This window comes from Lysobacter sp. OAE881, from assembly GCF_040546665.1.
GTDB lineage: Bacteria > Pseudomonadota > Gammaproteobacteria > Xanthomonadales > Xanthomonadaceae > Lysobacter_J > Lysobacter_J soli.
In genome coordinates this window covers 1,355,169-1,809,676 of sequence record NZ_JBEPOG010000001.1, presented here as the reverse complement: position 1 = coordinate 1,809,676, position 454,508 = coordinate 1,355,169, and the positions used below count along the sequence as shown (strand labels likewise).

The window sequence follows — 454,508 nt, the reverse complement described above, 5'->3', positions numbered from 1 at the left end:
CCGCAAGCTCGGCGTTCCGCTTTGGGCCCGACGAGTACAGGAACGCCATCTGAGTCTCTGCGTAAGGAGACGAGAGCCCCAATCCGGAGAAGAGTTCGAAGTCAGCCATCAGACGGTTGTATTCACCTGCCTTACGTACCCGCGCCAGCGCGGTTGCCCACAGCGCGACGGTGAAGCGAGCAGCTGCCTTCCGCTCCGCGCTCTCAATCGCTGCCAAGAGTGCAGCATCAACCAAGCCACGGACATCGTTCAGCAAATTCTTATCATTCCCGCCGCTCTCACCTTCCTCTCCATCCTCTTCGCCCTCCTTCACGACCTCTGGCTGAGCCTGAAAGGCCCAGCCGACGCCGAATGAAACCCCATCAACCTGAGCTGAGAGGCCGTCAAAGAGCGACTTGGCGAGCTGACCTACTTCCTTAGGACTGGAGGCGTTGATCGCAGCCAGAAACCCGCCCAAGCTTGCTTGTCCGAACTTACCCTTCGACTTCAAAGAAGCGAGCACGTGCTGCCCTACACGCCCTAAACACTCGTTGGCCTTGTCTAAGCCCTTCTCTTCGGAGATTCGCTCTATATCGTTCAGCGATACCGCGATTACTGCGACACCGCCTTTGGTCGCCATTGTCGCGACATCCTGCCGAAAAGCCTCCTGAGCCTCGAACTTTGAAACACCGTCCAATTCCCCTATGAGATGTGAGATCGAACCCAACGGTATCGCTTCGAGCGTGGACCCCTCTTCGATCTCTCGTACACCGCGCTCGCGCTCTACCACTCTGCAGAACGAGACATCGTTCTGAACGTCAAAGGCAGCGACACGAGCAGCCCGAAACTTAGGATACATTCCCATCCGCTTCCGCGAGCGGCCTTCGCCCAGGAAGAAGTCGGTATTACCGGCGTACTTAGGCGGATACAAGAAGAACTCCTGCCCCTTCTTGACGCCCACCTCACGCCCGATGTCAATCGAAAGGATTCCATTATTCTGATCAATGAAGCTAACGCGGCCGCCACTGTCTAAGATCTGAAGGAAGTGGCGGACACGGTCTCGGCCTCCAATCTTTGCCGAGTAAAGTGCCAAGTCAGCTTGCCGCTTAAGTCTCTTCGCAACCTCACTCGGTTTATCACGAGTTACCAAAGCAGTTGCCACGCCGACACTTACGGTGACCTTTCGATCTGAGTCATGCGGGAGAGGGGTACCGTCTGCAAATTCGGTCCGACTGAGCCACTCATACTCCTTTTTGTTGGGAAGAAGGTCGCCCCTGATCGCCTGTGAGATTCGGTTCGCAACCTCGCCACCTTCTTGTTCGCTCACGGGACCACTGATGAGAACCTGAAACTCCTCCCCGCCAAGACGAAAAACCTCAACGGACACCTTGCCGCCCGACTCACTCACGACCTCAATACCGACGGCCTCCATACGGGCGGCGAGTGCAGCGAGCACCATGTCTCCGTACCCATGTCCAAACCGATCGTTTATCGTCTTGAAGTGATCAATATCCAGAGACGCCAGTACCACTGAATGCTCTGGGGCGGACTGCGAGGCGTCCTGCGCAACAGTAGTCGCACTGTTACTCGGCATACGACCGATCTCATCTAAGAGAGCCTGATCGAATGCAACACGATTCTTTAGCCCCGTGTGTGTGTCGTGCGTGGCTCGATACTCATTGATTGAATCATCAACAATTCGATCTAGAGCTCGCTTTGCGACGCCTTGGGCTGGCGCGTATATGGCGCTGTCAAACTCAACAATTGCGACGGCCTCGAACTTTTGAATCCAGAAAAGTACGCGACGATCCTTGCTTGGGCGCGAGTAACCTGTTGGCGACTTGCGGGCGGCGTCTAATAACCCGCGAAGCTCCTTGTCAGCGACCTCAGTCCCATCCACCTGAAACCATTTTCGAAGATGCCAGTAGGATAGCGATGCGCTTCTGGCTCGTGCATTCAGTGAGCCAAGTCGCTCTTGCATAAAACTAAGCAGCACGCTCATCCGATTGATCTTCATTTCTATGATCCTTTAGGTTGCTGTCCCAGCAGCGGCAAGCTTGGCATTGCACTTCGTCGATTCTTTGCGGGAGATACACGCCAGCCGCTGTCTGGTCTAGCGCAAGTTCGGTTCATCGATGGCATTCGGCTGTTACCTCACCCACAACAGCACCCCCACCGCCACCGCATTGTTCAGCACATGCAGCGCAATCGTCGGCGCCAGTGAGCCGGTGCGCTTCACCAGCCACCCGCCGAACAGGCCCATGGCGAAGTAATAGAGGAAGCGCGGCGGGTCGTCGTGCATGGCGGCGAAGCCGAGTGCCTGCAGCGTGTTCGCCCAGCCGAAGCTGATGTGGCGCGACAGGCCGCCCAGGATCAGGCCGCGGAACACGAACTCTTCAAAGACCGGGCCGATCAGCGCCAGGATCAGCAGCGACAGCATCGGGCCGCCAAGCTGCGCGCCGCCTTCGACCATCGCGGCGACCATGCGCGTCTGGGTCGTTTCCAGGTTCACGCCCAGCCGGGTCTGCACGACGGTCAGCACCCAGCCGATGGCGATCAGCGCGCCCCACATCAGCAGCACGATCCACCACGTGCGCAGTGCGGTGCGGTCGCCGAGGAACTGGCGCCGTGTGATGCCGACCAGCGCCGGCGCGAGTATCAGCAACGCCGTGCCTTCCGCGATGAGGAAGGCACGGAACATCTGCGCCGATGTCGCCGCGTTGCCGTTGAACAGCTCGGCCAACGCAGCCGGTCGCACCAGCATCAGCACAAGCATCGGGACGATCAACGCGACGGCCGCGCCATACCACGCGCGCTTCAGTCCGATGGCCGGGAACAACGGTTCGCTGGCCTTGCCCTTCAAGCGCCGCGCCAGCCCGCGGTAGTGCGCTGGCACCAGCACCACGCCTGGCGCCAGCAGCAGGACCAACAGCCACGCGAGGCAGATCGCCACACCCGGCAGCATGCTCGGGTTGACCAGCGTGAGCGGCGCGGCCATCGCCAGCGTGGTGAAGCGCGAGAGGTGGCCGGCGAAGTTCGGGCGATCGGTCAGGTCCACCAGCTTGGCCGCGCCGGCGTAGTCGCGGGCGCCCATGGCGGCCTCGAACTTGAGCGAACGGGTCGCTTCGCACTTGATGCAGACGTCCTTGAGCACGCGCTGCGCCGAGGCGAAATCGCCGGCTCGCATGTAGGCGCGCGCAGTCGCTTCACGGTCGACGAACTCCATCAACTTCGGCTGGCGGCGCAGTTCCGCCACGCCGGCCTTCGGGTCAGGGAATGCGACGGCGGCCTTGACGCGCGCGGCCACATCCATCGGATCTTCCGACGGCGCGGCCTTCGCCAGCAGGGCGGCCGCCTCGTCCAGCTTCTTCTGGTTCGTCAGGTACAGTGCCGCGGCGCCGGTACGGGACGTGTCCCCCAACTGGACGGCCATCAGGGCCAGTTCGCCGGCCCGTTCCGGGTTGCCGCTGCCACTGAACTCGTGGCCCACCGACGTCTGGACCAGCAGCTCGCGACGGGACTCCTCCGGCCACTGGTCGGCGGTCTTCAGGAGGGCTTCGCCGCGCGTGACGGCTTCCTCGCCGAAGAGGGATTCCATTTCGAACAGCGCCACCTGCGGCGCGGTCGGCCAGCGCTCGCGCAGGTCCTTGATGCAGGGTGCGAAGGTGTCCTCCGCGCCGGGAATCCAGCGGACACCTTCCGAGTCGCCATAGAACTGCAGGAAGCGGCATCGCGCGATGGCGAGTTCGATGTCGCCGGGCGCCTGCTGGATGGCGGCATCCAGCGCGGCGAGCGCTTCGTCATAGGCGAGTTGGGTGGCCTCTTCGACCTTGGCGATGGCCATTGCCGATTGCGCGCCTGGAAGCTCGGGAGCCGGCTCCGCCGCCCGCGCCAGTCCGAAGAAAAGTGCAGCGGCCGCACACAGCGCCCGCCATGCCACGCGAGTATCCATACCCATCCCCTATTGTCCCCACCCGAGTTTAGCGACAGGGCGCACGGAAAATGAAGGGTCGACGGAGGGGGTGTTCTGGTGTCCCGTGGACAGGTTGGGGCCACGGTCGAGGCGGGTTTTCCATGCGTGGCGGGCCGGGTGATGGTTTTGTGGGAGGGTCCATGCGTTGCGGGCCTGGGTCCCGGCGTTCGCCGGGATGACGGATCAGAAGCGATGCGCAGGGTGCAGCCCGGGATGACGAATGCAAGCGAAAGCAAGGTGGGTTCCAGCTTTCGCGGAAAGTGCTTCGCGTGGCGAAAAAGGCGGCAAGCATGACGCTTGAAGTGCCAGCGTTGGCACTTTGAGCGACCACGTCGGCGCTTGAAGTGCCGGCGATGGCGCTTTTCTGACTCGGGAGCAATGAGAAAAGCGCCACGCGTGACGCCTCTTTCGCCAGCGTCGGCACTTGAAGCGGCACGGGCGACACTTTGAGTGCCATCGACGGCGCTTTTTTCGCCACGGGGCAATGAAAAAGGTGGCGCGCGAAGCACTTTGTTCGCCATCGCATGCACTTGAAGCGGCATGCGTGACGGTTTTTTTGTCGGCGCCGGCACTTCAAGTGACTCGCGCGGCGCTTTTTCCATCGGCATGAGCCGCTGAAACGCGGGGCGCGGCGGGGAAAGCGAGAGCCATGTGCCCTGCCCGGCCTCGCCTGGGCGTTTACGGGCGTCGCGCCGTACTTACGTCGGCATGTCCCCGATCCGCAGCGACACCGTCACCAGGCTTGCATCGTCGGGATTGGTGACGACCGAAAAGCCCAGCGCACGACACATCTCGATCATCGTGCGGTTTTCCTGCAGCACCTCGCCCTCGACCGAACGCAGGCCGAGCCATCGCGCGTACTCGATCATGATCTGCATCAGCCGCCAGCCCAGGCCGTGGCCCTTCAGGTCCGAGCGCACCAGGATGCCGTACTCGCCGCGGTCGTAATTCGCATCGGCATGCAGACGCACGGCGCCGAGCATTTCGCCGGTCGGCGGATCGATGGCGACCAGCGCGATCGAGCGCGCGTAGTCCAGCTGCGTGAGCTGCGCGATGAACTCGTGGCTGAAATGCTTCACCGTCTGGAAGAAGCGCATGCGCAGGTCTTCGTCCGACACGCGCCCGAAGAACTCGCGGAACATCGCATCGTCTTCCGGCCGCACTGGCCGCACGAAGGCGGTCGCGCCGTCCGACAGCACGATGTTGCGTTCCCATTCCTTCGGATACGGACGGATCGCCAGGCGCGGATGCCCGCGCCCCTTGTGGAGCCGGCGCGAACGCGACACGCCGATGCGCGCATCCACCGCGATCAGGCCGTCCTTGTCGGCCAGCAGCGGGTTGATGTCGACCTCGCGGATGTCCGGCACGTCGACGACCAGCTGCGCGAGCTTCACCAGCACCAGCGCGACGGCGCGCTCGTCGGCGGCGGGTACGTCGCGATACGCCTTTAGGATGCGCGACACGCGCGTGCGGCCGATCATCTCGTGTGCGAGGCGCAGGTCGAGCGGCGGCAGCGCCAGTACCTTGTCGTCGATGACTTCCACCGCCGTGCCGCCGCGGCCGAACACGATGACGGGACCGAAGGTTTCGTCGTCCGCGACGCCGGCGATCAGCTCGCGCGCCTTGGTACGCACGATCATCGGATGCACCGTCACGCCTTCGATGCGCGCGTCCGACCGCGCATCGCGCGCGCGTTGCAGGATCGACGCGGTCGCATCGCGCACGGCCTGCCCGCTGGGCAGGTTCAGCCGGACGCCATCGACGTCGGACTTGTGCTCGATGTCGGGCGACAGGACCTTCACCGCGACTTGCAGTCCTTCGGCGAGCCATTGCGCGGCGACACGCGCGGCTTCATCCGCGTCGCGCGCACGCGCCACCGGCGTGATCGGAATGCCATACGCACCGAGCACGCGCGTGACTTCGATGGGATCGAGCCAGCGGCGGCCGGCCTTGATCGCGCCCTCGACGATGCCGCGCGCCGTTTCCGTATCGACGACGAAATCGTCGGGCAGGCTCGGCGGCGTTTCCATCAGCGTCAGCTTCGCTTCGCGATGGCGCACCAGGTACATGAAGCCGCGCACGGCGTCGGCTTCGGTTGGATAGTTGGGAATGCGCGCGGCATTGAGCCGGTCGGCCGCGGCCTCGTCCGCGCCCAGCCACACGGCGAACACCGGCTTCTTCCGCGCCTGCCACGGCAGCGACTCGCGCGCCCGTGCAAGCGCGTCGGCACGACTGTGCGCGTCCATCAGCGCAGTCGGCGTGTTGAGCACGAGCAGCGCATCGTTCGCATCGTCCGTCGCCAGCGCGCGGAACGCGTCGGCGTACGACGCATGATCGACGTCGCCGTAGAAATCCACCGGATTCGTGCCCGGCCACGCGTTCGATGCGATCGGCTGCAGGTGCGCGCGCGCCTCGTCGGAGATCGACGCCAGCGTGCCGCCCATGTCGAGCAGGCGATCGGCGGCGAGCGCGCCCGTGCCGCGGCCATTGGCGAAGATCGCCAGTCGTCGTCCGGGCAAGGATTCGACGCGACTCAGCGCTTCGGCCGCGGAAAACAGCTCGTTCAACGCACGCACGCGCAGCATGCCGGCGCGATGGAACGCGGCCGCGTACACCGCGTCGGGCGAAGCGAGCGCGGCCGCGTGCGTGTGCGGCGCGATGGCGCGCGGCGCATGCCGGCCGGACTTCACGACCACCACCGGCTTCAACCGTGCGGCCGCGCGCGCGGCCGACATGAACTTGCGCGCGTCGCGGATAGATTCGACGTACAGCAGGATCGCGCGCGAATGCCGGTCGCGCGCGAAGTAATCGAGAAGATCGGCGAAATCGACGTCCAGTGCGTCGCCCAGCGTGGCGATGGCGGAGAAGCCGATCTCGCGGCTTACGCCCCATTCGACGAGCGCGGCGGCGATCGCGGCCGATTGCGACACCAGCGCGATGTCGCCCGGCAGCGGCGTGTGCGCGGCGAAGCTCGCGTTGAGCCGCGCATGCGGCGCGATCACGCCCAGGCTGTTGGGCCCGGCCAGGCGCATGCCGTGCGTGCGCGCGATGTCCTGCAACTCGGCTGCGAACGACCCTTCGCCCTGCCCCAGCCCGGTGCTCAGCACGACCGCGGCGGAAGCGCCGTGCTCAGCGGCGGCCTTCGCGTATTTGGGGACCATCGCGGCCGGTGTGGCGATCAGCACCAGTTCGGGCACGAAGGACAGGTCGGCCACGCGCGCGACGGACGCGACGCCCTCGATCTCGCGATGCCGCGGATTCACCAGGCCGATGCTGCCGGCGAAGCCGCCGGCTTGCAGGTTGCGCAGCACCGCGCGACCGATCGAGCGCTCGCGCGGGCTGCCGCCGATCACGGCAACGGATGCGGGCGAGAACAGCGATGGGAGGGAATAGGTGCTCATCGGGCGCGTTGCCAGTCCGACATCATGCGACACCACCATGCACGCGGCCACGTGCAAGTTTCAAGCTGACATCGCATCGGGCGGCACCGCAAATGGAGGCGTGTCCACCGTAACGGAGCCCCCATCCAACATGACGTCACGATCCGCTTCGAAGGCCTGCCCGTGTCCGATGCACTGCGCGCGGACATCCTGCGCCACGCGCACAAGCTGTGGCAGGTCGCACCGCAGCTTCAGTCGTGCGATGTCGCCGTCCGCCATGCCGAACACCGCCATCAGCACGGCAACCGCTACCTCGTCCACGTGCACGCGGTGATGCCCGGCGCGACGTTCGAATCCGGCCGCACGCCGACGAAGGATCATTCGCACGAGGACGCCTATATCGCCGTGCGAGATGCGTTCGACGCGATGCAGCGACAGGTGTCGGAACACGTGCGCACCGTGCGCGACGGTGGGAAGCGGGCGGTGCTTTCGCGCGATGAGGATGCGGCGTAGGCGCGGCGAACGCCCTTGACCCGTCATCCCGGCGGAAGCCGGGACCCAGGCCCTCTGCGTTGCAGCGCCATCGCCCCGTCGAGCGCCCGGGAAGACCTTCGGTCACCTCGGACGGAGGCCATGCCAGCTTGGGTCCCGGCCTTCGCCGGGATGAAGGCACTTCAGGCGTAAGCCATGCGCTGGACACGGCACGTGACCGCGCCGTCCGCACTTGTTAGCATTTTGACTAACAAACGCCGCCCGGCCGCACCACGCCCGTGTCCGCACCGCCCCGCAAGATCCTCCATGTCGACATGGACGCCTTCTACGCGTCCGTCGAACAGCGCGACGACCCGTCCCTGCGCGGGCGGCCGGTGGTCGTCGCCTGGCGCGGTGCGCGCTCGGTGGTGTGCGCGGCGAGCTACGAGGCGCGCACCTTCGGCGTGCGCTCGGCCATGCCGGCGATCCGCGCCGAGCGCCTATGCCCGCAGGCCGTTTTCGTCCCGCCGGATTTCACGCGCTACAAGGCGGTGTCGCGGCAGGTGCGCGAGATCTTCGCGCGGCACACCGACCTCATCGAGCCGCTCTCGCTGGACGAGGCCTACCTCGACGTCAGCCAGACCAAGACGGGTCTGCCGACCGCGACCGCCACCGCACAGGCGATCCGCGAGGCGATCCGCGAGGAAACGCAGCTCACCGCCTCCGCCGGCGTCGCGCCGAACAAGTTCCTGGCGAAGATCGCCTCCGACTGGCGCAAGCCTGACGGGCTCTTCGTCGTCCGGCCGCACCAGGTGGAGGCGTTTCTGGCGCCTTTGCCCGTCGGCCGGCTGCCGGGCGTCGGCAAGGTGATGGAAGCAAAGCTCCAGGAGCTCGGCATCGAAACCGTGGCGCATCTTCGCGAACTGGGCGCGGCCGAACTGGAACTGCGCTTCGGCCGCTGGGGTCGCCGGCTGCACGAATTGTCGCTGGGCATCGACCACAACCCGGTCGAACCCGAGCGTCCCACCCTGCAGATTTCGTCCGAAGACACCTTCGAACGCGACCTGCCGCTGTACGAGCTGGAGCCGCACATCCACCGGCTCGCCGAGAAGACCTGGGAAGGATACGGCCGCGAACTCGAGCGCGATCCCGAACGCGTTGCGCGCACCATCGTGCTGAAGCTGAAGACTGCCGACTTCCGCATCCTCACGCGCAGCCTCACGCCGACGGAGCGCCCGGCGAGCCTGGAACAGCTGACACGTATCGCCTGCGACCTGCGTGCCCGCGTGCCGCTGCCGGCGGACACGCGCTATCGGCTGGTGGGCGTCGGCCTGTCAGGTTTCATCGACCGCGAGGACGTGCCGATCGCACAGAGCGACCTGTTCGAGCGCGATACGGACGGGTGAGCCTGCACTGAAGCTGGAGTTCAGCGCCGCTCGTTCAAACCCGTCTTCTGCAGGGCCGAAGCCGCCGCCTGCAGCGATGACGACGCCGCGGCATCCAGCCCGCTGCGTTGTGCGAAATCGGCAATGTCGACGAACGCGCCGTTCTCGCGTCGACTTCGCAACGCGCGTTCGGCAGTGGCCGCATCGATGCCGGGCAACGTGCGCAGCTGTTCCACTTCGGCCGTATTGAGGTTCACCGCGACTTCGTTCGACGGCAGGCCCGGCGGCTTGATCGGCGTGTGGCCAAGCAGCCAGATGTCCGGGCCCAGCATCGCGCGCATCCGCTTTGGATCCTGCGCCACGGCGGCCTGCAATTGCGTCATCTGCGCACGCGCCTGCTTCAGGCCCGCGACGAACCCGGCCATGTCGCCGATGCGTCCGCGTTCGGCCATCGCCTCGGTCGTGCGCGGTAGCGTGGCGCCCGCGGTCGCGCCGTAGGTCGTGTCGAGCACGAGGTTGCGGATGCGCGTGCAATCGACCGGCACGTCTGCGCAGTAGCGATCGACCAGGTCCAGGAACATCGGCGTGTCCGCCTTCATCGTCCACCCGCGCGCGGTGGCCGCGGCCATCGTGCGGAACAGCTGCGAATAGCGCGACACGATCGCCTCGCGCGAGCCTTCGCCCGGCACGAGCCAGCGATGGAACAGCGTGGCGATGACGCCTTCGGACGACAGCATCTGCTGGCCGTTGCGCAGCCGCGCCATGTCGAAGGCGGTGCTTTCGTTGGCGCGCGACCACGCATCTGCGTCGCTGCCCGGCGGGACGAGCTGCTGCTGCACGAACAGGTTCCGGCGCACGCCGTCGATGCGCCCGGCGCGGTCGAGATTGCTCAACCAGAGCGGCACGAAGGGCTTGGCGCCCAGGCCAAGCGTGAGGTCTTCCAGTTTCGGATTGTGCGAATGGCGGCGCACCAGGCTCTGGAAATGCGTGGCGAAGCCTTCGTCGAACGCGGTCGGGTAGTCGGTCACGCTCATGCTGCTGTGCGGCGTGCGCGACCAGCCGTACGGCAGGCCCGGCATGAGCCGGCGCAGGAACACGTGCCCCATCTCGTGCGTGAAGATTTCCTCGAAACCGCCGTCGTCGATGATGTCGGCATCGACGACGAGATCGACGAAGAGTTCGTCGACGAAGCGCTGGCGACCGCTCTCTTCCAGCCAGAATCCACGTCGCGCGAAGCCGCCATCTTCGGCCGACAGGTACAGCCACGTCGGCGTCGTGCTTTTCGCGCCGGCAATGCGTTGCGCGCTCTCGTCCAGCGCGAGCACGGTGCCGAGGAAACCCTCGCGCGCCTCCCGCTGGATCTGCGCGTACAGCGCGCCCGAGGTCACGCGCGTGACGACCGGTGCGGCATGCCCGGTCGGATCCGGTCGGGTTTGCGGCTGGCCATTCGCGAGCACGGGCGCGAGCACGCCCAGTTCTGCGGCCGCGACAGGCGCCGCCAGCGTGGCCAGTGTGAACAGGGCAGTCCACAGGAAGGATTTCGACATCGCCGGCTCCGGTGCCGGCAGGGCCACCGGCGCGAAGGCACAGGATGAGCCCGGTGTGCACCGCAGCACGCCTGCCATGCGGCCGCCCACCGCCGGCACTTGCCCGCCGGTGCAACGGAGTGCTGCGGTCCGGCGGACTTACGCCGGCGCGATGCAGCGGTCGAACAGGTCCAGCTTGCGGTCGTATTCCGGCGTGTTCACCTGCATCAGGCCGAGGACCGAGTGGAACAGGTTGTCCTGGCTCGCCGGCGCATGGCTTTCCTGCTTCATGCAATCGATGTCGAGCTTGCGATCGGCCGCGAAACCCGGCGAGAACCACATCACCATCGGAACGTGCGTCTGCGTGTCGGGGGCGATCGCGTACGGCACGCCGTGCAGGTACAGGCCGTTCTCGCCGAGCGATTCGCCGTGGTCGGACAGGTAGATCATCGCCGTGTCGCGCGAGGACTGCTCGGCGAGGAAACGGATCGTGCGCGCGAGGAAGTCGTCCGTCGCCAGCACCGAGTTGTCGTAGGCGTTGACGATCTGGTCGCGCGTGCAGTCGCCCAGGTCGCCCGTCTCGCACGTGGGCGTGAAGCGGCGGAGCCGCTCGGGATAGCGCTTCGCATAGCTGGGTCCGTGGCTGCCGAGCTGGTGGAGCACGACGACCTGGTCGCCGGGGCGGCGCGCGATCTCGCCCGCAAGCCCGTGCAGCATCACTTCGTCCAGGCAACCTTCGGCCGTGCACGCCTGCGGATCGCGCGCATGTTCGAACGACTCGAACGACAGCCCTTCGCACACGCCCTTGCAACCGGTCTGGTTGTCGCGCCACAGCACGCCGATGCCCGCGTGATCGAGCACGTTCAGCAGCGACTGCGTGTGCGCGATGCGGTCCTCGTCGTAATGCGCGCGACCGAACGGCGAGAACATGCACGGCACCGACACTTCCGTCGCCGAACCGCAGGAGGTCATGTCGGTGAAGTTGATCGGCCCGATATCGCGCAGCTGCGGCGTGGTCTGGCGTGCGTATCCATTAAGGCCCCAGTTCTGCGCGCGCACGGTTTCGCCCACGACGATGACGAGCAAGCGCGGCTTGGCGCTGGGATCACGACCGACGATGTGCGCGTTCACGCCGATGGGCGTCTTCGGACGGTGCTGCGCGCCATCGTGCTGCGCCACGCGCACGAGCGAGACGATGTAATTGCCCGGCGTGATGAGGTGCCGGATTTCCTTGTGGTTGCGCATCAGCGCGGACAGGTCCTGGAACGAGGCCATCATCGCGCCGCCCGCCACGAGCAGCGACAGCGCGATGGCGCCCAGCCGCACAAGCACCGCACGGCCAATCGGGCGCTTCTTCAGGCGAACGCGCCACACCATCAGCGTGGGCAGCACGCCGAGCGACAACAACGCCGGCAGCATGCCGATCGACAGCAGTTCGCCCGACTCTCTTGCCATCGGTGTGCAGGATGTTGCGCAGCATGTCCGCATCGAGATACACCGTGTAGCGGCTCATGAAGTGCGCGGCCATCGCGGTGACGGGGATCAGCACCGTCAGCACGGGACGCACCGTCCAGCGATTGAGCAACAGGCACAGCAGCAGCATGTTGAGCGCGCCGATCATCAGTACCAGGCTGAGTGCGACGCCCCATCCCGACGCGCCCTCGAACGCGCCCGTGCCGCCGACGGCACGGAAGAAGGCGCCATTGCAGAACACGGTGAAGAAGACGGCGGCGTAGAACGCGAGGCGTTCTACCGTCATTTCGGGGCGGATCGCGAGGAGCTGGCGGAACCGGCGCTGCGCTTCGTCGAACGGGCGACGCGAAACGATCGAGCTCATGCCTGCGTTCCCTGCGCGCGCGTGCCCGCTGCGAGTCGGCGCGAACGCACCATGGCCGGCCGGAACACCTGCCACGTCGCCACGGCGACGGTCCAGCAGATCGCCGCCGAGGCGAGGTCGTGCGAGGCGAAATGCGCGCCGCGCAATTGCTGCGCGATGCCGAAGAGCAGGCCCAGGCCAATGCCGGTGGCCAACCCCGCCCACCGCCAGCGCGGCCGCACCGCGCCGAGGAAGAAGTACAGCGAGAGCCACGCGTAGCCGCCCCCCGCGTGCCCGGCGGGGAAACACGCACCGCGCTGCAGGCCCAGCGGTCGCACGTCCCACAGGCCGACGAAGGGCCGCAGCCCGCCGTAACGCGTGAGGTCCCACGGGCAGTCCATGTTCGACCAGGACTTCACCCACGCCACGCACAGCACCGAAAGCGCGACGGCGAGGGCGAGGTACGCCAGTGGCGCGCGAAGCGGCGCCCACTCGACGCGACGTCGCGCGACGAGCCACGCCACCACCACGCCGATCCACAGCGCGATGCCGACATAGCGCCCGAACCGGTGGATGAGCGTCTGCGTCACGAACGCGTCGCGCAGCGCCCACTGTCCGCCCTGCAGCGCGTACAGGCGATCGGCCAGCCACTGGTCGCCACCGGACCAGCGCATCGCCAGCAGCGCCAATGCGAAGCCCAGCAGCGGCAGGAGCACGTGCGTGATCGCGAAGCGCACGCCGCCATGCGGCAGGACGTCCATCGGAAGGTTCTGGATTCGGGGACGTGCGTGCATCGGGATGACGGACGTGGAGGTCGCACTGCGCATGACGGAGCGGAAGGCATTCGGTGATCGGAACGCTGCGCATGCTCGCGACGCGGGTGTCGGAATGCGGTCGGATCGGCGCCCTCCGCGCGATGGCGTTCATCGGGCATTTCGCCGAGGCGATCCGGCCGCGATTCCGACGGCATTCCGATGCCGGCAGGCGCACAATGGGCACAGGCGCGTGCGCGCCGCCAGAAGAGGCAGAGACCGACATGCGCGTGCTGGTCGTCGAGGACAACCACAACCTGGTCGCCAACCTGTTCGAATATTTCGACGCGCGCGGCTATACGCTCGACGCGGCGCCCGACGGACCGACCGGCCTGCATCTGGCGATCACGACGGAGTTCGACGCCATCGTTCTCGACTGGATGCTCCCGCGCATGGACGGCCGCGAAGTGCTCAGCCGCCTGCGCGATGCCGGCCGCGACACACCCGTGCTGATGCTCACCGCGCGCGATGAACTGCCCGACAAGATCGCCGGATTTCGCGCCGGGGCCGACGATTACCTCACCAAACCCTTCCACCTGCCCGAGCTCGAAGTGCGGCTCGAAGCGCTGGTCGCCCGCGCACGCGGGCGCGGCCGCCACAAGGTGCTGCAGGTGGGCGACCTCAAGCTCGACATGGGCACGCTGGAAGCCACTCGTGCAGGCCATGCGCTGCACCTGTACCCCGCCTGCCGGAAGCTGCTCGAAGTGCTGATGCAGGCCAGCCCCGCCGCCGTCACGCGCGACCGCCTGGAACATGCGCTGTGGGGCGATGATCCACCCGACGGCGACATGCTCCGTTCGCACATCTACGAACTGCGCCGCAGCGTGGATGGGCCATTCGCGACGAAGCTGATCCAGACGCTGCCGCGCGTGGGCTATCGCATCGTCGCCGGCGATGTCGCAACGATCGCGAGCGAGGCCATCGAGTGAGCGCCAAGCGTTCCGGACTTCGTCGGCGCATCCTGCTCGGTCTGCTCGGCTACGTCGTGGTGCTGACCATTGCCGTGGTCATGCACGGCTTCATCGTGAACGAGCATGCCGAAAGCCTCGTATGGCAGACGCTGCTCGATTCGGAAATGGATCACCTGCTCGAACTTCACGAGCGCGATCCCACCTTCCCCTGGACGAACACCGAAAGCCTCGCGTTCTACGATGGCCACATTCCGGAAGACATGCCGCCGCCGCTGCGCGGCGTTCCGCCGGGCGTCTACGACGAGATCATGATCGACGGCGTGGAGCGCGTCGCGCTGGTGCGCGAAGTCGATGGCCGCCCGCTCGCGCTGGCTTTGGATATCACCGACCTGGAAGAACGCGAGTTCGACATGGGCCTGACGGTGATCGGCTCGGCGGTGACGCTGGTCGGGCTGCTGTGCATCGCGATCGCGTGGAGCGTCAACCGGCTCGTCAAGCCGCTTCGCGACATGGCCCAGTCGATCGCGGCACTTCGACCCGACCAGGCGGGCCAGCGCATCGCGACGCCCGATACGGCGAGTGCCGAACTGGTGGTCATCGCCGATGCCCTCAACGATTACCTGCAACGCAACGACCGCTTCGTCGAGCGGGAACGCGTGTTCATCGACAGCGCGAGCCACGAGCTGCGCACACCGGTGGCCGTGATCGCGGGTGCGAGCGAGATCGCGCTGCAGCAGCCGCATCTGCCCGAACCTGCGCGCGGGCAGCTGCTGCGCATCCAGCGCACGGCACGCGGCGTGGAAGAACTCGTGTCGCTGCTTCTCGTGCTGGCGAAGGACCCGGCGCGCCTGGCACGTTCCAGCGACCACGTTGCGCTCGACGAGCTGATTCCGGGCATCGTCGAGGATCATCGCCACCTCACGCGCGACAAGGACCTGCAGCTCGACATCGTCGGGCTGAGGCCGTGCGAGATCGTCGCGCCGTTGCCCATCGTCCAGGTCGCCATCGGCAACCTCCTGCGCAATGCGATCGAGCACAGCGATCGCGGGCGCATCACGATCCGGCTCGAAGCACCGGCGACGGTGATCATCGAAGATCCCGGCCACGGCATGACGCCGGAAGAGATCGCCCAGATCTACGCGCGCGTCGCCCGCGGTGGCGGACGCGATGGCGGCGGCATCGGGCTCGATCTCATCTCGCGGCTGTGCGAACACTTGGGATGGCGACTGGACTTCGCGTCCGACGAAGGCCGCGGAACCACGACCACGCTGCGCATGGCGAGCTGAGCCGCGCGCCTTGTCGCGCGCAGCGGGGCTGCGTAGGCTCGGCGTTCGCCATCGGAACCGCGCGACATGCACTCGGGCTGGAAGATCGCCGCACTCCTTGCGCTCGCCGCCTTCGCGCTGGGCTCGCTCGTCGTCGGCGCGCCGTATCTCGAAACAGCGCTCCCGGGCGGTCTGCCGCTCGGTAATGCGCTGGCCGCGTTCGGGCTGTGCGCGATCGCGGCGTGTGGCGCGTCGATCGCGCGTCGAGGCCTGGTGCGCAGGCTTTCGCTCCTCGCGCTGCTGGTGGCGCTGGCGTGGCTGCCGGTGTCGGTTGCGATGGCCGGCAACCTCGCGCTGGTGTTTTCCGGCGCGCGCGGCGATGCATGGATCGCGTGGAGCGCGGCCGTGGCGATCGCAACGGTCGCGTCGCTGGCGCTCGCGGTTCTGCAGCGGCTCGTGCTCGTCGTGTGGCCGCAGGTCGGCGTTTCGCCACGGGAACGGTGAGTCGCGGGCGCGTCCCCGGATAGCCCGGCCGGCCTGTCACAGCGCATGCCTCTCGTCCGTCCTTGTACATGAAGCGGCCACCGCGGCCGCCAACATGAGAGACAACGACATGAACGCTGCCACCGAACTCGATTACACCGCCCTCGCGCCCAGCGCCTTCCAGCACCTGCTCCAGCTCAGCACCGGCCTGCACAAGGGCCCGCTCGGCGCGAAGCTGGTCGAATGGGTGTCGCTGCGCGTCTCGCAGATCAATGGCTGCGTGTTCTGCCTGGACATGCATTCGACGATGCTGCGCAAGGCCGGCGAAAGCCAGCGCAAGCTCGATACCCTCGCCGCCTGGCGCGAAAGCCCGCTGTTCGACGCCCGCGAGCGCGCGGCGCTGGCGTGGACCGAAACGCTCAACGCCCTCGGCACGGCACAGGTGCCGCACGATGCGCTCGAGCAGGTCCGCGAGCAGTTCGACGAGCGCGAGGTTGCCGAGCTGACCTTCGCAGTCGCGGCGATCCGCGCCTGGAACGTGCTCAACGTCGGCCTGCGCAAGCCGCTGCCGGAAGCGTGAAGCGTCACAGCTCCGCGGAACCTCTCCCGCTCGCGGGAGAGGTTCGCTCGCGCGATCTCACGCCATCAGGCCGCGCAGCTTGTCGGGATTGAGCACCGATAGCACCTGTGCGATGCGGCCGTTCTCGTCGACGCCGATCGTGCTGATCGAATGCAGCTTTCCTTCGTGGAAGCGCAACAGCGCGGGCTCGCCGTTGACGTGGCCGATCCGGACTTCCTTTGCGCCAGTCGTGCGGCGCGCAACGGCCCAGTAGAGGTCGGCGATGCGCTGTGCGCCTTCCAGCGGACGGATCACCGCCGTGACCTTGCCGCCGCCGTCGGAGATGAGGCGTGCATCGGCCGCCAGCAACGCCATGATCGAATCGCGATCGCCGCGCTGCATCGCGTGCATGAAGCGCTCCAGCAGGCGACGGTGCGTGTCGGGCTCGACGGCGAATCGCGGGTGATCGCGCTGCACGCGCGTGCGGGCGCGGCTCACCATCTGGCGGCAGTTGGCTTCGGTATGGCCCAGCAGTTCGGCGATCTGCGCGTAGTCGTAATCGAAGACGTCCTTCAGCAGGAACGCGGCACGTTCTTCGGGCCCGAGCTTTTCCAGCACCGCGAGGAACGCCAGCGACACCTGCCCCGCCACGTCCGCCTGCTGCTCGGGGCCGGGCGAATCGTCGGCGGTCAGCGGCTCCGGCAGCCACGGGCCCGGGTACACCTCGCGCTCGTTGCGCGCCAAGCGCAGGCGGTCGATGCCCAGGCGCGTGGTGGTGGTCACCAACCAGCCTTCGAGGTCGCGGATCGTCGCGCGATCGGCCTGGTGCAAGCGCAACCAGGCGTCCTGCACGACCTCCTCGGCGTCGCTGCGACTGCCAAGCAATCGATAGGCCAGCGCCATCAGGCGCGGACGATGGGTTTCGAAATCGCTGTTCACTGCGGTGCACATGGGAAGGTCTCGAACGGTGCCTGCTCCCAGGACGGGCGGGCAGGCAGGTTCGTGACACTTCGGGTTCAGTCGTCCTTCTGTTCGGGGACGGTGAGCACGAAGCAGTGGCGGCCACGTGGATGGCGCCACTGGCGCTCCGCGTACACGGCGGCGTCCGCAATGGCGGCGCTGTCGGTCACGAAGTTTGCGCACAGCTGGTATCGCCGCGCATTGACGACCTGGTACTCGTACGGCTGCGCGTCGAACGGGTCCGCCAGGTTCACCCGCGCGCCGGGCTGCTGCGACAGCTCGAACAGCGTCGAGGGCAGCTCGCCCGTCCTGCGGGTCCAGCCCTCGATTTCCGCCTTCAATGCGGTGAGGTCCTCGATGCGTCGCTGGTCCTGCCGCGCCTGGCGGGCTTCCATCGGCGTGCGCATCACGAAGAACGCAGCCACCAGCGCCGCCAGCACCGCGACGCCCGCGCCGATCAACCAGCCCCGTCCCGACCACATGCGGCCGGGGCCGGCGCCTTCCTCGCGTCGCAGGTCCTGCAGGTAGTAGCCGAAGACGCTGCCGGCGAGCACGCCGACCACGACGACCTTCAGCACGAAGCGCGTTGTCAGCTCGCCGCCGAGCAGGTTGAACACGAGCGTGGTGAGGTCGCCTATGAGCACCGCTGCAGCGACGAACAGGGTCAGATAGGTGAGCCAGCGCCGCACCGGCGACAGGCGCTTGATCGGATCGCGCGCGACGTCGCGTCCGACGAACCACGACACGAACGCGAACACCGGAAACGCGATGATCAGCGCCGCGCACGACCAGCGAAGCGAGCTGTCGAAGCTGCGCCACGCGTAGTTCGGGTCGGCCGCGTCGGGCCAGGCGATGTTGATCAGGTCGAACAGCAGGCTGCCCAGATGCCAGGTCGCGAAGTACAGCGACGCGAACATCACCAGGTACAGGAACGCCTCGCGCGCCGACAGCGACGCACGCGGTCGCGGAACAGGCACGGCGAAGGGCACGTCGGCATACGCATCGATGACGCCGCGCGTCTGCTCGTCGCGCCATCCCGCGTCGGACAGCGCCTTTGCGATCGACGCCTTCGACTCCCCATGCAAGAGCGCTTCGTGGACGAAACGCTCCAGTTCCTGCGATCCCGACGCCATGCGGTTCCCTCCCGTTGGATGCGGGCAGCCTAGCAGGCGTCGATCCGCATCCGGAATCGCAAGCCCGGCACCGTGCCGCACCACGAAAGCCGCGCAAAGAAAAAGCGGGCCGAAGCCCGCTTTTTCGTACGTCCGGCGAAATCGCCGAAGGATCGAACGCCCGGCTTACTCGGCCGGAACGCCCTCGCCTTCCTCGACGGCCTTCATCGACAGGCGGATGCGGCCCTGCTTGTCGACTTCCAGCACCTTCACCTTGACCGTGTCGCCTTCCTTCAGCTTGTCGGAGACCTTCTCCACGCGCTCGCTCGAGATCTGCGAGACGTGCACCAGGCCATCCTTACCCGGCAGGATCGTCACGAACGCACCGAAGTCCATGATCTTGGCGACCTTGCCTTCGTAGATGCGGCCCGGCTCGACGTCGGAGGTGATCTGCTCGATGCGCGCCTTGGCGGCCTGCGCAGCGGCGGCATTCACCGACGCGATGACGATGGTGCCGTCGTCCTGGATGTCGATCTGCGTACCGGTTTCCTTGGTGATCGCCTGGATGGTCGAACCGCCCTTGCCGATCACTTCGCGGATCTTGTCCGGGTGGATCTTCATCGTCAGCAGGCGCGGCGCGTACTCGCTCAGCTCGCTGCGCGGCGCGGTGATGGCCTTCGCCATCTCGCCGAGGATGTGCAGGCGGCCTTCCTTCGCCTGGGCGAGGGCGACCTTCATGATCTCCTCGGTGATGCCCTGGATCTTGATGTCCATCTGCAGGGCGCTGATGCCTTCCTGCGAACCGGCCACCTTGAAGTCCATGTCGCCCAGGTGGTCTTCGTCACCCAGGATGTCCGACAGCACGACGAAGCGGTCGTCTTCCTTCACCAGGCCCATCGCGATGCCCGCGACCGGCGACTTCACCGGCACGCCGGCGTCCATCAGCGCGAGCGAGGAACCGCAAACCGAGGCCATCGACGAGGAACCGTTCGACTCGGTGATTTCCGACACGACGCGGATCGTGTACGGGAACTCTTCCAGCGTCGGCATCGTGGCGAGCACACCGCGCTTGGCGAGGCGGCCGTGGCCGATCTCGCGACGCTTCGGCGCGCCGAAGCGGCCGGTCTCGCCCACCGAGTACGGCGGGAAGTTGTAATGGAACAGGAAGTTTTCCTTGTACTCGCCCGACACGGCATCGATGATCTGGCCGTCGCGCGCGGTGCCCAGCGTGGTGACCACGATGGCCTGCGTCTCGCCGCGGGTGAACAGCGCCGAGCCGTGGGTACGCGGCAGCACGCCGGTCTTGCATTCGATCGGACGCACGGTGGTCAGGTCGCGACCGTCGATGCGGATCTTGGTGTCGAGCACCGAGTCGCGCATGGTGCGGTATTCGAGATCGCCGAACTCCTTGGCGTACTCGCCAGCCGACCAGCCCGAAGCTTCGGCGCGGCCCGACAGCTGTTCCCAGGTGTCCTTGCGGATGGCCGAGATGGCGTCGCGGCGCTCGGCCTTGTTGCGGATCTGGTAGGCCTGCTTCAGCGAAGCGCCGGCCGATTCGACGATGGCGGCGATCAGCGCGTCGTTCTTCGCCGGGGCGACCCAGGTCGACGGCTTGGTGCCGGCTTCCACGGTCAGCTCGTTGATGGCGTTGATGACCTTCTGCATCTCGCGATGGCCGAACATCACCGCGCCGAGCATCACGTCTTCCGACAGCATCTTCGCTTCGGATTCGACCATCAGCACGGCGTTGGACGTACCGGCGACGACCAGCTCCAGATCGGAGTCGGCCAGCTGCGTGGCGGTCGGGTTGAGGATGTACTGGCCGTTCTTGTAACCGACCTTCGCGGCACCGATCGGGCCCTGGAACGGCGTGCCGGCCAGCGCCAGCGCGGCCGAGGCGCCGATCAGCGCCGGAATGTCGCCGTCGATTTCCGGATTCAGCGACATCACCGTCGCGATGATCTGGACTTCGTTCTTGTATTCCTCGGGGAACAGCGGGCGGATCGGGCGGTCGATGAGACGCGAGATCAGCGTTTCCTTCTCGGTCGGACGGCCTTCGCGCTTGAAGAAGCCACCCGGGATGCGGCCACCGGCGTAGAACTTCTCCTGGTAGTCCACCGTGAGCGGGAAGAAGTCCTGCCCTTCGCGCGCGCTCTTGGCGGCGACGGCAGACACCAGCACGACGGTGTCGTCCATCTTGACGATGACGGCGCCGCTAGCCTGGCGAGCGATTTCGCCGGTCTCCAGCGTCACCTGGTGATCGCCGTACTGGAAGGTCTTGGTGATTTTTGCCACGTTGGGTTCCTATCGTTTCTGATGCGTTCCGGTCGAGGCCCCTGCCCCGCTCCGGTCGACCGCCCTGGGCGGTGCGTGTTCGGATGGTCTTGCGTGGATGCGCCGGGCGCGTCCGGGTGGTGCGCGGTGGAGACCGTGTGCGCGTTGCGCGGGTCCACCGGTACTGCGAAGAGGCGAGTGCACCTCAAAAACGAACCGCGGCGCATCGCTGCGCCGCGGTCGGTAGTGCGTTTAGCGGCGCAGACCGAGTTTCTCGATCAGGGCCTTGTAGCGCTCGTTGTCCTTGCGCTTCAGGTAGTCGAGCAGGCTGCGGCGGCGGTTGACCATCTGCAGCAGGCCGCGACGGCTGTGGTGGTCCTGCTTGTGGACCTTGAAGTGGCCGGTCAGCTGCTCGATGCGAGCGGTGAGCAGGGCGACCTGGACTTCCGGCGAGCCGGTGTCGTTGGCGCCGCGCTTGTTGTCTTCGATGATCTTGCTGGTGTCGATGGACATCGGGTTGTTGCCTCGTAGATGCGTGGCCTGCAGAAAGCGAATCGACCGGAATGAACCGCGCCGACGCACCGCCTGGCCCGCCGTTTGCTGGTGGAATGTTGCGAAGGGGTACTGATTAGGTGCTTGAAAAGCGGCGAAATTGTAACAGCAGCCCTACGCGAATGCGACCGCCGTGATGCGTGAAGATCGGGCGCGCCGATACGGGAGCCCGTTCACACGGCGGACGAGGCCGCCTGTTCAGCCCCGCTCTGGGCCGCCCATCGGAACAGCCGCTGCGGCGCCAGGCGCGTGCCCGTGCGCTGGCCGAGGCCCAGGCAGCGACCCTCCGGACCAAAGATGGCGACCAGTCCATCGGCCGCTTGCGCGCAATCAACGCCCTGCCCTTGCCCGAGCCGGCGCGCGGCGGAGGCGTCGACATCGACGCGCGGGAACTGCGACAGCCCGGCCTCGATCGGCAACAGCAAGTCCTCGATCGCTGCTTCGCCGTCGGATTCGCGCATCGCACGCAACGCGTCGAGCGTAATCATGCGTGGGGCATGGAACGGATCGACCCAGAGCCGGCGGAGCGTGGCGACGTGCGCGCCGCATCCGAGCGCCTCGCCGAGGTCGCGGACCAGGCTGCGCACGTAGGTGCCCGAACCGCATTCGACGTGAAGGCGCAGGCGCGGCCCGTCGCGCTCGATCAGCTCGAAACGATGCACGACGACGTCACGCTCCGGCGCCTCGATGGCTTCGCCACGGCGGGCCTTGGCATAGAGCGGCTCGCCGCCCTGTTTCAGCGCCGAATAGATCGGGGCACGCTGGCGGATCGGGCCGCGCAGCGGGGCCAGTGCGGCTTCGATGGCGGCATCGTCCAACGCGGGGACGGGGCGTTCGAGCAGCGGCGCGCCGTCGGCGTCATCGCTGTCGGTCGTGAGACCGAGCACCGCCGTGGTCTCGTAGGCCTTGGCCGAACCGAGCAGAAGGCCGGCGATCTTCGTCGCCTCGCCGAAGCACAGCGGCAATAGTCCGGTCGCCAGCGGATCCAGGCTACCCGTGTGGCCGCCCTTCTCGGCGCGGAACAGGTGGCGCGCCTGCTGCAGGGCCTGGTTGGAGCTCAGCCCCTGCGGTTTGTCGAGCAGCAGGATGCCGTCGAGCGGGCGGAAGCGCGTCTTGGCTTTCGTCATGGATCGTCCGCAGAAGGTCCGCAGGTCGCAGCGGGGTCGAGTTCGTCCGCCGAAAGGCGGGACGAGGCCCAGGCTCCCGTGGCGAATCCTGCGTGGATCCCCGGGGTCAGGGCAACAAGTCGATGAATCGGATGGAGGTCGGGCTGACGAACGGCAAAACCTGCGTCAGCAGGCGCACATGGCGGACTTACTTACTTGTCCGCGTCGCCCGTGTCGCCGCTAGCGTCTTCGGACACGGCCGGGTTGTCGCGCAACAGGTTGCCGATGCGCTCGCCACGATCGACCGAGTCGTCGTAGTGGAAATGCAGCTCCGGCACGTGGCGCATCTTCACCGCGCGGCCGAGCTGGTAGCGGATCTGCGGAGCCAGTTCCTTGAGAGCCTTTACGGCCTCCCGCGAACGCTCCTGCTGCAACGCGGTGACGAACACCTTCGCGTGCGCGAGGTCGCGCGTGACTTCCACGTCGGAGACACTGACGGACGGCAGGCCGTGCTCGCGCACGGCTTCGTGCACCAGCGTGCCCAGTTCGCGACGGAGCTGGGCGGAAACGCGATCGGTGCGGTGGAACGTTTTAGGCATAAATCCAATTGCTGATTGGGTGGAACGAGAAACGGGCGGGGATGAACCCGCCCGTTCCTGTCTTACAGCGTGCGCTGGACTTCGATGCGCTCGAAGCACTCGATCTGGTCGCCCGGCTTGACGTCGTTGTACGCCTTCACGCCGATACCGCATTCGGTGCCGTTGCGGACTTCGTCGACGTTTTCCTTGAAGCGACGCAGCGACTCCAGTTCGCCTTCGAAGATGACCGCGTTGTCGCGCAGCACGCGGATCGGCTTGTTCCGCTTGACCACGCCCTCCACGACCATGCAGCCGGCCACGGCGCCGAACTTCGAGCTGCGGAAGACGTCGCGAACCTCGGCGGTGCCGATGATTTCTTCGCGGATCTCCACGCCCAGGATGCCCGAGGCCACCTGCTTCACCTGGTCGATCACGTCATAGATGATCGAGAAGTAGCGCAGGTCCAGGCCGTTGGCTTCGATCACCTTGCGGGCCGAAGCGTCGGCACGCACGTTGAAGCCGATGATCGTGGCCTTCGCGGTGAGCGCGGCGTTGGCGTCGGACTCGGTGATGCCGCCCACGCCGGAGCTGATGACGTTGATGCGAATCTGGTCGTTCGACAGCGCGACCAGTGCCTGGCGCAGCGCTTCGACGGAACCCTGCACGTCGGCCTTGACGACAAGGTTGAGGCTCAACTGGCCCTCGCCCTTGCCCATCTGGGCCATGATGTCTTCCATGCGGTTGCCGGCGGCGGCGACCAGGCGCGATTCGCGGCGCTTGGCGTCGCGCTGCTGCGCCACGTCCTTGGCCAGGCGTTCGTCGTCGACGACCACGAAGTCGTCGCCGGCGTCGGGTACGCCCGACAGGCCCAGCACCTGCACCGGGATCGACGGGCCGGCCTTCTCGACCTGCTTGCCGTTCTCGTCGAACAGGGCGCGCACGCGGCCGTACTGCACGCCGCACACGAGGTAATCGCCCTTCCTGAGCTCGCCCTGCTGCACCAGCACGGTGGCGACCGGACCGCGGCCCTTGTCGAGCGCGGATTCGATCACCGTACCGTTGGCGCGGCCGGTCGGCATGGCCTGGAGGTCGAGCACTTCGGCCTGCAGGCTGATGGCGTCGAGCAGGTCGTCCACGCCGAGGCCGGTCTTGGCCGACAGCTCCACCATCTGCGTGTCGCCGCCGAAGTCCTCGGCGACCACGTCTTCGGCGAGCAGGTCGTTCTTGACGCGGCTCGGGTCGGCGTCGGACTTGTCGATCTTGTTGATCGCCACGATCAGCGGCACGCCGGCCGCCTTCGCGTGCTGGATGGCTTCGCGCGTCTGCGGCATCACGCCGTCGTCGGCGGCCACGACCAGCACCACGATGTCGGTCAGCTTGGCGCCGCGGGCGCGCATCGAGGTGAACGCGGCGTGGCCCGGGGTGTCGAGGAAGCTGATGACGCCCTTGTCGGTTTCCACGTGGTACGCGCCGATGTGCTGGGTGATGCCGCCGGCTTCGCCGGAGGCCACCTTCGTGCGGCGGATGTAGTCCAGCAGCGAGGTCTTGCCGTGGTCGACGTGGCCCATGATGGTGACGACCGGGGGACGCGGCGCCTTCTCGCCCTGCGTTTCCTCGACGTGGGCCAGCAGCGCGTCCTCGGCGGTCGCGGCGTCGGCCTTGACCACGACGTGGCCGAGTTCCTCGGTCACCAGCGCGGCGGTGTCGTGGTCGATCGACTGGTTGATGGTCGCCATGACGCCCATCTTGAACAGCGCCTTCACCACGTCGCCGCCCTTGAGCGCCATCTTCTGCGCCAGGTCGGCGACGGTGATGGTCTCGCCGATCGCCACTTCACGGACGATGGGCGCGGTCGGGCGCATGAAGCCGCTGCCCGAACGGGCCTGCTCGGCGTGACGGCGCGTCGGCTTGGACTTGCCGCGCGTGTTGCTCGAACGGCGCGCGCGATCGGTCGCGCTCAGGTGCATCTGGCCGGCGAAACGGTTGGTGCGGTCGTCGTCCTCGACGGTCGCGACCATCGCGTGCGAACCGCGCGTCTTGTGCGCCGGGGCGCCGCGGGCGGCTTCGGGTGCACGGGCCGGGGCGGCCGGCTTCGGATGGCCGTGGCCGTGGCCATGACCGCTGGCAGCGGGCTTGCGCACCGGCTCGTCGGCATCGCCGGCTGCGGCGCTGGCATCGGCCAGGCGGGCGCGCTCTTCTTCCTCGGCCTTCTGGCGCGCGGCTTCCTCGGCCTCGCGACGCGCGGCATCGAGCTCGTCGGCGCGACGCTTGTCGTCGGCGGCCAGGCGCTGCTGCTCGGCGAGGTTGCGCTGCTTGGATTCCTCCAGCTTGCGCAGGATGTCGGCGCGCTCGTCGCTCTCGGACATCGGCTGCGAGTCGGTCGGCTTCACCAGCGTGACCTTCTTGCGCACCACGACGTCGACGGTCGTCTTGTTCTTGCCGCCGCCGACGGTGATTTCCTGCTTCCGGCTGCGGTTGAGCGTGATCTTCTTCGCCGCGTCGCCCGGCTCGGCCTTGTCCTCGGCCTTGCCATGGGCACGCTTGAGGAAGCCGAGCAGCTTGACTTTCTCGATGCTGGTGACGACCTGGTCGGGGCCGCTGAAGGTCATGCCGGCCTCGGCCAGCTGCTCCAGCAACTTCTCGACCGGCGTGTTCACCAGTTCGGCCAGCTTGCGGATGGTGGTTTGCTGCGACATTCGGATTCGGTGTCCTCGTGGCGCGGGACGGGTCCCGCGCGTGTTGGCGTCATTCTAGCCCGGGGGTGCCAGGCGAGCCGACGCGGTATTCATTCGAACCAGTGCTTGCGCGCTTCCATGATCAGCGCGGCGGCACGGGCCTCGTCGATGCCTTCGACATCGGTCAGCTCGTCGGTGGCCATGTCGGCCAGGTCGTCGCGGGTGACCACGCCACGGGCGGCCAGCGCATAGGCGGTGGCCTCGTCCATGCCGTCCAGCTCGAGCAGGTCGGCCGCCGGCTGGTGCTCGTCCAGCTCTTCCTCGGCCGCCAGGGCCTCGTTGAGCAGGGCGTCGCGGGCGCGCGAGCGCAGTTCCTCGACGATGTCCTCGTCGAAGCCCTCGACCGCCAGCAGCTCGCCGACCGGCACGTAGGCGATTTCCTCGACCGTGCTGAAGCCTTCCGACACCAGGATGCCGGCGATTTCCTCGTCGACTTCCAGCTTGTCCTGGAACAGCTGGCGGGCCGAGGCCTGTTCGGCCTCCGACTTCGCCGTGACCTGGTCCTGCGTCATCACGTTCAGCTGCCAACCCGACAGGCGGCTGGCCAGGCGCACGTTCTGGCCGCCCTTGCCGATCGCCTGCGCCAGGCGGTCTTCCGCCACGGCCAGGTCCATCGAGTGCTTCTCTTCGTCGACGATGATCGACTGCACTTCGGCCGGCGCCATCGCGTTGATGACGAACTGGGCCGGATTGTCCGACCACAGCACGATGTCCACGCGCTCGCCGTTGAGCTCGTTGCTCACGGCCTGCACGCGCGAACCGCGCATGCCGATGCAGGCACCGATGGGGTCGGTGCGGTTGTCGTGCGCGACCACGGCGATCTTGGCGCGGTCGCCCGGATCGCGCGCGCAGGCCTTGATCGACACCAGGCCCTGGCCGACTTCCGGCACCTCGAGCTTGAACAGCTCCATCATGAATTCCGGCGCCGCGCGGCTGATGAACAGCTGCGGGCCGCGGGGCTCGCTGCGCACGTCGAACAGGTAGCCGCGCACGCGGTCGCCGGTACGCAGCACGTCGCGCGGGATGCCCTTGTCCTTCGGGATGATCGCCTCGGCGTTGCCGCCCAGGTCGACGTAGATGTTGCCGCGCTCCACGCGCTTGACCACGCCGGTGACCAGCTCACCCACGCGATCCTTCCACGCGTCCACGACCTGCTGGCGCTCGGCTTCGCGCACGCGCTGGACGATGACCTGCTTGGCGGCCTGGGCGGCGATGCGGCCGAATTCCGGGTTTTCGATCTGCTCTTCGATGTAGTCGCCGACTTCCACGCCCTCGACTTCGTCGATGGCGTCCATCAGGCGAACCTGGCGGTCCGGCGATTCCATGACGACGTCGTCGGCCACGACTTCCATGCGGCGGAAGGTCTCGTAGCTGCCGTCCTTCTGGTCGATGGTGACGCGCACCAGCACGTCCTCGTCGTGGTAGCGCTTCTTCGCAGCCGAGGCCAACGCGGCCTCGATGGCCTCGAAGATGACCTCGCGGGGCACGCCCTTCTCGTTGGCGACTGCATCCACGACCAGCAACAGTTCCTTGCTCATCTCTCTGACTCCGCACGGTCGGCGACTCGCGCCGCCGGCTTTGATGGTGATTTGGTGATTACTTCTTCGCCTTCGAAGCGCCGCCCTTGGGCGCGCCCTTCGCCGGCTTGTCCTTGCCCGGCTTGACCGGGGCCATTCCCAGCGCGGCCCAGTCCGGGACCAGGCGCGCCTTGTCGATATTTCCGAATGCGGTGACGAACTCGTTGCCGTCCACGTCGAACACCACGTCGTTGCCCTGCACCCGCACGATGCGGCCCTGAAGGCGGCGGCGGCCGTCCTGCGGCAGCTTCAGGCCGACCTTGGCGGTCTCGCCCGCGAAGCGCGCGTAGTGCGCCAGCGTGAACAGCGGACGGTCGATTCCCGGGGAGGACACTTCCAGCGTGTACATGCCGCTGATCGGATCCTCGACGTCGAGCTGCGCCGAAACCTCGCGGCTGACCGCTTCGCAATCCTCGATGGTCACCGAACGCGGCTGCCCGTCCTCGCCCACGGCTTCATCGGCCGGCACGTCGATGTACAGGCGCAGCACGGCGCTGCCGGGAGACGGCAGGTACTCCGCACCCAGCAGCTCGACGCCCAGCGACGCGACGGTCGGGGCGAGCAGGTTGGCGATTTCGACAGCTTTATCGGCCACGCGAACTGACTCCCATGAAACCGGCACCGTGTTGACGCCGCGGTGCCTCGATGCAATGCAATACCCAGCAAAACGCCTCTGCGCACACGTTCTTCCGAAGCACGCATTCCAAAGCAGTTACTTCCGGATCGCGAGCCCACAAGCGCGAAAACGACAAAGGGCCCTTGCGGGCCCCTTGTCCGTACAGCTGGATTTCGGTGTGGTCGCGTGAGCAGTGCGCGACCACCAAGCCCGAGCCTTTGGCCTGGGAAGGTCCGGATTCCGGACCTTCCGCCGGCGTGAGTCCTGAAGACTACGCCTGCCGAAGCTGGTAGCGGGGGCAGGATTTGAACCTGCGACCTTCGGGTTATGAGCCCGACGAGCTGCCAGACTGCTCCACCCCGCATCAGGCCGACCATCATAACGGCCGACTAAAACATGCGCAACCCCGATTCATGAATCAAATCGGATTTGCGCGAAAAAACTATCCCGCGAACGCCCGCTGGCACCACGCCATGATCGGATTCCACGCGAGGCCCAGCGCGAGCAGCGCCAGTGCATTCACCCCGAAGGTGATGCGCAGGGGGCGATTGTCGGTGGCTTCGATGCCCTGCCCTTCCGGCTCGTCGAAGTACATCGCCTTGATCACGCGCAGGTAGTAGAACGCGCCGATCACCGCGAAGACGACGCCGACCAGCGTCAGCCACAGCATGTCGCCCTGCAGCGCGGCGCGCAGCACGGCCAGCTTCGACCAGAAGCCGAGGAACGGCGGCACGCCGGCCAGCGAGGCCATCACGCACAGCACCAGACCGGCCATCCACGGATTGCGCGCATTGAGGCCCTTGTAGTCCTCGATGCGGTCCGCTTCGAACCCACGACGCGAGAGCACGACGATCGCGCCGAAGGCCGCGGCCGACATGATCGCGTAGCTGATCGCATAGAACAGCGCCGCCGCGAAGCCTTCGCGCCCCCCGCCGGCCAGGCCAACGAAGAGGAAGCCCACGTGCGAGATCGTCGAATAGGCGAGCAGTCGCTTGAAGTTGGTCTGCACCATCGCGCTGAGGTTGCCGATGGCCAGCGACAGCACCGCGAGGATCGCGAGCATCAGGCGCCACTGTTCCTCGAACGCCGGCGCACCAATTTCAAGCAGACGGTACGTCATGCCGAACGCGGCCAGCTTCGGCGCGGAGCCGATGAACAGCGTGATCGGCGTCGGCGCACCGTGGTACACGTCCGGCAGCCACATGTGGAACGGCGCGGCGCCGAACTTGAACGCGATGCCGGCGACGATGAACACCACCGCGGTGATCAGCATCAGCGTGTTGCCTTCGGCGATGCGCTGCTGCGTGGCGGTCGCGATCTGGTCCAACTGCAGCGAACCGGTGGCGCCGTACACCAGCGACAGGCCGTACAACAGCAGGCCGGACGCCAGCGCGCCGAGCACGAAGTACTTGATCGCCGCTTCCGACGCGAGCGGGCTGTCGCGATCCACCGCGACCAGCGCATAGGAGCACAGCGCCAACATTTCCAGGCCGAGGTACACCATCACCAGGCTGCCGGACGACACCAGCAGCATCATGCCGGCGATGGCGAACAGCATCAGTACCGAGACCTCGCCCTTGTACAGGTCGCGGGCGCGCAGGTACGGCCAGGTGTAGATCATCGACAGGATGCCGACGACGCCGATGGTCACCTTCATCACGTCGGCAGCGGTATCGCGCACGAACATGCCGTTGAGCACCGTGCCGTGGCCGCCCACGCCAGTGGCGACCATGAAGGTGGCCACGGCCAGGACCGCGATGGCGAACAGGTGGCTGACGACGCGGCGGCGCTCGTCGACGAACAGGTCGAGCATCAGCAGAGCGAACGCGCCGAGGATCACCACCAGCTCCGGCAGGAGCGGCAGCAGGTCGGCGGCGGAGCGGACAGGCATGTTCATTCGCTACAACCTCAGAGCTTCGACGCGGCGATCTGGGTCGCCAGGTTCGCGATGGCGGGTTCCATCAGGTCGGTCAGGGGCTTGGGCCACAGGCCCAGGATCAGCACGCCGGCGGCGAACACACCCAGCACGAAGGCTTCGCGTGCATTGATGTCCTCGAGCTCGGCGACATGCGCGTTGCCCACTTCGCCCCACATCGTGCGCTTGACCAGCCACAGCGTGTAGGCCGCGCCGATGATCAGCGTGGTTGCCGCGACGAAGCCGATCAGCGGGTGCTGCTGGAAGCTGGCCAGGATCACCATGAACTCGCCGACGAAGCCCGAGGTGCCCGGCAGGCCCGAGTTGGCCATCGCGAACAGCACGACGAACGCGGCGAACCACGGCATCACGTTCGCGACGCCGCCGTAATCCTTGATCATGCGTGTGTGCATGCGGTCGTACAGCACGCCGACGCAGGAGAACATCGCGCCCGACACGAAGCCGTGGCTGATCATCTGCACCATCGCGCCCTGCAGGCCCAGGCGCGCACCGTCGGTGTTGCCGGCCTCGCGCACCAGCGCGAAGGCTATGAACGTGCCGAGCGTGACGAAGCCCATGTGCGAGACGGACGAGTACGCGATCAGCTTCTTCATGTCGTCCTGCGCCAGGGCGACCAGGCCGACGTAGACCACGGCGATCAGGCTCAGCGCGATCACCAGCCACGCCCACTCGGCGCCGGCGTCCGGGACGATCGGCAGCACGAAGCGGATGAAGCCGTAGCCACCGATCTTCAGCATGATCGCGGCCAGGATCACTGAGCCAGCGGTCGGCGCTTCCACGTGCGCATCCGGCAACCAGGTGTGCACCGGGAACATCGGCACCTTCACCGCGAAGGCAATGAGGAATCCGAAGAACAGCCACATCTGCTCGGTCGCCGTCAGCGGCAGCGCGTACATGTCGGCGAGCTGCCAGCTGCCGCCCTTCAGGTACAGGTAGATCAGGCCCAGCAGCATGAACAGCGAGCCGAGGAACGTGTACAGGAAGAACTTGATCGACGCATACACGCGACGCGGGCCGCCCCACACGCCGATGATGATGAACATCGGGATGAGCATGCCTTCGAAGAACACGTAGAACAGCATCGCGTCGAGCGCGGCGAACACGCCGACCATCAGGCCTTCGAGGATCAGGAACGCGGCGTAGTACTGCGCCACGCGCTTGTCGATCGAAGTCCACGCGCCAATCATCGCCAGCAGCGTGGTCAGCGTGGTCAGGGCGATCAGCGCGACGGAAATGCCGTCGACGCCAAGGTGGTAGCGGATGTCGTAGGCCGGGATCCAGTTACGGTTCTCGACGAACTGCATCGCCGGCGTCGTCATGTCGAAACCGGTGAGCAGCGGAATGCTCGCCAGCAGCGCGAGGAACGCGATGCCGGTGGCGAACCAGCGCGCCGCGCCGGCGCGCTCGTTGCCGAATGCCATCGTGGCCAGGCCGCCGATGATCGGCAGCCAGATCAGCAGGCTGAGCAGGAAGGAAGTGCTCTGCAAGGGCTCGGGGTTCACGTCGGGTCCTTGTCCTAGTTAGTGCCAGTGGCGGATCAGTGCGGCCAGCAGAACAATCAGGCCGATGATCATCGCGAACGCATAGTGGTAGAGATAACCCGACTGGATGCGGCGGGTCAGGTTGGCGACGAGGTCGACGACGCGGGCGCTGCCGTTGACCACCGCACCGTCGATGACGTGCGAGTCGATGGCGCGCGATGCCTTGCCCAGACCCAGGCCGCCGCCGGCGAAACCGCCGATCCAGAGCTTGTCGAAGCCGTACTTTTCCTCGAGCACGCGCACCGGCCAGGCGAAGATGCGGCGCGCCTTGGCGGGCAGTTCCGGCTTCCACCAGTACATGACGGTCGCGAGCACGAAGCCGGCCAGGGTCAGCCAGAACGCAGGCGCCTTGAAGCCGTGCAGCGCGTAGGCGACCGGACCGTGCCAGACCTCCTCGCCCACCCTGGCGACAGTGTCGCGCGCGGCGCCCACGTCGATGGCGCCGAGGAAGAACGGCAGCTGCTTGTGATGGCCGAAGACGTCCGTGCCGAACAGCATCGGCCCGACGGTGAAGAAGCCGATCAGCACCGACGGGATCGCCAGCAGGATCAACGGCAGCGTCACCACCCACGGCGACTCGTGCGGCGTGTGCGCATGGTGGTCGTCATGGCCATGGCTGTCGCCGTGCTTCGCGTGCGCATCGTGCGTGACGTGCGCGACCGGCGCGCGGTGCGCGTCGTGGCCGTGCTGCTCGGCGAGCTGCGACTCGTGCTCGGTCGAGTCCGCTTCCGGCGCGACATAGTGGTCGGGCACCGGATCGTGGAAGCGTTCCTTGCCGTGGAAGGTCAGGTACAGCAGGCGGAAGCTGTAGAACGAGGTCACGAACGCGCCCAGCAGCACCGCCCAGTACGCGTACGTCGCAATCCAGTTGTGCGCTTCATGCGCGTGCTCGGCGGCGGCCTCGATGATGGTGTCCTTCGAGTAGAAGCCGCTGAAGAACGGCGTGCCGATCAGCGCCAGCGTGCCGATGAGCATCGTCCAGTACGTGATGGGCATGTACTTCTTCAGGCCGCCCATGCGACGCATGTCCTGCTCGTGGTGCATCCCGATGATCACCGAGCCGGCGCCCAGGAACAGCAGCGCCTTGAAGAAGGCGTGCGTCATCAGGTGGTACACGCCGGCGCTGTACGCCGACACGCCCAGCGCGACGGTCATGTAGCCAAGCTGCGACAGCGTCGAGTACGCGACCACGCGCTTGATGTCGTTCTGCACGATGCCGATCAGGCCCGTCCAGAACGCCGTGGTGGCGCCGATGAAGAGCACGAAGTACAGCGCGGTCTGCGACAGCTCGAACAGCGGCGACATGCGCGCGACCATGAAGATGCCGGCGGTCACCATCGTCGCGGCGTGGATCAGCGCGGAGATCGGCGTCGGGCCTTCCATCGAGTCCGGCAGCCACACGTGCAGCGGCACCTGCGCCGACTTGCCCATCGCACCGATGAACAGGCAGATGCAGATGAAGGTCATCAGCGACCAGCCGCCGACCGGCGCCAGCCAGCTGCCGGCCTCGGCCAGCGCGGGCCACGCGTTCTGCATCTGTGCGGCGGCCAGTGCGGGCTCGCCGGCACGCGCGAACACCGTGCCGTAGTCCAGCGTGTTGAAGGTGTACAGCACGCCGGCGATGCCGAGCAGGAAGCCGAAGTCGCCCACGCGGTTGACCAGGAACGCCTTGAGGTTCGCGAACACGGCGGTCGGGCGCTTGAACCAGAAGCCGATCAGCAGGTACGACACCAGGCCCACTGCTTCCCAGCCGAAGAACAGCTGCAGGAAGTTGTTGCTCATCACGAGCATCAACATCGAGAAGGTGAACAGCGAGATGTAGCTGAAGAAGCGCTGGTAGCCGTCGTCCTCGGCCATGTAGCCGATGGTGTAGATGTGCACCAGCAGCGAGACGAAGGTGACGACCACCATCATCATCGCGGTGAGCTTGTCGACCATGAAGCCGACGTGCGCTTCGATGCCGCCGACCTGGAACCAGGTATAGACGTTCTCGTTGAACGGCGAGGCGCCCTGCAGCAGCTGCCACAGCGTGTACATCGACAGCGCGCAGCTGACCGCCACGCCGAGGATGGTCACCCAGTGCGCACCGGCGCGGCCCACCTGGCGGCGGAACAGGCCGGCGACGATCGCGCCGAAAAGTGGCGCGAGGACGATCAGCAGTAGAAGGTTTTTAGATATCACGGCTCATTTCCATTGCGTCGTCGTACTGCACCAGATCTCTATCCGTTGGCCATGCCATCCATGGCGGAACGCTTCGGGCTTCGGGTCGCCCTGCCCGACCATCCATGGCCGGGCGTTCGCCGCCGCGCGAGCCAGTGGCTCGCAAGCGCGGCGGCTCACCCCTTCATCGAATCGATTTCGGCCACGTTGATCGTGCGGCGGTTGCGGAACAGCGTCACCAGGATCGCCAGGCCGATGGCGGCTTCCGCCGCGGCCACCGTCAGGATGAAGAACACGAACACCTGGCCGGCCGGATCGCTCAGCTGGCGCGAGAACGCCACGAAGTTGATGTTGACCGACAGGAGCATCAGCTCCAGCGACATCAGCAACATGATCACGTTCTTGCGGTTGAGGAAGATGCCCGCGACGCTGATGCAGAACAGCACCGCGCCGAGCGCGAGGTAATGGCCGAGCGCAAGCCCGGCGCCGAAGAATTCGCTCACGGCTTGCCCTCCTCTGCCGGGGTTTCCGCCGGGACGACCGGCTTGACGGCATCCATCTTCACGACGCGGACGCGGTCGGCGGCGCGCACGCGTGCCTGGGCCGACGGACTCTGGTGGCGCGCACCGACACGACGGCGCAGCGTCAGCGTCACCGCTGCGATCACGGCGACGGTCAGGATGACCGCGGCGACCTCGAACGGCAGCAGGAACTGCGTGAACAGCGCACGCGCCAGCCACTGCGTGTTGCCCGCTGCGGACGGATCGGCCGGGAACCCGGTCGCGACGCTGGCCTTGACGCCGATCAGCGTCAGCATTTCCACCAGCATGATCACGGCGACGACCAAGCCGAGCGGCAGGTAGCGCACGTAGCCTTCGCGCAGCGGCGCGACGTCGATGTCGAGCATCATCACCACGAACAGCAGCAGCACCATCACCGCGCCGACGTAGACCCAGGATGAGCGCGACGCCGAGGAACTCGGCACCGGCGATGATCCAGGTGCAGGCGACGGAGAAGAACGTCAGCACCAGCAGCAGGACCGCGTGCACCGGGTTCTTGACGCTGATGACGCCGACCGCGGCCATCGTGGCGACGGCGGCGAAGACGAGGAAGGCAATCTGGGCGAGATCCATGTTCGTCAGGCCCTCAGCGGAAAGGTGCATCGGCCGCGCGACGCTCGGCGATTTCCGCCTCGAGGCGGTCGCCGATGGCCAGCAACTGCGGCTTGGTCACGATGTTCTGGCCGCGCCGGTCGAAGTGGTACTCGTGCACGTGCGTCTCCACGATCGAATCGACCGGGCAGGACTCCTCGCAGAATCCGCAGAAGATGCACTTGAACAGGTCGATGTCGTAACGCGTGGTGCGGCGGGTGCCGTCCTCGCGCTTGGTCGAATCGATGGTGATCGCCAGCGCCGGGCACACGGCCTCGCACAGCTTGCATGCGATGCAGCGCTCTTCGCCGTTGGGATAGCGACGCAGCGCATGCACGCCGCGGAAGCGCGGCGACTGCGGGGTCTTTTCCATCGGGTACATCAGCGTGTACTTCGGCTTGAACAGGTACTTCGCCGTGAGGGCGAGTCCCTGCGACAGCTCGATGAGCAGCAGGCTCTTGAAGTAGGAAACGATGCGATTCATGCCTGCCCCTTACACCCCGGGCTCGAAGATTTTGAAGTACGCCATGACCGCGACCACACAGATCCAGGCGATGGTGATCGGAATGAACACCTTCCAGCCCAGTCGCATGATCTGGTCGTAGCGATAGCGCGGGAACGACGCGCGGAACCAGATGAAGCAGCTGGCGAAGAAGAACACCTTGGCGAGCAGCCACCACCAGCCGTCGACCGACAGCAGAGGGATGCCCCACCCGTGGAACGGGCTCAGCCAGCCGCCGACGAAGAAGATCGAGGTCAGGAAGCTGATCAGGATCATGTTGGCGTATTCGGCCAGGAAGAACAGCGCGAACGCCGAACCCGAATACTCGACCATGTGGCCGGCCACGATTTCCGACTCGCCTTCCACCACGTCGAACGGCGCGCGGTTGGTTTCGGCCACGCCGGAGATAAAGTAGACGACGAACAGCGGCAGCATCGGCACCCAGAACCACTCCAGGAAACCGGAGTTGCCCGACTGCGCCATCACGATGTCGGTAAGGTTCAGGCTGCCGGCGCCGACCATCACGCCGACCATCGCGAAGCCCATCGCGATTTCGTACGAAACCACCTGCGCCGCGGCACGCATGGCGCCGAGGAATGCGTACTTAGAGTTCGACGCCCAGCCGGCGAGGATGATGCCGTATACGCCCAGCGAGGTCATCGCGAGCAGGTACAGCAGGCCCGCGTTCGCATTCGACAGCACGACCTGGTAGTCGAACGGCACCACCGCCCAGGCGGCGAACGCCGGCGCAAGCGCGAGCAGCGGCGCGAGCTTGAACAGGAAGTTCTCCGCCCGCGTGGGCTGGATGACTTCCTTGAAGAGCAGCTTGAAGACGTCGGCGAACGCCTGAAGGATGCCCATGCCGACGTACATCGGTCCGTGGCGTACGTGCATCCAGCCGATGAGCTTGCGCTCCCAGACCACGTAGAACGCCACGGTGATGATCACCGGCATGGCGATGGCGAGGACCTTCAGCACGATCCAGAGGATCGCGCCGATGTTGCCGAGCGACAGCAGCCAGTCGCGGAACGGATCAAACATTGCTTATGCCCTCCCCGCCTGCACGCGGCCCGACATCGGTGCGGTGGCGCCGTGACCGGATTCCACCCACACCGTGCCCGGCGCGACCTTGTCGCTGACCGAGACCGGCAGCGTCGCGGTGCCCGCGGCGGTGTTGAACTTGCCGACCATGCCATCGGCGAAACCGAGCGCGGCGGCGTCCTTCGGATTGATCACCGCCTTCGGCTCGACGTTGAGCGGATGCGACTGCAGCGCCGGCGCGCGGCGCACGACCGCGTCGCTGCGGTAGATCGCCATGCTTGCGGCCACTTCCAGGCCGTCGCCCGAGACGTTCGGCGCTTTGCCGGCCGCAACGTCGACATCGCGCATCTGCATGCCGGCACGCAGGCCAGCCAGGTCGATGAAATCGAAGCCCTTCGCCTGCAGCTCGCCGCCGAGGGCGCGAAGCACGCGCCAGCCGGCACGCGCCTGGCCCGGCAGCTTGCCGCCGGCGACGGTCGCCTGCTGGCGGCCGTCGAGGTTGGTAAGCGTCGCGTCGATTTCCGGCAGCAGGCCGATCGGCAGGATCACGTCGGCGACCGCGCGCGTCGAACGGCACGCGAAGGTGCTGAACGCCACGACCTGCGCCGCATTGAGCGCCTTCAGCGCGGTCGCGGTGTCGGCGAAGTCCATGCCCGGCTCGATGCCGTACAGAACGTAGGCCGAACGTGCATCGGCCAGCATCGACTGCGCGTCGCGCGCGGTCGGAAGCACGCCGTAGTCGGACAGGCCGACGGCGTTCGCGCCCTGCGGGATGCGGTTGAGCGAGGCGCCAGTGGCGGCGGCGAAATCGGCCGCGGCCTTGCGGATCTGCGCGGCGTACGGGCCGTTCTCGGCCAGCGCACCTACGATCACGACCGCACGCGTCGCGTTCTTCGCAATGTCGACCAGGCCGTCGTCGCCCAGCGTCGCAGCGATCTGCGACGGTGCGACGATCGCCTTCTGCGCGACGTCGTAGGTGAAGTCGAAATCGACCGGGTTGACCACGTACACCTTCGCGCCGCGGGTCCAGGCCTTGCGCACGCGCTGGTTCACCAGAGGGAGTTCGTGGCGCAGATTGGAGCCCACGATGACGATGACGTCGGCGTGGTTGATGTCGGCCACCGGCGCGGCGAACGTCGTCGCGTGCGCGGCGTCGCTCAGGTCATGCTGGCCGATGCGGTGGTCGAGGTTGCCCGTGCCCAGCGCTTCGGCGAGGCGTGCCAGCAGCGCGCCCTCCTCATTCGACGTCGCGGGGCCGGCGAGGATGCCGAGCTGATCGGCGGCGTTGTCGCGCAGGATCTTCGCGGCCTTGGCCAGCGCTTCTTCCCACGAGGCTTCACGCCATTCGCCGTTCTCCTTCACCATCGGCACGGTCGCGCGGTCTTCCGCGTACAGGCCCTGGTGCGAATAACGGTCGCGGTCCGACAGCCAGCATTCGTTGACCGCTTCGTTGTCGCGCGGCACGGTGCGCAGCACTTCGCCGCGACGCACGTGCAGGAACAGGTTGCTGCCCAGCGCGTCGTGGTAGCCCACCGATTCTCGCGCGATGAGTTCCCACGGGCGCGCCTTGAACTGGAACACCTTGTTGGTCAGCGCGCCGACCGGGCACACGTCGATGACGTTGCCCGACAGCTCGGTCGTCAGCGGCTTGCCGTCGTAGGTGCCGATCTGCAGGTTCTCGCCGCGGTACATGCCGCCGAGTTCATACGTGCCGGCGATCTCCGCGGTGAAGCGCACGCAGCGCGTGCATTGGATGCAGCGGGTCATCTCGGTGGCGACCAGCGGACCGATATCCTCGTCCGGCACCACGCGCTTGCGCTCGGCGAAACGGCTGACGGAACGGCCGTAACCCAGCGACAGGTCCTGCAGCTCGCACTCGCCGCCCTGGTCGCAGATCGGGCAGTCGAGCGGGTGGTTGATCAGCAGGAACTCCATCACGTTGCGCTGCGACTTGAGCGCCTTGTCGCTACGCGTGGCGACCTTCATCCCGTCCATGACCGGCGTGGCACAGGCCGGCGCCGGCTTGGGCATCTTTTCCACCTCGACCAGGCACATACGGCAGTTCGCCGCGACGGCCAGCTTGTCGTGGTAGCAGAAACGCGGGATCGGAATGCCGGCCTTGTCGGCGGCATGGATGATCATGGAACCCTTCGGCGCGGCCATCTCGACGCCGTCGATGAAGACGGTGACGTGGTCCGGCGGCAGGTTCGGATTTACGGGCTGTGCGCTCATGCGGCGACCTTCTCCACCACCGTGCCGGCGCGCTGGTCGTCGACCAGGAAACGCTTGTTCACGATCGCGTACTCGAATTCATCCCAGTAGTGACGCAGGAAGCCCTGCACCGGCCACGCGGCGGCTTCGCCGAACGCGCAGATGGTGTGGCCTTCGATCTGGCCGGCGGCGGCGCGCAGCATCTGCAGGTCTTCCAGCGTCGCCTGCTTGTCGACGATGCGGGTCAGCATGCGGTACATCCAGCCGGTGCCTTCGCGGCACGGCGTGCACTGGCCGCAGCTTTCCTTGAAGTAGAAACGCGCGATGCGCTGGCAGGCGCGCACCATGCAGGTGTCCTCGTCCATCACGATGACCGCGCCCGAACCGAGGCCCGAACCGGCCTTCTGGATGGCGTCGTAGTCCATCGTGAGCGACATCATCGTCTCGCCGGGCAGCACCGGCATCGACGAACCACCCGGAATCACGGCCTTGATCTTCTTGCCGTTGCGCATGCCGCCGGCGAGCTGGAGCAGCTCGGAGAACGGCGTGCCCAGGCGGATCTCGTAGTTGCCCGGCTTCGCGACGTGACCGGAGACCGAGAAGATCTTCGGACCGCCGTTGTTCGGCTTGCCCAGATTGAGGAACCACTCCGCGCCGTTGCGGATGATCGCCGGCACCGAGGCGTAGGTCTCGGTGTTGTTGATGGTCGTCGGCTTGCCGAAGAGGCCGAAGTTCGCCGGGAACGGCGGCTTGTAGCGCGGCTGGCCCTTCTTGCCTTCCAGCGATTCCATCAGCGCGGTTTCTTCGCCGCAGATGTACGCACCGGCGCCCAGCGCACCGTAGATGTCGATGTCCACGCCGCTGCCGAGCACGTTCTTGCCCAGCCACCCGTGTTCGTACGCTTCCTTCAGTGCCTGCTCGAAGTGCTCGAAGGGCTCGTGGTGGAACTCGCCGCGCAGGTAGTTGTAGGCCACGGTCGAACCGGTGGCATAGCAGGCGATCGCCATGCCTTCGACGACCGAATGCGGGTTGTACCGCAGGATGTCGCGATCCTTCGCCGTGCCGGGCTCGGATTCGTCCGAGTTGCACAGGATGTACTTCTGCGTGCCGCTGCCCTTGGGCATGAAGGACCACTTCAGGCCGGTCGGGAAGCCTGCGCCGCCGCGACCGCGCAGGCCCGAGGCCTTCACCAGATCGACGATGGCAGCCGGATCCATCTTCTCGGTCAGGATCTTGCGCAGCGCGGCGTAACCGCCGGTCTTGAGGTAGTTCTCGTACGACCACGGCGTGTCGTAGTGCAGCGTCGTGTAGACGACGCTGTGCTCCTGCGGAGCCGGGCCGACCGGACCGTAGCCCTGGGAATAATCGTGATGATCGTGCGCCATCTCAGCCGGGCCTCACTTCAGTCCGTCGAGCAGCTCGTCCACCTTCGCGGCGTCGAGCTTCTCGTGGTAATGACCGTTGATGACCACCACCGGGGCGCCGCAGCACGCGGCCAGGCACTCTTCCTCGCGCTTGAGGTAGACGCGGCCGTCGGAAGTGGATTCGCCCAGCTTGCAGCCAAGCTTCTTCTCGGCATGACGCACGAGGTCTTCGGCGCCATTGAGCCAGCAGCTGATGTTCGTGCAGAAGGCGACGTTGTTGCGGCCGACCTGCTCGGTCTCGAACATCGAGTAGAAGCTGGCCACTTCGTACGCCCACACCGGCGGCAGGTCGAGGTACTTGGCCACGGCGGCGATGAGCTCGTCGCTCAGCCAGCCGTCGTTCTGCTCCTGCGCGGCGTGCAGGCCCTGCAGCACGGCCGAGCGCTTGCGGTCCGGCGGGAACTTCGCCAGCCAGTGGTCGATGTGCGCACGCGTCTTGTCAGACAGCGCGACCATCGGGTCGACGTGCTGACAGGCTTCGAAATTTCCGGTCGCCTTCATTTGTCCAGATTCCTAAACGGGCCGCCGCGCTTAGCGGTCGACCTCGCCGAACACGAGATCGTAGGTGCCGATCATCGCCACGACGTCGGCCAGCATGTGGCCGCGAACGATGGCGTCCATCGACGACAGGTGCGCGAAGCCCGGCGCGCGAAGCTTCACGCGGAAGGGCTTGTTGGCGCCGTCGGAGACCAGGTAGCAGGCGAACTCGCCCTTGGGCGCTTCGACCGCCGCGTAGGTCTCGCCGGCCGGCACGCAGTAGCCTTCGGAGAACAGCTTGAAGTGGTGGATCAAGGCTTCCATGTCGTCCTTCATGTCCTCGCGCTTGGGCGGAGCGACCTTGAAGTTGTCGACGATGACCGGGCCCGGGTTGGCCTTCAGCCACTTCACGCACTGCTTGATGATCCGGTTCGACTGGCGCATCTCCTCGACGCGCACCAGGTAACGGTCGTAGCAGTCGCCATTGACGCCAACCGGGATGTCGAAGTCCATCTCCGCGTACTTCGCGTACGGCTGCTTTTTGCGCAGATCCCAGGCGATGCCCGAGCCGCGCAGCATCGCGCCGGTCATGCCCCAGGCCAGCGCCTGGTCGGGCGACACGACGCCGATGCCGACGGTGCGCTGCTTCCAGATGCGGTTGTCGGTGAGCAGCGTCTCGTACTCGTCGACGCGCTTGGGGAAGTCGTCGGTGAACGCCTCCAGGTAATCCAGCAGCGAGCCTTCGCGCCATTCGTTGAAGCGCTTGAGCTTGGCGCCCTTGCGCCACGGCGATTCCTTGTACTTCGGCATCCGCTCCGGCAGGTCGCGGTAGACGCCGCCGGGGCGGTAGTACGTCGCGTGCATGCGCGCGCCGGAGACCGCCTCGTAGCAGTCCATCAGCTCTTCGCGTTCGCGGAAGGCGTACAGGAACACGGCCATCGCGCCCAGGTCGAGCGCGTTGGAACCGACCCACATCAGGTGGTTCAGGATGCGGGTGATCTCGTCGAACATCGTGCGGATGTACTGCGCACGCTCCGGCGCCTCGATGCCCAGCAGGGTCTCGATCGCGCGCACGTAGGCGTGCTCGTTGCACATCATCGACACGTAATCCAGGCGATCCATGTAGCCGATCGACTGGTTGAACGGCTTGGATTCGGCGAGCTTTTCCGTCGCGCGATGCAGCAGGCCCACGTGCGGGTCGGCGCGATGCACGACTTCGCCGTCCATCTCCAGGATCAGGCGCAGCACGCCGTGCGCGGCCGGATGCTGCGGACCGAAGTTCAGCGTGTAGTTGCGGATCTCGGCACCGCTGCCGAGACCGGACGTGTTGCTCACGGTTCCGTTGGAAAGCTGGGCGCTCACTTCTTCACCTCGCCGCGCTGTGCAGCCTCACCCTGCGCGGTCTCGTAACGGGCGTCGTCGCGGATCACGCGCGGGACGAGCACGCGCGGCTCGATCGACACCGGCTCGTACACCACGCGCTTCTTGTCGGCGTCGTAGCGCACTTCGACGTTGCCGATCAGCGGGAAGTCCTTGCGGAACGGATGGCCGACGAAACCGTAGTCGGTCAGGATGCGGCGCAGGTCCGGGTGGCCTTCGAACACGATTCCGTACAGGTCGAACGCCTCGCGCTCGAACCAGTTCACGCCCGGCCACACGGAGGTCAGCGAATCCACCACCGGCAGGTCGTCGTTGTCGGCGAACGTGCGCAGGCGGACGCGCTCGTTGTGCTGGCACGACAGCAGGTGCGCGACCGCGGCGAAGCGGCGCTCCGGCGCGGCAGCGGCGCCGTTGGGCTGCTCGCCCCACACGAAACGGCCGGCGCTCTTGCCTTCGACACCGCGCGAGAAGCCTTCGGAGGACACGTCGGTGTCCCACTCGTCACTGCCGTAGCTGAGGTAATCGACGCCGCTGACGTCGACGCACAGCTCGAAGCCGAACTCGTCGCGCAGCGCGATCGCGGTGGCGAGCCACTGCGGGGCGGCGACGTCGATCGTCACTTCGTTGCGGCCCGGCGCGATGACGACCATCGCTTCGGGGAAACGCGCGGTCAGGCGCCCGGAGAGCGCCTGGGCATCCATGAAATCGTAGGGCTGGGCCATGTCAGCGCACGCCCTGCATGTTTTCGCCGAAGTTGGTGCCGCGGCGGATCTTCTTCTGCAGCTGCAGGATGCCGTACACCAGCGCTTCGGCCGTCGGCGGGCAGCCCGGGACGTAGACGTCCACCGGGACGACGCGATCGCAACCACGCACCACCGAGTACGAATAGTGGTAGTAGCCGCCGCCGTTGGCGCAGCTGCCCATCGAGATGACCCACTTCGGATCCGGCATCTGGTCGTAGACCTTGCGCAGCGCCGGGGCCATCTTGTTGACCAGCGTACCGGCCACGATCATCACGTCGGATTGGCGCGGCGACGGGCGGAACACCACGCCGTAGCGGTCCAGGTCCAGGCGCGCGGCGCCGGCGTGCATCATCTCGACCGCGCAGCAGGCCAGGCCGAACGTCATCGGCCACATCGAGCCGGTGCGCGCCCAGTTCCACAGCGCGTCCATGCTCGTGGTGACGAAGCCGTTCTGCAGCAGCGGGTTGTCGCCTTCAGGGCGCAGGATGTCGTCCAGCCGCCCCTCGGGCAGCGGGTTGTGCATGAGGTCAGAGACGCTCTGGATCACTCCCATTCGAGTGCTCCCTTCTTCCAGACGTAGATAAAGCCGAGCAGCAGCATGCCGGCGAAGATGCCCATTTCCACGAGACCGACCACGCCGAGTTCTCGGAACACGGTGGCCCAGGGCACGATGAAGATGATTTCCAGATCGAAGATGATGAACTGGATCGCGATGAGGTAGTAGCGCACGTCGAACTGCATGCGCGCGTCCTCGAACGCCTCGAAGCCGCACTCGTAAGGCGAGAGCTTCTCGATGGACGGACGCTGGGGGCCGAGCACCTTGCCCACCACCAGCAGGGCGACGCCGATACCTCCGGCGACGATCAGGAACAGCAGGGTCGGCAGGTATTCGGCCAGCACTCGGTGTTCTCTCGCTTCGTTTAGCTCGATCGCGTTACCGCGACCTGGCTCGGCGGCAGCCGCCTGGGTGATCCCCGCGCGAGACTCGGCCCGCCGTGCGTGCCGCACCTCGGTCGGTGGTGCTTGTGGTGCGTTTGCTGCAATTCACTGACAGCAGGGTTGTTCGGTGTGGTGCCCAAGGGGGGACTCGAACCCCCACGACTTACGTCGCTACCACCTCAAGGTAGTGCGTCTACCAATTCCGCCACCTGGGCAATCAAACCCACGCCATCGCTGGCATGTCGTCTTCCTGACGCGATCGGTGCCCTGTGGGCGTTGATCGCTCCGGTCATCGCTGACCGTACCCGGCAATCCGTGCCGGGCCGATGAAAACAAAGTTTACCGCGTTAACTCAGCCGCCCGCAGGGGGTTGCGGCTTTGCCGGTTCCGGCGATTGCGTCGCGGGCGCCTGCTGCGCAGGTGCCGGAGCAGCCGGGACCGCTTCCTGCGCCGCCGGCGCCTGCGGCACCGTGCTGGCCGGAGCGGCGCTGGCCGGGGCCGGAGCGGCCGAAGGCGCAGCCGGAACCGCGGCGTTGCCGGTGGCCGGCGCCGGTGCGCTCGGAACCGCCGGGACTTCGGCCATGACACCGCTCGGCGCGGCGCCGGTGTCGCCCGTGGCCTTGCGGGTGGCCTGCCAAGCCATGAAGAGGCTGATCGCGAAGAACGCGATGGCGAGCCACTTCGTCGCCTTGGACAGGAAGTTCGCCGAACCGCGCGCACCGAAGACGGTGGCCGACGCGCCGCCACCGAAGCCGGAACCGGCCTGGGCGCCTGCGCCGCGCTGCATCAGGATCAGCGCAACCATCGCGATCGCGATCAGCACATAGATGACGTTGAGCAGCAACAGCATCGTGGGGTTCTACGAAAGTGGTTTCGAGTACGTCAGGGTGCCGCCGCGACAGCGATGGCGTGGAAGTCTTCGGCCACCAGCGAGGCGCCTCCGACCAGGCCGCCATCGACGTCCGGCTGCGCGAACAGCGCGGCGGCATTGTCGGCCTTTACGCTTCCGCCGTACAGGATCGGTAGCGAGCCAGCGATTCTAGCATCGCGCGCAGCGATTTCGCTACGGATGAATGCATGGACCTCCTGGGCCTGCTCCGGGGTCGCGGTCCGGCCGGTGCCGATGGCCCAGACGGGCTCGTACGCGACGATCGCGCCTTCGAACACGCCCTCGCCGCCCAGCTCGAACAGCGGGGCGAGCTGCTTCTCGATGCGCCACTGCGTCTTGTCGTCCTCGCGCTCGGCCAGACTTTCGCCGACGCAGAGGATCGGCGTCAGGCCGGCAGCCTTGCAGGCGAGGAACTTGCGGGCGACCAGCTCGTTGGTCTCGCCATGGAACTGGCGACGTTCCGAATGCCCGACCAGGCCGTAGCGCGCGCCAACGTCCTTGAGCATCGTCGCGGACACTTCGCCGGTGTAGGCGCCCTTCTGGTTCTCGCTGACGTCCTGCGCGCCGAAGGTCAGGCCCTTCTCGCCGTAGCGCACGACCAGGCCGGCCAGGTACGGCAGCGGCGGCAGGATCAGGCGTTCGACGCCCTGCGGCGCCGGCATCGCGACGAGCGCGTCCAGCAGCGCCAGCGCGAAATCGCGATCGCCATGCAGCTTCCAGTTTCCGGCAACGATCTTGCGGCGCATGACCACTCCTCTGCGTCTTTCGGGATTGCGGCGGCACGACCGGCCGCGAGCGGCGGCAAGTTTACTCCACGTCGGCGAGAATCCCCCCATGGACACGCCATCGCGCGCGGATTCGTCATTGCTGCAGGGTTTTCCGCCCGTCGCCACGCGCGATGCGCGCGTGCTCGTGTTGGGCAGCATGCCGGGCGTCGCGTCGCTGCAGGCCGAGCGCTACTACGCGCACCCGCGCAACGCCTTCTGGCCGATCATGGGCGAACTCGTCGGGGCCGATCCCGCGCTGCCCTACGCGCAGCGACTCGCACGCTTGAAATCCGCCGGCATCGCGCTGTGGGATGTGCTCGATCGTTGCGAGCGCGAAGGCAGCCTGGACTCGGCGATCGTCGATGCGACGGCGCAGGCGAACGACTTCGCCGAGTTCTTCAAGCAGCACGCGAAGTTGAGGACGGTGCTGTTCAACGGGGCCAAGGCGGAAGCCGCGTATCGTCGTTTCGGCCCGCCGCTGAAGGCATTCGGCCTGCTCGCATTCCGCCTGCCCTCCACGAGCCCGGCGAACGCGGCGGTCGCCTTCGCCAAAAAACTGGCCGCCTGGCGCGAAGCGCTGCAGGCGGCCGGAGTCGTCAAATCCGATTGACCGTTGCTGCGATTACTTCAGCTTGATCTCGCGCAGGCGCTCTTCCAGGTAACCGTGCGCGGTGATCGCTTCCGGATAACGGCTCGGGTTTTCGGCCGTGACGCACGAAGGCAGCACGTCGATCAGGAAATCCGGGTTCGGATGCAGGAAGAACGGCGTGGAATAGCGCGGCTGGCGTGCCTTCTCGCCCTTCGGGTTGACCACGCGATGCGTCGTCGACGGATACACGTGGTTGGTCAGGCGCTGCAGCATGTCGCCGATGTTGACCACGATGGTGTCGGCGTCCGCCGTGAACGGCACCCACTCGCCCTTGCGCGACAGTACTTCCAGGCCTTCTGCGCTGGCGCCGACCAGCAGCGTGATCAGGTTGATGTCCTCGTGCGCACCGGCGCGGACGTTGGGGACGTCGTCGGTGGTGATCGGCGGGTAGTGGATCGGGCGCAGGATCGAGTTGCCCGAGTCGGTCTTGTCGGCGAAGTAGCTCTCCGGCAGGCCGATGTGCAGCGCTAGAGCGCTCAGCACGCGCGAACCCAGCTGGTCCAGCGACGTGTACAGGCCATAGGCGACGTCGCGGAATTCCGGGATTTCCTCCGGCCACAGGTTCGGCGGCATCACGTCGGCGTACTTCGAATCGCGCGGGATCTCGCGGCCGACGTGCCAGAACTCCTTCAGGTCGAAGTGCTTGGAATCCTTGGCCGTCTCCACACCGAAAGGCGTATAGCCGCGCGCGCCGCCGCTGCCGGGGACGTTGTACTTGCGCTTCACCTCGTCCGGCAGCGCGAAGAAGCGCTTGAAGACGTCGTAGGCGGTGTCGATCTGCGCGTCGGAGATCTCGTGGCCGCGGATGCCGCAGAAGCCCCACTCGCGGTACGCCGCGCCGAGTTCGGCCACGAAGGCCTCGCGATCGGCCGGGCTGGCAGGATCGCTGAAGCGGCGGATGTCGAGGGTCGGGATGCGGTTCACGTCGATTCCTGTTGCTGCGGGTCTGGAGGAGCCGCACATGATACCGCCCGCAGCCGGCAGGCCGGGCTCGCGGGGACGCCGGCGGGCCGTTCAGGCGGGATGTCTTTCCGCATGGGCTCCGCGCGACGGCATTGCCGGATAATGGTGGGCTTTTTTCCCGCCCCTCCTACCCCGCCCGGACGAATGGAAGACGTCGCCCCTCCCCTGCGCCAGCGCGCGAACGCCTGGCTGACCGGCCTGATCCTGGGCAACGCCGTCCTGGCCTGCCTCATCACGCTCAGCAACATTCCCCTGACCGACGCCGGCAGCGCCTGGCATTCGACGCTGTTCCTGCTGCTGGCCCTGCCGGGGCATTTCATCTTCTTCGGCGCGATTGTCGCGCTGCCGGCGTACGTGCTCGGCCGCGTCGTCCGCAATCCGCGCTGGATGATCGCGCTAGCCGTGCTGATGCAGACGGGGTGGCTGCTCCTGCTGCTCGCCGACGCGAAGGTCTTCGCGCTGTATCGCTTCCACCTCAATGCGATGGTGGCGAACATGATCTTCGGCGGCGCGCTGCAGGACCAGGTCGCCTTCTCGGCGAAGATGTGGGCGCTGATCGCGCTTGGCGCGGCCACGCTGCTCGCGCTCCAGGTCCTGGGCGCGCGGCTGTGGTGGCAGGCGCTGCGCCGCCGCCCGGTCCTGCTCCACATCCGCAAGGCGTGGTGGATCGCCGTCTCGCTGTTCCTGGTGAGCCAGGGCATGGCGGCGTACTCGGACGCGCGCGGCGATCGCGCGGTGATGTCGCAGCTGACCTACATCCCGTGGGCGCAGCCGATCACACTGAAGAACGCGCTGCACCGCTTCGGCGTGCAGACCGCGCAGGCCCATGAACTGCCCGATGCAGGCGATCGCCTCGGGTATCCGCGAAGCGCGCCGCAATGCGCGGCCTCGCCATCGCTCAACGTGCTCTTGGTACTGGTGGAGTCGCTGCGCCACGACATGCTCGATCCTGCCGTGATGCCCAACACCTGGCGTTACGCGCAGGACGCGCAGTGGTTCCGGAACCACTACAGCACGGGCAATGCGACGCGCTTCGGCCTGTTCGGGCTGATGTACGGGCTGCCCGGCGGCTATTGGCAGGCGATGCTGGCGCAGCAGCGCGGGCCGGTGATGATCGACCGCATGCTCGCCGACCGCTATGCGATGCACATCTACGGCAGCGCGCCGCTCTACAGCCCCGAGTTCGACCGCACGGTGTTTTCGAAGGTGCGCGACCGCATCGTCATCGGGCCGCCGAAGGCCAAAAGCGCCGAACGCGACCGCTTCGTGGTCTCGCGCATGCAGGCCGACATCCGCAACCATCCGAAAGGCCAGCCGTTCTTCGGCTTCGTCTTCCTGGACTCGCCCCACGCGCCGTACCACCTGCCGGATGGATACCGCTCGCCGTTCCAGCCGATGGCGCAGGACGTGAACTTCCTCAACCTCGGCCCGGACCACGACCCGACGCCCGAATTCAATCGCTACCGGGCAGCCGTGCATTACAGCGATGCGCTGATCGGCGAACTGCTGCACACGCTCGAACAAAGCGGACTTGCGAAGAACACCGTCGTGCTCATCACCGGCGACCACGGCGAGGAGTTCAACGACATGCGCAAGAACTACTGGGGCCACAACGGTAATTTCTCGGACTACCAGCTGCGTACGCCGTTCGTGCTGCACTGGCCCGGCCGTCCGGCGCGTCGCGTGGACGCGGCGACGTCGCACGAGGATTTCGTCCCCACCGTGATGCGCCACGCGCTCGGCTGCGAAAGCGACAGCGCGGATTACTCGACCGGCATGGACCTGTTCGGCGAGCTCCCGCGCAAGCGGCCGCTGCTGGTGGAAAGCTGGTCGCAGCGCGGCATCCGTGACGGCGCGCTGATCTACCTGTTCGACAACTTCGGCTCGGCCAGCGTGGTGGATCGCAACTACGACGCGATCCCGGACGCGGACGTCTCGGCCGATGCGGTGCGCGAGTCGTGGGAAATGCTGACGCGCTTCCAGAAGCGCTAGCGTGAACCTGCCCTCTCCCGGGTGACGGGAGAGGGCCTTAAACCCTCAAGCTGCCGCAGTGACGGCAGCAGCGAGCTTGTCGAGCGTGTCCTGCATGAGCGTGGCGTCGTCGGCTTCCACCGTGACGCGCACGACCGGCTCGGTGCCGGAGGGACGCAGGAAGGCACGACCACGGCCGGCGACGGCCTTTTCGGCCTCCGCCAGCGCGGCTTTCACCGAATCGGCTTCGGCCGGCTTCGAGCCCGCAGCGAAGCGCACGTTCACCGTCTTCTGCGGCACCTTGCGGAAATCGCCCAGCGCCTCGCGCAGCGAGACGCCGCGGCGCTTGAGCACTTCCAGCACCTGCAACGCGCTGACGATGCCGTCGCCGGTGTTGGCGCGATCCAGGCACAGCATGTGGCCCGAGGTCTCGCCGCCCAGAACGCCGCCGTTGGCGACCAGTTGCTGGTGCACGTAGCGGTCGCCCACCTTCGCGCGGATGAAGCCGATGCCCTGTTCGGCGAAGGCACGCTCCAGCGCGTAGTTGGTCATCAGCGTGCCGACGACGGGGCCGCGCAGGCGACCGGTCTGCTGCCAGTCGGTCGCCATCACGTACAGCAGGTCGTCGCCATCGCAGATCACGCCGTTGCCGTCGACGAACAGCACGCGATCGCCGTCGCCGTCGAACGCGATGCCGATGTCGGCGCCGGTCGCGCGCACGTGCTGGACGAGCGTGTCCGGGTGGGTCGAACCCACGCCGTCGTTGATGTTGATGCCGTTGGGGTCGATGCCGATGGCATCCACGCGAGCGCCGAGTTCGCGCAACACGAGCGGCCCGAGCTGGTAGGTCGCGCCGTTCGCGCAGTCCATCGCGATACGCAGGCCGCCCAGGTCGAAGCCCTTCGGCACGGAGCTCTTGCAGTGCTCGATGTAACGTCCCAGCGCGTCGCGCGTGCGCACGGCCTTGCCGAGCTGCTCGGACGGCACGGTGCGGAACGGGTGTTCCAGCGCGGCTTCGATCGCCAGCTCGGTGGCGTCGTCAAGTTTCTCGCCTTCGGCGGAGAAGAACTTGATGCCGTTGTCGTGGTGCGGGTTGTGCGAGGCGGAAATCACGATGCCGCCGTCGGCGCGCATCGAGTGCGTCAGGTGCGCGACGGCCGGCGTGGGCATCGGGCCCATCAGCTGCACGTCGACGCCGGCCGCGACCAGCCCGGCTTCCAGCGCCGCCTCGAACATGTAGTTCGAGATGCGCGTGTCCTTGCCGATGATCACCACCGGATTGCGCCAGTCGCGACGCGGCAGCGCGTGGCCGTAGGCATTGCCCAGGCGCAGGACGAAGTCGGCCGAGATCGGCCCCTCGCCCACGCGTCCACGAATGCCGTCGGTGCCGAAGTACCGGCGACTCATGCAGCCGCCTCTTCTGCCGGCGGCTGCGGCTGCTTCATCATCAGCGCGAGCAAGGTTGCGAGGCGATCACGGAGTTCGCGGCGATCGCAGATCTGGTCAAGCGCGCCGTGTTCCAGCAGGAATTCCGAACGCTGGAAGCCTTCCGGAAGTGTTTCGCGCACGGTCTGCTCGATCACGCGCGGGCCGGCGAAGCCGATCAGCGCCTCGGGCTCGGCGAGGTTGAGATCGCCCAGCATCGCGAACGAGGCCGACACGCCGCCGGTGGTCGGATGCGTCATCACCGAGATGAAAGGCAGCCCGCGGGCGCGCATGCGCGCGAGCGCCGCCGAGGTCTTGGCCATCTGCATCAGCGAGAACAGGCTTTCCTGCATGCGCGCGCCGCCGGTGGCGGTGAAGCAGACCATCGGACAGCCGAGTTCGACGGCACGTTCGGCTGCGCGGGTGAAGCGTTCGCCGACGACGGAACCCATCGAGCCGCCCATGAAGGCGAAGTCGAACGCGGCGGCGACCAGCGGCCGCTGCTTCAGCGTGCCTTCCATCGCGATCAGCGCATCGCGCTCGCCGGTGGACTTCTGCGCGGCCTTGATGCGGTCGGCGTACCGCTTCTGGTCCTTGAACTTGAGCACGTCGGTCGGGCCGAGTTCGGCAGCGATCTCGCGCGTGCTGCCTTCATCCAGCAGCGCGGTCAGCCGGACGCGCGCGCGGATGGCCATGTGGTAGTTGCACTTCGGGCAGACCTCGAGGTTTTCCTCGAGCTCGGGGCGGTACAGCACCGCGCCGCATCGGTCGCACTTTTCCCACAGGCCTTCGGGCACGCTGCGGCGCTTGGCGGCGCCGGTTTCGGTGCGGATGCCCGAGGGCATGAGTTTCTTGAGCCAGGACATGCGTTGAGAGTATTCCCGTTCAGGCGTGAAGAATGCCGGAGCGGGCCCCGGCGGAAGCGGGGCAGTGTAGCGCAGCGGGCGTCGGCGCCCGGCGCTCCGCTACGCCGATTCCGCGATGGCCGGAATGCCGTCCAGCGCGGCGCGGAGCGGCGCCAGGAACGTGCGGGCCTGTATGGCGGGCTCGGTCGCGTCGGCCAGCGCCGCCACCAGCGCGCTGCCGACCACGACCCCTTCGGCCTCGCGTGCCATGGCCGCCGCGCTGGTGGCGTCCTTGATGCCGAATCCCGCGACCACGGGCACGCGACTTCGCTGGTGGATCGCGTGCAGGCGCTCGCCCGCCGCCCCGGTGTCGAGCCGGTCCGCAGCGCCGGTCACACCGGCGAAGCTGACGTAGTAGAGGTAGCCCTGCGCGGCGTCGCAGAGGAGTTGCAGGCGCTCGTCCGTCGTCGTCGGCGAGGCCAGCAGGATCAGCGCGAGGTCATGTGCGGCGAACGCGGCACGGAACTCGCTCGACTCTTCCGGCGGCAGGTCCACCAGCAGCACACCGTCCACGCCCGCATCGGTTGCATCGCGCGCGAACCGCTCGGCGCCACGGATTTCGACGGGGTTGAGGTAGCCCATCAACACCACGGGCGTGTCGGCGTCGCGTTCACGAAATTTGCGCACGCTTTCGAACACGAAGGACAGGCCCGCGCCGCGCGACAGCGCGCGCTCCGAGCTGCGCTGGATGGTGGGGCCGTCCGCCATCGGATCGGAGAACGGCACGCCGAGTTCGATCACGTCCGCGCCCGCCTCGACCAGCGCGTGCATCACCGGCACCGTCGCCTCCAGCGAAGGATCGCCCGCGGTGACGAACGGGATCAGCGCCTTGCGGCGATCGGTGCGCAACTGGGTGAAGCGTCGGTCGATTCGGTTCATGGCGATGCCGTGTCGGGGAGCGCAGCCTCTCAAGGGGAAGGCCCGGAAGGCGTGGGATGGGAGGGAGGGAGATCCCGCCGCGTTCCCGACCTTCCCCTTGAGAAGCCGCAAACGTTGCCTGCGTACCGGAACGCAGGCGCGGTGCTAGAGCGAAATGCCTTCGCGTGCGGCGATGGTGTGCACGTCCTTGTCGCCGCGCCCGGAAAGGTTGCACAGCACGATTGCGTCCTTCGGCAGTCCACGCGCGAGCTTGATCGCCTGCGCGATCGCGTGGCTGGATTCCAGCGCGGGCAGGATGCCCTCGGTGCGCGAGAGCTGATGGAACGCCGACAGCGCTTCCGCATCGGTCACGCCGACGTAATCCGCGCGTCCGCTGTCCTTCAGGAAGGCGTGCTCGGGACCGACGCCCGGGTAGTCCAGGCCCGCCGACACCGAATGCGTTTCGATGATCTGGCCATCGTCGTCGCACAGCACGTAGGTGCGATTGCCGTGCAACACGCCCGGGCGACCCGCGGCAAGCGATGCAGCGTGATGCCCGGTTTCCATGCCCTCGCCCGCCGCTTCGGCGCCGACCAGTCGCACGTCGGCATCGTTGAGGAAGGCGTGGAAGATGCCGATGGCGTTGCTGCCGCCGCCGACGCACGCGGTGACCGCGTCCGGCAAGCGACCGTACTCGGCTAGCATCTGCGCGCGCGCCTCGCGACCGACGACCGCGTTGAAGTCGCGCACCATGCGCGGATACGGATCGGGGCCAGCGACCGTGCCGATGATGTAGAACGTGTCGCGCACGTTCGTGACCCAGTCGCGCATCGCCTCGTTGAGCGCGTCCTTCAGCGTCGCCGAACCGCTGGTCACCGGCACGACGGTCGCGCCGAGCAGTTTCATGCGGTAGACGTTGATCTTCTGGCGCTCGATGTCGGTGGCGCCCATGTAGACCACGCATTCCAGCCCGAGCCGCGCCGCGACGGTGGCGCTGGCAACGCCGTGCTGGCCGGCGCCGGTCTCGGCGATGATCCGCGTCTTGCCCATGCGGCTGGCGAGCAGCGCCTGGCCGATGGTGTTGTTGATCTTGTGCGCGCCGGTGTGGTTCAGGTCCTCGCGCTTGAGCAGGATGCGCGCGCCGCCGACCTCGCGGCTGAGCCGCTCGGCGAAGTAGATCGGACTGGGGCGGCCGACGTAGTGCGCCAGGTCGGCGTCGAAGGCCGCGTTGAAGGCGGGATCGACCCGCGCCGCGTCGTAGGCGGCGGCCAGTTCCTCCAGCGGCCCGATCAGGGTCTCGGCGACGAAACGACCGCCGTAGCGGCCGAAGTGGCCGGCGGCGTCGGGGAAGGCATGGAAGTCGGGGCGGGACATGCCGTGACTTTAGCGAACGACATCCGCCGGGAACATGCATAAAATCGGATTGTCCTGTCAGAAAACCTCACAGGTTTGAATGAGCCGAGACCTACCCCCGCTCAACGCCTTGCGCGCCTTTGAAGCCGTCGCCCGGCTGGACAGCGTCAGCCGCGCGGCCGAGGAGCTGCACGTCACCCACGGCGCCGTAAGTCGTCACCTGAAGGCGCTGGAAGAGGCGCTGGGGACGGCGCTGTTCGTCCGCGAAGGCCGCGGCCTTGCCCTGACGCCGGCCGGACGGCGGCTGCACGAGGCCGCCGACGGCGCCTTCGCCCTGCTCCGCCAAAGCTGGAGCGACCTGCGCCGGCGCCCGCAGCAGGCTCCGCTGGTGCTCGGCTGTCCGGGTAGCGTGCTGGCGCGATGGATGATCCCGCGGCTGGACCGCCTCGCCCGCGAGCGCCCGGACCTCACCCTCCACCTCGCAGCCAGCGAGCGCACGCCGGACGTGGCGCTGACCGGGCTCGACGCCGCGCTGTTGATCGACCGCGCGCCCTGGCCCGCCGACTGGCAGGTGCACGAACTGGCGCCCGAACGCCTCGGCCCGGTGGTGAGCCCTCGCTTCGCCGGTTTCGATCGCCTGCGCGACGCGTCGCCCGATGCGCTGGCACACGAATCGTTGCTGCACACCCAATCGCGCCCGCAGGCGTGGTCGGACTGGGCGGCGGGGAGTGGGCTCGACGCCGACGCGCTGCACATGGGCACCGCGTTCCCGCACCTGTACTACCTGCTGGAAGCGGCGAATGCGGGGCTGGGCGTGGCCATCGCGCCCCAACCGCTGGTGGCGGAGGATCTGGCCGCGGGCAGGCTTGTCGCCCCGTGGGGTTTCGTCGAGACGCAGGCACGTTGGGTGCTGGTCACGCGACGCAGGACGAACGATCCGCGCGTCGCGCTGCTGGTGGCGTGGCTGCGCACCGAACTGGCGGGCTGATCGCGCGGATCAGCGCGGCAACGAATCCGCGCGACGCACTTCCTCGACGAAGCGCCGCATTCTCGCGGCGTCCTTCTCCCCGGGCGCCGACTCGATGCCGCTGGAGACGTCCACGCCCCACGGGTGCACGGTGTTCACCGCCTCGAAGACGTTGTCCGGATGCAGCCCGCCGGCGAGCAGGAACGCGCGCCCGGAATCGTGCGGAATGCGCGACCAGTCGAACCGATGCCCCGTGCCGCCCGCGCCGCCGGCGGCGTGGCTGTCGAGCAGCAACGCGACAGCACGTGCATGGCGCGACAACGCATCCGATGCGACGTCGCCGCCCATCGCGACCGCCTTGAGGTAGGGCACGCCGAACGCCTCGCTGAAGGCTTCGTCCTCGCTGCCGTGGAACTGCAGCAGCGTCGGGCGCACTTCGTCGATCACGCGCTGCACGTACGCGGCCTCGTTGTCCATGAAGAGCGCAACGACGTCGATGCCATCCGCAACCACGTCACGCAGCGCGCGCGCATGTTCGATGTCGAGCCTGCGCGAACTGCGCTGTGCAAACACCAGGCCGATCGCATCCACGCCCAGTTCGCACGCCAGCGCGATGTCGTCCGCGCGCGTCATGCCGCAGAACTTGATGCGCGTGTGCGCCGACGCGTTCATAGCGTCACCTCGGCGGGAAGGTTCCACTGCGCCGGATAACGCGGCCCGAGGAACACCAGTCCGGTGGGCGGCGCGGTCGGACCTGCGACGGTGCGGTCGCGCGTTTCGAGCAATTCGGCGATCCAACGCTCGGGTTTCTCACCGCTGCCGACCATCAGCAGGCTGCCGACGATGTTGCGCACCATGTGATGCAGGAAGGCGTTCGCCTGCACTTCCACTTCGACGACGTCGCCTGCGCGCGTGACGCGGATGTCCTGCAACTCGCGCCACGCGTGCGGCGACTGGCAGTGCACGGTGCGGAAGGAGGAGAAGTCGTTTTCGCCCAGCAAGGCCTGCGCGGCGCGGTGCATGGCGTCGGCGTCCAGCGGGCGGCGTTCCCAGCTCAGGTACTGCCGGCCCAGCGCCGCGCGCACGGGGCGGTTGAGGATGCGGTAGCGATAGCGGCGCGCACGCGCGGAGAAACGCGCGTGGAAGTCGTTCGGCACCGGCCGGCACCAGCGCACCGCGATGGACGGCGGCAGGCGGCTGGTGACGCCGAGCATCCAGCTGCGCGGATCGCGCACGGCGTGGCTGTCGAAATGGACGACCTGGCATTCGGCATGCACGCCGGCGTCGGTGCGCCCGGCGCAGATCGTCTCGACCGGGTGGCCGGCGACGAAGGAGATCGCGAACTCCAGCGCGGCCTGCAGGGTTTCCTCGCCTTCGCGCTCCGGCTCGCCGTGCTTGCTCAGGCGCTGCCAACCACAGAAGCCGTTGCCGTCGTATTCGATACCGAGGGCGAAGCGGCGCGTCGGGGCGGTGTCGGGCGGGGAGGATTCGGCGGGCGTGTTCACGGGGTGCGGCGTGAGTTCCGGTGGGGCCGGAATCGTGGGGATTGGGGCATCGTGCTTGGGGTGGGTGGGCCAGCGCAACGGCGGCTCTGCCACCGCAGCGCTGTGCGGTTGCGACAACGTGTGGGGCGATCGCTTCGTTGCCCCTCACCCCAACCCCTCTCCCGAAGGGAGAGGGCTTCAAGCCAAGGTTCGCCGCACTACTTCAGGTGCTGATCGATTCGCCGCACTACGCCACGCGCTGATCGATCAGCCCAGGTCCTGCAGCATCCGCGACGCCGCCTGGCGCGCGGCGAGGTCGCCGTTGATGACGACTTCGCTCAGCAGCTGGCGGGCGCTTTCGCGGTCGCCCAGGTCGATGTAGGCGCGGGCGAGTTCCAGGCGTTCCTGGCCCGGCTGCGTGGCAAGCGTCGGTTCGACGTGCCCGCGGCGGCCGTTGCCGTTCGCGGCGATGTGCCAGGCCGGGGCAATCGGCGCGGCGGGCGCCGCGGCCGGAGACGGACGCACCGGCGCCGGCGGTTCCGGCGTCAGTTCGAACGCGGGCTCTTCCTGCCGCACCGGCTCCTGCACGTACTCCGGGGCGGGCGGGTCGACGATCGTCTCCGGTTCCTGGCGCGCTTCGATGTCCGGGCCGGCCGCGAACGCGTCGGCGATCGACGGCGCGGTGACGACAGCCGCATCGGACGGCGCTCGGAACGCCGGCTTGTTCGGACGACGCCCGAACCACCAGCCGCCGAGCAGCGCCAGCAGGATCGCGCCACCGCCGAGGATCCACGGCAGCGGCGAGCCGCCCTGTGTCGCGGCCTGCTCGTTGGTCTTGGCCACGCGCTGCTGCGCGGCGGCCAGTTCGCTGTCCTTCATCGCGATGAGCTGTTGCTGCTGCTTCTGCAGTTGCTCCAGCTCGGCGACGCGGCTCTTGAGTTCCTGGACCTCGGCGTCGCGTGCGGCGACGGTTTCCTGGGTCTGTTGCAGTTCCTGTCGCAGCATCTGGCCCTCGCCGCCGGCCTGGATGCCGGACTGGGTGCCCGCCTGGGCGGCACGCGCGGCCTCGGGCGGAACGATTTCGAGGCGGGCATCGGCCGTCGCCGTTCCACCCGCCGTGGTGGTGTTGCCCGGCGCGCCGCCGACGGGCGTCGCCGCTGCGGACGCGGCCGCGCCTTCCAGCGCCGGCTGCGGCACGGCGCGACGCGCATCGCGCCACTGCTGCACGTGCTGGGCGACCAGACGCCGCGCTTCGCCGGACTCGACGCTGGCGAGCTCGTCGCCCGACGGCACGTCGAGCACCGCGCCGGCCTTGAGCAGGTTGATGTTGCCGTCGATGAAGGCGTCGGGATTGGCGCGCAGCAGCGCGATCATCGCCTGGTCGAGGCTCGCCTGGCCTTCCATGCGGCCGGCGATCTCCGACAGCGTGTCGCCGCGTCGCACGGTGTAGTCGCCCGACAGCTCGCGCGAGGCCTGCGGCACCGGTTCGCGCGGCGGGGTGACGGAGGCGACCTGCGGCTGCGGTTCGGGCTGCGGCGCGGCGGGGATCTCGTTGTCGGCCGCGGCGTTTTCCTCGCGCGCGATCGCCTGTTCGACTTCCTCTTCCGGCGTCGTCGCGGGCGGGGCCTCGGCGGTGGTGGCCGGGTTAGCGGCTTCGGGCTCGCGTTCGATCGTGTTGGGTTCGGAGACGACGGTCTCCTCGATCGCCGGCTGCATCGGCGCCGAGACCGTGCGCGGCGCATCGACCAGCGCCGCGTATTCGCGCACCAGTCGGCCCTGGCCCCAGTCGACCGACACCAGGAAGGTCAGCAGCGGCTCGTTGACTGGCTGCGTGGTGGTGACGCGGATGACCGGCCGGCCGGCCGAGTCCAGCGCCGAGGTGAACTGCAGTTCGGCGACCACGCCCATCGGCGGCTGCAGGCCGACGCGGGCGAAGACGAGCGGCGAAGCGAGCTCGGCCTGGAGGTTCTCCAGTTCCGCCGGATCGCTGGAAATGATCGGGATCTCGGCCAGGAACGGCTGCCCGATCCGCGATTTGACCTCGATCTGCCCAAGGCCCAGCGCCGACGCGGCGCCGCTGGCCAGGGCCAGCGCCAGCCCGAGCGCGGTGCGCACGTAGCGTCTGGCGGAGCTTTGTTTGGCAACTTGTTGTTTCACTTCGGATCCCTGCCCTTCCCCGGCGCGACTCTAAGCCCTCGCCGGGGGGCGCGGCAACGAAAACCGCCGTCGACTGCGACTGGCGCGGCGGAATGGGCATTGTCGCGCCACTCGCGTGAGGACGCGGGGGCGCGCCCTGCCCGTCTGCGTCGAGTCCCGGAATCTCGCTTGCCAGTGTTTTTGCCTGGCGCGCCAGTCCCGGAGTCTGGTACGCGAGTCTTTTCGACTGACGCGCCAGTTCCGGACACTGGAGCGCCAGTGTTTTTGCCCGGAGCACCAGCCTCGGGAACTCGTGCGCCAGTCTTTTCTACTGGCACGCCAGTCCCGAAGCCTCGATCGCCAGTGTTTTCCACTCGCGCGCCGGGTCCGGAAACTCGAACGCCAGTCTTTGAGACTGGCGTTCGAGGCTCAACCACTGGCGCGTCCCGGACTCAGCCGCGTTCGGCCAGCACCAGCTCGGCCAACTGCACCGCGTTCAATGCGGCGCCCTTGCGGATGTTGTCCGAGACGATCCACAGGTTCACCGCGCGCGGGTGCGAGAAGTCGTCGCGGATGCGGCCGACGTACACCGGATCGTTGCCCGACGCATGCGTCACCGGCGTCGGGTAGCCGCCCGCCTTCGGCTCGTCGACGATTTCCACGCCCGGCGCGGTTTCCAGCAGCTTGCGAACCTCGCTTGCGGAGATCTTCTCGCGCGTCTCGATGTTCACCGCCTCGGAGTGGCCATAGAACACCGGCACGCGCACCGCGGTGGGGTTCACCTGGATGCTGTCGTCGCCGAGGATTTTCCGGGTCTCCCACACCAGCTTCATTTCTTCCTTGGTGTAGCCGTTGTCCTGGAACTCGTCGATGTGCGGAATCAGGTTGAACGCGATCTGCACCGGGAAGCGCTCCGGGTTCGGCTCCTGGAAGCCCAGCAGCGCGGCGGTCTGCCGGCCGAGTTCTTCCAGCGCCGATCGGCCCGCGCCCGACACCGACTGGTACGTCGCCACGTTGATGCGCTCGATGCCGACCTTGCGGTGGATAGGCGCCAGCGCGACCAGCATCTGCATGGTCGAGCAGTTCGGGTTGGCGATGATGCCGCGCGGGCGGTTCGTCGCAGCCTCCGGGTTCACCTCCGACACGACCAGCGGCACGTCGTCGTCGTAACGGAACGCCGAGGAGTTGTCGATCACCACCGCGCCGGCCGCGGCGAACTTCGGCGCGTATTCCTTCGACACGCTGCCGCCTGCGGAGAACAGCGCGATGTCGATGCCGCTCGGATCGAACGTCGCCAGGTCCTCCACCGTGATTTTTTTCGCGCCGAACTCGATTTTCTCGCCGGCCGAACGCTCGCTGGCCAGCAGGTGCAAGTTGCCAATGGGGAATTTCCGTTCGACGAGGATGCGCAGCATCGTCTCGCCCACGGCGCCGGTCGCACCGACGATGGCCACGTTGCAGGAGTTCTTGGCGTTCATTGGTTCCTTCTTTCGGGTTAGTGGGGTACAGCGTTGAAGCCCGGCCGGAACCATTCCGGCGGGTGTTGCGAAGCGTGATGCGGCTCAGCCCGTGGGCGCCGCGTCGCCGGGATTGCGGCGGCGCAGGTCGTTAAGCGTCTCGGGAGATGCCCACAGTACCGCATCCTGGTAGTGACGGATCATCGCCAGCACGCGTTCGCGCGGGCCCTGCCGCCATTCCGGCGAACCGTAGAAGGCGTCCTGCCGCGCGTTCAGATCGTCGAGGTCGTCGTAGGCACGGATCAGGAAGTACGCGTCGCCGGCATGCGGCGATGGACCGAACGCCACGATCTCGTGCTGCCAGCGGCGCAGCATCGGCACGGCCTCGTCGACGAACGCGCGATGGAACGCGTCGCGTGCGTCGGGCGCGAGCTGGTAGGTGCGGATCTGGATCAGGCGCTGGCTGTGCGACATGGCGACGGTTCCGGCGGGCTTGGTCTGCTTCGAAAGGCGCGTCGCGGATGATCTCGCAACGCGGCGGCGGACGCTGTGCGTTCGCGTTATTTCGATATGCCGGGTTTTCGGCCTTGCACCGAGGCCGCGACCGGTTTCGCTCCGGCTTCGTCGCCCCTCACCCCAACCCCTCTCCCGTTGGGAGAGGGGCTCAATTCGGTTGCATTCACCGGCGTTGGCGGATCGCCCGCCCGCGGGCCGAAATCCAGCGCGGCGATGAGGTTGTCCACGGCCAGCGACACCATCGCGCGGCGCGTGGCGAGGCTGCCGCTGGCGATGTGCGGTGTGAGAACCACGTTGCGCAGCGCGAGCAGGCGCGGGTTGATCGCCGGCTCGCCTTCGTAGACGTCGAGCCCCGCGGCGGCGAGGCGGCCGCTTTCCAGAGCGTCGGCCAGCGCGTCCTCATCGACGATGCCGCCACGCGCGATGTTGGTCAGCGTCGCGGTCGGCTTCATCTTCGCGATGGCGGCGGCGTCGACGATGTGATGCACCGCGGGCGAATACGGCAGCACGAGCACCATGTGGTCGGCCTGCGCGAGCAGCGTGTCGAAGTCGACGTAGGCGGCGTTGCAGTCGCGCTCGATGTCGGCCGGAAGGCGCGAACGGTTGTGGTACAGCACGCGCATGCGGAAGCCCGATGCGCGACGGGCGATGCCCTGTCCGATCCGCCCCATGCCGAGGATGCCCAGCGTGGTGCCGTGCACGTCGCCGCCGAGCATCGTCTCGAAGCTCCACTGCCGCCATTGGCCATCGCGCAGCCAGCGTTCGGCCTCGGTGATGCGGCGCGCGGCGGCCATCATCAGCGCGAAGCCGAAATCGGCCGAGGTTTCGGTCAATACGTCCGGCGTGTTCGTCACCACGATGCCGGCCTGCGTGAGCGCGGGCACGTCGAGGTTGTTGTAGCCGACGCCGACGTTCGCGATCGCGCGAAGGCGCGGCGCGTGCGCGACTTCCGCCGCGCCGATGCGGTCGTTGAGCGTGACCAGCGCGCCGTCGCAGGAGGCGAGCATTGCGGCGATTTCGTCCTGCAAATGCTTGCCGACCGCGGCGGTTTCGATCACGTCGAAATGTTCGCGCAGCCGCCCGACGATGTCGCCGAACAGCGGTTGCGAGACCCAGACGCGGGGACGCGTGTCAGCCACCGAGGTTCCCGGGAATCCGCGGCGTCACCTCGCCCACGTCGCCGCACTGCGCGCGGTGGCGCAGCGCCTGGTCCATCAGCACCAGCGCCACCATCGCCTCGCAGATCGGCGTCGCGCGGATGCCGACGCAGGGATCGTGGCGGCCGGTGGTGACGACTTCGGCGACGTTGCCGTGCGTGTCGAGGCTGTCGATCGGCAGGCGCAGGCTGGAGGTCGGCTTGAACGCGACCGAGCAACGCAGCGGCTGCCCCGTGCTGATGCCGCCGAGGATGCCGCCGGCGTGGTTGCTGGCGAAACCCTGCGGCGTCATCTGGTCGCGGTGCGCGCTGCCCTTCTGCGCGACGACGCCGAAGCCGTCGCCAATCTCCACGCCCTTCACCGCGTTGATGCTCATCAGCGCAGCGGCGAGTTCGCCGTCGAGCTTGCCGTAGATCGGCTCGCCCCAGCCGGGCGGCACGTTCGTCGCCACGACGTCCACGCGCGCGCCGACCGAATCGCCGGACTTGCGCAACGCGTCCATGTAGAGCTCCAGCTCCGTCACCTGGCGCGTGTCGGGCCAGAAGAACGGGTTGTTCTCCACGGCCGACAGATCGAAGCCGTGCGGCACGATCTCGCCGATCTGCGACAGCCAGCCCTGCACCTGCACGCCATGACGGTCGGCGAGCCACTTCTTGGCGATGACGCCCGCGGCCACGCGCATCGTCGTCTCGCGCGCGGACGAACGCCCGCCGCCGCGCGGATCGCGGATGCCGTACTTCTGCCAGTAGGTGTAATCCGCGTGCCCGGGGCGGAACTGGTCGGCGATCTTCGCGTAATCCTTGCTGCGCTGGTCGGTGTTGCGGATCAGAAGCGCGATCGGCGTGCCGGTCGTGACACCTTCGTACACGCCGCTGAGGATCTCGACCTCGTCGGCCTCGTGACGTTGCGAGGTATGGCGCGTGCGGCCGGTGGCGCGGCGTTCGAGATCATGGCGGAAGTCCTCCGGCGCCATGGCGATGCCCGGAGGGCAACCGTCGACGACGCAGCCGATGGCCGGGCCATGGCTTTCGCCGAAGGTGGTGACGGTGAGGAGTTTGCCGAAGCTGTTGCTGGACACGTGGAAGCCCGCCGGGGTGCAGGCATTCACTTTAGCAACGTGGATTGGTTGCTGCTGGAACTGCGGGCGGATAGCCAAGACCGCCGGAAGGTGCCGTCATCCCGGCGAACGCCGGGCCCCAGGCACACAAGCATCAATACACGGTGTCATTCCCGCGAAGGCGGGAATCAGCCGCGGACGCGTCACGGCTGACGGATGAGGTGATGCGCTCACAGTTGGATCCCCGCCTACGCGGGGATGACGCCAAAGGAACGGAAGCGTCGCCAGCCTGGGACCCGGCGTTCGCCGGGATGACGGTCGATCAGCGCGCGTCCGCCAGCGCCTTGATCTTCGCGTGGTGCTCGACCAGATCCGCGCGTTCGACCACGAAGATGCCCATCTGGCCAACCTTGAACTCCACCCACGCCATCGGCAGTTCCGGCAGCAGTTCGACCAGCGCGCGCTCGGCTTCGCCGACTTCGCAGATCAGAAGGCCGTTCTCGGTCAGATGATCCGGTGCGTCGCGCAGGATCTTCAGCGCGAGGTCCAGGCCGTCGTCGCCGGCGCGCAGGCCCAGTTCGGGCTCGTAGGAGTATTCCTTCGGCAGCGCGTCGGTTTCGTCGTTGGTGACGTACGGCGGGTTGGTGACGATCAGGTCGTACACCTGGCCCTGCAGCTGGTTGAACAGGTCCGACTTGCGCAGCGTGACGTTGTCGGCGTGCAGGCGTTCCTTGTTCTCCTTCGCGAGCGAGAGCGCGTCGTCGTTGATGTCCACGCCGTCCACCTGCCAGTGCGGATGGTAGTGCGCGGTGGCGATCGCGATGCAGCCCGAACCGGTGCACAGGTCGAGCACGCGCTCGACCTCGCGCCCGCCCAGCCACGGCTCGTAGCCGTGCGGGATCAGTTCGGCGATCGGCGAACGCGGCACCAGCGCGCGGCGGTCGCTCTTGAAGCTCAGGCCAGCGAACCAGGCCTCGCCGGTCAGGTAGGCGGCGGGAACGCGTTCGTCGATGCGGCGCTGGAACAGGTCCAGCACCTTCGCCTGCTCGGCCGCCGTCACGCGCGAGGCGCCGTAGATCGGGCTCAGGTCGTGCGGCAGGTGCAGCGCGTGCAGGACCAGCTGCGTCGCTTCGTCCAGCGCGTTGTCGTAGCTGTGGCCGAAGGTGAGGCCGGCCTCGTTGAAGCGGCTGCCGCCATAACGGATCAGGTCGATGATCGAAACCTGTTCGAACGTGACGGGATTTGGGGTCGCGGAGCCGTTCATGGCGGGGCCTTTCGAAGGGGGCGACGATTATACGGGGCCCGGCCCGGTATCATGCCCGCGCCCAGTGCCGGGCGCGATTCGAAGCCGCCATGTTCAACCGCACCACGGTCTACATCCTCATCGCGGCCGTCGCCGCCGCCCTCGGCCTGTGGGCCGCGCAGCACTTCTTCGCGCCTTCGGCGGGCTCCTCGCTGCCGCAGACCCGCGCCGTGCGCCTGTTCGAACCGGCCCGCACGCTACCCGCCTTCACGCTGCGCCAGTCGGACGGCACGCCGCTGGTGCCGGGCGAACTGAAGGGCCACTGGACGCTGGTGTTCCTCGGCTTCACGCACTGCCCCGACGTCTGCCCGACGACGCTGGCCGAGATGGCCAAGGCACAGAAGCAGTGGGCCGCGCTGCCGGAAACCACGCGCCCGCGCGTGCTGTTCGTGTCGGTCGATCCCGAGCGCGACACGCCCGACCGCATCGGCGAATACGCGCACGCCTTCCACCGCGACACGATCGCAGCTACCGCCGACATCCCGGCGCTGGAACAGTTCGCCAAGTCGCTGAGCATGGTCTTCGCGAAGGTGCCGGCGCCGGAAGGCGTGCGCGCCGACCAGTACAGCGTCGACCACAGCGCGTCGATGGCGGTGCTCGATCCGCAGGGCCGCATGGCCGGCATCGTGCAGCCGCCGTTCGACCCGGCCGCGATCGCCGCCGACATGACGGCACTGACGCAGGCGAGTTTCGCTGCCGCGTCTCCGAAGCGCGAGTGACGCCGCGACGGGCGGATGAAGAAACCGCCCGCTCCGCGCCTTCCCCCGTGCCCTGCACGACCCCATCACGCCTGCACGCCATCGTAAGCACTCCATGAGCCTCGTCACCGCCCTCACCTACGTCCTTCCGCATCGGCTGCTGTCGTCGATGGCGCGCGCGCTCGCGTATTCGGACAACCCGCGCCTGAAGCAGTGGCTGATCGACACGGTGACGCGCCGGTTCGGCGTGAACCTCGCCGAGGCCGCGCAGCCGGATCCGACGAAGTACCCGACGTTCAATGCCTTCTTCACGCGTGCGCTGAAGCCGGGCGCGCGCGTGCCCGATCCCGATCCGCGTTCGCTGCTGATGCCTGCCGACGGCCACGTGAGCCAGTGCGGCCCGATCGAGAACGGCCGCATCTTCCAGGCCAAGGGCCAGTCGTTCACGGCGGCCGAGCTGCTCGGCGACGAGGCTGACGCCACGCCCTTCAACGACGGTCTGTTCGCCACGGTGTACCTGTCGCCGCGCGACTACCACCGCGTGCACATGCCGTGGACCGGCCGGCTGCGCGAAACCGTGCACGTGCCGGGCCGTCTGTTCAGCGTGGGCACCGCCGCGGTGGCGCACGTGCCGCGCCTGTTCGCGCGCAACGAGCGCCTGGTGTGCCACTTCGACACCGATTTCGGCCCGATGGCGATGGTGATGGTGGGCGCGCTGCTGGTGTCGGGCGTCGAGACCGTGTGGAGTGGCGAGGAAATCCCCGCCTACGGCGACCGCATCAACCGGAAGGACTGGCGCGCGGAGAACATCACGCTGGACCGCTTCGCCGAGATGGCGCGCTTCAACTACGGCTCGACCGTGATCGTGCTGCTGCCGCGCGGCGTGGCGACGCTGGATCCGTCGCTGCACGCCGAATCGCCGGTGCGCCTGGGCCAGAAGCTGGCGACGCGCACGACCTGACGTTCACGACTGGCGCGGCACCGACCGCGCCAGTCCCCACTGCGCGAGCCAGTAGCTCGCCAGCACCGCGAACGACGCGGCCGCGAACGGCGCGACGAAGCGATCCCACGCCAGCAACGCGTCCGACAGCACGAAACACGCGCCACCCCATGCGCCGCACAGCGCGGCGCCATCGCGCCGGCGCCACCACACCGCCAGCGCCTGCGCGGCCATCGCCGCGAGCACGACGACGTAGACGACCACCGGCACGCGCAGCTCGCCGGGCAACCCCGGCCACAACTGCGACAGCACGAGCCCGGCGACGACCGCGTACAGCGCGAACGGCCACATCGCCGCGAACCATCTTTCGCGCTGTTTCAGCGCGATCAGGTACGCCAGGTGCGCGAGCAGGAAACTCGCCAGCCCCGCGACGAACGCATCGACAGGCAGCATCAGGAAGACGTCGCCCGCCGTCGAGAGCACAAGCCCGACCAGCAACCACGCGCGATAACGCGGCAACGCCGACGGCGTGCGCCACACCGACCACGCGATCAGCAGCGTCGTCAGCGGCTTGAACAGCCAGTGCAGCCACGGCATCGCCGGCCAGTACGCGCCGGCAATCGCCAATGCTGCGCTGGCGCCAACAACGACCGCCAGCGTGCCCGTCGCCGCGCGCGTCACAGCGCGAGCCGGCGTTGCCATTGCAGCGGCACGTGGATGCGTTTGGTCCAGTTGCCGTCCCAGTCGACGGTCAGGCCCGTCAGGCGCAGGGCGTCGACGATGCGCTGGCCGATGGCGAGTGCCGGCGCTTCGCCGCTCTCGGTCGCGCCGTAGTTGAGCCACAGCCCGCCGCCTTCGACGGCGCGCTCGGTGTCCTGCATGTGGAAGAAGGTGTAGCCGTGCACGTTGTCGCCGCGTTCGCGCGCGGTATCGATCTCGTCGCCGATCTCCGCCACGCCGCAGGTGCCGCAGCAGGTGAAGTTCTGCCGGCACACCACGCCCTGCGTTTCGAGCGCGGCGAACGCCTGCTCGAGGCGGTCGTGGTCGGTCAGCGCGGGCCAGCCGGCCGCTTCGTGGTGATAGGCCGCGGTCTCGTCTTCGAGGATGCGGCGTGCGTGCGTGCGCAGCACGTCCTCGCCGTGCGGCTGGAGCTCCAGCACTTCCAGCGCGTTGTCGATGATGGAATCGGCGTCGACGTACCCGCCGCGCAGATCGCGCGCGATGTAGCCGCGCAGTTCGTCCAGTTGTTCTTCCAGCGAAGGCGCACCGTGTGCCGGTCGCGCCTCATCCTTCCGGAACAGTCCCACGATCTTCCGCCAGACCATGCCCCACCCCCTGCGTCCCTGTGGTGGGACGCAGCATGGAGGGTCCGGCGGCCGGACTCAACCTTCGCAGGCGTCGAGCTTGAGCTTCTGGCCCGGCTTGATCGCGAAACGCGGCGCCTTGAGCTTGTTCGCCTTCGCCAAGTCGCCGGTGTCGCACTGGAACTTCTGCGCGATGGCCGTGAGCGTCTCGCCGCGCTTGACCGTGTAGGTCGAGGGCTTGGACGGCTTGGCCGGCTTGCTGCGAGCCGGCGCGGCGCTGGCGACTGCGCTGCCGACGCCCGCACTTTCAGCCTCGTACACCGCATCCTCGGCCTGCACCGGCGTGACCGGGCCGGTGCGCACGATGGCCGTGGAGGCATCGCTCATCACCAGCGTGTGCGCCAGTTCGGCGCGCTGGCCCTGCGTGCAGTGGCGGCCGTAAAGGCCCACGATCTTGGTCGTGGCGCTGAGCACGGTGCCGGTCGGCAGGTACTGGTCGGCCTGGTAGCGCGGATTGAGGTTGCGCAGCGCGCGCATGAAGCCCTCGCGCGTGCCGCCGTTGCCCAGGCAGATGGTGAGCTCGTAGATCGAGCTGGGCTTGGCGAGGCGCAGCGCCGCGGGGCGCGCATCCACGCGCGGCAGCGTCAGGCCGTATTCCTTCGGATGCAGGAACAGCCATGCCGCCGCGATCACCATCGGCACGTAGTCGCGGGTTTCGGCCGGGAACTGGTTGTAGACCGATTCGTCCCAGAAGTTGCCGCCGCCTGAGGTGTTGTACACGCGCTGCGCGCGGCCTTCGCCGCCGTTGTAGGCGGCCAGCGACAGCTCGATGCTGCGGTTGAGCGTGCCCAGCCGCTCGTTGAAGTACTCCGCCGCCGCGGCCGCCGAGGCGCGCGCGTCGTAGCGCGTGTCGAAACCGGTGCCGTCGTCGCCCAGGCCGAAGCGGCGGCCGGTGGCGTACATGAACTGCATCGGCCCGGCCGCGCCCGCGCGCGAGGTCGAATGCACGCGGCCGTTGGATTCCTTCGCCATCACGCCGAACAGCAGCGCTTCGGGCAGGCCGGCGCGCTGGAACTGCGGCCACATCGTCTGGCGCAGGTACTGGTAGTTCTCGAAGGTGTCGATCAGCGACGGCCGCATGTCGGTCAGCCAGCGGCGGATGCCCGCCTGCACGGCCGGGTTGTACTGGACCATCTTCACGAACTGCTGGCCGTCGGCGCTGAGCAGCGCCGCGGCGCGCGCGGCTTCGGGAACGTCGGCGGTGATGCTGCCGGCCAGCCCTTCCCCCTCGTCGTTGTCCTCCGGCACTTCATCGCCCGAGGCCAGGTCGGCGTTCTGCTTCAGCAGGCGCTTGTAGGCAGCGAGCATGGTCGTGGGCGAGCAGCCCTTCTGCTTCACGCAGGCGGCCATGATGTCTTCCATGTCCTCCAGCGAGGCATCGACTTCGGTGCGACCGGCCGGATCGGCATTGCCGATCTTCACCAGCCCGGCGCGATAACGCGCCTCGGCCGCCTGCATGCGCGTGTTGAGCGCATCCACCGCGGCCTGGTCGCGTTTGGAGAGCGCATGCGCCTGCGGCATCGCGGCGAGGAGAGCCAGCGCGAGCAGCGCGGCGGAAGAACGGGCGATCACGTGCATTGACAGCGCAGGAGCGTGGAAGCGGGGGGCATCGCAGGGTATCCGCCCGCGTGCGAGCGCGACAAGCCGGAAACGTCCGATTCGCGGTGCACGTCCGGATGAACGGGCCCGCCCATGCGACTTCCGGAAGATTCCCAGGATGAACACGGGCGGCCGCGGCCGCGCCTAGAATCGCCGCAACTCCGTCCGCGCACTCCCCCGAGATCCCCATGGACCCGATCCTGCTTGGCAAGGCCGTCACCACGCCGCAATCGCTGCCCGACACGCAGGGGCACGTGTTCCTGCAACCGAAGTTCGGCAACCGCCACGGCCTGGTCGCCGGCGCCACCGGCACCGGCAAGACCGTCACGCTGATGACGCTGGCCGAGGGCTTCTCGCGCCTCGGCGTCCCGGTGTTCCTGGCCGACGTGAAGGGCGACGTGGCGGGGCTCGCCGTCGCCGGCGCGGCAAACGAGAAACTGCAATCGCGCGTGGCCGAGATCGGCCTGTCCGACTACACCAACGAAGCCAACCCGGTCGTGTTCTGGGACCTGTTCGGAAAGCTCGGCCATCCCGTGCGCACGACCGTCAGCGAGATGGGCCCGACGCTGCTGTCGCGCGTGCTCGAACTCAACGACACGCAGTCCGGCGTGCTCGACATCGTCTTCAAGCTGGCCGACGACCGCGGCCTGCTGCTGCTCGACCTCGAAGACCTGCGCGCCCTGCTCGGCCTGGTCGCGGAGGAACGCAAGGACATCTCCACCAGCTACGGCCTGGTGAGCGCGCAGTCGATCGGCGCGATCCAGCGCTCGCTGCTGCGACTGGAACAGGAGGGCGGCGAGCTGTTCTTCGGCGAGCCGGCGCTGGAACTGTCCGACCTGATGCGCACCACGCCTGATGGCCGCGGCGTGGTGAACATCCTCGCGTCCGAGCAACTGGTGCTCAAGCCGCGCCTGTATTCGAGCTTCCTGCTCTGGCTGCTGTCGGAACTGTTCGAGACGCTGCCTGAAGTCGGCGATCTGGACAAACCCAAGCTCGTGTTCGTCTTCGACGAGGCGCACCTGCTGTTCGACGACGCGCCGCCGGCGTTGCAGCAGCGCGTGGAGCAGGTCGTGCGGCTGATCCGTTCCAAGGGAGTGGGCGTGTACTTCTGCTCGCAGTTCCCAGACGACGTGCCCGACGACATCCTCGGCCAGCTCGGTAATCGCGTGCAGCACGCGCTGCGCGCGTTCACGCCGCGCGACCAGAAGGCGGTGAAGACCGCGGCCGAGACCTTCGTGCCCAATCCCGCGCTGGACGTGGCGAAGACGATCTCGCAACTGGGCACCGGCGAAGCGCTGGTGTCCACGCTGCAGGACAAGGGCGTGCCAATGCCCGTGGAAAAGACGCTGATCGCGCCGCCGCGCTGCCGCATGGGCGCGATCACCGAGGCCGAACGCCAGCAGGTGCGCAACACCAGCCCGGTCGGCCACAAGTACGACGAACGCGTGGATCGCGAGTCCGCATCGGAAATGCTCGCCGCCCGCGCCGAGACCGCGACGCAGAAGACCAAGGCGCCGCCGGCCCGCTCGCGCGAACAGGACGAGGCCGAGGACAGCGGCTTCGGCCAGGCGGTGAAGGACGCCGTGTTCGGCACGAAACGCCGCCAGGGCATGGTGGAAACCATGGCCAAGCAGACGGCGCGCACGGTGGGCAGCCGCATCGGTCAACAGATCGTTCGCGGCCTGCTTGGCAGCATCTTCGGCGGATCGAAGCGCTGACCGGCCAGTTGCCTCGTTTCCATGCCCGTCCCCCAACGCAAGGAGCACGCGATGTCCAGATCCATCACGAACGCACGCACCGCCCTGTTCGCCGCGGTCGCGCTCGCCGCGCTGTCGGCCTGCAAGCCGCAGGCGCCGGCCGAAACCGCCGCACCGCCCGCGCAGCCCGAAGCCGCCGCGGCTCCGGCGGCGCCTGCGGCCGACGCGCGCCCCTCCGCACAAGGCGCGCCGTTCGACGTGAAGGCCTTCGCCGGTACGTTCGACGGGACCCTGCCCTGCGCCGACTGTCCCGGCATCGACACGCGCCTGGTGCTCGCCGCCGACGGCACGTACACGATCAGCGAGACCTACAGGGAACGCTCGGCGCCCGCGCTCACGGGCGACGGCACGTGGACGGTGGAAGAAAACAACCAGCGCCTGCGCCTTGACCCGAACAGCAAGTCCGATAACGACCGCCTGTTCGCGATCCTGTCGCAGGACGAGATCCGCCAGCTGGACATGGAAGGCAAGCCGATCGAGAGCGCGCTTCCGTACAACCTGAAGCGGGCGGCGCAGTAAGGGCATGCACGCCTCACTACCGTCATCCCGGCGAAAGCCGGGACCCAGGCCCGCAACGTATCCGCAGGGGCCGAGCATCGCTCTTCGTCGAGCATGACGGCCTGGATCCCGGCCTTCGGCGGGGTGACGGCCTTAGGTAAGTCCACGGCGGCTTGCCGAAACGGCGTCATCAATGTTGCGCCACCATTAGAATCCCCCGTCGCGCGCCGCGCGTTCCACCGGAGTACCCATGGGCCGCTGGCGTCCGCCCGCAGAAAAGAGCACCGCGCTGATCACCCGCGCGGGCCACGACCGCCTCAAGGCCGAGCTTGACGAGCTGTGGCGCGTGAAACGCCCGGAAGTCGTGAAGGCGCTCGCCGCCGCCGCGGCGGAAGGCGATCGTTCGGAGAACGCCGAGTACACGTATCGAAAGAAGCAGCTCGGCGAGATCGATCGCCGCGTGCGCTACCTGTCCAAGCGCGTGCCGGCGCTGCGCGTGGTGGACACCGTGCCGAGCGATCCGGAGGCGGTGTTCTTCGGCGCACGCGTGGAGATCGAGAACGTCGCGAGCGGCGAAACGCAGCGCTATCGCATCGTCGGCCCGGACGAGACCGATGCGAAGACAGGCGCGATCAGCATCGATTCGCCGCTCGCACGCGCGATGCTGAAAAAGCGCCTGGACGACGAGTTCGAGGCCATGCTGCCCGGCGGCGCGACGCGCTTCGTGATCGTCGAGGTCGCCTACGACGATGGCGCCGACTGACGCGATCGTCCTGCGCGATGCCACGCCTGCGGACGCGGCGGCGATCAGCGCGCTGGTGAGCGCGCTGACGCAACGCAGGATCGCGCCGGATTGCGATGAGGACGGCATCGCGTCGCTGCTCGCGCTGATGACGCCAGAACAGGTGCAGCGGCGCATCGACGAAGGCCACCGCAACGTCGTCGCCGAATGCGAGGGCCGCATCGTCGGTGTCGCCGTGCTGCGCCTGCCCTCGCACCTGTACCACCTGTTCGTCGCCGACGACATGCAGCGGCGCGGGCTGGCGCGGGCATTGTGCAACGCGGTGACCGCAGCCGCCGACCCGGCCGCGCCCATCACCGTCAATGCGGCCCGTCATGCGCAGGAGACCTATCGCCGCCTCGGCTTCGTGGCCACCGGACCGGAACTGCACGAAAGCGGCCTGCGCTTCGTCCCGATGCGTTGGACGCGCCGTTGAGCGGCAGGAACCCGTCGCCCGCCCGCAGCTGCGGTAGCGTGTAGCTCTCTCCGCCCGACCTGCGCCGAATGGATCCCGACGAACTCCGCGGCCTGCTCACCGCCATCGCCATCGGCCTGCTGATCGGCGTCGTGCGCGAGCGGCACCCGCTCCAGTCCGATGCGCCGCACCCCGGCGCACCGGCGGCGGGCCTGCGCACGCATGCGATGGTGGCGATCGCCGCCGGCGTGGCGGCGCAGATCGGCCTGCCGGCGCTGGTGGCGACGGTGCTCGCCGTCGGAGCACTGGCGGTCGTGTCCTACCTGCGCACGCGCGAACACGATCCGGGACTGACCGGCGAAGTCGCACTCCTGGTGACGACATTGCTCGCCGCGCTCGCGCAGACGCAGACCACGGTGGCGGCCGCGCTCGCGGTCGTCGCGGCGACGCTGCTGTTCGCCAAGCAGCCGCTGCACCGGTTCGCGCGCGACATCGTCAGCGAGCGCGAAGTGCAGGACGCCCTCCTGCTGGCCGCCTCCGCGCTGGTCGTCCTGCCGCTGCTGCCCGACGAGCCGGTCGACCCGTGGGGCGTGCTGGTGCCGTCGCAGTTGTGGAAGCTCGTCGTGCTGGTGATGACGGTCGGGATGCTCGGCCACATCGCGCTGCGTGCCGTCGGTGCGCGCTGGGGCCTGCCGGTCGCGGGCTTCTTCGCGGGGTTCGCGTCGTCGACGGCCGCCGTGGCCGGCTTCGGCCAGCGCACGCGCGCCGACGCGTCGCTCACGGCAGGCGCAGCGTCGGCAGCATTGCTCGCGAACCTTGCGTCGCTGCTGCTGGTGATGGGCATCCTCGCGACCGCCGCACCGTCGCTGCTGCGCGCCAGTGCGTGGCCGCTCGCGGCCGCGGCGGGCGTGCTCGCGATCGCCGCCGGGTTCGGCCTGCAGCGTCAGGCCGACGCTCCATCGCTTCCGAACGAGCCGCAAGCCCGCGCGTTCAAGCTGAGTCACGGCCTGCTGCTGGCGCTGGTGATCGCCGTGGTGCTGGTGCTGTCGGCATGGCTGCGCAGCGTGTTCGGCGACATGGGCGCGCTTGCGACCGCGGTGCTGGTTGCGGTAGCGGAGTTGCACGCGGCGGCGGCGAGCATCGCGCAGCTGTCGTCGGCGGGGAACCTGACGATGACGCACGCGCAATGGGGCGTCGCGGGTCTGTTGGCGTCCAGCGCGATCGCGAAGACCGCGCTCGCCTTCGCCAGCGGGAATCGGCGCTACGGCTTTATCGTCGGCGGCGGCTTGATCGGAATGGCTGTCGCGTGTGCGGCGGTGACGGGTGTGGTGATCGCATCGGCCTGAAGGAGCACGCAGCCTTAAAGCCGCCATCCCCGCGAAGGCGGAGATCCGTCTGTCCGATACATCCACGCTCGCCGGATGGGCTGAGGAGAGCTGACGCATGGACTCCCGCCTACGCGGGAATGACGAGCAAAAGCGACGCAAGGCGTTCAACGCGACCGACGCGCGTGCACGTGTCCGACGCGCCCAGCGATCAATCGTCGAACGCGACCTCACCGAACAGGTCGTGTTCGTCGCTGCCCATGATCTCGACGTCGACGAACTCGCCCGGCTTCACGCCGGCCATGAAGCCGTTCTGGATCTGCACCAGGCCGTCGATTTCCGGCGCGTCGTACATCGTACGTGCGATGGCAAGTTCGCCGTCCAGCGCATCGACGATGCAGCGCTGCGTCGTGCCGACTTTCGCTTCCAGCTTTGCCGCCGAAATCTCCGCCTGCTTTTCCATGAAGCGCGCGAGGCGCTCCTGCTTCACGTCCTCGGGAATCGCGTCGGGCAGCGCGTTAGCGGTGGCGCCTTCCACCGGCGAATAGGCGAACGCGCCGACGCGGTCGAGCTGCGCTTCGTCGAGGAAATCCAGCAGCTCCTCGAACTCGGCTTCGGTCTCGCCCGGAAAACCGACGATGAAGGTCGAGCGGATCGCGATGTCCGGCGCGATGGAGCGCCAGCGCTGGATGCGTTCGAGCGTCTTGTCGACCGCGCCCGGGCGCTTCATCAGCTTGAGCACGCGCGGGCTGGCGTGCTGGAACGGGATGTCGAGGTACGGCAGCAGCTTGCCGTCTGCCATCAGCGGAATGATGTCGTCGACGTGCGGATACGGGTAGACGTAGTGCAGGCGCGTCCAGATGCCGAGTTCGGACAGCCCTTCGCACAGCGCCTTCATGCGCGTCTGGTACGACTTGCCGCGCCATTCGCGCTCGGCGTACTTCACGTCGACGCCGTAGGCGGAGGTGTCCTGCGAGATGACCAGCAGTTCCTTCACGCCGCCCATCGCGAGCTTTTCGGCTTCCCGCAGCACCTGGTCGACCGGTCGGCTCACCAGGTCGCCGCGCATCGACGGGATGATGCAGAAGCTGCAACGGTGATTGCAGCCTTCGGAAATCTTGAGGTACGCGTAGTGCTTGGGCGTGAGCTTGATGCCCGTGTCCGGGACGAGGTCCAGGAACGGGTCGTGCTTCGGCGGCAGGGCCGCGTGCACGGCGGTCATCACGCTGCCGTAGTCCTGCGGGCCGCTGATCGACAGCACGCCCGGATGCGCTTCGCGGATCTGCTCGGGCTTCTTGCCCAGGCACCCGGTCACGATGACCTTGCCGTTTTCCGCGATGGCCTCGCCGATCGCGTCCAGCGATTCGGCCACCGCCGAATCGATGAAACCGCAGGTGTTGACCACCACGACATCTGCGTCGTCGTAGGTCTGGACGATGTCGTAGCCCTCCACGCGCAGCTGGGTGAGGATGCGTTCGGAATCGACGAGCGCCTTAGGGCAACCGAGGCTGACGAAACCGACTTTAGGATTGGCAAGGGACATGGAGCGGACCGGCGACGATGGGACAGGCACGGCGGCCATCCGGATGGACGGCAGGCGGCGGCGGGAGGGCTGCGGATTATAGCCCCGCGCTAGAATCGGCCGGGCTCCTTTCCCCCGTTCAAGCTGAACAGACATGGCCCACTGGACCGAACTGGACACGCCGCACGGCCCCGTGCGCGCCTGGCGCGACGAACCGGGCGGCCCGTCGCACGGCGCGGTGATCGTGCTGCAGGAGATCTTCGGGCTGAACGCTCACGTCCGCGAGGTCGCGGGGCGCTTCGCCGCAGCGGGCTTCGTCGCCCTGGCGCCGGCGTTGTACGACCCCGTCGCGCCGGGGATCGAACTTCCCTACGACGAAGCCGGCACCGCGCGTGGCGTGGCGCTGCGCAACGAGCTGGGCTTCGACCGCGCCATCGACATCGTCGCCGTGGCCGCCGAGACGCTCCACGCCGAGGGCCTGCGCGCGGGCGCGGTCGGCTTCTGCTGGGGCGGCAGCGTCGCGTTCCTCGCGAACACGCGGCTGGGCCTGCCCGCGGTGTCGTACTACGGCGCGCGCACCCTGCCCTTCCTCGACGAGCCGCTGCGCGCGCCGATGATGTTCCACTTCGGCTCGGCCGATCACAGCATTCCCGAAGACGCCGTCGCGCAGCACCGGCAGAAGCAGCCCGCGGCGACGATCCACGTCTACGACGGCGCCGGCCACGCGTTCAATCGCGACGTCGACAACCACGTGTTCGACCCGCACGCCGCCGACGTCGCGTGGCGCCGGACGCTCGATTTCCTGCAGGAGAACCTGCGATGAACCGCACGGGCCACCACGGCGGCTGGCAGCTGCACGCGCAGCTCGCGCAGGACACGCACCCGGTCGCGCACCTCAGCCTGAGCGAACTGCGCCTCATGGACGATGCGAACCATCCCTGGCTGATCCTCGTGCCGCGCGTCGCGGGCGCGGTGGAACTCATCGACCTCGACGCGACGCATCAGGCCGCGCTGCTGGCGGAGATCAACCTTGCCAGCCATGCGCTGCGTGCGCTGTTCAAACCGCACAAGCTCAACGTCGCGGCGCTGGGCAACGTCGTCTCGCAGCTGCACGTGCACGTGATCGCGCGTTTTCCGGACGACATCGCCTGGCCGCGCCCGGTGTGGGGCACGGCGACCGCGCAGCCGTACACGCCCGAAGCGCTGGTCGCGCGCATCCAGCAGTTGCAGGGCGCACTGAAGCAGTGACCTCGCGCGCGGCCTGCGACCTCGAAGCGCTGGCCGACGATGCGTGGCTGCTGCGCTTCGGCGACCGCATCGACCCGGAACTCAATGCCGCGGTGCATGCGATGGCCGCGCGTCTGCGCGCGCTCGATCCGCCTTGGCTGCGCGACGTGGTGCCGGCGTTCGCGAGCCTGGCGGTGTTCTTCGATGAAGCCGAAGATCCGGCGCAGGTGCACGCGGCGTTGCAGGCGCTGGTCGAGGACGGCGGCGCATCGGCGCTGCCCTTGCGACCACGCGACGGCGTCATCGAAATCCCCGTGCTCTACGGCGGCGAACACGGCCCCGACCTGGAATCGTCCGCCGCCGAATTCGGCCTGTCGCCGCGCGAACTGGTCGAACGCCACAGCGCCGGCGATTACACGGTCGCGATGATCGGGTTCGCGCCGGGCTTTCCCTACCTTTCCGGCCTCGATCCCGCGCTCGCGTTGCCGCGCCTTGCGACGCCACGCGCGCGCGTCGCCTCAGGCAGCGTCGCGATCGGCGGGGCGCAGACCGGCATCTACCCGCGCGAAAGCCCCGGCGGATGGCGCTTGCTCGGACGCACGCCGTGGACGCTGTTCGATCCGCGACGCGAACCGCCCACGCGACTGCAGCCGGGCGATCGCGTCCGTTTCCGCGCGATCGACGCGGAGGAATTCGCACGGCTTGCATCGCGACAGGACGCGTCGTCGTGACGCGCCAGCTCCACGTCCTCGCGCCCGGCCTGCTGACCACCGTCCAGGACCGCGGCCGCAGTGGCTGGCGTCATCTCGGCGTTGCGCATGCGGGCGCGCTCGACGTCGACGCCGCGCGCATCGCGAACCGCCTGGTCGGCAACGACGGCGACGCGGCCGTGCTGGAATTCACCCTGCGCGGACCGACGCTGCGCTTCGACGCGCCATCGCGCATCGCGATCGTCGGCGCGTCGCCCATCGCGCGATTCGAAGGCGAAACCGTGCACGCCGGGCGGCCCGTCGAACTACCCGCGGGCACGCTCGAACTCGGCGCGCTGCGCGGTGGCGCGCGCGCGTGGTTGGCGATCGACGGCGGCATCGACGTCGAGCCGGTGCTCGGCAGCCGCAGCACCGACCTGCGTGGCGGATTCGGCGGGCTCGACGGGCGTGCGCTGCGTGAGGGCGACGTACTGCCGCTCGGCATGGGCAGCGCGCGACAGCTCGATAGGCCGCAAGCGCCGACGTGGTGGATCGACCCCGCGCACGACACGCACCTGCCGATCCGCTATCGCCCCAGCGCGCATCCGTCCGCATCCGCCCTCGCCCGCCGAAGCTGGACCATCAGCGCCAGCAGCAACCGGCAGGGGTTGCGCCTGCAGGGCGATGCGCTGCCGGCGGCCGGCGGCGATGGCGTGTCCGAACCGGTCGCACCCGGCACGATCCAGTTACCGGCCGACGGCTGCCCCATCGTGCTGCTCGCCGACGCGCAGACCGTCGGCGGCTACGCAAAACTCGGGCACGTGATCGCCGCCGACCTGCCGCGCCTGGCGCAATGCGTTCCGGGACAGCCGCTGCACTTCGCGCCCGTCGATGCCGCGACCGCCCATCGGCTGGCTTGCGCGGCACGTGCACGCATCGCCAGAATCGGCGTGATGATCGACGCGCGCCTGCCCGCGATCTGAACCTTCCACTTCTTCTGGCGAACCCAATGAAATCCAACATCGTCGGCGCGCTGGTGCTGGTCGTGATCGGCACCCTGTTCCTGCTCAACAACCTCGGCTTCACCGACATGAGCCTCGGCCGGCTGCTGATGACCTGGTGGCCGGCGATCCTGATCGTCGTCGGCCTCGGCATGCTGTTCAAGCGCGGCTGAGGCCGCTCGGCCGCATCGTGGGCGCGCGCATGGACTTCAACTGCGACCTGGGCGAAGGCTGCGGCAACGACGCCGCGATCCTCCCGCACGTGACGTCAGCGAGCATCGCCTGCGGTGGCCATGCGGGCGACGAGGCGACGATGCGCGAGACGCTTCGCCTGTGCCGACGGCACGGTGTGGCGGCCGGCGCGCATCCCTCCTACGTGGATCGCGAACACTTCGGCCGTCGCGTGCTCGACGTCGCGCCGGCTGACGTCGCACGCATGGCGCGTGCGCAGATCGAACGGATACGCGCCATAGCGCGCGAGGAAGGCGTGATGCTCGCGCACGTCAAGCCGCACGGCGCGCTGTACAACGTCGCCGCGGACGATCGCGCGGTGGCCGATGCGATTGCCGCGACGGTTGCCGACATCGATCCGACGCTCGCGCTTTACGCGCTGTCCGGTTCCGAGCTCGCGCGCGCCGGTGTCGAACACGGCCTGCGCGTGGCGCACGAAGTCTTCGCCGAACGCGGCTACGACGCGCGCGGCCGATTGCGACCGCGTGGCACGCCGGGCGCGGTGATTGAATCGCTCGAAGAATCGATCGTGCAGGTGCGGCGCCTGGCATTGCGGGGCGAAGTCGTGGCCGACGACGGCCGCGTCGTCGCGATCCATGCCGACACGCTGTGCCTGCACGGCGACCGGCCCGACGCCACGGAGTTCGCCCGCGCGGTGCGCGGGGCGCTGGAAGCCGACGGCGTCGCCGTCCGCCCGTTCGGAGCCAGCGCATGAACGAGGCCATCAACTATTGGCCGCTGATCGGCGTCGCATGGGTGGTCGTCGGCTTCGTGCTGCGCGCCAATCCGGTGATCGTGGTGGTCAGCGCGGGCTTGGTGAGCGGCCTGCTCGCCGGCAAATCGATGGGCGAACTGCTCGCGCTGCTCGGCGAGAGCTTCGTGTCGAACCGCGCGCTGCTGATGTTCGCGATGACGCTGCCGACCATCGGCCTGCTCGAGCGCGCCGGCCTGCGCGAACACGCGCTGCGCTGGATCGAACGCTGGCGCGGACTGACCCTGACGCGCCTGCTGGCGGGTTACCTCGCCGCCCGGCAGGGCCTGAGCATGATCGGGCTGATCGACATCGCCGGCCACGCGCAGACCGTGCGGCCGCTGCTGGCGCCGATGGCGGAATCGGCGGCATCGAAGCCGAACGGGCCGACGTCGCGCGAAGACACGCAGAAGGTGTACGCGCTCGCCGCCGCCACCGACAACGTCGGCCGCTTCTTCGGCGAAGACGTCTTCCTCGCCTTCGGCGCGGTGCTGCTGATCCAGGGCTTTTACGCCGAACACGGCATCCACCTGGAGCCGCTGCAGATCGCGCTGTGGGCGATCCCGACCGCGATCGCCGCGTTCGTGATCCACGCGATCCGCATCGTGTTCTTCCAGCGCGGGCTCGATCGACGCACCGCCGCCGCACAAACCACGGCCGGATCCGATGCTCTCGATTGAGCACTTCTACCTGCTGCTGGCGCTGTTCCTGCTGTACGCGGGAGTGCGCAACCTGCGCGAGAAGCGGTTCACGCACGCGGCGTTCTGGATCGTGATCGCCGTGCTGTTCGCCGGTGGAAAGTTCGTGCTCGATGCAGCGAAGACCGGCGACAAGGTTCCCGCACAGCTTGCGGGCGCCGCGGTGATTGCACTCGCGCTGCTCGCCACGCGGATGCGGCGCGAACACATCGACGAAGCGCCGGCGGCGCAGCGACTTGCGTCGGCGATGCGACTGGGGCACAAGCTCTTCGTGCCGGCGCTGATCATTCCCGTCGTCACCGTGCTGATCGTGCTGTTCGGCGCGAAGCTGGCGATCGGCGGGACGCCTGTCTTCGGCGAAGGCAGCATCACGCTGATCGGCCTGGCGCTGGCGTGCGTGGTCGCGACGTTCGCAGCGATCCACATCACGCGCGAGCGCCCCACCGCCGCGCTCGGCGAAGGACGGCGCCTGCTCGACACGATGGGCTGGGCGGCGCTGCTGCCGATCGTGCTGGCGACGCTGGGCGGCGTGTTCGCGGCCAGCGGCGTCGGCGACGCGGTGGCGTCCATCGTGTCGATGCTGATCCCGGCCGACAGCCGGCTCGCCTGCGTGCTCGCGTACGGCCTCGGGATGGTGCTGTTCACCGTGATCATGGGCAACGCGTTTGCGGCGTTCCCGGTGATGACGGCCGGGATCGGCCTGCCGTTGCTGATCGAGCAGCACGGTGCGGCACCGGCGATCCTCGGCTCGATCGGCATGCTCACCGGCTACTGCGGCACGCTGATGACGCCGATGGCCGCCAATTTCAACCTCGTCCCGGCTGCGTTGCTGGAACTCGACGACCCAAACGCGGTGATCCGCGCGCAGCTGCCGACGGCGATCCCGCTGCTGCTGGTGAACCTCGCGCTGATGTACTGGCTCGCCTTCCGATGAATGCCACCCCGATGCCACATGTGCTGTTGACCGGCTTCGCGCCGTTCGGCGGCGAGTCCACGAACCCGAGCTGGGAAGCCGTGCAGGCGCTGGAGGGCGAAGTCGTCGCCGGGCACCGCATCGTCGCGCGCTGCCTGCCGGTGGCGTTCGACGCATCGCTGCACGCGCTGCAGCACGCGCTGGACGAACTCGTGCCGTCGCTGGTGATCTGCGTCGGACAGGCCGGCGGCCGCGCGCAGATGTCGCTGGAGCGCGTGGCGATCAACCTCATCGACGCACGCATCCCCGACAACGCCGGCGCGCAGCCGATCGACGAACCCGTCGCGGCGGATGGCCCGGCGGCGTATTTCACGAGCCTTCCGATCAAGGCGATGCTGGCGGCGCTGCGCAACGCGGGTTTTCCCGCGGAGATCTCGCAGACCGCGGGCACGTACGTGTGCAACCACGTGTTCTACGCATTGATGCACGCGCTGCGCGGGCTGCCCGGCGTCCGCGGCGGCTTCGTGCACATCCCCTACTCGCCCGCGCAGGCCGCGCTGCATGCCGGGGCGCCGAGCCTGCCGTCGGCGGTGGTCACGCAGGCGTTGCGGCTGGCGGTGGGGATCGCGCTCACGGTGGAGCACGATGTGCGAATGGGGGGCGGGGCGACGCATTGAAGTGCGAGCGGTACGGTCGTCGCCCCTGCGCGCACCATCGCTGTCATCCCCGCGAAGGCGGGGATCCAGCGTTCCGCCGCATCAAGCTCGCAGAAAGCTTGCGGCGACGGCTCCATGGATTCCCGCCTTCGCGGGAATGACAGCAAAAGCCGGAACCGCTCCGCGATGCGCTCGACGGCCCATCACCGCTTCCTGGCAATGTACTTCTGCAGATGCGACACGCGTTCCTGCGATGCCGGATGGTCGTCCAGGAAGGACGTCTTCGCCTTGCCGTCCTGCGACGCCAGCTTCTGCATGCCGCGCACCGAGGCGTTCGGGTCCATGCCGTGGCGGCGGAGGAAATCAACGCCGTATTCGTCGGCCTGCGTCTCGTTGGCGCGGCTGAACTTCGCGTTGACCGCGGCCTCGCCGATCGCGCCGATGTCGGACGCGGCGAGCTTGCCGACCGTGCCACCAATTGCGGCCACGCCCTTGCGCGCGGCGCTGGACAGGTACGCGGCGCGGTAATGCTCCTTGCTGTGGCCGTACTTCACGTGGCCGATTTCGTGGCCGATGACGGACATCAGTTCGGCATCGTCGGGCATCAGGTCCATGAGGCCGGCGAACACGCGCACCGAGCCGTCGGGCACGGCGAAGGCGTTGACGTCCTTCACCAGGTACACCTTGAAGTTGAGCGACAGCCCGTCCTCACGCGTCATGTTCTGGGCGAGCTTCGCCAGGCGCTTCGCGTAGGCGTTGTCGGCGGGCGCGAAGGGGTTTTCCTGGTCCATCTGCGCGACGGATTTCGCGCCGAGCTCGACGACCTGCGCATCGGTGAGCGCGAGGCCGGTGATCGCGGTGTTTCCCGCGTCCTTCAGACCCTGGCTTCCGAGCAGGTCGGACAGCTTGCCCGCGTGTGCGCTACCGGCCAGGCACATCGCGCCGGCCATCGTGAGGACGAATCGTTTCATGTCGCGTGTCATGCCATGTCTCCAGCGCGCGGGAATCGCGCGTCATGCATTGTCGATAGCGTCGTCGGTACGCCCCATCGGAAGAATCCGAATGCCGCATGAAAAAGGCCCGCGTGGCGGGCCTTCGTTCGATGTGGCGTCCGACGCGCGGATCAGGTGCGCGGCAGCGTGACGCCGGTCTGGCCCTGGTACTTGCCGCCGCGATCCTTGTACGAGGTGTCGCAGACTTCGTCCGACTGGAAGAACAGCATCTGCGCGACGCCCTCGTTGGCGTAGATGCGCGCCGGCAGCGGCGTGGTGTTGCTGAATTCGAGCGTGACGTGGCCTTCCCATTCCGGCTCAAGCGGCGTCACGTTCACGATGATGCCGCAGCGCGCGTAGGTGCTCTTGCCCAGGCACACGACGAGCACGTCGCGCGGGATGCGGAAGTACTCGACCGTGCGCGCCAGCGCGAAGGAATTCGGCGGGATGATGCAGACGTCGCTTTCGATGTCCACGAAGCTGCCCGAATCGAAATGCTTCGGGTCGACGATCGTGGAGTTGATGTTGGTGAACACCTTGAACTCGCGCGAGCAGCGCACGTCGTAGCCGTAGCTGGAGGTGCCGTAGCTGACGATACGGTGGCCGTCCGCCGCGGTCTTGACCTGGCCGGGCTCGAAGGGCTCGATCATGCCGCCGGGCTGCTCGGACATGCGGCGGATCCAGCGGTCGGACTTGATGCTCATGCGGTGCGGGCGGCTCGTGCGTGGGAGGGGGGATTGTGTCAGCCGGGCCCGGCCGGGGCCAGAGGCCCCGCCCTGCGGCCCGCGGGAGGTCAGACCAGCGAGGCCGACAGCGGCGTGGCCACGCGCGGGCGGCGGGCCAGTTCGATGGCCATGCGCAGCGCGGTGGCGCGGTACGCCGCGGCGGCGGTGCTGGCCGGGGCGGAGGCGACCACCGGGGCACCGGCGTCGCCCTGCTCGCGGATCGCGATTTCCAGCGGCAGGCTGCCCAGCAGCGGCACGCCGTACTGCTCGGCCATGCGCTTGCCGCCACCCTCGCCGAAGACGTGCTCGGCGTGGCCGCAATTCGAGCACACGTGCACGGCCATGTTCTCGACCAGGCCCAGCACGGGGACGCTGACCTTCTCGAACATCTTCAGCGCCTTGCGGGCGTCGAGCGTGGCGACGTCCTGCGGCGTCGTCACGATGACCGCGCCGGCGACGGGGATCTTCTGCGCCAGCGTGAGCTGGATGTCGCCGGTGCCCGGCGGCAGGTCGACGATGAGGTAGTCCAGGTCGCCGCTGAGCGCGTGGCCCCAGCGCGTTTCGCCCAGCAGCTGCGTCAGCGCGGAGGTCGCCATCGGGCCGCGCCAGATCATCGGCGTGTCCTGGTCGACCAGCAGACCGATCGACATCGCTTCCACACCGTGCGCCTGCATCGGCTCGATCGTCTTGCCGTCGGGGCTGTCGGGGCGGCCCGACAGGCCGAGCATCGTCGGGATGCTCGGGCCGTAGATGTCGGCATCGAGCACGCCCACGCGCGCGCCCTCGCCCGCAAGTGCGAGCGCGAGGTTCACCGCGGTCGTCGACTTGCCCACGCCACCCTTGCCCGAACCGACCGCGATGAGGTTGCGAACGTTCGGCAGCGGCGAGACGTTGGGCTGCACCGCATGCGAGACGATGCGCGGATGCAGGTCCAGCCGCGTCAGCGCGAGGCCTTCATCTGCGAGCACGCGTTGCACCTGTTCGTCGAGCCACGGACGCAATGACGCGCACGGAAAGCCCGAGAGAATTTCCACCACCGCGCGGCCTTCGGCGACGACGACGCGCACGCGCACGTTTGCGTCAAGAAGCGTGACGTCCACGTCGGGAATGGAAAGCGCACCGATGCGCTGCTGCAGAAGTTCTTCGATCACGTAACAACCTTTCAGTTTCGACTGATGCGACTGCGCGGAAAAACCCGACCGTAGTGGCGCGAATCGCATGGTACGGTCCCGTCACCTCGCCAGACGTGCTCGTCTGGCCGGTACGCCGGACGCGTCCTTTTCGATCCACTTCAAGTCCGTTCAGGGGATCCACCCGATGCCAGTATCCAACAATCGGCTGCGCCGCAGCCGGCTGAGTGCCGCCTTGTGCCTCGTTTTTGCCTCGTCCGTCGTCCAGAACGCCCCGGCCGCCCGGGGCGCGGCCGCCCAGGAGTCCGCTTCGACCGCCACCGACCTCGACGCGGTCACCGTTACCGGATCGCTCATTCCGCAGACGCAGCTGGAGAACTTCACGCCGGTCACCGTCGTTTCCGCGGAAGACATCCAGGCGCGCGGCTTCACCAGCGTCGCCGACGTGTTGCAGCAGTCCTCCTTGCAGACCGGCGGGCTCCAGGGCGGGCAGACGTCCGCCTCGTTCACGCAGGGCGCGGAGGCCGCCGGCATGTTCGGTCTGGATCCGGGCTACACGAAGTACCTGATCAACGGCCGCCCGATGGCGAATTATCCGGCGCTGTACAACGGCTCGGACACCTTCAACAACATCAGCGGCATCCCCGTCGATCTGGTGGATCGGATCGAGATCCTGCCCGGCGGCCAGTCGTCGCTGTACGGCTCCGATGCCATCGCCGGCGTGGTGAACGTGATCCTGAAGAAGCATGCCGACGGTCTGTCGCTCAACGTGCGCGGCGGCATGTTCAGCGAGGGCGGCGGCGACAGCCTGCACGTGACCGCGTCCGACGGCTTCGGCAGCGCCGACGGACGTTTCAACCTCGTCGCGGGCCTGCAGTACGAAACGCGCGATCCGATCTGGGGCCATCAGCGCGCACTGACGCGCGAATTCAACGACGCCGGCTACACCGCGCAGACCGCCAGCCGCGATTACCTGATCACCAATGGTTCCGCGCGCAATACGTACGTGTTCGCCGATCCGTCGCGGTGCGAGAACGTCGGGGGCCAATTCGACGGAAGCGAGCAGCTGAGCTCGCGAGCCGGTCTCGGCCAATATTGCGGTTCGTTCCTGACGCCGGGCTACCGCACGATCCGCAACGGCAAGGACGCCTTGCAGGGCTATGCGCACGCGACCTTCGACGTGAACGACAACGTGCAGCTCTACGGCGACCTGCTCGCCAGCCACGAGGACGTCGATTACGCGACCGGCTCCAGCTACACGTGGTGGGGCACCAGCGCTAAATACGGCTACTTCTACGATCCGGACCGCAAGGCGTTGCTGAACCTGCAGCGCGCGTTCTCGCCGGAAGACATCGGCGGGCTCGGTTTCGCCGACATCATGAATACCGATCGCAACCGTTCCTGGCAGCTCACGCTGGGCGCGCAGGGGCGCTTCGGCGCGAGCGCGTGGGACTGGGATGTCGGCGTCACCTCGACGCGGTACGAGCTGACCGAACACCGGTTTGCACGCTTCGCCGACGCGATCGACGCGTATTTCGTCTCGCACGTGCTCGGGCCGCAGCTGGGCGTCAATCGCGGCTATCCCGTGTTCCGGCCGAACTACGCGGCGTTCTATTCGCCCATGTCGCCGTCGGATTTCGCGAGCTTCACTGGCTATGTCGACACGCGCAGCGAGACGAAGGACGACACGCTGCGGGCGCAGTTCACGAATGCCTCGCTGTTCCCGCTACCGGGCGGCGAAGCGGGACTGGCGGTCGTGGGCGAAGGCGGAAAGCAGGGCTGGGACTACACACCCGATGCGCGCCTGTTGCAGGACCCGGTGACGCTCAAGTCCGGCGTCTGGGGGCAGACGTCGGTCAGCGGCTCGGGCGACCGCGACCGCTACGCGCTGACGGGCGAACTGCGCCTGCCCTTGTGGAATCCGCTGACGTTGACGTTGTCGGGACGCTACGACGCCTTCGATGTCGGCGGGCAGACGATCGACAAGCCGACCTACAGCCTCGGCATCGAGTATCGACCGGTCGAAAGCATCCTGCTGCGCGGCAAATACGGCACGGCGTTCCGTGCGCCGACGCTGTCGGACGTGTTCCAGGGCCTCAGCGGCTTCTACGGTTCGAACACCGACTACTACCGTTGCTCGCTCGACGGTTACGTGCCCGGAAACACCACCGACTGCGCGTACGACAACACGCGGTACTTCGGCCAGCAGTCGGGCAATCCGGAACTGCGACCGATCGAGGCCGACGTGTGGAACGCCGGCGTCGTGTACGCGCCGGCCAGCAACTTCTCGCTGTCGGTCGACTATTTCCGCTGGGACATCCGCGACGAGGTCGACCAGCTCAGCGCCGATCAGTTGCTGCTGGCCGAATACTTCTGCCGCACCGGCCAGGCCAATACGGCGTCGGCCGGTTGCGACAACGCGCTGGCGTGGGTGACGCGCGGGCCGAACGACGAAATCACGCGCCTGTACACGCCCAAGGTCAACGTGTCGCAGCAGAAGCTGGAGGCGCTTACCGTCAGCCTGAACTACGTGCTCGACCTTGCGCGCTGGGGCTCGCTCGCGTTCGCCGGCAACTACACGAACAACCTCGAGCACACCGTGACGCCGTTGCCGGGCGACGAGCCGGTGGACCTGTTGCGCGATCCCTACGCGATGTGGCTGTACGACGCGTACGCGAAAACCCGCGCCGATGCGTCGCTGGCGTGGAGCCTGGGACGCTGGACGACGACGGCGTACGCCAACCGGATCGGCAGCACGCCCAACTACCTGGCCTACACCTCCGATTCGTGGGACTACCAGACCAATGGCCAGCACGCCGGCCGGTGGGCGCCGTACACGACCTGGAACCTGAGCTTCAACTACGACGCGACGGACTTCCTGCGGCTGTCGCTGCTGGTGAACAACGTGCTGGACAAGATGCCCGACGCGCAGGCCGCCAGCTATCCGGGCACGACGGCGACTCCGTACAACAGCGGGCTGTACAACCCCTACGGTCGTTCGATGTACCTGGAAATGCGCTACCGCTTCGGCCAGTAGCGCATTCCCCTCGCGAGCCCCGGCCCCGCCACGCCGCGGGGCCGGCCGGCTCATGGAAAGGCGTGCGCGCCGCCGCTTCCGTACGCCATCGGATGCGGTATAACTGCTCGGAATTCGATCCCTGGGAGGGGACACATGCGTACCAAGCTGCTCGCTCTTCTGTTGCTGGCCCTGCCGCTGGGCGCCTTCGCCCAGAACGCGTCCACCCAAAGCTCGCCGGTCGGTCACTGGACCACCATCGACGACAAGACGCAGAAGCCCAAGTCTGTCGTGGAGATCTACGAAGCGAAGGACGGCAGCCTCGCCGGCCGCGTGACGGAGATCCTGCAGTCCGACCGCGGCCCGAACCCGGTCTGCGACAAGTGCTCCGGCGACCGCAAGGGCAAGCCGGTCAAGGGCATGGTGATCCTGTGGGGCATCAAGCAGAAGGGCGAGACCTGGGAAGGCGGCCAGATCCTCGATCCGGCCAGCGGCAAGATCTACTCGGTGAAGGTCACGCCGGTGGAGAACGGCAAGAAGCTGGAAGTCCGCGGTTTCATGGGCTTCTCGCTGCTGGGCCGCACGCAGACGTGGAATCGTCGCTGAGCCCTTCCGCCAGGGCTTGATCAGGACGCCCCGGACCTCCGGGGCGTTCTGCTTTTGGGGCCTGGGCACGGCCCATCCTTCACGTTTACCCGCGTGCGCTTCGCTGGCCCGGCCTGCGACGGCCACGAAGCCGCTAGGCCGCGGGGCTTCGCGGAGCCCATGCGATAATCTCCGGCTCACTTCGCTTTCCGGTTCGCCATGTCCCGCGAGTTCGTCGTTTCCTGCGCCCTGCCCTACGCCAACGGGCAGCTGCACCTGGGCCATCTGGTCGGCTACACCCAGGCCGACATCTGGTGCCGCGCCCAACGCATGGCCGGCCACAAGGCCTGGTACGTGTGCGCCGACGACACCCACGGCACGCCGATCATGCTCGCCGCCGAGAAAGCCGGGCAGTCGCCGGAAGCCTTCATCGCCGGGATCCAGCAGAGCCACGAGCGCGACTTCGCCGATTTCGGCGTCGCCTTCGACCATTACGATTCGACCAACTCCGAGCGCAACCGCGTCCTGACCGAGGCGATCTACGCCAAGCTCGACAACAACGGCCACATCTCGCGCCGTTCGGTCGCGCAGTTGTTCGATCCGGTGAAGGGCATGTTCCTGCCCGACCGCTACGTGAAGGGCATCTGCCCCAACTGCGGCACGCCGGACCAGTACGGCGACAACTGCGAGAACTGCGGCGCCACGTATTCGCCGACGGAACTGAAGGAACCGCGTTCGGTCGTCAGCGGCGCGACGCCGGAGCTGCGCGAGTCGGAGCATTTCTTCTTCGAGGTCGGCCAGTTCGAAGGCTTCCTGCGGCAATGGCTGGCCGGCGACGTCGCCCTGCCCGGCGTGAAGGCCAAGTTGCAGGAATGGCTCGACGCCGAAGGCGGCCTGCGTGCGTGGGACATCTCGCGCGACGCGCCGTATTTCGGCTTCCAGATCCCGGGCCATCCGGGCAAGTACCTGTACGTCTGGCTGGACGCGCCGATCGGCTACCTGTCGAGCTTCCAGGCGCTGTGCGAGCGTGAGGGCCTGGACTTCTGGTCCTACCTGCGCCGCGACAGCCCGGCCGAGCTGCACCACTTCATCGGCAAGGACATCGTCAACTTCCACGGCCTGTTCTGGCCGGCGGTGCTGCACGGCGCGGGTTTCCGCGCGCCGACGCGCCTGCACGTCAACGGGTACCTGACCGTCGACGGCGCCAAGATGTCGAAGTCGCGCGGCACCTTCGTCATGGCGCGCACCTACCTCGACGCGGGGCTTCACCCGGAAGCGCTGCGTTACTACTACGCGACCAAGACCACCGGCGGCGTCGACGACCTCGACCTCAACCTCGCCGATTTCGTCGCGCGCGTGAACGCAGACCTGGTCGGCAAGTTCGTGAACCTCGCCAGCCGCTGCGCCGGTTTCATCGAGAAGCGCTTCGACGGCCGCCTCGCGGATGCGCTGCCCGATGCCGCGCAGTACGTGCGCTTCGTCGAACAGCTCGAACCCATCGCCCAGGCCTACGCGCGCAACGAGGCCGCCACGGCGCTGCGCCTGACGATGGCGCTGGCCGACGAAGCCAACAAATACATCGACGAGCACAAGCCGTGGGTGCTGGCCAAGCAGGACGGCGCCGACGCGCAGCTGCAGGCCGTCTGCACGCAGGGCCTGAACCTGTTCCGCGTGCTGAACACCGCGCTCAAGCCCGTGCTGCCGCGCGTCACCGCGCAGGCCGAGGACTTCCTCGCGGCAAAGGTCGCGAACTGGAGCGAACTCGCCGCGCCGCTGCTCGCCCACCGCATCAACGCCTACGCACCGCTTTTCACCCGAATCGACCCGAAACAGATCGACGCCATGATCGAAGCCTCCAAGGACTCGCTGCAGTCCGCTCCGAAGAACGAGTCCGAAACCAAGGCCGAAGCCAAGCCCGCCAAGCCGGCCGCGGCGCCCGCGCCATCCGCCGGCGAGACCGCCACCATCGGCATCGACGACTTCGCGAAGCTCGACCTGCGCGTGGGCAAGGTCGTTGCGTGCGAATTCGTCGACGGCTCCGACAAGCTGCTGCGTTTCGAACTCGACGCCGGCGAACTGGGCACGCGCCAGATCTTCTCGGGCATCCGCGGCTCCTATGGCGAACCGGAAAAGCTCGTCGGCCGCAGCGTGGTGTTCATCGCCAACCTCGCGCCGCGCAAGATGCGCTTCGGCATCAGCGAAGGCATGATCCTGTCGGCCGGCTTCGACGGCGGCTCGCTTCACCTGCTCGACGCCGACGCCGGCGTGCAGCCGGGCGCACCGGTTCGCTGAGCGGTCTTGAGCCCTCTTCCAAAAAGAGAGGGCCTGGGCTGCGCCACCTTCTTTCGCAGAGGGAAGGAGGAAACATCATGATCCCCGACCTCGTCGAACGCCTCGACCGCCTGCTCCCGCAAACGCAATGCGGGCAGTGCGGTTACGCGGGCTGCCGGCCGTACGCGGAGGCGATGGCGCGCGGCGAAGCCGATGTCGACCACTGCCCGCCCGGCGGCGACGAGGGGGCGCGTGCGCTCGCGCACCTGCTGGATGTTCCGGCCAAACCGTTCGACCGCACGCGCGGCGAGCACAAGCCGCCACAGGTCGCGCTGATCGTCGAAGCCGACTGCATCGGCTGCACCAAATGCATCCAGGCGTGCCCGGTCGACGCCATCGTCGGCGGCTCGAAGCACATGCACACCGTCATCGACCCGCTCTGCACCGGCTGCGAACTGTGCGTGCCGGCGTGCCCGGTGGACTGCATCGTGGTGGTGGCGGCGTAACCGCGCATCACCCCGTCGGGGTTGCCGCTTCTTTGCGTCATTCCCGCGACCGCTTTCTTGCTGTCATTCCCGCGACGGCTTCTTTTGCCGTCATTCCCGCGCAGGCGGGAATCCATGCATCAGACGCGTCATGTTCGACGTGGCCCGACGCACGACGGCGATGCAGTGGCCGTCGGATAACGGAACATCGCTGGAAGATGGATTCCCGCCTGCGCGGGAATGACAGCAAACAGCGCTTACTTCGTCGAAGAGTTCACCGACGAGTTCGCCGACGTGTTGCCCGGCGCATGAGCCTCCGGCGCACACACCGAACACACGCGCTCCACCGTGTAGCCCTTCGCGCGCAGCTTCTCGACCAGACCATCCTCGCCCAGCAGGTGCAGCGCGCCGACGACGACCATCGTGTCGCCCTTCTTCTGGCCGTCGAGCATCTGCTGGATCTGCGGCACCCAGGCGTCGTTGCGTTCGACGTTGACGATGCGATAAGTCTCGGGGGTCTTCTCGCGCATTTCCTCGCGCGTGAGCGTGTCCAGCTTCGCGAGGTCGCCGTCGCGCCAGGCGTTGTGCAGGTCGCTGAGCATGCCCGGCATTTCGGTGGGCTTGTCGAGGAACTCCTTCAGCGACTTCACCTGCTCGTCCATCGGCGTGGAATCGAGCACGCCCAGTTGCAGGTCGATCGATTCCAGCCCGCCCGTCGCCTTGTGGCCGGCGATGGCCTGCTGCATCAGGACCTGGTCCAGGCCCTTGTCGGGGCGGAAACCCATCTGCTGAGACACGCCGAGCATCAGCGACAGGTTCACGAACCACGGCTCGTACGCGTCGAACTGGGCGATGGAGGCGCCGCGCTGGGCGAGGATGCGGTTGAACTTCTCGCGCATTGCCGGCGGCAGCACCTGGCTCAGCGTGCGGCCATCGGCGTAGCCGGCGGCGGCGAGGAATTTCTGCCCCATCGCCGGATCGAGCATCTGCTCCGGCGGCACTTCAAAGACGATCCTGTCGGCGCCGGCGAAGGCCTGGTCGATGTCCCCCGAAATCGGGTAGTCGTCGGCCTTCAGCAGGTGGAACGAACCGAGCAGGTAGACCGAGTTGTCGCGATCGGACACCTTCCACAGCAGCGGCAGCGGCGGCGGGCGCGTTGCGGCAGTCGGCGCACTCGCGGTCTGCGGCGTAGCTTGCGAGGGCGCGGCCTGCGCCGGCGAACGCGCCTGCTCGACGGCGAGCGCCACCGACATCAGGCCGACGGCGGCGGCGAGCGAAAGGCACAGCAGCTTGAAGCGACGACGCATCGGGGCGGAGGTCCGGATCAGTTGGCGGAGTGGGCGTAGGTCTTTTCGCCGGCCTGGATCGCCACGTCCAGCCGGTTTTCCGGCGGCGGCAGCGGGCAGGTCGCGAAGGGCGTGAAGGCGCACGGCGGATTGCGCGACTGGTTGAAGTCGAGCACCACCTTGCCGCCGACACCCGGCTTGGCGACATCGAGGAAACGTCCGGCCGGATAGCTGCCGTGCCCGCTGGTGCGGTCGGCGAAGACCAGGAACAGCGTTTCCTCGCCTTCGTCCAGGGCTTCGATGCGGAACGTCTTGCCTTCGCGCTCGAACTCGATCGCGCCCGGGTTCGGTACCGCATCGGTAGTGCCGATGATGTTGGCGATCTCCAGCGTCTTGCCCGCCGGGTGCGGCACGAAGCGGCCTTCCACGCGCCAGTCGGCGCTGGTCGGCCAGTATTCGACGCCGCGGAAACCGGTGCGCGTCGGTGCGTCGGCGTGCTTCACGCGCAACAGGTAGCGGTCGCCGCGCTTGATCACGGTCGCCAGCCCCTTGCCGTCGTCGAAACCGATGACGCTGGGACCGGTCGGTGCGTCGTCGGCGCGCAGGATGGCTTCACTGGTGAACGGCTGGCCGTCGAGCGTGATCGCCGCGCCCTTCTCGGGCACGAAGCGAACGCGGTTCTGGCTCACGTCGATCATGCCCAGGTGCGCCGGTCCGACCGCGAGCTTGATGCCGTTGCCGGCCGAGGAGCCGATGTAATGCGAACCCGGATCGATCCAGTGCAGGCCGACCAGGCTGGTCCAGCCGTCGGGCTTGGTGAGTTCGGTGACGCGCAGCTGGCGCACCATGTCGAGTTCCTGCTGGAACGCGGCGCGCTCGGCCTTCGCCTGCTCGGCGCTCGCGGCGTCGTCCTGCTTCGGCCCGCAGGCCGTGATGGCACCCAGCATCATCAAGATCAGTGCCCCTTTCGCGACTGAAGCCATTCAACGTCCTCGCAGGAACCAGCGGTCGATGTCGGGCAGCGTGAAACGCGCCCAGGTGGGACGGCCATGATTGCACTGGCCGGAGCGTTCGGTGATTTCCATCTCGCGCAGCAGGGCGTTCATTTCCGGCAGCGTGAGACGGCGGTTGGCGCGGACGGCGCCGTGGCAGGCCATGGTCGCGAGCAGCGCGTCGCGCGCCGCGGCGACGCGCAGCGATTCGCCGTGCTCGCGCAGGTCGGCCAACACGTCGCGCAGCAACGCTTCGACGTCGCCGTGCGCGAGCAGCGCCGGCACGGAGCGCAACGTCAGCGACTGCGGACCGCTGCGTGTGACTTCGAAACCGAGCTCGGCCAGCGTCTGCGCCTCGCGCTCGGCGACCTCGGCTTCGCGTTCGGACACCGCCAGCGTCGCCGGCACCAGCAGCGGCTGCGTGCGCAGGCCTTCGCCGTCGTGCGCGGTCTTGAGCTTCTCGTAGCCGATGCGCTCGTGCGCGGCGTGCATATCGACGACGATCAGCCCTTCGGCGCTTTCGGCCAGGATGTAGATGCCGTGCAGCTGCGCGATGGCATAGCCCAGCGGCGGCAGCGTGGCGTCGTCGCTGTGCGGCAATGTGGCGGGTTGAGTGTTCTGCGCGAACGACGGCGCAACCGCGGTGGCCGCTCCGCCACCGCCGTAGAGCGCCGCGTAACCCGCGCGCGTCTCCGCCACCTGCATCGGAAGCGGCGATTGCGAGGCGCGATCGAGATACGTGTAGGCAGGCGCGCCCGGGCTGCCGTAGCCGCCGAACGCAGGCGCCGCTGGCGCATCGTTCGCGGGCATGCCCGCCACGCCCGCGACCGTGCCGGCGCGCGTTTCCGCGAGCGCGTTCTGCAGCGTGCGGTAGACGAAGTCGTGGATCAGGCGCGCGTCGCGGAACCGCACTTCGTGCTTGGCCGGATGCACGTTGACGTCGACGCGCCGCGGATCGAGTTCGAGGAACAGCACGTACGCCGGCTGGCGGCCGTGGAAGAGCACGTCGGCATACGCCTGCTTGATCGCGTGCGCGATGCTGCGGTCGCGCACCGCGCGGCCGTTGACGTAGAGGTACTGTTGATCGGCGCTGGCGCGGTTGTACGCCGGCTGCGCGATCCAGCCGTGCAGCCGCAGGCCGGCGCCGGCGTGTTCGATGCGTAGCGCGTTGCGCGCGAATTCCTCGCCGAGCGCTTCGTGCAGGCGCACTTCAGACAGCAGGTCGCCCTCGCCTTTCCAGCGTCGCGACGGCTTGCCGTTGTGCGAGACGCGCAGTTCGACATCGGGACGCGCGAGCGCGAGCTGGCGCAGCCATTCCTCGATGTGGCCAAGCTCGGTGCGTTCGGCCTTCAGGAATTTGCGCCGCGCCGGCACGTTGAAGAACAGGTCGCGCACTTCGACGGTCGTGCCTTGCGGATGCGACTTCGGCATGACCTCGCCGAGCCGGCCGCCGTCGATTTCCAGCGTCGCCGCGCGATCGCTGCCGTCGCGGCGCGAGGTAAGCGCGAAGCGGCTGACCGAGGCGATCGAAGGCAGCGCTTCACCGCGGAAACCGAGCGTCGCCACGCCTTCCAGGTCGTCGAGCGAGGCGATCTTGCTGGTCGCGTGGCGCGACACCGCCAGGGGGAGTTGGTCGGGCTCGATGCCCTTGCCGTCGTCCCGGATGCGGATCAGGCGGACGCCGCCTTCTTCCAGGTCGATGTCGATGCGCCGAGCGCCGGCGTCGAGCGCGTTTTCGACGAGCTCCTTCACCACCGAAGCGGGACGCTCGATGACCTCGCCGGCGGCGATCTGGTTGATGAGGGTGTCGGGGAGCTGGCGGATCGTCACGGCTTGGCGATGCGGCCCGGCATCGTCGAGGGAATCGCGTTCATCATAGCCGACGCGGTGGCCGGTCTGGCCGATCGAGCAAACAATCGCGCAAACGAAAACGCCCGGGGACACCCGGGCGCCGTCTCGAGAGTTGCAGGGCGATCAGAGGCTGCCGCCGCTCGCCTCGCCGCCGGTCGCGTACTGCGCATCCGCGCGCGCCGCGTAGAGGGTGCCCGGGGGCGGCTGGCGGGTGAAGTAGGTGTTGACACCGTCCAGCACCGCACGCGCGAGCTTGCTCTGGTGCGCGGGGTCGTTGAGGCGCTTTTCCTCTTCCGGGTTCGAGATGAAGGCCGTCTCGACCAGCATCGCCGGCATGTCGGAGGTGCGCAGCACCGCGAAGTTGGCGCGCTCGATGTTCGGCTTGTGGTTCGCGCCGACGCGCTTCAGGCCGTCCAGCACCTGCCCCGCGGCATCTTCGGACGCCTTCATGTGGCCGCTCTGGGTGAGGTCGAGCAGCACCGACGCGAGCGTGTTGCTCGTCTGCTCAAGGCGCACGCCGCCGATCAGGTCGGAGGCGTTTTCCTTGTCGGCCAGCCAGCGGGCGCGCTGCGACGACGCGCCCTTCAGCGAGAGCACATAGACCGACGAACCCCGCGCGGCGCGGTTTTCGGCGGCGTCGGCGTGGATGGAGATGAACATGTCCGCCTTCGCCGCCCGTGCCAGCTGCGCGCGACGCGGCAGCGGGATGAACACGTCGGTGTCGCGGGTGAGATAGGCCTTCAGGCCCGGCGTCGCGTTGACCTGGCGGGCGAGCTCGCGGGCGATGGCGAGCGTCGCGTCCTTCTCGCGCTTGCCCGACGGCCCGATGGCACCCGGATCCTGGCCGCCGTGACCGGCGTCGATGGCGATCACCAGCGGACGCATGCCGCGACCGCGCATCACGTCCTTCATCGTCTTGACCGGTGCCTGCGCTGCGGGCGCTCCGGCGCTGGCGGAGGTCGCGGCGGTCGAACCGGGCATCGGCGTCGGCACGCCGGTGGCGATGCGGGTCGGAACACCGGTGGCGATCGTCGTCGCAACCGGCGGTTTCGCGGCGACCGCAGCGGGAGCGCTCGGAGCCGACGCCGTCGAAGTGGCCTCCGGCGTCGACGCCGGCAGCATCGGCGTGACGCTCGGCATCGCCGAGGGCGGCACGGTCGCAGCAGCTACGTTTGCGGCGGGCGCGGGTGCGGACGGCGCAGTCGTCGCGGGCGCAGCCGGGGTGGTTTCGTTGCGCGCGACGATCTCGGAGATCAGGCGCGTCGTCGCGGCCGAGGACGCGGCCGGATCGAACTTCTGCGCCATCGGCGTGGCGGCCGCGACGGGGTCGGTGGTCGGGGCGGCCGGCGAGGCGGGCGCAGTTGTCGCCACGGCGGGCGCGGCCGATGTGGGCGTCGACCCGTCGCCCGGCCATTCGAGCACCAGGCGCGGACCGTCGCCGGCCTGCTCGATGCGCGGCTTGAGCACGGCGACCGGCTGGGCCAGGTCGAACACGATGCGGGCGGTGCCGGGGGACGGTTCGCCGGTACGGACCGACTTCACCACGCCGCTGGCCGACGGCAGGCGGAAACCGCGCGCCAGCGACGAGGCAGGAAGGTCGATGACGAGACGGTCGGGCCCCTTGAGGCTGATGACCTTGAAGTCGGCGGCGCGATCCAGGGCGATTTCGGCGCGGGTGCCGGTGGCACCGTCGCGCAGCTCCAAGCCCTTGATTTCACTGGCGTGAGCCAGATTCCAGGCAACCGCCGCGAGCAGCGCAAGGCCGAGCAGACATTTCTGGACGGTGGCGGCGGTTACGCGCATGAGCCGTAGTCAAGCACCGCAAAATTAATTTTGCAAGCACTTTTCCCTTACGAATCCGGGACCTGCCGGTCTTTTCTGCAAATCCGTTCAGGAGTCGGACGCAACCTCGTGCCCGGTCGACACCCGCCCGACCCACGCGTCGCCGACCGGCGAGCCCGACCGAAGCCGGGCGATCCGCCCCGGCCCGCGCATCGACATCTCGATGGTGAGGTCGGGGACCGGCAGCGCGCCGGCGCCCCGCTCCGGCCATTCGACGAGCCACAGCCGCACGTCCGCACTGTCCAGGCCGAGGAACTCGAGTTCGCCCGGATCGGCGATGCGATACAGGTCTAGGTGCCAGGCTTCGCCATCGGCGAGCGGGTATCGCTCGACCAGCGTGTACGTCGGGCTGCGGATCGCGCCCTGCACGCCGAGCGCGCGCAGCAGAGCGCGCGCGATCGTCGACTTGCCCGCGCCAAGATCGCCATGCAGATGCACGACGGCCTGCGCGGGACGCGTCATCGCCAGTCGCGCGCCGAGCGCATCGGTGGCGTCGACATCGGGCAACCACAGTTCGGTCATTGCTTCGCTTCCTGATTCGAGAAATGGCGCAGCCACGGCATCAGGTCGCTGGGCAACAGCCCGCGCTCACCACCATCGTGCGCGGCTGCATCGCCGGCCGACGAATGCAGCAGCGCGCCGCATGCCGCGGCGTCGAATGCCTTCATGCCCTGCGCGCGCAACGCGGCGATGACGCCGCTGAGCACGTCGCCCATGCCGCCCACCGCCATGCCGGGATTGCCGGCGGCGATGACGCGAGGCGTCTCGTGCGCGGACATCACGATCGTGCCCGCGCCCTTGAGCACGACCACGCACGCATAGCGCTCGCACAACGCGCGCGCCGCGGCGAAACGGTTGCGTTGAATATCCGCGGTGGTGGTGTCGAGCAGCCGCGCCGCTTCGCCCGGATGCGGCGTGATCACCGCATCGGCCGGCAACGCGAACGGACGCGTTGCCAGCAGATTCAATGCATCGGCGTCGAGCAGCAGCGGCTTTCCGCTGGCGATCGCGCGTTCGTACAACGGAAGGCCCCAGTCGCCACGACCGAGGCCCGGACCGAGCGCCACCGCATCGGCGCGATCGAGTGCTGCGTGCAGCGCCTCGATGTCGCCGACCTCATGCACCATCGCTTCGGGCAGGCGTGCGAGCAAGGGCGCGACATGGCGCTCGCGCGTGGCGACTTCGACCAGCCCCGCACCGCTGCGCAGCGCGGCTTCGGCGCACAGCATGATCGCGCCGCCGCTGCCGTGGTCGCCGCCGATGCACAGCACGCGACCGTTGCGACCCTTGTGGCTGTCGCGCGGCCGCGGCGCGAGCCAATGCGCGAGTTCGGTCGCAGCCAGGCGTTCGGCGATGGCGACGACGCCGTCGAAATCGACGGCGTCGAGTTCAAGCGAGGCGAGCGACAACGCGCCGGCATGATCGAGCGCGGCGCCCGTGCGCAGCCCCGCCTTCGACGCGATGAACTCGATCGTGTGCGTCGCGATTACCGCCGGCCCCGGAACAGAACCACTGTCTGCGTCGACACCGCTGGGCACGTCGAGCGCGAATATCGGCGCACCGTGCGCATTGATCGCGGCGATGACTGCCCGCGTGGCCGCATCCGGTTCGCGCGAGAAGCCGATGCCGAAAAGCGCATCGACGATCAGATCGCATGGCGGCAGGCGCTGGTCGAACTCGACGATCGAGCCGCCCACGACGGCGAACTCGTCCGCAGCGCGACGCGCGAGCCCGGCGCGCGGCGCGTGTTCAGGCAGATGCAAGACGCGCACGTCGCGACCTGCGTCTTTTGCGTGGCGCGCGAGCACGTAGCCGTCGCCGCCGTTGTTGCCCGGCCCGCACACGACCACGATCCGCATCGCCTGCGGCCAGCGCGCCAGCACGTCGCGCCACGCGGCCGCGCCGGCGCGTCGCATCAATTCGAAGCCGTCGCCCAGCCGCTGCGCCGCGCGCGACTCCAGCTGCCGCAGCGCCGCGGCGTCGTAGAGCGCGTGAACGAACGGAGCGGCGTCATGGGGCATCGCGCGATTCTATACTTGCGATGCCGTGAACCCCTCCGTATCCCCCGCCCCCCTGCCCGCGTCCGCGCCCGACTACGGCGCGCTCGCCGCGCGCGTGCGCGAACTGGCGCGCGAGTTCGGTTTCCAGCGCTGCGGCATCACGGGCGTGGAACTCGGCGAGGACGAAGCGTATCTGCGCGACTGGCTCGCGCAAGGGCTCTACGGATCGATGGACTGGATGGCACGACACGGCGAGCTGCGCGCGCGCCCGGACGAACTGCATCCCGGCACGGTGCGCGTGATTTCCGTCGGCCTGGATTACGGACGCGACCGCGACGAAGCCTGGGCGACGCTGGACGACAGCGAACGCGCCTACGTCGCGCGCTACGCGCTGGGCCGCGACTACCACAAGCTGATGCGCCAGCGCCTGCAACGCCTCGCTGACCGCATCGCCGAGGTCGTCGGTCCGTTCGGGCATCGCGTGTTCGTCGATTCGGCGCCGGTGCTCGAACGCGCGCTCGCCCGAAACGCGGGACTGGGCTGGATCGGCAAGCACACCTGCCTGATCGACAAGGATGGCGGCTCGTTGTTCTTCCTCGGCGAGATCTATGTCGATCTGCCGCTGCCTGTAGATGTCCCGGCGAGCGCGCATTGCGGCACCTGCCGGCGCTGCATCGACGTGTGCCCGACGCAGGCCATCGTCGCGCCTTATCGGCTCGATGCGCGGCGCTGCATCGCGTATCTCACGATCGAACACGAAGGCGCGATTCCCGAAGACCTGCGCGCACCGATCGGCAACCGCATCTTCGGATGCGACGACTGCCAGCTGATCTGCCCCTGGAACAAGTTCGCCCAACGCACGGACGAGCCGGATTTCCGCGTTCGCAACGACCTGGACAAGGCGACGCTGGTCGATCTTTTCGCGTGGAGCGAGGAGGAATTCCTCCAGCGCACCGAGGGCTCCGCGATCCGGCGCAGCGGCCACGAGCGCTGGCTGCGCAACATCGCCGTCGCGCTGGGCAATGCGCGTTCGACGCCGGACGTGATCGGCGCGCTGCGTGCGCGCCGCGAGTCTGAGAGCCCGATGGTGCGCGAGCACATCGAGTGGGCACTTCGCCGGCATGGAGCAGACGACGCAGCGTGATGCACGCTGCGTCGCGTTGATTCACCCGCGCAACTGTTCGAGCAGAGCGCGCGTCACCGGATCGTCGGCCTGCGCCTTGCCTTCCAGCGCCGGAAGCAGACGGCTCGCGACCTGCTTGCCGAGTTCCACGCCGAACTGGTCGAAGGCGTTGATGCCCCACACCAGCGACTGCAGGTACACGCTGTGTTCGTACAGCGCGAGCAGCGCGCCGAAGGAATACGGCGTCAGCGCATCTAGCAGCAGCGTCGTCGTCGGACGGCCACCGGCGTAGGCGCGATGCGGATCGTCGCTCCACTGGCCGTTGGCGAACGCCTCGGTCTGCGCGAGCAGGTTCGCGTGAAGCGCACGATGGTTCTGCGGATACGGCGCGTCGGCACGCACCACCCCGATGAAATCGGCCGGCACGATCGACGTGCCCTGGTGCAGCGCCTGGAAGAAGCTGTGCTGGGTGTCGGTACCGGCGCCGCCCCACCACACGGGCACGGTCTCCACGCCCACGGGCGAACCGTCGGTGCGCACGGATTTGCCGAGGCTCTCCATCACCAGCTGCTGCAGGTAATTCGACAGCAGCTTCAGGCGTTCGTCGTACGGCAGCACCGCCTGCGTCGAGTAACCCAGCCCGTTGCGGTTCCACACGTTGGTGAGCGCGTGCCACACCGCAAGATTCGTTTCGACCGGCGTCTTCAGGACGTGCGCGTCCATCTCGGCGGCGCCGTCGAGCATCTGCTCGAACGCGTCCATGCCGATGGCCAGCGCGATCGGGAAACCGACCGCCGACCACAACGAATACCGGCCACCGACCCAGTCCCACATCGGCAGGATGCGTTCGGCGGGAATCGAGAACGCCTGCGCCGCGCGCTCGACGTTCGCCGACACGGCGTAAAGGCGCTCGGCGCTGCCCAGCCAGTCGCGCAGGATCGCGCCGTTGAGCAGCGTCTCCTGCGTGCCGAAGGTCTTGGAGATCAGCACCGCGGCCGTGCGCGCGGGATCGAGTCCGGCCAGCACGCGCTGCGCGGCGTGGCCATCGACGTTGCTGAGGAAATGCACGCGGAAACGTCCGGGCTTCGGGCCGCTCAGCGCATCCACGGCCAGGCGCGGGCCGAGGTCGGAGCCGCCGATGCCGACGCTCACGATGTCGGTGATCTCACTCTTGGCGAGCGAATCGACCAGCGCGCGCATCTGCTTGCGCGCGTCCAGTGCCTGCGCGTGCGCGGCCTTGGCGACCGGCGCGTCGGACAGATCGCTGCGCAGCGACGTGTGCAGCACGCTGCGGCCTTCGGTGAGGTTGATCTTCTCGCCGTCGAACAGCGCCTTCAGGCGCGCCGGCGCATCGACCGATTGGGCGAGCGCGAACAGCGCGGCCAGCGCTTCACGGTCGTAGTGCTGGCGGGCGAAGTTCGCGTAGATCGGACCCACGCGCAGGGCGAAATCCTGCGCGCGTGCCGCGTCGTCGGCGATCAGCTTCGCCAGCGGGGTTTGCTGGATGCGCCCGGCCTGGGCGCGCAGTTGGCTCAGACGGGAAGCGGCATCCATGGGCGGTCAGGCCGCCTGTGCCGGCATCGAACGGTTGGTATGCGTCAGCGCGTTGTCGCGATCCACGTACACCAGCGTCGGCTTGTACTTGGCGGCCTCGGCCTCCTCGCACACGCCATAGGCGCAGATGATGACCAGGTCGCCCGGCTGCGCGCAGTGCGCGGCGGCGCCGTTCACCGAGATCACGCCGCTGCCCTCTTCGCCGCGGATGGCGTAGGTGACGAAGCGCTGGCCGTTGTTCACGTTGTAGATGTGGATCTGCTCGTATTCGCGGATGCCGGAAATGTCGAGCAGGCGACCGTCGATCGCGCACGAGCCTTCGTAATGCAGCTCGGCGTGGGTCACCGTCGCGCGGTGGATCTTGGCCTTGAGGATGTTCAGTTGCATGGATTTCGGCTCCGGCCGCAACGCGGACGCGCTCGGCGTGCAAGGGATTTGGGCAAGTCTAGCAGCGCATGGCGCGGTGCAACATCATCCGGCCCGTCGGATTGGCGGCGGCGCTGGAACGCTCCGGATCGTGCACGCGGTCGCGCGTTCAGGCGGTGAATTCGAGGTTGTCGATCAGGCGCGTGCGCCCGAGCCGCGCAGCGATCAGCGCGACCATGGAACCGGTTTCACCGGCCGCGGGCACCGTCAGGTCGGGCCGGCGCAGGACGGCGTAGTCGGGTTCGAAACCGGCCTCGACCAGGCGCTGCGACGCAGCGGCCTCAACGGCTTCCCGCCGCTCGCCGGCGCGGACGGCATCGGCCATCGCCGCCAGGCAGCGGCTGATCTGCGCCGCCTGCGCGCGCTCGTCGACCGAGAGGTACTGGTTGCGCGAGCTCATCGCCAGGCCGTTGGCTTCGCGGATGATGTCGGCGCCGACGATCTCGATCGGGAATGCGAGGTCGCGGACCATGTAGCGCACGACGGCGAGCTGCTGGTAATCCTTGCGGCCGAACACCGCGACGTCCGGCTGCACCTGGTTGAACAGCCGCGACACGACCGTCGCGACGCCATCGAAATGGCCGGGACGCGAGGCCCCTTCGAGCGTCGAGGTGACGTTCGGCACCTGCACGCGTACGGTCGCCTCGACTCCGTACGGGTACATCGCCTCCACCGACGGCAGCCAGAGCGCGTCGCAGCCGGCCGCTTCCAGGCCGCGCGCGTCGGCGTCGGGCGTGCGTGGATACCGGGCGAAATCCTCGTTCGGACCGAACTGCGTCGGATTGACGAAGACGCTGGCGACCACGCGATCGGCATGCGTGCGCGCGAGTTTCACCAGCGAGAAATGGCCGTCATGCAGGTTGCCCATCGTCGGCACGAAAGCGACGCGCAGGCCATCGCGCTTCCAGCTGCGCACGCGCTCGCGCAGCGCGTCGAGTTCGGTGAAGGTGTCGATCATCGTGTTCAGATCAGGAAACGGAGCGGATCAGGCGTACGAATGTTCGGCGTCGGGGAACGAACCGTCGCGCACCGCCTTTGCGTAGGCGGCGAATGCACCGGCAACCGAGCCGCCTTCGGCGAGGAAATCCTTCACGAAGCGCGGCCGGCGATGGCCCGAGTTCACGCCGAGCAGGTCGTGCAGCACCAGCACCTGGCCGTCGCATTGCGGGCCGGCACCGATGCCGATGGTGGGAATGTCGAGATCGGCGGTGATCGATGCGGCGACCGGCGTGGGCACGCATTCGAGCACCAGCAGCGTGGCGCCAGCGTCCTGCACGGCGCGGGCGTCTTCGCGAAGGCGCCTGGCGGCGACCTCATCGCGACCCTGCACCTTGTAGCCGCCCAGGCGCAGCACCGATTGCGGCGTGAGGCCCAGGTGCGCGCAGACCGGGATCTCGCGATCGACGAGGAACCGGATGACCTCGAGCTTGTGCGCGGCGCCCTCGAGCTTGACCATCGCCGCGCCGGCCTGCAGCAGGCGGATCGACGCGTCGAGCGCGCGCTCCGGCGTGGCATCGGCACCGAACGGCAGGTCGGCGATCAGCAGCGTCTTGTCCAGTCCGCGCGCGACGCAGGCCGTGTGGTACGCGACGTCGGCGGTGGTCACCGGGATCGTGCTGTCGTGGCCCTGCATCACCATGCCGAGCGAATCGCCGACCAGCACCAGGTCGATGCCGACGTCCTCCATCGTGCGCGCGAAGCCCGCGTCGTAGCAGGTCAGCATGACCAGCTTGCGGCCGTCGCGCTTGGCCTGCGCGAGCGCGGGCACGGTCCACGCCTTCTCGGCGGCACGGGACGACTCGTTCGGAGTTCCGCTGTACATGGGCAGCTTCTATCGCCGGCGCGAACGCTCAGGCGGGATCGAGGGGGTCCGCATACGTTACCCCCTCGACCTGCGCCGGTGCCATCCTCGCCAGCGCCTGCGCGGCGGTGCCGACGCCGGGGATGTCCACGTCCGGCGCGATCTCGGCCAGCGGCACCAGCACGAAGGCGCGCTCGTGAAGGCGTGGATGCGGCACGTGCAGGCCGGGTTCGTCGATTCGTTCGTGCCCGTACAGCAGCAGGTCGAGGTCCAGCGTCCGCGGGCCCCAGCGATCGCTGCCGTCTTCCAGCCGATGGCGGCCGGCATGGCGTTCGATCTCCAGCAGATCGTCCAGCAACTGCCGCGGCGCGCGGCGCGTATGCAGCAGCGCGACGGCGTTGATGAAATCCGGCTGGTCGGTCACGCCCCACGCGGCGGTGCGATACAGCTTCGACGCGATCGCCACACGCGTGTCGGGCAGCGCATCGAGCGAGCGCAACGCAGCCTTCAACGTGGCGATGCTGTCGCCCAGATTGCTGCCCAGGCCGATGAAGGCCCGGTTTTCAGGCGTTTCGCTCATTCGCCGCCGTGGGCGGTCTTGCGACGACGACGGCGGCGCTTGCGCGGCGCATCGCCTTCTTCGTTCGACTCGACGTCGCGATGCGCGTCTGCCGCGGCCAACGCGTGCGCCGGGTCGGTCTGCGCCTCGCGCCAGAACGCCACGTCGTCGGCGTGCTCCTCGGAAGCCGCCATGCGCAGGTTGAGGAAATCGAACGCTGCACGGAAGCGCGGATGCGCCAGCGTGCGGAACACGCGCTTGCGCTGGCGCTGCGAGAAGCGCGACTGCAGCAGCCAGATTTCCTGCATCGGCAGCGAGAAGCGCCGCGGTAGCGCGATGGTTTCCAGCTGGTGCACGGTGACGCGATCGGCCGCGCGACGCTGCGCTTCGGCTGCGTGCACGCCCTGCGCCTGCAGCGTGATCAGCGCGCGGCAATACGCAGGCCACAGCAGCAGTGCGAACAGGAACGCCGGCGACACCGGCTCGTCGTTCGCCACACGCGTGTCCGTGCCTTTCAGGCCCTCCAGCAGCATGCGGCGCAGCGCACCGCTGCGATTGGACTTCAGCGCGGCAGCGGTTTCCGGCAGCAGCGCCGGCAGCAGGCCGTGGCGCTCCAGTCCGAGGAAACTCTTCACCGCATGCCCGGAGAGGAACAGCTTCAGGCATTCCTCGAACAGGCGCGCCGGCGCGGCTTCGCGCAGCAGTGGCGCCAGTTGCGCGATCGGCTTGGCCGTTTCCGTCTCGATCTCGAAATCGAGCTTCGCCGCCAGGCGCACTGCGCGCAGCATGCGGACCGGATCTTCGCGATAACGCGTTTCTGGATCGCCGATAAGGCGCATCAAACGGTTGCGCACATCATCGAAACCGCCGGTGTAATCGCGCACCGAGAAATCCTCGATCGCGTAGTACAGCGCGTTGGCGGTGAAGTCGCGACGGACCGCGTCGTCCTCGATCGAACCATACACGTTGTCGCGCAGGACGCGGCCGCCTTCGTGCAGTTCGCGGTCGCCGCTGCCGTCGTCGCTGTTGGCTCGGAACGTCGCGACTTCGATGATCTCGCGGCCGTAGACGACGTGCGCCAGGCGGAAGCGGCGGCCGATGAGGCGGCAGTTGCGGAACAGGCCCTTGACCTCTTCCGGCGTCGCGTTGGTGGCGACGTCGAAGTCCTTCGGATGGCCGCCGATGAGCAGGTCCCGCACGGCGCCGCCGACGAGGTAGGCCTCGAAACCGCCTTCACGCAGGCGATAAAGCACGCGCAGGGCATTAGGGCTGATGTCGCGCCGCGAGACGTTGTGCTGGTCGCGCGGGATGATCTGCAATTGGGTTCGGATATGAGGTTGCATCAGGCGGGCGTGCCGCGGATCCTTGGAAAGATGGCCGTTGCCGCCGGCAACAGCGGCGCATATACTAGCAAGCCGCGTAACGTTGAGAGCCTGCGCGGGGTTCACCGCTCCACATGCTCCCATCGTCTAGAGGCCTAGGACACCGCCCTCTCAAGGCAGTAACACGGGTTCGAATCCCGTTGGGAGTACCAATTCCGAAGCCCGCGCAGCGATGCGCGGGCTTTTTGTTTGGCCTCGCCGGGCCCATCCGCCAAGCCCCGCTTGGGGCTCGTCACCCCGAATCGCTAGACTATTACGATGCCCCGGCGCGCCTTCACGGCGCCCCTTTTCCACGGCGCCACTTTCACGGAAGCCCCGAGCCATGCCCTTCGTCGTCACCGAGAACTGCATCAAGTGCAAGTACACCGACTGCGTGGAGGTGTGCCCGGTCGACTGCTTCCACGAAGGCCCGAACTTCCTGGTGATCGATCCGGACGAGTGCATTGACTGCACCCTCTGCGAGCCCGAATGCCCGATCAATGCGATCTACCCCGAGGACGACGTCCCGGCCGGCCAGGAGGGCTACGTCGCGCTCAATGCCGAGCTTTCGAAGGCCTGGCCGGTGATCACGACGCGCAAGGACCCGCTGCCGGACGCCAAGGAGTGGGAAGGCAAGCCAGGCAAGCTGGACCTGCTGGAGCGCTGAAAGCCCGCGGTCCGGGCCGGTCCACCGGACTGGCTGCGAGCGGAAAAGAAAACGGGCGCCGAAGCGCCCGTTTTTCGTTCCGGCGACTGGCGCCTTACTGAGCGCCGAGGGCGGTGCGCAGCGTGTCGATGAGCTTCTTCGGCGCCGCGCCAGTGGCCGGCAGGCCGCGCGGGTCGACCGCCGACACGTACGAGCCGGTCGACGCACCCGCCACGCGAACGAGGAAGTTGGCGCCCTCGTAGCTGACGTCGTACACGCCCAGCGCTTCGGCGCGGCTGGTGATCGTCACGCCCTGCACCGCGGCCAGCGCTTCGCCGACCTTCGCGAAGGCTTCCTCGCGACCGGTCGCCAGGCCGAAACCGCCTGACGCCTGGCCCGATTCCACCGACTGGCGCGCCGCGGCCGACGGGACGTTCACGGCGGTGTCGGTGCGCGGCAGGTCGAGGTCCGGCGGGACTTCCAGCGGGCGCGTTTCCGGGCTCTGCGCGTAGAGGTCGCTGCCCTTGCGGAACCAGCTGCAGCCGGAGCCGAGCGCGACACCTACCAGCAACAGGCCGGCCACGGCGGCGCGGGCGATCGAAACGTTGGGACGCATGTAAGTCTCCTGCAGGGTTCAGGCCACGAGCGATTCGTGGCTTTCCAGTTCGAGTTCGGCGACCAGCGCGGCAATCGTCGCGGCGGTACCGGCATGTGCGGCCGAGAGCGGCAGCAGCGGCAGTCGGAGCCCGTGGCCGATGCCCTGTCGCGCCAGCAGCGCCTTGACGGGGATCGGGTTGGGCTCGACGCCGAGGAAGTCGTACGTCGTCTGCAGGCGCGCATCGAGTGCGAGCGCCGCATCGCGCTGGCCCGCGCGCGCCAGGTCGGCAAGGCGTCGGAACGCACGCGGCACGACGTTCGAGGCGACGGAAATCACGCCATCGGCACCGGCGAACATCGCGCGGCACGCGGTCGGATCGTCGCCGCTCAGGATCGCGAATTCCTCGCTGCGCAGTTCGAGCAGCGCGGCCATGCGCTCGGGCTCGCTGCGCGCTTCCTTGATGCCGACGATGCGCGGATGCGACACCAGTTCGGCTACCGTTTCCGGCAGCAGGTCGCCACCGGTGCGGCCGGGCACGTTGTAGAGCACGACCGGCAGCGCGCCGTCGTCGGCGATGGCGCGGTAATGCGCGATGAGGCCGGCCTGCGTCGGACGCACGTAAGGTGGGGTCACGACGAGCGCCGCGTCGGCGCCGAGAGCGGCGACGCGACGGGTGAGTTCGATGGTCTTGGCGGTATTCGACAGGCCGGTGCCGGCCAGCACCGGGATGCGTCCTGCCACGCGTTCGACCGCGGTGCGCAGCAGCGTGTCGTACTCGGCGTCGAACAGTGCCGCCGCTTCGCCGGTGGAGCCGGCGACGACGACGCCCTGGGTGCCTGCGGCGAGTTGCCCGTCGAGCAGTCGGTTCCAGGCGTCGAGGTCGATTTCGCCGGACGCGGTGAAAGGCGTCGCCAGCGCGGTGATGCTGCCGGAAAGTCGCAAGGTCTTCGGTTCCGAGGGGCCGCGTTTGCAGGAATCCGCGCGGGCTGCGCGGGGGTTGGATGACATCGTCTCGGCGCGGTTCGAACGGCGTCGAGCGCGCGCGCAGCGCTTCCAGATGTTACTTGCGGCGTGAAAGCGTGGGCAAGTATGCTCCCGCCAAGCACGGGCCCCTCACGGGCCACCATTCAGTATCCGAGCCCAGGCTCACCAGGACAGGCGCCGCCTTGACCGATTCCGCTTCCCGGCCGTCGCCGAACGAAAACCACCTCCTGATCAACGCCTACACGACGCATCCGGAGTCGCCGCTGCTGTCGGTGACGCGTCGTATCGCCGATTCGGGGTGCAATCTCGTCGACGCGCGCCTGGCCACCGTTGGTCGCGACGTGTCGGTGACGACGCTCGCGGTGGGTTCCTGGGATTCGGTCGCCAAGCTCGAAGCCATGCTCACGCGCCTGGAGCGCGAGGAAGGCCTGAAGCTGGTGTGGTATCGCACCGGCGCCAAGCAGGTGCAGTCGAGCCTGCTGCCGTACGTGGTGGAAGTGGTTGCCGCCGACAAGCCGGGCATCCTGTTCCAGCTGGCCGATTTCTTCGACCGCCAGGGCATCACCATCGAAAGCCTGCATTCGTCGCGTTACCGCGCGATGCAGACCGGCGCCGAGATGTTCTCGGCCCAGATCACCATCGGCGTGCCCTCGAGCATGCACATCGCCGCGCTGCGCGACGACTTCCTCGAGTTCTGCGACCACCTCAACCTCGACGCGATCATGGACCCGATGAAGTTCTGATCGCCAGCGCGAACGGAACCTGCAAAAGACGATGCCCCTCGACACCGGCGACCGAATTCCGAAGAACGTCTCCACCCTGCCCCTGGCGCTGTCCAGCGGCGAGACCGCGCATCTGAAGGACTATGAAGGCGGCTGGCTGGTCCTGTACTTCTATCCGAAGGACAGCACGCCCGGCTGCACGACCGAAGGCATCGACTTCAATGCGCTGCTGCCGAAGTTCACCAAGCTCGGCGCGACCGTGCTGGGTGTGTCGCGCGATTCGATCAAGTCGCACCAGAACTTCTGCGCGAAGCAGGGATTCAAGTTCGACCTGGTGAGCGACGGCGACGAAGCGCTCTGCAACGCCTTCGACGTGATCAAGCCCAAGAAGCTCTACGGCCGCGAATACGTCGGCGTCGAGCGCAGTACGTTCCTCATCGATCCCAAGGGCGTCATCGCCCAGTCATGGCGGCCGGTGAAAGTGCCGGGCCATGCGCAGGCCGTCCTCGACGCGCTCAAGGAACACGCAACGCAGTGACCCCCTTCGTGCACACGCAACGCCGCCGTCCCGCATCGCGGGCCACGGCAGCGTCGCCGTGCGCGAAAGGCGCGCAACTTGCATGCGGTCGCGCAGTCAGGTTTCCCGCCGCGCGAAGCAGTACACCACGCAACAGACTCCCGTTTTCCAGGCAGTCCCACCCGCTCCGGAGTGTTCGATGACCAGAAGCAAGCGGATCTACGTGCTCGACACCAACGTCCTCATGCACGACCCGACCGCGCTGTTCAAATTCGAGGAACACGATGTCTTCCTGCCCATGCAGGTCATCGAGGAACTCGACAACGCCAAGAAAGGCACCTCCGAAGCCAGCCGCAACGCGCGACAGGTCAGCCGCTTCCTCAACGAACTGATCGAAGCCGGCGGTTCCGACAAGATCTCCGAAGGCATCCCGCTCAACCGTCCGCAGGGCCTGCAGCTGCGCGGCGCGCAGAGCATCGGCCGGCTGCGCTTCCAGACGCGCGATTTCGATTCGGGCAAGCGCTTCGGCGCCGTGATCCCCGACAATCACATCCTGGGTTCGATCCTCGCGCTGAAGGAAGCCGAGCCCGGCGTGCCGGTGGTCTTCATTTCGAAAGACGTCAACCTGCGCATCAAGGCGTCGATCGCCGGCATCGTGTCGGAGGATTACGAGAACGATCGCGCGCTCGACGACTTCAGCCTGCTGTACACCGGCGCGACCGCGCTGCCGGATTTCTGGCAGCGCTACGGCAAGGACCTGAAGTCCTGGACCGAAAAGGGCCGCACGTTCTATGAAATCCACCGCCGTGACGAGGACGACTTCCATCCGAACCAGTTCCTGTACCTGCCGGGCGACGAGGAATCGGAACTGAAGGTCGCGCGCGTCAACGACGAGAAGGTGGTGCTGCAGATCGTCGACGACTACCGCCACCACCAGCACGCCGTGTGGGGCATCGCCGCGCGCAACCGCGAACAGAACTTTGCGCTCAACGCGCTGATGGATCCGGAGATCGACTTCGTCACGCTGCTCGGCACCGCCGGCACCGGCAAGACGCTGCTCGCGCTCGCCGCGGGCCTGGCGCAGACGATGGACCAGCAGCGCTATCGCGAAATCATCATGACCCGCGCGACGGTGAGCGTCGGCGAGGACATCGGCTTCCTGCCGGGCACGGAGGAGGAAAAGATGACGCCGTGGATGGGCGCGCTGACCGACAACCTGGAAGTGCTCACGCACAACCAGGAAGGCGGCAGCTGGGGCCGCGCGGCGACCAACGACCTGCTCGCCAGCCGCATCAAGATCCGCTCGATGAACTTCATGCGCGGCCGCACGTTCCTCAGCCGCTGGCTGATCCTGGACGAAGCGCAGAACCTCACGCCCAAGCAGATGAAGACACTGATCACGCGCGCCGGCCCCGGCACGAAGATCGTGTGCCTGGGCAACGTCGAACAGATCGACACGCCGTACCTCACCGAAACCACGTCGGGCCTGACCTACGCGGTCGACCGCTTCAAGAACTGGGACCACAGCGCGCACATCACGCTGCGCCGCGGCGAGCGCTCGCGCCTGGCCGATTACGCGTCGGAAGTGCTGTAAGGCTTTCCGGCCGCGCTACGCTCAGCCCCTCTCCTGCCGGGAGAGGGGTTGGGGCGCGGGTTGGAGCGTGCGACTACGCTCGCATTCGCGAAGTGCCCTGACGGCACAATCCGGCGCATCCGTCCGAGGACGCGTAATTCCATGATCACCCGTCTTCCCGCCTGGGTCTGGCTCGGCGCCGCGTCGCTGGCGATGGTCGCCGGCATGGTGAATGTCGTCGGCTATCTCGGGTTCGAACACCAGGCCATCACCCACCTCACCGGCACCACCACGCTGCTCGGCGCGTCGTTCGCGCACGGCGATGCACGTGCGAGCGCGCACCTGGCGCTGGTCGTGCTCGGCTTCGTCGGTGGCGCGGTGCTGAGCGGTGCCATGATCCAGGACAGCACGCTGCAACTGGGCCGCCGCTACGGCGTAGCGCTGGCGCTGGAGGCGGCGCTCCTCGTGGTTTCGGTGCCGCTGTTCGAACGCCAGCAGATCGCCGGTGCGGTACTCGCCGCGATGGCCTGCGGACTGCAGAACGCGATGACCGCGACGTACAGTGGCACGCTGGTGCGCACCTCGCACCTCACCGGAATGTTCACCGACCTCGGCGTATTCCTCGGCCATCGCCTGCGCGGCCTGCCTGCCGACCCGCGACGGCTCTGGTTGTGCCTGGCGATCATCGGTGGATTCCTCCTCGGTGGCGTCGCGGGCGCGCTCGTGTTCCCGCACCTGTCGTACAGGACGCTTTACATCCCCGCCGCGCTGACAGGGACGGTCGGCGTCGCCTACGTCGCCTATCGCCTGCGTCGCGGCCCAGCAGGCACACTGTCGCCATGAACGACACCGCCCTGCCCCCCTGTGCCCTCACCATCGCCGGCTCCGATTCCGGCGGCGGCGCGGGTATCCAGGCCGACCTGAAGACCTTCGCCGCGCATCGCGTGCACGGGCTCAGCGCGATCGCCGCACTTACCGCGCAGCACACGCGCGCCGTTACTGCCGTGCACGTGCCCGATGTCGCGTTCCTGCGCGCGCAGATCGACGCCTGCTTCGACGATTTCACCATCGGCGCGGTGAAGCTCGGCATGCTCGCCAATGCCGAGGTGATCCTCGCCGTCGCCGATGCGCTCGAACACCACAAACCGAAGCATGTCGTGCTCGATCCGGTGATGGTCTCGACCTCCGGCGCGCGCTTGCTCGAACCCGGCGCGCTCGATGCATTGCGTACGCGCCTGCTGCCGATGGCGACGCTGGTGACGCCGAACCTGCCGGAAGCCGAACTGCTGATCGGCGAGCGCATCGAGGACGTGGACGCCATGCACGGCGCGATCGACGCATTGCACGCACTCGGCACGAAGGCGGTGCTGCTGAAGGGCGGCCATCTGCCGGTGGACGCCGCACGCGATGAGGTCGTCGACCTGTTCGCCGACGGCGACGGCGTGCATGCGATGACGCATGCGCGGCTGAAGATCGACGCGCATGGCACGGGGTGCACGCTGGCCTCGGCGGTCGCGGCGAACCTGTGCCTTGGCCGCGACCTGCGCGACGCGAGCATCGCCGCCACCGATTACGTGCACGTCGCGCTGCTTCGGGGCTATCGCCCGGGCCGTGGCGACGTGCTGGTGCTCGATCATTTCGGAGCCGCGCCGAATGGATGACGCAACGCCGCACGATATCCGCGCGTGCGAACTGGACGCGCAGGCCGACGACGGTCACCGCTACGAGCTGATCGCACGCATTCCCGCCGCACCGCGCGCGAGTCTGCTGTGGCTGCCGGCGATGGGCATCGGCGCGAAGCACTACGTGCCGTTCGCCGACGCGCTCGCGCGGCGCGGCATCGCGGTGTTCCTTCACGAATGGCGCGGCGCCGGATCGAGCAGCGTGCGCGCGAGCCGCGACACCGACTGGGGCTATCGCGAACTGCTCACGCTCGACATTCCTGCCAGCGAAGCGGTGATCGCCCAGCACGTGGCCGAGGTGCCACGCATCGTGGGTGGCCACAGCCTCGGCGGGCAGTTGGCCTGCTGCCGGCTCGGCCTGTCGCCGGAAAGCGCGCAGCGCCTGTGGCTGGTCGGCAGCGGCGCGCCGTACTGGCGCGCGTTCCCGGCGCGCACCGCGTGGTGGTTGCCGATGGTCTACCGGTTCCTTCCATGGCTCGCCGATTTCCACGGCGTGCTGCCCGGCCGTCGCATCGGCTTCGGCGGACAGGAAGCGCGCGGCGTGATCCGCGACTGGAGCCGCAGTGGCCTATCCGGCCGTTACGCCGCCGCCGGCGTGGATCTCGACCTCGAAGCGGCAATGGCCGCGCTCACGCTGGACGCGCATGCCGTCGCGCTGGCGCGGGACTGGCTCGGGCCCGTGTCGTCGCTGCGCTTCCTGCTGTCGAAACTGCGACGCGTCGAACCGCGCATCGACGTGCTCGATGCTGCCGCGCTGGGCACGCGCGCCGACCACTACGCCTGGATGAAGCAGCCCGCCGCGGTGGTCGACGCCCTGCTGCGCTGACCGTTCGTCCGGCCCGCGACCGAAGCGACCCCGACCTTCCGTTAACCGGAGTGAGGCCCCTCCCCTGCCGAGAGGAGGCGGCCGGAACCCGGCCGTGCGCCGGGAACGACACGCGGTTCCGCCGGAAGGCGGCACAACGGGGGGCGAGATCGCATGGGCGGATGGGTTTCCAGGGCACCGGCCGCATGGATCGCGGTGAAACTGGTGCTGATCGGCGCCTATCTGCTGGGCACCAACCGCCTGCTTGCCGAGCGCGTGGCCCACATCGGGCTGCAACCCGGCCTGGCGGTGTTCGCCGCGGTCTGGCTGTTGTGCATCGTGACAATGCTGGTACTCGCGTTCCATGCGCGCACGCCCGCGCGTGTCGTGTGGAGCGCGATCTTCTTCCTCGGCAGCACCTTCACGCTGTCCCACGCGCTGATCGTCTCGCGCCACCTGGGCCTGATCGAATTCGAGCAGCTGCTGGGCCTCATCGGCTTCGCGCACAACCTCAAGGGCTTCCACGACGCGCAGATCCTGCAGGCGGTCGCGTGGTCCGCATTGGGCGTCATCGCGATCAACCTGCCGCCGTGGCTCGCACCGCCGAACTCGCCGTCGCTGCTGCGCTGGCCGCAGCGCAATCCCGGTCTGCTGCAGCTGCTGCCGGTGGTGGCGATCGGGGCGATCCTCTACCTGCGCGGTGGCGAAGGCTCCAACGGATTTCCGGGGCAGTACACGACGGCCGCGTTCGCCGGCGTGCTCGGCGCGGAGAAAGTGCTTGCACCGCCCGCGCCGGAACGCGAGGACATCGCGCTGCCACACCTGGGCCAGCGGCCGTTCCGCCACATCGTGCTGGTGATGGACGAAAGCGTGCGCGGCGATTACGTCGACCTCAACGTCGAGGACGGCGTGGAAACCGGACTGCGCCCGCTCGGCACCGCGCTGGCGAACTTCGGCATCGCCGCATCGACGGCCAATTGCTCCGCGACGTCGAACGCCAGCGTGCGCTATGGCGTCACGCGCGACAGCTACCTGAAGGACCTGCAACTCAATCCGTCGTTCTGGCGTTACGCGGCTCGCGCCGGCTACCGCACGGTCTACATCGATGCGCAGCGCCACGACGGCAAGCTGCAGAACTTCATGGATCCGCGCGAAGTCGGCGAGATCGACGAGTTCGTGCAGGTCGGTACTGCGTTCGCGCCGGACGCGAAGGACATCGAGGCCGGCCGGCTGCTCAACCGCGTGCTGCTGCGCGACCGCCCGAGCTTCACCTACGTCAACAAGATGGGCTGCCACTTTCCGTACGAAGGAAAGTACCCGACCGCGAACACGCTGTATTCGCCGACGATGTCGCGCGCATTCGTGTCGAAGGAAACCGATGACGGTTCCGGTTACCGGCAGGCCGAGAACGCCGAACAACGCTGGCGACAGGTGAACAGCTACCGCAACTGCCTGGCCTGGAACACGCGCGGTTTCTTCCGCGAGGCGCTGGCGAACGTGGACCTGAGCGACACGCTGATCGTCTACACCGCCGACCACGGCCAGAATTTCCACGAAGACGGCAGCCCGGGCGAGCAGACGCATTGCACGATCGGCACCGCATCCCCCGGCGAAGGGCGCATTCCGCTGGCGACGATCACGCGCAACGCCGAACTCTCGCCGCTGCTGCGCGACGCCGCGCGCCGCAACCACGACCGCGGCAGCGCCTTCAACGTGTACCCGACGCTGCTTGCCCTGATGGGCTACGGCCCGCCGGCCGCGGGCGCGAACTTCGAAGCGGACCTGCTCGGCACGCTGCCCGAAGACAACACGCGTTTCCTTTCCACCTATTTCGTGCGCTTTGGCCGCGAACCGGTGTGGAATTCCATCGGCCGCACGACGCAGCTGCGCGATGGGCTGCAGCGCGTGCTGGCGGATGACCGGCACGCGTCGAGCGAGGATTCGGGGGCGGCGAGCGGAGCGCCGTAGCTGTCACCCCAGCTTTTGCGGTCATCCCCGCGAAGGCGGGGATCCATGCGTGGCGACCTCACCACTTCCGAACGGCGTGATGCGCCTGAGAGAGATGGATTCCCGCCTACGCGGGAATGACAGCTCAAGGTGGCGGCTATTCGGGAGGCTTGATACGTCGCGCAGATGGATTCCCGCCTACGCGGGAACGACGGCTGAAGACCTTGGCGATTTCGCCACCTCAAACCGCATCCACCGCCCGCGCCGCCGCGATGCGCGGCCTGCGTCCGCGCGTCGCCGATTCGCGCCGCGTGATCGTCCGATAGCCATCCGGATTCATCGACTGCCAGCGCCACGCATCGCGGCACATCGCGTCGACGTCGTGTTCCGCGCGCCAGCCGAGCACTTCGTGCGCGAGCGACGGATCGGCGTAGACGGACGCCGCATCGCCCGGGCGGCGCTCGACGATGTCGTAGGCGATGCGCCGGCCGCTCGCGCGCTCGAACGCATGCACGAGTTCAAGCACGCTCACGCCGCGGCCGGTGCCGAGGTTGACGGTGAGGCTGCGGTCCGTGCGGGCCATGGTTTCCAGCGCATCCACGTGCGCACGCGCGAGGTCGACGACGTGGATGTAATCGCGGACGCCGGTGCCGTCGGGCGTCGGGTAATCGCCACCGAACACGCGCAGCTTCTCGCGCACGCCGACCGCGACCTGGCAGATGTAGGGCATCAGGTTGGTCGGTTCGCCGCAGGGATCCTCGCCGATCATGCCCGACGCATGTGCGCCCACCGGGTTGAAGTACCGCAGGTTCGCGGCGCGGAACGCGGGATCGGCCGTGCACAGGTCTCCGATCAGTTGCTCGGCGACCAGCTTGGTGCGGCCGTACGGGTTCATCACCGACAGCGCCGCGTCCTCGCGCACCGGCACCTGCGCCGGTTCGCCGTACACGGTGGCCGATGAACTGAACACCAGCCGCCGCACGCCCGCGTCCTGCATCGCCTGCAACAGCACGATGGTGCCGCTGATGTTGTTGTCGAAGTATTCCAGCGGGCGCCGGCACGAATCGCCCACCGCCTTCAACGCGGCGAAGTGCAGCACCGCATCGAAACGGTACGTCGCGAACAGCGCCGTCAGCGCGACGCGATCGCGCATGTCCACGCGATGCACGGGTACCGGCACGCCGGCGAGTCGACGCAGGCGCGGCACCACGCGCGGCGAGGAGTTCACGCCGCTGTCGGCGATCACGACCTGGTGGCCGCGATCGATGAGGCTCAGGCACGTGTGGCTGCCGATGTAGCCGGCGCCTCCGCAGACGAGGATTCGCATGAAGATGCAGACTCCGGAACGAACGCCTTCACAGGACGACGCGCCGCGGTCGCAAGCGGGCCGCAGCGCACACGCCGCCTGCGATCCGGCGGCCCCCCGGACGCCGATCCTCGGCCGTCCTGATCGAATCCAACGCAATGCGCGCCCCATTCCGGCAGCCGTGTCCGGCCGCGGGCAAACCGTCCCGGCGTGATGCAGCGAAGACATGCCGACCCGAGGTCGCTGGCCGGAAATCCGGCCCCGCACCGTTCGCTCATGACGAATGCAAGGGGGTTGTCCGTATGCGCACGTTCCGCTTCACCGCCGTCGCCGCCGTCGCCGCCGTCTTCGGCGCAATGCTCTTCCTCTCCGCCTGTGCGTCTTCCGGCCGTGGCGCCATCGCGCCGCCGCCGGCCGAATCCGAGAACCTGGTGGATGCCTACCAGATCGGCATCGACGACATCGTGCAGGTCTCCGTCTGGCGCAATCCGGAACTGGGCATCACCGTGCCGGTCCGCCCGGACGGCAAGATTTCCGTCCCGCTGGTGGGCGACGTGTCCGCGGGCGGCCGCACGCCGAACGAGGTCGCCAAGGAGATCCAGGAACGCCTGGGCGCGTTCGTGCGCGATCCGCAGGTGGCGGTGATCCTCACCGACCTGCGCAGCCATGAATACCTCTCCCGCGTCCGCGTCACCGGCGCGGTGCGGCAGCCGATCTCGATTCCCTTCCGGCAAGGCATGACGGTGCTCGACGCCGTGCTCGCCGCGGGCGGCGTCACCGAGTTCGCCGCACCGGCGAAGTCCGACCTCTACCGTAAGTCCGGCGACAGCACGCGCAGCTACGCCGTGCGGCTGGACCACATCCTGGAAGACGGCGACCTGACGACCAACTTCAAGGTGGCGCCGGGCGACGTCATCACCGTTCCGGAACGCACGCTGTGAACGGCGCGTCGACGGAACTGACGATCCCGGAGGCCCGTCCGTCCGCGATCGCGGCGATGGTGCCGGTGGCGTTCGAGGAATGGCGTCGCCGTCCCGTGCTGCTGGCGGGCGTGTTCACCGCCATCGCGCTGGCCGCGCTGGTCTTCGGCATGTTGCTGCCGAAGAAATACAACTCGCAGACGACGATCCTGGTCGAGGAAAGCAACATCATCAAGCCGCTGATGGAAGGCCGCGCCGTGCCGACCAGCGTGGTGAGCCGCGCGGCCATCACGCGAGAGGTCGCCTTCAGCCGCAAGACGATGGAGGACATCCTCAGGACCGGCGGCTGGATGGCGAAGAACCCCACGCCGCTGCAGCAGGACCAGATCATCGAGCTGATCACCGGCCGCACGATCATCTCCAACCCGCGCGACAACCTGATCCGCGTGTCGTACACCGACACCGATCCGGCGCGCGCGCACGCCGTGACCAAGCGCTTCGCCGAGCTGATCATCCAGGAAAGCCTGGCGACGAAGGAGCGCGAGAGCCGCGACGCGTACGACTTCATCGATTCGCAGGTGCGCGCGTACCACAAGAAGCTCATCGACGCGGAGTCGAAACTGGAGGCCTACCGCAAGTCCAATCCGGACGCGCGCCCGGGCATCGACGGCGACGTGAACTCGCGCATCGCCGAGCTGCGCCGCATGGTCGACACCTCGCGCATGGAGCTGATGGACCTGCAATCGCAGGGCAACGCGCTGCAGGGCCAGCTCAACGGCGAGAACGAGGTGAACCTCGTGCAGACGCGTTCGGGCCAGCTGCTCGCACGCATGGCCGAACTGGAAGCCGAACACGACAAGCTGCTGATGAACTACACCGAGCAGCATCCGGACGTGGTCCGCGTGCAGCACCAGATCCGCGACCTGGAAGAGGAAGTGCGCCGCGAGGACGCGCGCCAGGCGGAGCGCTGAAGAGCGCGCCGCCCTCGCCCGCGCAGCCCGGCACGCTCGGTGGTACCGCGCTCGGCGGCGTCGCGTCGTTCAACCCGCTGTACGGCGAGCTCAAGAGCAAGACGGCCGAGAACCGCCGCCAGGCCGCCGCGGTGCAGTCGCGCATCAACACCAGCCAGGCGCTGCTCGACCAGGAACTCGCGCGCAGCCGCCACATCGCCGCGTCCGAAAGCACGATGGCCGAGCTCTCGCGCGACTACGAAGTCAACCGCGACCTCTACCAGGACCTGCTCAAGCGTCGCGAAAACGCGCGGGTGTCGATGAGCCTGGACGCTGAGCAGCGCGGCCTGAGCTTCCGCGTGCAGGAACCGGCGAGCTACCCGCTGCGCGGCGTCGGCCTGCGGCTGGTCCACGTCGCCAGCGCCGGCCTCGGTGCCGCCGCGCTCGCACCGCTCCTGTTGCTGTTCGGCTTCGTGCGCCTCGACCCGCGCGTGCGTTCGCCCTACCAGATCGAAACCGCATCGGCGCTGCCGGTGCTCGGCAGCGTCCCGCGCTACCAGACCGCGCCGTCGCGCCGGCTGGGCACGCGCCGGTTCGTGATCGCCGCGATGATCTTCCTGGTGGTGCCGCTCGTGTACGGCGTGGTCCTCGCCCTGAAAATGGTGAACCTGCAATGACTCTTCCGTCCGAAGCCGTCCTGGAAACCGAATCCGAACGCACCGACGCCGAGCGCGACACCGCGCCCGAACCCGACCTGCGTCCCGCGATCACGCGCACCGCCGGCGTCGAGCTGCTGACGCCGACGCAGCTGGAAGACCGCGCGATCATCCATCGCGGCGGCGTGTCGCGCCCGGAAGTGGATGCGTTCCGCGAACTGCGCACGCGCCTGCTCGCCGCCGTCGAAGGCAGCTTCGTCGCGCTGGTCGCGCCGGTCAGCAGCGGAAGCGGCGGCAGCTTCGTGGCGCGCAACCTCGCCACGGCCATGGCGTTCGATGAAACCAAGAGCGCGCTGTTAGTCGACTGCGACGTGCGCCATCCCTCGCAGGCGCGCACGATGAAGATCGAGACGGAAAACGGCGGCCTGGTCGAATACCTGGAAGACGCCGACGCCGACCTGTCGGACGTGATCTACGAGACCGGCGTGAACGGACTTCGCCTGATTCCCGCCGGCACGACGCGCGAGATCGGCGCGGAGTACTTCTCGTCGGTGCGCATGCGCCTGCTGCTGGATTCGATCCGCAGCCGCCATCCGAACTGCTACGTGTTCCTCGACGGGCCGCCGGTTCGCGGCACGCCGGACGCACGCATCCTGGCCGACATCGCCGACGTGGTGATCCTCGTCGCCGGCTACGGCCGCGACACGGCGGCGACGATCGCGCAGGCCGCGGCGAACTTCGATCCGGCCAAGTTCGCCGGCGTGGTCTTCAACGAAGGCGTCTGAGCGCGGCTTCGCCCGCACATCCCGACCGAACGTTCGCCCAGGGGAGATTCAATGGCCAGCGGAAGACTCCAACCGGTCGCGGGCCCGTCCCGTCGATCCGCGCTCTGCATCGCCCTGCTGGCCACGTTGCCGGCGGCGGTGCCGGTCGCGCGCGCGGCGCAGATCAACTACTCCATCGGCGGGCGCGTCGAGCACAGCGACAACATCGCGCTGACGCAGACCAACCCGATGGAGGAAAGCACGCTGGCCACCGACGTCGCCTTCGACGTCACCCAGACCGGCCGAAACACCACCTTCGTCGCCAACGGCGGCGTGGAGTACCTCTACTACACGGGCGGCCTGTTCGACGACGACGTGCGCGCCTCGCTGGTGGGCCAGTTCAACTGGAACACCTGGCAGGACCGCATGAAGGTGATCATCGAGGACTACGCCAACTACGAGCCCATCGACGTGCTGTCGCCGGATGCGCCGGGCAACCAGCAGCAGGTGAACGTCTTCGTCGCCGGCACGCAGTTCAACCTGCGCCCGGGCGACGCCACGCGCGTGCGGCTGGACCTTCGCTACAACAACTACTGGGCCGAAGAGAACGACGACTTCAACGGCGACCGCTACAACGCCGCGTTCACGCTGTGGCAGGAGCCCAGTTCGACCACACGCATCGGCTTCACCGTCGAAGGCAGCGAGGTGCAGTACGACCAGGTCAGCCTGGACACGCTCGGCGCCGACTACCGGCGTCTGGACAGCTATCTCACCTGGAATCGCAACCTCGCCAACATCGATCTGGAAATCCGCGCCGGCTACTCCTGGGTCGAGCTGACCGACTACAACACCAAGGACGACGCGCCGCTGTTCCGCACGGTGCTGACGTGGCGCCCGACCTCGCGCAGCACGTTGGACATGGGCGTGTACTACCAGTTCTCCGACGCCGCGCAGGAACTGATGACCGACGTCACCGATCCCACCGGCGTGCCGGCCAACCCGGCGCCCGGCGGCGCGCCCTCGCCCGACCCGAGCGATGTCACGATCGGCCCGGACCTGTACCGCCAGCGCCGCATCGACATCGGCTATCGCTACAACGGCGAGCGCTTCGACGCGACGATCCGTCCGTACTACGAGGACAACGACTACATCGACCCCACCGCGCAGAGCGAAGGCAACTACGGCATCGGCGTGGGCATGAGCTGGTCGATCACGCCGTCGCTGTTCCTCACCGGATCGATGTCGGCCGGCGTGCGCAGCTTCGACAGTTTCGACCGCGACGACGACGACTTCTCCGTCTACATCGGCCTGACCAAGATCCTCACCCGGCACTGGAGCATGGGCTTCGACCTGCGCCACCAGGAACGCGACAGCAACGCCAACGAAGCCAGCTATGACGAGAATGCCGCCATCTTCAGCGTTCGCTATACCCGCTGAGCCGACCGCCACCGCGCGCGTCGCGGACCGGCGGATCCGGCTGCTGCTGGTGACCGACACGCCCGTGCTCGCGCCGGGCGGCAGCGAACGTTTCCTGCAGAACCTCGCCACGCGCCTGCCCGCCGATGCATACCGCATCACGCTGGTGCAGCTGCACGAGCAGGACATGCCGGGCAACCACGGCCGCCACCTGCTGACGCAGCCCCACCTGCGCATGATGTCGCTGCCGGTGCACGCCGTGTACGACCGCTCGGGATTGCGTGCGTATCGCGAACTGTCGTCGATGCTGCGCCGGGAGCGCTTCGACGTGGTGCAGTCGCAGCACGAGAAAGCCGACGTGCTCAACGCGCTGCTGCCGCGCCTGCCCGGTACGGTGTACATCTCGAACCGGCGCGACATGGGCTTCAAGAAGAGCCCCAAGCTGCAGCACGCGTTCCGCTGGCTCAATCCGCGGTTCGACACCGTGGTCGCGCCGGCGCGGCAGATCCTGTCGGGGCTGGCGCAATGCGAGCGCCTCGATCCGCTGCGCATGACGTGGATTCCCAACGGCGTGGACACGCGCCACTACGCACCGGCTACGTTGCGGCGCCGGCTCGATGCGCGCGCCGTGCTTGGACTGGACGCCGACGCCATCGTGTTTGGTTGCGTCGCGCGCATCACGCCGGTGAAGCGTCACGTCGACCTGCTGGAGGCGTTCGCCAGCATGCGTCGCCACGTGCCGCAGGCTCGGCTGCTGCTGGTCGGCGATGGCCCGGGCCTGCCGGAAATCCAGGCGAAGATCGCCGAACTGGGCCTTGGCGACGAGGTGCTCCTGCTCAGTTTCCGCGACGACGTCGCCGACCTGCTGCCTGCAATGGACGCGTTGGTGCTGTGTTCGTCGAGCGAAGGCATGTCCAACGCCATCCTCGAAGCGATGGCGTGCGGACTGCCGGTGGTCGCGACCGCCGTCGGCGGGAACCTGCACCTGGTGCAGCACGAACAGACCGGCCTGCTGGTGCCGCCGCTGGATCCGATCTCGCTGGCCGCATCGCTGCAATGGCTGGCGCAGTCGCCTCACGCGCGACGTCGCATGGGGCTCGCGGCGCGCTCACGCATCGAACGCGAGTTTTCGCTGGATTCGATGGTGCTCGCGTTCGACCGCCTCTATCACCGCCTGCTGGGGCGCGAGTGAGCGCGCCATGAGCCAGTCGCGCCCGTTCGCGTTGCAGGTGCGCTCCAGCGCGGGGCTGTACGGCGCCGATCGCGTCGTGCTTGCGCTCAATCGCGCGCTCGATCGCGGCGGCGCGCGCGGTCGCCTGCTGAGCATCAACAACTACCGCATGCACGAACAGGCGTTGCACGACGTCGCCTCGTCGAGCGGGCAGGACGCCGTGCTGCTGCCCTGCCGCGGGCGCGTGGATGCCGCGACGATCGGCGCGCTGTCGGCCCAGATCGGCGCCGCGCGCGGCCGCACCGGCACGCCGCCGGTCGTGCACGTACACGATTACAAGAGCGCGTTCTACGCCTGGCTGGCGACGCGTCGCGAACATCATTCCGGACAGCCCGCCCCCCTGGTCGCGACGCTGCACGGCTGGGTCGAGGGCTCGACCGCGCTGCGCCTCTACACGCGGCTGGAACTCGCCCTGCTCCGCCGTTTCGACGCGCTCGTCGTGGTCGCTTCCGAGCAGATCGACCGTCTCGCACGCGCCGGCGTGCCGCGTTCGCGCATCCGCCACGTCGACAACGGCATCGAATGCCCGGTGCGCGACGAGGTCGCCGCGTCGGCCCTGCGCGCGCAACTGCGCATCGCGCCGGACGCGCATGTGTTTTCCGCCGTCGCGCGCCTTTCGAGCGAGAAAAACCTCGCGATGCTGCTGCGCGCGTTCGCGCCGGTGGCGTCGCGTCATCCGCATGCGGTGCTGCTGATTGTCGGTGACGGTCCGGAGCGCGAAGCGCTCGAAACGCTCGCCGGCGAGCTCGCCCTGAACGGGCGCGTCCGCTTCCTCGGCATGCGCCACGACATGCCCGCGATCTACACGCTGACCGACCACCTCGTGCTGCCGTCGCTTACCGAAGGCATGCCGCTGGTCGTGCTCGAAGCGATGGCCTGCGAGGTGCCGGTGATCGCCAGCGCCGTCGGCGACATTCCGCGCCTGCTCGAACGCAGCGCGCACGGACGCACGGTACCGCCCGGCGATGCGGTGGCATTGGAGTCCGCACTGGAAGCCGCCGTCACCACGCCCCGCGCGCGCGACATCGCCGCTCGCGACTTCGTGCGCGAACGCCACAGCGCGCAGGCGATGGCCGCCGCGTACGTCACGCTCTATCGCGAACTGCTGGAGGCACGCCATGCGCGGCGCGCATCCTGACGCGGGCGGTTCGCGCTTCCCGCTCGCAGCCAAGGCGCTGCGCGGCGCGATGCCGGCGGCCACGCGCACGCGGCTTCCCGTGGTGCCGGGTTCGGCCGCTGCGGCGCAGCCGACCGCACGCGCGACCACGCGTGCGCCGCGCAACTGGGCGCTCTACCTGTTCCTGATCCTGCTGCCGCTGCAGAACATAACCGCCGGTTACCTGCCCAACATCGGCGGTGGTTTCAACTTCCTCAACGTGATGTTCCTGATCTCGCTGTTCACGGCGATGGCGCAGGGCGGCAAGCTCGCGCCGAACGAGCCCGTCAACACGTGGACGACGGTGTACGCGGTCTACATGACGCTGTCGCTGCTGGTCGGCTTCCACTTCGTGGACGACCCGACCAACCACTTCAACCAGCTCAAGGACCACATGGTCGGGCTGTTCGTGGTGTACGTCGTGCAGATGAGCGTGCGCGACTGGAACGGCGTGCGCATGGTCGTGTTCGCCACGCTGCTGCCGTTGCCGTACATCGCGAAAGTCGTGTGGAACCAGCACCGCAGCGTCGCCAGCACGCACTACACCGACGACCTGCGCATCAGCGGAACCTTCGCACTCCTGGGCGCCAACGAATTCGCCGCGTTCTGCGTGACGGTCGCCGTGGTGCTGTTCGCCTTGCTGCTCGCGTGCCGGTTGTCGCGCAAGTGGAAGATCGTGCTGATGGGCGGCATCGCCTGCATGATCCTCGGCGTGCTCTACGCGTATTCGCGCACCGCCTACATCAGCCTGATCATGGGCATGGTGGTGGTGATCATGGTCTGGCGCGGCCGGCTGAAGCTGATCCTGCCGCTCTGCCTTGCGGTGGTGATCGCGCCGGCAGTGCTGCCCAAGTCGGTGGTCGAGCGCTTCGACAGCACGACGGTGGAAGAAGGCAAGCGCGACGAGAGCACCGAGCTGCGCATCGAATACTGGAAGATCGCGTGGGCCAACTTCCTGCGCAATCCCGTCGTCGGAACGGGCTACCACACCTTCCACCATCGCGAGATCAACCCCTACGGCCGCGACACGCACAACCTCTACATCCGCACGCTCAGCGAAGGCGGCGTGTTCGGCGCGATCACGCTGCTGGGCATCCTGCTGGCGGTGCTGCGAACGGCGATGCGCGAGGTCCGGGAGGCGCGGACCGGCACCTGGCGATACGCCCTGGCACTGGGAATGATGGGCGCGTGGGTGTCGATGGTCATCGCCAACCTGTTTGGCGACCGTTTCACGTATTACCCGGTAATCGCCTATTTCTGGGCCTACATGGGCCTGGTCATGAAGGCGCGCCACCTGCCGCCAGAGGATTCCGCACGATGACCGCCCTGTTTCGCGCCTGGCTGCGCTACTCGCTCGCGCTGTGCAGCCATTACAGCGGGCTGGACGGCCTGTACCGCCGCCTCAGCGGTGCGGGGCTGGTCATCCTGATGCTGCATCGCCTGCGCGACGACCACGACCCGTTCCCGCTCAGCGTCTCGCGCCGGCAACTACGGCAGATGCTGGCGTGGCTGCGGTCGAGCGGCGCACTGGTCGGGCTCGACGACGGCCTGCGCGCGCTTTCGCCCGAGCGCGCGCAGAAGATCCATTACGCGCTCACCTTCGACGACGGGTATCGCGACAACCTCGGCCTGATCGACGCGAACCTCGACGGCCCGGTGCCGGCGGTGGTGTACGTCGCGACCGGCCATATCGGCGGCGAGCCGATCTGGGCCTATCGCCTCGTGCACGCGGTGGAATCGCGCAGCCGCGACCAGATCGACCTGGGCGGCCTGGGGCTCGGCCATTTCGACCTGTCGCTGCGCGACGACCGCAATCGCCTGTACCAGTTGCTTCCGCCGCGCCTGAAGACGCTCGAGCCGGCCGAACTGGAAGCCTGGATCGACCACGTCTGCGAACAGGCGCGCCCTCGCCCGCTGCCGCATGAAGACCGCGAAATGCTCGACTGGGGCGACGTCCGGCGACTGGCCGATGGCGGCGTCGAAATCGGCGGCCACACCTGCAGCCACGCGATCCTGAGCCGCCTGGACGATGCCGCGGCGAGCGAGGAGATCGGCCTTTCCAGCGCGAGCATCGCCGCCGAACTCGGCCACGCGCCACGCCACTTCGCCTATCCGAACGGCGGCCGCGGCGATTTCAGCGACCGCGACGTGCGCCTGGTGCGCGACGCGGGCTTCGCGACGGCGACGACGTCGATCGAGGGCGTGAACCGCCCCGGCGCCGATCCGTACCGCCTGCTCCGCTTCAACGTGCACGAAGAACGCTTCCAGTCGCCGTCGGGGCGCCTGTCGAAGGCGCTGTTCTTCAGCGAAACGAGCGGGATGCTCGGCTGGTTGCGCGGGCTGCGCGCGGCATGACATCGCAATCGTGAGGGCACCGTCATGGGAACGCTGCCGATCCTGATGTACCACGGCCTGCATCGCGAGGAATCCTCGCGCGGCCGCTTCGATCCCGTCTACAGCGTGCATCCGGAGATGTTCGCGCGGCAGCTCGACTGGCTGGTGCAGCAGGGCCACCGCGCGCCGCTGCTCGAAGACGCGCTCTCGGGAAGCAACACGCGCGACGTGATCATCACCTTCGACGATGGCGATGTGTCAAACGTCGAGATCGCGATGCCGCTGCTGCTCGAGCGCGGCCTGCGCGCGGAGTTCTTCGTCACCACCGATTTCATCGGCCAGTGCGGCATGCTCGCGCCCGACGACATCCGTCGCCTCGCCGCCAACGGCATGGGCATCGGCTCGCACGGGCGCACGCATTCGTTCCTGTCCGATCTCGATCTTGCCGACCTCACGGCGGAACTCGACGACAGCCGGTGCCGGCTGCAACAGATCTGCGGCCGGCCGATCGACTCGCTCGCACTGCCCGGCGGGCGCGGCGGCGAACGCGAGCTGCTGGCCGCGCAACAGCTGGGTTACCGGCATCTGCTCGGTTCGGTTCCGGGTCCGAACAAGCGCCGCCGCGCCGATACGTGGCTGCAGCGGTTGCCCGTCACGCGCAACCTCTCGCTCGACGATTTCGCCGCGCTGGTGCACTGGCGCGGGTTGCCCGCACGCTGGATGCAGGCGCGGCATGCCGCGCTCGCGCTACCCAAGCGCGTGCTCGGCAACGACGGCTACCAGCGCCTGCGCGAGCGCCTGCTGTGAGCGCCGCGGTGCTCTTCTGGCTGTGCATCGCGCTGGTCGCGTGGGCGTACGCGGGCTATCCGCTGCTGGCAGCAGTGCTCGCGCGGCGCTACGGGCATGCGCCGTTCCAGGATGACGCGGACTGCGAACACGTCACCGTCGTCGTCGCAGCCTTCGACGAGGAAGCGCGTATCGCCGCGCGTGTGCGCGACATCCTCGAACAGGACTACCCGGCCGATCGCCTGCAGGTGCTGGTCGTCAGCGACGGCAGTCGCGACGGCACCGCCCGCGCCGCGGCGGCCGTCGACGATGAACGCGTGCGCGTTCTCGATCTTCCGCACAACGTCGGCAAGGCCGCGGCACTCACCATCGCGATGCGCCAGGCCGACACACCGCTGGTGGCGTTTACCGACGTGCGCCAACGCTTCTCGCCCGGCGCGCTGCGTGCGTTGTGCGCGCCGTTTGCCGATCCATCGGTCGGCGCGGTGAGCGGCGAGCTGGTGATCGCCGCCGCCGACCACGGCACCGGCGAAGGCGTCGGTCTGTACTGGCGCATGGAAAAGCGCCTGCGTTCGGATGAAGCGCGCCTGGGCTGGCTGCACGGCGTCAGCGGCTCGATCCACGCGCTGCGCCGCGCGTTGTTCGTGGCGATTCCCGCCGGCACCGTGCTCGACGACATGTGGATGCCGCTGCAGGTGCTGCGATCCGGTCATCGCGTGTGGATGGCGCGGGAGGCGCTCGCGTTCGATCGCGCGAGCCACAGCGTCGACGAGGAATTCCAGCGCAAGCTGCGCACGCTCGCCGGGAACTGGCAGCTGATCAAGCGGCTGCCGTGGCTGGCCAATCCGTTCGCCAATCCCGTGTTCTTCGCGTGGTTCTCGCACAAGGTCCTGCGCCTGCTGGTGCCGTGGGCGCTGCTGGTCGCGCTGGCGGCGAGTGCGTTCGCGGGTGGCGCGCTCTATCGCACGTTGTTCGGCCTGCAATTGCTCGCCTACGCCGGCGCGCTCGGCGGACTGTTGGTGCCGCGCATCGCCGCGCGCCTGCCACTGCTGCCGGCGGCCAGCAGTTTCGTGATGTTGAACTTCGCCGCGCTGCTGTCGTTGCCCGCTTCGCTGGCGATGGACCCGTCGCGGTTGTGGAAGAAGCACTGATGGCCCGCATCCTCGCACTGACCAGCCGCCTCCCCTTCCCGCCGCGCGAGGGCCACCAGCTGCGCGCCTGGCACGTGCTGCGCGCGCTCGCGTCGAAGCACGAGGTCACGCTGCTGAGCTTCCAGCGCAACGACGACCTTCCCGCCGAAGCCGCACCGCTGCATGCGGCGATGACGCGCGTGGAAACCTTCCGCATTCCGGCCGAACGTTCGCGCGGCGCGCTCGCACGCGCCCTCCTGCGCGGCACGCTGACGCCGACACCTTTCCTCGTCGCCAAGTACGACTCGACTGCGCTGCGGGAGCGCCTGCGCGCACTCGCGCGCGATGCCGACCTCGTCCACTTCGACATGCTGCCCCTGATCGCGCACGCGGACTGCGTGCCCGAAGGCGTGCCCGTCACGCTCAACGCGCACAACGTCGAACACCGCCTGCTCGCCACACGCGCACGTATCGAGACGCGCGGATGGGCGCGGCGTTTCCTCGGCAGCCAGGTCGGCAAGCTTGAAGCCTTCGAGCGCCGCGCCTGCGAACGCGCCGATGCGGTGCTGGCGTGTTCCGATGTCGATGCGCAGGGCCTGCGCGAGCTGGTGCCCGACTGCACCGTGCACGTGGTCGCCAACGGCGTCGATCTGGAAACCAACCACCCTGCCGCGCACGCGCCGGATCCGGACCGGCTGGTGTTCGTCGGCCAGATGGGCTGGTTCCCGAATCGCGACGGCGTGGATTGGTTCCTGCGCGATGTTTTCCCCCGCATCCTCGCGCGCCGGCCCGGCACGCGTTTCGCGCTGGTCGGCAAGGCCGACGGTTTCGAGATACCTGAAGCGGTGCGCGCGAACGTGGACCTCGCCGGTTTCGTCGACGATCTGCGTCCGCACGTGCACGACGCGTCGGTCTATGTCGTGCCGTTGCGCGCGGGCAGCGGCACGCGCCTGAAGGTGCTGGAGGCGATGGCGCTGGGCAAGGCGATCGTCACCACGAGCATCGGCAGCGAAGGCATCGCGCTTCGACACGATCGGAGTGCGCTGTATGCCGACGATGCGCAGGCGTTCGCCGACGCCGTGCTGTCGTTGCTGGATTCGCCCGTACGCGTGGCGGAACTGGGCATCGAGGCGCGACGCCTGGCCGAGGACGAATACGGCTGGGAGGCCATCGGCGCACGCCTGCTGCGTGCGTACGAGCCGCTGCTCAATGGCAACGTGCGGCCGGTGCGCGCGGCGTTGGCGGATCTGGGGGCTATCGAGGCGTAGTCGTGGGCTCTCGACGCGCCCGCCACCGGTAACTCGCCTCGCCCAGCAGCTCGTACAACGCGATCTGCGTCTTCTGCATCGCCGACAGCTGCGGCAGGAAGTAGCCGACGCTCCCCATCGGGACATACAGCGAATCGCTCGCGACCATGCACGGCGTGAAGCCCGCTGCCTCGAACGCCACGAGCGCGCGCGGCAGGTGCGTCGCCGAACTCACCACGCGCACCCGCGGTGGCAGGGATCCGCGCAGCGCCATCGCGCTTTCCCACGTGTTGGCCGACTGCGTCTCCTCGTGCAACCGCTGCGCGGGAACGCCCCAGTCCTGCGCGAGCCGCCCGAGCACCGCGGCCTCGCTGATCGCGAACGGACCGCCGCCGGCGATCGTCATCGGCACCGGCGCGCCGCGTCGCCACAGTTCGACGCCGGCGCGCAGGCGGCGCCAGCTCGATGGCGTCAGCGCGATGTAGTCGTCCTGCGCGCGGGGCTCGTCCTCCAGGCCGCCGGCCAGGACCACGATGGGCGCGGCCGCATCGTTCGCGCCGCAACGTGCGGATGCGGGCACGCGGGTCTCGACTGCGCGGATCAGCAGGTTCGCGCCGAGTGGCGTGCACAGCACCACGATGGTCAGCCCCGCCACGATCAACACCACGCGCCACCACGCACGTGCGCGCTGCCATGTCAGCCACGCCGCGGCCATCCACAGCAGGGCCCAGGTCATCGGCGAGAGCAGGAGGTGGCTCATGGCGCCGCAGTCTTGCATGAACAGGCCACGCGCGCGAGAAGGCCGCACGCAGCCGCGCAACGCGTTCTTCACGGTAGCGGGCACGCGCGCCCGTCCCCTTCCCCGCGCCGGAACACGTCATGGCCATCCTGCGGCTTCGCCTTCCTTTCGTCCTGCTGCTTTCCTGCGCGATCGCGCCATGGGCGATGCCGTCGACCGCTTCGGCAACGACGTACTACGTACGCACCGACGGCGGTACCGACGAGCAATGCAACGGCCGCACCGACGCCGCGTATCCCGGCAGCGGCAACAGCGTCGATTGCGCGTGGAGCCATCCGAACTACGCGCTGCCCACCAACGATCGCCCGCGCATCGACGGCGGCGACACGCTGATCATCGGACCGGGCGAATACATGATCGGCTGGGAGTCGCCGGGGCTCTCGACCAAGAGCACGCGCTGCGACCGCTCCTCGCCGTACGACTGCTACCCCGCCTCGCCGCCGAGCGGCACGCCGCAGCAACGCACGCGCATCCTCGGCGCCGGCCATGACACCGGCTGCAAGGCGCCGCCGAAGTTGTGGGGCACCAACCGCGTGGACCTGGTGTTCAACCTGCAGGACGCCGACAACGTCGAAGTCGGCTGCCTGGAGATCACCGACAAGAGCGACTGCGTGGAATTCCACGCGAACGACGACGTGCGCTGCGAGCGCGACGCGCCGCCGTTCGGGCAATGGGCATCGATCGGCATCGGCGCGAAACGCTCGAAGAACGTCTGGCTGCATGACCTGAACATCCACGGCCTGTCGGGCCGCGGCGTGATGGCCGGCGGGCTACGCGACTGGACCATCGAACGCGTGCGCATCCACGCCAACGGCTGGGCGGGCTGGGACGGCGACGTCGGCGAAGGCGAGAGCTCGAACGACGGCGACATCGTGTTCCGCAACGTGGAAATCGCGTGGAACGGCTGCGCCGAACGCTGGCAGACCGGCGAGCCCTACGCGTGCTGGGCGCAGGAGGAAGGCGGCTACGGCGACGGCCTGGGCACCGGCAAGACCGACGGCCACTGGCTGGTGGAGGACTCGCGCATCCACCACAACACGTCCGACGGCCTCGACCTGCTGTACACCGACGAATCGAAGACGGCGACGGTCGTCGTGCGTCGTGTCTATGCCGCGGCGAACGCCGGCAACCAGGTGAAGACCGCAGGCAACGCGCTGATCGAGAACTCGGTGATCGTCGGCCAGTGCGCGTACTTCCACAAGAAATACGACATGAGCGACGGCGACATGTGCCGCGCATACGGCAACGCGCTCTCGATCGGCGTGGGCCCGAAGCAGACCGCGACGGTGCGCCACAACACCATCACCGGCGAAGGCGACTGCCTGATCCTCACCGCCGGCGGCAACGCGACCTCGCGCGTGGACATCTACAACAACGCGCTGATCGGCCAGAAGGACGTCACCGCCAGCGACGGCGACATGCGCAGCTGCGGTCATTACGCCGACGACAGCACGGCGGTGGTGAGCTTCGCGGGCAACGCGTTCTGGGACGTCAAGGACGATATGTGCCCGCCCGGCAACGTGTGCGGACGCGAACCGAAGATCGCCAGCAGCGACATGGCGACGTTCGATCCCGCGCCGCTGGCTGGCAGCCCGCTGATCGACCATGCAACGCAGAACACGAGCGTGACGTCGGACTTCCTGCGCCAGTCACGACCGATGGGTGCGGCGGCCGACATCGGCGCAGTCGAGTACCAGGGCGGAACTGCGGCTGCCGCGCCTGCTGCGGGCGCGACGCCCGAGGCGTCGAAGGCCGCCTCGTCGGATGCTGGCGATGGACCGGCCATCGACGGTACGTCGTCTGGTGCCGTGACGCCGACGCAGTCTTCGGGCTGGATGATCGGGACGATCGCGGTGGCGTCGCTGCTCACCGCCGGCGTGGCGGCGGCGATGCGGAAGCATCGGGGGCGGAAGGTGGGGTGAGGGTTGACCCTCTCGTCGATTCGTCGTCCACGCATCTGCAATTCAACGCCGTCAATCTCGACGGCGGCCGACGCGCAAGCTCGCCACGCCGGGCTCTTCGGGCGCGACGACCCACATCACCGTCATCCCGGCGATGGCCGGGACCCAGGCCCGCAGCGTCGGGGCACCCCGGAGCGGTGAACAACACCCGTCGTCATTCCAGCGAAAGCTGGAATCCATTTTTGTCTCCGCGGTGAACGGTTACTCCCGCGAAGCGGGATCTGGGCGATCGAAGCGAAAGCAAGATCAACAGCTTCCGCTCGTGAACGAGCGGGTTACTTTTGTCTTGGCAAAAGTAACCAAAACCATTCGCTCCTGACGCGAGCCGCCGCTACGCGGCGGTGCCCTGCGCTCCTCACCGGAAAAGGGACGTCGCCCGAACTCGCTGCGCTCAAACAGCGGGCGACTCTTCGCCCTTTTCCGGCTCCGGTGCTCGGCTCGCTTTAAGTCGCTGGGAGATCAAAGGCGTAAGGCGAAATCAAAAGCGCGAGCCCGACACCGCCACTTGGGACGAGAGTGCCCGAACATTACGGGCCTGGGTCCCGGCTTTCGCCGGGATGACGGTTGAAGCGTTTTTCCGGCGAGGGAATGCCGAAAGCCCAGGCAACCCGCGGCGCCTACCCCACCGCCCCTTCGCCAATCCGCCGCTCAACCGCACGCAGCTTCGGATACAGCATCGCCCGCAGGCGTCCATCGAGCGCCAGCAGCACCACCAGATACGGCGTGCCGATCAGCATTCCCCCGACGAGCATCCGCTGCCATCCCGGACGCAGCGACAGCTGCACCGTGACCCATTCGCCGAGCAGCGCGGCGATGGCGGCGAAAACGACCGTGGTCAGCGTCTTCGCATCCGGGAACTGTCGCAGTGAACGATCCACCATCACGCACGCCGCCAGGCTCGACACCGCCGAGCTCACCAACGTCGCGTACGCCGCGCCCATCACGCCGTACGCCGGGATCCAGAACCAGTTCAGCGCTGCGTTGACCGCCACCGCGAGGCACATCAGTGCTAGCACCGTTTTCGTACGTCGCTCCAACACGAGGCCGAAGCCGCACACCAGCATGACCGGCAGGATCGCGTTCATCGCCCCCATCAGTTCGAACACCGGGCCCGATTGCGCCTTTCCCGCGCCGCTGAGCGCGATGATCAGGTCCGTGCCCAGCGTCCACAGCAGGATGGCGACGCCGATCGCGGCGTAGGTCATCGGCATCAGCATCGTGCGCTTGAGCGCGCGCACGGCTGCGGCGCCGTCGGTGGTGAACACGCGGTTCGCGGCGGGCGTGAACGACTCGAACACGGTGAGGTTCATGAACATGTGCACCTGCATCGCCAGCGCCGCGCCGACGCTGTAGATGCCCACCACCGCGAAGTCGCCCGACAGGTTCTTGAGCATGATGCGGTCGACCGACACCAACGCCACGGCGAGGATCTCCGTCGCCACCAGCGGCATGCCGTAGGCGAACGACTGGCGCAGTTCGGCCGCATCCATGCGGCTGCGCGCGAAATGCAGGTTGCGGCGCGCCCAGCCGAAGTAGAACGCCATGCCCACCACCACGGCGAGCAGCTTTCCGCCATACGCCGCCGCCGCGGTGTGCTGCACCGCCAGCACCGCGCCGAGCATCAGGGCCAGTTGCAGCCAGCGCCAGGCAACGCGCGTGAGCATCACCGTGCGCGACTGTTCCGTCACACGCAGTACGGTTTCGACGAGGCTGGAATACACCAGCATCGGCGTCATCACCAGCGCCATCCAGAACACGGGCGAATGACCATCGCCGGTCACGTAGCCGTGCACTATTACCACCGCACCGACGAACGCCCACAACGCGAGCGATCCGATCATCGGCAGGTAGAACAGGTTCGTGGCGAACGAACGCATGCGCTCCTCGTCGCCACCGTGCGGATAGAAGCGCTGGATCGAATGCTGCGCGCCGAGCTTGGCGACGGCCACCGCCATCAGTACCCAGGTTTCGTAATAGCCGAGGATGCCGTACTGCGTGTTGTCCAGCAGCCGCGTGAGCAGCGGGAACGACACCACGCCCCGCCATCATCACCAGCAGGTTGGCGGTGGAGTAGCGCAGGTAATGCCGGGCCAGACCGGGGGTGCCGTTGCTCATTTCAGGGCGTCCGCGCGCCGAATTCGGCCTGCATCCACGCGGCGATGCGCTTGAACAGCACGCCGCGATGCTTGCGAAGGAAGAAGGTGTGGTCGTATTCGCGCCAGAACTCCAGGCTCACCTGCTTCTCCTGCGCGGCGCGCCCGAGGCTCGCGGCCAGCTGCGCGCGATGGTTGAAATAGTGGTACGCGCCACCGGTGAAGACGAACAGCAGGCGAACGTCGCGCGCGACCATTTCCGAGAGCATGCCGCGTGCCTGCGCGCGTTCGGGCCAGTCGCGGAAATCCGACAGCGACGGTGCGGGATTGCGGCGCGACATCAGGAAACGCAGCACCTTTCCGACGTCGAACAATCGCGGCACGACATGCCGAACCCAGAAGCCCGGCGTCGGATACGCCACACCGTCCAGCAGGATCGCGCCGGCCACGCGCGCATCGACGGCGCCGACATGGAACGCGTCGTCGGCGCCCGAGCACAGGCCGCACAGGACGAACCGCTCCGCACCGGTTTCGTGCGTGAGCACGCGCATCGCGGCGTCGATCTCGCGCTGGCGACGCTCGCCCGCGGCCTTGCCCGGCAGCGCGCTGTCGCCGAGGCCGGACTGGTCGAAACGCAATACCGCGAAGCCCAGCGCCGCGAGCATGCGCGCTAGTTCGACGTGCATGCGGAACGGACCGGTGTGGCGTGTCAGCCCTGCATTGAGCAGCAGCACGCCGACCTTCGACACGTCGCCGTGCGGCCGCGTGACCACGCCGACGAGGCCGTCGCCGAATCCATGCGCGGTCTCGGTGAACGCATCACGCGCGTGCGTCGCCGCGTGAGTATGCGCGCGTGCGACCTCCGTGCGGCCTTCCAGCGCCTTCTCGTCGAGTTGCAGGTTCACCACGGCACCTGTGCGGTCATGCGCTGCGCGAGCTGGGCGACCGCGCGACGCGGGAATACCTGGCCGCCGAAACGCGACGGCACGTTCCATTCGGGACGCTCGCCTTCGTCGAGCAGCACCGCTTCCACCGACACGCCGCCGGCGCGTTGCTCGCGCGCGAAGCGATCGATTTCCTCGTCCATTTCCCACACCGCCATGCGCACGCGGCTGCCGCGCGGCAGCTTCAAGTGCGCGGCATCGAGTGCGGACAATGCGTCGAGCAACGCGTCGGTGACGCCGAAACCCAGCAGTTCACTGTCGTCGGAGTCGTGCGTGACGTTCACGTAGCGGCCGCTGCCATGCAGTTGCTGACGATGTTGCTCTCTCCACGAGGCCACGAGCGTCGCGCCGACCAGTTGCGGATCCCACAGCACGACGTCGACCGGATCGACGCGGCGTTCCAGCGCGGCGAGCAGCGGCAACGCCGCGCTTCGCAGCGCGAGGAACTGCACGCTGTCCACTTCACCCCGACGCAGCAGTTCGGTCGATGCACGTTCCAGGTCGTCGAGCATGCCCGGCAGGCTGAGCTCGATGTCCTGGCCGCCCGAATCACCCGTTCCGTACCAGTCGAACGTCAGCGCGGGAATGCCGTACTGCCCCACCGTCTGCGCGAGCGACCACAGCGAACGATGGCTGCGGATGCCATCCTGCAGCAGTGGCGCGCACAGCAGCAGCGCCTGGTTCGATTCGGCGTTCGCGTCCTCGCGCCCGTGCAACAGGCCGAACAGGTTGCGTCCGGGCGCACCGAAAAAGAACGGCGCGCTCATTCGACCGTCCCCGGCGTGCGCAGCAGGCGCTTCATCGTGCGTGCCATGCGCGACCCCATGCCGCTGCGCTCCTCGCGCGCAATGTTCATCGGCAGGTCCGCGGCGATCTGCGCCAGGTTCGTCGCCGCCAGCCGCATCAGCTGGATGCGCACGCCGGTGTCCTTCGCCACGCGGCTGGACATCTGCACGGCGAGCATCGAGTTGCCGCCGAGGTCGAAGAAGTTGTCCTGCGCGCGGACGTCGACGCCGAGCAGCTCCTTCCACAACTCGCGCAGGTAGGTCGCGCGCGGGTCGTGGTCGGCGACGGCATCGTTCTCCGGCGCATCCGCCTTCTCCACCGAAGGCGCGGGTTCGCCGCGCCCCTGCGCGCTCAGGATTGCCGCGGCGAGCTTCGCCACCAGCGCCGGCGATTCGATCATGCCCTGGTGATCGCCCGGAATCGGCACGACATGCACGTTCCCGCACATCGCTTCCCAGCCAAGCTTCGGCTTGGCGCTGAGCTCCGGCGGCTGGTTGTCGGCGCGGAACAGCACGATGCCGCCGGCATACGGCTTGACGAAGTACTTCACGTACGCACGCATGTGCGTGGCTTCGAGCTCGGCGTAGCGCACGTTGTGCGGCAGTTCCTCACCCGCGTCGCGTGCCTGCTGCGCCTGCTGGCGAAGCTTCGACGCCTGCAGGCGCCCGCCGACGACGCCGCCGAGCGTCGCGATGCGCTCGCCCAGCGTCTGCCCCTGCATGCGGCGATGCAGCCGCCGCACGCGACCGGAGAGGCCGCTCTGCGCCTGCGCGCGATAGCGGATGCCGAACTCCGCCGAGGTATCGACCAGGCCGAGCATGCCGACGGTTTCGCCGGCGGCCATCAGCTGCTGCGCCATCTCAAAGGCGATGATGCCCCCCATCGAACCGCCGGCCAGATGATACGGGCCGTGCGGCTGCACGCTGCGGATCTCGCGCACGTAGCGTTCGGCCATCTTCTCGACGCTGTCCAGCGGTGCGGTGCGCCCGTCCAGACCGAGCGCCTGCAGGCCGTACACCGGAATGCCAGCCGGCATCGCCTCGGCGAGCGGACGGTAGTTCAGCACGTTGCCGCCCACCGCATGCACGAGGAACAGCGGTGCGCCTTCGCCGTGCGGGCGGATCGGCACCAGCGGCGCCCATGGATCGGGACGTGCGTCGTCGCCATGCGCGTGGATGTCGTTGCTCACGCGCTGGTACTCGCGTGCCAACGCACGCACTGTGCGCGCGGTAAGCAGCGTCGCCAGCGGCAGGTTGACGCCGGTCTGCTTGTTGAATCGATGGAACATCTGCACGGCCTGCAGCGAATGCCCGCCGAGCGAGAAGAAGTCATCGTCCGCGCCGATGTCCGGCTTGCGCAGCAGGTCGCGCCAGATCTCGAGCAGTTGCAGGCCGAGTTCGTCCAGCGGCTCGTCGATCTGTTCGGCCGTCGCGGTCGCGGGCTCCGCTGGCGCGTCTACCGCTGTTTCAAGCGTGCGACCGAAGCGCAACGCCTGGCCGTCGTCGAACTGCGTGATCTGCTCCAGCGTGAGCGACGGATCTCGGCCGAGCGCCTTCAGCACCGCGACGTAGCGATCGCGCAGCAGCGCGGCGGTTTCGTCCAGGAAGATGTCGGCGTTGTAGATGAAGCCGCCGGACAGGCCCGTGTCCTGTTCGACGAACCACAGGCCCAGATCCTGCGTGGATGCGGTCTGGAACACCGGATAGCGCTCGTGCGTGAGCGGCCCCCATTCGCACATGCGCTGGCGGATGTCCTGGAACGAGAACAGCGCGTGATACAGCACTGCGCCGCCTTCGCGGCTGCGCACGCTGAGCTCGCGCACCAGGTCTTCCAGGCGGATGTCCGGATGCACGAAGCTGTCGAGCACGACGTCCTTCACCTGCTTCACGGCCTGCGCGAAGGTCATCGACGGATCGATCTCCATGCGAAGCGGCAGCAGGCTGGTGAAGTACCCCATCAGGTTCTCGACTTCGGCCGTATTGCGCCCGCGCACGGGCGTGCCGACGATCAGCTCACGCAGGTTCGACGTGCGGCTGATCAGCGCGAAGTACGCGGTGAGCAGCACCATGTACAGCGTCGCGTCGACCTTGCGCGCGGTCTCGTGCAGCGCCGCGGTCACGTCGTTGGCCACCGTGATGCGATGCGTGACGCCGCGCCCCGACATGCCCGGACGACGCGGCAGGTCGGTCGGGAGCGCTTCGATCGCGTGCCCGACGCCGCCCAGCCGCTCGCGCCAGAACGCCAGCTGCTTCGCGTATTCCGGCCCCTGGAGCCAGTCGCGGTGCCACGCGGAGAAATCCGCGTACGTCACCGTCAGTTCCGGCAGCTTCGGCTCGCGCTTCTCCAGCTCCGCGGCGTAGAGCTCGGCCATGTCGGTGTACATCAGGTCGAACGACCAGCCGTCCCAGATCAGGTGATGTGTCATGAAGAACCACACGTGCTCTTCCGGCCCGAGGCGGAACAGGCGCGAGCGGATCAGCGGTGCGCGGTCGAGTTCGAACGGCGTCTGGATGAGCGCGTCCATGCGGCGGGAGACTTCCGCCTCGCGTTCGTCCTTGGGGAGATGGCTCACGTCGACGACGTCGGTGATGTCGACATCGACCACGTCGTGCACGATCTGCATGGGCTCGCCGTCGATGAGCCCGATCGTCGTGCGCAGCACGCTCTGGCGCTGGATCATCGCGTTCAGCGCCGCCTGGAAGGCCTCCAGCTGCAGCGGCCCGCGCAGGCGATGCGCGCTGGGCGTGTTGTAGGTGATCTGGCCGGGGTTGAACTGTTCGAGCAGGTACAGCCGTTCCTGCATGACCGACATCGGCCCGCGCGTGCGATCGGCGAGCGGCTTGATCGGCTCGCGCGCAGGCAGCGCCTCGCCGTCCATGCCCTGCACCATCCGCGCAAGCTTGGCGACGGTCGGGCCGTCGAACAGCGCACGCAGCGACAGCGTGATGCCCAGTTCCTTGTTGATGCGCGAAGTCAGCTGCGCGGCGAGCAGCGAATGCCCGCCTAGCGAGAAGAAATCATCGTCGACGCCGACTTCCGCGACGCCAAGGACTTTCGCCATGGCATCGGCGATCGTGCGTTCCAGCGCATTGCGCGGCGCGACGCGTTCGCCGGCCAGCTTCACGGTCAGGTCGGGCGCAGGCAGCGATTTGCGGTCGATCTTGCCGTTGGGCAGCAGCGGGATCGCATCGAGGAACAGGATGTGCTGCGGGATCATGTAATCGGGCAGCGACCCCTTGAGGTACGACACGAGCGCCGCTTCGTCGAGTGCACCGCCCTCGCCCACCACGTACGCCACCAGACGCACGTCGCCGGGGCGATCCTCTCGCGCGACCACGACCGCGCGCGCGACCTGCGCATGCGCCGCGAGCAGTGCTTCGATCTCGCCCAGTTCGATTCGGTAACCGCGCACCTTCACCTGGAAATCCAGGCGTCCCTGGTGTTCGAGCACGCCGTCCGCACGCCAGCGGCCGCGATCGCCCGTGCGATACAGCAGCGCGTCCTTCGACATCGCGAAGGGATCGGCCACGAAGCGCTCGGCCGTCAGTTCCGCGCGATCGAGATAACCGAGCGTCACGCCATCGCCGCCGATCCAGATCTCGCCCGGCACGCCAAGCGGGCACAGCTCGCCGCGCGGATCGAGGATCCACACCTGCGTGTTGTCGATCGGACGACCGATGTGGATGTCGGACGCCGACGTCACGCGCGAGCACGTCGACCACACCGTCGTTTCGGTCGGACCGTACACGTTCCACAGCGAGCCGCAGCGCGTGAGCAATTGCGATGCGAGGTCCGGCGGCAACGCTTCACCGCCGCACAGGATCTTGAACGTCGAATCACCCTTCCATTCCGCGTCGAGCAGAAGCCGCCACGAGGCCGGCGTCGCCTGCATCACGGTCGCGCCGCTGCTGGCGATCAGCGCCTTGAGCGCGACGCCGTCGGCGGCGGTGACACGATCGGCGAGCACGACACGCGCGCCCACGCTCAGCGGCAGCAGCAGTTCGAGCACGGCGATGTCGAACGACAGCGTCGTCACCGCAACGAGGCGGTCGTCCGCGCCAAGGCCCGGTTCCTTCGCCATGCTCGACAGGAAATTGCTGACCGCGCGGTGCGGCACCTGCACGCCTTTCGGGCGACCAGTCGAACCGGAGGTGTAGATGACGTAGGCGACCGATTCCGGCTGCGCCGCGCCGTCGTCGCGACCGATGCGCGAGGTCGGCAGCGATGCGAGTTCCTCCTGCAACGTGTCGAGCGCAAGCACCGGGCGGCCGCGCAGATCGAAGTGGTCGGCGTACTTGGTCGTCGTCAGCAACGCGGCCAGGCCCGCGTCGCTGGCCATGTACGAGAGGCGTTCGGCCGGGAAATTAGGGTCGAGCGGCACGTAACCGGCGCCGGCCTTCAGCACGCCGAGCAGCCCTGCGAGCATGTCCACGCCGCGATCGAGCACGAGGCCGACCAGCGAACCGCGATGCACGCCACGCGCACGAAGCAGGTGCGCGATGCGATTGGCGCGCGCTTCGAGTTCGTCATAGCGCACGTGCTCGTCGTTGAATTCGACGGCGATGCGGTCAGGCGTGCGGTCGCACTGGCGTTCGAACACATCGTGCATGCGGCATTCGCGATCGAACGGCACTGGCGCTGGCTGCAACGCCTGCAGCTCCGCACGCGCATTTTCCGACACCACGGACAACCGGCCGAACGGCAGGTCCGGGCGCGCGACGGCCTCGCGCAGCAGCGTTTCGTACGCGGCCATCCAGCGGCGGATCGTCGCGTTGTCGAACAGGTCGGTGTTGTACTGGCATTCCAGCCGCATGCCGCCCTGCACCTGCACGGCGTTGACGAACAGTTCGAAGTTCTCGTAACTGCGCGGGTTGGTGATCAGGCGCATGCCCAGGCCGTGGAAGCCGGTGCTTTCCTGATCCATCGCCTGGTCGATGTTGAACATCACGCTGCACAGCGGCAGCCGCGCGGGATCGCGCTGCAGCGACAGCTTCTTCAGCAGCGTGCCGAAGGTGTAGCGCTGGTGTTCGATGGCGTCCAGCAGCGTGGACTGCGCGCCGCCGAGCGCCTGCTCGAAAGGCTGCGCGTGGTCGAGTTCAAAGCGGAGCGGCAGCAGGTTCACGCAATGGCCGACGAGGTGGTCGTGGCCATCCACCGACTGCCCGGCGGCGGGAATGCCGATGACCACGTCGTTCTGCGAGGTCAGGCGCGACAGCAGCCCGGCGAAACCGGCGAGCAGCGTCGCGAACAGGCTCGCGCCCTGGCGCGCGCCGAGGCGGCGCACGGCGGCGACGAGATCGTTGTCGAGGAGATGATCCTCGCGGATCGACGGGAACGTGCGGCGGGTTGGACGCGCGCGGTCGGTCGGAAGATCGAGGATCGGCCCGCCATCGGCGAAGCGCGACAGCCAGTACGCTTCATCGCTGCGATACGTTGCGCCCTGCGGATGTTCGGCTTCGGCCAGCGCGTAGTCGGCGAAGGATTCGGCGGGCGGAAGCGCCTGCGCCGCATGGCCTACCGCCTGCGAGTAGAGCGTGGCCAGTTCGCGCACGATCACCCACCACGACCAGCCATCGCACACGATGTGGTGCGCGATGAGCACGAGATGATGATGACCTTCTGCGAGGCGCAGCAGGTCGGCGCGGAACAGCGCGCCGTGGTCCAGATCGAACGGCGTTTCCACGACCTCGCGCGCGTGCGCGACCACGCGCGCGTTGCGCTCGGCATCGTCCAGCAACGCCAGGTCGATCAACGCGAGGTCGATTTCGCGCTCGTCGTTGACGCACAGCGTGCGGCCGTCCGGTCCGAAGTTCGCGCGCAGGATGTCGTGGCGCGCGACCAGACCACGCAACGCATCGCGCAGCGCGTCGGCGTCGAGCTCGCCGCGGAAATCCAGCGAGATCGATTCGTTGTACGCCAGCGATGCATCCACGCCGAGCTGGTCGGCGAGCCAGACTTCGCGCTGCGGTTCGGTGGTGGGCGCTACGCGCGACAGCGTGCCTTCGGCGAACGGATCGTAGTCGACCGTCGGGTCCTCGGGCACGGCGCCGGGAAACAGGCCTTTGTCCGATGCGGCTGCATTCATGCGCTCACCTTCATGTACTTGCCCGGCTGCTCCGGGTTCGGCACGAACCACGCGGGCGTGCCATCCGGTTCGCGGCCAAGTCGCGCGCCGGGCACGACGGGCTTGCTGGCGTCCATTACCGTCTTCGGCGTCGCGGCACGACGCGGAAGCAGTTCCATGTCCTGCAGTTCGGCCACCGCATCCTTGAAGGCGGCGGCGATTCGCGCGATGTCCTCGTCGCTGTGCGCGGTGGTGATGAAGCACGGGAAATTGTCGAGGATGTGGATGCCGCGCATGCGCATCGACGCGAACAGCAGGTCCTGCAGCGGATGCGCCTCGTGCCAGTGCGTCTTCCACACCGACGCGTACTGCTTCACCGACACCGGCGCACCGACGTCGGCGCAATAGGCGTTGATGTCCGCGGCCAGCGCTTCGGCCTTCGCGTTGAGGCGCTTCTGCAGTTCGCCGCCATCGGCCTTGAAGTGCTCGAGCACCGCCTTCGCCGCCACCAGCGCGAGCGGATGGCGCACGAACGTGCCGGCGAAGTACGTCACGCCGACGGTGGGCACCGAATCGTCGCCGTACTGCCAGTGGCCGCCGTCCAGCGCGTCCATGTACTCGCGCTTGCCGGCGATCACGCCGATGGGGAAGCCGCCGCCGACGACCTTGCCGTAGGTCGCGATGTCGGCCTTGATGCCGAAGATCGCCTGCACGCCGCCCGGGTTCGAGCGGAAGCCGGTGACCACTTCGTCGAAGATCAGCAGCGCGCCGTTGTCCTGCGTGAGCTGGCGCAGTTCCTTGAGGAAGTCGACCGGACGGAAGTCCAGGCGGCGGCTCTGCACGGGTTCGACGAGCACCGCGGCGATCTCGTGGATGCGCGACTTGATGATCTCCATCGCCTCCGGCGTGCCGTAATCGAGCACCAGCACGTTCTCGGCGGTGTTGCGCAGGATGCCCGGCGCGGCCGGCACGGCGCGCAGCGACTTGGTGCCGCGCACGATCACTTCATCGACGATGCCGTGGTAGGAGCCGGTGAACAGCACCACCGTGCTGCGTGCGGTGATGGTGCGCGCGATGCGCAACGCGCCGAGCACGGCTTCCGAACCGGTGTTGCACAGCGCGGCGCGATCGTGGCCGGTGAGTTCGCACACGAGCTGCGCGACGTCGCCGGCGACCGGATGCTGCGGGCCGATCTCGTAGCCCTTGTCGAGCTGGTGCCGCACCGCATCGAGCACGAAGTCCGGCTGCCAGCCGAACAGGCTCATGCCGAAGCCGTTGAGCGCATCGACGTACTCGTTGCCGTCGATGTCGAACACGCGCGAACCCTTCGAACGCTCGACGACGATCTGGTAGACGATCTCCTTCGTCAGCGGACGGAAGCCGTTGACCACGCGCGGATCGGCCAGCTGCGCCCGATGGGCCTGCGTGTACTCCTTCGACTTGCGCGTGCGGGCGACGTAGCGATCCATGAAGGCGTCGAGCTTGGCCTTCTGCTGCGGCGACAGGTCGGTGTCGACCTGGCTCTCGATGCGCGCGATGGCACCGAAGGCCTTCTTCACGTCGTACTTCTGCTGCACGGCGCCGGTGTCTTCCTCGCCTTCGGCGGGCTTCGGCGGCGCGACGGGCTGCGGCGCAGGCGCGGCGGCGGCCGGCGCGGGAGCGGCGGCGACCGGCGCAGCAGCAACCGGAACAGCCGCCGGCGCTGCTACGCCGCCGGAGAGCAGCGCCAACTGCTGCGCCATCAGCTGCATCTGCTGCGCGATGACCTGGCGCGTGAAGTCGTTGCCGCCGTCCAGCGCGGGCAGCGCGACGGGCGCCATCGCCACCACCGGTGCGGCGGCGACCGGCGCTACGGCCACGGCCGCCACGGGCGCGGGCGCCGGCGCGGCTTCGGCCGGCAGCGTCGCGTCGAGCATGCCCGCGAGGCGATCCAGGCTACTGCAATCGCCCATGAGCTGGCGGAAGTTCACCGGCACCTCGAACGTCTTCTGCAGCTGCACGGCGACCTGCGTCAGCATCAGGCTGTCCAGGCCGAGCTCGATGAAGTTGGTATCCGCGTCGGCGTCGCTCATGTCGAAACCGGCGACGTTCTCGAACAGGCCGCGCAGTTGCCCGACCAGGCGTTCGCGACGGCCGGGAGCGGGCGCGGGCGGGGACGGTGGCGGCGGCGGGGGCGGACTGCGGCATGACGGTCTCCAGTACGGGGTTGGTTCGAGCGGCGGCCGCGACGGCCGGATGGGGGATCACGTTGCCCGGGCTCGCAGCAACCGCCTCCACCCAATAACGTTGTCTCTCGAACGGATAGGTCGGCAGCCGCACGCGATGGCGGATCGCACGCGTGTCGAAGGTCGACGGATCGACCGCCGCGCCCTGGCTCCAGAGCTTCCCGGCGGCGGCCAGCAGGTCGCGGCGCTCGCTCGACGGGTGGTCGGCGAGGCTGGCGACGGTCGCGATGCGCTGCTTCTGCACGACCGGCTGCTGCCGCGCGAGCGCGTTCAGCGTGCCGCGCGGACCGACTTCCAGCAGCACGCGCGAGGCGGCATCGGCGTCGCCCAGCAGCGCCTGCAGCGCGCTGGAGAAGCGCACCGGCTCGCGCAGGTGGCGCGCCCAGTAGTCGGGGGAAGTGGCTTCGTCCGCCGTCAGCACCGCACCGGTGACGGTGGATACGATCGGCCGCGTCGGCGCGTTCAGGCGCACCGCGGCGACGGCGTCGCGGAAGGGCGCGACCACCGGTTCCATCATCGCCGAGTGGAACGCGTGCGAGGTCCTCAGCGCCCGGCAGGCGATGCCCTCGGCTTCCAGCTGCGCCTGGAACGCGGCGGCGGCATCGGATTCGCCCGCGACCACGCAGGCGAGCGGCGAGTTTTCGGCAGCGAGCGACAGCGTCGCCGGCAACCGGTCGCGTACCGCATCGGCGGGAAGCCGGATCGACAGCATCGAGCCGGCCGGCTGCGCCTGCATCAGCGCACCGCGACGCGCGATGAGGTGCAAGGCGTCGCGCAGTTCGAACACGCCGGCCAGCGTCGCGGCGACGAACTCGCCGATGCTGTGGCCGATCATCATCGCCGGCGCGATGCCGCGGCTCATCCACCACTTCGCCAGCGCGTATTCGATGGCGAACGTCGCCGGCTGCATGATCGAGGTCGGCAGCAGCGCTTCGGCGTCGTCGGCGAACAGGCGTTCGCGAAGACTGAAGCCGAGGTCGTCGCGCAGCAGCTCGGCGCATTCGTCCAGCGCATCGCGGAATACGGGCTCGGCCTCGTACAGGCTGCGGCCCATGCCGGGATACGTGGCGCCCTGCCCCGGGAACATGAAGACGACTTCGGCCGCGCGTGCTGGACGGCTGCGCAGTGCATCGGCCTGCGTGTCGGGTGCACGCAGCGTTTCGATTGCGGTCGCCACGTCGTCCGCCGCAATCGCGATGCGGTGCGCGAAGGCCTTGCGCCCAACCGCGAGCGTCCATGCGACATCGGCGAGGTTCACGTCACGATTCGCGTCGAGGTGATCGGCCAGTCGCGCCGTCGCTGCGCCCAGGGCCGCCGGCGTGCGCGCCGACAGCACGAGCAGCTGCGGCCCGCGCGCCGCGTCGGATCCGGGCAGCAGCGGCGCTTCTTCGAGCACGGCATGCGCGTTCGTGCCGCCGAGGCCAAAGGAACTGACGCCCGCGCGGCGCGGCGCGTCGCCCTCGCGCTCCCACGCGCTCATGCGCGCATTCACCACGAACGGCGTGCTGGCGAAGTCGATCGTCGGGTTCGGCGATTCGAAATGGATGCTCGCGGGAATGCGCTTCTCGTGCAGCGACAGCGCGGTCTTGATCACGCCCGCCGCGCCGGCCGCCGTCACCATGTGGCCGACGTTGCTCTTCAGCGAACCGATGCGGCAGAAGCCGGCATCGCCGGTGGAACGGCGGAATGCGCGCGTCAGGCCTTCGATTTCGATGGGATCGCCTAGCGGCGTCGCGGTTCCGTGCGCTTCCACATACGTGATGCTGCGCGCGTCCACGCCCGCCTTGTCGTGCGCCAGCGCGATGACCGCCGCCTGCCCTTCGCTGCTGGGCGCGGTGAAACTGGCGCGATTGGCGCCGTCGTTGTTGAGCGCGCTGCCGCGGATCACCGCATAGACGGGATTGCCGTCGGCGATCGCGTCCGACAGCCGCTTGAGCAGCACCACCGCCGCGCCATCGCCGAACACCGTGCCCTTCGCATTCGCGTCGAAGGTGCGCGTGTGGCCGTCGGGCGACAACATCGAACCTTCCTGGTAGAGGTAACCGCTGCGCGGCGGGCACGTCACCGCGATGCCGCCGGCCAGCGCCATGTCGCACAGGCCGGACTGCAGGCTTTCCACCGCCTGTGCAATGGCGACCAGCGAGGTCGAGCACGCCGTATGCACGCTGACCGCGGGCCCGGTGAGGTTGAGCTTGTGCGCCACGCGCGTGGCGATGTAGTCCTTCTCGTTGCCGAGCATCACCTGCAGCGCGCCGACGCGGTTCACCAGTTCCGGATGCGCGGACACGTGGCGCTGGAAGTACGTCGCGTTGTTCATGCCGGCGAAGATGCCGGTGACCGTCGAACCGGTCGCGTCGGGCGCGTGGCCGCCGCGTTCCAGGCACTCCCAGCACAGCTCCAGGAAGATGCGCTGCTGCGGGTCCATCAGCTCCGCTTCGCGCGGGCCGATGCCGAAGAACGCCGCGTCGAACAGTTCGACGTTGTCGATCACGCCGCGCGCGGCGACGTAGCCGGGATCGTTGCGGTCGGCCGCGCTCACCGCCGGATCGAGTTCGTCGATGCGGAACTGGGTGATCGAATCGCGGCCTTCGCACAGGTTGTTCCAGAAGCCTTCCACGTCGTCCGCGCCGGGGAAACGCCCGGCCATGGCGACGATGGCGATCGGCTCGCGCGCATCTACCGCACGGCGTGTCGCTGCGTGCGCAACCTGTACGCCTTCCAGCACCGCCGCCAGACGCGCGGGCGTCGGGTTCTGGAAGATCGTCGGCGCGGCCACGCGCGGGCCGGCGGCGTCGGCTTGCCAGCCTTCCACGCGGATCTGCTCGGCCAGGCGCACGGCCAGCAGCGAACTGCCGCCGAGTTCGAAGAAGTTGTCGTCGCGACCGACGCCGTCGATGTCGAGCAGCGTGCCGAACGCGCTGCACAACTTCGTTTCGAGTGCGCTGATCGGCGCGGCGAAGTCGGAAGTGAGTTCGGGCCGGCGGCGATCCGGTGCGGGCAAGGCGCGACGGTCGATCTTGCCGTTGGTCGTCAGCGGAAGTTCGTCCATCCGCACGTAGCGCGTAGGCACCATGTACGGCGGCAGCGCCGCGGCGAGATGCGCGCGCAGCTGCGGTGCGTGCGCTTCCAAGCCGGTATCGACGTAGTACGCGACCAGGCGCTTCTCGCCGGGGAAATCGGCACGCGCGACGACCACGCACGAGGCGATCGCGGGATGACGCGCGAGCACGGACTCGATCTCGGTCAGTTCGATGCGATGGCCGCGGATCTTCACCTGCGCGTCGGTGCGGCCGACGAATTCGATCAGGCCATCCTCGCGCAACCGCACCTGGTCGCCGGTGCGATAGAGCACGTCGCCGTCGAGGAAGGGATTGGGCACGAAGCGCTCCGCGTTGAGTTCCGGACGTGCGAGATAGCCGCGCGCAACGCCCGCGCCGCCCACGCACAGCTCGCCGATCACGCCGGCAGGCAGCGGCTTGAGGCGACGGTTCAGCACGTAGGCGGTGGTGTCCTGCATGGCGCGGCCGATCGGGATCGACGCCGCATCCGCGGGCAGGTCGCGCGGGATCGCGTAGGACGTGCACATGATCGTGCATTCCGTCGGACCGTAACCGTTGTGCAGCTGCAGCTGCGGCGCGATGGCCTGCATGCGGCGGATGTGGTCGACCGAGAGCGTTTCGCCGCCGGCGATGAGGTCGCGCATGTTCGCGAAGATCGTCGCGTCCTCGTCCACGACGGCGTTGAACAGCGCCGCGGCCATGATCCCGGCGTTGGCACCGTGGCGCGCAATCGTGTCGCGCAGGCGCGCGGCGGTGGGCGCCACTTCGTCGTGCACGACGATCGTGCCGCCGTTGAACAGCGGCCCCCACAGCTCAAGCCCGGAAATATCGAAGCCGAGCGGCGCCTGGTGCAGCATGCGCGTGTCGGCGTCGAGCGTGACGTAGTCGACGCCGCGCAGGCGACGCACGAGCGAACGGTGGCGGATTTCCACGCCCTTCGGCACGCCGGTGGAGCCGGAGGTGAAGAGCACGTACGCGAGCGAGTCGCCATCGGTGCCGGGCTCGTCGGCCAGTGGCGCATCGTGGCCGTGCACGTTCACGCGCAGCGCGTCGCGCGGCAGCGCCGGCGCATGCAGCGCGAGATCGACGACGATGGCGCGAACGCGCGCGTTGTCGACCATGAAGGCGACGCGTTCGGCCGGCAGCGCGAGATCGATCGGCAGATAGGCACCACCGGCCTTGATGACGCCGAGCAGCGCGACGACCGCGTCGAGCGAGCGCGGCAGCGCGACGCCGACGATGTCGCCGGCCTTCACGCCCGCAGTGCGCAGGCGCGTGGCGAGCGAAGCGGCGCGACGATCCAGTTCGGCATAGGTGATGGCGGCATCGCCATGCACGACCGCAGTCTTCTCGGCGAACCCGGCCAGCGTCTGCGCGAAACAGGCGTGGACGGTGTCGAATTCATTGCGTGCGGGCGGCGCGATGGCCCACTCATCGATCTGGCGCGCGCGATCGGCCGGATCCAGCGCGTCGATGTTCGAGAGCGGCAGGTGGGCGTCGGCGGAGAGCATGCGCAGGCTGCGGACCACGGCCTCGCCGAGCAGCGCCGCGGCTTCGCGCGAAAGCGGCGCGCGGAAGTCGACGCAGAGGCGATCGGCGTCGATGCGCCAGGTCGATGCGGCGAAGTCGGGAATGTCGCCGCGCTCGTCCGAAACCGCCCACGCGGACGGCTGCGGGGCCGCGATCGGACCGGCGGCATCGATGGCGCCGGCCAGGCCCGCGCGGTTTGTGGAGCTCGCCACGCGTGCCTGATGCCAGGCATCGTCGCGTCGCACCGTTGCGAGGACGTCATCGGCGCCCGACAGCCACGACTCGACCGACACCAGCGCCGCGACCAGCGCGTCACGCGCGCGGTCATCGCCGCGCAACGCGGCTGCAACATCCGACGGCAGCACGAACGCGAGCGACTGCGCGGCGTCATCGCCTGCAGCGGAATGCTGCGGAAGTACATCCAGCAGCGGCGAATCGATGGCCGGCATCGGATTGCCGGTGTCTTCCCGTGCCGCCACTGCCCGCGTACCCATGCGCCTGCTCCTTCTCCACCTGCCGGCGACGTGCGCCGTCGGCAACGATCACGTCCAAACCGGCGTCGATCGGCCGGCGGATTTCGTCAAGACCGGTTGTCGCGCCGGCTCCGCTGCGTCATTGCGCCCGGATGCGTTGCGCGGCCAAAGGTTGGCGTGTCGTCGCGATCGGGTGCGGCCGGACCGCTGCCACGCACCCCGCGCCCGGCACCACGACGCGGGCCGCCTCGGGCCTGCGAACTGGTTGTGTGCCGGAACCCAACGACATCGCTCACCCCACATGCGGCACGACCGATGCCGACCACGGCATTCGCGTCTTCCCTGCCCCTCTCGTCGAATCAAACGCGTCCCACGCGTGCGAACGGCCACGTCCGCGGCGCATCGGCCAAGCGATGCAAGGCGCGTGAAGCCGCGCTAGGATTGGCCCCGACAAGGGGGCCCCATGAGCCAGGACTTCGCGCTTCTGTACATGCAGCTTGGACTGCATCCGGACTGCAGCCTCGAAGACCTCAAGCGCGCGTATCGCATCCGCGTGGGCGAACTGCATCCGGACCGGCACCTGGACCGTCCCGCCTCCGACGACGCCAACGCGGCGCTCACCGAACTCACCGCGCTGTACTCGGGCGCCATCCGTTTCCACCGCATACACGGGCGTCTTCCGGGCTCCACGCCACGCGGACCGGCAGTGGCTTCGCGTGCCGCACCGGAGCCCGCGCACTTCACGACGACGGCCTTGCGCGCCGCACCGCGCGAAAGCGATCGCGCCACGCAGAGCATGACGCCGCGCATCGCGGTGCTCAGCGTGCTGGTGCTGGTGGTGGTGATGGTGGTGCTGCACTGGTCGGAAACCGCGCAGGTCGCGCCGCATGCGGACAACGGCGACGCCGTGGCCGCCGCCGTCGACCCCAACACGCCGAGGCTGGAACTGGGCATGGAGGAAGCGGCCGTCGTCGCGATCCAGGGCGCGCCCGAACGCGTGCAGGACGACGTGTGGAACTATGGTTCCTCGTGGGTGCGCTTCGAAGACGGCCACGTGGTCGACTGGGCCAGCGTGCCGCCAAACCGGCTGATGACGCTGACGCCGCGGCCGGTCAAGGAGGACGAGAACGGCGAGGAAGAGGCGTTCGGGCCGTGACGTTTTTGGCTTTGGCTTACGACGTTGGCTTTTGACTTTGCCCCCTCTCCCGCTTGCGGGAGAGGGTTGGGGTGAGGGCAAATCCGCCAATGAACCAGAAGGCGCTACAGGCCGCCTGCCCTCACCCCTTGCCCTCTCCCGCACGCGGGAGAGGGGGAGTGATCGCCGGGCGGGTCCGACTCCGGCCTGGCCTCGGCACCGACGCGCTGGATCCTCGTCCGCGTCTGGTTACCTGGACCCGCGCTGGAACAACACCACTTCGACCGTCTGCAACAGGATGATCAGGTCGAACACCAGGCCGTGGTTCTTGACGTAGAACAGGTCGAATTTCAGCTTCTCTTCCGCGTCACGCACGGACGCGCCGTACGGGTACCTCAATTGCGCCCAGCCCGTCAGGCCCGGCTTCACGCAATGACGCACGGCGTAATAGCGGATCTCGCGGCTGAGCATGTCGACGAACTGCGGACGTTCCGGGCGCGGGCCGACGATGCTCATCTCGCCGCGCAGGATGTTGAACAGTTGCGGCAATTCATCCAGTCGCGTCAGGCGGATGAACTTGCCCACGCGCGTGGTGCGGTCGTCGCCGCGTTGCGCCCACCGCGCCACGCCGTCGCCTTCGGCATCCACGCGCATGCTGCGGAACTTGATCAGCTCGAACGGCCGCCCGCCTTCGCCGATGCGCGTCTGCTGGTAGAGGATCGGACCGCTGGATTCCAGGCGGATCAGCGCCGCCACCAGCACCATGAAGGGCCACGCGATCAGCAGCAGCGCCGACGCCGCGAGCACGTCGAACAGCCGCTTGTTCATGCAGCGCGACGTCGAATGATCGAAACCGCCGGAGAACACCAGCCACGACGGATCGCACAGGTTCGTGGTGACCAGGCCTGCTTCGCGTTCGAAGAACGTGGACAGGTCGGTCATCGCCACGCCGCGCTGCACGCAGGTCAGCATCTCCTCCATCGGCAAGCCGCCGCGACGTTCGTCCGGCGCGACCACGACTTCGCTGATCTGCAAGCGATGCACGATGTCGGCCAAGCCATCGGGCGCGGCAACGCGCATCGAATCGGGCACGCAGGCTTCCTGTCCTTCGATCGGCACGAAGCCGATCAGCGAGAACGCGCGCCGATCGCTGCCGCGGCGCATGCGCGTGTTGATCAGGTCCGCGTTGTGTCCCGCGCCAAGCACCAGCACGCGGCGCTTGAACAGGTCGCCGCGGAACACGTGCATCACGCAGAACCGCAGCGCCGCCATGCCGATCAGGCCAAGGACCATCGCAATCACGATGACGCCGCGACCGATGTAGGCGTTCGGGATCAGGTAATACAGCACCATCAGCCCGATGCCGCCGATGGCGAAGGACACCAGCAGCCGCAGCGCGAACTCGAAGCGATTGAGCCGCACGTGCACCTGGTACAGGCCCAGCGCCGCCATCGCGGTGGTGACGAACGCCGCCACCAGCAACGCGCGCACGGTGAGGTTCTCGGAGAAGATCTCGTGGCCTTCGGGGTCGTTCATGAAGCGCAGCCACGCCGCGCCCATCACCGCCGCCATCACCAGGAGCACTTCGAGCAGCCACAGAAGCAGCAACGCCCGGTTCTTCAGACTCGCCTTTCCGAACATCATGGGACCGCACTCCTACGCGGTGCGCGCGCCATCGCGCACGCACGTCCGACAGACAGCCGTTGGAAGGTTCCGGAGAAGTGCCGGCCGGGGCCGGGCGTCGCGCGTCATGGTCATGACGTCCCCTGTGCGACGCAGTCACGACAAGGACAACGACCTTCCGCCGGCACTCCGGCCAGCGGGTGGATCGTGGGGATGCAATTGCAGGCATTCGACCGCGGCCTCGCGCGGCGCCGCTACGGCCGCGGTCCATCGCTCGCCTACATCGAGCATGGCCAGGCGCACGCTGCACGCCGCAGGAAGTTCCCGCGCGCTCCCGGCCAGGATGAATTCCCCGCCGGCGGCGGCGTGGAAACTGCACATTTCGCGCGCCAGCCCAATGCCCTCGGCCTTGAGCAGCGCCTCCTTGCGAACCCACAGCGCAAGCAGCGCACGACTGCGCGCCGGCTCGGGCAGGTTCGCCAGCGATTGGAGTTCCGACGGATGGCACACGCTAGTCGCGATGCCGGGCAATTCGGACGCGCGGAACGCGGCTTCGATGTCGATGCCGACCGGTCCGAGCGCGCACAGCGCGAACGCGGCGACACCGTCGGCATGACTCAGGCTGGTGTGCACGGCCCGGCCGTGCAGCGTGATGCCGGGCAGATACGGCGCGCCTTCGGCATCGCGGGCGATCGTGATCGATTCCGGCGCGACGCCCAGCGACGCGGCCACGAACAGCCGGTGCAGCGCATAGGTGAGCGCGAGCGCTTCGCGGTCGTCGGCGAAACGCCGCTGGCCTGCGCGGTCGCGTTCGGACGCGTCCAGCAGCGACCACGTCTCGTCGCGCCAGGGATGCCACGGGCGCAACGCGATGACGGCGGTCGCACAGGCGCCGGGCGCCATCGGCCCGCACGCGAACGCGTCGCGCAACGAGCACGCCGATGTTGCCTGTCGCCATGCGACCGCCACCTCGCCCCCTGTCCGGTCCTGCCGGTGCCTGCTCCGAATCGACGATCCGGATTCAACGAACACGAACGCAGCCATCGCTGGAAGGCGGACACGGCCGCGTCCGCGTCCTGTCGCGGCCCGCGAGTGCGTTAGGTGCATCAAGGCGACCGCAGGCCAAGCCGGCGGCCGTCACGTCAACGAACGAGTGAACGAATGGACACGACCGAGATCGGGGAACGGCTGGTCCAGCGGGCCATCCTGGAATCGCACCGGGCAGACGGGGCCGCCCGCGCCGACATCGCCATGCACGACGAACCCGGCGTGGCCGCCTTGCCCACGCTGGACACGGTGCGCCTGGGCGTCGTCGGACTGGGGTACGTCGGATTGCCGCTGGCCGTGGCCTTTGGCCGCCGCTTCGACACGGTCGGTTTCGACATCAACGCGCAGAGGGTGGTCGAACTGCGCGAAGGGCGCGACAGCACGCTGGAAGTCGATGCGGACGAACTGGCGCAGGCGAAGCGGCTGCGCTGCAGCAGCGACCTGGGCATGTTGCAGCGGTGCAACGTCTACATCGTCACCGTGCCCACGCCCATCGACGCCGCCAAGCGCCCGGACCTCGGCCCGCTGGTGCGCGCAAGCGAGGCGCTGGGCCAGGTACTCAAGCGCGGCGACGTCGTGGTGTACGAATCCACCGTGTATCCGGGCTGCACCGAGGAGGTCTGCGTGCCGATCCTGGAGCGCGCGTCCGGCCTGGTGTTCAACCGCGACTTCTTTGCCGGCTACAGCCCGGAGCGCATCAACCCAGGCGACAAGGAACATCGACTCACGCGCATCCTGAAGATCACGTCGGGCTCGACGCCGCGCGCGGCGGATTTCGTCGATGCGCTGTACGGTTCGATCATCGAGGCCGGCACGCACAAGGCCAGTTCGATCAAGGTCGCCGAGGCGGCCAAAGTCATCGAGAACACGCAGCGCGATCTCAACATCGCGCTGGTCAACGACCTGGCGATCCTGTTCAACAAGCTCGGCATCGACACGCTGGAAGTGCTGCAGGCGGCGGGCACGAAGTGGAATTTCCTCCCCTTCCGGCCGGGGCTGGTCGGCGGCCACTGCATCGGCGTGGACCCGTATTACCTGACCCACAAGGCGCAGGAGATCGGCCACCACCCGGATGTGATCCTCGCCGGCCGCCGCACCAACGACGGCATGGGCGCGTACATCGCCAGCGAAGTCGTGCGGCTGATGGTGCGCCGTGGCATCAATCCCGTGCAGGCGCGCATCCTCGTGCTCGGCCTCGCGTTCAAGGAGAACTGCCCGGACCTGCGCAACACGCGCGTGGTCGACATCGTCCACGCGCTGCGCGGCTACAACGCACAGGTCGACGTGCACGATCCCTGGGTGAACGCGCACGATGCATCGCACGAGTACGGACTGGCGATGAACGGCGCGCCGGAACACGGGTCATACGACGCGGTGATCGTCGCGGTCGCGCACCGCGAGTTCGCGCAACTCGGCGCCGACGGCGTGCGGGCGTACGGCAAGCCGACGTCGATCGTCTACGACGTGAAATACGTGCTGCCCCGCGACGCGGTGGACGGACGCCTGTGACGATGAAAGTCCTCGTCACCGGAACCGCGGGGTTCATCGGATCGCACGTCGCGCAGGCGCTGCTCGCGCGCGGCGATGAGGTGATCGGCTTCGACAACCTCAACGATTACTACGACGTCACGCTCAAGCGCGCGCGACTGGCGCGCTTCGCGGAACATCCCGCGTACACGCATGTGCACGGCGACTTGGCCGATCGGGATGCCGTTGAAGCGCTGTTCCGCGAACATCGCCCGCAGCGCGTGGTGAACCTCGCTGCACAGGCCGGCGTGCGCTACGCGGCGGAGAATCCGCACGTGTACGTGGCGAGCAACGTGACCGGCTTCCTGCATGTGCTTGAAGGTGCGCGCCGTCATGGCGTCGAGCATCTGGTGTATGCATCGACCAGTTCGGTCTATGGCGCGAACACCGCGATGCCGTTCTCCGAACACCAGTCGACCGAACACCCGCTCACGCTCTACGCCGCCACCAAGAAGGCGAACGAGGCGATGGCGCATAGCTATGCGCACCTCTACGGCGTGCCGTGCACGGGCCTGCGGTTCTTCACCGTCTACGGCCCGTGGGGTCGGCCGGACATGGCGCTGTTCCTGTTTACGCGCGCGATCCTCGCGGGCGAGCCCATTCCGGTGTTCAACCACGGACGCCACAAGCGCAGCTTCACCTACATCGACGACATCGTCGCCGGCGTGGTGCGCGCGCTCGATCGCGTGCCAGGCGTAGATGACGCGTGGAATGGCACGACACCCGATCCGTCGAGCAGCGGTGTCGCGCCGTACCGGCTCTACAACATCGGCAGCGCGCAGAGCGTCGAACTGCTGCGCTACATCGAGGTGCTGGAGCAGTGCATGGGACGCAAGGCGACGCTACGCATGTTGCCGCTGCAGGCCGGCGACGTGCCGGCGACCGAAGCGGACTGCACGGATCTCGCACGCGACATGGGCTACGCGCCGAGCGTGACGGTCGAGGATGGCGTGGCGCGGTTCGTCGCGTGGTATCGCGAGTACTACGGTGTGTGCGACACGCGCGACGCGCCGGCGGCCGTCGCGGTGTGAGTCAACGATTGCAATGCGTCGCGCACCAACGCGCGCTCGAAACGAAGACAAAAAGGCCGATGCTTTCGCATCGGCCTTTTTGTCTTGTATGGCGCGCCCGGAGAGATTCGAACTCCCGACCACCAAGTTCGTAGCCTGGTGCTCTATCCAGCTGAGCTACGGGCGCTGAGTTGAAAAATTATGAAGGATCGTTGCCGATTCGTCAAACATTTTTCGAACATTTCTGTCGAAGCCGTTGGAGGCGCTTCAACAGTGCACGTACCGCGCGGATACGTGCGACCGCTTGGATCGCATGCACGTCGCTGATCGCGTCGTGCAAGGCCAGCATGCGTTGCATCCTGGCGGCCGATCCGGCCGGTCGATGGAACTGGCGGAGACTGAGGGATTCGAACCCTCGATGGAGCTTTTGACCCCATACTCCCTTAGCAGGGGAGCCCCTTCGGCCTCTCGGGCAAGTCTCCGCGGAAACATCAAGAACGGTGCGGGCGCAAAGGATAGCGGCTCGCTCCGCCGACGGCAAACGATTTCTCAGCCGGCGTTGTGCTTGCCCGAATCGTTGTCCGCAGGCTCCTCGCCACGCTGGATACGCTGGTAGATCTCTTCGCGATGGACTGCAACATCTTTCGGCGCGGTAATACCAATACGCACCTGGTTTCCCTTGACGCCGAGCACGGTGACGGTCACCGAGTCGCCGATCATCAAGGTCTCACCGACGCGACGCGTCAGGATCAGCATCTAACATCTCCTATGGCCGCCTTTCCAGGCCGGCATGTGGGAGCTCCGGGAGCTCCCCGTTTTCGAAACACAAACGTGAACCATCTTAGCGGCGGGCCAAACGCCCTCGCAACCGCAAGTGGCCAGCGTTCACCATTCAGCCAAGCTTGCTCTCGACCCAGGCCGGAACCTCGGCGAGGACCTGGACCAGGGCCGGGCCGTCGTCGCCACCGCCCTGCGCCATGTCCGGGCGACCACCGCCCTTGCCATTGATCCGACTGGCGACGTGTGCGAGGAGTTCCCCCGCCTTCACCTTGCCGGCCGCGCTTCCATTCACACCGGCCACGAGCGCGGCCTTGCCCTCGCTCGCACCGGCCAGGACGATCACCGCATCGCCCATCTGCTGCTTGAGGCGATCGACCGCGTCGCGCAACGCCTTGGCGTCGAAACCCTCCAGCCGCGTGGCGACGACCTTGACGCCAGCGACCTGCGCGGCCGATGACGCCAGGTCCGCCGTCGCGCCCGAGGCGGCCTTGGCCTTCAGCGACTCGAGTTCACGCTCGAGCTTCTTCTGGCGATCGAGCAGGCTGCGCAGCTTGTCGGAGACGTCGGCCGCGTTGCCGCCCAGCAGGCGCGCGGCTTCGTCGAGTCGGTGCTCTTCCTCGGCCACGAAGTCCAGCGCGCCCTGCCCCGTCAGCGCCTCGATACGGCGCACACCGGCGGACACGCCACCTTCGGACACGATCTTGAACAGGCCGATGTCGCCAGTACGCGAAACGTGCGTGCCGCCGCAGAGTTCGGTCGAGGTGTCGCCCATGCGCAACACACGCACGTTGTCGCCGTACTTCTCGCCGAACAGCGCCATCGCGCCGAAATCCAGCGCCTCCTGCATGCCCATGTGGTGCACTTCAGCGGCGTGGTTGCGGCGGATTTCCGCGTTGACGCGACGCTCGATCTCGGCCAGCTCGCCCGCGCTCACCGGCGCGAAGTGCGAGAAGTCGAAACGCAGGCGATCGGGCGCGACCAGCGAACCCTTCTGCACGACGTGATCGCCAAGCACCGAACGCAGTGCCGAATGCAGCAGGTGCGTGGCCGAATGGTTCAGGACGGTGGCCGCGCGGCGCACCGTGTCGACCGTGGCACGAACGCGATCGCCACGCTTCAGCGAGCCGCTGGCGAGCGTGCCGACGTGACCGTGGAACTGGCCCGCGAACTTCACCGTGTCGCGCACCGCGAAGCGCGCGTCGCCGGCTTCCAGGTCGCCGGTGTCGCCGACCTGACCGCCGCTTTCAGCGTAGAACGGCGTGCGATCGAGGATCACAGCCGCTTCCTCGCCGGCTTCGATGCGATCGACGGCACGGCCGTTCTTCAGCAGCGCGACGATCTCCAGGCCTTCGTCCGACAGCTGTTCGTAACCGAGGAACTGCGTCGGTGCCAGCTGGGCTGCGAGCTCGGCCGGCATCGTCGCGGTGTTACCGAACTTGCCTGCGGCGCGCGCGGTTTCGCGCTGCTGCTCCATGGCGGCTTCGAAGCCGGCCATGTCCACCGACAGGCCGCGCTCGCGCGCGATGTCGGCGGTCAGGTCGACCGGGAAACCGTAGGTGTCGTACAGGCGGAACGCGTCGACGCCGGGGATCGTGGTGTTCGAGCGCGCGGCGACCTCGTCGAAGATGCGCATGCCGGCGTCGAGCGTTTCGGCGAAGCGCTCTTCCTCGGCCAGCAGCGCGCGTTCGACGAACTCACGCTTGGCGGTGAGTTCGGGATACGCGTCGCCCATCACTTCGACCAGCGGCGCGACCATGCGGTGGAAGAACGGGCCCTTCTGACCGAGCATCCAGCCGTGGCGCAACGCGCGACGGATGATGCGGCGCAGGACGTAGCCCCGGCCTTCGTTGCTCGGCAGCACGCCATCGACGATAAGGAACGCGCAGGCGCGGATGTGATCGGCGATCACGCGCAGCGACTTGTTGTCGAGGTCCGTCGTGGAGGTGAACTCCGCGGCCTTGGCAATCAGGTGGCGGAACAGGTCGATCTCGTAGTTTCCGTGCACGCCCTGCAGCACGGCAGCGAGGCGCTCCAGGCCCATGCCGGTGTCCACGCACGGCGCCGGCAGCGGTTCGAGCGTGCCATCGGGCTGGCGATCGAACTGCATGAACACCAGGTTCCAGATCTCGATGAAACGATCGCCGTCCTCGTCGGGCGAACCCGGCGGGCCGCCGGCGATGTGCGCGCCATGGTCATAGAAAATTTCGGTGCACGGACCGCAGGGGCCGGTGTCGGCCATCTGCCAGAAGTTGTCCGAGGCGAACGGCGCGCCCTTGTTGTCGCCGATGCGGACGATGCGCTCGGCCGGAACGCCGATCTTCTTGTTCCAGATGGCGTAGGCCTCATCGTCCGTGTGATACACGGTGACGGTGAGGCGTTCGGCCGGCAGGCCCCAGACCTTGGTCAGCAGTTCCCAGGCCCAGGTGATGGCGTCTTCCTTGAAGTAGTCGCCGAACGACCAGTTGCCCAGCATCTCGAAGAACGTGTGGTGGCGCGCGGTGTAGCCGACCTGGTCCAGGTCGTTGTGCTTGCCGCCGGCGCGCAGGCAGCGCTGCACGTCGGCCGCGCGCACGTAGCCGGGCTTCTCGCTGCCGAGAAACACGTTCTTGAACTGGACCATGCCCGAGTTGGTGAAGAGCAACGTCGGGTCGTTCGCCGGCACCAGCGGTGCGGACGGAACGATGGTGTGGGCCTTTCCACGGAAGAATTCGAGGAAATCGCTGCGGATTTCGGTAGTGGTTTTCATGCCTGGCGCGCGAAGTTCGGGGACAGGGCCGGACCACCCGGACCGTCCCGTGTCCTCATCTAGTGGGGACGTCGACAGGAGCAGGCAACCCGAACCCGAAAGCCGGCTAGCGTAGCAGGACGGCCCGCGCCGCGCTTGGCAGTGGTGACACGCGCTGGTGGAAGATCCGGAGGCTGAATGCAGTGGATCGGGCGTTGGGGCGCGGCCGGTTGCCTGCGCCCTCTAGAGCCGACAACGGTCGCCCCCGAGGGAAGTCGCGACACACGTCTCGGGTGATCCTTCCGTTGAAACTCCGGGGCAACGACCTGCGCCCTTCCCGCTGGATCAGTCGTCCAGATCCAGCCGGGTCGCGGCACGCACGCTGTCGCCGTCGAAGCCGCGACGGATCAGGAAATCGGCCGCCTTCCGGCGAACCGGCAGCTCGTCCAGGGCCTTTCCGAACCGGCGACGGACCAGATCGCGGGCGTTTTCCTTCCAGTCACCGTCGAAGGTCCCCATGGCCACGGCGATAGCCTCGCCATCCAGGCCGTGGGTGGAGAGCTCGGCACGAATCCGCAGGGGCCCGTAGCCACTCGCCGCGCGGCTGCGCACGAGGCTTTCGGCGAAACGGCTGTCGTCCTGCCAGCCCTCGCCCGCCAGCCGGTCGACCGCGGCCTCGACCTCCCCGGCGTCCAGGCCGCGCGAGGTCAGCTTCCGGTTCAGCTCCTTGCGCGAATGCTCGCGCCGCGCGAGCAGCCCCAGCGCCCGTTGCACCGGGGTCTGCTCACGGATCCGGCGGCGGCGACCGGGACCGTCGGCCCCGGTGCTGCCATCGTTCGGATCGTCATGCATGGCGCGAACCTGCCTTCATGCCATTCCGCCGGGACGATCAGTCGTCCTGAGCGTCGTCTTCCTCGCTGCGGTTGGCTTCGGCCGGCACGAACTTTTCGCGCAGGGCCGTTTCCAGGCGCTCGGCGACATGCGGATTTTCCTTCAGGTACTGGCGGGCGTTTTCCTTGCCCTGTCCGATGCGCTCGTCGTACGCGCTGTACCAGGCGCCAGACTTCTCGACCAGCTTGGCCTCCACACCCATGTCGATCAGCTCGCCTTCGCGCGAGATGCCTTCGCCATAGAGGATTTCGGTGACGACCTGCTTGAACGGCGGGGCCAGTTTGTTCTTCACGACCTTGATGCGGGTCTGGTTGCCAATGATCTCGTCGCCCTTCTTGATCGAACCGATGCGACGGATGTCCAGGCGCACCGAGGCGTAGAACTTCAGCGCGTTGCCGCCGGTGGTGGTTTCCGGGCTCTGGCCCGGCATCATCACGCCGATCTTCATGCGCAGCTGGTTGATGAAGATCACCAGGCAGTTGGAGCGCTTGATGTTGCCGGTGAGCTTGCGCAGCGCCTGGCTCATCAGTCGCGCCTGCAGGCCCGGCAGCTGGTCGCCCATCTCGCCTTCGATTTCGGCCTTCGGCGTCAGTGCGGCGACGGAGTCGACCACGACCATGTCGACCGCCGCCGAACGCACGAGCATGTCGGCGATTTCCAGCGCCTGCTCGCCCGTGTCCGGCTGGCTGACCAGCAGGTCGTCGACGTTGACGCCGAGCTTGGCGGCGTAGATCGGGTCGAGCGCGTGCTCGGCGTCGATGAAGGCGCAGGTGCCGCCGGCCTTCTGGCACTGGGCGATGGCCTGCAGCGTGAGGGTGGTCTTGCCCGAGGATTCCGGGCCGTAGATCTCGACGACGCGGCCCTTCGGCAGGCCGCCGATGCCCAGCGCGATGTCGAGCATCAGCGAGCCGGTACCGATGACTTCCGTCGCTTCGATCGTGCGATCGCCCATGCGCATCACCGAGCCCTTGCCGAACTGCTTTTCGATCTGGCCCAGTGCGGCTGAGAGCGCGCGCTTCTTGTTGTCGTCCATCGTGGTGTTTCCTTCAGTGTCAGTGGCGGAAGTCGTTGCTCGGGATGCAATCTAGCGGCCGCGTATCGCACGGGCTGAGACGCGCCCGCGGCCATGTCCAGATTGCGTGGGCGATCGCCGGCCGGCCATGAGGGGTGTCCGGGACAGGGTGTGGGAAAACCCCGCACCCTGCCCCGGAACGCCACTGACGTCGGTCCGGAATTCGCCCGGAAATTCATCGGTCATCGCTGACCCGTTCGGCTTCACCGATTCGGCCTTACCAGGCCGCAGTACAGGCCTTCGATCGCGAAGTCCTGGCCCGGCTCGACTTCGATGGGTGCGTAGTCGGGATTGCGCGGCAGCAGGCGGATGCGGTCCTTGCCGATCTTCAACAGCTTCACGGTGATCTCGTCGTCGATGCGCGCGACCACGATCTGGCCCGAGCGCGCGTCGTTCGTGCGATGCACGCCGATCAGGTCGCCGCTGAAGATGCCTTCGTCGCGCATCGAGTCGCCCTTCACCTTGAGCAGGTAATCGGGCGTGGGCGAGAAGAAGACGCGGTCGAGCAGGACGAAATCGTCAGAGCCGATGTCGGCGCCGATCGGCCGGCCTGCGGCGACCTGCCCCAGCACGGGAAGACGCAGCGCGTCGTTCGCGGCTTCGCCAGCGTCGACGTGCCGGACCGTCAGCGAGTCGGACACCGGCTCGACCGCGGCGCACAGCCGGATCGCGCGGGCGCGTCCCGGCATGCGCTGGATGGCACCGGCCTGTTCCAGCGCTTCCAGGTGGTACTGCGCCGCGCGGACGCTGCTGAAGCCCATGGCGCGGGCGATCTCGGTCTGCGACGGCGGAACGCCCTCGGCCTCGATGCGCTCGGCGATGAGGGCGAGGATGGCGCGCTGGGTGTCGGTGAGGTCCATTAGTAGCAATACTACTAACGGAAATGGCGAAGTCAACAGCCGCGCCGACCCGGCCCGCCGGCCGCGGGTCAGGCCATCAATTCGGCCAGGCCGTGCAGCGCCGCGGCGACGGTCTGGCGACGCACCGCGTCGCGGTCGCCGTCGAAATGGAAGGTCACCGCCGTCGGGTAGCCGCCACGGCGCTTCCAGGCGATCCAGACTGTGCCGACCGGCTTGTCCTCGGTGCCGCCGCCCGGGCCGGCGATGCCCGTGACTGCCACGGCCAGCGTCGCGCCCGAATGCACGAGCGCGCCCGACACCATTTCGATCACCGTCTCGCGGCTCACGGCGCCGTGCGTTTCCAGCGTCTGCGGGCGCACGCCCAGCAGCGCCTGCTTGGCCTCGTAGCTGTAGGCCGCCATGCCGCATTCGAACCAGCCGGACGAACCGGGAATGTCGGTCAGCATCTTGGCGATCCAACCGCCCGTGCAGCTTTCGGCGGTGACCAGGGTCTGGCGATGGGCGCGGGCGGCTTCGGCGACCTGTTCGGCCAAGCGCAGCAGGGAGGCATCGGTGACGTCGTTTTTCATGGCGTCGATGATAGCCGCTCCGACTTGCCGCTCCCTTGACCGCATCGCCACGGATGCAGCGGCCACCAACGACGCCCGCGGCTGCTAGCCTAGTGCCCCCTCGCCGGGCCGCCGGCGCCGTCCAACTCAGCAGATTTCCGATCCATGAGCCAAGCCGAGCGGCCGCAGGAACACACGCCCCTGATGAAGCAGTTCTTCGCCGCGAAGGCGGAGCACCCGGACGTGCTGCTGTTCTTCCGCATGGGCGATTTCTACGAGCTGTTCTTCGACGACGCGCGCAAGGCCGCGCGGCTGCTGGACATCACGCTCACCCAGCGCGGCCAGTCGGCAGGCCAGCCGATCCCGATGGCCGGCGTGCCGCACCATTCGGCCGAGGGCTATCTCGCACGGCTGGTGGCGCTGGGCGAATCGGTGGCGATCTGCGAACAGATCGGCGATCCCGCGCTTGCCAAGGGCATCGTCGAACGCAAGGTGGTGCGCATCGTCACGCCGGGCACGGTGACCGACGAAGCGCTGCTCAACGAACGTCGCGACACGCTGCTGCTCGCCGTCGCGCGCGGCAAGAACGGTTATGGCATCGCGTGGGCGGACCTGGCCGGCGGCCGCTTCCTCGTCAACGAAGTGGCGAATGAAGACGCGCTGGAAGCCGAAATCGCCCGCCTGGAACCGGCTGAAACGCTCATCGCGGACGAAGACGGCTGGCAGCCGTGGATCGCCGAACGCACCGGCGTGCGTCGCCGCGCGCCGTGGCTGTTCGATGCCGACAGCGGACGTCGCCAGTTGCTGCGCTTCTTCAACCTGCACGACCTGTCGGGCTTCGGGCTCGAAGACAAGCCGCTGTCCACCGCCGCCGCGGCCGCGCTGCTGGGTTATGTCGAGGAAACGCAGAAGCAGCGGTTGCCGCACCTGACGTCGATCGCGGTGGAATCCGGCGACGGCGCCATCGCGATGAACGCCGCCACGCGTCGTCATCTTGAGCTCGACACGCGTGTCGACGGCGACACGCGCCACACGCTGCTCGGGATCCTGGATTCGACGATCACGCCGATGGGTGGCCGCCTGCTTCGCCGATGGCTGCATCGTCCGCTGCGCGACCGCAGCGTGCTGCGCCATCGCCAGCAGGCCGTCGCGACGCTGATCGAATCGCGCTGTGGCGATACGTTGCGCGAAAGCTTCCGCGCGCTCGGCGACCTGGAACGCATTCTCTCGCGCATCGCACTGCGCAGCGCGCGCCCACGTGATCTGTCGACGCTGCGCGATGGCCTCAACATGCTGCCCGACGTCCGCACGCTGCTCGCGCCGCTGGATTCGCCGTGCCTGGCCGAGCTCGCCGCGGAACTGGGCGAACACGACGACCACGCGCACCTGCTGAAATCGGCGATCGTGCCGCAGCCGCCGGTGCTGGCGCGCGACGGCGGCATCTTCGCCGAAGGCTATGACGCGGAACTCGACGAGCTTCGTACGCTGTCGACCAACGCCGACCAGTTCCTCATCGACCTGGAAGCGCGCGAGAAGGCCGCCACGGGCATCGCGACGCTGAAGGTCGGCTACAACCGTGTCCACGGTTACTACATCGAGATCAGCAAGGGCCAGTCCGACAAGGCGCCGACGCATTACACGCGGCGCCAGACGCTGACCGGCGCCGAGCGCTACATCACCGAGGAACTGAAGCAGTTCGAGGACAAGGTGCTCTCCGCGCGCGAACGTTCGCTCGCGCGCGAACGCCTGCTGTACGAACAGCTGCTCGATGCGCTGAACGAGCGCCTGCAGCCGCTCAAGCGCTGCGCCGCGGCATTGGCCGAACTGGACGTGCTCGCCTGCTTCGCCGAACGCGCGCAGTCGCTGGACTGGTCGCAGCCGCAACTGGTCGATGAGCCGGGCATCTGCATCGAACGCGGGCGCCATCCGGTCGTCGAGGCCGTGCGCAACGATCCCTTCGAACCCAACGACCTGGTGCTCGACGAAAGCCGCCGGATGCTGGTGATCACCGGCCCGAACATGGGCGGTAAGTCCACCTACATGAGGCAGAACGCGCTGATCGTGCTGCTCGCGCACATCGGCAGTTTCGTGCCGGCCGCGCGCGCGGTGATCGGCCCGATCGACCGCATCCTCACGCGCATCGGCGCGGGCGATGACCTCGCGCGCGGTCAATCCACCTTCATGGTCGAAATGAGCGAGACCAGCTACATCCTGCATCACGCGACCAGCCAGTCGCTGGTGCTGATGGACGAGATCGGCCGCGGAACGTCGACGTACGACGGCCTTGCGCTGGCCGATGCGTGCGCGCGTCATCTCGCGCACCACAATCGCGCCTACACGCTGTTCGCCACGCACTACTTCGAACTCACGCGCCTGGCCGAACCGGGCAGTGGCATCGCGAACGTGCACCTGGATGCCGTCGAACACGGCGACCAACTCGTCTTCATGCACGCGGTGAAGGACGGCCCGGCCGATCGCAGCTTCGGCCTGCAGGTCGCCGCGTTGGCCGGTTTGCCGAAGGCGGTCGTGCAGCAGGCGCGCGGTCGCCTTGCGGAACTGGAACAGCAGAGCCGCGATGCGCCCACGCCGTCGCTCGCACCGGTGGCGTTGGATGCACCGCAGCAATTCGGCCTGTTCGCGCCCTCCTCCGCCGCGCTGGACGCACTGGCTTCGATCGATCCGGACGACCTCACGCCGAAGCAGGCGCTGGAAGCGCTGTACCGCCTCAAGGCGCTGGGCTGATCGCGAGCGCACAACGCCCGCCGTCCGTCGGCGCACTGCTCTCTACCCACGCGGCGCCGGAAGGCGCCGTGTAACTTTGTGCCCTGCTCGAACGCGACGTCGACGTCCGCCCGCCGCGCGTCATTACGTTTTTGTTTTTCCGCACTCGTCGCAATAGCCGGCGCGTATCGGATCGTTCGATTCATTCGATTTCATCTGCTCACGCAACCTCACTAAGGTGTCGCCGAGGGGTTGCACGTCACGCACCCGCGTTGCAATGCGGGAAGGCTTCGGCACGCGCTCGCCCCAGCCATCGTTGAACCTTCGCCGTTTGACGCACGACCCCAGGCCCGAACCCAGGAGAGAGCAGATGTCCCTCGAAACCAAGTGTCCTTTCAAACACACCGTCGGCGGCGGCCGCACCAATCGGGACTGGTGGCCGAACCAGCTCCGCGTCGACCTGCTCCACTACCACTCTTCCAAGTCCGACCCGATGGGCAAGGACTTCAACTACGCCGAAGAATTCAAGAAGCTCGACTACGAGGGCCTGAAGAAGGATCTCGCCGACCTGATGACCGACTCGCAGCCGTGGTGGCCGGCGGACTTCGGCCACTACGGCCCGCTCTTCATCCGCATGGCCTGGCACAGCGCGGGCACCTATCGCATCTTCGACGGCCGTGGCGGCGGCGGTCGCGGCCAGCAGCGCTTCGCACCGTTGAACAGCTGGCCGGACAACGTGAGCCTGGACAAGGCGCGTCGCCTGCTGTGGCCGATCAAGCAGAAGTACGGCCAGCAGATCTCGTGGGCCGACCTGATGATCCTTACCGGCAACGTCGCGCTGGAAACGATGGGCTTCAAGACCTTCGGTTTCGCCGGCGGTCGCGAGGACGTGTGGGAACCCGACCTGGACGTGTTCTGGGGCGAGGAGGAAGAGTGGCTCGGCGATCGCCGCTACTCGGGCGAACGCCAGCTCGACAACCCGCTGGGCGCGGTGCAGATGGGCCTGATCTACGTCAATCCCGAAGGTCCCAACGGCAATCCCGATCCGAAGGCCGCCGCGCACGACATCCGCGAGACCTTCGCGCGCATGGCGATGAACGACGAGGAGACCGTCGCGCTCATCGCAGGTGGACACACCTTCGGCAAGACGCACGGCGCGGGTGATCCCAAGAGCGTCGGCGTCGATCCGGAAGGCGATGACATCGTCGCGCAGGGCCTGGGCTGGCACAGCACGCACGGCACCGGCATCGCGGGCGATGCGATCACCAGCGGCCTGGAAGTGACCTGGACCAGTTCGCCGACGCGCTGGAGCAGCAATTTCCTGTGGAATCTGTTCGGCTACGAGTGGGAGCTCACCAAGAGCCCCGGCGGCGCGCACCAGTGGCAGCCCAAGGGAGGCGCGGGCGCGAACACCGTTCCGGACGCGCACGATCCGAACAAGCGCCGCGCTCCAGCGATGCTGACCACGGACATCGCGCTGCGCGAGGATCCGGCGTACGAGAAGATCTCGCGACGTTTCCTGGAACGTCCGGACGAATTCGCCGACGCCTTCGCACGCGCGTGGTTCAAGCTCACGCATCGCGACATGGGGCCGCGTTCGCGCTACCTCGGTCCGGAAGTGCCGGCCGAGGAACTGATCTGGCAGGACCCGGTGCCGGCCGCCGAGCATCCACTGATCGACGAAGCGGACGCGCAGGCGCTGAAGCAGAAGATCCTCGCCTCGGGTCTCACCGTGCCGGAGCTGGTGTCCACCGCGTGGGCGTCGGCGTCCACGTTCCGCGGCTCCGACAAGCGCGGCGGCGCGAACGGCGCGCGAATCCGCCTGGCGCCGCAGAAGGACTGGGAGGTCAACCAGCCCGAGCGCCTGGCCAAGGTGCTGAACGTGCTCGAAGGCATCCAGTCCGAGTTCAACAGCGGCGGCAAGAAGGTGTCGCTGGCCGACCTCATCGTGCTGGCCGGCAACGCCGGCGTTGAAAAGGGCGCGAAGGCTGCCGGTCATGACGTCACCGTGCCGTTCGCGCCGGGCCGCACGGATGCGACGCAGGAACAGACCGACGTGGCCTCCTTCGCCGTGCTCGAACCGCACGCCGATGGCTTCCGCAATTACCTCAAGTACAAGACCGGCGTGCTGGCCGAATCGCAGCTCATCGACAAGGCGCAGCTGCTCACGCTGACCGGACCGGAAATGACGGTGCTCGTGGGTGGCCTGCGCGCGCTCGACACCAACTTCGGCCAGACGCCGCACGGCGTGTTCACCGATCGCCCCGGCACGCTGTCCAACGACTTCTTCGTGAACCTGTTGAGCATGGACACGGAGTGGAAGTCGACGACGGACAACGAGGCCGTGTTCCAGGGCTTCGATCGCAAGACCGGCGAGAAGAAGTGGACCGGCACCCGCGTTGATCTCATCTTCGGCTCGCACTCGCAGCTGCGCGCCTACGGTGAGGTGTATGCGACGAAGGGCTGTGGCCGCAAGTTCGTCGACGATTTCGTCGCCGCGTGGACGAAGGTGATGAACCTCGACCGCTACGATCTGGCAGCCTGACGTCCATCGCGATGGAGAGCAAAGCCCGGCGGAATTCCGCCGGGCTTTTTTCGTTTCACGCCATCACGACGATTGAACGTCGCGGCGCTAGCATCAACGCCCCCACATCGAGTCATCGCCATGAACACGCCGCTGACCAACGACCTGCTCGGCCAACTGCAGGGACAACCGCTGGCCTACATCAGCAACCAGCTCGGACTGTCGCCTTCGCAGACGGAGAACGCCGTGTCGGCGGCCTTGCCGCTGCTGCTGGGCGCACTTGGCCGCAACGCGAGCCAACCGCAGGGTGCCGAAGCGCTGTTCGGCGCGTTGCAGCGCGATCACGCCGGGCTCGATATCGGCAGCGTCCTGGGCTCGGTACTCGGCGGTGGTGGCCAGGGCGGTTCGATCCTCGGTCACGTGCTCGGCGGTCGCCAGCAGAACGCCGCGCAGGGACTGGGCGCCGCGACGGGCCTCGGCCAGGGCCAGGCGAGTTCGCTGCTGCAGATGCTCGCACCGCTGGTGATGGCGTACCTCGCCAGGCGCATGTTCGCCGGCAACGCGGGCGGCTCCGGTCTGGCTGCATCGCCGCAACAACTGGGCGACGTGCTCGGCCAGGAGCGCCAGTCCATCGCGCAGCAGGGCGGCGTCGGCGGTTCGCTGATGGGCGCCGTGCTCGATCGCGATGGCGATGGCGATACGGACTTTTCCGATCTGATCGGACTGGCCGGATCGTTCCTCGGCGGCGGACGGCGCTGAACGTCGCGCCAAGAAACGCCTAGCGACTTACATCGCGTCGATGTCACCCAACGCGCGGATGAGCCGGCGCGCACGCTTGTCCGGCTTCGTCTCCGGCGCACGGTAGCCCGTGCGCTCGGCGACGCGCAGCGCGTGCGCCGCTTCGCGCGCCTGGCGCGAGGCCTCGGTTTCCGCATACAGCGTCTGCGCGACACTCGCCGGCCCGCGCGTGTCGCTCAGGCCGCGCACGTCGACTTCGAAGATTTCCTCGCCGCGCACGATGCGCAGCGCATCGTTCACGCGCACGGCGCGCGACGGCTTGGCGCGCTGGCCGCCGATCTCGATCTTGCCGGTGTCGATCGCGTGCTTGGCCAGCGATCGCGTCTTGAAGAAGCGTGCCGCCCACAACCACAGGTCCAGGCGCACGGAAGGCGCGGAAGAATCGGGTACGTCGTTCACTGCTCGGTCCGGTGAATGCCCGGCAAAGGTGTCCCGGGCTGTAAGCAATTATCGCAGGGTCGGTGTCATCGCCGCGCGTGTCGTCGGACATGGCGCGCCGTTCTCATCGACGGTGCTACCGTGCCGCCTCTTCACGTCGCGGAAGCCCACCCTCGCATGGCGCCCACCTCGCACAACCTCACCGAAGGCCCCATCGGCCGCAACCTGTTCGCCTTCGCCCTGCCGATCCTCGCCGGCAACATCGCCCAGTCGCTGAACGGCTCGGTGAACGCGGTCTGGGTCGGCCGCTTCCTCGGCGAGGAAGCTCTGACGGCGACGGCGAACGCCAACAACATCATGTTCTTCCTGATCGGTTCGGTGTTCGGCATCGGCATGGCGGCGACGATCCTGATCGCGCAGGCGATGGGCGCGCGCGACCTGACGCAAGCGCGGCGCGTGATGGGCACCAGCGCGACGTTCTTCATCGGCCTGTCGATCGTCATCGCGGCGGGCGGCCAATGGTTCTCGCGGCACCTGCTCGCGGCGATGGGAACGCCCGAAGCCTCGCTGCATTTGGCCGAGGATTACCTGCGCGTGATCTTCCTCGCGATGCCGGCGCTGTACGCGTTCGCGTTCCTGTCGGCCGCCTTGCGCGGCGCGGGTGATGCGCGCACACCGTTCCGCTTCCTGCTGGTCGCGGTGCTGCTCGACATCGTGCTCAATCCGGTGCTGATCTTCGGCATGGGGCCGTTCCCGAAGCTCGGCATCGCCGGCTCGGCATGGGCAACGCTCGTCGCGCAGACCACCACGCTCATCGCCCTGCTCTTCTACCTGCGCCACAAGCGCCACGTGCTGTGGCTCGGTCGCCAGGACGCGCGCTACTTCATCATCGACCGTACGATCCTGCGATCGCTCATCGTCAAGGGCGTGCCGATGGGCCTGCAGATGGTGCTGATCTCGCTGGCGATGATCGCGATGATGACGATGGTCAACCAGCACGGCACGCAGACCACCGCCGCGTATGGCGCCGCGTTGCAGCTTTGGACCTACGTGCAGATGCCGGCGATGGCGGTGGGCGCGGCGTGCTCGTCGATGGCGGCGCAGAACGTCGGTGCGCATCGATGGGATCGCGTGTCGGCGACCGCACGCGCGGGCGTGCTGATGAACTTCCTGATGACCGGCGCCCTCATCGTGCCGCTGATCGTGTTCGATCGCTGGACGCTGTCGCTGTTCCTGCCCGATGGCAGCGACGCGCTCGAGGTCGCGCGCCATCTCAACCATATCGCGGTGTGGTCGTTCCTCTTCTTCGGCGTGACGTTCGTGGTGTCGGGCGTGGTGCGTTCGACCGGCGCGGTGGTGCCGCCGCTGATCATCCTGGTGATCGCGCTGTGGGGCATCCGCGTGCCGTTCGCCGATTTCATGCAGCCGCGCATCGGCGTGGATGCGATCTGGTGGAGTTTCCCGATCAGCGCCCTGTGCTCGATGGTGATGGCGCTCGCGTACTACCGCTTCGGCGGATGGCGCAAGGCGCGGATGCTGGTGCCGGATCGCCACGAAGTCGCGGTGCCGGCGGAAGTGCCGGCAACTCCGCCCTCGCCCGTCGCCGATCCGAGCGCGGAACCGGACGACGCGCTGGCGCGTTGATTCGTCAGATCGACACGCCGACTTCGTCCAGACGCTGGCGAAGTCGCGTGAGGTGGCTGCCAGGCCAGTAGATCTGTCCACAGTCGCCGCATCGGCTGAGCGTGGCGCCGTGGCCGGAAAGCACGTTCGCTGGCACGTCGTTGCGCCCTTGTTTTTCGGTCTTCGGAGGCGTGGGATCGCGAATATCCGGCGGTGAATCCGGATCGCCCGTCGGCGGCGTGCGTCCGGGATCGCGGCGCTCCGGTTCGCCCGGATCGGGATCGCGGCGCTCGGGCTCACCCGGCGGCGGCTCGCGTTCGTCGGGGTGGTCGCGATCGGGACCGTGTTCGTCAGGTTGCGCCATCGACATGTCCAGCGCTTCCACCTTCCCGTTGCAGCGCGCGCAACGCGTGAACGGCGCGACGCGTGAGTCGAGCTGGAAACGGTCGAGCACTTCGCGCAATTGGCGGCGCGGATCGGTCGCGTGCAGGAACGCACCGTGCGTGACGGCCGAACGTTTGAGCAGCCCGGTATCGCGGCTGAGCAGGATGCGATGCTGCGCGCGCGAAATGCGCTCGAGTTCGTCGTCCCCGTAATCGTTGCGATACAGCGCATCGAAGCCGAGCAGTCGCAGGTACGACGCCAGGCGCCCCAGGTGCACGTCGAGCACGAACCGCGGCTCGCGCAGCGGCGCTGGACGCAGGCGGTTGGCTTCGCCCAGCTCGAAGCGCTCGAACATCGGATACACCGCCACGCGTTCGCCGCCGGTAAGACGATGCGAGAACGGCACGGGTTCGCCATCGACCAGGATCAGGTCGACTTCGGTATGCGGCACGCCGAGCGATTCGATGCGGTCCTTCACCGACGGCGTGCCGTCGAAGGCATGCAGGAAACTGCGCTTGCGCCGCGCGGGCGCGAGGAAATCGCCGAGCTCCTCGTAGAAGCGGAACTCGCACGTCGATTGCGGACTGCGATGAAGCAGGCTGGCCACGTCGGCATCCGTCGCGCGATCACGCGATCGCATCGCGAACGCTACGCCGCCGCGCGTGGGCATCGCGGGAAGAAGCGTTGCGCCCGATTCCGAAGGCCCGAAACGACAACGGCCGCCCGGAGGCGGCCGTTGGATCGGCGCGGGCGCTGGGCCCGTCGCGCGAGGATTACTCGGCGGACTTGGCGTCGGTCTTGGCGTAGGCGGCCAGGTCTTCCTTGATGCGCGCCTTCTTGCCCTGCAGACCACGCAGGTAGTACAGCTTGCCCGCGCGCACCTTGCCGCGACGCTTCACGTCGACCGAGGCGATGGTGGCGCTGTGGGTCTGGAACACGCGCTCGACGCCGTAGCCGTGCGAGATCTTGCGCACGGTGAACGACGAGTTCAGGCCGGCGTTCTTGATGCCGATGACCACGCCTTCATAGGCCTGGACGCGCTCGCGATTGCCTTCCTTGACCTTCACGTTGACGACGACCGTGTCGCCCTGGCTGAAGGAAGGAAGCTGGCGCTGGATCTGCTCGGCTTCGAAGGTCTGGAGGAGCGTGTGGATGGAGGGCTTGTTCATGGCTTTGGCCTGTTGGAGTCGTTGTAGCGCGAGTGCACGTGGACCCGCGTCTGGCATGGGTGGAGCGAATGGAAGCCGCGGATTATAGCGGCTTTTTTTCTTGCGTGGCTAGGGCTTACGGCGTCCCGGGGCCGTCCCGGGCGGGGTCTTGGGACGCCTGCCCGGCCCCTTCGGCCTCCAGCGCGGCCCGGTAGGCGGCCAGGAGCTTGCGATCGGCCTTCGACAGCGCCGCCTCGTCCAGCAGGTCCGGTCGGCGCTGCCAGGTCCGGCCCAGCGACTGCATCCGGCGCCACTTGGCGATTTCGGCGTGGTTGCCCGACATCAGCACCTCGGGAACCGTGCCGAACTCATGCTCGACCGGTCGCGTGTAGTGCGGGCAGTCCAGCAGTCCGTCCTCGAAGCTGTCCTGCACCGCGGACTCGGCGTCGCCCAGCACGCCCTCGCGCAACCGGGCGACGGCGTCCACGATCACCGCCGCGGCAAGCTCGCCACCGGACAGCACGTAGTCGCCGATGGAGATTTCCTCGTCGACCTCGGCCCGGATCAGCCGCTCGTCGATGCCTTCGTAGCGTCCGCACAGCAGGATGAGGCGCTCGCGGCCGGCGAGTTCACGCAACTTGGCCTGCGTCAGCGGCGTGCCCTGCGGGCTCATGTAGAGGACCTTCGCCGGCGCCGGGTCGGCTTCGCGCGCGGCGCGCAGGCTCGCGCGGAGCGGATCGACCAGCATCACCATGCCGGGACCGCCACCGAAGGGGCGATCGTCGACGCGGCGGTAATTCCCTTCCGCGTAATCGCGTGGATTGAAGCCGTGCACCGACAGCAGCCCGCGCTCGACCGCTCGCCCGACCACGCCGAACGCCGCGCATTGCGCGACGAAATCCGGAAACAGGCTGACGATGTCGATGCGCATGGCGGCTTTCAGAAGTCCGGATCCCAGTCCACCGTCACCACGCCGGCGTCGAAATCCACCGACGTGACGTACTGCGGCTGGACGAAGGGAATCATGCGTTCGCGCTCGTCGTCGCGCGCGACCAGCACGTCGTTGGCACCCGTGGAAAACAGGTGCGAGATGGTGCCGAGCGCGACGCCTTCGATCGTGACCACGCGCAGGCCTTCGAGGTCGACCCAGTAGTACTCGCCCTCGCTCGGCGGCGGGAGCGCCGACCGCGGCACGTAGATTTCGGTGCCGCGCATCGCCTCGATGGCGTCGCGATCGGTGACGTGCGGGAAGCTGGCGACGGTGAACTTGCCGCTCTGCTTGCCGCGCACGCCACGCACTTCGGTCTCGTTGCCCTGCGCGTCGCGCAGGATCCAGGGCTGGTAGCGGAAGATCGCGTCGCGCGGTTCCGTCCAGGATTCCAGTTTTGCTTCGCCCCTGATGCCAAAAGCGCCGGAAATCCTGCCTAACAGGATCCGGCGCTCTTGGGATCCGGTGCGCTCCGAGGAGGCGCCCGTCATATCGATCTGGCCGCGCACGAAGCGCGGCCCGCGGATCAGGCGGCGGTCGCGGCCTTGGCCGCTTCCTTGTACAGCACGGCGACCTTGTCGGTCAGCTGCGCGCCGTTCTTGATCCAGTGCTGCACGCGCTCGACGTTGAGCTCCACGCGCTTCTCGGCGCCTTGGGCGACCGGGTTGTAGAAGCCCACGCGCTCGATGTTGCGGCCGTCACGGGCGTTGCGGCTGTCGGTGACGATGACGTGGTAGAAGGGACGCTTCTTGGCGCCGCCGCGAGCGAGACGAATCTTGACCATGGTTCGGTAGTTCCTGTGTTGCCCAGCTGCCGGAATGGCAGGGTAAGCCCGCAAGTATAAGGCATTGATCGGGATGGGGAAACCCCATCAATACAGCCCTCCCCAAGCCCCCCTAAGTTAGGGGGCGGTCCGCACCGGAGGTGCGGATGGGCGGGGTATGGAGGCGCACTGGTTGGGGCCCAGGGTTTGCCAGGCAAACCCTGGGGAGTTACGGGCGAGGCCCGGAACTTACCGGAACGGCATCCCGCCGCGGGCGCCCATCATGCCCTTCATGCCGCGCATCAGGCCTTTCATGCCGCCGCCGGCCAGCTTGGACATCATCTTTTCCATCTGCTGGTACTGCTTCATCAGCTTGTTGACGTCGGCCGGGGTCAGGCCGGCGCCCTTGGCGATGCGGGCGCGGCGCGAGCCGTTCAGCAGGCCCGGGTTGCGACGCTCCTTCTTGGTCATCGAATTGATGATCGCGACCATGCGCGGCACTTCCTTGCCGGTGACCTGGTTCTTCACGGAGTCCGGGATCTGGCCCATGCCCGGCAGCTTGTCCATCAGGCCGTGGATGCCGCCCATGTTCTGCATCTGCTCGAGCTGGTCCTTCATGTCGTTCAGGTCGAACTTCTTGCCCTTGGCGACCTTCTCGGCGAGCTTCTGCGCCTTGTCCTTGTCGACCTGCGATTCGACCTGCTCGACCAGCGACAGCACGTCGCCCATGTCGAGGATGCGGCTGGCGATGCGGTCCGGGTGGAACACGTCCAAGCCGTCGGGCTTCTCGCCCACGCCGATGAACTTGATCGGGCGCTGGGTGATGTAGCGCACGCTCAGCGCCGCGCCACCGCGAGCGTCGCCGTCGGTCTTGGTGAGCACCACGCCGGTCAGCGGCAGCGCCTCGCCGAAATGCTTGGCGGTGACGGCCGCGTCCTGACCGGTCATCGAGTCGACGACGAACAGCGTTTCGACCGGATTGACCGCGGCGTGCAGCGCCTTGATCTCGGCCATCATCGCTTCGTCGATGCTGGTGCGGCCGGCGGTGTCGACCAGCAGGACGTCGACGAAGGACTTCTTCGCGTCGTCGATGGCGGCCTTCACGATCGCTTCGGGCTTCTGGTCCGCGCTCGACGGGAAGAACAGCACGTCGACCTGCTGCGCGAGCGTCTTGAGCTGCTCGATCGCCGCGGGGCGATACACGTCGGCGGACACCACCATCACCTTCTTCTTGCGCTTTTCCTTCAGATGCTTGGCAAGCTTGCCGACGGTGGTCGTCTTGCCCGCGCCCTGCAGGCCGGCCATCAGGATGACCGCCGGCGCCGGCACGTTGAGGTTCAGGTCGGCGGCCTGCGAACCCATGACGGCCGTCATTTCGTCGCGCACGACCTTGATCAGCGCCTGGCCCGGCGTGAGGGATTTCAGCACTTCCTGGCCGACCGCACGCACCTTGATGCGCTCGATCAGCGCCTGCACCACCGGCAGCGCGACGTCGGCCTCCAGCAGGGCGATGCGCACCTCGCGCAGCGACTCGCGGATGTTCTCCTCGGTCAGGCGGCCGCGGCCGCGCAGGCGCTCGATGGTGCCGGAAAGGCGCTGGGTCAGGGATTCGAACATGCGGACGCGACCTGGACGAAAGCAGAAAACGGGGCGCGAAGTATAGCCTTTCGACAACTGCGACCCGGTGCGCAACCGGCCCCATGCGGTTCGTCTCGCCGCTGTGCGACACTGCCTCGATGACAATCGTTCTCATCGCCATCGCCATGTACCTGGTCGCGACCGCCCTGCTCATCGGCGGCGTGCGGCAGGAACCGACGCGGCCGTCACGCCTGTGGCTGCTGCCGGCGGTGGGCGGCGTGGCGCTGCACGCGCTGGCGCACCTGCTCGCCTGGCACGCCAGCGGCGGCGCGGACATGCACTTCTACGCGGCGCTCTCGCTGGTCGCCCTGGGCATGGCCGCGCTCACCGCGCTGGTCGGCGCGGGCGGGCGGATGGCGGCGCTGGGCGTGATCGTGTTCCCGATCGCGGCGCTGGCGCTGTTCGGTTACCACCACCACGGGCACGTGCTGGGCGAGCACTTGGACTGGCGCCTGCAACTCCACGCGTGGATGGCGCTGCTCGCCTACGCGACGCTGGCGATCGCCGCCCTGCTGGCGGTGATGCTGTGGGCGCAGGAGCGCGCACTGCGTCGGCGCGAATTCCACCGCTGGCTGCGCGCCCTGCCCCCGCTGGTCGAACTGGAAACCCTGCTGTTCCGGACCATCGCGGTCGGATTCGCGCTGCTCACCGCGACCTTGCTGACTGGCCTGCTGTTCGTGGAAAACCTCTTCGCCCAGCACCTGGTGCACAAGACCGTGCTCAGCGTCCTGTCGTGGTTGCTGTTCGGCGGCCTGCTGGCCGGTCGGTGGCGCTACGGCTGGCGCGGGGCGGTCGCCGTTCGCTGGACGCTCACGGCGATGGCGCTGCTGATCCTCGCCTTCTTCGGCAGCAAGTTCGTCCTCGAACTCGTCCTCCGCCGCCCGGCATAAGGCCCTCCTGTCGACGCCAGGACACATGCGTCGCATCCCAACGACAAGCCATCGCCGCTTATGGACAAGCAAGCCCGCGTGACTCCCGATCGCCTCACGTTCCTCGATTCGCTTCGTGGGCTCGCCGCGATTTACGTGGTGCTGTACCACGTCCTCGCGATGCCCGCCCCACCGCTGCATGCCGGTCCGATCCTTGGTCCGATGGTCTCCCTGGGTGGTTCGGGCGTGGCGCTCTTCTTCGTGATCAGCGCGTTCTCCCTGTGCTACACGATGCCGCGCCACCAGAACTCGGGGCTGCCGCTCGTCTCGTTCTACACGCATCGCGTGTTTCGCATCGCTCCGCTGTTCTTCGTCCTGCTCGCGTTCTCGCTGTGGCGCGACGGCCGAGGCGCGAATGCCGGCCACGGCATCGGAGAGACCGCCGCCAACCTCGCGTTCACCTTCAACCTGTTCGACGGGTGGCAGGAAGGCATCGTCTGGGCCAGTTGGGCGGTCGGCGTCGAGATGATCTTCTACGCGGTATTTCCGCTGTTCTTCGCGTCCATACGAAACGCGTTCAGTGCGCTCGTCCTGTGCGTCGCATCCACCGCGCTCGCGCTGGCCGTGCAGCACGGACTCACCGGAGAGCTCCAGGAACGCCTGATCGGGCCGTTCGGCCTGCTGCGGCACCTGCCCGTGTTTGCGTTAGGGATCCTTTCGTACCACCTGTATGGCCCGCTGAAGCATCTGGCGGAGAGGGGCAAGGCGCTTGCGGCCCTGGCCTTCGTGGGCGCAAGCGCCATCGCGGGAGCCTGCCTGGCGTTGGCCCTGCGAAGCGGGTTCGTGGGATCGATGGAAACCTGGATCGCGATGGGGGCGATCTACGCGATGCTCCTGCTGGCCCTCGCGATGGCTCCATGGCGGGTCCTGGTGAACCGCGCGACGCGCTACCTCGGAACGATCAGCTACTCGGTGTACCTGGGTCACCCGATCGTAGTGGCAGCCCTGATCCCGGTATTTCGCCGCGTCGAGGAGGCGATCGGGAGCGCCTCCATCTCGTACCTGGCCTGCGCCGCGTTGACGCTTGCCGGGACACTTCCGCTCGCGGGGGTCTCGTTCAGGTTTGTGGAGAAGCCAGGTATCCGGTTGGGAAAGCGCTTCGTGGATCGCCTACGTTCCACGCGAGGGACACCATTGGCGGTCGCTCCCAGCGATCCGTAGCAAGCCGGCCGGTTTCCATTGCTGAAACAATATTTGCATTGACAAATATTGCCCGGGCGAAGAAGATGCGCACCCATGTCCGCATCCCGTTCCCTCGCTCCTTGCAGCGGCTCGACGCTCGGCCTGCTTTTCCGGCAGGTCCGCGACGCCATGTGGTCGCGCATGGAGCACGAACTGGCCGCCGCCGGCCACGAGCTCACCTTCAGCCAGTACATCGCGCTGAAGAAGCTGTCCGACGGGCCGCACGGCGTCACCGACCTCGCCCGCGCCGCCGAGCTCAATCCCGGCGCGATGACCCGCCTGCTCGACAAGCTCGAAGCCCGCGGGCTGCTCGCGCGCGAAGCCGATCCGGCCGATCGTCGCGCGGTGAACATCCAGCTCACCGAAGCCGGCCGCGCGATGTGGCTCGACGTGAACCAGTGCGGCCAGCGCGTGCGCGAGCGCGCAATGCACGGCATGAGCGACGCCGAACGCGAACAGCTCACGCGGATGCTCGAACAGGTCCGCGACAACCTTTCCCTTTCCGACACCTGACCATGGCCCATTCCTTCCCTCGCCCGCTCCGCGGGCTGAAGCCCGTGTCCCTGCAGGCGACGTCAACGCTGGCGGTCGCGCTGGCGAGCGTGCTGGTTCTGGCCGGCTGCGCGAGTTCGCGCGGCCTCGCGCCGGAGGGCCAGTTGCTCGATGCGAACAGCCTGCAGACGCAGCGTTCGCTGTCCGATGCGACCGTGTCTCCGGCGGCGTTTCCCACGCAGGACTGGTGGACCTCGCTCGGCGATGCGCAGCTCGATTCGCTGATCGCCGAAGCCCTGCAGGGCACGCCGAGCCTCGCCGCCGCCGATGCGCGCGTTCGCCAGGCCGTCGCGCAGGCGGGCCTGGCCGATGCGGCGCGCAAGCCCACGCTCAGCGGCAGCGCGCAATACGTCGGCGTGCAGCTCCCCGAAACCCTCGCGGCACCGCCGCTCGGCGGGTCCTACACGGACATCGCCATGCTGGGCCTGACGTTCAACTACACGTTCGACCTGTGGGGTGGCGAGAAAGCCAAGTGGCTGGCGGCCGTCGGGCAGACGCACGCGGCGGAAGTCGAAGCGCAGGCCGCCCGGCTGACGCTGTCGTCGAACATCGCGCGCGCCTACGTCTCGCTCGCGCAGGCGTTCGATGCGAACGACGTGGCGAAGGCCGACTTCCAGCGCGCCAGCGGACTGCTCGACCTGGGCCGCCAGCGCGTCGCCGCCGGCCTCGACAACCAGTTGCAGATCCACAACGCCGAAAGCGCAGTAGCGAGCGCGCAGCAGCAAATCCAGGCGAGCGAACACGAGATCGAAGTCTCGCGCAACGCGCTGGCCGCACTGCTGGGCAAGGGCCCGGACCGCGGCCGCGATATCGCGCGCCCGACGATCCTGCAGGCCTCCACGCCGAGCGTGCCCTCGGTACTGCCCAGCGAACTGCTCGGCCATCGTCCCGACGTCGTCGCCGCACGGTGGCGCGTGGAAGCCGCGCAGCACGGCATCAAGGCGAGCAAGGCCGCGTTCTATCCGAGCATCAACCTCGTCGCCTTGCCCGCGCTGGCCGTCGGCGCCGGCGACCTGGGCGACATCTTCAGCGGCGATGCACTGCAGTTGCTCGGTGGCGCGGCGCTGAACCTGCCGATCTTCGACGGCGGCCGCCTGCGCAACAACCTCGCCAGCAGCGATGCGAGCTACGACCTCGCGGTCGCCACCTACAACCAGTCGCTGGTCGCCGCGCTGCGTGAAGTCGCCGACGCCGTGCATTCGGCGCGCTCGCTCGATGCGCAGATCGCCTCGGCGACGCAGGCGCGCGATGCCGCGCGCAGTGCGTGGGACATCGCCACGCAGCGCTACAAGGCGGGCCTGGGCACGCAGCTCGACGTACTGGCCGCGCAGCGTCCGCTGCTCGACAGCGATCGCCAGCTCACCGTGCTTCGCGCGCAGCGGCTGGCCGCTTCCATCGACCTCGACCGCGCGCTCGGCGGCGGCCTGGTCCTGACTTCCCCGACGACTTCCGAATCCGACATCGCCAAGGCCTCCACGCCATGACCACCGAACCCAATCCGAACGCGAAGGCCGCGGCGACGCCCGCGCCGCAGTCCAACGGCAAGCGCAGGAAGGCGCTGACGATCCTCGCCGCCGTGGCGGTGCTGGCCGGCATCGGCTGGACGACGTACTACCTCACCGTCGCGCGCTTCCATGAAGACACCGACGACGCCTACGTGCAGGGCAACGTGGTCAGCATCGTCCCGCAGACGCAGGGCACGGTGGTGAGCATCGACGCCGACGACGGCATGAAGGTCGAAGCCGGCCAGCCGCTCGTGCACCTGGATCCGAACGATGCGCAGGTCGCCTATGACCAGGCCGTCGCCAATCTTGCCAACACGGTGCGCCAGGTGCGCGGCCTGTACAGCGCGGTCGATGCCGGCGCCGCCGATCTCGCCGCGCGGCAGGCGCAGGTCGCACGTGCGCGCGCCGACCTGAAGCGTCGCGAAGGCCTCGTCGGCAACGGTGCGGTGTCGGCCGAAGAACTCGCCCACGCGCGCAACGAACTGGCCGTGCTCGAAGCCGGCCTGCGTGCATCCAGCGGCAACCTGTCGCGCAACCGCGCGCTGGTCGATGCGACCGACGTCGGCACTCAGCCGCAGGTCGCCGCCGCCGCGTCGCAGCTGCGCCAGGCGTACCTCAACCTGCAGCGCACGGCGATCGTCGCGCCGGTGTCGGGTTACGTCGCCAAGCGCCAGGTGCAGCTCGGCCAGCGCGTGCAGCCGGGCGTGAACCTGATGACCATCGTCCCGCTGGAACAGCTGTGGGTCGAGGCGAACTTCAAGGAAACGCAGCTGGCGAAGATGCGCATCGGCCAGCCGGTGAAGGTGCACGCCGACCTGTACGGCGGCGACGTCGAATACGACGGCCGGATCGCCGCGCTCGGCATGGGCACGGGCAGCGCGTTCTCGCTGTTGCCGGCGCAGAACGCCAGCGGCAACTGGATCAAGATCGTGCAGCGCGTGCCGGTGCGCATCGAAGTCGAACCCAAGCAGCTGGCCGAACATCCGCTGCGCCTGGGCCTGAGCATGGCGGTGGACGTCACCGTGCGCGACCAGGACGGCCCGGTGCTCGCCGCGCCGCGCAAGGATGACAAGCCGCTGTTCACCACGGCCGCGTACGAGAAGCAGCTCAACGATGCGAACGCGCTGATCGACAAGGTCATCCGCGAGAACCTGCCGGGCACGCGCCACGGTTGATGCGCGCGTACCGCCTGTAACGAACGCGTCGGAGCGAACGCTTCGACGCAACGCGACACCGCTCCACGCTCCACGTCTTTGCCGTCATCCCCGCGAATGCGGGGGCCTGTAGACCGATCCCTCCCCCGAACGTCGCAGGATTCCCGCCATCGCGGGAATGACGGCCCTTCTTCCCACGACGCGACCTCAATGTCGCGTCGCACACCTCGGACGACGCCATGTCCACCATCGCGCAACAGGAAGAGGAAATGGGCCTGCCGGTCACGCCGGAGCCGCCCAGGTCCGCCTTCCGTCCGCCCAACATCGCGTTGACGACCGTCGGCCTGGCGCTGGCGTCGTTCATGCAGGTGCTCGACACCACCATCGCCAACGTCTCGCTGCCGACCATCTCCGGCAACCTCGGCGCGAGCGCGAACCAGGCGACGTGGGTCATAACGTCCTTTGCGGTGAGCAACGCCATCGCGCTGCCGCTCACGGGCTTCCTCACGCGCCGCTTCGGCGAACGCAAGCTGTTCACGTGGGCGACGCTCGCCTTCGTGATCGCCTCGCTGCTGTGCGGCCTGGCCAACTCGATGGGCCTGCTGGTCGCCGCGCGTGCGCTGCAGGGCTTCGTCGCCGGCCCGATGTATCCGGTCACGCAGGCGCTGCTGATCTCGATCTATCCACCGCAGAAACGCGGGCAGGCGATCGCGCTGCTGGCGATGGTGACGGTCGTGGCGCCCATCGCGGGCCCGATCCTCGGCGGCTGGATCACCGACAACTACAGCTGGGAGTGGATCTTCTTCATCAACGTTCCCATCGGCATCTTCGCCAGCATCGTCGTCGGACGGCAGCTGAAGGGCCGTCCGGAACGCCTTGAACGTCCGAAGATGGATTACATCGGCCTGGCCACGCTGGTGCTGGGCGTGGGCGCGCTGCAGATCATGCTCGACCTGGGCAACGACGAAGACTGGTTCAACTCGACCAAGATCGTGTGGCTGACGGTCATCGCGGTGGCCGCGCTTGCGGTGTTCGTCATCTGGGAACTCACCGAGAAGGATCCGATCGTCAACCTGCGCCTGTTCCGCCACCGCAACTTCGCCAGCGGCACCGCGGCGATGGTGATGGCGTACTCGGCGTTCTTCAGCGTCGGCCTGCTCGTTCCGCTGTGGTTGCAGCGCAACCTCGGCTACACGTCGATCTGGGCGGGTTTCGCGAGCGCGCCCATCGGCATCCTGCCCGTGCTGCTCACGCCGCTGGTAGGCAAGTACGCATCGAAGTTCGACCTTCGCATGCTGGCGACGTTCGCCTTCGTGGTGATGGCGGCCACGAGTTTCTACCGCTCCGGATTCACACTCGACGTGGACTTCGCGCGCGTGGCCGAAGTGCAGCTGTGGCAAGGCCTGGGCGTGGCGCTGTTCTTCATGCCGGTGCTGACGATATTGCTGTCGGACCTGGAGCCGCACGAGATCGCCGCGGGTTCCGGTCTTGCGACCTTCGTGCGCACGCTGGGCGGCAGTTTCGCGGCCTCGCTGACCACGTGGGCCTGGAACCAGCGCAGCACGATCCACCACGCGCGACTGACCGAGAACATCAGCGCCTACGATCCGGCGATGCAGCAGACGGTGACCTCGCTGGGCCAGGGCGACGTGCAGCGCGGCGCGCTGGTGCTCAACCAGATGATCTCGCAGCAGGCGGTGCAGATCGGCTTCAACGAGATCTTCCACCTGCTGGGCATCCTGTTCCTGGTGGTGATCGTGTTCGTCTGGTTCGCCAAGCCGCCGTTCACGGCAAAGATGGGCGGCGGCGCGGCGGCGGGCGGTCACTGACGGCACGCTGCGCCGAATGCATGCAAGCAGGAAGGGGGCCGGGAAACCGGCCCTCCCTTTCCGGGGCCGCCTGCACGCGTGCACTGCGTTCTAACCGGCAACGGATCGCGCCGATGCCCCGATGCCCCACTACGTCCTTACCCTCTCCTGCCCGGATCGTCCGGGCATCGTCAACGCGGTCACCGGGCACCTGCTGCGGTACGAGGGCAACATCCTCGAAGCGCAGCAGTACAACGATCGCGAAACCGACCGCTTCTTCATGCGCACCGTGTTCGCGCTCGCGCCGGAATCGCTGACGCAGGTACTCGCCGGCTTCGACACGCTCGCGCGCGCGTTCCGCATGGAATGGTCGCTGCGCGATCGCGGCGAGCCGCGTCGCGTGATGCTGCTGGCATCCAGGTTCGACCACTGCCTCGCCGACGTGCTCTACCGCTGGCGCATCGGCGAGTTGCCGATGGCGATTACCGCCGTCGTCGCCAACCACCCGCGCGAAACCTACCGGCATCTGGACTTCGACGGCATCCCCTTTCATCACCTGCCCGTCGAGAAGGGCCGCAAGCACGAGCAGGAGGCCGCGCTCGCCGCATTGATCGAGGAATCCGGTACCGAGTTGGTGGTGCTCGCGCGCTACATGCAGGTGCTGTCGGCGGAGCTGGCGCGCACGCTCGCCGGGCGCTGCATCAACATCCACCACTCGTTCCTGCCGGGCTTCAAGGGCGCGCGGCCGTACCACCAGGCGCACGCGCGCGGGGTGAAGCTGATCGGCGCGACGGCACACTTCGTCACCGCCGACCTCGACGAAGGCCCGATCATCGAACAGGACACGCAACGTGTGAGCCATCACGACACGCCCGACGACCTCATCCGCATCGGCCGCGATATCGAACGCCGCGTGCTCGCGCAGGCGCTGCGTTACTGGCTCGACGACCGCATCCTGCTCAACGGCCATCGCACGGTGGTGTTCGCGGTGTGAACTGAATGCGTGTTCGCCACGCGCACACATCCCGCGCGTAAGGTGCGGCCATGGGCGCGGCGCGATGGATCATCGTGATCTGGCTGGGAACCGTCGTGATGTCGACGGTTCTCGTGGGCTGGCTCGTGCTCTGGCATCGCCTCACCGTGCAGCGCGAAGCGATGCGCCTGCAGGCAGCCTTCGACGCGCTGTCGTTCCCCACGCCCGCCGGCCCGCTCCCGGGCGAAGCGCTCACCGTGGTGAAGATCGCCTACCAGCTCGACGAGGACGATCCGGACATGCGTTCCCGCGCCGGGCCGGCGCATTGGGATTCGCTCTGGTACGCGGCCGGTCCGGGGCCGAGTTACTTCCTCGCCGTCTGCACGCTCGATGCGCGCACCGCCGGCGTCGCCCCGCGATGGGCCGTGCGATGCATCGATGAGGCGCGGATGCGCGCCGCCATCAGCGACGATACGCGGGCGCAGATGCTGGCGTTCGGCGGGGCGATCGAAGCCTAGCCCGCCCGCGTCCCGCGGACCCGTACACTAGCGAGGTGCATTGCGTGGGAGGCGCGATGAAGAAGGTCGCGATGTATGTGCTTGCGTGCCTGCTTGTCGTGCCCTTGCTGGGCACGCTGGCGCTGATGCGCCTGTGCGGACGCAGCGCGCCGGACAGGGGCAGATCCTGCACGCCGGACCAGACGATCGAATTCCTGCACGAAGCCGGGGATCGCCTCGCCGGCATCACGACGCTGCAACTTGCGGTCCTGAGCGTGGTGGTGCTTTACGTCGCCTGCGTGGTCTGGTTGTGGAAACGCAAGCGTTCCGGGAGCGCCGACCGCGGGCAATAGGTCACGCCCGCTCCAGCGCGTCCGCCAGCCGTTCCACCGCGATCACTTCCATCTCGCCGATGCGCCCGCTGCGCGGCGCGTTCGACTTCGGCACGATCGCGCGCTTGAAGCCGTGCGTGGCCGCTTCCTTGAGGCGCTCCTCGCCGTTGGGGACCGGGCGGATCTCGCCCGACAGGCCGACTTCGCCGAACGCGATCGTCTGCTCCGACAGCGGCCGATCGCGCAGCGAGGAGAGCACGGCCAGCAGCACGGGAAGGTCTGCCGCCGTTTCCTGCACGCGGATGCCGCCCACGACATTCACGAACACGTCCTGGTCGCCCACGCCGATACCGCCGTGGCGATGCAGCACCGCCAGCAGCATCGCGAGGCGGTTGCCTTCCATGCCGACGGCGACGCGGCGCGGATTCGACAGCGGCGAGGCGTCGACCAGCGCCTGCACTTCCACCAGCAGCGGCCGCGTGCCCTCGCGCGTGACCATCACGCAGCTGCCCGGCTGCGGGCGCTCGCTGCCCGAGAGGAAGATCGCCGACGGATTGGGCACTTCGCGCAGGCCCTTCTCGCCCATCGCGAACACGCCCAGTTCGTTCACCGCACCGAAGCGGTTCTTGAACGCGCGCAGCACGCGGAAACGGCTGCCGCTTTCGCCTTCGAAATACAGCACCGCGTCGACCATGTGTTCGAGCACGCGCGGCCCGGCGATGCCGCCTTCCTTGGTGACGTGGCCGACGAGGAACACCGCGGTGCCGGTTTCCTTCGCGTAGCGCACCAGGCGCGCGGCGCTTTCGCGCACCTGGCTCACCGAGCCGGGCGCGGCGCTGAGTTCTTCCGTCCACAGCGTTTGCACCGAGTCGGCGACGATCAGGCCCGGACGCATCTTTGCCGCGTGTTCGAGCACGCGCTCGACGCCGGTTTCGGCCAGCGCATGGACGCCATCGACCGGCACGCCCAGGCGTGAAGCGCGACCAGCGACCTGCGCCAGCGATTCCTCGCCGGTGACGTACAGGCCCGGCAAGGTGCCAGCCATCTTGCTGATCGCCTGCAGCAGCAGCGTGGACTTGCCGATGCCCGGATCGCCGCCCACCAGCACCACCGAGCCATGCACCAGGCCGCCGCCGAGCACGCGGTCGAACTCACCGATGCCGGTGCTGACGCGGTCTTCCTCGGTGTGGCGCACGTCGGCCAGCGCGGTGACGGCGGGCGCGTCGGCCCTGCCCGCCCAGCTGCCGCGACGGCTCGCGGCGACGCTCGCGCCCGCCTTGGCGGCGGGCTCGACGACGAATTCGCTCAGCGTGTTCCAGCCGCCGCATTCCCCGCACTGCCCTTGCCACTTGTTGTGGTCGGCACCGCATTCGGAACACACGTAGGCGGTGCGGGCCTTGGAGGATTTGGCGACTTTCGACATGGGCGGGCGCGGCGATGGGACTGCCGGCACTCTACCCGGCCCGCGTCGCGCAAGGCGAGACGCGGGCGGTTGCGGCTTACGCGGCGTAGCGGATGTGACGCTCCGGGTAGACGGCGTTCAGTTCGTGCTGCGGCAGGCCGAGCAGCCCGCCGACGTCGCCGTGCGGCACGATGCTGTAGCCGCGCGCGTCGATGTCCTTGACGATCCCCATCCAGTCCAGCTTCGGCACGACGTGGTCGCTGTCCACCGACCATCCGAACCTTACTTCGCCCAGCGCGTCCATCTCGTCGCCGGGAAGTGGTGCGCCACACGGCGCGACCACGAATCCTTCGTTCTGTCCTACCACGAAGACATTGACCTGCATGTTCGACACCTTTCATGCCCCTGTCGAAAAACTGGCGGCATGTTGGCGATGCGCGCGCTAAAGAACGGTGAACATCAGATTGCCGGTAGATGAATCGTTCATCGAACGGACGTGAAAGGAAATTCAGGTGCGTTGTGCATCACCGACGCGCGCCGCGATCGGCAGGCGCGCGCGGGGAACTTGACGACCCCTCAACTCGCCGCGCGGGTGCGTTTCGCCGTCTTGCCGGTCGCGCCGGCGCGCTTGACGGTCGCCTTCTTCGCGGTGCTTGCGCGCTTGGTGGTGGCCTTCTTCGCGGCTTTCTTCGGCGCCTTCGCGGCTGCCGATTTCGCACCGGTGCGCGCGTTCGCATGCGACGGCGGCAGACGCTTGCGCGGACGCTTCTCGCTGAGGTCGACGATGCGGTTCTCGCCCATCACCTCTTCCTTCTTCGTCACGCGCGCGATGATGAAACTCACCGCCTTGCCGATCCAGGAACCCGGGCCGTCCCAGTATTCGACCGAGTGCACGTCCACTTCGAGCAGCGTGAGGTTCGGATCGTTCTTGCCCTTGGGGAAGAACGCCTTCATCGCGTCGTTCCACAGCTCCTCGATCATCTCGCGGTCGCGGTTCACGCGCGCGGTGCCGGTCATCGAGATGTAGACGTTCTTGCCCTTGCTCGCGTAGGCGAGATTGACCTTCGGATTGCGGCGGATCTCCGCCACCTTCGGGCTGTCGGTTTCGGTGAAGAACCACACGCGCCGACCGTCGAACCGCGCGTCCTGCGTGGACAGCGGCCGGCTCATCAGGAAGCCGCCCGCACCCGTCGTCGTCAGCATGGCGATGTCGATCTTCTTCAGCAGCTCGCCGATGCGCTTCACGTTCCTGTCGATGCCGGCCATCGTTCCACTCCGCAAGGAAAGTGGCGACTGTTCCACCGTCGGCGCAGAGCAGGTGTGAAGGGGCACGCGCCGCCATCGAGCATGCGCCAAAAAAGAAGCCCCGCCGAAGCGGGGCTCAAAAAATAAACTGGTGCCGGAAATAGGAATCGAACCTACGACCTACGCATTACGAATGCGCCGCTCTACCAACTGAGCTATTCCGGCGGATGGTGCTGCGAAGCGCGTGGGCGGGCCGCTCGGGCCGTGCCGCGGAGCGCTCTCCGCGAAGACGGGAATTCTAGGCGCTGCCCCGGTTCCGGGTCAATTGCCGGGTGAAGCCGGGGCTGCCGATACGGTCGGTCAGTCGACCAGTTGCAGGCGCAGTTCCTTGGGCAGCGCGAAGACCATGTTCTCCGGCTCGCCCTCCAGGTCCGACACGTGCTCTGCGCCCAGTTCGCGCAGGCGGTCGATCACGCCGCGCACGAGCACCTCCGGCGCGGACGCTCCGGCCGTGACGCCGATGCGCTGGCGACCGGCCACCCACTTTGGATCGATCTCGATCGCGCCGTCGATGAGGTAGGCCTCCACGCCTTCGCGCTCGGCCAGCTCGCGCAGGCGGTTGGAATTGGAGCTGTTGATCGAGCCGACCACCAGCACCAGGTCGCAGCGCGCGGCCAGTTCGCGCACGGCGTCCTGGCGGTTCTGCGTGGCGTAGCAGATGTCGTCGTTCTTCGGGCCCTGGATGGCCGGGAACTTCGCGCGCAGGGCTTCGATGACGGTGCGGGTGTCGTCCACCGACAGCGTCGTCTGCGTGGTGTAGGCCACGTTCTCCGGCTGGTCGATCGTCAGTGCGGCGACGTCCTCGCTGTCCTCGACCAGATAGATGCGACCGGCGCCGGCCTCGCGGCGCCACTGGCCCATCGTGCCCTCCACTTCCGGATGGCCTTCGTGGCCGATCAGGATCACGTCGCGACCGGCGCGGCACTGGCGGGCAACTTCCAGGTGCACCTTGGTCACCAGCGGACAGGTCGCGTCGAACACCTTCAGCCCCCGACGCTCGGCTTCCACCCGCACCGCACGGGCGACGCCGTGCGCGCTGAAGATCACCGTCGCGTTGTCGGGCACCTCGTCGAGCTCCTCGACGAAGATCGCGCCGCGATGCTTCAGGTCGTCCACCACGAAGCGGTTGTGCACCACTTCGTGGCGCACGTAGATCGGCGCACCGAGGGTCTCGATGGCGCGCTTGACGATCTCGATGGCGCGGTCGACACCGGCACAGAAACCGCGGGGATTGGCGAGCAGGACGTCCATGAGACTTATTCTACCGGCGCTGGGCGACGGTCGCCGCGGGCTTGCTGAACAGCCCGAACAGCGCGATGCCGATGGCGCCTGCGACGATCGCCGAGTCGGCGACGTTGAACGCCGGCCAGTAGTGGTCGCGCCAGTACCACTGGATGAAGTCCACGACGTGCCCGTGCATCAGGCGGTCGATCACGTTGCCCAGCGCACCGCCGATCACCAGCGCGTACGGCAGCGCGCTCTTCCAGTCGCGGCGCGGCGTGCGGGCCAGCCACCACGCCAGCAGGCCGCTGATCGCCACCGCCAGCACGACGAAGAAGTACTTCTGCCAGCCGCCGGCGTCGCTGAGGAAACTGAAGGCCGCGCCCGTGTTGTAGGTGCGGTACCAGTTCCAGAAGCCGTCGATCACCGGGATCGCCGTGTACTCCGGCAGCGAACTCAGGACCCACATCTTGGTGAGCTGGTCTAGCACGATGACCGCGACCGAGAGAGCCAGCCACGGCAGCGCATTGGGACGAACCGGCGCCATCAGAACCACTCCCGGTGTTCGCCGTCGCCGGCGAGGTTGGTCACGCAGCGGCCGCACAGCTGCGGATGCGCCTGGTCGGTGCCGATGTCGGCCCGGTACTGCCAGCAACGCACGCACTTGGTCTTGGTCGTCGGCGTTGCGAGCACGGCGATGTCCTTGATGCCGTCGTCGGCGACGATTTCCACGTCACCGCTGATGAACAGGAAACGCAGCTCGTCGGCGAACGGCGCCAGCCAGTTCTGGTCGGCGACGCCTGCCTTCAGGCTGATTTCGGCCTCCAGCGCCGCGCCGATCTCGCCGGCGGCGCGCATCGGCTCAAGCGTCTTGCTGACTTCCTCGCGCAGCGCGAGCAGGCGGTCGAAATCCTCGGCCGACAGCGCCGCATCTTCCGGCAGCAGCGCCAGTCCGTCGTACCAGGTGACGAACAGGACGTTGTCCTCGCGCGGGCCGTGCTCGGTGACGGCCGGCAGATGGCGCCACATCTCGTCGGCGGTGAACGCCAGGATCGGCGCGATCCAGCGCACGAACGCCTCGGCGATGCGGTACATCGCGCTCTGCGCCGAACGGCGGCCGCGCGAGTCCTCCGGCATCGTGTAGAGGCGGTCCTTCGTGACGTCGAGGTACAGCGATCCCAGGTCGACCGAGCAGAAGTTCGACAGCGCCTGCACGATCTCGGCGAAGTCGTAGCGCTCGTACGCGCTGGCGATGCGGTCCTGCAGTTCGGCGGCGCGATGCACGATCCAGCGGTCGAGCGCGACCATGTCCTCCAGCGGACGCAGGTGCGTCGCCGGCTCGAAACCGTTGAGGTTCGCCAGCAGGAAGCGCGCTGTGTTGCGGATGCGGCGATAGACGTCGGAGGTGCGCTTGAGGATGTTGTCCGACACCGACATCTCGTTGCGGTAGTCGGTGGAGGCGATCCACAGGCGCAGCACGTCGGCGCCCATCGCGTTGATGACCTTCTGCGGCTCGACGGTGTTGCCGAGCGACTTGGACATCTTCTTGCCCTGCTCGTCCACGGTGAAACCGTGCGTCAGCACCTGGCGGTACGGCGCGACGCCGTCCATCGCCACGCCGGTGAGCAGCGAGGAATGGAACCAGCCGCGATGCTGGTCGGACCCTTCCAGGTACAGATCCGCCGGCTTGTACAGGCCGTCCTGCGGACGCTGCGCGAGCACGCATTCGTGGCTCACGCCGGAGTCGAACCAGACGTCGAGGATGTCGGTGACCTTCTCGTACTGCGAGGCTTCGTCGCCCAGCAGTTCCTCGGCGGTCATCGAGTACCACGCATCGGCGCCGGCCTGCTCGACCTTCTCGGCGACCTTGCGCATCAGCTCGGGCGAACGCGGATGGATCTCGCCGGTCTCGCGATGGAAGAACAGCGCGATCGGCACGCCCCAGTAGCGCTGGCGCGAGATCGTCCAGTCCGGGCGGCCTTCGATCATGTTGTAGATGCGCGCCTCGCCCCACTCGGGCACCCACGCGACCTTGCCGATCTCGCTCAGCGCATCGCGGCGCAGGTTGGCCTGCTCCATCGAGATGAACCACTGCGGCGTGGCGCGGAAGATCACCGGCGTCTTGTGACGCCAGCAATGCGGGTAACTGTGCGTGAGCTTGTGCGCGGCCAGCAGGTGGCCGCTGGCGCGGACGACGTCGACCAGGATGTCGTTCGCCTTCCACAGGTGCAGGCCGGCGAGCACGACGCCGTCGGCCGGCGGCGTGGTCGGCAGGTACAGGCCCTTCGCGTCGACCGGGTTGATCTGCGCGGCGGTGTACTTGTCGGTCAGGCCGTACTTCAGGCCGATCGTGTAGTCGTCCGGGCCGTGGCCCGGGGCGGTGTGGACCATGCCGGTGCCGTCCTCGGCCGACACGTGGTCGCCGACGAGCACCGGGATGTCGCGCTCGGCATAGAACGGATGCTGCATGAGCGCGCCTTCGAGGTCGCGGCCCAGCGCGCGGCCAAGGATCGTGATCTCCTCGACGCCATAGCGCGACAGCGCCTTGCCGGCGAGCGCTTCGGCGAGCACGAGCAGACGACGGCCGCCGTCGGGCAGGCGCGGGCCTTCGACCAGCACGTAGTCGAGTTCCGGACCGACGCTGATCGCCAGGCTCGCCGGCAGCGTCCACGGCGTGGTGGTCCAGATCGGCATCGCGACGCGCACGCCGTCGTCGACGCTGGCGCCGAACAGGCGCGCCACGACCTGCGGATCGCGCGCGTCGTAGGCGACGTCGATCGCCCAGGACTGCTTGTCGGCGTATTCGATCTCGGCTTCGGCCAGCGCCGAGCCGCAATCGAAGCACCAGTGCACCGGCTTCGCGCCGCGCACAAGGTGACCGCGCTCGACGATCTTCGCCAGCGAGCGGACGATGTCGGCCTCGTAGCGGAAATCCATCGTGCGGTACGGGTTTTCCCAGTCGCCGATCACGCCCAGCCGCTTGAAGTCGCGGCGCTGCAGGTCAATCTGCTCGCTCGCGTATTCGCGGCACTTCTGGCGGAACTGCGCGGCGTCGAGCTTCTCGCCGACCTTGCCGAACTTCTTCTCGACCTGGTGTTCGATGGGCAGGCCGTGGCAATCCCAGCCCGGCACGTACGGCGCGTCATAGCCGGCCATCAGCTTGGACTTCACCACCAGGTCCTTGAGGACCTTGTTGACCGCGTGGCCAATGTGGATCGCGCCGTTGGCGTACGGCGGGCCGTCGTGCAGCACGAAGCTGCGCTCGCGCTTGCCGACCTTCTCGCGAATCTGCGCGTACAGGCCATCGGCCTCCCAGCGCGCCAGGGTTTCGGGCTCGCGCTTGGGCAGGTCGCCGCGCATCGGGAATTCCGTCGCGGGCAGGTGCAGGGTGGCTTTGTACTGGTTGGGATCTTGGGCGGTCACAAGCGGCGCTCAGGCGAAGGCGTGGTGTTGTTCTTTCGAAAGGATCTCGCGTGCTTCCGCAGCATCGCGATGCATCTGCGCGGTCAAGGCCGGCAGATCGGAAAACTTCAGTTCATCGCGCAGCTTCGCGACGAACTCGACTTCGATGCGGCGCCCGTACAGGTCGCCATCGAAATCGAAAAGGTGCGCCTCCAGCAGCGGCTCCACGCCGTCCACCGTCGGCCGCGTGCCCAGGCTCGACACCGACGCGCGCGGTGCATCGCCCACGCCGTGCACCCACGTGGCGTAGATGCCCGACAACGCCGGCGTGCGGCCGCCGAAGCGGAGGTTCGCCGTCGGAAAGCCCAGCGTGCGGCCGAGCTGCTTGCCCTGCACGACGTGGCCGGCAATGGCGTACGGCCGGCCGAGGAAGCGTTCGGCCGTCGCGAAATCGCCCTCGCGCAGCGCCTGGCGGATGCGCGTGGCAGAGACCCGCTCGCCATCGACCTGCACCGGCTCGATCTCGCCGGCGACGAACCCGTGCGCCTGCCCCACCGCCTTCAGCACGCCGATGTCGCCGCCACGCGCCTTGCCGAAACGGAATTCCGGACCGACCCAGACCTCGCGCGCATTCAAGCGGTGCACCAGCACCTGTTCCGCGAATTCCTCGGCGCTGAGGGAACACAGCCGGCGATCGAAACGCAGCAAACCGAGCTGGTCGACGCCCATTTCGAACAGGCGCCCGGCCTTGGTCCGCGGCAGCATCAGGCGCGGCGGCGGATCGTTGGGCGCGAAGAACTCACGCGGCAGCGGCTCGAAACTCAGCACCACGCAGGGCACGTCGAGCGCGCGCGCGCGGGCGAGCGCGTGGCGCACCAGCGCCTGGTGGCCCAGGTGCAGGCCGTCGAATGCGCCGATGCAGACCACACTGCCGTGCGGGCATCGGGGCCCGCCTTCGACGTCACGAAACAGCCTGCTCATCGGTTCGAAGTATAGCCGGCCAGGTCCATCTCCAAGGCTCACCGTACGGTCCACTCAGTGTTCGCGCAGGTCGCGCGGGCGGAAGCCCAGCGCCAGCAGCGCCACGAGATAGACCATCCCGCCACCGCCGACCAGCACGGCGAGATACCCGACGCGCGCCAGCTGGCCGATCTGCGTGAATGCCGGCGCCCATTGCAGCCCCACCCACAGCGCGGCGGACATCGCCACGCACGCGACGAGCAGGCGCATCAGGTAACGCAACCAGCCGGGCTGGCGTTCGTACACGCCCGTCTTGCGCAGCCAGTGCCACAGCAGCGCGAGATTGAGGTAGCTCGCCGCGGCGCTCGCGAAGCCCAGCGCCAGGTGCAGGCCCGGCGTCTGTTCGAGCGCGGCGAACACGCCCTTGGCGCGCACCTCCGGCGTGGTCCACAGCAGGTACAGCACCCACAGGAACAGCACGTTGAGCACCATGTTCGCGATCAGCGAGGCGATGCCGGCGCGAACCGGCGTCCGCGTGTCCTGCCGCGCATAGAACGCCGGCAGCACGATCTTCACCAGCGCGAAGGCCGGCAGGCCGAAGCTCAGGCCGAACACCGACATCGCCGCCATCTGCGTGTCGAACGCAGTGAACTTGCCGCGCTGGAACAGCGTCGCCACCAGCGGTTCGGCCAGGAACATAAGCCCGAGCATCGCCGGCATCGCGATCAGCAGCGTGGTCCGCAGGCCCCAGTCCAGCGCCTTCGAAAACCCTTCGGTATCGGTCTTGACGTGGTGCCGCGACAGCGCCGGCAGGATCACCGTGCCCAGCGCGACGCCGAACACGCCCAGCGGCAGTTCGAGGAAACGGTCGGCCTGCGAGAGCCACGTCTGCGAACCGACGAACAGCAACGAGGCGATCACCGTATCCAGCAGCAGGTTGATCTGCGCCACCGACGAGCCGAACAGCGTCGGCACCATCAGGCGCATCACCTTGCGCACGTCGGGATGCCTCCAGCCCCACTTCGGCAGCGTGAGCAGGTCCAGTTTGCGCAGCGCCGGCAGCTGGAACACGAGCTGCGCGATGCCGCCCGCCAGCACGGCCCAGCCCAGCGCGAGGATCGGCACTTCCAGGTGCGGCGCGAGCCACAGCGCGCCGGCGATCATGAAAAGGTTGAGGATCACCGGCGTGAAGGCCGGCAGCCCGAACCGGTGGAAGCTGTTGAGCGCCCCGCCCGCCAGCGCGGTGAGCGAGACGAACAGGATGAAGGGGAACGTCAGGCGCAGCAGGTCGACGGTCAGGCCGAACTTCGGCGCGTTGTCGAGCGAGCCCGGGCTGAAGACGGCCGCGATCTGCGGGGTGAAGATCAGCCCCAGCGCGGTCAGCACCATCAGGATCCCCCCCAGCGTGCCGGACACGCGGGCGACGAGTTCCTTCAGGTCCGCGTGCGGTCGGGTTTCCTTGATCTCGGTGAAGACCGGCACGAACGCCGTCGAGAACGAGCCTTCGGCGAACAGGCGCCGCATGAAGTTCGGGATCCGGAACGCGACCCAGAACGCGTCGGTGCCCGCATTGGCGCCGAAGGCCTGGTTGATCGCGATGTCGCGGACCAGGCCCAGCACGCGCGAGACCATGGTCATGCTGCTGAACGACAGCAGCCCTTTCAGCATCTTCGGCGCGCTCAAGCCCGCCCTCCCCGAGTCCGGCGGCCGCCGGCGTTGTTGTTGACGCAACCCACTGAATCCTCCATACTTTCCGGTCTGATTGTCCCCAGACCCTTTTCACTACCAGTTTCCAGGAATTCGCCGTGGCCAACATCAAGTCCGCCAAGAAGCGCGCCAAGCAGACCGTGGTCCGCAATGCCCGCAACGCCAGCCAGCGTTCGATGCTGCGTACCGCCGTCAAGAAGGTGCTCAAGGCCCTGGGCGAGAACGACGCCGCCGGCGCCGAGTCCGCCTTCGCCGTCGCGCAGCCGATCCTCGATCGCTTCAGCTCGCGTGGCCTGATCCACAAGAACAAGGCTGCCCGCCACAAGGCCCGCCTGAACGCCCGCATCAAGGCGCTCAAGGCCGCCTGATACGGCGGAACGGGGACGGGAGTCCGCGGCTTCGCCCGACGGGCTCCAGGCAGCAAACAAAAACCCGGCCGATGCCGGGTTTTTTGTTGCCCGCGCGAAGGCCTCAGGGTGCCGCATGCCCCTCGCCTGCGCGCTCGGCTTCCAGCGCCGCTTCGCGCTGGCGATCGAAGAAGGTCATGACGTCGAGCATGATCGGCCACGTGCCCTCCCGGCCGATGGCGGAGACGAGGTAGTGGCGATCCTTCCAGCCCAGCTCCTCGATGATCGACTTCACCGCGGCCTGCTGCTCTTCCTCCAGCAGCAGGTCGGCCTTGTTGAGCACGAGCCAGCGCGGTTTGTTGAGCAGCTCGGGATCGTGCTTTCCCAGTTCGCGCTCGATCGCGCGCACCTGGTCGGCCGGGCTTACGCCCTCCTCCGCGCCTTCGTCGTACACGCCGCCCGCAGGCGCGATGTCGACCAGGTGCAGCAGCAGGCGCGTGCGCTGCAGATGCTTGAGGAACTGCGTGCCGAGCCCCGCGCCTTCCGCGGCGCCTTCAATCAGCCCGGGAATGTCGGCGATGACGAAGCTGCGGTGCGGCTCGACGCTGACCACGCCGAGGTTCGGATAAAGCGTGGTGAACGGATAGTCCGCCACCTTCGGCGTTGCCGCGGAAACCGCGCGGATCAGCGTGCTCTTGCCGGCATTCGGGAAGCCCAGCAGGCCGACGTCGGCAAGCAGCTTGAGCTCGAGCTTGAGCACGCGCTCCTCGCCCGGCAGGCCCGGCAGCGCCTTGCGCGGCGAGCGGTTCACCGAGCTCTTGAAGTGCATGTTGCCCAGGCCGCCCTTGCCGCCCTTCGCGACCAGCAGGCGTTCGCCGTGGCGCGTGAGGTCGCCGATGACTTCATCGGTCTCGACGTTCATCACCACGGTGCCGACCGGCACGGTGATGACCAGGTCGTCGCCGGCCTTGCCGTACATCTGGCGGCCCATGCCGTTCTCGCCGCGCTTGGCGCGGAACTGGCGCTGGTGCCGGAAGTCGACGAGCGTGTTGAGGTTTTCGTCGGCCAGCAGCCAGACGCTGCCGCCGTCGCCGCCGTCGCCGCCATCGGGGCCGCCGAGCGGGATGAACTTCTCGCGACGGAAACCGACGCAGCCGTTGCCGCCGTTGCCTGCGCTGACCTGGATTTCGGCTTCGTCGACGAGTTTCATTGGAGTGCCGTGATTCGTGATTCGGAGTTGGTGATTCGTGGGAACGCGGCCGCGTTGCAGTCTAAAGGAATGCGGAACGCTGGCAGGCGCCGAAGATCCGTTCGCCTGCGCGAATCACGAATCCCAGCTCACGAATCACGTCATTGAAAACGAAAAGCCCCGCCGAAGCGGGGCTCCTCGTTGTCCTTTTGAAAAGTCCGCACACGGATGTGCGGGCTCTTGCGAAGGGACTCGCGTATGACGAGGAATTACTCGACGACGCTGACGGTGCGACGCTTCTTCGGACCCTTGGTCGAGAACTCGACCTTGCCGTCGACCAGCGCGAACAGCGTGTGGTCGCGACCCAGGCCGACGCCGGCGCCCGGATGGAACTGGGTGCCGCGCTGGCGAACGATGATGTTGCCGGCCTCGATGGCCTGGCCGCCGTAGATCTTCACGCCCAGGTACTTCGGGTTGGAGTCGCGGCCGTTACGGGTGGAACCTACGCCCTTTTTGTGTGCCATGGCTGCTTCTCCTTACTTAGCCGGCAATGCCGGTGATTTCGATTTCGGTGTAATGCTGACGGTGGCCCATCTGCTTGCGGTGGTGCTTGCGGCGACGGAACTTCACGATGCGCACCTTGTCGGCGCGGCCGTGGCCGACGACCTTGGCGGAGACCGACGCGCCCTTCAGGGCATCGCCAACCTTCACGCCATCGCTGCCGCCCAGCATCAGGACGTTGTCCAGCTTGATCTCGCTGCCGACTTCGACATCGAGCAGCTCGACGCGCAGGGTTTCGCCCTGCATCACGCGGTATTGCTTACCGCCGGTGACTACAACTGCGTACATGACCAGATTCCTCTGTAGTTATTTTGGTCGCTGTCGGCACCCGTGACGGGCGGACAGAAGCGGAATTCTAGGGCTTTCAGCGAGTTGGAGCAAGTCGGCCCGACTCGGGGCCCAAGACCACGGTGCGGGGGGCATACGCGTGACCCATCCCCTCCTCCTGCGGCTGGAGACGCCTGAAACACGACGCACGGCACATTCCTGCCCGCATTCAGTATCGTGTTTATTTTGTGAGCATTATCAACCACTTGCACGCGGTGCAGGCATCCCTTAACGTCGCTTCGACATGGCGGTTCAGGGCCCGTCCATGTCCCAGCCAACACTCGATGGGCCAGCGTTCACGCAGGCCGGGGGGACAGTCGCTGTGCAGTCGCAGGCCCTGATGTCTTCCGAGGACGCCACCGCGTCCACAGCAACGGGCGATCCCGCCCGGGCTTCCGCATCCCCGATCGCCGCCACACGTCGCACGCATCCGGACGCGCGCTCCGACGCCGTGAGCGTGCGTACGCAGCCTCGCTTCAGCTCCGCCCACCCACATGCGGGCACGCGCACGACGCCGGACGGCGTTTCGACGCGAGCCTCCACCCAGTCGCGCTCCGGTTAGCGCCGTCGCGCACTCGCACCGGCGTCGCTCAGGGGGAGGCGCCGGAGGTTCCTGCAGCAGCAGCCAACAAAGGACGTTGTCATGACTCGCAAAGCCCGCACCCTCAAGTGGACCGCCCTCGCCGTCGCCACCGCGCTCATCGCCGCCCCCGCGGCCTACTCCGGCGGCAAGTTGCCCGTCGCCAACAAGGTCAAGGTGTCCACGCTGTCGCCGGCCGCCGCCAAGGCGGCGAAGGAACAGCCGCAGAAGTACGACCGCTTCATCGTCACCTACCGTGAGGGCGCCAGGCGCCTGAGCGCCGCCGCTACCACCACGCAGTTCGCCACCGCCGCGAAGAACCTCAACGTCGGCATCGCGCCGATGCGCACGCTGGCCACCGGCAGCTCGCTGATCCGCACCGACCGCAAGCTCGACAGCCTCGCCACCAAGCAGCTGATGCTGGAGCTGATGAAGGATCCGAACGTGCTCGCGGTCGAACCCGATCGCCTGCGCAAGCCGCTGATGGTGCCCAACGATCCGCTCTACGCGCAGCAGTGGCACTACAAGAACGGCCCCGGCGGCATCAACGCCGAACCGGCGTGGGACCTGTCGACCGGCGACGGCGTCGTGGTCGCGGTGCTCGATACCGGCATCACGCCGCATTCGGAACTCAATAGCCAGACCGTTCCGGGCTACGACTTCATCATCGATACCGAAGTGAGCGTGGACGGCGACGGCCGCGATGCGGATCCGAACGATCCGGGCGACTGGCACGACGGCGAATGCAACATCTTCGGCATCCCCGAAGACAGCAGCTGGCACGGCACGCACGTGGCCGGCACGGTCGCGGCGGCGACGAACAACAACGCAGGCGTGGCCGGCGTGGCGTTCGGCGCGAAGGTGCAGCCGGTACGCGTGCTGGGCAAGTGCGGCGGCTACGAGTCCGACATCATCGACGCGGTGACCTGGGCGTCCGGCGGCACGGTGGCGGGCGTTCCGGCCAATGCGACGCCGGCCGAAGTCATCAACCTGAGCCTCGGCGGCAGCGGCGCGTGCTCGGTCGCCGAGCAGGCGGCCTACACCGCGGCGAAGGCGCGCGGCACGACGGTCGTGGTCTCGGCCGGCAACTCCTCGGCCGATGCGGCGGGTTATTCGCCCGCGAGCTGCAACGACGTCATCACCGTAGCGTCCGTCGGTCCGACCGGCGAGCTTTCGGAATTCTCCAACTACGGCAGCGTCGTCGACGTAGCGGCGCCGGGCGGTTCGGGCGTCGTGCCGGCCGAAGACAACATCCTGTCGACGCTCAACCTCGGCGCGCAGGGCCAGGGCGCCGAAGGCTACGCGTGGTATGCAGGCACCTCGATGTCCGCCCCGCACGTGGCGGGCACCATCGCGCTGATGCAGTCGGCGGCGGCCACGCCGAAGACGCCGGACCAGATCAAGAAGATCCTGGAAAACACGGCGTACGCGTCGGGTGGATTCGCCGGCGGCTGCAGCTACAACCTGTGGTGCGGCGCCGGCATCATCGACGCGCGCTACGCGGTCGCCGTCGCCAAGGGCGACGAACCGCTGCCGCCGGACGTCCCGCCGGCTCCGGAACCGCCGCCGGCCACCGAACTGCAGAACGGCGTCACCGTCACCGGCATCGAAGTGCTCGCCAACGACACCGTGCGCTACCAGCTGCTGGTGCCCAACGGCGCTTCGAACCTGCTGTTCGCGATGTACGGCGGCACGGGCGATGCCGACATGTACGTGCGCCGCGCGGCAGAGCCGACGACCACCGCGTACGACTGCCGTCCGTACACCGCGGGCAACAACGAGAACTGCTTCTTCCCGGCCCCGCAGGGCGGCACCTGGTACGTGACGATCCGCGGCTTCAGCAAGGCCACCGGCGTGTCGCTGTATCCGAGTTTCGTCGATGCGAACTGGCCGCGTTCGGTGGAAGCCGAGGCGATCGGGCTGGCGAACCATCGCACGCAGGTCACGCTCACCTGGACGCACGGCAAGAAGAACATCGACATCTACCGCAACGGCGCGATCCTCAAGACCGTGAAGAACAAGGGCACGGCGACGGATACGTTCCGCATCATCGGTAGCGGCACGATGAGCTACAAGCTGTGCAATAACGGCACGCAGGAATGCGCCGACCCGGTCGAGATCGACTACGCCTCGCACAAGTAAGCGATCGCGTTCGACCGATGCAGCAAGCAGGAAGGGCCCGGTCCGCCGGGCCCCTCCTTCCCTCCCCGCGATGGAGTGCCCATGAAGCCAGCCCGTGCTTTTCCTGTCGTGTTCCTCCCCGTCGTGCTGATCGCCGGCGTCGCCGCGCTGTCCGCCTGCAGTCGCGATACGCCGACCACCCAGGCGCCGCCGCCGACGGCTGCCGCGCCAGTGGCGCAGTTCGACGCCACGCTCAATGTGGTGAACAACAACGGCACCATCCGCTACGACGGCATCGTCGGTACCGATGCCGCGCGCCAGTCCGTCGAAACCGCGCTTCGTGGCGCCTACGGCCGCGTCTCCGGCGACCTCAAGGTCGATCCCGGCGCACGGCCCGCGCCCTGGCGGGACGGCCTGCCGGAATTCCTGAAGACCTTCAACCAGCCGGGCGCCGCCGTCTCGTTCGAAGGCCGTCGCATCGAGCTCCACGGCCACGCCAGCGAGGACGACCGCAAGGCCCTGCTCGCGCGCGCCGAGCTGCTCTATCCCGGCTACGCCTACACGGGCCTGTTCCAAGGGGTGGGCGATGGCGCGCAGGGCGAAGCGGTTTCCGCCGTACTCGCGGCCGTGAAGCCCGGAACGTCGGGCGCGCCGCTGGTGAAGGCGCTCAACGAGGCCGTGACGCAGACGCCGATCCGCTTCGAGCCCGGCAGCGCGCGCGTGGCGCCCGACAGCCTGGCGTTGCTCAGCAAGGCCGCGCAGGTGATCCAGGCGTCCGGCGACGCCACGCGGCTGCAGATTGCCGGCCCCGCCGCCGACGATCCGTCGCTCGCGCAGCAGCGCGCCGAGGCGATCAAGGTCCAGCTGATCGTCAACGGCGTCAGCCCCGCCGCGCTGGAAACCACCGCGCAGGCCGGCAACGGCGAAGCCGCGGCGTTCCGGTTGCTCTAAGCGGCCGCGACCGCACCTGATTCGCTCGTGCCACCTCCACTGCCGCGCAGTGGAGGAATCGCCGTCTCAGCCAGTGAGACGGCAGGTTCAGGAATGCCGCGTGGAACCCGCTGAACCGTGCTCCACGCGGCATTTCGCGCGCCTTTGGTTCCGGGCATTTGCCCCCATCTTCGCCTGTCGATACGCTCCCCTGTTCGCCCCGCGCTCCGCGACGGCGACCCTCCCCATACAGGCAACCGATGGCGCTGGATTACATCCGCATCCGCGGCGCGCGGACGCACAACCTCAAGAACATCGACCTCGACCTCCCCCGCGACAAGCTCATCGTGATCACGGGGCTGTCGGGATCGGGCAAGTCCTCGCTCGCGTTCGACACGATCTACGCCGAAGGCCAGCGACGCTACGTCGAGTCGCTGTCGGCCTACGCGCGCCAGTTCCTCTCCGTGATGGAGAAGCCGGACGTCGACCACATCGAAGGTCTCTCGCCGGCGATCTCGATCGAGCAGAAGTCGACCTCGCACAACCCGCGATCCACCGTCGGCACGATCACCGAGATCTACGACTACCTGCGCCTGCTCTACGCACGCGTGGGCACGCCGCGCTGCCCGGACCACGGTTACCCGCTGGAAGCGCAGACGGTCAGCCAGATGGTCGACCAGGTCGTCGCGCTCGGCGAAACCGAAGCCGGCCGCGAACAACGCTACATGCTGCTGGCGCCGGTGATCCGCGAGCGCAAGGGCGAGCACGCGCAGGTATTCGAACAGTTGCGCGCGCAGGGCTTCGTGCGCGTGCGCGTGGACGGCGTGCTGCACGAGATCGATGCCGTGCCGCCGCTCGCGCTGCGCGTGAAGCACACCATCGAAGCGGTGGTGGACCGTTTCAAGCCGCGCGACGACATCAAGCAGCGACTGGCCGAATCCTTCGAGACCGCGCTGAAGCTCGGCGACGGCATGGCGCAGGTCATGTCGCTCGACGACGCCGACGCGGCGCCGCTGCTGTTCTCGTCCAAGTACAGCTGCCCGGTGTGCGAATACTCGCTGCCGGAGCTGGAACCGCGGCTGTTCTCGTTCAACTCGCCGGTCGGCGCATGCCCGACGTGCGACGGCCTGGGCGTGGCGCAGTTCTTCGATCCCTCGCGCGTGGTCGTGCATCCGGAGCTGTCGCTCTCGGCCCGGCGCCGTGCGTGGCTGGGACCGTCGCAATGCCTACTACTTCCAGCTGATCCAGTCGCTGGCGCGCCACTACAAGTTCGACGTCGATGCGCCGTGGCAGTCGTTGCCGAAGAAGGCACGCGACGCGGTGCTGTTCGGCAGCGGCGATGAAACCATCAGCTTCACCTACCTCACCGAAGCCGGTGGCCGCAGCCAGCGCAAGCATCGCTTCGAAGGCATCGTGCCGAACCTGGAACGTCGCTACCGCGAGACCGAATCGGCCGCCGTTCGCGAGGAGCTGGCCAAGTACATCAGCGAACGCGCCTGCACCGATTGCGGCGGCGCGCGACTGAACCGCGCCGCGCGCAGCGTGTTCGTCGACGAGCGTCCGCTGCCGGACATCGTCGTGATGCCCGTGGACGAGGCGCTGGCGTTCTTCAAGGCGCTCAACCTGCCCGGCTGGCGCGGCGAGATCGCCGTCAAGATCGTCAAGGAAATCGCCGACCGCCTGCGCTTCCTCGTCGATGTCGGCCTCGACTACCTCACGCTGGAACGCAAAGCCGATTCGCTCTCGGGCGGCGAAGCCCAGCGCATCCGCCTGGCGTCGCAGATCGGCGCCGGCCTGGTCGGCGTGATGTACGTGCTCGACGAGCCGTCCATCGGCCTGCACCAGCGCGACAACGAACGCCTGCTCGGCACGCTCACGCGACTGCGCGACCTCGGCAACACCGTCATCGTGGTCGAACACGACGAGGACGCGATCCGCCTGGCCGATTACGTCGTCGACATCGGTCCCGGCGCCGGCGTGCACGGCGGCGAAGTGATCGCGCACGGCACGCTGGACGACCTGCTCAAGTCGCCGCGTTCGCTCACCGGCCAGTACCTGTCCGGCAAGCGCGGCATCGAAGTGCCGACGCGTCGCCACAAGCCCGACGCGAAGACCACCTTCCACCTGCGCGGCGCCACCGGCAACAACCTCAAGGACGTCGACCTGGCGATCCCGTCGGGGCTGTTCACGGCGATCACCGGCGTGTCCGGCTCGGGCAAGTCGACGCTGATCAACGACACGCTGTTCGCGATCACCGCCAACGAGCTCAATGGCGCCTCGCACACGGCGGCGCCGTATCGCGAGTACGAGAACATCGAGCTGTGGGACAAGGTTGTCGACATCGACCAGTCACCGATCGGCCGCACGCCGCGTTCGAATCCGGCGACCTACACCGGCCTGTTCACGCCGCTGCGCGAGCTGTACGCGCAGGTGCCCGAAGCGCGCGCGCGCGGCTATTCGCCGGGCCGCTTCAGCTTCAACGTGCGCGGCGGCCGCTGCGAGGCCTGCCAGGGCGATGGCCTGATCAAGGTGGAGATGCACTTCCTGCCCGACGTGTACGTGCCGTGCGACGTCTGCGGCGGCAAGCGCTACAACCGCGAGACGCTGGAGATCCTCTACAAGGGTTACAACATCAACGACGTGCTGGAAATGACCGTCGAGGATGCGCTGAACCTGTTCGAGAACATCCCGGCGATCTCGCGCAAGCTCGAAACGCTGATGGACGTGGGCCTGAGCTACATCAAGCTGGGCCAGAGTGCGACGACGCTGTCCGGCGGCGAGGCGCAGCGCGTAAAGCTGTCGAAGGAACTCTCGCGGCGCGACACCGGCCGCACGCTGTACATCCTCGACGAGCCGACCACGGGCCTGCACTTCCACGACATCGAACACCTGCTGACCGTGCTGCATCGCCTGCGCGACGACGGCAACACGGTGGTGGTGATCGAGCACAACCTCGACGTCATCAAGACGGCGGACTGGGTGATCGACCTGGGTCCGGAAGGCGGCCATCGCGGCGGCACGATCCTGGCCTGCGGTACGCCGGAAGAAATCGCCGCCCTGCCGCATTCGCACACCGGCCGCTTCCTCGCGCCGCTGCTGCAGGCCAAGCCGGAGGCGTCCGCGCGCAAGGCCAAGCCGGCCGCAGCCAAGGCCGGCGGCAAGGCCGCTTCGAAGACGGCAACGGCGAAGACCGCGGCGACCAGGACGGCCGCCGACAAGAAGAACAACACGAAGAAGAAGTCCGCCGCATGAGCGACGCCGCAACACCGAAGGCCCGCAAGACGCCTGCCCGCCGGCGCAAGCCGGCGGCGAAGAAGACCACCGAAAGCGCGGCGCCCGTCGCCGCGGCCGAATCGCAAGCCATCGAAGCAAGCCATACGCCCGTCGCGCTGATCCGCGTCCCGCTGTCGGTACGCTGGCGCGACCTGGACGCGTTCAACCACGTCAACAACTCGAAGTACCTGAGCTACCTCGAGGAAGCGCGCCTGCGCTGGATGCTCGGCGTGCCGGGACAGGGGCTGGACGATCATGTCGCGCCCGTCGTCGCCGCCGCCCATCTCAACTATCGCCGCCCGATCGAATGGCCGGCGGAAGTGGACGTCGAACTGTTCGTGGAACGGCTGGGCAACACGAGCGTCAGCATCGGCCACCGCATCGTCGATGCGAAGGACGACACGGTGCTCTATTGCGATGGCAACATCGTGATGGTGTGGATCGATCGCGGCACGGGACGTGCGGCGGAGCTGCCGGTGGCGGTGCGCGAGGCGTGCTCTTGAGGCATCGCGATCGACGGCCGGCCGCGTCTTGCTGCCGTCATTCCCGCGTAGGCGGGAATCCATCGATCAGACGCTTCACGGCTGACGGATGTAGTGATGCACGCCGGCGTGGATTTCCGCCTTCGCGGGAATGACAGCTAAAAAAAACAGCGCCCCAAGCGCTGTTTTTTTTTGAGTGGTGCCGCGCGCCCTACTCGCCCGCCTTCTTCGCCGTGAATTCGCCCAGCGCGTTCCCGCCGTCCTTGAGCGTGAACTCGATGGCGACCTTGCTGCCCGGCTTCAGCGACGCACCCGGCTCCATCAGCATCAGGTGCAGGCCGCCGGGCTTGAACGTCGCCGACTCGCCCGGCGCCAGGCGCAGTTCCGGCACGGCACGCATGCGGCTCACGCCATCGACCACGCGCGTCTCGTGCATCTCGACCTCACCGAACGCCGCGCTGCTCGCGCCGGTGATCGTGAGCGGCTTCGCGCACGGATTCTCGATGCGGCCGAAGCCGGCCATCATCGGCATCGCGGCCGGCGGCAGGCGCACCCAGCCGTCGACGACCTTCAGGGTGCAATCCGCAGCGGAAGCGGCGGACGATGCCGCCATCATTAGGGCCAGGAGGCCGAGTCGAATCGTGGTCGCGTTCATGGGCCTATGATACCCGCGACCCTCCGCGCGGTTTTGACGCCGCCCGGCGCCGTTCACGCAGCGCTGCATCGACAGCGCCACCGCCAGGAATACGCACGCAATGAGCCTAGTCGAAACACATTCCGCCGACGGCATCGTCGAACTCCGCCTGGCGCGCTCGCCGGTCAACGCGCTCAATCCGCAGCTGTGCAACGACCTGGTCGACGCGCTGGCAAAGGCGGTGGACGACGGCGCGCAGGGCATCGTGCTCGGCGGCGGCGCGAAGGTGTTTTCCGCGGGTCTTGACGTGCCGCACCTGCTCTCGCTCGGCGACGATCGCGAGGCGCTGATGGCCGCGTGGGAGACCTTCTTCCTCGCCGCACGCGCCCTCGCCGAATGCCCGGTGCCGGTCGTCGCGGCGATCGGCGGCCACGCGCCCGCCGGCGGCTGCGTGCTCGCGCTGTGCTGCGACTACCGCGTCATGGCGCGCAGCGAAGATCCCGCGAAGCCCTTCCGCATCGGCCTCAACGAAACGCAGGTCGGGCTGGTCGTGCCGGTCGGCATCCTGAAGCTGATGCAGCGCGTGGTGGGCACGCATCGCGCCGAGCGCCTGGTCGTCGCGGGCGACATGGTCGAAGCCGAGCGCGCCGAACGCATTGGTCTGGTCGACGAACTCGTGCCGCTCGACCAGGTGAACGCCCGTGCACGCGAATGGCTTGCGCAGCTGCTGAAGCTGCCGCAGCCGGTGATGCGCCAGACCCGTGCGATCGCGCGCGCGGATCTGGTCGCCGCGATGCAGCCGGAACAGATCCAGCTGCCGAAGTTCATCGCGGCGTGGAGCGATCCTTCGACGCAGGCCGCGCTGAAGGCGCTCGTGGCGAAGCTTGGCAAGTAGCCGCCGCAGCTTCGCCGACGGCCTGCGACGTCACAGCATCCAGATTTCCACCCGCTCGTTGCGATAACGCGCGCCCGGGGCTCCGGCCGCCGCCAGCGGCACCTGTGCGCCGACGCCGCGCGCGTGCAGCACTGGCAGGCCGCGCGCCATCAACTCGTGCGCGACGAGGTCGGCGCGATCGTTGCTGGTCATCGTCGCGGCAACCGAACTGCCGGCCGTGTCGGCGAATCCCACCACCAGCAATCGGCGGCCGCGATTCACCGGCAGCTGCATGAAGGCGACGATGCGGTCGATGTCGCGCACGGCGCGGCTGTCGTACACGCTCGCCGCCACGCCGCTTTCGTTGTTGCCGGTGAGGTTGAAGCGCAGGCTCAGCGGCAATCGCGTGGCCTTGCCGACGAGGTCGCGGTAATCCTTCGGCCCGACCAGCGTCGGCGGCGCATAGCCCGGACGCAGCGTCACCGCGAAATGCCCGGCGCGCGCGACCGCGTCCTGTCCGCGCGGGCCCATCGTGTACAGCGCGAAACTGCGGCTGAGCGCGCCCATCATCTGGCTGCCGTAGAGATAGAAACGACGCGCGAGCGGATAGTCCTCGCTCTGCACGGCCAGCCGCGTCGGAGCGACCGCGCGGCCTCCATCGGACAACGCAAGCGGACGCACGCTCGCGCCCCACGGCTGGCGCAGCGTGACGAAACCGATCGCGCCGGGATCCTTCGCGATGGAACGCACCAGCGATTCGCCATCGCCATGCAACGATGCGGGCGCATACGGCGAGCCCTGCATCACGCGTTCGTCGATGAGATCACGCGCGGAGTTCGCGCCGGCGACCATGTGCAGGTGGATCGCGCCGCGGCCGCCGAATTCGCGCCAGTCGCGCGCCTGCCCCGTCAATACGCGACGCAGCTGCGCGAACCCGAGCTGCGCCAGCGGGTTGTCGCGATGCACGACGACGGCCGCGCCGTCCAGCGCCATCGCGAATTCCTGGTCGTGCGAAGCCAGATCGCCAAGCTGCCAGCCCGCGTCGAGTTCCTCCGCGTTCGGCCGGCGCGTCATCATCGCGATGTGCGCATTGCCGTCGACGACGTCCTGGAAACCCTGCGCGGAACTGCTCGCCTGGATCTCCACGATCAGCGGCATGCCGTCGCGCTGGGCGTGGATCTCGGTCAGCGTCGGACTCGACTGCGTGCGCCGGATGTCCTGGTAGCCGATGTCGTGCAGCCACGACTCCGCCACCGCCGGCACCAGCCGCGCGGCCATCGTCTGCGATCCATGGATGCGGACGCGTTCCGCGTCCACCTGTGCGTGCGCGGCCGACGCTGCGACCGACAACACCATTGCAACCAACCAACCCGCGATGCGTGACATGGCGCACGCCCCCTGTGCGAAATCGCGCAAGGATCCGGGATGCGTGTGACGCGCAGATTACGTGTTACGCACTTCTGAAACGCGTGGTGCGAACGGACGGTTCGGGTATATCAGGCGCCGCGCGCGACCGGCCGCGAAGGATCGTCGATCCAGCCGCTCCACGAACCGGTGGACAGGCGCGCGCCCTCGAACCCCGCATGTTCCAGCGCGAGCAGCAGGTGGCAGGCCGTGACGCCCGAACCGCACATCGCCACGACATCGCGCGCATCGCGGCCCTGCAACAGTTCGGCGAATTCGCGTGCGAGTTCCTGCGCCGGACGGAAGCGCCCGTCGCGCATCGTCTGCGCATACGGACGGTTGCGCGCACCGGGCACATGGCCGGCGACGCGGTCGATGGGTTCGACCTCGCCACGGAAGCGCTCGGCCGCACGCGCGTCGAGCAGCACGCCACCAGCATCGAGATGCGCCTGCACCTGCGTCGAATCGAGCAGCCGGCTTTCATCGAACGTCGCCGGATACGGCGGCGCCGCCGTGGCGACGGGCATGTCTGCTTCGACCGGCAATCCGAGCGATTGCCAGCGCTGGAGCCCGCCGTCGAGCACGGCGACGCGCCGGTGCCCCAGCGCGCGCAGCAGGAACCACATGCGTGCGGCCGCGAGCGCGCCATCGGCCGCGTCGTACACGACGACCTGATGCTGCGCCGTCACGCCCCAACGGCCGAGCGCGGCGGTGAAATCCTGCAGCTTGGGCCACGGATGGCGACCGGCGTGCTGCTTGCGGTGATCGGACAGGTCGCGATCCAGATGCGCATAGAACGCGCCCGGGATGTGCGCGGCACGATGCGCCGCTTCGCCCGCTTCGGGTTCGGCGAGGCTGTGCCGCGTGTCGAAGACGATGACGTCGTCGCGACCCAGCGCGGCAGCCAGTTCTTCGGCCGACACCAGCGTGGTCCAGTTCGGGGTCGCATCGCTCATCGGATCGCCTCCAGGCGTTGGCGCAGGTTGTAGAGCATCGAGGCGGTCGCGCCCCAGATGCGCTGCGCGGGATAGCGGTACTCGAACACCTCGCGCGGACGGCCGCGGAAATCGAGCGTGTGCGTGGCCAGGTTGGCCGGATCGAGCAGGAACGCGAGCGGCACTTCGAACACGTCGGCCACTTCGTTCGGATCGGGATGCGCGACGTAATCGCTGGCGAGCACCGCGACGACCGGCTGCACGCGGTAACCGGTGATCGTGGCCAGCGGATCGAGGAAGCCCAGCGGATGGATCTGCCGCGCGCCGACGCCGATTTCCTCGTGCGTCTCGCGCAATGCGGCGGCGACGGCGTCGCTGTCGTCCGGTTCGATGCGACCGCCGGGGAAACTCACCTGCCCCGCGTGCTGGCGCAGCGCATCGGTGCGACGCGTGAGCAGCACGTGCGTGCCTTCCTCGCGCGGAACCAGGCCGACCAGCACCGCGGCTTCGATGCTCACCGCATCGTTCGGTACGAGGTCGTGCAGCTCGGCGAGGTTCCAGCCCGGACCGGGCGGCGGATCTGTGAGTGGATGCAGCGCCGAGGCGAGGTCGGGCCAGTCGGTCAATGCGGACGTGGCGGCCATCCGGTTCACCGGCGGCGCGTCTCGCGTTCGGGCAGAACGGTTTCCATCAGGCGCAGGCGCTCGTCGTCGTTCATCTGCGACCAGCGTGCGATTTCCGCGGTGGTGCGATGGCAACCGGTGCACAGGCCATCGTCGTCGAGCGAGCAGATGCCGATGCAGGGGCTGAGCACGGCGCGGAAAAAGGTATTCATGGATCGACCAACGTAAGGCGGACGTGCCTGGGATTCAACCGGCGCGGGCGTCGTAAACGCGTCGTGGTGCGCTGGCGCCGGATTTTGGGTGCTCATAAAAACGTCGAGCCGGCGGGGCCGGCTCGACGTGTGTGTTGCTTTGCGCTTCGCGTCGCGAAGCGCTGGATCCCCACTTTCGCGGAGATGACGGTTCGGCAAAGCCGCTCGCGCTATGCGCGAGCGGGCCGAAACGTCACTTCACGCTGACGAGCTTGACTTCGAACTGCACGGCGACGTTCGGCGGGAACGGCGTACGCGGGTCGGCGCCATAGGCCTTGTCCGACGGCAGCGTGATTTCCCACTTCGAACCGGCCGGCATCTGCAGCAGCGCTTCGCGCATGGCCGGCATCTCGATGTCGCTGACCTTGATCGACGGGATCTGCTGCGCCGGACGGGCCTGCTGCGGACGCTCGCCCCAGGCGTACGGACCGGCGACTTCCAGCTGCACGGTGCTGGCCTGCGTCGGCTTGGCGCCCGAGCCCTTCTCGATCTCGCGATACTGCACGCCGCTCGGCAGCGACTTCACGCCGGCCTTGGACTTGTTGGCGGCGATGAACTGGTCGCTCTTGGTCTTGTTCTCGGCGGCGGCCTTGTCCCACGCGGCCTTCGCCTTGGTCTGCTGGCGCTGCTGCATGTTCTGCACGGCGGTGCGCAGCTGGTCGACCGGCACCGACGGCTGCTTCTTGCCGTAGCCGTCCTGCAGGCCCTTGATGATGGTGTTGACGTCGACCTGCTCGCCGCTTTCGATGGCGTTGCGGCCCAGGTCGTAACCGAGCGCGTAGCTCAGCTTGCCCTGCTCGGTCGAAGTGTTCTGCGCGGCGGCAGTGCCGGTCAGGGCCAGGGCCGCGACGGCGGCAGCGATCAAACGCAACTTCATTCGAATGAATCTCCGTAATGGATCGGGGCGGGACTACCGCTCCTTAGTGATAAGGCCCGCACCGGTCGAATGGACCCGGATGGACGCGCTAGGATACCGGCGCCAGTACTTAATCGCCACTGACGCCGAACGGCTCAGACAGCGTCTCCCGGGCGAAGTTCCGGGCCCGATGCAGCGCGATTCCCGCCACTTTCGCAGCCTCCTGGACCCGCCGCCTCCATGTCCGAAACGCCCGTCCTCACCGCCGACCGCGGCGCCGTCCGCGTCGTCACCGTCAACCGCCCCGACAAGCTGAATGCGCTCAACGCCGCCACGCTGGACGCCCTGCTGGCGGCGTTCGAGGCCGCCGCGGCCGATCCGTCGGTCCGCTGCGTCGTCCTGACCGGCGCCGGCCCCAAGGCCTTCGTCGCCGGGGCGGATATCGCGGAGATGAACGGGCTGACCGCGGTCCAGGGCCGCGACTTCTCGCTGCGCGGCCAGAAGCTGATGCGCCGGGTGGAAAAAATGCCCAAGCCGGTGATCGGCATGATCAACGGCTTCGCCCTCGGTGGCGGGCTGGAACTGGCGATGGGCTGCCACCTGCGCATCGCGGCCGACACGGCCAAGGTCGGCCAGCCGGAGATCAACCTCGGGCTGATCCCCGGCTTCGGCGGCACGCAGCGCCTGCTGCGCCTGGCCGGCCGTGCGGCGACGCTGGAACTGTGCCTCGTCGGCGCGCCGATCGACGCCGCCCGTGCGCGCGAGCTCGGCATCGTCAACCGCGTCGTGCCGGCCGCTGAGCTGGAGGCCGAGACGATGAAGCTCGCCGAGCAGATCGCGAACTCCGCCCCGCTCGCGCTGCGTGGCGTGCTCGACTGCGTCAACGTCGGCGGCGAATGCGGCATCGAGGAAGGCCTGGAATACGAGACGGCGCAGTTCGGGCTGATGTTCGCCACGCAGGACATGCGCGAAGGCACGACCGCGTTCCTCGAACGCCGCAAGCCGAACTTCAGCGGCCAGTAATGCACGACGCGTCGAACGCCTGCGTGTGCGGTTGCGATGATCCGCGCGGCGCCGCGGCGCACGCGGTCAACGCCGCGTTGCGCGTCGACGACGTGGACCGCGCGATCGAGGCGGGCCTGCTCGATCGCGAGGTCGAATGCACGCACTGCAGCGACCAATGCCGCGCGCGCCTGCACGAAGCGCGTGCTGCACGTGTTGATGCGCTGGCCGCGCGCGAACGCTATCGCGCACGCGCTGCACGACTTGAACGCCGTGCACGCGAACGCGCGGAGAAGCGCGTGTCGCCGTCGGTCACCGCGGTGGTGACGCCCACGCCCTCTGCCCTGCCCTCGGCCGCCGCCGCCGCGCTCGCACGTGCGCGCGAGAAGGCCGCGCAACGCCACAAGCCATGACGCCTGTCGCATCGAAGAAGAAAACCGCCACGAAGAAGGCCGCGCCGAAGAAAGTCGTGACCAAGCGCGCCCGGCGCGGCAGCCGCCTGTCCGCTGAGGAAATCGAGACGATGTTCGCGCGGTTGAAGGCGCTCAATCCGGCGCCGAAAACCGAACTCGAATACGCGACGCCGTACGAACTGCTGGTAGCGGTGACGCTGTCGGCGCAAGCGACCGACGTCGGCGTCAACAAGGCCACGCGCAAGTTGTTCCCGGTCGCCAACACGCCGCAGAAGATCGCGAAGCTCGGCGTCGAAGGACTCAAGCCGTACATCTCGACGATCGGCCTGTACAACACCAAGGCCGCCAATGTCGTCGCGATGGCGCAGCAGTTGATCGAACACCACGGAGGCGAGGTGCCGCGCGACCGCGACGCGCTCGAAGCGCTACCCGGCGTTGGGCGCAAGACGGCGAACGTCGTCCTCAACACCGCGTTCGGCGAGCCGACGATGGCGGTGGACACGCACATCTTCCGCGTCGCCAACCGCACCGGCCTTGCGCCGGGCAAGACCGTGCGCGCAGTCGAGGATGGCCTGCTGAAGGTCGTTCCGCCCGAGTACCTGCACGATGCCCACCACTGGCTGATCCTGCACGGCCGCTACGTGTGCAAGGCGCGCCGGCCCGATTGCCCGCATTGCGCGATCCGCGACATCTGCCGCTACCCGGACAAGACGCCGGGCGAGCCGGACGCGATCGCCACGTGAGCGCCGCCACGATCGCGAATCGGCCGTCATCACCGCGAGGCGGGGATCCATGCCTTCGGAACGACACGGCCTTCGAAGGACATGACATATCGGGAAGTTGGATTCCCGCCTTCGCGGGAATGACGTCGAGGGATGTGATCGCGTGACGGCCTGGGTCCCGGCCTTCGCCGGGATGACGGTGTGTAGTTGCACGCGCACATGGCGGAGCCGCCACTCCCCACCGCCTCGCCCGCGCTGTCCCACCTGCGCCAGCTCGCGCCTCGCGTCATCCCCGCGTCATCGCAGCGAAATAAGTCAGCGCTGTCACATTTACGCAACTTTCACGACCTAGCCTGCGCAGCGTCTTCTCACTACGCCCCAAGGGCTACGTCCATGAAACTGTCCCGCAGCACCCTGTCCGTCGCGCTGCTCGCCGCCCTCGTCGCGCCGGCCGCGCATGCCGAAATCGCGCTCGACGTGATCGGCAACTCCGAAGTCTCCTTCGAAGGCCTGGTCCAGGCCGACTACAACTACTTCGACAGCGACTTCGCCGACCTCAACGCCGGTGGCGACGGCCTCGACGGCCGCGACAGCGACAACGAACTGCGCCGCGCCGAGCTGGTGCTCAAGGGCAAGGGCCCGGGCAACTTCGAGTGGGTGGTCGGTTACGACGCCAAGGCCGACAAGTGGCTGGACGTCAACGCCAAGTACAAGATCCGCGGCGATTCGAACCACTACTTCCAGCTGGGCCAGTTCAAGCAGCCCAACAGCATGGAAGAGCTGTCCTCGACCAAGAACAACGACTTCATCGCCAAGGCGCTGGTCACCAACACCTTCGGCGTCGCCCGTCGTCTCGGCGGCCAGTACCGCTACGGCGCCAACGACTGGGGCGTGACCGCCAGCTACTTCACGCGCGAGCTCACCGAGCATCCGGCTCCGACGCCGCACGGCCCGGGCTACGGCCTGCGCGGCAACTGGGCGCCGATCAACGAGAAGGGCAACATCTTCCACCTGGGCCTGTCGTACGTTGACTACGACACCTTCCAGGACACGGTCCGCCTGCGCGCCCGTCCGGGCGCCGACCTCGCCGGCACGCGCCTGGTCGACACCGGCAACATGACCAACACCGACCGCCAGAAGACCGTCGGCGCCGAAGCGATGTACGTCACCGGCCCGGTCAAGCTGCAGGGCGAGTACATGCAGACGAAGGTGGAGCGCTACAACAACGGCAATCCGCGCCAGTCGCACAACTTCGACGGCAACAGCTGGTACGTCAGCGGCCTGTGGAACATCACCGGCGAGACCTGGGGCTACAAGGAAGGCACGCCGACCACCCCGCTGCCCGACGAACCCGCCAGCGGCATGTGGCAGGTCGGCGCGCGCTTTGATTCGATCGACCTGGACGACGGCATCGTCATCGCGCCGACCTCGCCGACCGCCGCCGCGGCCGTCGACGGCGTGCTGGGTGGCCAGATGGACACGTGGACCGTCGGCGTGAACTGGTACTGGCGTTCGAACTTCAAGTTCATGCTGAACTACGTGATGGTCGACAGCTCGAAGTTCATGGCGCGCACTCCGACCACCGGCCTGGTCAACCCGGCCGACCAGAACCAGCTCGTCAACCGCAAGGTCGACGACAACCCGAACATCTTCGAAGCCCGCATGCAGTTCTACTGGTAATCGACGCTTCAAAGGTTCCAGCTCCCTCCCTTTGTGAACCTCCGGGCGCGGTCGTTTGGCCGCGCCCTTTTTTTCGCCCATGCCGTCGTTCCCGCGAAGGCGGGAATCCAGCGTCCAGACGCGATCCCGCTATCCGACAGCTCGACGTCGGGCAGATGGTTCCCCGCCTTCGCGGGGATGACAGCAGGAAGCTTGCGCCGTAACACGCGTGTCACACACCCGACCCGGCGCTGTCATCCAACGGTTATCAAATGCGCCACGAACGGGCACGGCCCGTCGTCACTCCAGGAGAGCATCGTGTTCAAGTCCATCCAGTTCCGCTTCGCCGCGCTCGCGCTGGCCAGCACCGTCGCCATGGGCGCGCAGGCGGCCGACGTCACCGGCGCCGGCGCGTCGTTCGTCTACCCGGTCATGTCGAAGTGGTCGGCCGACTACAACAAGGCCGCCGGCAAGAAGGTCAACTACCAGTCCATCGGCTCCGGCGGCGGCATCGCGCAGATCAAGGCCGCGACGGTCGACTTCGGTTCCTCCGACGCACCGCTGAAGCCGGAAGAACTGGCGCAGGCCGGCCTGGCGCAGTTCCCGTCGGTCATCGGCGGCGTGGTGCCGGTCGTCAACGTGCCGGGCATCGCCTCCGGCGCGCTGAAGCTCGACGGCGAGACGCTCGCCAACATCTTCCTGGGCAAGATCACCAAGTGGAACGACCCGGCGATCGCCGCGCTCAACGGCGGCGTGCAGCTGCCCGACCGCAAGATCACCGTCGTGCACCGCTCGGACGGTTCGGGCACCACGTTCAACTTCGTCAACTACCTCTCGAAGGTGTCGCCGGACTGGAAGTCGAAGGTCGGTGAAGGCACGTCGGTGAAGTGGCCGGTGGGCATCGGCGGCAAGGGCAACGAAGGCGTCGCCGCGTACGTGAAGCAGATCGTCGGCGGCATCGGCTACGTCGAGCTGTCGTACGCGCTGCAGAACAAGATGTCGTACTCGCGTCTGAAGAACGCCGCCGGCAACTTCGTGCTGCCGTCGGACGAGAGCTTCTCGGCCGCCGCCGCCAGCGCCGACTGGGCGAACGCGAAGGACTTCTACCTGGTGATGACCAACGCCCCGGGCGCGAACGCCTGGCCGATCACCGCCACCAACTTCATCCTGATGTACAAGCAGCCCAAGAATGCCGCCGGCGCGAAGAACGCCAAGGAATTCTTCCGCTGGGTCTACGCCAACGGCGACCAGCAGGCCAAGGCGCTGGACTACGTCCCGCTGCCGGACGCGCTGGTGAAGCAGATCGAGACCTACTGGTCGACCTCGATGAACTACTGATCCCTTCCGGGTTCAGCGATACGGAAAGGCGGGCTTCGGCCCGCCTTTCTTTTGTAGCCCCTCTCCCGCTTGCGGGAGAGGGGTTGGGGTGAGGGCAAGAGGTCGGAGGGCCGCGGGCTCGCCCTCATCCGCCTGCCGGCACCTTCTCCCGCCCGCGGGAGAAGGGCTTCTCCGTCCGTGCGTCCGTGCGACGGACGATCCCGCAACCCCGCCAGGCCGGCATTGCAGAAATGTGACCGCTGGATGTCATTGGGCTGTAACAAAAGAATCATCAAATGGCGCAGCCCGGCCAGCAGGCCGGATCCTTCCCCTTGGAGTTGCGCATGAACCCGTCGTCGGCCCGCATTGCCGCCCTCGCCTTCGCCATCGCCCTGACCGTCGCGGCCTGCAAGCCCGCCGGCGACACCAACGCACCGGCCACCGGCGCGGACACCGGCGCTTCCGCTGCGAACGCTCCGGCCGGCGACAAGGTCGCCGCGCAGATCACCGGCGCCGGCGCGACCTTCATCTACCCGCTGATCTCGAAGTGGTCGGACGACTACAACAAGGCCACCGGCGCGAAGGTCAACTACCAGTCCATCGGTTCCGGTGGCGGCATCGCGCAGATCAAGGCCGGCACGGTGGACTTCGGTTCCTCCGACAAGCCGCTGCCGTCCGACGAACTCGCTGCCGCGGGCCTCGGCCAGTTCCCGTCCGCCATCGGCGGCGTGGTGCCGGTGGTGAACATCGAAGGCATCGAGCCGGGCAAGCTGCGCCTCACCGGCCCGCTGCTGGCCGACATCTTCAGCGGCAAGGTCGCGACCTGGAACGATCCGGCGATCGCCGCGGTGAACCCGGGCCTGACGCTGCCGTCGACGAAGATCAACATCGTCCACCGCTCCGACGGTTCGGGCACCACGTTCAACTTCACCAACTACCTCTCGAAGGTCTCGCCGGACTGGAAGTCGAAGGTCGGCGAAGGCACGTCGGTGCAGTGGCCGGGCGGCGTGGGCGGCAAGGGCAACGAAGGCGTCGCGTCCTACGTGAAGCAGATCAAGGGTTCGATCGGTTACGTCGAACTCGCGTACGCGCTGCAGAACAAGATGGCGTTCGCGTCGTTGCAGAACGCCGCCGGCAACTGGGTGCTGCCGAGCGCCGAGAGCTTCCAGGCCGCCGCCGCCGGCGCCGACTGGGCCAGCGCGAAGGACTTCAACCTGGTGATCACCAACGCGTCGGGCGAGCAGGCCTGGCCGATCACCGCGACCAATTTCATCCTCATGTACAAGACGCCGAAGGACGCGAAGCGTTCGGCGGACACGCGCGAGTTCTTCAAGTGGGCCTTCGAACAGGGCCAGTCGCAGGCGCAGGCGCTGGACTACGTCCCGCTGCCGCCGGCGCTGGTGCAGCAGGTCGAGGCGTACTGGGCGGCCGAGTTCAAGTGACGATCCGGCGCCTGCGCGCTTTGCGCGCAGGCCTTTGCCGGATCGTCATCCCCGCGAAGGCGGGGATCCAAGTGTCCGGACTCATTCCGCTCTCCGGATAGCGTGCTGAAACTGAAAGATGGATTCCCGCCTCCGCGGGAATGACGGCAAAAAAGCAAAGGCCAAAACGTCGGGTCCCGTCTCCGCGGGAATGACCGCAAAAAACAAGGCCAAAACGTCGATTCCGCCTCCGCGGGAATGACGGCAAGAAACACCGCAACACGCAACGCGCACCACGTCATCCCGCGAACGCGGAGACGCCATGAACGCAGCACCGGGTCGCACTCCCTCTCTCTCCCTGCGATACGGCAATCGCGTCCATGGTCTCCCGCCTTCGCGGGAATGACGGCCCAGAACCCGGAACGGCCACACGAACCCCTCGGATGAATGCCACTTCCCTCCCCGCCGTTGAAGTTCCCAAGTCGCGCGACCACAAGGACGCGCGCAACGACCGGCTGTTCCGGTACGTCCTCACCGGCACCGTGATCTTCGTGCTCGTCGCGCTCGCCAGCGCGGCGCTGTCGATGCTCTGGGGCGGACGCCACGTGCTCGAAGCCGAAGGACTGCGCTTCTTCTTCAGCACCGAATGGAACCCCGTCGAGAACCGCTACGGCGCTCTGGTGCCGATCTACGGCACCGTCGTCACGGCGCTCATCGCGATGCTGATCGCGGTGCCGGTGAGCTTCGGCATCGCGTTCTTCCTCACCGAAGTCGCGCCGCGCTGGGCGCGCGGCCCCATCGGGACGGCGATCGAACTGCTCGCCGGCATTCCCTCGATCATCTACGGCATGTGGGGCCTGTTCGTGCTCGTGCCGGTGATGACCGAATACGTCACGCCGTGGCTCAACGACCATGTCGGCACGCTGCCGGTGATCGGCGCCCTCTTCCAGGGCCCGCCGCTGGGCATCGGCATGCTGACCGCCGGCATCGTGCTGGCGATCATGGTGATCCCGTTCATCTCCTCGGTGATGCGCGAGGTCTTCCTCACCGTGCCCACGCGCCTGAAGGAATCGGCCTACGCGCTGGGTTCGACCAAGTGGGAAGTGAGCTGGGACATCGTGCTGCCGTACACGCGGTCGGCGGTGATCGGCGGGATCTTCCTGGGCCTTGGCCGCGCGCTCGGCGAAACGATGGCGGTGGCCTTCGTGATCGGCAACAGCGTGAACTTCTCCGCCTCGCTGCTCGAGCCGGGCACGACCATTGCCGCGCTGATCGCCAACGATTTCGGCGAGGCGACCGAAACCTACCGCTCCGCGCTGCTGCTGCTGGGCTTCGTGCTGTTCATCGTGACCTTCGTGGTGCTCGCGATCGCGCGCTTCATGCTGCTCAAGCTCGCCCGCAAGGAGGGCAACTGATGAGCGCTCCCACCGTTTCGGTGAAGACCGCGCACGACTTCAAGGTCGCCGACGCGCTCTATCGCCGCCGCCGTGTCATCAACGTCGTCTCGCTGGTGCTGGCCTGCGCGGCCGCCTTGTTCGGCCTGTTCTTCCTGGGCTGGATCCTGTGGACGCTGATCGCCAAGGGCATCGGCGGCATCAACTGGGCGCTGTTCACGCAGAACACGCCGCCGCCGATGCAGGAAGGCGGCCTGCTCAACGCCTTCTTCGGCAGCGCCGTGATGTGCGTCATCGCGATCCTGATCGGCACGCCGCTGGGCATCGCCGCGGGCACGTGGCTCGCCGAATACGGCCACGCGCGCAAGTTCGGCACGGTGGTGCGCTTCGTCAACGACATCCTGCTGTCGGCGCCGTCGATCGTGCTGGGCCTGTTCGTGTACACGCTGGTGGTGATGCAGACCGGCGGCAACTTCTCGGCGCTGGCCGGTGCGATCGCGCTCGCCTTCATCGTGCTGCCGGTGGTGGTGCGTACGACCGACGAGATGCTGCGACTGGTGCCGGCGCAGATGCGCGAAGCCGCGCTATCGCTGGGCGTGCCGCAGTGGAAGGTCATCATGCAGGTGCTCTACCGCAGCGCCTCGGCGGGCATCGTCACCGGCGTGCTGCTCGCGCTGGCCCGCATCTCCGGCGAAACCGCGCCGCTGCTGTTCACCGCCTTCGGCAACCAGTACTGGTCGACCAACGTGCTGCAACCGATGGCGTCCGTGCCGGTGGTGATGAACCAGTTCGCCGGCAGTCCGTACGAATCGTGGCAGGTGCTGGCCTGGGCCGGCGCGCTGGTGCTCACCGTCTTCGTCCTCCTCATCAGCCTCATCGCGCGCGCCATCGTGCTGCGCAACCGGATCAGCCATGACTGACCTCTCCAACCTCTCGGGCCTTTCGGGCCGGAACACCGCCATGAACGACGCCCGCATCGCCCTCGCCACGCCCGAGCGCAAGAGCGCCGCTGCCGCCGCGCCAGTGAAGCTCGCCGCACGCGGCCTGAACTTCTACTACGACAAGTTCCATGCGCTGAAGGACATCAACCTGGAGATGCCGGAAAAGCGCGTCACCGCGCTGATCGGCCCCTCCGGTTGCGGCAAGTCCACGCTGCTGCGCATCTTCAATCGCATCTATGCGCTGTATCCGAAGCTGGAAGCGCGCGGCGAGGTGATCCTGGACGGCGAGAACATCCTGGATTCGCGCTATCCGATGAACCGCCTGCGCAGCAAGGTCGGCATGGTGTTCCAGAAGCCGGTGCCGTTCCCGATGACGATCTACGAGAACGTCGCCTACGGCATCCGCCACCACGAGAAGCTGTCCAAGGCCGAGATGGATTCGCGCGTCGAACACGCGCTGCGCCAGGGCGCGCTGTGGGACGAGGTGAAGGACAAGCTGGGCGCGAGCGCGCTCGGCCTCTCGGGCGGACAGCAGCAGCGTCTGTGCATCGCACGCGCCGTCGCGCTGCGCCCGGACGTGCTGCTCCTCGACGAGCCGACGTCGGCGCTGGACCCGATCTCCACCAGCCGCATCGAGCAGCTGGTCGAAGAGCTGAAGAAGGACTACACGATCGTCATCGTGACCCACAACATGCAGCAGGCCGCGCGCGTGTCCGACTTCACCGCCTTCATGTACCTGGGCGACCTGATCGAACACGGCACGACGGACACGATCTTCTCCAATCCTACGAAGCAGCAGACCGAGGATTACATCACTGGACGGTTTGGGTGATGAGCGCCCCTCTCCCGCGTGCGGGAGAGGGGTTGGGGTGAGGGCAAGAGCACCCTCATCCGCCCTCCGGGCACCTTCTCCCGCTCGCGGGAGAAGGGACAGAACAGGACACCACACTTCATGAGCACCCAGATGCACGACCACATCGTCAAGAGCTACGACGACGAGCAGCGCCGGCTGCTCAACGAAACCCTGCGCATGGGCGAGATGGCCGCCTCGCAGCTGGAGGCCGCGCTCGACGTGGTCCAGCGTCGCGACGACAAGGCCGCCGAACGCATCATCGCCAACGACGAGGCGATCGACGCCCTCGAAGCCGAGGTCAGCCACGACGTCATGAAGCTCGCGCTGCGCGGGCCGATGGCGCGCGACCTGCGCGAGATCCTCGCGGCGATCCGCATCGCGTCCGACATCGAACGTGTCGGCGATTACGCGGCCAACGTGGCCAAGCGCTCGCTCGCGCTCAACCTGTCGCCGCCGCTGCCGCACGTGAGCGGCCTGCACGCGATCGGCACGCTGGCGGTGCAGCAGGTGCGCGACGTGCTGGTGGCCTATCGCGACAACAACGTCGAACTCGCCCAGCGCGTGCGCGCCCGCGACGCCGACCTCGACGTCGCCTACACCGCGCTGTTCCGCGAACTGCTCACCTACATGATGGAAGACGCGCGCAGCATCACGCCGTGCACGCATCTGCTGTTCATGGCGAAGAACATCGAGCGCATCGGCGACCACGCCACCAACATCGCCGAGAACGTGTGGTTCCTCGTGCGCGGCGAGGAAGCCCTGCCGCCGCGCGAGAAGCGCGACGGCAGCTCGACGACGGCGGCGCCTTGAGCCTTCGTGATTCGTGATTCGTGATTCGTGATTGGTGATTGGTGATTGGTGATTCGGGAAAGCGCTTCCCGAAGCCGTCATCCCGGCGAAAGCCGGGACCCAGGCCCGTAACGCACGGGCGCACCGACGTGCGGAACCACCGTCACCTCGTTATTCCAGCGAAAGCTGGAATCCACCGACCCTTCGCTGTTCCGCGCGATAAGGCGGCCTGACTGGCACAGGGTGAATCGGCCGACATCACAGCCTGGATCCCGGCCTCCGCCGGGATGACGGCTCCGGTTGCCGGACTGCGCATCCGCGCGATCCACTCGCCGCACGCATCGCTCGCTTCGCCGATTTCATTGCCTCCTCCGCCATTGCGCCGCCGCGCCCACGACTCATGGCCTATGCGCCGGCACCTTCGATTGCGCAAAGTTGCGTCTTCGATAGCATCCGCTCCGGAAAACGGTTTCGCGCATGCTGCGCCGCATCAAGCGCGACGCTGTTCACCGCACGCTAGCTAACGCCCTGTCATCGTTCCCAGGCCTGAAAACCGGGCCATCTCCGCGGGTCTTCCCCGCATCGCGCACAGGAGTTCTCCCATGTCCAGCAAGACCAGCAAGACCGTCGTCCTCGTCGCCGGCGCCGCCCTGGCCGGTGGTATTGCCCTTTCGGGTTCGGCGTTCGCCATGACCGACCTGGCGTCCGGCTACATGGTCAGCGCCGGCGAAGGCGCGAAGGCCGGCGAAGGCAAGTGCGGCGTCGAGAAGATGGACACCGACAAGGACGGCAAGGTGTCGCAGGCCGAGTTCGGCGCGGCGCACAACGGCGACACCAGCAAGTTCGCCACGCACGACGCGAACAAGGACGGCTTCCTCTCCGCCGACGAACTGAAGGCGAAGAAGGGCGACAAGATGGAGGGCAAGTGCGGCGAAGGCAAGTGCGGTGGCATGGCTTGACGCGAGTCCCTTCGCAAAAGCCCGCACATCCCTGTGCGGACTCTTCAAGAGATGCGTCGCGCATTCATAGCCAATGACCAGCCTGGCTGACACTTCAGTCGGACTCGGACTGCGGCGGGCCCTGCTGGGCCCGCTGCGGAACGCCGCCTCGGGCGATTTCGATTTCCTCGAATGCGCGCCCGAGAACTGGATCGGCGTCGGCGGAAAACTCGGCGAAGCGCTCGAGGAACTCAGCGCCCGCCACACGCTGACGTGCCACGGCCTCTCGCTCTCGCTCGGCGGTTTCGCGCCGCTGGACGAAACCTTTCTCGCGCGCGTGCGCCGCTTTCTCGATCGCCACCACGTCGCGCTCTACAGCGAACACCTGAGCTACTGCGCCGACGACGGCCAGCTCTACGACCTGCTGCCGATGCCGTTCACCGACGAGGCCGTGCGCCACGTCGCCGCACGCATTCGCCAGACGCAGGACATCGTCGGCCGACGCATCGCGGTGGAGAACGTGTCCTACTACGCGACCATGCCGGTCGATGGCGACCAGCACGCGCTCGACGAAGCCGCCTTCATCAACGCGGTATTGGACGAGGCCGATTGCGACCTGCTGCTCGACGTCAACAACGTCTACGTCAACGCGATCAACCATCGCTACGATCCCCTCGCCTTCCTCGACGCGATGCCCGCGCATCGCATCGCCTGCTGTCACGTCGCCGGCCACTTCGATGAAGCCGACGACCTCAAGGTCGATACGCACGGCGCCGCGGTGAAGGACGCCGTGTGGTCGCTGCTCGGCGAGGCGTACCGACGTTTCGGCGCGCGCCCGACGCTGCTTGAGCGCGACTTCAATATTCCGCCCTACGCCGAACTGCGCGGCGAACTGGACACCGTGCGTCGCGTCATGCGCGAACACGCGGCCGCACCGAACGCGCATGCCCACGCCTGACGCACCGCCGCGCCTGCGCGCGCAGCAACTCGCCCTCACCCGCCACCTGCGCGATCCGCAAGCCACGGCCGCGCCCGATGGCGTGGAAGACCGGCGCATCGCGATCTACCGCGACCTGGTGTTCAACAATGTCGAAAGCCTGCTTGCCGGCAATTTCCCGGTGCTGAAGCAGGTGCTCGGCGATGCCGACTGGCGCGCGCTCGTGCGCGATTTCTTTCGCGCGCATCGCGCGCAGACGCCGCTGTTCCCCGAACTCGGCCGAGAATTCCTGCGCTTCCTCGACGCACGCGGCGACGCATCGCCGACGCTGCCGCCGTTCGCCGGCGCACTCGCGCATTACGAATGGGTCGAACTGGCGCTGCAGATCAGCGACGCGGAGCTGCCCGCATTCGATGCGAACGGCGATCTGCTCGACGGTGTCCCGGTGCTGTCGCCCCTGGCATGGCCGCTGGCGTACGCGTGGCCGGTGCACCAGATCGGCCCCGATCATCGTCCTGACACGCCGCCGGCCGAACCGACCTTGCTGCTGGTGCGCCGCGGGCCTGACGGCGAGGTCCGGTTCTCGCAGCTGAGCCCGCTGGCGTTCCGGCTGCTGCAGCGGCTGGACGAGTCGCCGTCGCTGACGGGGCGTGCGCAGCTGGAGGCGTTGGCGGTCGAGGCTGGGCATGCGGATGTGGACGCCTTCGTGGCGCAGGGCCGTGCGTTGTTCGAGCAGATGCGCAGCGTCGGGGTCGTCCCGGGAACGCTTCCGTAGCTGTCATCCCCGCGAAGGCGGGGATCCAGCAGCCCGCCGCATCACCCTTCCGTCGAGCGTGATGCATGCGCAGTTGGATTCCCGCCTTCGCGGGAATGACAGCAAAGACGACAGCGCCGCAAACGCCGAGCCCGCCACCCAGCCACATTTGACCCGTCTGCTAACCTTTCGGCCATGCAGAACGCCGACGCACCCGCCCCGCCCGCCCGACTTTGCACCCGTTTCCGCGGCTTCCTGCCAGTGGTGGTGGACGTGGAAACCGGCGGCTTCGACTGGAACCGCCATGCGCTGCTCGAGATCGCAGTCGCGCCGATCGACCTGGACGAGAACGGGCTGCTCGTCGTCGGCGAGATCACCAGCAGCCACGTCGTGCCGGCGCCCGGACTGGACATCGATCCGAAGTCGCTGGAAGTCACCGGCATCGACATCGACCATCCGTTCCGCGACGCGAAGACCGAGCGCGTCGCGCTGGAAACGGTCTTTGCGCCGGTGCGCGCCGCGCTGAAGAAGCACGGCTGCCAGCGCGCGATCCTCGTCGGCCACAACGCGCATTTCGACCTGAACTTCCTCAACGCGGCGGTCGCGCGCAGCGGCCACAAGCGCAATCCGTTCCATCCCTTCAGCGTGTTCGACACGGTGAGCCTGGCCGGCGTCGCGTATGGGCAGACGGTGCTCGCGCGTGCGGTGCAGGCCGCCGGATTGTCGTGGAACAGCGAGGAGCAGCATTCGGCCGTGTACGACACCGAACGCACGGCACAGTTGTTCTGCCGCATCGTCAACGCGTGGCCTTCGCCCGTGCCGCCGGTGGTGGCGCCGTGAGCGACACGCGCACGCCGATGCAGCGCATGCTCGCCGGCGAGCTGTACCGCGCCGACGATGCGGAGATCCAGGCGGCGCAGGCCGCCACGCGCGAATGGCTCGTTCGCTACAACGCCGCGCTGGGCATGACGCCGGCGCAACGCCACGCCTTGCTCGCCGAGCGACTGGGCGCCGCGGGCGAAGGCAGCGAGATCCGCCCGCCCTTCCACTGCGACTACGGCTTCAACGTGCATCTGGGTCGCGGCGTGTTCCTCAATTTCGACTGCGTGATCCTCGACGTGGTGCGTGTGGAGATCGGCGACGCCACGCAGATCGGTCCCGCGGTGCAGATCTACACGGCGGACCACCCGCGCGATCCTTCGCAGCGCCGCGAAGGCTGGGAATTCGGCAAGCCCGTGCGCATCGGCCGCAACGTGTGGATCGGCGGCGGCGCGATCGTGCTGCCCGGCGTGACCATCGGCGACGACGCGCTGATCGGCGCGGGCAGCGTGGTCACGCGCGACGTGCCGGCGGGCGCGACGGTGGCGGGCAATCCGGCGCGCATCGTTTCGAAGGACGCTGCCGTCCGATAGCGGGCGCGCGGTCCGGGCGGATCGCCGCATTGTCCCGTTCAATGCAACGCGCTGTGGACGCGCCGGGATGTTCCCGCCGTGCGCGCAGATGCCGACAATCCCCTTCGCCGTCGCACGGCATCGGCAAGCGTCGGTCTGACCGGCGCTTAAAACCGTTTTAAAGAAGCGCTGCTGGAATGCTCCATCGCAGCCGGCGCATCGCGGCCACGCGCGCGTCGATGCGATCCTTCCGCACCTTTCCGGCGTCCCGTCGCGTGTCCACGACCGCACGGGCCGTCGCCAGCCTGGATGCCCCCCATGAACCGTTCCGGATGGCTGTTGCCGGCCTTCCTGCTGTCCGCCTTCGCGAGCGCCGCGCACGCGAGCGGCCGCGCCGATTGCACCAGCGGCCCCACGCGGCTGCCGCCGATCGTCAACCTGCGAGTCGACAACGACCTGCTCGGTGGGCAGGACCAGGGCTACAGCAACGGCGTGCAGCTCACGCTGGTGTCGCCGAACCTGCGCGACTACACCGACGATCCGTGCATCCCGCGCCTCGCCCGCTGGGTGAATCGCCATCTGGAAGCGCTGCAACCGGAGACGTTCGAGCAGCAGAACATGATCGCGACGTTCTCGCAGGGCATCTTCACGCCGACCGATTTCAGCCGCGCCGATTTGATCGAGGACGATCGCCCGTATGCGGCCGCGCTGCTCGTCGGCCTGGGCTACAACGCGCGCGAAGGCGATGCGCTGCGCACGACCCAGCTGCAGTTCGGCGTGGTGGGCCCCGCGGCGCTGGGCCAGGAAGCACAGGACGCCGTCCACGGCATCACCGGCAGCGAGAAATTCCGCGGCTGGGACAACCAGCTGGAGAACGAACCGGTCTTCCGCATCGTGCACGAGCGCATGCGCCGGTTCTCGCCAAACGACGGCGCGCGCGGCTGGGGCTGGGATGCGATCGCGCATTACGGCGGCAGCTTCGGCAACCTCGCGACGTACGCGAACGCGGGCGCCGAACTGCGTTTTGGCCGCAACCTGCCCGACGATTTCGGCAGCACGCCGCTGCGCCCGGCCGGCGAGAACACCGCGCCCACGCGCGAACCGCAGAGCCAGTACACGCCCGGCGCGCACCTGTTCCTCACGATGGACACGCGCTGGGTCCTGTGGGACATCACGCTGGACGGCAACGCCTTCCGCGACAGCCACAGCGTCGACAAGCGCCACGCCGTGGCCAATGTCGGCTACGGCGTGGCGGTGATGTTCAATCGCTGGAAGTTCGCGCTTGCGCGCTACCACGGCACGCGCGAGTTCGACGGGCAACAGGAAACCCCGGTGTTCGGAAGCTTCACGATCAGCCGGGCGTTCTGATCCCTGCCGTCGTCCGCGCGCAATGTGGGGATGAGGTTACGGCGAAGCCAGCTTCAACCCCACCAGCCCCGCGATGATCAGGCCCACGCTGACCAGGCGCAGCGCATTGACTGGCTCGTTGAACAGCACGATGCCAAGGATCACGGTGCCGACGGCGCCGACGCCCACCCAGATCGCATAGGCGGTGCCCACCGGCAACGACTTCATCGCGATGCCGAGCAGGCCGAGGCTGATCGCCATCGCGGCGACGGTGCCGACGGTCGGCCAAAGCTTCGTGAAACCGTCGGTGTATTTGAGGCCGATCGCCCAGCCCACTTCGAACAGGCCGGCGAGAACGAGGATGATCCAGGGCATGACAGTCTCCAGTCGAATGGGGCCGTCCCCGGGTGCGAATGGCGGCGGGGTCGTCCCCGCTTCCTGGACCGGAATTATTCCACAGGGCTTCGCGCGCGGCCCTCACGCGGCGGCGCGCGTTTACAGCAGGGTTACACGTGCGCGTTGCCGCATGCGCGTACGCGATTACAGCCGCGCTTCCGGCGGATTGGCGTCCACGCAGATGATGTTGCGGCCCTGGTTCTTCGCGCGGTACATCGCCGCGTCCGCGCGTTCGAGCAGGCGGGCGGGCGTGTCGTCGAAACGGCACTGCGCGATGCCGACGCTGAAGGTGACGCGCAGGCCGTCGACGCCCGCCCACGACGCGTGCGTCTCGAACGCGTGCTGCATGCGTTCGCAGATGGCGATCGCCTCCTCGAGCGAGGTATCCGGCAACAGCAGCGCGAACTCCTCGCCGCCCAGTCGCGCGAGCAGGTCCGCCGCGCGGCTGCCGGCCGCGAACACCAGCGCCGCCTCGCGCAGCACGGCATCGCCGACGGCGTGCGAGTGCGTGTCGTTAATGCGCTTGAAGTGATCCAGGTCGATCAGCGCCAGGCACAGCGGATGGCCGGCGCGCTGCGCCACGGCCATGTCGCGCTTGAGGATCTCGTCGAAACGGCGGCGGTTCGGCAGACCGGTGAGCGCGTCCTCGCGCGCCTGTCGCTCGTACGCGACGGCCTGCCTGCGCACGCGTTCGAGCAGCTGCGCGCGTTCGCGATCGGCCGCGAGCAGACGCTCGGCCTGCGCCTGCAGATCGCGCGTGCGCTCGTTGACCAGGCGCGCGAGGCGAACGTTCTTGGTGCGATAGCGATGCACCAGGTAGCGATACAGCGCCCACAGGACCAGCAGCAACAGCAACGCGGCGGCGGCACGCATGTCGGTACGCTGCCACCACATCGGCTTGATCGTGAACGACCACGTGGCCGTGTCGGTGGTCCAGGGGCCGCCCGGATGCGCGGCGGCGACCTGCAGCACGTAATCGCCCGGCGGCAGGCCCATGTATTCGACGGTGCGCTGGCGATCGCGCTCGACCCAGTCGTGGTCGAGGCCGATCAGCCGCGTGCGATAGCGGATGCGATCGGACATCACGTAACTGAGGCCGACGTACGACACGCCGATGCGCTTGCCGCCCGGCAGCGAGGCGCGCGAATCGAACGGCACGTCGCGGCCGTCGAGTGCGACGCGCTCGATCACCGTCGGCGGCGGGCGGCGATCGACATAGCGTTGCAGCCGCACGGGATCCACCGACGCGACGCCCGCCGCAGTGGCGATCCACACGCTCCCGTCGCGACGCAGGATCGCCGATGGCGACGAACTGCCGTTGGCCTGCGCGCTCGGCAGGCCGTCGGCTTCGGTGTAGCGCTCGCTCGGCAGCGGCGTGGCGCTGCCGTCGGCCGCGGTATCGAGCGCGTCCTTGCGGATGCGCAGCACGCCGCGGTTGCTGGTCACCCAGACGTTGCCGACGCGATCGGGCACGAACTGGAATACCGCGTCGACGGGCAGGCCCTGTTCGAGTCCGACACGCGCGAGCCGACCATCGCGATAGCGGTACAGGCCGCGGTCGGTCGCGATCCACACGTCGCCGTGGACGCTGCGGAAGCCGAACACCGAGCGCGCCCCGCTGGCGCTGAGGTCGATGCGCTCGACCTTGTCGCCGCGCAGCACGTGCGCGCCTTCGACCGAGCCGATCCACAACGCGCCATCGATGCTGGCCAGCGACGTGATGAGGCCCTGCGGCAGGCCCGCCGCCGTGGGCGCGTGCGCGCCGTCCGCGTCCAGCTTCACCACGCCGCGTCGCGTGCCCGCCCACACCCCGCCGGCGTCGTCGACGGCGATTGCGCGGACGTGCCCGCTCGGGACGCCTTCGTCCTGCGCGTAACGCCGCTGCAGGCGGCCGTCGCGCATGCGGTACACGCCATCGGCATAGGTGCCGACCCACAGGTCGCCATCGGCGCCCTGCGCGATGCTCAGCACCGACGGCGCGTCGCTGCCGCTTTCCGCATGGACGATATCGACGTGGTGGATGCGGCCGTCGGCGCCCATCCGGTCGAGGCCGCCACCGCCGCCGATCCACAGGTCGCCGTCGCGGTCCTCGAGGATCGCGCGGACGTATTCGCCCGACACGCCATCACGACGGGTGATCGCGCTGAAGGGCGTTTCGCGCAAGCGGAACAGGCCGCCGTTCGCGCCGATCCAGATGTTGCCTTCGGCATCTTCCAGCAGGCTGGCGATGCGGCCGTTCGGCAGCACGTCGCCGGCCGGCAGCCGCTCCACGCCGTGCGAGCCGATGCGCACCAGGCCATGGTTCTCGGTGCCCAGCCACAGGTCGCCGTTGCGGTCGCGCAGCATCGCGGTGAAATGACCGAGGCCCGGCACCTGCTTCACCAGCGCCACGTCCTTGCCGAGCAGCCGGTAGACGCCGTCACCTGCCACCAGCCACATCGAGCCGTCGGCGGCGCGATACGGCCAGGCCAGCCCGGGCGGCAGCTTCCAGCGCGCCGGTGCGCGTTCCCAGCGGCCATCGGGCTGGCGGATCACCAGCCCGTCCATCGTGCCGACCCAGATGCGTTCCTCGGCATCGATGGCGATGCGCGGGAAGCTCGCAGGCAGCGGAATCCCCGCCGGCGGCGGAAAGTATTCGAACCGATCGTCGCGATCCAGGCGTCCCATGCCGTGGTTCTCGAACAGCAGCCACAGGCGGCCGCGATCGTCCATCGCCATGTCGTGGATGAGCGCCTGCGGCCAGTCGGCGGTGCGTTCCCAGAAACGCCACTGGCCGTCGGGCTGCAGCCGCCCGAGGTTGCCGCGCGAGTCGCTGAGCCACAGCCGGCCCGCCGGGTCGACGTAGAGCGCACCGATGCCGTTGTCGCGAAGGGCCGGCGTGGTGCCGCGACCGATCACGGTGAAGTCGATGCCGTTGTAGCGGACCGCGCCTTCCCAGGTGGCGAACCACAGGTGCCCTTCGGGCGTCTGCGCGATGTCGCGCAGCGAGTTGTGCGGCAGGCCGTTGCGCGTGGTCCATGCATCGACCACGTAATCGCGCAGCGGCGGTGGTCCGAGTGCCGAGGACGTGCCCGGCGACGGCGGCGCGAACGCCATCGCCACGGCCGGCAGCCACGACGCGCAAAAGGCGAGCCATCGCCGCCAGCCGCGGCGCCCTCCCCGTGTTTGCGTAGCCCCCATCGCGACCCCGAATCCCGTACCCGCAGGCGTTATCGGCCCCGTTCGCCCACGCTCAACCCCGCTGGCGCACCGCTTCGAACAGCGTCACGCCGGCGGCCACCGACACGTTGAGGCTTTCGACGCTGTCGCCGCCGGGCATCGGAATGCGCACCAGCTGGTCGCAGTTCTCGCGCGTGAGGCGGCGCAGGCCGTCGGCCTCGCCGCCGAGCACCAGCCCGACGTTCCCCTTCAGGTCCAGCGCATACAGCGAGGTGTCCGCCTCGCCGGCCAGGCCGTACAGCCACACGCCGAGCTTCTGCAGGTCGCGCATCGTGCGGGCCAGGTTGGTCACCGGAATGACGGCGACGCTGTCGGCCGCACCGGCCGAGGTCTTGCGCACGGTCGCGTTGACCTGCACCGACTTGTCCTTCGGGATGATCACCGCCGTCGCGCCGGCCGCGGCCGCGCTGCGCAGGCACGCGCCGAGGTTGTGCGGGTCCTGCACGCCGTCGAGGATCAACAGCAGTGCGCGGCCTTCGGCACCTTCGACGAGGCTTTCCAGTTCGTTCTCGTTCCACGTCTTCGCCGCCGCGTAGCGCGCGACCACGCCCTGGTGGCGCAGGTTGCCGACCACGCCGTCGAGTGCCTGCGTCGCGACGCGGCGCACGTCGATGTCGAGGCGGCGCGCATTGCTCTCGATCTCGGTGATGCGCGGGTTCTTCGCGCCGGCCTCGATCAGCACCTCGCGCACGTGTTCGGCATCGTGTTCGAGCGCCGCCGACACGGCGTTGATGCCGGCGATCCATTGTTTCTGGCTCATGGGAATTCCAGGGAACGGGGCGCAATAGGCGCCCGAAAGCCGTTATCGTCGTGCGCGCGCGGGCACAGGTCCAGTGTTTTGTGCGGCAGGTCGCGGATCGGCCCTTTCTGAACGGGTTTCGCCCGATCAGGCAAGGCGCAGGGCGCGGGGCTGTGCGAGCGGCGGTTGCCTTCAGCGCTAGCCTGGGCGAGCTTCGCTCACCCGGGCTGCAAAAGCAGGCGTCAGTACTTCTGCTTCACCCGCTTCGCCGGCTGCCCGCGCGGGGGCAGCGGCTTCATGCCGCGGTCCTCGACGAGCTTGAAGTCGATCTTCCGGTCCTCGACGCTCGCCTTCATCACCACGATGCGCACGCGATCGCCCAGGCGGAACTGCCGCCCCGCGCGTTCGCCAGACAACGTCTTGCGGATCGGGTCGAATTGGTAATAGTCGTGCGGCAGCTGCGTGACGTGGACCATGCCGGTGACCTTCGATTCCACCAGCTCGACGAAGAGCCCGAAGCTGGTGACGCCGCTGATGACGCCATCGAATTCGCCGCCGACGTGCTGCTCCATCCACGCGGCGCGGTAACGCTCGTCGACCTCTCGCTCGGCTTCATCGGCGCGGCGTTCGCGCTCGGAACACTGCAGCGTGAGCGCCGCCATTTCACTGGGCGAATAGCGGTACTTTTCCGGCCTGCCGCCGGTGAGCGCGTACTTGATCGCGCGATGAACCAGCAGATCGGGATAGCGGCGGATCGGCGAGGTGAAGTGCGTGTACGCCTCCAGCGCCAGGCCGAAGTGGCCGACATTTTCCGGCGAATACACTGCAAGCGACTGGCTGCGCAACAGTACCGATTCGATCAGCGCGGCATCGGGACGCTCGCGGATCTTCTTGAGCAGCGCGGTGAAATCGCGCGGTTCGACGCGGTTCCACGGCGGCATGCGCAGCTTGAACTCCTTCAGGAATTCCAGCAGGTCGGCGTACTTCTGCTCCGGCGGACGTTCGTGGATGCGGAACGGCGACGGCACGTGGCTGGCCATCAGGTACTTCGCCGCCTCCACGTTCGCGGCGATCATGCATTCCTCGATCAGCTTATGCGCGTCGTTGCGCTGGAGCATGCCGGCCTGCACGACCTCGCCCTTCGGACCGAGCACGAAGCGCACTTCGCTGGATTCGAACTCGATCGCGCCGCGGCGTTCGCGGGCCTTGGCGAGGATCTGGTACAGCTGGTGCAGGCGCTGCACGTTGGGCAGCAGCGAGCCGATGCGTTCGATGGCGTCCTGCCTGTCTTCCTCGCGCACGTCCTCGCCGACGGCGTTCCACACCTGCGTGTAGGTCAGGCGCGCGTGCGAGTTCATCACCGCCTCAAAGAACTTCGACCGGGTGACCTCGCCTTCGCGATCGATCTGCATGTCGCAGACAAAGCACAGGCGGTCGACCTTCGGATTGAGCGAGCAGATGCCGTTGGACAGCGTCTCCGGCAGCATCGGCACGACGAACCCGGGGAAATACACCGACGTTGCGCGCTTCTGCGCTTCGTCGTCGAGCGGCGTGCCGGGGCGCACGTAATGGGAGACATCGGCGATGGCGACGACCAGGCGGAAACCGTTGCGGTTGGGTTCGCAATACACCGCGTCGTCGAAATCCTTCGCGTCCTCGCCGTCGATGGTCACCAGCGGCAGTTCGCGCAGGTCCACGCGCTCCGCGGCGATTTCCTCGGGCACGGTGAGCGGCACGTCGGAGGCTTCGTCGAGCACGGCCTGCGGGAATTCGTGCGGGATCTCGTGCCCGTGGATCGCCGCCTGCACGGCGAGCGACGCGGTGAGGCGATCGCCCAGCACCGCCAGCACGCGCCCGATCGGCGTGCGCTGCGGGCCGTGTTCGTCGGGCGACTCGATCAGTTCGACCACGACCAGCTGGCCGTTCTGCGCATTCATGCGCTCGTCCGGCGGCACCTGCACGTTGCGCTGGATGCGGCGGTCGTCAGGCACGACGTAGCTGATGCCGGCTTCCAGGCAGAAGCGGCCGATCAGCCGGTTGAGACGACGTTCGAGCACGCGCAGGATCGCGCCTTCGCGACGGCCACGACGGTCCACGCCGGTGACGCGCGCGAGCACGCGATCGCCGTGCATGGCCTTGCGCATTTCCATCGGCGGCAGGAAGAGATCATCGCCACCGCCCGACTCGGGGCGCAGGAAACCGAATCCGTCGGGATTTGCGATGACCACGCCGGGAATCAGGTCCAGCTGCTGCGCCGGCAGGAATTCGCCCATGCGGTTTCGCAGCAGTTGCCCGTCGCGCACCATCGCGGCCAGGCGCTTGCCCAGCGCGTCGAAGCGGCTCTCTTCGGTCAGCGACAGGCGCTGCGCGATCTCGTCGGCGGACAGCGGGCCGTCGGCCTGCGCGAGCAGTTGCAGGATCATCTCGCGACTGGCGATGGGCTGCTCGTAGCGCGCGGCTTCACGTGCGGCATACGGATCGTGGAAACCCGAACCGGCACCGCCGCGACCACGCTGCGCCGGCGGAAGCGGTTCGGGCATCCAGCCCGGCCGCGCCAGCGGCGCCTTGCGGCCGCCGCCCGAAGCGCCGGCGAACTTGCCGGACTTCGCCGACTGGGCCTTGCCTGCGCCGGGCTTGCCGGACGCGTTCTTCCCGCTGCGGGGGCCTGACTTGGGAGAGCCCGATTTCGAGCCGGATTTCGATGAGCCGGAGGCTTTTTTCTTCATGCCGCGCATGGTCGCACATCCGCATGAATGCGGCGTCTTGGCGGTTCGGTGTCAGCGCCGCGCCAGGATCGCCTCCAGTTCACGTTGCACGAACGTGTCCGGCTCGCCGGTCGCGCGACAGATCCAGGTTTCGTGCGTGAGCTGGCGTTCGATCGAGAAGCCCGAACTGCGCAGCATCGCGAGCACGCACGCATCGTTGGGCGCCCACCAGTTGGTCGGATCGCCGGCAAGGCGATGCTCGATGAAGGCCATCCGCGGCCAGCCTTGCGCGCGCAGCAGGTCGCGCTCGTCGAGACCCACGTCGGGCGGTGCATGGACCTGCTCGGTCTCTGGCATGGTCATCGTCTGCAGCACCATGCGGTCGGCCGCCTTGCGTCGCACCAGGTCCAGCGCGAGCAGCGGATGGCGCAGGTGGTAGAGCACGCCCATCAGCCACACCCAGTCGAACCGGCCCGGCAGGTCGGCCACCTCGTAGACCTGCATTCGCCGGAACTCGATGCGGTCCTGCAGGCCGTACTGCGCCGCCGCCCAGCGGGCCTGGTCGAGATAGTGGGGATCGATGTCGATCGCCGTCACCCGCGCGCCCCGCCGGGCCAGTTCGAAACTGTAGAAGCCCGCATTGCATCCGATGTCGAGCACCGTCGCGCCATGCAGGTCTTCGGGAATGTGCGGCGCGATCTGCCGCCATTTGAACGCCGGGAAATCGCCGTACTCGTGATGCGGCGCCGTCTGCACGCCGCCGGGAAGATGCAGGTTGTGGAACCACGGGCCGAGCTCGCGGATCGCCGACTCGACGCTGCCCGATGCGTGCGCGTGCATGTTCACTCCCGCTGCACGAACTTGAAGAAACGGCTCACCTCGCCGTCGGCCGTCTTCTCCTGGTAGAGGAAGGCGAGCTTCTCCTCGTCGAACTTCTCGAAGAAGTCCTCCCACTCGATCTGCTCCAGGTCCTCGTCGTCGCGGAACATGATGCGCAGCAGCCCGGCTTCCTCGCCGCGCTCCGCGGTGCCGCGCACGGTCGCGGGAAAGCCATCGCGCGCCTCCGTCCAGCGACGGATCTCATTGTGGTCGGTGGTCTGATGGGACGAATGCTTGCTCATGCGATGTCCTCCTGTTGCCGGAAAGGCGTGGCGACGTGGCGCGCGAACGCCGCGCCGCCGCGCGTTCGAAATACGTGTGCAGCGATTGCGCGCGATGCGGGGGGGTGTGCTCGGCGAGGAAACGCGCGCGCGCGGCCAGGCCAATGCGGCGTCGCATCGCGTCGGGCACCCCCTGCACCCAGTGCAGTGCCTGCGCGCCGGACTGCGCGATCAGGATCTCCTTCCCCGGCGCGAACAGGGCGTCCAGGCCGGTCCATGGGTCGGACACGATGGGCGTTCCGCATGCGGCGGCCTCGAACAGGCGCACGCTCGGCGAATGCCCCATCGCCACCATGTCCGCGCGCGTCACGTTGAGCGTGAAGCGCTGGAGGTTGTAGAAGCCGCGATGGCCCGACGGCGGCAGATGTTCGATGCGTTCGACATTGCGCGGCCATTGCACGGTGTCCGGATACTGCGGGCCGGCCACGACGAAGCGGCCTTCGTCCCACGTACGCGCCGGCTGCAGCAGCAGGCGATCCAGCACGGGTTGGCGATCGTCGCTGTAGGTGCCCATGTAACCGAGGTCGTACTCCACCTCCCGCTCCTCGGGGAAATAGCGCTCCGGATCGGCCGAGCAGTACAGCGGCACCGCCATGCGTGCGCCATAGCGCTGCTGGAGCGTGTCCAGCGCCGGGCCGCCGCTGAACGACAGATAGAGGTCGTAGCCGGCGACCGTCTCCGCATCCACATAGGCGCAGCGCCCTTGTGCGAGCGCGGCGAGCGTGACCGGCGTGTCGATGTCGTAGAACGCGACGACGCCGCGCGCGGTGCGCTGCGCCCACCGGCCCACCTCGATGCCCTGCGGCACGTAGGACCCCACGATCACAAGATCGGCATTGGCGACGTCGTCGGCGTGGCGGTCCTGCAGCGCGTCGAGGTCCGCGTACAGCGAAAGCCGCCCGGGCAGTTCGTCTGCCGCGTCCTGGTTCTGCGCGTACCACGGCACGTCGCGTTCGAGGAACAGCACGCGATCGCCGCGCGCCTCCAGCGCGCCGAGCAACGCGCGATACGTCGTGGCATGGCCATTGCCCCACGCCGAACGCAGGCTGAGGCCGATCACGACGATGTCCAGCGGCGCGCCCTTCATGCCGCCGCGCGCAGGCGCGCCTCCAGCAGCGATTCCAGCTGCACGGCGCGATGCGCATACGTGTGCTCGCGCAGCATGCGTGCCCGCGCGCGCTCGCCGATCTGGCGCGCGAGCACGGGGCCGATGGCACGAAGGTGCTGGTTGACCTGCTCGGCGCTGTCGGCGATCAGCACTTCACGGCCGGGCTCGAGGAACATCTCGATGCCGTCCCACGCATCGGTCATCAGGCACGCGCCTGCCCCGGCCGCCTCGAACACCCGCGTGGGCGGCGAGAAACCGAACCTCGCCATGCTGTCGCGGTTGATGTTGAGCACCATGTGCGCGCTGCAGTTGAACGCGTTGTGATCGCGCGTGGGCACGTGGCCCAGACGCGTGACGTTGCTGGGAAGATCCACGTCGTCCCATCCGCTTCCGCCGAGCAGGTAGTCGAACTCCGGCGCCTTCCGCGCGGCGTCGAAGAAGAAGCGGTGCACGCGCTGCTCGCGATCGGGAAGGCGGTTGCCGAGGAAACCCAGGTCCGCGGCGAAGCGATGGTCCATCGGCACCGGGTGGTGCGTATCGGGATCGAGCGCGTTGTAGATCGGCACGCATTCGCGCGCATCGAGGCCCAGGTAGGCGTCGATCACGCGCCGTCCGCCGCCGTAGGTCAGCACGAGATCGTATCGCGGAACGTGCGCACGCAGCGGGTCCTGCGGGTTCGACAGCATGCGCTCCAGCGTCGCGGGCGCGTCCACGTCCCAGAACGCGACCCACGTCGACGGCGAGCGCAGCGCCAGCACCTCGCGTTCGACGAACTCGTCGAACACGCCGACGCCGCTGGCCTTCACCACCAGGTCCGCGCCGCGCGCCTGTTCGAGCGCGCGCGCGGCATCGTCCTCGCCGTTGGCCGGGTACACGACGACGTCCGCCCACTCGGGATCGTCCATGTCGCGATGCTGTTGCCGCTCGAACGCGTCGGGTTCGAAGAACGTCACGCGATGGCCGCGCTGGTGCAGCGCCCGCACGATGCCGCGGTAATAGGTGGCCGCGCCGTTCCAGTACGACGACACGAGGCTGGAGCCGAAGAAGGCGATGCGAAGGGGGCTAGGCATGGGACAGGCTCCGGGACGTGGAACGATCGGGTGTGTCGGCGGATGCGGCGAGCGACGACACAATGGAAAGCAGTTCGTCGACGCGGTGCGCACAGGTGTGTCGCGCGAGCACGGTGGCGAGCCCGTGTGCGGCGAGTTCGCTCGCCGCGGATGGATCGGCCACGAGCATGCGCAGGTGCTCGCGCATCTGCGCGCCGTCGCGTGCGACGAGGAAATCGCGACCCGGCGCGAACAGGTGTTCGACGTCATCCCACGGCGCGCTCACGAGGGGAATGCCGCTGGCGAGCGCCTCGAACACGCGGATGGTCGGAATGCCCGGCAGCAGCCGCGCGTAAGGTCGCCGCGGCACGTGGACTGTTGCGGTGTAGCGCGCGAATACCTCCGGAGCGCGCCAGTTCGGCAACCAGCCGCGGTACTCGATGTCGGCTTCACGCAGCATCGCCAGCGCATGCGCCGGATAGCGAACGCCATGCAGGCGCGCGCGCAGGCCCAGTTCGCGGACCGGCTCGACGAGGTATTCGCGCAGCTCGGCCTCGCGTTCGTCGTCGCCCCAGTTGCCGATCCACACCAGATCGCCATCGGGTTCATCCGGCTTCTCCAGCGGATGGAACACCCGCGGGTCGGCCGCTTCGTGCCACGTGAAGGCACGTTCGCACCAGGCGTTGTCGAGATAGCGCTGCCGCACGGCCTCGCCAAACGCCAGCACGCCGTCGTAGCCACGCAGGTCGTAGCGCGCCATGTCATCGGGCGCGCTGACGCTGCGATGGTGCGTATCGTGGAAGAAGACGCGGCACGATGTCGGCGCGCGGTTTCCGATGTCGGCCACCAGCGACGCCTCGTTCCATTCGTGCACGAGCGCGACGTCCGCGCCATCCAGCGCTTCATCCACGTCAAACCGGTCGCGCGGGTACCGACGGCTGCGAAGCTGCGGATAGCGCGCCTGCCATTGCGCGATGGCGTCCTCGCCGTGGTCGGCGACGAGCTGCGCGACGCTCCACGCATCCTCGGGTTCGTACACCTCGACCTGGTGCCCGCGCGCTTGCAGTTCGGCCACGACGCCGCGCAGGAAATGCGCATTGCCATGGTTCCAGTCGGACACGAGCGAGTGATAGAACAGGACGAACTTCATGGATGCGCTCCTGCGCTGGCGACCACGGCGTAGTTGCGGTTCTCTGGCGCGCTGCGGCGCTCCAGCAGTTCGACATAGGCTTCGCGGTACTGCACGGCCATCGCACGCGGCGTGTAGCGCGCGGCACGGCGGCGCGCCTTGCGCGACAGCGCATGGCGCAGCGGTACGTCGTCAATGAGGCGAAGCAGCGCATCCCGGAGACCGTCGGCGTCCCCGGGCGCCACGAACGACGCGGCATCGCCCCACACTTCCCGCAGGCTCGGGATATCGCCGAGCACCAGCGCGCACCCCGCCTGCGCCGCTTCGAGCACCGACAAACCGAACGGCTCGTAACGTGCAGGCAATGCATAGACCGCGGCGCGGGCCATGTAGGCGCGAACGGCGTCTTCTTCCAGCGATCCCAACGCGCGCACGTTTCCGAACGTGGCCGTGCTTCCGTCACCGGGATGGCGCGCATCGCCGGCAATGCAGACCGGCCACGGCAGGCCCGGCGCGATCCTCGCCAATGTCTGCAGGTTCTTCGCTTCGTCCCACAGGCGCCCTGCCGCGAAGACGAACGGCTCCTTGCCCGCCTGCCCAGCGCACGCGGTCCGCCCGTTATGGATGACCTGCGTCGATGCCAGAGGTCCGTGCTCGCGCACGAGCGCATGGCTCATCGCGTGCGAGGGCGCGACGACGTGGTCGGCCGCATGCAAGGTCGACGCGACGTGCTGCCGGTAGCGGTCCCACGATGCGGGCGCGGCTTCGCCGTGCACGGCGCGCCACCACGAGCACACGCACGAATGCGCCGTGACGACCACCGGGCAGTGCCAAGCCACATCGGCCTGCGACAGATCGTTCAGATGCACGACGTCGGGTCGGAACTCGCGCGCCAGCGCCCGGAGCCACTCCTCGGCGGCGAGCAGATCGCGCCATGGATCCGGCATCCAGACCAGCTTGTACGGCAAGGCGCGCAACGTGAGTCCGGCGATGCTCGCCGCCTGCGCACGTTGCGCGGCATCGGGCTCGCGGCCGGTCGCAGCGAGGAGCACGCGATCGCCGTGCGCGCAGAGCTGTTCGCACAGTTCCATCGCGAACGTCCACACGCCGCCGATGGTGTCGGCGGTCATCATCACGCGCAGGCGTTCAGCGACCATAGATCGCATCCACCGTCTGCGCGACATCGACCAGCGTGCGGCATTGCGGATCGAATCCTTCGCCGGCCTGCACGCGGCGCGTCCATTCGATCAGCGCCCGTCCGCCCCACGCGTCGGGCGGAGAGGCGATGCGGGTCGAGCGCGTCCCCTCGAACAGGTCGACGGTGAAGTCGTAGAAGGAACCCGCGACATTGCGGATCGCCGCGCCACCGCGCGTGCCGTAGAAGGCCGCTTCGATCACCGCATCGCGTCCGGCAGGCAACCGCCACGAACAGGCCATCCGCACGCTCGCGTTGTTGTCGAGCTGCCACTGCGCGGTCGCGTAATCCTCGACCTCGCGCAGCGGCGCGCCCGACGGCCGCCCGCCGGCGTGCAGCATCGCGGCCAGCTGCGAGTGCCCCGTCGTGTCGCACAGCCATTGCGCAAGATCGATGAGATGGATGCCCAGGTCCATCACGCATCCGCCGCCGGACTGCGAGAGCTCGTAGAACCACGGCTTGTCGGGCCCGTAGGCGTTATGGAACTGGAGATCGACCGCGTGGATGTCGCCGAAGTCGCCGCGCTGCATGCGTTCGCGAAGATCGGCGACGCCTTCAAGATGGCGGTAGCTGAAATCGACCGCGAGCAGGCGATCTGCACGACGCGCCGCCTCGACGACCTGCCGGGCTTCCAGCGCAGTCCGCGTGAGCGGCTTCTGGCAGAACACCGCAAGCCCGCGATCGAGCGCGGCGATCGCCTGCACCGCGTGCGCGCCGCTGGGCGTCGCGATCACGATGCCGTCCAGATCGTCCATCACGAGCAGCTCGTCGATGGTGCGACAACGCCTCGCGTCGGGCGCGTGCAGCACCGCGCGGGCGAGGCACTCGGGATTGCTGTCTGCGATGGCGCCGATGGTTGCGGTGCCGCTGTCGGCCAGTACCTGCATGCGCTGGCAGCCGATCCACCCCAGCCCGAGGAAACCCATGCGCGGCGCCTGCATCGCAGGGCGAAGTCGTGCGTTCATGCGATCACCGCCGCTTTGAGGAATCCGTCCGGCCGCGTCGACAAGGTGTGGAACGCGTCGCCGATGCGGTCGAGCGCGAAGCGGTGGGTGATCAGGGGAAATGGATCCAGACGCCCCTCCTCCACCGCCTCCATTGCCTCGCGCAGACCGCGCGCCGCGACGGCGGGATCGCGCTCGTGTGCGTTGATCACGTCGAGGCCGCGCCAGTTCCACTGCTGCATGTCGACTTGTCGCGGGCCGTCCTGGTGATAGCCGGCGATCATCAGCCGCCCGCCTTCGGCGCTGATTCCGCTGGCGATGTCGAGCGTCGCCTGCTCGCCTGCCGCTTCGATCACGCGCGCGCATCCCCCGCCGCCGCTGAGTTCGTTGACCGCACCGATGGCGGCATGCACGTTGGCGGTGTCGAACACGTCGCCGGCGCCGCAACTGCGTGCCACGTCGCGCGCGAACGGACGTCGCGACAAGGCGACGACGCGTGCGCCCGCATGCGTCGCAAGCTGGACCAGCAACGCGCCGATGAAGCCCACGCCGACGATCGCCACCATCTGGCCCGAGCGGATGTCGCTGCGTCGCCAGATGTTCATCGCACAGGCGAGCGGTTCGCCCGGCAATGCGCGCGACGCTGCGATGGACGGCAGGCGCGCCAGGGATTCGGGCCGTGCGATGTCGTACTCGGCGTAGGCGCGGCCGGAAAGTAGCGCGACGCGATCACCGGGACGCCACTCGTGCACGTTCTCGCCAACCGCGTCGATCTCGCCCCAGCCCTCGTGCCCGGGCGCGCCCGGATCGAACGGGTACTCGAACCACGGTCGTCCGGCCCACACGGGCAGGTTCGAGGCACACACGCCGCAGCCGTGCAGGCGCACGCGCACCTCGCCCTTCGCCGGTTCCGGTCGCGACGTCCGGGCGACGCGGACGCGTCCATCGCCGTCGAATACCGCCGAGCGCATCGTGCTCATGCGGCGTGCGTCCGCGACGTCGCCGGCACCCGCGCCTGCGACGGCATCGTCGTCTCGACCAGCCACTCGTGCAGCCGCGCGATGCCCTCCTGCGCGTCCACCGCCGGTGCCCATCCCGTTGCGCGCCGGAATGCCTGCGTATCGGACACGTACCAGCGCTGGTCGCCTACGCGCCACGGTCCGTATTCGATCTGCGGCGCGCGGCCGGTGAGCGAGGCAATGGTGCCGAGCACCTCGCGCAGGCTCAGCGCATTCGAAGGACCGCCGCCCATGTTGAACGCGCGCCCGGCGAGTTCGTGCATGCGCGCCTGGCATCGCACGAACGCGTCGGCGAGGTCCGTCACGAACAGGATGTCGCGCACCTGCCGACCGTCGCCATAGACGGTGATGGGCTCGCGTCGGAGCGCACAGCGCAGGAAATGCGCGACCCAGCCCTGGTCCTCGTTGCCGCACTGGTGCGGCCCGTAGATGCAGCTCATTCGGAACAAGGCCGCGGGCAGTCCGAAACTCCGCGCGTAATCGAGCACGTACTGGTCCGCGCCGCCCTTCGAACAGCCGTAGGGACTGTGGAAATCCAGCGGTCGCGCTTCGCTCACGCCGGCGCTGCACAGCGTCTCGTCATGTGGCGCGTAACGGTCGCCCCGACGATCCAGCGCGATGTCGTCCAGCGCGCCGTAGACCTTGTTGGTGGAGGTGAAGACCAGCGACGGCGGCGTTTCCGTCGCGCGCATCGCTTCGAGGACATTGAGCGTGCCGCCCAGGTTGGTCTCGAAATCGTCGCGTGGATCGACCAGGCTCGACGTCACCGCGACTTGCGCGGCGAAGTGGAAGACCTGCGACGCGTTCGCCACGAGGCCACGCACACGCCCCGCATCGCGCACGTCGCCGATCTCGATGGCGACGCGATCTCCGAAGCGGTGCCACAGCCAGTGCGCATTCGCCTCCACGCCGGGCCGCGACAGGTTGTCGAGGACGACGACGCGCCGCCCCGATTCCAGCAGTCGTGTCGCCAGGTTCGTGCCGATGAAGCCGGCGCCGCCGGTGATCAGCACCGGGCCTTCGTTCGTGGGCTCGTGCAGGTGCGTTCGAGCGTTCATCGCTGCAACCCCCGGCTCGCCAGCTCCGCCGCGGCCACGTCGACGCGGTCCACCGCCTGCTGGTCCTGCATCCATTCGACAAGTTCGGCCAGGCCCTGCTCCAGCGTCACGCGCGGCGCGTAGCCGAGCAGCTCGCGGGCCAGCGTGATGTCGGCAAAGCAGTGCCGGATATCGCCGACACGGAACTGGCCCGTGATTTCCGGCGGCAGGCCGTCGACCTCCAGCGCGTTGGCCATCGCGTGCGCGACCTCGGCAATCGACACCGACACGCCGCTGCCGACGTTGATCGCGCGACCGGTCGCGGCATCCGACTCCAACGCGAGCCGGCATGCGCGCGCGATGTCGCTCACGTGGACGAAATCGCGGCGCTGGTTTCCGTCCTCGAAGATCCGCGGCGGTTTGCCGTTCATGTACCGCGACGCGAAGATCGCGAGCACCCCGGTGTAGGGATTCGACAACGCCTGCCGCGTTCCGTAGATATTGAAGAACCGCAGTGCCGTGGCCGGGATGCCGTACGCCTGCCCGACGATCAGGCACAAGCGTTCCTGGTCGAGCTTGGACAGCGCGTAGACCGACGTCGGCATCGGCGGCTTTTCTTCGTGCGTCGGCACCGGCGTGAGCGGTTCGCCGTGCGCGCGCAGTTCCCAGTCGCCGCGTCGGAGCGATTCGGGATCGCGCTCCGGTGGAGCGACGGCACGGCCAGACGCATCGGCATACAGCCCTTCGCCATACACGCTCATGCTCGAGGCGACGACCAGCTTCTTCACCGGCGAGCGCGACAGCGCTTCCAGCAATACGGCCGTACCGCGATTGTTGACGTCGGTGTAGTGCTCGATCTCGTACATGCTCTGACCGACGCCGACCGCCGCAGCGAGATGGAACACGCGATCGACGCCTTCCAGCGCCGCGCGGACCGCATCGGCGTCGCGGACATCGCCCTGCATGCACTCGACTTCGTCCGACAGATAGGCCGGCCATTGCGCGTCGTCGCCATGCACCTGCGCGGCGAGCGCATCCAGCACGCGCACCTGGTAGCCATGCGCGAGCAGTTCGTCGGCGACGTGCGAGCCGACGAACCCCGCGCCGCCGGTGATGAGTACGCGCCCGCGCGATCCGGTGCCGCCGTTCCCGCCCTCATGCGCAGTCACGATCCACCTCCCGGGCGCGCACGTCACGCGACGCTTCCTGCGAAGCGAACCATGCGATGGTGCGGCGCAGTCCCTCATCGAGCGCGACGCGCGGCTCCCAGCCCAGGTGCTCGCGCGCGAGCGAGATGTCGGGGCAGCGCCGTGTCGGATCGTCGGTGGGCATCGGCTTTCGTACCAGCCGCGAGTGCGAGCCCGTGAGCGAGATGATCCGCTCGGCGAGCTCCAGGACGGTGACTTCCACCGGATTGCCGAGGTTGACCGGCCCGGTAAAGCCCGGCGGCGTGGCCATCAAGCGCATGATGCCCTGCACGAGGTCGTCGACGTAGCAGAACGAGCGCGTCTGCAGGCCTTCGCCGTAGATGGTCAGCGGTTCGTTGCGCAGCGCCTGCACGATCAGGTTCGACACGACGCGGCCGTCGTCCTCGCGCATGAACGGACCGTAGGTGTTGAAGATGCGTGCGACCTTGATCTGCACGCCGTGCTGGCGGCGATAGTCGAAGAACAACGTCTCGGCGCAGCGCTTGCCTTCGTCGTAGCACGCGCGGGGGCCCGTGGTGCTGACGGCACCGCGATACGCTTCCTTCTGCGGATGCGTTTCGGGCTCGCCGTAGACCTCGCTGGTCGAGGCCTGGAAGATGCGCGCGCCGTTGCGATGCGCAAGCTGGAGCAGGTTCAACGCACCCTCCAGGCACGTCTTCAACGTATGCACCGGCTGGGCCTGGTAGTGGATGGGCGATGCGCAACACGCCAGGTTGAAGACGATGTCCGCCGAAGCGTCGAAGTGCGCGTCGAATGGCTCGGTTACGTCATGTCTCACGAAGCGGACTCGACCCTCGCCCGTTGTGCCGTCCAGCATGTCGGCGAGGTTGCTCAGGCGTCCTGTCACGAGACTGTCCACCGCCGTCACGTCATACCCGTCCTGCACGAGTCGCCGGCAAAGGTGCGCCCCGAGGAATCCCGCGCCGCCGGCGACCAGCGCCCTGCGACGCACGTTCTTGTTCCGATCTACGCCGTCCATATCCGTTCCCTATGTGCTTCGGGATGCCGCGCGCATCGCTGCGCGCGGGCCCGGTGTTCCGGGAGCCGAACGAAGCCCGTGCCGCCTGCGCGGCCGACTTCGTCGGGCTGTCTGACCCGCCAGGTGCGGACGGGAATGACACGTCCTGCGCGCAGCGGGTAACGGGCGGCTGTAGCGTTCTTGTCGTCGCCGGGCATGCCCGACGGACGCTCAACACCGGCCTCGTCCAATACGAGGCGACGGATCGTTCTTCGTCGCGGATGAGTTCGTCGACACCGCGTGGAAGTTTTCTGCAGGGCGCAACGCCTGCGCACGAACCGTCTTGATTACGGGATTCGATGCCGTGCTGATGTGTAGCCGGTGTCCACCTCCATTGCCTGAGTGGATGGGCGACCGGTACGTTGCCACGTCATCGGTTCCGCTTGGTGACTCCAGGGATCGCCCCATCAGGTACAAACCCAGTCTCCCATGCAGGGTTTTAAACCGGCGAGAAGAAAACGGATGGGCTCGAGCTACACGACTTTCACACTCTGGCGTCCGTTTCGTTGATGCGCACGATGCGCACATGATCGTCGTCGAGTTCGATTTCGCTCAAAGAGCCGGTGGAAACTTCGATGCGTTGCATGAGATCGAGTGGGATGGCTGCGTAGTACGCGATCGCCGCACGGATGAGATCGCCATGACTCACCACGACGACGCAATCGTGCCGATGACGCGCACGAACGCGCGACAGTCCGTCGATCATCCGCACCTGCGCCTGCAGCATGCTTTCCCCTCCAGGCACATCCGCGCTGCTACGGAAACGATTGAAACGCTCGAAGCGCGCGTCGCGCGACAGCGCATCGAAGTCGAGCCCGGTCCATTCGCCGAACTCGATTTCGAGAAATTCTTCACGAGGTTCGACGTCGCGGCCCACTAACGTGGCAATCGCTTCAGCGGTTTCCATCGCACGTTGCAGCGGACTGCTGTAGATCGCCGACACGGGGAGAACGGCCAGACGCGCCGCAAGCCACTGCGCCTGCACCCGTCCTTCCTCGTTCAAAGCGATCCCCTCGCTTCGACCGGCAAGGCGTTTGCCGTTGGCATCGGTATTGGCATGGCGTACGAGCAGCAGGCGGGTCATGGCGTATATAGCGGGCGCGACCGCTGCAGCTTCGACACATAGCGGGGACGGGTCCGTGAAGATCGGCGTACTTACCTTCCATCGCTGCATCAATTACGGCAGCTACTGGCAGGCGCGCTGTCTCGTGCATGGGTTGGGCTCGCTTGGTCACGATGCGGTGTTGCTCGATCACGCCAGTCGGCGCATCGATCGCGCCGAATGGAAGTGCGCGTTGCGCCCGATTCCGGATGCGCGCGCGGATCGGCCCGCTTACCGACGCAAGATGCAGCGCTTCTTCGAGGCCTTCGCATCGCTTCCGCTCTCGCCGCGGTTTCCGCTCGACGAGCCAGGGCAGATGCCCGCTTACGATGCGATCGTGGTCGGCAGCGACGAGGTGTGGAACCTCTCGCATCCCTGGTACGGACGGGTCCCGCTGTTCTTTGGCGATGGACTGCGCGCGCCGCGGAAGTTCGCCTATGCGGCCAGCTTCGGTTCATCACGTCGAACCCGACGGCCTCGACCGCGCGTGGGCACGGCGGCTGCACGACTTCGATGCGATTTCGGTGCGCGATGACGCGTCGCGGTCGATCGTCGCCGGCCCACTCGCTGCGGAGGTTCCGATCGTGCTGGATCCTTGCCTCGCGTTCCCACCGGTTCTCGCGGACGCACCGGCCTCAGGCGACGGAGAGCGATACGTCGCCCTGTACGGCCACGACTTCTCGCCTGCGTTCGGACATTCGGTGCGCGACTGGGCGCGATGTCGCGGCTGGCCGGTCATCAGCATCGGATACCGCAGCGAGTGGGCCGATCGGCAATGGATCGACGCCGGCCCGCACGAGTTCGCCGCCTTCATGGCCAACGCCGGCGCCGTGGCGACCACCTTCTTCCACGGCTGCGTCTTCGCATTGCGCTTCGGGCGCCCGTTCGTCTGCGAGGCCTCTTGGTATCGCGGCACGAAGCTGCGATGCCTGATGCATCAGGTCGGTGCAGAACGGCGCCTGGTCGATGGGCCCGGGGCATTGGATGAGGACGTGGAGCGGCTGCTTGGCGCGCCTCTGTCCGAGGCTACCGAGGCGCGCATCGTGGCGCTTCAACAGTCCTCACGGCGCTTCCTACGCGAAGCGCTGCGCGCCCCGGAAGCGGTCGCGTGACTGCGCCGGGCCCGCACGCGATGGCACATGAAGGCCGCTGCATCGGCTGCGGCGGGTGCGTCGCGCAGACGCCAGTCGGCCAAGCGGCCATGCAGTTCGACCGTTACGGGCAGCTGAGGCCGGTGGGCTCGCGAAGCTGGAACGTCTCCGCGGCGGACGTCGTTGCGCAAACCTGCCCGTTCGCGTCCGGCGTCGCTAACGAGGACACGCTCGCGGCCGATCTCTTTCCGGATGCTCCATCGCACGACGCCGCAACGGGTCGCTACGTCGCGGCGTATGTGGGGAATGCCGCCGAACTGGACTATCGCGACCGCGGAAGCTCCGGCGGGCTCGTCAGCTGGTTCGCCTGCGAGTTGCTTCGCACCGGTCGCGTGGATGCGGTCGCGCACGTCCATGCCTGCGAAGACCCAAGTGAGAGCGGTCGATTGTTCGAGTACCGGCTCTCGCGCAGCGAGGCCGACGTAGCCGGCGGTTCGGGCTCCCGCTATTACCCGGTGGAAATGTCCGGCGTGCTGCGGACGATGCTCGACGAGCCGGGTCGCTATGCGGTGGTCGGCATCCCGTGTTTCGTCAAGGCCGTGCAGCTGATGCGATGCCGACATCCGCGGTTGCGCGAGCGGATCGTCCACACGATGGGCCTGTTCTGCGGACACATGAAAAGCGCGCGCTTCGCCGACAGCCTCGCGTGGCAGATGGGCGCGGAGGCGGACGAGGTGCGGCACGTTGATTTCCGACGCAAGCATCCCGAACGCGCGGCAAACCAGTACCACGCCGAGATCGTACTGCGCGATGGCCGCACGCTCGGTCGCGACTGGTGGCCGCTGGTGGATGGCGACTGGGGCGCGGGCTTCTTCATGGATGCCGCCTGCAACCTGTGCGACGACGTGATGGCCGAAACCGCGGACATCTCGTTCGGCGACGCATGGGTGGAGCCGTATTCGTCGGACTGGCGCGGACATAACGTCGTCGTGGTGCGAACGCATGATCTCGACGCGATGCTGCGGCAAGCGCACGATGCGGGCCGGATCGCACTGGAGCCGGTCGACGCCGGGGTCGTGGCGGCGACGCAGGCGGCAGGTTTGCGGCAACGTCGTGAGGGGCTGTCGTACCGGTTGTCGCGCATCGCCGACGCACCGCCGAAGCGCGTGCGGTCCGATGCGCGCGCCGCCCCGCCGCCGCGACGCCGCATCTACGCGCTGCGTGCGGCGAATTCGCGATGGAGCCATCGCATGTTCGCGCTGGCTCGCGTGACCCGCTTGCGCGCGATCTACCTGCTGTGGGCGCGCGCCGCCCTCACCGTCTACCACGCGTTTGCGTATCGACGCGGCCGCCTTGGCGCGTTCGTCAGTCGGCTCGGGCTTGGATGAATGGCGTCAGTGCGTTCGCAACGCGCTCGACCACGTCACCCCAGTCGCCCGATTTGCGCTGCCGGAACAGGCGCATCGTCGGATACCACGGACTGTCGTCGCGATCGAGCATCCACCGCCAGTCCGGATCGTCCGTGAGCAGCGTCCACGTCGGCACACCCAGTGCGCCTGCCATGTGCGCCGGCATCGAATCGATGGTGATCACCAGGTCCATCGCGCGCAGGGCACGCGCGTAATCGGTCAGGTTGAGCTCGCCCGGCCACTGCCCGACATCACCAGGCCACCCCGCACGGTGCGCGTCGGGTTGCAGGATGAACCAGTCGATGCCGTGCAACGCGAGCAGGCGTCTTGCGACCGCGTATGGGATCGATCGGCGGGCATCCCACCCGCCCGCCTGCCATACGAGGCCGACGGCCGGTCGGCTGCGATCGCGCGGCATCGGCAGCGGCGACGCGTGAAGGTACGGAATCCGGGACGGCACCGAGTCGACCGTCGTACGGAACAGATGCGGCAGTTCCATGATTTCGATATCGATGTCGAATTCGGCTTGAGGCGTACCGTCGTGCAACGGCAGCAGGCGGTCGATCCCGTCCACGCGCGCCAGTAGCGGAGTGAGCTTCGCTTGCACCCACACGATCACTTCGCGCGCGCGCCCACGCAGCATCGGCATGTAGCGGATGAACTGCAGCGTGTCGCCGAGACCGTGATAACAGCGAATGAGCACACGCTTACCGTCGATGGCGTCGCCGTTCCACGCGTACTGTTCGTGGCGCGGCCAGTGCCAGCACGATTCGCCGCGACGAGCGGCCATCTGCGCATCCTTGATGCACCAGGCCTCCTCCCAGCGGCCGGCGCGCATGAGGTCGAGCCACGCATCCGACGTCATGGCCGCGGCAGCCGTCGCGCTCAGGCGTAACGCCGCATCATCGCCGCACAGAAGTCGGCGAACTCGCGTGGATCCTGCGGTGGGCTCGTGTGGTGCGGCCGCAATCCCTTCGACTCGGGCGTGAAGCAGAAGGTGATCGTCAGGTCGAAGCCATCCAGCGCCGACATCATCCGGTCGAACCAGGCCTCCGCGTCGGGGCGGAGGTGATCGGCCCAGCTCAATCCCGTGCGCAGACGTCGCACGCCCAGTCGCTTGAGCCAGCCCACGGCCTCATCGAGGCGGGGATCCTCGAAATGGAACCACTGGCAGATGCCGAGTTCAGGCGTGTACTGGCCGAACTGTTCGAGCGCGCGCTTGGGCGTTCCATCTTCGCGAAGCAGACCCATGTGGAAGTGGCGGTAGTACGACGAGCCTTCCGCTTCGCGATGTCGCGTGGTCGCCTCCCACGCGCGCGGGAGGTCGTACAGGCTGTACCAGTGGATGCGATCGACGCGGCCGCACAGGAGTTCGGCCGAGCGGCGCAGCCCGAATTCCTGCACTTCCTCCGCACCGAAGCTCGATACGCCCACTTCCGTGACCCACACCGGCAGGCGTGTCACGGCCTCGATTTCCGCGATCTTCTCGCGCCAGTCGTGGATCGACCAGAGGTTCCAGTCGAGTGGAAAACCGTGGACGGCGACGGCGTCCAGGTCGGCGGTCGCCTCCAGTTCCTGCACGCGGATCATGAAGGCAGGATCGATCGGCGAGATCCCTCCGAGCACGCGCAGCACGTCCGGCCGTTCGACCTTCACCGCCTGCGCGGCGGTTCGCACCATCTGCGCGTAGAGGCGCCACTCGGGATCGAGTTCCAGATCCCAGTGCGATTTGTTGTTGGGCTCGTTCCAGAACTTGACCGCTTCGATCATGGTTGCGCTTCCATCCTCGTCAAAGCGCTTCGACCAGTTCCTGGTAATAGTCCAGGCCCAGGTGCGTGATGAGGTCTTCGCCCATGAGGTGGCGAAGCGTGTTCTGGAGCTTGATGAGCTGGCGGAAGATGTCGTGTTCGGGCCGCAGTCCCGGCGCGGTCTGCGGCGACTTGAAGTAGAACGACAGCCACTCCTGCGTGCCCGACATGCCCGCACGCTTTGCCAGGTCGATGAAAAGCGCGAGGTCCAGCACGATCGGCGCGGCGAGGATCGAATCGCGGCACAGGAAATTGATCTTGATCTGCATCGGATAGCCGAGCCAACCGAAGATGTCGATGTTGTCCCAGCTTTCCTTGTTGTCGCCGTGCGGCGGGTAATAGTTGATGCGCACCTTGTGGTAGAGCTCGCCGTAGAGTTCGGGGCTCAGTTCCGGGCGCAGGATGTCCTCCAGCACGCCAAGCTTGGAAACTTCCTTGGTCCGGAAGTTATCCGGGTGATCGAGCACAAGCCCATCGCGGTTTCCGAGAATGTTCGACGAGAACCAGCCGCGGATGCCGAGCGCGCGCGCCTGCAGCCCGGGCGCGAGGATCGTTTTCATCAACGTCTGACCGGTCTTGAAGTCCTTTCCGCCGATCGGCGTGCCGGTTTTCAGCGCGAGCTCCACCAGCGCCGGGATGTCGCAGGTGAGGTTCGGCGCACCGTTGACGAACGCAATCCCCTGCGAGATCGCCGCGTACGCGTAAAGCATCGAAGGCGCGATCGCAGGATGGTTGTCGCGAAGGCCCTGCTCGAACGCATCGAGCGTGGCGTGCACGTCCTGGGCTTCGAGGTACTTCTCCGTGGATGCGCACCACACGACCACAAGCCGGGAGCATCGGTGTTCTTCGCGGAAACGGCGCATGTCCTCGACCAGCGCTTCGACGCGCGCCATTGCGTGCGTTTCGGGCTTCACATGGCGGCCGTCCAGATTCGGCACGAAGGCCGGATCGAAGACCGCAGGCATGGGCCTGATTGCGTCGAGGGGCTGCTTCACCGAATCGAGCAATGCGGGATCGAGCACGCGCGCGTTGCGTGCCGATTCGTACACGCTGTCCTGGTAGACGTCCCAGCCGCCGAACACGATGTCGTCCAGCGGCGCGAGCGGCACGAAATCACGGATGCGCGGGCAGCGGTTCTCGGTGCGCTTGCCGAGCCGGATGTTGCCCATCTGCGTGAGCGAACCGACCGGTTGCGCGTCGTGCGTGCGAATAGCTTCGACGCCCGCGATGAACGTGGTGGCCACCGCACCCAGTCCGGGCATCAGGATGCCGAGGCGGCCGTCGGGCGAATCGATTCCAGTGCGCATGAGGCAAGCCGTTCTTCGGGGACGACTTCACTTTGCGAGCGCGCAGGTATGTCACCGTGAAACGAACGTTCAGAGACGTTCACGCCCACGGCGCGCGGTTGATGATGAAGAAGAAGCTGCGATGCGAGGTGCGCGCGGGCTCGCCCTGTCCGCGTCGTGGAAGAAGAAGAGGAAGAAGACGAGGAAGCACGGAGCTCCCGCGGCGCGTTCCTGTTGCGCGGCTGGGATTCGCTGCCGTGTGTCAGAGACGGGCAAGAGAGCCGGCCCTCGCGAGGAACGTCGGACAGCAAAGTCGCTGGGTTCCTGCTTTCGCGGGAATGACGGAGGGGCTGGTCGCGGCGAGGTCAGCGCACCGCCCGAATCGGATCGGCGGAAAACAAAAAACCCGCGCCATGCGCGGGTTTCTTGTGCCGGGCCCGGAGGCCATTCAGCGTGAATCATTTGGTGCCCAGGAGAGGAAGCTGGGCGTGTCTTAGCAGATGCCCGCCATGCCTCACTTTCGCCAGCAAAAGCCCGTCAGATAAGGGGTGTAGAGCTCGAGCCATCCCGACAATAGCCGGCCTTCACCAAGCCAAAACTGCACCCCATTACGCCAAAAATTCCGCCATGATTTGGGCATGGCATCCATCAGAAAGCGCGGCACCTCTTGGCGTGCCGAAGTCTACCGGGACGGTCAGCGCGAGTCCCAAACCTTTCCGACCAAACAGCAGGCCGCGGCTTGGGCAACCCAGCGCGAAGCCGAGCTCGGGGGCGAACGGCTACCGGAGCATACCGTCAAGGAAGCGTTGCGGCGCTACGCTCGAGAGGTATCGCCAACGCACAAGGGGGAGCAGTGGGAGATCGCCAGACTGGGCATGATGGAGCGAGACGAGCTCGCCAAGGTGAGGCTCCCAGTCCTACGGAAGGAACACGTATCGGACTGGAAGCGGCGGCGCCTGGAGAAGGTCTCACCCGCGTCTGTGCGGCGTGAAATGACCCTGCTGATGCAGGTGCTCGAGGAGGCGCGTCGGGAGTGGGGGTGGCTACACGTCAACCCGGCTCGAGACGTGAAGAAGCCGCCGTCACCGCCAAGCCGTAAGAGGCGCATCACACAGGACGAGATCGATCGGGCGGTGCTTGCCTGTGGGGTGACAGAACTCGAGTCCGAGACCGCCAGCCAGCGGGTCGGCCTTGCCTTCCTTTTGGCGCTCGAGACCGCGATGCGGGCCGGAGAGATCCTGGGCCTGACGTGGGACAAGGTGCGGCCGAAGGCGGTCGTCCTGCCGCGCACAAAGAACGGGGACCAGCGCGAGGTCCCGCTGTCCCCTCGAGCTCGAGCGATCATGGCGGCCCTGCCCCGAGACCGACCGACCTGTTTCGACCTAGACCCGGCGACCCGGGACGTTCTATGGCGCAGAGCTCGAGATGCCGCGGAGCTCGGAGACCTTCACTTCCACGACAGCCGGGCTGAGGCCATCTGGCGCCTGTCCAAGAAGTTCGACGTGCTCGAGCTCGCCCGGGTGATCGGACACCGGGACATCAAGTCGCTGATGATCTACTACGAGACCAGCGCGGACGAGCTCGCGGACAGGCTCTAACGACCCCCAATCCGCGCCTGCTTCTGCCGCCTCAGCGCGTTGATCTTGTCCACGTCCGCCTGTAGCCGCTCACGGTGGCGCTCGGCCCAGAGTTCCACTCCGCGCTTGCCCGTTTCGAAACTGGAGCACTGCCGCGTAATCCGCGGCTCGGCCACCCGGTGCTGCTTCAGCAGGGCGATCCAGGCGTCCGAATCGACTCGGCGCGTCAGTCGGGCAATCTCCACCCCGTCCAGCCGGTAGCTGGTCTTGGGGCCTTCCTCGCCGATGTAGGCGTGAGTCCACTGGAACATGACGCAAGCTCACAGCTTGGCGCGGACGATGTATCCGAAGGCCATCAACGGGAACACATAGGAGACTGCGCGGATGCAGCCCTGAACCACTTGTGCGGCCAGACGTTTGGCCCCGCGGGAGTTCAGGATCATCTCGGTTGCGTAGAACCGATAAGGGATGATCTCCCACTCCTCGAACCCCGCACGGATGCAGGTCGTGTGAAGCGTCTTGAAGGTGTAGTTGTGCAGGTGATCGGGGTGCTGGACTTCGCAGCCGATCGTGCCTAGAACCGTATTCGCCAGCGTGACGCCGTTGGGCGTGGACAGGATCAGTTCCCTGCCTGGGAAGGCGGCGCGGAGCTTGCGGAGGAAATCCAGGGGGTGTTCGAGGTGCTCGATCAGCTCGCCAGCCACGATCACGTCGACCGCCTGGTCAGCGAGGGTCGCAAGGTTCGCGTCGGTAACGTCCATGCGGGTGATGCGACTGTTCATGCCGGTGGCAATGCCGCCGTCAGGAATCTTGTCGGAGCTGTCGATCCCGATTACGCGCGTCGCGGTGGCGGCAATGCGCCCGTGTAGCCAGTGCTCGGTTTCCCGCTTTATCAGCGCCGTCTCATCGAGGCAGCCGATATCCAGCACCACGCGCCCAGTACATGCGTTTGCGATGTAGCTCAGCCTGTCCACCGGCCGCGACACTGGGATTCTCTCCAGGTTGTCGAATTTGAGCGTGCTTGCATCCATCTGGCGACCCCTCCATAGGAGCCGCCAGACTGCCTCAGCAGGACTGACGATTCAAGCGATCGTTGCCAGCTTTCGGACGTTACCCGCGTCATCCATCACAGTCACGTAGCCATTCACAGCGGCGTCGCCACTGCCGGTGAATGCACCGAGCCGTACGGCCGTACCGAGGCGAACGGAGCCGCCGCCAGAGATGCGGGTGAACTCAAGATCGCCGTTAAGCGCCACGATCCGCATGGCCCATTCGCGAGTGCCGTCTGTGATCCGCACATGGTTGTCAGAGCCGTTGATGATTCGCAGGCTCTCCGTCGTGACTTGGTCGCGCGCCGCCACGGCCGACGCCGGAGAGGCGCCAATGCCCACGCAGTTCAGGGCGGCCAGCGCCTGCATGCCCTCATCCGTAGACCACGACAGTTGAGCCCCCGTCTCGATCGTCGGGTCCGGTGAGCCGTTGTCCTTGTCGATGAAAAGCAGCTGATTGCGGGACGATGGCGTGGTGTAAGTCGGCGTGCCGCGGGCCGTGAATCCACCGTTGCCCGAGACATGAATGAACGTGTTGGACCGGGCGTGAGAGTTGCCAGGGTTGGCGCCGCGGAACTCCACCGTCAGGCCGGTGCCGCCAGCCCGGAAGCCGCCGCAGGAGATAAAGACGTTGTTATCGCAGTTGCCCAGAATCCACATATAGCCGTTCTGGTGCCGGCCGCCACAGTGGTGGAAGTAGTTAAAACTCGCGTTGGCAGTAGCGTCGCCCTCGAGGTAAAACCCAGAGCCAGCCGCAGTCGGCTCGCACTGTACGTCGATGAACTTGTTGCGCTGGGAGTCCTTCGCCTCTGCCAGGTTCCCCGACAGCACATCCACCTGCACGCAGACCGTGTTGTAGCCAACGCACCAAATGTTCTGGAAGGTGCCGCTGTTATAGCTGCGGACCACCAACCCTCGTGCTGCCGCCCCGCCCGGCGTGTACAGCCACACATTACGGAGGCCGCCGCCAGACTTCTTCTGTTCGTTGGAGCCGGCCGTGGAGGTGAAGGTCACGCCATCGCCCGTCCCCGTGTAGATCAGCGCCGTGCCAGGAGACGGGCCAGCGCCGCCGTCGTGAGGCATATTCTTGCCGGCGCCGCTGATGAAAATGTCCGACTCGTCGATGACGAGGGGCTGGGAGTGCCGGATGTCGCCAGGCGGAAGGATGATCTCCGCGCCCTCGCGAGCAATAGCTTCCGCGATCACCGCCGCCAGCGCCGCAGAGTTGTCCGTCACGTTGTCCGCCACGACGCCGAAGTCCGTGGCGAAAAGGGTTTCACGCAGCCGGCTTTCGATGGAGCGCGAAACTGCCCCTGTGCCCGTCTGGGTGAAGGAAACAGCATCCGCGGAGCCTGCCTCTGCGCTGACCCCTTCGCGGGTCCAGACATCCGTTCCCTGATCGGTCCGGAGCACATAGTCGTAGACCACGCCGGGCGTCAGGTAGATCGTCGCCTCGCCCCGAGCGTCCAGCACGATCGGGTTGGTGTTCGGGACGGTCCCGGCGCGGTCGGTGTAGGTCGGCTCCAGGTCGTTGGAATTGGCCTGGTAGGTGTAGAGCAGGTAACCCGCGGCGACAGTGCTACCGTTGGTGAAGAACTGCTGCTTCGCCGAGGGCGAGAGAATTGCCGGCATCCTTGCCGTCTCCTGAAAGTCAAAACCCCCGGAGGTCCGGGGGGCGTGGTAGGTTTCGCGTTGTTCCGCTCAATCCTTCGAGCTGGAATAGGCAGGCACAACAGCGCCGGGGGCGCCCTGTAGCTTCATCAACGCTTCTTCGATGACGCGACGCTCAACCGGAGTGGCCTGGTCCAAGATTCGACGGGCTTCAGCAGGATTGGCGAGAGCTTCCGCCAGACGTGCATTAACCCTGTCCGCGCCAGCCTTGCCAAGCATCCGCAGCAACCCGGAACCCGGAACAGAGAACCCAAGCTCCTGAACCGCACCGAGAATGTCGCCCTGAGTCATGAATTTCTGGAACGAGTCCGCCCCTGCCCCGCGTGCGGCGGTATCCGCAAACACCTGCCGGGACAGGTCGTCATTTACCGCGCCAATCGTTGCAAAGTCCTGCTCGCCAAGAATGTCGCTTGCCTTGGCCTTGTTGAACCCAGTTGCCTTCTGCGCAGCGCGATCGAGGTCTTTGACTTGACGACCAAACGCGCCTGGCTGGATCTGATACGCCCCCGTAACTGGATCAAGCGTCGGCCCAGTCCCGGAATCGAGAAGGGTCTCCCCAAGCTGCATGCGATTGATTGGTTTGGACCCTTGTTTATAGGCCTCAATGTACTGGCCATATGCCGGCGCCTGTTTGGCTAGAACGCGGTCGAGCTGGTTCTTAACGGCCATCAATTCGCGAGAGCCGGCGAGCGCCGCGGCGGAATCGCCGCCGTACTTGCCGCTGAGCATGTCGCCGATGGTTCTGCGAACCTTATCTAGTTGACGCACTGGCATCTTCGACCCAGCGTTGAAGAGCAATGAATCAAGGGCTTTAGTCTCCGGCGTTATAAGCTTTCGCACGTCACTCAGTGCGCGCTGAACAGCCGGCCGCCCTTCCTGCCCCGCTTCAAGACGCTTGATCTGTGAGGACAGGCGCGAGGTATCAACGTCAGGGCCGCGCATAGCTGCGGCGCGAAGTGGGTTTGCCGCAGTGTCGCGCGCTCGCTCTGCCGCCTCCATGGCTAAGCGGTCACCAGCGATGCCCCCGACTGCTTCAGCGCGAGCCGCATTGTTCAGGCGGCGCATCTGGTCGAACTCAGCGCCGCGCCTGCCAGCCACCGTCCGTTGCAGCTGTGCGATGCCAGGGTCCAAAGTTTCTTCGGCGAGAGTGCGCGACACGCCAGGAACGGCAGACGGGCCGGGAACACTGAGGCGCTCCGGGTGTAATGCAGACCCGCGAAGCACTGTGCCCACCGCTTGATCGACGCCCTTGCCAGTGAAGGGGCTAACCGTGCTGCGGACAACCTGACGGCCAGCGCCAGTGGCAAGCGACGCGATGCTGGAGCCAGCGGCCGGAGATAGTCCGCCAACGATGCCCGCACCAACTTGGACCGGGACAGGAAGCCCTGCCTCCCGCGCGCCACCCGCCGCGGCTGCGCCAGTCGCAGCGCCCGCAACCTGTGTCTTCGGCGCAGCGGTAAGGAACTGCTGAAGCCGTGGCAGGTTGGTGGCTGCTGAGCCCAGGCCTAGGGTCAAGCCAACGCCAGTGAGGGCGCGCCCAGCATCAGCCTGCACGCGTTCTGAGGCAGTCTCAGGCCGCGGCGTCCCGGCCCTGTCAAGCAGAGACCCCCAAGCCTGCCGCGTGGTCATCTGGTTGTCGCCAGTTACCGCATTCCAGCCGTGAATCAGCGGGTCAGTAAACAGGCCCACAAGATCGCCAGCGCCCTCAACGACGTTGCGTGCGCTCAGGCCAAGGTCGCGCTTGATCTTTTCGCTGGTCGAGCGTTCCACAACCTTAGCCGGAGCGGGCTTCTGTCCGTATTTCGCCCACGGGCCATCCGCAGGCGCTTCCGCCTGCTGATACTTCTCCCACGGACCGGCCATTTACACCTTCTCCCAGCTATTCGGGTTCGACGGATCGCCGCCTTTGAATCGATAACCAGACTCAACCTGGCCCACCGCGGGGCCTTGCGAACTGGCCTTCTGCTCGCGAGCCGCATCAAACTTCTGCTGATTGAAGATCTGCGGGTAGCTCGCAACTTGGTTTTCGATGCCGCGGGTAATCGTGCGATACAGCTCGTCAAGCTGCCCCTGGATTTGCGGGCGCGTGCGTGGGTCCATGATGGCCGTCAACGAAGTCGGATCACGGAGGGCGCTTTCCAGCATCGGCAGCTCGCCGGGCTGGAGGACGCCGGTGTTGTAAAGGATTCGGAGCGCAGCACGCGCGTTGTTGTACGAAGTGCCGAGTCGGCCCTTTGCCGCGCCGTCAGTTACGAGGTTCAGGCCTTCCGGGATTTCGCCTAGCGCCTGATCGAACGCCTTGAACGTGCTGAGCGCATCCTTCGTCTCTTTGAAGTCACGGCGGACCTTTGCCGCCTCGCCAGCGGACAGCGGCACAACGCCAGTGCCGGCACGCGCATCAGGCTTCGACAAGACGGAAATTTGCCCGGTTTCATCGTTGCGCTGAGCGACGGTTCCCGGAGGCAGCCCAGCCGCAGCCGCTTCCTGCGGAGTCAGTTGGCTGAAGGATCGGGACTTCGGCGGAGTGCGGCCAAGCTGTGTAGGAGAAAGCTCTGCGTGAATGTGTGGGCCGCGACCATTACGATTGTCACGCTCATCGATTACTTCATAGCCCGCACTTCGCAAATCGTTCATGAGGCCATGAATTTGCTCGGGCCTCAATCCATTCGTACGGAAATCAGCGGCCGTCCCCTTCGGGTGCTGGCTGTTCGCCCCAGCGCCGACGCCAGGCAGCACAGGTCGAACTCCGCTGGTAACCACTGACCCATGGCGCGCGGCAATGTCCGCGTAGTTGTCCTGATGATTGCTGGACGGAGCGCCAATAGCCGGCCCCATGTCGTCGTAGTTGGGCATCGAGAACTTGCCGGAGCGGGGATCGTAGAGCATCTTCTGCTCGCCGCCATCGCCAGTGGGCACGCCGACGTACTGCATGGTCGTGCGACGCTTCATGTCCAGCGCGGCCAACTCCGGGTTGTCACGCAACATCTGCAATTCGCGAATAGCGGCCGGCGTGTTGTCCTCAACCGGCGCAAAACCGGACAGGAACTTATCGATGTTCGCCTCGTACTGCGGGTTGTACTCGCGCGGGATCTTGCCGGCGAACTGCGGGAGGACGCTTTCGGTCAGCTCGGCGATCGACGGATAGAGCTGCTGACGCATAGTCGGATCGGCAGCGCGCCAAGCTCGCGCGGCAAGCTCCAGCTGGCCGAGCTTCTGCTCCTGGTCGGCCGCCTGCTGCTTCTGCACCATGCCCTGCACCTGAAGTCCGGTATCGGCGTCGGCAGCGTAGACGCGAGAGAGCGCGCTCTGGTCTCCGCTCAGGGCAGGCTGGAGGAAATCGGCAAGGGTGCGACGCGTGCGCTGCTGCTGGCCGGCCTGCTGACCGCCAAGGAAGGAACTGAGGATGTCATTTGCCATTAGATGCCACCCCATCCCCAGCTGCCGCGATTGCCGTATGCATAGCCAGCGGCGCCGGCCAGCCCGTTGAGCGTGTTACCCCACGCGTTCGCGCTACCCTGAATGCCCGAGGCGCGAGCATTGCCAGCGTTCTGGTAGGCCTGACCCACGTTGCCGGCGGTCTGCATGCTCATCTGGTTGTTCTGGCCCTGCGCGGTCTGCCCAATGCCGGCCAGTGCAGCCAAGCGATTCAGATGCGTGCCGTACTGCTGGTCCGCGAAGTTCTGCCCGTACTGGGTCAGCGCCTTGCCAGTCTTGCCCGAGAACAGGCCGCCAGAGGCAGCGGCAGAGCTTTCAAGCGCTCGCTGTCCTTCACCGAACGCAAACTGATAGCCCGGAGTCGCGCGGAGCTTGTCGCTGATCTGCTGCGCGCTGTAGCCGGTGCCAGTGGTCGCAGCCTGAGTCGGCGTTCCCCACTGCCGGCCTTCCTTGCGGCCATAACGGTTGTAGTGATCCCAAGCGCCCATGCCGCTGGCGGCAACGTCGGGGTTCGCGCGCAAATACGCCTCGTCTGCCGGCATACCACTCGGCGCGATCTGCGGATTGATGGGCGCAAGGCCCAGCATTTGCAGGTATTCGTTCGTCCCGCTGATGCCGGCCTGGCGGAACAGTTCATTGTCCGCCCGCGCATTGTTGAACATCTCCAACTGCACGTCGGCCGATCGGTCCGCTCCCTGCGCTGACGCCTTGGCAGCATCCTTTGCGCCCTTGGAACTCATGTAGCCGCCAACCAGCGACGCTCCGCCTACCGCAACGGCAACCCAGCTCATGCGTACATCCTCTGAAGTTCGTCCGTGAACTCCGAAACCTCGGGCGCGTGCGTAAGCAGCCCCTCCGGCTCGATCACCTGCGCCTCGATCAGATCAAGGTCGCGTTCGTTGTCGTGGTTGAGATGGACGGTAAAGAACTCGCAGTCTTCCAAGGCCACGAGCGCGCGCTTTGCGCCCGGTGGCGACACCCACACTCGCGGCGCCGTAATCGTCTCCATGCCGCGGTCCGTGTTGATCCGAGCGGAACCCTTGATAAGCAGGACGAAGTGCTCGTGGCGGTGGATCTTTCCGACCACGACCGCATTGGCCGGGATGAAGCAGCGCCTGCCATACATGCCATCGGCAAAGTAGTGCTCAAGGCCCGTTTCGATCTGCGGTAGCTGGGCGAGCGCTTCTTGGAACTGCTGGATCTTCTCTCTCGTTGGCGCCGGCTCCGGCGCAAGGTCATACGTCACGTCAACAAACGTGACGGGGGAAAACTCATCCATGAGCGTCCTTACTGAACCTGATAGTTGGGCCGGTTTCCGGTCGGCGGAATCGACCCCGCGCCAGACAGTCCGTTGTTCTGCGCAACCTGTGCGGTTGCTTCTGCGGTGGCGGCCACCGAAGCCGCGTAATCCACGGCCTGCGCGGTGAATACGGTGTTGTTCGCCACCTGCTGCTGCGTCTCGGCGACCGTGGTCACCACTTGCGTGATGGACGGCCCCGCGGCACCGCCGACGCGGTTTCCCAGCTCGCGAAAGAAGCGATACCAGGCCTTCGTGAACTTGCCCGTCTTTGGGTCTAGCACAGGCGAGTCGTACGGAGGCAGCCAGTCGGTAACGCTGCGGCCAGAAACCCCACCAGACCACGCGGTAGGGGCTGCGGCCGATGCAAAGCCGACGCGAGTACTGCAATCGACGGCTGCCATCAGAACACCAGGCCCACCGACCACGTGTTGATCGTGTGGGTATCTGCCCCGCCATACGTACTCTCAACAATGCGTGAAACAACGCAGTCGGGAGCCGCTACCGCCGTGATGTCCACCGGCAGGCCGCCGAGGGTCGCGGCAACCTTGAAGGTGTTGGTCGTTACGTCACGCGCGTAGTAGATCGTGCCCTCAACAAGACCGGTCGGGATGACGCCGCCGTAGAACACCACCGTCTCGCCGTCCGAATAGCCGTGCGAGGGGACGCTGATGACATCCGTGGCAGGGTCGACCTGGAACTCCTTCGGACTGCCGCCGTTAGGCGAGTAGCCCTTGAAGACACCGCCGCCCCACAGACCGGCCCAGCGCACCGTGCCCGCTCCGACCGAGAAGTTCGTGACCGCGGAGACGGTACGAACGCCACCAGAAGACGCATTGAACGTGCACGCCTGCCGGGTGTATCCGCCGCCAGAGATCTCATTCGCCCCCGTAGCGCCAGGAAACGCGCTGTGCAGGCTCATGCTGTCCAGGCCGATCGCATCTAGCGCCTGATTGCGCGCAATCGTGGTCAGGCTCATCAGATGACCTGATAAGTAAAGGAGAACTGCACTGCCCGTGCACCTGCGCCGCTGGCAGTAAATTGGAACAAGGCGTCATCGGTAGCGATAACGGCTGAAATGCCCACTGCCGGGTACGTGCCGCTTCGATCAACCCCGGCGCCACCAAGGTTGCCGGTAGCCGTAAAGTTCGAAGCGATCGGCAGGCTCATGCGGAACTGCGTGTCGCCCGCGGCCGTGGCTGTGATCGTGCAGTTGCCTGACACCGTCACCACGTTTCCAACACGCAGGTACTGGAGCTGTAACGGGCTGGAACTGGACACGTTGACCGTGCCGGTGATCGTCGGCGTGTAGGTGCCAGAGGCGAGGCCAAGCGTCGTGCGGGCCGTGGCGGCGTCCGCGTCATCGAGGATCGTCAGCGCGAAGTCGGTAATCGGCTTTGCAACCAGATTCCCCGCGCTGGATCGCGCCGGGAACGTATTGGCTGCGAAGGTCACCTGCGCGACCGTGTCGGCTCCAGAGCCAACCGGAAGCGAGTTCGCCGCCCAGTTCTGGCCAGCCAGCGCAGTAAGCGTTGCGTCCGTGTCCTGCTTGCTCGAAGGCGCAATCGCACTCCAAGCCTGCAAGTCGGTGTCGAGCGTGGCCGTGAGCGTGATGTCGCCCTCTGCCGCGCTGGTGGTGAACGTCAGGCCCGTCGAACCGACCGCCGTCACGCCCGTGACCGTATTGGCCCAGATGGACGCGATGGGCAGCTTGACGGTGTTGTTGTCCTGTACCGCGGTAAGCAGCTCGGAGCCCGTAAGCGGCGTGCTCGCGGTGGGGTAGAAACCGGTCTTAGCCATTCGCAACGTCCGTGTTGTTCAAGTTGAAGCCGCGCCAGGCAATACGGACGGGCTCAGCGGTCCATAGGCGGTAGTAGCGCGTGCGCGCTTGGCCCATCCGGCGCCAGATCGCCCGATTTCTGAATTGGCCGATCTGCCCAAGCGGACGCTCATGCGCAGAACTCCAGTTCTGTCCACCGTCGTCAGACCATTGCAGCCACACCTTCGGATCGGCGCCGGGCTCGGACACGATGTCCGCCAGCAGCTGCTCGCCGCCCTCGTCCAGAAGGAAATCGCCGTCCTCATCGAGCAACGGATCGGTGAAGCTGACGCGCCCGCCGTTGCCCACGCCCATATCGGCAATCAGCTCGCCGAAGTGGTACTTGGACCACTTGTTCTCCGTATCCACCTGCGGCCATGTGCGCTCGCGATAGATCGGATCGCCGTCGTCCGTGTACGCCTCGATATCGAGCTTGTAGAGACGCCCGTCCTCGAAGTCCCCCAGCACATGCGTGCCGCGGTGGAAGGCGTGGGCGTTGCCACGGTGGCGCAACAGTTCGCCCGTCCCAGGCTCACGCCATGCGCGCTGCGCCCAGACGCCACTATTGATGTCGTAGGCCCAGGTGGCCTCGGCGAAGTTCAGGACGTAGAAGTGATGGCCGTCTTGCTGATACGTGTAGGCCGTCGCGTCTTCGGGATTGGCGTATCCCGCAATCGCCTGTTCGATCGCAAACGTGCTGATGCGGCGCGGCGTGTACCCCTCTGCCACATACACCACGCCATGCCCGCTGTCGTTGGCGCCTAGCCAGAAGACGCTGTTGTCTTCCTTGGCCGCCGAGTGCGGGGCCAGAATGCCCTGCTCGATGAAGGTGGTCCGGGTGAACGGGAGATCCGGGTCGCCCGACACAACCGCCACTTCGATGGAGTTCGTACCGAACAGCCACAGCTCGCGGTGGTCACACAGCGTGCGGATCGTCTTGTCGGGGCTGCCCTCGGCGGACGCGAAGTTCAGCGCATCGATCGTGGTCGAATTGAGGTTGGCCCACTGATAGGTGCCGTTGGTATTCGCACCGAGCAGGTAGTTGTCGATGAACGTGACATCGCTCATTTGCGGGCTATCGGTAATAGCCGCCATCGCCCCGGTGCTGAGGTTGGCCGAATGCCAGCCGTCCGGATGCGCCACCACCAGGCTCGTGCCGTTGTCGGCCATCTCGACCGGGCCAAAGAAGCTCGGGATCGTTCCGACCAGCACGCCCGCCCATGTGTCGCCAAAGCGGTACAGGGAGTTGCCGTACACGGCCCACAGGTAGCCGCCTGCGACGTGCATCGCGCGGCAACCGTGCTGGGTAAGCGTGGACAGGCGAGTCAGCCCGGGCGTGCCGTAGAACGCGCCAGGCTCGCCGCTTCCCGATTCGTTCGGCTCGACGTACAGGTTGATGCACGTTTGCGCGGCAAGCGGATGCGAGCGGAGCGTGTAGGCTCCGCCGAGGAAGTTGGAGCGCATTAGTAGCTGCCCGATTCAACGTTCCAGCCGTATCCCCAGCCGGTAGCGACCGGAAGCTCGCCCAAATCGCTCTTACCCGGCTGGAAATACTTCGCGCGCAAACGGCTCATGGAATCAGCGGCGCCCGCGGCTACCGTTGGCGGAATCTCCATGCCGTACTCGGGCATGATGCGCGCCGCAAGCTGGTAGGCCACCGCTTCGACATCGCCGTCGCCCATCGTGAGCGTGGATGCCTCATTGGCGACGGAGTAGTCGGGGATTCCGATGCCGGCGTCGTGCATCTCGGCAAGGATCGAGTTGAGGACGCTTAGCGCGTCCTGGATCGTCGCCGCGTCCGGCGTTTCGCTGGCAGCGATGATCGTCGCGAGGCGCAAGGCGCGCCGAACCAGAATCAGTGCGGTTGCCATCCTTGGCCCTCAGAAAAAGAAAGGGCGGGAGCCCGAAAGCCCCCGCCCAATGGGGTGCTGCTTAGTTGTTGTGGTAACGGCAGGCCAGCTGCGCGCGGAGCGTCTTGTAGCCGTACAGGACATCGATGCGGCACGGGAACTTGTCCGTGTTGATGTCGTACGCACGCACGATGCGCATGGAGATGCCGTCGTAGACCTCACGAGCAGCGAAGTCCACGCCGTCCGGCATCACCAGATCCGCCGTAGCGAACGCGAACGCGCCCTTCTGGAACGCCAGGCCGGTCTGCACCGCGGTCGAAGCCGTGCCGCCCCAGACAACCGCCTTGCCAGCGCCAGCACCAACGATGGTGATGTTCTGGAGGGCGCCCGAGGTGACCGGGGTGGGCGAGACGGTGATGTTGCCGGCACCGCCAGCGAACGCAGCGGTGACCACGAACTGCTGCAACTGGCCGGTGCTGACCTTCGTCTCCGGGTGGACCGCGAACACGCCAGCGATCGTGAACACGTCGCCAACGTTGGCCGCGCCCGTACCGGTCGTGACCGCGATCAGGTTCGATCCCGAGGTAATGCCAGTCGAGGTGTTGACGACGTAGGCACCGTCCGCGGCACCGCGGGTGTGCGACGGCAGGAGCGTGTTCTCGCCCCAGTCGAAACCAGCCGCACGGCCCACCATGCCTTCGCGGTACTGCTTGGCGATCGACGCGTCATCCTGGAACAGCGTCTTGGTGTCCTTGACCACGTCAGCCATCGCAGCCGGATCGAGCAGCATGGTGCGATTGCCGGCCGGAGCCAGGGCACGCTGAAGGATGACGCGAGTGTCCAGCGCCTTGTTGTACGTGGCCGCCGAACCGCCGTTCCACACGGACTGCGCAACGTCCTTGTACATGTTCAGGGCGTCGGCCTCGATGTTGGCCGCCAGAACCGCCATGGCCGGATCAAGAATGCGCTTGCTGAAGTCGTCCAGCGACATGGTCAGCTCCGCCGAGCTGAACGTCACGTCCACACCCTTCTGGGTGGAGACGGTGAGCGTGGTGCTCTGCTCGGTGGTGTCCTGCGTGGACAGGTTGGCGCCCGTGCGAACCGTGTACTGATTCGGCAGACGAACCTTCAGGGAATCGCCGATCTTGGCGCCCGACTTCGCGAACGAGTCGTCATAGTCGCGGGTGATGTTGCCGACGAAGTTCAGCTTCTGGTGCAGGATGCGCAGCGCCTCGCGGGTCACTGCACTGGGGGTAAGAATGCTATTGGGCATTGCTAGCGGCCTCCATGCCGCCTACGTGAATCAACGTTGAGAGTTACGCCACGCCATCCAGTCCTCGACGCTCATGCGTTCTGGATCTTTGGACGCGGCTGCTCCACCGCCAACGGTCGGAACCGGGGCCGGAGCATTGGTGACGGGTTTGGGTTTCGGAGCGGACAGGCGAGCTTCGAGGCGGGCCACATGAGCAATGCGCAGATGCGGTGGCATGGAAGCCAGCTGCACCACTTCGTCCAGATGCGTACCCAGGTGATGCACGACCTGTGGGCCGTGCTCGGAAGACATCAGTACTTCCGCCAACATCGGATCGTTACCGAGGATGCTGACGACGCTGTCTTCTGCCTCCGGATAATCCGGGTGTTCAGCGGCATACACCGCCGCCCGGGCCCTGATGCTGCTGGGCCAAGCTCTGGAACCGCGCTTGCTCTTGCTGCTGTGCCGATACCGAGCGTTCGGACTCGATCAGCTTCCGCGCTTCCTCGCGTGCGAGGTGAGCAATGAAAGCTTGCGGGTCCTGCTGCGGGTCCGGCGCTGGTTGACGGCTCTGCTGGACCTCTGCACGGAGCTGTTCAAGCTCCCGCTGGAATGCCTCAGCCTGCCGTCGCGCTTCGTACTTCTCGCGAGTCAGCTCATTGATGCGCTTCTGGACGAATCGGCCCTTTTCGTCGCGGGCCTGCTCTTCCTGCTGCTGCGCATCGGTTTCAACAGGGGCCGGGGTCTGCTGGGTTTCCTGCGCGCTTTCTACGGGCGCAGAGTCGGCCGTCGCGCCCGTCTGGGCGTTCTCAACATCACTCATGGTAGGCGTCAGTCCTTGACGATTAGCCCGGCTACCGGCCGGTGCGGTCCTTACGCAGCTTCGGAGGCGTCCTCAGACGCTTCCTTGGCCCGATTGCGCCGCTTGGGCGCGTGTCTGCTGCAACTCCCAGCGGAGGTGCATGACTTCCATTTCGGTCTTGCCCTGCTTGATCGCAGCGGCAAGGAGTTCGCGCTGGTTGTGGATCTCGGCGACCTGCGCATCCAATCCAGACTTGGCGCTATCCACCTTCGCCTTGTCCTGCATCAGCTCAGCGTGCACCTCGTCCAGCGCCGCCATGCGCTGCTGCACCTCGGCCATGCCCTGCTCAACCTGCTGGCGCGCCTGAATGATCTCGGGCGGCATGTCCTTACCCTGCGCCATTGCGGCCTGCACAGGCGGAGGCAGGAGCAGCTTGAGGCGTTCCGCAGCCTCTTCAGCCTTCGGGAAATCCATCGCGCCCACAATCAGGTCCGGCACGCCCGCGGCAATGGCAGGGTTGCCCTGTCCAAGGGCCGTCAGCGCATCGATGAACTCCATGCGCTGCGTGTCGTAGCTTGGGCCGGTGGTGACCGTAACGTCGTACTTGCCGGCGCTCAGGTCGGTAACGCCATCTCCCTTGTTGATCTCCACGATGTCCTCGGCGCCATCCTTGCCGAGTACGCGGATCGTGCGCGGCGTGTCGTACACCTTGGGCAGCGCAGCCAGGATGATCTCGCCCGTCGCCTGAATGCCGAACGCCAGCGAGTCCTGATAGTCGTACGTAGCGGTATCGCCCTCACGCTGCCTGGCAATGATGGCCTTGCCGCTGGTCTCGTTCGACTTGGCGCCAACCGACGCGTCATAGATGCCGTCGGAGGCCTTGAGCATGTCCACGCTGATCTGCGTGAGCATGGTGAAGGCCGCGGGCATGTCGGGCGGCGCTTCACGAACCGGACGGGCCTGCGGCGCCTGCGGATCAGGCGTGTACGGCAGATAGGGGGCATCGATCGCGTTGGCGCGATCCCACATTGCCTTGACCCCGTCGCCTTCCAGCATCTTGGGAGTGACGAGATACGGCGCCTTAGGCTGCTTGCTGACGACCTCCTGAGCCGTCGTCAGGTTGTAGTTCAGCAGCTTCTGGGGATCGCGACTGAAGCGGACCATGCCGCACCAGTGCCACTTACCCTCGATGAAGAAGCGGTTGGCGAAGATCGAGACGACTGGAATGCGGTCGAACACCGTGTCGTGCGGGCCTTCCAACTCCTCAGCACCCGACACGATCGACATGACCACCTTGTGGCCCTTGCACTGGCGCTCTCGGACTACCGAGATGCCTTCAGCCGCCATCTTCTGCGCGGCCTCCGGCGTGATGTCTGCCTGGTCAACCGATCGGCCATCAGACAGCAACAGGATCGTCTTGGTGACCGGCACCAGGCGCCAGTATTCGGCGATCCGGACGTGATCCTGCTGGAACCAATCCCCGTAGCGCTTGGCTGAGTCGAAATCGACGCACTCGGCCTTGGGGTAGCGCGCCTTGAACTCGTCGCGCGGGATCGACTCTTCCACGAAGCAATAGCGCTGGTCGCGAAGGTCCGGCTCCTTGGCGTCAGGGTCGTGCCACACCGACGTAAGCGGATCGGGGATCGGCTTGATGCGCAGATCCTGCTCCCACGCGTCGTCGCTGCTGTACTGCGTGACCACGCGCCACGAACCCATGCCGCCAGCGGTCACCAGCTCAAACGCACCGTCGTATGCGCGCTCTGCGTTGCTGGACGACTCAATGTTCCGGATCAGCCCCTGACGAAGCTCAGCGCCCTTCGCGTCACCGTCCTCGACGGCACGGACCTTGATCCCAGGGCGCGCCTTCTTCTGGTCATTGACCACCTGGCGCCAATGGCTGCGCAGGATCGGGAACTCGTAGCACGCGCGACCCTTGCGCGCCTTGCGCTGCTGCTCGTCCCACTGATAGCCGGGCACGGTGACGAAGCGAAGGTCATCCAGCGCGTTATCACGGTTCGTGCGGTCTGCCTCTACAGCGCGGTCGTACCGCTGCCGCATCTCCGCCATAGGGTCGGAGTTCTGGGCATCCTTGCCCTTCTTGCGTTGTTCCTTCACGCGAACTCCGAAGCGAAAGAGGATGTGTCGAACTTCACGGCAGGCCTATCCGTGGCCTTCTCCAACGCCATCGCTAGATAGCGGAATGCGTCTGCGCCGTGGCTCGCCCAGTCATGTAGAGGTGTGGGTTTGAACTGACCAAGCTTTTCGGCGTACTCGCGCCGGTAATTCATCAGTGCGTCCAGACCGTCCGCGCACTTCTTCTCGTCGAACCAGCAGCGGCTGAACATCATGCGGACCGCGTTGATGCCCTGCTCCACGTCCTCGCGGGGCAAGACCTCCATGCGGTAGCCCTGCTCTTCGGCCACCTGCGTCATGGTCACCGCTGACCAACGCTCACGCGCCTCCGCGTCATGCGGAACGAAGTGCCGGCCGTAGTCGTAGCCGCGCTGGCCCAGCACGCTCAGGTAATGCGTGACCGGCTGCCCGCGATTCGCGTAGTAGTCGATCAGATGGACCTCACGGCCCACCAGCTGCCAGAACCAGATGCAGGTGTCGTCGCCGACGCCCAAGTCCCACGCGGTATGCACCAGCGCGGCGCGGTCGTACGGCACGGCGGCGATGCGCCCGTCCGCCTTAACCTGCGCGATCTCAGCCGCGTAGATGGCGCCAAGCGCGGGCACGTCGAACGCGCACTCAAACTCCTGCGCGTACTGCTCAGGCGTCATCTGCCGGCGCGCGTCGTCCAGCTCGGACTGCAGGATGATCCCCGTCTCGGACGCCCGTAGCTCCTGGTAGAACCAATCCGGCGAGTCCTTCGCCATCTGCGCAAGCGCATGGAAATGGTTCTTACCCTTGGGCGTGCCAATGAAGCTGGCCCAACCCCGCCTGTCGGCAAGCAGGGGGCGGATGATCTCGCCCCACACCGTAGGCCGCATGTCGCCGTATTCGTCCAGCACCACGCCATCGAGGTACAGGCCGCGCAATGCGTCAGGGTTGTCCGCGCCGAACAGGCGAATCCGCGCGCCATTCACCAGCTCAACCGAAAGCTCAGACTCCATCGGAGGTTTCGCCTGAATCGGACGGCTGTACTGTTTCAGGTAGTCCCATGCAATCGCCTTGGCCTGCGCGTAGTAAGGCGCGAGGTAGGCGAAGCGAGGATTGGGCTTGCTACACGTGACGGCAGCTTTCACAAGCTCGTTGATCTCGCGAACCGTCTTGCCAAAGCGGCGATGCGCCACCGAACATGACCAGCGCTGCGTGCGTTCGTGGTAGGCGATGGACTGTGGCCGCGGCCTATAGTCGATCGTGATTACTTCAGCCACGTCACCGCGAACTCGATGGGGCCGCCTTCGTCGCCAGTGATGGCCTGAGCGGGCTTACCGAAGCCGCGGTCAAGCAGCGCCTGGGCCGCAGCGAGCGCAGTGCGCCGATCGTCTCCGCGAAGCAGTTCAAGCAGCTTGTCGATTGCCTCGGGGCCAGCCGCACGGGCAAGCGCCTTGATCTCGGCATCTTCCTTAGGGCGACCGCCCGGATTGCCGGATTGTCCCTTCTGGAAAGCCACTGTTAATCCTTGTTCTCAATCGCTAAGACGCCAGTCATAGGCATCAGGTATGGATACGTCGCGAGCGCCAACAAGCACCTCGCCGTTGCTCAGCGTCACAGTGTTCGTGATCGTGCCGCAGCCGTTGATGTTCACCAGCGCAGAGGCCAACGTGCCCGCCAGGTACTGCGATCCGAGCGTCAGGCCGCCACACACTTCCCAAGTCGAATCGCTCACGGTCGCGCCGCGAGATTCAGCCTCAGCGGCCCACTGGTTCTTCACCAGCCTGGTCTCGCCGCAGGTCGATATGATCGTCTTGAGCTGCATCAGCTGCCTCTAAAGAAGTCGGGCCATCCTTGGCCCCCGCGTCCTTGCGGTTAAAGATTGCGTCCCAGTTGGACGTGTACGTGTCCGCGCTCACCGAGAAGGGGCGCGGGGCTGAGCCTTTGCCGCTCACGAGCCGATGCCCAGTCCCAGGATGAAGCCAATCCCGAAGCCACCAGCAGTGGAGCCGCTGCTGCCATATCGGACCGCGCTGACCATCTCTTGGTGACGACGCTCAGCTATGGCCTCAACGCGACGCTTCTCGTCGCGGACACGCTTTGCTTCCCATGCGGCCGCCTGCATCTCGACCGGAAGCGCCTCAATGGCCTCTCGCTCAGCCTGCTCCTGCGCCCTATGGATATCGGCGTAATGCTTCATGGCAATTGCCGCTTCGGCGATACCGAACATCAGTTAACCGTCCTCTCTTCCGGAACCTCGTGCGCCTTCAGGATCTTCTTGCAGAACCACAGCACGTCCGCAGCGCCGTGGCAGCGGGCTACCACTACGCCGTCCACTAGCGTCAGGATCACCGCGGGGACGTCCAGCGCGTCGTACAGGTGCAGCAGATCGACCGCAGCGCCATCAGCCTCGGCGCGTACGTCAGTCATGGAGGGCGTCGATCTTGGCAGCGCAGCGGGTGTAGTCGTCGATCATCCGACCAGCCCAGATCTCCAGCTCGTCGTAAGTCGTGCCAGGATCAGAAATCGCTGGGCATCTCTCGGGCGCGGTTGGCCTCACGAGCTGCTTCCCGCACCCGCTCAGCAACCACGACAGGGCGATCGCACTTAGAAGGGTTCTCGCGAACGATCTCACGCACCTTCCCCTCGCTCTTCGGAAGCCTGTCCAGCGTCTTCTGCAATTTCTCGGCGCGCTTCTTGTCGTCCTGCTGCGCCGTCAGCACTTCGTCCAGCTTCTGAGCCGCGATCCGCTGCTCGGCGTTCGCCTTGCCCAGTCGGCCCGAAAGCGCGCCCATATACCAGCCGCTGGCAAACAGCACAGCCGCCAACACCAGCGCAATCGCTTCGCGGATACCCATCAGACACTCGCCAGGATCGCCCAAAGAGCTTTGCAGGCAACGTGCAGGCCCTGATCGGTATTGAACTCGATCCTGCCCAAGCACTTGAAATCATCAATCAGGAAGTGGCATACGACCTCGGCAAGGCCCAGCCACACGCTCCCTGTAATAAGGGCAACGAAGCCGCCGTGAATCATTGCGTGAGCGCCTAGCGCTTGCCACCACGGGATGCCCGGAATCGGAGCCGAGCGATTCTTCGCCTTCGCGAGGAAGTCGCCCTGAAGCGGGTAGTCCGCGAGCGCATGGCCCACGAGCAGCCAGAAGAGCATCAAGCAGCGCGCTCCCACTCGGCGTTGTACTTCTCGATGGCGGCGTGTGCCTCATCCGTCTCAATGAACAACTGGGCCCAAGCCGCCCACACAGCGCTCTCAAACTGCGCCGGAGTGCCGTGCTTCTCTGCCAACTCAGCTTTCGTCATGTCAGACACCGGCCGCCTTCCAGTCCGCCGCGGTAAATTTGATCGCGTAGCAGCCAGTGAGGCGCCAATAGGGCTGATCGCCCGGATACATCGCGCTCACCACGCCCACAATGCGGCCGTCCTCGTTCCACACCGCCGCGCCGCTATCGCCGAACCAGCCGAGCAGGTCCAGCGCCATTACGTCGCCATTCCAGCCAGCCACGCGGCCAACGCGCAGCAGATCCTTCAGGCCGTTCGGGTTGCCATGCACGAACACCACGTCGCCCTGCCCGGGCTTCCTGGCGCTTAGCCGGGCCCACGTAGTGAACGTCTTGTCGATCGTCACCAGCACATGGTCGGCGCCGTCATTGGCAACCACCTTCCACTTCACAGGGCGGTCGTTGAACCTGGCCTCGCCCGCCTCAGTCTTGAAGCAATGCGCAGCGCCCAGAATGGCTGCCTTGCTGATCGCCGTACCGCTGCACACGCTTCCGCTCGGGAAGTCGATGCGGACCACGTAGGCCTTGGCCTCGCTGTAGTCCGGCAGGGAGGCGCAACTGCACCCTCCTACGAGAAGGAGGATCAGTAGCGCCCAAGTCTTCATCTCTTACACCTTCGCGTCGCGCTCGTCCCAGCCGCAGGGGATGTCATGCCTGGCCCCGAACACCTCTCGCACCAGCGCCTCATGTCTCTCGATCTGGCGGATATGCCACGCAGGCCGCGGAAATACAGCGACCCCGGACGGGTGCTCTGGGCATGGGTCATCTGTGGAATTGCAGGTGCACGCTGAACGTGCGGCCGCGACTTCCTTGCGCCGCTCATTGGAATCTCGCTTTGCACGGAAATACAGCTCCGCGACCAGCGCCACCCCCTCGCCTACCATAGGGCAACGCATCACCGCGCCCCGAACATCATCATCAGGAAGCCGCTCCAGTCCTGCCAAGTGGCATAGCCACCCCAGACCAGCGCGCCGCCGATCAAGGCCACCAGCGCGATTACCTTGGCTTTGGTCTTGTCCATCACAGCCCTCGCTCGCACAGAGCGCGTTCGTCAGCACGACGGAGGACAAGGCCCTTGAAGACCCTGCCCTTTGAATACTTCCACTTGCTCAGCTCGGCACATGCGGCAGGCCAGTTGTGGGCCAGCGCGTAGCCCTGTAGCGTCGAACCACACACGACCTTCGGGCCAATATTGAACACGGCGCTCGTGAGCGCAGCCTCGGCACCCAGCGGCTTAACGCCCGGGATGCACTTGTTCACGTAGTAGTTCGCCTCGCGCATGTCCTCGTCGAGGAACGCGTCGCACTGCGCCTTCGTGTACTTCTGCCCCATCTTCACTTCCGGCCCAGTGTGGCCGTAGCAGACGGTCGGGATGCCCACCGGGTCGAGGTACGTTTCGTACTTCAACCCTTCCCACTTCATGACGACGGACGCAGCGAGAGCCAGCACGGCTGCTAACCCTGCGCCTACCGCCTTCTTGCTCACGCCCGCTTCGCCCTAAAGCCCTTGTAGGCCTTCCAAATCTTCTCGCCCAGCAACCACGCGGTATAGGCACACGCCAGAATTGACGCCACCGTGCCCCAGTCCACCCCAGCAACTACGCCGGCCAAGTAGCCAGCAGGCGGGATCGTCTTCACCGCTTCCAATGCAGCATCGCTTCGCACTTCGTCCTTCCCCTGGTTGACGCAGTGCGTCCGTGTCTGGCGGAAGGTTGAGGAGTCGAACCCCTGCGGTTTCCCGCACCACGGTTTTCAAGACCGCTCGCCAGCCCAACGCAGCGGAACCTTCCAGTTTTGGCGGAAGTGGCAGGATTCGAACCTGCGGCCCCTTTCGGAACTACGGCTTAGCAAGCCGCCGCCTTCGGCCTCTCGGCCACACTTCCAAATAGGTCCCGGCGATCACCCCGGGATGTCCGGCGCGCTTTCGCGATTACCGGGTCTTCGAGGCTGCTGTTTCGCGGGAGGCCGGATGGTGGCCGCGGTACTCGGCAGCAAACTCTGTCACTTCTTACGACGCTTCGCCCTCGGCTCCACGCGCATCACATCCACCGGGGCGGAGGTGTACGTGCAGACCGAAGCCGCCGCGTGTACCGCCTCCTCCGCGCTCGCCTGGAAGTGGCGCATAGCGCAGATGGCAGCCTGCATGCCGGAACCGATCGCGACCGGCCCCAGCTCTTCAACCATCGTCCAGTGCTTGTCCGACACCGTGACCACACGGCCGTCGCCCCAAGCGATCAGCAGCGAACTGTTCGGGATCTTGGGCGGCTTGCCCTTCATCCCCTTGATGATCCAGTCCGCGGCCTTCGTGATCTCGTTGGCCGTGCCGCAGCCGCCCATCACGCCGCCACAAGGCAGGCGCCAGAGCTTGTGGCAGCGGGTCTTGTTTCCGCCCCATGTCGCCTGCGTGTCGCCCGCCATCTCACCCGTGCGAGGGTCAAACGCGATCGTGGTCATTCGTCGCCGAACCCCAGCGCCGCGGCCTTGATCTCCTGAGCGTAGATCTCAGCCAGGCAGCCGAGCGCCAGCGCATTCCCGGCGCACCAGATCTCGTGATCTTCGCCATCCATCAGGATGAACACGCCTTCAGCCTCGCCGGCCTTGGCCTTAGCCAGCGCCGCCTCTAGCGCCTCGATGATGCGCGCGTCAGGCTCGGGCTTACCCCCTCCATCTATGACTTTGGGGGTGAAGGCCATGGCGTCCTCTATAGAGAACCCGGCGCCCTCTAGCGGGTCATCCGGGCCGGGGCAAAATCTTCCCCGTCACTATCCTTATGACACAGGTTCGGAAGGCGCTGCGCTCGTAAGGGGAAAGTCCGCTGAATCGAGAGCCGCACGAAAACGGATGATCGTCGCGCGCGAGGGGCGAACCCCCTGTGTCGTGGCGTAGCTGTAAGGCCAGTTCCCCACCCAGAACTCCCTCCCATTCAAGGTCGCCTCGTATGGGTTCAGGCGCTGAGGCAGACACCCCTGATCGAGGCTGTTGTTTACGAAGCGGTCCAGGCCCTTTGAATACGGATCAATCATGATCCAGTAAGGCGGCAAGAGACCGCGGAGAAAGTTGATCATGAATCCCTCGCAATGCGATGCGCCCAGCGCAGGGAATCCTCGTACTGCCACTGGGCCAGCAGCAGCGCGCCTGCAACGAAGTCCCGGATGCGCTTGTACGCGTCCCGGTCACAGTTCAGTTCATCCGCCCGGGCAGCGACGGCCGGCACCTTCTCAGCGCCAAAGATCGCCATGCACAGCCCGTCCAGCGCCGCCTGCTTGCCCCACGCGCTGTCATAACTCGGCACGTATTCGCGCGCCCTCTTCCGCAGCCGCGGCTTCATCCTGGCGATCGTCTCGGCCAGTCCAATCGCCCAGTCCTGAAGCTCCACGACGAAGCGCTCCGTGCCGCTGACCATCGTCAGCCAGACCTTGTAGCCTGGGTGTCCGTCAGGCAGGCAGGAGGTAGCTAGCGACAGGCGCCACAGGGCGCCCTCGGGCAATGCGCGGCGAGTGAAGCCGGCGTAGTAGCTGCGCAGGTCGCTGCCCTTGATGGCGTAATCGGCCGTAACTTCGATGGCTTCAGCGACGGTCATGCGAGATGGCTCCAGTCCCGATCCGGATACCGGCTCGTCATGTATGCGGAAAGTTCTTCGCCGCCATAGGTGCGGCTCATGTAACGCAGCGTCAGGAACATGTCCTCGAAGTCGCCGCCATTTCGGACATCGTTCAGCACGACCACTCCGCGCCACTCGGCCTTGCCTTGCGGGCCACGGTATCCCTCCGTACCCAAGTAACAACTGCCGGCGACGATCCCGTGAATGGTCCGGCCATTTGGCAGGTCGCGATTGCCGTACTTTCTGCCCTGTTCGTGCCCGGCCACAAAGCTAAAGCCGAGCTTGTTCAGGCGGTTGTCGATCGTCCCGCCGATCGGCCGCGGACTGTGCGCGGTCTTCCAGTAGTGGCAGTACCAGACAGAATCGACCTCTATTGGCTGCTCGAACGGCACCCGCTCCCACCCAAACTCTTCCACCTTGCAAAGGTGTGTGCCGACAACCCCGAGAAACCTTGCGTCCTCTTTCGGCAGGCGTGCAATGCGAGCTTCGTGGTTGCCCTCGCAGAAGATCATCCGAGGCTTCCAAGCGCGCTTCTTGTTCTTCTCTAGCCGTGCCGTCTCCGCATGAATCGGCCCGACGAGACGAGCCATAGCAGCTTCCCCCGCCTCAATGTCAGCCTTAATGCGCGCGCCTTCCTTCTCGATGCCTCCTGCGGGCGAATAGGACGACAGGCTTGGGAAGTCCCAGAAATCGCCAATGCAGACGATCACGTCCGGTTTGCGGCGCACGATGTCCTGCGCGATCCAGTCCAAGTGATCGACAACGTCACCGGGCCGCACCTGTACGTCCGGGATCACGTAGTGCCGGCGTGGCTGACTCATTCCGCCGTCCCGCCGTAGCTGATCGCCTCGCCTGCCTTGAGGCCGAGATCGTCGTCAGCGTCACGCTGTACGAATGGCGGGACATGTGCCGTAACTGTGCCTCCGATGCGTTCGGATACCACCTCATGCACAGCTGCCAGCGCCGTCATAAGCTCGCTCTCTCGGGCCGAGTTGATAGCCAACCGATCCAGCACTACCTCGCACTGCGCCAGCGCACGCCAAGCCGCCTTCACGTCGTGCAGGATGCCGTCTGTGTCCTCAGTGCCCGACTGCATCGCGTGGCGGACCATGCAGTCCTGGTGATCGGCCGAAACCTCACGGTTCCAGTGCAGCGGCGTACCGGGGCCGTAGTGCTGGATATTCCCAGCAAGGCTCAGCCGTGCCAGCGCGACCATCGTCTTCGGGAAGTACATCAGCACGCCCGAGAACACGGGCGCGGCTTTGCGTTCGGCTGCGTCGATGGGGAGGATGCTCACAGCTTGGCCTCCTCAGCAAGGAGCCACGCGGCAAGATCGGCCATCGTGCTGAAGACATAGGTGTCGGCAGGCGGCTGATAGTCGCCGGCTCGCGTTCCGGGCCTGACGAAGAAGCCATTAGCGACACGAACTACCGTGAACTCATACTTGGTTGGAGACTCGTTCACTGCCCAGATTCCCTTTGATCTGGGCTTGCATCTTCCGCGCTTAAGCGGAAGAGGTGGCGGCAACAAACTTCCGATTTATTGCCGCTTTTCTCCAGTTGCGGATCGTGCGCTTGCTCTTGCCGAATCGACGAGCGAGGTCGCCAGTCTTGATTTCCAAGTTCAGCAGCAGTTGATCGCGCTTGCCGTCCGCGATGCTGTTGATGGCGGCCATCTCCAGCGGCTGGATGTGCGGCTCCAAGTCAGCCCGGCACGCTCCTGCGTCAACTAGATCCTCAATCGCCTTCCGCACAATCTCGTCCACGCGTGCGTAGCTCATAGATCACCCGATGTGTTCACGCACAACCAAGAAGAAGCCCTCGGGGTAGAGGGTCTGTGTGTACTGGAGATCGCGACTCCACTGATGTCCAGACGCCCACGCCTGCGGCATAGGGATCACGAACCGCCACCCGGCCCGCGTGATCTTGTACGCAAGGCACGGAATCGCCCCGCGCTTATCCGCCGCAGCCACCGCCTGATGCCACCAGGCTTTCAGGTTCAGCGTGGCGCAGTTTTTCACTTCCAGGCTGTAGCCGCCGACTAGCTGCTCGATGTCCGCCAGTTGAGACTGCTGATACTGCTTTAGTAGCCTGTTGTACTCGCCGCCGAGGTTGTCGCGCAGCAGCGCGCAAATCTCGCGCTCACCCCTTGCGCCCTTGTCCCTGCTCTTGCGGCCGCTCATGTGTCACCTCCAAACCTGATCCACAACGCCCTTATGCGGTCCGCAGCTGACATAGCCTGCATAACAGCCTTCCCTGTAGATGCGGACGTCCGGCGCATCTTCAGTTGCAGCCAAATTGGTCCGCTGTAGCCGTGCTTGTTTGCCAAGGCGGTGGCAATGCGAAGGTTTCGCTCAGCTTCGTACAAGTGGCCCAGAATCCGGCGCATGTCGCCTCCAACGCTCATGCTGCTGCTCCTAGACTCGCAACCAAATTCGCCGCCGGCTCACACAACCGGAAATCCCGAAGCACGTAGTCCAGCGCCTTGTCTGAGTCGGGGCGGGTGTCTACGGGCAGGCCGAACCGCTCGCGGTTATCGGTCTTGTGCCTTCCGATGTGCGTCTCGCGCCCTACTCCAAGCTTGTAGGCGCGCTGCTGCACGCTCATTCGCGTACGGCCCTCCAGTGCACACGCGGACCAGCCTCCGCCCGGATACGCCTCGCGAATACGATCGTCCTCGGCCACGGTCCACGGCTTGTGCCGGCGCACTCCGCGCTCCTTGTTGAAGCACTGCCTGCACAGGCTCCGCGGGTGGCCGTTCCCGCGGATGTAGTAGCCGGACAGCGGCTTCGTGATGCCGCACACGCGGCAGGTTTGGTTATCCATTGCTCAAGTACCCGCAAATCTTCTTGTCCAGGTTCCATACGCCATCGCGAACGGCCTGCTCCCAAGTGTCCGCCGCGTGCATCCATTGGCTGCCGTGCTTCTCTTCCCATGCCGGCCAGTTCTCATGCAGCTTGTCGTGGCACGGGTCACAGAGCGGAATTGCGAGGCAATCTGAAACGCGCGCCTGGCTGAAACGCTGGCCTATTGGGTGATGGGCTTGCTGCTGACCGTGCACGCCGCAGCCGCAGCAAGGGAGAGCCCTGACGTAATCCAGGTACTCAGGATGCTTCAGCGATGGGCGGCGCTGGCCGTAGTTGAGGATTCCCATTAGGCAGCCTCCGCAACTTCGATCAGGCTGCGGGCTTCGAGGAAGGCTTGGACGAACTCCGCCGCGACCTGCGGGACGATCGCATTGCGGGCGGCATCAGTTCCCTCCACACAGCGGGGTAGCGCATCATCCACAGCTCGAAAGCAGTCGAGTGCACGCGGCCAAGGGGCGTTCCACGGAATGGATTGCTCGATCCGCCCCACTCGTCCAGCCGCCCGGCTACGTGGTTCCTGCCGTGGTTGCTGGTCCCACTCGGCGTCGGCAACGAACCAGAGCCGGTCGCGTCTATGGGGAGCGTCGACGGCTGACGCTTGCAGTACCGCAGCCCCGAAGGCGTAACCGAGTCCTTCCAAATCACTCGCGACTCGATCGAGCCAGCCTTTCCTAACCGCTCCTTCAACCTGCTCTCCAAAGACGACTGAAGGTCGGCACTGCGCGATGAGATGCTGCCAGGCGGGCCATAGATGCCGCTCGTCCTCAAACCCAATTCCTTTACCTGCCGCGCTGAAAGGCTGGCAAGGGCAGCTGCCAGTCCAGACGCGCTGATCGTCCGGCCATCCGGCAAGACGAAGGGCGTAAGCCCATCCTCCGATGCCCGCGAAGAAGTGATGCTGGTGATACCCGCGAAGGTCGTCGGGTCGGACATCCTCGATGCTCCTTTCGTCCACGTCGCCGGCAGGGATGTGTCCGGCCTTGATGAGTTCGCGCAGCCATGCAGCGGCGTGCGGGTCCAGTTCGTTGTAGTAAGCAGTCATTTCTTTACCCTGTAATTCCTGGCGTGCATACGCAGACAGGCGCGACACTGCCTTGAACCCGTTGGGTGGATATAGAGGTTCTCTCCGCTCAATGAGTGGCCGCGCTTGCAGTGTGTCTTTCTGGCGTTTACGCCCATCACGGCATCGCTTCTGGCGATGTTCTGCCTGTGCGTCACAGCGCGCAGGTGAGTAGGGTTTATGCACGACCGCGTTGAACACTTATGGTCTATCTCCAGCCCGACTGGAATCGGCCCAACATGAAGCCGGTAAGAGACGCGGTGGGCTTGCTCAGGGCGGTGCCCATTCCAAAATTGCCCATATCCGTTTCGGTACATGGATCCAATCCATAGCCAGCATCCAGAATTGGGCTCCGGGACAGATTTGGCCTCTAGACGCTGGACTATCGTTTTGTTCGGCTTAGCGCTCACTTACTTCCGCCTCCGCCCAAAGTGGTACGCGTTGTGTGCTCTTTGCACTCCGCCGCCGAACTCGCCTCCAACACGATCTCCGACGGCTTGCCGATTCGGACGAGCCAGTACAACGTCAGCTCGCCGCGGTTGAACTTCACGATGGTCCATCGCTTGTCCTCTGATTCGAGGCAGTTGGTGTTGATCTGGCGCCAGTTCACTTAGAACCGGTCCTCCGCCAGATCGGAGAACCGCATGGTTTCCGGGAAGAACTTGAGCCGCTTGAAGCCGGTTGGCCCGTGGCGGTTCTTCTCGATCAAGATTTCGGCGATGCCCTTGTCCGGCGAGTCGCGGTTGTAGACCTCGTCCCGGTAGAGCATCAGGATCTGGTCGGCTTCGCGCGTCAGTTCGTCGCTGTTCGCCAGGTCGCCTGCATTCGGGCGCTTGTCGTTGCGCGCCTCTACGGCAGCCTTCACCTGCGCCAGCGTGATGACCGGCACCTGGAGCGAGCGGGCAAGGTTCTTGAGGCCCCGGGCGATCGCCGCGACTTCCTCGATGCGGTCAGCACCGGGCACCGTGATGCGCTGGGCGTAGTCGATGAAGAGCGCGCCGATCTTGTGCGAGTGCTGCCACTTGCGGGCGACACCGACCAGCTCGTCCAGCGTTACGGCGCTGCGGTCGTAGATCCAGATTGGGCGATCACGAACCTCAACTACGCCTTGCTGGAGCTTCAGCCAGCCATCGTCCTCAATCTGCCCGGCGCGGATGCTGGCGGCGCCCACAGCGGAGGCCAGCGCGAGGCGGCGGATGCCAAGCTGGTTCGCCGGCTGCTCCGCGCTGATGATCCCGGTCGGGATGCCAGACGCTGCGCAGGCTTCCGCGAGGCCCAGCATCAGCGCCGTCTTACCCATCGCCGGGCGCGCGCCGATGATCGTCAGGTCGGAGTCGTGCCAGCCGCCCAGAATCTCATCCAGTGCGAACAGGCCTGTCGTGATGCCGGGCAGCTTGCCGCCGTTCTGGTACGCCTTCTCGGCCTGCTGCCACGCGATCTGCAACGCCTGCCGGCCCGTGAACTCGCACTCGGTCACGGTGGCATTCAGGGCCAGTAGCGCGCCGATGGCCTCGTCCACCGCGCCAGCCTCGTTCGAGCGCACGCCAGCCTGGAGACGCTGGGCGATAGTGCCCGCCTCGCGACGGCGCCAGTTCTCGCGAACGATGCCCGCGTAGTCCGGAACCATGGCCGCGCTGAAGGTGTTGTTCACCAGCGACCAGATTTCCTCAGCGTCGTCCGGCAGCGCCTCAGCGATGGTCACCGAGTCGGCTGGCTCGCCATCACCAATGCGCTGGCGGATAGCGGCCCACAGGCGCTTACGGAACGCGCTGGTGAAGTGGTCCTCGGACAGCAGCGGCGCCACTTCGTGGAACGCCTCGTTGCGCAGCATGACGCCGCCCAGCACGGCCTCTTCGGCGAAGGTCGGGGTATGCATCAGCGCTTGCTCCCAAGTTCAGGACGGCCGCCGCCAGGTACGTAGCTAGAAGCACTAGGCGCAGCGAGCTTTGCCCAGTTGTCTCGGATGGCGCCCATGAACGCCTCGTCCCAGTCGGCGTACTCGTAGCCTCGAGCCTTGGCGGCTCCGATGAAGTGCTCGAGACGCTGCTCGAGCTGGCCGTGCCCCTTCTCTGCCGCCCAGCGACGGACACGATCAGAGATCCCGAAGCCATCAGGGATACGCGTCTTGCGTGTTTTCGAACGCTTCGTCTCTGCTCCAAGAGAAGGAGATAGAGAAGGAGATAGAGATAGGGGGCTAGCAAGCCCCTTGGGAGCCCCCTCTAAGCCCCCTTCTGAACTTTGCAATGCCCCTTGCAAGGGGGCTTCAAGGGGGCTTGAAGGGGGCTTAGCAAGTTCGTACGCGTCGGCGTAGCGCTCGAGAAATGCGGCACTGATCGAGGGACTAGCGATGGTGGTGACCTGTCGGCGAATGCCATCGCCGCGGCGGTCACCAGGCTTCAGGGTTTCGCCAATCTGATGGGCGGCCATTTCGATAACGAACATGGTCTCGGTGTCCTCGTCGTACAGGCAGAAGCCCACGGCGATGCACTTCTCGAGCCCCTTGTTGGCCCCCTCGAGCGGCAGGCCGGTTTCGTGGCAGAGGTACAGCTTCGGGAGGTGATAGACCCCGATCATGTTCGAGTGCGGACAAGTCATCAGGTACATGGCGACGATCTGCGCCTCTGGATGCCCGCGCAGTTCCTTTCCGGTTTTCCCGGTCCAGAACATTGGTGAAACCTTGCCGAAGTCCCGCATCGCCCTACCCCTCTACTTCCGTTCCCACTCACAAAGCCGCTCCAGAACTCGCTCTGCGGCCTTCTCTTCGTACTCGTGATCCCGCTTGTTCCGTTCCGACAGGTGCCGCTCCAGAGCGCGCCTGATGCGCTCCGTTTCGGCGTCGGATGGGGGCTGCCAGGGGATCAAGACTTGCGCTCCACGCGGAACCAAGACCACGCGCTGTTAGCCATCCAGCGGCGGCCAAGGCGATCGGTGTAGTAGTTGACGGATTTGCCGCTAACCACATCCCTGAAGGCGAAGCCATCACGGCGCATCGGACGTCCGCCAGTGAGCCGTGAGAAGAAGTCAGACACACTCCACCTCCCCCGCCTTGAGGCGGTCCATTAGCTCGGTGTAGGAGTATTCGCCGGAGCGGTGGCCGGAGGGGAGGATCGGTTCGAGCTGGTCCGGAGAGGCAATGATCTGCGTGTTCTCCACATGCAACGGGCCGGCCGCCACACTCAGTCCATATCCGTCCCACTCAAAGCCGTCCCTGTTGCGCCTTCCGCGAATCAGCGGAGTACGGATTACGGCCTCTACTCCAAGCAGTTGCGGATAGACATACGTCCGAACAATTCGGACCCGCTGTCCTACGTAAAAGTTAGACATGACCCAACTCCAACTGCGGTTGACGGTTACGCCGCTGCTCGGCTCGGGCCATCTCGGCGGCGCGTAGACAATCGAGGTGCACTACCTCGTCATGCGTCATGGGAGGCAGCCGACCATCGGCCGCGGCCTTTGCCATGAGGAATCTCGGATCACTGCCAATCGCAGGATCGGTTGCGGCGATGTCGTCGAGGGTCTGGCGGAGGTGGCGGTTCATGCGGCCACCGGCATGTAGTAGTCGGGCACGAAGCGCATGCCAGCCATGCTCCCGGCGTACAGCCACACGTCACTGACGCCGTAGGCCCGCGAAGCGCGGACGAGCGTGCTCGGGTCGGACACCATCCCGACTGAGCCGCGCTCGATTCGACCAAGCTGGGCCACAGAGATGCCGAGTTCGGCCGCGGCGTCCTTCCTGCTGAGTCCACTGTGCTCGCGGGCCTGGCGCATGCGACGGCCGAAGTTGTCGCCCTCAGTGCGGCCAGCAAGGGTTGAGTCGATCTTCTTCATGCAGCCTCCAGCTCGGCCACGCGGGCTTCCAGACGGGCCATCTTTTCTTCGGGGGATTCGATGCGCGGCACCATGTCCATGCCGCAGTTGTGGGCGACCCACTGCTGCCAGCCCCAGTTCTTCACCGCGTAAGCGAAGTTCAGGGCCAGATCCGCGGGCATGTGGGCGTTGCCCGCGACGATTCGGGAAAGCTGCGCCGGCTCCATGCCGATATCCCCCGCCACTTGCCGCTGCGACTTCTTGCCGTACCGGATGGCCAGCAAAACGGCCTCGCCGGAAGTGCGGCACAGGGACACCAAATGCGCCGGAACCCGCGTCACAGCGGCTACGGGACCAATCAGTGCTAACTCGCGTTGCGTCATGTCGATTCGTGTTGACGGTTGGGTGTGGAGGAAAAAGAAAGGCCCGCACCAGAGGTACGAGCCGTGGAGAAATCAGGAGTCGTTAGCAGCCGGTCCGAACACGTCGGGGCGCATGCTCTGGACGGTGACGAGGCCATGCGTCGCCTTGCTGATACGCAGGGCGAGCTTCGGACTGGGCTTGCGACCGTTCCAGCCGGTAGCCACCTGCCACAGGTAATCGGGGCTGGCGTCCACGGCCTCGGCCAGCGACTTGCGCCGGTCACGGTCAGAAATGAAGTCGGCTAGGGTCATGCTCACGACCCCAATGCTGACAGATTGCTTGCACACGAGCAAGCATTTTGCTTGCCGCCCGTCGGAGAACAGGTTGCTAGGCTTGCGCCCCGTGAAGCCCGTATCCGAAAACCGTCGCGACAACCTCGCCCGCCTAGTTAAGGACGCGGGCGGTCAGGTCGCCTTCGCCAATCTCATCGGGAAAGACCGGAATCAGGTAGGCCAATGGCTGATGGACCCTGAAGCGTCAGGCGCCAGGAACATCGGCAATTCGTCAGCCAGACAGATTGAGAACGCCCTTGGGCTCGCTACGGGGTCGCTGGACTATCCCGCATATGCGACGCCCGATTCACCTTTGACACCAGCAGGTGAACGTAACCCCCTGTCGCCACTTGCGTCTCACTTTCAGAAACTCGACCCTGCCATCCTGCTCCAAGCCGAGCACTGGGCGATGATTTTTGAGGCGGCAGACGGGATTAAGTGGCCCCCGTTGCGCCGCATGCAAAAGCTCGCTGATGTCTATGCCCGGATAGTGGCAGACGGAGGCATGTTGTCGGAGGAACACCAGGCCGAATACATGCTTGAGCTAAACGAGGCGGTAGATAGGCGGACAGGGGGCGACAATGAGCGAGGCGAAGGAGTACATGGGCGGAGTGCCGCCCGCAGGCACGGGAGTAAGTGAGGGGAACGTCCTGATCTTCCCCACCGTTGCTTTGCGTGAGGCGATTCAGCCCCTGTCGGACTTGGAAGTTCAGCAGCTCCGGCAGATGCTCAAGGAGTTCGCGTCAGTGAAGGCGCTGTGCCCCATAGCGCGGAAGGCGACGCAAGAGGACTGAAAAACAATGAAAGGCCGATTAAACCCCGCTCCGTGCGGGGTTTTTTGTGCCCGCCTGTCGGCAGGCTGAATAGCATCCTGCTACCGTCCGTCGGCGACGCATACTTTTTGCTTGCATTCGGCTAGCGGTTTGCTATCGTGACTCCAAGCCGGCACGCCGCCGACCTGGAGGCCAAGCAGATGAGCCCGACCCACGAATCCCCCGCCCGCCGCGAAGCGCGCTGCCGTGTGCAGTCGTTGCTGTTGAACGCGACGCCTGAGCAGCAGGACCACATGCGCGGCGACCAGAGCTGGCCGTCGTTCCTCGACTGGATGCTGCGCCTTTCGCGCAAGTGCCCGTTTACGGCCCTTGCCTATATCGGAGCGTGACATGGAACTCGCCTACCACTTTGTTGCCGACACGCTGCGCGATGGCTCTCCGATTCTGGCGGATGGCGAGTGGCTTGAGCACGACGGCGAAGTCGTGATCTGCAAGTCCGGGCTGCACGCCAGCTCGCATCCGTTCGACGCGCTGCAGTACGCGCCCGGCAAGACGCTTTGCCTCGTTGAGGTTGAAGGCGTCGTAACGCGACAGGAAGACAAGCTCGTTGCGAAGCGCCGCCGCATCGTCAAGCGCATCGACGCCGAACCGCTGATGCGTGAGTTCTCGCGCTGGTGTGCGCTCCAGGTGATCGAGCTTTGGGATGCACCGGAGGTTGTGCGTCAGTACCTCACGACAGGCGACGAAAGCCTCAGGGCCGCCGCGAGGGACGCCGCGAGGGACGCCGCGAGGGCCGCCGCGTGGGCCGCCGCGAGGGACGCCGCGTGGGCCGCCGCGTGGGCCGCCGCGAGGGACGCCGCGTGGGCCGCCGCGTGGGCCGCCGCGAGGGACGCCGCGAGGGACGCCGCGAGGGCCGCCGCGTGGGCCGCCGCGAGGGACGCCGCGTGGGCCGCCGCGTGGGCCGCCGCGAGGGACGCCGCGTGGGCCGCCGCGTGGGCCGCCGCGAGGGACGCCGCGAGGGACGCCCAGCGCGATCGCTTCAAGAAGATGGTTGATGGCGCTTTCAGGCTGGAGGGCTGAGCCATGCATTCCGTGCGCTTCCAATCTCCGATCCAGCTCGCCTCCCGCCTGTGCGCGAAGGCCCGCCACGCAGAGCCGCAGCTTCGTTCTCGCCGCCGCAGTGATCGCATTGAAGCGAACGCCCGCATTCGCGAGACGGAGCGCGAGCTTCGGTCTGTGCTGTGGGGCGCGGCGGCTCTTTCCCACTCTGTGAAGCTTTAGACGTGAGCGATCAGATCTTGTCTGGTGATCGGGTGTTGGTTCGCGATCCAGATTTCTTTCAGTCGCACGTTGCTGGGAAGGTAAGGAATCGGGAGGGGGTTGTGCGGTTCATCCGATCCGACAACGCATACATCGTGGACTTTCCTGCAAAGGGACGACGCAGAGCTTTCACCCACCACTTCTACAGGCGCGACCTGATGAGGGCGCCATGAACACCCCTCCCCCGAAGGCCAAGGACGGCCGCCTTTACCTAGCGCTGATCCCGATCCTCTCCCGCATTCCGAACTGTCTTATCCGAGGTGACAAGTGAAGAACTTCGACGCAGATCAGGACTACGACGACTTCGACGCGTGGTTCCAGGAAATGGATGAACTGAAGTTCGGCCAGCTGATGTTTGCGTGGCTGGAGACGGTCAAGGCTGGCGCGACGTTCACCCGCGACGGACACGACACCTTCAAGGGCTGGGCGTTCGATCAGCGCTGGCCGGAAATCCGCATCGCTCGTGAGTGTGACCGGCTCTCGCATACGGCCGACATGGCGAGGATGGCGGCATGAACGCTCATCCTCACGCCGAACACATGGCCGAGTATGCGAAAGATGCGGCCGAAATGACGAACCCGTGGGTTCTCTGGGAAATCTGCCGCGGAGAACTTGATTCCAACTGGCAACCGGTCTGGGAGCCGCTGTATGGCAACCCGGAATGGCGGCTTGGTTTCAAGTACCGCCGAAAGGAGCAGCCCGCTGAGTTTTGGGTGAACTTCTACGAAGACGGCCGGCGAATCATCCACTCACGGCATTCGAGTGCGATCAGTGCTGCCGAAGCTGATCCATATCCAATCAAGCGCACAGCCGTACACATGCGCGAGGTGACCGCATGACCCTCACCCGCCCCGCCCGTTTCGACATCCCCGGCGTGTCGCCTGATTGGCAGAACACGATTGAAGAAGCGTTTCAGTCCGTGTTCCCGAACGACATCCCAAAGCCCGTTGCTCCCGAGAAGGAGTCCGAAAAGTGAACCAGGTTATCCAGTTCCCCGGCGCAAAGCGCGCCGCCCAGATCGCCGCGCAGCTGTGCCAGAAGAACGGCTACGGACTGCACGCCACGCAGGCATTGCAGCGCGACACGGTTCGCTGGATGCAGATGACCGGAGTCAGCGCATACGAAGCCGCGCACCGGATCGTCCGCGGGCCGCGTGAGCCGTTCTTTGGGCCATTTGGGAGCGCTGCGTGATGGATCTTCAAGCGATGGTTAGCGGATACCCGCTCGAAACCCGGCAGCGCTGGTATGCAGAAATGAACAGATGGGGAAGCCCAGAAGACTTTCCGGTCCCGCTTCCGAGGTTTAACGATGGAGTAGAGCCTTTCGCGCCTTACGGCCGACAAACGCACCCAGCATGGAACGAGGCGTGGAACGTAGTGAGCGCAAGCCTAACTCCGGCCGAGCAGAGCCTTGGCTGGTGGCTGTTCGCGCTCGACAAAACTGAGGACGAGTGGCGCTCATGGTGGCAGAACGGCCGAAGGAGTGCCGCATGAACGCCTCCAACCGCCTCCTCTGGCACACGATCGACGCAGCGACGCCGCGCAGCCGTAAGCGCAGCGGATTGGGCGGAACGATCTTCGTTCTGGCGATCACGCTCATTGCGAGCGGCGTTCTGCTCTGGGCGGATCGGGCCTTCTACTGATGCGCAGGCTCTTTGCCTACGACCCGGCCAACCCGAAGCGCGAGGACGTGCTTGCGTTCCTCTGCGACTTCATCCGGGAGGCTGGACAGAAGGTGCAGATCGTCGTGACTGATCCGATCAAGTCACGCGAGCAGGAACAGCACTACCACGCACAGATAAACGATATAGCCGCGCAGACGACGCTGTACGGAAAGAAGCTGCCGGCCGAATCCTGGAAACGACTCCTGATCGACGCGTTCAAGCACGACACGCTGAACGATCCGGATCTAGCCCCTCTTTGGGCCAAGTTTGGCAGTGCTGAATTGCTGCCGGCCCTCAACCACCCCGGCTTCGTGGTGGTTGGCGAGCAGTCCCGCCAGTTTGGTGTGCGGCTCGCTCGCGCTTTTATCGAATGGCTCTATGCCTATGGCGCTGAGTGCGACGTGGTGTGGACCGAACCCAAGAGGAAAGCAGCGTGAACGACACCAGCAAGACCCACTACCGAAAAGCATTCGACTCGCCGTACCTGAGCAGCGCAGACATCGTTGAGCCGACCACGCTCACGGTGCGCCGGGTGACTCTGGAGAAGGACAAGACGAAGAAGTCCAAGGAGCAGTTCAACACCGCCTACTTCGTGGAGAAGGAGATCAGGCCCGGCGAACCGCTCAAGCCGATGATCCTGAACGCTACGAACTCCAAGACCATGAAGGCGCTGACTGGTTCGGCGTTCATTGACGACTGGAACGACGTGCGGATCACGGTCTACGTGGACAAGAACGTCCGGTTCGGCAACGAGTCGGTCGAAGGCCTGCGGATCAGCCCGAAGCCGCCCGGCAGGAAGCAGCTCACCCCAAGCCAGAAGGCTCAGTGGGAGAGCGCCAAGGCCGCATACAAGCGCGACGGGAACCTAGAGGCCGTGCTGGCACGCGTGGACATCGGCGAGGACCACCAGCGCCAACTGATCGCCGAGTGCGAGCCTGAGCGCGAGGACGAAGCCTCATGAAGTTCTACGACGTGGAACAGAACTCCCCGGAATGGGACGAGCTGCGCCTTGGCAAGGCGACCGCCTCCAACTTCGCCTGCTTCATGGCGAACTACGGCAAGGCGTTTGGCGAGCCGGCGAAGGACTACGCGCTTCAGATCGCGCTGGAGATTGCCACCGGCCGCAAGGCGGAGCACAGCTTCACGAACAAGCACATGGAGCGGGGCCACGCGCAGGAGCCGCTAGCCCGGATGCTCTACGAGGAGATGAACTTCGTGGATGTCCTGAACGGAGGTTTCTTCTGTCACGGGACGCATGGCGACTCGCCAGATGGACGCGTTGAGCCGGATGGAGTTACCGAGTTCAAGGCGGTCACGGCCCCCGTCCATTACGCAACGATCCGTCGCGGGTCGTATGACCCGGCTTACAAGTGGCAGCTGGTCGGCCACCTGGATTGCACCGGCCGGCAGTGGGTGGACTTCGGAAGCTTCTGTTCCGACTTCCCCGAGGACAAGCAGTTGGTCGTGTATCGGCTGAACCGGAATGATTGTTTGACGGAGCTGGCCCAGCTCAGAGAACGGCGCGAACAGTTCCTCGCGCTCGTGCAAGAAACCTACAACCGCATCAAGGACTAAATCTCATGGCTCGCGGAATTAACAAGGTCATTCTCGTCGGCAACCTTGGCGACGATCCGGAAACCAAGTACTCGCAGGGCGGCATGGCCGTCACGAAGGTTCGGCTTGCTACGACGTCTGTGCGCAAGGACAAGGACGGCAACACTCAGGAGTCCACACAGTGGCATCGCGTGACGTTCTTCGGGAAGTTGGGCGAGATTGCTGGCGAATACCTGCGCAAGGGTTCGCAGGTGTATGTCGAAGGCTCGATCCGTTACGACAAGTACACGGGATCGGACGGCGTGGAGAAGTATTCCACCGACATCATCGCGGACGAGATGCAGATGCTGGGCGGCAAGTCGGATGGAGGCTCCAGCCGTCCGCAGCGCGAACCGCGCCGGGAAGCTCCGCCCGCCAATCACGGCAGCGACGACTTCAGCGACCCTGAAATTCCCTTCTGATCCCCACGGGGCGAAGCGTTCCCCCCGCGCCTAGCCCCACCTTTTCTGGAGAGCGACGTGACTGACCTAGCCGACATCATTGATGAGATGCACGCGTTGGAGCAGAGCTGGCGCGGCGGGCTGCCGTCGCGGTGCGTGAACTGGAGCGCGGCAGATGAGGCCACCAATGAGTGCGCTGACGAGCTTGCGGATCTCATCAAGGAGCTAACCGAATACGCCGAGCTTGGGCAGGAGGTGGGGGCGGTTCCCAATGGGAAGTTGGTCGGATGGTGGAACGGAATCACGCCGGGCTTTGATGGCATGGGCGCTCCCTCCGTCCGATGGGGCGCTGACGCTGAGAACAGCGGCCACGATATACCGCTGTACGACGGATACAACCCGATTCACTACGTCACGCCTGCAACCTCCCCCGCCCATACCTCGGAGGCGAGGGATGCGGCGCGGTATCGGTGGATTCGTACTGGATCTGGAATGGACGAAGCCATCGACGCAGCCATGCGCCAGGAGGGCGGTAGCGATGAGTGAGCATATCGCCGCGCTTTATAGCGCGCTGTTCTATACAGAGTCCCATCCCGGAACGTTTGATGATGGTGAGATCCAAGCCCTCCGCGCCGCCATCGCCTTGATGCGTGGGCAGTCGTGGCAGCCGATTGAGACGGCGCCGAAGGATGGGACGACGATCATCATCGCCTACTCGCTAGGAGGCCAACACGTTGAGACGGCTTGGTGGGACGGCGAGGGCTGGGCCTACAACTGGCACGAGTACGACGGGACCTCGTACGTGAAGGATGTCACCCACTGGCAACCCCTCCCCGCCCCGCCGAAGGACTCAGCCAATGAATGAGCGCGAGACGGAAGAACTGATAGAAACCTTCATGACCGAACTTTCCCACGAGATTGACAAGGCGTATCGGGATAAGAACGCATGGGCAATGACGCAGGCCGACGTACTGAACGTAGTGTCGAACTGCATCATGGCGGTCGTCATGCGTAACGATCAAATGCGCCGCGAAGCCTATGGGGACACAGCCGATGAGCAGTGAGATGAGGGGACAACTGGCTGACGAATTGCGCCAGCTTCACGACTTCGCGCACGACCACAGCAGCGGCCCGGAAGTGCCGGACTATTTGTGGGAAGTTCGCAATCGCGTTGCGGACATTCTCGCCCTCCTCGCCCGAACCGAAGCCGGGGCGGATCGTCCTGTTGCTGAGATTGGGTACGGTTTTGCTAGCAACAAATTGACGTTTGTCAGCGTGGATTGGGGCCGCCTAAAGTTCGGCGACAAGCTCTACCTCCACCCCCAGGACGCCAGCGGGGATGCGGCCATGCGTGAAGCGCTGGAGAACTCAAATTCGCTTCTGGTCGCAATGCTCATCGAGCCGCGCGACCGGGCTGAGGTCGAACAGCAGATCGCGGACAACCGAGCCGCCATGCCGGCGAAGGAGGCGAAGTGAAAGTTCTGACCGTAGTGGATGAAAACGGCACGACTTGGGCCGTTCCCGTCGAGATCATCGCCCGCAGCCGCGCGACGCATTACGCCCATGAGTTTGATGGCGACGTTGAGCGGTCGATGGCCGAAGACACGATGCCGCTGTTCGATTCGGACGACTACGAGGTCGAGGATTGGGCGGCCAACAACATGAATTGGTCCGACGTGGCAGAGCATGCGTTCAGGCTGTCCGGTCCGGGGCAGCCTGACATGCAGGAAGCGTGGATCAACGGCCCGAAGGAAGTCCGAGACGTGGAGCGCCACCCATGAACGCAAACAAGCAGGACGCGGGCGGGTTGCTGCCGTGCCCGTTTTGTGGGCAGGACGTTACGGACGACGAGGGCTGCTTTCCGGCTGGTGGAGCTTGTGGCGGCTACTACGTGCGCTGCGGGAATCCGTACTGTCATTCCGACCTGTGGGACTACACCAAGGACGGCGTGATCGCCAAGTGGAACCGCCGCAACGGCGAGCAGTGCCGCGCTGCGTCGGTAGTGTCTGGCGACGTACCGCTCGCTGTGATCCAAGCCGCTTGCGACGAGTATGCGCGTGTAGGGAAGGAGCAGGCCGGCGAGGCCGAATACTTCCCTGACGCGATGGAAGCAGCGATCAAGGCCGCACTCCGCGCCCTCTCACGCGGCGTGCCGGAGGGGAGTGATTCGTCAGCAGGCGCCCCATGCGGAGGGTTTAGAACCAAGCATGGCGAGCATTTCGACATCTTGTATCAAGCGTTTACCTACGCCAGCGCAACTGACGCCAAACGCTTGGATTGGCTGGCGCATCATGGGGCATCGTTGCGCAACGATTGCCAGGCGGAGGGCGGCGGCTGGTTCGTCATCGCGCCATATCACATCGGGATCAGCAGCGTAGATGGGCGTGCCAGGTTCGCGACCGCGAGGGCTGCGATTGACGCCGCGATGGAGGGTGATGAATGAATACTTACAGGCTGTGGGCGCTCGCCGATAGGTGGCGAGATGATGCCAAAGGGTTCCGCGAGCAAGGCATGATCGACGCGGCTGAAGATGCCGAGCACTACGCGGAAGAATTGGAAGCCCTGCTTCCATATGACGGCCTCGATGACGCTGAGCTTGGCCGCTACGTTCGACTGACGGCAGAGCAACAAAAGAACGGCCTTTCCGAGCATGCATTCGTGCGTCTCATTAAGCAGGCAATCCAGCGCCGATCTGACGCCCCGCCAGCCCAGACCGGCAGCGCATATCCCGCCATCGCCGCCCAGCGGAAGGAGGGAGAATGACCACCATCACCATTCCCGAAAACTGGCTCCCGACCAGCGAGAACATCAATGCGCTGCCTCGCCCTGTGCGCGACTACATCATGCGCCTACACGCCAACACCGACCCGGCTGGAGAGCTTCGGCGGGCCATGGTCGCGGAGATGGAGCGGGATGCGCTGCGGAAGATGATTGCTGAGGCGCCGGAGGTGCTCGTCGGTAAGTACAACGACTCATACATGGCCTGGGTCGATGGCGAGTTTCGCGAGGTCAACGTGGTCTATGCCCTGGATATAGAAACGCCCGACGAATTGGCGGGAAAGCTCGTGAAGCTGGTGGTGATCGATGACTAATTGGCAGCCTATCGAAACCGCGCCGAAAGACGGGCGCTGGTTCATCGCATACAACCCCATGACAGGTCCGTACGGAACCTGTTATCGCGAGGGCCAGTTCCCGTTTTACGGATGGGCGCCGCAGACCCACGGCTGTGGCATCTGGTATCCGACGCCAACGCATTGGCAACCGTTCCCGGAGGCGCCAGATGTCGGCCGCTGAGAAGATCCCATGGACCGAGCTCGCGATGACGGCGGACGAGTGCGCCGAGCTCTGGGGCGTGTCGAAAGACCACTTCCTGCAAAGAGTGGCGTGCCGCCCCGGCTTCCCCTCGAGGCTGACGTTCAAGCCGGCGACGTGGCGCGCCGGCGAAGTGGTCGAGTACCGGAACTCGAACAGAGTCCAGAAACGACGAAGGCGAGCCTAAGCTCGCCTTCATTACGCCAAATTCTCGGAGACCCTTGGCGTTGCTATATCGTTGGTGCCCAGGAGAGGACTCGAACCTCCACGGTTTTACCCGCTAGTACCTGAAACTAGTGCGTCTACCAATTCCGCCACCTGGGCATCGCGTCGGTGTTTCGCCGAGCGAGGCCGCGTATGTTGCGGTGCGAGGGGCGCCTTGTCAACGCCTCGTCACGAAAATTTTCACTTTCGATCCAGCCACGGCCCGCGGGCGACGCCGGAACCTGTCCGAACCCGCCGGTCCGGCATTGTCGGCTTGAAAGCCCGGACCGCTCGGGGCTATGGTCGCCGGACATTTTCCTCTGCGGGCGGCGCACCCGGTGCGGCGCCCGCGTTGCTTTGGAGATTTGCAATGTCCGACCCCAAGCCCCCGCTGCTGATGTCGCGCCTGGACGTGGAGCGCATCGAGTCGCTGCTGGAATCCCCCGCCGCGCAGAGCGTCGACACCTCGGCGCTGGAGGCCGAGATCGAGCGCGCGACGATCGTCGAACCCGCCCAGATGCCGCCGGACGTCATCACGATGAACTCCACCGCCCGGTTCCTCGACGAGAACAGCGGCGAGGAGCGCGAGATGACGCTGGTGTTCCCGCGCGATGCCGACGGCAGCGCCGAGAAGGTGTCGATCCTGGCGCCGGTCGGCAGCGCCCTGCTCGGCCTGCACGTGGGCGATGCCATCGAATGGCCCCTGCCCGGCGGCCGCACGATCCGCCTGCGCGTGCTTTCGATCCGCTACCAGCCCGAAGCCGCCGGCGAGCTGCATCGCTGAACCGTGCGGCGCGCCGCTTTTGCGCCGCGCACCGCTTGCACGCGCCGTTAAAATCGACGCATCCCGACACACCCAGGCCCGCACCGTATAAATGAACGACACCGTCCGACCGGCTTTCCACGGCTTCGAGCAGATCCCGCTGCGCGAATACGCCGAGCGCGCCTACCTCGATTACTCGATGTACGTGGTGCTCGACCGCGCCCTCCCGTTCCTCGGCGACGGGCTCAAGCCGGTGCAGCGCCGCATCATCTATTCGATGAGCGAGCTGGGACTGAACGCGGCGTCCAAGCCGAAGAAGTCCGCGCGCACCGTCGGCGACGTCATCGGCAAATACCACCCGCATGGCGACAGCGCCTGCTATGAGGCGATGGTGCTGATGGCCCAGCCGTTCTCGTACCGCTATCCGCTGGTCGAAGGCCAGGGCAACTTCGGTTCGACCGACGACCCCAAGTCGTTCGCCGCCATGCGCTACACCGAAGCCAAGCTGACGCCGATCGCCGAAGTGCTGCTGGGCGAACTCGGTCAGGGCACGGTCGACTGGACGCCCAACTTCGACGGCACGCTGGAAGAGCCCTCGTGGATGCCGGCGCGCCTGCCGCACCTGCTGCTCAACGGCACCACTGGCATCGCGGTCGGCATGGCCACCGACGTGCCGCCGCACAACCTCAACGAAGTCGTCAGCGCCTGCGTGCGCCTGCTCGACGACCCCGACGCCACCACGCGCGATCTGTGCGAGCACGTGCGCGGCCCGGACTACCCGACCGCTGCGGAGATCATCACGCCCGCCGCCGACCTGCAGCAGATGTACGAAACGGGCCTGGGCAGCGTGCGCGCCCGCGCCGTGTACGTGAAGGACGGCGCGAACCTCGTCATCACCGCCCTGCCTTACCAGACCTCACCCGGCAAGGTGATCGAGCAGATCGCCACGCAGATGCGCGCGAAGAAGCTGCCGTGGCTGGAAGACATCCGCGACGAATCCGACCACGCGAACCCGACGCGCATCGTCCTCGTACCGCGCAGCAATCGCGTCGATGCCGAACAGCTGATGGGCCACCTGTTCGCGACGACGGACCTGGAAAAGAGCTTCCGCGTCAACTTCAACATCATCGGTCGCGACGGCCGCCCGCAGGTCAAGGGCCTGAAGGCGTTGCTGACCGAATGGCTGGCGTTCCGCACCGAAACGGTGACGCGCCGCCTCAGGCATCGCCTCGACAAGGTCGAGCGCCGCCTGCACCTGTTGGAAGGTTTGCTGGTGGCGTTCCTCAACCTCGACGAGGTGATCCGCATCATCCGCACCGAGGACGAGCCCAAGCCCGTCCTGATGAAGCGCTTCAAGCTCAGCGAGGAGCAGACCGACTACATCCTCGAAACCAGGCTGCGCCAGCTGGCGCGCCTGGAAGAGATGAAGATCCGCGGCGAGGAAGACGAGCTGAAGGCCGAGCGCGAGCGCATCATCGCCACGCTGGAAAGCCGCGCCAAGCTGAAGAAGCTGGTGAAGGACGAACTGCTCGCCGATGCGAAGAAGTTCGGCGATGCGCGCCGTTCGCCGCTGGTCGCGCGCGGTGCCGCGCAGGCGCTGAGCGAGACCGAGCTGGTCGCCAGCGAGCCGATGACCGTCGTGCTCAGCGAGAAGGGCTGGGTGCGCGCGGCGAAGGGCCACGACGTCGACGCCGCCTCGCTCAGCTATCGCGAAGGCGACGAACTGCTGGCCTCGGCGAAGAGCCGCAGCACGCAGCAGGTCGCGTTCCTCGATTCGACCGGCCGCGCATATTCGACAGTCGTGCATTCGCTGCCGTCGGCGCGCGGCAACGGCGAACCGCTGACGGGGCGCTTCTCGCCCGCGCCGGGCGCGTCGTTCCAGGCGCTTGCCAGCGGCGACAACGACACCCGCTTCGTGCTGGCGTCGAGCCACGGCTACGGCTTCGTCACCCGCTTCGAGAACCTCACCGGCCGCAACAAGGCGGGCAAGGCGATGCTTTCGCTCACCCCGGGCGCGAAGGTCGTGCAGCCGGCGCCGGTAAGCAGCGTCGAGCAGGACCGCATCGCCGTGGTCACCAACGTCGGCCACCTGCTGGCGTTCCCGGTCGGCGAGCTGCCCGAACTCGACAAGGGTAAGGGCAACAAGCTCATCGACATCCCGAAGGCGAAGCTCGGCACCGAACGCGTGGTCGCCGTCGCGGTCGTCGCGCCGGGCGGCACCCTCGTCGTGAAATCCGGCGCGCGCACGATGTCGCTATCGTTCAAGGACCTCGACACCTACCTCGGCGCACGTGCCACGCGCGGCGGATTGCTGCCGCGTGGATGGCAGAAGGTCGAGGGGTTGGGCGTCGAATAACGCTTCAGCCGAAGTCACCGCTTCCGAAGCGTCATCCCGGCGAAAGCCGGAACCTAGGCACGCAAGTTTTGCGGATGCCTCTACAACGTTTCTGACGACGTGACAGCCTGGGTCCCGGCGTTCGCCGGGATGACGGCGTTGGTGTTGTCGGAATCCAAATTCAGGACAAGCGATGCACCACGACTTCTGGCACCAGCGCTGGGCCGACAACCAGATCGGCTTCCATCAGGACACCCCGACGCCGCTGCTGCTCAAGCACTGGCCGTCGCTCGGCGTCGCACCCGGCACGCGCGTGTTCGTGCCGCTGGCGGGCAAGACGCTGGACATGGCGTGGTTCGCCGCGCAGGGCTATCGCGTGCTAGGCGTCGAGTTGTCGCGCATCGCCATCGAAGCGTTCTTCGATGGCCACGGCGTGACGCCCGAAGTGAGCGAATCGAAGTACGGCACGCATTACCGCGCCGGCGACATCGAACTGATCTGCGGCGACGCCTTCGGCCTGGACGACGCGGCGCTGGCCGACTGCGGCGCGGTGTTCGACCGCGCGGCGTTGATCGCGCTGCCGGCCGACCTCCGCCAGCGTTACGTGCACAAGCTCTATGCGCGGCTTCCGTCGCACTGCCGCGGCCTGCTGATCTCGCTGGAATACCCGCAGCACGAGAAGGCCGGCCCGCCCTTCAGCGTGGTCGAGGACGAAGTGCACGCGCTCTATGCGCGTGACTGGCACGTGGAGACGCTGGAGCGGCGCGACATCCTGTCGACGCAACAGCGCTTCATCGACGAAGGCGTCACGGCGCTCGACACGGTCGTGTACCGCCTGTCGCGTCGTGAGTGACGCAACGCGACGGGCCGGCATCGCGCCGGCCCGAAAACCTCATTCCTGCGACGGCTTCTGCGCCAGGCGTGCCGTCAGGTAGTTCTGGATGCCCAGGCGCTTGATCAGGCCGAGCTGCTGCTCGAGCCAGTGCGCGTGGTCTTCCTCGGTGTCCTGCAGTTGCACGCGGAGGATCTCGCGACTCACGAAGTCGCCGACGCGTTCGCACAGCGCCATGCCCTCGGCCAGCGCCGCACGCACGCGGTACTCGACCTCGAGGTCGCGCTGCAGCATTTCCTCGACCGTGTAGCCGGCGATGAACTCGTCGGGCCGCATGTCCGGATCGCCTTCCAGGAACAGGATGCGACGCAGCAGCGCATCGGCGTGCTCGGTCTCTTCCTGCATCTCGTGGTTGATGCGCTCGTAGAGCGACATCAGGCCCATGTCCTCGTAGCGACGGGAATGGATGAAGTACTGGTCGCGCGCGGCGAGTTCGCCACGCAGCAGCACCTTGAGGTAGTCGACGACGTCGGGATGGCCTTTCATGGGGGAAACCTCCTTGCCAGGCGCATAGGGTGCCCGATCGCGGCGGACCGCGTTCTAATCAGAATCAGTCGCATTGACTTTCGCGACGAGCCGAATTCACGGCTCGTCGCGACAGAGGCTTCACAACGCTGCTTCGTGCACCCCGGCCACCGCGCGCCCCGACGGGTCGGCCATCTTCGCGAACGCCGCATCCCACGCGATTGCCGCCGGCGACGAACAGGCGATCGATTTGCCGCCAGGCACCGTCTGCGCGCAGGCCACGCCCGGAAAGAACTGCTCGAAGATGTGGCGATACAGGTACGCCTCCTTCGTCTGCGGCGGGTTCACCGGGAAGCGGCTGACCGCGGCGGCGAACACGCGATCGCTGACCTGCGCTTCCGCATGCGCCTTCAGGCCGTCGATCCACCCGTAGCCCACGCCGTCGCTGAACTGCTCCTTCTGCCGCCACAGGATTTCGTCGGGCAGATAGCCCTCGAACGCTTCGCGCAGGATCGCCTTCTCGATCGGCCGCCCGCTCGGCCCCGGCTTCACCATCTTGTGCGCGGCATCCATGCGCATCGCGATGTCGAGGAACTCCACGTCGAGGAACGGCACGCGTGGCTCGACGCCCCACGCCATCATCGACTTGTTCGCGCGCAGGCAATCGTAGTTGTACAGCGCGTCGAGCTTGCGCACGGTTTCGGCGTGGAATTCGCGCGCATCCGGCGCCTTGTGGAAATACAGGTAGCCGCCGAACACTTCGTCGCTGCCCTCGCCCGACAGCACCATCTTCACGCCCATCGCCTTGATGCGACGCGCGAGCAGGAACATCGGCGTGGACGCGCGGATCGTGGTGACGTCGTAGGTTTCGATGTGGCGGATCACTTCCGGCAGCGCGTCCAGGCCTTCCTCGAAGCTGTAGGTGAAGCCGTGGTGCACGGTGCCCAGCGCCTTCGCCGCGACTTCCGCAGCCGCGAGATCGGGGGAACCTTCGAGCCCGATCGCGAAGGAATGCAGTCGCGGCCACCAGGCCTCCGTCGCATCGTTGTCCTCGATGCGCTTGCGCGCGAAACGCGCGGCGACCGCGGCCACGAGCGAGGAATCCAGCCCGCCCGACAGCAGCACGCCGTATGGCACGTCGCTCATCAGCTGGCGATGCACGGCACGTTCGAACGCTTCGCGCAGCTCCTGTTTCGAGACCTCGACACCGTGCGTCGCGGCGTGCTCGCGCCACGGGCGCTCGTACCAGCGCACCAGTTCGCCGACCTCGCTGTCGTAGTAATGACCCGGCGGGAACTGCGCGACATCGGCACACGTATCGGCCAGCGCCTTCATTTCGGACGCGACGCACAGGCGTCCGTCGCGATCGTGGCCCCAGTACAGCGGGCACACGCCGATGGCGTCGCGCGCGATGACGAAGCGATCCTTCGCCCGGTCCCACAACGCGAACGCGAAGATGCCGTTGAGCGCGTTGAGCCACTGCGCGACGTCATCGCGCTCGCGGTACAGCGCGTTGATGACCTCGCAGTCCGAGCCGGTCTGGAACGCATAGGCCGTCGCGAGCGACTGCTCCAGCTCGCGATGGTTGTAGATCTCGCCGTTGACCGCCAGCGCGAGCTCGCCATCGGCCGAGCGCAGCGGCTGCGAACCGCCGGCCGGGTCGACGATGGCCAGGCGCTCGTGGACGAGGATCGCGCCGTCGTCCAGATGCACGCCGCTCCAGTCCGGGCCGCGATGGCGCTGGCGTTGCGAGAGTTCCAGCGCGCGCCGGCGCAGGGCCTGCACGTCGTCGCCGGGTTGGAGGCCGAAGATTCCGAGGATCGAACACATCGCGGGATTTCCTTGAGGGCGGAGGGATGTCGAAGGGGCCAGAAACAAAAAACCCGCGCTTTTCGGCGCGGGCTTCGTGGGTGCTTAGTGCGGTTGCAACGCGCTAATCACCGGCCCGCGGGAGGCTGGTGTTATTGCGGTTGTTATTGTTCAGGCCGGACATGGGCGCGCCGCCGCGCAGGGCGGCGATGGCGATGTAGGCGGTGGCCTGGACGGAAGACATGGTTCGATCCTGCTGGACGCGCGCGCCGCTTGCAAGGGGGCGGGCGGGCGCCGACGCCGCCGTTCATCGGATAAGCTCGCCCCGGGGAATTCAAAGGCGACAGGCCCATGAGGAAGTGGATCCGACGCGTGCTCGTCGCGCTGGTGCTGGTGCTGCTGGCCGCGGCGCTGCTCGGCTGGTGGCTGATGCGCGGCAGCCTGCCGCGCCTGGACGGCGAACTCGCCCTGCCCGGCCTGTCGGCACCAGTCACGGTGCAGCGCGACGCCAACGGCGTGGTAACGGTCGATGCCGCCAACGAGAACGACGCGATGCGCGCGCTCGGCTACGTCCACGCACAGGAACGCTATTTCGAAATGGACCTGCTGCGCCGCACGGCCGCGGGCGAACTGGCCGCGCTCTTCGGCCCGGTCGCGATCGGCGTGGACAAGCAACACCGCGTGCATCGCATGCGCGCGCGCGTGACGCAGCACATGGACGCGATCCTCGGCGACAAGCGCGAGATGGCGCAGGCCTACGTCGACGGCGTGAACGCCGGACGCACCGCGCTGAAAGTGCGCCCGTGGCCGTACCTGCTGCTGCGCGCCGAACCCGAACCGTGGACGCTCGCCGATTCGGCGCTCACCGGCTACGCGATGTACTTCGACCTGCAGGACGCGCAGAACGAGCGCGAACTGGCGATGTGGCGCCTGCGCCCGCACCTGCCGCCGGCGCTGTACGCGCTGCTCGCGCACGACGGCTCGAGCTGGGACGCGCCGGTCGCCGGACGCCCGCGTGGCGATGCGACGCTGCCCGATGCCGCGACCGTCGACCTGCGCAAGCTGCCGATGCCCGAGAACGCGAAGCCGGCCGACGTGCCCGAGCGTTCCGACGTCGGCAGCAACAACTTCGCCGTGTCGGGCCAGCTCACCGCCGACGGTCGCGCGATCGTCGCCGACGACATGCACCTGGGCCTGCGCGCGCCGAACATCTGGTTCCGTGCGCGACTGCGCTACCCCGACGCACGCGCCGAAGGCGGCCGCGTCGACGCGAACGGCTTCACCCTGCCCGGCCTGCCGGCGCTGGTGGTCGGCAGCAACGGCCACGTCGCGTGGGGCTTCACCAACAGCTATGGCGACTGGCTCGACTGGAAGCGCGTGGCCGATTGCAGCAAGGACGCGTGCGCCGGCGCGACGCGCATCGTCGAGACCATTCGCGTCGCCGGCAGCGATGACGTCGAATTCCCGATCGACGAAACCGCGTGGGGCCCGATCCTCCATCGCGAAGCCGACGGAAGCGCGCTCGCCCTGCGCTGGATCGCGCACCAGCCCGGCTCGATGAACCTCGGCCTTGCGGATTTCCTGCATGCGCGGTCGCTCGATGACGCACTGGCCGCGGCCGATCGCACGGCGATCCCCGCGCAAAACCTCGCCATCGGCGATTCGCAGGGCCGCATCACCTGGCGCCTGCTCGGGCCGATGCCGTCGCGCGGTGCAGGTTGCGATGCGACGCAGGTCGTCGAACCGGACGCCTGCGCGCCGTGGCCGATCACCACCGCACACGGCACCGCGCTGCCCGTCGGCACGGTGCAGCGCCTGTGGACGGCCAACTCGCGCGTGGTCGATGGCGTGCTGCTGGCGCGCGTCGGCGATGGCGGCTACGCCAACGGCGCACGCGCGAAGCAGATCCGCGACGACCTGTTCGCGAAGGACCGCTTCGCCGAACGCGACTTGCTTGCGATCCAGCTCGACGATCGCGCGTTGTTCCTGCAACGCTGGTGGACGCTGCTGCGCGAACGCGATGGCGCGGCGAAGACGCCTGCGCTGCACGAACTCGCCGGCGCCTCATCGACGTGGCAGGGCCGCGCCAGCACGGATTCGACGAGCTATCGCATCGTGCGCGCGTGGCGTCTTGCCGTGCACGACCGGCTGCTCGACGGCCTCACCGCACCGGCGCACGCCGCGCTGGGCGAGGCGTTCGAGATGCCGAACCTCTCGCACTTCGAAGGCGTCGCATGGCCGCTGGTCACGCAGCGTCCGGCGAACCTGCTGCCGCGCCGCTTCGCGTCGTGGGATGCGCTGTTCGAGGACGCCGCGCGCGAAGTGCGCGACGAGCTGGCGAAGGACGGCCCGATCGCGCAGCGCACGTGGGGCGAGCGCAACACGGCGCGTATCTGCCATCCGCTGTCGCGCGCCCTGCCCGGTTTCCTGAAGCCGCAGTTGTGCATGCCGGCCGACGAGCTCCCCGGCGACAGCGGCATGCCACGCGTGCAGGGCCCGGACTTCGGCGCGTCAGAGCGCATGGTCGTCTCGCCGGGGCACGAGGCCGACGGCATCATCCACATGCCCGGCGGCCAGAGCGGCCATCCGATGTCGCCGTTCTGGGGCAAGGGCCACGACGACTGGGTGCACGGCCGCGCCACGCCGTTCCTGCCGGGCGAGGCGAAGTATTCGATGACCTTGGTGCCGGGGAAAGGCTGAGGCGCGTTTCCCTCACCCCAACCCCTCTCCCGCGAGCGGGAGAGGGGCTATCACCGCGGCGATCTGCTTCTAAGCCCCTCTCCCGTTCACGGGAGAGGGGTTGGGGTGGGGGCAGGCCCGCCCCTCAGTCCAGCAGCATCCGCTCGATCAGTTCGCGATACAGCCCCGGCAGACGCTGCAGGTCGGCGACGGATACGTTCTCGTCCACCTTGTGGATGCTCGCGTTCACCGGTCCGATCTCGATGCACTGCGCGCCCAGCGGCGCGATGAAGCGCGCGTCCGACGTGCCGCCACCGGTGCTTTCCTCCGGCGCGCCGCCGCAGTAGCGACCCAGCACCGAACGCGCGGCAGCGCGGAGCGGGCCTTCCGGCGTGTAGAACGGTTCGCCGCCGCGATGCCAGCGGATCGTGTATTCCAGCCCATGGCGGCGCAGCACGTCCTCGCATTCGCGTTCGAGCTGCTCGGCGCGCCAGTTCGGGTTGAAGCGCAGGTTGAACAGCGCCTGCAATTCGCCGGGGATCACGTTGTTCGCACCCGTGCCCGAGTGGATGTTGCTGATCTGCAGGCTCGTCGGCGGGAAGGTTTCGAAGCCGTCGTCCCAGCGGCGCGCGGCGAGTTCGGCCAGCGCCGGCATCGCCTGGTGGATCGGGTTGCGCGCCTTGTCCGGGTACGCCACGTGCCCCTGCACGCCGATGACGTTGAGCGTCGCCGACAGCGTGCCGCGACGCCCCACGCGCAGGAGGTCGCCCAGCGTCGCCATCGACGAGGGCTCGCCGGTGACGCACCAGTCGATGCGTTCGCCGCGCTTGCGGAAGGTCTCCGCGACCTGGCGCACGCCATCGACGGCGTCGCCTTCCTCGTCGGACGTGAGCAGCAGCGCGACGCGGCCGGAATGATCCGGATGCGCCGCGACGAAATCCTCCAGCGCGACGACGAACGCCGCCACGCTGCCCTTCATGTCCGCAGCGCCGCGTCCATACAGCACGCCGTCGCGGATCTCGGGCGCGAACGGATCGCTGCTCCACGATTCGCGCGGCCCCGGCGGCACGACGTCGGTGTGGCCGAGCAGCACCAGCGTCGGGCCAGCGGTGCCGTGCACCGCCCACAGGTTGTCGACGTCGCCGAATCGCAGCGATTCGCAGCGGAAACCGGCCGCGCTCAGGCGACGCGCGATGAGCGCCTGGCAACCCGCATCGTCCGGCGTCACCGAAGCGCGCGCGATCAGGTCGCAGGTGAGCGCGAGGACGCCTTCGTCGGTCACGTCGAGATCAGCCAAGCGAGCCCACTCCGAAGCGCTTCTTGAAGCCGTTGTCGCTGAAGCCCTGCGCGATCGTGCCGTCGTCGGCGACCACCAGCGGGCGGCGGATCAGCTGCGGGTATTCCTTCAGCAGCAGCTTCCATTCCGCGTCCGAACCCGGCGTCCTGCGGTTGTCGGGCAGCGTGCGCCACGTCGTGGACGACTTGTTGATCATCGCGTCCCAGCCGCCGAGCTTGTCCTTCCACTCCACCAGCGTGTCCGGCGCCTGGCGCTGGTCGCGGTAATCGACGAAGGAATACGCGACGCCGAAGCGTTCCAGCCACTTGCGCGCCTTCTTGCAGGTGTCGCAGTTGTTGAGTCCGTAGAGCGTGGTCAAGGCGTTACTCCGCCAGCCCGCGCAGCAGGTCGTTGATGCTTGTCTTGCTGCGCGTCTTCGCGTCGACCTGCTTCACGATCACCGCGCAATACAGCGAATGCGAGCCGTCCTTCGCCGGCAGCTGGCCGGAGACGACGACGCTGTACGGCGGCACGTAGCCGTAGGAAACCTCGCCCGTCGCGCGGTTGTAGATGCGCGTGCTCTGGCCGAGGAACACGCCCATGCCGATCACGCTGTGGTGGCCGACGACGACGCCTTCCACCACTTCCGAACGCGCGCCGATGAAGCAATGGTCCTCGATGATCGTCGGGCTGGCCTGCAACGGTTCCAGCACGCCGCCGATTCCCGCGCCGCCGGAGAGATGGCAATGCTTGCCGACCTGCGCGCACGAACCGACCGTCGCCCAGGTATCGACCATCGTGCCTTCGCCAACGTGCGCGCCGATGTTGACGAAGCTCGGCATCAGCACGACGTCCTTGCCGATGTGCGCACCGCGACGCGCGATCGCGCCCGGCACGACGCGCGCGCCGAGCTTGCGGAAGTCCGATTCGCCGAAGCCTTCGAAACGCGCCGGCACCTTGTCCCAGAACGGCGCGGGTGCGCCATCGACGACCTGCATGTCGTTCACGCGGAAGTACAGCAGCACGGCCTTCTTCAGCCATTCGTTTACTGTCCAGCCGCCCTTGCCATCGGGCTCGGCGACGCGGAACTCGCCGGTTTCCAGGCCCGAAATCACGCGTTCCACCGTCGGGCGGGTCGAGCCTTCGATCTCGTCCAGCGTCAGCATCGCGCGGCGCTCGAACGCGCTGTCGATCATGAACTTCAGCTCGTCCACGCCCGGCGCGGCCGGCACCACCTTCTTCTTGCGCGCGGTCTTGCGGACGGTCTTCTTCTGCACAGCCATTCAACAGTCTCCTTCGAGGCAGGCGAGCAAGGCCTGGCGTAGCGCCTGCCGTTGCGTTTCGTCGAGCGCGCCGTCGCGCCCGTCGTGATGGGGATGGGTGATCTGGAACACGTCCTCGGCGCGCTCGCCGAAGGTCGCGATGCGCGCATCGTGCACGCGCAGCCCCTGGCTGCGGATCGCGTGCGTCACGTCGGCGAGCAGCCCCGGACGGTCGGTGCACACCAGGCTCAGCATCGTGCGCGTGCCCTGCTCGCCTTCGAGCGTGTCGAAGCCGATCTGCGGCGCGATGCGGAAGTGCTTGAGGTGGCGCGGCTGCGCGCGACGCGCGGGCCTGATGCGGTCGAGGTCGCCGCCGAGCGCCGTGCCGAGGCGCTGCTCGACCTCGTCCGTCGTCGGCGGGCAACGCGGGTCGATCGGCACGACTTCGAAGCTGTCGAAGACCATGCCGTTGGGCCCGTCGAGCACGCGCGCCTGCTGGATCGCGAGGCCAAGGCGGTCGAGCGTGGCGACGATCGCGGCGAACAGGCCATCGCGGTCGGGCGAGTGCACGAAAACTTCCAGCGCACCGGCGTGCTCGCCGAGTGCGCGCGCACGCACGCGCGTCTCGCCGACTTCAACACCACGCAGCGACGCCGCCTGCCACGCGATCTGGTCGGGGCGGCCGCGCTGGAAGCCGATGTCCGGCATGCGCGCGTACAGCGCGTCGACTTCCTCGTCGCGAACGCCCATCGTCGCGAGCATCGCGCGCGCGGCATCACGCGTTTCGTTCGCCCGCTCGTCGCCCGCGACCGGGTGTTCGAGACCTCGACGCAACGCCAGGCGCGTGGCGGTGTAGAGGTCGGCCAGCAACCGGTCCTTCCACGCGTTCCACAGCTTCGGCGACGTGCCTGCGATGTCGGCGCACGTCAGCAGGTAGAGATAGATCGAGGCGTTCGCGATCGGCGACCTTCCCGGCGAAGCGGTGGATCACCTCGGGATCGGCGATGTCCTGCTTCTGCGCGGTCACCGACATCAGCAGGTGCTGGCGTACAAGCCATTCCACCAGCGCGCCGTCGGCCTGCGACAGGCCCATCGTGCTGCAGAAGATGCGCGCATCTTCCGCGCCGAGTTCGGAATGATCGCCGCCGCGGCCCTTGCCGATGTCGTGGAACAGACCGGCGAGCAGCAGCAGTTCCGGCTTGCGCAGGCGCGGCCAGACTTCGTGCGCGATGCTGAAGCGCTCATCCGCGATGCCCGATGCGAAACGCGCGAGATTGCGCAGCACGGCGAGCGTGTGCTGATCGACCGTGAATACGTGGAACAGGTCGAACTGCATGCGGCCGGAGACTTTCGCGAACGCGGGAATCCAACGCCCGAGCACACCCAGCCGCGCCATGCGCTCGAGCGCGTGCACCGGATGCGGGCCGCGCAGCAGCGCGATGAAACGCTCGCGCAGCGCGGGCTCGGCCTGCTGGAACGCCGGCACGCGCGACAGCGATTCGGCCAGCGCGCGCGCCGTGCGCGAATGCAGGCCGCGCACCGCATCATGCGAGGCCCACACAGCGAACAGCGCGAACACGTCGTAGGCATCGCGCGGCCAGTGCGGATCGCGCGCGCAGAGGTAATCGCGGCGCAGTTCGAAGGCGTGGTCGATCTCGATCGGCGTGCTTTCGCCTTCGATCTGTTCCTCGAACCGCTGCAGCAGGCGCTCGCCGATGCGCAGCACCAGCGCGGCGCTGCGATAGAAGCCCTGCATCATCTGCTCGACGGCGAGGTTGTCGGCGTTGTCGACATGGCCCAGCCGCTGCGCGAGCACCTTCTGGTAATCGAAACGCAGGCGTTCCTCGCGCTTGCCGGCCACCAGGTGCAGGCCGAAGCGCAGGCGCGAGAGCGCGCGACGTTCGCGTTCGAGCGTGGACAGTTCGTCCGCGCCGAACTGGCCGATGGCGACCAGCGATTCCAGGTCGCCCGTACCGACGATGCGCAGCGCCATCCAGCGCAGCGTCTGCACGTCGCGCAGGCCGCCCGGGCCTTCCTTGAGGTTGGGCTCGAGGTTGTCGGCAGTGTCTTCGTAGCGCGCGTGGCGCAGGCGCAGTTCCTCGCGCTTTGCGGCGAAGAACTCGCGCGCCGGCCAGACGAGGCTGGGCGCGATGGCCGCCTGCAACGCATGCAGGTGCTCGACCTGCGCGATCAGCGGGCGCGCTTCCAGCATCGACGTGAGCACGGTGATGTCAGCCGCCGCTTCGGTGCACTGCGCGGGCGAGCGCACGGCGTGGCCGACGGGCACGCCGCCGTCCCACAGCAACGCGACGAACCGCGACAGCGCATCAGCGTGTGCGGCCTGCGCATCGGGCTCGGCCAGCACCAGCAGGTCGACGTCGGACTGCGGGAACAGTTCGGCCCGGCCGTAGCCGCCGATGGCGAACAGGGCCAGCGGAGCGTCAGCGGGAATGCACGCGTTCCACGCCGCGCGCACCTGCGCGTCCATCGCACCTGCGCGCGCGGCGAGCAGGCGGTCGATGTCGGCGTTCGGGTCGGCGTCGAAGGCCTTTGCGAGGCCGGCGTCTACCGTGGCGATGGCCGCGCGGATGGACGCGGCCGGATCGGCACTGCCCTGCGCCGCCGAGGGTTCATCGACGGCGGAAGGCTCGCTCATAGATCGTTGTCGTCACCCGGCACGCGGGTGAGGATTTCCACGCCGTCCTCGGTCACGGCGACGGTGTGCTCCCACTGCGCGGACAACTTGCGGTCCTTGGTCACTACGGTCCAGCCGTCGGGCAGGAGCTTGGTGTAGCGCGTGCCCTCGTTGATCATCGGTTCGATGGTGAAGGTCATGCCGGGCTTCAGCACCAGGCCTTCGCCATTGCGGCCGTAATGCAGGACCTGCGGATCCTCGTGGTAGATCTTGCCGATGCCGTGCCCGCAGTACTCGCGCACGACGCTGAAACGCTCGGATTCGGCGTACTGCTGGATCGCCGCGCCGATGTCGCCCAGGGTCGCGCCCGGCTTGACGGTGCGGATGCCGCGGAACATCGCCTCGCGGGTCACGTCGACCAGGCGCCGGGCCATGACGGAGGGATTGCCGACGACGTACATCCGGCTGGTGTCGCCGTGCCAGCCGTCCTTGATGACGGTGACGTCGATGTTGACGATGTCGCCGTCCTTCAGGACCTTGGCGCCGCTGGGGATGCCGTGGCAGATGACGTTGTTGACCGAGGTGCAGACGGTCTTGGGGAATCCCTTGTAGCCGACGTTGGCCGGGATCGCCTTCTGCACGTTGACGATGTGATCGTGGCAGATGCGGTCCAGTTCCTCGGTGGTCACGCCCGCCTTTACGTGCGGCGCGACGATCTGGAGCACCTCGGCGGCCAGGCGGCCGGCGACGCGCATCTTCTCGATCTCTTCGGGGGTCTTGATGGTGATGGGCATGGCGCCATTATGGCCCATCCGCAGTCCGTTCAGGCTCTTTCGGTGGTCCGAAGTTGCCGTAACAGCCTGTTCCGGCTACACTTCCGCGGCTCAGCGACCGGCCTTGCGCCGATCCTGACGCCCACGCCAGGGCGAAAGCGCACCGGACCCGTCCGGACGCAGGCGAATACACACCCGCAGCCACACGTCGTGCCGGGGTGCCGGACGTCCACCAGGACGCCTGGTTCGGCCACGAACGCTGCGGGGAGGCCCAACCCCGGAACCCTCGCCCCCGGCCCTGCCGGCGGCACCGCCATCACACCGTGCTCTGTTCACGCTGGCGGCCGGTTCCACTGCCTGGAGTTACAAGCAATGCCCCAGATCACCATGCGCCAGATGCTCGAAGCCGGCGTCCACTTCGGCCACCAGACCCGTTACTGGAACCCGAAGATGGGCCCGTACATCTTCGGCGCCCGCGGCAAGATCCACATCATCAACCTCGAGAAGACGGTTCCGCTGTTCAACGACGCGATGAACTTCATCTCGGGCATCGCCCAGAAGCGCGGCATGATCCTGTTCCTGGGCACCAAGCGCAGCGCGCGCGAGGCGATCAAGGAAGAGGCCGAGCGTTGCGGCATGCCGTACATGAACCAGCGTTGGCTGGGCGGCACGCTGACCAACTTCCGCACCGTGAAGCAGTCGGTCCAGCGCCTGAAGGAGCTGGAAGCGGCCGAAACCGACGGCACGTTCCAGAAGCTGGTCAAGCACGAAGTGCTGGGCCTGCGCCGTGAGCGCGACAAGCTGGAAGCCTCGCTGGGCGGCATCAAGGACATGAACCGCCTGCCCGACGCGCTGTTCGTGATCGACATCGGCCACGAAGACATCGCGATCAAGGAAGCCAAGAAGCTCGGCATCCCGGTCATCGCCGTCGTCGACACCAACTACGATCCGGCCCTGGTCGACTACGCCATCCCGGGTAATGACGACGCCATCCGCGCCGTGCAGCTGTACGCCCGTGCCGCCGCCGACGCCGTGCTGGAAGGCAAGGCCGCCGCTCCGCAGGCCGCGTCGGTCCGCGAGGAAGACTTCGCCGAAGCCGCCGAGGGCGAGGAAGGCAAGGCTCCGCGCCGCGCCCCGGCCAAGAAGGCTGCCGGCAAGAAGGCCGAAGCGGCCGAGTAAGGACCGCGTCATGTGGCCGCGCGACGCTGTCGTCGCGGCCACATCCACGTTTTCGCGTCGGCGGGTCGATCCCGCCCACGTATCGAAATCGCAAAGGCGGGCGCTGCCCGCCCTTCACCATTCAGAGGTACCCCCATGGCAGAAATCACCGCTTCCCTGGTCAAGGAACTGCGCGAGCGCACCGGCGCCGGCATGATGGAGTGCAAGAAGGCGCTCACCGAGAACAACGGCGACATCGACGCCGCGGCCGAGTGGCTGCGCAAGTCGGGCCTGGCCAAGGCCGACAAGAAGGCCGACCGCGTCGCTGCCGAAGGCCGCATCGCCGTCGCGCAGAACGGCGGCAAGGCCGTGCTGGTCGAGATCAACTCCGAGACCGACTTCGTCGCCAAGGACGAGAACTTCCTCGCCTTCGCCAACGCCGTCGCCAACGCCGCGCTGACCTCCGGTGCCACGAATGTCGAAGGCGTCAAGGCCGCCAAGCTCGCCTCGGGCGAGACGGTCGAGGAAGCCCGCGCCGCCGCGATCGCCAAGCTCGGCGAGAACATCCAGGTGCGTCGCATCGCGCTGGTCGACGGCAACAACAACGTCGCGGCCTACGTGCACGGCGGCAAGATCGGCGTGCTGGTCGAGGTCAAGGGCGGCGACGCCGACCTGGCCCGTGGCCTGGCGATGCACGTCGCCGCGATGAACCCGCCGCACATCAAGGCGTCGGACGTCCCGGCCGACTTCGTCGCGAAGGAAAAGGAAATCGAGCTGGCCAAGATGTCCGACAAGGACAAGGCCAAGCCGGCCGACATCCTCGAGAAGATCATCAGCGGCAAGATCGCCAAGATCGTCAACGAGGTCACGCTGTACGGCCAGCCGTACGTGCTGGACACCAACCAGACCGTCGAGCAGGTCCTGAAGGCCGCCGGCGCCGAAGTGGTCAGCATGCAGCGCCTGGCCGTGGGCGAAGGCATCGAGAAGGTGGTGGAAGACTACGCCGCCGAAGTCATGAAGCAGGCCGGCCTGGCGTAAGCCTCCGGTCCCTTCGGACAGAGAAAAGGCCGCGAGCGATCGCGGCCTTTTCCGTTTGCTGCGGCGCGGGGGAGAGGCGGCGCCGCCGGGGGAAGGTCTGGAGAAGCCGTCCGGGGCCTCTCCAGAAGGGATCTAGGCGGCAGGGTCCGCTTCGATCCGGTGGCGAGTCCCGTGGTTCCCGCCAGTACGCACCCTCCTGGTACGCATGAGTCGTGGCCGCCCAAGATGGACCGCCGAAGAAGTGCGCCGTCCGTGGCGCGGAGACATCCGTATCCGTCGTCCTGATTCCTCTTCGTTCTCCATAACGCGCGCCGATTGCATCCCCCCTACCCCGTTCCGACATTTTTTTGAGGTCGCCGGCTGAATGCGACGTGGGGACGCGGCAGGCCTTGGTTCTAGCGCCGCAGGTTCCCCGCTCCTGCTCGTCATTCCCGCGAAGGCGGGGATCCAGGGACGTTCCAGGCTTTCCGTGTGGGCCCCTATGACGGGCACCCCGGCGCTTTGACCGTGTCGTGAGAGCGTGGAAAGTCCATGGATTCCCGCCTTCGCGGGAATGACGATGAAGTGGGTTCGAGTGTGGGAGTGCCAGCTACAGCAGGCTTGGCGCTAGCCAGGCTGACGCTGTCGCCAGCAGCGACAAACGCGCCTCAAGCCGTCATCTCAGAACCGGTAAGTCGCGCTCACCAGGTAATAACGACCGCGTGGGTCGTCGTAGGCGATGTCGTAACCGCCCTTCGCCGGATCGTAGTTGCGCGGCTCGCGATCGGTGAGGTTGTCGATGTTCAGCGACAACCTCCAGCTGTCGAACCCGATGTACGCCAGATACAGGTCGGCCGTGGTCGACGACGGCGTGCGGCAACGCCCCGCCTGCGTGTTGAGCGTCGGGCACGTGCCCGAAGGCGATGCGATGTCCACCGGACCGAGCTGGTGCACGTTGAGCGTCGTGATCCAGTCGCCGAACATCCACTCCGCTCCTGCCAGCACCGAGCGCTTCGGCGAACCGTGTCCGGCGTAATCGAGTTCCGGTGCGTCCGGGCTCGCCTGCCGCGTCAGCGATTCGAGGTAGCTCGCCGCGAGGCGGAAGGTGAAGCGCCCGGCCGATGCGGTGTCGAGGCGGTACTCCGATTGCAGTTCCCAGCCGTCCACCTGCGTGCGGCCGACGTTGGTGAAGTAGTCGTTGATCGCGACGAGTTGCCCCTGCTCGTTGCGTTCGTGCGACAGCGGGAACGCTTCCGGATCCGACAACGCATCGGTCGTCACGATCTCGTTGCGACGACGGATGCGGAAGCGGTCCAGGCTCACGTCGAACGCCTGCGTCGGCGCCCACACCAGGCCCAGCGCCTGGCTGCGGGAGGTCTCCGGCGCGAGGTCGGGATTCTCGATCGCCCCGTGCGTGACGATGCAGTAGTCCACGCCCATGAAGTTCGTCGGAATCGCGCAGGGCGCCATCGCCGGCGTCGCTTCGACGACTTCGAACGTGCCGCCGGCGATGCTCGGCCGGCGCAGTTCGAACAGCGATGGCGCGCGATACCCGGTCGCCGACGTCGCGCGCACGGTGAGCGTCTCCATCGGCATCCATTTCAGCCCGAACATCGGCGAGGTTTCGCTGCCGTACCCCTGGCGGCTGTCGATGCGCCATGCGAGGTCGGCGTGCAGCCACGTCGCGACCGGCAGGCTCATCTCGGCATAGAACGCCGAACTGGTCTGGCTGTCGTCGAGCCGGCTCTTCTGCGCGCCGAGCGCGACGTCGCCGTCGAGCATGCGCTGGTCGGGTTCGTTGCGCAGCGCATCGCGCATCCATTCCACGCCGAGCGCGGTCTGCGCCTCGCCGCCGGGCAGCGAGAACCATGAGCCATTCACCGCGAAGGTGAACTGGTCGAAGCGCGCCTCGCCTTCCACTTCCACCCGCGGCGACAGCGCGCGCAGCACGTCGGGCGGGTTGTCGGGCGAGTTGAAGCGGTAGCTGTAGTCGACCAGCGCCTGCGACAGCGCGGCGTTGCTGATCAGCCCGTCGATTTGGTTGTCGACACGGCTTTGATGGTGCGACACGCCCGCGCGCCATTCCCAGTCGCGCCACAGGCCCGACAGCCCCAGGTCGAGGTCGACCGTGCGCGACTCGCTGCGACTGCGGATCGGGCCGACGTCGAAGAAGGCGTAGTCCAGCTGCGTGGGAATATCGGGAAACAGGTTGTCCGGATGTCCATCCGGCATCGGGATCGCGCCGTGCAGCGGCGCCGCCTGCAGGCTCTGGCGCACCTGCCCGAGGCGAAGCGAGCCGTCGAACTCCAGCGTGTCGCCGAGCGGCTGGCGCAGGCGCGCGTAGACCGCTCCGCTTTCCAGTTCCGGCTGCAGCGTCAGGTAACGCGGCACGTCGAGGAAGCAGCCGCCGTTCGCGGCACGCACATCGTCCGGGCACGCAGGCTGGATGATTTCCAGGTCGAACAGGCTGAAATAGCCCAGCGGAATGCGTCGGTCGGCGAGACCATGGCGGCTCAGGTCGGCGGTACGCCACGAGCGCGCATCGCCCTCCAGGGCGTCGCGGTGGAAGTAATCGGCACCGAGGAAGAAGTTGCCGCCGCGCTTTGTTGCTTCGCCATAGCTCAGCGACAGGCGTCGCTGCTCGGCGTCGCCGCGCTCGGACAAGCCGTAGCGCGCGGTGACTTCGCCACCCTGCTGTTCCTTCTTCAGGATGATGTTGATGACGCCGGCCATCGCGTCGGCGCCGTAGATCGCCGACGCGCCGCCGCGCATCACCTCGATGCGGTCGACCATCGTGAGCGGGATGCCGTTGAGGTCGGTCAGGCCGCCGAGGTCGGCGGACGCAAGGCCGTAGTTCGCTACGCGCCGTCCGTCGACCAGGATCAGCGTCGCGCGCGGGCCCAGGCCGTACAGGCTCGTCGTCGCCGCGGCGGCGAAGGGCTGCTGCGAGTTGAAGCTGCCGTCGGTCGCCACGTCCACCGGGTGGTGGCTGATCATGCCGGGCTGGTAGCTCAGCAGTTCGAACACCGTCTGGTAGCCGCTCGCCTCGATCTGCGCGCGGCTGATGCGCGTGAGCGGCGCGGGCGTGACGACGTCGATCGACGCGCGCGGGATGTGCGTGCCGGTCACTTCCACCGTCGCCAGTTCGACCGGTTCGCGCACGGGCGCGGGCACTGGGGCCGCAACCTCAGGCGTCGGCGCGCGCTCGATCAGGAACGTGTTCGGCGTGACCTGTACGGCATGCAGATCGCTGCCTTGCAACAGCACGTCGAGTGCGCGCGCCGCCGGCAGGTCGGCCTGCAGGCCGGACGAGCGGCGTTCGCCGACCAGTGCGGGCGCGTACATCAACTGCACGCGGCCCTGCGTGGCGAGCGTCTGCAATGCGTGGTCGAGGCTGCCGGCCGGGATGACGAAACGCACCGACGCGGGCGACGTCGACTCCGCGGCGCACACCGGCGCCGCCGCGCATGCCATCGAGAGGGCTCCGGCAATGGCGAGGGCGAGTCGGAACTTCCTGGCCATTGGCGATTGCGCGAGTCAACGTGAAAGTTGCTCACACGATACGAGAGCGCGGCTTCGCCGCGCAACGTTTGTTTAACGATCCAGCTGGCGAGCAATGTCGCCGATCGATTCGACCGCCGTCGGCGGGAGCGTCGTCCGCGTCAGTTGTCGCGACGATGCAGCACGATCTCGTCCGCTCCGCGACGTTCGGCACGCAGCGACCAGCCGCGCTCCAGCACCGCCACCAGCGCATCCTGGTCGCCGGCGTGGAAGACGCCACTCACGGTCAGCCCGCCGAGCGCCGGATCGGCCAGCCGCACCTGCTGCTTCGAATACTTGTTCATCTCCGCCAGCAGTTCGTCCAGGCGGCGCTGCTTGAACACCAGGTCGCCCTGCGGCCAGGCGCGCGCGCTCGCCACGTCCAGCGGCGCCTTCGGACCGATGCGGCCAGCGGCATCCACGCTCACCGCCTCGCCAGGCGCCAGGCGCGCGACGGCGCGGTCGCCCGTCGTGCTTACATCGACGCGGCCTTCGAGCAGCCCTACGTCCACCGCGCCCTCGCGCCGAGCGACCTGGAAGGTCGTGCCGACGTCGCGCACGACGCTCGGGCCGGCCTTCACCAGGAACGGCCGCTCCGCATCGACGCCGACGACGAACTGCGCACGGCCGCGTTCGAGTTCGACGACGCGTTCGCGCGAATCGAACGTGGCCGTCAGCTGCGTGCCGGTGTCGAGGAGTACGACGGTGCCGTCGGCGAGCGTCACTTCGCTCTGCTCGCCCGTCGTGGTGGCGTAGCGGTGCGAGGTCGCGGCGGTTTCCGGCTCGTAGCGCCACCAGATCGCCGCCACGGCGACCACCAGCACCGCGGCAGCAGCGGCCGGGAGCCAAGCGTTGAACGGGCGCGCGGGCGTGCGGCGGATGGCGCGCGTGGTCGCGCGCAGCATTTCGTCGGAGCGCAGTTGCGCCGACAGCGCCTGCACGCGCTCCATTTCCAGCCACGCTTCGATGTTTCGCGGCGATTGCGCCAGCCAGTCCTCGAAGGCCGCCCGGTCGGCCGGCGTGCAGTCGGGCGCCATCAGGCGCGCCATCCACGCTTCGGCCTCGCCGTCGGCCGGCTGCCACGTCCGTGTGTTCATGTGCGTTCCTCGCGATCGGCGCCTTCGCTGCGCAGCTTCGTACGCAGCAGCGACAGCGCCTTTCCGATGTGCTTCTCGACGGCCTTCACCGAGATCCCGCAGTGCTGCGCGATCTGGCTGTAACTGAGGCCATCGATGCGGTTGAGCAGGTACACCTGCCGGCAGCGCTCCGGCAGTTGCAGGATCGCCGCGCGTACCAGCGCCAGTTCCTGTTCGTGCCCGATGCGCGTCTCGTGGGTGGGTTCCAGCGACGGCAGGCCGACGAAATCCTGGTCCAGGCTCACGTGCGCGAAGACCTGCCGCGTCGAATCGCGGCGACCGCGGTCGTGGATCACGTTGATGGCGATGCGGTACATCAGCGGACGCAGCTGTTCGACCGGCTGCGCGCGGTAACGCATGAGGCGCACCAGCGCTTCCTGCGCGACGTCCTGGGCATCGTCGTCGCCGATGCGGCGACTCAGCCACGCGACCAGCATCGGACGGTGTTCGCGCAGGAACTGGTCGAAGCCGTCCCCACCCGCGCCGGTCGCGGCGTGGGCGTCCTCGTCCTGGCTGGATCGCATCGCGCCCGACGGGGTCATGCCGATCGCCTTGCCGTGCGGCAGGGCCAGCCCGAAGGCCGAGAACGATTCGAACGCATGGTAGGGACCGGCGGCTCCAGCGGGGACGGGTTCGGCGCGGTCCGGATCGCCCCACTTCCAGCCCGCTTCCACATCGGAAAGCAGGCCCTCATCACCGGACAGCACTTCGCTCAAGGCGAATTTGTAGCATGCGCGCGCCGCCCATGCGGAGGCCTCGGCCGCCGTCGAGGCATCCGGATCCGTCATGAGTGGGTGGTGCGCGCGTCCGTCCATGCCAGATCAACGCAGGCTGCCGCCCCTACCCCACCGCCCATGGCCGTGTCCGTTCAGCTCTGCAACGCGGTTCTCATTGGCTCGAGCCATCGGGAATAGCGGCGCCATTTGGGCTCCGCGCGGCTGAGCACGCCTTCACGAACCTGCACGGCGCTGGCCGTAGCGACGCCGCGGCCTTCGCCACGCGGGTCGAGCATGGCCGGCATGAAGTCCAACCCGCAGAAGGCGGCGACCTGGCGCATCACCGGCTCGGGGTCGGCGGTCAGGGCCGCGTAGTCGACGTCGAGCACGCGCCCCGGAAAGCGCGCCTGCCAGTGCGCCATCAGGCGCTGGTACTGCGCGTGGTAGTCGGCCAGTTCGTGCTGCCCGTAGGAATGCAGGTTCGCGTCGGAAAACAGCTCGCGCAGGTTGGAGAAACACGTCTCCATCGGATCGCGCCGCATGTGGAGGATCTTCGCGTTGGGCAGCGCTCGGCAGATGTGGCCGATGTGGAAGAAATTGGTCGGCAGCTTGTCGATGAACGCGGTCGCGCCGTCGAGTCGCCAGGCGACCCCGTCGAGGTAACCGCACCCGACCTCGGCGAAATCGACGTCGCGCGCACGCTCCACGACGGCCGTGTCGATCACGCCGCGGCAATGCCGATCGGTGGCTTCGCGCATGCGCGAAGTAAAGTCGTATAGCTCGCCCAGCGCGGCGACAGCCGGATGCGCCGCGAGCAGCTGTTCGAGCAGCGTCGTGCCCGAGCGGTGCATGCCGACGATGAAGATCGGCGTGGCGTCGCCGGCGGAAACGGAATGCGACGCCGGCGAGGTCGGCGCCGCGATGAGCGCGTCCACCAGCGCAGCGGTTTCCGACGCCGAGTAGCGCAACGTCGAGCGCTTGGCGCGGCAGCCCAGTTCCAGCGCCTGCCAGGCCGCGGCGACATCGCCGAGGTCGTCGTATTCCTTGTGCAACGCGAACGCGAGCAGCGCGACGTCGTCCGCGCGACGGCCCGGGCGCGCCAGTTGCGCGCGGATCGCGTCGACGTGGTTCGACTCCGACGTCTGCCTGCGCAGGCGGGATAAGGCCCACCATGCCGATGCGAGTTCCGGCGCGCGTCGCACGCAGCGCAACAGGTCGGCTTCGGCTTCGTCGAAACGGCCCAGGTAGGTGAGCACCTGTCCTCGCGACACCAGCGTCGGCGGGTAATCGGGATCGCCACGCCTGGCTTCGTCCAGCAGCGTGAGCGCTTCTTCCTGCCGGTTGAGGTAACTCAACTGCGCGGCCATGGTCAGCAGCAGCGGAATGCCTACCTCGCGCAGCGGTGGCAGGCGCTGGAGGATGTCGCGGATCGCGCCGGCTTCGTTGAACGTACGTAGCCGACGCACGAGTTCCTGCAGCGACGCCTCGTTCCGTGGCTTGAGCGCGTGCGCGCGCAATGCGGCCTCGCGCGCGGCGCGGTAATGGCCGTCGAGGGATTCGACGTACGACAACTGCAACGGCGCGCGCGCATCGTCAGGCGCGAGCGTCTGCGCGGCGTGCAGCGCCTGGCGCGCCTGGGCGAAATCGCGCTGCGCGGCCATCCGCTCGGCGCGTTCCAGCAGGGAATCGATGTCCTGGCTCATCTCTCTCGAAAAAAGCCGCGGCCGCCCCGTGCATGTGCACGAGGCGGCCGCGGCGCACTGCGGGTTACCAGTTGTACTGCACCATGAAACGCACCGCACGCGGCGCCTGGTACACGGTCGGCGTCAGGTACGTGATGTCGCGCAGCGAGTTGCCGGTGCTGTCCTCGCCGGACTCGTCCACCGCGAGCGCGTCCTGGCGGTTGAAGACGTTGAACACGTCCACCTTCAGCGCCAGTCGTCCTTCGGCGAAGGACGGGCGATATGCCACGTTGAGGTCCAGGTTGTAGATGTCGGACGTACGGCCGGCCGTACCACGCGGCACCACGGCGCCGTCGCAGTAGAAGTAGCTGTTGCCGTAACCGATGTCGTCATCCACCGGATTCACGCCGAAGCAGTTGACCGGGCGCCCGCTCTGGTAGAGGAAGTTCGCGCCGGCCGACCACTGGTCGGTGAACTCGTAGTTGCCGAACAGCTTCAGCGTGTGGCGACGGTCGTTGGGCAGGTAGCCTTCCGAACCGATCATCAGCTCCGGATAGTCGAAGTCCTGCGTCACGCCGGTGTCGTCCTGGCCGATGTCGGACTTCACGCCACCTTCGGCGTTGCCCTTGTTCTTCGCCCAGGTGTACGAACCCTGCAGGAAGAACCTGTCGGTCAGCTGGCCTTCGGCGAAGAATTCCAGCGCCTGGTAGGTGCGCTTGGCCTTCGGACCGATGCGGTCGGCCGGGATGTACACGTCTTCCAGCGTGCCGTCGGCGTCGATGTCGATCTGGATGTCCAGGTCGCTGCCGGGGTTGTAGATGTGGCAGAACGCGAACGCCGGGTTGTACGAGTCGATGGCGTAGCCGTTCTCGTCGGCCCACTCGGCCAGGATGCGGTAATCGCACTGGTCGTCGATGCCGCGCTTGAGGTCGCGGTAGATCGCGCGCACGCCGCCGGAGAAGTTGTCCGTGATCGCCGCCTGGAAGCCGAGGATGTACTCGTCCTGGTACTGCGGATCGAGGTTCCTGGACGTCACCGTGCGCGGATCCTTGCCGGTGCCGAACTCGTTGTTGAGGTAGGACAGCGCGTCGCGCGCATCGCCCGTCGCGTGCGGGTTGATCGGCGCGCCGGTGACGGGATCGACGCCGTCGTAGTACAGGTACTCCTGGCTGTACAGCGAGGGGCTCGAACCGCGGATGGCCACGTTCGAGGCGATCGGCAACGCGTAGCGACCGGCGTTACCGAAGATCTTGAACGTCGAATCGCCGTTGACGTCCCACGAGAAGCCCAGGCGTGGACCGAACTGGTTGTCCTGCTTGACGTAGGTCTGGCCTTCGCCGTTCTTGTTCTCGAAGCTGTCCCAGCGCAGGCCGACGTAGGCGATGAAGTTGTCGGTGATGCTCCAGTTGTCCTCGACGTAGAACGCGCGCGAATCGACCTCGACGTTCGCGCCGGTCTGGAAGACGCGACGACGCACCATCTCCTCGTCGCGGCGGACCACGTAACGCCATGCGGCGCCGCCCTCGCTCGCCTCGCCGTCGCGCGACTTGAACGTGTCGGTGTCGTAGCCGAAACGCAGCAGGTGTGCGCCCAGCTGCCATTCGGCGTCGATGCGGAACTGCTCGCGCTTGTCGCGCGCGTCCTGCAGGCCGAGGTTGTGCGCGGTGGTATCTGCGCCAGTCAGGAACGCGCACGAACTGGTGTAGGCCGGAATGAGCCCGGCGACCGCGTCGGGGCGGCCATCGGTCACCAGCGGGCAACCCTGCGCGCCGACGATGCCGGTGGCGTTGTCGGGGCTTACGTTGCCGTCGTAGACCAGGCGCTGGCCGGCGGCGTTCACCGCGTAGTTGTTGCGCTTGTATTCGCCCGTGCCGTACAGCGCGCTCAGCGTGAAGGTGTCGGTGAAATAGCCCGTGTACTTCAGGACGTAGTTTTCGCCGCCGTTCTCGTCGTGCACCGTGCCCAGGTAGTTCTGGCGGACGCTCTGGCCCTGCGGATTGGAGAAGACGTCGCGCTCGCTTTCCTTCTTGTCGGAGAAGCCGGTGAACTCCAGCAGGTTGGCGTCGTTGATGTTCCAGTCCAGCTTGACGACCCAGTTCGGGTTCTTCGCGGTTTCGCTGTCGTTGGCGACGCTGATGTTGTCGCCGAAGTTGCGGATGCCGCTTTCCCGGCCGTACTGCACCAGCGCGTAGCCGAACAGCGTGTCCTTCACCAGCGCGCCGCTGGCCCACACCGACGCGATGGTCTCGTCGCCGAGCTTGTCGCGCGAGTTGTCTTCGACGAGCAGGCCGCTGGGCGAATAGCGGCTCTTGCCGTCCCCGCGCAGGCTTTCGGGCGTGTAGAAGATGTTGCCCCCCGCGTGGAACTCGTTGGTGCCGCGCTTGGTGATCAGGTTGACCACGCCGCCCAGCGCGCGGCCGAACTCGGCGCCGTAGCCGCCGGTCTTGATCTGCTGCTCGCCGATCGCCTCGAACGGGATGTTGGCGAAGTTCAAGCCCTTGAACGAGTTGGTGATGTTGAAGCCGTTGACGAAGTAGGCGTTCTCTGCCACCGACGCACCGCCGAACGAGGCGAGGTTGCCGAAGGCCGCATCGCCCTTCACCGTGCCCGGCGCCAGCAGCGCGACGCTGGTGACGTCACGCGGCACCGGGATCTTCGCGATCTGCTCGGCGGTGAGGATGGTGGTCGATTCCACCGACGAGACGTCGATGGGGTTGACCATCGCCATCGCGGTGACCTGCACCGCGTCCAGCGTCGTCGCGCCGCTGGCAGCGGCTGCGGCGAAATTCACCGACGTACCGGTACCTACGTTGACGGTGACGTTCTCGCGCGTCGAGGTGGTGCCATCGGCGCGTTGCAGGGTGACGCGATAGTTGCCGGTCGGCAGTGCGGACGCGCGGTACGAGCCGTCGCTGCCGACGCGGATCTCGCGTTTGAAACCGGTCGACGGATTCTCGACCAGCACGGTGTCGCCCGCCTGCGCCTGGCCGAAGACGGCGCCGGCCGTATTCGACTGGGCGTGGACGTTACTCGCAAAACAAAGGCCAAGCGCTACCGTCAGCGCGCTGCGTCGCAGCGCACGATTCATCGTTGTTCTTGCCACGTTTTGGATCCCCTAAGTGATGGGTGTGCCTTCCCCCCGAAGGCGAGCCGAATATGACTTTCGGCATCCCGGCGCTTCAATGCACGCGACGTGAAATAGTCTTAATCAAGCCATAACAGGCGGATTCAGAAAGTTTTGGCGACAACATCGGCAAAGCCCAAAGTGGCTTTCCGGACAAAACGGCGCTTGCCCGTACGTTGCGATTGCTCTAGCTACGTGGTGCGCCGCGGCAGGGGGCACTCCCGGCGACCCTTGGCGGCATCCCGCGGCCAAGACGCCCGATCCCGTACAATTCCGCCGTTTGCCCACCCACCACCGAGGCCCCCATGTCCCAGCTCGCCTATCGCCGTGTCCTGCTCAAACTTTCCGGCGAGGCGCTGATGGGGGACGAGGATTACGGGATCGACCCGAAGATGATCGGCCGCCTCGCCCGCGAGGTGATCGAGGCGCAGCAGGCCGGGGCCGAAGTCGCGCTGGTGATCGGCGGCGGCAACATCTTCCGCGGCGCGGGCCTGGCTGCAGGCGGCATGGACCGGGTGACCGGCGACCAGATGGGCATGCTCGCCACCGTCATCAACGCGCTGGCGATGCAGGACGCGCTGGAAAAGCTCGGCGCCCGCTGCCGCGTGATGAGCGCGATCAAGATCAACGACGTGTGCGAGGACTACATCCGCCGCCGCGCGATCCGCCACCTGGAAAAGGGCCGGATCGCGATCTTCGCCGCCGGCACGGGCAATCCGTTCTTCACCACCGATTCGGGCGCGGCGCTGCGCGCGATCGAGATCGGCGCGGACCTGCTGCTGAAGGCGACCAAGGTCGACGGCGTGTACGACAAGGATCCGAAGAAGCACACCGACGCGGTGCGTTTCGAAAAGCTCAGCTACGACGAGGTCATCGCCCGCGACCTGCAGGTGATGGACACCGCCGCCTTCGCCCTCTGCCGCGACAGCGACCTGCCCCTGCGCATCTTCGATATGGGCCAGCCGGGGCAGCTGCTGAAGATCCTCAACGGCGAACATATCGGCACGCTGGTGCAGGGCCGCAACAACTGAGGGCCCGTGCTTGGGCCCCTTTCCCACCGGGAGAGGGGTTGGGGTGAGGGTCGGTGAGGGCCAGCCTCCGTGTTTGCGGTGCATGCCTCCCCATGCCGGAAAGCGAAAATCGATCCCGGCGTTCGCCGCGATGACGTCTGAAAAGGCCGCCTCGACAGCTGGATCGCTGTAATAGAGTCCGCGCCGATGCCCATGCCACCATCCGCCGCATGGGCCACGGACACCATCACGACCACACCGCGATCAGCTCGACGCGCGCATTCGCCGCCGTCACGCTGATCAACCTCGCCTACACCGCGCTCGAAGCGGGCTACGGTTTCGCCACCAACTCGCTCGCGCTGCTGTCGGACGCGCTGCACAACTTCGGCGACGTGCTGGGCCTCGGCCTGGCCTGGGGCGCGGCGGCGCTGGCACGACGCGCGCCCACCGACCGCCACACCTACGGCTGGCGCCGCGCCACGCTGCTTTCGCCGCTAGCGAACGCCGTGCTGCTGGTCGGCTTCTCCGGCGCACTGGCGTGGGAAGCCATGCGCCGTTTCAACGCGCCGCCGCAGATCCCGGCGCTGCCGGTGATGATCGTCGCGGCGATCGGCATCGCGGTGAACCTCGGCGCCGCCTGGCTGGTGCGCGAAGGCCATGAGCAGGACCTCAACCGTCGCGGCGCGTTCCTGCACCTGATCGCCGATGCCGCCGTCTCGCTCGCCGCCGTCATCGCAGGCGCCGGCATCTGGTGGCTGGGCTGGGAATGGCTCGACCCGGCGATCGCGCTGCTGGTGAGCGTCGTCGTCGCGGTGGGCGCCTTCGGGCTGCTGCGCGACGCCTTCAACGCCGCGATGGACGCGGTACCACCAAGCATCCGCCAGACCGAGGTGCAGGACTTCCTTGCGTCCCAGCCCGGCGTGCAGGCCGTGCACCACCTGCACATCTGGTCGCTCGGGGCGGGCGAAATCGCGATGACGGCGCACCTCGTGCGCCCCATGGCGGGGACCGACCTGGGCGAACACGACGCCTTCATCGACCGGCTGAACCGCGAGCTCGACCAGCGTTTCGGCATCAACCACCCGACCCTCCAGGTCGAGTTGGGTCGCGCGTGCGAACACGATCGTCACGATCGCGCCCCGCACGGGGCCCACGAGCACCGCCACCCGCACGGGCACGACCACGCCCACTGAGGGGCCGCCCGGGATCACGCTCCGTCCACGTGCCGGCCGCGCCCCGCGGGCGGGGATGCGCTGCGTGCCTATATAATCCCGCGATTACCGCAACAGGACCGGAGCCGGCGATGCTCAACGACATCAAGAAAGACGCACAGACCCGCATGGCCAAGAGCGTCGACGCGTTTCGCCACGACCTGATCAAGATCCGCACCGGGCGCGCGACCACCGCGCTGGTCGATCACCTGAAAGTGAACTACTACGGCTCCGACATGCCGCTCTCGCAGGTCGCTACCGTCGCCATCTCCGATGCGCGCTCGCTGACGATCACCCCGTGGGAGAAGCAGATGGTCGGCGCGGTCGAGAAGGCGATCCTCGCCTCCGACCTCGGCCTCACCCCGAACACCGCCGGCACCGTGATCCGCCTCAATCTCCCCGCGCTGACCGAGGAGCGCCGCAAGGAGCTGTCCAAGCTCGTGCACTCGGAGAGCGAGAACGCCAAGGTGGCGATCCGCAACATCCGTCGCGACGCCAACCACCAGGTCAAGGAGCTGCTGAAGGACAAGCAGGTCACCGAGGACGACGTGGCGCGCGCCGAAACCGAGATCCAGAAGATCACCGACGCGGCGATCAAGGACGTCGACGAAGTGGTCAAGGCGAAGGAACAGGAACTCATGGCGGTCTGACGGGTCAGAGCCCCGTCATGTCGTCCGACCCTGCCACCGCAGTCGTCCGCATTCCGCGCCACCTCGCCGTCATCATGGACGGCAACGGGCGCTGGGCGGAGCGTCGTCGTCGCCCGCGCGCGATCGGCCATCGCGCCGGCGCGCGCGCGGTCAACGTGTGCATCGACTTCTGCCTCGAGCGCGGCATCGAGGCGCTCACCCTGTTCGCGTTTTCCAGCGAGAACTGGGGCCGCCCCGAGGATGAGGTGGGCGCGCTGATGAAGCTGTTCCTCGGCGCGCTGGAGCGCGAGGTCGACGAACTCGACCGCCGCGGCGTGCGCGTGCGCTTCATCGGCGAGCGCGAGCGCTTCAGCGAGGCGATCGGCCGGCAGATGTCCGCCGCCGAGGACCGCACCCGCGCCAACACGCGCCTGCACCTGACCATCGCCGCCAGCTACGGCGGACGATGGGACATCGCGCAGGCGGCACGCTCGCTCGCCCACGACGTCGCCGCGGGCCACCTGGATCCGGACGAGATCGACGAACGCGCACTCGCCTCGCGCATGTCGCTGGCCGAGCTGCCTCCGCCGGACCTGTTCATCCGCACCGGCGGCGAAACGCGCATCAGCAACTTCCTGCTGTGGCAGCTGGCGTACACCGAGTTGTGGTTCACCGAGCTGTTGTGGCCCGAATTGGATGCCGCCACACTGCAGCGCGCCCTGGACGACTATTCCGGCCGCCAGCGCCGCTTCGGCCTCACCGGCGCGCAGGTCGCGCCGGCCCCGACCAACGAGATTTCCGAATGACCCGAACCCGCCTGCTCGCCGCACTGGTGATGGCGCCGGTCGCGATCGCCGCGATCCTGCTGCTGCCCACGCCCTGGATGGTCGCGGTCGCGGCGGTGCTGTTCCTGGCGGGACTGTGGGAGTGGTTCGACCTCGCCGAGATAGAAGACACCCTCGCCCGCACCGTGCTGCTGGTCGCCCACCTCGCGGTGATGGTCGCCATCGTGTGGGCGTCGCGTTCGTCCACGGGCTACAGCATGGTGCTGTTCCAGCTCGCCTGCGTCATCGGCGTGGTGTGGTGGCTGCTGGCACTCGTGTGGCTTAGACGGTACGAATTCGCCAGCGATCACGAAACCTACGCGCGTGTCTTCAAGCTCGCGGCCGGCGCGCTGAGCGTCATTCCGGCGTGGTGCGCGCTGGCCTGGATCCATGCGGGCCAGCCCAATGGCCACCGCTGGCTGCTCACGGCGCTCGCCATCGTCTGGGCGGCCGACAGCGGCGCCTACTTCGCCGGCCGCAAGCTGGGCGGCAAGCTGTTCGGGCCGCGCAAGCTCGCGCCGCGCATCAGTCCGAACAAGACGATCGAAGGCCTGATGGGCGGCGTGCTCGCCGGCATCGTGGTCGGCATCGCGTTCGCGCTGCTGGCCGGCGCGACGCCGAATCAGCTGCCGGCCGTCGCGCTGGTGGCGCTGGTGGCCGTGCTGTTCTCCGTCGTGGGCGACCTGTTCGAAAGCCTGCTCAAGCGGCACGCGGGCGTGAAGGATTCCGGCCACCTGATTCCCGGCCATGGCGGCATCCTCGACCGCATCGACGGCGTGCTCGCCGCGTTGCCGGTCTTCGCCGTCGGCAAGGCGTTCCTTGGTTTCTGATCCGATGGTTGCCGCTTCCGACGATCGCGATCTTCCGATGGGCGTGCACTGACATGCGCCACGTCGCCGTCCTGGGTGCCACCGGTTCGATCGGCACGTCCGCGTTGGACGTGATCGCGCGCCATCCCGAGCGCCTGCGCGCGTGCGTGCTCGCGGGCCGGCAGCAATGCCGCCGCGCTCGTCGAGCTGTGCCGCCGCCATCGCCCCGATCACGCCGTCATCGCCGACGAGGCCGCCTTCGCGACATTGCGCGACGGCTTGCGCGACGCCGGGCTGTCGACCCAGGCCCATTGCGGCGACGACGCGCTGGAACACCTGGTCGCGAGCGACAAATGCGACACCGTCGTTGCGGCCATCGTCGGCGCCGCCGGGCTCCCGTCGACGCTCTCCGCCGCGCGCGCGGGCAAGCGCATCCTGCTGGCGAACAAGGAATCGCTCGTGCTCGCGGGCGAACTGCTGATGCAGGTTGCGCACGCAGGTGGCGCGACGATCGTTCCGGTGGACAGCGAACACAACGCGATCTTCCAGTGCCTGCCCGACGCGCATGCGCATGCCGGGCTGCGCCGCATCCTGTTGACCGCGTCGGGCGGCCCGTTCCGCGGCCGTCGTCGCAAGGACCTCGGCGAGGTCACGCCCGAGCAGGCCGTGGCCCATCCCAAATGGTCGATGGGCCCGAAGATCTCGGTCGACTCCGCCACCCTGATGAACAAGGGGCTGGAGGTCATCGAGGCGCACCACCTGTTCGGCGTCGACGGCGACCGCATCCAGGTGCTGGTGCACCCGCAGAGCCTGGTGCATTCGCTGGTGGAATTCGTCGACGGTTCCACGCTCGCCCAGCTTGGCCTGCCGGACATGCGTACCGCCTTGGCGGTCGGGTTCGGCTGGCCCGAACGAATCGAGTCGGGCGTGTCGGGCCTGGACATGCTCGCGCACGGCCGGCTCGACTTCGAGCCGCCGGACCTGGACGCCTTCCCTTGTCTTCGTCTGGCGTTCGAGGCGCTGCTGGCGGGCGGCACCGCGCCGGCCGTCCTGAATGCCGCCAACGAAGTGGCCGTTTCAGCATTTCTTCAGCGCCGCATCGGTTTCCTAGCGATACCCGCGATGGTCGAGGACACCCTCGCCGCGCTCCCCTCCACCCCGGCGACGTCGCTGGCGGCCCTGCGCGATGCCGATGCACAGGCACGACGCCATGCCGCACAGGCCGTCGCCGCCTGCGCATGACCACCTCCGGCCTGAGCCCGCATCGCCATGAGTGAGTTCCTCGGCTCCATCTGGTGGTTGATCGTCGCGATCGGCGTGCTCGTGACCTTTCACGAGTTCGGGCACTACTGGATCGCGCGACGCAGCGGCGTCAAGGTGCTGCGCTTCTCGGTCGGCTTCGGCAAGCCGCTGTGGATGCGTCGTGGCAAGGACGGCACCGAATACGTGATCGCGGCGATCCCGCTCGGCGGCTACGTCAAGATGCTCGACGAGCGCGAGTTCACCGTGCCGCCCGCGCTGCAGCCGCAGGCGTTCAACCGGCAGCCGGTGTGGAAGCGCATCGCCATCGTGGCCGCTGGCCCGATCGCCAACCTCATCCTGTGCGTGGCCTTGTTCTGGGCGATGTTCGTGGTCGGCCGCGCCGACTACGCGCCGGTCGTCGGTCACGCCACCGGCATCGCGGCGTCGGCCGGCCTGCGCCAGGGCGACACGATCCTCGCCGTGGGCGACCGCCAGACACCGACGTGGAGCGAGGCGGTGATGGCGCTGATTCCGGCCGCGCTCGACCACGCCGACACGACGGTGCGCGTGCGCACGGACTCGGGCAGCGAAGCCACGCGCGAACTGCATCTGTCCAACCTGCCCGCGACGTTCGACGAACGCCGCGCGGTCGAGGTAATGGGCCTGACGCCGCGCTACATGCTGGTGCCGCCGCTGGTGGGCCGTGTCGCGCCGGACACGCCCGCGTGGGGCGTGCTCGCCGAAGGCGACCGCATCACCGCGATCGACGGTCAGCCCGTCACGGCATGGGACGACATCGGCCCGCGGGTGCAGGCGCTCGGCGAGCATGGCGGTCCGGCGATGATCGAAGTCGAGCGCAAGGGCGATCGCCTCGCGCTGGAGATCGCGCCCGCGCGCATGAAGCACGCGCAGACGGGTCAGGAATACTGGGGACTGGGTGTCGCCGCGGCGATGCCACCCGAACCGGCAAAGGATTCCGTGCTGCGCTACGGCCCCATCGCCGCCATCCCCGCCGCGTTCCGCGAGAGCGTCCACCAGACGCAGGAATTGTTCGCGATGATCGGCCGCGCCTTCACCGGCCGCGTATCGGTGCAGAACACCGTCGCAGGCCCGATCACCATCGCGCGCGCCGCGAACATGTCCGCCCAGAACGGTGCGGCGTGGTTCCTGCAGATGCTGGCGATGCTTTCGCTCAGCCTGGGCATCCTGAACCTGCTGCCGATCCCGATCTTGGACGGCGGTCACCTGCTGTATTACCTTATCGAGCTGGTCAAGGGCAGCCCGGTCAGCGAACGGGCGATGGCCGCCGGACAGTACGTGGGCTTGGCGCTGATCGCCGGCCTGATGGGCCTGGCGTTCTACAACGACATCATGAACAACCTGGTGCGCTGATGCCGGACACCTGCCTGCGCCGATCCGCTTTCGCCTCGAACCGACGCCCGGCCCCGGGCCAACACGACCCTCAACCGGACGTATCAATGACGCCAACGCCGCCCCGCCGCCTGCTCGCCCTCGCCCTGATCGCGGCGATGGGTTCGACCGCCCTGCCTGCCCTGGCACAGTCGGCCGATCCGTTCGCCCTGGCAGGCTCGCCGCAGTCGACCGCGTCCGTCGGTACGTTCACCGTCAGCGACATCCGCATCGACGGTCTGCAGCGCATCTCCGCCGGTACGGTGTTCACCTACCTGCCGATCGAGCGCGGCGACACCATCGACGCCTCGCGCGTCGGCGAAGCGATCCGCTCGCTCTACAAGACCGGCTTCTTCGAGGACGTCAACGTCGGCCGCCAGGGCGACATCCTCGTGGTCACCGTGACCGAGCGCCCCGCGATCAACAAGCTCACGCTGACGGGCAACAAGGACATCAAGTCCGAGGACCTGCTCAAGGGCCTCAAGGAAGCCGGTCTTTCCGAGGGTGACACCTTCGACCGCCTCGCGCTCGATCGCGTGACGCAGGAACTGACGCGCCAGTACAACAACCGCGGCAAGTACAACGTCGAGATCAATCCGACGGTCTCGCGCCTGGACCGCAATCGCGTCGACATCACGATCACCGTCAAGGAAGGCAAGGCGGCCAAGATCCGCCACGTCAACCTGATCGGCAACGAGAAGTTCGAAGAGAAGGACATCCTCGACAGCTGGGAGTCGAAGGAGCACAACTGGCTGAGCTGGTACCGCCGCGACGACCAGTACTCGCGCGAGAAGCTCTCCGGCGACCTCGAGAAGCTCAACTCCTGGTACCTGGACCGCGGCTACGTGGACTTCAGCGTGGACTCCACGCAGGTCTCGATCAGCCCCGACCGCCAGGACATGTTCCTCACCGCCGGCATCACCGAGGGCGAGCAGTACAAGGTCGCCAGCGTGCAGGTCACGGGCGACACGATCCTGCCGAAGGAGCAGATCGAGCGCCTGGTGCTGGTCAAGCCCGACCAGATCTTTTCGCGCCGCCTGCTGGAAATCAGCTCCGACGCGATCGTCAACACGCTCAGCAACGTCGGCTACGCGTTCGCGCAGGTCAATCCGATCCCGGACGTGAACCGCGAGAACAAGACCGTCGGCATCAACATGCAGGTGGTGCCGGGCCCGCGCGTCAACGTGCGCCGCATCACCTACAAGGGCAACAGCCGCACCAGCGACGAAGTGATCCGTCGCGAGATGCGCCAGTTCGAAGGTTCCTGGTATTCGCAGGCCGCGATCGACCGCTCGAAGATCCGCCTGCAGCAGCTGGGCTACTTCGAGACCGTCGACGTGGAGACCGTGCCGGTGCCGGGCACCAACGACCAGGTCGACGTGGTCTACAACCTCAAGGAAACCACGTCGGGCAGCTTCGTGTTCGGCCTGGGCTTCTCGCAGCTGTCGGGCCTGACCGCGCAGGTGCAGCTGTCGCAGACCAACTTCCTGGGCAGCGGCAACCAGGTGTCGGTGCAGGCGCAGCGCAACGACTACATGCAGCGCTACGACTTCTCGTTCCGCAATCCGTACTTCACCGACAACGGTCTGTCGCTGGGCTACAACCTGTGGTGGCGCGAGCTCGACTACTCCGACTTCAACACCGCGCAGTACTCGACCAATTCCGGCGCCGCGCAGGCGGTGTTCGGCCTGCCGATCACCGAGACCGACACGGTCACGGCGATGCTGGGCGTCGACACGAACGAGATCCTCGTCTTCCCGGGCTCCACGCCGGCGAGCATCGTGGACTACGTGCTCGCGATGGATCGCCAGACCTTCCACGCCTGGCGCGCGGAAGTGGGCTGGGGCCGCAATTCGCTGGACAGCTTCCTGACCCCGACGCGCGGCATGCAGCAGCGCGTGTGGCTGGAAACCACGCTGCCCGGCTCGACCGCCGAGTACTACAAGCTCAACTACAACATCTCCAAGTTCTGGCCGCTGTCGCGCCACTTCGTGCTCAACACGCGCGCCGAACTCGGTTACGGCGACAGCTACGGCAACGACAAGACGCGCAACCTGTGCCGCACCGCGGGCAACTACAGCTGCGTGGAGGGAGATGACGACTTCATCCGCACCATCACGGCCAGCGGATTGCCGTTCTTCGAGAACTTCTACGCCGGTGGCGTGCGCTCGGTGCGCGGCTTCACCGACAACACGCTGGGTCCGCGCGACGCTCCGGCCGGCAACCCGAACTACCTGCAGCCGATCGGTGGCGCGTTCAAGACGGTGGGCTCGCTGGAAATGTACTTCCCGACCCTGCTCGACACGCCGGCCGCGCGCGTCTCGGCGTTCTTCGACGTCGGCAACGTCTACAAGGACTACGACGCCTTCGATGCGGGCGACCTGCGCATGTCGACGGGTATCGCGCTGATGTGGCGCTCGCCGATGGGTCCGATCTCGATCAGCTACGCGTTCCCGATCAAGAAGCAGGACACCGTGTACGACGCCAACGGCAATATCGTCACCGAGGGCGACGAGCTCGAGCGCCTGCAGTTCACCTTCGGCGGTACGTTCTGACGGCACCGCCGATGGCGTCCGTCGCGTACACGGCCGATGAACTGGCGCAGCGCTTCGGCCTGCGCCTCCACGGCGATGGCGCCGTGCGCGTGGATGGCGTCGGCACGCTCGCGCGCGCCGGCGCCTCGCAGCTGGCGTTCCTCGCCAATCCGAAGTACCGCGGCCAGTTGGCGCAGAGCCAGGCTGGCATCGTCGTCATGCGCGAGGATGACGCCGTCGGCTACGACCGCACCGCGCTGATCGCGCGCGATCCCTACGCCGCATTCGCGAAGATCTCCGCCCTGTTCGAACCGCGCCCCGTGCGCGATGCCGGCGTGCATGCGTCGGCCGTGGTCGATCCGTCGGCGAGCGTCGATCCGTCCGCGCACGTCGGCCCGTTCGTCAGCATCGGAGCGCGCAGCCGCGTGGAAGCCGGCGCGATCATCGGCCCGGGCTGCGTGATCGGCGAGGACTGCGTCGTCGGCGCCGGCAGCGAACTCGTCGCACGCGTCACGCTCGTCGCGCGCGTACGACTGGGCCAGCGCGTCACGATCCATCCCGGCGCCGTGCTCGGCGCGGCGGGCTTTGGCCTCGCGATGGAAGCCGGCCGCTGGCTCAACGTGCCGCAGCTCGGCGGCGTGACCGTCGGAGACGACTGCGAGATCGGCGCCAACACCTGCATCGATCGCGGCGCGATCGAGGACACGGTGCTGGAAGAAGACGTGCGCCTGGATAACCTGATCCAGATCGGCCACAACGTCGTCATCGGCGCGCATACCGCCATTGCCGGCTGCGCCGCGGTGGCCGGCAGCGCGCGCATCGGCCGCTACTGCCTGATTGGCGGCGCCGCGGGCGTGGTGGGTCACCTGGAAATCTGCGACAAGGTCGTCGTCACGGCGATGAGCCTGGTCACCAGTTCGATCCGCGAGCCGGGCGAGTACTCCTCCGGCACGCCGCTGATGGACAACCGCAGCTGGCGCAAGAACGCCGCGCGCTTCAAGCAGCTGGACGCCCTCGCCCGCCGCATCGGCGGCCGCGGCACGGCCGACTGACCGCTCGCCACGCGCCGTACCCGTCCGTCCGGGCGTCCGCGCACCAGTCGCGGTACGATTCGGCCCTCACGAAAAGCCGGCACGGCCGGCACCGGAAACGTCGCGCACGAGGCGCGGCCATCGATGCGCGGGATGCGCTGTCAAGGATCACCATGAGCCACAACGTGCAACTCCCGCTCGACGTCGTCGAGATCCAGAAGCTGCTGCCGCACCGCTATCCGTTCCTGCTGGTCGATCGCGTGGTCGAATTCGAGCCGAACAAGCGCGTGCTGGCGTACAAGAACGTCACCGCCAACGAGCCCTTCTTCCAGGGCCATTTCCCGGGCCATCCGGTGATGCCGGGCGTGCTGGTGGTCGAAGCGCTCGCGCAGGCCGGCGGCGTGCTCACGCAGCTGTCCAACGGCAGCACGGCCGACGGCCGCCTGTTCTACCTGGTGAAGATCGACAATGCGAAGTTCTCGAAGATGGTCGTGCCGGGCGATCGCCTCGACCTGGAAGTCTCGCTCAAGCGCGTGATCCGCAACGTCGCGATCTACACCGGCATCGCCAGCGTCAACGGCGAGCAGGTCGCCTGCGCCGAAGTCGTCTGCGCCGAAGCCAAGGGTTGAGGCCATGACCGCGCCGCGCATCCATCCCAGTGCCGTCGTCGAAGCCGGTGCCCGACTGGGCGACGGCGTGGAAGTCGGCGCGTTCTGCTACATCGGCGCCGAGGTCGAAGTCGGCGACGGCACGACCTTCGGCCCGCACTGCAGCGTGCACGGTCCCACGCGCATCGGCCGCGAGAATCGTTTCATCGGCCACTGCGCCATCGGCGGCGAGCCGCAGGACAAGAAGTACCACGGCGAGCGCGTCGAACTCGAAATCGGCGACCGCAACCTCTTCCGCGAATTCACCACGATCAACCGCGGCACCGGCACAGGCGGCGGCATCACGCGCATCGGTCACGACAACTGGTTCCTCGCCTACACGCACGTCGCGCACGACTGCATGATCGGCAACAGCTGCGTGTTCTCGAACAACGCCACGCTCGCCGGCCACGTGACCATCGGCGACCACGTGATCATGTCGGGCTTCGCCGGCGTGCATCAGTTCTGCCGCATTGGTGCGCATGCGTTCATCGGCATGGGCGCGCTGGTGAATGGCGACGTCCCGCCGTTCTTGATGATCGCGCAGGACGGCTACGGCCGGCCGCGCGGCATCAACAGCGAAGGACTGAAGCGTCGCGGGTTCGACGCCGACCGCATCAGCGCGATCAAGCGCGCCTACCGGGCCGTGTACATGTCCGGTGGCTCGCTGGAAGACGCGCGCGCGAAGCTCGCGGAACTGGCGGCCGACAGCGAGGATGCACGCGCCTTCCTGGCGTTCATCGAAAGCAGCGAGCGGCCGCTGCTGCGTTGATCCGCGATTCCGGAGCGGTGGGGCACGCCGCTCCACCGCTTGCCGCTGAACGCGCCACCTCGCCGGACGCCGCGACGCCCCCGGGCTATCATTCGGGCGCGCCCGCCGAACACCGCCTGCCTTGAACCGCTCCGAATTCCCCGCCCCCGCCGACCGCCCCCTGCGCATCGCACTTTGCGCGGGCGAAGCCTCGGGCGACCTGCTCGGCGCCGGGCTCGTCGTTGAACTGCGCAAGCGCTTTCCGAACGCGGAATTCGCCGGCATCGGTGGCGACCAGATGCGCGCGGCCGGGTTGGACAGCTGGTTCGACGCCTCGGAACTGGCGGTGATGGGCTTGGCCGAAGTGCTTCGCCACCTCCCGCGCCTGCTACGTCTTCGTCGCGAATTCCGCGAACGCCTGCTCGCGTGGAAGCCCGACGTCTTCATCGGCATCGATGCGCCCGACTTCAACCTCGGCGTCGAGCGCTGGCTTCGCGAGCGCGGAATGCGCACCGTGCATTACGTGAGCCCATCGGTGTGGGCCTGGCGCGAGAAGCGTGCGGAGAAGATCGGCCGCAGCGCCGATCGCGTGCTGTGCCTGTTCCCGATGGAACCGCCGATCTACGCGCGCCACGGCATCGACGCGCGCTTCGTCGGCCATCCGCTCGCCGACGAGATGCCGCTGGAACCGGACCGCGACACCGCGCGTCGCCGGCTCGGTCTCGACGCGACGCGTCCTGTGCTCGCACTGTTGCCGGGTTCGCGCGTGGGCGAGATCGAGCGCCTCGGCCCGGATTTTCTTTCCGCCGCGTCGAAGCTGCTCGCGCAGGATCCGACGTTGCAGGTCGTCGTGCCCATGGCGAACGAACACGCGCGCGCGGCGTTCCAGCGCGTGCTCGCCGCGCATCCGGACAGCGTCGCGCTGAGCGCAGCGCTGCGCGTGCTCAACGGGCAGGCGCGCACGCTGATGATCGCCAGCGACGCGATCCTGCTCGCCTCGGGCACCGCGACGCTGGAAGCCATGCTCGCCAAACGCCCGATGGTCGTCGCCTACAAGGTCGCGCCGCTCACCTACACGCTGGTGAAAGGCCTCGGCCTGTTGAAGGTCGCGCACTACTCGCTGCCGAACGTGCTCGCCGGTGAGCCGGTCGTGCCGGAACTGATGCAGCAGGACTGCACGCCCGACAACCTCGCCGCTGCGGTCGCGCCGTTCCTGCGCGATCCGTCGGCAAGCGCGGCGCTCGAACCGCGTTTCCGCGAACTCCACCTGCAATTGCGGCAGGACGCGTCCGCGCGCGCCGCCGACGCGGTGGCCGAACTGATCGGAGCCCGCCATGTCGCCTGACGGCTCGCAGCTCGCACTGGGACTTGCCGCACGCGACGGCGGCGCACCGCCGCGCGTGGCCGGCGTGGACGAGGCCGGGCGTGGTCCGCTGGCCGGTCCCGTCGTCGTCGCGGCCGTCGTGTTCGCGCCGGGTCGCACGCCGATCAATGGGCTGGACGATTCGAAGCAACTCACCGCGCAACGTCGCGAAGTGTTGTACGAGCGCATCATCGAACGCGCGCTCGCGTGGCACATCGAGTTCGTGACGCACGAGGAAATCGACCGTCTCAACATCTACCACGCGACGATGGCCGGCATGAGCCGTTCGATCGCGTGCCTCCACCATCGCGTGGACGTGGTGCGCATCGACGGCAACGCGCTGCCGCGCGGCCTGCCGTGCGCGGCGGAAGCCTGGGTGAACGGCGACGCGCGCGATCGTTCGATCATGGCCGCCTCCATCCTCGCGAAGGTATCGCGCGACCGCTACATGCAATCCCTGCACGAGCGCTTCCCGCTCTACCGCTTCGACCAGCACAAGGGCTACAGCACGCCGGTACACCTGTCGGCGCTGCGGGAACACGGCCCGTGTCCGGAACACCGGCGCAGCTTCGCGCCGGTGCAGGCGGCGTGCCGCGGCGAGGCCGAGCCACCGGTGGTCGACGAACTGCCGCTTGCCGCTATTTCTTGATGATGATCGCCGGGTCCATGCTCTTGCCTGCGACGATGACTTCGTAGTCGTACGTGCCTTCGTCGCCTCGCGCATTGACGTTGTACTGCTGCTTCCCGTTGGAAGAAGGTGTTGACGACGGGTCCTTCGGGAGCCCCCTCCCTCCCGGATTCCCCCTGTCGGCGAACCTCAGCGAGAATGCCTTCGTGTTCGAAATCCAGGTAATCGAGGCGCCCTGCATCACGTGGCATGTTTTCGGCGTCACCGTGGGCGTTGGGGTACTCGCATCGATTTCGATGTAAACCGGGCCGCTGGACGGCTTGGTGTCGCCGCACAGCAACGGCTGCTGTGCACGGCAACCCGCGGAAAGAAATAGCGTCGCGACCACGAGCGTGGCCGCCGCAAGGGGCGTGGCATTCATTGTTCTTCTCCTTGGAATGGCGCCCGGGGGGAGCGGGCGGGGATGACGGACGGCTACTGCGCCGTACCGGATTCGCGTGTGGATTGCGTGTCGACCTTCGCGGTCAACGAACGCAACAGCGGAAGCGCATCGATGCGCTGCTGCGGAATGCCGTGCTTCCGTGCGAAATCCATGTGCCGGCGTGCAGCCGGCGAGTCGTCCAGGCGCGCCATCGTCTGCGCGCCGAGCAGCGCGACCTCGCCGCGTTCGGTGCCGAGCGCTTCGGCCTTGGCCTGCAACGCGCGTGCTTCATCGGCGCGATCGAGGTTCGCGCTGTACCACGCCACCAGCGCAAGACCCTGCGCGTCGTCGGACTTCAGTTCGAGATAGCGTCGGCCCAGCGTGGCAGCCTGTTCGTACTGAGCACGCGTCTGGTCCGGCGTGGCGCCACCGGCGGCGAGCGCGTCGCCGAGGTTTCCCCACACGCGGAAATCGCCGGGGTCGATCTCGCTCGCATGGCGATATAACGCCGCCGCCTGTTCGTAGGCGCCTTCCTCGAACTTCATCGAACCCAGGTTGCTCAGCGCTTCGTACGTCGGCTTGATCTGCAGCGAGCGCTCGTAGGCATCGCTCGCCTGCGCCGCGTCGCCGCTGATCGCGTACAGGCCACCCAGGCTCGACCAGAGATCCGCGTCGTCGGGCGCGTATTCCAGTGCTTCGCGATAGGAGGCGATCGCGCCCGGCACGTCGCCGTTGACCAGCAGGTGATAGCCGCGCTTCTGCGCGATGCGCGGATTGCGCGGCGCAACCTGGCGGGCGCGTTCAAAGTACTCCATCGCGACCTTGCCCTGCCCCTGCGTGCTCGCGACTTCCGCCAGACCCAGGTAGCCCGGCACGCGCAGCGCCGGATCGGTCACCGCGCGCTCGTAGTAGGCGTTAGCCTCCTTCGCGTTGCCCTGCGTGCGATGGAGGTCGCCCATCGCGAGGCTCACTTCGCGCAACGAGGGATCCATCTTCATCGCCTGTTCGCATGCCGATTGCGCGCGCGCGAAGGCGGCGCTGTCGCGCGCATCCTCGAAGCGGGTGATCTCCGCCTGGCAGATGCCCGCCTGCGCGCGCGCGAAGCTCGGGTCGATCGCCAGCGCGCCGCGATAGAAGTTGATCGCGCTGGCCGCGCCGCGCTCGTCGCCGCCGGCCTGTTCGCGCATGCGCTGTTCGCCCTTCAGATAGGCGTCGTACGCGGCGACGCTGCGGGTCGGCGTCAAACGCCGTGCCAACGTCTGGCGCGCGGCTTCGATCTCGCCCGACGGCAGCACGTCGATGAGCGCCTGCACCACTTCGCCCGCGATGTCGCTCTGCAACGCAAACACGTCGCCGGTTTCCCGATCGTAGCTATGGCCCACAACGTGAAACCCGTGCGCGCATCGGCCAGCCGCGCGCTCACCCGCACGCGCGAACCCTCGCGGCGGACGCTGGCACCCAGGACGCTCGCCACGCCGAGCTGGGCGCCCAGCCGCTTCACGTCGGCCTCGCCCCGACTGGCCGAATTCGGTGCCGCGACGACCTTCAGGCCGGGGACGCCCGCCAGCGCATCGACCATCTCGACGCCGAGTCCTTCGGCGAAATAGTCCTCGTCGCGCGCCTCGCTGAGGCTGGTGAACGGCAGCACGGCCACCGACGCGGCGCTGGGCGCCGGCGTCGCCGGGTCGCGCTGTCCGAACCAGTAGCCGCCGGCAGCGATCGCCAGGAGCGCGGCGATGGCGAGCCACCAGCGCCGCTGGTCGCTCGCCTTGCGGCGCGTCGCGAAGCCGCCGTCGTTGTGCGGCACGGGGGCGGCGAACGGTGCCGGCTCGGGAATGGGCGCGACGGCCTCGTTCGCCGCGACGGCCAGCGCCTCGGGCACGGTGTGGCGGAACACGGCCACTTCGTCCTCGTGCCGCGGCTCGTCCGTCGCCGACAGCGGCGCGTCGGCCCCATGAAGCTGCCCGATGAACCGGTAGCCCAGCGCGTGCTGGGTCTGGATGTAGCGCGGATGCTGGGAGTCGTCGGCCAGGGCGTGGCGCAATTGGGCGATCACCCGGGTCAACACGCCCGGCGTGACATGGCGATGGCCCCAGACCTGGTCGAGCAGATCGTCGCGGCCGACCAGTTCGCCCGCATGGCGGAGCAGGATCAGCAGCACCGAAAACGCCTTCGGCTCGACCGTCTGCTCGGTCCCGCCGCGCGACAGGGTGTGCGCGGCCGCATCGACGACGATGTCGCCGAATCGATACCGTTCGCCGTTCGGCCCGCCTTGGCCTGCACTCCCGTGGGGGGTCATCGGGAAAACCTCATGGTTCCCTCATCATCCGGAGCGGACGATGTGGAAAGGCGCGCCCGGCCATCATGACTCATGGCGGGCGTCGGTGGAGCCTGACCCGGCGCCGGAAAGTTCGGTGCCACCCTCCCCCGGAGTCCCGCCATGAACGTCCTGTTCTCCATCGCCAACCCGCTTCCGCAGATCCTGCTGACCCCGTTCGCCGGCCCGACCCGCCGCCGCTGCATCAACGGCTTCCAGCTCAACTCGGCCGAAGTGGACCGCTTCAACGTCCTGCTGGCCCGCGTCGGTGGCCACGCGCTGGAGACCGACCAGCTCGCGTCCGCCGGTCGCGAACTCAGCCGCCCCGGCCCGACCGACGCCGCGCCGCCGTGCATCCGCCAGCGCCTGCGCTGGATCGCCGCCGTCGAGCAGCTCCTGGCCGACCGCCAGTGGCAGCCGGCGAACGATGCGGTCGAGACCGCCGCGGCGATCGTCGACTACGCCCGCAGCCGCGACGACCTCATCCCGGACTGGATGCCGCAGGTCGGCCGGCTGGACGACGCGATCGTCGTCGAGACCGCCTGGCCGAAGCTGGCCGGCGAGGTCGACGACTACCTCGACTACGTGCGCGTCCGCAGCCGCGAAGCGCACCAGCGCGACCGCAGCCCGGCCGGCTACGCCTTCTCGCGGGCCGACTGGGAGGAAGTGCGCTACGAGGAAGCCGTCCTGGCCCAGTACGAGAAGCAGATCCGCGAAAGCAGCTTCCTGCCCGAGAGCTCCCCGATCTTCCGCGTGCACTGACCGGGAACCGCGGGCCACGCCGGAGGCCGCCGCAAGGCGGCCTCCCCCGCGCTTCGTCGGCTGAATGCGCCCGCGTGCGAAATCCGCGGACGTCCGCACTGACAGCCTGTCCGCTCCGGCGCATCATCGAGGCGCATCCCGCCCAAGGCGGGACGGCCCGCGCGACGTCGCCGGCCGCGGCGCGGGTCCGGCTCGGCCGGCGAGCGAGGTGTGCCATGCGCATGTTCCATCCCACCCCCACCGCGCAGCCGCTGCCCTTCGACCACATGTACAGCGGCATGGGTGCGCGCGAGACCGCCGCCGCGATCGAGCTCAACGACGCGGCGGTCGTCCAGTTCGACCAGCTTCTCCATGAGATCCACGCCGATGCACCGCGCGTGGACACCGACCGGCTGGAGCAGCTCGCTGCGTGGCTGCTGAAACTGCCGACGCAGCAGGCGCGCGAGGTCATCGAAAGCCGCCTGGAACGCGTGCGCGAACTGCGCGCGCTCCTCGACGACGAGGACTGGGACGCCGACGAAGCCACGCATGCGCGCATCGGCAAGCTGCTGTCGTACATCGATCGCGAGGACGACCTGATCGCCGACCGCATCCCCGTGCTGGGCCAACTCGACGACGTGCTGCTGATCGAGCTGGCGTGGCCAGCCTTCGCCGATGAAGCCGAGGACTACCGCGATTTCATCGCCTATCGCGACGTGAACCATCCCGACGGCGCCGCCGACGAACGCCGCGCGGCGTGGGTGCGCGAGCGCCTCGACGAGGTGGCGCTGTGGCAGCACGCGATGTGGGTGCGCGAGCAGCATTACGCGCCGTGGAATCTGCCGCGCGGGTTGTTCCGGGTGGCCTGACCGACGGCGATGGGGCCGACCCGTGCCGGCCCTCGCAAGCCCCCACAGCGCGCGGTTTTTGCATCGTCCGGGGTCCCGGCCGCCGGGACCGGCTCCCGCGCGATTTCAAGTCTGCGCAGCGCGCGCCGGGGCTGCTAACCTGCCGCCAGCATGCCTGCAGTCCCTTTCGTCCATCTCCATCTCCACAGCGAATACTCGCTCGCCGACTCGACGATCCGGATCGGCGAGCTGGTCAAGCGCTGCGTCGCGCTTTCGCAGCCCGCGGTCGCGCTGACGGACCTCGACAACCTCTTCGCCGCGGTCAAGTTCTACAAGGCCGCCGAAGGTGCGGGCCTCAAGCCGATCATCGGCGCCGACGTCGGCCTGGCCGACGGCAACGAGATCGCCTCGCGCATGACGTTGCTGTGCCGCGATCGCGCCGGCTACCTCACGCTCTCGCGCCTGCTGACGCGCGCGTGGATGGAAGGCCATCGCACCGACGGCGTCGCGCTTCGCCCCGAATGGCTGCGCGAGGACAACGGCGGCCTGTTCGCGCTCGCCGGCCGCCAGAGCCTCGCCGGCCGGTTGGCGACGAGCAACCGCCATGAACTCGCCGAAGCCTGGCTGATGGACTGGCGCGGCGTGTTCGGCGAGCGGCTGCACCTGGAACTCACCCGTACCGGGCGCGAAGGCGAGGACGCGTTCAACGCGTTTGCGCTGCATGCGTCCAGCAAGCGTTCGCTGCCGGTGATCGCCAGCAACGACGTGCGCTTTATCGACGCCGAAGGCTTCGACGCGCACGAAGCGCGCGTGTGCATCGCCTCCGGCCGCGTGCTGGACGATCCCAAGCGCCCGAAGGACTACAGCGCCGAGCAGTTCCTGAAATCGTCGGAGGAGATGCAGGCGCTGTTCGCCGACGTCCCCGATGCGATCGACAATGCGTTCGCGCTCGCCACGCGCTGCAACGTCGAGATGAAGCTCGGCGAGTACGCGCTGCCGGCCTTTCCGGTGCCGAGCGAACACACCATCGAAAGCTGGCTGCGCGGCACCGCGCGGGAGGGCTTGGACAAGCGGCTGCAGAAGAATCCGCTCGCGCCGGGCAAGACGCGCGAGGACTACGAAGCGCGCCTGGACGTCGAGCTGGACGTCATCATCAAGATGGGGTTCCCCGGCTACTTCCTGATCGTGGCGGACTTCATCAACTGGGCGAAGGACCACGACATCCCCGTCGGCCCGGGCCGCGGTTCGGGTGCCGGTTCGCTGGTCGCGTGGGCGCTGGGCATCACCGACCTGGACCCGCTGCCGTACGACCTGCTGTTCGAGCGGTTCCTCAACCCCGAACGCGTGTCGATGCCCGACTTCGACATCGACTTCTGCATGGACCGCCGCGACGAGGTCATCGACTACGTCGCGCGCAAGTACGGGCGCGACCGCGTCTCGCAGATCATCACCTACGGCACCATGGCCGCGAAGGCCGTGGTGCGCGACACCGGTCGCGTGCTCGGCCATCCGTACGGCTTCGTCGACGGCATCGCGAAGCTCATCCCGAACACGCTCGGCATCGGCCTGGACGATGCGATGGGCGAGTCGGAGGCGTCGAAGCAGGATCCGACGCTCGCCTCCTCCGACCTCATCCAGCGGTACCACGCCGAGGAGGACGTGCGCGACCTGATGGACCTGGCGCGCAGCCTGGAAGACCTCACGCGTAACGCCGGCAAGCACGCCGGCGGCGTGGTGATCGCGCCGAGCCCGTTGTCCGACTTCTGCCCGCTGTTCGCCGAACACGACGGCGAGGGCCGCGGGCGCAATCCGGTCACGCAGTTCGACAAGGACGACGTCGAAGCGGTCGGCCTGGTGAAGTTCGACTTCCTCGGCCTGCGCACGCTGACGATCATCGACTGGGCGGTGAAGGCGATCAACAAGCGCCTGGCCGACGCCGCGGCCAAGGGCATCGATGCCGGCCCGGCGATGCACTACACATTCAAGGACGCGCCCACGCCGCAGTTCGACATCACGTCGCTGCCGCTGGACGACAAGCTCAGCTACGAGCTGTTCGCACGTGGCGACACGGTCGCGGTGTTCCAGTTCGAATCCCGCGGCATGCGCGAGCTGCTCAAGCGCGCCAGGCCCGACACGTTCGAAGACATCATCGCGCTCGCCGCGCTGTTCCGTCCCGGCCCGCTGGGCTCGGGGATGGATCGCGAATGGGTCGATCGCAAGCACGGAAACACCGAGGTCACCTACCCGCACGAATCGCTGGAGCCGGTGCTGTCGCCGACCTACGGCGTCATCGTGTACCAGGAACAGGTGATGCAGATCGCGCAGGTGCTGGCGGGCTACACGCTCGGCGGCGCCGACATGCTGCGTCGCGCGATGGGCAAGAAGAAGCCCGAGGAGATGGCGAAGGAACGCGCCAAGTTCGAAGCCGGTTGCGCCGAGCGCGGCATCCCGCCGAAGACCGCCACGCCGATCTTCGACCTGATGGAGAAGTTCGCCGAGTACGGCTTCAACAAATCGCACTCGGCGGCGTACGCGCTGGTGGCCTACCAGACCGCGTGGCTGAAGGTGCACTACCCGGCCGAATTCATGGCCGCGGTGCTCTCCTCGGACATGGACAACACCGAGAAGGTCACCAGCTTCCTCGACGAATGCCGCGTGATGGGCCTGACGGTGCTGCCGCCGGACGTGGACGCGTCGGCGTACATGTTCGAGGCGAAGGATGCGACCACGATCCGCTACGGCCTGGGCGCGGTGAAGGGCGTCGGCCGCGGCGCGTGCGAGGCGATCGTCGAAGCGCGACGTGCGGGCGAGTTCGCCGACCTGCTGGATTTCTGCAAGCGCGTGGACAGCGGCAAGCTCAACCGCCGCGCGCTCGAAGCGCTGACGTACGCCGGCGCGCTCGACAAGCTCGGCAAGAACCGCGCGAGCCTCATGCTGCAGTTGCCGGAAGTGCTCAAGGCCACCGACCAGCTGGCGAAGGAGCGCGAAGCGGGCCAGGTGTCGTTGTTCGGCGGCTTCGAAACGGCGGCGCCGGCGCTGCATCTGGACCTGCCCGAAACCGACGAGTGGCCGCTGACGCAGATCCTGCACGGCGAGCGCGAAACGCTCGGCCATTACCTCAGTGGCCATCCGTTCGATCCGTATCGCGACGAGGTCCGCGGCCTGATCGGCAACGACCTCAGCGGCCTGGAGAAGATCTGGGAAAACCGTCCGGAACAGCGCGGCAGCTGGCGCCAGGAAGTCGAGACGATCGTCGCCGGCCTCGTCGTGGGCCTGCGCAAGAAGGGCGACAGCCAGATGTTCGTGCAGATCGAGGACGGTCGCGGCCGCCTGGAATGCGCGTTCTTCAACGAGAGCTATAGCGAGTTCGCCCAGCTTCTGGTGCGCGACCGCCTGCTGGTGATACAGGGCGGCCTGCGCGAGGACAGCTTCAGTGGCGGCTTCGCGCTGCGTGCCTCGCGTTGCTGGAGTTTCGAACAGATCTGCGAGAAGCACGCACAGCGCCTGATGCTGCGCCTGGACCTCCGCGAGCCGGGCACGATGCAGCGCGTGGACGCGCTGCTGTCGTCGTTCCGCCCCGGTTCCACCCCGATCCGCATGGACCTGCTGGTGCGCCGCGGCGCCGCCGGCTCGCTCGACCTCAACGGCACGCAGTCGATCCGCGCCGACGCCGAACTCGCCGCACGCCTGCGCGCCACGCCGGGCGTACGCGCGGTGAAGCTCGCGCTGTCGAAGCCCTGGGCGAATTGATCGAAGCCTTTCGCTTCTGAGCCCACCTTCTACGGGAGATGCGGTGCATTAGCCCCTCTCCCTGCGGGAGAGGGGCTGGGGTGAGGGGCAACGGAGCGTCGGCGTTGAGTCGTCGTTGCAGTGAAGCGCTACGGTGTCGCTCTGCTGACTCATGTCGCGCAGATCAAGATGGATTCCAGCTTCCGCTGGAATGACGATGCAAGTGCGCGGATCGCCTATCGGCCTGGATCCCGGCTTTCGCCGGGATGACGGGATCGGGGGGCTGACGCAGTAGAGCCCCTCTCCCATCGGGAGAGGGGTTGGGGTGAGGGGCAACGGAGCTGCGGCGTTGAACCGTCGTTGCAGTGAAACGCTGCGCTGTTTCGTCTACCCGGCGCGATTGCGCGTTGACGATGCAAGTGCGCTGATCCGCTATCGGCCTGGATCCCGGCTTTCGCCGGGATGACGGTTGAAAGGAAGCGCGTACGAAGACGTCAACGCACCACTTCCACCTTCCAGTCACGAACCGCGTCGACAACGTCCAACGTCAGCGTCTTTGCGGCGGCGTCGTACTTCCAGCCAGCCACTGCAACACCATTCACCCGCACCGAAGCAGGCCGCTGCGCCACGCCGAACATCGTCACGCGCACCGCCTTCCACCACGGCGCGAACCCGCTGTGCTCCACATGCGCGCTCAACGTCGTCGATGACTTAGCAACCTCGCATGCATACCCCACGCGGAGGAACTTCCCTTCGCGATACGCAAAGCTCTCGCCGTCATCCTGATAAAGCGAACCGCGACATTCGGACGAACCCGCATCCGGCAGATACACCTGTAGCTCCAGCGGGCCCTTCGGCGTTTCGCCCGTGTGCTGCACCAGCGCCTGCATCGGCACGATCGCGCCCGCCCGCGCGTACAGCGGCGTTCCCGACGGACGAGGATCGAGCTTCATCGGCGTCTTCGCAGCCACGTAGCGCTGCGATGTACCGAACGCGTACCACCCACCCGGCGGCAGCGACACCGGATGCGCATCCAGCCGTTCGTCCACCACCGGCGCGACGAACAGATCGCCGCCAAAAAGGAAATCGCGGTCGTTGCCGTAGAACGCTTCGGCGTCGGGCCAACGCAGGAACACCGGTCGCATGATCGGCATGCCCGTGCGCGCGTTCTCTTCCGCCGCTGTGTACAGGTACGGCATCAGGCGATAGCGCAGTTCGATGGCGTCCCGGCGCAGCGCTTCGTGTTTCGGCCCGTCCACCCATGCTTCATGCGGGCGCGTGTCGGTCGCGGCGTGGTTGCGGAACACGGGATTGAACGCGCCCAGCTGGAACCAGCGCGTCAGCAGGTCCGGCGGCGGCGAGCCGATGAAACCGCCGATGTCGTCGCCCGACATCGCCATGCCCGACAGCCCCAGGCTCAACAGGTTCGGCGTGCTCTGCGCGAGGTGGAACCAGCTCGCGGTGTTGTCGCCGGTCCACGTTGCCGCGTAACGCTGCGCGCCCGCGTATGCCGCGCGCGTGAGCACGAACGGGCGCTGCGTCGGCTGCAGCTTCAATAGGCCCTCGTAGGTCGCGCGCGCATTGAGCATGCCGTAGACGTTGTGGATCGCGCGGTGGTCGCGCGTGGTGCCATCGTCCATGCGGTGCACGGCATCGAGCGACATCGTGTTGCCGGGCACGTTGAAGACCGACGGCTCGTTCATGTCGTTCCAGTAACCGGCGGCGCCCATCGCGGCGAAATCGCGATAGAGCCCGCCCCACCAGTCGCGCACGCGCGTCAGCGTGAAATCCGGGAACACCGAATCGCCCGGCCACACTTCGCCGATGTAGAGCGAGCCGTCCGGATTGCGGATGAACGCGTCGCTCCGCATGCCCGAATCGAACGCCGCGTAGCCGTTGTCGGGATCGTGCTTGATGTGCAGGTCGGTGATGAGCACCGTGCGCAGCCCGTCCTTGCGCAGGTCGTCGATCATCTTCTCGAAGGTCGGGAATTGCGCGCGGTCGACGGTGAACGGCGCGTAGCCCTTCTGGTAGTCGATGTCGAGATAGATCGCATCGCTGGGGATGCGATGGTCGCGAAGCTGCTTCGCGATCTCGCGCACCTTCGATTCGGGGTGATAGGTATAGCGCGACTGCTGGAATCCCAGCGTCCACAGCGGCGGCAGCGGCGTGCGACCGGTCAGCGCGGTGTAGCGCTCGATGACCTGCGCGGGCTGCGGGCCGGCGATGAAGTAGTAATCCAGCGGCCCGTCTTCGGCGCCGAAGGACAGCGTGCCATCCGATTCCTTGCCGAAATCGAAGCTGCTGCGATGCACGTTGTCGAAGAACACGCCGTACGCGACGCCGCCGCGCAGGCCGATGAAGAACGGGATCGACTTGTACAGCGGATCGGTCGTGCCCTGCCATCCGTACGATTCGCTGTTCCACATCGCGAACGCGCGACCGCGGCGATCCAGCGGTCCGGCCTTGTCGCCGAGGCCGTAGTAATGCTCGTCGGCCGGCATCGACTTCCACACGCGCACGCGCGTGCCGTGCTCGCCGGGCAGCCACGCCATCGGCAGCGACGCGTCGTCGGCAAGCAGCGCGCGGCCGGTGTCATCGACGAAATCCACGCGCAACGGCGAGCGATGGACGACGGCGACGACGCCATCGGCCCGCACGCGAACGGCGTCGCGGGTTTCATCGATCGTCACCTTCGCCGGTTCGGCGGCCTGCACCACGGCCCAGGAGGCATCGCCGTCGGCCTTTCCATCCGGTGCTAGGCGGACACGGAACACGCCGTCCGCGTGGACGCTGACCTGCAGGCGCGCTGGACCGCTATGCACGACGATGCCGTCGGCGCGGCGTTCGATGCGGCCGGCATCGCCCAGGTGACGCCAACCGCCGGCATGGGCCGGTCCCGCCACCGCGAACACGAGCGCGACTGCCAGCGCCCAGGACATCGCCTTCATCCGTGTCTCCCCTCGAACCCGAGCCCGGATTCAAGCACGCGGGTCGCGGGGCGGCCCGATGAAGACGTTTTCAATGGCCGCAGGGCGGTTTTCGCCCGGGTTCCATACTGGCAACACACCTCTCGGTACGGTCACCCGGCCTCGGCTAGACTGTCCCACTTTCCGGCCACCGGCCCGAGCATGAATCCGAACTACCTCGACTTCGAGCAGCCCATCGCCGACCTGGAAGCCAAGATCCAGGAACTGCGCCACGCCAGCAACGCCCCGGCGGTGGACGTGGACGCCGAAGTGCATGCGCTGCAGGACAAGCTGCGCATCCGCACTGCCCAGATCTTCCGCGACCTCTCGCCTTGGCAGGTCTCGCAGCTGGCCCGCCACCCCGCGCGCCCGTACACCAACGACTACATCCGCGTGATGTGCGACGAGTTCCAGGAACTCGCGGGCGATCGCGCGTTTGCCGACGACGCCGCCATCGTCGGTGGCCTCGGCCGCATCAATGGCCGCAGCGTGGTGATCATCGGCCACCAGAAGGGCCGCGACACCAAGAGCAAGATCAAGCGCAATTTCGGCATGCCGCGCCCGGAGGGCTACCGCAAGGCGCTGCGGCTGATGAAGCTGGCCGAACGTTTCCGCCTGCCGATCCTCACCTTCATCGACACCCCCGGCGCCTACCCGGGCGTGGGCGCGGAAGAGCGCGGCCAGTCCGAAGCCATCGCCCGCAACCTGCTGGAAATGAGCGAGCTGAAGGTCCCGGTGATCTGCACCGTGATCGGCGAAGGCGGCTCCGGTGGCGCGCTCGCCATCGGCGTCGGCGATCGCACGCTGATGCTGGAATACAGCACGTACTCGGTGATCTCGCCGGAAGGCTGCGCGTCGATCCTGTGGAAGGACGCCGCCAAGGCGAAGGACGCCGCCGAACAGCTCGGCCTCACCGCCAAGCGCCTGCTCGGCCTGGGCCTGGTCGACAAGATCGTGCGCGAGCCCATCGGCGGCGCGCATCGCAATCCGAAGCAGATGGCCACGCGCCTGAAGGCCGTGCTGATGAACGAACTCGACATGCTCGAGTCGTTGCCGGTCGAGGATCTGCTCGAGCGCCGCTACCAGCGCCTGCGCAGCTATGGGGCGTACGAGGCGGCGTAAGCCCGCTGATTGCCCGCGGTTTTGAGCCCCTCTCCCTGCGGGAGAGGGGTTGGGGTGAGGGTCGGGACGTGCGACGCGCTGGCGCTCGCAGTGCACTCGATCGCTGCTTCTTGATGCCGGAAGATCACAATGGATTCCAGCGTCCGCTGGAATGACGGTGAGTTGATTCACCGTCACGAGAGTGCCCTTGACTTACGGGCCTGGATCCCGGCTTTCGCCGGGATGACGTTCATTCGAGTCGATGCTCGCTCGTCCGCAACACTCGTTACCTCAAAGCCCACTCACCACGCCCGCAAATACTGCTCCGGCCCGTGCAGTTCGCCGGACAGTTCCTTCGCCGCACGGCGCGGGAAATACGGATCGCGCAGCAGTTCGCGCGCGATGAGCACCACGTCCGCATCGCCTTCCTCGACGATCGTCTCGGCGTGGTCGGATTTCGTGATCAGCCCCACCGCGCCGGTCGCGATGCCCGCTTCCTTGCGGATGCGCGTGGCGAACGGCACCTGGTAGCCGGCGTGCAGCGGGATCTTCGCGCCGGGCGCGAGGCCGCCGGTGGACACGTCGATCAGATCGATGCCGCGATCCTTCACGATGCGCGCCAGCTCGACGCTTTCCTCGATGTCCCAGCCGCCTTCGATCCAGTCCGTCGCCGACACGCGCAGCCATAGCGGCAGGCGCTCCGGCCACACCTTGCGCACCGCGTCGATCACTTCCAGCAGCAGGCGGATGCGGTTGTCGAACGAACCGCCGTACTCGTCGCTGCGGTGGTTCGACAGCGGCGACAGGAACTGGTGCAGCAGGTAGCCGTGCGCCGCGTGGATCTCGGCGATCTGGAATCCCGCCGCCTTCGCGCGCCACGCGGCGCAGGCGAAATCGTCGACGACGTTGCGTAGCTCGCCCGCATTGAGCGCGCGCGGGACCAGCGAGGTTTCGCTGAAGGCCACGGCGCTCGGCGCGACCGGTGTCCAGCCGCCATCGTCGGGCGTCACGGCGATGCCGCCCAGCCACGGCGGCGCGGTGCTGGCCTTGCGACCGGCATGTGCGAGCTGGATGCCCGGCACCGTGCCCTGCGCCGCGACGAAGCGCGTGATGCGCGACCACGCTTCGGCCTGGTGGTCGTTCCACAGTCCGGTGTCGGCGGGCGAAATGCGGCCTTCGGCCGACACCGCGCTGGCCTCGGCGATGATCGCGCCCGCGCCGCCCACCGCGCGGCTGCCCAGGTGCACCAGGTGCCAGTCGTTGGGCACGCCGTCGACCGCGGAGTACTGGCACATCGGCGCCACCACGAGGCGATTGCGCAAGGTGAGCGCGCGTTGTTCGAACGGGGTGAAAAGCCGGGACACGACGGACTCCTGCAAAGCGAAACGGGGGATGGAGGCATGGTGCGACGGCGTGGCGCGCGATGCAGCCCCATCGATGGGTTGCTGCATTCCACGACCATGGCACCATCGCGCGATGCCCGCCGCGCCCGCCACCGCCCTGCACGACCTCCCGGCGGCGCCGCTGTGCGTGGGCTACAGCGGCGGTCTCGATTCCACGGTGCTGGTGCACCTGCTGGCGAGCTCGCGCCCCGCGCATGGCCTGCGTGCGATCCACATCCACCACGGGCTTCACCCCGACGCGGACCGCTGGAGCACGCATTGCGAAGCCGCCTGCGCCGCGCTCGGCGTTGAGCTGACGGTCATCCGCGTGAAGGTCGCCGCGACAGGTGCCGGCCCCGAGGCGGCTGCGCGCGACGCGCGCCATGCAGCGTTCGCCTCCGCACTCGCAAGCGATGAAGTGCTCGCACTCGCGCACCATCGCGACGACCAGGCGGAGACTTTCCTGCTACGCGCCCTGCGTGCGTCCGGCCCCGACGGCCTCGCGGCGATGCGTCGCTGGCGCACGTTCGGACGCGGCCGGCTGTGGCGGCCGCTGCTCGACATCGATCGCGATGCGCTGCTCGCTTATGCCCACGCGCACGGGCTCGCCTGGATCGACGACCCCAGCAATGCCGATACCGCCTTCGACCGCAATTTCCTGCGCACGCGGGTGATGCCGCTACTGCGCGAACGCTGGCCGCACGTGTCGGAGGCGCTGGCGCGGTCGGCGGCGTTGTGCGACCAGGCCGACGCGCTGCTCGACGACGAGGACGCGCTGACATTCGCGAACGTCGGCCTGAGCGATCCGCGTTGCCTCTCGCGCATGGGCCTGCTTGCGCTGCCGGAATCGCGACGCGCGCGCGTGCTGCGGCGGTGGATCGATGCGCTGGGTTTGCCTGCGCTGCCGGCGAACGGCATCGAGCGGATCGAGCACGAGATTCTCGACGCGCGCGATGACGCCGAACCGGCCTTCCAGTGGCACGGCGCCGTCGTCCGCGCGTGGCGCGACCTGCTCTTCGCCGACGTGGCGAGAGCGCCGCTGCCGGCCGACTGGCATGCCGAATGGGACGGCCGCGCGCCGCTGGCGCTTCCCGGTGGCGACGTGCTGGCCCTCGACGGCACCGATGGCTTCGACACACCGCTGCGCGTGCATGCGCGCCAGGGCGGCGAACGCCTCATGCGTGCGGGCCGCTCGCATTCGCATGCGCTCAAGCAGGTGCTGCAGGAACTTGGCGTCCCGCCGTGGGAGCGCGAGCGCCTGCCGCTGCTCAGCGGCGGCGACGGCGAGCTCCTCGCGGCAGGCGACCTCGTCCATTCGGCCGGCTTCGATGCCTGGCTCCGCGGGCGTGGTGCGCGCCTGGCCTGGCGTCGCCAAGGCGAGATGCACGCCGCAACCGCCCGCGACGGCAATTGACCCCCGCCGGGGCGGGTCGCAAACTTCCCGCATGCCCCGTACACCCGCCCAAGACGACGCGCCTTCCACCTCGCCGGTGAGCGATTTCGAGCAGTCCCTGGACGCGCTCGAGCAGCTGGTCGAGAAGATGGAACACGGCGAGATGAGCCTGGAAGACTCGCTGGCCGCGTACGAGCGCGGCGTCGGCCTGTACCGCCGCTGCCAGAGCGCGCTGGAAGAGGCCGAACTGCGCGTGCGCCTGCTCAGCGACCCGCAGAATCCCGCCTCCGGCGAGCCCTTCTCCGCGCAGGACGCCGGCTCGTCGAACCGCGGCGATGTCTGACCTCGCGCGCTGGCGCGAACGCGCCGACGCCGCGCTGCAACGTGCCCTGCCCGACCCGCATTCGCCGCCGCAACGCCTGCACGCGGCGATGCGGCACGCCGTACTGCTGGGCGGCAAGCGCATGCGGCCGCTGCTGGTGTACGCGGCCGGTTCGGCCTTCGGCGTCTCAGTGGACACGCTGGACGCGCCGGCCGTCGCGGTTGAGCTGATCCACGCCTATTCCCTCGTCCACGACGACCTGCCCGCCATGGATGACGACGCGCTGCGCCGCGGCCAGCCGACGGTGCACGTCGCCTTCGACGAAGCCACGGCGGTGCTCGCGGGCGATGCGCTACAGTCGCTCGCTTTCGAAGTGCTGGCCGATGCCGACGTCGGCGCGACGACGCGCGTGGACCTGCTGCGCACCCTCGCACGCGCGTCCGGGGCCGCCGGCATGTGCGGCGGCCAGGCGCTGGACCTCGCGGCGACGGGCAATGGCAGCTCGCTGTCGGTGCATGCGCTGGAAGAACTGCATTCGCTCAAGACCGGCGCGCTGATCCGCGCCGCGGTACGCATGGGCGCGCTGTGCGGCGGCGCCTCGGCCGAAGAACTCGCCGCGCTGGATCGTTATGCCGCCGCGCTTGGCCTTGCGTTCCAGGTACGCGACGACATCCTCGACATCGAAGGCGACAGCGCGACGCTCGGCAAGACCGCCGGCAAGGACGTGGCGCAGGACAAGGCGACGTTCCCTGCGTTGATCGGACTGGATGCGTCGCGCGCACGCCTGGACGAGTTGCGCCGTGCGATGGATGACGCGCTGTCGCCGCTCGGCGAGCGTGCGAATGCGCTGGCGGCGCTGGGGCGGATGGCGATCGAACGGGATCGCTGAGCCGTTTGTTGTGTTGCTTGTTTGCGGCGCTTTTGTCGTGTGAGATGCCGCCGAGTTCGCGCTGTCTGAACAGCAAGATCAACAGCTTCCGCTCGTGAACGAGCGGGTTACTTTTGTTTTGGCAAAAGTAACCAAAACCATCCGCTCCTGACGCGAGCCGCCGCTACGCGGCGGTGCCCTGCGCTCCTCGCCGGAAAAGGGACGTCGCCCGAACGGACCTCGCCACATCCATGTGGCGAGCCTGCGCCTTTGCGCAGGCGCCTGCGGCGGTCCAAATCGTTCCAGACGATTTGTCGCTACGCTGCGCTTCGCTCAGACAGCGGGCGACTCTTCGCCCTTTTCCGACTCCGGTGCTCGGCTCGCTTTAAGTCGCTGGAAGGGCAAAAGCACAAGCAAAGGCAAAGGCAAAGGCAAGCAAAAACCGAAAAGCCATCGGCTCTTGCTGTTGCTGTCGAACAGCCTGTTCGTCGCTGGCCCCGGAGGGCGCCGCACAGGATGTGCGGCGGTGAGCGCTGAGCCATGGATGGCGAATCGCGAACGCGCCCTTTCTCCCTCCGGTCGTGGGACTGGGTTGGACTTGTACGCACTTCCTTTGGGTTACTTTTCTTTGTGCGAGCAAAGAAAAGTGACCCGAGCGCCGCAGGCGATCGGAAGCTTGGCTCGTGATTCTTCTTTGCTTTGCCGGGCTACGGGTAAAGCATGGAACGTCCCTGGATTCCCGCCTTCGCGGGAATGACGATCAAGAGCAATCGCAGCGGCAGCGGCAGCGGCAAGATCAAAGTGGATTCCAGCTTTCGCTGGAATGACGGTAGTGTGGTTCACCCCTCGTCGGATTGCCCCGAAAGTTACGGGCCTGGGTCCCGGCTTTCGCCGGGATGACGATCAACTTCAAGTGCGATGCGCTCCAACGAAGCGCAAACAAAACGCCCGCTTCGTCGAAGCGGGGCGTTTCGCGTTGTGCGTTCGGGATTACGAAACGACGAGCGTCGTTACTTCACCAGCCGCAGCGTGAAGGGATAACGGTACGTCACTCCATCGTTGGCCTTGATCGCCGCGATGATCGCGAATACCAGCCATGCGATGCCGATGACGAACCACGCCGGGATCGCGATCAGCAGGCCGATGCCCAGTGTCACGAACACCAGCACCGCCAGCGCGAAGAAGACGATCGCCACGGTGATGTTGAAGTTGAGCGCTTCCTTCGCCTGGTCATCGACGAAGGGCATGGTGTCCTTCTTCACCAGCCAGATGATCAGCGGGCCGAGGAACGTGCCCCAGCCGCCGACGCCGGAGGTCAGCACCGCGCCGGCGATCGCCGACAGGTGCGCGAACATCGCCCACTGACGCTGGTCGGACGACACGCCACTGGGATGTTCGGCCGACGGCGGCGGCGGTGGCGTGGAGGTCTGGCCGGGGTCGATCGGGTTCTCGCTCATCGCTTGCTCCGGATTTCCTAAAGGGGACCTGAACCACTTTCCTTCGCGATGCCGGGCAGGTCAAGCAAAGCCGCCTGGAAGCGTCCGATTACTCGCTGGCGTCGGACTCGCCCGCCACCGTCATGCGGCCGATCAGGATCGAGCCGGTGCGCACGTGCGAACGCGGATCCACGTCGGTGCCGACGGCTTCGATCGCCGCGAACATCGACTTCAGGTTGCCGGCGACGGTGATGCCGTCGACCGGGTACTGGATCTGCCCGTTCTCGACCCAGTAGCCGCCCGCGCCGCGCGAATAATCGCCGGTGACGTTGTTCACGCCCTGCCCCATGAGTTCGGTGACGAGCAGGCCGCGGCCCATTCCGCGCAGCAGCGATTCCTGGTCGCCCGAATTCGCGGCGACCTGCAGGTTGTGCACGCCGCCGGCGTTGGCGGTGGTCTGCAGGCCGAGCTTGCGCGCGGAATAGCTGCCGAGGATGTAACGCTGCAGCACGCCGGCGGTGACCAGCGGCGCTTCGCGCGTGGCCACGCCTTCGGCATCGAACGACGCGGAACGGAAACCGCGCGGCAGGAACGGGAGTTCCTCGATGCCGAACCAGTCGGGGAACAGCTGCTGGCCGGCGCTGTCGACGAGGAAGCTCGCGCGGCGGTACAGCGCGCCGCCGGACACCGCGCCGAGCAGGTGGCCGATCAGCGAACGCGCCATCTCCGCCGAATACAGCACCGGATACTCGCCGGTCGGCACCTGGCGCGGGGCGAGGCGCGACGCCGCGCGTTCTGCGGCCTTGCGTCCGATGGACGCGGCCGGTTCCAGGTCGTCCGCCGACAGGCCGATGCTGTACCAGCCATCGCGCTGCATCCCGTCGCCGCGGCCGGCGATCAGCGCGCAGCCGATGCTGTGCTGCGTGCTGCGCTCGCGCCCGACGAAGCCGTGCGAGTTCGCGTACACGCTGATGCTCTCGCCGGTGCCGACAGAGGCGCCGTCGGAATTCTCGATGCGGCGATCCGAGTCGCGGCCGGCCTGTTCGCAGGCGAGCGCGAGGTCCAGCGCGCGGTCGGCGTCGATGATCCACGGATGCCAGGAATCGAACTCGCGCAGGTCCGTCGCCATCAGCGAAGCGTCGGCCAGGCCAGCGGCCGCGTCGTCTTCGGTGTGCCGCGCGATCGCGCAGGCCTGCTCGACCGTCGCGTCGAGGCTTTCCTCGCGCAGGTCGGCAGTGCTGGCGCTGCCCTTGCGCTGGCCGAAGTAGACAGTGACGGAGATGCCGCGGTCGCGCGTGGACTCGACGGTCTCGACCTCGCCCATGCGGACGTTGACGTTGAGGCCGGATTCCTCCGAGCACGACACCTCCGCCTGCGTGGCGCCGCGCGCGCGGGCGCTGTCCAGCAGGCGCTGGGACAGCCCGGCGAGCGCGTCCAGGCGCGCGTGGCTGTCGCCGAGCGAGGCGGCGTAGGCGGGCAAATTCTGGGAAACGATCTGGCTCAAGTGGTGATCCTTGTCGAAGGCGATCCGGCGCGGAAGGGGGGCGGCTGAACGCGGATTTCGCGCGATGTGTGCTTTATCCGTGGTCATCCGCGAAAATCCGCGTCCGACAGTTCTTTTTGCAGCAGGTGCGCCATGCGCGGTAGAGACGAGGAAACCGGGGAATTCTTCAGCCCCAGTCGCAGCCAGAACCGGCGCGAGGCGCTCGAGGTGCTGGCGCTGGGCGAAAAGCTGGTCGCCCTGACCGAGGCCCAGCTGGCCAAGCTCCCGGTGCCGGACTCGCTGCTGCCGCACATCCGCGAAGCCAAGCGAATCACCGCGCACATCGCGCACAAGCGCCAGCTGGCGTTCCTGGCCAAGCAGATGCGCCGCGAGGACGACGAGGTGCTGGAGGCGATCCGCGACGCGCTCGACGAGGACGGCGAGGCCGCGCGGCGCGAAGTCGCGGCGATGCACCGCGTGGAAGCCTGGCGCGAGCGCCTGCTCGCCGACGGCGACGCCGCGCTGGCGCAGCTGCTCGACGAATACCCGACCGCCGACCGCCAGCACCTGCGCGCGCTCGTGCGCAGCGCGCTGGACGAACGCCGCAAGAACAAGCCGCCGCGCGCGTTCCGCGAGTTGTACCGGGCGCTGCGCGAGTTGATCGTGGGTGGCACGACGGGCGATGACGACGTCGAGGATGCGGACGAGTCGTTCGAGGACGAGGAGCGCTGAAATCCTGAAGCCCGGGTGCGCTGCGCCTGCCCGGGCTGCAACGGTGTCCGGTTGTCGCTCCAGAATCACGCCTGCGTACCGCCCACCGTCAGTTGGTCGATCAGCAGCGACGGCTGGCCCACGCCCACGGGCACGCTCTGGCCGTCCTTGCCGCACACGCCCACGCCTTCGTCGAGCGCGAGGTCGTGGCCGATCATCTTCACGCGCTGCATGGTTTCAGGACCGTTGCCGATCAGCGTGGCGCCCTTCACCGGCGCGGTGATCTTTCCGTCTTCGATCAGGTACGCCTCGGTGGCCGAGAACACGTACTTGCCGTTGGTGATGTCCACCTGCCCGCCGCCGAAATTCACCGCGTACAGGCCCTTCTTCACCGATCGGATCATGTCTTCCGGGTCGTCCTTGCCGGCGAGCATGTAGGTGTTGGTCATGCGCGGCATGGGCAGGTGCGCGAAGGACTCGCGACGGCCGTTGCCCGTGGGCGCCATGCCCATCAGGCGCGCGTTGAGCGTGTCCTGCATGTAGCCCACGAGCACGCCGTCCTCGATGAGCGTCGTGCAGTTGGTCGAGGTGCCTTCGTCGTCGACGTTGAGCGAACCGCGACGTCCCGGCAGCGTGCCGTCGTCGACGATGGTCACGCCCGGCGAGGCGACGCGCTGGCCGAGGCGGCCGGCGTACGTCGACGTGCCCTTGCGGTTGAAATCGCCTTCCAGGCCGTGGCCGACCGCTTCATGCAGCAGCACGCCGGTCCAGCCGTTGCCGAGCACCACCGGCATCACGCCGGCCGGCGCGTCGACGGCTTCCAGGTTCACCAGCGCCACGCGCAGCGCTTCGCGCGCGAGCGTCTCGGGCTTGTCGCCATCGAGCAGTTCGGAATAGCTGTAACGACCGCCGCCGCCGGCATAGCCGCTCTCGCGACGGCCGTTGTGTTCGACGATGACCTGCACGTTCAGGCGCACCAGCGGGCGGACGTCGGCGGCGAGCAGGCCGTCGCTGCGCGCGACGAGGATCGTGTCGACGCCGCCCGACAGCGACACCATCACCTGCCGAACGCGCGGATCGGCCGCGCGCAGCATGCGGTCGATGCGACGCAGCGCTTCGACCTTGGCTTCGTTCGCGTAGCCGTCGATCGGATCTTCCGGCACGTACAGTTCGCGCCCGCCGCCGCGCACCAGCGCGTGCGGCGCCTGCACCGAACCGTCGCGTGCGATGGCGCGCGCCGACTTCGCCGCGGTCAGCAGCGCCTGGGTGTTGATTTCGTCGGAGTAGGAGAAGCCCGTCTTCTCGCCGCTGATCGCGCGCACGCCAACGCCCTGCTCGATCGAATGCGCACCGTCCTTGACGATGCCGTCCTCGACGGTCCAGCTCTCGCGACGGGCGTGCTGGAAATACAGGTCGCCGAAATCCACGCCCGGGCCGAGCAGCGTGCCGAAGGTGCGTTCGAGGCCGCCCGCGTCGAGCCCGGCGGGCAGCAGCAGGCGGTTTTCGGCGATCTGGATGGGAAGGGTCATGCGGGATCTCTGGAAGCGGAACGGGGGCGGCCGCGGGCGCACGGTGCGCGTTTTCAGCCGGGGAAAGCCCCGGGCGGCGGCGGCGGGAGGTCAGGAAGGAGATGGTGGCACAACGAGCCAACGCAACGGGTTCACGGACGAGGCCGGGCGCCGGCATGCGGGAATTCAGGGTTGCAGGGGACTGAAGGCTTGGAGGCCGGGGTGCCGGCGTTCGCCGGGATGACGGGGTCGAGGTGGAGGTGGGGGGAATGCCGGCGTCGCCTACCCGGACGCTGCCGCGGCGGACTCCCCGGCCCGAACGCACGGCGTTCGGGCGTTCGGCGACGCGCGAACCAGTAGTTCGCGAGCAGCGTCGCCTCACCCCTCGGGCGGTGGTTCCGCGGCTTTCGCCTGCCCCGACTGCCCGCTGACCACTTCCACCTTCGGCTCCTTCCACGGGCCGGTGACGCGGTACGTGCGCGAGGCCATCTCGCCGAGGGGCTTCTGCAGGACCGCGTTGGCGGCCGCGCCGATCGCCGCGCCCACTGGACCGGCCGCGATAGCACCGGCCACGGTCAGGAGATTGGCGGCCTTCGGGCGCACTTCGATGGCCTGGTCGAAGGTCTGCGCGCGCAGGTTCGCCTCGCCGCGGATCCCGATCGACGCCGCCGGGCCGTCGATCGACAGGTTGTCGCTGCGCGCCATGCCGCCGGTGAAGTTCACCTTGCCGCCGGCACGGTTGAAGGCGAAGCCCTTGTTGAAGAAGTCGCGGAAATCCAGCATCAGGCGACGCGGAAGCTGCGCGAGGCTCAACAGGCCGAGCACGCGGCCGGCGCCGGGTTCGACTTCCAGCAGGCGGCCGTCGCGGATCTCGGCTTCCAGGCTGCCGTCGAGCGTGGCGACGTTGAACGCCGCCGGGCTTCCCGCCCAGCCGGCCGCGAAGTGCATCGTGCCGACGCCACCACCGAGCTGCTGGCCCATGCCGAAGCCGGCGAGCAGGTTGCCCAGGTCCTGGCTGTCGATCTTCACGTCCAGCTGCGTGCGTGCGCTCGCGCCGCGGCCGTCCCAGTCGCCGCTGGCGTCGATGCGCTGCTTGTCGGTGCGCGTCTGCACCTGCTCGATGCGCATGCCGGTCGCGGTCGGCTGCGTGCGCAGCTTCGCATCGCCCAGGCGTGCGTCGGACACACGCAGGTCGGCGATGTCGATCGTCAGCGGCGGGATCTTCGCGGGGTTGAAATCGTCGTCGGCGGTCGGCGCGGACGGTGGCGGCGTCGGCAAACCGGCCGGCGGCGCCGGGCGCTTCGGCGCGCGCCAGTACATGCGGTCGAAACGGCCGGCGATCGTCGCGCCATCGCCGGCGGGAATCAGCACCGCACCCTCCAGCGCGGCGCCTTCGGCCTGCACGGCGGTCGCGCCGTTCGCGGCAGGAACGACGACCAGGTGTGTTTCCGGGAACACGCCGCCCAGCAGGTTCAATTTCTGCGCGGTGACGTCGATGCGTTGCAGCGCGAGGCCATCGCCACCGCTGCCGCCTTCCAGCAGCGCGATCCAGTCGATCGCGTCGAGTTCCGCCGCACGTCCCGTCGCGACGAGACCGCGCGCGGGCGGCACGTCGTCGACGCGGTTGGTGCCCAGCGCGAGACGTACGCCGGTCTGGCTCTTGCCGGCCGCGTCGGTGACGCTGCGCGCGCGCACCGCGATGACGTTGCCGAGGTTCACGCGGATGTCGCCGCTGCCCATCGGCAAGGGCGTTTCCACCGACGTGGCGAGCGATTCGCTCGCGGCCTTCTTCAATGGCTCCGGAAGCGTGAGCGCGGTGCCGACGAGGTTGGTCTGCAATTGCAGCAACGTCGGCGCGGTCTTGCCGGGCGCGGCCTTGGGAATGGCGATGCCGACGGTCCATGCCGAACGCCCATCGACGTGCGGTTTCAGCCAGGCCAGTTCCGGCGCGCGATCGAGCAGTTCCTTCGCCGACATCTGCGCGTCCAGGCCCGCTTCGAACACGTTGGTCTTGTCGCGTACGAAGTCGTTGCCGGCGCGCAGCGAGAGCGCGCCGGGCTGGCCTTCGTGCAGCACCTTCAGACCGTCGGCGCGGAAGCCGCCACGCGCGTATTCGGCCTTGCCGCTGACCTGTTCGAAGGCGAGCTTCCAGCGCGGGTCGGCGAGCTTCGCCTTGTCCAGCTGCACCGTGCCCTTGATCGCCGTCTGCTGGTTCGGACGCAGCGGCATGTCCATGTCGAAGCCGACGCGGGCCGGGCCGCTGGCGACGATGTTCTTCAGCGTGTCGGCGTTTTCCTTCTGCAGCGGACTGTGCCGCAGCAGGTTCACCAGTGCCGCGGCGTCGGCATTGCCCTGCGCCTGCACGGTGAGGTCGCCGTCCCGGTAGTGGTCGATGGCCGCGCGGATCTGGGGGATCGCGACATCCCCGATGCGGCCGTGTCCCTGCACCGTGAAACCGTCGGCGATGAACGCGACGTCCGCGTCGAGGCCCTCCACGGCCGGCCAGTCGGGCTGGAACTTCACGATGGCGCCTTCGAGTTTCGCCGTCGCTTCGAACAGGCCATTGCGATCGCGGAACGGCCAGTCGTCCAGGTCGCCCGAGACGACCGCGTGCCCGTCGTGCAGGCGACCGCCGACAAGCGCCGAATCGAGCCACGAGACGACCTTGGGCGCCATGAGATGGCGGATCCAGAAGCCCTTCGCGACCGGCACCTGCGCTTCGTCGATGTCGGCGGCCAGATCGATGCGCGGACGCGAACCGTCGCCCTGCCACCACAAGCCACCGCGTGCGCGCACACCGAAGCCCTGCCCCTTCACGTGGAGATCCGGCGTGCCGATGCGCCAGCCCGCACCTTCGCGCCAGCCGCCGATCGAACCCTGCAGCGAGACGGTGTGCACGACGCCGAAGCCGCGCGGCCAGTCGAAACGCATCGGCGATGCTGGATCGAACTGCAACGAGAAGCCATCGGCATCGCCGAGGAACTGGCCAGCCAGGCCGCTCAGGCCCGGCGCATTGCCGACCGCGTCGAAACCGAACGCGCCGATGCGCGCCTGCGCGCGCAGCGCGCCGCCGCGCACGCCGGTCACTTCGACGTCCTGCAGCGACGCGCGCGGACGCGTGTTGTGCAGCCACGTGCGCAGGCCGGGATCGAGGCGATCGCTGAGCGAGGCCGCGGTGAGCAGCGGGCCGGCATCGATGCGATTGGCGAGCAGCGCATAGCGCGCGCCGCCGGCGACGACGAGGCCATCGAGTGTCTGCGCATCGTTGCCGGTCTGGATGCGCAGCGTCTTCGCGTCGGCGCGCCAGCCGCCGTCGATGACACGCCAGCGCGCCAGCGCCGCGACGCGCGCGAACTGGACACGCGGGATCGCGCCGCCGGCGAGCGGCGCACCGCGCAGGCCGACGCGATCAAGTGCGACGTCGGCGGTCACCTGCGTGATGCGGTGGTCGCGCAGTTCGGCCCACGCTTCGGCGCGACCTTCACCGGATTCGCTGCCGACGCCGGCTACCTGCAGCAGCGGCGCCCAGGCGGACAGGTCGGCACGACGCGCGCCGATGTACGCGCGGCCGTCGCCTTTCACGCGATCGAAGTCGAGCACCGTGTCCAGCGGAGAAGACGCCGCACCGGCGACGTTCACGCTCGGCCACGCACGGACGCCGGCACGTACGCGCGGGCCGTCCACGCGCAGGCGCAGGTTGATGCGCGGCACGTGCGCGTCGATGCCGAGGTTCGGCGCGATGACCGTGATCTTGCCGTCGATGACCTGCAGCTCGCCGAGGCCTTCGAGCGCGGCGAATGGATCATTCTGCTGCGGCTGCTCCTGTCCCGGGAGGCCGCGCACCTGCCAGCGGCCGTCGGCGGCGCGTTCGAGCGTCAGGTCGAGCCCGCGCAGGCGCAATTCGGAAAACGCGTGACCCGGCAGCAGGCCGGCATACACAGACACCAGCATTTCCGTGTCGCCCACCGTGAACGCCTGCTTGCCCGCGCCGATGCGCAGGTTGTCCAGTCGCAGCAGCGGGCCGCGGCGCGTCCAGGCGGTTTCCACGCGATCGAACGTCACCGGTCGCCCGGCACGCTCGCTCAGCCACGCGGCGACGCGCTGCGGATTGCTCTCCGCCAGTGGCAGCACCTGGCTCGCCACGGCCAGCACCAGCGCGATCAGCACCAGCGAGAGCGCGACTAGATAGCCCAGTCCGCGACGGGCGATGCGCATGCGGCGGCGCAACGGGGTGGGCATGGCGGTCAGCTACGGTCCAGGCGGGATGAACGGAAACGGGAAAACGGTTCAGCCGCGCGATCCGCCAGGGCGGACGCGCGGGCACGGGCAGGCACACGGCGGACGCCATTGTCCAACCCGTTCCGCCAACACAGCGTTACCGACCTCTCCCCTGCCCCTGCCCCGCCGTGGAACTCACAGCAGGACGACATCGAACTGCTCCTGCGCGTACTGGTCGTCCGCCTGGAAGCGGATCGACTTGCCCAGGAATTCCTCCAGTTCCGCCACCGCCGCCGATTCCTCGTCGGTAATGCGGGCCACGACCTTCGACGAGGCGATCACCATCAGCCGCGGCGCGTCGAACTGGCGCACCTGGCGGACGATGTCGCGGAAGATCTCGTAGGTCACCGTTTCCGGCGTCTTCAGCGTGCCGCGGCCGCCGCATTCGTGGCAGGGCTCGCAGAGCTGGCGCTCCAGGCTCTCGGTGGTGCGCTTGCGCGTCATTTCCACCAGGCCCAGCGGCGAGAACTCGTACACCGTGGTCTTGGCGTGGTCGCGCGCGAGCGACTTCTCCAGCTGACGCAACACCTGCCGCTTGTGCTCGGCGTCGGTCATGTCGATGAAGTCGATGATGATGATGCCGCCGAGGTTGCGAAGGCGCAGCTGGCGCGCGACGGACTGCGCGGCTTCGAGGTTGGTGCGGTACACCGTCTCCTCGAGGTTGCGCTGGCCGAGGAAGGAACCGGTGTTGATGTCCACCGTCGTCATCGCCTCGGTCTGGTCGATCACCAGGTAGCCGCCGGACTTCAACGGCACTTCCTTGTCGAGGGCACGCTGGATTTCGTCCTCGACGCCGTACAGGTCGAAGATCGGACGCGCACCGGTGTAGTGCTCGATCTTCTCGTCGAGCCCGGGCATGTACTGCGCGGCGAACACACGCAGGCGCTCGCAGGTCTCGCGCGAATCCACGCGCACCTTTTCCACATCCTTGCGCATCAGGTCGCGTACGGCGCGCAGCGGCAGGTTCAGATCTTCGTACACGCGTTCGCCGACGCGCGCATTGCGGGCGCGTTCCTCGATCAGCCCCCACACGCGGCCGAGGTAGGCGACGTCCTCGGCGAGCTGCTCTTCCGGCTGGCCCTCGGCGTTGGTGCGCACGATGTAGCCGTGGCCGTCGCCCGACGGCGACAGCGAGGTGATGTGCGTCTTCAGGCGCGCGCGTTCGCCTTCGTCCTCGATGCGCGCCGACACGCCGACCACGCGCGTGCGCGGCAACAGCACGAGATAGCGCGAGGGGATGCTCAGCTGCGTGGTGAGTCGCGCGCCCTTGCTGCCGATGGGATCCTTCACGACCTGTACGACGATTTCCTGCCCTTCGCGCAGCAGTTCGGCGATGGGCCGCGTCGGCGTGGGCGGGAGCGGCGCGTCCTCGCCGGCGCCGTCGCCTTCGGCGACCGGCGTGGGCTTGACGATGTCGGCCGCGTGCAGGAACGCCGCGCGCTCCAGCCCGATGTCGACGAACGCCGCCTGCATGCCGGGCATCACGCGCTGCACTCGGCCCTTGTAGATGTTGCCCACCACGCCGCGACGCCAGCCGCGTTCGATGTGCAGCTCCTGCAGCATGCCGTTCTCGACGACGGCGACGCGCGTTTCGCGCGGGGTGACATTTACGAGGATCTCTTCGCTCATGCGGCAGCTCCCCGGTCGTTGTTCCATGGCACGAAGGAAGACGGACAAACGCGGATCGATTCGGCCATGTCGGTGGAAATGCGGGTGTGGTTCAAGGGTTCCGGACGGCGTTGGCGCGGCATCGCAACGTCGTCCGTCATCGGCTGGCATCCGCGGTTTCCGGTTCGGGAACGCCGTCGTCGAGCAGGCCGAACTCGCGCAGCAACGTGGCGGTTTCGTACAGCGGCAACCCCATCACGCCGGAGTAGCTGCCCGACAGCCGCACGGTGAAGGCCTCGGCCAGCCCCTGGATCGCGTACGCCCCGGCGCGGCCGTGCGGCTCGCCGCTGGCCACGTAGGCGTCGATCTGCGCGGACGTCAGCTCGGCGAAGGTGACGTCGGACTTCGACACGGCATGCAGCTCGCGCCCCGCCGAAACGAGGTACACGGCCGAGATGACCTGGTGCGTGCGGCCGGCCAATCGACGCAGCATCGACGCGGCATCTGCATCATCGGCGGGCTTTCCGAAGACCTCGCCGTCCAGGACGACTTCGGTATCGGACCCCAGCACGATGGCCGACGGGTTGCCGACCACGTGCAGCAGGCCGGCGCCGGCTTTCTCGCGCGCGACGCGGCGCACGTAGTCCTCGGCGGGTTCGCCGGGCTGCGGGTGTTCGGGGATGTCGATGTCGAGAAGGCCGAATTCCGAACCCGGCCGGCCCGACAGGAGCCGGCCCAGCAATTCGCGACGACGTGGTGATTTGGAGGCGAGATACAGCATGTCGGGAAGCATAACCCGCGCTGACTGGGCCACAGAGTCGCGGCATCATCCTCAACCCTGACCGGGCTCACGGATCGTTCACCGGATCACCAAGAACCTGAGGGTCGTCGCAGACGGCCCTTCCCACCCAAGGAGTTGTCATGCCCCAGAAGTCCCCGCGTTTCGCGCTGCGCCCGCTCGTCCTTGCCGCCGCCCTCGCCTTCGGAACCCTGCCTGCCGTGAGCCCCGCCCAGACCACGCCCTACGTCGCCACCGAAGGCACGCTGCTCAACGTGTCGGCGCAGGCCGAGGCGCGCCGCGCGCCGGACATCGCCACGCTGTCCACCGGCGTGGTGACGCAGGCGGCCGACGCCAACGCCGCCATGCGTGCCAATGCCGAGCAGATGGCGAAGGTCGTCGCGGCCATCAAGGCCGCCGGCATCGCCGAGCGCGACGTGCAGACCAGCGGCGTGAACCTCAACCCGCAGTACCAGTACGGCGAGAACCAGCCGCCGAAGGTCACCGGCTACCAGGCGATCAACAACGTCAACATCACCGTGCGCGACATCGCCAAGCTCGGGAAGATCATGGACGCGCTGGTCGCCACCGGCGCCAACCAGATCAACGGCCCGACCTTCGACCTGGACGATGCTAAGAAGGAAGCCGCCTACGACGAGGCCCGTCGTGCGGCGGTCGAGAAGGCACAGGCCCGCGCCGAGATGTACGCCAAGACGCTGGGCAAGAAAGTGCGCCGCATCGTGAGCATCAGCGAAGGCGGCAGCTTCGCCCCGCCGCGCCCGATGCCGATGATGGCGATGAAGGCCATGGATCGCGCCGAATCCACGCCGATCTCACCGGGCGAAAACGTCCTGTCGGTCAATCTGGATGTCGTGTTCGAACTCGGAAACTGACATGCCCCAGTCCGGAAAATCCGCTCCGCCCGCCGCCGACCCCAAGCCCGGCCGCAATCCCGGCTATGCCGAGACCGAGCCGCGCGATCACGGCGACGCGCATTACCCCAAGCGACGCGACAAGCCCAACCCCGACGAGGGCGGGCTGGACCGCGAGGCGGAAACCGGACCGGAACCGGACGAACCGAAGCGCTGATCGGCAGCATCTGTACCCGACGGGCCCGCATTGCGGGCCCGTTTCTTTTGCCCGACCGGGGAGCGTCGCGCTGGATGCGCATTCGCGTTGCAATTTTTCTTGACGAACGAACCCCATCGAACGCCTCCGCACGTTCGAGCCATGGCACACCCCAGGAGGTTCGGCCATGGCACACGCGATCCACTTTCCTGCAAAGGCGCACGAGTCCCTCGACGGCGGCCGCATCGCCGCCAGCACCGGCACGTTGCTGATCAACGGCGCCCTGCTGCTCGCACTGCTGGTCCCAATCTCGCAACGCGTGCTCGACGCGCCCAGGCCCGAGGACGACGCGATCACCATCGTCCAGTTGCCGAAACTCATGCCGATTCCTCCGCCGGTGGTGGTCGAGCCCGTGGAGATCACGCGCAAGCCGCCGATGCCCACAACAAGGCCATCGCCGCAGACGCACCCTGTCGTCGCGCAGATCGAGCAGCCGGTGGCCGATGCGCAACCTGGCGACATCGCGATCGACGCGGCGGACATCGCGGTCGACGAAGGCACCACGACGGTCGAACCCGCCACGTCGTCCTCCATCGCGCAACTCCAGGCGCTGCGTGCACCGCCGCCGACCTACCCCGCCGAAGCGATGCGCGCCGGCCTGAGCGGCACGGTCGAACTCGAAATCCTCGTCGGCACTGACGGCCGTGCACTCGACGTCCGTATCGTGCGCAGCAGCGGCCATCGCGTGCTCGACCAAGCCGCGCGCCGCACGGTGTTGTCGAAGTGGACCTTCGTCCCGGCGATGCGCGATGGACGCGCGGTGGAGGCGCTGGGTCGGCTTCCGATCGAGTTCAAGCTGTAGGAAACCGCGCGGCGTAGTGTCGGAAAACTCTTAGCGATTTTTCGCATTTCGCGTCGCGACATTGACTTCCAGACTGCGCGGCCGGTCGCCGGACACGACGACCGCCGGCACGTCTGACCACTTCCGGTGCGGACGTGTCCCTCCGTTCCGACTCCACCAGGAAGTGTCAATGAAGTTCCATTCACCGAAGCAGCGCCCGCTCGTGCTCGCGCTGTATCTCGCCATCACCGTCGCCGCACCGGTCAGTTCCCAGGCGACCTCGCTGGTTGCCATTGGCGAAGACCTGCAAGCCAACAACCAGACCTTCGACACCGGCGTGCAAAGCGGCATCGACGGCATCGCGATGCTTGCGACGGCCGGTGAGCTCGCACCCGGTACCGTCACGACCGGAAGCATCACCGGCAGTGGCGTGAACGCCCGTTCCGCGGGCGACCAGACGATGACGACGCTCGCGTACACCGGCGGCACGATCGACCTGAGCAACTCGAAGGTGCGTGCCAGCGGAAACGGCAGCATCGCCGTCGCCGCCGCGGACGGCGGCCTTGTCCGTCTTTCCGGCGGCAGCGTCACGAGCACGGGCGCCGCATTCGCCGCGGGATTGATGGCGGACGCGGGGACGATCGAGGCCAGCGACGTTGCCATCCTGGCGAGCGGGACGGGCACGAACGACGCGCCGATCGCGGGTGCGATCGTCCAGAACGGCGGTCGTCTCAACCTCGTTGGGGGCTCGGTGAGCACGCTGGGCAATTACGCGCACGGCGTGTGGGCGCAGGATGCGGACACGCTCGTGCAGATCTCCGGCACCGAGATTTCCACGGCCGGTGCCACCGCCTTGGGCGTGCTCGCGGTCGGTAACGCGAAGGTCGCGATCCGCGACGCCGCCATCGAAACGGAAGGATTCAGCGCGAACGCGATCGGCATCGGCAGCGGTGCCACGGTCGAAGCCGAAAACACCACGATCCGCACCTCCGGCGAATCCGGCCTGGGTGTATTCGCCACCGGAACCGGCAGCACTGCCGTCGTCGGCAACTCCACCATCACGACAAGCGGCGATCGCGCGAACGGCATCGTGGCCGACGATGCGGCGCGTGTTTTCACCGATGGCTCCGAAGTAACGACGTCCGGCTATCTCGCTGACGCTGTCGTCGCCGCGACCAGCGCGACGATTGCGGCTCAGGGCGCGACCATTGCCACGTCCGGCGAGGATGCCTATGGCGTTTTGACGTACGAGGGCGGATCCGCGCGCCTTGTGGACGCCGCCGTGAGCACCCGGGGCAAGCTGGCCTTCGGCGTTTCGGCCATCGATCCCGGCAGCCGCATCGAGGTGACGGGTGGAAGTGTTGCCACGACAGGTGAACGCGCCAGCGCAATCGACGCGTACCAAGGTGGCAACGTGACGGCACGGGACGTGCGCATTTCAACAATAGGCGAAGGCGCGATCGGCGTCTCGGCCTCGGGTACGGACAGCCGCATCGATGTCGCTGGCGGCAGCGTGACCACCGATGGCGCCGGGGCGCGTGGCGTGCTCGCAGGGCCGGCAGGCAGGATCACGATCGCGGACACGAATATCGCGACGCACGGCGATGGCGCGGATGGCCTCGTGGCCTGGGGGCAGGACAGCGTGGTTGAAGGCGATCACGTGCAGGTCGTGGTCACCGGCGGCGGCGACGCGGCGGGTGCCGCCGCCCTATCGGGCGGCATCGTTCGCGTCGCCAACGGCTCGCGGATCGAGAACCAGGGTACGTCGCCATACAACCACGCCGCGGTCGCGGCCACGCTCGATGCCAACCAACCTGGCGCCGCATTCGAGGCAACGGACTCCACCCTCGTCAGCGCGCACGGAGCGGGTGTCGCACTCAGCGGCGGAGCGTCTGCAACCCTGACGAACACCACGGTCGAAGCGGGCCGGAACGCGATCGGCTTCGAAGCCGCGCCGTCGCCGCTGGATGCCGAGGCGACCGTCGTGGTGACGGGCGGTGCGTTGCATTCCGCCGATGCCACGGTCGGCGCGGTCTCCGGCAAGGGAACCGTGACGCTGGCCAGCGGCGTACAGATCGCCAGCGACAACGGGGTACTGGCGCGGGTCAATCCGAACTCCGCACTGTCGCTGAATCTCGACGACGTGCAGACGGGAGGCGATCTCGCCGCGCTGCCTGGGGGCATTCTCGACTTCAATCTGCGTAATGGATCGATCCTTACCGGAACGGCCTTCAACGCCAACAATGCGACCCTCGACGCCACGAGCCTCTGGACGCTGACCGGCAATTCGGTCGTCGCCTCGATGCACAACGGCGGAACCGTCGCATTCACCGCGCCGGCCGGCGGCGCGTTCAAGCAGCTTGTGGTCAACGGCAACTACACCGGCGACGCCGGTCGCCTCACGCTGAACACTGCGCTTGGCGGCGATTTTTCGGCTACGGACAAGCTCGTCGTCCACGGCGATACCGCTGGTTGGACCGACGTCACCGTCACCAATGCCGGTGGCACCGGTGCGCAGACCGTCAACGGCATCCAGGTCGTCCAGGTCGACGGGGCGTCGAACGGCACCTTCGCGCTTGCCGGTCGCGCGAGCGCCGGCGCGTACGAATACCTGCTCTACAAGGGCGGGGTGGCAACGCCTGCCGACGGCGACTGGTATCTGCGTTCGGCAGCTGCGGTGGTACCGGTGGATCCTGTAACCCCGGCCGATCCGATTGCGCCGACCGACCCAACGCCGGTGGCGCCGGATCCGACGCCGATCTCGCCGGTCGCTCCGCAACCGTCCGCACCGCTTTACCGCCCCGAGCCCGCCGCATACCTGGCCAACCAGGCCGCGTCGGTCGGCATGTTCGAGCACTCCATGCACGATCGCATGGGCGAAGCGAACCTCGGCCAGCGCGGCGATGACGATCGCACCTCGGCGGCGTGGGTACGCGTCGTGCGCAACCAGATGGACGGCACGACGGGCGAAGGCCAGCTGGACGCCGGCACCGACGTGTCGGTGCTGCAGATCGGCGGCGAGATCGCCCGCTGGAACGACGACAGCCGCTTCCACGTCGGCGTGATGGGCGGTACCGGACGCGCGGATACCGACGTGGCCTCGTCCCTGCTCGACTGGCGCAGCAAGGGCAAGGTGATCGGCTACAACCTGGGCGTGTATGGCACCTGGTTCGCCGACGCTACCGCGGCTAGTGGCCTTTACCTGGACGGCTGGCTGCAATACGGCCGATACGACAACAAGGTGCAGGGCGATTACCTGGCCGAAGAGCGCTACAACGCGTCGACCTGGGCGGCGTCGATGGAAGCGGGCTATGCCTTCGCGCTCAACGACGGCGGCAACACGCGTTTCTTCATCGAACCGCAGGCGCAGGCGATCTTCACCGATTATTCGGCATCGCAGCATCGCGAAAGCAATGGCACGCGGGTCGACGACGTGGAAGCCGGCGGCCTGACCACGCGTGTTGGCGTGCGCTTCTACGGCCATGCGGCAAACACGCAGCAGAACGTCGTGCAGCCGTTCGTCACGCTGAACTGGTGGCACGACAACGACCGCAATGCGATGTCGTTCAATGACACCACGCTCGAACTGCAATGGCCGCGCGATCGCTACGAGACCAAGCTGGGCCTGCAGGCGCAGCTGGGCGGCGGCTGGATGGGCTGGGGCAACCTGGGCCTGGTGTATGGCGCGCGCGACTATCGGGACGTGACCGGTCAGCTCGGCCTGAACTACCGCTGGTAACCGTCCACTGCTGAAGCGACATCGAAGCCACCCCGAGCGATCGGGGTGGCTTCTTGCCGATGCGCGACGCGTTCGCGCGATGGCGTTACGCCCGATGGTACGGATGGTTCGCCAGCAACGCCGCCGCGCGATACAGCTGTTCTGCGGCGACCAGGCGCACCAGCATGTGCGGCAACGTGAGCGGACCCAGCGACCACGATTCGTCGCCGCGTGCGATGACGTCCGCCGCGTGGCCTTCGGGGCCGCCGATCAGGAAGGCGAGATCGCGTCCCTGTGCACGCCAGTGTTCGAGCCGCTGCGCGAGCTGTTCCGAGGACCACGGCTTGCCGCGTCCATCCAGCGTCACCACCAGTGCATTCTTCGGCAATGCGGCGATCACGCGCGCACCTTCGTCCTGCATCGCGCGCACGGCATCGCGACCCTTGCCGCGCAGGCCGGGCTCCACTTCCACCAGCTCCAGCGGCAACCAGTGCGACAACCGCTTCTGGTATTCGCCGAAGCCCTCGGCGACCCAGCGCGGCGCGCGTTCGCCGACGGCGATCAACTTGGCTTTCATGGTTTCGCGTCCATCGGTGAGATGGTAACCGCGCTGCGTCACGATCCGCCGCGTTGACGCGCGCGTGTCATCGAAACGCCATCCCGCGCTCCCAGCATTCGGGCTTCCCCCAGCCCCGCAGGAGATGCAGATGGACGCATTCGGTTCCTCCCGCCGCCAGGTTCTCAAAGGCAGCGCCGCCGCGATGGCGGTCGGTGCCATCGGTACGCTCGGCGCGTTGTACACGCGCCAGGCGCTCGCCGGCGGCGATCCGACCCGCCTGTCGCCGATTCCGAGCCGCTACGGTCCGCTCGCCCCCGTCGCCGATCGCAGCACGGGGCTGCCGCTGCTGCAGTTGCCGCGCGGTTTCAGCTACCGCTCCTTCGGCTGGTCGGGCGACGTGATGAGCGATGGCCAACCCTGCCCCGATCGCCACGACGGCATGGCGGTCGTCGCGGTGCGCAAACCCGGTCGCGGTCGCTTCGATCGCGATGGCCGCGGTAATGGTCACGGACACGGCCACGAGCTGGTCCTGATCCGCAACCACGAACGCGGCGGCGCCACGCCGATCAACGCGCCGGGCATGTACGACACTGGCGATATCGGCGGCGGCCAGCGCGCGGGCGGTGGCACGACCACGCTCACGCATCGCAACGGCGAATGGCACGGCATCGAGGCGAGCCTCGGCGGCACGCTGGTCAACTGCGCCGGCGGTCCGACGCCGTGGGGCACGTGGCTGAGCTGCGAGGAGATCAAGACGGACGCTGCATCCAGCACCGGCCGCAAGCACGGTTATGTGTTCGAAGTGCATGCCGACGCCGAACGCACCAGCGGTCGCCCGCTCGTCGGCCTGGGGCGTTTCAGCCACGAAGCGGTTGCGGTCGATCCGCGCACCGGCATCGTCTATCTCACCGAGGACGACCGGAACAAGGCGGGCCTGTACCGCTTCATCCCGAACGATCGCGCCGGCCGCTACGGCTCGCTCGAACACGGCGGCCGCCTGCAGGCCGCGCGTGTGCGCGGCAAACGCAATGCCGACCTGACGGTGGCGAAGATCGGCGACGAGTACGCCCTGGAGTGGGTCGACATCGCCGATCCGGACCTGGACAGCATCGTCGCGCCGGCGGGGTTCCCCGATATCTCTGCGGGCGAAACGCTCAGCGGTCCGTTCGCGCAGGCCTGGGCCGACGGCGCGCTGCGCATGAGCCGCGGCGAAGGCATCTGGCACAGCTACGGGAAGATGTTCATCGTCGACACCAGCACCGGCGTGGACGATCAGGGACGCCGCGGTCGCGGCAACGGTTCGGTGTGGGTGCTCGATCTGGTGACGCAGCGCATCCGCGCACTCTTCGTCAGCGGCAACCAGCTCGCCGCGCACAATCCCGACAACATCACCGTCAGCGCGCGCGGCGGCGTGCTGCTGTGCGAGGACGGCGGCGAGAGCCCGGACGAATACGGCCCCGGCGCGCGCCTCATCGGCCTCACGCGCCAGGGCGAGTCGTTCTACTTCTGCAAGAACAACATCGAGCTGACGTCCACGCAGATCGGCAACGCCGGCAAGACGATCGCCGAAGGCGATTATCGCGACAGCGAGTTCTGCGGCGCCTGCTGGGATCCCTGGAGCCGCACGATGTTCGTGAACATCCAGACGCCGGGCATTACCTTCGCGATCACCGGGCCGTGGGAACGCGGGCATCTGTGAGCCGAACGCCGCATCGCGCGGAACGTGCGGAGCATGCAGAAGACGAGAACGGCGCCTCGCGGCGCCGTTCTCGTTCAAGCGTGACGGACGCGAGTCGTCAGAAACGCCCTTCGGCGTCCGTCTCGACTTCGTCCTCTTCCGCTTCCGGCGGCTGGTCGCCGACCGTCCACAGGCGCTCGAGGGCGTAGAACTCGCGCACGCGCGGCAGCATCACGTGCACCACGACGTCGCCCAGGTCGACGAGCACCCATTCGGCCTCGCGCTCGCCTTCGACGCCCAGCGGCTGGACGTCGAGGTTCTTGGCGAACTTGACGACTTCGTCGGCGATGGACTTCACGTGCCGGGTCGAGGTGCCCGAAGCGATGACCATGTAGTCGGTAACGCTGCTCTTGCCGCGCACGTCGATTTCGGTGACATCGCGCGCCTTGAGTTCCTCCACGGCCGCATGCACGGTCTTCAGCAGGACATCCACCGGCGGCGGCGGGTTGGGCAGGCGGGTCTTGATGACTTGCGCTTCGGTACTCAAGGGGCGATGGCTCTCTTGGGGGATTGCAGTGCCCGGGGATTATAACGAAGCCGGCGTGACGCCCCGGACGCCGTACAGCCCATGGCGGCGGATGTATTCGGCCACGGCCGGCCGGACGCCCGCCTCCCACGGCTCGCCGGCGGCCATGCGACGGCGGAGCTCGGTGGACGACTCCGGGCGTTCACGATGCAGCGGGAAAACGGCCAGTCCGCCAGCCGGCGCGCCATTCAGGCTTTCGGCGGGGCGGCGACGCGGCCCGATCTCGGCTTCGATCTCCGGCGCTGCCGCGGCGACGGCGACCGGCTCCAGGTGCGATCCCGGCCGCGCGACCACCAGCACATGGGCCAGGTCGAACAGCTCGCGCCAGCGGTGCCAGGTGTTCAGTTGCAGCATCGAATCGCCGCCGATCATCCATACCAGCGGCATTTCCGGGCCGAGTTCCGCGCGGAGCCCGCGCAGCGTGTCGACGGTGTACGACGGTCCGTCGCGATGAAGTTCACGCCGGTCGACTTTCAGACCCGGCTCGCCGGCGATGGCCAGGTCGAGCATGCGCGCACGCGCATCGGCGTCGGCGTGCGTGGCGTCTTTGTGCGGCGGATCGGCGGCAGGCACGAGGAAAACCTGTGCGCCCAGCGCGTCGCGCACTTCACAGGCGACCGAAAGATGGCCCGCATGCACCGGATCGAAGGTTCCGCCGTAGTAGACGCGCAGGCCCATGCGCCGTGGCGTCAGCCGACCAGCAGGCGCGCCGCGCGCGGTTCGGCGACGGCGAGCAGCAGGCGCTCCAGCGCCAGCCATGCATCGACGGGTTCCTCGCCGTAACGCGGACGGCCCTTGGCGATGCGGTCGACGCGGCCGGCTTCGGCGACGAACGCGTCCCAGCGCGGCGAGGCATGACGCGCCAGCGCACGCTTGTACATCGGCTGCTTTGAATCCCAGATGCGCTGCGCCTTGAATTCCGAGGCGAGATTGCCGCCGCGTGCCTGCACTCGGGCGAGCGCCGCGGCGCGCTGCAGTTCCATCACGATCATGCCGAGCAGACCGGGCACGGCTTCGCCTTCGGCGCGAAGTCCAGCGAGCATGCGCGACACCTGCGCGCCCTGCCCGTTCATCGCCGCATCGACGAGGCGGAACACGTCGTAGCGCGCCGCATCGGCGACGAGCTGCGCCATGCGTTCGCGATCCAGCGTCTGTCCGTCGGACAGCAGCGCGAGTTTGTCGATCTCCTGTGCGGCCGCGAGCAGGTTGCCTTCGACGCGCTCGGCAAGGCTCTGCACGGCATCGTGTTCGGCGCGCAGGCCGCGCGCGCGCAGGCGCTTCTCGATCCAGTCGGTCAGCTCGTGCGGCTTGACCTGCCACGCGATGGCGACCTGGCCGATACGCCCGATCGCCTCGCTCCACTTGCCGCCGTGCTGCTTGCTCCACTCGCCGGCGGTGATCAGCAGCGTGACGTCCTGCGGCGGATCGGCGCAGAAATCGGCGATGACTTCCGCGCCTTCCTTGCCCGGCTTGCCGCTGGGCAGGCGCAGTTCGACGAGGCGGCGGCTGGCGAACAGGCTCGGCGCACGGAACGTCGCCGACAACGCGTTCCAGTCGGGTTCGCGCTGGTTGCCTTCGGCCTCGAACACCTCGCGCTCGGCGATGCCGGCCCGGCGCGCGGCGGTGCGCACCGCGTCGGCGGCTTCGAGGACGCGCAGCGGCTCGGGGCCGGCGATCAGGTACGCCGGATGCAGCGCGGCGGGCTCGGGCCGGTCGAGGCCAAGCTGCGCGACGAGCTGCTCCGGTCGCAGTTCCATCAGGGCGTGGTCGTGTCCGAGGTCGGCGGCGGCGTGACTTCGGTCGGCGCGGCGGCGGCCGCAGCCGTGGCGTGGCGCGCCACCGCGTCGAGGCGGCGCAGCACGGAGGCGACCATTTCGCGACGCATTTCGCCCTGCAGGATCTCTCGCTCGCCTTCGGTACCGATGGCCTGCACGGGGTTGGACACGTAATCGCGCGCCAGCTCGATCGTCTGGCGCGGGACGATGGCCGTGCCATCGGGGCGACGCAGTTCGAACGTGACCGCGTAGCGCAGCGAGTACTCCTGCGCGCGACCGAGTTCGTCCAGGCTGATCGGGCGATCGCCCCACTGTTCGGCCATCAGGTCGAGCACGGTGGCATCGGTGGTGCGCTCGGTGGCGGGAACGGCGCCGGCACGCGTGAGCGCCTGCGCGAGCGATTCGGCCAGCGGGCTGTAGCGGTCCACGGACACGACGCGGACCGGACCGAGATCCGGCGGCAGCACCAGCGCGCTGCGCAGATGGAAGCCGCAGGCCGTCAGGGTCAACGCGAGGGCGACGGGGATGGCGCGCTTGAGCAGGGAACGAAGGGTCATGGGCGAAGTCTGGAGGAGGCTGCCAGCGCGGGCAAGCCGCGGAGCGACGGGTTCATTCATCACGCGTAGGCGCGCAGTGTCCACGGCGCAGGGGGAATTCGGCGTCGTTGCTGATTCCGCCGTCACGTTCCCGCCATCACGGCGCAGGCCGGGGGCCGCGCTAAGTGCACCGCTCCTGGCCTGGGTCCCGGCTTTCGCCGGGATGACGATGTGCGCGGGTGCAGCCGCTACCTGCGCACCAGATTCGGCCAGGAAGCCGCCGAAGGCGGCTACCCCGCGACCACGTTGACGATCTTCCCCGGCACCACGATCACCTTGCGCACCGTCAGGCCTTCCATGAACTTGGCGACGTTCGGTTCGGCCAGCGCGAGGCGTTCGACCTCCGCCTTGTCCAGGTTCACCGGCACCTCGATCGTGCCGCGCAGCTTGCCGTTGACCTGCACCGCCAGCGTCACCGCGTCGCGCGTGAGCGCGGCGGAATCGGCGACCGGGAACGGCACGTCCTCCAGCAGCGTTTCCGCGTGACCCAGCGCCTGCCACAGCGCGTGGCAGACGTGAGGCGTCACCGGATTGAGCAGCAGCACCATCGCCTGCAGCGCTTCGTGGCGCACGGCGCGACCGGCATCGCTCATGTCGTCGAACTTCGACACGTGGTTGAGCAACTCCATCAGCGCGGCGATCGCGGTGTTGAAGCTGTGGCGGCGGCCGTAGTCGTCGCCGACCTTCTGGATCGTCTCGTGCAGCTGGCGACGCAACGTCTTCTGCGCGGCATCGAGCTGCGCGCCGGTGGCGAGCAGCGTTGCGACATCGGGATGATCCGGCTGCGACACGTGCGTCACCACTTCGCGCCAGAAGCGGCGCAGGAAACGCGCCATGCCTTCGACGCCGGCTTCGTTCCACTCCAGCGACTGCTCCGGCGGTGCGGCGAACATCGAGAACAGGCGCACCGTGTCGGCGCCGTACTTGCCGACCATCAGCTGCGGATCGACGCCGTTGTTCTTCGACTTCGACATCTTTTCCGTGCCGCCGATGACGACGGGCTTGCCGTCTGCCTTCAGCGTCGCGCCAGTGATGCGGCCGCGCTCGTCGCGGATGACCTCGACATCGGCGGGGTTGATCCAGTCCTTCGAGCCGTCTTCGTGATCGCGATAGAAGGTTTCGGCGATGACCATGCCCTGCGTCAGCAGGTTCGTCGCCGGCTCGTCGCTGTTGACCAGGCCCTGGTCGCGCATGAGCTTGTGGTAGAAGCGGAAATACAGCAGGTGCAGGATCGCGTGCTCGATGCCGCCGATGTACTGGTCGACCGGCGTCCAGTACTTCGCGCGTTCGTCGACCTGCTGCTGCGCGCCTGGCGAGGTGTAACGCGCGTAGTACCAGCTCGACTCCATGAAGGTGTCGAAGGTGTCGGTTTCGCGCTCGGCCGCGCCGCCGCACTGCGGGCAGGTGGTCTTGCGCCATTCGGGGTCGGACTTGATCGGCGAGGTGACGCCGGAGAACGCGACGTCTTCCGGCAGCACGACCGGCAGCTGGTCTTCCGGCACGGGGACGTCGCCGCACTTGGCGCACAGGATGACGGGGATCGGGCAACCCCAGTAACGCTGGCGGCTCACGCCCCAGTCGCGCAGGCGGTAGTTCACGCGACGCTGGCCGCGACCGTCGGCTTCGAAACGCGTGGCGAACGCGTCCAGCGCCTGCTGGAAATCCATGCCGTCGAATTCGCCCGAATTCACCAGCCAGCCGCGTTCGGTGTACGCGCCCTCTTCCTGGATGCGGCGTTCGAATTCCTTGACGACCTGCACCGCGGCCGTCGTGCCGTACACGTCGGCCGATGCGCCTTCGCCGAGCGCACTGCTCATCGCGTCCTCGTGCTTGGCGAGGTCGCCGGCGATCTCGTTCACCGCGTCGCGCACTTCCGGCGGCACGATCACCATGCGCACCGGCAGCGAATACTTGCGCGCGAATTCCCAGTCGCGCTCGTCGTGGCCCGGCACCGCCATCACCGCGCCGGTGCCGTAGTTCATCAGCACGAAGTTGGCGACGTAGACCGGCATCTTCTCGCCGGTAATCGGGTGGATCGCGCTCAGGCCGGTGTAGCGGCCGCGCTTTTCCTGCGTTTCCAGCTCGGCTTCGGTGACGCCGCCTTTCTTCAGGTCGTCGAGGAACGCGGCGAGTTCGGCATCCTTTTCTGCGGCCAGGCGCGCGAGCGGATGCTCGCCGGCGATCGACACGAACGTCACGCCCATCAGCGTGTCCGGGCGCGTGGTGAACACGTGCAGCGGATCAAACGCGTTGCCGTCGCCGTCGACCACGTCGAAGCGGATTTCCAGGCCTTCGCTGCGGCCGATCCAGTTGCGCTGCATCGTCTTGACCGCATCCGGCCAGCCGGGCAGCGCGTCCAGGCCGTCGAGCAGCTCCTGCGCGTAGTCGGTGATCTTGAGGAACCACTGCGGGATCTCGCGCTTTTCCACCAGCGCGCCGGTGCGCCAGCCGCGGCCGTCGATCACCTGTTCGTTGGCCAGCACGGTCTGGTCGACCGGGTCCCAGTTCACGACCGAATTCTTGCGGTACGCCAGGCCCTGCTTCATCAGGCGCACGAACATGCGCTGCTCATGCACGTAGTACGACGGCTGGCAGGTGGCGAACTCGCGCGACCAGTCGATGGCGTAGCCCATCTGCTGCAGCTGCGCCTTCATGTGCGCGATGTTGGCGTAGGTCCACTTCGCCGGCGCGGTCCTGTTCTTGATCGCGGCGTTCTCGGCCGGGAGGCCGAAGGCGTCCCAGCCCATCGGCTGCAGGACGTTGTGGCCGGTCATGCGCTTGTAGCGGCTGATGACGTCGCCGATGGTGTAGTTGCGCACGTGGCCCATGTGCAGCGCGCCCGACGGATACGGCAGCATCGAGAGGCAGTAGTACTTGGGCTTGTCCGACGCCTCGTTCACCTCGAAGGCGCGCGTGCCCTCCCAGAAGCGTTGCGCATCGCCCTCGATGGCCTGCGGGTCGTAGGGGCGGGTTTCGTTTGCGGCTTCGGCGGACACGGCGTTCGGAAGGCGGGGGAAAGAACCGCCAAGCCTACCGCAGCGCAGCAAGGCCCGCCACGCGAGGCCGGCGCGGCCTGCGATCGGCGCCGGAAGCTGCGCCGCAGGTCTCCTTCGCGCCCGCGCCCGTGTGCTTCAATCGACGGTTCCAGGGGATCGAAACCACACGGGGAGTCGTACGTGCTCAAGCCGCTCAGCCTTGCCTTGCTTGTCGCCATCGCCAGCATTCCAGCCCACGCAGAGGCCCAGACCGCCGCGCCCGCGAAGGACGCCGCACAGGCGCTCCAGTGCGGCCAGGTCTTCGACGCCCGTTCCGGCAAACTCACCGGGCCGCAGACGCTGCTGGTGCGCAACGGCAAGATCGAACAGGTGATCGGCGGCGCCAGTGCGGACGTCGCCGGCGCCACGCGCGTGGACCTGAGCGGCCACACCTGCATGCCCGGCTGGACCGACCTGCACGTGCACCTGGGCAGCCAGTCGAGCCCGCAGAGCTATTCCGAAGGCTTCCGCCTCGACGATGTCGATTATGCCTTCCGTTCGGTCGACTACGCGAAGAAGACGTTGATGGCGGGCTTCACCAGCGTGCGCGACCTCGGCGGGGAAGTGAGTCCGCACCTGCGCGATGCGATCAACCAGGGCCTGGTGTCCGGCCCGCGCATCTGGGCGGCGGGCAAGTCGATCGCGACCACCGGCGGCCACGCCGATCCCACCAACGGCTACAACGACGCGCTCTCGCACCTGATCGGCCCGCCGGGTCCGACCGAAGGCGTCATCAACTCCATCGACGACGCGCGCCAGGCCGTGCGCCAGCGCTACAAGGAAGGCAGCGACGTCATCAAGATCACCGCGACCGGCGGCGTGCTGTCGTACGCGAAGTCCGGCGACGCGCCGCAGTTCACCGTCGAGGAAGTCAAGGCGATCGTCGACACCGCGAAGGACTACGGCTACCGCGTCGCCGCGCACGCGCACGGCGAGGAAGGCATGAAGCGCGCGGTGCTCGGCGGCGTGACGTCGATCGAGCACGGCACCTACATGAGCGACGACGTGATGAAGCTCATGAAGCAGCACGGCACCTGGTACGTGCCGACGATCTACGCCGGCCGTTTCGTCGCCGACAAGGCGAAGATCGACGGCTACTTCCCCGACGTCGTGCGCCCGAAGGCGCAGCGCATCGGCGCGCTGATCCAGCAGACCGCCGCCAACGCCTACAAGAACGGCGTGAAGATCGCCTTCGGCACGGACATGGGCGTGGGGCCGCACGGCGACAACGCGCGCGAGTTCATCTACATGGTCGAAGCGGGAATCCCGGCGCCGGTGGCGTTCCAGGCCGCCACGATCCGCGCCGCCGAAGTGCTCGGCGTCGACGACCAGGGCGTGATCGAAGTCGGCAAGCGCGCCGACATCGTCGCCGTGCCGGGCAATCCGCTGGAAGACATCCAGCAGGTGATGAAGGTCGACTTCGTGATGAAGGACGGCGCGGTGTTCCGCACGCCGGAAGCCTGATCCTCGCGCCCTCTCCGGCTCGTGCCGGGGAGGGCCGCGGCGTCAGGCGATGCGGATCACGCCGCCGCTTCGCGACGCCACGACGACGCACACCAGCCACGCGAGCAGCACGACGCGCTGCGCGATCGGCCCGGCGAACACCGGAAACGCGTTGAGCAGCACCACGACCGTGCCCGCGATGACGAACGCGATCGACACGCCGCGCCAGATGCGATCGCGGAGCAGGCCGGCGCCCAGCACGAGCGCGCCCGCGGCGAACGCAAGCCACCACAGCAGCCACATCGTCGCGTGACGCTGGCTGATGGGACCGTCGAGGTCGGCCGGATCCAGCCGCCACACGCCCTGCGCGGCGAACGCCAGCGCCGACAGCGCCAGCATCCAGCAGCCGATGCCCGCCCAGCGCCCGGCACCGACCGGCAATCGCGCCCGCAGTCGAACGAATACCCACGCGGCCAGCAGCCCCGGGGCGATGAAGCCCAGCAGGTTGAACGCCGAAGCGCCGGGGACGTCGGCCGCGCCGAGCAACCCCAGCGGGTGCTGCGCATGCGAGAACGCGGCGTGCGTGGCCGCGAAGCCCGCCACCGCGATCGCGCAGCATGCGGCCGCGAGCCAGCCGGCGTGGCGGTCGAACGAAGCCGGGGACGGGACGGTCGGACGGTTCATGTCGGCATGCTAGCGTGACGACCCGCTCCGCGCCTGCTTGGCAGACGCAGGCGCCGCCCCCATTTCCCCAGCATCGCCGAACGAGCCCCGCGAGCCTTCCGAATGACGATTTCCGACGCTACCGCCAACGCCCACGTCTTCGACGCCACCGCCGACAATTTCGAGGCCGAAGTCCTGCAGAAATCGATGCAGGTGCCGGTCCTGGTGGATTTCTGGGCCGAATGGTGCGGGCCGTGCAAGACGCTCGGACCGATCCTGGAGAAGCTGGCCGCCGACTACCACGGCGCCTTCCGCCTGGCGAAGGTGGACGTCGACAAGGAACAGCAGCTCGCCGGGGCGTTTCAGGTCCGCTCGATCCCGACCGTGTTCCTCGTGAAGGACGGCCAGCTGGTCGACGGTTTCCCGGGCGCGCTGCCCGAGGGCCAGCTGCGCGAGTTCCTGACCCACCACGGCATCCAGCCGGCCGATCCGGCCGCCGACGATGCCGCGGCGCCGGAGACCGGGGCCGCACCCGTCGACCCGCACGCCGAAGTCGTGCGTCTTCGCCACGAATCCGACGCCGCGCCGGACAACGCCGAACTCAAGCTCGACCTCGCCCTCGCCCTGCTTCGCACCGGCGCCGCGCAGGAAGCCGAGCAGCTGCTTGACGCCCTGCCGGCGAACCTCGCCACCGACGACCGGACCATCCGCGCCCGCTCGCGGCTGGGCTTCGCCGCCCTGCTGAAGGACGCGCCGCCGGCGGAGGTGCTCGAAGCGGCCATCGCCAGCAATCCGGACGACCTGCGCGCCCGCCACCTGCTCGGCGCGCTGAAGATCGTCGACGGCGACGCGCAGGCGGGTCTGGAGCAGTTCCTCGAAATGCTCCGCCGCGACAAGGCCTACGAGGACGGCCTGCCCCGCAAGGCGCTGATCGACGCCTTCCGGGTCGTCGAGGACGAAGACCTCGTCGGCCAGTACCGCCGCAAGATGTCCTCGCTGCTGTTCTGAGCGGGTAAGCCGCCTTGCGGCTGGATCAATACGCATCCGTATGGCAGGCTGTGCGTCCCCTACGCACAGCCCGTCGAATGAAAGCCAGCGTCCTGCGTCGCGGCCTGAACCTCTGGCCACCGTTCCTCTTCAGCGGCATCCACGTCACCGCCATTACCGCCGATTACCGCCATGCGCATGTCGAGCTGCGCATGCGTCCCTGGAACCGGAACTACGTCGGCACGCACTTCGGCGGCAGCCTGTTCGCGATGACCGACCCGTTCTGGATGCTGCTCACCATGCAGTCGCTGGGACGCGAATACTGGGTCTGGGACAAGGCCGGCGAGATCGAATTCGTGAAGCCCGGCCGCGGCACGGTGCACGCGGATTTCCGCCTGCGCGACGACGTCCTCGACGAACTGCGCGCGGCCACCGCGAACGGTGAAAAAGCGCTGCGATGGTTTGACACCGATATCACCGACGCCAGCGGCGACGTCGTCGCGCGCGTGCGCAAACAGCTCTACGTCCGGCGCAAACCGGCGCACCGCGAGAACGGCGACGCAGAGTGACCGCGGCACAAAACGCCCCAAAATGGCCGTAAAAACAGGGCTGTTCGGCAAAAACTGACGCTGCGCGTCATCACGCCGCGGCAACGACCTTGCGCACATGGTGGTTGTGATGCGCACGTCGTGAGCTTTCCCCTCTCTCGGCGTATGCTCCTGCTTCGCGACAGGGGGCCGCGATGTCCGGTTCTGCAGGCAACAACGACAACGCATCGCCATTGCCGGAAATCGCCGGTTATCGCCTGCACAAGGTGATCAACCACGGTGGCATGTCGACCGTATACCTGGGTCACCAGCTCGCGCTGCAACGCGAGGTGGCGATCAAGGTCATGCTGCCTGTCGCACTCGCGGACGAAGTCAGCCGTCGCCGCTTCGAGAACGAAGTGCGCACGATCGCGCGGCTGGAACATCCCAACATCGTCGGCATCTTCGAAGTCGGCCGCACCTACGACGGCCTGCCCTACTACGCGATGCCCTACCTCCCGCGCGGCCACCTCGGCCAGCGCGACCTGAGCAAGAACGAACCGCGTGCGATCGACATCGCACTGACGTTGCTGTCGGCGCTGGATTACGCGCACTCCCGCGGCGTCGTGCATCGCGACGTGAAGGCCGAGAACGTCCTGTTCGACGAAAGCGAGCGCGTGCTGCTGGCCGACTTCGGCATCGCGCTGCGCCGCGGGTTCGGACCGCGCGTGACCACCGCCGGCCTCGCCGTCGGCAGCACCGCGTACATGGCACCGGAACAGGCGCGCGGCGAGGACGTGGACGGCCGCGCCGACCTGTACAGCATGGCGGTGCTGCTGTGGGAAATGCTCACCGGACGTCTTCCGTTCGAAGCGGCCGATGCGCTGTCGATGGCGGTGATGCACGCGCAGGATCCGATCCCGAAACTGCCGCATCACCTGCGCCACTGGCAGCGCTTCATGAACCGCGGCCTCGCGAAGCAGGCGGCAAGCCGTTTCCAGGACGCCGCGCAGATGGCCGACGCCGTCCGCGCCGTGCAGCAGCGCAAGCCGTGGACGCCGGCGCTGGAAACATTCCGACGCCTGCGTCCGACGCAGCGCTGGGCGATGCCGGTGTGGGCGACCGTCGGCGTGACGGCGGTGACGCTGGTCGTGCTCGCCTTCAGTTTCGACCGTGGCGACGAAACGCCGCCGGCGACGCCCGTCGCGCCGATCGCCACCGCTCCGAACGCAACGCCGTCGGCCGATCCGACCGCGGCGATGCTGCAACCGCTGCCCGAGGCGCCGCTTCAGCACGCACTCGAAGACGCCCGCCAGCAGATCGCGCGCGGCCGCCTGACCGAGCCGCAGGACGCCAATGCGTTCGACAGCGTGCTGCTCGCCTGGCACACCGACAGCACGCATCCCGATGTCGCCGCCGCCATCGAGCAGCTCACCGGCGCCTTCTCCGAACACATCGTGCGCGCGGTGAAGGACGGCAAGGACGAGCGCGCGCTCGACCTGCATTCGCGCGCCATCGCGCTGGGCCAGCAGACCGGCACGGCGAACTCGCCGGCGCAGCAGAAGCTGCGCGACGCCACCGGAGCCGCACTCGAAGCGCGCCTGCAGCAGTCGGTGAAGCGTCGCGACGGCGCCGACGTGCAGCGCCTCACCGCGCTGGCAGACAAGATGGCACTGCCGCGCAAGTTCGACGCGCGCCTGCTCGCGCAGGCCAAGGCGCTGCCGAAGGGCCTGGCGCGCGGTGCGACACTCGATACCGCCTCGCAAAGCAGCGCGAAGGTGAGCGTCGCGCTCACGCCGCGGCCGGTGAGCCGCCGCGAGTACGCGCGCTTCGCCGCCGCCAACGGGCGCGAACCGGCGCTGTGCCGCGAACGCGCGTCGCTGCTGCGCATGCTCGATCCGCGCGACTGGCAGCAGCCGGGCTTCAAGCAGGGCGAAAACGATCCGGTGGTGTGCATCTCGCTGGAAGATGCGCAGGCGTATGCGCAGTGGTACAGCGCACAGACTGGTCGACGCTACCGTTTGCCCAGCGCAGAGGAAATCACGCAGACGCCGGCTGACATGGACGGCCGGGCGGTCTCGCTGTGGCTGCGCGACTGCGGCCAGAACTGCCAGCAGCGCCAGGTGGCGGGCAATTCGTGGCGCAGCCGCCAGGAAGAACGCACGCTTCCCGCGTCGCGCGGCTACGACGACGTCGGCTTCCGGCTCGTCCGCGAGCGCTGAGAGCCCGCGCAGGTGGTGCCGCCACGCGGCGCAACGAATGGCCCGCGAAGGCCCGCCCGTTCGGTCTTACAATCCGCGCCATGCCGAACTCCCCCGACTCCCCCGCCGCCGCGCCGATCCGGCCCGCGGCGCCCAAGCCGAGCCTGCAGAAGCTCTTCCTCACGGGCCTGTTGACCCTGCTGCCGATCTGGCTGACGTGGGTCGTGGTCAAGTTCGTGTTCGTGATGCTGTCGGACATCAGCGCGCCGCTGATCGGCCCGGTGCTGGAGAACCTCGCCAACACGAACCGCCAGCTGGCGTGGCTCGACGAGCCGTGGGTCCGCACGGTGCTCGCGCTGCTGGCGACGCTCGCGGTGATCCTGTTCGCCGGCGTGATGGCGCGTCGCGTGATCGGCCAGCGCCTGCTGCGCTGGTTCGAGGCGCTGATCCAGCGCATTCCGCTGGCGAGCATCGTGTATTCGAGCGCGCGCCAGCTGCTGGACATCCTGCAGACCAAGCCCGACGGCACGCAGCGCGTGGTGCTGGTGGATTTCCCGCACAAGGAAATGAAGTCGATTGGTTTCGTCACGCGCGTTATCCGCGAGCACGGCACCGGGCGCGAACTGGCCGCGGTGTACGTTCCGACCACGCCGAATCCGACGTCGGGCTACCTCGAGATCGTGCCGGTGGAGAAGATCACGCCGACCGACTGGAGCGTGGACCAGGCGATGAGCTTCATCATTTCCGGCGGCGCCGTCGCGCCGGACACGATTCCGTTCTCGCCGCCCTCTGCGGTGGAAAAATCGCCGTAAGCCGGCAGACCACGTAAACCGCGCCAAGGGGAAAGCGCAGTGAGCCAATCCGTGCCTGCATCCGTTCCGCCCATGGCCGTCGCGCGCACGCTCGACGATCGCGCGGTGCGGTTGTTCATCATCCTCGCCGCGTTCTTCTGCGTGAACGCCGTGCTGGCCGAGTTCATCGGCGTGAAGATCTTCGCTCTGGAAGACACGCTGGGTATCGAGCCGCTGCAGTGGAACCTGTTCGGTCAGTCGGGCTCGCTGAGCTTCACCGCGGGCACTCTGCTCTGGCCGGTGGTGTTCCTGATGACCGACGTCATCAACGAGTTCTTCGGCCGTCGCGGCGTGCGGATGATTTCGTACCTCGCCGCCGGGCTGATCGTGTACGGCTTCCTCTTCGCCTTCGCGGCGATCGCGCTCGCACCCGCCGACTGGTGGGTGAAGGCCGCGCAGGCGCAGGGCGTGTCCGATTACCAGGCGGCGTTCGCGGCGGTGTTCGGCCAGGGGATGTGGACGATCGCCGGCTCGCTGGTCGCCTTCATCATCGGCCAGCTGATCGACGTGGCGGTGTTCCACCGCATCCGCAGCGTCACCGGCGAGAAGCACGTGTGGCTGCGCGCGACGGGCTCGACCGCGGTGTCGCAACTGGTCGACAGCTTCGTCGTGCTCTACATCGCCTTCGTGCTGGGCCCGCAGAAGTGGCCGACGTCGCTGTTCCTCGCGGTGAGCACGGTGAACTACGCGTACAAGATGCTGGCCGCCGTGGCACTGATCCCGCTGATCTACGTGGTGCGCGCGGGGATCATCCGTTACCTCGGCGAGAAGCGCGCGCACGAACTGCGCGAGCAGGCGGCGGCCTAGGGCCCGGCATACCCGCTTGCCGTCATCCCCGCGAAGGCGGGGATCCAACCTTCCGAACCACCACGCTTTCGGCAAGCGTGATACGCCTGCACGCTGGATTCCCGCCTGCGCGGGAATGACGGCTTTTCTTCGGGCGCGCTGGTCGACACCGCTGCGCGAGCGCTCCGCAAAACGCGACGGACGCCGCGTCCGCATGACCTTCGGCCCATGCCGCCCCCGAGCCGGCGGGCGAGCCTTCGAGGTCGCCGTCAACCCGGATTTGTTCCCATGCCGCATCCTGCGCGCCCGTCGTTCCGCCTGCCGCTCGCCATCGCCCTGATCCTGGGCACCGCCGTCGCCCTGCCCTCCGCCGCGTTCGCGCAGGCGCCCGCCACGGCGACCACGACCCAGAACGCCAAGGCCACGCGCCTCAACGCGATGTACGAGCAGTACTGGGAAGAGCTGCTGCGCGCCAACCCGCTGCAGGCCACGTTCCAGGGCGACAACCGTTACAACGACCAGTTGCCGAACACGATGTCGGCGCAGTACCGCCAGCAGCAGCACGAGTTCAACACTCGCTGGCTCAAGCAGGTGAAGGACGTCGGCAGCGACGGCCTGAGCGGACAGGACCTGCTGAGCTACGAGATCTTCGTGCGCGATCGCGAGGATTCGCTCGAAGCGGAGAAGTTCCCGACCTGGCAGCAGCCGATCAACCAGTTCTACAACTTCGCCGCGACGTTCGTGCAGCTGGGCTCCGGTACCGGCGCGCAGCCGTTCAAGACGGTCAAGGATTACGACAACTGGCTCAAGCGCGCCGCGCAGGCGCCGGTGCTGTTCGACCAGGCGATCGCCAACTCGCGCGAAGGCGTGAAGAACGGCGTCGTGCAGCCGCGCGCGCTGATGGTGAAGGTGATTCCGCAGCTGGACGCGCTGATCAAGGACAAGGCCGAGGACACGCTGTTCTGGGGCCCGATCAAGAACTTCCCCGCCGACTTCAGCGACGCAGACAAGAAGCGCCTCACCGCGCAGTACAAGCAGCTCATCGAAACGCAGCTGATGCCGGCGTATCGCGAACTGCGCACGTTCGTCGCCGACGAATACCTGCCGAAGACGCGCGCGACCTCGGGCCTGGACGCGCTGCCGGGCGGCGCGGCGTGGTACGCGTTCAACGCGCGCAACTCGACGACGACCGACCTCACGCCGGCGCAGATCCACCAGATCGGACTGGATGAGGTGAAGCGCATCCACGGCCAGATCGAGGCCGTGATGAAGCAGGTCGGCTTCAAGGGCTCGATGCAGGACTTCTTCAGGTTCATGCAGGACGACCCGCGTTTCACCTTCGCCGATGAGCCGGCGCTGCTGGCGTATTACCGCGGGCTGGAAGACAAGATCAACCAGAAGATTCCCGAGCAGTTCTCGCTGATTCCGAAGGCGGCGTTCGAGATCCGCCCGGTCGAGCCGTTCCGCGCGCAGTCCGCGGCCGGCGGTTCGTACATGCGCCCGAGCCAGGACGGTTCGCGTCCGGGCGTGTTCTACGTCAACACCTACGACCTGCCGACGCGCAAGACGTGGGACGCCGAAGACCTGTACCTGCACGAAGCGATCCCGGGCCATCACTTCCAGCTCGCGCTGCAGCAGGAGCTGACGGGCCTGCCGAAGTTCCGCCGCTTCGGCAGCGAGATCGCCTTCAGCGAAGGCTGGGGCCTGTACGCCGAATCGCTCGGCAAGGACCTGGGCGTCTACACCGACCCGTACTCGTACTTCGGTTACCTGCAGAACGAGCTGTGGCGCGCGATCCGCCTGGTCGTCGATACCGGCCTGCACAGCAAGGGCTGGACGCGCGAGCAGGTGATCAAGTACATGCTCGACAACTCCGCCGAGAGCGAAACGCAGTCCACCGCCGAAGCCGAACGTTACATGGCCATCCCCGGCCAGGCGCTGGCGTACAAGATGGGCGAGCTGAAGATCAAGCAGGTCCGCGCGAAGGCCGAGAAGGCGCTGGGCGACAAGTTCGACGTTCGCGAATTCCACGCCGAAGTGCTGAGGGACGGCTCGGTGCCGCTGGAGATCCTCGAAGGCAAGATCGATCGCTGGATCGAGGCGAAGAAGGGCTGACGCCGAACGACTTCGTAGCCCGGCTCCGCTCAGCCGGGCTACAAACGCCAGTCGAGCAAAACCGCAACGCGAACTTTGCTCCCGTAGCCCGACCGCCTTACGCTCCGCACGGTGCCCGCCCTGAACCGGCCCGACGCACACCATCCACCAGGAGAAACGCATGAAGCTCCGCCCGCTGTTGCTCGCCCTCTCCGTCACCGCCGCGATCGCCGGCTGCTCCAAGCCCGCCCCCGACACCGCCGCGACCGACAAGCCCGCCGCTGCGCAAACCGCGCAGACCGCGCAGGCCCGCGCCGACCAGCTCAACAAGCTCTACGTCGAGTTCTGGGACGCGTACCTCAAGCGCAACCCGGTGCTGGCGACCTTCACCGGCGACACGCGCTACAACGCCGAACTGCCGGACTTCGGTTCGCAGCAGTATCGCGATGAATCCAAGAAGTTCCTGCAGGACTGGCTGGCGAAGGTCGAAGGCGTGGGCTCGGAAGGCCTCACCGGCCAGGACCTGCTGAACTACGAGATCTTCACCAAGGACGCGAAGGACCAGATCGACTCCTTCCAGTTCCCCGCATGGATGACGCCCGTCAACCAGATGGACAGCACCGCCAGCCTGGCCGTGCAGTTCGGTTCGGGCGGCGGCGCGCAGCCGTTCAAGACCGTGCAGGACTACGACAACTGGCTCGCCCGTGGCGCGCGCATCCCGGTGCTGTTCGACACCGAGATCGCCAACATGAAGCAGGGCATCGCCGCCGGCGTCGTGCAGCCGAAGGTGCTGATGGAGAAGGTCGTCCCGCAGCTGGATGCGCTGATCAAGGACAAGCCGGAAGACACGCTCTTCTGGGGTCCGATCACCAACATGCCCAAGGAATTCAGCGACGCCGACAAGACGCGCCTGACGGACGCCTACCGCAAGATGATCGCCGAGCAGCTGATGCCGGCGTACAAGAAGCTGCGCGCGTTCGTGAACGACGAATACCTGCCCAAGACGCGCGATACCTTCGGTCTGGACAAGCTGCCCAACGGTCAGGCGTGGTACGCCTTCAACGCCAAGCAGAGCACCACCACCGACCTGACGCCGGCGCAGATCCACCAGATCGGCCTGGACGAAGTCGCGCGCATTCACGGCGAGATGCAGAAGGTGATGACGGAAGTGGGCTTCAAGGGCTCGCTGCAGGACTTCTTCAAGTACGTGCAGACGGACAAGAAGTTCGAGTTCAAGAGCCAGGACGAACTGCTGAAGTACTACCGCGGCCTGGAAGCGAAGATCAACGAGAAGGTGCCGACGCAGTTCTCGGTGATCCCGAAGTCGCCGTTCGAGATCCGTCCGGTCGAGCCGTTCCGCGAGAAGTCCGCGGCCGGCGGCCAGTACTACCCGCCGAGCGAGGACGGCACGCGTCCGGGCATCTTCTACGTCAACACCTACGACCTGCCCTCGCGCAAGATCTGGGACGCCGAAGACCTGTACCTGCATGAGGCGATCCCGGGCCACCACTTCCAGATCGCCACGCAGATCGAACTGAAGGACATGCCGGCGTTCCGTCGCTGGAGCATCCAGAGCGCGTTCGCCGAAGGCTGGGGCCTGTACGCCGAATCGCTGGGCAAGGACCTGGGCGTGTACACCGATCCGTACAGCTACTTCGGTTACCTGCAGAACGAGCTGTGGCGTGCGATCCGCCTGGTCACCGACACCGGCCTGCACAGCAAGGGCTGGACGCGCGACCAGGTCATTTCGTACATGAAGGAGAACTCCGCGGTCAGCGACACCACCGCCATCGCCGAAGCCGAGCGCTACATCGCATGGCCGGGCCAGGCGCTGGCGTACAAGATCGGCGAGCTCAAGATCAAGGAACTGCGCGCGAAGGCCGAGAAGGAACTGGGCGCCAAGTTCGACGTTCGCGAGTTCCACAACGAAGTGCTCAAGGATGGCGCCGTGCCGCTGGCCGTGCTGGAGCAGAAGATCGATCGCTGGATCGCGAGCAAGAAGGGCTGATTTCCGGCCGATCGCGAGTTCGAACATCGCGAGTACCAAACTGGAAAGGCCGGGCCCTCGGGTTCGGCCTTTCTGTTTGTGCTTGTGGGTGAACTCTGCGTGCGGGGGGGTAGGCACGCGCACATGACCCGTTGGCAAGCGCGAAGCGAGCTTCTTTTGCTCGTCATTCCCGCGCAGGCGGGAATCCAGTGACTTGCTTGTTCGATACGCCCGCACGTCTTACAGCGTCATGTTCCGCGCATGCGCCGGCGTGCCACGGAGCGCCGTCATGAACGGACCGGACAGCGCAGTCGCACGATCGGCGGCGACGCGCGCTCTCCGTCAGGCGCGGGGCGGCACCGTGCGCGATCGCGGCGCCACGTCGCATTGCATATGCATGCCGCCTGGTCCATCGCCGCACCCCGCCATCGTTCCATCGCTGGCAGCGGTTCGTCGCCGACCTGAACGAGAGGGACGCACAGCCGCGGCCCGGGTTGTGAACCCGCCCTCGCCCCTTATATTTCGACATTCCTGCGCCTGGGCCGCTGCTGCTCCGGGTGCCCCGCCGGACGACGCGCCGGCCTCGCACCCGTGATCTGCCATGCCCGTCCTGCCGCGCCTTCTCGCCGTTACCGCCATCCTGTTGTCCGCGCCTTTCGCCGCGGGGGCTGGCCGCCATGCGTCATCGGAAACGACCATCGCATCGGCACCGACGGTGCAACCCGGTCTTCAGCCTGGAGGCGTGTGGCTTTCGCGGCTCGCGCCCGCTGCAAACCCGAAAGTGCTCGAACTCGCCGTTTCGGCGATGCAATGCGCACAGGCGAGCGGCGTCGGCGCGGACGCGCGCCGCCTCGCCGTCATCGATTACAGCCGTCCGTCGCTGAAGCCGCGGCTATGGGTGTTCGACCTTGCGGCCGGCCGCCTGCTCTACGAGGAAGTCGTTGCGCACGGCCAGGGTTCGGGCGAGAACATGGCGACGCGTTTTTCCAACCTCGACGGCAGCCATCAGTCGAGCCTCGGCCTGTTCGTAACGGCCGATACCTACACCGGCAAGAACGGCTATTCGCTGCGCATGCGAGGGCTGGAACCCGGCGTGAACGACGCGGCGATGGCGCGCGCGATCGTCATGCATGGCGCGCCGTACGTCGATCCGACCCAGGGCCAGCGCATGGGACGACTGGGCCGCAGTTGGGGATGTCCCGCGGTGCGCAGCGCCGTTGCGAAGCCGATGATCGACCTGTTGAAGGACGGCCAGTTCGTCTTTTCGTATTACCCCGACCAGGCTTGGCTGACGCGCTCGGCGTTGCTCAAGTGCCCGGCGGCGCGCAAGACGCTCGCTCGCAGCCTCGGGACGGCGGCGTCCACGTCGGGATGAACGCGCTGTCGATCTAAGACTTCGCGTGCCGGCGCGCTGCCCGGCGCGCCGGCACGAAGCAACCATGCCGCGGACCCGCCGGCTCGCGAATTCCCGCAAACCCCAGCGATTGGCCGATCACGTCGCCGAGCGCAGACGCTGCCGGTTTGACATCCACGCCGGGTCCTTCGGGTTGTGCAGCGTGGCACTCCACTGGCGACTGGCCTGATCCCACAACTGCATGAACGCCTGATCCAGACGCACACCGGATCGCGCGGCCGCCTCGCAGTGTCCGCAAGCTTCGCGCGGAGCGCCGTTGCGAACCGCGGCCTGCGCAAGCAACCAGCGCGCACGGACGTCGTCGCCTGCCAGTGCCTCGAGCTGCTGACACAGCCGCGGCTCGACAGTGCCGGACGACTGGCCAAGTCGCGCCTGCAGTACGCAACGCGCTGCCGCCATCGCGAAGACAGGATGATCGAGCAGTCCCGACGCCATCGTCTCGGCACCGGCGTACTCCCCCGCCGCCTGCGTCGTTGAGGCACCGGCAGCGCGATCAAGCAGGAGTTCGGCGACCTCGATCTGGAAGTGCGGCGCATCGCCGCGTTCGACCATCGGCATCAGTCCCGCTATCGCGTCGGACAGCACGGCGTGCCGCACACTACCGCTGGATTGCGCGGCGCGACGATGCAGCAGCCGTGCGCGCGCGAGCGCCACATTCGCGTCATTCGGCAAGAGGTCGTCCAGACGCTTCAGGATGGCCTCGCCTTCGTCGAAACGGGAACGCGCCGCATCGCCGCGCAAATGCGCGGTCTCCAATGCCAGCAGTTCGAGCCAGCTCAGCAGCAGCTGCGGGGAGGCATCCGGACCAGTCAGCAGAGCGCGATAGTTCTCGCGGAAGGCGCGCAGATGCAGCGTGCGTGTTGCGCCTTCGGCGAGTTCCGCGTGTGCGAGTTCGTTCTCGGCCTTTGCCGCAACCCATGCGACGCGCTCCTGCGCAGTCGCGCCCTCGGCACCTGCGGCGAGCACGGCGTCGGCCTCCAGTCGCAGACGGGACGCTTCGGTGCCCGACAAGAGGCTCGCCTGCGCCTGGAGCGCCTGCTGGAGCTTCCAGGCCGCCGGGGACGCCGGGGCTCGCAGGCTTCGCGCTGCGTCGCGCAGGACCTGCACGGCTTCGCCCATGCGCTGCGCCCGTCCGACCAGGTGCTCGTCCGTCGCGGCGACGGCGCGCTCGAACAAAGCGTCGCCGAGGGTCTCTGTGCGAAGCGGATCGACACGGCCGCCTTCCATCGCCGCACGTTGCAGTGCGGCGACAGCGAGATCCAGCGTCGCGCGTTGCGCAGCGCCGCGCTCACCGGAGGCCTGGAGCAAACGGCAGCTTCCGGTGCGGTACCAGAGTTCAGCCTGGGACGGATCGCGTTCGAGCAGGCGGTCCATGGCGTCCGCCGCGTTGGCGTACGCCTTCGGACTGCCATCGGCACGCGCGACCTGCCACCAGCACAACGCGGCGAGCATCCACACGTCATCCTGCGGATGCGCGGACTGCATCGCGACTTCCAGGTGCTTAAGTGCAGCGAGATGGTCGCCTGCTTCGACAAGCCTGCGCGCTTCGCCGATGGGATCGTGGTGTGCGGCAGTCGGCCGTTGCGTCACCGTGGGCTGTGCGTACGGTTCTTTCGTTACCGCGGGCGCCAAATCCGAAACATTGGCAACAGGCACTCGTGCGACATTCGAGAAGAACTCGGCAGGGTCGAGCACTGTCGTGCCGCCCGACCTGGCTGTTTCCTGTCGCCGCGAGGACGCCATCTGTGCGTCCTTTTCCGCACGCCTCGCCGACGCGGGAGTCGTCGTCGCCGACGCGACTGGCGCATCACTCACGGGGCCCTGCTCGGCGATCCTTGCTGCGGACGGCACCATCGCTTCAGGCAAGGGCATTGCCGGTGCCCGCGTCGGCGCCGGTACCTGCCCCATATTGCGTAAGTCAGGCGTAGTGCGGGAGACGTGCCTGTCGAAGGATGCATCGTTCTGACGGGCGGCTTCGGCAGGCGGTTCCGCAACGACGGCAAAGACCAGTGGCAGCACGGCGTCGGGCAGCACGGATGCGCGCGCGTCTTCCGCGTTCATGGTCGCCGGCCGGGTCGTCATGGGAGCGATGAGCGCCGCGGAGTCGGCCACGGCCTCCCCTGCTCGTGAGGGCACCTGCGCATCGAACGGATGCGCTTCGAATCCGGGCACGAACAGCAGTCCGTCGCCGACCTGAGCGCCCACTTCATAGCGATGAGCGAAGCCGCGCTCCGTCGTGACGGGCGCCTCCCAGGGACCGCGATGCGACTCATGCGTCGGCGCGTAGATCTCGCGCGCGGAGAACATGCGCACGCGCGCCTTCTCGGCCTCGCGTGACGTTGGGGCCGGCATCGAGGGACGCGGCCCGGTCAGTTCAGCTCGTTGCGTGTTCATCTTCCTGACCCTCCGAGGGCGCATGCGTCGTCTTGCGATCAAAAGCAGCAGCACGGTCGCGGGCATTGCCGCCAACCATCGCCACACCTGCTGGTTGTTCTCCTGGAACGCGCCGGCTTCATCACGGGGATCGGCGATGACCGCGGCGCCGACGGGATGAAGCGCGGTGTTACGAATTTCGGTACCCGCCGCAGCCGGCACCGCCTTTTCCGCTGGCGGCGCCACCGCATCGGGCGCAACTTCAGTCAAAACGCTGCCGCCCACGATCTCCGGCGACAGCTCGCGATTGCCTCGCGTCAGCGCAGAAGTTTCGGAATCAACGTCGCTCGCGGAACGTTGCACCGTCACTTCGGGCCCCCGCCCCGCGCCCACTCGTGGAACCGCGTGGCGACGCGAAGCCCCGATCGAAGCCCGAGGCGCCACGCGATGTGAAGCGCCCGGGTCGCGCGACGCGGCTGCCCGCGTGCGCAGTACGTCGCTGCGGTCCGCGCGCGCCGCCATGGCGCCCCTCGGCAACTCCGAACCACCATGCGCCGCATCTGGAACCGGTTGCGGCGCATCCTTGTTGGAAACCGCGGAAAGCGGCCAGCGCGCGCAGGCGGCGAGCAGCAGCACGGTCGCCGCGCCGAATCGCCAGCGCACCGCCCGCATGCGCTCGGCGTGCGTCGTGCGCCTTCCGCCGATCCGGTCCATGATCGCCGCCGCCCCGATGTCGCCCGATCAGAGTTCGATCAGGCGCTCGAAGGCGACTCCACCTTCCTGCGGCGTCGCGATCACGTTCTGGTACACGCGGCCCGGGAAGATGTTGACGGTGTTGCCGACCTGGTTGTTGCGCGAATACAGGTACGGCAGGTGCGACCACACGCGATAGCCGAGGTCCTTAACCCGACGGACCTCCTCTTCGGCGAGATCCTGCTCGCCCATGCGGAAGTACAGGTTGGGACGCAGGCGGCGGATCGTGCCGCCCGCGCCTTCCAGCACCGCGAGCAGTTCGCCGGCGTAGTTGATCTTGATCAGGTGCAGCGCGTCGAGGTCGAGCTCGTCGAGCGTGCGGACGGGCACGCGTTCCTTCCGCTCGGTGCCTTCGACATCGGACAGGATCGAGCCCAGTTCCGCCGTACCGCTGTTGCGGCCCAGCCACATCGGATGGGTGTGCACGTTCTGCAGGCCATTGAGCGCGACGTTCGCGCACAGCTGCTGCATCACCATGCGGCGCGGCTCGATGACGTGGACCTTTCCACGATCGCCCACGGCACGCGCGAACCACAGCGCGTGCGCGCCGTACTCGCTGCCGAACTCGAGCACGTGCTGGTCGTCGGCGACGATCTCGCTCAACTGGTCGAGCTCCTGCTCGATCCACTCGCCGTACTGCGCGAGCGAGCGCGATGCGGGGCAACGGCCGGGCACGGAATTCATGACGCCGTAGCGCGTCTTCCACAATTGCGGGACCGCTTCGGCGGGACTGTGCAGGTTGTTCATGGTGGTGCGCCTCGATGGAAAGCCACTGGATGGCAGGGCCCGCGAGCCCTGCGTCATGGGGTGGAATCTTGGCGGCCGGCGTCGCCCGGCAGAATGAGAACCGTCTGAAAAAACCTCATGCCCCGATGGCGGGAAACCTTCTCTTCAGGCTAGGCTCGACCCGTCTTTCGTGAATGGATTCCGCCATGGCCCGTCTCCTGTTGGCACTGTCGCTGTCGTTGCTCTGCGGCACCGCGTTGTCCGCGGTTCCCGTCTGGGGCGCACGTCAATCGAGTCCGGCGAATACGCCGGTGACGCAGCTCAAGCCCGGCGAATGGATCTGGGGCGGCGACAACCGCGCAGGGCCCTTGGCCGTGGTGGTGAGCCTGACCGAGCAGCGCGCCGTCGTGTATCGCAACGGCCTGCCCATCGGCGTCACGACGGTCAGCACCGGCCGGAAGGGCTACGAGACGCCGACCGGCGTCTTCACGATCCTGCAGAAGGACAAGGACCACCGCTCCAGCGTCTACAACGCCGCGCCGATGCCCTACATGCAGCGGCTGACCTGGGACGGCGTGGCGCTGCACGCGGGCGGCCTGCCCGGTTATCCCGAATCGCACGGCTGCGTGCACCTTCCGTCGGAATTCGCACGCTTGCTGTTCGACGCATCGAACATGGGCATGGTGGTGGTGGTATCGCAGGAAGGACGCTCGCCGGAGGACGTCACGCATCCGGGCGCGCTGATTCCGATCAATCCGAACACGGGCGCCGAAGCGGACATTCCACCGCTGGAGGCCGGGCAGAAATACCGCTGGCATCCCGAGCTTTCGACCGAAGGCCCGGTGTCCATCCTGCTCAGCGCCGCCGACGGCGAGGTCATCGTGTTCCGCAACGGCATCGAGATCGGCCGCTCGCGCGTGCTGATCCGCACGCCCGACCAGCCGCTCGGCACGCGCGCCTACATCGTCAAGGACGGCTTCATCGCCGGCGACAATCCGCTGCTGCCCGGCACGCGCATGCCCAACTGGAGCACCATCGGCATTCCGGGCAGCGGGCCGGATGCGGGCCGCCTGCTCGGGCCGGAGACGATCGATCGCGTCGTGATCCCGCACGACTTCGTCGCCGCCGTGCTGCCGCTGCTCACGCCCGGCGTGGTGATGCTGGTGACCGACGCGAACGTGCGACCGGAGACGACCGGCGGCGCGCCGGTGCAGGTGCTCGATTCCGATCCGCCGCAAAGCTGACACCTTCGGAGACCCCATGAACCTCGCAAACGATGTCTTCCGCCAATTCCTCGATGGCTACCGCGACGCCGCGCTCGCGAAGGACGTCGAGGCCTTCGTGGCGCCGTACGCCGACGACGTGCACGTGTTCGACATGTGGAACGACTGGTCGATGCAGGGCCTCGCGTCGTGGCGCCGCATGGCGCAGACGTGGTTCGGATCGCTTGGCGACGAACGCGTGCAGGTCGAGTTCGACGACGTGGCTTCATTCGTCGCCGACGACATGGTGTGCGGGCATGCCACCGTGACCTACACGGCGCTCGCGATCGACGGAAGCAAACTGCGTTCGCTGTCGAACCGCATGACCGCCGTGCTGCAGCGACGCGACGGCGTCTGGAGAGTGGTGCACGAACACACGTCGGCGCCGATCGAGCACACGTCACTGAAGGCGATCCTGCAGCGCCCGGCCTGAAAGAAACGGGCTTGAAAATCAGTCCTGAAACGACGAAGCCCCGGCACTGGCCGGGGCTTCGCTTCCATCGAACACGTTGACGAGGCAGGTGATCAGCCGTTCGCGACGCCGCTACGCGAACCGCGGCCCTGGCCGCCGCTGCGGTGCTGCTTCGGACCGGCATGCGCATGGCGCTGCGCCGGCTTGCCGTGCGGACGGTTCGCCGGACGACGCTGTGCCGGCGCCTTCTGGCGCGGGTTCGGCAGCGGGGCGTTCATCTGGATCGGGCGGCTCGGCGCGAAGCCTTCGACTTCGACCAGCTCCACCTCGGTCTTCAGCATGTTCTGCACCTGACGGAGCAGGCCGCCCTCTTCCGGCGCGACCAGCGACAGCGCTTCACCGCTGGCGCCGTTACGGCCCGTGCGGCCGATGCGGTGCACGTAATCCTCGGCGACCATCGGCAGTTCGAAATTGATAACCAGCGGCAGGTTCGGGATGTCGAGGCCGCGCGCGGCGACGTCGGTGGCGACCAGCACGCGGGCCTTGCCGGCCTTGAACGCGTTGAGCGCCTTCTGTCGCTGCGCCTGGCTCTTGTTGCCGTGGATCGCGACCGCGGCCAGGCCGGCTTCTTCCAGCTGTTCGGCGAGGCGGTTGCAGCCGTGCTTGGTGCGACCGAACACGATGGCCTGGTCGGTGTGGCGCGAGCTCAGCACGCTGACCAGCAGGTCGCGCTTGCGGCCGGCGTCCACGACGTGCACGCGATGGCTGATGGTCTGCGCGATGGTGTTCTGCGCGGCCACCTGCACCTGCTTGGGCGTGCGCATGAATTCCACGGCCAGCGCCTTGAGCTGCGCTTCGAAGGTGGCCGAGAACATCATCGTCTGGCGCTCGCGCGGCAGCTTGCCGAGGATGCGCTTCATCGCCGGGAGGAAGCCCATGTCGAGCATGCGGTCGGCTTCGTCCAGCACCAGCAGTTCGATGGAATCGAGCTTGACGGTGCCGCGGTCGAGGTGGTCGATCAGGCGGCCCGGCGTGGCGACGAGCACGTCGACGCCGCGGCGGAACATCTCGACCTGCGGACCCATGCCGGCACCGCCGAAGATCGCGCTGATGTTCATGCGCAGGTGCTTGGCGAAACCGCGCAGGTTGTCGTTGACCTGCACCGCCAGCTCACGCGTGGGCACCAGCACCAGCGCGCGCGGGCGACGGAAGCCATTCGGCGCGGTCTGCTTGGACAGGCGGTGCAGCAGCGGCAGGCCGAACGCGGCGGTCTTGCCGGTGCCGGTCTGGGCCCCGCCCAGCAGGTCGTGGCCGGCGAGCGCGAGCGGGATCGCCTGGGCCTGGATGGGGGTCGGGGTGGTGTAGTTCTGCTCTGCGAGGGCGCGCAGCAGCGCGGGCGAAAGCCCGATCGTTTCGAACGTCATGCGGGTGTTGCTCCTTGTCGCGCGCCATCGCGTCGCACCGCCGTGAACAACGGCGGCGACGAAGTTACGTCGCGTGATGGCCCCGGCGTTCCCTGAACCGCGCCGGCGGCGATCTGATTGGACGGCGTCCGGACGATCCGGGCCGTGTCTGCGCTACGAAAGACGTGCGGGATAGAAGCCGTTTGCTCGGACCGCGATCGCGGTCCACGGCGGGCATACCTGGGAAACGTACCCTTGCGGGGAGGCAGCCGTGCGCTGAACAGGGCGGACTCTACGCGAAAGCGCCCGGTCTTGCCACCCGTGTAGGCTTCACGGGCCGGTACGGTTCACATGATTTGGGGAAACAGATGGCGGATGCGGCATCGATCGATCTGGGGAAGGTGGTTGCGCTGCTCGGCGTGACCGTGGTCGCCGTGCCCGTGTTCAGGCGGCTGGGCCTGGGCTCGGTGCTGGGGTACCTCGCCGCGGGACTGGTGATCGGCCCGTTCGGCCTGGGCTGGTTCTCCGATCCGCAGGCGATCCTGCACGTCGCCGAGCTGGGCGTGGTGATGTTCCTGTTCGTCATCGGCCTGGAAATGCGTCCCTCGCACCTGTGGAGCCTGCGGCGCCAGATCTTCGGGCTGGGCACGCTGCAGATCGCCGCCTGCACCGCTGCGCTCACCGGCGTCGGGCTGCTGTTCGGCTACGAGCCGGTCGTCGCGTTCATCGGCGCGATGGGCTTCGTGCTGACTTCCACCGCGATCGTCATGCAGTTGCTCGCCGAACGCGGCGATATCGCCCTGCCCCACGGCCAGAAGATCGTGTCGGTGCTGCTGTTCGAAGACCTGCTGATCGTGCCGCTGCTGGTGCTGGTGGCACTGCTGGCGCCCGGCGAGCCCAGCAGCGATGCCTCGCGCTGGGCGTCGATCGGCATCGCTACCGGCGTGCTCCTCGCGCTGCTGGCCGCCGGAATCTGGCTGCTCAATCCGCTGTTCCGCCTGCTCGCCGCGGCGCGCGCGCGCGAGGTGATGACCGCCGCTGCGCTGCTGGTCGTGCTCGGTTCGGCGCTGCTGATGCAGCTGGGTGGATTGTCCATGGCGATGGGCGCGTTCCTCGCCGGCGTGCTGCTGTCCGAATCCACGTTCCGCCACCAGCTGGAAGCCGACGTCGAGCCATTCCGCGGCCTGCTGCTCGGCCTGTTCTTTCTCGGCGTGGGCATGGCGCTGGATCTGTCGGTGGTGCGCGAGAACTGGATGCCGATCCTCGGCGCCGTGCTCGCGATGATGCTCGTCAAGGCGCTGTGCATCTACGCCGTCGCGCGCCTGATGGATTCCAGCCATCACGAAGCGCTCGACCGCGCCACGCTGATGGCGCAGGGCGGCGAGTTCGCCTTCGTGCTGTATTCCACCGCGGCCGCGAGCGGCGTGATTGCGGCGTCGCAGAACGCGAATCTCACCGCGATCGTCGTGCTGTCGATGGCGCTGACGCCGCTGGTCGTACTCGCAGTGCGCCCGTGGCTCAAGCACAAGGAAGAGAAGATCGACGATCTCGACGTCGCCGAGGGTCTGTCCGGCAGCGTGCTGATGATCGGCTTCGGCCGCTTTGGCCAGGTCGTCAGCCAGTCGCTGCTCGCGCGCGGCGTGGACGTCACCATCATCGACACCGACGTCGAAATGATCCGCAGCGCCGGCACGTTCGGCTTCAAGATCTACTACGGCGATGGCACGCGCCTGGACGTGCTGCGCGCATCCGGCGCCGACAAGGCGCAGGTCATCGCGGTGTGCGTCGACAAGAAGGACGCCGCCAACCGCATCGTCGAGCTGGCGAAGGCCGAGTTCTCGCAGGCGAAGCTGCTCGTGCGCTCGTTCGATCGCGAACATTCGCTGGAGCTGATCAACGCCGGCGTCGACGTGCAGGTGCGCGAGACGTTCGAGTCGGCGATCCGATTCGGCCACCACGCGCTGTGCCAGCTCGGCGTGCCGAAGGACGAGGCGCTGGAGATCGTCGACGAGGTTCGCCGCCGCGATGCCGAACGCGTGCAGCTGGAGCTGGCCGAAGGCGTCATGGCCGGCACGCGCCTGATGATCGGCAACGTTGCGCCGGGCCCGACGCCGACCCCCTTCACGCGACCGCGCACGGCCGCCACGCCGCTGACAGCCGAGACCGCGGAAGCAACGCAGGGAAGTCGCGAGTAACCGACACGGGAGCGGATGCCGCTCCCGGCCACGTCAGACGTCGAGCACCACGCCCGGCCGCGCGAGGGTCGCCTGCACGCCGTAGGTGTCGCCGATCTCGCCGGCCAACGCTTCGCGCGCGCGATCCTCGCCATGCACCAGGGCAAGTGGCGGATGCCCCGTGCCATCGCCACCGGCGATCGCGCCGTACCACGCCATCAGGCCGCGCTGGTCGGTGTGCGCCGACAGCCCGCCGACCGTGTGCCGCTGCGCATTCACGCGCACGTCGTGGCCGTGGATGCGCACCCACTTCGCGCCATCGACGAGGCGGCGACCGAGCGTGCCTTCGGCCTGGTAACCGACGAACACCACGTGCGTCTGCCGGCGATCAAGCCGATGGCGGAAGTGATGCAGGATGCGACCGGCGTTCGCCATGCCCGAGCCCGCGATCACGATCGCGCCGCGCTCGACGCGGTTGATCGCCATCGATTCCTCGCGCGACTGCGTGAAATGCAGGTTCGGCAGGCGGAACGGATTGGGTTTCTCGCGCCACACGCGCTGTGCGTCCTCGTCGAACAGGTCGGCATGGCGGTCGTAGATGGACACGACCTTCGCCGCCATCGGGCTGTCGAGGAAGATGTGCCAGCGCGACAGCTGCCATTCGTCCCAATGCCGCGCGAACCAGTACAGCAGCTCCTGGCTTCGACCCACGGCGAATGCGGGGATCAGCACATTGCCGCCCTCGCGCCACGCGGTGTCGAGGATGTCGCCAAGTTCGCGGATGGTCTCGGCCCGATCGCGATGCAGGCGATCGCCGTACGTGGATTCCATCAGCACCAGGTCCGCGCGATCGATGTCCGCCGGATCGCGCAGGATCGGCGTGCCCTTCGGGCCGAGGTCGCCCGAAAACACGAGTTTCCGCTCGTCTGCCCAAAATTCGACGCTGGACGAGCCGAGGATGTGCCCCGCTTCGCGGAACGCGATGTCGACGCCGGGCAGGACCGTGGTGCGCGTGTCGTACGGAAGGGGCCGCACCAGCTCCATCGCACCGGTCACGTCTTCGCGCGTGAACAGCGGTTGCGCTTCGGGCTCGCCCGCGCGGCGGTAACGATTGTGGCGCTCGGCATCGCCTTCGGAGATCGATGCCGCGTCCATCAGCATGATCGGCATCAGTTCGGCGGTGGCCTGCTGCGCGTAGATCGGCGCGCGGAAACCACGTCGAACCAGCAAGGGCACGCGGCCGATGTGGTCGATGTGCGCGTGGCTGATGACCAGCGCGTCGAGCGCTGCAGGTTCGAAGGGAAACGCTTCGGCGTTGCGACGCTCGGCTTCGGGACTACCCTGGATCATGCCGCAGTCGAGCAGCACGCGCCGCCCGGCCGCTTCGACTTCATGCAGCGAACCGGTGACTTCGCCGGCCGCACCGTGGAAATGCACGCGCATCGGATTCCTCCTGTTGCGCGCACGCTACCACGGCGCGCGCCGGCGATCGCGTCAGCGCGGCGGCGGGACGATGCGCTCCTCGCGCACCACCGTGCCGTCGGCGCGCACATCGCGATAGACGACGCTTTCGGCCGGGCGACCGTAATCGCGCGGCGTATCGCGCCATGCGGCGAGCAGATCGACGTTCTGCTTCTCGATCACCTCCAGGCTGCGCGCGATGCGACGCAGCAGGCCCTTGATGCCGAACACGGCGAACGGCACGAGGATCCACAGGATCGCAAGGATCAGGCCGAAGGCGAAGATGCAGAGGAAGAGAAACGAATTGGCGCCGTAGGCGGCGTTGGCGACGGTGCTGTCCATCGTGCGCTCCGTGGTGGGTGACGTGCTGGAGTCTTCGCGACGATGCGTGATTCCGACGTGGAGCTTCGCGTGATTCGCGCGTGACGAATGCGTCACGCGCGCAGGTTGGTGAAGCTCGCGTTTCCGAGTCCCGTGCCGATCGTGAGCACGCCCCACCGTTTCGCGCCGCGCATCCGCGGACGTTCGCTCAATCCCTGCACGACGGCGTCGTTGTGCATCGCGACGACCGGCACGCGGCCGCCAATGCGGTCGAGCCTGCGCCCGAGCTCGCCCGGCAGGTGGAACGGCGCTTCCCAGTCGCCCGGCAGGTTCTGCGCCCCCTGCGGAATGCGGCCGTCGGGCTCGATCTGCCCCGGGCATGCGATGCCGACGAACGGCGCCAGCCGCAACCCGATCGTGCGAGAGAAGGCCGACAAACCGTTGAGCATCGCCGCGAGCCGCTCGATCGCTTCGCCGCGTCCGGGGTCGTCGTCGGCATGTCGCCACTGCATGCTTTCGATCACGCGCGCCTTCGCGCCGTCCGCCGATTTCGACAGGCGCGGTTCGACGATGCCGCAGCGGATGTTGGTGCCGCCGACGTCCACGGCGAGAAACGCATCGGAGCGCCGATAACTCGCCGGCAACAATTGGGTCCAGCCGAGCAGTCCGCCTTCGTCGGGATCGTGCGACAGGACGTGCAGCGTCACGCCACTGCGTGCGCTTCGGAGCATGCGTTGCGCGCGGCGGATCGCGAGCTGGCCGAACTGGCTCTCCGGCATGCCGCCGCCGATCACGATCCGCTTCACGCCGCCCCACGAGGGCTGCTCGCGAAAGCGCTGCACCACATGCACCAGCCTGCGCGCGTATTCCTCGACCGCCAGGTGCGTCACGTGCGAGGCGTCGGCATCGCCGCCGAGCAGCACCAGGTCGATGTCCTTCTTCGACAATTCATCGCTGCGCGTGCGCCCGAACGGATCTTTCCCGGTGGCGTGCACCTTGCGCACGGTGTCGAGCACCTGGCGGAACGCGGTCTGGCTCGCGCGATCGCCGAGAAACCCCTTTCCTTCGGGATCGGGGATCGCGAGGTTGTAGCTGTCGATCGTCAATCCCGGCAGGCGAGACACGCCGTGCGGGCCGCCGGCTTTCGTGCGGCGGGAGGCGGGACGTTTGTTTGGAGTCTGGCGGGCCATGCGCCATCTTCGGGCGCGTGGCGGCTACGACGCGTCAAAAGCACGTGCGATTGGCTCAGCCGACCGCTGCCAGCGCCTGCCGGATTTCTTCCGCCGTCGAAGGCCGCACGACGCGCGCGATCTCTTCACCGTCACGCAGCACGACGAGCGTTGGCCACAACTTCACGCGATAGGAGCGGCCGAGCGGACGCCCCGGGCCGTCTTCGACCTTGACGTGCCGTACGTCGTCCAGCGGCGCCAGCACTGATTCAATCGCCGGCTGCGCACCAGTGCAGTAGCCGCACCAGTTCGTGCCGAATTCGAGCACGGAGATGCCCGCCCACGCGTCGACATCGGCGCGGGCGGGTTCGTCGTCGGTGTAGGTGCGGACGTATCCCATCGATGCGAAGCAGACGCGATGCGGCGTTACTTCTTCGTGACGCCGGGCGTGTCGTCGGCGAGCGGCCGCACGTACTGCACGAGGCTCACCAGCAGCTTGCCCGGTTCTTCCCACGGCACCATGTGCGAGGCGTGCTCGAACCACACGCCCTGCTTGTACGGCGCCTTCACCTGCTTCAGCCACGCATCGGTCGGCTCCGACGGGGTGGTGTAGTCGTGGCGCCCCATGAACATCAGCACCGGGATCGGGAATTCGCGCACGCCCGACATGTCCACCGCGAGGAACTCCGGCAGGATGCGCCCGAGCGTGAACACGTTGCCGGCATCGACGGCGCAACGCTCGGCGTCGGTGTATTCGGGCGAGAGCAGCGGCGCGCGATAGAAGTACGTCGATTCGTCGCGGTACGCCGTGAGGCCGCCGTAATACTGCGCCCACTTGCGCGCGGCGATGATGCGTTCGCGCGTGATCGGCGTGTTGCCGGGATACGGCGCGATGGCTTCCATCTCGCGCACCGCCTCGGCGTTGCCCTTCGCCTTCGCCGTGGCCATCGCGTAGTCGAAGCTGATGCGCTCGTTCTCGCGCACGTTGATCACCTGGCCGACGCCGATGTACGCATGGAACAGGTCGGGACGCTTCAGCGCCGCCTGCATCGCGATGATCGTGCCCCAGCTGTGCCCCATCAGGATCAGCTTGCGCTTGCCGTAACGCGCGCGGACGTCCTCGGCCATGGCGACGACGTCGTCGACGAAGTTCGGAATGTGGATGGTGCCGGCGACCTTCGCTTCGTCATTGGCCACGAAGGTCTTGCCGGCGCCGCGCTGGTCGTACGTCACCATCGTGAAGTACTCCTCCAGCGGACGCTGGAACTGCCACAGCGTCGGCGTCAGCGGCGAGGCCGGCCCGCCGTGAACGAACAGGACGATGGGGTTGTCGCGATCCTGCCCGCGTACGTTCACCCACTGGTCGATGCCGTTGATGCGGGTCTTGTAGGACTCCTGCACGCCGTTGGGCGTTTCGATGCGGCCCAGATCCGCAATGATCTTCCGCGCGGGCTCGTAGGCCGCGGTGTCCTTGCAGGCCTGTGCGTTCGCGGCGAAGGCGCTGGCGACCATCGCGAACGCGGCAAAAAGGCGGGCGAATACGACTTTCCTCATGAATGTCCCCTTTCCGGATCGGCGGAGCTTAGGAATCGCTGCCGCCCTGGCACAAGGGATACGTTCAGCGCGCGAGCCGTTGCGATACAGGCCTTGTCTCTTCGCAAGCCGGCCATCCGCGGCCGGCGACGCCGGCTTTGCCGATCCGGGCGTCCGACGCCCCGAGCCGCCTGTTCCCGGCCGCCCCGTCAACGTGACCTTCGACACCCTCGGCTTGGGACAATCGGGTCTAATGTCGCCCAACGCCCCGTCCCGGGGCCTGTCCCAACTCCCTTATGCCTGCCGGCCGGAGCCCTTCGTGAGCCTCAACAAACCCCAAGTCCTCGTCCTGTCCCTCGCCGTCGCCGCCGCGCTGACCGCGTGCGGGAAGAAGGACGAAGCCGCCGCCCCGGCCGCCGACGCCGCCAAGCCGGCCGACGCGCCCGTCGCCTACACGCTCGACGAGAGCAAGCTGCCGGGCGTGAACCGCTTCACCGTCGCGGACCTGGATACCTCCAAGAACGCGTGCGAAGACTTCGGCGGTTACGTCAACGGCAAGTGGCTCGCCGCCAACGCCATCCCGGGCGACCGCACCTCGTGGGGCGCGTTCGAAATGCTGGACGAGCGCTCCACCGCCGTGCAGCGCCAGCTGGCCGAGCAGGCCGGCGCCGACAAGAACGCCAAGGGCGTCGAGAAGATCGTCGGCGACTTCTGGGCCACCGGCATGGACGCGGCGAAGATCAACGAACAGGGCATCAAGCCGATCCAGGGCAAGCTCGACGCGATCGCCGCGCTCGACACCCCGGAGAAGATCGCCGACTACATCCGCACCAGCGCCGCCAAGGGTGAGAACTACCTGTTCGGCTTCGGCGCCGAAGCGGACTTCAAGGACTCCAAGAACAACATCGCCTACGCCTCGCAGGGCGGCCTGGGCCTGCCGGACAAGGAGTACTACACCAAGCCGGAGAACAAGGAGAAGCTCGACGCCTACCAGGCGCACATCGCCAAGGTGCTCGAACTGTCCGGCGTGCCGGCCGCCGACGCCGCCAAGCAGGCGCAGGACGTCATCGCGTTCGAAACGCGCCTGGCGAAGGTGTCCAAGTCGAGCGAGGAACTTTCGCGCGACGTCTCGCTGTACTACAACCCGGTGAGCCTGGCCGACGCCGACAAGCTGGCGCCGAACTTCCCGTGGACGAAGTTCTTCGATTCGCAGGGCGTCGCGCAGCCCAAGATGTTCTCGCTGTCGGTGCCGGCGTTCCACGCCGAAGTGAGCAAGATGCTGGCCGACGTGCCGGCGCAGCAGTGGCAGAGCTACCTGCGCTTCCACACCGTCGACAGCGCCTCGCCGTTCCTGTCGGACAACTTCGTGCAGGAAAACTTCAACTTCTACAACAAGACCCTGCGCGGCCAGGCCGAGCTGAAGGAACGCGGCAAGCGCGTGCTCGACACGATCGAGAACGAAGCCGGCGAAGCGATGGGCCAGATGTACGTGAAGGTGGCCTTCCCGGCCGAATCGAAGGCACGCATGGAGGAGCTGGTGAAGAACCTCTCCGCCTCGCTGAAGACGCGCATCGAAGGCCTGGCCTGGATGTCCGACGAGACCAAGAAGAAGGCCGAGGAGAAGTGGGCCGCCTTCACGCCGAAGATCGGCTACCCGGACAAGTGGCGCGACTGGACCGGTCTTGAGACGAGCCGCGACAGCTACATCGGCAACGTGCTGGCTGCCAACGAGTTCAACTACAAGTGGAACCTGGGCAAGATCGGCAAGCCGGTCGACCGCACCGAATGGGGCATGCCGCCGCAGATGGTGAACGCCTACTACAACCCGCTGCAGAACGAGATCGTCTTCCCGGCCGCCATCCTGCAGCCGCCGTTCTTCGATCCCAACGCCGACGACGCCACCAACTACGGCGGCATCGGTGCGGTGATCGGCCACGAGATGACGCACGGCTACGATGACCAGGGCAGCCGCTTCGGTGCTTCGGGCAATTTCGAGAACTGGTGGACCGACGCCGACGCGAAGGGCTTCACCGGCCGCACCGACAAGCTCGTGCAGCAGTTCAACGGTTACGAAGCCGCCAAGGGCGCGCACGTCAACGGCAAGCTGACGCTGGGCGAGAACATCGCCGACCTCGGCGGCCTGGCGACGGCCTACGACGCGATGAAGAAGGCGACCGAAGGCAAGGAAGACCCGAAGACCGACGGCCTGACGCGCGACCAGCGCTTCTTCCTCAACTGGGGCACCGTGTGGCGTCGCAACTTCAAGCCGGAAGAACTGCAGGTCCGCCTGAAGACCGACCCGCACGCGCCGGCCAACTTCCGCGCGATCGGCGCGCCGTCGAACCTGCCGGCATTCGCCGCCGCGTTCGAGTGCAAGCCGGGCCAGCCGATGGTGCGCGAAGGCGACAAGCAGGTCGTGATCTGGTAATCGCGCGAACCACACCGTAAGACACGGCCGCACTCGTCGTCGGCCGCGCGAAGGCCCGGGTTTCCCCGGGCCTTCTTTTTTGCGTCGAAGGCGCCGTGCGCGTGAGGACGGACGCTCACATCGCCGTTGCTAGACTCCGGCCACCCTGCCCTCCCCCAGGTACGGAGCCGCCATGAACGTTCGTCCGCTCGCCTGCGCGCTGATCGCCTGCCTCATCGCCATGCCCCACGCCGACGCGCAGAAGAAGCGCGCGGCCAAGCCGAAGGCCCCGGCCGCGCCCACCGCCTGCAGCGACTTCTACGCCAGCGCCAATGCCGACTGGCTGCGCAGCAACACGACACCGCCCGCCTCCGGCTCCACGTCCGCGCTGGAACAGCTGGCCGCGCGTTCGCGGCAGCAGCAGCTGGACCTGCTGGATGCCGCGTCGAAGTCGCCGCAGAACAACGTGCAGAAGCTGCTCGGCGATTTCTGGGCCAGCGGCCTGGACGAAGCGGCCGTCGAGCGCGACGGCGCGCAGCCGATCGCACCGCTGATCGCGCGCATCGATGCCGTCAAGAATGCCAAGGACATCCCACCCTCGATCGCCGCGCTGCACCAGGTCGGCATCCCGGTGGTGTTCAACTTCGGCGCCGACGTCGACCTGCAGGATCTCGAACGCCACATCGGCTACTTCGCGCAGGGCGGCCTCGGCCTGCCCGACCCGGCGTACTACACGCGCAACGACGCCGAGACGCAGGCGCTGATGGGCCGTTACCGCAACTACGTCGAGAAGATCCTCGCGTTGACCGGCACGCCGGAAGCGCAGATCAAGACCGATGCGCAGACGGTGCTCGACCTGGAAACGCGCATCGCGACCGCGTCGAAGTCGCTGATCGATCTGCGCGATCCGCGCGCGAACTTCGCGCCGGTCGATACGAAAACGCTCGCCAAGCAGTACAAGCGCCTGCAGCTGGGCGATTTCCTCAAGGCGCAGGGCGTCACCGACGATCGCGTGTCGATGGCGAACCCGCAGTTGTTCACGCAGCTCGACACGCTGGTCGGCAGCCTGAAGCCGGCGCAGTGGAAGGCCTACCTGCGCTGGCGCGTGGGCGATGCGATGGCGCCGTACCTGGCGAAGTCGTTCCGCGATGCGGAGTTCGAATTCCGCGGCCGCGTGCTGCGTGGGCTCGCCGCGCCCCAGTCACGTCCGCAGCAGGTGCTGGATGCGATCACGCTCGCGGCCGGCCCGATGGTCGGCCACGAGTACGCAGCGCGCTACTACTCGCCCGCCACCGACAAACGTGCCGAGGACATCGCAAAACAGGTGCGCGAGGCGCTCGGGCAGGCGCTCGATCGCGACACGCGTTTCAGCGCGGCGGCGAAGGCCGAGGCGAAGGCGAAGCTCGACAGGCTGAAGATCGAGGTCGGGACGCCCAATCGCGATCTGGATTACACCGTGCAGCCGATGGGCCGCGGCAGCTTCGGCAGCAACATGCTGATCGCCTCCACGTGGCGGCATCGCGAGGAGATGAAGCGCATCGGCCGCGGCAACGCCGATCGCCGCTGGGACGTGCTGCCGCAGGATCCTTCGCTCGCCTACGACATCACGCAGAACCGCCTGATCGTCACCGCCGCGATGCTGCAGCCGCCAGTGTTCGACACGACGAAGGACGCGGCCTGGCTGTACGGTTCGTACGGCGCGCTGGTCGGCCACGAACTGAGCCACGGCTTCGACAACCGCGGCCGCTACGTCGATTCGAAACAGGAACTGCGCGACTGGTGGACGCCGACCGAAACCAGCGCGTGGGATGGCTTGAGCAAGCGCATCGCCGCGCAGTACTCGGGCTTCGACTATCCCGAACTGAAAGGCGTGAAGGTCAACGGCGCGCAGACCGCCGACGAGAACATTGCCGACCTGGCGGGCGTCGAGCTGGCGTGGTCGGCGTTCGGCAGTGCCGAACCGTCGGCCGCGAAGCCGGCGCAGCAGTCGTTCTACAAGGGCTGGGCGTCGCTGTGGCCGCAGCGGATGACCGAGGAAATCGCACGCCAGCGCGCCGCCACCAGCGTGCACGCACCGGGGCAGTGGCGCACGAACGGCCCGCTGCGCAACCAGCCGTCGTTCGGCGAGGCGAATGCGTGCAAGGCCGGCAACGCGATGCAGCTGGCGGCAGACCAGCAGATCCGGTTGTTCCCGTGAGTAGAGCTGCGGCGCCTAGTGTTCGGGGTCGCGGCTGCCGCTGCTATTGCCGCTGCTGTTGCTGTTGCTGTCAAACAGCCGATCCGTCACTAGCTCCCACGGGCGCCGCACAGGATGTGCGGCGGTGAGCGCTGAGCCATGGATGGCGAATCGCGAACGCGCCCTTTTGCTTTCCGCTCGCAGGATTGATTTGGGCAAATGGAAGGCCCTTTCTTTTGGTTACTTTTCTTTGGGCAAGCAAAGAAAAGTGACCCGAGCGCCGCAGGCGATCGGAAGCTTGGCGGGTGATTTTTCTTTGCTCTTCGACGCCACGGGTAAAGCGTGGAAAGTCCATGGATGGTGCCGCCATTCGGCGGCCCAGAAGCGGCCCGCCTTCGCGGGAACGACGAGCAGCAGCGGCTCCAAGATCACGATGGATTCCAGCTTTCGCTGGAATGACGGTGAGGGTCAGGAACCGTCGATGGAGTGCCGGACGCAACGGGCCTAGATCCCGGCTTCCGCCGGGATGACGGAGAAGCGCTATCTCACCACCCGCATCTTCGGTGGCCCCTTGCGGCCGAACGGTGGCTGCCCGCGCCAGTAACGGATCAGCAGCCAGCCGAACAGCATGCCGCCCAGGTGCGCGAAATGCGCCACGCCCGGCATCGTGTTGGTGATCCCAAGCAGCAGCTCGATCGCGCCGTAGACGATCACCAGCGTGCGTGCCTTCATCGGGATCGGCGGAATCAGCAGCATCACCCGCTGGTTCGGGAACAGCATGCCGTACGCGAGCAGCAGGCCGAAGATGCCGCCGGAGGCGCCCACCGTCGGATACGCCGGTTCGCCCTGCGATACCGTCCACATGCCCACCGCCAGCTGGCACAGCGCCGCGCCAACGATGCAGACCATGTAGTACGTGAGATAGCGACGATCGCCCCACACGTGTTCCAGCGGCGCACCGAACATCGCCAGCGCGAGCATGTTGAACAACAGGTGGGCGAAACCGCCGTGCATGAAACCGTAGGTGACGACCTGCCACGGCATGAAACCGACGCCGTACAGGTCGGCATCGCTGTGCGGCGGCCAGAGCATGAACTGCGCCAGTGCGACGTCGCCGATGATCAGCTGCAGCACGAACACCAGTCCGTTCGCGATCAGCAGGGCCTTGGTGACGGGGGGAAGGTTGGAAAACATCGCGGCTCCTTCGAGTGCGCTACATGGTAGCCGTCGCGAAGGCCGGTTGCGTTCGCGCGCGATACACGGTCGGGCGAGGCGGCCGTCAGCCGCGCGTGGCGCGTCGGGTCGTGGCCGGGGTGGACGCCTTCCGAGCGGCCCGGGCGGGCTTCGTCGTGGTGCTGCTGCGTTTGCGCGCGGCGGACGGAGACATGGGCATGCCCCACATCTGCTCGTCCAGCGTCGCCGCGGCGCGCTGGCCCTTCACCTTGCCCGATTCCACGCGCACGCCTTCGGCGCGCAGGCGCTGGCTCTGTTCGCGGAATCCCTTCGAACCGTCCGGGAACGCGATGCGTCCGTCCGAACGCAGGACGCGATGCCACGGCAGCGCCGGATCCTCGTTCTGGCCGAGCAGGCGCGCCACGAGCCGTGCGCGACCGGGCAGGCCCGCGCGGCGGGCCACCTCGCCGTAGCCAGCGACCTCGCCCGCCGGGATCGCGCGGATCGCGGCAAGAATCCGTCCATGTACGTCGTCGGCAGCGGGCTTGCCCATCGCGGTAGCATACCGGTCTCCCCCGGCAGGAGCCGCTCTCCGTGCGCAACTTCGATTCGATCCGCAGCCACCTCCAGGCCGCGAAATTCCGCCTGACCGACCACGACGTCGACGTGCTGTGCATCGAACTGTCGCTCGAACACGGCACCCGCCACCAGGCGATCTTCCTGTCCGAGCTGGACGACGACGACGGCCGTCCGTACCTGCGCGTGAGCACGGCCGTCGCGCCGATCACCGGCCTGGACGCCAAGCGCGCGCTCATCTTCAACTGGGAAAGCCGCGTGGGTTACCTCGCCATCGGCGACCTCGACGGCGTCCCGCACCTGCAACTGTGCGAGAACCGCCCCTATGACGGCCTGGACCCGGCGGAAATCGACCGCCTCGTGCTCGAGATCGGTGGCCTGGGCGATCGCATGGAACGCATGCTGTCGGCAGGCGGCGACCTGTTCTGAGGTCGGCCGCAAGCACCTGAAGAAAAGGCCCGCATCGCGGGCCTTTTTCATGTTCGTGGCAAGGCCTCAAGCCCAGCCAAAGAACCGGAACAGCTCGAAGAACGCGTAGGCGATGCCGCCGGCCGCCGGGATCGTGAGGATCCACGCCCAGATCATCTTCTCCACGACCGTCCACTTGATCGCGTTGAAGCGCTTGGCCGTGCCCACGCCCATGATCGCCGAGGAGATGTTGTGCGTGGTCGAGACCGGAATACCGAGCGAGGACGCCGCCATGATTACCGCCGCCGCGCTGGTTTCGGCTGCGAAGCCGTTGATCGGATGCAGCTTCACGAGCTTGTGGCCGAGCGTCTTGATGATGCGCCAGCCGCCAGCGGCAGTACCGGCGGCCATCACCACGGCGCAGGTGAGCTTGATCCACAGGTCGATGTCGTTGTTTTCGAGCGCCGCCTGCGACGGGTGCAGGAACGCCAGCCACGACGGCAGGTTGTCCAGCGTGCCCGCCGCCTGCGCGCCGACCAGCGCCAGCGCAATGATGCCCATCGTCTTCTGCGCATCGTTCATGCCGTGCGCGAAGCCCATGCCGGCCGCCGACACCAGCTGCGCCTTGCCGAAGAACGCGTTCACCCAGCGCGGGCGCGCCATGCGCGCCAGCACGCCACCGCTGCTGGCCATGAAGGAGATGATCGCGAACAGCACGCCCATCACCACGAAGCCGGCAGCGAAGCCCAGCAGCGGCGACGAGAACATCGGCACGACCACCTTCCACAGCACGCCGGCGCTCTTGTACCAGGGGTCGGCGGGATGCGACCAGATCACCGAATGGAAGTTGTTGCTGGCCGCGGCGACCGCCGCGCCACACAGGCCGCCGATGAGCGCGTGCGAGGACGAGGACGGCAGACCCTTCCACCACGTGATCAGGTTCCACACGATCGCGCCCAGCAGCGCGCACAGGATCAGCTGCGAGGTGACTTCCACCACGCCGGTGTCCAGCAGCCCCGACGCGATGGTCTTGGCCACCGCCGTGCCCCACAGCGCGCCCAGCAGGTTGGTGCTCGCGGCCAGCATCACGGCCTGTATCGGCGACAGCACCTTGGTCGCCACGACGGTGGCGATGGAGTTGGCGGTGTCATGGAAGCCGTTGATGTATTCGAAGGCGAGCGCCGCGAATACCACGACCAGGACCAGGGTCAGCATCGGACCGACCCCTTAGGAATTCTTCAACACGATTTCGTAGGCGACCACGCCGGCCTCGCGGCAACGGTCGATGGCCTTCTCCAGGATCTCGAAGAACTCCTTGAGCAGGAACATCTGCAGGTTGTCCAGGCGGCCGGAGTAGATGTCGCGGTAGAGCTCCAGCATCAGGCGGTCGGCTTCGTTCTCGATGGAGCGCAGCTGGTCGTTGAGCGCCTTCATCGGCTCGAGCTTCAGGTTGCGCAGCTCGTGCACCATCTTCACCACCACGGCCGACGCCTGCTCGAGCATCGCCGCGCGCGGGGCGAAGTCGATGTGCTCCAGGTGGCGGGTGGCCAGCGAGTAGCGGTCGGCGAACTTCTCGACCTGCTTCGGGATCTTGTACAGCGCCGAGGCCAGGGCTTCGATGTCCTCGCGCTCGATCGGCGTGATGAAGCTGTTGACCAGTTCGAAGCTGATCTTGTCGGACGCTTCGCGTTCGCGCTGGCGGGCCAGCTTGAAGGCGTCCAGCGCCGGCTGGCGATCGGCGGCCTTGAGCATCGCGTGGAGCGCCTTGGTGCTGTCGTGGGCGGCGACGGCGGCCTCTTCCAGCAGCGTGTAGAACTGGTTGCCTTGGCCGAAGATCGTTTGCAGGGAGAACATGCGGAGGGGGCCTCGTGGTGCCGGAATGGCCGGCGCGGTGGGTCTGCGGGGCGAATTATGACGGTTTGGGGACACCGGCGCGCGCCTGGGTGCCACCCATACGGGTTGATTTCGGCCGTCCTGCTACCATCCAGAACGCTCATCCCCCTTTTCACCCTGCCATTACGCAATGGACGACGACCCAGAACGGCCGCCCGCCCCCGCCTGCGCGCGCCTGCGCCACCCTCACGGCGCCTGCACCCCAGCCTGCCAACATCCTGACGGACGGACCGCATGCTGGAACTGCTGATCGTCATTGCCCTGATCGTCCTCAACGCCTTCTTCGCGATGTCGGAGATGGCGCTGATGACCTCGCGCAAGATCAAACTCAAGCAGATGGCCGAAACCAGCCGCGGCGCGCAGGTCGCGTACGAGCTGGCCGAGCATCCCGACAACCTGCTCTCCACCGTGCAGGTCGGCATCACCGGCATCGGCGTCCTAACCGGTACCTTCGGCGGCGAATCGATAGGCCTGGCCATCGCGGGCTGGCTGCAGGGCATGTGGCCCGATGCGGCCCAGTACGCGCGTGCCATCGGCATCGGCACGGCGGTCACGCTGATCACTGCCGCGTCCGTCATCTTTGGCGAGCTGATTCCCAAACGACTGGCGCTCACCAATTCGGAGCGCATCGCGTGCGCGGTGGCGATTCCGCTGTACTGGCTCTCGCGCGCCGCTCGTCCGATCGTCGCCGGACTGGGCGCGATCAATCGCTTGGTACTGCGCCTGCTCGGCATCAAGGACGACGCACGCAGTGCCATCAGCGAAGAGGAAATCCGGCTGCTGGTAACCGAAGGCCACGAACAGGGCGTGATCGACGCCGACGAACGCAAGATGATGAACCGCGTGCTGGGCCTGGGCGATCGCACCGCCGAAAGCCTGATGACGCCGCGCACGCGCATCACCTGGCTCGACGCGGCTGCCGATTTCGCCGAGAACCTCGCCACCATGCGCGAGACGCCGTTCTCGCGCTATCCGGTGTATCGCGAGAACGACAGCGAGGTGCTCGGCATCCTCGAGGTGAAGTCGCTGCTCGATCGCCTCGACGAGAAGGCGCCGGACCTGTTCAAGGAACTGCGCGAACCGCTGTTCGTGTCCGAGTCCACGCATGCGATGAAGCTGCTGGAAATCTTCCGCGAGGAGCAGCAGTCGCTCGCGCTCGTCGTCGACGAATACGGCGACGTCACCGGCATGGTCACCGTCGCCGACCTGATGGACGCCATCGTCGGCCGCGTGCACGCGATCGGCGGCGCCATGGGAGAGGACGAGGACGACAGTCACGCGCCGGTGGTGGAACGCGCCGACGGCTCGTTCCTGATCGACGGTTCGCTGCCGGTCGAAGACCTGCGCGAGCTCATCGGCAGCGGCCGCCTGCCCGACGAGGACGAACACGATTTCCATACCGCTGCCGGCATGGTGATCGCGCATTTCGGCCGCATTCCCTACGTGGGCGAATATTTCGACTGGGCGCAGTGGCGCATCGAGGTCGTGGACCTGGACGGTCCGCGCATCGACAAGCTGCTGCTGTCCAGGCGTCCCGAACCGGAGCCGGTGACGGATGACGCCTCCGGCTGACCAGGACCGCCACGAATACCGCGAAGCCGGCACGCGCGCACTGCTGGACGTATTCGCGGCGGGGAATCCTGACGAACAGCTGCGCATGGGTGACGTGCTGCACGGCCTGGGCGACCGGTCCTTTGGCATGCTGCTGTTCGTCTCGACGATCCCGGCGTTCATCCCGATCCCGGGCGTCGGCGGCGCGATCAGCGGCCCGCTGGTGATCCTGATCGGACTGCAGCTGCTGATCGGCCTGCGCCAGCCGTGGCTGCCGAAGTTCCTCGCGCGGCGCGGCCCGCACCGCCATGCGATGGCGCGTTTCCGGGATCTCCTCGCGCCCTGGCTCACGCGGCTGGAGAAAGTCGTGAAGCCGCGCCTGCCGGTACTGCTCGACCACCGCGTCGCCGACTTCTTCACCGGCGTGCTGCTGGTGTTGCTCGGGCTGCTGCTCTCGCTGCCGATTCCGTTCACGAACTACCTGTTCGGCGCGTTGCTGCTGCTGTTCGCTTTCGCGCTGCTCGAACGCGATGGCTGGCTGATGGCGGTGGCATGGGCTGCGGGCGTCATCGCCATCGCGGTGTTCGGCGTGCTGTCCGGAAGCCTCGCCACGGCGGCTGCAGGCTGGATCGACATGCTCTTCTGAGCATTCGCGAGTGCGTGACGTGCCGAAGCGAGCGCTTCGGCACCTTCGGGCGACGTAAAAAAAGGCCCCGCAATGCGGGGCCTTTTCGTTACGCGATGGAACCGCGGATCAGGCGAACGGATCCTGCAGCACCATCGTGGCGTCGCGGTCGGGGCCGGTGCTGACGATGGCGATCGGGCAGCCGGCCAGTTCCTCCAGCGCGCGCAGGTAGGCACGTGCGGCCGGCGGCAGCTTGTCCCACTCGGTGATGCCGTGGGTGTTCTCTTCCCAGCCCGGGAACTCCAGGTACACCGGCGTGCATTCTTCCCAGCCCGCCGCGTCCAGCGGCGCGTACTCGGTGCGCTTGCCGCGGTATTCGTAGGCGATGCAGATCTTCAGCTTCTCCATGCCGTCGAGCACGTCGAGCTTGGTGATGCACAGGCCGGTGATGCCGTTGACGGCCACCGCGCGGCGCAGCGCGACGATGTCCATCCAGCCGCAGCGACGGGGACGACCGGTGGTCGCGCCGTACTCCGCACCGCGATCGCGCAGGCCCTGGCCCACTTCGTCGTCCAGTTCGGTCGGGAACGGACCGCCGCCGACGCGCGTGGCGTAGGCCTTGGCGATGCCGAGCACGTAGTCGATCGCGTCCGCGCCCACGCCGGTACCGGCATACGCGCCGCCCACGGTGGTGTTGGACGACGTGACGTACGGATACGTGCCGTGGTCGATGTCGAGCAGCGAACCCTGTGCGCCTTCGAACAGCACCTTGCGGCCCTGCTTGCGCAGATCGTGGAGGATGCCGGCGACGTCGGACTTCATCGGCTCGACGTACTCGCCGAACGCGAGCGCTTCGTCGAGCGTCTGCTGGAAGTCCACCGCCTCCACGCCCAGGTACTTGGTGAGCACGAAGTTGTGGTAGTCCATCGTGGTGCGCAGCTTCTCGGCGAGCTGCTGCGGGTAGTGCAGGTCCGCCACGCGGATGCCGCGACGCGCGACCTTGTCCTCGTACGCCGGGCCGATGCCGCGGCCGGTGGTGCCGATGGCCTTGCCGCCGGCGGCCTTCTCGCGGGCCTGATCCAGCGCGATGTGGTACGGCATGATCAGCGGCGTCGCCGGGCTGATCTTCAGGCGCGAACGCACGTCCACGCCGTTGGCTTCCAGTTCGGCGATTTCCTTCTTCAGCGCCGCCGGCGACAGCACGACGCCGTTGCCGATCAGGCACAGCGCGCCTTCGCGCAGGATGCCGGAGGGAATCAGGTGCAGGACGGTCTTCTTGCCGCCGATGACCAGCGTGTGGCCGGCATTGTGGCCGCCCTGGAAACGCACCACCGCCCCGATGTCCTGCGTGAGCAGATCGACGATCTTGCCCTTGCCTTCATCGCCCCACTGGGCACCGAGAACGACGACTGACTGACCCATTTCGAAGCTCCTGACTCCATTGCATTGGATGGCCGCGCGGCCGGGCCGCCTGGGGGCACGCAGTGCGCGCCCCGCAAACAGCAAGAAAGCCGGCGGGGCGCTGGGCCCCGTCCGGCTTTTGTGCATTATCCGGGTTTTGGGTGGGCGGGACCACCCCGCCACGATGATCGGTCGCCGATTCGCGCGCCGATCGGCCTTCACATGGCGAACCGACCGATTCGATCAGGTCAGCCACCGGAAGATGGTCGTCGCGAGCCGCCTCAGGCGGCGCGCACGAGCCACAGCGACAGCAGGCCGAGCCCCACCACGACCGCCCCGACGACCCGCAGGTGCCGGTCCGGCAAGCCGTGGAGCTGCTCGGCGGCCCGCTTCCAGCCGCGTGGCGCGACGAACAGGAACAGTCCCTCCAGCACCGCGACCAGGCACAGGGCCGAAATCAGTTCCAGCGCCATGCTCGATCGTTCAACGGTCCGAACGCAGGTACTGCAGGAACGGGTCGTCCTTGCTCAGCACGATCACGCCGTCGCCATTGGCGAACGACTTGCGGTACGCATCCAGACTGCGCTGGAAGGCGAAGAATGCCGGATCGCGGTTCGCCGCCTGCGCGTACAGGCGCGTAGCTTCGGCATCGCCCTCGCCTCGCAGCTTCTGCGCATCGCGCTCGGCCTCGGCAACGATCACCTGCTTGTCGCGATCGGCCTTCGCGCGGATCGCCTGTGCCTGCTCCAGGCCTTCGGCGCGCAGCTGGCTCGCGACCTGCAGGCGCTGGCTGCGCATCTGGTTGTAGACCGAGCCGACGACATTGCTGTCCTGCGGCAGGTCGATGCGCTTGATGCGGATGTCGACGATCTTCACGCCCAGCGTTTCGGCGCCCTGGTTGATCGCCTCCAGCTGGCGGCCGATGACCGCCGTGCGATCGCCCGACACCACCTGCTGCAGCGTGCGCGAGTTGATCTCGTTGCGCAGCGAATCGCGGATGATCGGCGCCAGGCGCGCGACCGCGGTCGTTTCATCGCCGCCGGTCGCGCGATAGAACGCGCGCATATCGTTGATGCGACCCAGCGCGAAGAAGTCGACGCTGACGTTCTGCTTGTCGAAGGTCAGGTAGCGCTCGGGTTCGGCATCGAGCACCTGCAGTCGGCGGTCGAACACGCGCGCCGATTCCACCAGCGGCCACTTGAAATGCAGGCCGGGGCCGATGTCGGTGCGCACCACGCGGCCGAGGTTCAGCACGATGGCGCTGTGGCCTTCGCTGACCACGAACACCGAACCGAGCAGCGCGAACAGCGCCGCGACGACCAGGGCGATCCAGAGGGAGAACTTCATCGCGTCACCTCCTCGCGACCGGAGGGCCGGGGCGAGCGTGTCGGGCGGGCCGAATCGGACGATTCGGTGGTGGTCGGCGGCGCCAGCAGGTCCGGCGTGAGCAGCGGAGAATTCGGCGTGGGCGTCGGCGCGCGGCGCTCGCCCATCGGCACGTAGATCACGTTGCGACCGTCGCCACCGACGATGGTGCGGTTGTCGGACAGCACGTCCTGCACCGTGTCCAGCCACAGGCGCTTGCGCGTGACTTCCGGCGCGTTCTTGTATTCCTCGACCATCTGCGAGAAGCGCGACGCGTCACCTTCGGCGCGCGCGATCGAGGCGGTCTTGTAGCCTTCCGCCGCGGCGCGCACCTGGGCGGCCTGGCCGCGCGCTTCGGGCACGACCTGCTTGGCGTAGGCCTGCGCCTGGTTGATCTGCGTCGTCTTGTCCGATGCAGCGCGCTGCACTTCGTCGAACGCGTCCTTCACCTCATCCGGCGGACGGGCGTTGGGCAGGTTGAGCTCGGTGACGAACAGGCCGGTGCGATAGGTCTGCAGCGAAGCCTGCAGCTGCTGGCGCACCGTCGTGGTGAGTTCGGAGCGCGCGTTGAGCACGGTATCCAGGTCCGAACGGCCGACCTGCTCGCGCACGGCGCTCTGCGCGGCTTCCTTCAGCACACGGTCGGCGTCGCGCGAACCGAACAGGTACATCTGCGGATCACCGATGCGGTATTGCACGTTGATCTCGACATTCACCATGTTCGCATCGCGCGTGAACACGGGAACGGTGTCGCTGTAGGCGTTGCTCTGCGTGGCATTGACCTTGGTCACGCGCTCGATCGGCCACGGCGCCTTGAAGTGCGGGCCGGGATCGAGCACGCGGGCGAACTGGCCGAAGCGCAGCACGACGCCGCGTTCCTGCTCGGTCACCAGGACGAAGCAGTTGAACACCAGCCACAGGGCGAACACGATGCCGACCCAGCGCAGGATGCTCCCGCCGCCTCCGGCACCGCCGCCGAACAGCCCGCGCAGTGGATCGATCAGGGCGTCCAGGCCACGGCCGCCGGGCCGGCGGCGGGGATTTCGTCCGTTCGGACCGCCGGAATTGTCACTGCCAGGGGTGTTCCAGGCCATGCCTGCTCCAATCAGGGGATGTCCGCCCGCATTCAGCGGCGCGCACGTGCGTCGATTCTAGGTGGGGGTGCGATGTGCCTCAAGCAATGCGCCTGGCCACGCCGCGAACGCGCTCAGGCCGCATCCTCGTCGTCCTGCTCGGGCAAAAGATGGCGCAGCGCCTCGCCATGGGCCTGCGCGAACAGGCGCTGCGCGTCGGCCAGCGGCAGGTCCACGCGGATCCGCCAGCCGTGCTCGTCGTGGTCCTCGCCACGCACCGCGCCCAGGTCGTGCAGGCGCGCGCGCAGTTTGGCCGCCTGCGGCGGCAGGCGGACTTCGCCGACGACATGGCGCAGTTCCAGCGCTTCGGCCAGCGCCTGGCGCAGCAGGTCCAGACCGAGCTCGTCTCGCGCGGACAGCCAGACGCGCACGCGCCCTTCCGCCGGACGGTCGATGCGGGGCGCGACGGTCTCGCCGTCGGCGCCGAGCCGGTCGATCTTGTTGAACACCAGCACCTGCGGCAGGTCGCCCGCGCCGATGTCCTTGAGGACTTCATCGACCTGCGCGATGCGCTCGTCGCGCAGCGGATCGGCGGCGTCGACCACGTGCAGCAGCAGGTCGGCCTCGCGGGCCTCCGACAGCGTCGAACGGAACGCGGCGACCAGTTCGTGCGGCAGGTCGCGGACGAAGCCGACCGTGTCGGCCAGCACCACGCCGCCGCCGGAGAGTTCGATGCGGCGCACCGTCGGATCCAGCGTCGCGAAGAGCTGGTCGGCCGCGTACGCCTCGGCGCCGGTCATCGCGTTGAACAGCGTCGACTTGCCCGCGTTGGTGTAACCGACCAGCGCCACGCGCGGCAGCTCGCTGCGCACGCGGGCGCGGCGCATCTGCGTGCGCTGGACTTCGACCTTCTCCAGGCGTCGCTGCAACTGCTCCAGTCGCTTCTGCAGGAGGCGACGGTCGGTTTCCAGCTGCGTTTCGCCGGGGCCGCGCAGGCCGATGGAACCGCCGCGCTGTCGCTCAAGGTGGGTCCAGCCGCGCACGAGTCGCGTGGCCATGTGCTTGAGCTGCGCAAGCTCGACCTGGAGCTTGCCGTCGTGGCTGTGCGCACGCTGCGCGAAGATGTCGAGGATGAGCCCGGTGCGATCGACCACGCGGCGCTGCAGTGCGCGTTCGAGGTTGCGCTCCTGCCCGGGCGATAGCGGATGGTTGACGAGGATGAGGTCGGCGCCGGTGGCTTCCGCGGCGGCCTTCACTTCTTCGAGCTTGCCGCTGCCGATGAGCATGGCGGCATTGGGACGGTCGATGCGAGCGGTGAGCACCGCGGCGACCGTGGCGCCCGCGGAGCGGGCGAGATCGGCGAATTCCTCCAGCAATCCCTCGTCCGGCGGACCGCCGGCATGGGGTTGGATCAGGAGGGCGTGCTCGCCTTTGCGGGATCGTTCGAACAAACCGGGGCTCAACCTGTACGGGGGCAGGAAGAGAAGATGGGCACCGACCCGCGGCCGCACAAGGGCCGCAGGTCATCACGCCGCCGATCGGACCGTTGCCGGCCGGCGCGCGGGCCCATCAGGCCGTCGATGCGGCGCTTATTCGGTTTCTTCGCTTTCCTCGCCGCCGGATTCGGACGACTGGACGTAACCGCCGCCCGGTCCCACGCGCACGTTGCGCGCCGGCACCACGGTGGAAATCGCGTGCTTGTAGACCATCTGGCTGACGGTATTGCGCAGCAGCACGACGAACTGGTCGAAGGACTCGATCGTGCCCTGCAGCTTGATGCCGTTGACCAGATAGACCGAAACCGGCACGCGTTCGCGTCGAAGCGCGTTCAGGAAAGGATCCTGCAAAGACTGTCCCTTGGACATGCGTTGTTCCCCAACTCGTTCTAGTTATCAGTGGTGTTGCAGCCGCACGGCCGACGAGCCGCGATCGCCGGCCCGTCCCCACGAGCGGCGACGGCCCGATGGTAGCGCAAACCCGCGCGAGTGCACGCGCACCCGATTCAACCCTTGGCCGGTCCGCCAAGGCCGTCGAGAAACGCCGCCCGGACGGCCTCGAGCTGGTCGCGCTGGCGCTGCGGATCGAACCACAGGGCATCCAATTCGCCGCGGAGCCAGGTGAGCTGGCGCTTGGCCAGCTGGCGGGTCGCGTACACGCCGCGATCACGGAATTCCGATGCCGTGGTCGCGCCATCGAGGTGCTCCCAGGCCTGCCGGTAGCCGACGGCACGCAACGCCGGCAGGTCGAGCGGTGCCGGATGGTTGCGCAGTTCCGGCAAGGCTCGCAGCGTGCGCACTTCGTCGAGAAAGCCGGCTTCGAGCATCAGGTCGAAGCGCCGGCCGATGCGCTCATGGAGCACCGCCCGATCCGCCGGCGCGAGCACCAGCTTGAGCACGCGCACCGGCAACCGCGGTGGCCGGTGCTCGCGACGCCAGTCGCTGATCGTCCGGCCGGAGAGGCGGAAGACTTCCAGTGCCCGCTGGATACGCTGGGCGTCGGTGGCGTGGATGCGGGCGGCGGCTTCCGGGTCGATCACCGCCAGATCGGCATGCATCGCGGCCCAGCCGCGCCGCTGCGCTTCGGCTTCCAGTTGCGCGCGCATGTCGGCGTCGGCTTCCGGCATCGGCGAAAGCCCATGCAGCAGTGCGTGGAAGTACAGGCCGGTGCCGCCGGCGAGGATGGGCAACCGCCCACGGGCCACGATGTCCTCGACCGCGCGCCGCGCATCGACGGCGAACTCCGCCGCCGAGTACGGCTGCCACGGCTCGCGCAGATCGATCAGGTGATGCGGCACGCGCGCCAGTTCGTCCGGCGTCGGCTTGGCCGATCCAATATCAAGCCGCCGGTACACCAGCGCCGAATCGACGCTGACGATCTCGCCGCCGAAGCGTTCGGCCCAGTCCAGCGCGAGCGCGGTCTTGCCCGAAGCGGTCGGGCCCATGAGGGCAATCGCGAGCGGGCGCGGATCGGCGGGCATGTCGAAGGCGGCGGGTCGGGGGCGTAGCCTCGCACAGCCGGGTCGCAGGGAGAACGTCGGCCGCCCCGGCTTTCCACACAACGTGTGGAGAACCACTGGGGCAAGGCTGTTGATAAGACATCGCAGCCCAGGCGCCGCAAGGCCTTCCGGGTGATTGGCGAAATTTTGGCCAGCGCGCGTGCGCTATCCACATCGCCTGTGGACAAGCCTGCGGACAGCGATGTGGGCAGTGGCCGCATACGTCGCAACCACGGGCCTCCCCGCAAGTCTGGCTAAAAAATCACCACACATTCTGCTTGACGGATGCGACGGTTTCGGCATCGCCGACATCCATGACGACGACGCGCTGCGACGCGACGAACGCGGCTATCCACACTGCCTGTGGACAAGCCTGCGGACAGCGATGTGGATTCCATGCTGCACGCCTTGCGCTGCAAGCGTCGCAAGGAGTTTGGACAGAAACTGGCCACAGAAAACGTTTGACTTGCGGCGCCGATTACGCATTGCGTGCGTGCGTTTCTGGCCGTGATCAGCGCGGCTATCCACACAGCTTGTGGACAAGCCTGCGGACAGCGATGTGGGAATCGTGCCGAGCGCCTTGCCACACAAGCTTCGCAGCAAGTTTGGTCAGAAGCTGACCACCTAAATCACTGACGTACGCGCCGATTTCGGCGTGTACACGTGCGCTATCCACACGGCCTGTGGACAAGCACGCGGACAACGTTGTGCGCATCGCGCTGCAAGCCTTGTGCAGCAAGGCCTCGCAGGGATTGGTCAAAATATCGCCAGGCGATGCGTCATTCCTCGTCGGGCCACTTCGGCATCGACGGCGCGCTTTTCGCGCGCGGCATCGCCTGCGAGGCGACGGCGTTCCACACCTTCAGTGCATCCACGGTGGCGGCGACATCGTGCACGCGCAACAGCTTCGCGCCACGCTGCGCGGCGATGAGGTGCGCGGCCACGGAGCCCGACGCGCGTTCGCGCGGTGCATCGCGGCCGGTAATCTCTCCGATCGTGCGCTTGCGCGACAGTCCGGCGAGCAGCGGAACACCCAGTTCGGCAAGGCGTTCGAGTTGCGCGAGCAAGGCGAGGTTGTGCTGCGTGTTCTTGCCGAAACCGAAACCCGGATCGACCACGATCTTCTTCTTCGCGATGCCGGCCATCTCCGCGGCGAAGATCCGTTCGGCGAGGAAGCGGTGAACATCGGCGACCACATCGTCGTAATGCGGCGCGTCCTGCATCGAACGCGGTTCGCCCTGCATGTGCATCAGCACCACGGGCACGCCGAGTTCGGCGGCAGTACCGAGCGCACCTTCGCGACGCAGCGCGTAGACATCGTTGATCATGCCCGCGCCGGCCTGCACGGCCGCGCGCATGACCTCGGGCTTGGAGGTGTCGATGCTGATCGGCAGCGAGGTCTCGCGCGCGAGGCGTTCGATCACGGGAATCGTGCGGCGCAGTTCTTCCTCGACCGACACGTCGGCCGCGCCGGGCCGCGTGGATTCGCCGCCGATGTCGAGCACGTCGGCGCCCTCCTCCGCCAGCGCCAGCCCGTGCGCCACGGCGGCATCGAGCGTGTCGTGCGCGCCACCGTCGGAAAACGAATCCGGCGTGACGTTGACGATGCCCATCACGCGCGGGCGATCGAGCGCGAGCGGACGGCCGTTGCAGTCGAGGATGGGCGTGATGTCGAACATGGCGGCCGTGATCGCGAGGGAAAGCGCGATCTTACGGCTTCGGTGCGTGCCGGGATGACGGGAAGGCCGGCGTCGACATCCGCGCCGCCAAAAGCAAAGAGCCGGCACCAGGCCGGCTCTTCGATGCAGCTCAGGTAACGCGATCGATCAGGTCTGCGCCGCAGGACCGCCGATCGTGCCGGGACGCTCGCCGTCATCCTTCGGCGTCTTGCCGGACTTCGACCAGTCCGCCGGCGGGCCCGGCTTGCGGCCGGCCATGATGTCGTCGATCTGGTGCGCGTCGATGGTCTCGTACTGCAGCAGCGCATCGGCCATCACGTGTAGCTTGTCGAGGTTGTCCTTGAGGATCTGCGTGGTGCGGCCGTACGCCTTGTCGAGGATATCGCGCACGACCTCGTCGATCTTGCGCGCGGTCTCGTTCGACACGTTCTTGTGCTGCGTCACCGAACGGCCGAGGAACACCTCGTCCTCTTCCTCGCCGAAGGTGATCGGGCCCAGTTCCGACAGGCCCCACTTGGTGACCATGTTGCGGGCCATCTTGGTGGCGCGCTCGATGTCGTTGGACGCGCCGGTGGTGACCTTGTCGGCGCCGAAGATCAGTTCCTCGGCGACGCGGCCGCCATACAGCGAGCACAGCTGCGATTCGATGGCGACGCGGTTGAGCGAATACTTGTCGCCCTCCGGCAGGTACATCGTCACGCCCAGCGCGCGGCCGCGCGGAATGATCGTGACCTTGTAGACCGGATCGTGCTCCGGAACGATGCGGCCGACGATCGCGTGACCCGCCTCGTGATAGGCGGTGTTGCGCTTCTCGTCCTCGCTCATCGCCATCGAACGACGCTCGGCGCCCATCAGGATCTTGTCGCGCGCACGGTCGAAGTGCTCCATGCGCACGTCCTTGGCGTTCTCGCGCGCGGCGAACAGCGCCGCCTCGTTGCACAGGTTCGCCAGGTCCGCGCCGGAGAAGCCCGGCGTGCCGCGCGCGATCGTCATCGGATCGACGTCGTCGTGCAGCGGCAGCTTGCGCATGTGCACGCGCAGGATCTGCTCGCGGCCCTTCACGTCCGGCAGGCCGACCACGACCTGGCGGTCGAAACGGCCCGGACGCAGCAGCGCCGGGTCGAGCACGTCCGGACGGTTGGTCGCGGCGATGACGATCACGCCTTCGCCGCCCTCGAAGCCGTCCATCTCGACCAGCAGCTGGTTGAGCGTCTGCTCGCGCTCGTCGTGACCACCGCCCAGGCCCGCGCCGCGATGGCGGCCGACCGCGTCGATCTCGTCGATGAAGATGATGCAGGGCGCGTGCTTCTTGGCCTGGTCGAACATGTCGCGCACGCGGCTCGCGCCGACGCCCACGAACATCTCGACGAAGTCCGAACCGGAGATGCTGAAGAACGGCACCTTCGCCTCGCCGGCGATCGCGCGCGCCAGCAGCGTCTTGCCGGTGCCCGGCGGGCCGACCATCAGCACGCCGCGCGGGATCTTGCCGCCCAGCTTCTGGAACTTGGAGGGATCGCGCAGGAATTCGACGAGTTCGCCGACTTCTTCCTTCGCCTCGTCGCAGCCGGCGACGTCGGCCAGCGTGACCTTGACCTGGTCCTCGCCCTGCAGCTTGGCGCGCGAACGGCCGAAGCTCATCGCGCCCTTGCTTCCGCCCTGCTGCATCTGGCGCATGAAATACACCCAGATGCCGATGAACAGCAGCCAGGGGAGCACGTTGATGATGATGTAGAGGATCGACGGGCCGCTTTGCGGCGGCTGCTGGTCGATGGCGACGCGGTGGTTGATCAGGTCGTTGATCAGGTCCTTGTCGTCCTTGGGCTTGTAGGTCGTGAACTTCGAGCCGTCGCTGCGCACACCGGTGATGGTGGCGCCGTCGTCGGCGATCTTCACTTCCTTCACCTTGTCCTGCTGGACCTGATGGACGAACTGGTCGTACGCCAGCTCCTGGCTCCCGGCAGCGCCACGCGGCCCGAATGCCTGGAAGACCACCATCAACACGACGGCGACGATCACCCAGAGCAGCAGATTCTTGGCCAAATCGTTCATTCAGTTCCTACCTGGCGCCTGCGGCGCGTTGCAGCGGGGGCGGCGCCCATGCGCCGTGCAGCTCGATCAAACCTTACTTCATTACCGCGCGCTTGCCCTGTGCCAGCGCGTAGACCTCCGGGGACCGCTTGCGCGAGGCCTCCGGCTTGCGGATCACGACCCGGTCGTAGCGCCGGCGCAGCTCCTTCACGTACTCGTCGAAGCCGACCCCCTGGAACAACTTGATCAGGAAGTTGCCCCCGGTGCGCAGGTGCCGGTCGGCGAAGTCCATCGCCAGCTCCGACAGATACATCGCCCGGGGCATGTCGACCGCGTCCACGCCACTCTTATTGGGGGCCATGTCGGACAGGACAAGGTCCACCGGCTGACCGTTCAGGGCGCCCACCAGCTGGGATAGGACCGCATCCTCCCTGAAATCGCCATGAAGGAATTCGACGCCCGCCAGCGACGGCATCTCGAGGATGTCCAGGGCGATCACGCGGCCCGGGCGGGCCGCATCGAGGCGGTCGAGCTCCTGCCGCACCCACTGGGACCAGCCGCCGGGGGCGGCGCCCAGGTCGACCACCACCATGCCGGGCTTGAGCAGCCGGTCGCGTTCGACCAGTTCCTCCAGCTTGTAGGCCGCGCGCGAGCGCAGGCCTTCGGCCTTGGCCTTCTTCACGAAGGGGTCGGAAAAGTGTTCTTTCAGCCAGCGCTGGCTGGACTTGCTGCGGCTCGCCATCGGCGCGGCGTCGGGGTGAGCGTGGGGGCGGTCATGATACCCTGCGCGCCCCCCAGAGGTTTTCCGACTCCCGATGCAGACCGTCCTGACCGCCGCCCAGACCCGCTTCCTGCGCGGCCAGGCCCACGATCTCAAGGCGATGCTGCAGGTCGGCGGCAAGGGCATCACCGACTCGCTGGTGGCCGAGATCGACCTCGCCCTGGAGCACCACGAGCTGATCAAGGTGAAGGTCGGCGCGGAAGACCGCGACGCCCGCGACGCGATGATCGACGAGATCGCGCAGCGAACCGGCGCCGCGCTGGTCCAGCGCATCGGCCACACGGCGGTGCTGTACCGCCCGAGCAAGGACCGCCGCCAGATCGTCCTGCCGCGCGCCTGACGTCCGCGCGGACCGGCGCGAAGACAGGGTTTCGTCCCGCTTCCCCGCCCCCACTTCGTCCTCATGCAGCTCAATCTCGAACACCCGGACCACGAGTTCCTCCTGCGCGCCGCCGATGGCGAGTCCGTGCGGGTGAACGAACGCCGCCTGACGGCCAGTTTCGTGCTCTCGCCCGACCGCCTGGTCGAGGGCTGGCCCGTTCGTGATGTGAAGGCGATGGCGCCGCAGGACCTCGACGCCGTCCTGGCGCTGGAGCCGGAAGTGATCCTCCTCGGCAGCGGCGCCACGCAGGTGTTCCCGCCGGCCGCCGTACTCGCCCAATGCCTGCGCCGCGGCGTCGGCATGGAGACGATGACCAACGCCGCCGCCGCGCGCACGTTCAACGTGCTGGCCGGTGAAGGCCGCCGCGTCGTCGTGGCGTTCGTCCTTCCCGGCTAACGCCCGTCTTCGTGCGGCGCGAACGGCAGCCGCACCCACACGCCGTAATGATCCGACGCCCAGCGACCCTCCGCGTCGGGCGTGTCGAGGATGCGCCGCGCCTCCGGCATCCCGAAGCTGCCTTGTTCCGCGTACACGCGATCGATGCGCGCCGGCGGATTGAACCGTGGATTGAGCGTCGCATGCGCGAGCTCGTCGACCGTTACGCCTGCATGCGGGAGCGCGTACGCATCGACGAAACGTGCGCGCAGCGGCGCCAGCTCCGCGGCATCCGCCGTGACGTTGAAGTCGCCGCCGATGACCACCGCCTCATCGCCGCGCGTGGCATCGACGAAGGACATCAGGTCTGCGACCTGTCGCGCGCGCGTGGCGCCACTTCGATCCTCGAAATCCAGGTGCACGACGTAGAGATTCACCGCGTGTCCGCGCACCGTCGTGCGCACCCAGCCGGCGATGCGATAGGCGTTGTCCGGCTGCAGGCGACGGAAGCCGCGCAAGGTGGCGGGCTCGCGCGTCAGGATCGCGTTGCCGTAGCGACGCGCACGATCGACCGGATCGACCGAGACGAAGAAGGCGTCGTAGCCAAGCCGCTGCGCGAGCCCGATCGCCTGGTTCGGCAGCGTTTCGTCCTGCAGCACTTCCTGCAGCAGGATCGCGTCGGGCGAAAGACGGCGCAGTTCGGCTTCGATCATCGCGGCGCGATGCGGCCAGTCCTCGCGATCGTGCCAGAGGTTGAGCGTGACGATGTCCAGCGTAGGCGCATCGTCACGCACCGTCGCCATCGATGCGCAGCCGGCGAGCATCGCCAGCATCATCGCCATTACCCAGAGCCACAGGCGCCGCACGAAATCCGCATGGCGGCCACTGCGTCCGCATTGCGCGGACGCGACGTTCACCGCTTCGGAAGGTAGATCAGCGGATCGACCGGCTTGCCGTTGTAGCGCACTTCGAAGTGCAGCATCTCGCGCGGCGCGCCGCTGCGGCCCATCTCGGCGATCTGTTGTCCCGAGCGCACCAGCTGGCCTTCGTTCACCAGGCGGTTGCGGTTGTGGCCGTACGCGGAGAGCCACTGCTCGTTGTGCTTGATGATGATCAATTCGCCGTAGCCGACCAGGCCGGAACCGGAATACACCACCACACCATCCGCCGCCGCGCGCACGGGCGCACCGCTGGCGCCCGCGATGTCGACGCCCTGCTTGGTCGGCTCGCCCGCGACGTAACGGCCGATGAGTTCACCGTCGGCCGGCCAGCGCCACCTGATGTCGCTTGCGGCCGGCGCGGCGGGCTTCGGCGCGGGCGCGGGCGCGGCTGGTGTCGTTGCAGCGGGCTTGGTCGTCGTGGTCGTCGTGGTGGAAGGACGCGTCGCGGCCGTGCTGCCGCCCTTCCCCGCCGGATACAGGCGCAGCTTCTGGCCGGGGTAGATGGTGTACGGCGCAGCGATCCCGTTCCATGCCGCCAGGTCCTGCTGGCGCACGCCGTTGCGCGAGGCGATCGAGAAGAGCGTGTCGCCGCGACGCACCGTGGTGGTCACGCCGGGCCGCGGCTTCGAGGGCGCTTCCGAGGAGGCGCCCGGTTCGCGATAGACCTTCGTGGTCCAGCAACCGCCAAGCAGCGCGGCGAACGCCACGAGCGAGGCGGCAGCGAGAGATCGGACGGCAACGTTTCGCGATGTTCCGGTCATGCTTCCTCTCATCCCAACTGCGTCTTCCAGACCAGAAAGCAGATCGCCGCGATGAGCAACGCCAGCGCGATCCAGCCGATCGGCTCGATGTACCTGCGCAGCGCGGCTTCGGCGCGGACGCCGCCGATGCGGATCACCAGCGCGATCAGGTAGACGCGCTTGCCGCGCCCGATCAGCATGCTCAGCACGTACTGCGGCATGGGCACGCCGACGATACCCGAGGCCCATGTGAAGACCTTCATCGGGATCGGCGCGAAGCCGCCCAGCACGAGCAGCCAGAACACCGCCCATGGCGACTCGGCCATCTTGGCCTGCACGGTGGCGATGCCCGACTCGATGCCGCCCAGCATGCCCAGCGCGGCGAACAGCGGCTTGACCGCCTCGAAGGCGTAATGCCCCAGTGCGTAGCCGACCAGCGCGCCCACCATCGAACCGGCCAGGCTGATCGTCGCGAACCAGAATCCGCGCCGCGGCTGCGCGACGCACATCGGCGCCAGCATCACCTCGGGCATGATCGGGAAGATGATCGCCTCGATGAAACTCAGCCCGACCAGGTAGGCCGGTGCGTGGCGATGGCGGGCCCACACCAGCGCCCGTTCGTACAACGGTCCAAAAATCTTCAAGCGGCGCCCCTGTGTTTCAGTGGTGTCGTCGGTCTGCGGTGGTCAGCGCGCTGCCGGTGCGGAGCACGGTGGATCGGGTGGGTCAGTCGACCATGCCCGACAGCAGCGGCACGAAGACTACCGGTGCGAGCGTCTGCTGGGTGACATTGCCGTCGGCATCCTTCGACAGCTTCAGCAGCGATTGGGATCCGGCGCCACCGACGGGGGCGATCAGCGTGCCGTTCGCGGCCAGCTGCCCGGTCAGCGCATCGACAAGGGCCGGCGCGGCAGCGGTGACGATGATGGCGTCGAACGGGCCGTTCTCGGGCCAGCCGATGCGGCCGTCGTCGTGCTTGCTGCGCACGTTCATGCCGAGCTGGCGGAAACGCTTGCGCGCGGTGCGCAGCAGTTCGCCGATGCGCTCGACGGTGTGGACTTCCAGCCCCAGCGCCGCGAGCACCGCCGCCTGGTAGCCCGAACCCGTGCCGATCTCCAGCACCTTTTTCGGTTCGGACTCGAGCAGCGCCTCGGTCATCTTCGCGACCACCCACGGCTGCGAGATCGTCTGTCCGTGGCCGATCGGCAGCGCGGTGTCCTCATAGGCGCGCGTGGCGAGCGCCTCGTCGACGAACAGGTGGCGCGGCACGGTGCGGATCGCGTTGAGCACGCGTTCGTCGCGGATGCCGTTGCCGCGCAGGCGATCGACGAGGCGGTCGCGCACGCGCTGCGAGGTCATGCCGGAACCGATCGCCTCCGGCTGCAGGCGCATGCGCAGCGTCATGCCGCACGCTCCGGCTTGCGGGATGCCGGATGGCCGAGCGAGGTGGCCAGGCCGTCGACCCAGCTGGCGACCTGCTCGAGCGCGTGGTAACGCGTGAGGTCGACCTGGATCGGCGTGATCGAGATGTGGCCGGTGCGCACGGCATGGAAATCCGTGCCGGGGCCGGCGTCCTGCTCGGCGCCGGCCGGGCCGATCCACCACCACTGGCGACCCCGCGGATCCTGCTGCGGGATGCACGCCTCGGCGCGATGACGGTTGCCCAGTCGCGTCACTTCGAACCCGCGCACTTCATCCCACGGGATGTCCGGCACGTTCACGTTGAGGATCGTGTCGGCCGGCAGCGGGTCCACGCGTAGGCGGGCGATGATTTCCGCCGCCGCGCGCGCCGCGGTTTCGTAATGCTTGCCGGTGTGGTCGACCGTCTGCAGAGACATCGCCACCGCGGGCAGGCCGAGGAACCGGCCTTCCATCGCGGCGGCGACGGTGCCTGAATAGATGACGTCGTCGCCCAGGTTTGCGGTGTTGTTGATGCCGGAGACCACGATGTCGGGTTCGACCTCGAGCATGCCCGTGATGGCCACGTGCACGCAGTCGGTCGGCGTGCCGAACACGCGCCAGGTCGAGCCGTCGAGTTGCTGGACGCGCACCGGCGCATCCAGGGTGAGCGAGTTGCTGGCACCGGAGCGGTCCCGGTCGGGCGCCACCACCAGGACCTCGTGCCCCGCCGCGCGCAGGCCTTCGGCCAGGACGCGGATGCCGGGCGCGTCGACGCCGTCGTCGTTGCTCACCAGTACTCGCATGGACTCCCTCTGTGTATTCGCTTGCAGACAACGCTTGCCGGAACCTGACGCCGGCGCGGGACGGGCCGCGCCACGTGAAGGGCCATGATAGCCGAAGCTGCCCGCGCGCCCGGCGACGGCGTGCACGTCCCGGCAACATCGCGTCAACGGTTTGCGGTATCGGCCCGCAACGCTAGGCTGGTGGCATGTCCGAACGACGCGACGATGACGAAGACGACGCCGAGCTGTTCCGCTCGGCGATCGGTCCGGTGCGGCCGATGCGCGAGACCGCGCCGCCGCCATCCGCGCCCCGGCCGCGCCCGCGCGCACGCATGGCCGAGCGCGACGAGGCGCAGGCGCGCGAGCAGTTCCGTCATGCGCTCGAAGACAGCCTGCTGGAAGCCGGCGACGCGCTGAGTTACCGCCGCGACGAGGTGTCGCCGCGGCTGTTGCAGAAGCTCAAGCGCGGCGAGATCTCGGTGCAGGAGGAGCTCGACCTGCATGGCGCCGACACCCGCGAGGCCGAGCAGCTGGTGCGCGCCTTCCTGCACGATGCCCGCCAGCACGGCGTGGGCTGCGTGCGGATCGTGCACGGAAAGGGATTGCACGGCGCCGCGTCGATCGCGTCCGGCGGCCAGCCCGTGCTGAAGAACCTCGTGGACCGCATGCTGCGGCATCGCGCCGACGTGCTCGCGTTCCACTCCGCGCCGCCGGCGCAGGGCGGCACCGGTGCGGTACTGGTGCTGCTCGCGCCCCGCCGCCTCCGTTCGTGACGATCCGCCCTGAACGGAAGCCGGAGGGCGACGGGCAGGTTTACTTCGGTTCGCCAGTCGCCTGCGCGACCTGGTCGGCCGTCTTGTGCGGCACGTTCACCCAGACCACTTCCAGTCCGCGGCGACGCGCGATGCGCTCGACGTAGGCGACGTATTCGTCGTCGGCGTCGTTGATCGACGGCGCGCGCGGTTCGGGCACATAGGTGGACTTGGATTCCATGCCGGCACAGGCCGACAGTCCGACGAGCGACAGCAACACGGCCATGCGGAGCGATGCGTTCATGACGACATCTCCATGACGGTTCGCCGGGGCCCCGTGGCGCGGCGGCAGCGCGTTGCGACGCTGCAATTCCGGTATACGCCGGCCGTCGGACGGAGCCAGTGCCGCCCGATCCTTTCCGACGAACGGTCGCGGATGCGGCGTGAAGCGTGCCTAGCCCGCGCGCCCCACCGCGCGTACGTCGCCCAATTCGGCGAGCACGACCGTGGCATATGCACCCGGCGGCAAGGCGAAGGCGACTTCCAGCACGTCGTCCTCACGCCACGACCACGTCAGTTCCGCCGGCTTCAGGCGCAGCGCGCGACGCTCCTGCTTCAGGCCTTCGGCTTCCAGGCCGGCGCGCAGTGCGAGCGCCTCCTCGCCGGACAGCGCTTCGGTTTCCACCCGCGCGGCGTCGCCCGTCGAACGCAGTTCGCCGCGTCCCCACAGCGGGCCGGTCGGGTGGATGTCGAATGAGGCGAGGCGCTGCGCGAGCGCGTCGTCGAACGGCTCGGGGCCGAACACGCTGCGGCTTCCGTCGAGCATCCAGACCTCGCCGTCGAGCGGCGTGTCCCAACTCCCGCGCTGCACGCGTTGCGCGAGCACGCGGTTGAACAGCTCCGAACGTGCGGCGGACATCAGCAGCGTGCGCTGCTCGCGACGCACGCGGCGCCCGGCGAACATCGCACGTGCATTGGCGACGTTGTCACCGTCGCGGCCGAAGCGCTGTTCGCCGAAATAGTTGGGCACGCCGCGTTCGGCGATGGATCGCAGGCGCTGTTCGATCGCCGCGCGCTCGCCGGACACGCCGCGCAGCGTGAGCACGAAACGGTTACCCGCCAGCGCGCCTCGCGGCAGCTTCTTGGCGTGCCAGGTGTGTTCGACAACGGTGAGGCGTTCTTCGCCCTGCGCGAAATCCAGCGTCGACAAATCCGGTGCGACCTTCTTCGGCAGGTGCACGCTGAAGCGTTGCCGCGTGATGGCGTGGCGATCCTTCAGGCCTGCGTAGCCGATGGCGACCTCACCCACGCCGGCCCACTGCGCGATGTGCTTCGCCGCGAAGCCGGTGTTCATGCCCCGCTTCTCGACGGTGAGCAGCAGGTGTTCACCGGCACCGGAAGGCTCGAATCCCGGCAGTTCCTCGACGACGAAATCCTCCGGCGTCGAGCGCATGTTGGCCGACAGCACGGCCTCGCCGTGCGCACGCGGCAGCGCGGGCTCGCTCACGACTTCACCAGCAGGCACACGGCCATCGCGGCGATGCCCTCGCCGCGCCCGGTGAAACCGAGCTTCTCGCTGGTGGTCGCCTTGATGCTGATCGCGTCGACTTCGACGGCGAGTTCCTGCGCGAGCACCTCGCGCATCGCCGCTGCGTGCGGACCGACTTTCGGCCGCTCGCACACGACGGTCACGTCGGCATTGCCCAGCCGCCAGCCGCGCTCGCGTGCCAGCGCATCGCAGTGGCGCAGGAACGCGCGACTGTCGGCGCCCTTCCACTGCGGATCGCTCGGCGGGAAGTGCTTGCCGATGTCGCCCAGCGCCAGCGCTCCGAGGATCGCGTCGCACAGCGCGTGGATCACGACGTCGCCGTCCGAATGCGCGAGTACGCCGCGATCGTGCGGCACGCGTACGCCGCCGAGCACGACATGGTCGCCATCGCCGAACGCGTGCACGTCGTAGCCCTGGCCGATGCGGATGTTCATTTCGAGATCAATGCCTTGAGCATGCGTTGCGAATCGACCAGTTCACCCAGGCGCGACATCCCGACCTGCACGTCGCGGTTCTCCACCACGCCGCCCATCGCGAGCTCGCCCAGCGTCTTGAATGCGTTGCCGAAGCCTTCGGTTCCCTCGGCCACGATGGTCTGGCGTGCCGGTACGGTGCAATCCACGGCGACGAGGCGTTCGAACGTCGCCGCCGCGTCCTTCTCGATCTTCGCGCGCTGCCCGTCGTCGATCGCGGACAGTGCCTGCAGGTCCGGATGGATCGCGATGGCGGAAAAGATCCACTGCACGAGGATGCGGCGATCGTCCGGCGTCGCAGAGCGCTTGAGGCACTCGGACAACGCGGCCCCCGCCTCGCCGGCATGCGCCGGAGTACCCCACAGGCCAGTGGCCAGGACAAGCGTTGCGAACAGTGCCTTCATTCGGATCCCCCTTGATCCGGTCTGGATTGGAACAGCCATTCCATCAACGTGAGGTCGGATGGCGTGGTCACCTTGAGGTTGTCCTCGCGCCCTTCCACCAGCGCCGGATGCGCGCCCATGCGTTCCATCGCCATGGCTTCGTCGGTGACGACGACGCCGTCGGCACGGGCGCGTTCCAGGGCGGCCGTGAGTGCGCCGCGGCGGAAAGCCTGCGGCGTGAACGCGCGCCACAGCGCCGAACGCGGCTCGGTCGCGACGATGTGCGCGGCCGCGTCGGCACGCTTGAGCGTGTCGCGCACGGGTGCGCCGAGGATGGCGCCATCGGCGTGCGTCGTTGCCACGTCGATGAGTCGATCGATGTCGCCTGCGTGCAGGTTGGGGCGAGCGGCGTCGTGCACGAGGATCAACGCGTCGTCGCCGACATCCGATGGGAGCGCGCGCAGCGCCGCGAGGACCGAATCGGCGCGTTCGCCGCCGCCGTGGCAGCGCAGTAGCGGCTTGCCATGGCGCGAGCTCCAGCCTGGCCACCGTGCGTCGTCCGCGGCCAGCGCGACCATCGCACCGTCGATGCGCAGGTGCGAAAGCAGCGCGTCGAGCGCGTGCGCGATCAGCGGCTTGCCGGCCACTTCGAGGTATTGCTTGGGAACCTCGCCGCCGAAGCGTGTGCCACGGCCGGCGGCGGGCAACACCGCCCAGATGCGCGGTGTCACGGCGCCGGAGCCTGCGCGTCGTCGGCAGGCGGCGTGTCGGTGGCGGGCGTGGTTGAACCTTCCGGCTCGACCACGCGATAGAACGTCTCGCCGGGCTTGATCATGCCCAGCTCGCTGCGCGCGCGCTCCTCGACGGCCGCTTCGCCGGACTTGAGGTCCTCGACTTCGGCCGCGAGCGCGTCGTTGCGCTGCTGCAGACCCGCGTTTTCGCGCGTCTGCTGCTGCACCTGCCGGTCCAGGCGGGCGACGGAGCGGCTGCCGCCCTCGCCCACCCAGAGGCGGTACTGCAGGAACGCCAGCAATCCGGCGAGCAGCACCAGCAGCAGTCGCAACCAGCGCATGCGCGCGTGCCCCGTGCCTTAGCGCTTGAGGGAAACGAAGGCGTCGCGGCCGGCGTACTTCGCGGCCGAACCGAGCGCTTCCTCGATGCGCAGCAGCTGGTTGTACTTGGCGACACGGTCGCTGCGGCACAGCGAGCCGGTCTTGATCTGCGTGGCGGTGGTGGCCACGGCGATATCGGAAATCGTCGTGTCCTCGGTCTCGCCCGAACGGTGCGAGACGATCGCCGCGTAGCGGTTCGCGTCGGCCATCGCGATGGCTTCCAGCGTCTCGGTCAGCGTGCCGATCTGGTTGACCTTGATCAGGATGGCGTTCGCCACGCCCTGGTCGATGCCTTCCTTGAAGATCTTCGGGTTGGTCACGAACAGGTCGTCGCCGACCAGCTGCACCTTCTTGCCGATCTTGTCGGTGAGCTGCTTCCAGCCGGCCCAGTCGTGCTCGGCCATGCCGTCCTCGATGGTGACGATCGGGTACTGCGCGGCCCAGTTGGCGAGGAAGTCGACGAACTGCTCGCTGGTCAGGCGCTTGCCTTCGCCGGTGAGGTTGTACTTGCCGTTCTCGTAGAACTCGCTGGAGGCGACGTCCAGGCCGAGCAGGATGTCCTCGCCCGCCTTGTAGCCGGCCTTGCCGATGGCTTCCAGGATGGTTTCCAGCGCTTCCTCGTTCGAACGCAGGTCCGGCGCGAAGCCGCCTTCGTCGCCGACGGCGGTGCTCAGGCCGCGGCCCTTGAGCACGGACTTGAGCGCGTGGAACACCTCGGTGCCGGCGCGCAGCGCCTCGGCGAAGCTGTCCACGCCGACTGGCAGGATCATGAATTCCTGCAGGTCCACGTTGTTATCGGCGTGCGCGCCGCCGTTGATGATGTTCATCATCGGCACCGGCAGCGCGGCCTCGCGGTTGCCGGCGAGGTACTTCCACAGCGGCAGCTTTTTCGACGCCGCCACGGCGTGGGCGTTGGCGAGCGACACGCCCAGCAGCGCGTTCGCGCCGAGGCGGCCCTTATTCTCGGTGCCGTCCAGGTCGATCATGCGGCGATCCAGGCCAGCCTGGTCGTCGGCGTCGAAGCCTTCCAACGCTTTGGCGATCGTGGTGTTCACGTTCTCCACCGCCTTGCGCACGCCCTTGCCGAGGTAGCGCGTCTTGTCGCCGTCGCGCAGCTCCACGGCTTCCTTGGTGCCGGTCGACGCGCCCGAGGGCACCGCGGCGCGGCCGAAGCTGCCGTCGGCCAGCGTGACTTCGGCTTCGAGGGTCGGATTACCGCGGCTGTCGAGGATTTCGCGGGCGTGGACTTTGGCGATGGTCGTCATGGGTTTCGTCGTAGGGGCGAAAGCGGATTTGGACACGGATTAAAGCAGAACCGGACAAGGGCGGCACGGCGCGTTACGGCAGCGCCGTCACCGCACGCCTCGTCCGGCAAGGTTCAGACCGTGGATTCGAGGAAACCGTTCTTCTTGGTGATCCGGTCGATTTCCAGCAGCGTTTCCAGCAGCGCGCGCATCTTCGGCAGCGGCCACGCGTTCGGGCCGTCGGACAGCGCTTCGTCCGGCACCGGATGGGTTTCCATGAAGATGCCGTCGATGCCGACCGCCATCGCCGCGCGCGACAGCACCGGCACGAATTCGCGCTGGCCGCCGCTCTTGCCGCCGGCACCGCCAGGCAGCTGCACCGAATGCGTGGCGTCGAAAACCACCGGGCAGCCGGTGTCGCGCATCACGCTCAGCGAGCGCATGTCGCTGACCAGGTTGTTGTAGCCGAACGACACGCCGCGCTCGCACGCCATGATCTGCGTGTTGCCGGTGGCCTTGGCCTTGTCGGTGACGTGCTTCATCTCCCACGGGGAGAGGAACTGGCCCTTCTTGATGTTCACCGGCTTGCCGGCGCGGGCGACGTTCTGGATGAAGTTCGTCTGGCGGCAGAGGAACGCCGGCGTCTGCAGCACGTCGACGACGGCCGCGACCTCGTCCATCGGCGTGTATTCGTGCACGTCGGTCAGCACCGGCACGCCGATCTGCTTCTTCACCTCGGCCAGCACCTTCAGGCCTTCCTCCAGGCCCGGGCCGCGGAAGCTGGTGGCGGAGGTGCGGTTGGCCTTGTCGAAGCTCGACTTGAAGATGAAGTTGATGCCGAGCTCGGAGGTGATTTCCTTGAGCTTGCCGGCGGTGTCGAGCTGGAGCTGCATCGACTCGATCACGCAGGGGCCGGCGATCAGGAAGAAAGGTTGGTCCAGGCCGACTTCGAATCCGCAGAGGTTCATTCGCTTCTTCGCTTTTGAGCCCTCCCCTTCAAGGGGAGGGTTGGGTGGGGATGGTGTGGCGTGGTGTACCGCATCCGGCAAGGGACACCATCCCCTCCCCGGCCCTCCCCTTGAAGGGGAGGGAGAACAGCGTCAGGCCGTCGCTTCCTTCAGCAACCGACCACCCGCCTGCGCCTTGCGCTCGCGCGCGGCGCGGATGAAACCGACGAACAACGGATGGCCGTCGCGCGGGGTCGACAGGAACTCCGGGTGCGCCTGGCAGGCCAGGAACCACGGATGCGCATCGCGCGGCAGCTCCACCATCTCCACCAGCAGGTCGTCCATCGACTTGGCGCTGATGGTCAGGCCGGCGTCTTCCAGCTGCGTGCGGTAGCGGTTGTTGAATTCGTAGCGATGGCGATGGCGCTCGGCGACGACGTCCTTGCCGTACATCTCGCGCGACAGCGTGCCCGGCTTCAGGCGCTGCTCCTGCAGGCCCAGGCGCATCGTGCCGCCCAGGTCGCTTTCCTCGCTGCGGCGTTCGATCTCGCCCGAGGACGTGCGCCATTCGGTGATCAGGCCGATCACCGGATGCGGGCTGGCCTTGTCGTTCTCGGTGCTGTTGGCGCCCGACAGGCCCGCGACGTGGCGCGCGTAATCGACCACCGCCGCCTGCATGCCGTAGCAGATGCCGAAGTACGGAAGGCCGGTCTCGCGCGCGAACTTCGCGGTGAGCACCTTGCCCTCGAAGCCGCGATCGCCGAAGCCGCCCGGCACCAGGATGCCGTCGACGTCGTTCAGCGCGTCCACACCCTGCTGTTCGATGTCGGACGACTCCAGCCACTTCAGCTTCACGCGCGTGCGCTGGCGCAGGCCGCCGTGCTTGAGCGCCTCGGCGACGGACTTGTAGGCGTCCTGGTGGTCGACGTACTTGCCGACGACCGCGATGGTCACGTTGTCGACCGGATGCTCGCTGGCATCGACGACCTCGTCCCATTCCGACAGGTCGGCCGGACCGGCGGTGATGCGCAGGCGGTCGAGCACGATCGCGTCCAGGCCTTCTTCCTGGAAGCGGCGCGGCATCTTGTAGATGTTGTCCAGATCGACGGCCGAAATGACCGCACGCTCGGGGACGTTGGTGAACAGCGCGATCTTGCGGCGCTCGCTGTCGGGCAGCGGCTGCTCGCTGCGGCACAGCAGGATGTCGGGCTGGATACCGATCGAGCGCAGTTCCTTGACCGAGTGCTGCGTCGGCTTGGTCTTCAGTTCGCCGGCCGCGGCGATCCACGGCACCAGGGTGAGGTGCATGAAGATGGCCCCCTCCGGACCGCGCTCGGAGCGGATCTGGCGGATGGCCTCCAGGAACGGCAGCGACTCGATGTCGCCCACCGTGCCGCCGATCTCGACCAGGCCCACGTCGAAGCCGTCGGTGGCCTCCACGATGCAGCGCTTGATCTCGTCGGTGATGTGCGGGATCACCTGCACCGTGCCGCCGAGGTAATCGCCGCGGCGTTCCTTGCGGATCACGTTGTCGTAGATCCGGCCGGTGGTGATGGAATTCTTGCGGGACAGGCGCGTGCGCAGGTAGCGCTCGTAATGGCCCAGATCCAGGTCGGTCTCGGCGCCGTCGTCGGTGACGTACACCTCGCCGTGCTGGAACGGGCTCATGGTGCCGGGGTCGACGTTGATATAGGGGTCGAGCTTCATCATCGTCACGCGCAGGCCGCGCGCTTCGAGGACGGCCGCCAGCGAGGCTGCTGCAATGCCCTTGCCAAGCGAGGACACCACGCCGCCGGTGACGAAAATCAGGGGAGTCATGGTTTTACTGCCGCTGGAAAGCCGTAGTTTACCGGCTCGGCCGGTTGAGGGCGAGCCGAGTCGCGTTCATGGGGGCGCATCGATGCGTTCCGCGGCGCCGGCTTGGCACCTGCGCCCCACAATCGCGCCGCTTCACGCCGGAAACGAAAACGCCCCGCGGCTGCGGGGCGTCGGAATCGCGGACCGCGGCGGCGGCGAGGCTCAGCGCTCGTCCTCTTCCTCCGGCTCGCGGGTCGGGTCGGCCTTGTCCTTCTTGCCGGTCTTGCCGGTGTCGGCCTTCGGCGCGTCGGCCTTCGGGCCGGCCTTGTCGCGCGACGGCTGCGACTGCGCGTTCTTCGCCGCGTCGGCCTGCGGCGCGGGCTGCTGCTGGGCGAAGGCGGGCGTCGCCAGCGTAGCGGCGATCACGGCGGGAAGGACGAGCTTGCGGATGTTCATCGGATACGACCTCCAGTGGAGAGAACACGCCCTGAAGCGGGCGGCGCTGCGGGCGGGCCGCGACGCTGGCGGCACCCTACCCTCGCGGCGCCAAGCCTGCACTGAACGGGGCGCCTGGGCCGATGTGGGGCGGTCGCCGGCCCGACACAAGGGTCGCGGGCGCGTCTCAACCTGGGTGACAGGTGGCCCCGATGCTTCCCGACCGGACCGACATCACCCGCGTGTTGTATTTCCGGCCCGGGCCACCGACCATCCCCGCTCCGCCTCGTACGTCCTCGAAGAAGTCGTCGAAGAATGAGTTCCCGTTACAACGCCGCAGACATCGAAGTCCTTTCCGGCCTTGACCCCGTCAAGCGCCGCCCCGGCATGTACACCGACACCGCGCGCCCGAACCACCTGGCGCAGGAAGTCATCGACAACGCCGTCGACGAGGCCCTCGCCGGCCACGCGCGCACCATCGAGGTGACGCTGCACAACGACGGCAGTTGCTCGGTGTCCGACGACGGCCGCGGCATGCCGGTGGACATCCACCCAGAAGAGAAGATCCCCGGCGTCGAACTGATCCTCACGCGCCTGCACGCGGGCGGCAAGTTCAGCAACAAGAACTACACCTTCTCCGGCGGCCTGCACGGCGTGGGCGTCAGCGTGGTCAACGCGCTGTCCAGGCACGTCGAGGTCAGGATCAAGCGCGACGGCAACGAATACCGCATGACCTTCAAGGACGGCGACCGCGCGACGCCGCTGGAAGTCGTCGGCACCGTCGGCAAGAAGAACACCGGCACGCGCGTGCATTTCTGGCCCGACGCGAAGTACTTCGACACGCCCAAGTTCAACGTGCGCGCCCTGCGGCACCTGCTGCGCGCCAAGGCCGTGCTGTGCCCGGGCCTGACGGTGAAGCTGTTCGACGAAGCGACCGACGAGCGCAACGAGTGGTACTACGAGGACGGCCTGCGCGATTACCTGCGCGGCGAACTTGCCGAGCGTGAGCTGCTGCCGCCGGAGCTGTTCGTCGGCAAGCTCACCAAGGACACCGAGACCGCCGACTGGGCCGTCGCGTGGGTCGTGGAAGGCGAGCTGGTGCAGGAAAGCTACGTCAACCTGATCCCGACCGCGCAGCACGGCACGCACGTCAACGGCCTGCGCACCGGCTTCACCGACGCGCTGCGCGAGTTCTGCGACTTCCGCAATCTGTTGCCGCGCGGCGTGAAGCTCGCGCCGGAAGACGTGTGGGACCGCGTTGCCTTCGTGCTCAGCATCAAGATGACCGACCCGCAGTTCAGCGGTCAGACCAAGGAACGCCTGTCGTCGCGCCAGGCCGCGGCCTTCGTGGAAGGCGCCGCGCACGATGCGTTCTCGCTGTGGCTCAACCAGCACGTCGAACTGGGCGAGAAGATCGCGCAGCTGGCGATCGAACGCGCCGCCGCGCGCCTGAAGACCGAGAAGCAGGTCGTCCGCAAGAAGGTCACGCAGGGTCCTGCGCTGCCGGGCAAGCTGGCCGACTGCTCGAGCCAGGACCTGTCGCGCACGGAACTGTTCCTCGTCGAAGGCGACTCCGCCGGCGGCAGCGCGCGCCAGGCCCGCGACAAGGATTTCCAGGCGATCCTGCCCCTGCGCGGCAAGATCCTGAACACCTGGGAAGTCGCGTCTGGCAGCGTCCTCGCTTCGCAGGAAGTGCACGACCTCGCCGTCGCCATCGGTTGCGATCCGGGCAAGGACGACCTGTCGGGCCTGCGCTACGGCAAGGTGGTGATTCTCGCCGACGCCGACTCCGACGGCCTCCACATCGCGACGCTGCTCAGCGCGCTGTTCCTCAAGCATTTCCCGTCGCTGGTCGCGGCCGGCCACGTGTTCGTCGCGATGCCGCCGCTGTTCCGCGTCGACGTGGGCAAGCAGGTGTTCTACGCGCTGGACGAAGAGGAAAAGCGCATCCTGCTGGAGAAGATCGAACGCGAGAAGGGCGATCGCAAGAAGGGCTTCAGCGGGCAGGTCAACGTCACCCGCTTCAAGGGCCTGGGCGAGATGAACCCCTCGCAGCTGCGCGAATCGACGATCCATCCCGACACGCGCCGCCTTGTGCAGCTCACCGTCGACGACGACACGCAAACGCATTCGCTGATGGACATGCTGCTCGCGAAGAAGCGCGCAGGCGACCGCAAGCAGTGGCTGGAAACCAAGGGCGACCTGGCGACGCTCGAAGTCTGAGGTAGCTACGAACGGGGCTGGGGAGCCCCACCCGGATCCTGCGTCGACCGGATCCTCAAGCGACATCGGCGTCCGCATGAAGCGGCGCAAAGAACTCATGGAAAGACAGGGGGAGTTGTGAACTCAAGGAATTCAGGATTCGCGGCGGCAGTCGTCGTCGCGCTGTTGGCTGCCGGTTGTGGTGGGGGTGGCGGTGGTGGCGGCGGTTCGGACGGCGCCGCCGAAGGGCCCGGTAACGGCTTCAGTCGCGGCCGGCGAGCCGGTCGCGGCGGTGCTCGAAGGCACGTGGCAGGCAACCAACCTTCCTGCCAGCGGCGTGGTCTACCTAAGGGTCAACGACCCGTCGGGCACGTTCGCGAACCCCGCCGTCCAAGCCGCGCCAGGCAACGGCACCTTCCGGTACGACCTCGCCGCGAAGGATCCGGTGCTGAGCGGCGACCACACGGGCCAGATTGAAATCACCGCCTGCCGCGATGCCGCGTGCGCGCAGACGTGGGGCAATGCGGTGCGTGTCGACTTCCGGGTCGCGGTCGCGACGCTCGGCGAATGGCAAACGATAAACCGCGACGCTACCCACACCAGCTTCGTTCCCACGAACATCGATCCCACGCGCCTGCAGGTCGCGTGGGAATGGGATGCGCCGGCGGTTCCCGGGGCGGCCGAACTGTACGTTGGCCGACCCGCGACGACGCAGGGTTCGCTCATCCTGGTAGCCGGCGCAACGATGGCCGATGGTAGCCAGCGCAACACGATGATTTCGCTCAACGAGTTGGACGGCAGCCTCCGTTGGAACCGTCGCGTCGCCGATGGGATCAGGGCGGTGGCCCCAGCCAGTAACGGCGAACTGGCTTACCTGGTGACGGTCGGTAACGACACCCTGATCACCGCTCTCGACGGCAAGACAGGCAAGGTCGCGTTTACCTACGCTCAGACGACGTCGCCGACGGCCGCCATCGTCGCGCCGACCGAAGATCGCGGGCAACTGTTCTTTTTCGCCGGTCCAGACGGGAACGAACTGCACGCCATCGATGCGCGGAATGGCTCACCGCTGTGGACGCTGCCCCGATACGAGTTGCAGCTGACCACGCCGACGCTCGATGACGGCGGGCACCTTTACTTTCGTTCGGGTGCGACGATCGATGTCGTCGACCGTCGGGGAAGCGGCTACAGCGCTCCTTTCTTCGACTACGACTCGGACGGGATGTTGCTCCCCGGCACGGTCACCATGGCGTACGGGCCGCACGCGGATCTGATCGGCCACTCCTTCACGCCCGCGCGCGGCGCCCGGCTTTCCAGCTTCAATGTCATTGGCGGCGCGAAGAACTGGATCACGCAGTACTCGTACAACTCGTTCTTCGCGGTGGGCAACAGCGCCGTCTATGCCCAGCGGGCCGGACAGCTGCCGCCCACGCTGGAAGCGATGGACGAGAAGACCTCGCGGATCCTTTGGACGTGGGTCGCGCCGGGAACTGAACAGCAGACGCGTTTCATAAACAACGTGGTGGCCACGAACAACGTGGTGTTCGTCAGTACGGAGAACTCGACCTCGGGCCGAGGTTTCCTCTGGGGGATCGATGCGAAGACCGGCCAGACGTTGTGGCGCCAGGACAACGGCGGCTACGTGGTGATCTCCGGCAGTCGTACGGTGTACGTCGTGTCAGAGAACGGCTCCAACCTCGACCACATCCGCGCCATGCGGGTGCAATAACCTGCGGGTGTCGGATCGGGGCATTCGGACGCTGCCATGCCCCTTCCGCCGATTTGCCACCATCGAACCGATGGTGGCAAATCGGCATGTAACGGTGGAAGACCGCACCATTCGCGCGCCTACCCCAGCGTCGCCCGTAGCAGGTTGCGGACCACCGCCTGTAGCGTCGCCGCCTTCCCGGCGTCGTAAGCGAATCTGTCCTCGTCCATGTAATTACGCTGGCTGACTTCCAGCTGCACCGTCTCCACGCCTCGTGCGAGGTCGGCGTAATGGCGCGTGATGTAGCCGCCCTTGAAACGGCCGTTGACGACATGGTCGTAGTCGATCTGACCGTCCAGCACCGCTTCCAGGCGCTGCTGCAATGCCGGCGAACAGCTCGCGCCACCGGCCGTGCCCAAGTTGAGATCCGGCAGCCGGCCTTCGAACAGGAACGGCAGGTTGCTGCCGCGGATCGAATGGCCCTCCCACAGCACCACTCGACCGTGTTGCGCGCGCAGGCGCTCGATTTCGCCCATGAGCGCGTCGTGGTACGGACGCCAGTAACGCTCCACACGCCTCGCGACTTCGGCCTCGTCGGGCGCCTGGCCTTCGAGGTACACGGGCTCGCCGGTGAACTGCACGGCCGGACACAGGCCCGTGGTGTTCTGGCCCGGATACAGCGAGGTGTCGTCAGGCGGACGGTTCAGGTCGACGACGTAGCGCGAATGACGCGGCACGATGATCGACGCGCCCATCTCGCGCGCGAAGTCGTATAGCACCGACACGTGCCAGTCGGTATCGGGCGCACGGCGCGCGGCCGGCACCATGCGCGCTGCGAGTTCCTCGGGAATGTGGCTGCCGTCGTGCGGCAGGCTCACCAGCAGCGGCGCGGTGCCGCGATGCAGGGTGAAGATGTCGGTGTCGTGGGCGCGTTCATCGTGCAGGTCTCGTCGCGCGTTCAGCGCATCAGCACCACTTCCTCGGCGCTGGTCGGATGGATGGCGACCGTGTCGCGCAGGTCGTTCAAGGTGATGCCACGCTTCAGCGCGACGGCGAAGCCCTGGAGGATCTCGTCCGCCGCTTCGCCCAACAGATGGATTCCGATCACGCGCTTTTCGTCGCCCAGGCACACCAGCTTGAACAGGCTGCGCTGCGGGACGTCGGCAAGCGCCGAGAGCATCGGCCGGAATCCGGCGCGATACACATGCACGGCATCGCCATGGATTTCACGCGCCTCGCGCTCGGTGAGGCCCACCTGCCCGATCGGCGGATGCGAGAACACCACGGTGGGAATGTCGCGCGCATCCAGCAGCGCGGTCGCGCCGCCGTACACGCGATCCATCAGGCGCCGCGCCGCGGCGATGGCGACCGGCGTGAGCGGCGGATTCGGCGTGATGTCGCCGATCGCGAAGATGCCGTCGACATTCGTCGCATGGCGTTCGTCGACAGCGACGTGGCCGCCGACATCGGTGGCGACGCCGGCACGCTCCAGTTCAAGACGTTCGCTGTTGGGCTTGCGACCTGTGGCGAACAGCACGGCATCGAACGGATCGCTCAGCTCGCCGTCCTCGCAACGCACGCGCCTGCCCTTGTCTTCCAGCGCGGCGATCGAATGACCGAAATTCAGGCGGATGCCGGACTGCCGGTAATCCTCGCCGAGCTGCATGGCCAGTTCGTGATCGAACCCGTTGAGCAGGCGATCGCCACGCACGAACAGGTCCACGCGGCTGCCAAGCGCCTGCAGCAGGCCGGCCAGTTCGACGGCGATGTAACCGCCACCGACGATCGCGACGCGTTCGGGCGCTGCGCGCCACTGGAAGAAATCGTCCGACACGCAGCCCCATTCGGCGCCGGGGATCTCCGGCCGATGCGGCCGCCCGCCCGTCGCGATGAGGATGCGTCGGGCGCGCAGCAGCGTGCCGTTCTCGCATTCGACCGTCCGCGCATCGACGAAGCGGCCGAAGCTCGGCACCACCATGATCCCCGCCGCATCGAGCCGGCGGCGGTAACTGGCGTGGATGTTGGCGATGTAGCGCTCGCGGTGGACGATGAATTCCGGCCAGTCCAGCGTCGCCGGCGGGACGTCGAATCCGAGCGTCTGCGCGAGGCGCAGCCGGCCGGCGACATCCGCCGCGAGCCACATCGCCTTCTTCGGAACGCAGCCGACGTTCACGCACGTGCCGCCGAGCAGGTGCGGTTCCAGCATCGCGACGCGCGCGCCGTGTTCGGCCGCGCGGAATGCACCGGCGAGGCCGCCGGAGCCGCCGCCGATGACGATCAGGTCGAAGCCGGCTTCCAGGCTCATGCGCGCATGCTCATGCAGACACGGTCATCGCGACGTGCACGTCCGGGCATGTTCGTTTCGCACCCGATCACGAGAAACGCTCGATGCCGTACGGCGCGGGATCGACGTCGGGGCGACGCCCGACGACGAGATCGGCGACGAGCTGGCCGGTGGCGGCGCTCATGCTCACGCCCATCATCCCGTGGCCCGTCGCGACGATGACGCGTTCGTTGCCGGGCACGCGTCCGATGATCGGCACGTCGTCGCAGCTCATCGGACGCCAGCCGAACCATTGTTCCTGCTTCAGGGCGCCGTACGGCTCGTGCAGGTATTCGCTCGCGCCGCGTTCGAGCGCGGCGAGCCGGCGCGGGTTGAGCGTGTCGTCGTAGCCACTGAACTCCATCGTGCTGCCGAGACGGAAGCCACTTTCCCAAGAGGTCACGCAGACCTGGCGCTCACGCAGCACCAGCGGACGGCGCGGCACGCGCGACGGCGTCGAGTACGTGATGGAGTACCCCTTGCCCGGCTGGATCGCACTTTTGAGTGCCGGCGCGCCGATGGCTTCGGCGAGTTTGGGCGACCATGCGCCGAGCGCCATCACCATCTCGCGCGCGGCGATGTCGCCCTGCGCGGTCGATACACGCACGGCCGTCGCCGTCGTCGCGAAGGCCGGTGAAGGCGCAATGCTCGACGATGGTGCCGCCGCGGGCGCGCACCACGCGCGCGAGTTCGCCGACGTAGCGGTCCGGCCGCAGCACGGCGTCGCCATCGAAACGGATCGCGCCGGCGACGCCCGGCTTGAGCGCGGGCTCCATCAACTCGTACGTGCGGCCATCCACCACGTCCACGCGCACGCCCAGTTCGCGAAGGAAACCGACTTCGTCCTGGAAGTGCTCGAACTCGTGCGGATCGCGGAAGACGTAATCCTCGCCGGAATGGGCGAATTCGCAGGCGAGGTCGTAATCGCGCACCCAATCTGCGAGCCGCTCGCGCGAGTCGTTGAGGATCGCGGACTTCGCACGCGCACTGCTGCGCCAGTCGCGGTCATTGCAGCGCACGGCAAAGCGCAGCAGCCACGACCACAAGGCCGGATCGAAACGTGGCGCGACATAGAGCGGCGCGTCCGGCGTGAGCATCCAGCGCAATGCGCGCAGGACGACGCCAGGCGCGGCGAGCGGCGGTGCGTGGCTGGGCGTGATCGTGCCGCAATTGCCGTGCGAACTGCCGCCGCCGACACGGCCGGCGTCGATCACGCGGACGCTTCGTCCGCTTTCCAGAAGAGCCAGGGCGCTGGCCAGTCCGATCACCCCGGCCCCGACGATCACCACATCTTCGCGCTGTTCCATGGGCATCAGTTTAGGGGGTCAGGGCGGACGTGGCCCGCATCGGCGGGAAACGACCATACGTGCACGCCCGCCAGAGCCATTCCACCGGGCCAAAACGGAAATGCGAAAGCCACAGGCGACTGGCCGCGACCTGTATCGCGAACAGCACCACGACGCCCAGCAGTTCCCATCTACGCGGCACGCGGCCCCACAGGCCCAGGCCATAGCCATAGAACACCAGGGTGCCGACGAGCGACTGCAACAGGTAATTCGTGAGCGCCATGCGCCCTGCCGGCGCGAGCGCGCCGAGCATGCGGCCGACCCGTGTCTGCAGCGCGCGCAGCGTCCATGACAGGTAACCCAAGCTCATCAGCGGCGAGGCCAGCAGCATGAGCGACATGGCCAGCAAGGCTCGGGCGCCGTCGGTCTCCCAATCGAAGCGCGTCGCCACCAACACGCTCGCAAGCGCGAGCCCGACGCCGGCCGGCAACGCGACGAACCGCAGCACGCGATGCAGGCGAAGATGCGCCCCGGGATCGGTGATGGCGCCACTGCGCAGAAGCCAGGCGCCCATCAGGAAGATGCCCAGCGCGAAGACCTCGAACACGAGCGTCTCGTCGAGGTTGTCGATGAAGAAGCGGCCGCGCACGAGCACCGCGTCCCACCATGAGCCGCCCGAATAGGCGACGACTTCCTCGGCACGACGCGCTTCCTCGAGCGCGAGTCGCGCGGCTTCCGAAGCGGATTGGTCGGCCTGCGCCGGCTCCGGCGAGACCCACATCATCCCCGCCATCAGCAGCAGCGCCAACGCGGGCACCCCGTACAGCGCCGCGCCCCACCGGCCCTGGCGCGCCGGTTCGGCATCCCGGAACCACAGCATTACGACGGCGCCGAGCGCATAGGTGACGAGGATGTCGCCCGCCCAGATAAGCAGCGCGTGCACCAGCCCGATGAGCATCAGGCCGGCCGCGCGGCGCAGGTACAGCGTGCGGAAGTCGATGCCGGCGACACGCGCGCGCTCGTCCAGCACCGCGAAGCCCATCCCGAACAGCAGCGAGAACAGGATCCAGAACTTGCCCTGCACGAAGACGTAGACCAGCCAGGCCAGCGCGTAGTCCACCGGAGGCAGCGACGGGTCCAGCCCCTGCCCCATGTCGCGCAGCGGGCGGCTGAAATATTCCACGTTCATCAAACCGATGCCGAGCAGCGCGAATCCGCGCAGCACATCGAGCGACACCACGCGCTCGCCCGCCGCGACAGGGACCGCGGCCGACGCATGTTCGCGCGATCGCGTGCTCGATACCTGCGTGGTCACCACCGCGCCATTCCCTGCATCAGCCACCACCCCCGTTCGCCGTGGAACGATTAGAGCACGCAGCCGATCGAGGGGCCTGCGCCGCATCGGACTTCTGCGTTCGGAAAACCGCGCGACCGGCAGTCGGGGTTACCCGCGTGCGGTGGCTTGGAACGACGGCAGCGCCGGAAACAGAACGGCCCGCTTTCGCGGGCCGTCGGTATCGCAGCAACGTCGAACGTCGATCAGTGGTGGTGACCGCCGTCGCCGTGCACGTGGCCGTGCTCGATTTCTTCGGCCGACGCTTCGCGCACTTCGACGATCTCGATGGCGAAGTGCAGGTCCTTGCCGGCCATCGGGTGGTTCAGGTCGACGTCGACCACGCTCATGCCGACCTTCTGGATCGTCACGGCGCGCGGACCGAAGTTGGTCGGCAGCACGGCCTGCATGCCCGGCTCCAGGCGGGCGCCCTTGAAGTGCTTCTTCGGCACGCGCTGGGTCAGGCCTTCACGACGCTCGCCGTAGGCCTCGGCGGCGGTCACGTCGACTTCGAACTTGTCGCCGGCTTCGCGTCCGTCCATCGCCGTTTCCAGGCCCGGGATGATGTTGCCGTGGCCGATGAGGATCGCGAGCGGCTCGCGGCCTTCGGAGGTTTCCAGCGGCTCCTGGCCGACTTCGGAGACGGTGTAATGGAAACGGACGACGCGGTCTTTCTCGATCTTCATTGGACTGGAACTCGGCTGGTGGCCACGACGGCGGCGGCCCGGGTGCGGCGGCAGGCTTGCCGTCGACGACATGAACGGCCAAAGTACCGGCCGTGACGAAAGCTCGGCATTATCCCGGCAAGCTCATTCCCGCGCCAGCGCGCGGCCTTCACCTCTTTCTTCTTGGCGTACTCGTCGCCGCGATGGCCGGCTGCGGTGGCGGTCGCGAGACGGTGCGCCGAGGTGCGCCCCCGCAGCAGCGCGTGTGGCCGGTGGTGGAGCCCTCGGACCCGGTCGCGGCCAACGCGGTCCTGATGCGGGCGATCAGCCTGGTCGGCACGCCGTATCGCTACGGCGGAAACACGCCGGAAGGCGGCTTCGACTGCAGCGGGCTGGTCAATTACGTGTATCGCGACATGCTGTCGCTGAGCCTGCCCCGGACCTCCCGCGACCTCGCGGCCTTCCAGGGCCCCAAGATCGTTCCGGATCGCCTCGCGGCTGGCGATCTGGTGTTCTTCGGCCAGAGCGGTAACGTCAGCCACGTCGGTATTTACGTAGGTGAAGGACGCTTCGTCCACGCGCCCAGTACGGGGGGCACCGTGCGACTGGACCACCTCGATGGCAGCTACTGGCGGGACCACTACACCGGCGCCAAGCGGGTGCTCCGGTGAAGTCCAAGTGAAGCCCTTGGCACGATTTGTGACGCCGCCCGAATTCACTTAACGAACTTTTTACGAAATACGAACGACATTCGTCGTTCACGCAGGCATCATCCCCGGCGACTGTGTTGCCGTGAACTCTGCGTGATGCCCTATACGACCCCAGGCGCCCTTGCCGCCCCGACCTTCCGACACCGGATCAAGACCCGGTTCGCGATTGCCGCCGCGCTGGCCCTGATGGTCGTTCCGGCCTTCGCTCAGCAGATGCCTTCGTCCTCCCTGGCCGGCGATTCGGCCGACGCACCCGCCCCGGTGGCGCACCACACCCTTCCGGAAGCGATGAGCCTGTCCGACCGCGCCCTCCTGCTGGCGACGGACATGAACCGCTACCTCGTCCCCGCCGCGGCGGCGGGCGAGCCGATGACCCAGCTCCCGGCCGAGGAGCAGGGCAAGATCAAGACCGTCCTCCAGCGCGCGATGGCCCTGCTGGGCACCCCGTACCGCTGGGGCGGCAGCGACCCGAACAAGGGCTTCGACTGCTCGGGCCTGGTTGGCTACGTCTTCCGCAACGCCCTGGGCATCGAACTGCCGCGCGTCTCGCGCGAGATGGCCAAGACCGGCGAACTCATCAACGACCGCGCCAAGCTCAATGCCGGCGACCTGGTGTTCTTCGGTCGCCGCGGCCGCGTCGACCACGTCGGCATCTACGTCGGCGAAGGCCGCTTCGTCCATGCGCCCAGCCGCGGCAAGGACGTGCAGGTGTCGGAGCTCAACGGCGGCTACTGGGGCCAGAAGTTCATCGAAGCGCGCCGCGTCGAAGGGATCTGACCTTCGCAGCGCTTCAGCCGGAGGGCCGCCGAAAGGCGGCCTTTTTGTTTGGGCGCACTTGTTTGGGTGCGATCCGAGGCACCCGCGGCACCTCGATCGCGCTGCCGTCGCCGTCCATGGCGAAGTCCCGACGCTTCGGAACGTCCGGCCGGGCCATCCACGGCCCGGCGTGCGGCGGGCCACGCAGCAATGCCGCGTGGGCGGTCCGCCTTATCCCTCGTTCACCGCCGCCAGCCGCTCGACCGTCTGCTCGATGCCCTTGCTCAGCTCCATCACCTTGAGCGCGTATTCGGCCAGGCGCTTGTCGTCGTCGTTGACGGGCGTCCACGGCGGCACCGCGGTCGGCTTGCCTTCGACGGCGTCCAGCGCGACGAAGACGATGATGCAGTGCGTGCACAGCCGCTCCTGCTCGGGCCCCTCCATCGGGTCGCGCGCCTTCACGTCGACGGCGAAATGCATGCTCGTTGTGCCGGTGTGGACCAGCTTCGTATGGACCGTGACCAGATCGGAGATGCGGATCGGCGCGACGAACCGGATGCCGCCGACGGCCACCGTCACGCTGTAGGTGCCGCTCCAGCCGACCGCGGCGGCATAGCCGGCCTGGTCGATCCACTTCATCACCATGCCGCCGTGGACCTTGCCGCCGTAGTTCACGTCGGTGGGTTCGGCGAGGAACCGCAGGTTGAGTTCGCGCTGACGTCCGCTCATGCCGTCGCTCCTTTTCGATCGACCGTTGAATTCATCACGCCCGCATGCCGCACCACTGCCGCGCCGACACCGTGCACGCCGGTGCGCAGGCGGTCGTCGTTGAGGACGCCGTAATCGGTAAGCTTGTCGGCCGCCTGCCCGACCGCGACCTGCTGCGGCACCACGAGCAGGCCGAGCTTGGCCAGCGCGTCGCGCAGCACCAGCAGTGAACGCAGTCCGCCGAGCGGACCGGGCGAGGCGGACACGATGCCAGCCACCTTGTCCTGGAAGAGCGTCACGCCCGAGCGGCCGGATTCGAGCGGCCGCGAGATCCAGTCCAGCGTGTTCTTCACCAAAGCCGGCATCGAGCCGTTGTACTCGGGCGTGCTGACGAGCAGGCCGTCGTGTTCGGCCATCAGCGCCTGCAGGCGGCGCGCGTTCCCGGGCATGCCGTCGGCTTCGATGTCGCCGTCGTAGATCGGCAACGCGAAGTCGCGCAGTTCGATCAGCGTGACCTGCGCGCCGGCGGCACGCGCGCCTTCGGCCAGCACGTGGATGAGGCGGCGGTTGTACGAGCCCTGGCGCAAGCTGCCGGCGAAGGCGAGCAGACGGGGCGCTGGCACCCCGGGCGTTGGATCGGGCATTGCGGGCTCCGTGTCGGGGCGTCGTCGGGAGGGCATCGATTATGCGCGGCCTCGCGCGCTTGCGGCGGCAACGTCCGCGCGCGATGCTCGCGGCACTTGCGATGGAGGAGAACCGCCGATGGGACGCACGATACTGGGCATGCTGGTCGGCGTGGTCGTCGCGATCGCGGTGATCGCCGCAGTGGAAACACTGGGCCATCGCTTCTGGCCGCCGCCGGCGGGGCTGGATCCGACCGATCCGGCCAACGAGGCCGCCTTCGCCGCCTTCATCGCGAACATGCCCTTCGCCGCGAAGCTGCTCGTGCTCGTCGCGTGGGTGCTGGGCACGTTCATTGGCGCACTCGCCGCGGCAAAGCTTGCGCGCCACCAGACCGCCGCGGCGCTGCTCGTCGCGCTGGTGGTGCTCTCGGGCGTGGTGGGGATGATCATGAAGGTGCCGCATCCGACGTGGCTGTCGGTCGCGGGATTGCTGCTGCCGATTCCGGTGTCCCTGTTGGCCGTACGGCTGGTGTACCGGCGGGCGACGTTGCCGCGCGTGCCCTGATACCGCGCACCGCATCGGCGTGAATCGCGCGCCGTGCGTGCGCGATTACACTGTGCGCTTCCCACGCTTCGACGTCGCCATGCGCCTCCACGCCGCGCTTTGTGTCTCGCTGACCGCGCTCTCCGCCCTGCCCCTTCACGCCGCCGAACCGCTGCTCCCGCAGGCGCAGGCCTACGAATCTTCCGACGCATGGCGCCAGCCGATCGCGCCGTTCGCGCTCGCCGATCGCAGCTGGTACATCGGCACCGCGGGCCTGAGCGCCGTGCTGGTGAAGACCGACGCCGGTGCCGTGCTGATCGACGGTGGCCTGCCGCAGGCGGCGGACATGCTGCTCGCGCACATGCGCACGCTCGGCGTCGCGCCGTCCGATCTGAAGCTGATCCTCCACAGCCATGCGCACATCGACCACGCCGGGCCCATCGCCGCGATCAAGCGCGCGACCGGCGCGCGAGTGGTGACCAATGCCGAATCGGCAGTGCTGCTCGAACGCGGCGGCTTCGACGACCTGCACTTTGGCGATGGCATGGTGTTCCCGCCGGCGCATGCCGACCGCATCGTGATGGACGGCGAAGTCGTCGAGCTCGGCGGCGTCGCGTTCACCGCGCACTTCACGCCCGGGCACACGCCGGGAAGCCTGAGCTGGACCTGGACCGACGCGAAGGCCGGCAAGCCGCTGCGCATCGCCTACGTCGACAGCCTGAGCGCACCTGGCTACAAGCTCGTCGGCAATCCCCGCCAGCCGCGCATCGTCGACGATTACCGCCGCGCGTTCGCCGAAGTCCGCACGCTGCCGTGCGACCTGCTGCTGACGCCGCATCCGGATGCGTCGGGCTGGAAGCTTGGCGAATCGACCACGCCCACGACGCTCACCTGCCGCGCCTACGCCGACCGCGCCGAACGCGCGTTCGACAAGACGCTGAAGGAACAACAGGCGGCTTCGAGGGGCACGCGCTGATGCCCTACACGCCCATCGTCGCCACGCTCGGCTACGTGCTGTCGCCCGACGGCCGGCAAGTGTTGATGGTCCATCGCAATGCGCGACCGGACGACCACCAGCTCGGCAAGTACAACGGTCTGGGCGGGAAGATAGAACGCGACGAGGACGTCGTGGCCGGCATGCGGCGCGAAATCCTCGAGGAAGCCGGCATCGAGTGCGACGCGATGCAGTTGCGCGGCACGATCAGCTGGCCCGGCTTCGGCAAGCACGGCGAGGACTGGCTCGGCTTCGTGTTCGTCATCACGTCCTTCCGCGGCACGCCGCACGCGAGCAATCCCGAAGGCACGCTGGAATGGGTGCCGATCGAAAAGCTCGACGAACTGCCGATGTGGGAAGGCGACCGCAATTTCCTGCCGCTGGTGTTCGACGACGACCCGCGCGCGTTCCACGGCGTGATGCCGTATCGCAACGGGCGCATGCAGTCGTGGTCGTACTCGCGCGTGTGAGGCGCCGACACCTCGCCCTCATCCGCCTGCCGGCACCTTCTCCCGCATGCGGGAGAAGGGCTGTTGACGGCTAGCGCGCGAACTTCACGCCGCGTCGCCCGCAGTCGCGGCCGGCTAGTCGACCTGGTACTCCATGTTCACCGAAAGCGGCGTCGTTTCGACGAACCCGAACTTCGCGTAGAGATGCTTCGCGTCGCCATCGGCGGCGAGCGACACCACCGCCGACGGTGGCGCGTTCGCGCGGAGCCAGTCGTCAAGCGCGGCCATGATGCGCTTGCCGAGCCCCTGCCCCTGCAGCGCGGGCGCCACGGCGATGTCCACCACGACGAAGAAACAGCCGCCGTCGCCGATGACGCGGCCCATGCCGACGACCTCGCCGTCGAGCAGCAGGCTCACGCCGTAGAGCGTGTTCGGAAGTCCGCGCTGCGCGGCGTCGATCGTGCGCGGAGCCATGCCGGCATCCGCGCGCAGGCGGCAGTAGTCGTCCGCACCGGGGAACCGTTCGACCAGTTCCACCTGCGCGGCGTCCATCAGCCGGCTTCCCTCGTCGCACGCACCTCGGCTTTCTCGCCGGCGGCGACGCCGAGGTTGCTCGAAGCGGCTTCGTACACGTCGCGATCGAGCAGGCCCGACTCCTTCGCGACGATCACCGGCACCGCCATCTGGCCGGTGACGTTGGTCATCGTGCGCATCATGTCGAGCACGCGGTCGATGGCGACCAGGTAGCCAATGCCTTCCAGCGGCAAACCCGCCGCGGAGAGCACCAGCGTCACCATCACGATCGCCGTGCCCGGCACGCCGGCGGTGCCGAAGCTGCCCAGCACCGAGGCGATCAGGATCGTCGCGTACTGCCCCGGCTCCAGGTGCAGGCCGAAATACTGCGCGACGAACATCGACGTCAGCGCGGGATAGATCGCGCCGCAACCGTCCATCTTGATGCTCGCGCCCAGCGGCACGGCGAACGCCGCGTAGTCCTTGTCGACGCCGAGGTTATGCGTGACCGAGCGGATCGCCGCCGGCATCGCCGCGAAACTCGACGACGCCACGAATGCCACCTGCATGCCCGGTGCGGCGCCGCGGAAGAACTTAAGCGGATTCAAGCCGTGCAGCGCGATCAGGCTGCCGTAGACGAACACGATGTGGATCGCGCACGCGAGGTACAGCGCGAACACGAAGGTGCCCAGCGGCAGCAGCTTTTCGAAGCCGTACGCGCCGACCAGCGAGGCGATCAGGCCGAACGTGCCCAGCGGCGTCATTTCGAGCACGAAGCGCGTGACCTGCACCATCGTGTCGCTGGCTTCGCCCACCAGCTTGCGCAGGCCGGCGACGCGTTCGCCCAGCTTCACCAGCGCGAAGCCGACCAGCCCGGCGAACACGATCACCTGCAGGATCTTGCCTTCGCTGAGTGCCTTGAACGGATTGGTCGGGATGACGTCGAGCAGCACGTCCTTCGGCGAGGGCACCACGCGGACGGTGTAGTCGGGTGCGATGGTCAGGCCGCTCAGGCCGTGGCCGGGCTGGAGCAGCCAGCCGATCAGCAGGCCGACGCCGACCGCCAGCGCGGCGGTGATCGCGAACCAGACGAACGTCCGGCCGCCCAGTGCAGCGACGGACTTCTGCCCGTGCAGGCTGCCGATGGCGTTCATCACCGCGAAGAACACCAGCGGCACGGCGATCATCTTGATCAGCGTGACGTAGATGGTGCCCAGCGGCGCGAACCAGACTTCCGCCGAATGCCCGAAGGCCCAGCCGGCCAGCGCGCCCAACACGAAGCCCGCCAGCACGCGCTGCCAGAACGGGATCCGCAACCAGGCAGACACCAGCTTCATCCGTACCTCTTTACCGAAATTGTCGGCTTGGCACGATAGCCCACACCGAAGGGGGTGACGACCCCGCGAATGCAACGCCGGTGTCCCGTGGCTGCAATAACGCAGCCCATAATCGCGCTTTGCCTTCGACAAGCCTCCCGAATGTCCCGACCCCGCGCGACCCGCCCGAGCCACTCTCGTTTGAGCCACGCCACGCTCGCCTTCGCCACGACCCTGCTCGTCTCCGCCTGCGCCACCGGCGGCGGGAGCGTTCATGCGACCGACTCGGCAAAGCCCGCCGCATTCGAGGTCGACGTCCCGACGATCCGTCACCCGTCCGGCGAAACGCCGCAGTGGTGGTTCCGCGACGGCGCCGCGCAGGCCGCCGAACGCGGCGCGATGGGCGGCCACGCGAAGAACGTGATCCTCTTCGTCGGCGACGGCATGAGCCTGACGACGGTCGCCGCCGCGCGCATCCTCGACGGCCAGCGCAAGGGCGGCCCGGGCGAGGACAACCGGCTGAGCTGGGAGCGCTTCCCGGCCACGGCGCTGAGCAAGACCTACAACGTCGATTCGCAGACGCCCGATTCGGCCGGCACGATGAGCGCGATGGCCACGGGCGTGAAGACGCGCGCGGGCGTGCTGAGCATCGGCCAGCAGCCGATGCGCCGCGACTGCGCCGGCGCGCAGGCGGTGCCGATGCTGACGCTGTGGGAACTGGCCGCCAGCCGCGGCTTCGCCACCGGCGTGGTGACCACCACGCGCGTCACGCACGCGACGCCGGGCGCAACGTTCACCCACGTGCCCGAGCGCAACTGGGAGAACGACACGGAGCTCACCGATGAAGCACGCGCCGCCGGCTGCATCGACATCGCCCGCCAGCTGGTGGAAATGCCCTTCGGCAACGGCCCCGACGTACTGATGGGCGGCGGCCGCAAGAACTTCATGCCGGTGTCCGAGCGCGATCCGGAATACGACGACAAGGTGGGCGAACGCCTCGACGGTCGCGACCTCATCGCGCAATGGAAGCAGCGCCATCCGGACGGGACGTACGTGTGGAACGCGCAACAGCTCAGCGACGCGCCGGCCCGCGGCCCGCTGCTGGCGTTGTTCGAACCCGACCACATGCAGTTCTCCGCCGACCGCCCGCAGGACGGTGCCGGCGAGCCGACGCTCGCGGAAATGACGCGCACCGCCATCGCGCGCCTGAAGCAGAACGACAAGGGCTTCGTGCTGCTGGTCGAAGGCGGCCGCATCGACCACGCCCACCATTACGGCAACGCGTATCGCGCGCTCACCGACACCATCGCGCTGAGCGAGGCCGTGCAGGCCGCGGTCGATGCGACGAGCGCGCAGGACACGCTGATCCTGGTCACGGCCGACCATTCGCACACGCTGAGCTTCGTGGGCTATCCCAAGCGCGGCAATCCGATCCTGGACAAGGTGCGCGGCAGCAGCGGCGAGGACGACGGCATCGCCGATTACGCGCTCGACCAGCTCGGCCTGCCGTACACGACGCTCAACTACAGCAACGGACCGGGCTACGTCGGCGCGAGCGCGCAGCAGCCCGAAGGCCCGAAGCGCTTCCAGCACACCGTCAGCGGCGTGCAGATCCCGAAGAAGGGTCGCCCGGACCTGCGCAACGTCGACACGCAGGACCCGGATTACCTGCAGGAAGCGCTGGTGCCGACGGCGAGCGAATCGCACGGCGGCGACGACGTGGGCATCTGGGCGCGCGGCCCGGGCAGCGAAGCGGTGCGCGGCAGCGTCGAGCAGAACACGATCTTCCATTTCCTGTTGCAGTCGATGCCGGCGCTGCGCTCCGAACTCTGCAAGGCGGGCGATTGCGACGGGAATGGCGTGCCGGTGACGTTGCCGGAGCCGGGGAAGTTCCGGCGGTAAGGGTTTTTAAGGTAGACGTGGCGGCGAGCCGTCACGTCTACCCGGCTTTTCTGTTGCTGTTGCTGTTGCTGTTGCTGTCGATTGACCTCCCAGCGACTTAAAGCGAGCCGAGCACCGGAGCCGGAAAAGGGCGAAGAGTCGCCCGCTGTCTGAGCGGAGCGCAGCGCAGCGAGTTCGGGCGACGTCCCTTTTCCGGCGAGGAGCGCAGGGCACCGCCGCGCAGCGGCGGCTCGCGTCAGGAGCGAACGGTTTTGGTTACTTTTGCCAAGACAAAAGTGACCCGCTCGCTTGCGAGCGGAAGCTCTTGATCTTGCTTCCCAAGAGGAAGCGATCTCCCAGATGCCGCATCGGTTGCACGCGCCGTCACACCCGCGTGCGCAACGTCGTCAGCTATCACTCCGCCGCTTCTGCGGAGCCGCCTTCGACACGCTCTGCGCGCCATCGCCCTTCGGCGGCTCCAGCGTCGCCGTGTCGCGGTCGAACTCGGACAGCGGGCTCTCCGACGGACAGGTCTGGTCGGGGAAGCCGAAATCCGTGCGCAGCTTCAGGCCGCACGCGTTGAGCGCGTCGAGGTCGGTGTCCGGCGATTTGCAGCGCTTGTCGAAGGCACGAACGAACGAGTCGCGGCGGCTCACGAAATCCTCGCCGCACTTGCGCATCAGGCGCAGACGGTCGAGGTCGTCCTGCGCCGGGTTCACGCCGTCCAGCCCGTACAACTCGAGTTCTTCCGTCGTGAGCAGGCGCAGGCTGCGGTTGGGCACGGCCATCATCAGGTCGGCCACGGCGGTGGCCGCGCCGTTGCGCTCCAGGTAGTCGCGCACGCGTTCGTACACCACGCGCAGCTCGGCGTTGAGCTGCGCGCGCGTGGTGGCGGTCGAACTCATGCGGATGATGCGGTGGATGCCGACCTGCCCGGCGATCATCCGCGTGTCGCCCGCGCTCAGGATGAAAACGCACGCGCTGTGGCAGATCGCGCCCTCGCGCACCCAGATCGTCCAGCGCGATTCGGCGATGTAGTCGCCGGCCTGGATCGCATCCTCGACCTGGCCGCCGGCCGAGTCGATGTCGAGCACGCGCTTGCCGATGTCCATCGAGTCCGCGACTTCGGTGACGCGCTCGACCAGCGTGCCGAATTCCGCCGTGACCTTGCCCTT

411 protein-coding genes, 9 tRNA genes and 11 pseudogenes (2 of these 431 cut by a window edge) are annotated in these 454,508 nt (G+C 67.5%); 175 read left to right on the top strand and 256 right to left on the bottom strand.

From position 1 onward, the window contains the following. The 3 genes from ABIE51_RS08485 to ABIE51_RS08475 form a co-directional block, all read right to left on the bottom strand. Positions 1-1,996, bottom strand: the 5' portion of a protein-coding gene (locus ABIE51_RS08485) for a GGDEF domain-containing protein (RefSeq protein WP_192630390.1). Its footprint begins 332 nt before the window's first position; 1,996 of the gene's 2,328 nt are visible here — the first part of the coding sequence; the start codon lies at positions 1,994-1,996; its stop codon lies beyond the left edge, outside the window. A gap of 132 nt (positions 1,997-2,128) precedes the next feature. Continuing rightward, entirely contained in the window at positions 2,129-3,823 is a 1,695-nt protein-coding gene (locus ABIE51_RS08480) for a CPBP family intramembrane glutamic endopeptidase (RefSeq protein WP_192630389.1), read from the bottom strand. 827 nt (positions 3,824-4,650) lie between these two features. Further along, the gene (locus ABIE51_RS08475) at positions 4,651-7,353 is read right to left on the bottom strand and encodes a bifunctional acetate--CoA ligase family protein/GNAT family N-acetyltransferase (protein ID WP_192630388.1); all 2,703 of its coding nucleotides are present in this window, start codon (positions 7,351-7,353) and stop codon (positions 4,651-4,653) included. Between the two features lie 75 nt (positions 7,354-7,428). Here ABIE51_RS08475 and ABIE51_RS08470 point away from each other — a divergent pair, with 75 nt between their 5' ends. Together ABIE51_RS08470 and dinB are read left to right on the top strand one after the other, a co-directional pair. Further along, complete coding sequence (locus ABIE51_RS08470) at positions 7,429-7,845, top strand: HPF/RaiA family ribosome-associated protein (protein WP_354504840.1); 417 nt, start codon at positions 7,429-7,431, stop codon at positions 7,843-7,845. A 257-nt stretch (positions 7,846-8,102) separates the two neighbouring features. Next, positions 8,103-9,209: a DNA polymerase IV gene (gene dinB / locus ABIE51_RS08465; RefSeq protein ID WP_192630386.1), complete on the top strand. Its 1,107-nt coding sequence runs from the start codon at positions 8,103-8,105 to the stop codon at positions 9,207-9,209. A 20-nt stretch (positions 9,210-9,229) separates the two neighbouring features. Here dinB and ABIE51_RS08460 read toward each other — a convergent pair whose 3' ends face one another. The 4 genes and pseudogenes from ABIE51_RS08460 to ABIE51_RS08450 form a co-directional block, all read right to left on the bottom strand. Beyond that, positions 9,230-10,735, bottom strand: coding sequence for a ComEA family DNA-binding protein (locus ABIE51_RS08460; RefSeq protein WP_354503831.1), 1,506 nt, complete (start codon positions 10,733-10,735; stop codon positions 9,230-9,232). Positions 10,736-10,873: 138 nt separating this feature from the next. Further along, positions 10,874-12,169 (bottom strand): phosphoethanolamine transferase, encoded by a 1,296-nt coding sequence (locus tag ABIE51_RS08455; protein ID WP_502913267.1) that lies wholly within the window; start codon positions 12,167-12,169, stop codon positions 10,874-10,876. Between the two features lie 55 nt (positions 12,170-12,224). Next, positions 12,225-12,317, bottom strand: a pseudogene (locus ABIE51_RS19340) (phosphoethanolamine transferase domain-containing protein); the annotation flags it as partial. A gap of 230 nt (positions 12,318-12,547) precedes the next feature. Then, entirely contained in the window at positions 12,548-13,291 is a 744-nt protein-coding gene (locus tag ABIE51_RS08450) for a phosphatase PAP2 family protein (RefSeq protein ID WP_192630384.1), read from the bottom strand. A gap of 275 nt (positions 13,292-13,566) precedes the next feature. On the opposite strand from ABIE51_RS08450, the gene ABIE51_RS08445 reads away from it, so the two are divergent. From ABIE51_RS08445 to ABIE51_RS08430, 4 genes are all read left to right on the top strand, one after another. Continuing rightward, entirely contained in the window at positions 13,567-14,271 is a 705-nt protein-coding gene (locus ABIE51_RS08445) for a response regulator transcription factor (protein ID WP_115841012.1), read from the top strand. Next, positions 14,268-15,539 carry a sensor histidine kinase gene (locus ABIE51_RS08440; RefSeq protein ID WP_354503828.1) on the top strand — a complete coding sequence of 424 codons (1,272 nt, stop codon included), beginning with the start codon at positions 14,268-14,270 and terminating at the stop codon, positions 15,537-15,539. Before ABIE51_RS08445 ends, ABIE51_RS08440 begins: the two co-directional genes overlap by 4 nt. Positions 15,540-15,605: 66 nt before the next feature. Next, positions 15,606-16,022, top strand: coding sequence for a hypothetical protein (locus ABIE51_RS08435; RefSeq protein ID WP_192630383.1), 417 nt, complete (start codon positions 15,606-15,608; stop codon positions 16,020-16,022). Positions 16,023-16,131: 109 nt separating this feature from the next. Further along, positions 16,132-16,581, top strand: a complete 450-nt coding sequence (locus tag ABIE51_RS08430) for a carboxymuconolactone decarboxylase family protein (RefSeq protein ID WP_192630382.1) — start codon at positions 16,132-16,134, stop codon at positions 16,579-16,581. Positions 16,582-16,638: 57 nt separating this feature from the next. Here ABIE51_RS08430 and ABIE51_RS08425 read toward each other — a convergent pair whose 3' ends face one another. From ABIE51_RS08425 to tpiA, 27 genes and pseudogenes are all read right to left on the bottom strand, one after another. Beyond that, the gene (locus ABIE51_RS08425; RefSeq protein ID WP_502913266.1) at positions 16,639-17,511 is read right to left on the bottom strand and encodes an RNA polymerase sigma-70 factor; all 873 of its coding nucleotides are present in this window, start codon (positions 17,509-17,511) and stop codon (positions 16,639-16,641) included. A 65-nt stretch (positions 17,512-17,576) separates the two neighbouring features. Continuing rightward, positions 17,577-18,653 (bottom strand): DUF5671 domain-containing protein, encoded by a 1,077-nt coding sequence (locus ABIE51_RS08420; RefSeq protein ID WP_192630381.1) that lies wholly within the window; start codon positions 18,651-18,653, stop codon positions 17,577-17,579. Between the two features lie 165 nt (positions 18,654-18,818). Continuing rightward, complete coding sequence (gene pnp, locus ABIE51_RS08415; RefSeq protein WP_192630380.1) at positions 18,819-20,927, bottom strand: polyribonucleotide nucleotidyltransferase; 2,109 nt, start codon at positions 20,925-20,927, stop codon at positions 18,819-18,821. Positions 20,928-21,158: 231 nt separating this feature from the next. Next, positions 21,159-21,419 carry a 30S ribosomal protein S15 gene (rpsO, locus tag ABIE51_RS08410; protein ID WP_115840657.1) on the bottom strand — a complete coding sequence of 87 codons (261 nt, stop codon included), beginning with the start codon at positions 21,417-21,419 and terminating at the stop codon, positions 21,159-21,161. Between the two features lie 212 nt (positions 21,420-21,631). Next, entirely contained in the window at positions 21,632-22,585 is a 954-nt protein-coding gene (truB, locus tag ABIE51_RS08405; RefSeq protein WP_192630379.1) for a tRNA pseudouridine(55) synthase TruB, read from the bottom strand. A gap of 191 nt (positions 22,586-22,776) precedes the next feature. Beyond that, positions 22,777-23,163 (bottom strand): 30S ribosome-binding factor RbfA, encoded by a 387-nt coding sequence (gene rbfA / locus ABIE51_RS08400; RefSeq protein ID WP_192630378.1) that lies wholly within the window; start codon positions 23,161-23,163, stop codon positions 22,777-22,779. Positions 23,164-23,225: 62 nt separating this feature from the next. Next, the gene (gene infB, locus ABIE51_RS08395) at positions 23,226-25,838 is read right to left on the bottom strand and encodes a translation initiation factor IF-2 (protein WP_115840660.1); all 2,613 of its coding nucleotides are present in this window, start codon (positions 25,836-25,838) and stop codon (positions 23,226-23,228) included. 89 nt (positions 25,839-25,927) lie between these two features. Then, positions 25,928-27,415: a transcription termination factor NusA gene (gene nusA / locus ABIE51_RS08390; RefSeq protein WP_115840661.1), complete on the bottom strand. Its 1,488-nt coding sequence runs from the start codon at positions 27,413-27,415 to the stop codon at positions 25,928-25,930. 58 nt (positions 27,416-27,473) lie between these two features. Beyond that, a complete protein-coding gene (gene rimP, locus ABIE51_RS08385) occupies positions 27,474-28,049 on the bottom strand; it encodes a ribosome maturation factor RimP (RefSeq protein ID WP_115840662.1) in 576 nt (191 codons plus the stop codon). A 308-nt stretch (positions 28,050-28,357) separates the two neighbouring features. Then, positions 28,358-28,434 (bottom strand) — tRNA-Met (locus ABIE51_RS08380). Between the two features lie 78 nt (positions 28,435-28,512). Continuing rightward, complete coding sequence (gene nuoN, locus ABIE51_RS08375; RefSeq protein ID WP_157029857.1) at positions 28,513-29,967, bottom strand: NADH-quinone oxidoreductase subunit NuoN; 1,455 nt, start codon at positions 29,965-29,967, stop codon at positions 28,513-28,515. A gap of 11 nt (positions 29,968-29,978) precedes the next feature. Beyond that, a complete protein-coding gene (locus ABIE51_RS08370; protein WP_181902683.1) occupies positions 29,979-31,475 on the bottom strand; it encodes an NADH-quinone oxidoreductase subunit M in 1,497 nt (498 codons plus the stop codon). Positions 31,476-31,526: 51 nt separating this feature from the next. Further along, positions 31,527-33,728, bottom strand: a complete 2,202-nt coding sequence (gene nuoL, locus ABIE51_RS08365) for an NADH-quinone oxidoreductase subunit L (protein ID WP_192630377.1) — start codon at positions 33,726-33,728, stop codon at positions 31,527-31,529. A 155-nt stretch (positions 33,729-33,883) separates the two neighbouring features. Beyond that, on the bottom strand, positions 33,884-34,210 hold the full coding sequence (nuoK, locus tag ABIE51_RS08360; protein WP_192630376.1) for an NADH-quinone oxidoreductase subunit NuoK: 327 nt from the start codon (positions 34,208-34,210) through the stop codon (positions 33,884-33,886). After that, positions 34,207-34,840, bottom strand: a pseudogene (locus ABIE51_RS08355) (NADH-quinone oxidoreductase subunit J). The gene nuoK and the pseudogene ABIE51_RS08355 overlap by 4 nt, the downstream one beginning before the upstream one ends. A 13-nt stretch (positions 34,841-34,853) precedes the next feature. After that, positions 34,854-35,342: an NADH-quinone oxidoreductase subunit NuoI gene (gene nuoI / locus ABIE51_RS08350; protein WP_115840665.1), complete on the bottom strand. Its 489-nt coding sequence runs from the start codon at positions 35,340-35,342 to the stop codon at positions 34,854-34,856. A gap of 9 nt (positions 35,343-35,351) precedes the next feature. Beyond that, entirely contained in the window at positions 35,352-36,401 is a 1,050-nt protein-coding gene (gene nuoH, locus ABIE51_RS08345; protein ID WP_115840666.1) for an NADH-quinone oxidoreductase subunit NuoH, read from the bottom strand. Positions 36,402-36,404: 3 nt separating this feature from the next. Beyond that, the gene (gene nuoG / locus ABIE51_RS08340) at positions 36,405-38,633 is read right to left on the bottom strand and encodes an NADH-quinone oxidoreductase subunit NuoG (protein WP_192630375.1); all 2,229 of its coding nucleotides are present in this window, start codon (positions 38,631-38,633) and stop codon (positions 36,405-36,407) included. Further along, positions 38,630-39,997, bottom strand: coding sequence for an NADH-quinone oxidoreductase subunit NuoF (gene nuoF, locus ABIE51_RS08335; RefSeq protein ID WP_192630374.1), 1,368 nt, complete (start codon positions 39,995-39,997; stop codon positions 38,630-38,632). Before nuoF ends, nuoG begins: the two co-directional genes overlap by 4 nt. Positions 39,998-40,009: 12 nt before the next feature. Continuing rightward, positions 40,010-40,537, bottom strand: coding sequence for an NADH-quinone oxidoreductase subunit NuoE (gene nuoE, locus ABIE51_RS08330; RefSeq protein WP_115840669.1), 528 nt, complete (start codon positions 40,535-40,537; stop codon positions 40,010-40,012). A gap of 30 nt (positions 40,538-40,567) precedes the next feature. Further along, complete coding sequence (locus tag ABIE51_RS08325; RefSeq protein ID WP_115840670.1) at positions 40,568-41,848, bottom strand: NADH-quinone oxidoreductase subunit D; 1,281 nt, start codon at positions 41,846-41,848, stop codon at positions 40,568-40,570. Positions 41,849-41,871: 23 nt separating this feature from the next. Continuing rightward, positions 41,872-42,615 (bottom strand): NADH-quinone oxidoreductase subunit C, encoded by a 744-nt coding sequence (locus tag ABIE51_RS08320; RefSeq protein ID WP_192630373.1) that lies wholly within the window; start codon positions 42,613-42,615, stop codon positions 41,872-41,874. Between the two features lies 1 nt (position 42,616). Next, positions 42,617-43,189: a NuoB/complex I 20 kDa subunit family protein gene (locus ABIE51_RS08315; RefSeq protein WP_115840672.1), complete on the bottom strand. Its 573-nt coding sequence runs from the start codon at positions 43,187-43,189 to the stop codon at positions 42,617-42,619. After that, positions 43,180-43,536 (bottom strand): NADH-quinone oxidoreductase subunit A, encoded by a 357-nt coding sequence (locus tag ABIE51_RS08310; protein ID WP_115840673.1) that lies wholly within the window; start codon positions 43,534-43,536, stop codon positions 43,180-43,182. The genes ABIE51_RS08315 and ABIE51_RS08310 overlap by 10 nt, the downstream gene beginning before the upstream one ends. Positions 43,537-43,705: 169 nt before the next feature. Then, a tRNA-Leu gene (locus ABIE51_RS08305) sits at positions 43,706-43,790 on the bottom strand. Positions 43,791-43,927: 137 nt separating this feature from the next. Continuing rightward, complete coding sequence (gene secG / locus ABIE51_RS08300) at positions 43,928-44,425, bottom strand: preprotein translocase subunit SecG (protein WP_157029852.1); 498 nt, start codon at positions 44,423-44,425, stop codon at positions 43,928-43,930. 32 nt (positions 44,426-44,457) lie between these two features. Then, positions 44,458-45,210 carry a triose-phosphate isomerase gene (tpiA, locus tag ABIE51_RS08295; protein WP_192630372.1) on the bottom strand — a complete coding sequence of 251 codons (753 nt, stop codon included), beginning with the start codon at positions 45,208-45,210 and terminating at the stop codon, positions 44,458-44,460. 88 nt (positions 45,211-45,298) lie between these two features. On the opposite strand from tpiA, the gene ABIE51_RS08290 reads away from it, so the two are divergent. Then, on the top strand, positions 45,299-45,841 hold the full coding sequence (locus ABIE51_RS08290; RefSeq protein ID WP_192630371.1) for a DNA-deoxyinosine glycosylase: 543 nt from the start codon (positions 45,299-45,301) through the stop codon (positions 45,839-45,841). 12 nt (positions 45,842-45,853) lie between these two features. Here the strand turns inward: ABIE51_RS08290 and ABIE51_RS08285 are convergent, their stop codons facing one another. Continuing rightward, positions 45,854-46,843, bottom strand: a complete 990-nt coding sequence (locus ABIE51_RS08285) for an isopenicillin N synthase family dioxygenase (protein WP_192630370.1) — start codon at positions 46,841-46,843, stop codon at positions 45,854-45,856. Positions 46,844-46,987: 144 nt separating this feature from the next. On the opposite strand from ABIE51_RS08285, the gene ABIE51_RS08280 reads away from it, so the two are divergent. Then, entirely contained in the window at positions 46,988-48,835 is a 1,848-nt protein-coding gene (locus ABIE51_RS08280; protein ID WP_192630369.1) for a DUF3413 domain-containing protein, read from the top strand. Positions 48,836-48,880: 45 nt separating this feature from the next. Here ABIE51_RS08280 and glmM read toward each other — a convergent pair whose 3' ends face one another. The 4 genes from glmM to trpB all read right to left on the bottom strand — a co-directional run bounded on the left by glmM (position 48,881) and on the right by trpB (position 53,376). Beyond that, entirely contained in the window at positions 48,881-50,221 is a 1,341-nt protein-coding gene (glmM, locus tag ABIE51_RS08275; protein ID WP_192630368.1) for a phosphoglucosamine mutase, read from the bottom strand. Further along, positions 50,218-51,105, bottom strand: a complete 888-nt coding sequence (gene accD, locus ABIE51_RS08270) for an acetyl-CoA carboxylase, carboxyltransferase subunit beta (RefSeq protein ID WP_157029846.1) — start codon at positions 51,103-51,105, stop codon at positions 50,218-50,220. The genes glmM and accD overlap by 4 nt, the downstream gene beginning before the upstream one ends. 99 nt (positions 51,106-51,204) lie before the next feature. Further along, a complete protein-coding gene (gene trpA / locus ABIE51_RS08265; RefSeq protein WP_192630367.1) occupies positions 51,205-52,023 on the bottom strand; it encodes a tryptophan synthase subunit alpha in 819 nt (272 codons plus the stop codon). Positions 52,024-52,167: 144 nt separating this feature from the next. Continuing rightward, positions 52,168-53,376 (bottom strand): tryptophan synthase subunit beta, encoded by a 1,209-nt coding sequence (gene trpB / locus ABIE51_RS08260; protein WP_192630366.1) that lies wholly within the window; start codon positions 53,374-53,376, stop codon positions 52,168-52,170. Positions 53,377-53,455: 79 nt separating this feature from the next. Here trpB and ABIE51_RS08255 point away from each other — a divergent pair, with 79 nt between their 5' ends. Beyond that, positions 53,456-54,343, top strand: a complete 888-nt coding sequence (locus tag ABIE51_RS08255; RefSeq protein ID WP_192630365.1) for a LysR family transcriptional regulator — start codon at positions 53,456-53,458, stop codon at positions 54,341-54,343. Positions 54,344-54,352: 9 nt separating this feature from the next. Here the strand turns inward: ABIE51_RS08255 and ABIE51_RS08250 are convergent, their stop codons facing one another. The 8 genes from ABIE51_RS08250 to prmB all read right to left on the bottom strand — a co-directional run bounded on the left by ABIE51_RS08250 (position 54,353) and on the right by prmB (position 63,393). After that, positions 54,353-54,994 (bottom strand): phosphoribosylanthranilate isomerase, encoded by a 642-nt coding sequence (locus tag ABIE51_RS08250; protein ID WP_192630364.1) that lies wholly within the window; start codon positions 54,992-54,994, stop codon positions 54,353-54,355. Next, positions 54,991-55,827 (bottom strand): tRNA pseudouridine(38-40) synthase TruA, encoded by an 837-nt coding sequence (truA, locus tag ABIE51_RS08245; RefSeq protein ID WP_192630363.1) that lies wholly within the window; start codon positions 55,825-55,827, stop codon positions 54,991-54,993. Before truA ends, ABIE51_RS08250 begins: the two co-directional genes overlap by 4 nt. A 246-nt stretch (positions 55,828-56,073) precedes the next feature. Next, a complete protein-coding gene (locus ABIE51_RS08240; protein WP_354503814.1) occupies positions 56,074-57,963 on the bottom strand; it encodes a type IV pilus assembly protein FimV in 1,890 nt (629 codons plus the stop codon). 431 nt (positions 57,964-58,394) lie between these two features. Further along, the gene (locus ABIE51_RS08235) at positions 58,395-59,420 is read right to left on the bottom strand and encodes an aspartate-semialdehyde dehydrogenase (protein ID WP_192630362.1); all 1,026 of its coding nucleotides are present in this window, start codon (positions 59,418-59,420) and stop codon (positions 58,395-58,397) included. A gap of 84 nt (positions 59,421-59,504) precedes the next feature. Continuing rightward, positions 59,505-59,873 carry an NIPSNAP family protein gene (locus ABIE51_RS08230; protein ID WP_192630361.1) on the bottom strand — a complete coding sequence of 123 codons (369 nt, stop codon included), beginning with the start codon at positions 59,871-59,873 and terminating at the stop codon, positions 59,505-59,507. 86 nt (positions 59,874-59,959) lie between these two features. Beyond that, complete coding sequence (locus tag ABIE51_RS08225; RefSeq protein ID WP_192630360.1) at positions 59,960-61,054, bottom strand: 2-hydroxyacid dehydrogenase; 1,095 nt, start codon at positions 61,052-61,054, stop codon at positions 59,960-59,962. After that, positions 61,047-62,150 (bottom strand): chorismate synthase, encoded by a 1,104-nt coding sequence (aroC, locus tag ABIE51_RS08220; RefSeq protein ID WP_192630359.1) that lies wholly within the window; start codon positions 62,148-62,150, stop codon positions 61,047-61,049. The genes ABIE51_RS08225 and aroC overlap by 8 nt, the downstream gene beginning before the upstream one ends. 301 nt (positions 62,151-62,451) lie before the next feature. Continuing rightward, positions 62,452-63,393: a 50S ribosomal protein L3 N(5)-glutamine methyltransferase gene (gene prmB / locus ABIE51_RS08215; protein ID WP_192630358.1), complete on the bottom strand. Its 942-nt coding sequence runs from the start codon at positions 63,391-63,393 to the stop codon at positions 62,452-62,454. An 89-nt stretch (positions 63,394-63,482) separates the two neighbouring features. Between prmB and ABIE51_RS08210 the strand changes: the two genes are divergently transcribed. Both ABIE51_RS08210 and asd read left to right on the top strand, forming a co-directional pair. Next, positions 63,483-64,151 (top strand): SCO family protein, encoded by a 669-nt coding sequence (locus ABIE51_RS08210; RefSeq protein WP_192630357.1) that lies wholly within the window; start codon positions 63,483-63,485, stop codon positions 64,149-64,151. A gap of 94 nt (positions 64,152-64,245) precedes the next feature. Next, a complete protein-coding gene (gene asd, locus ABIE51_RS08205; protein WP_192630356.1) occupies positions 64,246-65,091 on the top strand; it encodes an archaetidylserine decarboxylase in 846 nt (281 codons plus the stop codon). A 3-nt stretch (positions 65,092-65,094) separates the two neighbouring features. Here asd and ABIE51_RS08200 read toward each other — a convergent pair whose 3' ends face one another. The 3 genes from ABIE51_RS08200 to ABIE51_RS08190 are packed head-to-tail and all read right to left on the bottom strand — an operon-like array spanning position 65,095 to position 68,012. Then, entirely contained in the window at positions 65,095-65,772 is a 678-nt protein-coding gene (locus ABIE51_RS08200) for a lysoplasmalogenase (protein WP_192630355.1), read from the bottom strand. Continuing rightward, entirely contained in the window at positions 65,748-66,395 is a 648-nt protein-coding gene (locus ABIE51_RS08195; RefSeq protein ID WP_192630354.1) for a DUF6891 domain-containing protein, read from the bottom strand. Before ABIE51_RS08195 ends, ABIE51_RS08200 begins: the two co-directional genes overlap by 25 nt. A gap of 57 nt (positions 66,396-66,452) precedes the next feature. After that, positions 66,453-68,012: a transglycosylase SLT domain-containing protein gene (locus tag ABIE51_RS08190; protein WP_354503809.1), complete on the bottom strand. Its 1,560-nt coding sequence runs from the start codon at positions 68,010-68,012 to the stop codon at positions 66,453-66,455. A gap of 209 nt (positions 68,013-68,221) precedes the next feature. Here ABIE51_RS08190 and ABIE51_RS08185 point away from each other — a divergent pair, with 209 nt between their 5' ends. The 5 genes from ABIE51_RS08185 to ABIE51_RS08165 all read left to right on the top strand — a co-directional run bounded on the left by ABIE51_RS08185 (position 68,222) and on the right by ABIE51_RS08165 (position 72,830). Beyond that, complete coding sequence (locus ABIE51_RS08185; RefSeq protein ID WP_192630352.1) at positions 68,222-69,751, top strand: helicase HerA-like domain-containing protein; 1,530 nt, start codon at positions 68,222-68,224, stop codon at positions 69,749-69,751. 51 nt (positions 69,752-69,802) lie between these two features. Beyond that, positions 69,803-70,309, top strand: coding sequence for a copper resistance protein NlpE (locus ABIE51_RS08180; protein ID WP_192630351.1), 507 nt, complete (start codon positions 69,803-69,805; stop codon positions 70,307-70,309). Positions 70,310-70,538: 229 nt separating this feature from the next. Beyond that, positions 70,539-71,051 (top strand): transcription elongation factor GreB, encoded by a 513-nt coding sequence (gene greB, locus ABIE51_RS08175; RefSeq protein ID WP_192630350.1) that lies wholly within the window; start codon positions 70,539-70,541, stop codon positions 71,049-71,051. Continuing rightward, the gene (locus ABIE51_RS08170; protein ID WP_192630349.1) at positions 71,038-71,505 is read left to right on the top strand and encodes a GNAT family N-acetyltransferase; all 468 of its coding nucleotides are present in this window, start codon (positions 71,038-71,040) and stop codon (positions 71,503-71,505) included. Before greB ends, ABIE51_RS08170 begins: the two co-directional genes overlap by 14 nt. Positions 71,506-71,573: 68 nt before the next feature. Continuing rightward, complete coding sequence (locus tag ABIE51_RS08165; RefSeq protein WP_192630348.1) at positions 71,574-72,830, top strand: MgtC/SapB family protein; 1,257 nt, start codon at positions 71,574-71,576, stop codon at positions 72,828-72,830. A 190-nt stretch (positions 72,831-73,020) separates the two neighbouring features. On the opposite strand, the gene rimO is transcribed toward ABIE51_RS08165, so the two are convergent. Continuing rightward, a complete protein-coding gene (rimO, locus tag ABIE51_RS08160) occupies positions 73,021-74,352 on the bottom strand; it encodes a 30S ribosomal protein S12 methylthiotransferase RimO (RefSeq protein WP_157029826.1) in 1,332 nt (443 codons plus the stop codon). A 133-nt stretch (positions 74,353-74,485) separates the two neighbouring features. Here rimO and ABIE51_RS08155 point away from each other — a divergent pair, with 133 nt between their 5' ends. The 9 genes from ABIE51_RS08155 to pcp are packed head-to-tail and all read left to right on the top strand — an operon-like array spanning position 74,486 to position 80,518. Beyond that, complete coding sequence (locus ABIE51_RS08155) at positions 74,486-75,154, top strand: dienelactone hydrolase family protein (RefSeq protein ID WP_192630347.1); 669 nt, start codon at positions 74,486-74,488, stop codon at positions 75,152-75,154. After that, on the top strand, positions 75,151-75,579 hold the full coding sequence (locus tag ABIE51_RS08150) for an HIT domain-containing protein (RefSeq protein ID WP_192630346.1): 429 nt from the start codon (positions 75,151-75,153) through the stop codon (positions 75,577-75,579). The genes ABIE51_RS08155 and ABIE51_RS08150 overlap by 4 nt, the downstream gene beginning before the upstream one ends. Next, positions 75,576-76,289, top strand: a complete 714-nt coding sequence (gene pxpB, locus ABIE51_RS08145) for a 5-oxoprolinase subunit PxpB (protein ID WP_192630345.1) — start codon at positions 75,576-75,578, stop codon at positions 76,287-76,289. Before ABIE51_RS08150 ends, pxpB begins: the two co-directional genes overlap by 4 nt. After that, a complete protein-coding gene (locus tag ABIE51_RS08140) occupies positions 76,286-77,230 on the top strand; it encodes a 5-oxoprolinase subunit C family protein (protein ID WP_192630344.1) in 945 nt (314 codons plus the stop codon). The genes pxpB and ABIE51_RS08140 overlap by 4 nt, the downstream gene beginning before the upstream one ends. A gap of 26 nt (positions 77,231-77,256) precedes the next feature. Continuing rightward, positions 77,257-77,421, top strand: a complete 165-nt coding sequence (locus ABIE51_RS08135) for a LiaI-LiaF-like domain-containing protein (RefSeq protein ID WP_181902663.1) — start codon at positions 77,257-77,259, stop codon at positions 77,419-77,421. A 29-nt stretch (positions 77,422-77,450) separates the two neighbouring features. Then, positions 77,451-78,194, top strand: a complete 744-nt coding sequence (locus ABIE51_RS08130) for a LamB/YcsF family protein (protein WP_192630343.1) — start codon at positions 77,451-77,453, stop codon at positions 78,192-78,194. Next, positions 78,191-78,910 carry a DUF969 domain-containing protein gene (locus tag ABIE51_RS08125; protein WP_354503802.1) on the top strand — a complete coding sequence of 240 codons (720 nt, stop codon included), beginning with the start codon at positions 78,191-78,193 and terminating at the stop codon, positions 78,908-78,910. Before ABIE51_RS08130 ends, ABIE51_RS08125 begins: the two co-directional genes overlap by 4 nt. Next, positions 78,897-79,862 carry a DUF979 domain-containing protein gene (locus ABIE51_RS08120; protein ID WP_192630342.1) on the top strand — a complete coding sequence of 322 codons (966 nt, stop codon included), beginning with the start codon at positions 78,897-78,899 and terminating at the stop codon, positions 79,860-79,862. Before ABIE51_RS08125 ends, ABIE51_RS08120 begins: the two co-directional genes overlap by 14 nt. After that, a complete protein-coding gene (gene pcp / locus ABIE51_RS08115) occupies positions 79,859-80,518 on the top strand; it encodes a pyroglutamyl-peptidase I (protein ID WP_354503799.1) in 660 nt (219 codons plus the stop codon). The genes ABIE51_RS08120 and pcp overlap by 4 nt, the downstream gene beginning before the upstream one ends. 182 nt (positions 80,519-80,700) lie before the next feature. On the opposite strand, the gene ABIE51_RS08110 is transcribed toward pcp, so the two are convergent. The 3 genes from ABIE51_RS08110 to apbC all read right to left on the bottom strand — a co-directional run bounded on the left by ABIE51_RS08110 (position 80,701) and on the right by apbC (position 83,149). Beyond that, the gene (locus ABIE51_RS08110) at positions 80,701-81,468 is read right to left on the bottom strand and encodes a M48 family metallopeptidase (protein ID WP_192630341.1); all 768 of its coding nucleotides are present in this window, start codon (positions 81,466-81,468) and stop codon (positions 80,701-80,703) included. A 152-nt stretch (positions 81,469-81,620) separates the two neighbouring features. Beyond that, on the bottom strand, positions 81,621-82,193 hold the full coding sequence (gene dcd, locus ABIE51_RS08105; protein WP_115840707.1) for a dCTP deaminase: 573 nt from the start codon (positions 82,191-82,193) through the stop codon (positions 81,621-81,623). An 89-nt stretch (positions 82,194-82,282) separates the two neighbouring features. Then, a complete protein-coding gene (gene apbC, locus ABIE51_RS08100) occupies positions 82,283-83,149 on the bottom strand; it encodes an iron-sulfur cluster carrier protein ApbC (protein ID WP_277801441.1) in 867 nt (288 codons plus the stop codon). Positions 83,150-83,531: 382 nt separating this feature from the next. On the opposite strand from apbC, the gene ABIE51_RS08095 reads away from it, so the two are divergent. From ABIE51_RS08095 to rnfB, 4 genes are all read left to right on the top strand, one after another. Beyond that, positions 83,532-86,381, top strand: a complete 2,850-nt coding sequence (locus ABIE51_RS08095) for a TonB-dependent receptor plug domain-containing protein (RefSeq protein WP_192630339.1) — start codon at positions 83,532-83,534, stop codon at positions 86,379-86,381. Positions 86,382-86,516: 135 nt separating this feature from the next. Then, positions 86,517-86,966 (top strand): DUF2147 domain-containing protein, encoded by a 450-nt coding sequence (locus ABIE51_RS08090; RefSeq protein WP_115840710.1) that lies wholly within the window; start codon positions 86,517-86,519, stop codon positions 86,964-86,966. Between the two features lie 198 nt (positions 86,967-87,164). Further along, complete coding sequence (metG, locus tag ABIE51_RS08085) at positions 87,165-89,237, top strand: methionine--tRNA ligase (RefSeq protein WP_192630338.1); 2,073 nt, start codon at positions 87,165-87,167, stop codon at positions 89,235-89,237. A 77-nt stretch (positions 89,238-89,314) separates the two neighbouring features. After that, positions 89,315-89,722 (top strand): Rnf electron transport complex subunit RnfB, encoded by a 408-nt coding sequence (rnfB, locus tag ABIE51_RS08080; RefSeq protein WP_192630337.1) that lies wholly within the window; start codon positions 89,315-89,317, stop codon positions 89,720-89,722. 236 nt (positions 89,723-89,958) lie between these two features. Here rnfB and ABIE51_RS08075 read toward each other — a convergent pair whose 3' ends face one another. From ABIE51_RS08075 to ABIE51_RS08050, 6 genes are all read right to left on the bottom strand, one after another. Then, positions 89,959-91,008 (bottom strand): TraB/GumN family protein, encoded by a 1,050-nt coding sequence (locus tag ABIE51_RS08075; protein WP_192630336.1) that lies wholly within the window; start codon positions 91,006-91,008, stop codon positions 89,959-89,961. Positions 91,009-91,025: 17 nt separating this feature from the next. Further along, entirely contained in the window at positions 91,026-91,937 is a 912-nt protein-coding gene (locus ABIE51_RS08070; RefSeq protein WP_502913265.1) for a DUF1684 domain-containing protein, read from the bottom strand. A gap of 33 nt (positions 91,938-91,970) precedes the next feature. After that, positions 91,971-93,809 (bottom strand): DNA mismatch repair endonuclease MutL, encoded by a 1,839-nt coding sequence (gene mutL, locus ABIE51_RS08065; protein WP_192630334.1) that lies wholly within the window; start codon positions 93,807-93,809, stop codon positions 91,971-91,973. A gap of 144 nt (positions 93,810-93,953) precedes the next feature. Further along, positions 93,954-95,633 (bottom strand): N-acetylmuramoyl-L-alanine amidase, encoded by a 1,680-nt coding sequence (locus tag ABIE51_RS08060; protein WP_192630333.1) that lies wholly within the window; start codon positions 95,631-95,633, stop codon positions 93,954-93,956. 87 nt (positions 95,634-95,720) lie between these two features. Then, on the bottom strand, positions 95,721-96,194 hold the full coding sequence (gene tsaE / locus ABIE51_RS08055; protein WP_192630332.1) for a tRNA (adenosine(37)-N6)-threonylcarbamoyltransferase complex ATPase subunit type 1 TsaE: 474 nt from the start codon (positions 96,192-96,194) through the stop codon (positions 95,721-95,723). Then, a complete protein-coding gene (locus ABIE51_RS08050; protein WP_192630331.1) occupies positions 96,191-97,693 on the bottom strand; it encodes an NAD(P)H-hydrate dehydratase in 1,503 nt (500 codons plus the stop codon). Before ABIE51_RS08050 ends, tsaE begins: the two co-directional genes overlap by 4 nt. A gap of 52 nt (positions 97,694-97,745) precedes the next feature. Between ABIE51_RS08050 and queG the strand changes: the two genes are divergently transcribed. Beyond that, positions 97,746-98,816 (top strand): tRNA epoxyqueuosine(34) reductase QueG, encoded by a 1,071-nt coding sequence (queG, locus tag ABIE51_RS08045; protein ID WP_192631636.1) that lies wholly within the window; start codon positions 97,746-97,748, stop codon positions 98,814-98,816. Between the two features lie 21 nt (positions 98,817-98,837). Here the strand turns inward: queG and pgi are convergent, their stop codons facing one another. The 6 genes and pseudogenes from pgi to pcnB all read right to left on the bottom strand — a co-directional run. After that, the gene (gene pgi, locus ABIE51_RS08040) at positions 98,838-100,349 is read right to left on the bottom strand and encodes a glucose-6-phosphate isomerase (protein WP_192630330.1); all 1,512 of its coding nucleotides are present in this window, start codon (positions 100,347-100,349) and stop codon (positions 98,838-98,840) included. Between the two features lie 6 nt (positions 100,350-100,355). Further along, positions 100,356-100,736, bottom strand: a complete 381-nt coding sequence (panD, locus tag ABIE51_RS08035; protein ID WP_115840720.1) for an aspartate 1-decarboxylase — start codon at positions 100,734-100,736, stop codon at positions 100,356-100,358. A 148-nt stretch (positions 100,737-100,884) separates the two neighbouring features. Then, positions 100,885-101,733, bottom strand: a complete 849-nt coding sequence (panC, locus tag ABIE51_RS08030; protein WP_192630329.1) for a pantoate--beta-alanine ligase — start codon at positions 101,731-101,733, stop codon at positions 100,885-100,887. 27 nt (positions 101,734-101,760) lie between these two features. After that, entirely contained in the window at positions 101,761-102,597 is an 837-nt protein-coding gene (gene panB, locus ABIE51_RS08025) for a 3-methyl-2-oxobutanoate hydroxymethyltransferase (RefSeq protein WP_115840722.1), read from the bottom strand. Positions 102,598-102,625: 28 nt separating this feature from the next. Further along, entirely contained in the window at positions 102,626-103,156 is a 531-nt protein-coding gene (gene folK / locus ABIE51_RS08020) for a 2-amino-4-hydroxy-6-hydroxymethyldihydropteridine diphosphokinase (RefSeq protein ID WP_192630328.1), read from the bottom strand. Then, a pseudogene (gene pcnB, locus ABIE51_RS08015) lies at positions 103,153-104,454 on the bottom strand (polynucleotide adenylyltransferase PcnB); the annotation flags it as partial. The pseudogene pcnB and the gene folK, both read right to left, overlap by 4 nt. 139 nt (positions 104,455-104,593) lie before the next feature. Between pcnB and ABIE51_RS08010 the strand changes: the two are divergent. Together ABIE51_RS08010 and fdxA are read left to right on the top strand one after the other, a co-directional pair. Then, a tRNA-Glu gene (locus tag ABIE51_RS08010) sits at positions 104,594-104,669 on the top strand. Between the two features lie 170 nt (positions 104,670-104,839). Further along, the gene (fdxA, locus tag ABIE51_RS08005; RefSeq protein ID WP_115840725.1) at positions 104,840-105,163 is read left to right on the top strand and encodes a ferredoxin FdxA; all 324 of its coding nucleotides are present in this window, start codon (positions 104,840-104,842) and stop codon (positions 105,161-105,163) included. 94 nt (positions 105,164-105,257) lie between these two features. Here fdxA and ABIE51_RS08000 read toward each other — a convergent pair whose 3' ends face one another. Beyond that, complete coding sequence (locus ABIE51_RS08000; protein WP_192630326.1) at positions 105,258-105,758, bottom strand: hypothetical protein; 501 nt, start codon at positions 105,756-105,758, stop codon at positions 105,258-105,260. 18 nt (positions 105,759-105,776) lie between these two features. After that, positions 105,777-106,682 carry a 4-hydroxy-tetrahydrodipicolinate synthase gene (dapA, locus tag ABIE51_RS07995; RefSeq protein ID WP_115840727.1) on the bottom strand — a complete coding sequence of 302 codons (906 nt, stop codon included), beginning with the start codon at positions 106,680-106,682 and terminating at the stop codon, positions 105,777-105,779. A 224-nt stretch (positions 106,683-106,906) separates the two neighbouring features. Here dapA and ABIE51_RS07990 point away from each other — a divergent pair, with 224 nt between their 5' ends. The 7 genes from ABIE51_RS07990 (at position 106,907) to ABIE51_RS07960 (ending at position 113,991) form a co-directional block, all read left to right on the top strand. Beyond that, positions 106,907-107,467 (top strand): glycine cleavage system transcriptional repressor, encoded by a 561-nt coding sequence (locus tag ABIE51_RS07990; protein ID WP_115840728.1) that lies wholly within the window; start codon positions 106,907-106,909, stop codon positions 107,465-107,467. Between the two features lie 31 nt (positions 107,468-107,498). Then, positions 107,499-107,984, top strand: a complete 486-nt coding sequence (locus tag ABIE51_RS07985) for a peroxiredoxin (protein WP_192630325.1) — start codon at positions 107,499-107,501, stop codon at positions 107,982-107,984. Between the two features lie 178 nt (positions 107,985-108,162). After that, entirely contained in the window at positions 108,163-109,557 is a 1,395-nt protein-coding gene (locus tag ABIE51_RS07980; RefSeq protein WP_192630324.1) for a PhoH family protein, read from the top strand. A 141-nt stretch (positions 109,558-109,698) separates the two neighbouring features. Then, positions 109,699-110,379 carry a YoaK family protein gene (locus ABIE51_RS07975; protein ID WP_192630323.1) on the top strand — a complete coding sequence of 227 codons (681 nt, stop codon included), beginning with the start codon at positions 109,699-109,701 and terminating at the stop codon, positions 110,377-110,379. Then, a complete protein-coding gene (thiD, locus tag ABIE51_RS07970) occupies positions 110,376-111,197 on the top strand; it encodes a bifunctional hydroxymethylpyrimidine kinase/phosphomethylpyrimidine kinase (RefSeq protein WP_192630322.1) in 822 nt (273 codons plus the stop codon). The genes ABIE51_RS07975 and thiD overlap by 4 nt, the downstream gene beginning before the upstream one ends. After that, entirely contained in the window at positions 111,190-112,044 is an 855-nt protein-coding gene (locus tag ABIE51_RS07965; protein WP_192630321.1) for an alpha/beta hydrolase family protein, read from the top strand. Before thiD ends, ABIE51_RS07965 begins: the two co-directional genes overlap by 8 nt. A 153-nt stretch (positions 112,045-112,197) precedes the next feature. Next, the gene (locus ABIE51_RS07960; RefSeq protein WP_192630320.1) at positions 112,198-113,991 is read left to right on the top strand and encodes a sulfatase-like hydrolase/transferase; all 1,794 of its coding nucleotides are present in this window, start codon (positions 112,198-112,200) and stop codon (positions 113,989-113,991) included. A 220-nt stretch (positions 113,992-114,211) separates the two neighbouring features. Here the strand turns inward: ABIE51_RS07960 and galE are convergent, their stop codons facing one another. Next, on the bottom strand, positions 114,212-115,297 hold the full coding sequence (gene galE / locus ABIE51_RS07955) for a UDP-glucose 4-epimerase GalE (protein ID WP_192630319.1): 1,086 nt from the start codon (positions 115,295-115,297) through the stop codon (positions 114,212-114,214). Between the two features lie 281 nt (positions 115,298-115,578). Between galE and ABIE51_RS07950 the strand changes: the two genes are divergently transcribed. The 12 genes from ABIE51_RS07950 (at position 115,579) to ABIE51_RS07895 (ending at position 127,887) form a co-directional block, all read left to right on the top strand. Then, positions 115,579-116,217, top strand: coding sequence for an XrtA/PEP-CTERM system exopolysaccharide export protein (locus ABIE51_RS07950; RefSeq protein ID WP_192630318.1), 639 nt, complete (start codon positions 115,579-115,581; stop codon positions 116,215-116,217). Continuing rightward, positions 116,214-117,167, top strand: a complete 954-nt coding sequence (locus tag ABIE51_RS07945; protein WP_354503788.1) for a hypothetical protein — start codon at positions 116,214-116,216, stop codon at positions 117,165-117,167. The genes ABIE51_RS07950 and ABIE51_RS07945 overlap by 4 nt, the downstream gene beginning before the upstream one ends. A gap of 131 nt (positions 117,168-117,298) precedes the next feature. Continuing rightward, positions 117,299-117,823 (top strand): hypothetical protein, encoded by a 525-nt coding sequence (locus tag ABIE51_RS07940; RefSeq protein ID WP_354503786.1) that lies wholly within the window; start codon positions 117,299-117,301, stop codon positions 117,821-117,823. Then, positions 117,820-118,587, top strand: a complete 768-nt coding sequence (locus ABIE51_RS07935; protein WP_157029794.1) for a P-loop NTPase family protein — start codon at positions 117,820-117,822, stop codon at positions 118,585-118,587. Before ABIE51_RS07940 ends, ABIE51_RS07935 begins: the two co-directional genes overlap by 4 nt. 51 nt (positions 118,588-118,638) lie before the next feature. After that, positions 118,639-120,003, top strand: a complete 1,365-nt coding sequence (locus ABIE51_RS07930; RefSeq protein WP_157029793.1) for an outer membrane beta-barrel protein — start codon at positions 118,639-118,641, stop codon at positions 120,001-120,003. 49 nt (positions 120,004-120,052) lie between these two features. Then, positions 120,053-121,174: a glycosyltransferase gene (locus ABIE51_RS07925; protein ID WP_192630317.1), complete on the top strand. Its 1,122-nt coding sequence runs from the start codon at positions 120,053-120,055 to the stop codon at positions 121,172-121,174. A 7-nt stretch (positions 121,175-121,181) separates the two neighbouring features. Further along, positions 121,182-122,351, top strand: a complete 1,170-nt coding sequence (locus ABIE51_RS07920) for a glycosyltransferase (RefSeq protein ID WP_192630316.1) — start codon at positions 121,182-121,184, stop codon at positions 122,349-122,351. Continuing rightward, positions 122,332-123,690, top strand: a complete 1,359-nt coding sequence (locus ABIE51_RS07915; RefSeq protein ID WP_192630315.1) for an O-antigen ligase family protein — start codon at positions 122,332-122,334, stop codon at positions 123,688-123,690. The genes ABIE51_RS07920 and ABIE51_RS07915 overlap by 20 nt, the downstream gene beginning before the upstream one ends. Then, on the top strand, positions 123,687-124,724 hold the full coding sequence (locus ABIE51_RS07910; protein WP_192630314.1) for a polysaccharide deacetylase family protein: 1,038 nt from the start codon (positions 123,687-123,689) through the stop codon (positions 124,722-124,724). Before ABIE51_RS07915 ends, ABIE51_RS07910 begins: the two co-directional genes overlap by 4 nt. A 24-nt stretch (positions 124,725-124,748) precedes the next feature. Then, entirely contained in the window at positions 124,749-125,510 is a 762-nt protein-coding gene (locus ABIE51_RS07905; protein WP_192630313.1) for a polysaccharide deacetylase family protein, read from the top strand. Beyond that, on the top strand, positions 125,507-126,640 hold the full coding sequence (locus ABIE51_RS07900; protein WP_192630312.1) for a glycosyltransferase family 2 protein: 1,134 nt from the start codon (positions 125,507-125,509) through the stop codon (positions 126,638-126,640). Before ABIE51_RS07905 ends, ABIE51_RS07900 begins: the two co-directional genes overlap by 4 nt. Beyond that, positions 126,640-127,887 (top strand): glycosyltransferase family 4 protein, encoded by a 1,248-nt coding sequence (locus ABIE51_RS07895; protein ID WP_192630311.1) that lies wholly within the window; start codon positions 126,640-126,642, stop codon positions 127,885-127,887. The genes ABIE51_RS07900 and ABIE51_RS07895 overlap by 1 nt, the downstream gene beginning before the upstream one ends. Here ABIE51_RS07895 and ABIE51_RS07890 read toward each other — a convergent pair. Next, positions 127,874-128,626: a YdcF family protein gene (locus tag ABIE51_RS07890; protein WP_192630310.1), complete on the bottom strand. Its 753-nt coding sequence runs from the start codon at positions 128,624-128,626 to the stop codon at positions 127,874-127,876. The two genes, ABIE51_RS07895 and ABIE51_RS07890, sit on opposite strands and share 14 nt — an antisense overlap. A gap of 119 nt (positions 128,627-128,745) precedes the next feature. Between ABIE51_RS07890 and ABIE51_RS07885 the strand changes: the two genes are divergently transcribed. Beyond that, positions 128,746-130,587, top strand: coding sequence for a choice-of-anchor Q domain-containing protein (locus tag ABIE51_RS07885; protein ID WP_192630309.1), 1,842 nt, complete (start codon positions 128,746-128,748; stop codon positions 130,585-130,587). A 656-nt stretch (positions 130,588-131,243) separates the two neighbouring features. On the opposite strand, the gene ABIE51_RS07880 is transcribed toward ABIE51_RS07885, so the two are convergent. The 6 genes and pseudogenes from ABIE51_RS07880 to ABIE51_RS07855 form a co-directional block, all read right to left on the bottom strand. Continuing rightward, positions 131,244-132,659, bottom strand: a complete 1,416-nt coding sequence (locus tag ABIE51_RS07880) for an oligosaccharide flippase family protein (RefSeq protein WP_354503783.1) — start codon at positions 132,657-132,659, stop codon at positions 131,244-131,246. An 83-nt stretch (positions 132,660-132,742) separates the two neighbouring features. Further along, entirely contained in the window at positions 132,743-133,624 is an 882-nt protein-coding gene (locus ABIE51_RS07875; RefSeq protein WP_192630307.1) for an alpha/beta hydrolase family protein, read from the bottom strand. Next, the gene (locus ABIE51_RS07870; protein ID WP_192630306.1) at positions 133,621-134,430 is read right to left on the bottom strand and encodes an alpha/beta hydrolase family protein; all 810 of its coding nucleotides are present in this window, start codon (positions 134,428-134,430) and stop codon (positions 133,621-133,623) included. The genes ABIE51_RS07875 and ABIE51_RS07870 overlap by 4 nt, the downstream gene beginning before the upstream one ends. After that, the gene (locus tag ABIE51_RS07865; protein WP_192630305.1) at positions 134,427-140,534 is read right to left on the bottom strand and encodes a non-ribosomal peptide synthetase; all 6,108 of its coding nucleotides are present in this window, start codon (positions 140,532-140,534) and stop codon (positions 134,427-134,429) included. Before ABIE51_RS07865 ends, ABIE51_RS07870 begins: the two co-directional genes overlap by 4 nt. Beyond that, positions 140,531-142,585 (bottom strand): aminotransferase class III-fold pyridoxal phosphate-dependent enzyme, encoded by a 2,055-nt coding sequence (locus ABIE51_RS07860; RefSeq protein WP_354503780.1) that lies wholly within the window; start codon positions 142,583-142,585, stop codon positions 140,531-140,533. Before ABIE51_RS07860 ends, ABIE51_RS07865 begins: the two co-directional genes overlap by 4 nt. Before the next feature lie 376 nt (positions 142,586-142,961). Continuing rightward, positions 142,962-147,308, bottom strand: a pseudogene (locus tag ABIE51_RS07855) (amino acid adenylation domain-containing protein); the annotation flags it as partial. A 955-nt stretch (positions 147,309-148,263) separates the two neighbouring features. On the opposite strand from ABIE51_RS07855, the gene ABIE51_RS07850 reads away from it, so the two are divergent. Beyond that, a complete protein-coding gene (locus ABIE51_RS07850) occupies positions 148,264-148,956 on the top strand; it encodes a J domain-containing protein (protein WP_192630304.1) in 693 nt (230 codons plus the stop codon). 228 nt (positions 148,957-149,184) lie between these two features. Here ABIE51_RS07850 and ABIE51_RS07845 read toward each other — a convergent pair whose 3' ends face one another. Both ABIE51_RS07845 and ABIE51_RS07840 read right to left on the bottom strand, forming a co-directional pair. After that, positions 149,185-150,579 carry a TIGR03013 family XrtA/PEP-CTERM system glycosyltransferase gene (locus ABIE51_RS07845; RefSeq protein ID WP_232338543.1) on the bottom strand — a complete coding sequence of 465 codons (1,395 nt, stop codon included), beginning with the start codon at positions 150,577-150,579 and terminating at the stop codon, positions 149,185-149,187. 135 nt (positions 150,580-150,714) lie between these two features. Further along, complete coding sequence (locus ABIE51_RS07840; protein ID WP_192630303.1) at positions 150,715-151,488, bottom strand: 4'-phosphopantetheinyl transferase family protein; 774 nt, start codon at positions 151,486-151,488, stop codon at positions 150,715-150,717. Positions 151,489-151,809: 321 nt separating this feature from the next. Here ABIE51_RS07840 and tviB point away from each other — a divergent pair, with 321 nt between their 5' ends. Further along, positions 151,810-153,114 (top strand): Vi polysaccharide biosynthesis UDP-N-acetylglucosamine C-6 dehydrogenase TviB, encoded by a 1,305-nt coding sequence (gene tviB / locus ABIE51_RS07835; RefSeq protein WP_354504836.1) that lies wholly within the window; start codon positions 151,810-151,812, stop codon positions 153,112-153,114. A gap of 2 nt (positions 153,115-153,116) precedes the next feature. Beyond that, a complete protein-coding gene (locus ABIE51_RS07830; protein WP_192630302.1) occupies positions 153,117-154,163 on the top strand; it encodes an NAD-dependent epimerase in 1,047 nt (348 codons plus the stop codon). A gap of 89 nt (positions 154,164-154,252) precedes the next feature. Here the strand turns inward: ABIE51_RS07830 and ABIE51_RS07825 are convergent. The 8 genes from ABIE51_RS07825 to ABIE51_RS07790 form a co-directional block, all read right to left on the bottom strand. Then, a tRNA-Arg gene (locus tag ABIE51_RS07825) sits at positions 154,253-154,329 on the bottom strand. 202 nt (positions 154,330-154,531) lie between these two features. Further along, positions 154,532-154,624: transfer RNA gene (locus tag ABIE51_RS07820), tRNA-Ser, on the bottom strand. A 67-nt stretch (positions 154,625-154,691) separates the two neighbouring features. Further along, positions 154,692-154,898, bottom strand: coding sequence for a carbon storage regulator CsrA (gene csrA / locus ABIE51_RS07815; protein WP_115840753.1), 207 nt, complete (start codon positions 154,896-154,898; stop codon positions 154,692-154,694). 136 nt (positions 154,899-155,034) lie between these two features. Continuing rightward, positions 155,035-157,668: an alanine--tRNA ligase gene (alaS, locus tag ABIE51_RS07810; protein ID WP_192630301.1), complete on the bottom strand. Its 2,634-nt coding sequence runs from the start codon at positions 157,666-157,668 to the stop codon at positions 155,035-155,037. A 324-nt stretch (positions 157,669-157,992) separates the two neighbouring features. Next, positions 157,993-158,499, bottom strand: a complete 507-nt coding sequence (gene recX, locus ABIE51_RS07805) for a recombination regulator RecX (protein WP_192630300.1) — start codon at positions 158,497-158,499, stop codon at positions 157,993-157,995. A 37-nt stretch (positions 158,500-158,536) separates the two neighbouring features. Next, positions 158,537-159,571, bottom strand: coding sequence for a recombinase RecA (recA, locus tag ABIE51_RS07800; RefSeq protein ID WP_192630299.1), 1,035 nt, complete (start codon positions 159,569-159,571; stop codon positions 158,537-158,539). A 242-nt stretch (positions 159,572-159,813) separates the two neighbouring features. Next, positions 159,814-160,470: a transcriptional repressor LexA gene (gene lexA, locus ABIE51_RS07795; protein ID WP_192630298.1), complete on the bottom strand. Its 657-nt coding sequence runs from the start codon at positions 160,468-160,470 to the stop codon at positions 159,814-159,816. A gap of 68 nt (positions 160,471-160,538) precedes the next feature. Then, on the bottom strand, positions 160,539-161,039 hold the full coding sequence (locus tag ABIE51_RS07790) for a CinA family protein (RefSeq protein ID WP_115840758.1): 501 nt from the start codon (positions 161,037-161,039) through the stop codon (positions 160,539-160,541). A gap of 144 nt (positions 161,040-161,183) precedes the next feature. Here ABIE51_RS07790 and mutS point away from each other — a divergent pair, with 144 nt between their 5' ends. The 3 genes from mutS (at position 161,184) to ABIE51_RS07775 (ending at position 167,022) form a co-directional block, all read left to right on the top strand. Further along, positions 161,184-163,760, top strand: coding sequence for a DNA mismatch repair protein MutS (gene mutS, locus ABIE51_RS07785; protein WP_354503777.1), 2,577 nt, complete (start codon positions 161,184-161,186; stop codon positions 163,758-163,760). 349 nt (positions 163,761-164,109) lie between these two features. Next, the gene (katG, locus tag ABIE51_RS07780) at positions 164,110-166,284 is read left to right on the top strand and encodes a catalase/peroxidase HPI (protein WP_157029774.1); all 2,175 of its coding nucleotides are present in this window, start codon (positions 164,110-164,112) and stop codon (positions 166,282-166,284) included. 114 nt (positions 166,285-166,398) lie between these two features. Further along, positions 166,399-167,022: a DUF937 domain-containing protein gene (locus ABIE51_RS07775; RefSeq protein WP_354504834.1), complete on the top strand. Its 624-nt coding sequence runs from the start codon at positions 166,399-166,401 to the stop codon at positions 167,020-167,022. Between the two features lie 27 nt (positions 167,023-167,049). On the opposite strand, the gene ABIE51_RS07770 is transcribed toward ABIE51_RS07775, so the two are convergent. Then, positions 167,050-167,460 (bottom strand): RNA-binding S4 domain-containing protein, encoded by a 411-nt coding sequence (locus tag ABIE51_RS07770; RefSeq protein WP_192630296.1) that lies wholly within the window; start codon positions 167,458-167,460, stop codon positions 167,050-167,052. A gap of 156 nt (positions 167,461-167,616) precedes the next feature. Here ABIE51_RS07770 and ABIE51_RS07765 point away from each other — a divergent pair, with 156 nt between their 5' ends. Next, positions 167,617-169,083, top strand: a complete 1,467-nt coding sequence (locus ABIE51_RS07765) for an MATE family efflux transporter (RefSeq protein ID WP_192630295.1) — start codon at positions 167,617-167,619, stop codon at positions 169,081-169,083. Positions 169,084-169,087: 4 nt separating this feature from the next. Here ABIE51_RS07765 and ABIE51_RS07760 read toward each other — a convergent pair whose 3' ends face one another. The 6 genes from ABIE51_RS07760 to ffh all read right to left on the bottom strand — a co-directional run bounded on the left by ABIE51_RS07760 (position 169,088) and on the right by ffh (position 173,962). After that, positions 169,088-170,053 (bottom strand): Mut7-C RNAse domain-containing protein, encoded by a 966-nt coding sequence (locus ABIE51_RS07760; RefSeq protein WP_354503776.1) that lies wholly within the window; start codon positions 170,051-170,053, stop codon positions 169,088-169,090. 166 nt (positions 170,054-170,219) lie between these two features. After that, positions 170,220-170,615 carry a 50S ribosomal protein L19 gene (gene rplS / locus ABIE51_RS07755; protein WP_115840762.1) on the bottom strand — a complete coding sequence of 132 codons (396 nt, stop codon included), beginning with the start codon at positions 170,613-170,615 and terminating at the stop codon, positions 170,220-170,222. A 115-nt stretch (positions 170,616-170,730) separates the two neighbouring features. After that, the gene (gene trmD / locus ABIE51_RS07750; protein WP_192630294.1) at positions 170,731-171,525 is read right to left on the bottom strand and encodes a tRNA (guanosine(37)-N1)-methyltransferase TrmD; all 795 of its coding nucleotides are present in this window, start codon (positions 171,523-171,525) and stop codon (positions 170,731-170,733) included. An 8-nt stretch (positions 171,526-171,533) separates the two neighbouring features. Further along, the gene (rimM, locus tag ABIE51_RS07745; protein WP_192631632.1) at positions 171,534-172,073 is read right to left on the bottom strand and encodes a ribosome maturation factor RimM; all 540 of its coding nucleotides are present in this window, start codon (positions 172,071-172,073) and stop codon (positions 171,534-171,536) included. 35 nt (positions 172,074-172,108) lie between these two features. Continuing rightward, entirely contained in the window at positions 172,109-172,366 is a 258-nt protein-coding gene (gene rpsP / locus ABIE51_RS07740; RefSeq protein WP_115840765.1) for a 30S ribosomal protein S16, read from the bottom strand. A gap of 228 nt (positions 172,367-172,594) precedes the next feature. Further along, entirely contained in the window at positions 172,595-173,962 is a 1,368-nt protein-coding gene (gene ffh, locus ABIE51_RS07735; RefSeq protein WP_115840766.1) for a signal recognition particle protein, read from the bottom strand. Between the two features lie 119 nt (positions 173,963-174,081). Here ffh and ABIE51_RS07730 point away from each other — a divergent pair, with 119 nt between their 5' ends. The 9 genes from ABIE51_RS07730 (at position 174,082) to ABIE51_RS07690 (ending at position 182,936) form a co-directional block, all read left to right on the top strand. Beyond that, positions 174,082-174,873: a cytochrome C assembly family protein gene (locus ABIE51_RS07730; protein ID WP_192630293.1), complete on the top strand. Its 792-nt coding sequence runs from the start codon at positions 174,082-174,084 to the stop codon at positions 174,871-174,873. Between the two features lie 60 nt (positions 174,874-174,933). Continuing rightward, on the top strand, positions 174,934-176,073 hold the full coding sequence (locus ABIE51_RS07725) for an acyltransferase family protein (protein WP_192630292.1): 1,140 nt from the start codon (positions 174,934-174,936) through the stop codon (positions 176,071-176,073). Between the two features lie 75 nt (positions 176,074-176,148). Continuing rightward, positions 176,149-176,607 (top strand): MarR family winged helix-turn-helix transcriptional regulator, encoded by a 459-nt coding sequence (locus tag ABIE51_RS07720; RefSeq protein WP_115840767.1) that lies wholly within the window; start codon positions 176,149-176,151, stop codon positions 176,605-176,607. 2 nt (positions 176,608-176,609) lie between these two features. Continuing rightward, positions 176,610-178,130: an efflux transporter outer membrane subunit gene (locus ABIE51_RS07715; protein WP_192630291.1), complete on the top strand. Its 1,521-nt coding sequence runs from the start codon at positions 176,610-176,612 to the stop codon at positions 178,128-178,130. Continuing rightward, positions 178,127-179,326 carry an HlyD family secretion protein gene (locus tag ABIE51_RS07710; protein ID WP_115840769.1) on the top strand — a complete coding sequence of 400 codons (1,200 nt, stop codon included), beginning with the start codon at positions 178,127-178,129 and terminating at the stop codon, positions 179,324-179,326. Before ABIE51_RS07715 ends, ABIE51_RS07710 begins: the two co-directional genes overlap by 4 nt. Positions 179,327-179,574: 248 nt before the next feature. After that, a complete protein-coding gene (locus tag ABIE51_RS07705) occupies positions 179,575-181,134 on the top strand; it encodes a DHA2 family efflux MFS transporter permease subunit (RefSeq protein ID WP_232338590.1) in 1,560 nt (519 codons plus the stop codon). A gap of 121 nt (positions 181,135-181,255) precedes the next feature. Next, positions 181,256-182,107: a formyltetrahydrofolate deformylase gene (gene purU / locus ABIE51_RS07700; RefSeq protein ID WP_192630290.1), complete on the top strand. Its 852-nt coding sequence runs from the start codon at positions 181,256-181,258 to the stop codon at positions 182,105-182,107. 50 nt (positions 182,108-182,157) lie between these two features. Beyond that, positions 182,158-182,604 (top strand): hypothetical protein, encoded by a 447-nt coding sequence (locus tag ABIE51_RS07695; RefSeq protein ID WP_192630289.1) that lies wholly within the window; start codon positions 182,158-182,160, stop codon positions 182,602-182,604. 56 nt (positions 182,605-182,660) lie between these two features. Continuing rightward, positions 182,661-182,936 (top strand): hypothetical protein, encoded by a 276-nt coding sequence (locus tag ABIE51_RS07690; RefSeq protein WP_192630288.1) that lies wholly within the window; start codon positions 182,661-182,663, stop codon positions 182,934-182,936. A gap of 1 nt (position 182,937) precedes the next feature. Here the strand turns inward: ABIE51_RS07690 and radA are convergent, their stop codons facing one another. The 9 genes and pseudogenes from radA to murJ form a co-directional block, all read right to left on the bottom strand. Then, a complete protein-coding gene (gene radA / locus ABIE51_RS07685) occupies positions 182,938-184,338 on the bottom strand; it encodes a DNA repair protein RadA (protein WP_192630287.1) in 1,401 nt (466 codons plus the stop codon). A gap of 76 nt (positions 184,339-184,414) precedes the next feature. Continuing rightward, positions 184,415-184,702: a hypothetical protein gene (locus tag ABIE51_RS07680; RefSeq protein ID WP_147298541.1), complete on the bottom strand. Its 288-nt coding sequence runs from the start codon at positions 184,700-184,702 to the stop codon at positions 184,415-184,417. A gap of 389 nt (positions 184,703-185,091) precedes the next feature. Then, a pseudogene (locus ABIE51_RS07675) lies at positions 185,092-185,583 on the bottom strand (pyridoxamine 5'-phosphate oxidase family protein); the annotation flags it as partial. A gap of 128 nt (positions 185,584-185,711) precedes the next feature. Continuing rightward, positions 185,712-185,787 (bottom strand) — tRNA-Thr (locus ABIE51_RS07670). A 135-nt stretch (positions 185,788-185,922) separates the two neighbouring features. Then, positions 185,923-186,873, bottom strand: a complete 951-nt coding sequence (ispH, locus tag ABIE51_RS07665) for a 4-hydroxy-3-methylbut-2-enyl diphosphate reductase (RefSeq protein ID WP_192630285.1) — start codon at positions 186,871-186,873, stop codon at positions 185,923-185,925. Between the two features lie 10 nt (positions 186,874-186,883). Further along, a complete protein-coding gene (gene lspA / locus ABIE51_RS07660) occupies positions 186,884-187,390 on the bottom strand; it encodes a signal peptidase II (RefSeq protein ID WP_192630284.1) in 507 nt (168 codons plus the stop codon). Further along, positions 187,390-190,203: an isoleucine--tRNA ligase gene (ileS, locus tag ABIE51_RS07655; RefSeq protein WP_354504832.1), complete on the bottom strand. Its 2,814-nt coding sequence runs from the start codon at positions 190,201-190,203 to the stop codon at positions 187,390-187,392. The genes lspA and ileS overlap by 1 nt, the downstream gene beginning before the upstream one ends. Before the next feature lie 72 nt (positions 190,204-190,275). Further along, positions 190,276-191,226, bottom strand: coding sequence for a bifunctional riboflavin kinase/FAD synthetase (locus tag ABIE51_RS07650; protein WP_192630282.1), 951 nt, complete (start codon positions 191,224-191,226; stop codon positions 190,276-190,278). A 54-nt stretch (positions 191,227-191,280) separates the two neighbouring features. Next, positions 191,281-192,873: a murein biosynthesis integral membrane protein MurJ gene (gene murJ, locus ABIE51_RS07645; protein ID WP_192631631.1), complete on the bottom strand. Its 1,593-nt coding sequence runs from the start codon at positions 192,871-192,873 to the stop codon at positions 191,281-191,283. A gap of 137 nt (positions 192,874-193,010) precedes the next feature. On the opposite strand from murJ, the gene rpsT reads away from it, so the two are divergent. Continuing rightward, positions 193,011-193,280, top strand: a complete 270-nt coding sequence (rpsT, locus tag ABIE51_RS07640; RefSeq protein ID WP_115840781.1) for a 30S ribosomal protein S20 — start codon at positions 193,011-193,013, stop codon at positions 193,278-193,280. Positions 193,281-193,383: 103 nt separating this feature from the next. Here the strand turns inward: rpsT and obgE are convergent, their stop codons facing one another. The 3 genes from obgE to rplU all read right to left on the bottom strand — a co-directional run bounded on the left by obgE (position 193,384) and on the right by rplU (position 195,297). Next, positions 193,384-194,469 carry a GTPase ObgE gene (obgE, locus tag ABIE51_RS07635; protein ID WP_192630281.1) on the bottom strand — a complete coding sequence of 362 codons (1,086 nt, stop codon included), beginning with the start codon at positions 194,467-194,469 and terminating at the stop codon, positions 193,384-193,386. Positions 194,470-194,717: 248 nt separating this feature from the next. Continuing rightward, positions 194,718-194,972 carry a 50S ribosomal protein L27 gene (rpmA, locus tag ABIE51_RS07630; RefSeq protein WP_115840783.1) on the bottom strand — a complete coding sequence of 85 codons (255 nt, stop codon included), beginning with the start codon at positions 194,970-194,972 and terminating at the stop codon, positions 194,718-194,720. 16 nt (positions 194,973-194,988) lie between these two features. Next, positions 194,989-195,297 carry a 50S ribosomal protein L21 gene (rplU, locus tag ABIE51_RS07625; protein WP_115840784.1) on the bottom strand — a complete coding sequence of 103 codons (309 nt, stop codon included), beginning with the start codon at positions 195,295-195,297 and terminating at the stop codon, positions 194,989-194,991. A 682-nt stretch (positions 195,298-195,979) separates the two neighbouring features. Here rplU and ABIE51_RS07620 point away from each other — a divergent pair. The 4 genes and pseudogenes from ABIE51_RS07620 to ABIE51_RS07605 all read left to right on the top strand — a co-directional run bounded on the left by ABIE51_RS07620 (position 195,980) and on the right by ABIE51_RS07605 (position 202,743). Continuing rightward, positions 195,980-198,058: a S8 family peptidase gene (locus ABIE51_RS07620; RefSeq protein WP_192630280.1), complete on the top strand. Its 2,079-nt coding sequence runs from the start codon at positions 195,980-195,982 to the stop codon at positions 198,056-198,058. Positions 198,059-198,139: 81 nt separating this feature from the next. Next, positions 198,140-198,988: an OmpA family protein gene (locus ABIE51_RS07615; protein WP_192630279.1), complete on the top strand. Its 849-nt coding sequence runs from the start codon at positions 198,140-198,142 to the stop codon at positions 198,986-198,988. 239 nt (positions 198,989-199,227) lie between these two features. Next, positions 199,228-202,219 (top strand): annotated as a pseudogene (gene uvrA / locus ABIE51_RS07610) (excinuclease ABC subunit UvrA). Next, a complete protein-coding gene (locus ABIE51_RS07605) occupies positions 202,216-202,743 on the top strand; it encodes an acyl-CoA thioesterase (protein WP_192630277.1) in 528 nt (175 codons plus the stop codon). Before uvrA ends, ABIE51_RS07605 begins: the two are co-directional and overlap by 4 nt. A 190-nt stretch (positions 202,744-202,933) precedes the next feature. On the opposite strand, the gene ABIE51_RS07600 is transcribed toward ABIE51_RS07605, so the two are convergent. Next, positions 202,934-203,335 carry a copper chaperone PCu(A)C gene (locus ABIE51_RS07600; protein WP_354503767.1) on the bottom strand — a complete coding sequence of 134 codons (402 nt, stop codon included), beginning with the start codon at positions 203,333-203,335 and terminating at the stop codon, positions 202,934-202,936. A 142-nt stretch (positions 203,336-203,477) separates the two neighbouring features. Here ABIE51_RS07600 and ABIE51_RS07595 point away from each other — a divergent pair, with 142 nt between their 5' ends. Then, positions 203,478-204,251, top strand: coding sequence for an enoyl-CoA hydratase/isomerase family protein (locus ABIE51_RS07595; RefSeq protein WP_192630275.1), 774 nt, complete (start codon positions 203,478-203,480; stop codon positions 204,249-204,251). Between the two features lie 30 nt (positions 204,252-204,281). On the opposite strand, the gene ABIE51_RS07590 is transcribed toward ABIE51_RS07595, so the two are convergent. The 4 genes and pseudogenes from ABIE51_RS07590 to ABIE51_RS07575 all read right to left on the bottom strand — a co-directional run bounded on the left by ABIE51_RS07590 (position 204,282) and on the right by ABIE51_RS07575 (position 208,320). Then, positions 204,282-205,616 carry a substrate-binding domain-containing protein gene (locus ABIE51_RS07590; protein WP_192630274.1) on the bottom strand — a complete coding sequence of 445 codons (1,335 nt, stop codon included), beginning with the start codon at positions 205,614-205,616 and terminating at the stop codon, positions 204,282-204,284. 110 nt (positions 205,617-205,726) lie between these two features. After that, complete coding sequence (locus ABIE51_RS07585; protein ID WP_192630273.1) at positions 205,727-206,590, bottom strand: sulfurtransferase; 864 nt, start codon at positions 206,588-206,590, stop codon at positions 205,727-205,729. After that, a pseudogene (locus ABIE51_RS07580) lies at positions 206,587-207,404 on the bottom strand (CoA pyrophosphatase). Before ABIE51_RS07580 ends, ABIE51_RS07585 begins: the two are co-directional and overlap by 4 nt. A 232-nt stretch (positions 207,405-207,636) precedes the next feature. Beyond that, a complete protein-coding gene (locus ABIE51_RS07575; RefSeq protein WP_115840795.1) occupies positions 207,637-208,320 on the bottom strand; it encodes an FKBP-type peptidyl-prolyl cis-trans isomerase N-terminal domain-containing protein in 684 nt (227 codons plus the stop codon). A gap of 219 nt (positions 208,321-208,539) precedes the next feature. On the opposite strand from ABIE51_RS07575, the gene ABIE51_RS07570 reads away from it, so the two are divergent. The 16 genes from ABIE51_RS07570 (at position 208,540) to ABIE51_RS07495 (ending at position 224,198) form a co-directional block, all read left to right on the top strand. Then, positions 208,540-209,322, top strand: a complete 783-nt coding sequence (locus tag ABIE51_RS07570; protein WP_115840796.1) for an enoyl-CoA hydratase/isomerase family protein — start codon at positions 208,540-208,542, stop codon at positions 209,320-209,322. Further along, on the top strand, positions 209,322-209,714 hold the full coding sequence (locus ABIE51_RS07565) for a hypothetical protein (protein WP_192630271.1): 393 nt from the start codon (positions 209,322-209,324) through the stop codon (positions 209,712-209,714). The genes ABIE51_RS07570 and ABIE51_RS07565 overlap by 1 nt, the downstream gene beginning before the upstream one ends. Positions 209,715-209,824: 110 nt before the next feature. Continuing rightward, positions 209,825-210,457: an endonuclease III gene (nth, locus tag ABIE51_RS07560; RefSeq protein WP_502913328.1), complete on the top strand. Its 633-nt coding sequence runs from the start codon at positions 209,825-209,827 to the stop codon at positions 210,455-210,457. Positions 210,458-210,829: 372 nt separating this feature from the next. Continuing rightward, positions 210,830-212,116 (top strand): OprO/OprP family phosphate-selective porin, encoded by a 1,287-nt coding sequence (locus ABIE51_RS07555; RefSeq protein ID WP_157029742.1) that lies wholly within the window; start codon positions 210,830-210,832, stop codon positions 212,114-212,116. A 309-nt stretch (positions 212,117-212,425) separates the two neighbouring features. Then, a complete protein-coding gene (pstS, locus tag ABIE51_RS07550; RefSeq protein WP_354504828.1) occupies positions 212,426-213,433 on the top strand; it encodes a phosphate ABC transporter substrate-binding protein PstS in 1,008 nt (335 codons plus the stop codon). 323 nt (positions 213,434-213,756) lie between these two features. Continuing rightward, positions 213,757-214,854, top strand: coding sequence for a phosphate ABC transporter substrate-binding protein PstS (gene pstS / locus ABIE51_RS07545; protein ID WP_192630268.1), 1,098 nt, complete (start codon positions 213,757-213,759; stop codon positions 214,852-214,854). Positions 214,855-215,276: 422 nt separating this feature from the next. After that, positions 215,277-216,248 (top strand): phosphate ABC transporter permease subunit PstC, encoded by a 972-nt coding sequence (gene pstC / locus ABIE51_RS07540; protein WP_192630267.1) that lies wholly within the window; start codon positions 215,277-215,279, stop codon positions 216,246-216,248. Next, positions 216,248-217,147 carry a phosphate ABC transporter permease PstA gene (pstA, locus tag ABIE51_RS07535; RefSeq protein ID WP_115840803.1) on the top strand — a complete coding sequence of 300 codons (900 nt, stop codon included), beginning with the start codon at positions 216,248-216,250 and terminating at the stop codon, positions 217,145-217,147. Before pstC ends, pstA begins: the two co-directional genes overlap by 1 nt. Before the next feature lie 40 nt (positions 217,148-217,187). After that, positions 217,188-218,000 carry a phosphate ABC transporter ATP-binding protein PstB gene (pstB, locus tag ABIE51_RS07530; protein WP_192631630.1) on the top strand — a complete coding sequence of 271 codons (813 nt, stop codon included), beginning with the start codon at positions 217,188-217,190 and terminating at the stop codon, positions 217,998-218,000. A gap of 120 nt (positions 218,001-218,120) precedes the next feature. Continuing rightward, on the top strand, positions 218,121-218,831 hold the full coding sequence (gene phoU / locus ABIE51_RS07525) for a phosphate signaling complex protein PhoU (protein WP_192630266.1): 711 nt from the start codon (positions 218,121-218,123) through the stop codon (positions 218,829-218,831). Positions 218,832-219,412: 581 nt separating this feature from the next. Next, positions 219,413-219,769: an EF-hand domain-containing protein gene (locus ABIE51_RS07520; RefSeq protein WP_115840805.1), complete on the top strand. Its 357-nt coding sequence runs from the start codon at positions 219,413-219,415 to the stop codon at positions 219,767-219,769. 73 nt (positions 219,770-219,842) lie between these two features. Continuing rightward, entirely contained in the window at positions 219,843-220,706 is an 864-nt protein-coding gene (locus ABIE51_RS07515) for an HvfB family MNIO-type RiPP peptide maturase (RefSeq protein WP_192630265.1), read from the top strand. Continuing rightward, positions 220,693-221,460 carry an HvfC family RiPP maturation protein gene (locus ABIE51_RS07510; protein WP_192630264.1) on the top strand — a complete coding sequence of 256 codons (768 nt, stop codon included), beginning with the start codon at positions 220,693-220,695 and terminating at the stop codon, positions 221,458-221,460. Before ABIE51_RS07515 ends, ABIE51_RS07510 begins: the two co-directional genes overlap by 14 nt. A gap of 174 nt (positions 221,461-221,634) precedes the next feature. Beyond that, a complete protein-coding gene (rnt, locus tag ABIE51_RS07505; RefSeq protein ID WP_115840808.1) occupies positions 221,635-222,279 on the top strand; it encodes a ribonuclease T in 645 nt (214 codons plus the stop codon). A 17-nt stretch (positions 222,280-222,296) separates the two neighbouring features. Beyond that, positions 222,297-222,851, top strand: coding sequence for a sugar O-acetyltransferase (locus ABIE51_RS07500; protein WP_192631629.1), 555 nt, complete (start codon positions 222,297-222,299; stop codon positions 222,849-222,851). A 297-nt stretch (positions 222,852-223,148) separates the two neighbouring features. Then, on the top strand, positions 223,149-224,198 hold the full coding sequence (locus tag ABIE51_RS07495; protein WP_115840809.1) for a lipid A deacylase LpxR family protein: 1,050 nt from the start codon (positions 223,149-223,151) through the stop codon (positions 224,196-224,198). Positions 224,199-224,234: 36 nt separating this feature from the next. On the opposite strand, the gene sugE is transcribed toward ABIE51_RS07495, so the two are convergent. From sugE to ABIE51_RS07415, 16 genes are all read right to left on the bottom strand, one after another. Beyond that, positions 224,235-224,552 (bottom strand): quaternary ammonium compound efflux SMR transporter SugE, encoded by a 318-nt coding sequence (sugE, locus tag ABIE51_RS07490; protein ID WP_192630263.1) that lies wholly within the window; start codon positions 224,550-224,552, stop codon positions 224,235-224,237. A gap of 165 nt (positions 224,553-224,717) precedes the next feature. Beyond that, complete coding sequence (locus ABIE51_RS07485; RefSeq protein ID WP_192630262.1) at positions 224,718-227,669, bottom strand: diguanylate cyclase; 2,952 nt, start codon at positions 227,667-227,669, stop codon at positions 224,718-224,720. A 136-nt stretch (positions 227,670-227,805) separates the two neighbouring features. Further along, positions 227,806-228,552, bottom strand: a complete 747-nt coding sequence (gene rlmB / locus ABIE51_RS07480) for a 23S rRNA (guanosine(2251)-2'-O)-methyltransferase RlmB (RefSeq protein WP_115840812.1) — start codon at positions 228,550-228,552, stop codon at positions 227,806-227,808. Positions 228,553-228,773: 221 nt separating this feature from the next. Next, positions 228,774-231,257, bottom strand: a complete 2,484-nt coding sequence (rnr, locus tag ABIE51_RS07475; protein ID WP_192630261.1) for a ribonuclease R — start codon at positions 231,255-231,257, stop codon at positions 228,774-228,776. A gap of 51 nt (positions 231,258-231,308) precedes the next feature. Next, on the bottom strand, positions 231,309-232,076 hold the full coding sequence (locus ABIE51_RS07470; RefSeq protein ID WP_192630260.1) for a TIGR04290 family methyltransferase: 768 nt from the start codon (positions 232,074-232,076) through the stop codon (positions 231,309-231,311). Positions 232,077-232,078: 2 nt separating this feature from the next. Further along, positions 232,079-232,357, bottom strand: a complete 279-nt coding sequence (locus ABIE51_RS07465; protein WP_157029729.1) for a hypothetical protein — start codon at positions 232,355-232,357, stop codon at positions 232,079-232,081. After that, positions 232,317-233,483: a CgeB family protein gene (locus tag ABIE51_RS07460; RefSeq protein ID WP_192630259.1), complete on the bottom strand. Its 1,167-nt coding sequence runs from the start codon at positions 233,481-233,483 to the stop codon at positions 232,317-232,319. The genes ABIE51_RS07465 and ABIE51_RS07460 overlap by 41 nt, the downstream gene beginning before the upstream one ends. Further along, entirely contained in the window at positions 233,480-234,574 is a 1,095-nt protein-coding gene (locus ABIE51_RS07455) for a CgeB family protein (RefSeq protein WP_192630258.1), read from the bottom strand. Before ABIE51_RS07455 ends, ABIE51_RS07460 begins: the two co-directional genes overlap by 4 nt. Then, positions 234,567-235,703: a CgeB family protein gene (locus ABIE51_RS07450; protein ID WP_192630257.1), complete on the bottom strand. Its 1,137-nt coding sequence runs from the start codon at positions 235,701-235,703 to the stop codon at positions 234,567-234,569. Before ABIE51_RS07450 ends, ABIE51_RS07455 begins: the two co-directional genes overlap by 8 nt. Then, positions 235,700-236,839 carry a glycosyltransferase family 4 protein gene (locus tag ABIE51_RS07445; protein ID WP_354503756.1) on the bottom strand — a complete coding sequence of 380 codons (1,140 nt, stop codon included), beginning with the start codon at positions 236,837-236,839 and terminating at the stop codon, positions 235,700-235,702. The genes ABIE51_RS07450 and ABIE51_RS07445 overlap by 4 nt, the downstream gene beginning before the upstream one ends. Beyond that, positions 236,829-237,842, bottom strand: coding sequence for a Gfo/Idh/MocA family protein (locus ABIE51_RS07440; protein WP_192630256.1), 1,014 nt, complete (start codon positions 237,840-237,842; stop codon positions 236,829-236,831). Before ABIE51_RS07440 ends, ABIE51_RS07445 begins: the two co-directional genes overlap by 11 nt. Beyond that, positions 237,839-238,801: an MDR/zinc-dependent alcohol dehydrogenase-like family protein gene (locus ABIE51_RS07435; RefSeq protein WP_192630255.1), complete on the bottom strand. Its 963-nt coding sequence runs from the start codon at positions 238,799-238,801 to the stop codon at positions 237,839-237,841. The genes ABIE51_RS07440 and ABIE51_RS07435 overlap by 4 nt, the downstream gene beginning before the upstream one ends. Then, positions 238,798-239,898: an NAD-dependent epimerase/dehydratase family protein gene (locus ABIE51_RS07430; protein ID WP_192630254.1), complete on the bottom strand. Its 1,101-nt coding sequence runs from the start codon at positions 239,896-239,898 to the stop codon at positions 238,798-238,800. The genes ABIE51_RS07435 and ABIE51_RS07430 overlap by 4 nt, the downstream gene beginning before the upstream one ends. After that, positions 239,895-241,046 carry an SDR family NAD(P)-dependent oxidoreductase gene (locus ABIE51_RS07425; RefSeq protein WP_354503753.1) on the bottom strand — a complete coding sequence of 384 codons (1,152 nt, stop codon included), beginning with the start codon at positions 241,044-241,046 and terminating at the stop codon, positions 239,895-239,897. Before ABIE51_RS07425 ends, ABIE51_RS07430 begins: the two co-directional genes overlap by 4 nt. Then, a complete protein-coding gene (locus ABIE51_RS07420) occupies positions 241,033-242,037 on the bottom strand; it encodes a UDP-glucuronic acid decarboxylase family protein (RefSeq protein ID WP_502913264.1) in 1,005 nt (334 codons plus the stop codon). Before ABIE51_RS07420 ends, ABIE51_RS07425 begins: the two co-directional genes overlap by 14 nt. Before the next feature lie 550 nt (positions 242,038-242,587). Further along, a complete protein-coding gene (locus ABIE51_RS07415) occupies positions 242,588-243,187 on the bottom strand; it encodes a histidine phosphatase family protein (RefSeq protein WP_192630251.1) in 600 nt (199 codons plus the stop codon). 55 nt (positions 243,188-243,242) lie between these two features. On the opposite strand from ABIE51_RS07415, the gene ABIE51_RS07410 reads away from it, so the two are divergent. The 3 genes from ABIE51_RS07410 to ABIE51_RS07400 all read left to right on the top strand — a co-directional run bounded on the left by ABIE51_RS07410 (position 243,243) and on the right by ABIE51_RS07400 (position 245,684). After that, the gene (locus tag ABIE51_RS07410; RefSeq protein WP_354503750.1) at positions 243,243-243,740 is read left to right on the top strand and encodes a polysaccharide pyruvyl transferase family protein; all 498 of its coding nucleotides are present in this window, start codon (positions 243,243-243,245) and stop codon (positions 243,738-243,740) included. Further along, on the top strand, positions 243,730-244,317 hold the full coding sequence (locus ABIE51_RS07405) for a polysaccharide pyruvyl transferase family protein (RefSeq protein ID WP_354503748.1): 588 nt from the start codon (positions 243,730-243,732) through the stop codon (positions 244,315-244,317). Before ABIE51_RS07410 ends, ABIE51_RS07405 begins: the two co-directional genes overlap by 11 nt. 89 nt (positions 244,318-244,406) lie before the next feature. Beyond that, complete coding sequence (locus ABIE51_RS07400; protein ID WP_192630250.1) at positions 244,407-245,684, top strand: Coenzyme F420 hydrogenase/dehydrogenase, beta subunit C-terminal domain; 1,278 nt, start codon at positions 244,407-244,409, stop codon at positions 245,682-245,684. Here the strand turns inward: ABIE51_RS07400 and ABIE51_RS07395 are convergent. The 3 genes from ABIE51_RS07395 to ABIE51_RS07385 are packed head-to-tail and all read right to left on the bottom strand — an operon-like array spanning position 245,662 to position 248,820. Next, a complete protein-coding gene (locus ABIE51_RS07395) occupies positions 245,662-246,570 on the bottom strand; it encodes a glycosyltransferase family 9 protein (RefSeq protein WP_192630249.1) in 909 nt (302 codons plus the stop codon). The two genes, ABIE51_RS07400 and ABIE51_RS07395, sit on opposite strands and share 23 nt — an antisense overlap. A gap of 20 nt (positions 246,571-246,590) precedes the next feature. Continuing rightward, a complete protein-coding gene (locus tag ABIE51_RS07390; RefSeq protein WP_192631626.1) occupies positions 246,591-247,523 on the bottom strand; it encodes a glycosyl hydrolase in 933 nt (310 codons plus the stop codon). Further along, a complete protein-coding gene (locus ABIE51_RS07385; RefSeq protein WP_192630248.1) occupies positions 247,495-248,820 on the bottom strand; it encodes an inositol-3-phosphate synthase in 1,326 nt (441 codons plus the stop codon). Before ABIE51_RS07385 ends, ABIE51_RS07390 begins: the two co-directional genes overlap by 29 nt. A gap of 617 nt (positions 248,821-249,437) precedes the next feature. Here ABIE51_RS07385 and ABIE51_RS07380 point away from each other — a divergent pair. Further along, a complete protein-coding gene (locus ABIE51_RS07380) occupies positions 249,438-250,397 on the top strand; it encodes a tyrosine-type recombinase/integrase (protein ID WP_192630247.1) in 960 nt (319 codons plus the stop codon). Here ABIE51_RS07380 and ABIE51_RS07375 read toward each other — a convergent pair. The 49 genes from ABIE51_RS07375 to ABIE51_RS07135 all read right to left on the bottom strand — a co-directional run bounded on the left by ABIE51_RS07375 (position 250,394) and on the right by ABIE51_RS07135 (position 280,957). Beyond that, positions 250,394-250,687, bottom strand: coding sequence for a hypothetical protein (locus tag ABIE51_RS07375; RefSeq protein ID WP_192630246.1), 294 nt, complete (start codon positions 250,685-250,687; stop codon positions 250,394-250,396). The genes ABIE51_RS07380 and ABIE51_RS07375 overlap by 4 nt on opposite strands. 9 nt (positions 250,688-250,696) lie before the next feature. Continuing rightward, positions 250,697-251,407, bottom strand: a complete 711-nt coding sequence (locus ABIE51_RS07370; RefSeq protein WP_192630245.1) for a methyltransferase domain-containing protein — start codon at positions 251,405-251,407, stop codon at positions 250,697-250,699. A gap of 51 nt (positions 251,408-251,458) precedes the next feature. Continuing rightward, a complete protein-coding gene (locus ABIE51_RS07365) occupies positions 251,459-253,057 on the bottom strand; it encodes a glycosyl hydrolase family 28-related protein (RefSeq protein ID WP_192630244.1) in 1,599 nt (532 codons plus the stop codon). Between the two features lie 69 nt (positions 253,058-253,126). Next, positions 253,127-254,959: a hypothetical protein gene (locus ABIE51_RS07360; RefSeq protein ID WP_192630243.1), complete on the bottom strand. Its 1,833-nt coding sequence runs from the start codon at positions 254,957-254,959 to the stop codon at positions 253,127-253,129. Continuing rightward, the gene (locus ABIE51_RS07355; protein ID WP_192630242.1) at positions 254,960-256,513 is read right to left on the bottom strand and encodes a hypothetical protein; all 1,554 of its coding nucleotides are present in this window, start codon (positions 256,511-256,513) and stop codon (positions 254,960-254,962) included. Then, on the bottom strand, positions 256,513-257,322 hold the full coding sequence (locus ABIE51_RS07350) for a hypothetical protein (RefSeq protein WP_192630241.1): 810 nt from the start codon (positions 257,320-257,322) through the stop codon (positions 256,513-256,515). Before ABIE51_RS07350 ends, ABIE51_RS07355 begins: the two co-directional genes overlap by 1 nt. Next, positions 257,319-257,810: a hypothetical protein gene (locus ABIE51_RS07345; RefSeq protein WP_192630240.1), complete on the bottom strand. Its 492-nt coding sequence runs from the start codon at positions 257,808-257,810 to the stop codon at positions 257,319-257,321. Before ABIE51_RS07345 ends, ABIE51_RS07350 begins: the two co-directional genes overlap by 4 nt. Positions 257,811-257,818: 8 nt before the next feature. Then, positions 257,819-258,232, bottom strand: a complete 414-nt coding sequence (locus ABIE51_RS07340; RefSeq protein WP_192630239.1) for a hypothetical protein — start codon at positions 258,230-258,232, stop codon at positions 257,819-257,821. Next, positions 258,232-258,807: a phage tail fiber protein gene (locus ABIE51_RS07335; RefSeq protein ID WP_192630238.1), complete on the bottom strand. Its 576-nt coding sequence runs from the start codon at positions 258,805-258,807 to the stop codon at positions 258,232-258,234. Before ABIE51_RS07335 ends, ABIE51_RS07340 begins: the two co-directional genes overlap by 1 nt. Next, positions 258,807-259,628 carry a hypothetical protein gene (locus ABIE51_RS07330; protein ID WP_192630237.1) on the bottom strand — a complete coding sequence of 274 codons (822 nt, stop codon included), beginning with the start codon at positions 259,626-259,628 and terminating at the stop codon, positions 258,807-258,809. The genes ABIE51_RS07335 and ABIE51_RS07330 overlap by 1 nt, the downstream gene beginning before the upstream one ends. Beyond that, entirely contained in the window at positions 259,621-261,111 is a 1,491-nt protein-coding gene (locus ABIE51_RS07325) for a packaged DNA stabilization protein (RefSeq protein WP_192630236.1), read from the bottom strand. Before ABIE51_RS07325 ends, ABIE51_RS07330 begins: the two co-directional genes overlap by 8 nt. Then, positions 261,111-261,518, bottom strand: a complete 408-nt coding sequence (locus ABIE51_RS07320; RefSeq protein ID WP_192630235.1) for a packaged DNA stabilization gp4 family protein — start codon at positions 261,516-261,518, stop codon at positions 261,111-261,113. The genes ABIE51_RS07325 and ABIE51_RS07320 overlap by 1 nt, the downstream gene beginning before the upstream one ends. A 61-nt stretch (positions 261,519-261,579) precedes the next feature. Beyond that, the gene (locus ABIE51_RS07315; protein WP_502913262.1) at positions 261,580-262,740 is read right to left on the bottom strand and encodes a P22 phage major capsid protein family protein; all 1,161 of its coding nucleotides are present in this window, start codon (positions 262,738-262,740) and stop codon (positions 261,580-261,582) included. A 60-nt stretch (positions 262,741-262,800) separates the two neighbouring features. Further along, on the bottom strand, positions 262,801-263,151 hold the full coding sequence (locus tag ABIE51_RS07310) for a hypothetical protein (RefSeq protein ID WP_354503741.1): 351 nt from the start codon (positions 263,149-263,151) through the stop codon (positions 262,801-262,803). Then, entirely contained in the window at positions 263,138-263,572 is a 435-nt protein-coding gene (locus ABIE51_RS07305; protein ID WP_354503739.1) for a hypothetical protein, read from the bottom strand. Before ABIE51_RS07305 ends, ABIE51_RS07310 begins: the two co-directional genes overlap by 14 nt. A gap of 72 nt (positions 263,573-263,644) precedes the next feature. Further along, complete coding sequence (locus ABIE51_RS07300; RefSeq protein WP_354503737.1) at positions 263,645-265,666, bottom strand: portal protein; 2,022 nt, start codon at positions 265,664-265,666, stop codon at positions 263,645-263,647. Next, a complete protein-coding gene (locus ABIE51_RS07295; RefSeq protein ID WP_192630231.1) occupies positions 265,663-266,931 on the bottom strand; it encodes a terminase large subunit domain-containing protein in 1,269 nt (422 codons plus the stop codon). The genes ABIE51_RS07300 and ABIE51_RS07295 overlap by 4 nt, the downstream gene beginning before the upstream one ends. Next, the gene (locus ABIE51_RS07290) at positions 266,919-267,170 is read right to left on the bottom strand and encodes a DUF5681 domain-containing protein (RefSeq protein WP_192630230.1); all 252 of its coding nucleotides are present in this window, start codon (positions 267,168-267,170) and stop codon (positions 266,919-266,921) included. The genes ABIE51_RS07295 and ABIE51_RS07290 overlap by 13 nt, the downstream gene beginning before the upstream one ends. A gap of 15 nt (positions 267,171-267,185) precedes the next feature. Next, positions 267,186-267,476 (bottom strand): hypothetical protein, encoded by a 291-nt coding sequence (locus tag ABIE51_RS07285; RefSeq protein ID WP_192630229.1) that lies wholly within the window; start codon positions 267,474-267,476, stop codon positions 267,186-267,188. A gap of 126 nt (positions 267,477-267,602) precedes the next feature. Beyond that, the gene (locus ABIE51_RS07280) at positions 267,603-267,881 is read right to left on the bottom strand and encodes a hypothetical protein (protein WP_192630228.1); all 279 of its coding nucleotides are present in this window, start codon (positions 267,879-267,881) and stop codon (positions 267,603-267,605) included. Continuing rightward, positions 267,881-268,081 (bottom strand): hypothetical protein, encoded by a 201-nt coding sequence (locus ABIE51_RS07275; RefSeq protein ID WP_192630227.1) that lies wholly within the window; start codon positions 268,079-268,081, stop codon positions 267,881-267,883. The genes ABIE51_RS07280 and ABIE51_RS07275 overlap by 1 nt, the downstream gene beginning before the upstream one ends. 89 nt (positions 268,082-268,170) lie before the next feature. Then, positions 268,171-268,509 carry a hypothetical protein gene (locus ABIE51_RS07270; protein WP_192630226.1) on the bottom strand — a complete coding sequence of 113 codons (339 nt, stop codon included), beginning with the start codon at positions 268,507-268,509 and terminating at the stop codon, positions 268,171-268,173. Further along, positions 268,509-268,817: a DUF3307 domain-containing protein gene (locus ABIE51_RS07265; protein ID WP_192630225.1), complete on the bottom strand. Its 309-nt coding sequence runs from the start codon at positions 268,815-268,817 to the stop codon at positions 268,509-268,511. Before ABIE51_RS07265 ends, ABIE51_RS07270 begins: the two co-directional genes overlap by 1 nt. After that, positions 268,817-268,966 (bottom strand): hypothetical protein, encoded by a 150-nt coding sequence (locus ABIE51_RS07260; protein ID WP_192630224.1) that lies wholly within the window; start codon positions 268,964-268,966, stop codon positions 268,817-268,819. The genes ABIE51_RS07265 and ABIE51_RS07260 overlap by 1 nt, the downstream gene beginning before the upstream one ends. A gap of 1 nt (position 268,967) precedes the next feature. Further along, positions 268,968-269,549: a trypsin-like serine peptidase gene (locus tag ABIE51_RS07255; protein WP_192630223.1), complete on the bottom strand. Its 582-nt coding sequence runs from the start codon at positions 269,547-269,549 to the stop codon at positions 268,968-268,970. Positions 269,550-269,839: 290 nt separating this feature from the next. Continuing rightward, complete coding sequence (locus ABIE51_RS07250; protein WP_354503733.1) at positions 269,840-269,965, bottom strand: hypothetical protein; 126 nt, start codon at positions 269,963-269,965, stop codon at positions 269,840-269,842. Continuing rightward, on the bottom strand, positions 269,965-270,393 hold the full coding sequence (locus tag ABIE51_RS07245; protein WP_354503731.1) for a lysozyme: 429 nt from the start codon (positions 270,391-270,393) through the stop codon (positions 269,965-269,967). The genes ABIE51_RS07250 and ABIE51_RS07245 overlap by 1 nt, the downstream gene beginning before the upstream one ends. A 252-nt stretch (positions 270,394-270,645) precedes the next feature. Further along, a tRNA-Ser gene (locus tag ABIE51_RS07240) sits at positions 270,646-270,733 on the bottom strand. Positions 270,734-270,738: 5 nt separating this feature from the next. Further along, positions 270,739-270,826, bottom strand: a tRNA-Ser gene (locus ABIE51_RS07235). 118 nt (positions 270,827-270,944) lie between these two features. Continuing rightward, a complete protein-coding gene (locus ABIE51_RS07230) occupies positions 270,945-271,397 on the bottom strand; it encodes a hypothetical protein (protein WP_192630222.1) in 453 nt (150 codons plus the stop codon). After that, positions 271,394-271,636 carry a hypothetical protein gene (locus ABIE51_RS07225; RefSeq protein WP_192630221.1) on the bottom strand — a complete coding sequence of 81 codons (243 nt, stop codon included), beginning with the start codon at positions 271,634-271,636 and terminating at the stop codon, positions 271,394-271,396. Before ABIE51_RS07225 ends, ABIE51_RS07230 begins: the two co-directional genes overlap by 4 nt. Before the next feature lie 368 nt (positions 271,637-272,004). After that, positions 272,005-272,523, bottom strand: a complete 519-nt coding sequence (locus tag ABIE51_RS07220; protein ID WP_192630220.1) for a hypothetical protein — start codon at positions 272,521-272,523, stop codon at positions 272,005-272,007. Further along, positions 272,520-273,365 (bottom strand): metallophosphoesterase, encoded by an 846-nt coding sequence (locus ABIE51_RS07215; RefSeq protein ID WP_192630219.1) that lies wholly within the window; start codon positions 273,363-273,365, stop codon positions 272,520-272,522. The genes ABIE51_RS07220 and ABIE51_RS07215 overlap by 4 nt, the downstream gene beginning before the upstream one ends. Continuing rightward, positions 273,362-273,841 carry a hypothetical protein gene (locus tag ABIE51_RS07210; protein ID WP_192630218.1) on the bottom strand — a complete coding sequence of 160 codons (480 nt, stop codon included), beginning with the start codon at positions 273,839-273,841 and terminating at the stop codon, positions 273,362-273,364. Before ABIE51_RS07210 ends, ABIE51_RS07215 begins: the two co-directional genes overlap by 4 nt. Further along, on the bottom strand, positions 273,838-274,008 hold the full coding sequence (locus ABIE51_RS07205) for a hypothetical protein (protein WP_192630217.1): 171 nt from the start codon (positions 274,006-274,008) through the stop codon (positions 273,838-273,840). The genes ABIE51_RS07210 and ABIE51_RS07205 overlap by 4 nt, the downstream gene beginning before the upstream one ends. Before the next feature lie 40 nt (positions 274,009-274,048). Beyond that, positions 274,049-274,309, bottom strand: coding sequence for a hypothetical protein (locus tag ABIE51_RS07200; protein ID WP_192630216.1), 261 nt, complete (start codon positions 274,307-274,309; stop codon positions 274,049-274,051). Between the two features lie 18 nt (positions 274,310-274,327). Continuing rightward, positions 274,328-274,726 (bottom strand): putative PDDEXK endonuclease, encoded by a 399-nt coding sequence (locus ABIE51_RS07195; protein WP_192630215.1) that lies wholly within the window; start codon positions 274,724-274,726, stop codon positions 274,328-274,330. Between the two features lie 220 nt (positions 274,727-274,946). Then, positions 274,947-275,369: an SANT/Myb-like DNA-binding domain-containing protein gene (locus tag ABIE51_RS07190; protein WP_192630214.1), complete on the bottom strand. Its 423-nt coding sequence runs from the start codon at positions 275,367-275,369 to the stop codon at positions 274,947-274,949. Beyond that, positions 275,362-275,697 carry a DUF968 domain-containing protein gene (locus ABIE51_RS07185; RefSeq protein ID WP_192630213.1) on the bottom strand — a complete coding sequence of 112 codons (336 nt, stop codon included), beginning with the start codon at positions 275,695-275,697 and terminating at the stop codon, positions 275,362-275,364. The genes ABIE51_RS07190 and ABIE51_RS07185 overlap by 8 nt, the downstream gene beginning before the upstream one ends. Next, positions 275,697-276,452, bottom strand: a complete 756-nt coding sequence (locus ABIE51_RS07180) for a DNA cytosine methyltransferase (protein ID WP_192630212.1) — start codon at positions 276,450-276,452, stop codon at positions 275,697-275,699. Before ABIE51_RS07180 ends, ABIE51_RS07185 begins: the two co-directional genes overlap by 1 nt. After that, a complete protein-coding gene (locus ABIE51_RS07175) occupies positions 276,449-276,787 on the bottom strand; it encodes an HNH endonuclease signature motif containing protein (RefSeq protein ID WP_192630211.1) in 339 nt (112 codons plus the stop codon). Before ABIE51_RS07175 ends, ABIE51_RS07180 begins: the two co-directional genes overlap by 4 nt. An 89-nt stretch (positions 276,788-276,876) precedes the next feature. Continuing rightward, positions 276,877-277,080, bottom strand: a complete 204-nt coding sequence (locus tag ABIE51_RS07170; protein ID WP_192630210.1) for a hypothetical protein — start codon at positions 277,078-277,080, stop codon at positions 276,877-276,879. Beyond that, positions 277,081-278,346, bottom strand: a complete 1,266-nt coding sequence (locus tag ABIE51_RS07165) for a replicative DNA helicase (protein ID WP_192630209.1) — start codon at positions 278,344-278,346, stop codon at positions 277,081-277,083. Next, entirely contained in the window at positions 278,346-279,164 is an 819-nt protein-coding gene (locus ABIE51_RS07160) for a hypothetical protein (RefSeq protein ID WP_354503726.1), read from the bottom strand. The genes ABIE51_RS07165 and ABIE51_RS07160 overlap by 1 nt, the downstream gene beginning before the upstream one ends. Positions 279,165-279,491: 327 nt before the next feature. Beyond that, a complete protein-coding gene (locus ABIE51_RS07155; RefSeq protein ID WP_192630207.1) occupies positions 279,492-279,794 on the bottom strand; it encodes a hypothetical protein in 303 nt (100 codons plus the stop codon). Beyond that, positions 279,787-280,008, bottom strand: a complete 222-nt coding sequence (locus ABIE51_RS07150; protein WP_192630206.1) for a hypothetical protein — start codon at positions 280,006-280,008, stop codon at positions 279,787-279,789. The genes ABIE51_RS07155 and ABIE51_RS07150 overlap by 8 nt, the downstream gene beginning before the upstream one ends. Continuing rightward, on the bottom strand, positions 280,005-280,298 hold the full coding sequence (locus ABIE51_RS07145) for a helix-turn-helix domain-containing protein (RefSeq protein ID WP_192630205.1): 294 nt from the start codon (positions 280,296-280,298) through the stop codon (positions 280,005-280,007). The genes ABIE51_RS07150 and ABIE51_RS07145 overlap by 4 nt, the downstream gene beginning before the upstream one ends. Beyond that, entirely contained in the window at positions 280,295-280,660 is a 366-nt protein-coding gene (locus tag ABIE51_RS07140; RefSeq protein WP_192630204.1) for a hypothetical protein, read from the bottom strand. Before ABIE51_RS07140 ends, ABIE51_RS07145 begins: the two co-directional genes overlap by 4 nt. 72 nt (positions 280,661-280,732) lie before the next feature. Continuing rightward, on the bottom strand, positions 280,733-280,957 hold the full coding sequence (locus ABIE51_RS07135; RefSeq protein WP_192630203.1) for a YdaS family helix-turn-helix protein: 225 nt from the start codon (positions 280,955-280,957) through the stop codon (positions 280,733-280,735). Positions 280,958-281,042: 85 nt separating this feature from the next. On the opposite strand from ABIE51_RS07135, the gene ABIE51_RS07130 reads away from it, so the two are divergent. From ABIE51_RS07130 to ABIE51_RS07035, 20 genes are all read left to right on the top strand, one after another. Continuing rightward, complete coding sequence (locus ABIE51_RS07130) at positions 281,043-281,612, top strand: hypothetical protein (RefSeq protein WP_354503723.1); 570 nt, start codon at positions 281,043-281,045, stop codon at positions 281,610-281,612. Positions 281,613-281,945: 333 nt separating this feature from the next. After that, complete coding sequence (locus tag ABIE51_RS07125; protein ID WP_192630201.1) at positions 281,946-282,134, top strand: hypothetical protein; 189 nt, start codon at positions 281,946-281,948, stop codon at positions 282,132-282,134. Between the two features lies 1 nt (position 282,135). Further along, positions 282,136-282,825 (top strand): DUF7666 domain-containing protein, encoded by a 690-nt coding sequence (locus ABIE51_RS19335; RefSeq protein ID WP_502913261.1) that lies wholly within the window; start codon positions 282,136-282,138, stop codon positions 282,823-282,825. 507 nt (positions 282,826-283,332) lie between these two features. After that, positions 283,333-283,581, top strand: coding sequence for a hypothetical protein (locus tag ABIE51_RS07115; protein WP_192630200.1), 249 nt, complete (start codon positions 283,333-283,335; stop codon positions 283,579-283,581). Further along, the gene (locus tag ABIE51_RS07110) at positions 283,578-283,904 is read left to right on the top strand and encodes a hypothetical protein (protein ID WP_192630199.1); all 327 of its coding nucleotides are present in this window, start codon (positions 283,578-283,580) and stop codon (positions 283,902-283,904) included. The genes ABIE51_RS07115 and ABIE51_RS07110 overlap by 4 nt, the downstream gene beginning before the upstream one ends. Continuing rightward, positions 283,901-284,041, top strand: a complete 141-nt coding sequence (locus ABIE51_RS07105; RefSeq protein WP_192630198.1) for a hypothetical protein — start codon at positions 283,901-283,903, stop codon at positions 284,039-284,041. The genes ABIE51_RS07110 and ABIE51_RS07105 overlap by 4 nt, the downstream gene beginning before the upstream one ends. Beyond that, entirely contained in the window at positions 284,038-284,256 is a 219-nt protein-coding gene (locus tag ABIE51_RS07100) for a hypothetical protein (protein ID WP_192630197.1), read from the top strand. Before ABIE51_RS07105 ends, ABIE51_RS07100 begins: the two co-directional genes overlap by 4 nt. Before the next feature lie 298 nt (positions 284,257-284,554). Beyond that, a complete protein-coding gene (locus ABIE51_RS07095) occupies positions 284,555-284,707 on the top strand; it encodes a hypothetical protein (RefSeq protein ID WP_192630196.1) in 153 nt (50 codons plus the stop codon). Next, positions 284,707-285,165, top strand: a complete 459-nt coding sequence (locus ABIE51_RS07090; protein WP_192630195.1) for a recombination protein NinB — start codon at positions 284,707-284,709, stop codon at positions 285,163-285,165. Before ABIE51_RS07095 ends, ABIE51_RS07090 begins: the two co-directional genes overlap by 1 nt. Next, the gene (locus ABIE51_RS07085) at positions 285,162-285,689 is read left to right on the top strand and encodes a hypothetical protein (RefSeq protein WP_192630194.1); all 528 of its coding nucleotides are present in this window, start codon (positions 285,162-285,164) and stop codon (positions 285,687-285,689) included. Before ABIE51_RS07090 ends, ABIE51_RS07085 begins: the two co-directional genes overlap by 4 nt. Continuing rightward, a complete protein-coding gene (locus ABIE51_RS07080; RefSeq protein WP_192630193.1) occupies positions 285,686-286,303 on the top strand; it encodes a YqaJ viral recombinase family protein in 618 nt (205 codons plus the stop codon). The genes ABIE51_RS07085 and ABIE51_RS07080 overlap by 4 nt, the downstream gene beginning before the upstream one ends. A 5-nt stretch (positions 286,304-286,308) precedes the next feature. Next, positions 286,309-286,743, top strand: a complete 435-nt coding sequence (gene ssb / locus ABIE51_RS07075) for a single-stranded DNA-binding protein (RefSeq protein ID WP_192630192.1) — start codon at positions 286,309-286,311, stop codon at positions 286,741-286,743. 57 nt (positions 286,744-286,800) lie between these two features. After that, the gene (locus tag ABIE51_RS07070; RefSeq protein WP_192630191.1) at positions 286,801-287,268 is read left to right on the top strand and encodes a hypothetical protein; all 468 of its coding nucleotides are present in this window, start codon (positions 286,801-286,803) and stop codon (positions 287,266-287,268) included. Next, positions 287,261-287,587 carry a DUF551 domain-containing protein gene (locus ABIE51_RS07065; protein ID WP_192630190.1) on the top strand — a complete coding sequence of 109 codons (327 nt, stop codon included), beginning with the start codon at positions 287,261-287,263 and terminating at the stop codon, positions 287,585-287,587. The genes ABIE51_RS07070 and ABIE51_RS07065 overlap by 8 nt, the downstream gene beginning before the upstream one ends. Further along, positions 287,580-287,786: a hypothetical protein gene (locus tag ABIE51_RS07060; RefSeq protein ID WP_192630189.1), complete on the top strand. Its 207-nt coding sequence runs from the start codon at positions 287,580-287,582 to the stop codon at positions 287,784-287,786. The genes ABIE51_RS07065 and ABIE51_RS07060 overlap by 8 nt, the downstream gene beginning before the upstream one ends. Continuing rightward, entirely contained in the window at positions 287,776-288,198 is a 423-nt protein-coding gene (locus ABIE51_RS07055; RefSeq protein ID WP_192630188.1) for a hypothetical protein, read from the top strand. The genes ABIE51_RS07060 and ABIE51_RS07055 overlap by 11 nt, the downstream gene beginning before the upstream one ends. Beyond that, complete coding sequence (locus ABIE51_RS07050; protein ID WP_192630187.1) at positions 288,195-288,503, top strand: hypothetical protein; 309 nt, start codon at positions 288,195-288,197, stop codon at positions 288,501-288,503. Before ABIE51_RS07055 ends, ABIE51_RS07050 begins: the two co-directional genes overlap by 4 nt. Next, a complete protein-coding gene (locus ABIE51_RS07045; protein ID WP_192630186.1) occupies positions 288,500-289,165 on the top strand; it encodes a Lar family restriction alleviation protein in 666 nt (221 codons plus the stop codon). Before ABIE51_RS07050 ends, ABIE51_RS07045 begins: the two co-directional genes overlap by 4 nt. Further along, positions 289,162-289,485 (top strand): hypothetical protein, encoded by a 324-nt coding sequence (locus ABIE51_RS07040; RefSeq protein ID WP_192630185.1) that lies wholly within the window; start codon positions 289,162-289,164, stop codon positions 289,483-289,485. Before ABIE51_RS07045 ends, ABIE51_RS07040 begins: the two co-directional genes overlap by 4 nt. Next, positions 289,482-289,814 (top strand): hypothetical protein, encoded by a 333-nt coding sequence (locus ABIE51_RS07035; protein WP_192630184.1) that lies wholly within the window; start codon positions 289,482-289,484, stop codon positions 289,812-289,814. The genes ABIE51_RS07040 and ABIE51_RS07035 overlap by 4 nt, the downstream gene beginning before the upstream one ends. Positions 289,815-290,273: 459 nt before the next feature. Here the strand turns inward: ABIE51_RS07035 and ABIE51_RS07030 are convergent. Further along, positions 290,274-290,358: transfer RNA gene (locus ABIE51_RS07030), tRNA-Leu, on the bottom strand. 250 nt (positions 290,359-290,608) lie between these two features. Between ABIE51_RS07030 and rnk the strand changes: the two genes are divergently transcribed. The 3 genes from rnk to ABIE51_RS07015 all read left to right on the top strand — a co-directional run bounded on the left by rnk (position 290,609) and on the right by ABIE51_RS07015 (position 294,189). Further along, the gene (gene rnk / locus ABIE51_RS07025; RefSeq protein WP_192630183.1) at positions 290,609-291,022 is read left to right on the top strand and encodes a nucleoside diphosphate kinase regulator; all 414 of its coding nucleotides are present in this window, start codon (positions 290,609-290,611) and stop codon (positions 291,020-291,022) included. 91 nt (positions 291,023-291,113) lie between these two features. Beyond that, entirely contained in the window at positions 291,114-293,357 is a 2,244-nt protein-coding gene (gene parC / locus ABIE51_RS07020; RefSeq protein WP_192630182.1) for a DNA topoisomerase IV subunit A, read from the top strand. A gap of 172 nt (positions 293,358-293,529) precedes the next feature. Next, on the top strand, positions 293,530-294,189 hold the full coding sequence (locus ABIE51_RS07015) for a thiopurine S-methyltransferase (RefSeq protein ID WP_192630181.1): 660 nt from the start codon (positions 293,530-293,532) through the stop codon (positions 294,187-294,189). Positions 294,190-294,228: 39 nt separating this feature from the next. Here the strand turns inward: ABIE51_RS07015 and bfr are convergent, their stop codons facing one another. Together bfr and asnB are read right to left on the bottom strand one after the other, a co-directional pair. Next, the gene (gene bfr, locus ABIE51_RS07010) at positions 294,229-294,714 is read right to left on the bottom strand and encodes a bacterioferritin (protein WP_115840816.1); all 486 of its coding nucleotides are present in this window, start codon (positions 294,712-294,714) and stop codon (positions 294,229-294,231) included. Positions 294,715-294,834: 120 nt separating this feature from the next. Beyond that, the gene (gene asnB / locus ABIE51_RS07005; RefSeq protein ID WP_192630180.1) at positions 294,835-296,523 is read right to left on the bottom strand and encodes an asparagine synthase B; all 1,689 of its coding nucleotides are present in this window, start codon (positions 296,521-296,523) and stop codon (positions 294,835-294,837) included. Positions 296,524-296,853: 330 nt separating this feature from the next. Here asnB and ABIE51_RS07000 point away from each other — a divergent pair, with 330 nt between their 5' ends. Beyond that, positions 296,854-299,202, top strand: coding sequence for a penicillin acylase family protein (locus ABIE51_RS07000; protein WP_192630179.1), 2,349 nt, complete (start codon positions 296,854-296,856; stop codon positions 299,200-299,202). A gap of 124 nt (positions 299,203-299,326) precedes the next feature. Here the strand turns inward: ABIE51_RS07000 and dapE are convergent, their stop codons facing one another. The 5 genes and pseudogenes from dapE to map all read right to left on the bottom strand — a co-directional run bounded on the left by dapE (position 299,327) and on the right by map (position 305,148). Further along, complete coding sequence (gene dapE / locus ABIE51_RS06995; RefSeq protein WP_192631624.1) at positions 299,327-300,463, bottom strand: succinyl-diaminopimelate desuccinylase; 1,137 nt, start codon at positions 300,461-300,463, stop codon at positions 299,327-299,329. 7 nt (positions 300,464-300,470) lie between these two features. Continuing rightward, positions 300,471-300,836 carry a Spx/MgsR family RNA polymerase-binding regulatory protein gene (locus ABIE51_RS06990; RefSeq protein WP_115840819.1) on the bottom strand — a complete coding sequence of 122 codons (366 nt, stop codon included), beginning with the start codon at positions 300,834-300,836 and terminating at the stop codon, positions 300,471-300,473. 4 nt (positions 300,837-300,840) lie between these two features. Next, positions 300,841-301,740: a 2,3,4,5-tetrahydropyridine-2,6-dicarboxylate N-succinyltransferase gene (gene dapD, locus ABIE51_RS06985; protein ID WP_115840820.1), complete on the bottom strand. Its 900-nt coding sequence runs from the start codon at positions 301,738-301,740 to the stop codon at positions 300,841-300,843. After that, positions 301,741-304,375 (bottom strand): annotated as a pseudogene (gene glnD, locus ABIE51_RS06980) ([protein-PII] uridylyltransferase). Then, positions 304,372-305,148: a type I methionyl aminopeptidase gene (gene map / locus ABIE51_RS06975; protein WP_192630177.1), complete on the bottom strand. Its 777-nt coding sequence runs from the start codon at positions 305,146-305,148 to the stop codon at positions 304,372-304,374. Before map ends, glnD begins: the two are co-directional and overlap by 4 nt. Before the next feature lie 351 nt (positions 305,149-305,499). Between map and rpsB the strand changes: the two genes are divergently transcribed. Both rpsB and tsf read left to right on the top strand, forming a co-directional pair. Beyond that, positions 305,500-306,306 carry a 30S ribosomal protein S2 gene (gene rpsB / locus ABIE51_RS06970; RefSeq protein ID WP_115840822.1) on the top strand — a complete coding sequence of 269 codons (807 nt, stop codon included), beginning with the start codon at positions 305,500-305,502 and terminating at the stop codon, positions 306,304-306,306. Between the two features lie 135 nt (positions 306,307-306,441). Next, a complete protein-coding gene (gene tsf, locus ABIE51_RS06965) occupies positions 306,442-307,323 on the top strand; it encodes a translation elongation factor Ts (RefSeq protein ID WP_115840823.1) in 882 nt (293 codons plus the stop codon). Positions 307,324-307,983: 660 nt separating this feature from the next. Here the strand turns inward: tsf and ABIE51_RS06960 are convergent. The 5 genes from ABIE51_RS06960 to ABIE51_RS06940 form a co-directional block, all read right to left on the bottom strand. After that, complete coding sequence (locus ABIE51_RS06960; RefSeq protein WP_354503714.1) at positions 307,984-310,824, bottom strand: TonB-dependent receptor domain-containing protein; 2,841 nt, start codon at positions 310,822-310,824, stop codon at positions 307,984-307,986. Between the two features lie 140 nt (positions 310,825-310,964). Further along, positions 310,965-311,939, bottom strand: coding sequence for a FecR family protein (locus ABIE51_RS06955; RefSeq protein WP_192630175.1), 975 nt, complete (start codon positions 311,937-311,939; stop codon positions 310,965-310,967). Beyond that, the gene (locus ABIE51_RS06950; RefSeq protein ID WP_325050550.1) at positions 311,936-312,685 is read right to left on the bottom strand and encodes an RNA polymerase sigma factor; all 750 of its coding nucleotides are present in this window, start codon (positions 312,683-312,685) and stop codon (positions 311,936-311,938) included. The genes ABIE51_RS06955 and ABIE51_RS06950 overlap by 4 nt, the downstream gene beginning before the upstream one ends. Positions 312,686-312,846: 161 nt before the next feature. After that, a complete protein-coding gene (locus ABIE51_RS06945) occupies positions 312,847-314,397 on the bottom strand; it encodes a tetratricopeptide repeat-containing sulfotransferase family protein (RefSeq protein WP_192630174.1) in 1,551 nt (516 codons plus the stop codon). 64 nt (positions 314,398-314,461) lie between these two features. Next, the gene (locus tag ABIE51_RS06940; protein WP_192630173.1) at positions 314,462-317,464 is read right to left on the bottom strand and encodes a TonB-dependent receptor; all 3,003 of its coding nucleotides are present in this window, start codon (positions 317,462-317,464) and stop codon (positions 314,462-314,464) included. Positions 317,465-317,805: 341 nt separating this feature from the next. Here ABIE51_RS06940 and pyrH point away from each other — a divergent pair, with 341 nt between their 5' ends. From pyrH to rnhB, 13 genes and pseudogenes are all read left to right on the top strand, one after another. Continuing rightward, the gene (gene pyrH, locus ABIE51_RS06935; protein ID WP_115840828.1) at positions 317,806-318,531 is read left to right on the top strand and encodes a UMP kinase; all 726 of its coding nucleotides are present in this window, start codon (positions 317,806-317,808) and stop codon (positions 318,529-318,531) included. A gap of 209 nt (positions 318,532-318,740) precedes the next feature. Further along, complete coding sequence (locus tag ABIE51_RS06930) at positions 318,741-319,703, top strand: cation diffusion facilitator family transporter (RefSeq protein ID WP_192630172.1); 963 nt, start codon at positions 318,741-318,743, stop codon at positions 319,701-319,703. A gap of 110 nt (positions 319,704-319,813) precedes the next feature. Then, positions 319,814-320,371 carry a ribosome recycling factor gene (gene frr / locus ABIE51_RS06925; RefSeq protein ID WP_115840830.1) on the top strand — a complete coding sequence of 186 codons (558 nt, stop codon included), beginning with the start codon at positions 319,814-319,816 and terminating at the stop codon, positions 320,369-320,371. A gap of 17 nt (positions 320,372-320,388) precedes the next feature. Beyond that, positions 320,389-321,156, top strand: a complete 768-nt coding sequence (gene uppS / locus ABIE51_RS06920; RefSeq protein ID WP_192630171.1) for a polyprenyl diphosphate synthase — start codon at positions 320,389-320,391, stop codon at positions 321,154-321,156. Then, entirely contained in the window at positions 321,153-322,004 is an 852-nt protein-coding gene (locus tag ABIE51_RS06915) for a phosphatidate cytidylyltransferase (protein ID WP_192630170.1), read from the top strand. The genes uppS and ABIE51_RS06915 overlap by 4 nt, the downstream gene beginning before the upstream one ends. Before the next feature lie 53 nt (positions 322,005-322,057). Continuing rightward, positions 322,058-323,225 (top strand): annotated as a pseudogene (locus ABIE51_RS06910) (1-deoxy-D-xylulose-5-phosphate reductoisomerase). 27 nt (positions 323,226-323,252) lie between these two features. Continuing rightward, positions 323,253-324,617, top strand: a complete 1,365-nt coding sequence (gene rseP, locus ABIE51_RS06905; protein WP_192630168.1) for an RIP metalloprotease RseP — start codon at positions 323,253-323,255, stop codon at positions 324,615-324,617. An 86-nt stretch (positions 324,618-324,703) separates the two neighbouring features. Beyond that, entirely contained in the window at positions 324,704-327,190 is a 2,487-nt protein-coding gene (gene bamA, locus ABIE51_RS06900) for an outer membrane protein assembly factor BamA (RefSeq protein ID WP_192630167.1), read from the top strand. Between the two features lie 11 nt (positions 327,191-327,201). Beyond that, positions 327,202-328,221: a UDP-3-O-(3-hydroxymyristoyl)glucosamine N-acyltransferase gene (lpxD, locus tag ABIE51_RS06895; protein ID WP_192630166.1), complete on the top strand. Its 1,020-nt coding sequence runs from the start codon at positions 327,202-327,204 to the stop codon at positions 328,219-328,221. A gap of 152 nt (positions 328,222-328,373) precedes the next feature. Further along, the gene (gene fabZ, locus ABIE51_RS06890) at positions 328,374-328,829 is read left to right on the top strand and encodes a 3-hydroxyacyl-ACP dehydratase FabZ (RefSeq protein WP_115840837.1); all 456 of its coding nucleotides are present in this window, start codon (positions 328,374-328,376) and stop codon (positions 328,827-328,829) included. 4 nt (positions 328,830-328,833) lie between these two features. Next, positions 328,834-329,619, top strand: coding sequence for an acyl-ACP--UDP-N-acetylglucosamine O-acyltransferase (gene lpxA / locus ABIE51_RS06885; RefSeq protein WP_115840838.1), 786 nt, complete (start codon positions 328,834-328,836; stop codon positions 329,617-329,619). Between the two features lie 121 nt (positions 329,620-329,740). After that, positions 329,741-330,943, top strand: coding sequence for a lipid-A-disaccharide synthase (gene lpxB, locus ABIE51_RS06880; RefSeq protein ID WP_192630165.1), 1,203 nt, complete (start codon positions 329,741-329,743; stop codon positions 330,941-330,943). Then, positions 330,933-331,610, top strand: a complete 678-nt coding sequence (gene rnhB / locus ABIE51_RS06875; RefSeq protein ID WP_192630164.1) for a ribonuclease HII — start codon at positions 330,933-330,935, stop codon at positions 331,608-331,610. Before lpxB ends, rnhB begins: the two co-directional genes overlap by 11 nt. Here the strand turns inward: rnhB and ABIE51_RS06870 are convergent. Genes ABIE51_RS06870 through ABIE51_RS06860 form a run of 3 tightly spaced genes read right to left on the bottom strand, consistent with a single transcriptional unit; the run spans position 331,600 to position 334,309 of the window. After that, on the bottom strand, positions 331,600-332,010 hold the full coding sequence (locus ABIE51_RS06870) for a hypothetical protein (protein ID WP_192630163.1): 411 nt from the start codon (positions 332,008-332,010) through the stop codon (positions 331,600-331,602). The genes rnhB and ABIE51_RS06870 overlap by 11 nt on opposite strands. 53 nt (positions 332,011-332,063) lie before the next feature. Continuing rightward, positions 332,064-333,359, bottom strand: a complete 1,296-nt coding sequence (locus ABIE51_RS06865) for a tetratricopeptide repeat protein (RefSeq protein WP_192630162.1) — start codon at positions 333,357-333,359, stop codon at positions 332,064-332,066. Next, positions 333,251-334,309, bottom strand: coding sequence for a winged helix-turn-helix domain-containing protein (locus ABIE51_RS06860; RefSeq protein ID WP_354503708.1), 1,059 nt, complete (start codon positions 334,307-334,309; stop codon positions 333,251-333,253). Before ABIE51_RS06860 ends, ABIE51_RS06865 begins: the two co-directional genes overlap by 109 nt. A 141-nt stretch (positions 334,310-334,450) precedes the next feature. Here ABIE51_RS06860 and ABIE51_RS06855 point away from each other — a divergent pair, with 141 nt between their 5' ends. From ABIE51_RS06855 to dnaE, 3 genes are all read left to right on the top strand, one after another. Then, entirely contained in the window at positions 334,451-335,089 is a 639-nt protein-coding gene (locus ABIE51_RS06855) for a YkvA family protein (protein WP_192630160.1), read from the top strand. A 221-nt stretch (positions 335,090-335,310) separates the two neighbouring features. Beyond that, entirely contained in the window at positions 335,311-335,937 is a 627-nt protein-coding gene (locus ABIE51_RS06850; RefSeq protein ID WP_192630159.1) for a YkvA family protein, read from the top strand. Between the two features lie 150 nt (positions 335,938-336,087). Further along, positions 336,088-339,666: a DNA polymerase III subunit alpha gene (gene dnaE / locus ABIE51_RS06845; protein ID WP_192630158.1), complete on the top strand. Its 3,579-nt coding sequence runs from the start codon at positions 336,088-336,090 to the stop codon at positions 339,664-339,666. 473 nt (positions 339,667-340,139) lie between these two features. Here the strand turns inward: dnaE and ABIE51_RS06840 are convergent, their stop codons facing one another. Beyond that, positions 340,140-342,596, bottom strand: a complete 2,457-nt coding sequence (locus tag ABIE51_RS06840) for a glycoside hydrolase family 31 protein (protein ID WP_192630157.1) — start codon at positions 342,594-342,596, stop codon at positions 340,140-340,142. Between the two features lie 180 nt (positions 342,597-342,776). Here ABIE51_RS06840 and ABIE51_RS06835 point away from each other — a divergent pair, with 180 nt between their 5' ends. Further along, positions 342,777-343,736 (top strand): acetyl-CoA carboxylase carboxyltransferase subunit alpha, encoded by a 960-nt coding sequence (locus ABIE51_RS06835; RefSeq protein WP_157029689.1) that lies wholly within the window; start codon positions 342,777-342,779, stop codon positions 343,734-343,736. Between the two features lie 281 nt (positions 343,737-344,017). Here the strand turns inward: ABIE51_RS06835 and ABIE51_RS06830 are convergent, their stop codons facing one another. Next, the gene (locus ABIE51_RS06830; RefSeq protein ID WP_277800967.1) at positions 344,018-345,079 is read right to left on the bottom strand and encodes an NADH:flavin oxidoreductase/NADH oxidase; all 1,062 of its coding nucleotides are present in this window, start codon (positions 345,077-345,079) and stop codon (positions 344,018-344,020) included. Between the two features lie 112 nt (positions 345,080-345,191). Here ABIE51_RS06830 and tilS point away from each other — a divergent pair, with 112 nt between their 5' ends. From tilS to ispA, 3 genes are read left to right on the top strand one after another with little or no spacing between them, the layout of a single operon-like run. Continuing rightward, positions 345,192-346,511, top strand: a complete 1,320-nt coding sequence (gene tilS / locus ABIE51_RS06825; protein ID WP_192630155.1) for a tRNA lysidine(34) synthetase TilS — start codon at positions 345,192-345,194, stop codon at positions 346,509-346,511. A 31-nt stretch (positions 346,512-346,542) separates the two neighbouring features. Continuing rightward, on the top strand, positions 346,543-346,833 hold the full coding sequence (locus ABIE51_RS06820; RefSeq protein WP_157029686.1) for an exodeoxyribonuclease VII small subunit: 291 nt from the start codon (positions 346,543-346,545) through the stop codon (positions 346,831-346,833). Continuing rightward, entirely contained in the window at positions 346,826-347,701 is an 876-nt protein-coding gene (gene ispA, locus ABIE51_RS06815) for a (2E,6E)-farnesyl diphosphate synthase (RefSeq protein ID WP_192630154.1), read from the top strand. The genes ABIE51_RS06820 and ispA overlap by 8 nt, the downstream gene beginning before the upstream one ends. A 989-nt stretch (positions 347,702-348,690) precedes the next feature. On the opposite strand, the gene ABIE51_RS06810 is transcribed toward ispA, so the two are convergent. Together ABIE51_RS06810 and pmbA are read right to left on the bottom strand one after the other, a co-directional pair. Then, positions 348,691-349,137, bottom strand: a complete 447-nt coding sequence (locus ABIE51_RS06810) for a DUF4870 domain-containing protein (RefSeq protein WP_232338539.1) — start codon at positions 349,135-349,137, stop codon at positions 348,691-348,693. 88 nt (positions 349,138-349,225) lie between these two features. Next, positions 349,226-350,596 (bottom strand): metalloprotease PmbA, encoded by a 1,371-nt coding sequence (pmbA, locus tag ABIE51_RS06805; protein WP_192631623.1) that lies wholly within the window; start codon positions 350,594-350,596, stop codon positions 349,226-349,228. A gap of 156 nt (positions 350,597-350,752) precedes the next feature. On the opposite strand from pmbA, the gene yjgA reads away from it, so the two are divergent. Then, positions 350,753-351,331 carry a ribosome biogenesis factor YjgA gene (gene yjgA / locus ABIE51_RS06800; RefSeq protein WP_192630153.1) on the top strand — a complete coding sequence of 193 codons (579 nt, stop codon included), beginning with the start codon at positions 350,753-350,755 and terminating at the stop codon, positions 351,329-351,331. A 65-nt stretch (positions 351,332-351,396) separates the two neighbouring features. Here the strand turns inward: yjgA and tldD are convergent, their stop codons facing one another. The 4 genes from tldD to ABIE51_RS06780 all read right to left on the bottom strand — a co-directional run bounded on the left by tldD (position 351,397) and on the right by ABIE51_RS06780 (position 359,485). Then, positions 351,397-352,839: a metalloprotease TldD gene (gene tldD / locus ABIE51_RS06795; protein ID WP_115840853.1), complete on the bottom strand. Its 1,443-nt coding sequence runs from the start codon at positions 352,837-352,839 to the stop codon at positions 351,397-351,399. 357 nt (positions 352,840-353,196) lie between these two features. Further along, positions 353,197-357,057 (bottom strand): YhdP family protein, encoded by a 3,861-nt coding sequence (locus tag ABIE51_RS06790; protein WP_192630152.1) that lies wholly within the window; start codon positions 357,055-357,057, stop codon positions 353,197-353,199. A gap of 174 nt (positions 357,058-357,231) precedes the next feature. Then, positions 357,232-358,725 carry a ribonuclease G gene (gene rng, locus ABIE51_RS06785; RefSeq protein WP_192630151.1) on the bottom strand — a complete coding sequence of 498 codons (1,494 nt, stop codon included), beginning with the start codon at positions 358,723-358,725 and terminating at the stop codon, positions 357,232-357,234. Positions 358,726-358,861: 136 nt separating this feature from the next. Further along, positions 358,862-359,485 (bottom strand): Maf family protein, encoded by a 624-nt coding sequence (locus ABIE51_RS06780; RefSeq protein WP_192630150.1) that lies wholly within the window; start codon positions 359,483-359,485, stop codon positions 358,862-358,864. A gap of 140 nt (positions 359,486-359,625) precedes the next feature. On the opposite strand from ABIE51_RS06780, the gene ABIE51_RS06775 reads away from it, so the two are divergent. The 4 genes from ABIE51_RS06775 (at position 359,626) to ABIE51_RS06760 (ending at position 365,130) form a co-directional block, all read left to right on the top strand. Then, positions 359,626-360,375 carry an SIMPL domain-containing protein gene (locus ABIE51_RS06775; RefSeq protein WP_115840857.1) on the top strand — a complete coding sequence of 250 codons (750 nt, stop codon included), beginning with the start codon at positions 359,626-359,628 and terminating at the stop codon, positions 360,373-360,375. A 1-nt stretch (position 360,376) separates the two neighbouring features. Continuing rightward, positions 360,377-360,571: a hypothetical protein gene (locus tag ABIE51_RS06770; RefSeq protein WP_157029680.1), complete on the top strand. Its 195-nt coding sequence runs from the start codon at positions 360,377-360,379 to the stop codon at positions 360,569-360,571. A 166-nt stretch (positions 360,572-360,737) separates the two neighbouring features. Beyond that, a complete protein-coding gene (locus tag ABIE51_RS06765; RefSeq protein ID WP_192630149.1) occupies positions 360,738-361,412 on the top strand; it encodes an energy transducer TonB in 675 nt (224 codons plus the stop codon). A gap of 169 nt (positions 361,413-361,581) precedes the next feature. After that, the gene (locus ABIE51_RS06760) at positions 361,582-365,130 is read left to right on the top strand and encodes an autotransporter outer membrane beta-barrel domain-containing protein (protein ID WP_192630148.1); all 3,549 of its coding nucleotides are present in this window, start codon (positions 361,582-361,584) and stop codon (positions 365,128-365,130) included. Positions 365,131-365,215: 85 nt separating this feature from the next. On the opposite strand, the gene rlmH is transcribed toward ABIE51_RS06760, so the two are convergent. Beyond that, a complete protein-coding gene (gene rlmH, locus ABIE51_RS06755; protein WP_192630147.1) occupies positions 365,216-365,686 on the bottom strand; it encodes a 23S rRNA (pseudouridine(1915)-N(3))-methyltransferase RlmH in 471 nt (156 codons plus the stop codon). Between the two features lie 130 nt (positions 365,687-365,816). Here rlmH and ABIE51_RS06750 point away from each other — a divergent pair, with 130 nt between their 5' ends. After that, complete coding sequence (locus ABIE51_RS06750; RefSeq protein WP_192630146.1) at positions 365,817-367,367, top strand: alkaline phosphatase PhoX; 1,551 nt, start codon at positions 365,817-365,819, stop codon at positions 367,365-367,367. Between the two features lie 97 nt (positions 367,368-367,464). Here ABIE51_RS06750 and rsfS read toward each other — a convergent pair whose 3' ends face one another. The 5 genes from rsfS to leuS all read right to left on the bottom strand — a co-directional run bounded on the left by rsfS (position 367,465) and on the right by leuS (position 373,299). Continuing rightward, complete coding sequence (rsfS, locus tag ABIE51_RS06745) at positions 367,465-367,893, bottom strand: ribosome silencing factor (RefSeq protein WP_157029676.1); 429 nt, start codon at positions 367,891-367,893, stop codon at positions 367,465-367,467. 39 nt (positions 367,894-367,932) lie between these two features. After that, positions 367,933-368,691 (bottom strand): nicotinate-nucleotide adenylyltransferase, encoded by a 759-nt coding sequence (gene nadD / locus ABIE51_RS06740; RefSeq protein ID WP_502913260.1) that lies wholly within the window; start codon positions 368,689-368,691, stop codon positions 367,933-367,935. After that, positions 368,622-369,689 carry a DNA polymerase III subunit delta gene (gene holA, locus ABIE51_RS06735; protein ID WP_192630144.1) on the bottom strand — a complete coding sequence of 356 codons (1,068 nt, stop codon included), beginning with the start codon at positions 369,687-369,689 and terminating at the stop codon, positions 368,622-368,624. Before holA ends, nadD begins: the two co-directional genes overlap by 70 nt. After that, a complete protein-coding gene (locus ABIE51_RS06730) occupies positions 369,689-370,264 on the bottom strand; it encodes an LPS-assembly lipoprotein LptE (protein ID WP_115840864.1) in 576 nt (191 codons plus the stop codon). Before ABIE51_RS06730 ends, holA begins: the two co-directional genes overlap by 1 nt. 269 nt (positions 370,265-370,533) lie before the next feature. Beyond that, entirely contained in the window at positions 370,534-373,299 is a 2,766-nt protein-coding gene (gene leuS, locus ABIE51_RS06725) for a leucine--tRNA ligase (protein WP_192630143.1), read from the bottom strand. A 180-nt stretch (positions 373,300-373,479) separates the two neighbouring features. On the opposite strand from leuS, the gene ABIE51_RS06720 reads away from it, so the two are divergent. Then, entirely contained in the window at positions 373,480-374,802 is a 1,323-nt protein-coding gene (locus ABIE51_RS06720; RefSeq protein ID WP_192630142.1) for a metal-dependent hydrolase family protein, read from the top strand. A gap of 42 nt (positions 374,803-374,844) precedes the next feature. On the opposite strand, the gene ABIE51_RS06715 is transcribed toward ABIE51_RS06720, so the two are convergent. Then, a complete protein-coding gene (locus ABIE51_RS06715; RefSeq protein ID WP_192630141.1) occupies positions 374,845-375,465 on the bottom strand; it encodes a DUF998 domain-containing protein in 621 nt (206 codons plus the stop codon). Between the two features lie 102 nt (positions 375,466-375,567). Between ABIE51_RS06715 and trxA the strand changes: the two genes are divergently transcribed. The 8 genes from trxA to ABIE51_RS06675 all read left to right on the top strand — a co-directional run bounded on the left by trxA (position 375,568) and on the right by ABIE51_RS06675 (position 386,252). Continuing rightward, positions 375,568-376,452 (top strand): thioredoxin, encoded by an 885-nt coding sequence (trxA, locus tag ABIE51_RS06710; RefSeq protein ID WP_192630140.1) that lies wholly within the window; start codon positions 375,568-375,570, stop codon positions 376,450-376,452. Between the two features lie 77 nt (positions 376,453-376,529). After that, a complete protein-coding gene (locus ABIE51_RS06705) occupies positions 376,530-377,000 on the top strand; it encodes a DUF4442 domain-containing protein (protein WP_192630139.1) in 471 nt (156 codons plus the stop codon). Between the two features lie 173 nt (positions 377,001-377,173). After that, positions 377,174-379,180 (top strand): bifunctional serine/threonine-protein kinase/formylglycine-generating enzyme family protein, encoded by a 2,007-nt coding sequence (locus tag ABIE51_RS06700; RefSeq protein ID WP_192630138.1) that lies wholly within the window; start codon positions 377,174-377,176, stop codon positions 379,178-379,180. An 80-nt stretch (positions 379,181-379,260) separates the two neighbouring features. Next, positions 379,261-379,971 carry a DUF502 domain-containing protein gene (locus ABIE51_RS06695; protein ID WP_115840870.1) on the top strand — a complete coding sequence of 237 codons (711 nt, stop codon included), beginning with the start codon at positions 379,261-379,263 and terminating at the stop codon, positions 379,969-379,971. A 72-nt stretch (positions 379,972-380,043) separates the two neighbouring features. Continuing rightward, entirely contained in the window at positions 380,044-380,817 is a 774-nt protein-coding gene (locus ABIE51_RS06690) for a queuosine precursor transporter (protein ID WP_192631622.1), read from the top strand. Positions 380,818-381,084: 267 nt separating this feature from the next. Next, the gene (locus ABIE51_RS06685) at positions 381,085-382,911 is read left to right on the top strand and encodes a DUF885 domain-containing protein (protein WP_192630137.1); all 1,827 of its coding nucleotides are present in this window, start codon (positions 381,085-381,087) and stop codon (positions 382,909-382,911) included. A 160-nt stretch (positions 382,912-383,071) separates the two neighbouring features. Further along, positions 383,072-384,898, top strand: a complete 1,827-nt coding sequence (locus ABIE51_RS06680; RefSeq protein ID WP_192630136.1) for a DUF885 domain-containing protein — start codon at positions 383,072-383,074, stop codon at positions 384,896-384,898. A gap of 580 nt (positions 384,899-385,478) precedes the next feature. Beyond that, complete coding sequence (locus tag ABIE51_RS06675) at positions 385,479-386,252, top strand: murein L,D-transpeptidase catalytic domain family protein (RefSeq protein WP_192630135.1); 774 nt, start codon at positions 385,479-385,481, stop codon at positions 386,250-386,252. A 117-nt stretch (positions 386,253-386,369) separates the two neighbouring features. Here ABIE51_RS06675 and ABIE51_RS06670 read toward each other — a convergent pair whose 3' ends face one another. Continuing rightward, positions 386,370-389,378 (bottom strand): hypothetical protein, encoded by a 3,009-nt coding sequence (locus ABIE51_RS06670; protein ID WP_192630134.1) that lies wholly within the window; start codon positions 389,376-389,378, stop codon positions 386,370-386,372. Positions 389,379-389,405: 27 nt separating this feature from the next. Beyond that, positions 389,406-390,164, bottom strand: a complete 759-nt coding sequence (locus ABIE51_RS06665; RefSeq protein ID WP_192630133.1) for an FkbM family methyltransferase — start codon at positions 390,162-390,164, stop codon at positions 389,406-389,408. A 185-nt stretch (positions 390,165-390,349) separates the two neighbouring features. Here ABIE51_RS06665 and ABIE51_RS06660 point away from each other — a divergent pair, with 185 nt between their 5' ends. Both ABIE51_RS06660 and ABIE51_RS06655 read left to right on the top strand, forming a co-directional pair. Beyond that, on the top strand, positions 390,350-391,387 hold the full coding sequence (locus ABIE51_RS06660) for a L,D-transpeptidase (RefSeq protein WP_192630132.1): 1,038 nt from the start codon (positions 390,350-390,352) through the stop codon (positions 391,385-391,387). Between the two features lie 16 nt (positions 391,388-391,403). Beyond that, a complete protein-coding gene (locus ABIE51_RS06655) occupies positions 391,404-391,838 on the top strand; it encodes a YybH family protein (protein ID WP_115840877.1) in 435 nt (144 codons plus the stop codon). Positions 391,839-391,930: 92 nt separating this feature from the next. Here ABIE51_RS06655 and ABIE51_RS06650 read toward each other — a convergent pair whose 3' ends face one another. Then, positions 391,931-393,241, bottom strand: a complete 1,311-nt coding sequence (locus ABIE51_RS06650) for a DEAD/DEAH box helicase (RefSeq protein WP_157029661.1) — start codon at positions 393,239-393,241, stop codon at positions 391,931-391,933. A gap of 347 nt (positions 393,242-393,588) precedes the next feature. On the opposite strand from ABIE51_RS06650, the gene ABIE51_RS06645 reads away from it, so the two are divergent. After that, the gene (locus ABIE51_RS06645; protein ID WP_192630131.1) at positions 393,589-395,415 is read left to right on the top strand and encodes a monovalent cation:proton antiporter-2 (CPA2) family protein; all 1,827 of its coding nucleotides are present in this window, start codon (positions 393,589-393,591) and stop codon (positions 395,413-395,415) included. Positions 395,416-395,448: 33 nt separating this feature from the next. Here the strand turns inward: ABIE51_RS06645 and ABIE51_RS06640 are convergent, their stop codons facing one another. The 5 genes from ABIE51_RS06640 to ABIE51_RS06620 all read right to left on the bottom strand — a co-directional run bounded on the left by ABIE51_RS06640 (position 395,449) and on the right by ABIE51_RS06620 (position 399,899). Beyond that, positions 395,449-396,837, bottom strand: a complete 1,389-nt coding sequence (locus ABIE51_RS06640; RefSeq protein ID WP_192630130.1) for an MBL fold metallo-hydrolase — start codon at positions 396,835-396,837, stop codon at positions 395,449-395,451. A 51-nt stretch (positions 396,838-396,888) separates the two neighbouring features. Further along, on the bottom strand, positions 396,889-397,197 hold the full coding sequence (locus ABIE51_RS06635; RefSeq protein ID WP_147298543.1) for a hypothetical protein: 309 nt from the start codon (positions 397,195-397,197) through the stop codon (positions 396,889-396,891). A gap of 92 nt (positions 397,198-397,289) precedes the next feature. Beyond that, positions 397,290-398,300, bottom strand: a complete 1,011-nt coding sequence (locus tag ABIE51_RS06630) for an ROK family protein (RefSeq protein WP_354503696.1) — start codon at positions 398,298-398,300, stop codon at positions 397,290-397,292. A gap of 121 nt (positions 398,301-398,421) precedes the next feature. Then, complete coding sequence (locus ABIE51_RS06625) at positions 398,422-398,745, bottom strand: thioredoxin family protein (RefSeq protein WP_192630128.1); 324 nt, start codon at positions 398,743-398,745, stop codon at positions 398,422-398,424. A gap of 26 nt (positions 398,746-398,771) precedes the next feature. Next, complete coding sequence (locus ABIE51_RS06620; protein ID WP_354503693.1) at positions 398,772-399,899, bottom strand: alpha/beta fold hydrolase; 1,128 nt, start codon at positions 399,897-399,899, stop codon at positions 398,772-398,774. 232 nt (positions 399,900-400,131) lie between these two features. On the opposite strand from ABIE51_RS06620, the gene ABIE51_RS06615 reads away from it, so the two are divergent. The 3 genes from ABIE51_RS06615 to ABIE51_RS06605 all read left to right on the top strand — a co-directional run bounded on the left by ABIE51_RS06615 (position 400,132) and on the right by ABIE51_RS06605 (position 404,969). Continuing rightward, positions 400,132-402,306 (top strand): M13 family metallopeptidase, encoded by a 2,175-nt coding sequence (locus tag ABIE51_RS06615; RefSeq protein ID WP_192630127.1) that lies wholly within the window; start codon positions 400,132-400,134, stop codon positions 402,304-402,306. Positions 402,307-402,478: 172 nt separating this feature from the next. Continuing rightward, a complete protein-coding gene (locus tag ABIE51_RS06610; RefSeq protein WP_192630126.1) occupies positions 402,479-404,482 on the top strand; it encodes a M13 family metallopeptidase in 2,004 nt (667 codons plus the stop codon). A gap of 142 nt (positions 404,483-404,624) precedes the next feature. Continuing rightward, a complete protein-coding gene (locus ABIE51_RS06605) occupies positions 404,625-404,969 on the top strand; it encodes a hypothetical protein (RefSeq protein WP_192630125.1) in 345 nt (114 codons plus the stop codon). Positions 404,970-405,001: 32 nt separating this feature from the next. Here the strand turns inward: ABIE51_RS06605 and ABIE51_RS06600 are convergent, their stop codons facing one another. Further along, a complete protein-coding gene (locus ABIE51_RS06600) occupies positions 405,002-405,655 on the bottom strand; it encodes a rhomboid family intramembrane serine protease (RefSeq protein WP_115840887.1) in 654 nt (217 codons plus the stop codon). A 199-nt stretch (positions 405,656-405,854) separates the two neighbouring features. Further along, positions 405,855-406,187: pseudogene (locus tag ABIE51_RS06595) on the bottom strand (MGMT family protein); the annotation flags it as partial. Between the two features lie 41 nt (positions 406,188-406,228). On the opposite strand from ABIE51_RS06595, the gene ABIE51_RS06590 reads away from it, so the two are divergent. Continuing rightward, positions 406,229-406,639, top strand: coding sequence for a hypothetical protein (locus ABIE51_RS06590; RefSeq protein ID WP_115840889.1), 411 nt, complete (start codon positions 406,229-406,231; stop codon positions 406,637-406,639). A gap of 66 nt (positions 406,640-406,705) precedes the next feature. Here the strand turns inward: ABIE51_RS06590 and ABIE51_RS06585 are convergent, their stop codons facing one another. Both ABIE51_RS06585 and ABIE51_RS06580 read right to left on the bottom strand, forming a co-directional pair. Beyond that, positions 406,706-407,833, bottom strand: a complete 1,128-nt coding sequence (locus ABIE51_RS06585; RefSeq protein ID WP_192630123.1) for an inorganic phosphate transporter — start codon at positions 407,831-407,833, stop codon at positions 406,706-406,708. A gap of 12 nt (positions 407,834-407,845) precedes the next feature. Next, on the bottom strand, positions 407,846-408,472 hold the full coding sequence (locus tag ABIE51_RS06580; protein WP_115840891.1) for a DUF47 domain-containing protein: 627 nt from the start codon (positions 408,470-408,472) through the stop codon (positions 407,846-407,848). 273 nt (positions 408,473-408,745) lie between these two features. Between ABIE51_RS06580 and ABIE51_RS06575 the strand changes: the two genes are divergently transcribed. Together ABIE51_RS06575 and ABIE51_RS06570 are read left to right on the top strand one after the other, a co-directional pair. Then, complete coding sequence (locus tag ABIE51_RS06575) at positions 408,746-410,083, top strand: hemolysin family protein (RefSeq protein ID WP_192630122.1); 1,338 nt, start codon at positions 408,746-408,748, stop codon at positions 410,081-410,083. Next, positions 410,067-410,708, top strand: coding sequence for an exopolysaccharide biosynthesis protein (locus tag ABIE51_RS06570; protein ID WP_157029651.1), 642 nt, complete (start codon positions 410,067-410,069; stop codon positions 410,706-410,708). The genes ABIE51_RS06575 and ABIE51_RS06570 overlap by 17 nt, the downstream gene beginning before the upstream one ends. 108 nt (positions 410,709-410,816) lie before the next feature. Here the strand turns inward: ABIE51_RS06570 and ABIE51_RS06565 are convergent, their stop codons facing one another. The 10 genes from ABIE51_RS06565 to rlmE form a co-directional block, all read right to left on the bottom strand. Continuing rightward, the gene (locus tag ABIE51_RS06565; RefSeq protein WP_157029648.1) at positions 410,817-412,109 is read right to left on the bottom strand and encodes an adenylosuccinate synthase; all 1,293 of its coding nucleotides are present in this window, start codon (positions 412,107-412,109) and stop codon (positions 410,817-410,819) included. A gap of 260 nt (positions 412,110-412,369) precedes the next feature. After that, complete coding sequence (locus ABIE51_RS06560; RefSeq protein WP_192630121.1) at positions 412,370-412,561, bottom strand: DUF2065 domain-containing protein; 192 nt, start codon at positions 412,559-412,561, stop codon at positions 412,370-412,372. 10 nt (positions 412,562-412,571) lie between these two features. Then, on the bottom strand, positions 412,572-413,435 hold the full coding sequence (hflC, locus tag ABIE51_RS06555; protein WP_115840898.1) for a protease modulator HflC: 864 nt from the start codon (positions 413,433-413,435) through the stop codon (positions 412,572-412,574). Beyond that, the gene (hflK, locus tag ABIE51_RS06550; RefSeq protein WP_115840899.1) at positions 413,432-414,547 is read right to left on the bottom strand and encodes an FtsH protease activity modulator HflK; all 1,116 of its coding nucleotides are present in this window, start codon (positions 414,545-414,547) and stop codon (positions 413,432-413,434) included. Before hflK ends, hflC begins: the two co-directional genes overlap by 4 nt. A gap of 113 nt (positions 414,548-414,660) precedes the next feature. Further along, a complete protein-coding gene (gene hflX / locus ABIE51_RS06545; protein ID WP_192630120.1) occupies positions 414,661-415,977 on the bottom strand; it encodes a ribosome rescue GTPase HflX in 1,317 nt (438 codons plus the stop codon). Between the two features lie 138 nt (positions 415,978-416,115). Further along, on the bottom strand, positions 416,116-416,391 hold the full coding sequence (hfq, locus tag ABIE51_RS06540) for an RNA chaperone Hfq (RefSeq protein WP_115840901.1): 276 nt from the start codon (positions 416,389-416,391) through the stop codon (positions 416,116-416,118). 137 nt (positions 416,392-416,528) lie between these two features. Beyond that, positions 416,529-417,503: a tRNA (adenosine(37)-N6)-dimethylallyltransferase MiaA gene (gene miaA, locus ABIE51_RS06535; protein WP_192630119.1), complete on the bottom strand. Its 975-nt coding sequence runs from the start codon at positions 417,501-417,503 to the stop codon at positions 416,529-416,531. Between the two features lie 797 nt (positions 417,504-418,300). Then, the gene (gene folP / locus ABIE51_RS06530; RefSeq protein WP_192630118.1) at positions 418,301-419,200 is read right to left on the bottom strand and encodes a dihydropteroate synthase; all 900 of its coding nucleotides are present in this window, start codon (positions 419,198-419,200) and stop codon (positions 418,301-418,303) included. A 147-nt stretch (positions 419,201-419,347) separates the two neighbouring features. Further along, positions 419,348-421,249 (bottom strand): ATP-dependent zinc metalloprotease FtsH, encoded by a 1,902-nt coding sequence (gene ftsH, locus ABIE51_RS06525; RefSeq protein WP_115840903.1) that lies wholly within the window; start codon positions 421,247-421,249, stop codon positions 419,348-419,350. Positions 421,250-421,322: 73 nt separating this feature from the next. After that, positions 421,323-421,970 (bottom strand): 23S rRNA (uridine(2552)-2'-O)-methyltransferase RlmE, encoded by a 648-nt coding sequence (gene rlmE / locus ABIE51_RS06520; RefSeq protein WP_115840904.1) that lies wholly within the window; start codon positions 421,968-421,970, stop codon positions 421,323-421,325. Positions 421,971-422,043: 73 nt separating this feature from the next. On the opposite strand from rlmE, the gene yhbY reads away from it, so the two are divergent. Then, complete coding sequence (gene yhbY / locus ABIE51_RS06515; protein ID WP_192630117.1) at positions 422,044-422,349, top strand: ribosome assembly RNA-binding protein YhbY; 306 nt, start codon at positions 422,044-422,046, stop codon at positions 422,347-422,349. A gap of 63 nt (positions 422,350-422,412) precedes the next feature. Next, the gene (locus ABIE51_RS06510; RefSeq protein ID WP_192630116.1) at positions 422,413-422,787 is read left to right on the top strand and encodes an Mth938-like domain-containing protein; all 375 of its coding nucleotides are present in this window, start codon (positions 422,413-422,415) and stop codon (positions 422,785-422,787) included. Here ABIE51_RS06510 and ABIE51_RS06505 read toward each other — a convergent pair. From ABIE51_RS06505 to surE, 5 genes are all read right to left on the bottom strand, one after another. Beyond that, entirely contained in the window at positions 422,784-423,683 is a 900-nt protein-coding gene (locus ABIE51_RS06505; RefSeq protein ID WP_354503683.1) for an endonuclease/exonuclease/phosphatase family protein, read from the bottom strand. The two genes, ABIE51_RS06510 and ABIE51_RS06505, sit on opposite strands and share 4 nt — an antisense overlap. After that, positions 423,680-424,468 (bottom strand): peptidoglycan DD-metalloendopeptidase family protein, encoded by a 789-nt coding sequence (locus ABIE51_RS06500; protein WP_192630115.1) that lies wholly within the window; start codon positions 424,466-424,468, stop codon positions 423,680-423,682. Before ABIE51_RS06500 ends, ABIE51_RS06505 begins: the two co-directional genes overlap by 4 nt. An 8-nt stretch (positions 424,469-424,476) precedes the next feature. Then, positions 424,477-425,091 carry a YqaA family protein gene (locus tag ABIE51_RS06495; protein ID WP_192630114.1) on the bottom strand — a complete coding sequence of 205 codons (615 nt, stop codon included), beginning with the start codon at positions 425,089-425,091 and terminating at the stop codon, positions 424,477-424,479. A gap of 82 nt (positions 425,092-425,173) precedes the next feature. After that, positions 425,174-425,851 (bottom strand): protein-L-isoaspartate(D-aspartate) O-methyltransferase, encoded by a 678-nt coding sequence (locus tag ABIE51_RS06490; protein WP_192630113.1) that lies wholly within the window; start codon positions 425,849-425,851, stop codon positions 425,174-425,176. Then, positions 425,848-426,651, bottom strand: coding sequence for a 5'/3'-nucleotidase SurE (surE, locus tag ABIE51_RS06485; protein ID WP_115840911.1), 804 nt, complete (start codon positions 426,649-426,651; stop codon positions 425,848-425,850). Before surE ends, ABIE51_RS06490 begins: the two co-directional genes overlap by 4 nt. A 185-nt stretch (positions 426,652-426,836) precedes the next feature. Between surE and ABIE51_RS06480 the strand changes: the two genes are divergently transcribed. Further along, positions 426,837-427,403 carry a Smr/MutS family protein gene (locus tag ABIE51_RS06480; protein WP_157029636.1) on the top strand — a complete coding sequence of 189 codons (567 nt, stop codon included), beginning with the start codon at positions 426,837-426,839 and terminating at the stop codon, positions 427,401-427,403. A gap of 40 nt (positions 427,404-427,443) precedes the next feature. Here ABIE51_RS06480 and ABIE51_RS06475 read toward each other — a convergent pair whose 3' ends face one another. From ABIE51_RS06475 to ABIE51_RS06430, 10 genes are all read right to left on the bottom strand, one after another. Beyond that, on the bottom strand, positions 427,444-427,686 hold the full coding sequence (locus ABIE51_RS06475; RefSeq protein WP_192630112.1) for a hypothetical protein: 243 nt from the start codon (positions 427,684-427,686) through the stop codon (positions 427,444-427,446). Positions 427,687-427,836: 150 nt separating this feature from the next. Next, positions 427,837-428,889: a tRNA pseudouridine(13) synthase TruD gene (gene truD / locus ABIE51_RS06470; protein WP_192630111.1), complete on the bottom strand. Its 1,053-nt coding sequence runs from the start codon at positions 428,887-428,889 to the stop codon at positions 427,837-427,839. Further along, complete coding sequence (gene ispF / locus ABIE51_RS06465; RefSeq protein ID WP_115840915.1) at positions 428,886-429,365, bottom strand: 2-C-methyl-D-erythritol 2,4-cyclodiphosphate synthase; 480 nt, start codon at positions 429,363-429,365, stop codon at positions 428,886-428,888. The genes truD and ispF overlap by 4 nt, the downstream gene beginning before the upstream one ends. Beyond that, entirely contained in the window at positions 429,362-429,808 is a 447-nt protein-coding gene (locus ABIE51_RS06460; protein WP_192630110.1) for a hypothetical protein, read from the bottom strand. The genes ispF and ABIE51_RS06460 overlap by 4 nt, the downstream gene beginning before the upstream one ends. Then, complete coding sequence (gene ispD, locus ABIE51_RS06455; RefSeq protein WP_192630109.1) at positions 429,805-430,518, bottom strand: 2-C-methyl-D-erythritol 4-phosphate cytidylyltransferase; 714 nt, start codon at positions 430,516-430,518, stop codon at positions 429,805-429,807. Before ispD ends, ABIE51_RS06460 begins: the two co-directional genes overlap by 4 nt. Then, positions 430,515-430,859 (bottom strand): cell division protein FtsB, encoded by a 345-nt coding sequence (gene ftsB, locus ABIE51_RS06450; protein ID WP_115840918.1) that lies wholly within the window; start codon positions 430,857-430,859, stop codon positions 430,515-430,517. The genes ispD and ftsB overlap by 4 nt, the downstream gene beginning before the upstream one ends. Positions 430,860-430,877: 18 nt before the next feature. Then, positions 430,878-432,164 carry a phosphopyruvate hydratase gene (eno, locus tag ABIE51_RS06445; protein ID WP_192630108.1) on the bottom strand — a complete coding sequence of 429 codons (1,287 nt, stop codon included), beginning with the start codon at positions 432,162-432,164 and terminating at the stop codon, positions 430,878-430,880. A 113-nt stretch (positions 432,165-432,277) separates the two neighbouring features. Further along, on the bottom strand, positions 432,278-433,111 hold the full coding sequence (gene kdsA, locus ABIE51_RS06440) for a 3-deoxy-8-phosphooctulonate synthase (RefSeq protein ID WP_115840920.1): 834 nt from the start codon (positions 433,109-433,111) through the stop codon (positions 432,278-432,280). A gap of 132 nt (positions 433,112-433,243) precedes the next feature. Next, complete coding sequence (pyrG, locus tag ABIE51_RS06435; RefSeq protein WP_192630107.1) at positions 433,244-434,908, bottom strand: CTP synthase; 1,665 nt, start codon at positions 434,906-434,908, stop codon at positions 433,244-433,246. A gap of 201 nt (positions 434,909-435,109) precedes the next feature. Beyond that, positions 435,110-435,343: a hypothetical protein gene (locus tag ABIE51_RS06430; protein WP_192630106.1), complete on the bottom strand. Its 234-nt coding sequence runs from the start codon at positions 435,341-435,343 to the stop codon at positions 435,110-435,112. Between the two features lie 294 nt (positions 435,344-435,637). Between ABIE51_RS06430 and parE the strand changes: the two genes are divergently transcribed. Together parE and ABIE51_RS06420 are read left to right on the top strand one after the other, a co-directional pair. After that, positions 435,638-437,545: a DNA topoisomerase IV subunit B gene (parE, locus tag ABIE51_RS06425; RefSeq protein ID WP_115840923.1), complete on the top strand. Its 1,908-nt coding sequence runs from the start codon at positions 435,638-435,640 to the stop codon at positions 437,543-437,545. A gap of 187 nt (positions 437,546-437,732) precedes the next feature. Further along, complete coding sequence (locus ABIE51_RS06420; RefSeq protein ID WP_192630105.1) at positions 437,733-439,253, top strand: outer membrane protein assembly factor BamB family protein; 1,521 nt, start codon at positions 437,733-437,735, stop codon at positions 439,251-439,253. Between the two features lie 119 nt (positions 439,254-439,372). On the opposite strand, the gene hutG is transcribed toward ABIE51_RS06420, so the two are convergent. The 5 genes and pseudogenes from hutG to ABIE51_RS06395 form a co-directional block, all read right to left on the bottom strand. Continuing rightward, positions 439,373-440,176, bottom strand: coding sequence for an N-formylglutamate deformylase (gene hutG / locus ABIE51_RS06415; RefSeq protein WP_354504824.1), 804 nt, complete (start codon positions 440,174-440,176; stop codon positions 439,373-439,375). A gap of 14 nt (positions 440,177-440,190) precedes the next feature. After that, positions 440,191-441,537 (bottom strand): glutathione-disulfide reductase, encoded by a 1,347-nt coding sequence (gene gorA, locus ABIE51_RS06410; RefSeq protein WP_192630103.1) that lies wholly within the window; start codon positions 441,535-441,537, stop codon positions 440,191-440,193. Positions 441,538-441,604: 67 nt separating this feature from the next. Next, positions 441,605-442,868 (bottom strand): annotated as a pseudogene (locus tag ABIE51_RS06405) (NAD(P)/FAD-dependent oxidoreductase). A gap of 4 nt (positions 442,869-442,872) precedes the next feature. Then, a complete protein-coding gene (locus ABIE51_RS06400; RefSeq protein ID WP_502913259.1) occupies positions 442,873-444,183 on the bottom strand; it encodes a DUF418 domain-containing protein in 1,311 nt (436 codons plus the stop codon). Between the two features lie 197 nt (positions 444,184-444,380). Then, positions 444,381-444,860 carry an FKBP-type peptidyl-prolyl cis-trans isomerase gene (locus tag ABIE51_RS06395; protein WP_115840927.1) on the bottom strand — a complete coding sequence of 160 codons (480 nt, stop codon included), beginning with the start codon at positions 444,858-444,860 and terminating at the stop codon, positions 444,381-444,383. A gap of 182 nt (positions 444,861-445,042) precedes the next feature. Here ABIE51_RS06395 and ABIE51_RS06390 point away from each other — a divergent pair, with 182 nt between their 5' ends. Next, positions 445,043-445,510, top strand: coding sequence for a C40 family peptidase (locus ABIE51_RS06390; protein WP_192631619.1), 468 nt, complete (start codon positions 445,043-445,045; stop codon positions 445,508-445,510). Positions 445,511-445,645: 135 nt separating this feature from the next. After that, the gene (locus tag ABIE51_RS06385; RefSeq protein ID WP_192630100.1) at positions 445,646-446,326 is read left to right on the top strand and encodes a C40 family peptidase; all 681 of its coding nucleotides are present in this window, start codon (positions 445,646-445,648) and stop codon (positions 446,324-446,326) included. A gap of 210 nt (positions 446,327-446,536) precedes the next feature. On the opposite strand, the gene ABIE51_RS06380 is transcribed toward ABIE51_RS06385, so the two are convergent. Then, positions 446,537-447,034 (bottom strand): acyl-CoA thioesterase, encoded by a 498-nt coding sequence (locus tag ABIE51_RS06380; protein ID WP_157029622.1) that lies wholly within the window; start codon positions 447,032-447,034, stop codon positions 446,537-446,539. Beyond that, complete coding sequence (locus ABIE51_RS06375) at positions 447,031-447,657, bottom strand: NADPH-dependent FMN reductase (protein WP_354503674.1); 627 nt, start codon at positions 447,655-447,657, stop codon at positions 447,031-447,033. The genes ABIE51_RS06380 and ABIE51_RS06375 overlap by 4 nt, the downstream gene beginning before the upstream one ends. Before the next feature lie 118 nt (positions 447,658-447,775). Here ABIE51_RS06375 and ABIE51_RS06370 point away from each other — a divergent pair, with 118 nt between their 5' ends. The 3 genes from ABIE51_RS06370 to ABIE51_RS06360 all read left to right on the top strand — a co-directional run bounded on the left by ABIE51_RS06370 (position 447,776) and on the right by ABIE51_RS06360 (position 449,644). Continuing rightward, entirely contained in the window at positions 447,776-448,201 is a 426-nt protein-coding gene (locus ABIE51_RS06370; protein ID WP_115840931.1) for a hypothetical protein, read from the top strand. Positions 448,202-448,280: 79 nt separating this feature from the next. Next, the gene (gene bla / locus ABIE51_RS06365) at positions 448,281-449,156 is read left to right on the top strand and encodes a subclass B3 metallo-beta-lactamase (RefSeq protein WP_192630099.1); all 876 of its coding nucleotides are present in this window, start codon (positions 448,281-448,283) and stop codon (positions 449,154-449,156) included. Further along, positions 449,156-449,644 (top strand): NUDIX hydrolase, encoded by a 489-nt coding sequence (locus tag ABIE51_RS06360; RefSeq protein WP_192630098.1) that lies wholly within the window; start codon positions 449,156-449,158, stop codon positions 449,642-449,644. The genes bla and ABIE51_RS06360 overlap by 1 nt, the downstream gene beginning before the upstream one ends. 114 nt (positions 449,645-449,758) lie before the next feature. Here ABIE51_RS06360 and ABIE51_RS06355 read toward each other — a convergent pair whose 3' ends face one another. Together ABIE51_RS06355 and ABIE51_RS06350 are read right to left on the bottom strand one after the other, a co-directional pair. After that, the gene (locus ABIE51_RS06355; protein WP_192630097.1) at positions 449,759-450,175 is read right to left on the bottom strand and encodes a GNAT family N-acetyltransferase; all 417 of its coding nucleotides are present in this window, start codon (positions 450,173-450,175) and stop codon (positions 449,759-449,761) included. Then, a complete protein-coding gene (locus tag ABIE51_RS06350) occupies positions 450,175-451,473 on the bottom strand; it encodes a dicarboxylate/amino acid:cation symporter (protein WP_192630096.1) in 1,299 nt (432 codons plus the stop codon). The genes ABIE51_RS06355 and ABIE51_RS06350 overlap by 1 nt, the downstream gene beginning before the upstream one ends. A gap of 141 nt (positions 451,474-451,614) precedes the next feature. Here ABIE51_RS06350 and ABIE51_RS06345 point away from each other — a divergent pair, with 141 nt between their 5' ends. Then, on the top strand, positions 451,615-453,354 hold the full coding sequence (locus ABIE51_RS06345; RefSeq protein ID WP_192630095.1) for an alkaline phosphatase: 1,740 nt from the start codon (positions 451,615-451,617) through the stop codon (positions 453,352-453,354). A gap of 386 nt (positions 453,355-453,740) precedes the next feature. On the opposite strand, the gene ABIE51_RS06340 is transcribed toward ABIE51_RS06345, so the two are convergent. After that, positions 453,741-454,508, bottom strand: the 3' portion of a protein-coding gene (locus tag ABIE51_RS06340) for a COG3904 family protein (protein ID WP_192630094.1). Its footprint extends 402 nt past the window's final position; the window shows 768 of its 1,170 coding nt (coding positions 403-1,170); the start codon falls outside the window, past its right edge; its stop codon occupies positions 453,741-453,743.

Bases quoted from the DNA above. Each gene is read 5' to 3' on its own strand.
- ABIE51_RS08480 (WP_192630389.1), bottom strand. From the start codon at position 3,823: ATGGCCATCGCCAAGGTCGAAGAGGCCACCCAACTCGCCTATGACGAA.
- ABIE51_RS08475 (WP_192630388.1), bottom strand. From the start codon at position 7,353: ATGAGCACCTATTCCCTCCCATCGCTGTTCTCGCCCGCATCCGTTGCC.
- ABIE51_RS08460 (WP_354503831.1), bottom strand. From the start codon at position 10,735: ATGTCGAAATCCTTCCTGTGGACTGCCCTGTTCACACTGGCCACGCTG.
- ABIE51_RS08455 (WP_502913267.1), bottom strand. From the start codon at position 12,169: ATGGCAAGAGAGTCGGGCGAACTGCTGTCGATCGGCATGCTGCCGGCG.
- ABIE51_RS08450 (WP_192630384.1), bottom strand. From the start codon at position 13,291: ATGGACGTCCTGCCGCATGGCGGCGTGCGCTTCGCGATCACGCACGTG.
- ABIE51_RS08445 (WP_115841012.1), top strand. From the start codon at position 13,567: ATGCGCGTGCTGGTCGTCGAGGACAACCACAACCTGGTCGCCAACCTG.
- ABIE51_RS08435 (WP_192630383.1), top strand. From the start codon at position 15,606: ATGCACTCGGGCTGGAAGATCGCCGCACTCCTTGCGCTCGCCGCCTTC.
- ABIE51_RS08430 (WP_192630382.1), top strand. From the start codon at position 16,132: ATGAACGCTGCCACCGAACTCGATTACACCGCCCTCGCGCCCAGCGCC.
- ABIE51_RS08425 (WP_502913266.1), bottom strand. From the start codon at position 17,511: ATGTGCACCGCAGTGAACAGCGATTTCGAAACCCATCGTCCGCGCCTG.
- ABIE51_RS08420 (WP_192630381.1), bottom strand. From the start codon at position 18,653: ATGGCGTCGGGATCGCAGGAACTGGAGCGTTTCGTCCACGAAGCGCTC.
- rpsO (WP_115840657.1), bottom strand. From the start codon at position 21,419: ATGTCCATCGACACCAGCAAGATCATCGAAGACAACAAGCGCGGCGCC.
- truB (WP_192630379.1), bottom strand. From the start codon at position 22,585: ATGACGAAAGCCAAGACGCGCTTCCGCCCGCTCGACGGCATCCTGCTG.
- rbfA (WP_192630378.1), bottom strand. From the start codon at position 23,163: ATGCCTAAAACGTTCCACCGCACCGATCGCGTTTCCGCCCAGCTCCGT.
- infB (WP_115840660.1), bottom strand. From the start codon at position 25,838: ATGTCGCAGCAAACCACCATCCGCAAGCTGGCCGAACTGGTGAACACG.
- nusA (WP_115840661.1), bottom strand. From the start codon at position 27,415: ATGAGCAAGGAACTGTTGCTGGTCGTGGATGCAGTCGCCAACGAGAAG.
- nuoN (WP_157029857.1), bottom strand. From the start codon at position 29,967: ATGAACATGCCTGTCCGCTCCGCCGCCGACCTGCTGCCGCTCCTGCCG.
- nuoI (WP_115840665.1), bottom strand. From the start codon at position 35,342: ATGAATCGCATCGTTTCCTACTTCAAGAGCCTGCTGCTCATCGAGCTG.
- nuoH (WP_115840666.1), bottom strand. From the start codon at position 36,401: ATGTTTGATCCGTTCCGCGACTGGCTGCTGTCGCTCGGCAACATCGGC.
- nuoG (WP_192630375.1), bottom strand. From the start codon at position 38,633: ATGAGCGCACAGCCCGTAAATCCGAACCTGCCGCCGGACCACGTCACC.
- nuoF (WP_192630374.1), bottom strand. From the start codon at position 39,997: ATGGCGCACGATCATCACGATTATTCCCAGGGCTACGGTCCGGTCGGC.
- nuoE (WP_115840669.1), bottom strand. From the start codon at position 40,537: ATGAAGGCGACCGGAAATTTCGAAGCCTGTCAGCACGTCGACCCGATG.
- ABIE51_RS08320 (WP_192630373.1), bottom strand. From the start codon at position 42,615: ATGGCCCAGCCCTACGATTTCATGGATGCCCAGGCGCTCTCCGGGCGC.
- ABIE51_RS08315 (WP_115840672.1), bottom strand. From the start codon at position 43,189: ATGGGAGTGATCCAGAGCGTCTCTGACCTCATGCACAACCCGCTGCCC.
- secG (WP_157029852.1), bottom strand. From the start codon at position 44,425: ATGCTGTTGCTGCTCAACGTCATCTATGTGCTGATCGCGATCGCGATG.
- tpiA (WP_192630372.1), bottom strand. From the start codon at position 45,210: ATGCGCCGCAAGATCGTTGCCGGAAACTGGAAGCTGCATGGCGATCGC.
- ABIE51_RS08290 (WP_192630371.1), top strand. From the start codon at position 45,299: ATGGACACGCCATCGCGCGCGGATTCGTCATTGCTGCAGGGTTTTCCG.
- ABIE51_RS08285 (WP_192630370.1), bottom strand. From the start codon at position 46,843: ATGTGCGGCTCCTCCAGACCCGCAGCAACAGGAATCGACGTGAACCGC.
- ABIE51_RS08280 (WP_192630369.1), top strand. From the start codon at position 46,988: ATGGAAGACGTCGCCCCTCCCCTGCGCCAGCGCGCGAACGCCTGGCTG.
- glmM (WP_192630368.1), bottom strand. From the start codon at position 50,221: ATGAGTCGCCGGTACTTCGGCACCGACGGCATTCGTGGACGCGTGGGC.
- accD (WP_157029846.1), bottom strand. From the start codon at position 51,105: ATGTCCTGGCTCAAGAAACTCATGCCCTCGGGCATCCGCACCGAAACC.
- trpA (WP_192630367.1), bottom strand. From the start codon at position 52,023: ATGAACCGAATCGACCGACGCTTCACCCAGTTGCGCACCGATCGCCGC.
- trpB (WP_192630366.1), bottom strand. From the start codon at position 53,376: ATGTCCCGCCCCGACTTCCATGCCTTCCCCGACGCCGCCGGCCACTTC.
- ABIE51_RS08255 (WP_192630365.1), top strand. From the start codon at position 53,456: ATGAGCCGAGACCTACCCCCGCTCAACGCCTTGCGCGCCTTTGAAGCC.
- ABIE51_RS08250 (WP_192630364.1), bottom strand. From the start codon at position 54,994: ATGAACGCGTCGGCGCACACGCGCATCAAGTTCTGCGGCATGACGCGC.
- ABIE51_RS08235 (WP_192630362.1), bottom strand. From the start codon at position 59,420: ATGAACGCCAAGAACTCCTGCAACGTGGCCATCGTCGGTGCGACCGGC.
- ABIE51_RS08230 (WP_192630361.1), bottom strand. From the start codon at position 59,873: ATGTCGCACAGCCAGCGCCTGATCCAGATCCGCACCTACCAGCTCGCG.
- prmB (WP_192630358.1), bottom strand. From the start codon at position 63,393: ATGAACGGCTCCGCGACCCCAAATCCCGTCACGTTCGAACAGGTTTCG.
- ABIE51_RS08210 (WP_192630357.1), top strand. From the start codon at position 63,483: ATGTTCAACCGCACCACGGTCTACATCCTCATCGCGGCCGTCGCCGCC.
- asd (WP_192630356.1), top strand. From the start codon at position 64,246: ATGAGCCTCGTCACCGCCCTCACCTACGTCCTTCCGCATCGGCTGCTG.
- ABIE51_RS08200 (WP_192630355.1), bottom strand. From the start codon at position 65,772: ATGGCAACGCCGGCTCGCGCTGTGACGCGCGCGGCGACGGGCACGCTG.
- ABIE51_RS08195 (WP_192630354.1), bottom strand. From the start codon at position 66,395: ATGGTCTGGCGGAAGATCGTGGGACTGTTCCGGAAGGATGAGGCGCGA.
- ABIE51_RS08190 (WP_354503809.1), bottom strand. From the start codon at position 68,012: ATGCACGTGATCGCCCGTTCTTCCGCCGCGCTGCTCGCGCTGGCTCTC.
- ABIE51_RS08185 (WP_192630352.1), top strand. From the start codon at position 68,222: ATGGACCCGATCCTGCTTGGCAAGGCCGTCACCACGCCGCAATCGCTG.
- ABIE51_RS08180 (WP_192630351.1), top strand. From the start codon at position 69,803: ATGTCCAGATCCATCACGAACGCACGCACCGCCCTGTTCGCCGCGGTC.
- greB (WP_192630350.1), top strand. From the start codon at position 70,539: ATGGGCCGCTGGCGTCCGCCCGCAGAAAAGAGCACCGCGCTGATCACC.
- ABIE51_RS08170 (WP_192630349.1), top strand. From the start codon at position 71,038: ATGGCGCCGACTGACGCGATCGTCCTGCGCGATGCCACGCCTGCGGAC.
- ABIE51_RS08165 (WP_192630348.1), top strand. From the start codon at position 71,574: ATGGATCCCGACGAACTCCGCGGCCTGCTCACCGCCATCGCCATCGGC.
- rimO (WP_157029826.1), bottom strand. From the start codon at position 74,352: ATGTCCCTTGCCAATCCTAAAGTCGGTTTCGTCAGCCTCGGTTGCCCT.
- ABIE51_RS08155 (WP_192630347.1), top strand. From the start codon at position 74,486: ATGGCCCACTGGACCGAACTGGACACGCCGCACGGCCCCGTGCGCGCC.
- ABIE51_RS08150 (WP_192630346.1), top strand. From the start codon at position 75,151: ATGAACCGCACGGGCCACCACGGCGGCTGGCAGCTGCACGCGCAGCTC.
- ABIE51_RS08135 (WP_181902663.1), top strand. From the start codon at position 77,257: ATGAAATCCAACATCGTCGGCGCGCTGGTGCTGGTCGTGATCGGCACC.
- ABIE51_RS08130 (WP_192630343.1), top strand. From the start codon at position 77,451: ATGGACTTCAACTGCGACCTGGGCGAAGGCTGCGGCAACGACGCCGCG.
- ABIE51_RS08125 (WP_354503802.1), top strand. From the start codon at position 78,191: ATGAACGAGGCCATCAACTATTGGCCGCTGATCGGCGTCGCATGGGTG.
- ABIE51_RS08120 (WP_192630342.1), top strand. From the start codon at position 78,897: ATGCTCTCGATTGAGCACTTCTACCTGCTGCTGGCGCTGTTCCTGCTG.
- pcp (WP_354503799.1), top strand. From the start codon at position 79,859: ATGAATGCCACCCCGATGCCACATGTGCTGTTGACCGGCTTCGCGCCG.
- ABIE51_RS08110 (WP_192630341.1), bottom strand. From the start codon at position 81,468: ATGAAACGATTCGTCCTCACGATGGCCGGCGCGATGTGCCTGGCCGGT.
- dcd (WP_115840707.1), bottom strand. From the start codon at position 82,193: ATGAGCATCAAGTCCGACCGCTGGATCCGCCGCATGTCCGAGCAGCCC.
- ABIE51_RS08095 (WP_192630339.1), top strand. From the start codon at position 83,532: ATGCCAGTATCCAACAATCGGCTGCGCCGCAGCCGGCTGAGTGCCGCC.
- ABIE51_RS08090 (WP_115840710.1), top strand. From the start codon at position 86,517: ATGCGTACCAAGCTGCTCGCTCTTCTGTTGCTGGCCCTGCCGCTGGGC.
- metG (WP_192630338.1), top strand. From the start codon at position 87,165: ATGTCCCGCGAGTTCGTCGTTTCCTGCGCCCTGCCCTACGCCAACGGG.
- rnfB (WP_192630337.1), top strand. From the start codon at position 89,315: ATGATCCCCGACCTCGTCGAACGCCTCGACCGCCTGCTCCCGCAAACG.
- ABIE51_RS08075 (WP_192630336.1), bottom strand. From the start codon at position 91,008: ATGCGTCGTCGCTTCAAGCTGCTGTGCCTTTCGCTCGCCGCCGCCGTC.
- ABIE51_RS08070 (WP_502913265.1), bottom strand. From the start codon at position 91,937: ATGATGCTGGGTGCCATCACGGCCTGCGGGCCGAAGCAGGACGACGCC.
- ABIE51_RS08060 (WP_192630333.1), bottom strand. From the start codon at position 95,633: ATGCGCGTAACCGCCGCCACCGTCCAGAAATGTCTGCTCGGCCTTGCG.
- tsaE (WP_192630332.1), bottom strand. From the start codon at position 96,194: ATGACCGAACTGTGGTTGCCCGATGTCGACGCCACCGATGCGCTCGGC.
- ABIE51_RS08050 (WP_192630331.1), bottom strand. From the start codon at position 97,693: ATGCCCCATGACGCCGCTCCGTTCGTTCACGCGCTCTACGACGCCGCG.
- pgi (WP_192630330.1), bottom strand. From the start codon at position 100,349: ATGGATGCCGCTTCCCGTCTGAGCCAACTGCGCGCCCAGGCCGGGCGC.
- panD (WP_115840720.1), bottom strand. From the start codon at position 100,736: ATGCAACTGAACATCCTCAAGGCCAAGATCCACCGCGCGACGGTGACC.
- panC (WP_192630329.1), bottom strand. From the start codon at position 101,733: ATGATCGACACCTTCACCGAACTCGACGCGCTGCGCGAGCGCGTGCGC.
- panB (WP_115840722.1), bottom strand. From the start codon at position 102,597: ATGTACAGCGGAACTCCGAACGAGTCGTCCCGTGCCGCCGAGAAGGCG.
- folK (WP_192630328.1), bottom strand. From the start codon at position 103,156: ATGAGCGAAACGCCTGAAAACCGGGCCTTCATCGGCCTGGGCAGCAAT.
- fdxA (WP_115840725.1), top strand. From the start codon at position 104,840: ATGCCCTTCGTCGTCACCGAGAACTGCATCAAGTGCAAGTACACCGAC.
- ABIE51_RS08000 (WP_192630326.1), bottom strand. From the start codon at position 105,758: ATGCGTCCCAACGTTTCGATCGCCCGCGCCGCCGTGGCCGGCCTGTTG.
- ABIE51_RS07985 (WP_192630325.1), top strand. From the start codon at position 107,499: ATGCCCCTCGACACCGGCGACCGAATTCCGAAGAACGTCTCCACCCTG.
- ABIE51_RS07980 (WP_192630324.1), top strand. From the start codon at position 108,163: ATGACCAGAAGCAAGCGGATCTACGTGCTCGACACCAACGTCCTCATG.
- ABIE51_RS07975 (WP_192630323.1), top strand. From the start codon at position 109,699: ATGATCACCCGTCTTCCCGCCTGGGTCTGGCTCGGCGCCGCGTCGCTG.
- thiD (WP_192630322.1), top strand. From the start codon at position 110,376: ATGAACGACACCGCCCTGCCCCCCTGTGCCCTCACCATCGCCGGCTCC.
- ABIE51_RS07965 (WP_192630321.1), top strand. From the start codon at position 111,190: ATGGATGACGCAACGCCGCACGATATCCGCGCGTGCGAACTGGACGCG.
- ABIE51_RS07960 (WP_192630320.1), top strand. From the start codon at position 112,198: ATGGGCGGATGGGTTTCCAGGGCACCGGCCGCATGGATCGCGGTGAAA.
- galE (WP_192630319.1), bottom strand. From the start codon at position 115,297: ATGCGAATCCTCGTCTGCGGAGGCGCCGGCTACATCGGCAGCCACACG.
- ABIE51_RS07950 (WP_192630318.1), top strand. From the start codon at position 115,579: ATGCGCACGTTCCGCTTCACCGCCGTCGCCGCCGTCGCCGCCGTCTTC.
- ABIE51_RS07935 (WP_157029794.1), top strand. From the start codon at position 117,820: ATGACTCTTCCGTCCGAAGCCGTCCTGGAAACCGAATCCGAACGCACC.
- ABIE51_RS07930 (WP_157029793.1), top strand. From the start codon at position 118,639: ATGGCCAGCGGAAGACTCCAACCGGTCGCGGGCCCGTCCCGTCGATCC.
- ABIE51_RS07920 (WP_192630316.1), top strand. From the start codon at position 121,182: ATGAGCCAGTCGCGCCCGTTCGCGTTGCAGGTGCGCTCCAGCGCGGGG.
- ABIE51_RS07915 (WP_192630315.1), top strand. From the start codon at position 122,332: ATGCGCGGCGCGCATCCTGACGCGGGCGGTTCGCGCTTCCCGCTCGCA.
- ABIE51_RS07910 (WP_192630314.1), top strand. From the start codon at position 123,687: ATGACCGCCCTGTTTCGCGCCTGGCTGCGCTACTCGCTCGCGCTGTGC.
- ABIE51_RS07905 (WP_192630313.1), top strand. From the start codon at position 124,749: ATGGGAACGCTGCCGATCCTGATGTACCACGGCCTGCATCGCGAGGAA.
- ABIE51_RS07895 (WP_192630311.1), top strand. From the start codon at position 126,640: ATGGCCCGCATCCTCGCACTGACCAGCCGCCTCCCCTTCCCGCCGCGC.
- ABIE51_RS07890 (WP_192630310.1), bottom strand. From the start codon at position 128,626: ATGAGCCACCTCCTGCTCTCGCCGATGACCTGGGCCCTGCTGTGGATG.
- ABIE51_RS07885 (WP_192630309.1), top strand. From the start codon at position 128,746: ATGGCCATCCTGCGGCTTCGCCTTCCTTTCGTCCTGCTGCTTTCCTGC.
- ABIE51_RS07870 (WP_192630306.1), bottom strand. From the start codon at position 134,430: ATGAGCGCGCCGTTCTTTTTCGGTGCGCCCGGACGCAACCTGTTCGGC.
- ABIE51_RS07865 (WP_192630305.1), bottom strand. From the start codon at position 140,534: ATGAATGCAGCCGCATCGGACAAAGGCCTGTTTCCCGGCGCCGTGCCC.
- ABIE51_RS07860 (WP_354503780.1), bottom strand. From the start codon at position 142,585: ATGAGCGACGCCGACGCGGATACCAACTTCATCGAGCTCGGCCTGGAC.
- ABIE51_RS07850 (WP_192630304.1), top strand. From the start codon at position 148,264: ATGAGCCAGGACTTCGCGCTTCTGTACATGCAGCTTGGACTGCATCCG.
- ABIE51_RS07845 (WP_232338543.1), bottom strand. From the start codon at position 150,579: ATGATGTTCGGAAAGGCGAGTCTGAAGAACCGGGCGTTGCTGCTTCTG.
- tviB (WP_354504836.1), top strand. From the start codon at position 151,810: ATGCACGACGAACCCGGCGTGGCCGCCTTGCCCACGCTGGACACGGTG.
- ABIE51_RS07830 (WP_192630302.1), top strand. From the start codon at position 153,117: ATGAAAGTCCTCGTCACCGGAACCGCGGGGTTCATCGGATCGCACGTC.
- csrA (WP_115840753.1), bottom strand. From the start codon at position 154,898: ATGCTGATCCTGACGCGTCGCGTCGGTGAGACCTTGATGATCGGCGAC.
- alaS (WP_192630301.1), bottom strand. From the start codon at position 157,668: ATGAAAACCACTACCGAAATCCGCAGCGATTTCCTCGAATTCTTCCGT.
- recX (WP_192630300.1), bottom strand. From the start codon at position 158,499: ATGCATGACGATCCGAACGATGGCAGCACCGGGGCCGACGGTCCCGGT.
- recA (WP_192630299.1), bottom strand. From the start codon at position 159,571: ATGGACGACAACAAGAAGCGCGCGCTCTCAGCCGCACTGGGCCAGATC.
- lexA (WP_192630298.1), bottom strand. From the start codon at position 160,470: ATGGACCTCACCGACACCCAGCGCGCCATCCTCGCCCTCATCGCCGAG.
- ABIE51_RS07790 (WP_115840758.1), bottom strand. From the start codon at position 161,039: ATGAAAAACGACGTCACCGATGCCTCCCTGCTGCGCTTGGCCGAACAG.
- mutS (WP_354503777.1), top strand. From the start codon at position 161,184: ATGAGCCAAGCCGAGCGGCCGCAGGAACACACGCCCCTGATGAAGCAG.
- katG (WP_157029774.1), top strand. From the start codon at position 164,110: ATGTCCCTCGAAACCAAGTGTCCTTTCAAACACACCGTCGGCGGCGGC.
- ABIE51_RS07765 (WP_192630295.1), top strand. From the start codon at position 167,617: ATGGCGCCCACCTCGCACAACCTCACCGAAGGCCCCATCGGCCGCAAC.
- rplS (WP_115840762.1), bottom strand. From the start codon at position 170,615: ATGAACAAGCCCTCCATCCACACGCTCCTCCAGACCTTCGAAGCCGAG.
- trmD (WP_192630294.1), bottom strand. From the start codon at position 171,525: ATGCGCATCGACATCGTCAGCCTGTTTCCGGATTTCGTCGCGCAATGC.
- rimM (WP_192631632.1), bottom strand. From the start codon at position 172,073: ATGACGGGCGCCTCCTCGGAGCGCACCGGATCCCAAGAGCGCCGGATC.
- rpsP (WP_115840765.1), bottom strand. From the start codon at position 172,366: ATGGTCAAGATTCGTCTCGCTCGCGGCGGCGCCAAGAAGCGTCCCTTC.
- ffh (WP_115840766.1), bottom strand. From the start codon at position 173,962: ATGTTCGAATCCCTGACCCAGCGCCTTTCCGGCACCATCGAGCGCCTG.
- ABIE51_RS07730 (WP_192630293.1), top strand. From the start codon at position 174,082: ATGACAATCGTTCTCATCGCCATCGCCATGTACCTGGTCGCGACCGCC.
- ABIE51_RS07725 (WP_192630292.1), top strand. From the start codon at position 174,934: ATGGACAAGCAAGCCCGCGTGACTCCCGATCGCCTCACGTTCCTCGAT.
- ABIE51_RS07720 (WP_115840767.1), top strand. From the start codon at position 176,149: ATGTCCGCATCCCGTTCCCTCGCTCCTTGCAGCGGCTCGACGCTCGGC.
- ABIE51_RS07715 (WP_192630291.1), top strand. From the start codon at position 176,610: ATGGCCCATTCCTTCCCTCGCCCGCTCCGCGGGCTGAAGCCCGTGTCC.
- ABIE51_RS07710 (WP_115840769.1), top strand. From the start codon at position 178,127: ATGACCACCGAACCCAATCCGAACGCGAAGGCCGCGGCGACGCCCGCG.
- ABIE51_RS07705 (WP_232338590.1), top strand. From the start codon at position 179,575: ATGGGCCTGCCGGTCACGCCGGAGCCGCCCAGGTCCGCCTTCCGTCCG.
- purU (WP_192630290.1), top strand. From the start codon at position 181,256: ATGCCCCACTACGTCCTTACCCTCTCCTGCCCGGATCGTCCGGGCATC.
- ABIE51_RS07695 (WP_192630289.1), top strand. From the start codon at position 182,158: ATGGGCGCGGCGCGATGGATCATCGTGATCTGGCTGGGAACCGTCGTG.
- ABIE51_RS07690 (WP_192630288.1), top strand. From the start codon at position 182,661: ATGAAGAAGGTCGCGATGTATGTGCTTGCGTGCCTGCTTGTCGTGCCC.
- radA (WP_192630287.1), bottom strand. From the start codon at position 184,338: ATGTCGAAAGTCGCCAAATCCTCCAAGGCCCGCACCGCCTACGTGTGT.
- ABIE51_RS07680 (WP_147298541.1), bottom strand. From the start codon at position 184,702: ATGCAGGTCAATGTCTTCGTGGTAGGACAGAACGAAGGATTCGTGGTC.
- ispH (WP_192630285.1), bottom strand. From the start codon at position 186,873: ATGGACGTCCTGCTCGCCAATCCCCGCGGTTTCTGTGCCGGTGTCGAC.
- lspA (WP_192630284.1), bottom strand. From the start codon at position 187,390: ATGGCGCCGGTTCGTCCCAATGCGCTGCCGTGGCTGGCTCTCTCGGTC.
- ileS (WP_354504832.1), bottom strand. From the start codon at position 190,203: ATGCGCGGCGACCTGCCCAAGCGCGAGCCCGAAACCCTGGCGCGCTGG.
- ABIE51_RS07650 (WP_192630282.1), bottom strand. From the start codon at position 191,226: ATGAGCAGGCTGTTTCGTGACGTCGAAGGCGGGCCCCGATGCCCGCAC.
- murJ (WP_192631631.1), bottom strand. From the start codon at position 192,873: ATGCTGAAAGGGCTGCTGTCGTTCAGCAGCATGACCATGGTCTCGCGC.
- obgE (WP_192630281.1), bottom strand. From the start codon at position 194,469: ATGAAACTCGTCGACGAAGCCGAAATCCAGGTCAGCGCAGGCAACGGC.
- rpmA (WP_115840783.1), bottom strand. From the start codon at position 194,972: ATGGCACACAAAAAGGGCGTAGGTTCCACCCGTAACGGCCGCGACTCC.
- rplU (WP_115840784.1), bottom strand. From the start codon at position 195,297: ATGTACGCAGTTGTAGTCACCGGCGGTAAGCAATACCGCGTGATGCAG.
- ABIE51_RS07620 (WP_192630280.1), top strand. From the start codon at position 195,980: ATGACTCGCAAAGCCCGCACCCTCAAGTGGACCGCCCTCGCCGTCGCC.
- ABIE51_RS07615 (WP_192630279.1), top strand. From the start codon at position 198,140: ATGAAGCCAGCCCGTGCTTTTCCTGTCGTGTTCCTCCCCGTCGTGCTG.
- ABIE51_RS07605 (WP_192630277.1), top strand. From the start codon at position 202,216: ATGAGCGACGCCGCAACACCGAAGGCCCGCAAGACGCCTGCCCGCCGG.
- ABIE51_RS07600 (WP_354503767.1), bottom strand. From the start codon at position 203,335: ATGGCGGCATCGTCCGCCGCTTCCGCTGCGGATTGCACCCTGAAGGTC.
- ABIE51_RS07595 (WP_192630275.1), top strand. From the start codon at position 203,478: ATGAGCCTAGTCGAAACACATTCCGCCGACGGCATCGTCGAACTCCGC.
- ABIE51_RS07590 (WP_192630274.1), bottom strand. From the start codon at position 205,616: ATGTCACGCATCGCGGGTTGGTTGGTTGCAATGGTGTTGTCGGTCGCA.
- ABIE51_RS07585 (WP_192630273.1), bottom strand. From the start codon at position 206,590: ATGAGCGATGCGACCCCGAACTGGACCACGCTGGTGTCGGCCGAAGAA.
- ABIE51_RS07575 (WP_115840795.1), bottom strand. From the start codon at position 208,320: ATGAAGTTGCGTTTGATCGCTGCCGCCGTCGCGGCCCTGGCCCTGACC.
- ABIE51_RS07570 (WP_115840796.1), top strand. From the start codon at position 208,540: ATGTCCGAAACGCCCGTCCTCACCGCCGACCGCGGCGCCGTCCGCGTC.
- ABIE51_RS07565 (WP_192630271.1), top strand. From the start codon at position 209,322: ATGCACGACGCGTCGAACGCCTGCGTGTGCGGTTGCGATGATCCGCGC.
- nth (WP_502913328.1), top strand. From the start codon at position 209,825: ATGTTCGCGCGGTTGAAGGCGCTCAATCCGGCGCCGAAAACCGAACTC.
- ABIE51_RS07555 (WP_157029742.1), top strand. From the start codon at position 210,830: ATGAAACTGTCCCGCAGCACCCTGTCCGTCGCGCTGCTCGCCGCCCTC.
- pstS (WP_192630268.1), top strand. From the start codon at position 213,757: ATGAACCCGTCGTCGGCCCGCATTGCCGCCCTCGCCTTCGCCATCGCC.
- pstC (WP_192630267.1), top strand. From the start codon at position 215,277: ATGAATGCCACTTCCCTCCCCGCCGTTGAAGTTCCCAAGTCGCGCGAC.
- pstA (WP_115840803.1), top strand. From the start codon at position 216,248: ATGAGCGCTCCCACCGTTTCGGTGAAGACCGCGCACGACTTCAAGGTC.
- pstB (WP_192631630.1), top strand. From the start codon at position 217,188: ATGAACGACGCCCGCATCGCCCTCGCCACGCCCGAGCGCAAGAGCGCC.
- phoU (WP_192630266.1), top strand. From the start codon at position 218,121: ATGAGCACCCAGATGCACGACCACATCGTCAAGAGCTACGACGACGAG.
- ABIE51_RS07520 (WP_115840805.1), top strand. From the start codon at position 219,413: ATGTCCAGCAAGACCAGCAAGACCGTCGTCCTCGTCGCCGGCGCCGCC.
- ABIE51_RS07515 (WP_192630265.1), top strand. From the start codon at position 219,843: ATGACCAGCCTGGCTGACACTTCAGTCGGACTCGGACTGCGGCGGGCC.
- ABIE51_RS07510 (WP_192630264.1), top strand. From the start codon at position 220,693: ATGCCCACGCCTGACGCACCGCCGCGCCTGCGCGCGCAGCAACTCGCC.
- rnt (WP_115840808.1), top strand. From the start codon at position 221,635: ATGCAGAACGCCGACGCACCCGCCCCGCCCGCCCGACTTTGCACCCGT.
- ABIE51_RS07500 (WP_192631629.1), top strand. From the start codon at position 222,297: ATGCAGCGCATGCTCGCCGGCGAGCTGTACCGCGCCGACGATGCGGAG.
- ABIE51_RS07495 (WP_115840809.1), top strand. From the start codon at position 223,149: ATGAACCGTTCCGGATGGCTGTTGCCGGCCTTCCTGCTGTCCGCCTTC.
- sugE (WP_192630263.1), bottom strand. From the start codon at position 224,552: ATGCCCTGGATCATCCTCGTTCTCGCCGGCCTGTTCGAAGTGGGCTGG.
- ABIE51_RS07485 (WP_192630262.1), bottom strand. From the start codon at position 227,669: ATGGCGTTCGCGCCGCCGTCGCCGGGCACGTCCTCGGCACTCGGACCA.
- rlmB (WP_115840812.1), bottom strand. From the start codon at position 228,552: ATGAGCCAGAAACAATGGATCGCCGGCATCAACGCCGTGTCGGCGGCG.
- rnr (WP_192630261.1), bottom strand. From the start codon at position 231,257: ATGAAGAAAAAAGCCTCCGGCTCATCGAAATCCGGCTCGAAATCGGGC.
- ABIE51_RS07470 (WP_192630260.1), bottom strand. From the start codon at position 232,076: ATGCACGCGCACGCATCGGGCAGCGTCGAGTCGGCGATCCGCGAGCTC.
- ABIE51_RS07465 (WP_157029729.1), bottom strand. From the start codon at position 232,357: ATGAGCAAGCATTCGTCCCATCAGACCACCGACCACAATGAGATCCGT.
- ABIE51_RS07460 (WP_192630259.1), bottom strand. From the start codon at position 233,483: ATGAAGGGCGCGCCGCTGGACATCGTCGTGATCGGCCTCAGCCTGCGT.
- ABIE51_RS07455 (WP_192630258.1), bottom strand. From the start codon at position 234,574: ATGCCTAGCCCCCTTCGCATCGCCTTCTTCGGCTCCAGCCTCGTGTCG.
- ABIE51_RS07450 (WP_192630257.1), bottom strand. From the start codon at position 235,703: ATGAAGTTCGTCCTGTTCTATCACTCGCTCGTGTCCGACTGGAACCAT.
- ABIE51_RS07445 (WP_354503756.1), bottom strand. From the start codon at position 236,839: ATGGTCGCTGAACGCCTGCGCGTGATGATGACCGCCGACACCATCGGC.
- ABIE51_RS07440 (WP_192630256.1), bottom strand. From the start codon at position 237,842: ATGAACGCACGACTTCGCCCTGCGATGCAGGCGCCGCGCATGGGTTTC.
- ABIE51_RS07435 (WP_192630255.1), bottom strand. From the start codon at position 238,801: ATGAGCACGATGCGCTCGGCGGTATTCGACGGCGATGGACGCGTCCGC.
- ABIE51_RS07430 (WP_192630254.1), bottom strand. From the start codon at position 239,898: ATGAACGCTCGAACGCACCTGCACGAGCCCACGAACGAAGGCCCGGTG.
- ABIE51_RS07415 (WP_192630251.1), bottom strand. From the start codon at position 243,187: ATGACCCGCCTGCTGCTCGTACGCCATGCCAATACCGATGCCAACGGC.
- ABIE51_RS07400 (WP_192630250.1), top strand. From the start codon at position 244,407: ATGCAGTTCGACCGTTACGGGCAGCTGAGGCCGGTGGGCTCGCGAAGC.
- ABIE51_RS07395 (WP_192630249.1), bottom strand. From the start codon at position 246,570: ATGACGTCGGATGCGTGGCTCGACCTCATGCGCGCCGGCCGCTGGGAG.
- ABIE51_RS07385 (WP_192630248.1), bottom strand. From the start codon at position 248,820: ATGCGCACTGGAATCGATTCGCCCGACGGCCGCCTCGGCATCCTGATG.
- ABIE51_RS07380 (WP_192630247.1), top strand. From the start codon at position 249,438: ATGGCATCCATCAGAAAGCGCGGCACCTCTTGGCGTGCCGAAGTCTAC.
- ABIE51_RS07375 (WP_192630246.1), bottom strand. From the start codon at position 250,687: ATGTTCCAGTGGACTCACGCCTACATCGGCGAGGAAGGCCCCAAGACC.
- ABIE51_RS07370 (WP_192630245.1), bottom strand. From the start codon at position 251,407: ATGGATGCAAGCACGCTCAAATTCGACAACCTGGAGAGAATCCCAGTG.
- ABIE51_RS07365 (WP_192630244.1), bottom strand. From the start codon at position 253,057: ATGCCGGCAATTCTCTCGCCCTCGGCGAAGCAGCAGTTCTTCACCAAC.
- ABIE51_RS07360 (WP_192630243.1), bottom strand. From the start codon at position 254,959: ATGGCCGGTCCGTGGGAGAAGTATCAGCAGGCGGAAGCGCCTGCGGAT.
- ABIE51_RS07355 (WP_192630242.1), bottom strand. From the start codon at position 256,513: ATGGCAAATGACATCCTCAGTTCCTTCCTTGGCGGTCAGCAGGCCGGC.
- ABIE51_RS07350 (WP_192630241.1), bottom strand. From the start codon at position 257,322: ATGAGCTGGGTTGCCGTTGCGGTAGGCGGAGCGTCGCTGGTTGGCGGC.
- ABIE51_RS07345 (WP_192630240.1), bottom strand. From the start codon at position 257,810: ATGGATGAGTTTTCCCCCGTCACGTTTGTTGACGTGACGTATGACCTT.
- ABIE51_RS07340 (WP_192630239.1), bottom strand. From the start codon at position 258,232: ATGGCAGCCGTCGATTGCAGTACTCGCGTCGGCTTTGCATCGGCCGCA.
- ABIE51_RS07335 (WP_192630238.1), bottom strand. From the start codon at position 258,807: ATGAGCCTGACCACGATTGCGCGCAATCAGGCGCTAGATGCGATCGGC.
- ABIE51_RS07330 (WP_192630237.1), bottom strand. From the start codon at position 259,628: ATGGCTAAGACCGGTTTCTACCCCACCGCGAGCACGCCGCTTACGGGC.
- ABIE51_RS07325 (WP_192630236.1), bottom strand. From the start codon at position 261,111: ATGCGCTCCAACTTCCTCGGCGGAGCCTACACGCTCCGCTCGCATCCG.
- ABIE51_RS07320 (WP_192630235.1), bottom strand. From the start codon at position 261,518: ATGGCAACCGCACTGATTCTGGTTCGGCGCGCCTTGCGCCTCGCGACG.
- ABIE51_RS07305 (WP_354503739.1), bottom strand. From the start codon at position 263,572: ATGAGTGATGTTGAGAACGCCCAGACGGGCGCGACGGCCGACTCTGCG.
- ABIE51_RS07285 (WP_192630229.1), bottom strand. From the start codon at position 267,476: ATGCAGCTCAAGACGATCATATCGACCTGCGGCGAGACCAGGCTGGTG.
- ABIE51_RS07280 (WP_192630228.1), bottom strand. From the start codon at position 267,881: ATGTTCGGTATCGCCGAAGCGGCAATTGCCATGAAGCATTACGCCGAT.
- ABIE51_RS07275 (WP_192630227.1), bottom strand. From the start codon at position 268,081: ATGACTGACGTACGCGCCGAGGCTGATGGCGCTGCGGTCGATCTGCTG.
- ABIE51_RS07270 (WP_192630226.1), bottom strand. From the start codon at position 268,509: ATGGGTATCCGCGAAGCGATTGCGCTGGTGTTGGCGGCTGTGCTGTTT.
- ABIE51_RS07265 (WP_192630225.1), bottom strand. From the start codon at position 268,817: ATGCTCTTCTGGCTGCTCGTGGGCCATGCGCTCGCGGACTACCCGCTT.
- ABIE51_RS07260 (WP_192630224.1), bottom strand. From the start codon at position 268,966: ATGACGAAAGCTGAGTTGGCAGAGAAGCACGGCACTCCGGCGCAGTTT.
- ABIE51_RS07255 (WP_192630223.1), bottom strand. From the start codon at position 269,549: ATGAAGACTTGGGCGCTACTGATCCTCCTTCTCGTAGGAGGGTGCAGT.
- ABIE51_RS07250 (WP_354503733.1), bottom strand. From the start codon at position 269,965: ATGGACAAGACCAAAGCCAAGGTAATCGCGCTGGTGGCCTTGATCGGC.
- ABIE51_RS07230 (WP_192630222.1), bottom strand. From the start codon at position 271,397: ATGACCACGATCGCGTTTGACCCTCGCACGGGTGAGATGGCGGGCGAC.
- ABIE51_RS07225 (WP_192630221.1), bottom strand. From the start codon at position 271,636: ATGGCCTTCACCCCCAAAGTCATAGATGGAGGGGGTAAGCCCGAGCCT.
- ABIE51_RS07220 (WP_192630220.1), bottom strand. From the start codon at position 272,523: ATGACCGTCGCTGAAGCCATCGAAGTTACGGCCGATTACGCCATCAAG.
- ABIE51_RS07215 (WP_192630219.1), bottom strand. From the start codon at position 273,365: ATGAGTCAGCCACGCCGGCACTACGTGATCCCGGACGTACAGGTGCGG.
- ABIE51_RS07195 (WP_192630215.1), bottom strand. From the start codon at position 274,726: ATGAGCGGCCGCAAGAGCAGGGACAAGGGCGCAAGGGGTGAGCGCGAG.
- ABIE51_RS07190 (WP_192630214.1), bottom strand. From the start codon at position 275,369: ATGGATAACCAAACCTGCCGCGTGTGCGGCATCACGAAGCCGCTGTCC.
- ABIE51_RS07185 (WP_192630213.1), bottom strand. From the start codon at position 275,697: ATGGGAATCCTCAACTACGGCCAGCGCCGCCCATCGCTGAAGCATCCT.
- ABIE51_RS07180 (WP_192630212.1), bottom strand. From the start codon at position 276,452: ATGACTGCTTACTACAACGAACTGGACCCGCACGCCGCTGCATGGCTG.
- ABIE51_RS07175 (WP_192630211.1), bottom strand. From the start codon at position 276,787: ATGTACCGAAACGGATATGGGCAATTTTGGAATGGGCACCGCCCTGAG.
- ABIE51_RS07165 (WP_192630209.1), bottom strand. From the start codon at position 278,346: ATGCATACCCCGACCTTCGCCGAAGAGGCCGTGCTGGGCGGCGTCATG.
- ABIE51_RS07160 (WP_354503726.1), bottom strand. From the start codon at position 279,164: ATGCGGGACTTCGGCAAGGTTTCACCAATGTTCTGGACCGGGAAAACC.
- ABIE51_RS07155 (WP_192630207.1), bottom strand. From the start codon at position 279,794: ATGTCTAACTTTTACGTAGGACAGCGGGTCCGAATTGTTCGGACGTAT.
- ABIE51_RS07150 (WP_192630206.1), bottom strand. From the start codon at position 280,008: ATGAACCGCCACCTCCGCCAGACCCTCGACGACATCGCCGCAACCGAT.
- ABIE51_RS07145 (WP_192630205.1), bottom strand. From the start codon at position 280,298: ATGAAGAAGATCGACTCAACCCTTGCTGGCCGCACTGAGGGCGACAAC.
- ABIE51_RS07140 (WP_192630204.1), bottom strand. From the start codon at position 280,660: ATGACGCAACGCGAGTTAGCACTGATTGGTCCCGTAGCCGCTGTGACG.
- ABIE51_RS07125 (WP_192630201.1), top strand. From the start codon at position 281,946: ATGAGCCCGACCCACGAATCCCCCGCCCGCCGCGAAGCGCGCTGCCGT.
- ABIE51_RS19335 (WP_502913261.1), top strand. From the start codon at position 282,136: ATGGAACTCGCCTACCACTTTGTTGCCGACACGCTGCGCGATGGCTCT.
- ABIE51_RS07110 (WP_192630199.1), top strand. From the start codon at position 283,578: ATGAACGCTCATCCTCACGCCGAACACATGGCCGAGTATGCGAAAGAT.
- ABIE51_RS07105 (WP_192630198.1), top strand. From the start codon at position 283,901: ATGACCCTCACCCGCCCCGCCCGTTTCGACATCCCCGGCGTGTCGCCT.
- ABIE51_RS07095 (WP_192630196.1), top strand. From the start codon at position 284,555: ATGAACGCCTCCAACCGCCTCCTCTGGCACACGATCGACGCAGCGACG.
- ABIE51_RS07090 (WP_192630195.1), top strand. From the start codon at position 284,707: ATGCGCAGGCTCTTTGCCTACGACCCGGCCAACCCGAAGCGCGAGGAC.
- ABIE51_RS07080 (WP_192630193.1), top strand. From the start codon at position 285,686: ATGAAGTTCTACGACGTGGAACAGAACTCCCCGGAATGGGACGAGCTG.
- ssb (WP_192630192.1), top strand. From the start codon at position 286,309: ATGGCTCGCGGAATTAACAAGGTCATTCTCGTCGGCAACCTTGGCGAC.
- ABIE51_RS07065 (WP_192630190.1), top strand. From the start codon at position 287,261: ATGAGTGAGCATATCGCCGCGCTTTATAGCGCGCTGTTCTATACAGAG.
- ABIE51_RS07060 (WP_192630189.1), top strand. From the start codon at position 287,580: ATGAATGAGCGCGAGACGGAAGAACTGATAGAAACCTTCATGACCGAA.
- ABIE51_RS07055 (WP_192630188.1), top strand. From the start codon at position 287,776: ATGAGCAGTGAGATGAGGGGACAACTGGCTGACGAATTGCGCCAGCTT.
- ABIE51_RS07045 (WP_192630186.1), top strand. From the start codon at position 288,500: ATGAACGCAAACAAGCAGGACGCGGGCGGGTTGCTGCCGTGCCCGTTT.
- ABIE51_RS07040 (WP_192630185.1), top strand. From the start codon at position 289,162: ATGAATACTTACAGGCTGTGGGCGCTCGCCGATAGGTGGCGAGATGAT.
- ABIE51_RS07035 (WP_192630184.1), top strand. From the start codon at position 289,482: ATGACCACCATCACCATTCCCGAAAACTGGCTCCCGACCAGCGAGAAC.
- rnk (WP_192630183.1), top strand. From the start codon at position 290,609: ATGTCCGACCCCAAGCCCCCGCTGCTGATGTCGCGCCTGGACGTGGAG.
- parC (WP_192630182.1), top strand. From the start codon at position 291,114: ATGAACGACACCGTCCGACCGGCTTTCCACGGCTTCGAGCAGATCCCG.
- ABIE51_RS07015 (WP_192630181.1), top strand. From the start codon at position 293,530: ATGCACCACGACTTCTGGCACCAGCGCTGGGCCGACAACCAGATCGGC.
- bfr (WP_115840816.1), bottom strand. From the start codon at position 294,714: ATGAAAGGCCATCCCGACGTCGTCGACTACCTCAAGGTGCTGCTGCGT.
- asnB (WP_192630180.1), bottom strand. From the start codon at position 296,523: ATGTGTTCGATCCTCGGAATCTTCGGCCTCCAACCCGGCGACGACGTG.
- ABIE51_RS07000 (WP_192630179.1), top strand. From the start codon at position 296,854: ATGAGGAAGTGGATCCGACGCGTGCTCGTCGCGCTGGTGCTGGTGCTG.
- dapD (WP_115840820.1), bottom strand. From the start codon at position 301,740: ATGGCTGTGCAGAAGAAGACCGTCCGCAAGACCGCGCGCAAGAAGAAG.
- map (WP_192630177.1), bottom strand. From the start codon at position 305,148: ATGCCCATCACCATCAAGACCCCCGAAGAGATCGAGAAGATGCGCGTC.
- rpsB (WP_115840822.1), top strand. From the start codon at position 305,500: ATGCCCCAGATCACCATGCGCCAGATGCTCGAAGCCGGCGTCCACTTC.
- tsf (WP_115840823.1), top strand. From the start codon at position 306,442: ATGGCAGAAATCACCGCTTCCCTGGTCAAGGAACTGCGCGAGCGCACC.
- ABIE51_RS06960 (WP_354503714.1), bottom strand. From the start codon at position 310,824: ATGGCCAGGAAGTTCCGACTCGCCCTCGCCATTGCCGGAGCCCTCTCG.
- ABIE51_RS06955 (WP_192630175.1), bottom strand. From the start codon at position 311,939: ATGAACACACGGACGTGGCAGCCGGCCGACGGCGAGGCCGAAGCGTGG.
- ABIE51_RS06945 (WP_192630174.1), bottom strand. From the start codon at position 314,397: ATGAGCCAGGACATCGATTCCCTGCTGGAACGCGCCGAGCGGATGGCC.
- ABIE51_RS06940 (WP_192630173.1), bottom strand. From the start codon at position 317,464: ATGAATCGTGCGCTGCGACGCAGCGCGCTGACGGTAGCGCTTGGCCTT.
- pyrH (WP_115840828.1), top strand. From the start codon at position 317,806: ATGTCCCAGCTCGCCTATCGCCGTGTCCTGCTCAAACTTTCCGGCGAG.
- ABIE51_RS06930 (WP_192630172.1), top strand. From the start codon at position 318,741: ATGGGCCACGGACACCATCACGACCACACCGCGATCAGCTCGACGCGC.
- frr (WP_115840830.1), top strand. From the start codon at position 319,814: ATGCTCAACGACATCAAGAAAGACGCACAGACCCGCATGGCCAAGAGC.
- uppS (WP_192630171.1), top strand. From the start codon at position 320,389: ATGTCGTCCGACCCTGCCACCGCAGTCGTCCGCATTCCGCGCCACCTC.
- ABIE51_RS06915 (WP_192630170.1), top strand. From the start codon at position 321,153: ATGACCCGAACCCGCCTGCTCGCCGCACTGGTGATGGCGCCGGTCGCG.
- rseP (WP_192630168.1), top strand. From the start codon at position 323,253: ATGAGTGAGTTCCTCGGCTCCATCTGGTGGTTGATCGTCGCGATCGGC.
- bamA (WP_192630167.1), top strand. From the start codon at position 324,704: ATGACGCCAACGCCGCCCCGCCGCCTGCTCGCCCTCGCCCTGATCGCG.
- lpxD (WP_192630166.1), top strand. From the start codon at position 327,202: ATGGCGTCCGTCGCGTACACGGCCGATGAACTGGCGCAGCGCTTCGGC.
- fabZ (WP_115840837.1), top strand. From the start codon at position 328,374: ATGAGCCACAACGTGCAACTCCCGCTCGACGTCGTCGAGATCCAGAAG.
- lpxA (WP_115840838.1), top strand. From the start codon at position 328,834: ATGACCGCGCCGCGCATCCATCCCAGTGCCGTCGTCGAAGCCGGTGCC.
- rnhB (WP_192630164.1), top strand. From the start codon at position 330,933: ATGTCGCCTGACGGCTCGCAGCTCGCACTGGGACTTGCCGCACGCGAC.
- ABIE51_RS06870 (WP_192630163.1), bottom strand. From the start codon at position 332,010: ATGAATGCCACGCCCCTTGCGGCGGCCACGCTCGTGGTCGCGACGCTA.
- ABIE51_RS06860 (WP_354503708.1), bottom strand. From the start codon at position 334,309: ATGACCCCCCACGGGAGTGCAGGCCAAGGCGGGCCGAACGGCGAACGG.
- ABIE51_RS06855 (WP_192630160.1), top strand. From the start codon at position 334,451: ATGAACGTCCTGTTCTCCATCGCCAACCCGCTTCCGCAGATCCTGCTG.
- ABIE51_RS06850 (WP_192630159.1), top strand. From the start codon at position 335,311: ATGTTCCATCCCACCCCCACCGCGCAGCCGCTGCCCTTCGACCACATG.
- dnaE (WP_192630158.1), top strand. From the start codon at position 336,088: ATGCCTGCAGTCCCTTTCGTCCATCTCCATCTCCACAGCGAATACTCG.
- ABIE51_RS06840 (WP_192630157.1), bottom strand. From the start codon at position 342,596: ATGAAGGCGATGTCCTGGGCGCTGGCAGTCGCGCTCGTGTTCGCGGTG.
- ABIE51_RS06835 (WP_157029689.1), top strand. From the start codon at position 342,777: ATGAATCCGAACTACCTCGACTTCGAGCAGCCCATCGCCGACCTGGAA.
- tilS (WP_192630155.1), top strand. From the start codon at position 345,192: ATGCCCGCCGCGCCCGCCACCGCCCTGCACGACCTCCCGGCGGCGCCG.
- ABIE51_RS06820 (WP_157029686.1), top strand. From the start codon at position 346,543: ATGCCCCGTACACCCGCCCAAGACGACGCGCCTTCCACCTCGCCGGTG.
- ispA (WP_192630154.1), top strand. From the start codon at position 346,826: ATGTCTGACCTCGCGCGCTGGCGCGAACGCGCCGACGCCGCGCTGCAA.
- ABIE51_RS06810 (WP_232338539.1), bottom strand. From the start codon at position 349,137: ATGAGCGAGAACCCGATCGACCCCGGCCAGACCTCCACGCCACCGCCG.
- yjgA (WP_192630153.1), top strand. From the start codon at position 350,753: ATGCGCGGTAGAGACGAGGAAACCGGGGAATTCTTCAGCCCCAGTCGC.
- tldD (WP_115840853.1), bottom strand. From the start codon at position 352,839: ATGACCCTTCCCATCCAGATCGCCGAAAACCGCCTGCTGCTGCCCGCC.
- ABIE51_RS06790 (WP_192630152.1), bottom strand. From the start codon at position 357,057: ATGCCCACCCCGTTGCGCCGCCGCATGCGCATCGCCCGTCGCGGACTG.
- rng (WP_192630151.1), bottom strand. From the start codon at position 358,725: ATGAGCGAAGAGATCCTCGTAAATGTCACCCCGCGCGAAACGCGCGTC.
- ABIE51_RS06780 (WP_192630150.1), bottom strand. From the start codon at position 359,485: ATGCTGTATCTCGCCTCCAAATCACCACGTCGTCGCGAATTGCTGGGC.
- ABIE51_RS06775 (WP_115840857.1), top strand. From the start codon at position 359,626: ATGCCCCAGAAGTCCCCGCGTTTCGCGCTGCGCCCGCTCGTCCTTGCC.
- ABIE51_RS06770 (WP_157029680.1), top strand. From the start codon at position 360,377: ATGCCCCAGTCCGGAAAATCCGCTCCGCCCGCCGCCGACCCCAAGCCC.
- ABIE51_RS06765 (WP_192630149.1), top strand. From the start codon at position 360,738: ATGGCACACGCGATCCACTTTCCTGCAAAGGCGCACGAGTCCCTCGAC.
- ABIE51_RS06760 (WP_192630148.1), top strand. From the start codon at position 361,582: ATGAAGTTCCATTCACCGAAGCAGCGCCCGCTCGTGCTCGCGCTGTAT.
- rlmH (WP_192630147.1), bottom strand. From the start codon at position 365,686: ATGAAAGCCAAGTTGATCGCCGTCGGCGAACGCGCGCCGCGCTGGGTC.
- ABIE51_RS06750 (WP_192630146.1), top strand. From the start codon at position 365,817: ATGGACGCATTCGGTTCCTCCCGCCGCCAGGTTCTCAAAGGCAGCGCC.
- nadD (WP_502913260.1), bottom strand. From the start codon at position 368,691: ATGGCTGGCGCTGGAGCGCCTGCTGCTCGCCGTCGCCGAACCGCGCGC.
- holA (WP_192630144.1), bottom strand. From the start codon at position 369,689: ATGGAACTGCGACCGGAGCAGCTCGTCGCGCAGCTTGGCCTCGACCGG.
- ABIE51_RS06730 (WP_115840864.1), bottom strand. From the start codon at position 370,264: ATGACCCTTCGTTCCCTGCTCAAGCGCGCCATCCCCGTCGCCCTCGCG.
- ABIE51_RS06715 (WP_192630141.1), bottom strand. From the start codon at position 375,465: ATGAACCGTCCGACCGTCCCGTCCCCGGCTTCGTTCGACCGCCACGCC.
- trxA (WP_192630140.1), top strand. From the start codon at position 375,568: ATGACGATTTCCGACGCTACCGCCAACGCCCACGTCTTCGACGCCACC.
- ABIE51_RS06705 (WP_192630139.1), top strand. From the start codon at position 376,530: ATGAAAGCCAGCGTCCTGCGTCGCGGCCTGAACCTCTGGCCACCGTTC.
- ABIE51_RS06700 (WP_192630138.1), top strand. From the start codon at position 377,174: ATGTCCGGTTCTGCAGGCAACAACGACAACGCATCGCCATTGCCGGAA.
- ABIE51_RS06695 (WP_115840870.1), top strand. From the start codon at position 379,261: ATGCCGAACTCCCCCGACTCCCCCGCCGCCGCGCCGATCCGGCCCGCG.
- ABIE51_RS06690 (WP_192631622.1), top strand. From the start codon at position 380,044: ATGGCCGTCGCGCGCACGCTCGACGATCGCGCGGTGCGGTTGTTCATC.
- ABIE51_RS06685 (WP_192630137.1), top strand. From the start codon at position 381,085: ATGCCGCATCCTGCGCGCCCGTCGTTCCGCCTGCCGCTCGCCATCGCC.
- ABIE51_RS06680 (WP_192630136.1), top strand. From the start codon at position 383,072: ATGAAGCTCCGCCCGCTGTTGCTCGCCCTCTCCGTCACCGCCGCGATC.
- ABIE51_RS06675 (WP_192630135.1), top strand. From the start codon at position 385,479: ATGCCCGTCCTGCCGCGCCTTCTCGCCGTTACCGCCATCCTGTTGTCC.
- ABIE51_RS06670 (WP_192630134.1), bottom strand. From the start codon at position 389,378: ATGGACCGGATCGGCGGAAGGCGCACGACGCACGCCGAGCGCATGCGG.
- ABIE51_RS06665 (WP_192630133.1), bottom strand. From the start codon at position 390,164: ATGAACAACCTGCACAGTCCCGCCGAAGCGGTCCCGCAATTGTGGAAG.
- ABIE51_RS06660 (WP_192630132.1), top strand. From the start codon at position 390,350: ATGGCCCGTCTCCTGTTGGCACTGTCGCTGTCGTTGCTCTGCGGCACC.
- ABIE51_RS06655 (WP_115840877.1), top strand. From the start codon at position 391,404: ATGAACCTCGCAAACGATGTCTTCCGCCAATTCCTCGATGGCTACCGC.
- ABIE51_RS06650 (WP_157029661.1), bottom strand. From the start codon at position 393,241: ATGACGTTCGAAACGATCGGGCTTTCGCCCGCGCTGCTGCGCGCCCTC.
- ABIE51_RS06645 (WP_192630131.1), top strand. From the start codon at position 393,589: ATGGCGGATGCGGCATCGATCGATCTGGGGAAGGTGGTTGCGCTGCTC.
- ABIE51_RS06640 (WP_192630130.1), bottom strand. From the start codon at position 396,837: ATGCGCGTGCATTTCCACGGTGCGGCCGGCGAAGTCACCGGTTCGCTG.
- ABIE51_RS06635 (WP_147298543.1), bottom strand. From the start codon at position 397,197: ATGGACAGCACCGTCGCCAACGCCGCCTACGGCGCCAATTCGTTTCTC.
- ABIE51_RS06625 (WP_192630128.1), bottom strand. From the start codon at position 398,745: ATGGGATACGTCCGCACCTACACCGACGACGAACCCGCCCGCGCCGAT.
- ABIE51_RS06620 (WP_354503693.1), bottom strand. From the start codon at position 399,899: ATGAGGAAAGTCGTATTCGCCCGCCTTTTTGCCGCGTTCGCGATGGTC.
- ABIE51_RS06615 (WP_192630127.1), top strand. From the start codon at position 400,132: ATGTCGCCCAACGCCCCGTCCCGGGGCCTGTCCCAACTCCCTTATGCC.
- ABIE51_RS06610 (WP_192630126.1), top strand. From the start codon at position 402,479: ATGAACGTTCGTCCGCTCGCCTGCGCGCTGATCGCCTGCCTCATCGCC.
- ABIE51_RS06605 (WP_192630125.1), top strand. From the start codon at position 404,625: ATGGCGAATCGCGAACGCGCCCTTTTGCTTTCCGCTCGCAGGATTGAT.
- ABIE51_RS06600 (WP_115840887.1), bottom strand. From the start codon at position 405,655: ATGTTTTCCAACCTTCCCCCCGTCACCAAGGCCCTGCTGATCGCGAAC.
- ABIE51_RS06585 (WP_192630123.1), bottom strand. From the start codon at position 407,833: ATGCTGACCCTGGTCCTGGTCGTGGTATTCGCGGCGCTCGCCTTCGAA.
- ABIE51_RS06580 (WP_115840891.1), bottom strand. From the start codon at position 408,472: ATGTTCTCCCTGCAAACGATCTTCGGCCAAGGCAACCAGTTCTACACG.
- ABIE51_RS06575 (WP_192630122.1), top strand. From the start codon at position 408,746: ATGCTGGAACTGCTGATCGTCATTGCCCTGATCGTCCTCAACGCCTTC.
- ABIE51_RS06570 (WP_157029651.1), top strand. From the start codon at position 410,067: ATGACGCCTCCGGCTGACCAGGACCGCCACGAATACCGCGAAGCCGGC.
- ABIE51_RS06565 (WP_157029648.1), bottom strand. From the start codon at position 412,109: ATGGGTCAGTCAGTCGTCGTTCTCGGTGCCCAGTGGGGCGATGAAGGC.
- ABIE51_RS06560 (WP_192630121.1), bottom strand. From the start codon at position 412,561: ATGGCGCTGGAACTGATTTCGGCCCTGTGCCTGGTCGCGGTGCTGGAG.
- hflC (WP_115840898.1), bottom strand. From the start codon at position 413,435: ATGAAGTTCTCCCTCTGGATCGCCCTGGTCGTCGCGGCGCTGTTCGCG.
- hflK (WP_115840899.1), bottom strand. From the start codon at position 414,547: ATGGCCTGGAACACCCCTGGCAGTGACAATTCCGGCGGTCCGAACGGA.
- hfq (WP_115840901.1), bottom strand. From the start codon at position 416,391: ATGTCCAAGGGACAGTCTTTGCAGGATCCTTTCCTGAACGCGCTTCGA.
- miaA (WP_192630119.1), bottom strand. From the start codon at position 417,503: ATGCCCGCCGATCCGCGCCCGCTCGCGATTGCCCTCATGGGCCCGACC.
- folP (WP_192630118.1), bottom strand. From the start codon at position 419,200: ATGTTCGACATCACGCCCATCCTCGACTGCAACGGCCGTCCGCTCGCG.
- ftsH (WP_115840903.1), bottom strand. From the start codon at position 421,249: ATGAACGATTTGGCCAAGAATCTGCTGCTCTGGGTGATCGTCGCCGTC.
- rlmE (WP_115840904.1), bottom strand. From the start codon at position 421,970: ATGGCGAGCCGCAGCAAGTCCAGCCAGCGCTGGCTGAAAGAACACTTT.
- yhbY (WP_192630117.1), top strand. From the start codon at position 422,044: ATGCAGACCGTCCTGACCGCCGCCCAGACCCGCTTCCTGCGCGGCCAG.
- ABIE51_RS06510 (WP_192630116.1), top strand. From the start codon at position 422,413: ATGCAGCTCAATCTCGAACACCCGGACCACGAGTTCCTCCTGCGCGCC.
- ABIE51_RS06500 (WP_192630115.1), bottom strand. From the start codon at position 424,468: ATGACCGGAACATCGCGAAACGTTGCCGTCCGATCTCTCGCTGCCGCC.
- ABIE51_RS06490 (WP_192630113.1), bottom strand. From the start codon at position 425,851: ATGACGCTGCGCATGCGCCTGCAGCCGGAGGCGATCGGTTCCGGCATG.
- surE (WP_115840911.1), bottom strand. From the start codon at position 426,651: ATGCGAGTACTGGTGAGCAACGACGACGGCGTCGACGCGCCCGGCATC.
- ABIE51_RS06480 (WP_157029636.1), top strand. From the start codon at position 426,837: ATGTCCGAACGACGCGACGATGACGAAGACGACGCCGAGCTGTTCCGC.
- ABIE51_RS06475 (WP_192630112.1), bottom strand. From the start codon at position 427,686: ATGAACGCATCGCTCCGCATGGCCGTGTTGCTGTCGCTCGTCGGACTG.
- ispF (WP_115840915.1), bottom strand. From the start codon at position 429,365: ATGAACATCCGCATCGGCCAGGGCTACGACGTGCACGCGTTCGGCGAT.
- ABIE51_RS06460 (WP_192630110.1), bottom strand. From the start codon at position 429,808: ATGAAGGCACTGTTCGCAACGCTTGTCCTGGCCACTGGCCTGTGGGGT.
- ftsB (WP_115840918.1), bottom strand. From the start codon at position 430,859: ATGCGCTGGTTGCGACTGCTGCTGGTGCTGCTCGCCGGATTGCTGGCG.
- eno (WP_192630108.1), bottom strand. From the start codon at position 432,164: ATGACGACCATCGCCAAAGTCCACGCCCGCGAAATCCTCGACAGCCGC.
- kdsA (WP_115840920.1), bottom strand. From the start codon at position 433,111: ATGAACCTCTGCGGATTCGAAGTCGGCCTGGACCAACCTTTCTTCCTG.
- pyrG (WP_192630107.1), bottom strand. From the start codon at position 434,908: ATGACTCCCCTGATTTTCGTCACCGGCGGCGTGGTGTCCTCGCTTGGC.
- ABIE51_RS06430 (WP_192630106.1), bottom strand. From the start codon at position 435,343: ATGAACATCCGCAAGCTCGTCCTTCCCGCCGTGATCGCCGCTACGCTG.
- parE (WP_115840923.1), top strand. From the start codon at position 435,638: ATGAGTTCCCGTTACAACGCCGCAGACATCGAAGTCCTTTCCGGCCTT.
- gorA (WP_192630103.1), bottom strand. From the start codon at position 441,537: ATGAGCCTGGAAGCCGGCTTCGACCTGATCGTCATCGGCGGCGGCTCC.
- ABIE51_RS06395 (WP_115840927.1), bottom strand. From the start codon at position 444,860: ATGAAGATCGAGAAAGACCGCGTCGTCCGTTTCCATTACACCGTCTCC.
- ABIE51_RS06390 (WP_192631619.1), top strand. From the start codon at position 445,043: ATGGCCGGCTGCGGTGGCGGTCGCGAGACGGTGCGCCGAGGTGCGCCC.
- ABIE51_RS06385 (WP_192630100.1), top strand. From the start codon at position 445,646: ATGCCCTATACGACCCCAGGCGCCCTTGCCGCCCCGACCTTCCGACAC.
- ABIE51_RS06380 (WP_157029622.1), bottom strand. From the start codon at position 447,034: ATGAGCGGACGTCAGCGCGAACTCAACCTGCGGTTCCTCGCCGAACCC.
- ABIE51_RS06375 (WP_354503674.1), bottom strand. From the start codon at position 447,657: ATGCCCGATCCAACGCCCGGGGTGCCAGCGCCCCGTCTGCTCGCCTTC.
- ABIE51_RS06370 (WP_115840931.1), top strand. From the start codon at position 447,776: ATGGGACGCACGATACTGGGCATGCTGGTCGGCGTGGTCGTCGCGATC.
- bla (WP_192630099.1), top strand. From the start codon at position 448,281: ATGCGCCTCCACGCCGCGCTTTGTGTCTCGCTGACCGCGCTCTCCGCC.
- ABIE51_RS06360 (WP_192630098.1), top strand. From the start codon at position 449,156: ATGCCCTACACGCCCATCGTCGCCACGCTCGGCTACGTGCTGTCGCCC.
- ABIE51_RS06355 (WP_192630097.1), bottom strand. From the start codon at position 450,175: ATGGACGCCGCGCAGGTGGAACTGGTCGAACGGTTCCCCGGTGCGGAC.
- ABIE51_RS06350 (WP_192630096.1), bottom strand. From the start codon at position 451,473: ATGAAGCTGGTGTCTGCCTGGTTGCGGATCCCGTTCTGGCAGCGCGTG.
- ABIE51_RS06345 (WP_192630095.1), top strand. From the start codon at position 451,615: ATGTCCCGACCCCGCGCGACCCGCCCGAGCCACTCTCGTTTGAGCCAC.